The organism is Roseateles sp. YR242 (genome assembly GCF_900109745.1).
Taxonomy (GTDB): domain Bacteria; phylum Pseudomonadota; class Gammaproteobacteria; order Burkholderiales; family Burkholderiaceae_C; genus Roseateles.
In genome coordinates, this window is the sequence record NZ_FOAV01000001.1 from 57,379 (window position 1) to 515,859 (window position 458,481).

392 protein-coding genes, 7 tRNA genes and 2 pseudogenes (2 of these 401 cut by a window edge) are annotated in these 458,481 nt (G+C 65.8%); 173 read left to right on the forward strand and 228 right to left on the reverse strand.

Translation table 11 applies throughout. The features are described 5' to 3' along the window. Positions 1-116, reverse strand: partial view of a homoserine dehydrogenase gene (locus BMY53_RS00260; RefSeq protein WP_092942262.1) — the start only. The gene continues 1,201 nt to the left of window position 1, outside the view; 116 of the gene's 1,317 nt are visible here — the first part of the coding sequence; it begins with the start codon at positions 114-116; its stop codon lies off the left edge, out of view. A gap of 30 nt (positions 117-146) precedes the next feature. Continuing rightward, complete coding sequence (locus tag BMY53_RS00265) at positions 147-1,373, reverse strand: pyridoxal phosphate-dependent aminotransferase (protein ID WP_092942265.1); 1,227 nt, start codon at positions 1,371-1,373, stop codon at positions 147-149. 97 nt (positions 1,374-1,470) lie between these two features. On the opposite strand from BMY53_RS00265, the gene BMY53_RS00270 reads away from it, so the two are divergent. The 3 genes from BMY53_RS00270 to BMY53_RS00280 all read left to right on the forward strand — a co-directional run bounded on the left by BMY53_RS00270 (position 1,471) and on the right by BMY53_RS00280 (position 4,752). Then, the gene (locus BMY53_RS00270; RefSeq protein ID WP_092942268.1) at positions 1,471-1,845 is read left to right on the forward strand and encodes an Mth938-like domain-containing protein; all 375 of its coding nucleotides are present in this window, start codon (positions 1,471-1,473) and stop codon (positions 1,843-1,845) included. Between the two features lie 313 nt (positions 1,846-2,158). After that, positions 2,159-2,638: a peroxiredoxin gene (locus tag BMY53_RS00275; protein ID WP_092942270.1), complete on the forward strand. Its 480-nt coding sequence runs from the start codon at positions 2,159-2,161 to the stop codon at positions 2,636-2,638. A gap of 377 nt (positions 2,639-3,015) precedes the next feature. After that, positions 3,016-4,752 (forward strand): PhoH family protein, encoded by a 1,737-nt coding sequence (locus BMY53_RS00280; RefSeq protein ID WP_092942273.1) that lies wholly within the window; start codon positions 3,016-3,018, stop codon positions 4,750-4,752. A 143-nt stretch (positions 4,753-4,895) separates the two neighbouring features. Here the strand turns inward: BMY53_RS00280 and mdtD are convergent, their stop codons facing one another. Beyond that, the gene (gene mdtD, locus BMY53_RS00285) at positions 4,896-6,392 is read right to left on the reverse strand and encodes a multidrug transporter subunit MdtD (RefSeq protein ID WP_092942276.1); all 1,497 of its coding nucleotides are present in this window, start codon (positions 6,390-6,392) and stop codon (positions 4,896-4,898) included. A 75-nt stretch (positions 6,393-6,467) separates the two neighbouring features. On the opposite strand from mdtD, the gene BMY53_RS00290 reads away from it, so the two are divergent. Continuing rightward, complete coding sequence (locus BMY53_RS00290; protein ID WP_092942279.1) at positions 6,468-7,343, forward strand: HAD family hydrolase; 876 nt, start codon at positions 6,468-6,470, stop codon at positions 7,341-7,343. On the opposite strand, the gene BMY53_RS00295 is transcribed toward BMY53_RS00290, so the two are convergent. Further along, on the reverse strand, positions 7,315-9,222 hold the full coding sequence (locus BMY53_RS00295) for a propionate--CoA ligase (protein ID WP_092942282.1): 1,908 nt from the start codon (positions 9,220-9,222) through the stop codon (positions 7,315-7,317). The two genes, BMY53_RS00290 and BMY53_RS00295, sit on opposite strands and share 29 nt — an antisense overlap. A 351-nt stretch (positions 9,223-9,573) precedes the next feature. On the opposite strand from BMY53_RS00295, the gene BMY53_RS26780 reads away from it, so the two are divergent. Then, the gene (locus tag BMY53_RS26780; protein ID WP_404947840.1) at positions 9,574-10,863 is read left to right on the forward strand and encodes a C40 family peptidase; all 1,290 of its coding nucleotides are present in this window, start codon (positions 9,574-9,576) and stop codon (positions 10,861-10,863) included. A 62-nt stretch (positions 10,864-10,925) separates the two neighbouring features. Here BMY53_RS26780 and BMY53_RS00305 read toward each other — a convergent pair whose 3' ends face one another. Further along, complete coding sequence (locus BMY53_RS00305; RefSeq protein WP_092942285.1) at positions 10,926-12,098, reverse strand: hypothetical protein; 1,173 nt, start codon at positions 12,096-12,098, stop codon at positions 10,926-10,928. Positions 12,099-12,184: 86 nt separating this feature from the next. Here BMY53_RS00305 and BMY53_RS25245 point away from each other — a divergent pair, with 86 nt between their 5' ends. Both BMY53_RS25245 and BMY53_RS00315 read left to right on the forward strand, forming a co-directional pair. Further along, on the forward strand, positions 12,185-14,056 hold the full coding sequence (locus tag BMY53_RS25245) for a hypothetical protein (protein WP_177200643.1): 1,872 nt from the start codon (positions 12,185-12,187) through the stop codon (positions 14,054-14,056). 100 nt (positions 14,057-14,156) lie between these two features. After that, a tRNA-Ala gene (locus BMY53_RS00315) sits at positions 14,157-14,232 on the forward strand. Between the two features lie 117 nt (positions 14,233-14,349). Here BMY53_RS00315 and BMY53_RS00320 read toward each other — a convergent pair. Next, positions 14,350-15,903, reverse strand: a complete 1,554-nt coding sequence (locus tag BMY53_RS00320; protein WP_092942288.1) for an IS3 family transposase — start codon at positions 15,901-15,903, stop codon at positions 14,350-14,352. Between the two features lie 98 nt (positions 15,904-16,001). Between BMY53_RS00320 and BMY53_RS00325 the strand changes: the two genes are divergently transcribed. Both BMY53_RS00325 and BMY53_RS00330 read left to right on the forward strand, forming a co-directional pair. After that, a complete protein-coding gene (locus BMY53_RS00325; protein ID WP_092942291.1) occupies positions 16,002-16,379 on the forward strand; it encodes a VOC family protein in 378 nt (125 codons plus the stop codon). A gap of 108 nt (positions 16,380-16,487) precedes the next feature. Next, positions 16,488-16,679 (forward strand): annotated as a pseudogene (locus tag BMY53_RS00330) (transposase); the annotation flags it as partial. A gap of 59 nt (positions 16,680-16,738) precedes the next feature. On the opposite strand, the gene BMY53_RS00335 reads toward BMY53_RS00330, so the two are convergent. Then, on the reverse strand, positions 16,739-17,317 hold the full coding sequence (locus tag BMY53_RS00335) for a plasmid pRiA4b ORF-3 family protein (protein ID WP_092942294.1): 579 nt from the start codon (positions 17,315-17,317) through the stop codon (positions 16,739-16,741). Between the two features lie 377 nt (positions 17,318-17,694). Between BMY53_RS00335 and BMY53_RS00340 the strand changes: the two genes are divergently transcribed. The 18 genes from BMY53_RS00340 (at position 17,695) to BMY53_RS00425 (ending at position 39,556) form a co-directional block, all read left to right on the forward strand. After that, positions 17,695-18,786 (forward strand): type VI secretion system protein TssA, encoded by a 1,092-nt coding sequence (locus tag BMY53_RS00340; protein WP_092942297.1) that lies wholly within the window; start codon positions 17,695-17,697, stop codon positions 18,784-18,786. A 53-nt stretch (positions 18,787-18,839) separates the two neighbouring features. Further along, positions 18,840-19,400 (forward strand): type VI secretion system contractile sheath small subunit, encoded by a 561-nt coding sequence (gene tssB / locus BMY53_RS00345; protein ID WP_092942300.1) that lies wholly within the window; start codon positions 18,840-18,842, stop codon positions 19,398-19,400. 11 nt (positions 19,401-19,411) lie between these two features. Next, positions 19,412-20,929 (forward strand): type VI secretion system contractile sheath large subunit, encoded by a 1,518-nt coding sequence (tssC, locus tag BMY53_RS00350; protein WP_092942303.1) that lies wholly within the window; start codon positions 19,412-19,414, stop codon positions 20,927-20,929. A 2-nt stretch (positions 20,930-20,931) separates the two neighbouring features. After that, positions 20,932-21,468, forward strand: coding sequence for an Hcp family type VI secretion system effector (locus tag BMY53_RS00355; RefSeq protein ID WP_092942306.1), 537 nt, complete (start codon positions 20,932-20,934; stop codon positions 21,466-21,468). 7 nt (positions 21,469-21,475) lie between these two features. Further along, complete coding sequence (locus tag BMY53_RS00360) at positions 21,476-22,006, forward strand: Hcp family type VI secretion system effector (protein ID WP_092942309.1); 531 nt, start codon at positions 21,476-21,478, stop codon at positions 22,004-22,006. 11 nt (positions 22,007-22,017) lie between these two features. After that, positions 22,018-22,548 carry a type VI secretion system tube protein Hcp gene (locus BMY53_RS00365; protein WP_218151150.1) on the forward strand — a complete coding sequence of 177 codons (531 nt, stop codon included), beginning with the start codon at positions 22,018-22,020 and terminating at the stop codon, positions 22,546-22,548. 17 nt (positions 22,549-22,565) lie between these two features. Then, entirely contained in the window at positions 22,566-23,147 is a 582-nt protein-coding gene (locus BMY53_RS00370) for a hypothetical protein (protein WP_143073854.1), read from the forward strand. A 1-nt stretch (position 23,148) separates the two neighbouring features. Beyond that, positions 23,149-23,640: a type VI secretion system baseplate subunit TssE gene (locus BMY53_RS00375; protein WP_092942315.1), complete on the forward strand. Its 492-nt coding sequence runs from the start codon at positions 23,149-23,151 to the stop codon at positions 23,638-23,640. Positions 23,641-23,650: 10 nt separating this feature from the next. Next, positions 23,651-25,591 (forward strand): type VI secretion system baseplate subunit TssF, encoded by a 1,941-nt coding sequence (tssF, locus tag BMY53_RS00380; RefSeq protein ID WP_177200645.1) that lies wholly within the window; start codon positions 23,651-23,653, stop codon positions 25,589-25,591. Further along, positions 25,588-26,529, forward strand: coding sequence for a type VI secretion system baseplate subunit TssG (gene tssG, locus BMY53_RS00385; protein WP_177200646.1), 942 nt, complete (start codon positions 25,588-25,590; stop codon positions 26,527-26,529). Before tssF ends, tssG begins: the two co-directional genes overlap by 4 nt. After that, entirely contained in the window at positions 26,526-28,787 is a 2,262-nt protein-coding gene (locus tag BMY53_RS00390) for a type VI secretion system Vgr family protein (protein ID WP_092942321.1), read from the forward strand. Before tssG ends, BMY53_RS00390 begins: the two co-directional genes overlap by 4 nt. Next, positions 28,784-30,100 carry a hypothetical protein gene (locus BMY53_RS00395; protein WP_092942324.1) on the forward strand — a complete coding sequence of 439 codons (1,317 nt, stop codon included), beginning with the start codon at positions 28,784-28,786 and terminating at the stop codon, positions 30,098-30,100. The genes BMY53_RS00390 and BMY53_RS00395 overlap by 4 nt, the downstream gene beginning before the upstream one ends. Before the next feature lie 293 nt (positions 30,101-30,393). Beyond that, positions 30,394-30,918: a hypothetical protein gene (locus tag BMY53_RS25250; protein WP_143073855.1), complete on the forward strand. Its 525-nt coding sequence runs from the start codon at positions 30,394-30,396 to the stop codon at positions 30,916-30,918. Between the two features lie 3 nt (positions 30,919-30,921). Then, the gene (locus BMY53_RS00405; RefSeq protein WP_092942330.1) at positions 30,922-31,308 is read left to right on the forward strand and encodes a DUF4280 domain-containing protein; all 387 of its coding nucleotides are present in this window, start codon (positions 30,922-30,924) and stop codon (positions 31,306-31,308) included. Between the two features lie 19 nt (positions 31,309-31,327). After that, positions 31,328-32,692 (forward strand): type VI secretion system baseplate subunit TssK, encoded by a 1,365-nt coding sequence (tssK, locus tag BMY53_RS00410; protein WP_092942333.1) that lies wholly within the window; start codon positions 31,328-31,330, stop codon positions 32,690-32,692. Beyond that, a complete protein-coding gene (gene icmH / locus BMY53_RS00415; RefSeq protein ID WP_092942336.1) occupies positions 32,689-34,044 on the forward strand; it encodes a type IVB secretion system protein IcmH/DotU in 1,356 nt (451 codons plus the stop codon). The genes tssK and icmH overlap by 4 nt, the downstream gene beginning before the upstream one ends. Before the next feature lie 107 nt (positions 34,045-34,151). After that, complete coding sequence (gene tssM / locus BMY53_RS00420; RefSeq protein ID WP_177200647.1) at positions 34,152-38,039, forward strand: type VI secretion system membrane subunit TssM; 3,888 nt, start codon at positions 34,152-34,154, stop codon at positions 38,037-38,039. A gap of 125 nt (positions 38,040-38,164) precedes the next feature. Further along, positions 38,165-39,556, forward strand: coding sequence for a type VI secretion system contractile sheath domain-containing protein (locus BMY53_RS00425; protein ID WP_177200648.1), 1,392 nt, complete (start codon positions 38,165-38,167; stop codon positions 39,554-39,556). Positions 39,557-39,699: 143 nt separating this feature from the next. On the opposite strand, the gene BMY53_RS00430 is transcribed toward BMY53_RS00425, so the two are convergent. The 4 genes from BMY53_RS00430 to BMY53_RS00445 all read right to left on the reverse strand — a co-directional run bounded on the left by BMY53_RS00430 (position 39,700) and on the right by BMY53_RS00445 (position 42,499). Then, positions 39,700-40,725: an NAD-dependent epimerase/dehydratase family protein gene (locus BMY53_RS00430; protein WP_092942344.1), complete on the reverse strand. Its 1,026-nt coding sequence runs from the start codon at positions 40,723-40,725 to the stop codon at positions 39,700-39,702. Between the two features lie 56 nt (positions 40,726-40,781). Further along, positions 40,782-41,267, reverse strand: coding sequence for a YgjV family protein (locus tag BMY53_RS00435; RefSeq protein WP_092942347.1), 486 nt, complete (start codon positions 41,265-41,267; stop codon positions 40,782-40,784). A gap of 93 nt (positions 41,268-41,360) precedes the next feature. Next, positions 41,361-42,023, reverse strand: coding sequence for a Crp/Fnr family transcriptional regulator (locus BMY53_RS00440; protein WP_218151151.1), 663 nt, complete (start codon positions 42,021-42,023; stop codon positions 41,361-41,363). Continuing rightward, positions 42,023-42,499 (reverse strand): MarR family winged helix-turn-helix transcriptional regulator, encoded by a 477-nt coding sequence (locus tag BMY53_RS00445; RefSeq protein WP_092942353.1) that lies wholly within the window; start codon positions 42,497-42,499, stop codon positions 42,023-42,025. The genes BMY53_RS00440 and BMY53_RS00445 overlap by 1 nt, the downstream gene beginning before the upstream one ends. 135 nt (positions 42,500-42,634) lie before the next feature. Between BMY53_RS00445 and BMY53_RS00450 the strand changes: the two genes are divergently transcribed. Both BMY53_RS00450 and BMY53_RS00455 read left to right on the forward strand, forming a co-directional pair. Next, positions 42,635-43,096 (forward strand): hypothetical protein, encoded by a 462-nt coding sequence (locus tag BMY53_RS00450; protein ID WP_092942356.1) that lies wholly within the window; start codon positions 42,635-42,637, stop codon positions 43,094-43,096. Positions 43,097-43,391: 295 nt separating this feature from the next. Continuing rightward, positions 43,392-44,105, forward strand: a complete 714-nt coding sequence (locus BMY53_RS00455) for a cistern family PEP-CTERM protein (RefSeq protein WP_092942359.1) — start codon at positions 43,392-43,394, stop codon at positions 44,103-44,105. A gap of 52 nt (positions 44,106-44,157) precedes the next feature. Here the strand turns inward: BMY53_RS00455 and BMY53_RS00460 are convergent, their stop codons facing one another. The 7 genes from BMY53_RS00460 to BMY53_RS00485 all read right to left on the reverse strand — a co-directional run bounded on the left by BMY53_RS00460 (position 44,158) and on the right by BMY53_RS00485 (position 50,193). Then, positions 44,158-46,374: a S8 family serine peptidase gene (locus tag BMY53_RS00460; RefSeq protein ID WP_255369961.1), complete on the reverse strand. Its 2,217-nt coding sequence runs from the start codon at positions 46,372-46,374 to the stop codon at positions 44,158-44,160. 406 nt (positions 46,375-46,780) lie between these two features. Beyond that, on the reverse strand, positions 46,781-46,909 hold the full coding sequence (locus BMY53_RS26235; RefSeq protein ID WP_255369962.1) for a hypothetical protein: 129 nt from the start codon (positions 46,907-46,909) through the stop codon (positions 46,781-46,783). A gap of 91 nt (positions 46,910-47,000) precedes the next feature. Next, complete coding sequence (locus BMY53_RS00465; RefSeq protein ID WP_092942362.1) at positions 47,001-47,936, reverse strand: OmpA family protein; 936 nt, start codon at positions 47,934-47,936, stop codon at positions 47,001-47,003. 111 nt (positions 47,937-48,047) lie between these two features. Continuing rightward, on the reverse strand, positions 48,048-48,482 hold the full coding sequence (locus BMY53_RS00470; RefSeq protein ID WP_092942365.1) for a DUF4398 domain-containing protein: 435 nt from the start codon (positions 48,480-48,482) through the stop codon (positions 48,048-48,050). A gap of 156 nt (positions 48,483-48,638) precedes the next feature. Continuing rightward, on the reverse strand, positions 48,639-49,199 hold the full coding sequence (locus tag BMY53_RS00475) for a hemerythrin domain-containing protein (protein ID WP_092942369.1): 561 nt from the start codon (positions 49,197-49,199) through the stop codon (positions 48,639-48,641). 79 nt (positions 49,200-49,278) lie between these two features. After that, positions 49,279-49,671 carry a hypothetical protein gene (locus tag BMY53_RS00480; protein ID WP_092942372.1) on the reverse strand — a complete coding sequence of 131 codons (393 nt, stop codon included), beginning with the start codon at positions 49,669-49,671 and terminating at the stop codon, positions 49,279-49,281. A 306-nt stretch (positions 49,672-49,977) separates the two neighbouring features. Beyond that, positions 49,978-50,193, reverse strand: coding sequence for a YjfB family protein (locus BMY53_RS00485; protein ID WP_092942375.1), 216 nt, complete (start codon positions 50,191-50,193; stop codon positions 49,978-49,980). Between the two features lie 290 nt (positions 50,194-50,483). On the opposite strand from BMY53_RS00485, the gene BMY53_RS00490 reads away from it, so the two are divergent. Continuing rightward, entirely contained in the window at positions 50,484-50,852 is a 369-nt protein-coding gene (locus tag BMY53_RS00490; protein ID WP_092942378.1) for a DUF1428 domain-containing protein, read from the forward strand. A 62-nt stretch (positions 50,853-50,914) separates the two neighbouring features. On the opposite strand, the gene BMY53_RS00495 is transcribed toward BMY53_RS00490, so the two are convergent. The 4 genes from BMY53_RS00495 to BMY53_RS00510 form a co-directional block, all read right to left on the reverse strand. Beyond that, positions 50,915-51,484, reverse strand: coding sequence for a LemA family protein (locus BMY53_RS00495; protein ID WP_092942381.1), 570 nt, complete (start codon positions 51,482-51,484; stop codon positions 50,915-50,917). A 55-nt stretch (positions 51,485-51,539) separates the two neighbouring features. Beyond that, positions 51,540-54,521, reverse strand: a complete 2,982-nt coding sequence (locus BMY53_RS00500; protein ID WP_092942384.1) for a glycoside hydrolase family 48 protein — start codon at positions 54,519-54,521, stop codon at positions 51,540-51,542. Positions 54,522-54,609: 88 nt separating this feature from the next. Beyond that, positions 54,610-57,549, reverse strand: a complete 2,940-nt coding sequence (locus BMY53_RS00505; protein WP_143073856.1) for a glycoside hydrolase family 9 protein — start codon at positions 57,547-57,549, stop codon at positions 54,610-54,612. 598 nt (positions 57,550-58,147) lie between these two features. Then, on the reverse strand, positions 58,148-61,120 hold the full coding sequence (locus BMY53_RS00510; RefSeq protein WP_092942390.1) for an ATP-binding protein: 2,973 nt from the start codon (positions 61,118-61,120) through the stop codon (positions 58,148-58,150). Positions 61,121-61,660: 540 nt separating this feature from the next. Here BMY53_RS00510 and yqhD point away from each other — a divergent pair. The 3 genes from yqhD to BMY53_RS00525 all read left to right on the forward strand — a co-directional run bounded on the left by yqhD (position 61,661) and on the right by BMY53_RS00525 (position 65,928). Next, positions 61,661-62,824, forward strand: a complete 1,164-nt coding sequence (gene yqhD, locus BMY53_RS00515; RefSeq protein ID WP_092942393.1) for an alcohol dehydrogenase — start codon at positions 61,661-61,663, stop codon at positions 62,822-62,824. A gap of 105 nt (positions 62,825-62,929) precedes the next feature. Continuing rightward, on the forward strand, positions 62,930-63,850 hold the full coding sequence (locus tag BMY53_RS00520; protein ID WP_092942396.1) for an AraC family transcriptional regulator: 921 nt from the start codon (positions 62,930-62,932) through the stop codon (positions 63,848-63,850). A gap of 98 nt (positions 63,851-63,948) precedes the next feature. Next, a complete protein-coding gene (locus tag BMY53_RS00525) occupies positions 63,949-65,928 on the forward strand; it encodes an acyltransferase family protein (protein ID WP_092942399.1) in 1,980 nt (659 codons plus the stop codon). 10 nt (positions 65,929-65,938) lie between these two features. On the opposite strand, the gene BMY53_RS00530 is transcribed toward BMY53_RS00525, so the two are convergent. Both BMY53_RS00530 and BMY53_RS00535 read right to left on the reverse strand, forming a co-directional pair. Further along, positions 65,939-66,346, reverse strand: coding sequence for a VOC family protein (locus BMY53_RS00530; protein ID WP_092942402.1), 408 nt, complete (start codon positions 66,344-66,346; stop codon positions 65,939-65,941). Positions 66,347-66,383: 37 nt separating this feature from the next. Next, on the reverse strand, positions 66,384-67,529 hold the full coding sequence (locus BMY53_RS00535) for a diguanylate cyclase domain-containing protein (protein ID WP_177200649.1): 1,146 nt from the start codon (positions 67,527-67,529) through the stop codon (positions 66,384-66,386). Positions 67,530-67,697: 168 nt separating this feature from the next. On the opposite strand from BMY53_RS00535, the gene lepB reads away from it, so the two are divergent. Then, a complete protein-coding gene (gene lepB, locus BMY53_RS00540; protein ID WP_092942408.1) occupies positions 67,698-68,366 on the forward strand; it encodes a signal peptidase I in 669 nt (222 codons plus the stop codon). A gap of 79 nt (positions 68,367-68,445) precedes the next feature. Next, a complete protein-coding gene (locus BMY53_RS00545) occupies positions 68,446-69,054 on the forward strand; it encodes a pseudouridine synthase (RefSeq protein ID WP_404947841.1) in 609 nt (202 codons plus the stop codon). Between the two features lie 56 nt (positions 69,055-69,110). On the opposite strand, the gene BMY53_RS00550 is transcribed toward BMY53_RS00545, so the two are convergent. Genes BMY53_RS00550 through BMY53_RS00565 form a run of 4 tightly spaced genes read right to left on the reverse strand, consistent with a single transcriptional unit; the run spans position 69,111 to position 71,633 of the window. Next, entirely contained in the window at positions 69,111-69,389 is a 279-nt protein-coding gene (locus BMY53_RS00550; protein WP_092942415.1) for a DUF3325 domain-containing protein, read from the reverse strand. After that, complete coding sequence (locus BMY53_RS00555; protein ID WP_218151152.1) at positions 69,386-71,137, reverse strand: PepSY-associated TM helix domain-containing protein; 1,752 nt, start codon at positions 71,135-71,137, stop codon at positions 69,386-69,388. The genes BMY53_RS00550 and BMY53_RS00555 overlap by 4 nt, the downstream gene beginning before the upstream one ends. Then, complete coding sequence (locus BMY53_RS00560) at positions 71,134-71,424, reverse strand: DUF3649 domain-containing protein (RefSeq protein ID WP_092942421.1); 291 nt, start codon at positions 71,422-71,424, stop codon at positions 71,134-71,136. Before BMY53_RS00560 ends, BMY53_RS00555 begins: the two co-directional genes overlap by 4 nt. After that, positions 71,424-71,633, reverse strand: coding sequence for a hypothetical protein (locus BMY53_RS00565; RefSeq protein ID WP_143073857.1), 210 nt, complete (start codon positions 71,631-71,633; stop codon positions 71,424-71,426). Before BMY53_RS00565 ends, BMY53_RS00560 begins: the two co-directional genes overlap by 1 nt. A 395-nt stretch (positions 71,634-72,028) precedes the next feature. Here BMY53_RS00565 and BMY53_RS00570 point away from each other — a divergent pair, with 395 nt between their 5' ends. From BMY53_RS00570 to BMY53_RS00600, 7 genes are all read left to right on the forward strand, one after another. Then, positions 72,029-72,640 carry a mechanosensitive ion channel family protein gene (locus tag BMY53_RS00570; RefSeq protein WP_177200650.1) on the forward strand — a complete coding sequence of 204 codons (612 nt, stop codon included), beginning with the start codon at positions 72,029-72,031 and terminating at the stop codon, positions 72,638-72,640. Positions 72,641-72,912: 272 nt separating this feature from the next. After that, positions 72,913-73,593 (forward strand): c-type cytochrome, encoded by a 681-nt coding sequence (locus tag BMY53_RS00575; protein WP_404947851.1) that lies wholly within the window; start codon positions 72,913-72,915, stop codon positions 73,591-73,593. A 3-nt stretch (positions 73,594-73,596) separates the two neighbouring features. Continuing rightward, the gene (locus BMY53_RS00580) at positions 73,597-74,898 is read left to right on the forward strand and encodes a c-type cytochrome (protein ID WP_092942430.1); all 1,302 of its coding nucleotides are present in this window, start codon (positions 73,597-73,599) and stop codon (positions 74,896-74,898) included. Between the two features lie 62 nt (positions 74,899-74,960). After that, the gene (locus tag BMY53_RS00585; protein ID WP_143073858.1) at positions 74,961-75,191 is read left to right on the forward strand and encodes a hypothetical protein; all 231 of its coding nucleotides are present in this window, start codon (positions 74,961-74,963) and stop codon (positions 75,189-75,191) included. After that, the gene (locus BMY53_RS00590; RefSeq protein WP_092942433.1) at positions 75,188-75,811 is read left to right on the forward strand and encodes a cupredoxin domain-containing protein; all 624 of its coding nucleotides are present in this window, start codon (positions 75,188-75,190) and stop codon (positions 75,809-75,811) included. The genes BMY53_RS00585 and BMY53_RS00590 overlap by 4 nt, the downstream gene beginning before the upstream one ends. Next, positions 75,798-77,420, forward strand: coding sequence for a cbb3-type cytochrome c oxidase subunit I (locus BMY53_RS00595; RefSeq protein ID WP_092942436.1), 1,623 nt, complete (start codon positions 75,798-75,800; stop codon positions 77,418-77,420). Before BMY53_RS00590 ends, BMY53_RS00595 begins: the two co-directional genes overlap by 14 nt. Next, on the forward strand, positions 77,420-78,232 hold the full coding sequence (locus BMY53_RS00600; protein ID WP_092942439.1) for a c-type cytochrome: 813 nt from the start codon (positions 77,420-77,422) through the stop codon (positions 78,230-78,232). Before BMY53_RS00595 ends, BMY53_RS00600 begins: the two co-directional genes overlap by 1 nt. Positions 78,233-78,256: 24 nt before the next feature. Here the strand turns inward: BMY53_RS00600 and BMY53_RS00605 are convergent, their stop codons facing one another. Beyond that, a complete protein-coding gene (locus BMY53_RS00605; protein ID WP_092942442.1) occupies positions 78,257-81,397 on the reverse strand; it encodes a sensor histidine kinase in 3,141 nt (1,046 codons plus the stop codon). A 450-nt stretch (positions 81,398-81,847) separates the two neighbouring features. Continuing rightward, a complete protein-coding gene (locus tag BMY53_RS00610; RefSeq protein ID WP_092942445.1) occupies positions 81,848-82,150 on the reverse strand; it encodes a hypothetical protein in 303 nt (100 codons plus the stop codon). 500 nt (positions 82,151-82,650) lie between these two features. Here BMY53_RS00610 and BMY53_RS00615 point away from each other — a divergent pair, with 500 nt between their 5' ends. Together BMY53_RS00615 and BMY53_RS00620 are read left to right on the forward strand one after the other, a co-directional pair. After that, on the forward strand, positions 82,651-83,481 hold the full coding sequence (locus BMY53_RS00615) for a transporter (protein ID WP_092942448.1): 831 nt from the start codon (positions 82,651-82,653) through the stop codon (positions 83,479-83,481). A 129-nt stretch (positions 83,482-83,610) separates the two neighbouring features. Beyond that, positions 83,611-83,835, forward strand: a complete 225-nt coding sequence (locus BMY53_RS00620; RefSeq protein ID WP_143073860.1) for a hypothetical protein — start codon at positions 83,611-83,613, stop codon at positions 83,833-83,835. A gap of 100 nt (positions 83,836-83,935) precedes the next feature. On the opposite strand, the gene BMY53_RS00625 is transcribed toward BMY53_RS00620, so the two are convergent. Then, positions 83,936-84,262 carry a protealysin inhibitor emfourin gene (locus tag BMY53_RS00625; protein WP_092942454.1) on the reverse strand — a complete coding sequence of 109 codons (327 nt, stop codon included), beginning with the start codon at positions 84,260-84,262 and terminating at the stop codon, positions 83,936-83,938. Positions 84,263-84,271: 9 nt separating this feature from the next. Next, on the reverse strand, positions 84,272-85,357 hold the full coding sequence (locus tag BMY53_RS00630) for a M4 family metallopeptidase (protein WP_092942457.1): 1,086 nt from the start codon (positions 85,355-85,357) through the stop codon (positions 84,272-84,274). A 466-nt stretch (positions 85,358-85,823) separates the two neighbouring features. Between BMY53_RS00630 and BMY53_RS00635 the strand changes: the two genes are divergently transcribed. Genes BMY53_RS00635 through BMY53_RS00645 form a run of 3 tightly spaced genes read left to right on the forward strand, consistent with a single transcriptional unit; the run spans position 85,824 to position 88,767 of the window. Next, the gene (locus BMY53_RS00635; protein ID WP_092942460.1) at positions 85,824-86,561 is read left to right on the forward strand and encodes an endonuclease/exonuclease/phosphatase family protein; all 738 of its coding nucleotides are present in this window, start codon (positions 85,824-85,826) and stop codon (positions 86,559-86,561) included. After that, positions 86,558-87,850 carry a cardiolipin synthase ClsB gene (gene clsB / locus BMY53_RS00640; protein WP_092942463.1) on the forward strand — a complete coding sequence of 431 codons (1,293 nt, stop codon included), beginning with the start codon at positions 86,558-86,560 and terminating at the stop codon, positions 87,848-87,850. Before BMY53_RS00635 ends, clsB begins: the two co-directional genes overlap by 4 nt. Beyond that, positions 87,847-88,767 (forward strand): lysylphosphatidylglycerol synthase domain-containing protein, encoded by a 921-nt coding sequence (locus tag BMY53_RS00645; RefSeq protein WP_255369965.1) that lies wholly within the window; start codon positions 87,847-87,849, stop codon positions 88,765-88,767. The genes clsB and BMY53_RS00645 overlap by 4 nt, the downstream gene beginning before the upstream one ends. A gap of 245 nt (positions 88,768-89,012) precedes the next feature. Here BMY53_RS00645 and BMY53_RS00650 read toward each other — a convergent pair whose 3' ends face one another. Continuing rightward, entirely contained in the window at positions 89,013-89,537 is a 525-nt protein-coding gene (locus tag BMY53_RS00650) for a response regulator transcription factor (RefSeq protein ID WP_218151153.1), read from the reverse strand. A gap of 331 nt (positions 89,538-89,868) precedes the next feature. Here BMY53_RS00650 and BMY53_RS00655 point away from each other — a divergent pair, with 331 nt between their 5' ends. The 8 genes from BMY53_RS00655 to BMY53_RS00690 all read left to right on the forward strand — a co-directional run bounded on the left by BMY53_RS00655 (position 89,869) and on the right by BMY53_RS00690 (position 100,045). Beyond that, complete coding sequence (locus tag BMY53_RS00655) at positions 89,869-91,149, forward strand: hypothetical protein (protein ID WP_092942472.1); 1,281 nt, start codon at positions 89,869-89,871, stop codon at positions 91,147-91,149. A gap of 57 nt (positions 91,150-91,206) precedes the next feature. After that, positions 91,207-92,346 (forward strand): hypothetical protein, encoded by a 1,140-nt coding sequence (locus tag BMY53_RS00660; RefSeq protein WP_092942475.1) that lies wholly within the window; start codon positions 91,207-91,209, stop codon positions 92,344-92,346. A 72-nt stretch (positions 92,347-92,418) separates the two neighbouring features. Further along, entirely contained in the window at positions 92,419-93,783 is a 1,365-nt protein-coding gene (locus BMY53_RS00665; RefSeq protein WP_255369966.1) for a hypothetical protein, read from the forward strand. Between the two features lie 34 nt (positions 93,784-93,817). Further along, a complete protein-coding gene (locus BMY53_RS00670) occupies positions 93,818-95,758 on the forward strand; it encodes a hypothetical protein (RefSeq protein WP_092942478.1) in 1,941 nt (646 codons plus the stop codon). A 59-nt stretch (positions 95,759-95,817) separates the two neighbouring features. After that, a complete protein-coding gene (locus BMY53_RS00675; protein WP_092942481.1) occupies positions 95,818-96,540 on the forward strand; it encodes a hypothetical protein in 723 nt (240 codons plus the stop codon). A 133-nt stretch (positions 96,541-96,673) separates the two neighbouring features. Further along, the gene (locus BMY53_RS00680) at positions 96,674-97,756 is read left to right on the forward strand and encodes a hypothetical protein (RefSeq protein ID WP_092942484.1); all 1,083 of its coding nucleotides are present in this window, start codon (positions 96,674-96,676) and stop codon (positions 97,754-97,756) included. A gap of 413 nt (positions 97,757-98,169) precedes the next feature. After that, positions 98,170-98,931 (forward strand): hypothetical protein, encoded by a 762-nt coding sequence (locus BMY53_RS00685; protein WP_143073861.1) that lies wholly within the window; start codon positions 98,170-98,172, stop codon positions 98,929-98,931. 34 nt (positions 98,932-98,965) lie between these two features. Continuing rightward, the gene (locus BMY53_RS00690; RefSeq protein WP_092942490.1) at positions 98,966-100,045 is read left to right on the forward strand and encodes a DUF4438 domain-containing protein; all 1,080 of its coding nucleotides are present in this window, start codon (positions 98,966-98,968) and stop codon (positions 100,043-100,045) included. 142 nt (positions 100,046-100,187) lie between these two features. On the opposite strand, the gene BMY53_RS00695 is transcribed toward BMY53_RS00690, so the two are convergent. From BMY53_RS00695 to BMY53_RS00770, 16 genes are all read right to left on the reverse strand, one after another. Continuing rightward, complete coding sequence (locus BMY53_RS00695) at positions 100,188-101,090, reverse strand: ATP-binding cassette domain-containing protein (protein WP_404947842.1); 903 nt, start codon at positions 101,088-101,090, stop codon at positions 100,188-100,190. Beyond that, positions 101,090-101,863, reverse strand: a complete 774-nt coding sequence (gene ssuC / locus BMY53_RS00700) for an aliphatic sulfonate ABC transporter permease SsuC (RefSeq protein ID WP_092942496.1) — start codon at positions 101,861-101,863, stop codon at positions 101,090-101,092. Before ssuC ends, BMY53_RS00695 begins: the two co-directional genes overlap by 1 nt. Before the next feature lie 3 nt (positions 101,864-101,866). Next, entirely contained in the window at positions 101,867-103,048 is a 1,182-nt protein-coding gene (ssuD, locus tag BMY53_RS00705) for an FMNH2-dependent alkanesulfonate monooxygenase (protein WP_092942499.1), read from the reverse strand. A gap of 16 nt (positions 103,049-103,064) precedes the next feature. Further along, positions 103,065-104,054: a sulfonate ABC transporter substrate-binding protein gene (locus BMY53_RS00710; protein WP_092942502.1), complete on the reverse strand. Its 990-nt coding sequence runs from the start codon at positions 104,052-104,054 to the stop codon at positions 103,065-103,067. Between the two features lie 99 nt (positions 104,055-104,153). Then, positions 104,154-104,705, reverse strand: a complete 552-nt coding sequence (gene ssuE, locus BMY53_RS00715; protein WP_092942505.1) for an NADPH-dependent FMN reductase — start codon at positions 104,703-104,705, stop codon at positions 104,154-104,156. A gap of 135 nt (positions 104,706-104,840) precedes the next feature. Beyond that, entirely contained in the window at positions 104,841-105,575 is a 735-nt protein-coding gene (locus BMY53_RS00720; protein ID WP_092942508.1) for an ABC transporter ATP-binding protein, read from the reverse strand. Then, positions 105,572-106,465 (reverse strand): ABC transporter permease, encoded by an 894-nt coding sequence (locus tag BMY53_RS00725; RefSeq protein WP_092942511.1) that lies wholly within the window; start codon positions 106,463-106,465, stop codon positions 105,572-105,574. The genes BMY53_RS00720 and BMY53_RS00725 overlap by 4 nt, the downstream gene beginning before the upstream one ends. A 4-nt stretch (positions 106,466-106,469) precedes the next feature. Next, complete coding sequence (locus BMY53_RS00730; protein WP_092942514.1) at positions 106,470-107,465, reverse strand: aliphatic sulfonate ABC transporter substrate-binding protein; 996 nt, start codon at positions 107,463-107,465, stop codon at positions 106,470-106,472. Beyond that, entirely contained in the window at positions 107,462-109,027 is a 1,566-nt protein-coding gene (locus BMY53_RS00735) for an LLM class flavin-dependent oxidoreductase (RefSeq protein WP_092942517.1), read from the reverse strand. The genes BMY53_RS00730 and BMY53_RS00735 overlap by 4 nt, the downstream gene beginning before the upstream one ends. A 21-nt stretch (positions 109,028-109,048) precedes the next feature. Further along, positions 109,049-109,861 (reverse strand): MetQ/NlpA family ABC transporter substrate-binding protein, encoded by an 813-nt coding sequence (locus tag BMY53_RS00740; RefSeq protein WP_092942520.1) that lies wholly within the window; start codon positions 109,859-109,861, stop codon positions 109,049-109,051. Positions 109,862-109,912: 51 nt separating this feature from the next. Continuing rightward, entirely contained in the window at positions 109,913-110,632 is a 720-nt protein-coding gene (locus tag BMY53_RS00745; RefSeq protein ID WP_404947843.1) for a methionine ABC transporter permease, read from the reverse strand. Beyond that, a complete protein-coding gene (locus BMY53_RS00750; protein ID WP_092942523.1) occupies positions 110,625-111,509 on the reverse strand; it encodes a methionine ABC transporter ATP-binding protein in 885 nt (294 codons plus the stop codon). The genes BMY53_RS00745 and BMY53_RS00750 overlap by 8 nt, the downstream gene beginning before the upstream one ends. A gap of 1 nt (position 111,510) precedes the next feature. After that, complete coding sequence (locus BMY53_RS00755) at positions 111,511-112,740, reverse strand: acyl-CoA dehydrogenase family protein (RefSeq protein WP_092942526.1); 1,230 nt, start codon at positions 112,738-112,740, stop codon at positions 111,511-111,513. A 116-nt stretch (positions 112,741-112,856) separates the two neighbouring features. Then, positions 112,857-118,370: a hypothetical protein gene (locus BMY53_RS00760; protein WP_092942529.1), complete on the reverse strand. Its 5,514-nt coding sequence runs from the start codon at positions 118,368-118,370 to the stop codon at positions 112,857-112,859. A gap of 142 nt (positions 118,371-118,512) precedes the next feature. Beyond that, positions 118,513-119,235 carry a hypothetical protein gene (locus tag BMY53_RS00765; RefSeq protein WP_092942532.1) on the reverse strand — a complete coding sequence of 241 codons (723 nt, stop codon included), beginning with the start codon at positions 119,233-119,235 and terminating at the stop codon, positions 118,513-118,515. A gap of 11 nt (positions 119,236-119,246) precedes the next feature. Further along, positions 119,247-120,827 (reverse strand): helix-turn-helix transcriptional regulator, encoded by a 1,581-nt coding sequence (locus BMY53_RS00770; RefSeq protein ID WP_177200652.1) that lies wholly within the window; start codon positions 120,825-120,827, stop codon positions 119,247-119,249. A gap of 242 nt (positions 120,828-121,069) precedes the next feature. On the opposite strand from BMY53_RS00770, the gene BMY53_RS00775 reads away from it, so the two are divergent. The 9 genes from BMY53_RS00775 to BMY53_RS00815 are packed head-to-tail and all read left to right on the forward strand — an operon-like array spanning position 121,070 to position 129,005. After that, positions 121,070-121,756: a GNAT family N-acetyltransferase gene (locus tag BMY53_RS00775; RefSeq protein ID WP_177200653.1), complete on the forward strand. Its 687-nt coding sequence runs from the start codon at positions 121,070-121,072 to the stop codon at positions 121,754-121,756. 3 nt (positions 121,757-121,759) lie between these two features. Beyond that, complete coding sequence (gene sctU / locus BMY53_RS00780) at positions 121,760-122,842, forward strand: type III secretion system export apparatus subunit SctU (protein WP_092942538.1); 1,083 nt, start codon at positions 121,760-121,762, stop codon at positions 122,840-122,842. Continuing rightward, complete coding sequence (gene sctV / locus BMY53_RS00785; protein WP_092942541.1) at positions 122,839-124,920, forward strand: type III secretion system export apparatus subunit SctV; 2,082 nt, start codon at positions 122,839-122,841, stop codon at positions 124,918-124,920. Before sctU ends, sctV begins: the two co-directional genes overlap by 4 nt. Before the next feature lie 13 nt (positions 124,921-124,933). Next, complete coding sequence (locus tag BMY53_RS00790) at positions 124,934-125,725, forward strand: type III secretion HpaP family protein (RefSeq protein WP_092942544.1); 792 nt, start codon at positions 124,934-124,936, stop codon at positions 125,723-125,725. Continuing rightward, the gene (locus BMY53_RS00795) at positions 125,722-126,762 is read left to right on the forward strand and encodes a FliM/FliN family flagellar motor switch protein (RefSeq protein WP_092942546.1); all 1,041 of its coding nucleotides are present in this window, start codon (positions 125,722-125,724) and stop codon (positions 126,760-126,762) included. The genes BMY53_RS00790 and BMY53_RS00795 overlap by 4 nt, the downstream gene beginning before the upstream one ends. Next, complete coding sequence (gene sctR, locus BMY53_RS00800) at positions 126,740-127,387, forward strand: type III secretion system export apparatus subunit SctR (RefSeq protein WP_092942549.1); 648 nt, start codon at positions 126,740-126,742, stop codon at positions 127,385-127,387. Before BMY53_RS00795 ends, sctR begins: the two co-directional genes overlap by 23 nt. 60 nt (positions 127,388-127,447) lie before the next feature. Continuing rightward, positions 127,448-127,711, forward strand: a complete 264-nt coding sequence (sctS, locus tag BMY53_RS00805) for a type III secretion system export apparatus subunit SctS (RefSeq protein ID WP_092942552.1) — start codon at positions 127,448-127,450, stop codon at positions 127,709-127,711. Beyond that, the gene (locus BMY53_RS00810) at positions 127,708-128,553 is read left to right on the forward strand and encodes a hypothetical protein (RefSeq protein ID WP_092942555.1); all 846 of its coding nucleotides are present in this window, start codon (positions 127,708-127,710) and stop codon (positions 128,551-128,553) included. The genes sctS and BMY53_RS00810 overlap by 4 nt, the downstream gene beginning before the upstream one ends. After that, on the forward strand, positions 128,550-129,005 hold the full coding sequence (locus tag BMY53_RS00815; protein ID WP_092942558.1) for a CesT family type III secretion system chaperone: 456 nt from the start codon (positions 128,550-128,552) through the stop codon (positions 129,003-129,005). Before BMY53_RS00810 ends, BMY53_RS00815 begins: the two co-directional genes overlap by 4 nt. On the opposite strand, the gene sctT is transcribed toward BMY53_RS00815, so the two are convergent. The 16 genes from sctT to BMY53_RS00890 all read right to left on the reverse strand — a co-directional run bounded on the left by sctT (position 128,994) and on the right by BMY53_RS00890 (position 141,121). Next, entirely contained in the window at positions 128,994-129,959 is a 966-nt protein-coding gene (sctT, locus tag BMY53_RS00820; RefSeq protein WP_255369968.1) for a type III secretion system export apparatus subunit SctT, read from the reverse strand. The genes BMY53_RS00815 and sctT overlap by 12 nt on opposite strands. Further along, positions 129,956-130,516, reverse strand: coding sequence for a hypothetical protein (locus tag BMY53_RS00825; protein ID WP_092942561.1), 561 nt, complete (start codon positions 130,514-130,516; stop codon positions 129,956-129,958). Before BMY53_RS00825 ends, sctT begins: the two co-directional genes overlap by 4 nt. A 56-nt stretch (positions 130,517-130,572) precedes the next feature. Continuing rightward, complete coding sequence (sctN, locus tag BMY53_RS00830; RefSeq protein WP_092942564.1) at positions 130,573-131,922, reverse strand: type III secretion system ATPase SctN; 1,350 nt, start codon at positions 131,920-131,922, stop codon at positions 130,573-130,575. A 4-nt stretch (positions 131,923-131,926) separates the two neighbouring features. Beyond that, a complete protein-coding gene (sctL, locus tag BMY53_RS00835; RefSeq protein ID WP_255370013.1) occupies positions 131,927-132,658 on the reverse strand; it encodes a type III secretion system stator protein SctL in 732 nt (243 codons plus the stop codon). Continuing rightward, a complete protein-coding gene (locus BMY53_RS00840) occupies positions 132,652-133,395 on the reverse strand; it encodes a type III secretion protein HrpB4 (RefSeq protein ID WP_092942570.1) in 744 nt (247 codons plus the stop codon). Before BMY53_RS00840 ends, sctL begins: the two co-directional genes overlap by 7 nt. A gap of 2 nt (positions 133,396-133,397) precedes the next feature. After that, entirely contained in the window at positions 133,398-134,261 is an 864-nt protein-coding gene (gene sctJ / locus BMY53_RS00845) for a type III secretion system inner membrane ring lipoprotein SctJ (RefSeq protein WP_255369969.1), read from the reverse strand. A 1-nt stretch (position 134,262) separates the two neighbouring features. Next, positions 134,263-134,655 (reverse strand): hypothetical protein, encoded by a 393-nt coding sequence (locus BMY53_RS00850; protein ID WP_092942573.1) that lies wholly within the window; start codon positions 134,653-134,655, stop codon positions 134,263-134,265. 9 nt (positions 134,656-134,664) lie between these two features. Beyond that, a complete protein-coding gene (locus BMY53_RS00855; RefSeq protein ID WP_092942576.1) occupies positions 134,665-135,135 on the reverse strand; it encodes an HrpB1 family type III secretion system apparatus protein in 471 nt (156 codons plus the stop codon). Between the two features lie 61 nt (positions 135,136-135,196). Then, a complete protein-coding gene (locus BMY53_RS26635) occupies positions 135,197-136,468 on the reverse strand; it encodes a hypothetical protein (RefSeq protein ID WP_143073864.1) in 1,272 nt (423 codons plus the stop codon). A 55-nt stretch (positions 136,469-136,523) separates the two neighbouring features. Then, the gene (locus BMY53_RS00865; protein ID WP_092942582.1) at positions 136,524-136,739 is read right to left on the reverse strand and encodes a hypothetical protein; all 216 of its coding nucleotides are present in this window, start codon (positions 136,737-136,739) and stop codon (positions 136,524-136,526) included. Between the two features lie 77 nt (positions 136,740-136,816). Beyond that, complete coding sequence (locus BMY53_RS25265) at positions 136,817-137,023, reverse strand: hypothetical protein (RefSeq protein WP_143073865.1); 207 nt, start codon at positions 137,021-137,023, stop codon at positions 136,817-136,819. Between the two features lie 106 nt (positions 137,024-137,129). Beyond that, a complete protein-coding gene (locus tag BMY53_RS00870) occupies positions 137,130-137,549 on the reverse strand; it encodes a hypothetical protein (RefSeq protein ID WP_092942585.1) in 420 nt (139 codons plus the stop codon). Between the two features lie 40 nt (positions 137,550-137,589). Beyond that, positions 137,590-137,853 carry a hypothetical protein gene (locus BMY53_RS00875; protein WP_092942588.1) on the reverse strand — a complete coding sequence of 88 codons (264 nt, stop codon included), beginning with the start codon at positions 137,851-137,853 and terminating at the stop codon, positions 137,590-137,592. After that, the gene (locus BMY53_RS00880) at positions 137,853-138,899 is read right to left on the reverse strand and encodes a hypothetical protein (RefSeq protein ID WP_143073866.1); all 1,047 of its coding nucleotides are present in this window, start codon (positions 138,897-138,899) and stop codon (positions 137,853-137,855) included. The genes BMY53_RS00875 and BMY53_RS00880 overlap by 1 nt, the downstream gene beginning before the upstream one ends. A 38-nt stretch (positions 138,900-138,937) precedes the next feature. After that, the gene (gene sctC / locus BMY53_RS00885; RefSeq protein WP_092942594.1) at positions 138,938-140,908 is read right to left on the reverse strand and encodes a type III secretion system outer membrane ring subunit SctC; all 1,971 of its coding nucleotides are present in this window, start codon (positions 140,906-140,908) and stop codon (positions 138,938-138,940) included. A gap of 12 nt (positions 140,909-140,920) precedes the next feature. Next, on the reverse strand, positions 140,921-141,121 hold the full coding sequence (locus BMY53_RS00890) for a hypothetical protein (RefSeq protein ID WP_092942597.1): 201 nt from the start codon (positions 141,119-141,121) through the stop codon (positions 140,921-140,923). A gap of 245 nt (positions 141,122-141,366) precedes the next feature. Here BMY53_RS00890 and BMY53_RS00895 point away from each other — a divergent pair, with 245 nt between their 5' ends. Continuing rightward, entirely contained in the window at positions 141,367-142,254 is an 888-nt protein-coding gene (locus tag BMY53_RS00895) for a lytic transglycosylase domain-containing protein (RefSeq protein WP_255369970.1), read from the forward strand. Positions 142,255-142,347: 93 nt separating this feature from the next. Next, a complete protein-coding gene (locus BMY53_RS00900; RefSeq protein ID WP_177200654.1) occupies positions 142,348-143,046 on the forward strand; it encodes a winged helix-turn-helix transcriptional regulator in 699 nt (232 codons plus the stop codon). 50 nt (positions 143,047-143,096) lie between these two features. Here the strand turns inward: BMY53_RS00900 and BMY53_RS00905 are convergent, their stop codons facing one another. The 3 genes from BMY53_RS00905 to BMY53_RS00920 form a co-directional block, all read right to left on the reverse strand. After that, a complete protein-coding gene (locus BMY53_RS00905; protein WP_143073867.1) occupies positions 143,097-144,743 on the reverse strand; it encodes a hypothetical protein in 1,647 nt (548 codons plus the stop codon). Positions 144,744-144,851: 108 nt separating this feature from the next. Continuing rightward, positions 144,852-147,479, reverse strand: a complete 2,628-nt coding sequence (locus BMY53_RS26640; RefSeq protein ID WP_092942609.1) for an ATP-binding protein — start codon at positions 147,477-147,479, stop codon at positions 144,852-144,854. A 425-nt stretch (positions 147,480-147,904) separates the two neighbouring features. Next, a complete protein-coding gene (locus BMY53_RS00920) occupies positions 147,905-148,117 on the reverse strand; it encodes a hypothetical protein (protein WP_092942612.1) in 213 nt (70 codons plus the stop codon). Positions 148,118-148,426: 309 nt separating this feature from the next. Between BMY53_RS00920 and BMY53_RS00925 the strand changes: the two genes are divergently transcribed. The 8 genes from BMY53_RS00925 to glk all read left to right on the forward strand — a co-directional run bounded on the left by BMY53_RS00925 (position 148,427) and on the right by glk (position 157,690). Continuing rightward, on the forward strand, positions 148,427-149,104 hold the full coding sequence (locus tag BMY53_RS00925) for a response regulator transcription factor (RefSeq protein WP_092943691.1): 678 nt from the start codon (positions 148,427-148,429) through the stop codon (positions 149,102-149,104). A gap of 9 nt (positions 149,105-149,113) precedes the next feature. Continuing rightward, a complete protein-coding gene (locus BMY53_RS00930) occupies positions 149,114-150,580 on the forward strand; it encodes a sensor histidine kinase (RefSeq protein WP_092942616.1) in 1,467 nt (488 codons plus the stop codon). 577 nt (positions 150,581-151,157) lie between these two features. Further along, on the forward strand, positions 151,158-152,342 hold the full coding sequence (locus BMY53_RS00935; protein ID WP_092942619.1) for a maltoporin: 1,185 nt from the start codon (positions 151,158-151,160) through the stop codon (positions 152,340-152,342). Between the two features lie 80 nt (positions 152,343-152,422). Next, a complete protein-coding gene (locus BMY53_RS00940; protein WP_092942622.1) occupies positions 152,423-153,679 on the forward strand; it encodes an ABC transporter substrate-binding protein in 1,257 nt (418 codons plus the stop codon). A 114-nt stretch (positions 153,680-153,793) separates the two neighbouring features. Beyond that, positions 153,794-154,672, forward strand: coding sequence for a carbohydrate ABC transporter permease (locus BMY53_RS00945; RefSeq protein ID WP_092942625.1), 879 nt, complete (start codon positions 153,794-153,796; stop codon positions 154,670-154,672). A gap of 20 nt (positions 154,673-154,692) precedes the next feature. Next, positions 154,693-155,601 carry a carbohydrate ABC transporter permease gene (locus BMY53_RS00950; RefSeq protein ID WP_092943693.1) on the forward strand — a complete coding sequence of 303 codons (909 nt, stop codon included), beginning with the start codon at positions 154,693-154,695 and terminating at the stop codon, positions 155,599-155,601. Between the two features lie 3 nt (positions 155,602-155,604). After that, entirely contained in the window at positions 155,605-156,672 is a 1,068-nt protein-coding gene (locus BMY53_RS00955) for an ABC transporter ATP-binding protein (RefSeq protein WP_092942628.1), read from the forward strand. A gap of 10 nt (positions 156,673-156,682) precedes the next feature. Beyond that, on the forward strand, positions 156,683-157,690 hold the full coding sequence (gene glk, locus BMY53_RS00960; protein WP_255369971.1) for a glucokinase: 1,008 nt from the start codon (positions 156,683-156,685) through the stop codon (positions 157,688-157,690). Positions 157,691-157,697: 7 nt separating this feature from the next. Here the strand turns inward: glk and BMY53_RS00965 are convergent, their stop codons facing one another. Next, on the reverse strand, positions 157,698-158,519 hold the full coding sequence (locus BMY53_RS00965) for a hypothetical protein (RefSeq protein ID WP_092942635.1): 822 nt from the start codon (positions 158,517-158,519) through the stop codon (positions 157,698-157,700). Positions 158,520-158,659: 140 nt separating this feature from the next. On the opposite strand from BMY53_RS00965, the gene BMY53_RS00970 reads away from it, so the two are divergent. After that, positions 158,660-160,783, forward strand: coding sequence for an ATP-dependent helicase (locus BMY53_RS00970; RefSeq protein ID WP_404947844.1), 2,124 nt, complete (start codon positions 158,660-158,662; stop codon positions 160,781-160,783). Positions 160,784-160,834: 51 nt separating this feature from the next. On the opposite strand, the gene BMY53_RS00975 is transcribed toward BMY53_RS00970, so the two are convergent. Next, a complete protein-coding gene (locus tag BMY53_RS00975; RefSeq protein WP_255369972.1) occupies positions 160,835-161,617 on the reverse strand; it encodes a hypothetical protein in 783 nt (260 codons plus the stop codon). A gap of 315 nt (positions 161,618-161,932) precedes the next feature. Further along, positions 161,933-162,559: a response regulator transcription factor gene (locus tag BMY53_RS00980; RefSeq protein WP_092942644.1), complete on the reverse strand. Its 627-nt coding sequence runs from the start codon at positions 162,557-162,559 to the stop codon at positions 161,933-161,935. Between the two features lie 286 nt (positions 162,560-162,845). Here BMY53_RS00980 and BMY53_RS00985 point away from each other — a divergent pair, with 286 nt between their 5' ends. From BMY53_RS00985 to fusA, 6 genes are all read left to right on the forward strand, one after another. Next, the gene (locus tag BMY53_RS00985; protein ID WP_092942647.1) at positions 162,846-163,499 is read left to right on the forward strand and encodes a hydrolase; all 654 of its coding nucleotides are present in this window, start codon (positions 162,846-162,848) and stop codon (positions 163,497-163,499) included. 172 nt (positions 163,500-163,671) lie between these two features. Next, entirely contained in the window at positions 163,672-163,977 is a 306-nt protein-coding gene (locus BMY53_RS00990; RefSeq protein ID WP_092943695.1) for a XapX domain-containing protein, read from the forward strand. Next, complete coding sequence (locus tag BMY53_RS00995; protein WP_177200655.1) at positions 163,970-165,862, forward strand: amidohydrolase; 1,893 nt, start codon at positions 163,970-163,972, stop codon at positions 165,860-165,862. Before BMY53_RS00990 ends, BMY53_RS00995 begins: the two co-directional genes overlap by 8 nt. Then, the gene (locus BMY53_RS01000; RefSeq protein ID WP_092942653.1) at positions 165,859-166,320 is read left to right on the forward strand and encodes a DoxX family protein; all 462 of its coding nucleotides are present in this window, start codon (positions 165,859-165,861) and stop codon (positions 166,318-166,320) included. Before BMY53_RS00995 ends, BMY53_RS01000 begins: the two co-directional genes overlap by 4 nt. 222 nt (positions 166,321-166,542) lie before the next feature. Beyond that, positions 166,543-167,343: a dienelactone hydrolase family protein gene (locus BMY53_RS01005; protein WP_092942656.1), complete on the forward strand. Its 801-nt coding sequence runs from the start codon at positions 166,543-166,545 to the stop codon at positions 167,341-167,343. A 300-nt stretch (positions 167,344-167,643) separates the two neighbouring features. Further along, the gene (fusA, locus tag BMY53_RS01010; protein WP_092942659.1) at positions 167,644-169,746 is read left to right on the forward strand and encodes an elongation factor G; all 2,103 of its coding nucleotides are present in this window, start codon (positions 167,644-167,646) and stop codon (positions 169,744-169,746) included. A gap of 145 nt (positions 169,747-169,891) precedes the next feature. On the opposite strand, the gene BMY53_RS01015 is transcribed toward fusA, so the two are convergent. Further along, entirely contained in the window at positions 169,892-170,629 is a 738-nt protein-coding gene (locus BMY53_RS01015; RefSeq protein WP_092942662.1) for a DNA/RNA non-specific endonuclease, read from the reverse strand. A gap of 493 nt (positions 170,630-171,122) precedes the next feature. On the opposite strand from BMY53_RS01015, the gene BMY53_RS01020 reads away from it, so the two are divergent. Both BMY53_RS01020 and BMY53_RS01025 read left to right on the forward strand, forming a co-directional pair. After that, positions 171,123-172,955 (forward strand): rhamnogalacturonan lyase B N-terminal domain-containing protein, encoded by a 1,833-nt coding sequence (locus BMY53_RS01020; protein ID WP_092942665.1) that lies wholly within the window; start codon positions 171,123-171,125, stop codon positions 172,953-172,955. A gap of 50 nt (positions 172,956-173,005) precedes the next feature. Continuing rightward, entirely contained in the window at positions 173,006-173,890 is an 885-nt protein-coding gene (locus tag BMY53_RS01025; RefSeq protein ID WP_092942668.1) for a rhamnogalacturonan acetylesterase, read from the forward strand. Positions 173,891-173,996: 106 nt separating this feature from the next. Here the strand turns inward: BMY53_RS01025 and BMY53_RS01030 are convergent, their stop codons facing one another. Further along, positions 173,997-176,558: a hypothetical protein gene (locus BMY53_RS01030; RefSeq protein WP_143073868.1), complete on the reverse strand. Its 2,562-nt coding sequence runs from the start codon at positions 176,556-176,558 to the stop codon at positions 173,997-173,999. Between the two features lie 151 nt (positions 176,559-176,709). Between BMY53_RS01030 and BMY53_RS01035 the strand changes: the two genes are divergently transcribed. The 4 genes from BMY53_RS01035 to BMY53_RS01050 all read left to right on the forward strand — a co-directional run bounded on the left by BMY53_RS01035 (position 176,710) and on the right by BMY53_RS01050 (position 181,755). Next, on the forward strand, positions 176,710-177,243 hold the full coding sequence (locus BMY53_RS01035; protein WP_092942674.1) for a hypothetical protein: 534 nt from the start codon (positions 176,710-176,712) through the stop codon (positions 177,241-177,243). Positions 177,244-177,272: 29 nt separating this feature from the next. After that, the gene (locus BMY53_RS01040) at positions 177,273-180,650 is read left to right on the forward strand and encodes an amidohydrolase family protein (RefSeq protein ID WP_092942677.1); all 3,378 of its coding nucleotides are present in this window, start codon (positions 177,273-177,275) and stop codon (positions 180,648-180,650) included. A 320-nt stretch (positions 180,651-180,970) separates the two neighbouring features. Next, on the forward strand, positions 180,971-181,132 hold the full coding sequence (locus BMY53_RS01045; RefSeq protein WP_083525687.1) for a DUF1328 domain-containing protein: 162 nt from the start codon (positions 180,971-180,973) through the stop codon (positions 181,130-181,132). Between the two features lie 74 nt (positions 181,133-181,206). Next, positions 181,207-181,755, forward strand: coding sequence for a hypothetical protein (locus BMY53_RS01050; protein ID WP_092942680.1), 549 nt, complete (start codon positions 181,207-181,209; stop codon positions 181,753-181,755). 572 nt (positions 181,756-182,327) lie between these two features. Here the strand turns inward: BMY53_RS01050 and BMY53_RS01055 are convergent. Beyond that, a complete protein-coding gene (locus BMY53_RS01055) occupies positions 182,328-182,669 on the reverse strand; it encodes a hypothetical protein (protein WP_092942682.1) in 342 nt (113 codons plus the stop codon). On the opposite strand from BMY53_RS01055, the gene BMY53_RS01060 reads away from it, so the two are divergent. After that, positions 182,644-183,606, forward strand: a complete 963-nt coding sequence (locus BMY53_RS01060; RefSeq protein ID WP_218151155.1) for a pectate lyase family protein — start codon at positions 182,644-182,646, stop codon at positions 183,604-183,606. The genes BMY53_RS01055 and BMY53_RS01060 overlap by 26 nt on opposite strands. 60 nt (positions 183,607-183,666) lie before the next feature. Here the strand turns inward: BMY53_RS01060 and BMY53_RS01065 are convergent, their stop codons facing one another. Then, positions 183,667-184,575 (reverse strand): AraC family transcriptional regulator, encoded by a 909-nt coding sequence (locus tag BMY53_RS01065; protein WP_092943697.1) that lies wholly within the window; start codon positions 184,573-184,575, stop codon positions 183,667-183,669. Between the two features lie 135 nt (positions 184,576-184,710). On the opposite strand from BMY53_RS01065, the gene BMY53_RS01070 reads away from it, so the two are divergent. Further along, entirely contained in the window at positions 184,711-185,544 is an 834-nt protein-coding gene (locus BMY53_RS01070; protein ID WP_092942688.1) for an oxidoreductase, read from the forward strand. Between the two features lie 9 nt (positions 185,545-185,553). Here BMY53_RS01070 and BMY53_RS01075 read toward each other — a convergent pair whose 3' ends face one another. The 9 genes from BMY53_RS01075 to mltG all read right to left on the reverse strand — a co-directional run bounded on the left by BMY53_RS01075 (position 185,554) and on the right by mltG (position 192,379). Further along, positions 185,554-186,309, reverse strand: coding sequence for a hypothetical protein (locus BMY53_RS01075; RefSeq protein WP_143073869.1), 756 nt, complete (start codon positions 186,307-186,309; stop codon positions 185,554-185,556). Positions 186,310-186,335: 26 nt separating this feature from the next. Continuing rightward, positions 186,336-186,950 carry an OmpA family protein gene (locus BMY53_RS01080; RefSeq protein WP_092943699.1) on the reverse strand — a complete coding sequence of 205 codons (615 nt, stop codon included), beginning with the start codon at positions 186,948-186,950 and terminating at the stop codon, positions 186,336-186,338. A 140-nt stretch (positions 186,951-187,090) separates the two neighbouring features. After that, positions 187,091-187,357 carry a hypothetical protein gene (locus BMY53_RS01085; protein WP_092942694.1) on the reverse strand — a complete coding sequence of 89 codons (267 nt, stop codon included), beginning with the start codon at positions 187,355-187,357 and terminating at the stop codon, positions 187,091-187,093. A 140-nt stretch (positions 187,358-187,497) separates the two neighbouring features. Further along, a complete protein-coding gene (locus BMY53_RS01090; protein ID WP_177200657.1) occupies positions 187,498-188,214 on the reverse strand; it encodes an ankyrin repeat domain-containing protein in 717 nt (238 codons plus the stop codon). A 70-nt stretch (positions 188,215-188,284) separates the two neighbouring features. Beyond that, positions 188,285-189,070, reverse strand: a complete 786-nt coding sequence (locus BMY53_RS01095) for a TatD family hydrolase (RefSeq protein ID WP_092942700.1) — start codon at positions 189,068-189,070, stop codon at positions 188,285-188,287. A 56-nt stretch (positions 189,071-189,126) separates the two neighbouring features. After that, positions 189,127-189,537, reverse strand: coding sequence for a PilZ domain-containing protein (locus BMY53_RS01100; RefSeq protein WP_092942703.1), 411 nt, complete (start codon positions 189,535-189,537; stop codon positions 189,127-189,129). A gap of 166 nt (positions 189,538-189,703) precedes the next feature. After that, entirely contained in the window at positions 189,704-190,756 is a 1,053-nt protein-coding gene (gene holB, locus BMY53_RS01105) for a DNA polymerase III subunit delta' (protein WP_092943701.1), read from the reverse strand. A gap of 5 nt (positions 190,757-190,761) precedes the next feature. Then, a complete protein-coding gene (tmk, locus tag BMY53_RS01110) occupies positions 190,762-191,373 on the reverse strand; it encodes a dTMP kinase (protein WP_092942706.1) in 612 nt (203 codons plus the stop codon). A gap of 34 nt (positions 191,374-191,407) precedes the next feature. Continuing rightward, a complete protein-coding gene (gene mltG, locus BMY53_RS01115) occupies positions 191,408-192,379 on the reverse strand; it encodes an endolytic transglycosylase MltG (protein WP_255369973.1) in 972 nt (323 codons plus the stop codon). Between the two features lie 139 nt (positions 192,380-192,518). Here mltG and BMY53_RS01120 point away from each other — a divergent pair, with 139 nt between their 5' ends. From BMY53_RS01120 to BMY53_RS01135, 4 genes are all read left to right on the forward strand, one after another. Next, positions 192,519-193,493, forward strand: coding sequence for a CAF17-like 4Fe-4S cluster assembly/insertion protein YgfZ (locus tag BMY53_RS01120; protein ID WP_255369974.1), 975 nt, complete (start codon positions 192,519-192,521; stop codon positions 193,491-193,493). 8 nt (positions 193,494-193,501) lie between these two features. Next, on the forward strand, positions 193,502-193,822 hold the full coding sequence (locus BMY53_RS01125) for a DUF4936 family protein (RefSeq protein WP_177200659.1): 321 nt from the start codon (positions 193,502-193,504) through the stop codon (positions 193,820-193,822). Continuing rightward, complete coding sequence (ybaL, locus tag BMY53_RS01130; RefSeq protein ID WP_092942714.1) at positions 193,822-195,576, forward strand: cation:proton antiporter domain-containing protein; 1,755 nt, start codon at positions 193,822-193,824, stop codon at positions 195,574-195,576. Before BMY53_RS01125 ends, ybaL begins: the two co-directional genes overlap by 1 nt. Positions 195,577-195,881: 305 nt before the next feature. Continuing rightward, positions 195,882-197,060 (forward strand): alpha/beta hydrolase, encoded by a 1,179-nt coding sequence (locus tag BMY53_RS01135; protein ID WP_092942717.1) that lies wholly within the window; start codon positions 195,882-195,884, stop codon positions 197,058-197,060. Between the two features lie 41 nt (positions 197,061-197,101). Here BMY53_RS01135 and BMY53_RS01140 read toward each other — a convergent pair whose 3' ends face one another. Then, positions 197,102-197,989 (reverse strand): YbgC/FadM family acyl-CoA thioesterase, encoded by an 888-nt coding sequence (locus BMY53_RS01140; RefSeq protein WP_092942719.1) that lies wholly within the window; start codon positions 197,987-197,989, stop codon positions 197,102-197,104. Beyond that, positions 197,986-198,933, reverse strand: a complete 948-nt coding sequence (locus tag BMY53_RS01145; RefSeq protein WP_092942722.1) for an alpha/beta hydrolase — start codon at positions 198,931-198,933, stop codon at positions 197,986-197,988. Before BMY53_RS01145 ends, BMY53_RS01140 begins: the two co-directional genes overlap by 4 nt. A gap of 162 nt (positions 198,934-199,095) precedes the next feature. On the opposite strand from BMY53_RS01145, the gene BMY53_RS01150 reads away from it, so the two are divergent. Then, positions 199,096-200,241 carry an iron-containing alcohol dehydrogenase gene (locus BMY53_RS01150; protein ID WP_092942725.1) on the forward strand — a complete coding sequence of 382 codons (1,146 nt, stop codon included), beginning with the start codon at positions 199,096-199,098 and terminating at the stop codon, positions 200,239-200,241. 109 nt (positions 200,242-200,350) lie between these two features. Here BMY53_RS01150 and BMY53_RS01155 read toward each other — a convergent pair whose 3' ends face one another. Beyond that, positions 200,351-200,818, reverse strand: coding sequence for a response regulator (locus BMY53_RS01155; RefSeq protein WP_092942728.1), 468 nt, complete (start codon positions 200,816-200,818; stop codon positions 200,351-200,353). Between the two features lie 245 nt (positions 200,819-201,063). Between BMY53_RS01155 and BMY53_RS01160 the strand changes: the two genes are divergently transcribed. Next, positions 201,064-206,883, forward strand: a complete 5,820-nt coding sequence (locus BMY53_RS01160; protein WP_092942731.1) for a HAMP domain-containing protein — start codon at positions 201,064-201,066, stop codon at positions 206,881-206,883. Next, the gene (locus BMY53_RS01165) at positions 206,868-209,123 is read left to right on the forward strand and encodes a hybrid sensor histidine kinase/response regulator (protein ID WP_255369975.1); all 2,256 of its coding nucleotides are present in this window, start codon (positions 206,868-206,870) and stop codon (positions 209,121-209,123) included. The genes BMY53_RS01160 and BMY53_RS01165 overlap by 16 nt, the downstream gene beginning before the upstream one ends. A 56-nt stretch (positions 209,124-209,179) precedes the next feature. Here BMY53_RS01165 and aceA read toward each other — a convergent pair whose 3' ends face one another. After that, positions 209,180-210,478: an isocitrate lyase gene (aceA, locus tag BMY53_RS01170; protein WP_092942734.1), complete on the reverse strand. Its 1,299-nt coding sequence runs from the start codon at positions 210,476-210,478 to the stop codon at positions 209,180-209,182. 537 nt (positions 210,479-211,015) lie between these two features. On the opposite strand from aceA, the gene BMY53_RS01175 reads away from it, so the two are divergent. Continuing rightward, positions 211,016-211,198 (forward strand): hypothetical protein, encoded by a 183-nt coding sequence (locus tag BMY53_RS01175; RefSeq protein ID WP_092942737.1) that lies wholly within the window; start codon positions 211,016-211,018, stop codon positions 211,196-211,198. A gap of 149 nt (positions 211,199-211,347) precedes the next feature. Here the strand turns inward: BMY53_RS01175 and BMY53_RS01180 are convergent, their stop codons facing one another. Next, positions 211,348-212,325 carry a tripartite tricarboxylate transporter substrate binding protein BugE gene (locus BMY53_RS01180; protein ID WP_092942740.1) on the reverse strand — a complete coding sequence of 326 codons (978 nt, stop codon included), beginning with the start codon at positions 212,323-212,325 and terminating at the stop codon, positions 211,348-211,350. Between the two features lie 72 nt (positions 212,326-212,397). Beyond that, positions 212,398-213,522 carry a tRNA epoxyqueuosine(34) reductase QueG gene (gene queG / locus BMY53_RS01185; RefSeq protein ID WP_092942743.1) on the reverse strand — a complete coding sequence of 375 codons (1,125 nt, stop codon included), beginning with the start codon at positions 213,520-213,522 and terminating at the stop codon, positions 212,398-212,400. Between the two features lie 5 nt (positions 213,523-213,527). On the opposite strand from queG, the gene tsaE reads away from it, so the two are divergent. The 3 genes from tsaE (at position 213,528) to BMY53_RS01200 (ending at position 216,492) form a co-directional block, all read left to right on the forward strand. After that, complete coding sequence (gene tsaE, locus BMY53_RS01190) at positions 213,528-214,028, forward strand: tRNA (adenosine(37)-N6)-threonylcarbamoyltransferase complex ATPase subunit type 1 TsaE (protein ID WP_092942746.1); 501 nt, start codon at positions 213,528-213,530, stop codon at positions 214,026-214,028. Continuing rightward, positions 214,025-215,467 (forward strand): N-acetylmuramoyl-L-alanine amidase, encoded by a 1,443-nt coding sequence (locus tag BMY53_RS01195; protein WP_092942749.1) that lies wholly within the window; start codon positions 214,025-214,027, stop codon positions 215,465-215,467. Before tsaE ends, BMY53_RS01195 begins: the two co-directional genes overlap by 4 nt. Positions 215,468-215,655: 188 nt before the next feature. Next, a complete protein-coding gene (locus BMY53_RS01200) occupies positions 215,656-216,492 on the forward strand; it encodes a BrxR family helix-turn-helix transcriptional regulator (protein ID WP_092942752.1) in 837 nt (278 codons plus the stop codon). A gap of 129 nt (positions 216,493-216,621) precedes the next feature. On the opposite strand, the gene BMY53_RS01205 is transcribed toward BMY53_RS01200, so the two are convergent. Continuing rightward, the gene (locus BMY53_RS01205) at positions 216,622-219,372 is read right to left on the reverse strand and encodes a TonB-dependent receptor plug domain-containing protein (protein WP_092942755.1); all 2,751 of its coding nucleotides are present in this window, start codon (positions 219,370-219,372) and stop codon (positions 216,622-216,624) included. Positions 219,373-219,758: 386 nt separating this feature from the next. On the opposite strand from BMY53_RS01205, the gene BMY53_RS01210 reads away from it, so the two are divergent. Together BMY53_RS01210 and BMY53_RS01215 are read left to right on the forward strand one after the other, a co-directional pair. Then, complete coding sequence (locus tag BMY53_RS01210; protein ID WP_092942758.1) at positions 219,759-221,390, forward strand: ATP-binding protein; 1,632 nt, start codon at positions 219,759-219,761, stop codon at positions 221,388-221,390. 174 nt (positions 221,391-221,564) lie between these two features. Beyond that, positions 221,565-223,829: a S9 family peptidase gene (locus BMY53_RS01215; protein WP_092942762.1), complete on the forward strand. Its 2,265-nt coding sequence runs from the start codon at positions 221,565-221,567 to the stop codon at positions 223,827-223,829. A gap of 113 nt (positions 223,830-223,942) precedes the next feature. Here the strand turns inward: BMY53_RS01215 and BMY53_RS01220 are convergent, their stop codons facing one another. The 3 genes from BMY53_RS01220 to BMY53_RS01230 all read right to left on the reverse strand — a co-directional run bounded on the left by BMY53_RS01220 (position 223,943) and on the right by BMY53_RS01230 (position 229,015). Further along, complete coding sequence (locus BMY53_RS01220; RefSeq protein WP_092942765.1) at positions 223,943-224,506, reverse strand: PEP-CTERM sorting domain-containing protein; 564 nt, start codon at positions 224,504-224,506, stop codon at positions 223,943-223,945. Between the two features lie 257 nt (positions 224,507-224,763). Then, entirely contained in the window at positions 224,764-228,222 is a 3,459-nt protein-coding gene (locus BMY53_RS01225; protein WP_092942768.1) for a S41 family peptidase, read from the reverse strand. A gap of 142 nt (positions 228,223-228,364) precedes the next feature. Continuing rightward, entirely contained in the window at positions 228,365-229,015 is a 651-nt protein-coding gene (locus BMY53_RS01230; RefSeq protein WP_092942771.1) for a DedA family protein, read from the reverse strand. Between the two features lie 208 nt (positions 229,016-229,223). Between BMY53_RS01230 and mutL the strand changes: the two genes are divergently transcribed. From mutL to BMY53_RS01260, 6 genes are read left to right on the forward strand one after another with little or no spacing between them, the layout of a single operon-like run. Next, positions 229,224-231,173: a DNA mismatch repair endonuclease MutL gene (mutL, locus tag BMY53_RS01235; protein WP_092942774.1), complete on the forward strand. Its 1,950-nt coding sequence runs from the start codon at positions 229,224-229,226 to the stop codon at positions 231,171-231,173. Positions 231,174-231,210: 37 nt separating this feature from the next. Continuing rightward, complete coding sequence (locus tag BMY53_RS01240) at positions 231,211-233,172, forward strand: pseudouridine synthase (RefSeq protein WP_092942777.1); 1,962 nt, start codon at positions 231,211-231,213, stop codon at positions 233,170-233,172. Then, positions 233,169-234,221: a tRNA (adenosine(37)-N6)-dimethylallyltransferase MiaA gene (gene miaA, locus BMY53_RS01245; protein WP_092942780.1), complete on the forward strand. Its 1,053-nt coding sequence runs from the start codon at positions 233,169-233,171 to the stop codon at positions 234,219-234,221. Before BMY53_RS01240 ends, miaA begins: the two co-directional genes overlap by 4 nt. 16 nt (positions 234,222-234,237) lie before the next feature. Then, positions 234,238-234,900: an ABC transporter ATP-binding protein gene (locus BMY53_RS01250; protein WP_177200660.1), complete on the forward strand. Its 663-nt coding sequence runs from the start codon at positions 234,238-234,240 to the stop codon at positions 234,898-234,900. Positions 234,901-234,902: 2 nt separating this feature from the next. Continuing rightward, entirely contained in the window at positions 234,903-237,485 is a 2,583-nt protein-coding gene (locus BMY53_RS01255; RefSeq protein WP_092942783.1) for an ABC transporter permease, read from the forward strand. Further along, the gene (locus BMY53_RS01260) at positions 237,485-238,693 is read left to right on the forward strand and encodes a lipocalin-like domain-containing protein (RefSeq protein ID WP_255369976.1); all 1,209 of its coding nucleotides are present in this window, start codon (positions 237,485-237,487) and stop codon (positions 238,691-238,693) included. Before BMY53_RS01255 ends, BMY53_RS01260 begins: the two co-directional genes overlap by 1 nt. On the opposite strand, the gene BMY53_RS01265 is transcribed toward BMY53_RS01260, so the two are convergent. After that, on the reverse strand, positions 238,669-239,298 hold the full coding sequence (locus BMY53_RS01265) for a GGDEF domain-containing protein (RefSeq protein ID WP_177200661.1): 630 nt from the start codon (positions 239,296-239,298) through the stop codon (positions 238,669-238,671). The genes BMY53_RS01260 and BMY53_RS01265 overlap by 25 nt on opposite strands. A gap of 218 nt (positions 239,299-239,516) precedes the next feature. Here BMY53_RS01265 and BMY53_RS01270 point away from each other — a divergent pair, with 218 nt between their 5' ends. After that, entirely contained in the window at positions 239,517-240,125 is a 609-nt protein-coding gene (locus BMY53_RS01270) for a GNAT family N-acetyltransferase (protein ID WP_092942789.1), read from the forward strand. An 88-nt stretch (positions 240,126-240,213) separates the two neighbouring features. Here BMY53_RS01270 and BMY53_RS01275 read toward each other — a convergent pair whose 3' ends face one another. Next, a complete protein-coding gene (locus BMY53_RS01275; protein ID WP_092942792.1) occupies positions 240,214-240,816 on the reverse strand; it encodes a MarC family protein in 603 nt (200 codons plus the stop codon). A 115-nt stretch (positions 240,817-240,931) separates the two neighbouring features. On the opposite strand from BMY53_RS01275, the gene BMY53_RS01280 reads away from it, so the two are divergent. Continuing rightward, a complete protein-coding gene (locus BMY53_RS01280) occupies positions 240,932-241,405 on the forward strand; it encodes an Lrp/AsnC family transcriptional regulator (RefSeq protein ID WP_092942795.1) in 474 nt (157 codons plus the stop codon). A gap of 2 nt (positions 241,406-241,407) precedes the next feature. On the opposite strand, the gene BMY53_RS25270 is transcribed toward BMY53_RS01280, so the two are convergent. Continuing rightward, on the reverse strand, positions 241,408-242,802 hold the full coding sequence (locus BMY53_RS25270; RefSeq protein ID WP_143073870.1) for a hypothetical protein: 1,395 nt from the start codon (positions 242,800-242,802) through the stop codon (positions 241,408-241,410). Between the two features lie 528 nt (positions 242,803-243,330). On the opposite strand from BMY53_RS25270, the gene BMY53_RS25275 reads away from it, so the two are divergent. Further along, a complete protein-coding gene (locus BMY53_RS25275; protein WP_143073871.1) occupies positions 243,331-243,888 on the forward strand; it encodes a hypothetical protein in 558 nt (185 codons plus the stop codon). 369 nt (positions 243,889-244,257) lie between these two features. Here BMY53_RS25275 and xerD read toward each other — a convergent pair whose 3' ends face one another. From xerD to BMY53_RS01305, 4 genes are all read right to left on the reverse strand, one after another. Beyond that, positions 244,258-245,274 (reverse strand): site-specific tyrosine recombinase XerD, encoded by a 1,017-nt coding sequence (gene xerD / locus BMY53_RS01290; RefSeq protein ID WP_092942801.1) that lies wholly within the window; start codon positions 245,272-245,274, stop codon positions 244,258-244,260. A 213-nt stretch (positions 245,275-245,487) separates the two neighbouring features. Continuing rightward, positions 245,488-246,015 (reverse strand): helix-turn-helix transcriptional regulator, encoded by a 528-nt coding sequence (locus BMY53_RS01295; protein ID WP_092942804.1) that lies wholly within the window; start codon positions 246,013-246,015, stop codon positions 245,488-245,490. 261 nt (positions 246,016-246,276) lie between these two features. Further along, positions 246,277-247,488: a DesA family fatty acid desaturase gene (locus BMY53_RS01300; protein WP_404947846.1), complete on the reverse strand. Its 1,212-nt coding sequence runs from the start codon at positions 247,486-247,488 to the stop codon at positions 246,277-246,279. A gap of 188 nt (positions 247,489-247,676) precedes the next feature. Continuing rightward, positions 247,677-248,942 carry an RsmB/NOP family class I SAM-dependent RNA methyltransferase gene (locus BMY53_RS01305; RefSeq protein ID WP_092942810.1) on the reverse strand — a complete coding sequence of 422 codons (1,266 nt, stop codon included), beginning with the start codon at positions 248,940-248,942 and terminating at the stop codon, positions 247,677-247,679. A 127-nt stretch (positions 248,943-249,069) separates the two neighbouring features. Here BMY53_RS01305 and BMY53_RS01310 point away from each other — a divergent pair, with 127 nt between their 5' ends. After that, positions 249,070-249,309, forward strand: a complete 240-nt coding sequence (locus BMY53_RS01310) for a DUF1653 domain-containing protein (RefSeq protein ID WP_092942813.1) — start codon at positions 249,070-249,072, stop codon at positions 249,307-249,309. A 68-nt stretch (positions 249,310-249,377) separates the two neighbouring features. Continuing rightward, positions 249,378-250,034, forward strand: coding sequence for a DUF1345 domain-containing protein (locus tag BMY53_RS01315; protein WP_092942816.1), 657 nt, complete (start codon positions 249,378-249,380; stop codon positions 250,032-250,034). A gap of 41 nt (positions 250,035-250,075) precedes the next feature. Here the strand turns inward: BMY53_RS01315 and purN are convergent, their stop codons facing one another. Continuing rightward, positions 250,076-250,726, reverse strand: coding sequence for a phosphoribosylglycinamide formyltransferase (purN, locus tag BMY53_RS01320; RefSeq protein ID WP_092942819.1), 651 nt, complete (start codon positions 250,724-250,726; stop codon positions 250,076-250,078). Between the two features lie 94 nt (positions 250,727-250,820). Between purN and trpS the strand changes: the two genes are divergently transcribed. The 3 genes from trpS (at position 250,821) to BMY53_RS01335 (ending at position 253,800) form a co-directional block, all read left to right on the forward strand. Continuing rightward, complete coding sequence (gene trpS / locus BMY53_RS01325; RefSeq protein WP_092943711.1) at positions 250,821-251,849, forward strand: tryptophan--tRNA ligase; 1,029 nt, start codon at positions 250,821-250,823, stop codon at positions 251,847-251,849. Between the two features lie 107 nt (positions 251,850-251,956). After that, a complete protein-coding gene (locus BMY53_RS01330) occupies positions 251,957-252,385 on the forward strand; it encodes a DUF3717 domain-containing protein (RefSeq protein WP_092942822.1) in 429 nt (142 codons plus the stop codon). Then, positions 252,382-253,800 (forward strand): MATE family efflux transporter, encoded by a 1,419-nt coding sequence (locus BMY53_RS01335; RefSeq protein WP_092942825.1) that lies wholly within the window; start codon positions 252,382-252,384, stop codon positions 253,798-253,800. Before BMY53_RS01330 ends, BMY53_RS01335 begins: the two co-directional genes overlap by 4 nt. Here the strand turns inward: BMY53_RS01335 and BMY53_RS01340 are convergent. The 7 genes from BMY53_RS01340 to ettA all read right to left on the reverse strand — a co-directional run bounded on the left by BMY53_RS01340 (position 253,772) and on the right by ettA (position 262,018). Further along, positions 253,772-255,367 (reverse strand): sensor histidine kinase, encoded by a 1,596-nt coding sequence (locus tag BMY53_RS01340; protein WP_255369977.1) that lies wholly within the window; start codon positions 255,365-255,367, stop codon positions 253,772-253,774. The genes BMY53_RS01335 and BMY53_RS01340 overlap by 29 nt on opposite strands. Beyond that, a complete protein-coding gene (locus BMY53_RS01345; RefSeq protein WP_092943715.1) occupies positions 255,364-256,077 on the reverse strand; it encodes a response regulator in 714 nt (237 codons plus the stop codon). The genes BMY53_RS01340 and BMY53_RS01345 overlap by 4 nt, the downstream gene beginning before the upstream one ends. Positions 256,078-256,171: 94 nt before the next feature. Then, a complete protein-coding gene (locus tag BMY53_RS01350) occupies positions 256,172-256,828 on the reverse strand; it encodes a Spy/CpxP family protein refolding chaperone (protein ID WP_177200662.1) in 657 nt (218 codons plus the stop codon). 166 nt (positions 256,829-256,994) lie between these two features. Further along, the gene (locus BMY53_RS01355) at positions 256,995-258,800 is read right to left on the reverse strand and encodes a glycosyltransferase family 39 protein (RefSeq protein WP_143073872.1); all 1,806 of its coding nucleotides are present in this window, start codon (positions 258,798-258,800) and stop codon (positions 256,995-256,997) included. After that, positions 258,797-259,804, reverse strand: a complete 1,008-nt coding sequence (locus tag BMY53_RS01360) for a glycosyltransferase family 2 protein (RefSeq protein ID WP_092942834.1) — start codon at positions 259,802-259,804, stop codon at positions 258,797-258,799. Before BMY53_RS01360 ends, BMY53_RS01355 begins: the two co-directional genes overlap by 4 nt. Positions 259,805-259,887: 83 nt before the next feature. Continuing rightward, on the reverse strand, positions 259,888-260,343 hold the full coding sequence (locus BMY53_RS01365) for a GtrA family protein (protein WP_177200663.1): 456 nt from the start codon (positions 260,341-260,343) through the stop codon (positions 259,888-259,890). A 10-nt stretch (positions 260,344-260,353) separates the two neighbouring features. Beyond that, positions 260,354-262,018, reverse strand: coding sequence for an energy-dependent translational throttle protein EttA (gene ettA / locus BMY53_RS01370; protein WP_092942840.1), 1,665 nt, complete (start codon positions 262,016-262,018; stop codon positions 260,354-260,356). A gap of 350 nt (positions 262,019-262,368) precedes the next feature. On the opposite strand from ettA, the gene BMY53_RS01375 reads away from it, so the two are divergent. Further along, positions 262,369-263,961, forward strand: coding sequence for an ABC transporter substrate-binding protein (locus BMY53_RS01375; RefSeq protein WP_092943717.1), 1,593 nt, complete (start codon positions 262,369-262,371; stop codon positions 263,959-263,961). Positions 263,962-263,996: 35 nt separating this feature from the next. Here BMY53_RS01375 and BMY53_RS01380 read toward each other — a convergent pair whose 3' ends face one another. The 14 genes from BMY53_RS01380 to BMY53_RS01440 all read right to left on the reverse strand — a co-directional run bounded on the left by BMY53_RS01380 (position 263,997) and on the right by BMY53_RS01440 (position 276,500). Continuing rightward, a complete protein-coding gene (locus BMY53_RS01380; RefSeq protein ID WP_092942843.1) occupies positions 263,997-265,298 on the reverse strand; it encodes a cyanophycinase in 1,302 nt (433 codons plus the stop codon). 388 nt (positions 265,299-265,686) lie between these two features. Beyond that, the gene (locus BMY53_RS26785; RefSeq protein WP_404947847.1) at positions 265,687-266,133 is read right to left on the reverse strand and encodes an SMI1/KNR4 family protein; all 447 of its coding nucleotides are present in this window, start codon (positions 266,131-266,133) and stop codon (positions 265,687-265,689) included. Positions 266,134-266,316: 183 nt separating this feature from the next. After that, positions 266,317-266,778 carry a hypothetical protein gene (locus tag BMY53_RS01385; protein ID WP_092942846.1) on the reverse strand — a complete coding sequence of 154 codons (462 nt, stop codon included), beginning with the start codon at positions 266,776-266,778 and terminating at the stop codon, positions 266,317-266,319. Next, the gene (locus tag BMY53_RS01390; protein WP_143073873.1) at positions 266,775-267,473 is read right to left on the reverse strand and encodes a hypothetical protein; all 699 of its coding nucleotides are present in this window, start codon (positions 267,471-267,473) and stop codon (positions 266,775-266,777) included. Before BMY53_RS01390 ends, BMY53_RS01385 begins: the two co-directional genes overlap by 4 nt. Positions 267,474-267,687: 214 nt before the next feature. Next, a complete protein-coding gene (locus tag BMY53_RS01395) occupies positions 267,688-268,602 on the reverse strand; it encodes a LysR family transcriptional regulator (protein ID WP_092942852.1) in 915 nt (304 codons plus the stop codon). Positions 268,603-268,802: 200 nt separating this feature from the next. Next, a complete protein-coding gene (locus tag BMY53_RS01400; protein WP_092942855.1) occupies positions 268,803-269,552 on the reverse strand; it encodes an SDR family oxidoreductase in 750 nt (249 codons plus the stop codon). 194 nt (positions 269,553-269,746) lie between these two features. After that, positions 269,747-270,868 carry a GTP pyrophosphokinase gene (locus BMY53_RS01405; RefSeq protein ID WP_092942858.1) on the reverse strand — a complete coding sequence of 374 codons (1,122 nt, stop codon included), beginning with the start codon at positions 270,866-270,868 and terminating at the stop codon, positions 269,747-269,749. Positions 270,869-270,986: 118 nt separating this feature from the next. Further along, entirely contained in the window at positions 270,987-272,393 is a 1,407-nt protein-coding gene (locus tag BMY53_RS01410; protein WP_092942861.1) for a GntP family permease, read from the reverse strand. A 167-nt stretch (positions 272,394-272,560) separates the two neighbouring features. Next, positions 272,561-273,679: a hypothetical protein gene (locus tag BMY53_RS01415; RefSeq protein ID WP_143073874.1), complete on the reverse strand. Its 1,119-nt coding sequence runs from the start codon at positions 273,677-273,679 to the stop codon at positions 272,561-272,563. Between the two features lie 146 nt (positions 273,680-273,825). Further along, entirely contained in the window at positions 273,826-274,062 is a 237-nt protein-coding gene (locus BMY53_RS01420) for a hypothetical protein (RefSeq protein ID WP_218151156.1), read from the reverse strand. Continuing rightward, entirely contained in the window at positions 274,059-274,478 is a 420-nt protein-coding gene (locus BMY53_RS01425; protein ID WP_092942870.1) for an acyl-CoA thioesterase, read from the reverse strand. Before BMY53_RS01425 ends, BMY53_RS01420 begins: the two co-directional genes overlap by 4 nt. After that, positions 274,475-275,131, reverse strand: a complete 657-nt coding sequence (locus BMY53_RS01430; protein WP_092942873.1) for a YceH family protein — start codon at positions 275,129-275,131, stop codon at positions 274,475-274,477. The genes BMY53_RS01425 and BMY53_RS01430 overlap by 4 nt, the downstream gene beginning before the upstream one ends. A 2-nt stretch (positions 275,132-275,133) precedes the next feature. Continuing rightward, positions 275,134-275,916: an SDR family oxidoreductase gene (locus BMY53_RS01435; protein WP_092942876.1), complete on the reverse strand. Its 783-nt coding sequence runs from the start codon at positions 275,914-275,916 to the stop codon at positions 275,134-275,136. Between the two features lie 182 nt (positions 275,917-276,098). Next, positions 276,099-276,500: an OsmC family protein gene (locus BMY53_RS01440; RefSeq protein ID WP_092943719.1), complete on the reverse strand. Its 402-nt coding sequence runs from the start codon at positions 276,498-276,500 to the stop codon at positions 276,099-276,101. Between the two features lie 303 nt (positions 276,501-276,803). Between BMY53_RS01440 and BMY53_RS01445 the strand changes: the two genes are divergently transcribed. After that, positions 276,804-278,489 (forward strand): electron transfer flavoprotein-ubiquinone oxidoreductase, encoded by a 1,686-nt coding sequence (locus tag BMY53_RS01445; RefSeq protein ID WP_092943721.1) that lies wholly within the window; start codon positions 276,804-276,806, stop codon positions 278,487-278,489. Positions 278,490-278,635: 146 nt separating this feature from the next. Here BMY53_RS01445 and BMY53_RS01450 read toward each other — a convergent pair whose 3' ends face one another. The 7 genes from BMY53_RS01450 to cysS form a co-directional block, all read right to left on the reverse strand. Beyond that, positions 278,636-279,268 (reverse strand): FMN-binding negative transcriptional regulator, encoded by a 633-nt coding sequence (locus tag BMY53_RS01450; protein WP_177200664.1) that lies wholly within the window; start codon positions 279,266-279,268, stop codon positions 278,636-278,638. Positions 279,269-279,444: 176 nt separating this feature from the next. Then, positions 279,445-279,537, reverse strand: a tRNA-Ser gene (locus BMY53_RS01455). A gap of 105 nt (positions 279,538-279,642) precedes the next feature. Beyond that, a complete protein-coding gene (locus tag BMY53_RS01460) occupies positions 279,643-280,914 on the reverse strand; it encodes an aspartate kinase (RefSeq protein WP_092942881.1) in 1,272 nt (423 codons plus the stop codon). Positions 280,915-281,019: 105 nt separating this feature from the next. Beyond that, complete coding sequence (tilS, locus tag BMY53_RS01465) at positions 281,020-282,558, reverse strand: tRNA lysidine(34) synthetase TilS (RefSeq protein WP_092942884.1); 1,539 nt, start codon at positions 282,556-282,558, stop codon at positions 281,020-281,022. 38 nt (positions 282,559-282,596) lie between these two features. Next, positions 282,597-283,568 carry an acetyl-CoA carboxylase carboxyltransferase subunit alpha gene (locus tag BMY53_RS01470; protein WP_092942887.1) on the reverse strand — a complete coding sequence of 324 codons (972 nt, stop codon included), beginning with the start codon at positions 283,566-283,568 and terminating at the stop codon, positions 282,597-282,599. Between the two features lies 1 nt (position 283,569). After that, positions 283,570-284,223, reverse strand: a complete 654-nt coding sequence (locus BMY53_RS01475; protein WP_092942890.1) for a DNA-3-methyladenine glycosylase family protein — start codon at positions 284,221-284,223, stop codon at positions 283,570-283,572. Further along, positions 284,223-285,623, reverse strand: coding sequence for a cysteine--tRNA ligase (cysS, locus tag BMY53_RS01480; protein ID WP_092942893.1), 1,401 nt, complete (start codon positions 285,621-285,623; stop codon positions 284,223-284,225). The genes BMY53_RS01475 and cysS overlap by 1 nt, the downstream gene beginning before the upstream one ends. 256 nt (positions 285,624-285,879) lie before the next feature. On the opposite strand from cysS, the gene BMY53_RS01485 reads away from it, so the two are divergent. From BMY53_RS01485 to BMY53_RS01505, 5 genes are all read left to right on the forward strand, one after another. Continuing rightward, entirely contained in the window at positions 285,880-286,410 is a 531-nt protein-coding gene (locus BMY53_RS01485; protein WP_177200665.1) for a tetratricopeptide repeat protein, read from the forward strand. Positions 286,411-286,506: 96 nt separating this feature from the next. Then, a complete protein-coding gene (locus tag BMY53_RS01490) occupies positions 286,507-287,082 on the forward strand; it encodes a peptidylprolyl isomerase (RefSeq protein ID WP_092942900.1) in 576 nt (191 codons plus the stop codon). Continuing rightward, positions 287,079-287,582, forward strand: coding sequence for a peptidylprolyl isomerase (locus BMY53_RS01495; RefSeq protein WP_092942903.1), 504 nt, complete (start codon positions 287,079-287,081; stop codon positions 287,580-287,582). Before BMY53_RS01490 ends, BMY53_RS01495 begins: the two co-directional genes overlap by 4 nt. Then, positions 287,579-288,385 carry a UDP-2,3-diacylglucosamine diphosphatase gene (locus BMY53_RS01500; RefSeq protein WP_255369979.1) on the forward strand — a complete coding sequence of 269 codons (807 nt, stop codon included), beginning with the start codon at positions 287,579-287,581 and terminating at the stop codon, positions 288,383-288,385. Before BMY53_RS01495 ends, BMY53_RS01500 begins: the two co-directional genes overlap by 4 nt. Positions 288,386-288,393: 8 nt before the next feature. Further along, the gene (locus BMY53_RS01505) at positions 288,394-289,215 is read left to right on the forward strand and encodes a M90 family metallopeptidase (protein WP_092942906.1); all 822 of its coding nucleotides are present in this window, start codon (positions 288,394-288,396) and stop codon (positions 289,213-289,215) included. A 156-nt stretch (positions 289,216-289,371) separates the two neighbouring features. Here the strand turns inward: BMY53_RS01505 and clpA are convergent, their stop codons facing one another. Both clpA and clpS read right to left on the reverse strand, forming a co-directional pair. Further along, positions 289,372-291,693 (reverse strand): ATP-dependent Clp protease ATP-binding subunit ClpA, encoded by a 2,322-nt coding sequence (gene clpA / locus BMY53_RS01510; protein WP_092942909.1) that lies wholly within the window; start codon positions 291,691-291,693, stop codon positions 289,372-289,374. Continuing rightward, a complete protein-coding gene (clpS, locus tag BMY53_RS01515; protein ID WP_092942911.1) occupies positions 291,690-292,055 on the reverse strand; it encodes an ATP-dependent Clp protease adapter ClpS in 366 nt (121 codons plus the stop codon). Before clpS ends, clpA begins: the two co-directional genes overlap by 4 nt. Positions 292,056-292,302: 247 nt before the next feature. On the opposite strand from clpS, the gene BMY53_RS01520 reads away from it, so the two are divergent. Further along, on the forward strand, positions 292,303-292,575 hold the full coding sequence (locus BMY53_RS01520) for a cold-shock protein (protein ID WP_092942913.1): 273 nt from the start codon (positions 292,303-292,305) through the stop codon (positions 292,573-292,575). Between the two features lie 190 nt (positions 292,576-292,765). Here the strand turns inward: BMY53_RS01520 and icd are convergent, their stop codons facing one another. From icd to xseA, 13 genes are all read right to left on the reverse strand, one after another. Then, positions 292,766-294,019 (reverse strand): NADP-dependent isocitrate dehydrogenase, encoded by a 1,254-nt coding sequence (icd, locus tag BMY53_RS01525; protein ID WP_092942915.1) that lies wholly within the window; start codon positions 294,017-294,019, stop codon positions 292,766-292,768. 98 nt (positions 294,020-294,117) lie between these two features. Next, the gene (locus tag BMY53_RS01530; RefSeq protein ID WP_310732090.1) at positions 294,118-294,900 is read right to left on the reverse strand and encodes a sulfite exporter TauE/SafE family protein; all 783 of its coding nucleotides are present in this window, start codon (positions 294,898-294,900) and stop codon (positions 294,118-294,120) included. Positions 294,901-294,916: 16 nt separating this feature from the next. Then, positions 294,917-296,467 carry an oxygen-independent coproporphyrinogen III oxidase gene (gene hemN / locus BMY53_RS01535; RefSeq protein WP_092942917.1) on the reverse strand — a complete coding sequence of 517 codons (1,551 nt, stop codon included), beginning with the start codon at positions 296,465-296,467 and terminating at the stop codon, positions 294,917-294,919. 1 nt (position 296,468) lies between these two features. After that, complete coding sequence (locus tag BMY53_RS01540) at positions 296,469-296,777, reverse strand: hypothetical protein (protein ID WP_092942919.1); 309 nt, start codon at positions 296,775-296,777, stop codon at positions 296,469-296,471. A 12-nt stretch (positions 296,778-296,789) separates the two neighbouring features. Then, the gene (ccoG, locus tag BMY53_RS01545; RefSeq protein ID WP_092942921.1) at positions 296,790-298,226 is read right to left on the reverse strand and encodes a cytochrome c oxidase accessory protein CcoG; all 1,437 of its coding nucleotides are present in this window, start codon (positions 298,224-298,226) and stop codon (positions 296,790-296,792) included. 16 nt (positions 298,227-298,242) lie between these two features. Further along, complete coding sequence (gene ccoP, locus BMY53_RS01550; RefSeq protein WP_092942923.1) at positions 298,243-299,166, reverse strand: cytochrome-c oxidase, cbb3-type subunit III; 924 nt, start codon at positions 299,164-299,166, stop codon at positions 298,243-298,245. Next, positions 299,159-299,332, reverse strand: a complete 174-nt coding sequence (locus BMY53_RS01555) for a cbb3-type cytochrome oxidase subunit 3 (protein WP_092942925.1) — start codon at positions 299,330-299,332, stop codon at positions 299,159-299,161. Before BMY53_RS01555 ends, ccoP begins: the two co-directional genes overlap by 8 nt. 10 nt (positions 299,333-299,342) lie before the next feature. Beyond that, a complete protein-coding gene (ccoO, locus tag BMY53_RS01560; RefSeq protein ID WP_092942928.1) occupies positions 299,343-299,969 on the reverse strand; it encodes a cytochrome-c oxidase, cbb3-type subunit II in 627 nt (208 codons plus the stop codon). Between the two features lie 27 nt (positions 299,970-299,996). Further along, entirely contained in the window at positions 299,997-301,457 is a 1,461-nt protein-coding gene (gene ccoN / locus BMY53_RS01565; protein ID WP_092942930.1) for a cytochrome-c oxidase, cbb3-type subunit I, read from the reverse strand. Positions 301,458-301,531: 74 nt separating this feature from the next. Next, complete coding sequence (ccoS, locus tag BMY53_RS01570) at positions 301,532-301,684, reverse strand: cbb3-type cytochrome oxidase assembly protein CcoS (protein WP_092942932.1); 153 nt, start codon at positions 301,682-301,684, stop codon at positions 301,532-301,534. A gap of 5 nt (positions 301,685-301,689) precedes the next feature. Next, positions 301,690-303,930, reverse strand: a complete 2,241-nt coding sequence (locus BMY53_RS01575; RefSeq protein WP_092942934.1) for a heavy metal translocating P-type ATPase — start codon at positions 303,928-303,930, stop codon at positions 301,690-301,692. A 406-nt stretch (positions 303,931-304,336) separates the two neighbouring features. Next, positions 304,337-304,918: a superoxide dismutase gene (locus BMY53_RS01580; RefSeq protein WP_092942935.1), complete on the reverse strand. Its 582-nt coding sequence runs from the start codon at positions 304,916-304,918 to the stop codon at positions 304,337-304,339. A gap of 104 nt (positions 304,919-305,022) precedes the next feature. Beyond that, positions 305,023-306,354 carry an exodeoxyribonuclease VII large subunit gene (gene xseA / locus BMY53_RS01585; RefSeq protein WP_255369980.1) on the reverse strand — a complete coding sequence of 444 codons (1,332 nt, stop codon included), beginning with the start codon at positions 306,352-306,354 and terminating at the stop codon, positions 305,023-305,025. Between the two features lie 377 nt (positions 306,355-306,731). On the opposite strand from xseA, the gene BMY53_RS01590 reads away from it, so the two are divergent. From BMY53_RS01590 to BMY53_RS01630, 9 genes are all read left to right on the forward strand, one after another. After that, positions 306,732-307,421 (forward strand): MotA/TolQ/ExbB proton channel family protein, encoded by a 690-nt coding sequence (locus tag BMY53_RS01590; protein WP_092942938.1) that lies wholly within the window; start codon positions 306,732-306,734, stop codon positions 307,419-307,421. After that, positions 307,418-307,834: an ExbD/TolR family protein gene (locus BMY53_RS01595; RefSeq protein WP_092942940.1), complete on the forward strand. Its 417-nt coding sequence runs from the start codon at positions 307,418-307,420 to the stop codon at positions 307,832-307,834. The genes BMY53_RS01590 and BMY53_RS01595 overlap by 4 nt, the downstream gene beginning before the upstream one ends. Continuing rightward, positions 307,831-308,877, forward strand: coding sequence for a tetraacyldisaccharide 4'-kinase (lpxK, locus tag BMY53_RS01600; RefSeq protein ID WP_092942942.1), 1,047 nt, complete (start codon positions 307,831-307,833; stop codon positions 308,875-308,877). Before BMY53_RS01595 ends, lpxK begins: the two co-directional genes overlap by 4 nt. Further along, on the forward strand, positions 308,867-309,097 hold the full coding sequence (locus tag BMY53_RS01605) for a Trm112 family protein (RefSeq protein ID WP_092942944.1): 231 nt from the start codon (positions 308,867-308,869) through the stop codon (positions 309,095-309,097). The genes lpxK and BMY53_RS01605 overlap by 11 nt, the downstream gene beginning before the upstream one ends. After that, on the forward strand, positions 309,094-309,864 hold the full coding sequence (gene kdsB / locus BMY53_RS01610; RefSeq protein WP_255369981.1) for a 3-deoxy-manno-octulosonate cytidylyltransferase: 771 nt from the start codon (positions 309,094-309,096) through the stop codon (positions 309,862-309,864). Before BMY53_RS01605 ends, kdsB begins: the two co-directional genes overlap by 4 nt. 282 nt (positions 309,865-310,146) lie before the next feature. After that, positions 310,147-310,800, forward strand: coding sequence for an adenylate kinase (gene adk, locus BMY53_RS01615; protein WP_092942948.1), 654 nt, complete (start codon positions 310,147-310,149; stop codon positions 310,798-310,800). Between the two features lie 99 nt (positions 310,801-310,899). Further along, entirely contained in the window at positions 310,900-311,658 is a 759-nt protein-coding gene (locus BMY53_RS01620) for a 3-hydroxyacyl-CoA dehydrogenase (RefSeq protein WP_092942950.1), read from the forward strand. A gap of 363 nt (positions 311,659-312,021) precedes the next feature. Beyond that, positions 312,022-313,452 carry a metallophosphoesterase gene (locus BMY53_RS01625; RefSeq protein WP_092942952.1) on the forward strand — a complete coding sequence of 477 codons (1,431 nt, stop codon included), beginning with the start codon at positions 312,022-312,024 and terminating at the stop codon, positions 313,450-313,452. Further along, entirely contained in the window at positions 313,452-314,807 is a 1,356-nt protein-coding gene (locus tag BMY53_RS01630; RefSeq protein WP_092942954.1) for a S1 family peptidase, read from the forward strand. Before BMY53_RS01625 ends, BMY53_RS01630 begins: the two co-directional genes overlap by 1 nt. Positions 314,808-314,990: 183 nt before the next feature. Here the strand turns inward: BMY53_RS01630 and BMY53_RS01635 are convergent, their stop codons facing one another. From BMY53_RS01635 to tadA, 13 genes are all read right to left on the reverse strand, one after another. Then, positions 314,991-316,241, reverse strand: a complete 1,251-nt coding sequence (locus tag BMY53_RS01635; RefSeq protein ID WP_092942956.1) for a hypothetical protein — start codon at positions 316,239-316,241, stop codon at positions 314,991-314,993. Between the two features lie 78 nt (positions 316,242-316,319). Continuing rightward, positions 316,320-316,751: an ExbD/TolR family protein gene (locus tag BMY53_RS01640; protein WP_177200666.1), complete on the reverse strand. Its 432-nt coding sequence runs from the start codon at positions 316,749-316,751 to the stop codon at positions 316,320-316,322. A gap of 12 nt (positions 316,752-316,763) precedes the next feature. Next, positions 316,764-317,192, reverse strand: a complete 429-nt coding sequence (locus BMY53_RS01645) for an ExbD/TolR family protein (RefSeq protein ID WP_092942960.1) — start codon at positions 317,190-317,192, stop codon at positions 316,764-316,766. A gap of 24 nt (positions 317,193-317,216) precedes the next feature. After that, positions 317,217-318,074: a MotA/TolQ/ExbB proton channel family protein gene (locus BMY53_RS01650; RefSeq protein WP_092942962.1), complete on the reverse strand. Its 858-nt coding sequence runs from the start codon at positions 318,072-318,074 to the stop codon at positions 317,217-317,219. Between the two features lie 102 nt (positions 318,075-318,176). After that, positions 318,177-318,821 carry a hypothetical protein gene (locus BMY53_RS01655; protein ID WP_092942964.1) on the reverse strand — a complete coding sequence of 215 codons (645 nt, stop codon included), beginning with the start codon at positions 318,819-318,821 and terminating at the stop codon, positions 318,177-318,179. A 700-nt stretch (positions 318,822-319,521) separates the two neighbouring features. After that, the gene (locus BMY53_RS01660) at positions 319,522-320,259 is read right to left on the reverse strand and encodes a 2OG-Fe(II) oxygenase (RefSeq protein ID WP_092942966.1); all 738 of its coding nucleotides are present in this window, start codon (positions 320,257-320,259) and stop codon (positions 319,522-319,524) included. Between the two features lie 129 nt (positions 320,260-320,388). Next, positions 320,389-323,118 carry a TonB-dependent receptor gene (locus BMY53_RS01665; RefSeq protein ID WP_092942968.1) on the reverse strand — a complete coding sequence of 910 codons (2,730 nt, stop codon included), beginning with the start codon at positions 323,116-323,118 and terminating at the stop codon, positions 320,389-320,391. A gap of 671 nt (positions 323,119-323,789) precedes the next feature. After that, complete coding sequence (locus BMY53_RS01670; protein WP_092942970.1) at positions 323,790-325,652, reverse strand: ABC transporter ATP-binding protein; 1,863 nt, start codon at positions 325,650-325,652, stop codon at positions 323,790-323,792. Between the two features lie 7 nt (positions 325,653-325,659). Beyond that, on the reverse strand, positions 325,660-327,144 hold the full coding sequence (locus BMY53_RS01675; protein ID WP_092942972.1) for an ABC transporter permease: 1,485 nt from the start codon (positions 327,142-327,144) through the stop codon (positions 325,660-325,662). A gap of 16 nt (positions 327,145-327,160) precedes the next feature. Further along, positions 327,161-328,144 (reverse strand): ABC transporter permease, encoded by a 984-nt coding sequence (locus tag BMY53_RS01680; protein WP_092942974.1) that lies wholly within the window; start codon positions 328,142-328,144, stop codon positions 327,161-327,163. Then, on the reverse strand, positions 328,144-330,420 hold the full coding sequence (locus tag BMY53_RS01685) for an ABC transporter substrate-binding protein (protein WP_255369982.1): 2,277 nt from the start codon (positions 330,418-330,420) through the stop codon (positions 328,144-328,146). The genes BMY53_RS01680 and BMY53_RS01685 overlap by 1 nt, the downstream gene beginning before the upstream one ends. A gap of 255 nt (positions 330,421-330,675) precedes the next feature. Further along, complete coding sequence (locus BMY53_RS01690; RefSeq protein WP_092942976.1) at positions 330,676-331,710, reverse strand: LD-carboxypeptidase; 1,035 nt, start codon at positions 331,708-331,710, stop codon at positions 330,676-330,678. Then, positions 331,707-332,459: a tRNA adenosine(34) deaminase TadA gene (gene tadA / locus BMY53_RS01695; RefSeq protein ID WP_092942978.1), complete on the reverse strand. Its 753-nt coding sequence runs from the start codon at positions 332,457-332,459 to the stop codon at positions 331,707-331,709. Before tadA ends, BMY53_RS01690 begins: the two co-directional genes overlap by 4 nt. 51 nt (positions 332,460-332,510) lie before the next feature. Between tadA and BMY53_RS01700 the strand changes: the two genes are divergently transcribed. The 4 genes from BMY53_RS01700 (at position 332,511) to BMY53_RS01715 (ending at position 339,827) form a co-directional block, all read left to right on the forward strand. Beyond that, positions 332,511-333,824 carry a DUF72 domain-containing protein gene (locus BMY53_RS01700; RefSeq protein ID WP_255369983.1) on the forward strand — a complete coding sequence of 438 codons (1,314 nt, stop codon included), beginning with the start codon at positions 332,511-332,513 and terminating at the stop codon, positions 333,822-333,824. Positions 333,825-334,046: 222 nt separating this feature from the next. Further along, positions 334,047-336,452, forward strand: coding sequence for a rhamnogalacturonan lyase family protein (locus tag BMY53_RS01705; protein WP_143073875.1), 2,406 nt, complete (start codon positions 334,047-334,049; stop codon positions 336,450-336,452). Positions 336,453-336,582: 130 nt separating this feature from the next. Further along, positions 336,583-338,634 carry a rhamnogalacturonan lyase family protein gene (locus BMY53_RS01710; RefSeq protein ID WP_143073876.1) on the forward strand — a complete coding sequence of 684 codons (2,052 nt, stop codon included), beginning with the start codon at positions 336,583-336,585 and terminating at the stop codon, positions 338,632-338,634. Between the two features lie 23 nt (positions 338,635-338,657). Next, positions 338,658-339,827 carry a HupE/UreJ family protein gene (locus BMY53_RS01715; protein WP_092942984.1) on the forward strand — a complete coding sequence of 390 codons (1,170 nt, stop codon included), beginning with the start codon at positions 338,658-338,660 and terminating at the stop codon, positions 339,825-339,827. A 108-nt stretch (positions 339,828-339,935) separates the two neighbouring features. Here the strand turns inward: BMY53_RS01715 and BMY53_RS01720 are convergent, their stop codons facing one another. From BMY53_RS01720 to guaB, 8 genes are all read right to left on the reverse strand, one after another. Beyond that, entirely contained in the window at positions 339,936-340,298 is a 363-nt protein-coding gene (locus tag BMY53_RS01720) for a hypothetical protein (protein WP_143073877.1), read from the reverse strand. Between the two features lie 379 nt (positions 340,299-340,677). Next, positions 340,678-341,103: a hypothetical protein gene (locus BMY53_RS01725; protein ID WP_092942988.1), complete on the reverse strand. Its 426-nt coding sequence runs from the start codon at positions 341,101-341,103 to the stop codon at positions 340,678-340,680. A gap of 9 nt (positions 341,104-341,112) precedes the next feature. Beyond that, the gene (locus BMY53_RS01730) at positions 341,113-346,233 is read right to left on the reverse strand and encodes a PAAR-like domain-containing protein (RefSeq protein WP_092942990.1); all 5,121 of its coding nucleotides are present in this window, start codon (positions 346,231-346,233) and stop codon (positions 341,113-341,115) included. Positions 346,234-346,352: 119 nt separating this feature from the next. Next, positions 346,353-347,756 carry a DUF2169 family type VI secretion system accessory protein gene (locus BMY53_RS01735; RefSeq protein WP_092942992.1) on the reverse strand — a complete coding sequence of 468 codons (1,404 nt, stop codon included), beginning with the start codon at positions 347,754-347,756 and terminating at the stop codon, positions 346,353-346,355. Next, positions 347,728-349,800 (reverse strand): type VI secretion system Vgr family protein, encoded by a 2,073-nt coding sequence (locus BMY53_RS01740; protein WP_092943731.1) that lies wholly within the window; start codon positions 349,798-349,800, stop codon positions 347,728-347,730. The genes BMY53_RS01735 and BMY53_RS01740 overlap by 29 nt, the downstream gene beginning before the upstream one ends. Before the next feature lie 257 nt (positions 349,801-350,057). After that, on the reverse strand, positions 350,058-351,662 hold the full coding sequence (gene guaA, locus BMY53_RS01745) for a glutamine-hydrolyzing GMP synthase (protein WP_092942994.1): 1,605 nt from the start codon (positions 351,660-351,662) through the stop codon (positions 350,058-350,060). Positions 351,663-351,722: 60 nt separating this feature from the next. Beyond that, a complete protein-coding gene (locus BMY53_RS01750) occupies positions 351,723-352,982 on the reverse strand; it encodes an MFS transporter (RefSeq protein WP_255369984.1) in 1,260 nt (419 codons plus the stop codon). A gap of 3 nt (positions 352,983-352,985) precedes the next feature. Further along, positions 352,986-354,458 carry an IMP dehydrogenase gene (guaB, locus tag BMY53_RS01755; RefSeq protein WP_092942996.1) on the reverse strand — a complete coding sequence of 491 codons (1,473 nt, stop codon included), beginning with the start codon at positions 354,456-354,458 and terminating at the stop codon, positions 352,986-352,988. 91 nt (positions 354,459-354,549) lie between these two features. Here guaB and BMY53_RS01760 point away from each other — a divergent pair, with 91 nt between their 5' ends. Further along, complete coding sequence (locus BMY53_RS01760; protein WP_092942998.1) at positions 354,550-355,041, forward strand: DUF4124 domain-containing protein; 492 nt, start codon at positions 354,550-354,552, stop codon at positions 355,039-355,041. A gap of 98 nt (positions 355,042-355,139) precedes the next feature. Here the strand turns inward: BMY53_RS01760 and BMY53_RS01765 are convergent, their stop codons facing one another. Beyond that, a complete protein-coding gene (locus BMY53_RS01765; RefSeq protein ID WP_092943000.1) occupies positions 355,140-355,517 on the reverse strand; it encodes an RnfH family protein in 378 nt (125 codons plus the stop codon). Next, positions 355,504-355,983: a type II toxin-antitoxin system RatA family toxin gene (locus tag BMY53_RS01770; RefSeq protein ID WP_092943002.1), complete on the reverse strand. Its 480-nt coding sequence runs from the start codon at positions 355,981-355,983 to the stop codon at positions 355,504-355,506. Before BMY53_RS01770 ends, BMY53_RS01765 begins: the two co-directional genes overlap by 14 nt. Positions 355,984-356,155: 172 nt before the next feature. On the opposite strand from BMY53_RS01770, the gene smpB reads away from it, so the two are divergent. Next, positions 356,156-356,620, forward strand: coding sequence for an SsrA-binding protein SmpB (gene smpB / locus BMY53_RS01775; RefSeq protein WP_092943004.1), 465 nt, complete (start codon positions 356,156-356,158; stop codon positions 356,618-356,620). A gap of 24 nt (positions 356,621-356,644) precedes the next feature. Here smpB and BMY53_RS01780 read toward each other — a convergent pair whose 3' ends face one another. Continuing rightward, complete coding sequence (locus BMY53_RS01780; RefSeq protein ID WP_092943006.1) at positions 356,645-357,847, reverse strand: PLP-dependent transferase; 1,203 nt, start codon at positions 357,845-357,847, stop codon at positions 356,645-356,647. Positions 357,848-358,027: 180 nt separating this feature from the next. On the opposite strand from BMY53_RS01780, the gene BMY53_RS01785 reads away from it, so the two are divergent. After that, positions 358,028-359,092: an OTU domain-containing protein gene (locus BMY53_RS01785; protein ID WP_143073878.1), complete on the forward strand. Its 1,065-nt coding sequence runs from the start codon at positions 358,028-358,030 to the stop codon at positions 359,090-359,092. A gap of 2 nt (positions 359,093-359,094) precedes the next feature. Here the strand turns inward: BMY53_RS01785 and rimO are convergent, their stop codons facing one another. Both rimO and BMY53_RS26645 read right to left on the reverse strand, forming a co-directional pair. Further along, complete coding sequence (gene rimO, locus BMY53_RS01790; RefSeq protein ID WP_092943010.1) at positions 359,095-360,501, reverse strand: 30S ribosomal protein S12 methylthiotransferase RimO; 1,407 nt, start codon at positions 360,499-360,501, stop codon at positions 359,095-359,097. Positions 360,502-360,957: 456 nt separating this feature from the next. Then, positions 360,958-361,551: a cyclic-phosphate processing receiver domain-containing protein gene (locus tag BMY53_RS26645; RefSeq protein WP_310732091.1), complete on the reverse strand. Its 594-nt coding sequence runs from the start codon at positions 361,549-361,551 to the stop codon at positions 360,958-360,960. 87 nt (positions 361,552-361,638) lie between these two features. Between BMY53_RS26645 and BMY53_RS01800 the strand changes: the two genes are divergently transcribed. Continuing rightward, positions 361,639-362,187 carry a Csu type fimbrial protein gene (locus tag BMY53_RS01800; protein ID WP_092943012.1) on the forward strand — a complete coding sequence of 183 codons (549 nt, stop codon included), beginning with the start codon at positions 361,639-361,641 and terminating at the stop codon, positions 362,185-362,187. A 45-nt stretch (positions 362,188-362,232) separates the two neighbouring features. Here BMY53_RS01800 and BMY53_RS01805 read toward each other — a convergent pair whose 3' ends face one another. After that, entirely contained in the window at positions 362,233-362,589 is a 357-nt protein-coding gene (locus BMY53_RS01805) for a DUF2845 domain-containing protein (protein WP_177200670.1), read from the reverse strand. Between the two features lie 195 nt (positions 362,590-362,784). Here BMY53_RS01805 and BMY53_RS01810 point away from each other — a divergent pair, with 195 nt between their 5' ends. Further along, on the forward strand, positions 362,785-363,576 hold the full coding sequence (locus tag BMY53_RS01810; protein ID WP_218151157.1) for an NPP1 family protein: 792 nt from the start codon (positions 362,785-362,787) through the stop codon (positions 363,574-363,576). A gap of 142 nt (positions 363,577-363,718) precedes the next feature. Further along, a complete protein-coding gene (locus BMY53_RS01815) occupies positions 363,719-364,186 on the forward strand; it encodes a GFA family protein (protein WP_092943016.1) in 468 nt (155 codons plus the stop codon). A 70-nt stretch (positions 364,187-364,256) separates the two neighbouring features. On the opposite strand, the gene phaR is transcribed toward BMY53_RS01815, so the two are convergent. From phaR to BMY53_RS01830, 3 genes are all read right to left on the reverse strand, one after another. Then, positions 364,257-364,838, reverse strand: coding sequence for a polyhydroxyalkanoate synthesis repressor PhaR (gene phaR, locus BMY53_RS01820; protein ID WP_092943018.1), 582 nt, complete (start codon positions 364,836-364,838; stop codon positions 364,257-364,259). A 121-nt stretch (positions 364,839-364,959) separates the two neighbouring features. Continuing rightward, entirely contained in the window at positions 364,960-366,000 is a 1,041-nt protein-coding gene (locus BMY53_RS01825) for a LacI family DNA-binding transcriptional regulator (RefSeq protein ID WP_092943020.1), read from the reverse strand. A 151-nt stretch (positions 366,001-366,151) separates the two neighbouring features. Next, complete coding sequence (locus BMY53_RS01830) at positions 366,152-367,072, reverse strand: beta-1,6-N-acetylglucosaminyltransferase (RefSeq protein ID WP_092943022.1); 921 nt, start codon at positions 367,070-367,072, stop codon at positions 366,152-366,154. A gap of 589 nt (positions 367,073-367,661) precedes the next feature. Between BMY53_RS01830 and cynS the strand changes: the two genes are divergently transcribed. Both cynS and BMY53_RS01845 read left to right on the forward strand, forming a co-directional pair. Then, positions 367,662-368,105, forward strand: coding sequence for a cyanase (gene cynS, locus BMY53_RS01840; RefSeq protein WP_092943026.1), 444 nt, complete (start codon positions 367,662-367,664; stop codon positions 368,103-368,105). Positions 368,106-368,127: 22 nt separating this feature from the next. After that, complete coding sequence (locus BMY53_RS01845; RefSeq protein ID WP_092943028.1) at positions 368,128-368,727, forward strand: flavin reductase family protein; 600 nt, start codon at positions 368,128-368,130, stop codon at positions 368,725-368,727. 72 nt (positions 368,728-368,799) lie between these two features. On the opposite strand, the gene BMY53_RS01850 is transcribed toward BMY53_RS01845, so the two are convergent. Beyond that, positions 368,800-370,017, reverse strand: a complete 1,218-nt coding sequence (locus BMY53_RS01850) for an MFS transporter (protein WP_092943030.1) — start codon at positions 370,015-370,017, stop codon at positions 368,800-368,802. A 76-nt stretch (positions 370,018-370,093) separates the two neighbouring features. Between BMY53_RS01850 and BMY53_RS01855 the strand changes: the two genes are divergently transcribed. Then, positions 370,094-371,173 (forward strand): AraC family transcriptional regulator, encoded by a 1,080-nt coding sequence (locus BMY53_RS01855; RefSeq protein WP_092943032.1) that lies wholly within the window; start codon positions 370,094-370,096, stop codon positions 371,171-371,173. Here the strand turns inward: BMY53_RS01855 and BMY53_RS01860 are convergent. Both BMY53_RS01860 and BMY53_RS01865 read right to left on the reverse strand, forming a co-directional pair. Further along, complete coding sequence (locus tag BMY53_RS01860; RefSeq protein WP_092943034.1) at positions 371,170-373,644, reverse strand: membrane-bound PQQ-dependent dehydrogenase, glucose/quinate/shikimate family; 2,475 nt, start codon at positions 373,642-373,644, stop codon at positions 371,170-371,172. The two genes, BMY53_RS01855 and BMY53_RS01860, sit on opposite strands and share 4 nt — an antisense overlap. A gap of 189 nt (positions 373,645-373,833) precedes the next feature. Next, positions 373,834-374,442, reverse strand: coding sequence for a CHAP domain-containing protein (locus BMY53_RS01865; RefSeq protein WP_092943036.1), 609 nt, complete (start codon positions 374,440-374,442; stop codon positions 373,834-373,836). Positions 374,443-374,549: 107 nt separating this feature from the next. On the opposite strand from BMY53_RS01865, the gene BMY53_RS01870 reads away from it, so the two are divergent. From BMY53_RS01870 to BMY53_RS25810, 7 genes and pseudogenes are all read left to right on the forward strand, one after another. Beyond that, positions 374,550-375,326 carry a response regulator gene (locus tag BMY53_RS01870; protein ID WP_092943038.1) on the forward strand — a complete coding sequence of 259 codons (777 nt, stop codon included), beginning with the start codon at positions 374,550-374,552 and terminating at the stop codon, positions 375,324-375,326. Position 375,327: 1 nt separating this feature from the next. Beyond that, a complete protein-coding gene (locus tag BMY53_RS01875) occupies positions 375,328-377,220 on the forward strand; it encodes a sensor histidine kinase (RefSeq protein WP_092943040.1) in 1,893 nt (630 codons plus the stop codon). Between the two features lie 106 nt (positions 377,221-377,326). Next, positions 377,327-379,981 carry a hypothetical protein gene (locus BMY53_RS01880; RefSeq protein ID WP_092943042.1) on the forward strand — a complete coding sequence of 885 codons (2,655 nt, stop codon included), beginning with the start codon at positions 377,327-377,329 and terminating at the stop codon, positions 379,979-379,981. 267 nt (positions 379,982-380,248) lie between these two features. Then, positions 380,249-380,401: pseudogene (locus BMY53_RS25280) on the forward strand (IS5/IS1182 family transposase); the annotation flags it as partial. Between the two features lie 243 nt (positions 380,402-380,644). After that, a complete protein-coding gene (locus BMY53_RS25285; protein WP_143073879.1) occupies positions 380,645-381,382 on the forward strand; it encodes a DNA/RNA non-specific endonuclease in 738 nt (245 codons plus the stop codon). 517 nt (positions 381,383-381,899) lie between these two features. Continuing rightward, positions 381,900-382,322 carry a hypothetical protein gene (locus BMY53_RS01895; RefSeq protein WP_092943048.1) on the forward strand — a complete coding sequence of 141 codons (423 nt, stop codon included), beginning with the start codon at positions 381,900-381,902 and terminating at the stop codon, positions 382,320-382,322. 490 nt (positions 382,323-382,812) lie between these two features. Further along, a complete protein-coding gene (locus BMY53_RS25810) occupies positions 382,813-383,022 on the forward strand; it encodes a site-specific integrase (RefSeq protein ID WP_092943050.1) in 210 nt (69 codons plus the stop codon). Between the two features lie 60 nt (positions 383,023-383,082). Here BMY53_RS25810 and BMY53_RS01905 read toward each other — a convergent pair. The 3 genes from BMY53_RS01905 to BMY53_RS01915 form a co-directional block, all read right to left on the reverse strand. Further along, a tRNA-Val gene (locus tag BMY53_RS01905) sits at positions 383,083-383,159 on the reverse strand. Between the two features lie 155 nt (positions 383,160-383,314). Beyond that, the gene (locus tag BMY53_RS01910) at positions 383,315-385,591 is read right to left on the reverse strand and encodes a RelA/SpoT family protein (RefSeq protein ID WP_092943052.1); all 2,277 of its coding nucleotides are present in this window, start codon (positions 385,589-385,591) and stop codon (positions 383,315-383,317) included. A gap of 61 nt (positions 385,592-385,652) precedes the next feature. After that, the gene (locus BMY53_RS01915) at positions 385,653-386,525 is read right to left on the reverse strand and encodes an alpha/beta fold hydrolase (protein WP_092943054.1); all 873 of its coding nucleotides are present in this window, start codon (positions 386,523-386,525) and stop codon (positions 385,653-385,655) included. Between the two features lie 48 nt (positions 386,526-386,573). Between BMY53_RS01915 and BMY53_RS01920 the strand changes: the two genes are divergently transcribed. Continuing rightward, positions 386,574-387,356, forward strand: coding sequence for a 3-hydroxybutyrate dehydrogenase (locus tag BMY53_RS01920; protein ID WP_092943056.1), 783 nt, complete (start codon positions 386,574-386,576; stop codon positions 387,354-387,356). A 77-nt stretch (positions 387,357-387,433) separates the two neighbouring features. On the opposite strand, the gene BMY53_RS01925 is transcribed toward BMY53_RS01920, so the two are convergent. Next, positions 387,434-388,189, reverse strand: coding sequence for an SIMPL domain-containing protein (locus BMY53_RS01925; RefSeq protein WP_255369987.1), 756 nt, complete (start codon positions 388,187-388,189; stop codon positions 387,434-387,436). A gap of 172 nt (positions 388,190-388,361) precedes the next feature. Here BMY53_RS01925 and ompR point away from each other — a divergent pair, with 172 nt between their 5' ends. Next, positions 388,362-389,090, forward strand: a complete 729-nt coding sequence (gene ompR / locus BMY53_RS01930) for an osmolarity response regulator transcription factor OmpR (RefSeq protein WP_092943060.1) — start codon at positions 388,362-388,364, stop codon at positions 389,088-389,090. Positions 389,091-389,136: 46 nt separating this feature from the next. Then, positions 389,137-390,462: an ATP-binding protein gene (locus tag BMY53_RS01935; RefSeq protein WP_092943062.1), complete on the forward strand. Its 1,326-nt coding sequence runs from the start codon at positions 389,137-389,139 to the stop codon at positions 390,460-390,462. A gap of 5 nt (positions 390,463-390,467) precedes the next feature. Here BMY53_RS01935 and ispF read toward each other — a convergent pair whose 3' ends face one another. Both ispF and ispD read right to left on the reverse strand, forming a co-directional pair. After that, a complete protein-coding gene (gene ispF / locus BMY53_RS01940) occupies positions 390,468-390,959 on the reverse strand; it encodes a 2-C-methyl-D-erythritol 2,4-cyclodiphosphate synthase (protein WP_092943064.1) in 492 nt (163 codons plus the stop codon). Between the two features lie 52 nt (positions 390,960-391,011). Continuing rightward, positions 391,012-391,752, reverse strand: a complete 741-nt coding sequence (ispD, locus tag BMY53_RS01945) for a 2-C-methyl-D-erythritol 4-phosphate cytidylyltransferase (RefSeq protein ID WP_255369988.1) — start codon at positions 391,750-391,752, stop codon at positions 391,012-391,014. A gap of 300 nt (positions 391,753-392,052) precedes the next feature. Here ispD and BMY53_RS01950 point away from each other — a divergent pair, with 300 nt between their 5' ends. Then, the gene (locus BMY53_RS01950; protein WP_092943068.1) at positions 392,053-393,093 is read left to right on the forward strand and encodes an RNA methyltransferase; all 1,041 of its coding nucleotides are present in this window, start codon (positions 392,053-392,055) and stop codon (positions 393,091-393,093) included. 52 nt (positions 393,094-393,145) lie between these two features. Here BMY53_RS01950 and BMY53_RS01955 read toward each other — a convergent pair whose 3' ends face one another. Beyond that, positions 393,146-397,525 carry a YDG domain-containing protein gene (locus BMY53_RS01955; protein ID WP_177200671.1) on the reverse strand — a complete coding sequence of 1,460 codons (4,380 nt, stop codon included), beginning with the start codon at positions 397,523-397,525 and terminating at the stop codon, positions 393,146-393,148. A 155-nt stretch (positions 397,526-397,680) separates the two neighbouring features. Then, a complete protein-coding gene (locus BMY53_RS01960) occupies positions 397,681-399,309 on the reverse strand; it encodes a ShlB/FhaC/HecB family hemolysin secretion/activation protein (RefSeq protein ID WP_092943072.1) in 1,629 nt (542 codons plus the stop codon). A 343-nt stretch (positions 399,310-399,652) separates the two neighbouring features. On the opposite strand from BMY53_RS01960, the gene mfd reads away from it, so the two are divergent. Continuing rightward, positions 399,653-403,159 carry a transcription-repair coupling factor gene (gene mfd, locus BMY53_RS01965; RefSeq protein ID WP_092943074.1) on the forward strand — a complete coding sequence of 1,169 codons (3,507 nt, stop codon included), beginning with the start codon at positions 399,653-399,655 and terminating at the stop codon, positions 403,157-403,159. 60 nt (positions 403,160-403,219) lie between these two features. Continuing rightward, positions 403,220-403,924 carry a phosphoserine phosphatase SerB gene (serB, locus tag BMY53_RS01970; protein WP_092943076.1) on the forward strand — a complete coding sequence of 235 codons (705 nt, stop codon included), beginning with the start codon at positions 403,220-403,222 and terminating at the stop codon, positions 403,922-403,924. 4 nt (positions 403,925-403,928) lie between these two features. On the opposite strand, the gene rraA is transcribed toward serB, so the two are convergent. From rraA to BMY53_RS25815, 5 genes are all read right to left on the reverse strand, one after another. Beyond that, positions 403,929-404,453, reverse strand: a complete 525-nt coding sequence (gene rraA, locus BMY53_RS01975; protein WP_092943078.1) for a ribonuclease E activity regulator RraA — start codon at positions 404,451-404,453, stop codon at positions 403,929-403,931. Positions 404,454-404,556: 103 nt separating this feature from the next. Further along, complete coding sequence (locus tag BMY53_RS01980) at positions 404,557-404,790, reverse strand: RNA-binding S4 domain-containing protein (protein ID WP_092943080.1); 234 nt, start codon at positions 404,788-404,790, stop codon at positions 404,557-404,559. Positions 404,791-404,857: 67 nt separating this feature from the next. Further along, complete coding sequence (locus tag BMY53_RS01985) at positions 404,858-406,594, reverse strand: thiamine pyrophosphate-binding protein (RefSeq protein ID WP_092943082.1); 1,737 nt, start codon at positions 406,592-406,594, stop codon at positions 404,858-404,860. Positions 406,595-406,747: 153 nt separating this feature from the next. Continuing rightward, a complete protein-coding gene (locus BMY53_RS01990; RefSeq protein ID WP_092943084.1) occupies positions 406,748-407,056 on the reverse strand; it encodes a DUF705 domain-containing protein in 309 nt (102 codons plus the stop codon). 419 nt (positions 407,057-407,475) lie between these two features. Beyond that, positions 407,476-407,625 (reverse strand): hypothetical protein, encoded by a 150-nt coding sequence (locus BMY53_RS25815; RefSeq protein ID WP_177200672.1) that lies wholly within the window; start codon positions 407,623-407,625, stop codon positions 407,476-407,478. A 415-nt stretch (positions 407,626-408,040) separates the two neighbouring features. On the opposite strand from BMY53_RS25815, the gene BMY53_RS25820 reads away from it, so the two are divergent. The 5 genes from BMY53_RS25820 to BMY53_RS02010 all read left to right on the forward strand — a co-directional run bounded on the left by BMY53_RS25820 (position 408,041) and on the right by BMY53_RS02010 (position 415,459). Next, entirely contained in the window at positions 408,041-408,214 is a 174-nt protein-coding gene (locus BMY53_RS25820; protein ID WP_177200673.1) for a hypothetical protein, read from the forward strand. Positions 408,215-408,248: 34 nt separating this feature from the next. Continuing rightward, positions 408,249-409,292 (forward strand): rhomboid family intramembrane serine protease, encoded by a 1,044-nt coding sequence (locus BMY53_RS01995; protein WP_092943086.1) that lies wholly within the window; start codon positions 408,249-408,251, stop codon positions 409,290-409,292. 170 nt (positions 409,293-409,462) lie between these two features. Beyond that, positions 409,463-410,710 carry an HlyD family secretion protein gene (locus BMY53_RS02000; protein ID WP_092943088.1) on the forward strand — a complete coding sequence of 416 codons (1,248 nt, stop codon included), beginning with the start codon at positions 409,463-409,465 and terminating at the stop codon, positions 410,708-410,710. Between the two features lie 7 nt (positions 410,711-410,717). Then, entirely contained in the window at positions 410,718-412,877 is a 2,160-nt protein-coding gene (locus tag BMY53_RS02005; RefSeq protein WP_092943090.1) for a peptidase domain-containing ABC transporter, read from the forward strand. Positions 412,878-413,200: 323 nt separating this feature from the next. Continuing rightward, a complete protein-coding gene (locus BMY53_RS02010) occupies positions 413,201-415,459 on the forward strand; it encodes a LamG-like jellyroll fold domain-containing protein (protein ID WP_255369989.1) in 2,259 nt (752 codons plus the stop codon). A 91-nt stretch (positions 415,460-415,550) separates the two neighbouring features. On the opposite strand, the gene BMY53_RS02015 is transcribed toward BMY53_RS02010, so the two are convergent. Both BMY53_RS02015 and BMY53_RS02020 read right to left on the reverse strand, forming a co-directional pair. Continuing rightward, positions 415,551-416,036: a hypothetical protein gene (locus tag BMY53_RS02015; protein WP_092943094.1), complete on the reverse strand. Its 486-nt coding sequence runs from the start codon at positions 416,034-416,036 to the stop codon at positions 415,551-415,553. 63 nt (positions 416,037-416,099) lie between these two features. Continuing rightward, positions 416,100-416,396, reverse strand: a complete 297-nt coding sequence (locus tag BMY53_RS02020; protein WP_092943096.1) for a DUF7660 family protein — start codon at positions 416,394-416,396, stop codon at positions 416,100-416,102. Between the two features lie 212 nt (positions 416,397-416,608). On the opposite strand from BMY53_RS02020, the gene BMY53_RS02025 reads away from it, so the two are divergent. After that, entirely contained in the window at positions 416,609-417,169 is a 561-nt protein-coding gene (locus tag BMY53_RS02025; protein WP_310732092.1) for a DUF3224 domain-containing protein, read from the forward strand. Between the two features lie 124 nt (positions 417,170-417,293). Here BMY53_RS02025 and BMY53_RS02030 read toward each other — a convergent pair whose 3' ends face one another. From BMY53_RS02030 to BMY53_RS02045, 4 genes are all read right to left on the reverse strand, one after another. Continuing rightward, on the reverse strand, positions 417,294-417,743 hold the full coding sequence (locus BMY53_RS02030; RefSeq protein ID WP_092943098.1) for a HipA N-terminal domain-containing protein: 450 nt from the start codon (positions 417,741-417,743) through the stop codon (positions 417,294-417,296). Then, entirely contained in the window at positions 417,736-418,002 is a 267-nt protein-coding gene (locus BMY53_RS02035) for a helix-turn-helix domain-containing protein (RefSeq protein ID WP_092943100.1), read from the reverse strand. The genes BMY53_RS02030 and BMY53_RS02035 overlap by 8 nt, the downstream gene beginning before the upstream one ends. A gap of 244 nt (positions 418,003-418,246) precedes the next feature. Further along, positions 418,247-418,504 (reverse strand): hypothetical protein, encoded by a 258-nt coding sequence (locus BMY53_RS02040; protein WP_092943102.1) that lies wholly within the window; start codon positions 418,502-418,504, stop codon positions 418,247-418,249. A 99-nt stretch (positions 418,505-418,603) separates the two neighbouring features. After that, on the reverse strand, positions 418,604-419,839 hold the full coding sequence (locus tag BMY53_RS02045) for an MFS transporter (protein ID WP_177200675.1): 1,236 nt from the start codon (positions 419,837-419,839) through the stop codon (positions 418,604-418,606). 69 nt (positions 419,840-419,908) lie between these two features. Here BMY53_RS02045 and BMY53_RS02050 point away from each other — a divergent pair, with 69 nt between their 5' ends. The 3 genes from BMY53_RS02050 (at position 419,909) to BMY53_RS02060 (ending at position 422,552) form a co-directional block, all read left to right on the forward strand. Further along, positions 419,909-420,865 carry an AraC family transcriptional regulator gene (locus tag BMY53_RS02050; RefSeq protein ID WP_092943104.1) on the forward strand — a complete coding sequence of 319 codons (957 nt, stop codon included), beginning with the start codon at positions 419,909-419,911 and terminating at the stop codon, positions 420,863-420,865. Positions 420,866-421,017: 152 nt separating this feature from the next. Then, a complete protein-coding gene (gene nadA / locus BMY53_RS02055; protein ID WP_092943106.1) occupies positions 421,018-422,124 on the forward strand; it encodes a quinolinate synthase NadA in 1,107 nt (368 codons plus the stop codon). A 140-nt stretch (positions 422,125-422,264) separates the two neighbouring features. Continuing rightward, on the forward strand, positions 422,265-422,552 hold the full coding sequence (locus BMY53_RS02060; RefSeq protein ID WP_092943108.1) for a late competence development ComFB family protein: 288 nt from the start codon (positions 422,265-422,267) through the stop codon (positions 422,550-422,552). 37 nt (positions 422,553-422,589) lie between these two features. Here BMY53_RS02060 and nadB read toward each other — a convergent pair whose 3' ends face one another. The 13 genes from nadB to BMY53_RS02125 form a co-directional block, all read right to left on the reverse strand. Continuing rightward, on the reverse strand, positions 422,590-424,212 hold the full coding sequence (gene nadB, locus BMY53_RS02065) for an L-aspartate oxidase (protein ID WP_404947848.1): 1,623 nt from the start codon (positions 424,210-424,212) through the stop codon (positions 422,590-422,592). A gap of 52 nt (positions 424,213-424,264) precedes the next feature. Next, positions 424,265-426,319 carry a phenylacetic acid degradation bifunctional protein PaaZ gene (paaZ, locus tag BMY53_RS02070; RefSeq protein ID WP_092943110.1) on the reverse strand — a complete coding sequence of 685 codons (2,055 nt, stop codon included), beginning with the start codon at positions 426,317-426,319 and terminating at the stop codon, positions 424,265-424,267. A gap of 368 nt (positions 426,320-426,687) precedes the next feature. Beyond that, positions 426,688-427,845, reverse strand: a complete 1,158-nt coding sequence (locus BMY53_RS02075; protein ID WP_092943112.1) for an ABC transporter substrate-binding protein — start codon at positions 427,843-427,845, stop codon at positions 426,688-426,690. Between the two features lie 67 nt (positions 427,846-427,912). Then, complete coding sequence (locus BMY53_RS02080) at positions 427,913-428,587, reverse strand: TetR/AcrR family transcriptional regulator (protein WP_092943114.1); 675 nt, start codon at positions 428,585-428,587, stop codon at positions 427,913-427,915. Between the two features lie 65 nt (positions 428,588-428,652). Further along, a complete protein-coding gene (gene paaE / locus BMY53_RS02085) occupies positions 428,653-429,732 on the reverse strand; it encodes a 1,2-phenylacetyl-CoA epoxidase subunit PaaE (RefSeq protein ID WP_092943116.1) in 1,080 nt (359 codons plus the stop codon). A 13-nt stretch (positions 429,733-429,745) separates the two neighbouring features. Further along, entirely contained in the window at positions 429,746-430,312 is a 567-nt protein-coding gene (paaD, locus tag BMY53_RS02090; RefSeq protein ID WP_092943743.1) for a 1,2-phenylacetyl-CoA epoxidase subunit PaaD, read from the reverse strand. A 5-nt stretch (positions 430,313-430,317) separates the two neighbouring features. Further along, on the reverse strand, positions 430,318-431,103 hold the full coding sequence (gene paaC / locus BMY53_RS02095; protein ID WP_092943118.1) for a 1,2-phenylacetyl-CoA epoxidase subunit PaaC: 786 nt from the start codon (positions 431,101-431,103) through the stop codon (positions 430,318-430,320). Positions 431,104-431,113: 10 nt separating this feature from the next. Further along, positions 431,114-431,419, reverse strand: a complete 306-nt coding sequence (gene paaB / locus BMY53_RS02100) for a 1,2-phenylacetyl-CoA epoxidase subunit PaaB (RefSeq protein WP_092943120.1) — start codon at positions 431,417-431,419, stop codon at positions 431,114-431,116. Between the two features lie 65 nt (positions 431,420-431,484). Further along, the gene (gene paaA, locus BMY53_RS02105; RefSeq protein WP_092943122.1) at positions 431,485-432,486 is read right to left on the reverse strand and encodes a 1,2-phenylacetyl-CoA epoxidase subunit PaaA; all 1,002 of its coding nucleotides are present in this window, start codon (positions 432,484-432,486) and stop codon (positions 431,485-431,487) included. A 14-nt stretch (positions 432,487-432,500) separates the two neighbouring features. Continuing rightward, on the reverse strand, positions 432,501-433,811 hold the full coding sequence (paaK, locus tag BMY53_RS02110; protein WP_092943124.1) for a phenylacetate--CoA ligase PaaK: 1,311 nt from the start codon (positions 433,809-433,811) through the stop codon (positions 432,501-432,503). Further along, a complete protein-coding gene (gene paaI, locus BMY53_RS02115; RefSeq protein WP_092943126.1) occupies positions 433,802-434,302 on the reverse strand; it encodes a hydroxyphenylacetyl-CoA thioesterase PaaI in 501 nt (166 codons plus the stop codon). Before paaI ends, paaK begins: the two co-directional genes overlap by 10 nt. After that, a complete protein-coding gene (locus tag BMY53_RS02120) occupies positions 434,302-435,216 on the reverse strand; it encodes an enoyl-CoA hydratase-related protein (RefSeq protein ID WP_092943128.1) in 915 nt (304 codons plus the stop codon). The genes paaI and BMY53_RS02120 overlap by 1 nt, the downstream gene beginning before the upstream one ends. A gap of 288 nt (positions 435,217-435,504) precedes the next feature. After that, complete coding sequence (locus BMY53_RS02125) at positions 435,505-436,467, reverse strand: carbohydrate kinase family protein (protein WP_092943130.1); 963 nt, start codon at positions 436,465-436,467, stop codon at positions 435,505-435,507. Between the two features lie 231 nt (positions 436,468-436,698). On the opposite strand from BMY53_RS02125, the gene moaA reads away from it, so the two are divergent. From moaA to BMY53_RS02140, 3 genes are read left to right on the forward strand one after another with little or no spacing between them, the layout of a single operon-like run. Beyond that, complete coding sequence (moaA, locus tag BMY53_RS02130) at positions 436,699-437,838, forward strand: GTP 3',8-cyclase MoaA (RefSeq protein ID WP_092943132.1); 1,140 nt, start codon at positions 436,699-436,701, stop codon at positions 437,836-437,838. Further along, positions 437,838-438,500: a molybdenum cofactor guanylyltransferase MobA gene (mobA, locus tag BMY53_RS02135; protein WP_092943134.1), complete on the forward strand. Its 663-nt coding sequence runs from the start codon at positions 437,838-437,840 to the stop codon at positions 438,498-438,500. The genes moaA and mobA overlap by 1 nt, the downstream gene beginning before the upstream one ends. Positions 438,501-438,516: 16 nt before the next feature. Continuing rightward, positions 438,517-439,035, forward strand: coding sequence for a GNAT family N-acetyltransferase (locus tag BMY53_RS02140; RefSeq protein WP_092943136.1), 519 nt, complete (start codon positions 438,517-438,519; stop codon positions 439,033-439,035). A 16-nt stretch (positions 439,036-439,051) separates the two neighbouring features. Here BMY53_RS02140 and BMY53_RS02145 read toward each other — a convergent pair whose 3' ends face one another. Beyond that, the gene (locus BMY53_RS02145; protein WP_092943138.1) at positions 439,052-439,711 is read right to left on the reverse strand and encodes a YceI family protein; all 660 of its coding nucleotides are present in this window, start codon (positions 439,709-439,711) and stop codon (positions 439,052-439,054) included. 328 nt (positions 439,712-440,039) lie between these two features. Here BMY53_RS02145 and BMY53_RS02150 point away from each other — a divergent pair, with 328 nt between their 5' ends. After that, positions 440,040-440,570, forward strand: a complete 531-nt coding sequence (locus tag BMY53_RS02150; protein WP_092943140.1) for an Mpo1 family 2-hydroxy fatty acid dioxygenase — start codon at positions 440,040-440,042, stop codon at positions 440,568-440,570. Positions 440,571-440,750: 180 nt separating this feature from the next. Then, a complete protein-coding gene (locus BMY53_RS02155) occupies positions 440,751-441,179 on the forward strand; it encodes a CBS domain-containing protein (RefSeq protein WP_092943142.1) in 429 nt (142 codons plus the stop codon). A 5-nt stretch (positions 441,180-441,184) separates the two neighbouring features. On the opposite strand, the gene BMY53_RS02160 is transcribed toward BMY53_RS02155, so the two are convergent. The 17 genes from BMY53_RS02160 to BMY53_RS02240 form a co-directional block, all read right to left on the reverse strand. Then, complete coding sequence (locus BMY53_RS02160; protein ID WP_092943144.1) at positions 441,185-442,306, reverse strand: ABC transporter substrate-binding protein; 1,122 nt, start codon at positions 442,304-442,306, stop codon at positions 441,185-441,187. Between the two features lie 333 nt (positions 442,307-442,639). Continuing rightward, on the reverse strand, positions 442,640-443,218 hold the full coding sequence (locus tag BMY53_RS02165; RefSeq protein WP_255369990.1) for a nitroreductase family protein: 579 nt from the start codon (positions 443,216-443,218) through the stop codon (positions 442,640-442,642). Positions 443,219-443,260: 42 nt separating this feature from the next. Continuing rightward, positions 443,261-444,895 carry a phosphonate ABC transporter, permease protein PhnE gene (gene phnE / locus BMY53_RS02170; RefSeq protein WP_092943146.1) on the reverse strand — a complete coding sequence of 545 codons (1,635 nt, stop codon included), beginning with the start codon at positions 444,893-444,895 and terminating at the stop codon, positions 443,261-443,263. Further along, positions 444,895-445,713: an ATP-binding cassette domain-containing protein gene (locus BMY53_RS02175; protein ID WP_092943148.1), complete on the reverse strand. Its 819-nt coding sequence runs from the start codon at positions 445,711-445,713 to the stop codon at positions 444,895-444,897. Before BMY53_RS02175 ends, phnE begins: the two co-directional genes overlap by 1 nt. Before the next feature lie 8 nt (positions 445,714-445,721). Continuing rightward, positions 445,722-446,597: a putative selenate ABC transporter substrate-binding protein gene (locus tag BMY53_RS02180; protein WP_092943150.1), complete on the reverse strand. Its 876-nt coding sequence runs from the start codon at positions 446,595-446,597 to the stop codon at positions 445,722-445,724. 25 nt (positions 446,598-446,622) lie between these two features. Beyond that, positions 446,623-446,716 (reverse strand) — tRNA-Sec (locus BMY53_RS25825). A 36-nt stretch (positions 446,717-446,752) separates the two neighbouring features. Then, a complete protein-coding gene (gene selB, locus BMY53_RS02185) occupies positions 446,753-448,762 on the reverse strand; it encodes a selenocysteine-specific translation elongation factor (RefSeq protein ID WP_092943152.1) in 2,010 nt (669 codons plus the stop codon). A gap of 16 nt (positions 448,763-448,778) precedes the next feature. Continuing rightward, positions 448,779-450,257 carry an L-seryl-tRNA(Sec) selenium transferase gene (gene selA, locus BMY53_RS02190; RefSeq protein ID WP_255369991.1) on the reverse strand — a complete coding sequence of 493 codons (1,479 nt, stop codon included), beginning with the start codon at positions 450,255-450,257 and terminating at the stop codon, positions 448,779-448,781. A gap of 20 nt (positions 450,258-450,277) precedes the next feature. After that, on the reverse strand, positions 450,278-451,324 hold the full coding sequence (gene fdhE / locus BMY53_RS02195) for a formate dehydrogenase accessory protein FdhE (protein WP_092943156.1): 1,047 nt from the start codon (positions 451,322-451,324) through the stop codon (positions 450,278-450,280). After that, positions 451,321-451,935 (reverse strand): formate dehydrogenase subunit gamma, encoded by a 615-nt coding sequence (locus BMY53_RS02200; protein ID WP_092943158.1) that lies wholly within the window; start codon positions 451,933-451,935, stop codon positions 451,321-451,323. Before BMY53_RS02200 ends, fdhE begins: the two co-directional genes overlap by 4 nt. A gap of 15 nt (positions 451,936-451,950) precedes the next feature. After that, positions 451,951-452,910 carry a formate dehydrogenase subunit beta gene (gene fdxH, locus BMY53_RS02205; RefSeq protein WP_092943160.1) on the reverse strand — a complete coding sequence of 320 codons (960 nt, stop codon included), beginning with the start codon at positions 452,908-452,910 and terminating at the stop codon, positions 451,951-451,953. Positions 452,911-453,098: 188 nt separating this feature from the next. Beyond that, on the reverse strand, positions 453,099-456,170 hold the full coding sequence (gene fdnG, locus BMY53_RS02210; RefSeq protein WP_143073880.1) for a formate dehydrogenase-N subunit alpha: 3,072 nt from the start codon (positions 456,168-456,170) through the stop codon (positions 453,099-453,101). Between the two features lie 226 nt (positions 456,171-456,396). Then, on the reverse strand, positions 456,397-457,491 hold the full coding sequence (gene apbC / locus BMY53_RS02220; RefSeq protein WP_092943166.1) for an iron-sulfur cluster carrier protein ApbC: 1,095 nt from the start codon (positions 457,489-457,491) through the stop codon (positions 456,397-456,399). 274 nt (positions 457,492-457,765) lie between these two features. Then, a tRNA-Lys gene (locus BMY53_RS02225) sits at positions 457,766-457,841 on the reverse strand. Positions 457,842-457,934: 93 nt separating this feature from the next. Next, positions 457,935-458,010, reverse strand: a tRNA-Lys gene (locus BMY53_RS02230). A 98-nt stretch (positions 458,011-458,108) separates the two neighbouring features. Beyond that, positions 458,109-458,184: transfer RNA gene (locus tag BMY53_RS02235), tRNA-Lys, on the reverse strand. Positions 458,185-458,344: 160 nt separating this feature from the next. Beyond that, positions 458,345-458,481 carry the final stretch of a tRNA threonylcarbamoyladenosine dehydratase gene (locus BMY53_RS02240; protein WP_092943747.1) on the reverse strand. Its footprint extends 676 nt past the window's final position, so 137 of the gene's 813 nt are visible here — the last part of the coding sequence; the start codon falls outside the window, past its right edge; it ends in the stop codon at positions 458,345-458,347.

Consider the following 458,481-nt stretch of genomic DNA (forward strand, 5'->3'; position numbering starts at 1 on the left):
ATCTCGATGCCGCGGCCAGCACGTCCCCGGATGTCTTCCTGGTTGCGGCGCAGCACCTGGAAGGTGCCGCCCCCGACGGTGCCAATGCCCAGCAGGCCCACTTTGATCGGATTCATGGTCAAGGTTCTTTCAAGAGGTCACATGAGTCAGCGGCTGTGGCGTTTTCGGTATTGCGCCAGGAACCGCTCGATGCGGCCGACTGCCTCACGGAGGTCATCCGTGTTGGGCAGGAAGACCAGTCGGAAGTGATCGGGGGACTTCCAGTTGAAGCCTGTCCCTTGAACGATCAGCACCTTTTCCTCGGCCAGCAGTTCGTAGGCGAACTGCTGGTCGTCCTCGATCGGGTAGATCTTGGGGTCCAGGCGGGGGAACATGTACAGCGCGGCCTTGGGCTTGACGACGCTCACCCCGGGAATCTGCGAAAGCAGTTCGTAGGCAAGGTCGCGCTGGCGCGCCAGACGGCCGCCCGGGGCCACCAGGTCCTTGATGGACTGGTAGCCGCCCAGGGCGGTCTGGATGGCGAGTTGGCCGGGCGTATTGGCACACAGGCGCATGGACGCCAGCATGTTCAGCCCGGTGATGTAGTCAGTGGCGTGGCGCTTGTCGCCGGAGACCACCATCCAGCCGGCCCGGTAACCGCAGGAGCGGTAGTTCTTGGACAGGCCATTGAAGGTCAGGGTCAGCACGTCATCGGACAACGAAGCGATGCTGGTGTGAACCTCGCCGTCATACAAGGTCTTGTCGTAGATCTCGTCGGCGAGGACGATCAGCTGATGCTGACGGGCAATCTCCACCAGGCCCTGCAGCAGGTCCTTGGGATAGAGCGCGCCGGTCGGGTTGTTGGGATTGATGACCACAATCGCCTTGGTGCGCGGCGTGATCTTGGCGCGGATGTCGTCCAGATCCGGATACCAGCCGTTCGACTCGTCGCAGATGTAGTGCACCGGCTGCCCACCGGACAGCGCCACGGCGGCGGTGTAGAGGGGGTAGTCCGGGGCGGGCAGAAGGACTTCGTCGCCGTTGTCCAGCAGCGCATTGAGCGCCATCACAATCAGCTCGGAGGCACCGTTGCCCAGGTAGACGTCATCCACCGAAACACCGGAGATGCCCTTTTCCTGGCAGTAGTGCACCACCGCCTTGCGCGGTGCGAACAGGCCCTTGGAGTCGGTATAACCGGCGGCGTCGGGCAGGTTGCGAATCATGTCCTGGACGATCTCGTCCGGGGGTTGCAGGCCGAACGCGGCGATATTGCCAATATTCAGCTTGATGATTTTCTGGCCCTCTTCCTCCATCTGGCGCGCCTTGTCCAGCACGGGTCCCCGGATGTCGTAACAGACATTGGCCAACTTGCTGGACTTGGTGACGGTCTTCAAGATTTCTCCAGGGGAAAATACGCTATCCCACGATTTGAACACAGGGTATCGAGCCCACACCGGCGGGCGGCCTGCGTCGCTGCCAAAATGAGCCTCAATGAAATTTCAACTCGACCAGCCGCAAGGCGGCAACAACATCTCCCGGCATGACGGCCAGAGCGTCTGGGTCAACGGCGTGGAACACCGGCGCAGCCTGCTGGTTCCATGGCAAGGCACGGTCGTGGAATGGACGCTGACGCGGTTTGAAGACCTGACCGCGGAACACTTCGAACGCATCCGGGCCCTGAAACCCGAGCTGGTCATCTTTGGCAGCGGCAGCCGGATCCGTTTTGCCCGCCCTCAGCTGTACCGTGCGCTGATTGATGCCCGCATCGGCATGGAAACCATGGACATCGGTGCCGCGTGCCGCACCTACAACGTGCTGGCCAGTGAAGGCCGGTCGGTCCTGGCGGCGCTGCTGATCGAAGCTTGACCCATTCGACGGGAATTCCAGGGGTGGCGGGATCCGGCGGCGTCTGTTGCCGCCCGCCTGTGCCGGATGCTGGCCGCCCGTGCCGCTTCTGCCCCTCCTGTGCCCATTGCTCCCCATCGCTGCCGCTTGCATTGGGCCGGCATGGAACTTGAATGCCGATCAAATGGGCTTGAAGGGTTGCCCCGGCGCGGCCTGAACGGGCTTCGCCCACGTCCGGTTGACCGCACATGCCCAGCATGGGCGATGGGCAACCCATTCAACGTATAATCATTGGCTATGCCCGCCCGGGCACCTTTCTCTCTGAATACGCCACATGACGCCAGCGCTCAACAAACCTCTTCCGGATATTGAAGCTCTTGCCACCGGAGGCGTGAAGTTCACCCCATCCGCATTCCATGGCCGCGCCGTGGTGCTGTACTTCTACCCGAAGGACAACACGCCCGGCTGCACCACGGAAGCCATGCAGTTCCGCGATCATCACAAGGAATTTGTGAAGGCCGGCGCCGTGGTGCTGGGTGTCTCGCGCGACAACATGGTTTCGCATGAGAAATTCAAGGAAAACCTTGAACTTCCGTTCGAGCTCATCGCCGACACGGAAGAAAAGCTGTGCCACATGTTTGGCGTGGTGAAGAACAAGATCATGTACGGCAAGAAGGTCAAGGGCATCGAACGCTCGACTTTCCTGATCGACGCCCAGGGCATTCTTCGCGAAGAATGGCGAGGCATCAAGGTGGCCGGCCATGTGGACGAAGTCCTCGCCGCCGTCAAGGCTCTCCAGAAGGAAGCAGCCTGATCTGACGCCGGGCAGCGTTTCCAGCCCCCTCGAAGATGGCTGGAACCAGTGTTCGAGTATCAGCGCCAGCCGGCCCCGGTATTGTCCGAGGCCGGCTTTCTTTTGGGCCACTGTTGTTTGCCGACCTCGTCACCGGGGACCGGGCACGACTTGTGCATAATCAACCGCATGCCCCTGTGCCTGACTGCAGAATTCCCAAGGACGAGCCGCCCCGCCCCAGGTGCGGCTTTTTGTCTTCTGGGCAGCAGTCTCGCGCCTGACCTTGGTCCGAATGAAGCCGCCGATACCTCCGGCCTCTTGCGCACCAACGGCCGCTGGGGCATGACTCCTGGTCCGCTCGGACCCAGGCTCTCCACGCTTGCCCCGCTCACTCGCACATGCCACTGCCCAAGCCACCGACCAAGCGCGCCAGCCGCCTAGATTCCGACGCTTTCGCCAACAATCTCCAGCCCAGCAAACGCCCCGCCGGTGCAGCAGCCTCGTCTGCCGCGCTGCCCCATGGGGCGTCCTCGGCCTTGCTTGCCCCACCCACCCCGGTCTCCCAGGCCGTGGCCGCTTCGCACGCCCCCGTGACGCAGCCGTCCCGTGCCAAGGCCGACAACACCGAGGCTCGCGGCGGCGGCAGCACGCCGTCGCTGGCACTGGTGCCGGCGGCGGACAAGACGCCCGCCCGCAAACCGGCGTCCAACCGGGCCCGTGCGCGCAAACCGGTGGGGGACCCCAAGCTGTTCGTGCTGGACACCAACGTGCTGATGCACGACCCGATGTCCTTGTTCCGCTTCGAGGAACACGACATCTACCTCCCCATGATCACCCTGGAGGAGCTGGACGGCCATAAGAAGGGCATGACGGAAGTCGCGCGCAATGTGCGCCAGGTCAGCCGTGAGCTGGACGCCTTGGCGGCCGCGCTCCAGTCCAGTTCCGTCGAGGAAATGTCCAAGGGGTTGGCGCTGAGCGAAACCGGCCACCGCGATGCGGGCGGCAAACTCTTCTTCCAGACCAGCCTGATTGACACTCCGCTGCCGCAAGGTTTGCCGCAAGGCAAGGCGGACAACCAGATTCTGGGCGTGGTCCAGGCCCTGAAGCAGCAGCAACCGGGCCGGGAAGTCGTGCTGGTGTCCAAGGACATCAACATGCGCATCAAGGCGCGTGCGCTGGGTCTCGCAGCGGAGGATTACCGCAACGACAAGACGCTGGAAGATTCCGACCTGCTCTACACCGGCGTGCAGCAACTGCCTGCCGACTTCTGGGAGCGACATGGCAAGACCATGGAGAGCTGGAACCAGGGTGGCACCACCTACTACCGCATCAGCGGTCCGCTGGTGCCCACGCTGCTGATCAACCAGTTGATCTACCTGGAGGCACCGGGCGCCGCGCCGCTGTATGCCAAGGTGCAGGAGATCACCGGCAAGACGGCGGTGCTGCGCACGCTGAAGGACTATGGCCACCAGAAGCAATCGGTCTGGGGTGTCACGGCCCGCAACCGGGAGCAGAACTTCGCCTTGAACCTGCTGATGGACCCGGACTGCGACTTCGTCACCCTCACCGGCTCTGCCGGCACCGGCAAGACACTGATGACCTTGGCGGCGGGCCTCTCCCAGGTGCTGGACGAGCGCCGCTACAGCGAAATCATCGTCACGCGGGTGACGGTGCCGGTGGGCGAGGACATTGGTTTCCTGCCCGGCACGGAAGAAGAAAAGATGGGCCCGTGGATGGGCGCTCTGGACGACAACCTGGAAGTGCTGGCGCGCGGCGACAGCACGGCCGGCGAGTGGGGGCGCGCGGCCACGAATGACCTGGTCCGCAGCAAGATCAAGATCAAGAGCCTGAACTTCATGCGCGGCCGCACCTTCCTGAACAAGTACGTGATCATTGACGAGGCCCAGAATCTGACACCCAAACAGATGAAGACCTTGATCACCCGCGCGGGCCCGGGCACCAAGATCGTCTGCCTGGGCAACCTGGCCCAGATTGACACCCCGTACCTGACCGAAGGCAGCTCCGGCCTCACCTACGCGGTGGACAAGTTCAAGGGCTGGGCCCACAGCGGGCATGTGACGCTGGCGCGTGGCGAGCGTTCGCGACTGGCGGACTTTGCTTCAGAAGTGCTGTAACGCGCAGCCCCACGTATCGACGCACCACCAACACCGCCTACGGGCGGTGTTTTTCGTCGACCATCGCTCGCGGCGAGGCGCTCCATGTCCAGCTCGGCGGCTGCCTGGCTGCCTGCCTGGCTGGCTGGCTGGCTCGTGAAGCCCTACTCGCTCAACTTCGACTCCGCGCTCTCCTGCGCCGTGCCCTCATCCAGGCGCAGCTGATTGAAAATGAATGCGGCCACGGCCGCCATCGCCCCCAGCGCCAGGAAGGTCGCGTGGAACGCTGGCACCATCGCCGGCCCGTCCGTGCGCGCCACCCCTTGCGAGAACAGCAGCAGGAAGGCGCTCGACGTGGCCACGCCCAGGCTCATCGACAGCTGCATCACCACCGCCAGCAGGCTGTTGCCGCTGCTGGCGGTCCGTTCATCCAGGTCGCCCAGGGTCAGCGTATTCATGGCCGTGAACTGCATGCTGTTCACCATCCCGAAGATCCCCAGATGGATCGCCAGCCACACATGGCCGACCCCACGCGGGATCAGCGCAAAGCTCGCGATCAGCGCGCCAAGCAGCAGCGTATTGACGATCAGCACCCGCCGATAGCCGCCCCAGCGGATCAGCCGGATGGCCAGTGTCTTGGTGAACATCGCGCCCAGCACCGACGGGATCATCGACAGCCCCGCCTCGCTCGGCGAAAACCCCAGCCCCAGTTGCAGGAACAACGGCGTCAGGAATGGGGTCGCGCCACTGCCCAGCCGCGCGAAGATATTCCCCAGCAGGCCGATCCGGAACGTCGGCACCGCAAACAGCGCTGGCGTGAAGAGCGGCGCCTCCGTGCGGCTGGCCTGCAGCCAGTAGGTCATCATGCAGGCCACCCCGGCCACCAGCATCACCAGGCAGATGGCCACGCTCACCACGTGTTCCCCAAACCCCTGCAGCGCCAGCGACATCAGCATCAACCCGAAGCTGAACAACGCATACCCGCTCCAGTCGAAACGCTGCCGCCCCGCGCCCTTGAGCTGCGGCATATAGCGCCTGCACGCCATCGCGCCCACCAGCCCCACGGGGAGGTTGATCAGGAAGATCCAGTGCCAGCTGGCGTACTGCGTGAGCACCCCGCCCAGCGTCGGCCCCATCAACGGCCCGACCAGGCCCGGCAGACTGATGAAGGTCATCACCCGCAGGAACTCCGCCTTCGGGAAGGCCTTTAATGCCACCAGCCGCCCGACCGGCACCAGCAAGGCCCCACCCAGCCCCTGCACCACCCGGGCCAACACCAGCACCTGGAGGCTGGGCGCCAACGCGCACAACAGCGAGCCGCCAGTGAACAGCCCGATGGCCCACAGGAAGACGCTGCGGGTGCCGAAGCGGTCCGCCAGCCAGCCGGAGGCCGGGATCAGCAGCGCCACCGTCAGCAAGTAGGCCACCACCGCGGACTGCATGCGCAACGGGTTTTCGCCCAGGTCCCGCGCCATGCCCGGCAAGGCGGTGTTCAGGATGGTCGTGTCCAGCGTCTGCATGAAGAACGCCAGCGCCACCACCCAGGGCAGGTAGCGGTGCGTGGCGGCGTCCAGCACCGGGCGGCCGGTCAAGGGGTGCAGCGGCGTGGTGTCGCTGGAAGAGGACGCGGATGCGGGGGAGGAAGATGGCACTTCTGGCATGGAGCAAGTATCCGATGCCCGAACGTCGGCGTAGGATGCAGAGCGCGCGGCTGTTCGCTGAACCTACCGGAATCTATGCGCTTCTACGTCTCTGACCTGGACGGCACCCTGCTCGACCCCCAGGCCCGCCTTTCCTCCGCCACCCGCGACGGCCTGGTCGAATTGCTCCACGAGGGCCTGGCCTTCACCGTGGCCAGCGCCCGGCACGTGATGTCCATCGCCCGCATCCTGCAGGGTTTGCCCATCAGCCTGCCGGTGGTGTCATCCAACGGCGCCTACATCAGCGACCTGCGCACCGGCCAGCACGAACTGGTCAACGCGATGGACCCGGCCACCGGCCAGGCGATCTTTGCCTTGACGCGGCGGCTCGGGCTCATGCCCTTCATTGCCACCCATGGCCCCAAGGGCGACCAGTTGTTCTGGCAGGAGGTGCACAACGAAGGGCAACAGCGCTTCGTGACCGAACGCCAGCTCAACGCGGACCCGCGCCTGCGCCAGGTGGACCGCCTGCAGGACCAGTTGCACGACCCGCTGGTCACCCTGCTGGTCGTGGACCGTGCCGAGCCGCTGGCCGCCTTGCAGGCCGAGATCCACGCCCTGTGCGGTGACCGGGTCACCACCCACCTGGCCGAGGACATCTACCTGCGCGGCTGGCCCTGGCTCAATGTGCATGACCGCAGCGCCAGCAAGGACCAGGCCATCGCCACCCTCGCCCAGCGCTATCAGCTGCATGACCGTGAACTGGTGGTCTTCGGCGATCAGGTCAACGACCTCACCATGCTGCGGGCCGCCCACCATGCGGTGGCCGTCTCCAATGCCAGCGACGACGTCAAGCAGGCGGCGCACCGCATCATTGGCGCCCATCACGAAGATGCCGTGCTGCACTTCATCCGCGAGGACTGGCGCGGCCTGCGCCCGGTGATCAGCGGTCTGCCAACAGCAGCGCCCTGACCTGCTCCAGCGACGTCGGGTCTTCGATGGTGCTGAGATCGCCGGTCTCGCGGCCTTCCGCCACCGCCTGCAGCGCGCGGCGCAGCAGCTTGCCGGAGCGTGTCTTGGGCAAGGCCGTCACCAGCCGCACCCGGGCCGGGCGAGCCACGGCCCCCAGTTCGCCATCGACCTTCTTCATGATCTCACCCTCCAGCGCGAGCGCCAGTGACGGCGTGGCCGCACGCGCCGGATCCCGCAGCACCACAAAGGCCAGGGCCACCTGGCCCTTCAACGCGTCGGCCACCCCCACCACCGCCACTTCGGCCACGGCGGCATGGCCGGCAATGCACTCCTCGATCTCGCGCGTGCCCAGGCGGTGGCCGGCCACATTGATCACGTCGTCGCTGCGGCCGAGGATGAAGTAATAGCCCTGCTCATCCCGCATGGCCCAATCAAAGGTGGAATAGACCTGGCGGCCGGGCACACTGGACCAATAGGTACGCACAAAACGCTCATCATCGCGCCACACGGTCTGCATGCAGCCGGGCGGCAACGGCCCCTCGATGACCAGCAGGCCCTTGCGGTGGGCCCCCTCCAGCACGTCCCCGGTCTGCTCATCCACCAGCTGGACGCGATAGCCGTACATGGGCACGCCGGGCGACCCCCACCGGGGTTCGATGGGCGCCACGCCCCGCGCCAGCGTCAGGATGGGCCAGCCGGTCTCCGTCTGCCAGTAGTTGTCGATGATGGGTTTGCCCAGCCCCTCGGCGATCCAGCGCGCCGTGGGTTCGTCCAGCGGCTCGCCCGCCAGGAACAGTGCGCGCAGGCTGCTGAGGTTGTGGCGGGTGAGGAAGGCTGGATCCTGCTTTTTGAGCACGCGCACAGCCGTTGGTGCGCTGAACATCAGCGTCACCTGATGGCGTTGGACCAGGCGCCACCACACACCGGCATCCGGGCGCGTGGGCAGCCCCTCATACATCAGCGTCGCCATGCCGGCGATCAAGGGGCCATAGACGATGTAGCTGTGGCCCACCACCCAGCCAATATCGCTGGTGGAAAAGAAGGTCTCCCCTGGCCGGCCGTCAAAGATATGCCGCATGCTGGCGGCCAGCGCCACGGCGTAACCGCCAATGTCCCGCTGCACGCCCTTGGGCCGACCGGTGGTGCCGCTGGTGTAGAGCGTGTAGCTGGGGGCGTCCGCGGGCATCCAGACACACGGCACCTCCTCGTGCAGGTGGGCCTGGCGCAGGGGTTCGTAGTCAAGGTCCCGACCGGGCTCGCGATGAAAGTCGCTCAGGCCCCGGTCCACCATCAGCACACAGCGGGGTGGAGATTTGGCGAGCCGCAGGGCCTCATCCAGCAGCGGCTTGTAGGGCACCACCTTGCCTCCCCGGCTGCCCGCATCAGCGCTCACGATCACCATCGGTTGAGCGTCGTCGATGCGATTGGCCAGCGCATGGCTCGCAAACCCGCCGAACACCACCGAATGGATCGCGCCCAACCGTGCGCAGGCCAGCATCGCGAAGGCGGCCTGCGGAATCATCGGCATGTAGAGCAGCACCCGGTCGCCAGGGCCCACGCCTTGCGCGCGCAGCACGGCGGCCATGGCCTGCACCTCGCGCCGGAGATCGGCAAAGGTGTAGATCTCCTCGCGGTCCACCTCGCTGGAGGACCAGATGAGGGCGGTGGCGTCCGGGCGCATCGCCGCATGCCGGTCTACCGCGTTGTGGCAGAGGTTGGTGGTACCGCCGACGAACCACCGCACAAAGGGCGGGTGGCTGGCGTCGCAGACCTGCTGGAAGGGTTGGCCCCAATCGATCAGCTCGGCTTGCTCAGACCAAAAGCCTTCAGGGTCGCTGAGCGAACGGTCGTAGAACGCCTGATAGCGGGTCGCTGTCATTGGGGGTCTCCATGGGGGCACTCTGCGCGGCGCCGTGGGCTGATTTCACGCACAGCGTCTGACGGGACACTGACCCGACCACCGAACTACCGGCCCGCACAGGCCACATACCCCGTAACGCAGGTCTTGACGTGCTGTTCACGCCCGCGAAAAACGCACGCGAACTCACCAACGGAAACTTCTGCAAACAGCTTTTGTCATGACCTGTATGGTTCAATCCGGGTTTTCCGGGGAGAGGTGTGGCCGCAAGGGCCAGGGCTTTCCCCAAGCCAGGCTCGGACCCCGGGCAATCCCCAAGGTCCAACGCTTGACCGGCGTGGAACTGCTTCCTAAGCTCCGCGCCCAATACCGATGAGAACTGTCCGCCCCACCTCTTCTGCTCCTCACCGCAAAAAAGTCCAGCGCGCCACGGCCGCATTGGGGCTGCTTTGCGCCTTGACGGCCGGTAGCTGCTGGGCTCAGCAGTCCGCGCAGGCAAGCCCGGCAGCGCAGGCGTCCAAGCCCGCTGCGGCGGCCCAGAGCAAGTCCTCTGGCAAGCAGGCGGCCAAAGAGACAGCCAAGGCCCCCGCCAAGGTGGCGAAGAGCGCACAAGCCAAACGCGACGCATCGGTCAAGAACAAGTCCACCAGCAAGGCCAAGGGCGACAAGGCTGACAAGGCCGAATCCGCTGCCGCGCACGAGGACAAAACGGACGCCAAGCTGGCGGACGTGAAGAGCCAGGACAAGACGGCCGACAAGGCCAGTGACAAGGCGGAGGTCAGGACCGTTGAAGCCAGGCGCGCGGACAACCGTGCACCGGTGGCCAAGGTCGCTGACACCGCCCCGCCCGCCGGCATCATGATGGGCGCCTATGGCCAGAGCCTGATGCGCACGGCGAGTGTGAACAGCGCAGCCGGCAACAGCGGCACCCCCAGCACGATGCCCCCCTCCACGGGCACAGCCCTGACGGCCCAGGCGGGCAACCTCGCCGCAGCCGCCGCGCCAGTGGTGGCCTCTGTGGCCCAGAACAATTCGGCAGGGGCGCCCAGCATCACGGCTGCCAACACCGTCGCGGCGCCTGTAGTGCCCGCCCTCCCCGCCACCGCCACCGCCATGATGGGCGCGGCCGGTCCCGTGGGTGGCAGTGATTCAGTTTCCCGCTTCCTGCAGCAGCGTGGCATCGTGGCCCAAGCTCAGGCGCAAACCCAGGCTGAGAACGCCGCGATCGCCGGCAATCCCAGTCTGCTGAACGAAGTGCGGGACCGGGCATCGAACCTGGTTCTCTCGGCCATGAACTTCCTGGGCGTGCCTTATCGCCGGGGTGGTAACTCGGTCAGCAACGGCTTTGACTGCAGCGGCTTCACTCGCCACATCTTCGAGATGAGCGTGGGCCTGGTGCTGCCGCGCCGTGCGGATGAGCAAGCCAAGATGTCCGCACTGGTCTCGATCAAGAAGGAAGACCTCAAGCCGGGCGACCTGGTCTTCTTCAACACCATGCGGGCCACGTTCTCGCACGTGGGCATCTACGTGGGTGAAGGCAAGTTCATCCACTCCCCACGCGCTGGCGGTGCCGTGCGCGTGGAGGACATGCGCGAGGCCTATTGGGCCAAGCGCTTCACCGGCGCCCGCCGTGCCGACCTGACCCAGGCCCCCAACACCTGACGCGTCAGCGCTGCCTGCCCCGCGTTGGCTGCAGGCCCTCCCGAGGAGATGCTTCAGGTGCTTCAGGCGATTTGCTGGGCGTTGGACACGATGTCCTGAATGGGCCCGGCCACCTTCTCCAGCAGGCCAGAGGCGCTCTTGACCTTGGTCAAGGCCTGCACCAGCCGGGGCATGGTCTTGATGACGGCTGCCGGATCGGAGGCCTGAGCTGCGGTCTTGGCTTCCTTGGCACTCGCACGCACCTCGTCAATGTCCTTCATGGCCTTGAGCACCCCGTCGAGTGACTTCTGCGTGGCCAGTATCCGGGCCTCCAGCTTGTCGGCTTCCGGGGTGCCCGCCTTGGCCTTGGCCAGGGTGTCCGCCATGTCCTGCAGGGACTTGATCTGCTTGAGCGTTGTGTCGCGCGTGACCGCCACGAACTTGTCCAACTGGCCGACATGCTTGTCCAGTGAATTGAGGTCGGTCGACATATAGGCCGCAAAGGCTTTGACCCGGTCGAATTTGTCAGCCGTTTTTTGCTGCGCCGCCGAGATGGCCGCATTGGCCTTGATGATGGCCTTGATGTCCTCCTCGGCCGCGGCGATGGTATTGGCCAGCACGTTGCAGTTGCTCCGGATCTCGGTGACAGAGCTGTGCAGGGCCTTGCCCGCCGCGACGATGGCACCGATGACTGCCGGCGCGAGCGCGCCCATGCTCAGGACACTGGCGGCGATTCCCAGCGCCGTGGCGGTCAGGGTGAACAGCACCGCGATACCGATCTTCACACCGATCTTGGCCTTGGCCTTGGTGATCTTGAGGTCCATGGCCTTGATCGAGTCGGCGTAGGCCTCGTCATAAGCTTTCTGGGCCAGTTTGCTGGCCATGTCGACCCAGGTCTTGCACTTGCTGGTCAGCAGCGCATTGGCCTTGTCCACGATGTCCTCCATCAGCTTTTTCGGATCTCCCTTGAGGTCCTTTTGCTCGCCTACCAGCAGCAGCGCGTCCTCAGTGGTGTCCATCGTCTTTTGCATGTCACCGAACCAGCCGTTGCTCATCTTGTTGAACTCGGGCGTGAAGCGCTTCTCGAAGGCCTGCTCGAAGGCCTTGAACTGCTTGTCCGGCATCTCCTTGACATCGGACGTGTCGAAGCCGATGTTGACGGTGATCTCCGGTTGCTTGAGCAGCTTCTTCCTCGCGACAACGGGCACCTTCCATGCGGGCTCGTTAATCACAACACCATCTTTGAGGCCAGCCATATCGGATCTCCAATCATTGTGTGCAAGGACCGATTGGTGCTGATCCAGATCAAATGGTTCGCCGAACCGCATCACGTGCAGGCGAGGTGACGTTCCCGGCTATGCTGCGCCTGGAGCGACTCCTGACCGCCTCAGCCACCTTGTCTGCCGTCTTCGCCTCGCCCGTTCATCCGCCGCGCACCCCCAACCATCTGGGCCCTGCCCTGTTGCTGGCGGCGCTGCTGCATGTGCTGGTGGTGCTGATGGTCGGCAATTCGCCCGGGGGCTCTGCGCGGCCTGGCGAGGGGGTGTGGGGGGCGATCAGTGTCAGGCTGCAGGGAGACCGCTTCGAGCAGGGGTCTGGGGAGCCCGCAGTGATCCTGCCGGAGCGTGGCCCGATTGGCACAGCGCGGGAGCAGCGCTATGGCGGCGCCGTGCGGCCGGACCCGGCCCAACAGGAGCGCGGGCCTGGCGCGGCCCGCCAGGGCCAATGGCGGCAGACACCTGGCGAGAAGCTGTCGGGTGACGAAGAGCCGCCGACACGGCCTGCGCCCAGCACGGCAGCACCAGCACCAGCACCAGCACCAGCACCAGCACCAGCACCAGCACCAGCACCAGCACCAGCACCAGCACCAGCAACAGCAACAGCGACGCGCGAACAGCCCGCGCAAGCGCCTGCCGCACCGTCGCCACCGCCACCACCAGTGACGGTGGCGCCCCCGCCCTTGCCCGCGCCTCCTGCGCCGCCGACGCCCGCCCCAGCGCCCCGGGTGCAGGGGCCGGCCAATGAAGCCACGCCTTCCGCCGCCCAGTCGCCCTCACCGGAACCAGCGGCGCCGCGCGCCACCTTGTCGCTCCCTGCGGACAGCTTGGCGCCAGTGGGCCAGATCACCCCTTCACGGGAAGCGGCGCAGCGGCTTCCCACGCCACGGCCCGATGCACCTTTGCAGGCGCCACCAGCCTTGCGTCTGCCCGAGCCTGCCCGACCGACGTTGAGCGAGAGCGCCAGTTCGCTGCGCCGCATCGAGCGGCCGCCACCGGCAGGCACAGCCGCCGACCGGCGACTGCCGGCAGAGCCAGAGGGACCGATGCAGGCGCCCCCCGCGCTGCAATTGCCGGAGCCCGAGCGGCCGACCTTGAGTGAATCACCGAGCGCGCCCACGGTGCGACGCATTGAGCGGCAACCGCTTCCGGCCGCTCGACGCCCGCCGGTGGCGGCTGAGGTGCCGTTGCAAACGCCGTCAGCGCTTCAATTGCCGGAGCCCGCGCACCCCACACTGACTGAGAGCCCGGCGACCGTGAGGCGGCTGGAGCGCACCCCTTCGGAACGGGCCAACGTCACACCGCCACCTGTGCCGGCGGCTTTGACGACGCCGCCTCAGTTGCCTCCGCTGGCGCCGGCCCTGCCGCAGTCGCCGACCGTGGCGCCGACGCAGCCCTCTGTGCCTGCACCGACGCCGGTGCCGGCTCAGGCACCTGTGCCTGCAACAACGCCAGCACCAACGTCCACGACGACGTCCACCGCTGCACCGCCCTCTACCACCACCACGCCGCCAACCCCATCGGCGGCTCGGACCGCGCCAGCACTCGCGCCTACGCAAACGTCACCTACCCCTTCAAACCGCATCTCGCTGGACGGGTCTAGCGTGCCGAGCACCACACAGCCCAGCGTCGGCGCTCCGGATGCGGGCTCGCGTACCGGGCAGGACGTCGCCACACCGGCCTCGACGCCCCCCAACGCGCCCAATCGCCTCGATCTGACGCCCCGTCCTCAGCGTGGTCCCGCCCTACCCCGTGGCAACGCCTACGGTGTCATTCAAGCGGTCCCGACGCCTCCGGAACCGCAGGACAAGAAGCTTGCTGAGCAGCTCAAACGGGCCGGTCAGCAAGACTGCCGCAAGGCGTATGCCGACCAAGGACTGGTGGCGGTGGTCCCATTGATTCGGGATGCTGCGCGGGACAAAGGGTGCCGCTGGTAAAAGACGAAAACGCGCTGCGCGCATCTCGCCGCAACAGGCCCCTGACCAGAGGTTTCGTCAAGGCGGAAGCGAAATCTACTCTGCTATAGTGAATTTCGTTGGGGGGGTAGCTCAGCTGGGAGAGCGTCGCGTTCGCAATGCGAAGGTCGGGAGTTCGATCCTCCTCCTCTCCACCAACCGAATTTCAGTCCGTCTCCTCTTGGAGCATCGGTAGCCTGGGACTGACACAGACGGCCTGTGTACTTGGACTGTGTCACACGACATGTTCCACAGTCATAGGCCGTTGTGCTTTCCTAACCCATCGCCCAATGGGCGGTCATTGATGCGGCGATGCCCAAGCGCCGACGATGCTGGGCAGGACTGAGAAAGCCCAGTGAGCTCTTGATCCGAGCCTCGTTGTACCAGCGGATGTAGGCGTCCACCGCCACCACGAACTCATCGATGTTCGTCGATAGCCAGTCGCGGGCGAAGAACATCTCGGTCTTCAGACGACCAAAGAATCCCTCGCATGCTGCGTTGTCCGGCGAGCATCCTTTGCGTGACATCGAGCGGACCAGCTTGGCGTCGGCGATTCGAGCCAGCCAGCCCGGCCACCGATAGTGACCGCCACGATCGGAATGCACCAAGGGCCGTTCGCCGCTGGTTGCGACCTTGTCGATGGCAGCGTCCAGCATCGTGTTTACCAACTCGGCGTTAGGCCGGGTGCCGATCGACCAGCTCACCACCATCCCGTCGAAGCAATCGATCATGGGCGACAGGTACACCTTGCCAGCCGGGATCTGGAACTCCGTTATGTCGGTGGGCCACTTCTCGTTCGGCGCACCGGCGCTGAAATCTCGGTTCAGCACGTTGTCGGGCGCTGGACTGATCTCGCCCATATAGGAGCCGTACCGGCGGCGTTTGCTCGTCGCAGCGATCAGGCATTCCTGTTTCATGAGGCGGCGCACGACCTTCTCCGAGACCTTCACGCACTGGTCGCTCAGCGACGCGTGGAGTCGCCGGTAGCCGTAGCAGCGGTAGTTGCGCTCGAAGATGTTGGCCATGGCCTGACGCACGTCGGCGTACTTGTCGGCCACCTCGAGCCGGGCCCGATGGTAGAAGTAGGAACTGCGCGGCAGGTTCAATTCGTACAGCAGTTCCGTCACCGTGTAGGTCGACTTCAGGGCATCAACCATCAGCGTCTTCTCCCGGTTCGTCAGGGGCTGCTGATCGATGCCCAGCTCTTTTTTTAAGAGTTCATTCGCCTTCTTCAGCAGGTCCTTCTCAAGCTGCAGTCGCCTGATGTCCTGGCGCAGCGTCTCGACTTGCTGTACCAGGTCCGCTCGGTCAGAACTTGCAGGGGCGTCTTGCTTGCGCTTCATGGATGCGGGTGCGTCGTCGCCGAGCAATTGATTCTTCCCCTTGTACAGCGAGCCCCGCGACACGCCAACCTCGTCTGCTACCGCCTGCGCGCTGGCTGGGCGCGTGCAGAGGGCAATCACAGCAGACTGCTTGGCCTCGGGCGCCAGCTCCTGCGTTCGACCGACGACGCGCGTGGTCCGCGGTTGCAACTCTTGAAGCCAGGCCAACAGCAATGACCTGCAGGGATAGCCCAGTGACTTGATCGTCGCAGCGATGCACTTGCCGTGCTCGAGGTAGTGCTCGACAGCCCGTTCCTTCTGGGCCTGGGAAAACTTCGCCGGCCGCGTGTAGCCAGAGCGCAGCTCGTGACGCTGCTCAAACTCGTGGTACCAAGTCTTGAGCGCGTTCTTCGTCGGATATCCAAGCTGCCGGATGGTCAAGCCGATGCGCTTGCCCAGCTTGATGTACAGCTGCACGGCTCGAAGCCGGTCCTCGTATGAGTACATGAACTACCTCCAGGTAGTCCAAGAAATCGTCCGCACCCCCCTGTCAAAGTTCGCAGTCAGACTTGCACCAAGTCGGTCATGGCATAACAATCTCGACCATGCTTCATTCACATGGAATCGCCCACGTCGGGCTTCGCGTTGCCGACCTGACCCTCGTCTCCAACTTTTATGAGCTACAGGTCGGCCTCGAAGCACTCGAGAAGCACGACGGGTGTCACATCTTCAGCATTGGCGGCGGAGCGCTCCTCGAAATCTGGTCCGGCGGCATTGCCTCCTCCACAAAGAAGACGCCGGCGCAGCAATCCAGCCGTTTTTCATTCGCCGTGGGCCGACTTGAGCCCGCCATGGCGTGGCTCCTTCAGCAGGGCGTTCGGCCCAGCAGTGAGATTGGTGACTACTTGGGAACCCGCTGGGTCCATTACCAGGACCCTGAAGGGAACACCTTTGGTGTTGTCGACAAGAACGGCACCAAATAGCGGCAAAAGGGGGCCATCGGCGTGGAACGACCGACGCTCATACTGACCTGCCCGGTTTCTCCGAGACATTGATTTCCAGAGAAGATGGCTCCATCCCAAGAGGAGCCCATGAGAAAGAGTCGATTCACGGAAGAGCAGATGGTGGCGATCCTGCGCGAGGCAGACCGCACCACGGTGGCCGAGGCGGCCAAGAAGCACAAGGTCAGCGAGCCCACGATCTACGCTTGGCGTAAGCACTTCGGCCAGTTGGAAGTCTCTGACGTCAAACGCCTGAAGGCCCTGAATCAACCCGGGTTTCGCGGAGGCTCAACACTCTGCCTCTGGGGCCTTTGTCTTTCAAGGGCGTATTCCGACCGGTCTCAGCGCAACTTACGGATCGCCATGTTGGCGGCGTTCACGCTGAAACCCGTCGGATCGAAGGGTCCGCCCCACCAGCGCCAATAGTTGAGGTGTTGCTCATGCACCGGGTTGCGCATGGCCTCCAGGAAGTCCATGTAGCCCGGTGGCCCGCCCACGTCTTCCGGTGGGCAGGCGTTCTCGCCCGCCAAACACATGGCCCAGTTGTTGCGGCCTTCTTTCACAGGCAGGCGCTCCTCGACTGCAATGTGATGCTCCCAGCCGTCCCCGAAGTCGTAGCTGTAGGTGAAGCTCTGCACTTGCTCGCCCAGTACCGCGCCAACGGTGAACTTGCGGTCTTCAAGCACATCGCTGTTGCCCCAATCGTCATTCTGCACGCCATATCGCCGCTGCTCGATCAGCCACTCGTGCAGATGGCTGTTGGTCCAGCCCATGGCCGCCTGTACCAGGCGGTCCAGCTTGGCGAGCTTGATGGTGTCCGGCACAAGGATGCGCCGCCAGATCAACGGCTTGATGTGCTGCAGTTCGATACGCAGCTGATAGACGAACTGGGGGCTGGTGCGCTTGATCCTGGTGCTCATTCGCCAAGTGTCGCAGCACAACTGAGCGGGCGCTCGTCTGCGGCCCGGGGATCTCCGACACTGACGCGCCAGCGCATCAGAACCGGCTTCCTGCAGGGCACCACAACTCGAAGCATTGAGAAATCACAACCTCAATGGACAACCCACCGACGGCGCACCCATACACATTGAGCAACTTGTTTAAGGCCTCCACTCTCCGATTAATGGCAGAAGCCTACTGACATGCATTGCGGCGGTGGCGCCGCGTCTCGATCGACCGGCCCGCAAGTCAATTTCTGAAGCGTCAATTCCAAGAATTAGGTAGCAGACGCGGGTCAGGCCAACTTCCAAAGCCGTCGATAAATTGAAGCCAATGTTCCCCTTGCGCTTCAATTCCGATGGACGCCCTCGATGTCACCGCCTGGCTCGCCCCGCTGGACGATTCGTCTCCTTGCGGCCCCGACCTCTCCTTTACGCCGGGCTTCCTGGCCTTGCAACGCAGTCTCGCCGGCCGGCCGGAATCCCAGTTTGCTGCCGGGGAACCGCCGTCCTGGCCGGAGGTCCTGCAGCAATCGGCGGCGCTCATGGCGCAGTCAAGAGACCTCCGCGTGGCGCTGGCTTGGTCGCGCGCCAGCATCCGTCTGCAAGGACTCAGCGCTCTGCCGGTCGCTCTGGAGTTGATCAGTGAATGGCTGCACCGCTTCTGGGACGAGCTCCATCCCCGCCCCGAGGTCGACCCGGATGCCCCGGACGCAACGCCGGACCCCTATGCGCGCCTCGGGCTGTTGTCCACCATGGACCAGCCGGCCGGCCTGCTCGGCGACCTCCGCGACGCCTCATTGTGGCGTGACCGCCCCCTCGCCGCGCTGCGCATCGGCGACATCGAAAAGGCCCTGAACGAGACGCCCCTGCCAGCGGACGACTCCGCGCCCGCGCCATCCATTTCCCTCATTCAAGGCCTATGGAATGAGTGCTCGCCAGAGCGGCAAGACGATGTCAGGGCCGCCGTGCTGCGCGCCCTCACCGCCATCGGTCGCATTCATGCGGCGCTCTCCCTGCACGTCGAGTCGGTCGCCTTGCGTCAGACCGATGCACTGGAGGGTGCGTTCGAAACACCACGGCTGATGCGCCTGCTGACGCAGCTGCAATCTGCTCTGGCGGACCCACTGCGCGAAGGTACCGAGGTCTCCGCAGCAGCCATGCCGCCCGCGCAAGGCCCGGCAGCGCAGACAACCCTGGCGGCCCCTGCCGCCTTCCACATAGCGGCCCTCAACAGCCGGGCCGATGTGATCCGGGCCTTGCAGGCGGTGCGCCGCTACCTGGAACAGACCGAGCCCTCTCATCCCGCCCAGTGGCTGCTCCTGCGTGCCGAACGGCTGATGGACAAAACATTCCTTGAATTAATTCGCGAGTTGGCGCCGGAAGCCGCCGAATCAGTCGCACGCACCCTTGGCCTGAGCACGGACGGCGTGCTCCCAGAACCGGCCTGATCCCCATCCGCACACAGCCGCGCCCCATCAACCTTCCGCAAAGCCCTCCACCCATGGCCAACAGTCAGAAGTTCATCGCCCGCAACCGAGCCCCCCGCGTCCAGATCGAATACGACGTCGAGCTCTATGGTGCCGAACGCAAGGTCCAGCTGCCCTTCATCATGGGGGTGATGGCCGACCTGCTCGGCAAGCCCGCCACGCCGCCCCCGCCCCTGCAGGACCGTCAGTTCCTGGAGATCGACGTAGACAACTTCGACGCCCGCATGCGGGCGCTGCAGCCTCGCACCGCCCTGCTGGTGCCCAACTCGCTCACTGGCGAGGGGCAACTGCCTGTGGAACTTGTCTTCGAATCCATGGACGACTTTTCGCCTGCGGCCGTCGCCAGGCAGGTGCCGGCACTGCGTCAGCTGTTGGAGGCCCGCCAGCAATTGTCGGATCTGCTGACCTACATGGACGGCAAGGGCGAGGCCGGTGCCCTGATACAGCGCCTGCTCGGAAACACCCCGCTGCTGCAGCAACTGGCTTCAACGGGCGGCACATCGGAAGTTCCCGACGCGCCGCAATCTCCGGCCTCTCCGGCCTCTCCGGACGTTCCCGCCACACCTGCAGCCTGACCCCCCCGCATATGAACGATCAATCGAACGATCCATCCGTCCTCCGGTCGCCTGCGCCGGGGCCCGCCCTCCAAGGTCTTCAGATCGATGACGAGCAGTTGGACACCGCCCTGTCCAAGGCCTTCAAGCCCACATCGGCGCAGGCCCTGCTGCGCGTCGAGCAGGCCGTTCAGACTCTGGCCCAGGAAGCCCTGAAGCGCAGCCCGCCGACCGCTTCGGAAGCCGTGGCGCTGATCGAGATGCTCATCGTCCGCATCGACGAGGAGCTCAGCGCCCAGATCAACCTCATCCTGCATGCCCCCGAGTTCCAGCGCCTGGAGGCGTCCTGGCGGGGCCTTGAACATCTGGTGCGTCATACAGAGACCGACGAGCAGTTGAAGATCCGCGTCATGCCGGTAGGCAAACAGGAGCTGTCGCGCAGCCTGCGCCGCTTCCAAGGCACGGCCTGGGATCAATCTCCGCTGTTCAAGAAGGTCTATGAGGAAGAGTACGGCCAGTTCGGCGGCGAACCCTACGGCGCCCTGGTGGCCGACTATTCCTTCGACCACTCCCCGCCCGATGTGGAGCTGCTGACCCAACTCAGCCAGGTGGCCGCGGCAGCGCATGCGCCGCTGATCACCAACGCCGCGCCGGCCCTGATGCAAATGCAGTCCTGGGCCGAATTGGCCAACCCACGCGACCTGAGCAAGATCTTCACCACCCCCGAGTACGCGGGCTGGCGCGCGCTGCGTGAAAGCGAAGACGCCCGCTATGTGGCCCTGTGCATGCCGCGCTTCCTGGGCCGGCTCCCCTACGGCGCCGCCACCAGCCCGGTGGAAGAGTTCGCCTTCGAGGAAGACGTCGGCAGCCATGGGGAGCAGGGCTACGTGTGGTGCCACTCGGCCTATGCCATGGGCACCAACATCACCCGCGCGTTCAAGCTCTACGGCTGGTGCTCGCGCATCCGGGGCGTGGAGTCCGGTGGCGCGGTGGAGCATCTTCCCACCCATGTCTTCCCCACGGACGACGGCGGGATGGACACCACCTGCCCCACAGAAATCGCCATCTCTGACCGGCGTGAAGCGGAGTTGGCCCGCAACGGCCTGCTGGCCCTGGTGCACCGCAAGAACACCGACGTCGCCGCCTTCATCGGTGGCCAGTCGCTGCACAAGCCGGCTGAATACGACGATCCGGACGCCACGGCCAATGCAGCCCTGGCCGCACGGCTACCCTACCTCTTTGCCTGCTGTCGGTTTGCCCATTACCTGAAGTGCCTGGTGCGCGACAAGATCGGTTCGTTCCGTTCCAGGGACGACATGCAGCGCTGGCTGAATGACTGGGTACTGACCTATGTCGACGGCGACCCGGCCAACAGCTCGGAACAGACCAAGGCAGAGCGTCCGCTGGCGGCGGCCGAAGTCGTCGTGGAAGACGTGGAAGGTGCACCCGGCTATTACCAGGCCAAGTTCTTCCTCAAACCTCATTACCAGCTGGAAGGCCTCACCGTCTCCCTGCGCCTCGTGTCCCGCCTGCCTTCGGAGAAAACCTGACCATGCCCGGCAACGCATTCATCCGCTTCGAGAAGAACGACGGGGGCCTTGCCCCGGGGGAATCCCAGCAGGCTGGTCATCCGGGGTCTGGTGGCTGGATCGACCTTGGCGACTGGAGCTGGTCCGCCGAGGCCGAGGCCAGCCATTTGAAAGGCACCGGAGCGGCCATCGGCAAGCCAAGCGCTGGCGCTCTGAGCATCTCGCATTTCTACGACAAGTCTTCACCGGTGCTGTTGCAGTTCATCGTCCGGGGCGTCCACTTCAAGACGGTCACGATCGACATGCTCAAGCAATCCGGCAAGGACCAACCGGAGCTGTTCTTCCAGCTCATCTGCAAGGACGCCTTCATCACCAAGGTGAGCAGCAGCGCTGGCGAAGACGGCACTGTCAACCAGGAAGTCGAGTTTGTCTTCAAGCAGATTGCGCTGGGCTACAAGCGCCAGAACAGTGATGGGTCGCTGGCAGCCGCACAGTTCTTCCGCTGGAACGTTGCCGAGATGACGCAGGCGACCCCGGATATCCGCATGACCATCCAGTGAGGCCCTAATGCCCGGCAATACCTTCATCAATTTCGGCAAGAACGATGTCCCGATCGGGGAGTCCGTCCAGAAGGGCCACCACGGCACGGATGGCTGGATCGACATCAGCGACTGGAGCTTCGACATCGAGGCCGACAGCAGCTCGGACCGGGGTGGCGGCGCGGCAGTGGGCAAGGCGCTGCCCGGCTCGTTGTCCATCTCCCACTGCTTCGACAGTTCCTCCACCGCCATCCTTTCCAAGATGGTGGCCGGGCGCCACTTCCCCATCATCACCATCGAGATGCTCAAGGCCACAGGCGAATCCGACGGCCCCCAGACCTTCTTCCAGATCAAGGCGAGCGAAGCCTTCGTGACCAAGGTTTCCATCAAAGGCGGGGAAGACGGAGCGATGAGCCAGGAGATCGAATTCGTCTTCAAGGAGATCTTTGTCGGCTACAAGCCGCAGACCAACAAGGGCAACCTCGAAACGACGATCGGCTTCGAATGGAGCGTCAAGGAGAACCGCCTCGGCTCCGCCATTCCGGACAAGCTGAAGTGATGCCCAACCCGATGGACACCCGCTTGGCGTCCTCGCTGCACCTCGCGCTGACGATCGACGGCCGGTTGCTGGCTGGCGACAGCACCGTGCGAGGCCGTGAGGGGCTCATTGAATTGAGGCGCTGCCGATGGTCGGCAGCGGCTGGCCGCTCCACGGCCGCTCTCACCACCGCGGCCGGCATGGAAGTTCCTTTGGCGGCGCTTCGCCTCGGGTACCTCCACCTGGACAAGGCATGGGACCGGTCCAGCGCCGCCCTGCTCCAGGCGCTCTCGCGCGGGGAACGGGCCGAATCGGCCGTGCTCACCCTGTCCGGCCCGCCGCCGGCCGACACCGATGCCGCCGCACCCACCCTGCTGAGTATCGAACTGACCGACGTCGCCTTGCTGGATGTGTGTGTCTGCACAGATGCCGACGCGGCCGAGCATCAACTCCGGGAACACCTGGTCCTGGGCGGCGCCCGCTCCGCCCGCTTGCGGCATTTCCCGGGTGGCCAGTCCGGGCAGGCGTCCACCACGCTTTGCAATGGGCAGGGGGCCGCCTGATGGAGTACCCGGCCGTGATGTGGATCAACGAAGAGCGGGGGGGCGGCGGCGCGCCTGCATCAGCCTCCCTGATCGAAGGCGATGTCGAACTCGCCGATGCCCGTGGTGCGATCGCGCTCCTGGGCTGCCGTTGGTCCATGTGTCGGCCGGCGGCCGCTTCAAGGCTGGCCGCGGGCGCCGTGCAGGGCCCGCCGCTGGCGATCGCCAAGCGGCTGGACGCCGCCAGCATCGCCATGGTGGGCCTGTTGTGGTCGCCGCGCCCCCTGACTGTGCGGCTGCGCTTTGGTAGTCAGGTGCAATGGCAACTCAGTCAAGCCCACTTGCTGGACTATGCCGTCGATGTCGATGGCAATGATCGCCACGACCAACCGCTTGAACATTGGCATATCGGTTTTCGTCAACTGCGCATTGACCATCGGCTGGCGGACGGACGGACGCTGAGCACCGACATCAGCCCGCCCCTTATCGGTGCCGCATCGGCGACTTCGGCGGCGCCCGACGCCTCTTGCCAGCAGTCCCTCGGGTTCCCGCGGTCTTTCCACACCCCCTCGCCCTGTGACCCTGACTCTGGGTGGCACGGCCCTGCCTCCAGCCACTGACATGACCCAGCCCGCCCTGCTCGACCGCTTCGCCGCCACGCCGGTGAGCGCCCCTCAGAGTAGCGAAGCACTGCTGCGTGCCGATGTGCTTCGCAATCTGGATGCGCTGTTCAATGCCGTTGCCCTGGAGCCTGGGCAAGAGGCATGGCCATCAGCTGCGAATGGGTCAGCGCTCGACCATGTTTGGCGTTCCTGCCTGAACTTCGGTCTGCCGGCCTGGGCCGGGCTTGCTTTATCCCCATCCCGTCTGCGTTGGCTGGAGGATGCGCTCACCCAGGCAATACGTCGCTTCGAACCCCGGCTGCTGCCGAGCCCTTTGACCGTCAGTCTTCGGCGGGTGGCTGCGGGCGGCGAAGGCTGGTCAGCGGGAGCCCGTCTCCAGGTGGTGATCCTGGCCCGGATGTGGCTGTCCGGCGCTCCAGTGCCGGTGTCCATCGTCGCGGATCTCGATGCGGACACTCGTCGGGCCCAGTTGCGCCTGCAAAGCCGTTGAGGCTGCTGCCATGGATGCACGCCTGCTTCAACACTTCAACGAGGAACTGGCCTATCTCCGCGAGATGGGCCAGGAGTTCTCCGATGAATTCCCTCAGGTGGCGGGCCGGTTGGGGCTGGGCGCCGGTGCGGATACCGACCCCCATGTCGAGCGGCTGCTAGAGGGCTGCGCCTTTCTTTCAGCGCGAATCCGGCTGATGCTGGACGCGCAGACCTCCGCCTTTGCCCACCGGTTGGTGGACCTGCTGCAGCCCTCGCTGCTAGCGCCAACGCCCTCGATGCTGATCGCGCAGTTGTTGCCGCCCCCCACCCTGGCCCATGAACAACCGCTGCCGCGCGGCACCGGCCTCAGCGCCCCCGCAGTGGGCGCCTCGTCCACCCGTTGCCACTTCGTCACCAGCCAGGAGACGTGGCTCACCCCCGCCCGTGTGGAGACGGCCACGCTGAGCCAACGTTTGTCCCAGTTGCCCCGTCCCGTCACCGGGTCCCGGCCGGCGCGCAGCGCCCTGACACTTCAGTTGCGACTGCCCGGGGACCGCTCCTTCGATGAGTTGGCGGCCGATCGGTTCAGGTTGTTCCTCAACGGCCCTGCCGCCACCGCCACCCAGTTGCTGGCGCTGATGCGAGCACACGTCGTGGCGGTGCATGGCGGCGCCCCCGGCGAGGGTGCCTGGTGGCCTCAGGTGACGGTCGAGCCCGCCGGCCTGAGCCCTGAAGAAGCCCTCCTTCCCTGCAGCAGTACCTGCTGGTCGGGGCTGCGCCTGCTGCAGGAACACCTGGCCTTCCCGGAGCGAAGCCAATTCATTGATCTGCGGCATGTGGCGCCGACCCTGGCCGCCACCCGCGGGCCCGTGCTGGAGCTTGTCTGCTACTTCGACATCACGGCCGAGGCGCTTGAGGGAGACATACAGGCGCAGCACTTCCTGCTCAACTGCGTGCCCGCCATCAATCTCTTTGCACTGCGGGGAGATCCGCTGCCGGTGCACGCGCAACAGCGAGAGGTGCATCTGGTCCCCCGGCGGATGGCACCGATGGACCATGAAGTCATCGCGGTAACGGCGCTGACGGGTGTGGATGAGTCGGGCGTCGAACATCCCATTCAGGGCTGGGACACGCCAGTCGGCCCGGACGCCTTTCCCCTCGGCCGCCCGCTGGCGCCGGGTCCGGGTGACGAGGACGATCCGCCTCCCGCCTATCGCTTCGGTCTACGCAGAGAACCTCGTCATGCCTCGGACCGAATCCGGCGCCGCGGTCCGCGCAGCGCTTATGCCGGCAGTGAGGTGTTTGTCAACTTGTCCGCCACGGGTGCAACGTCGGAGCCGCTCCACCTCGTGTCGCCACGCCTGCTGTGCAGCAACCGGGATCTGCCTCTGAGCCTGGCCCCAACGCGGCCCGACGCGCTTGCCTCGACACCAACATCGCCTTCCGTCCTGATGTCATCCCCTGACGCGAGTTCGGCGACGCCCGCTGCAAACACTCGCTGGTCGGCCAGCGGCAAACAGCCGCTGGACGCGATCCACATCGTCGCAGGGCCCAGCCGACCGATCGAAGCGGCCCAGGACAGCGATGCCATCACGCTGATCGGTTTGTTGGCCCTGCACCACCGACCGCTGAGCATCCCTGACGGTGAAGTTGCCGCACGTGCGCTACGCGACTGGCTGCTCCGGCTTCCCCAGGCCGCCGCGCCCGAGGCCCAGCGAAGCCTCCACGCGATCCTCCAGCTGGAGGCACACCCCGCTGTGCGGCGCCACCCCTCGCCCGGCCCCATCGCCTTTTCTCGCGGCATCGAGATCCGGCTGACCGTGAACGAGGATGCCCTCGCAGGCGCGAGCGCTTATCCCCTGGGAGCGGCGCTCCATGGCTATCTGTCCGGCCAGGCGGCCATCAACCAATGGGTCGCGTTGATCCTGCTCTCCACCAGTGGCGAAGAGATCGGCCGGTGGCAATCATGAACCGCGATCTGTTCCACCTTCTTCGTCAGCTGGAGACACTGCGCGCCGACCGGCCACCGCTGGGGCATGCCAGACGCCCATCGTTGGAGCCGGTGCGCCTGCATCAGCCCGCGAGCTTGGAGATGACATCTCCAGGCGTGAGCGATGTCGGTCCGGGCCAGGGGCGTGACAGCCCCCCCCCGGTGCACGTCCATCAACACGGTTTCGGGCTGCTCGGGCCGCATGGGCCCTTACCGCTTTGGTTGACCGAATGGGTCGCGGGCCTTGCACGTCATGACGGACAACCGGCGGCTGGCCGGTTCCTTGATCTGTTGTCCCACCGGTTCGGCATGCTGCTTTATCGGGCCTGGGCCCAGGCCCAGGTGACGGTGGATGCCCAGTCGCAGGCGGGCACCTGGCTGAACGCCCTGACCGGCCGGCATGGGGCTGACGCATCAGACGTCACACCAGCGCCTGGCCGACTGGCCTTCGCAGCGCCCTTGTGGTCCACCTCGCGCTCCCCGGCGTTGCTGGCGCAATGGTGTGCCTTCGGCCTGAACGTTCCCGCGCGTGTCTGCTGCTGGCAAGGGGCCTGGCTGCCAGTGCCTTCGGCCTGGCGCTGCGGGCTGGGCCAGGGCAGTCAGCGCCTGGGCCAGGACGTCTTGCTCGGTGGGCACGTGTGGGAGGTCGACCACCGCATCCGATTGGTACTGGGCCCGCTGTCACTGGCCGAGTTCCGTCAGCTCCAACCCGGTGGGCCTCAGCTCGTGCGGCTGCGCACGCTCATGGCTGAATGGCTGGGGCTGGGCTGGCAATGGGATGTGCAACTGGTGCTGAGGCCGGACCAATGCCCCAGCGTGCGGCTCGACCACGGCACCCGGCTGGGACATGACAGCTGGCTGGCCAGGCGCCCGGGCGCAGGCCCTGCCGACGATCGGACGATCGGAGGCCAGCGATGACCTCGCAATCCTGGCCCGCAGAGGCGACATTCCATCCCCCGCCCACGGCGGATGGCCCCTGGCGGCTGCGGCACCTGGACGCCCAGGAAGTCGTGAACGGCGTGCCCCGATACGAATTGATCCTGGACGGTCCCGCTGACGATGGCGTGGCAAACCGCCTGCTGGGCCGCCCCGCCAGCGTCCGCCTGCCCTTGGCGTCCGGTGAGATGCGACATCTGCATGGGTGGGTAGCCGAGGTCGAGACGGCCGACCGGTCGCCCACCGAGGGAGACGACCAACGTCCCCCGAACTCCCTCGCCGCGGCGGTGTTGGGCTGGCGGATCGTGCTGCGCCCCTGGTTGAACCTGCTCGGCCTGAACAGCCCCTTGCGGGCCTTCCGTCACAAGACCACTGGAGAAATCCTGCAGGCTGTGCTGGACGCCTATTCACCGCATGCCCAGGTAGAACATCGCCACCGCTTGCGTTTTCATCCACGGCCCTGGGCCATCCAGTACCGGGAGAGCGACCTGGACTTCATCCGCCGACTGTTGGCCGATGAGGGACTGATCTTCTGGCTTGAACACGATACCCAGGGTGCGAATCTGATCCTGGCCGATGCGAGCGCCCGCAACAGCAGTGGCACCGGCCCGACGCTCTCCTGGCAACCACCCCACCCGTCATCCGGTCAGCCGGCGCAACCGTCGCAGGCAGGTCAGCGCCCTGGCCACATCCTCTGGAACTGGTCGCGTCGGCGGCAACTCCAGGCTGTGCAGGTCAGCCTGCATGATTTTTCGGCGGAGGTTCCCGACCAGACGCTGCAGGCACAGAGCCGCCGGCCGCTGGCCCACGCCGCTGCCGGCCCCTTGCGGTATGCCGTGCATCCTGGCTTTCCGGCGGACGAGGGGCCGGAAGCCGACATCGCCGCCCACGAGCAGGCCGGCCAACGCCGCGCGGAGTCCTGGGCCCATGCCTTCGCCAACCAGGCCGATCTCTCGGGCGCACAGACAAGTAGCCGGGAGGTGCTCTGCGGCCACGACTTCGAACTGGTGGACCATCCCGTGGATGCCGGTCGTTATCGGGTGCTCGCCATTCGGTTCGAACTCAGGCAAGCCGGCCACGGCGCGCTGCGAGCCCCGACCGACGACTTTGACGATTCCCCGGCGGGACCGCTCTGGCGGGCAGGACCCAGGCATCACCTCCGGCCGATTTCCCACTTCGTGGCCGCCGTGCAGGCGGTTCCCGCCGATCAACCCCTGGCGCCCGCTGTCACACCGCCTGGCTGCATGCCGGGGCCGCAGTCCGCCACGGTCATTGGCCCCCCTGGGGAATCCGTTCATGCCGACAGGGACGGACGGGTGCGCATCCGCTTTCATTGGGAAATCGCTTCCGACGCAAAGACGTCATCCGGGCCGGACGGCAGCGACGAGAACGCAGGAGGCTGGGTGCGCGTCTGCCAATCCTGGAGCGGCAGTGGCTTCGGCGTTATGGCTCATCCGCGTATCGGCGACGAAGTCCTGGTCGGCTTTCTGGATGGTCACCCGGACCGCCCGATCGTCATCGGCCGTCTGCACAACCGCAAGCGTCCACCGCCTTATCTGCTGCCGCAGCATGCCAGCATCAGCGGATGGCGCTCCCAGGTGATCGAGGGCAGTGCCGGCCAAGCGCACGAAATCCGTTTTGAAGATCGGCAGCAGGCCGCCTATGTCTGGATGCAATCGCAGGCGGACTGGCATCTGCGCATCGGCCGTGATCAGCAGGAAAGCATCCAGGGCCACTCGTGGTCCTGGGTGGGTGGGGACCGTCGACAGGAAATCAACGGCCAGTGGACACTCGCCATCAAGAATGACAGTCGGCTGGACCTGGCGGCGAATACTGATTTGCAGCTCGGCGGCGATCTGCGGGCTGCGCTGGCTGGCAATGGCCGATGGCGGGTGGACGGCGACCTGGCCTTGCGCTGCGGCAAGACGCTCGCCCTGCATAGCGATGCGGAAGTGGCCATCAGTGCCAGCCAGCCGTTGCGGCTCTCCAGCAATATCAAGGCGGAAGTTCAGGCGCCGCTGGCGGTGGTGTTGCAATCGGACACCCGCATCAGCCTCAGCGCCGGCGGGTCATTCCTGACCCTCGGCCCGGAAGGCGTGTCAATCTCGGGGCCGCTGGTGTTGATCAATTCCGGAGGCTCGGCGCTGAGTGCTGGTCGTGTCGAGCCGCCCACGCCGTCATCACCCCAACGCCCGGACGCCTTACCGGAACATCAGGATCCACTGGAGGGCACGTCATGACGAACGACGCTGCTTCGGTGCTACTGGAATTTCCCGCCGCCACGGGCCGGTATGTGCCAGCGGACGCAGGCCTCGCCTGGCAGCCCGTCCACCCGGCTCCGGCGCAGATCACCCTTGCGTTGCAGCCGTCGCACGCGGCCATCGCAAACTTGCATCGGGTAGCCCCGGAACCGGGTCCCTCGGTGAGCGGGTTGACGATCCTGGCGTTTCAGCCGTGCTCAGGCCGCGTGCTGCAGCAAACCCGCTTGCCTGCCACTGCGCCCGCCCGATGGCGGTTGGACCGGCATACCGGCAGCACGGTGGTGGCGCTTGTCGACAGCCCCCTACCCACGGACTGCCGTCCGGCCTCGCGCCAGATGGCCACCCCAGCCGCCCCGATGGAGCAATTGCTCACGCCGCTGTCCTCGCTGGCCGACCCGCCCGACGTGCCGCGCCTGCGAATCTCTGCCTGGCCGGCGCTACAGCAGGCGCTGCACTGGCGCCGGGACCCGCCTCAGCGGTCAGTGCCAGCCGGCGCCGCCTTGCCCTGCGCTGCCTCTCAGGCCCATCGCGAACGTGATGGTCATGCCGACGATCATCCCGCCGGGCTCTCGCTCTCCGGCCGCTTTGCGGACCTTGATCAACAACTGCAGCGCGGCTGGGTGCGGCTGGGTGAGGTCTGGCGGCAGCATGGTCTGCAGGACATCGACATCCAGTCCTGCCCCCGGGTATTGACTGGGGCAGGCAGCTTGATCTGGGGGTATGCGTTCGCGCCGCTGGAAGCCGCGGCCGAGGCGCACGCCCGGCGCGTGGCGGACCAACCGCCAGCGATGCGGTGGTGGGCGCGGTGGTCGCTGCTCCCCTGGCAGCCCGACATGCATGCGAGAGCCCGCCTGACGATCGGCGACGCCCAGGTCTGGCTGACCTGGAGCCCCAGGCCGTGGTCCTCTTCCTCTTCCGACGGCGACGGCGACGACGGCATGGCGCAAGGCCGTGTGCCTTGGACACTGGACCAGGGCGGCTGTGTGCCGGTGGCCCCTGGCCACACACTTTCAGCCATCTCGGTACAGACCTTCTCGGACCTGCAGTGGACGCCAGTCGCCGCCGGCTCAGGGGCGGTACTGACCATTGCTCAGGCGCCCCAAGCGCCGGCCCTCCCGCTCAAGGCACGCTTCGGTTTGCGCCAGGAGGGCGCGGGGCTGGCCTTGTTTGCTCAGGCCTCCTGCGGCCCGCTGACCCTGTGCCTGCGCGTCCGCCACCCTTGGCAGGGCGAACAGTGGCGCCAGTTGCACCTGCCGGAGGTGCAACTGCTGGACTGGAGCCTCGACGGATGACAGCTGCGTTGCTCTCACTGGTGTTGCGGGTCCGTGGCCCCGGCCGCGTGCTTGCCCGCTTCAATGATGTGCCGCTGGTCTGGGCCGATGCCCATTGGCCTCAGGCCGGTTCAACCCTGCATGAATATATGGTGGCCGGCCCCAACCAACTGACGCTGGAGTGGACAGCCAGCCCGCTTCGCCCGGACAGTCGTTCAGGCAGCCACACAGACAATGGCCCCCACCGTCGCCAAGACGCTCCTGATGTTCCGTTGGCCAGCGCGCGCGTGTTGTGGGCACATCCTGGTGCTGCCATGACACCGGGAACCTCCCGGACGCTGATGGGCTGTGAGTTGCAGGCCCCGACGACCACAGAACGGCCGTGGCCGTGGCTGGCCCGCTCCACACCACAGCCCGCAGCCACTGTCCTGTGCGACCTGCCCGCCGCCTTTCCACGCTGGCGGTGGCAGGACGCGCCGCGCCTGCGTCCACGGGCCCACCACATCGCGCAGGCCCATGCTGCTTTACGAGCACTGGCCACAGCGCTGCAGCACGGCAATGCCGCCGTCCTGGCCGACCTTCTGGCCCTCCGCCATCGGGAACTGGCCATGGCCTACCCCGGCCACCCACCGCTGCTGCCACCCATTGATGGGCTGAAATGGCAGTGGCCTGGTCTTGACGACTTCCGCCTGCTGCCTCAGGCCGGCGGCCGCCTGCACGAGGCCGTGGACCGTCAAGGCCGACCCGCCCTGGCCGCCTTTGACCGCCAAGGGCAGCGACAACGGGATTGGCCCCTGCGGCTGGCCTACCTGGATCGACGGTGGACCGTCGTGAGATGACCCATGCCTCTTCACGTCTGCACTGGCGCCACCCTGGCCTGCACCTTTGGCGCAGCGCCTTCGGTATTCAACGCCACCCCACGCCCGGTGCTGGTCCAACAACGCCCATTGGGGGTGGTGATGGACCATGTCCCCTTGCTGAATATCCTGCCTTTCGGGGTGTGCACGGCCCCGGCCAATCCGATGGTCATCGCGGCCACCGCCGCCGCCCTGGGTGCGCCGACCCCCGCGCCGTGTCTGCCGGCCACGCCCGCGCCATGGCTGCCGGGTGTCCCCTCGGTGCTGGTGGGCCAGTTGCCCGCCCTGGACGAACTCTGCTCGCTGACCTGCCAGTGGGGAGGCGTCATCCGGGTCGTGTTCGCCGGACAGGTCATTCAGCAAATTCCTTGAACTTATTGCGACAGTGCCCATGAATCATCATCTCCCCGTCCTGTGGACTGAAGGGCTGTTCCTGCGGCCTCAGCATTTCCAGCAACAGGACCGCCATCAAGCCTGGCAACTCCGTCAATGCCTGCGCGCACTCGCACCGTGGCACTGGGGATGGCAGCGGCTGAGCCTGGATGCTTCGGCGTTGCAGATCGGGCGCATCGCCCTGGCTCAGGCCCAGGGCGTCATGCCCGACGGCGTCGCCTTCGACCTGGGCGCCGGCGACCATGCGCCCGCCGCGCTGACACTGCCCGAGGACCTCCGTGACGAACGCATCGTCCTGGCCTGGCCGCTGTCGAGGCGAGGCACGCCGGACAGCGATGCCGAAAGCCTCGCTCTGCCGCACCCCGCGTCGCCCCCTGCGGGCCTGCTCCACACCCGTTGGCGCACCCAAGAGCTGGAGCTGGCCGACGGCCATGCCTCAACCCTTCGGACAGCCACCATCCAGTTGGGCCGCCCCGACCTCCGGTTGATGCGCGCCCGCGACTGTGACGAAGGCATGGTGGCGCTGGAGGTCTGCCACGTCATGGAACGTCGGCTGGACCAGCAGGTGCTGCTGGACCCCTCCTACCTGCCGCCCCTGCTGGATATCCAGGCCCATCCATCGCTCAGCCGGCAGTTGATCGAACTCCATGGCCTGGTGCAACAGCGTGCCCATGTCCTCGCGGAGCGGCTCAGCGGCCGCAGCGGTCTGCAAACAGCGGAAGTGACCGATTTGCTGTTGCTGTCCACTCTCAACCGTGCCCTGCCGCTCTTGGAGCAATGGTGCGCCAACACCCCCCTGCATCCGCAGCCGCTCTACCAGGCGTTGTCGGTCCTTCTGGGTGAAATGTCCACCCATGGCGACGCCCGCACGCCAGCGCCACGTGCCCCTTATGACCACCACCGGCTGGCTGAATGCTTCATGCCGCTGATGGCCGATCTGCGGCAATCGCTGTCCCAGGTTCTGGAACGCCGTGCGGTGGCCATCCCGCTGATCGCGGGCCCGCAGGAGGTGCTGGTGGCCACGCTCGGCGAAACCTCCCTGCTCCAGACGGCCGGATTCGTGCTGACCGTCGAGGCACAGGTCAGCCCTGAGACCTTGCGCGCCCGATTCCCCGCTCTGCTCAGGATCGCCAGCGCCGACCGCATCCTGGACCTGCTGCAGTTCCAGTTGCCTGGCGTTCCTGTTCAGCCGCTGCCAGCCGCGCCGCATCAGTTGCCCTTCCAGGCCGACAAGCTCTACTTCAGCGTCGAAGGCCGTGGGCATCCTCTGTGGGAGGAACTGGCCCAGGCCGGTACCTTGGCCCTGCACGTCGCGGGCGACCTGCCCGGCCTCGCCCTGCAACTGTGGGCACTGCGACCATGAGCCTCCCCCCCCCTACCGCGCCTGCGGCACTGGCCGACCTATGGAATGACCCCACGCTCGACCCGCTGGCCAGGCTGATCGCGCCGGGCAAGACGGCGCAAGGCCCGATGTTCGACACGCTGGCAGACGGGCGACGGGCCGACGGGCCGGCGAACAGCGACCCATTGACCCACGATCCTGACAATCCGCTGCTGGGGGCCGCCCAGCCGCTGTTGCTGGCGCTGGCGCAACTCAGGGCCGGGCTGATGCCTGCCGACGCACAGCTGCTGCGAGATCAGCTCATCGCAGAAGTGCGGCGCTTCCAGCAGGTGGCTGCCCACCGAGGGGTCGCTGAAGACCTCATCTCGGACGCCAGCCAGCTGCTGTGCACGGCCCTGGACGAAGCGGTCGCTTCCACCCCGTGGGCGCGGGCTGCGGCCTGGGCGTCCCACAGCCTGCTGGTGACGCTGCACGGCTTCACCGATGGGGGCGACCGTGTCTTCCTGACGCTGGAGCAAACAGCCCGGGACGCGGACCCTGGACACGCGCTGCTGCCGCTGTACCGCTGCGTCCTGGCCCTGGGACTGAAGGGTCGTTTCCGCGTGGCACCGCATGGCGAGGAACGCCTGTGCCAACTGAGGCGACGGCTGCGACAACTGGTCGATCCGGCTCCCGCGGCCGCCGCTGGCCTGTCCCCTACGGGGTTGGGCCTGCGCGCGCCGGAGCGACATTGGCGCCATCAGGTGCCCATCTGGGTGATGGCAGTGGCGCTGGCGCTGCTGTGGTGCGTCTGCTTCGCGGTTCAGCGCGCACGCCTGGCGCAGCACGCCGGCCCAGGCTTCAGAAGCCTCACCGAATTGCAACTGCCGCCATCGCCACCGTCCAGTTCCCAACCCGACGACATCAGCTCGCCGGTGGTGGATCCCTCACGCGAACAGTTGCAGCACGCACTGGCCGATGATGTAGCCCAAGGCCGCCTTGAGCTGGTGTCATCGATAAACCAACTGATCATCCGCCTGCCGGGTGACACCTTCTTTGCTTCAGGCAGCCCCTCCATCCGACCAGGCCAGGAGGCCTTGCTGAGCCGCGTCGCGGCCGCGCTGGGCCAGGTCCAAGGCACCATCCTGATCAGTGGTCATACCGATGCCCGGCCCATCAGCAACAGCCAGTTCAGCTCCAACTGGGACCTGTCGCGGGCACGGGCCGAGAACGTACGGAACCTGTTGCTGGACCTGATCCCTTCCAGCCGCCTCAAGATCCGTGGTCTGGGTGGCATGGATCCGATCGCCGACAACGGCACGGTCGAGGGCCGAGCCAGGAATCGGCGCGTGGATATCACCTTGCTGTCTCCCATGGACGAGGATCAGCCATGAGACAGCGGTCAATGGCATTGCCTTCCAGGGCCTCCTGGTTCTGGTCACTGGCCGGGTTGCTCGTCGCAGCGGCAATCACCTGGTGGGCCGGTCCCCTGGTGGTTGTCATGGACCACAGGCCGCTGGACAGCGTGGCCGAACGGTTGACCTTGCTGATGGGGCTGCCTTTGGCAGTCCTGCTCGCCTATGGATGGGAGCGCTGGCGCGCCACACGCGCACGAGTGCAGTTGATGCGTGACGCCGGCACCACCGGCGACGTCTCCGCTCGAGAACTGTCTCACCGGTTTCGATTGGCCCTCAAGCAGATCGGAACCCGTGCGGCCGGACAACGCCGCGACGGCATTCCGCACGTGCCCCTGCACGAGCGTCCCTGGTACTTGATCCTCGGCCCTTCGGGCAGCGGTAAAAGCGCGCTGTTGAAGACCTCCGGGCTGACCGCCGCCACCAGCAGCCCCACTCAGCCGAGCGCCCCTACCCCGGTGGCCGGTAGCGGCAGCAGCCGCGCCATGGACTGGTGGTTCACCGACGAGGCGGTGCTGTTTGAAACCACCCGTCACCTCACAGCGCTTTCTCAAACTCCCCCACGGGCTGCGGCGCCCACAGAGGACGACTCGGCAGATACCGCGTCCATGGCCGCGGTAGACGATGCAGCCCTCCAGGGCGGGACCTGGACCCACTTCCTGAAGCTGCTGCGACGAGCCAGGCCGCGCCGGCCCCTGAACGGCATCATCCTGACGCTGGACATCCAACACCTGCTGCGAGCGGCGCCGCAGGAGCAGCAAGCCACTGCCCGGCGCATGGCCGGTTGGTTGCATGACATTGAACAGCGCCTGGCCATGGAACTTCCGGTCTGGCTGGTTCTCACCCACCTCGATCGGCTGGAAGGATTCAACGAAACATTTGCCGCAATGACACCGGCGGAGCGAGGCCAGTGCCTGGGCGTGACGTTGCCCCTGCCGGACCGCCTCCACCTTCGCAACGCTCGCAAGGCAGGCAGGTGGTGGCGCACCCGCAGCGCTGGCAGCGCGCCTCCGGCAGGATCCCCACCGGAGGGCTCGATGGCCTCCACAACGGCAGCTGCTGCGGAGGAGGCCGAAGCCGGTCACTACCGCGATACAGCATCGCCGGTACGCCAGGGGTTGTTGGGACTGGTGCAACGCCTGCAGGCCCACCGGATGCGTCTCCTGGATGGAGAGGATACAGCGGCGGCGGACCCGGTCGCGGCGAGCCAGGTAGCTGCGGCCCGACTGGCCTTCCCGATGACGGTGCTGGCGATGGCGGAGCCGCTGGCCCGCTTCGTGGACGTACTGACGGCCCCGATGGAGGACGGCCATTGCGCCCTGCTGCGCGGTCTGTACCTGACCTGCGCCGTCCAGCCTGGCACCAGGGTACCGACCCTGGATCCGATCAGCCAGGCGCTGCGACAACGGCTGCCTCTCCATCCGAGCACGGCATCATTGGCTCAGTCGTCCATCCCGTCGTGGGAGGCAGCAGCACAGGGGCCGGGATCCGCATCGAAAGTGACCCCGGAAGCAGCGTCAGCAGCGTTCCCGTCAACGTCAGCGGTGACACCGACATCAAAGGTCTATTTCACCCATCAGCTCTGGCGGGATGTCGTCCTGGCCGAGTCATGGCTGGTCACGCAGACGCCCGAGGCTGCTGCCCGGCGGCGCAGGCGACGCGCCATCCATTGGGCAGGCCTGCTGACCCTGTTTGGCCTGGCGCTGGGCTACAGCACGGTCAGCTACCTCCATGCCGAGGAACGCATCCGAATCACCTCCAGCCGTTTACCCACCTTGAAGGCCGCCGTGGCCGCACTGGGCGCTGATGGCCAGCCGGGGACAGCCGGCAGTGCAGACGACGGGTCGGTGCCGGCACTGCTTCCCCTGCTGGACGCGCTGAGCGCCATTGCCCATCCGCCGGACGGCGGATGGTCGCAACGTCTCAACCTGTTCGACGAATCTCAGCTGGCCGATGGCGGCGAGACGGCGTATGAGCGCCTGTTGGCGGAGGCCCTGCTGCCCCGCATACAACGGCGGCTTGCCCAGCGCCTGGCCGACAGTGTGGCGGCCGCAGAACTGGAACGACGCGGCACGCCGCCAGCCCGGCGACGCGAGTCTGTCCATGTGGCCTTGCGTGGCTACCTCATGGGCTATCAACATGCACGCTTCAAGCCCATGGAGTGGCGCCGCTGGGTCTTGGCGGACCCGGCACCGGGTGTCTCCCCGGAACTGCTGACCCAGCACCTCGATCCGCTGGTGGCGCTTTCCCCGCTGCCGTCACGCCTGCCACTGGACACATCGCTGGTCCGGCGGGCCCGCGCCCTGCTCACGGCCCGCACGCTGGAAGAACGGGCGCTGTCGCAGCTGGGAGCGGCAGCGACGGCCAGCGGTGCCCGCGGCCAGTCAGTGATCTCCCTGGCAGGAGATCAGGCGGCTGACGTGTTCGTCCGTGCGAGCGGGCGGCCGCTGACCGCAGAAATCCCGGCGCTCTTCACCCGGGACGGCTTCCAACGCGCCGTGATGCCCCAATTGCAGGCCATTGCCAGCAAGCTCGTGGATGAAGAGGCTTGGCTCACCCACGACAGTGCGCCGCCGGGAACGCCCAGTGCAGCCTCGCTATTGCGCTCCGTGGCCGAGCGCTATGCCCAGGCCTATGCGGATGCCTGGGAGGAAGACATCAGCGACCTTCGTCTGCAACCCGCCATGCCGCTCAAGCGGGCCGCCGCCATCTCCCGGCGCCTGGCCGCTCCGGACTCACCGCTGGCGGCCTACCTGCATGCGGTCGCCCGACAGGGCCGGCTCGAACGCGGCGCTCGAGCCACCGCCCCAGGTATCTCCGGGGCCATTGCTTCCGGAGCCTCGGCGTTGACGGCACAGGCAATGGCCGCCATTGCCTCGGGCGCCGTCGCCGAGGCCACACCGGCTTCCGGCCCGTTGGCAGGTACGCAGCTGGCGCAGGGCGCCACCGCCAATGCCCGCATCGTGCTCGAGGTTCAGCGCCGTCTCGCGCCCTGGACCTCCCTGGAGCAAGGTCGGCCCAGCGGCGTTGAACAGGCCATGCAACTCTTCACGGCGGTGTCGCTGCACTTCAATGCGGTGGAGACGGCGCTCGCAGAGCAGTCGGTGCCTCCAGCGCCAGAGGCGCTGGAAGGGGTGCGGCAGGCGGCCCTTCGGCAGCCGGAACCCGTCCGGTCGATGCTCACGACCCTGGTGCAGGCGGCGAGGGCCGACCATCAGCGCCTGACGCAGCAGCAATTGCGAACTGCACTGCAACCATTGGCCCAACGCTGTTCCCGCATGATCGGTGGCCGCTTCCCGATGGGCCCACTGTCCGCGCCGGACGTTCTGCCCCGGGATTTTTCCCAATGGCTGGGCCCCGGCGGCGAGCTGGACACTTTCTTCCAGCAACACCTGGCACCGATGGTGGACACCACCCGAAAACCTTGGCGCTTCAAGGATGCTGCTCAGGAGTCTGGCCAAGCTGCTGCGGGCCGCTCCGGCCGCGCCGCACGGCCCAGCGACCGCCCAAGCGCCGCGGCGACCCATGCGCTGGCGCAGTTCGAGCGGGCTGCGCTCATCCGTGACACTTTCTTTAGCGGCCCGGGTGCGCCACCCGGGCTCAAGGGCTCGCTGTTCGTCACCGATTTCACTGGAGGCCTCTCAGAGATGACGATGGACCTGGACACCCAACGCCTTCATTGGACCAAGGATGCCGCCACCGCCCTGCCGATCTCGGCGCCAGCCGCAGCCAATGCACCGCCGCTACGCCTGACGACGCCCGGCATCGCGCCGCGAACCCTTGCAGGCCCTTGGGCCCTCTTGCGCCTGCTCCGCCAGCAGGGCGCCGCGCCAGGCCAGCGGCCGGAGGAACTGCGCTTCTCCATGGAATTGGCTGACGGCAAGCGGGCTGCCTTCCTGCTCACGGCCGACAGCACCCAGAACGGCTGGAAGCTGCCGGCACTGGAGCAGTTCAAATGCCCGGCCTCCTGGTGACAGCCCCATCCCGGTTGAACACATCCATTCGCGCATCCATTCGCGCATCCATTCGCCCATTCATCACGCATTCATGCCCCTATGCATCACTGCCACGGCCACTGCCACTGCCAGTTCTGACGAACATGACCACCTCCCCATCCCTCGCCCAGCATTCCCGTGTGGCCATCCTTGGCCACTTCTCCAGCAGGCCGACCGAATGCGAAGCAAGGCCGCAGGACCGCCCGTACGCCCCGGCGGGCCGACCTGTCCGACCAGACACCCTGGATGATGTTCTGGCCGACATCGCGCCCCATCTGCCCGGCACCTCCGCCGTGGCTCGCAGCATGGAGAGCTTCCACCCCGACGCGTTGATGCCCCATCTGATGCCACCGCTTCCGATGGATGGCGACACGGATGCGGCCTCTGCCTCCCTGCGCCGCCAGTTGCAGGACGCCGGCTTCCAGCGCCTGGAGTGCCACTGGCGCGGCATCGAGTGGTTGCTGCACCGCCTGGATCCCCCCCGTGCCCCGGCAGTGGTCCTCTTCGACATCAGTGACGCCGCGCTTCGGGAGTCCCTGGATGCGGCGGACGCGACCCGGAGCCAGCTGCACCGCTGGCTTGTTGAAGAGCCGCAGCAAGAAACTGACGGCAGCTTCAGCTTCATCGTCGCCCTCAGCTGCTTTGAAGCCACGCCAGAGGACATCGCAAGGCTGGGTCGAGCGGCTTCCCTGGCCACGCAGGCAGGGGCCATCTGGCTGACGGCCATCGACAGCCGCCCGCTTGAGCCGATTCATGCCCAGGCCGCCCCACCCGCAAGTGCCCTGCAAGCCCTTGAAGGCCTGCGGCAGCACCCCGACGCGGCAGCCCTGGCCCTGTTTGCGCCTCCGTTCCTGCTTCGCCAGCCTTATGGGGCGTGGAGCAACCCGATCGACGCGTTTCCCTTCGAGGAGTGGCATTCAGGCGAGCCAGATCAGGGATTGTTGTGGGGCCACCCCGCCCTGCTGGCCCTGTGCGCGCTGGGCCAGCATCCATGGAGGGGTAGCTCGGCGGTGGACCGGTTGCCGGTGGTGACCTATGCAGGCCGCTCTGGTGATCGCCTGGCGTTGCCTTGTACGCAACGACTGATTGACCTTGACACCGCTGGCCGGCTGCAGCGCCTGGGCATTGCTGCGTTGACAGCGCGACGTGGCGAAGGCGTCGTCAACATTCCCTGGCTGCGGACCATCAACGGCGCCGACCTCGCCGGCGCAGGTACGGCGCGTCAGCAGCCAGCATCGGAGGCGTCATCGGCAACCGCCACGAGTGATCAACTGAGCGGACATTCGCCCGCGACCACGGACGGGCCCAGTGCTGCGGGGCCCGTAGGCACAGTGGACACATCGGGCGCATCAGTGACATCAGGCGACTCAAGCATCCCGGCCACAGCAGGCCTCTCAAGCACTTCCGGCACGCCAGTCACGCCCGACACATCGAGCGGCGCCCTCCCTGCCGACATGGACCCCGAGCTGGCCGCCTTGCTGAAATCGCTCGGGTGAAAGCGGGCTGGCATTTCATCGGCGCCTGTTGAAGACGGGCGACCCCGCGCTCTCACCACCGCCAGTTCTGACGGCCTCCCCAACATCCTGGTCAACGGAACCCGTAGTCCGAAGCACTTCTACAGCAGGCCAATAGCGCCAATTCACCTGTTCTCGCAGTTCACAAGCTCTGCAAGTCCCTGAGCCCGGCTCAAGGGCGGCTTGTAGCCAAGTTCGCGACGGGCCTTGTCGATGTTGAGGGTCACTTCCACAGCCGATGGCGCCAGCGATTGCCGGGTCACAGGCGGTTGCCAACGCCCTCGGCTCAGCCCGGCCAGGCCCTCGCCTACACGCGCGACAGTCTGCACCACCCATCGAGGCACCGTCTTGTCCGGCACCGGGCGACCTTGAGTCTGCAGCAGCGCGCTGATAAAGCCGCGGAACTCCACCGTCTCGGCGTCCGCGATGAAATAGCATGCCCCTGCCTGCCCCTTCAACAGGGCACGCTCGATGCCGTGAGCAAGGTTGGCAATGTGAGTCGTCGACGTTTGATAGTGCCCACCATCGATCCAGGCGAACTGCCCGGCGTCAACCGCCTTGAGTAGTTGGGGCAATGCCGTGGTGTCGTCCCTTCCCCAAATGAATCGAGGCCGCACGATGGTGACGTCTACCCCCCAGGCAAGCGCGCCCAGGGCGACCTGCTCAGCCTCCGCCTTGGTGGCGGAGTAGCCCCCCACTGGGCGGGTCGGATAAGGACGGCGCTCATCCGCATTGACCAAAGGGCGCCCATCCAGCAACACGGACTCCGTGCTGAGATGCACCGCTCGTCGTATGCCCGCTTGAGCGGCAGCGGTGAATACTGCGCGAGTGCCTTCCACGTTCGTGCGACGCTGGTCAGCGTTGGCCGGCCCGTGGCCGGTGTCCGCCGCTGCATGGATGAATGCCTGGCACCCCTGCATGCCGGCCGCCAGATGCGGCGAAAACAAGTCCCCTTCGAATGGAATCGCTCCGAGAGCCTGCACGACACGGCGCGCCTCGGCGCTTCGTGCAAGCGCGACCACCTCGACCTTCTGGCCGACGAAGTGCCGGATCAGGTTTCGGCCGACATAGCCACTACCGCCCGTCAGGAACAGGCGGGTGGGCCAGGGGATGGATGTGATCTCGGGAAGTTCAGTGACAACTGCGTTCATGGTTGGTCGTGTTGAGCTGCGGGCGTCGGTGCTCCGGTGGGCAGAGCAGCCCGCCGTCAGGGGATGGGCCGCACCTTGCGAAGCCCGGGCAAGATGTGAAAGCGCAAGAGCCCGACGCCATTGCTGAGCAGAAATGCGGACTCGGCCAGGACGCTCACCCACGCATTCAGGAGCAGGTTGTGAGCAATCCAGAGCAATGTGCCGACCATCAACTGCACGCGCATCCGCCTGTCATCCTGAAGGAAGGCCGCATGGGTCTGCGCGCAGTTCCCCAGCCAGGCCAGCACACCGGCCATGGAGAACGGGAGGATCAGGAAAATGACGGTTGCCAGGCTCAGGAACACGGCCTCCCAGTGCGGGCTGCTGCCGCGACGGCTGACCAGGAAGCGGGCGCTGGCGAGCAACATCAAAGCGGCCGACGTCCAGGCGTCAAGCAATCCGAATTGCACCGCAAGCAGCCCGGTGGAGAGGCTCAGAAGGACGAGCACACGTTCACGACCGCGGACCTGGAAAGAGACCAGGTCAACCAGCAGCGAGCCCATGGCCAAAGCATGCGGCAGGAGAGACGTTGGAGGCACGGCACCGATCGGCAGCAGGAGAATCAGCCATGGTGCGACGCGAATCTCTGTTTGGCATTAACCTTTGTTAAAAGGAACCTCTGCATAACTCCCGCGAGGCGAGGTGGCCCGGGGCAGAGATCCCTTCAGCCTGCCGCGAATTCTCGAGAGCGAGACTTCGGTGATGCCGATATAGGCAGCCAATTGCCGCTGGCTGAGCCGAGCCGTCCATGTGGGGAAATGGAGCTGCACGTAGAGGTAGCGTTGCTCGGGGGAATGCAGCAGCAGCATCTCCTCTTTGCGTTCCTTGAACGTCAATTGCTCTCGCAGCAAACGGCCTCTCAGTTCGGCAAGCTCAGGGGCGTCCCAGCGGTCGATGGGGATCGAAGTAACCGTAGCGTCCTCGACGACCTCGACCTGGTAGCGGCTGGCCTGGCCCGTCAGCCACGCCAGATACATCACGCAGAACTCACCGGGGAAGTAAAACTCCTTGATGCGCTCTCGCCCAGAGTCGGCGTAGTTCGAGGCTTTCAGAGCGCCACGGTGAAGGAACCAGACGTGCGTGGGGACCGCCCCCTGCTGCAGCAGGACCGTTCCGCCGCACATCGCTTGCGGTAGGGCCAGGAGATCAACAGGCGCGTGGACCCAGTCGTCGACGGACCCCCTCGGTGTTAGCGCAGCTGCAGCGCGGTCGTCCTCAGCGGGGCGTTGGCCGCTACGCCATGTGCTGGGGTTGGGCATCAGACCCTCGCCGCCAACAGGGACATCACATCTCGCCAGGCCTGTTGTTCCGAAGAAGACATGCCGCCCAACGCGCTTTCCATTGCCGCGCGTTCATGGTCGGAGGCCGTGCGCTCGGTCTTGATTCCCTTGGCGGTAAGGCGCAGCAGCTTGAATCTGCGCGCGTGCTCATCGCGCTCTGCCATCACATAGCCGTGGTCCTGAAGGTGCTTCATTGGGCGATGAAGTGCCTGTTTGGTAATGCCCAACACCTCCAACAACCCTCCGATGGAGATGCCGTCGGTTCGCGCGATCACGTAGAGGATCCGGTGGTGCACGCGCGACAGCCCGTGTTTCGCCAGGTACTGATCCGCCTGAACCACGAGGCCTCGAAATGCAAAGTGCATCAGCAGCAGCGCGCCATCCAGCGGATGGAGTGCGCGGATGCCGGCTTTTTCCACCACCGGAAGGTCTAGGGCTGCTCTATCTTGGGTCATCGATGAATGGCATGTCAGAAAGTTGGGGAGGATAGTTGTGCGCTACCATTCAGGTCAATAACATTGACCTATTCTTGCCACAGGAATGATCAAGGGCGCCCAGTGGAAGGATCTGGAAAGCCCCAAGAAATCGAGATGACTCTTTATCAACCGCCTCTCTTCGTCCTGATGGTCCTGAACCTGTTGTGGTTTGGCGCCGGTGCCATCTATTTCGGGATCCGCGCGAGCTCAGCGGCAAAACTCCTGGTCGCGAGAAGCGATAGAAGCCACCCCCTGTTCAACATCCTCGCTGCATCGATCCGTTTTCTTGGTGGCCTCAACTTTGCATTTGCCGTGCTGGCGGGCGTCATCCTGCTTGTGCCTGCGCTCTTCCCGGAAGCACGCCAGATGGCCGTCCTGGCAGCGATTCTCTCCTTGGCGCATGGCACGCAGTTCGCCGGCAATTTGCCGGTGCTGCTCATGGAGAAGCGCAGCGGCTTCGCCCTCTGGCCGGTGCTTCGCGGACGGATGTTCTTCATCTTCTGTGTCGACATAGCGCTGATGCTTGCCAATGCCGGCGTCGCCGTCCTCCTAATGGCCTCGAGCATCTCTGCCTAAGTCCCACGAGCCAAGGTGGCTCTGATTCTGGATGGGGCGCATGGCGCAAACCACAGCCACCGCGGACGCCAAGCCGGGATTTGCAACGCCACGAGCCGCCCGAACCAGGGCCACTTCGACTGTGGGGCTCCCATATTTGGGGGTGTCGCCAGCCTTTACAGCAATGGCCCCGCAGGCGCGCTACGGCGTTGATATCTCAGTCAAATCAACCACTTGCCGAGGTGGCCCGTTGATTGCTTTACAGCGTACGAGGGGAGACATAAGCCAAGTGCGCTAGCCCTGAAAGGGGCCCATCATGACGTTCCGTATTCGTTGGGTAGCGGTCGCTGCCGCGTTGGCAGCCTGCACGCAAGCCAATGCCGCCGCAGTGATGTTCACCGGGATCAACAGCTCGGCCACACTGGTCTTCAGCACCACCCAGGACGGGGCCACGCTGCTGGCGACCGTGAAGTTCACCTTGCAGTCCTGGTCAGCCAACCAGGCGGTCTTCAATACGCTGGTGACCAACAGCTCGTCCGGCCCGGGTTCGAACAGCCTGATGTCGTTCGGCATTGACGTCGTGTCGCCGGCGCTGAGCGGCGCCACCACCAATTCCAGTATGTGGGACGCCAGCATCATGGACACCTTGCCGAGCTTCCAGAAGGTGGACTTGTGCGTCTGGGCAGGTAATGGCTGCAGCGGCGGCAGTGTCAATGACGGCCTGGGCGAAGGTGGCAGCGCCAGCTTCCTGCTGACACTGACAACCGCCGGCAACTTCACACAAGGCATCACCTTCACCAGCCCCTACGGCATCAAGTTCCAGGATGTGGGCCTGGGCGGCCAGTCATATGAATTCGCCGGGTGCATCCAGGGGACGGCGGGCTGCGGTGGTGATGGTGGTGGGGGGGGTGGTGGCTCAGGCGGCCAAGTGCCGGAACCGGATGTTCTGGCCCTGCTGGGTATCGCCACGCTGGCCTACGGGCTGAGCCGCCGGATCGGCGTGCGGCCTCTGCTGCGCGTGGCGCGCTGAGGCGAGAGGGGGCGCGGGCCATCCGCGCCCTTGGCAGGTCTACATCAGCGCCCTACTTCGTGATCTTCGAGGTCGCGACGCTCACATTGCCTGCCGCGTCCTGTGCAACCACCTGCAGCACGTGGCTGCCACTGCCGGCCTTCTTCACGTTCCAGCTGTAGCTGAGCGTCGCCCCCGCAACCGTCGCCACCAACTGGCCATCGATGTAGAGCTGCTGACGGATGCCTGAAGCACCGGCATTGTCGCTGGCACTGGTGGTCACGTTGATCACATTGGCGGAGACCTTGCTGCCGGTGACCGGGCTGGTGATGCTCAGTTGCGGTGCCTGGGAATCCACAGCCACCGCATTGACCACCGAGACCTGCACGCTGGTGGAGGCTGCCGCATTGCCCGCCGCATCCACCGCAGTGACCGACAGCTGCGCCACGCCGTTGCCCTGCGAGGTTGAATCCCAGCTGAAGCCATACGGGCTGCTGGTGTCGCTGGCGACCAGGGTGCCATTGACCTTCAGATCCACTCGCACCACCCCGATGTTGTCCGAGGCATTCACATCCACGGCCACCAGGCCGTTGACCGTGGCCCCCGGCAAAGGCGCGGTGATGGCCGCCACGGGCGCCTGGCTATCCGGCGCGGGCGCCGCAACGACCGCACGCACGGCTGCGGCGACATCGAGCCGGCCCCACCCGTACGTGGCATCGCGCCCGGCGCTGCCCAGATCGACGGCAGAGGCATACAGCAGCGATTCCACCTGCGAATTGCTCATCGATGGCCGCGCGGACATCATCAACGCCACCGCGCCAGCCACCACGGGGCTGGCCAGGGAGGTTCCCCACCAGGCGCCGTAGCCGCCACCCCGCGTGGTGGTCCAGATGTTCTGCCCTGGCGCGGCCAGCGCCACGAAAGCTCCGTAGCTGGACCAGCTGGTCTTGTTGTCGCTCTCGTCCGTGGCCGAGACGGGAATCATGCTGGGGCTGGGCAGGATGCCCTCGTCGATGCCGTTGTTGCCCGCAGCCACCACCACCAGGCCGCCCTTGCTGCGCAGATAGTCGGCCGCGCTTTGTACCGAGCTGCTGGCCGCCACGCCGTTGTAGCTGATGTTGGCCACCCGGGCGCCCTGGTCGGCGGCCCAGATCAGGCCCTGCGCCGTGGTACTCCAGTAGGCGTAGGCGTTGGGGTCGGCTATGCGCACCGGCATCAGCCCTGCCTGGCCGGCCACGGCGGCGACCCCGACGCCATTGTTCATCGTGGCTGCCGCCGCCCCCGCCACCGCAGTGCCATGGCCGTTGACATCGCTGGTGTCGCTGTTGCCGTCGTAGAAATTCCAGCCGGGCACCATGCGTGCGGCCAGATCAGGATGGGTGGCGTCGATGCCGGTGTCCAGGATGGCAATGCGGATGCTGGCGCCCTGCGCCGTGTCCCAGGCCGTGGGTGCCTGGATGCGGCTGAGGTGCCATTCGCTTCCCAGATAGGGATCGTTGGGGACGGCGGCCGGGCTGATGCGCATGTCCAGCTCTGCCGACTTGAGTTGCGGGTGGCGTGCCAGCAGTTGGGCCACCGCAGTCTCCGAGGCGTTGTCCGGCAAGGACACGACGTGCAGCGGCGTGAGGCCCAGCCGACGGGCCCTGCCACCATGCGCGGCCAGGATTTTTTCCAGTTGCCGATCCGAGAGGCCGGGCCTCGCCAGGACCAGCACACGGCCCCTGGCCCAGACCGCAGCTGTGCCCGCGGCCGGCGGCGGCAGTGTCAGCTCTTCCTGCGGCCCGCCTTGGCGGCCCTGCAGCGCCTGGGCCAGGGCATCGATGGCATCGGGCTTGCGGCGCTTGATGCGTGCCACCATGCGCCCCTCGGTGGTTACCGCCAGGCAGACATCGCCGCTGCAGTAGACGCGCGCGGTCACCTGCTGCGTGGCAGCCCAGGCGGAGAGGTCCAACCGGTCGCACAGCTGGTAGCGGCCCAGCAGCGCGTGGCGGATGTCGTCCTCGTAGCGGTAGCGCCCCTTCAGGCCGTCCCGGCCCATCGTGATGGTGTCATCGGCCTGCTCGCGGGCCACTTTGAGGGCGAGTTCGTCACGCACGGCGGGCGACAGGTCGGTATAGCGCTTCAGCCCCACCTCGGTCCGCCCGAGATAACGCAACTGCCGGGGCTGGGCAGGCGCGCAGCTGGGCATGCCGGCGGAAAGCGCACCGGGCGTGGGTACCAAGGTGGTCGGCGCCAAAGTCGAGGCCAGAAGAAGTGGCGCGAGGTGGGCGAGGGGTACAAGCGCGAACATGACGATCTCCCCGTACCGGGGTCTGCGCGCGGCCGTGCCGGCGTGACGCTCCGGGGCTCAACGGCTCCCTGGTCCGAGGCCGCCCTCTACGTGGCGGACCGTCTGGGAAGCAGCAAGGGCCGGGCCATCGCGCGCAAGTGCTGGCCGGCATTGAGCTTTCTGGCAGCAAGGGTGGCGCCGTTGCCGCGCACTGTCAATTTCGTCGACACCGAGACACTGCTCGTCGTTGCCCTTCCCAGGTCCGACAAACAGCTCCGCCCAAAACGTGGATGCCCTGATCGTTCAGGGGGGCAAAGGGCCACCCAGGCTCAGCTCGCCCATGGTGTGCCCACGTTCCTGGATTAATCCCCTACCGTCAGCCACGGCCGAGGTGACGCCGACTCGGCGCGGGGTGTGCCGGTGAGGACTATCGACGGCCAACGCGGGAAGATGTGACCGGGGGCGTTGCAGGCCCCGGCATCGCCGGGGTGGGTTCGGGAGGCTTGGCCTGCTTGGGCTTCTTCGCTTCCTTGTTGCCGTGTTGACGTTTGGACATGATGTGCTCCTGGGGGAATTGAGGGAACTGAAGGGATGAGGCAGGACTGAATCAGGGCCACCTCGGCTCGCGGGAGTGATTCAGAGGTTCCCTAGCGCGCCATCCCGGCCTGATCGGGTCGGGCGGGCTGCTCAGAGGATTCGAAAGTCACCTCCACCCGCCGATTCATTTGGCGACCGGCTGCCGTGGCATTGCTTGCCGTCGGGCGTGTCGAGCCGTACCCATGGGCACTGAGCCTGTCACGGGAAATTCCCTGGGCGACCAGCACCGCAACCACCGCATTCGCGCGTTCTTGCGAGAGGCGCTGATTGGCAGAAGGGTCGCCGACATCATCCGTATGCCCCTCCACCACCGCCTGGCTGGAGAGGTTGCGCTTCAGCAGCGCGGCAAGCTTGTCGATCTGCTGCGTACCGCCGTCGCCCAGCCTCGCCTTCCCGGTGGCAAACAGCGTGTCACCCAGGGTGACCACCGTGGGCTTGACGGGGGGAGCTGCAGCGAGGGTCGCCTTCTCGTTCTCCAGCGCACGCACACGGGCGTCACGGGCTTGCAAGGCGGCGCTGTCGCGGGCGGACTGCGCGTCCGCTGCCGCCAGCGCCGTACCTTGCCGTTCATTGGCTTGGCGGGCCATGTCGAGCTTGCGTTGGGCCTCGTCGGCTTCCGAGGTGCGCATCGCCAGGCGCGTCTGGTCACGCTGGGCGGCTGCGGCGCTCACGCGTGCATCTGCAGCGCGACCCGATGCTGCGTCCACAGCCAGCGTGGTGCGTTGCGTTGCGAGGTAAGCCAGGTGATTGATCTCCGCTTCACCGCGGCGGTCCTGTGCGGCCTGGTCCGCTCGCGCGATTGCGGCCTGGGCTGCGTTCAGTTCATTCCCCGCCAGCGAGCTCACTTGGGGATCCGCCCGGGCCGCGTCATAACGCGAGTGGGCTTGCACCAGCCAAGTGTTGCGCTCCGGGAGGGCCCCGCAGGCGGTCAGCATGGCCGTGGTGGTGGCCAGTATCAAGAATTTGGTGTGATGGAGGTAGGGCATGGTGCGATCTCTTTGTTGTAGGTGACAGCAGCGCGGCCCGGCCAGCTCGGATCCAACCGATTGCGCTGAGACCAGGCCGACGCGGCAGTGGAAGGGGTTGACAGGTCATGGTCATCGCTTCTGCCGGGCCAGTTCCTCGGCCAGCGCACGAGACGCGGCCTGGGCTTCTTCAGCGCTTTGGCGAGACTTGGCTGCAGCCGCCGCTGTGGTCGCCGTCTGGGCATCCAGTTGCGCCTCATCCGCCAGGCGAGTGGCGGCGGCATAGTCCTTCGCCGTCCGGGCTGTACGCGCAGCCTCCAGCTTGCCAATGGCCATCTGCAGTTGCCGGCCGGCATATTGCTGGGTCTCCGGGGTGTCAGCAGCCTTGACGGCCGCCTCGGCCACCGCGATGGGTGTGTCCGGACGCGGCGGGCTGGCGCACGCCGTCATCAAGACCATGCAGAGCAAAGCGAAGCCAAGCGGCGCCCACGCGGCCCGGCCACCGGACCAAAGTGCCGGGTAATGGCGGGGACGTTTCACGAGCGGCGCAAAAAACATGAGGTTCATGACGACCTCCAAAGGTTGAATATCAAGCGGCAGGGAGCCCGCTGCCGATCGGTTTGACCAACAGCGGACGGATGTCTCTGGCTCGGGCAGCTGCCGAGGCAGACGGGACTTCAGGCCTTTAAGAGATCGACCTTCGCCTCGAAGGCCCGCTGACTCTCAAGATGTCTCAGCCTCTTCCAGTTCAAGCATCAGCTCGGACTTGCGAGCGCTCAATTCCTCACCAAGGGCATCAAGATCCAACGCTGACTTCTTGACCTTGGGGAACAGCTCTTTTTCTTCTTCCTTGACGTGATGCGCGATGTATTCACCCAGCACCTTGACCTTCGCGTCGTAGAGTTCATCGGAGGCCGAGCCTTCGGAGATCTGCGCGATCAGGTCCTTGGCGCTGGCATGTTCGACTTCGGCTTCATCAAGCAGGTCGTCACCATCTTCATCGCCCAGGGACTCACGGGCAGCCGGGTAGAAAAGTTCTTCTTCGATGGTGGCGTGGACCGTCAGCTTGCTGCAGATTTCCTGGGCCAGCTGCTCGCGGAGGTCCTCTTCGCCGTCATCATCAACCAGCTTTTGATAGGCCTTGAAGAGCGTTTGCACTTCCTGATGATCCCCCGTCAGCAGCGCGATCGCATCCAGCGGTTCGCTGCCTTTGGCCTCGCGCTTGGCTGGGGCCTTGGTGGTGGTATTGGGCTTGGCTTTGGTCTTGGTTTGGGTCGCGGACATGGTGTTTCCTGTGGCTGGGTGGCCCATTGGGCTTACCTGGCTGTGATGCGGGCAGAAGGCTGCGGGGACGCGCGCAGGCTTAGCCGCGCGCCGTTTTGGGTAGGTTGTTTGCCGGGCCAGGCGCGTTGGCCTTGGGCGTTGTCGGCGTCGCGTTTCCGGGTTGGGGATCGTTGCCAGCTTCATCGCTGGCGACAGGCACATCGCTGCCCTCCGGGGCTTCTGGCTCTTCGCCATCGATGTCGATCTGGGGTGGAACTTCGGCGTCGCCCTTGGTCACTGCTGGTGGCGTCGAAGGGTCACCGTCATTGCCTGTACGTACGGCCCCAGAGTTGGACGGTGGGTTGTTGCCGGGCTCGTCCATGCTGTCGTCGCCCGAAACCGGGGTGTTGTCGCCAACCGGGTCGTCGTCTTCGTTCTCCGGGCGGGATGAAGATGCGACAGGCGAGGTGCCGCTCGGGGTACTGCTGGTCATGGGGAGCCTTGGTGACGACGGAACATCCGACGGTCTGATACACGCAAGATCAGGGCCGTGGCGCCCGAATGGCTCGTGTAAAGACGCCATTCGCTTGGCGTCATGCAGATTCAAGGTCTTTGGGGCCCGGGCAGACAGGCGTGACGTTGATCGATTCCCTCGGTAATCGCCACCGATATCAAGGAACCGCAGAGAGAACTTCCCGACAGCGCGACGGTCTGGTCGCCGGGAACAGCTCGGGCGCAGATGCTCGGGCGCAGATGCTCGAGCGTAGATGCTCAGGCGTAGCGGCTACGGCGTAGCGGCTCAGGCGTAGGTGTTGAGGTTTCGCCCGAGCGTGCCCTCGGTCGCCAGCGCGGGCGCCTGCGGCAAGGCATCGAGCAGCGCAACGGCGCCAGACTCCTGGACATCCAGGGCCTTGCGCAGCATCAGCAAGCTGGCTGCATTGCTGACCGTGCCAGGCATGCTGTTGGATGCACCGCTGACCGCTGCGCTGACGCTGGGGGAGTTGGTGATGCTCATATCAGCACTATCGGCGATGCCCACGCGAACTTGAGCACAAAATGCGGCGAAACCACGGTGCCAAGGTGGTCGCTGCCCCCTCCCCCGCGATGCCCTCGTTTCCTGGCGCCTTCCCGCCGCATGCCCCGCCCAGCAGGGGCGGCCTTGATGAAAGGCCCGGTAATCAAATCACCCCGCGTGACCTGCGGGGCCAAGGCGGCTACGCTGATGGCGCTGCGCCGGTGCGCACACAGGTCCCATGGCCTCCCGAGGCAAGCGCGCCGACCGGTCAACTCAGCAGGAGTAGCGACATGTCATACATCGACGGTTTCGTGATCGCGGTTCCCACCGCCAACAAGCAGAAGTTCATCGAGCACGCGCGCCACCTCGACCCGATCTTCATCGAGCTGGGCGCCATCCGTGTGATCGAAAGTTGGGGCCAGGACGTCCCCGACGGCAAAGTCACCGATTTCCGCCGCGCCGTCCAGGCCACGGCCGAGGAGACGGTAGCGTTTTCCTGGGTCGAATGGCCGGACAAGGCCACGCGCGACGCCGGCATGAAGAAAATGATGGAAGACCCGCGCATGGATCCATCCAAACCGGGCAACCCGCCCATGCCGTTCGATGGCAAACGCATGATCTTCGGCGGCTTTGAAGCGGTGGTTGAAGTGAAGGCCTGACGTGGAGGGCTGACGTCGAAAAATGCGCAGCGGGGGCACAGCCGCCCCCCCGCGCAGAGGGATTACAAGGCCGCGTCGGCGTAACGGACAAAGTCTGGCCGCTCCCGATAGCCCAGCACCGCTGCGGCAAGTCGGTGAGGCATCTGGTGCACCCGCTGGTTGTAGACCACCAGCGCCTGCCGGTAACGCGCTCGTGCCACATCCACCGTGGCCTGGCCGTGCGTCAGCGACAGGCCCAATGCCTGGACATGTCCGTCCGAGCTCAACTGCGCGTCGCCCCGCAGCGCGGCCAGCAGCCTGAACAGCGTGCCGGTGCATTCAGCCCGAACCTGCTTGTAGCGGTCGAAACCTTGTGCATCGTCAATGAGTGCCTCGGCGCCTTCGAATTGCGCCAGCGGGCTGCAGCGCGAATGGGCACCCGCCCGCAGGTTGGCGTCCAGGGCCGGTTCGCGGTCGGCCAGTGCGAGCACCGCCGGCACCTCCGCAAACTGCGTCTGCTCGGCGGCATGCAACTCGGCCCAACCGGCGAGCACCGCCTGGTCCTGCTGTCGCAGGTCCGCCGCCGCCCAGCTGCCCCAGCCAGCCACGCCCACCGAGAACACCAGCGCCAGGATGATGAGAGTCTTGGTCATGGAATGCGCCTCGAAAGAGAAACTGGGCGACGCCACTGCGCCGCCCAGGACCTGCTTACTTCACCGTGATGTCGCAGCTCTGGCCGGCCCAGGTCAGGCCCGTCGGCACCGGCTTGACACCCGAGTAGCTCAGCTGCATCCCCAGCTCCACCGAGCTATTGGGGGCGATCGTGCCGTTCCACGCCACCGGCGTGATGGTGATCGTGCGGCCGTTGACCGAGAAGGTGCCGCTCCAGGCGTTGGTCAGCGTGAAGGCATTGCTCTCCGTGAAGCTGAGGCTCCAGTTGGACAAAGGCGTCGTCCCCAGGTTGCTCAGCTTGATGCTGGGTACCTGGCCACTGCCCCAGTCGTTGGTGGTGTCAAACACCACGGCGCAGTTCTTCACGTCATTGTCGATCTCGGTGGCCGTTACGGTCCGCGTGCCCGCATTGGCTGCGCTGATGCTGATGGTCGCCGCGCCATTGATGGCATCCGCGTCCTTGGCGGCCGCGAGGGTTACCGTCTGTGGCGTGTTCCAGGTGGCCGTGGTGAACAACAGGCTGGCGCCTGCGGACACCGAAATGTCGGTGTCACCGCCGGTGCGCGCCACCGTCACGGCCACATTGCCCGTAGGGGCCGCCGCCAGCTTCACGGTAAAGCTCTGCGTGCCCGTCTCCGGCACCGACACGGCCGATGAAGAAACGACCAGCTCCACCGGCACGATGATGTCGGCATCTTGCTCGGTCGCCAGCACGCTGGCGCCGTTCAGCCCGGTGGCGCTGAGGGTGAAGGTGGCGCTGCCGTTGATGGCGTCGGCATCCCGTGCCGCCGTAACGGCCACGACTTGCGGCGTGGCGTAGTTCTCCGGCGTGAACACCAGCGTGGGGGTGGCGGTGGTCAGATCCGGATCACCACCAGACGCCTTCCCCACGGCCACCGTCACGCTGCTGGTCGGCTTCTCCGAGAGCGAGACATTGAAGCTCGCACTGCTCCCCTCCGGCACGGTCAGCACACTGGTGGACACGACAATCGCCGGCCCGGTGGCCGGGAAGAGCCGGCCATAGTCCGCCTGGGCCAGGGCAATATCCGCCTGCGCCCAGAAGCGGTGATAGACCCAGGTTGGTTCCGCCCCGCCCGCGAGGTAGGCACTGAGCTTGGCGAAATCCGGATCCTGCTGATATTTGGGCCGGATGCTCAGGAAGGTCGCGTTGGAATCGATCACGGCACCCTGCGCATTGGTGCCGGTCCAGCCGGCCGGAACGTAGACACCGTCGCCTGTGCTGGCGTTGTAGGGGTCATCAAAGCGCAGATAGTCCTTGCGCTTTTCACCCACGGCCACGCCCTTGGTGTCCTGATACTTGGCCCACATCCGATCCAGCAGCTCGCGGGCTGTGGTCCTGGCCGCCACATTGCCGGACTTCGCGGCGTAGTAACTCAGCGTGCGGGCATAAGCCGCAGCCGTGCCCACGTCGTTGGTGAATTCGGTCACCGTCACGCGCAGGTTGGCATTGGCGCCAGGGCTGGCGGGGTTCCAGGTGTCAGGCTTGCCCGACCATTGCAGCGAGGAAGGGATTTCGTAAGTGCCGTCGGCCAGAAGCCGGGTGTTGGCAATGGCCCAGGCGGCCCATTTGTCCAGCACGGCCTTGGCCTGCGCATCGTTGCTCAGGTAGTAAAGCTCGGCCACGCGCTGCATCGACCACACCTGGAAGCCGAACCAGGTGTTGGAGGCCGGGTCGTGATAGACGGGGGCCTCGTCATAGAACATGCCGTAGAAAGTGGGCGTCCCGGCCGGGGGTTGCTCATGGTTGCCGTTCCAGCTGTTGGTGGCGCCACCGGCAATGGCACCGTCGGCCGATTGCAGCCAACGGTAGAACTCCATCTGCCGGTTGAAGCTCTTCCCCCAATCGCCTGCGGCCGAAGGTGACAACGGCTTGAACGCGGGCTGCGTGGACAGTGTCCAGGCCACCATCGGGTTTTGGTACCCGAAGTGGTTGTGCGAGGAGCTGATGCGCCAGGCCCAGCCGGCCGACGCGTCCGTGGCGCCGCCCCAGGCGTAATACCAGGACATCAGGTAGTGCTGGTTGTCGCGCAGGCCATTGCTGTCGGCCGCGCCGCTGCCCCCCGGGCAGGTCGTCGGCCCCACGCAATTGCCGATGCGCTTGAAGTACTTGTCGAACATCGCGTAGCGCAGGAAGTCCCCCATCTTGGCGGCCTTCTTCACCAGATCGGCCACCGCCGCGCCCTTGCCCTGCTCCGTCGCCCAGACGTTGGCCCAATAGATGGCCTGGATGGCGCGGCCGTCAGCATCCGGCGCATTGGTATAGCGCCATTGCTTGGCGTAGCTGGAGTCGCCGGTGAAGAGACTCAGGAAACCCTGGGTGCCGCCGGTACGCCCCCACTTGAAGGTTTCGCACGAGGGGTGCGGCACCGTTTCCCACACCGATTCCTGGGCGCCGCGCTGGAAGGTGTTGATGTAGGACGGCTTGGTGGTGCCGTCTCCGCAGAAGCCATAGCCATACCAGTTGTCCACGTCTATCAACCAGTGCATGCCGTAGATGTCGCGGTTGCCGTAGGTCGAGGCCAGCTCATTGCCGATGGGGTCCTGGCCCACCGGCGTGTTGAATTCCAGCGGTGAGGGGTAGTTCTTTGGAAGCGGATATTCGCCGGCATAAGAGGCCGGCTTGCTGGCGTTGTAGAAGCTGTTGGTGGGCTGGTCGCGGGTGCCGGGGATGATGTACTTCTCCATGTTGGCCCACGCGGCATTCAGCGGCCCCCAGTCACCAGTGACGCGGCCGTACTGCGCCTCCATCCAGATCCAGAAGCTGTAGGCCTCGGAGGTGGTCTCGTGGCCATGGTCCGGCGCCTCCACGATCAGTGTCTCCACGGAGTGGTAAGGCACCCCCTCCGGGCTGAAGTAGCCATTGGCCGGATTCTTGATCTTGTTGTATTGGGTCAGGAAGCGTTGGTTGTAGTCGGTCTGAGCCTGTGCACTGAAGGCACCGGCCAGGGCAGCGACAAGGATGGTGGCCTTGGCGGCCTTGCGAGGAAAACGGAACATGCTCTTCTCCTGTTGCCCCGAAAATTCGGGCGTGAGTTCCCCCCGGCCCGCACCAGCGGCGGGCTTCAAGGGGGTGAAACAAAACGGATTAGTTGATGACGACCTTGCAACTCGCGCCCGTCATCACGACGGCGCCAGGCGTTGGTTTGGTCCCGCTGTAGCTCAGCTGCATGCCGGCATCCGCACTGCCCCCGGCGGGCACGGTGAGGCTCCAGCTCGGTGGCGTGAAACTCACCTGGTTGCCAGTCACGAGGAAGGTGCCGCTCCAGCTGTTGCTCACCGTGAAGCTGTTGCTCTCGGTGAAGGCCACGCCCCAATTGGCGATGGGCGTGGTGCCCGGATTGCTGAGCATCAGGCGCAAGACCTGGCCACTGCCCCAGTCGTTGGTGGTGTCCAGCGTCAGCGTGCAGTTGCTGCTGCCACCACCGCCCCCGGGCGTGGCCGAGACCGGGTCGGACAGCGTCACCCCCGCGGTATTGCGGGCACCCACCTTGTAGAAGTAGGTGGTGCCATTGGTGAGGCCGCTGTCGGTCAGGGTCAAGGCCGTGAGGCCGCTGGCCAGTGCCGCATAGCTGCCCGTCGCACTGGTGGCACGCGTGACTTCATAGCTCGCCGCACCAGTGACGGCCGGCCAGTTGAGCGTCACCTTTCCATCGCCGGCAGTCGCGGTGGGGGCTGGCGCGGCTGGAGGCCCCGCCGGAGTGCTGGTCCAGACCGGATCGCTGGCAGCGCTCTCGCCGGAATCATTGCGCGCACTGACGGTGTAGTAGTAACGCGTGCTGCCGGCCAGACCACTGTCCACATAGCTGGTGCCGGTGGGAGACGCCAGCAGCGCAAAGCTGCCGGCCGTGCCCGTGGTGGAACGCTTGAGCGTGTAGCCGGTGGCGTTGGTGGACGCCGACCAGCTCAGGCTGATGCTGCCCACCCCTGCCGTGGCGGTGAGCCCTGCCGGTGTGGCCGGCAAAGGCACCACGACGCCGCCGCAGGCGGCAGGTTCATTGCCCCAGATTTTGCGGGTCTCGTCGTAGAGCGTGATGCCGGTCACCTTGACCGGCGTGGTGCCGGAGGCTCCCAGGCCCGCGTAGGAAGGATCATTCGCCGGGTTCCAGAAGCTGGTGCTGTCCGGTGCGGCCACGCGAATCTGGATCTCCTTCTTGTAGGCCGACTGGCCGCCGGGATAGACCTTGGTGCCACTGAAATCGCCCGCGGCGTAGTAGAGGTTGCTCGCACCACAACGCACCAGGCCTCTGGCCACGCCACCCTCGCTGTAGTTGGAGCTGACCTTGATGTCCGCCGCGCTGCGACCAGCAGCAATCACCTCGCTCAGGTCGACGTAATAGCGCAGGCTGAGCTTGTCGGTCACACGGGCCGGCCAGCCACTGCGGTTGTTCACCAGCGCCTTCACCTCGGTGTAGGTCGTGCCCGCGCTGTTAATGGCGGCCTCGACGAAGTATTCGTCTTCGGTCGCCACCTCTGGCTGCGGGAAGTTGGCCAGCGGCACGCTGCCCGGGAACAGCTGCTGGGCAGCGGCCAGTACGCCGACGATGGAAGCGTTGTAGTCGATGGCGACCTCGTTGGAGACGTAGTCCGCAATCGAGTCCGTGTAGCCATCGTTGGCACCGGGCCCGCCCACCAGGGCGCCATACAGCACATGGCGATGGTTGGTCGGCACGGTCTGGCTGTCCGCCCAGGAACCATGCGCCGTGCGGTGGTGCGGATGCTGCGGCGGATTGACGCCGAAACCGATCAAGTAGCTGCTGTTGCGCGGGTTGCTGCCCAGGGCATAGTTGAGCTGCTGCATCCCAAAGTCGCGATAGCGCTGCTGCTTGGTGGCGTCAGCCACATCCTTGGCGTATACCAATGCAATGAACGACTCATTGAGCGCATACCGCAGTGAACCCCATTGCGACAGCCAGGCCAGCCCACCCGGTGTGTAGGTCACCCGCTCGCCCTCAGGCGTGCCGGTGGTCCAGTAGGCCAGGTTGCGCTCGATCGCATCCTTGTACTTCTGCTTGCCGGTCAGGCGCGCAAGCAGCAGGTAGCTCCCGTAATGCTTGCTGTCCCAGTCCTGCGTCCATTTGTAGGGCAGAAAGCCCGTCTGGCCTTCGGAACCGAAGCCGCCCGAGGCGGTCGTGACGAAGCTCTCGGCCTTGTCCAGATAGGCCGTCTCGCCAGTGGCGCGATAGAGCCAGACGGCGCCCCACGCCAGCTCATCCACATAGCCGGACCACGAGTTGTAGTAGCCCTGGGCATCGGTGATGCACTCGACATACTTCTGGCGCTTGGTGTCGGCCAGCGTGAAGAGCTGCCGGGCATGGGTCAGCAGCGTCGCTGCGTAGCTGGGGTCGCTGGTCTTGAACACCATCGACGCGGCCGCCATGGCGGCTGCCGTCTCACCGGCCAGATCGGAGCCGCCGCAGGTGGCATCGATCTTGTAGGCCGGGGCCTCCTTGGGGTAGACCTCCACCGGGCCCCACCAACTGTGGTCCACGCTCCCATTGCCCACCTGGCCATACAGCACGTTGGCACTGGGGTGGGCCTTGATGAAGTAGTCGTTGATCCAGCGTAGATTGCGCAGCAACGCGTCGTACTGCCCGGCATCCTTGTGGCCGGCCTCGAATTCGAGCGCGCCCCAGGCCAGTTGAGTGGCCGTCCAGGCCGCCGGGAAACCGAACTTGACGTGGTCCCCCGCGTCGTACCAGCCACCGGTGAGGTCCAGGCCCACATCGCTGCCGTCGCTCAGCCGCGAGTCGCCGCGCCAGCTGACGCGGTTCCACTCCGGCTTCTTGCCGGACTGCTGGGCTTCATAGAACAGGATGGATTTCTGCAGGGCCTCGGCATAGTTGTAGGCCGGAGCGGCGGTGGCCGCTGCCACGGCCAGCGTCTTGGCCGTGGCGCCGCCGTCGGCACTCATCGGAGAAGCTGTCTGGCGAGCGGAGTCCCCGCCGCCGCATGCGGCCAGGCTGAACGCCAGCAGTGGCGCCGCCAGGCGCATTTGAAGTCGACGCCTATCAATCAACGTGCTCATACCGTTTGTCTCCGGGTTTGAGTTATGGAATCCCACAGCTGCAACACATCCATGCAGCTGCGCGCCTGGGCCCTTTTGCAGGTGCTCCTGGCCTTACTGATACCCCGATGGAAACCGCTTGGCAGCTCGTTGTAGACAACGTTGTCAGATTGATGTCTAAAAAAGGCCAATTGCCTTGGCCTCACATCAACCGCACGTTGCTCTTGGGTCTGCTGACACTTGCGTGGAGAACGCAGCCATCAGCACGTCAGGATCCGCTTGCGGGCAATGGCCCGGGCAAGTTCCTGAGGGATTCAATTCCGTCAGTGAATTGAATCAATGGACGCGATGCTCTTCCGATTTCCAGAGCGCGTCAACCACTCTTGCGAAAACATACGGTTGTAAGCGAGATCGCTCCCGCCCCAGAAAAATGGGGCTTCGTCGGTCAGCGTCAAGCTCTATGGCGGGGCCGAACAACGCTGGTGTCGTGCGGCGCGTCCACTGGTTCATTCCAACAAGACCACGGGAACCTCTGCGTCACTCCCGCGAGCCGAGGTGCCCCTGATTCGGGATGGGGCGCAAGGCGCAAACCGCAGCCATCGCGGGCGCTAAGGCAAACTCAAAGTCGGGTGCCACCCGCAAGCAGACGCCTGGCCCGGAGAAGATCCGGCTGCGCAGACCCGTCGTCGATGGCGCCGACCAGCGCCAGCAGTTGGCATTGCGCCCAGCTGTGCATGGCGCTGCCTGCCGACGCCACCTCGCACATGCTGATGGCAATGCGCAACGACCAGAAGCGAGCGCCCTGCTCCACGCTGAGGTCGAACGCGCGGCGCAGCTCGGCCATGCAGCTGTCGCGGGTGTTGTCGCTGACGACTTGCGAATGGAGCACCGACAACGCGGCCCGCCGCAGCACCTCCGGCGCGCACCAGCCGACCTCGCCGTCCCGCACCCGGGCCACCGTCGTGAGGTTGGGCGCCTCCAGCTGCAACGTGGCCTGGATATCCATGAGCGGCATGCTCTTGTGCAGCAGCTCGGCTTCGGGGCTGCCGGGCGGCACCGGGCGCCCTTCGATGACACACGCGTAGACCTTGGCGAACGCTTGCCAATACAGCATGCCAGCCTGTGTGGAATGCGCCAGCAACTCCTGCGTCCAACGCTCGGCCGTGGGCAGATCGCCCTGCCAGATCGCCATGGGGATGGCCGCCATGCCCAAGGGCTGGCACCTGGCGTAAAGGTGCGCCGATGGGTCGGTCGCGATGGCAGCGTGGACGGTCTCCCAGGCCTGCCGGAAATCTCCGCGCAACCAGTGGATCCGGGCGAGCTGAATGCGCATGGCCACGGCGGCTGGCACCGCGCTCTGCAGGCCCCAGGGCTGGGTGCTGGTGTCCACATGCATGACCCGGCGGGCCAGCCGTTCGGCCGCGTCATGCTGGCCCAATGCGTGCAGGTTCAACGCCGCGAGCCGGTCGCCGACCGTGATGGACAACGGGGCATGCTCCCCTTGGGCCAGTTCCCGGATCTCGTCGCAGACGGCAAGGGCCTGGAGATAGCGGCCTTCGCCGTAGGCGCTGCCGCAAACGCTGTAGAGCGCCTCGATGCGTTCCAGCGGTGAGCAGAACTGCGCGGCCAGCTCGCGCACCCGGGCGGCCACGCGGGCCTTGGTTTCGCTGTGCACCAGGGCCTGGCCATGGATCTTGTGCAGACGCTCCTGCAGCAGGTATTCGAGCCGGGTACCGACCGCGCCGGCCTTCGCGAGCCGGTCGATGGCAGCCATCAGGAAGCGCGAGCACTCGTCAACGAAACCGGTGGTGATGTACAACGCCACCGATTCGGCCACGATCTCCATGCCCAGCACCAGATCGTTCTCTTCCAGCAGCGCCCAGTGGATGGCGCTCCTGAGCTCGGCGATGACGGTGGACCTGGCCAGGCTGTCGCGGTAGTGGCGCAGCGCCGTGGGCTGGCGGTTGGCCTCCACCATGCGGCCATGCAGGTAGAGGGCATGCCGGCGGCGCGCCGCCCAGGCATCCGGCGTGCTGGCGAGCGCGCGGTTGGCAAAGAGACGGGTGATGTGCAGCAGCCGATGCGCCACCCGACCATCGCCGGCCGGCACCGTCGTCACCAGCGACTTCGCGCACAGGCTCAGCACGCCTTCGGTCACACCGTCGGCGGGCAGATCCGGGCTGGTGGCCACGGCCACGGCGCCTTCCAGGTCAAACATGCCACTGAACACGGCCAGTCGCTGCAGCACCTGCCGTTCCGAGTCGGTGAGCAACTCGTAGCTCCAGTTCAACACCGCATGCAGCGTCTGGTGCCGGCTCATGGCGACACGTCGGCCGCGGGTGAGCAGCTCGAACGCGCTCTCCAGGCGCAGCAGCAGCCCTTGCGCGCCCAGGCTGTTCACACGCGCCGCCGCAAGCTCGAGCACCAGCGGCATGCCATCCAGGAACTCGCAGAGTTGCCGCACGGCAGAGACATTGGCCTCGGTCAACTGGAAGGTGTCGCAGGCCGCCCGGGCGCGCTCGACGAAGAGCTGGATGGCGGGATAGGCCAGCACGGCGTCCAGACCAAGGGCATCCTCTGGCCCGGGCACCGCCAGCGGCGGCAGCTTGAACACCCATTCCGCGTCGATCTCCAGCGCTTCACGGCTGGTGGCCAGGATGCGCAGCCTGGGGCAGGCCCGCAGCAGCCGGGCCGCCATGGCCGCGGCCGCATCGATCACGTGTTCGCAATTGTCCAGCACGATGAGGGCCTGCTGCCCGCACAGCCCCGCCTCCAGAATGGCCCAAGGCTCACCGCGCGCCACATCCAGACCACAGGATTGGCCGACGGCGGCCACCACCTGCGCCGCATCGGAGAGTGCGGAGAGATCCACGAAAAAGGCGCCGTGCTCGTGCAGGCCCGCTTGCTGCTCCGCCACGGCCAGCGCCACCGTGGTCTTGCCGATGCCGCCTGCGCCCACGAGGGACACCAATCGCTGTTGCGACAACAGTTCACCGAGGCGAGCCACGTCCGGGTCGCGCCCGATGGGGCGCGTCAGCCGGGCCGGTAGACGACGCTGCGCCCGCACCCCCGCAGGTGCAGGCAACGCAGGCGAAGCTGACACCTGCTCCCGAGCTTCGACGGGGGCGTGCGGCTGATGCGGAAGAGAGCGCGATGTCAGAGGCGCGGACGGGAGCGCGGACGAAGACGAAGACGAAGACGAAGACGAAGACGAAGACGAGGACGGGGACGGGGACGGAGGCGGAACCTGCACCTCGCCCACAAACGCATAGCCGCGGCCCGGCACATTCGTGATGTAGCGGGCCCCATTCTGTCCATCTCCCAGCAAGCGCCGGAGCGCGGACATGTGTACCCGCAGGCTGGTTTCCTCCACGACGGCGCGCATCCACACCCGCGATACGAGCTCTTCGCGGCTGTAGAGGCGGCCGGGGCTTTCCAGCAGTACCTCCAGCAACTGCAGCGCACGGCTACCGATGCGCACGCTGCCATGGGCGTCGAAGAGCTCGCGACGCACGGCGTCGTACCGGAAGGGCCCGAAGCCGAACACGGTCGCCTTGTGCTGTAGGAGGTTCGCTGCCGCGGTGGGGGTCATGAGTCTGCCGAGATGCCGGAGTTGCGGGGCGGCAAAGGCGCCATGCCCACGACGTGCAGGCGCCCACTTGCCACTAGCGGGCGCTCAGCGCCCATCATCGCCGTGGGCCAGGCCTTTCGGGGTGTGAATCTTCGTGAAATTCACCGACGAGCCACCGCATCGACCATCGTCATCCCACGGCTCTGTTCAGCGCTGCTTCCTGGACGATCCGCAATCGACCCAAGATGTCAGCCAAGGGTTCGGGAGAAGTTCCGTAGGTATGTTCCGTTTCTTCGTCAAATTCAAATATTTGACGAAGAAACGGAACACATGGAAGCGTCAACCATGCAGCTGTCGCCCCACGAGCGCCTTGCCTGTTCGTCTCCCGTTCAGCACAAATAGGCAAAACACCGGCAGCTTCGTGTATTGCCCGGTCGGGCTCGAAAGAGAAGAATTCCACCCATCAGATTGACCTTGGAACTCTCCCAGGCAATGGTCCCCACCAGCCAGAGCCCCGCCGCTCCAGCTGCACGGCCACATCAACCCGGATGGATGGATTCAATGAACAACTTCACCCTCAACACCCCCACCAAGATCCTGTTCGGCAACGGTCAGATCGCGAATCTGGCGCGTGAAATTCCTGCCAACGCCAGGATTCTCATCACCTACGGCGGTGGCAGCATCAAGAAAAACGGCGTGCTCGACCAGGTGCTGAAGGCGCTGGAGGGCCGGCCCGTTTTCCAGTTCGCCGGCATCGAGCCCAACCCCACCTACGAAACACTCATGAAGGCGGTGGAAGTGGTCAAAGCGGAGAAGATCGATTTCCTGCTGGCCGTGGGCGGCGGCTCGGTGGCTGACGGCACGAAGTTCATTGCAGCCGCAGCCCGCTACACCGCCGCTGCGGACCCGTGGGACATCCTGCTCACCACCGGCGCCAAGGTCAGCAGCGCGGTCCCCATGGGATGCGTCCTGACGCTGCCCGCCACCGGCTCGGAGTCCAACAATGGGGCCGTCATCAGCCGCGCCTCGTCGGGCGACAAGCTGCCGTTCTTCAGCCCCTGGACCTACCCCGTCTTCGCGGTGCTCGACCCGGTCACCACCTACAGCCTGCCGCCGCGCCAGATCGCCAACGGCATCGTGGACGCCTTTGTCCACACCGTCGAGCAATATCTCACCTACCCGGCGGAAGGCAAGGTGCAGGACCGCTTCTCGGAAGGCCTGCTGCTGACGCTGATCGAGGAAGGTCCGCGTGCACTGGCCGAGCCGGAGAACTATGCGGTGCGCGCCAATGTCATGTGGAGCGCCACCCAAGCGCTCAATGGCCTGATCGGCGCCGGTGTTCCGCAGGATTGGACCACCCACATGCTGGGCCATGAGCTCACTGCCATGCATGGCCTGGATCACGCCCAGACACTGGCCGTCGTGTTGCCGTCTGTCCTGCAGTACAAGAAGGAACAAAAGCGGGCCAAGCTGCTGCAGTATGCCGAGCGCGTCTGGAACCTGCGCGAAGGCACCGAGGACCAGCGCATCGACCAGGCCATCCAGGCCACCCGCGCCTTCTTCGAGCAACTGGGTGTGCGCACCCGCATGGCCGACTATGGCCTGGACGGCAGTAGCATCCCTGCCATGATCGCCAAGCTGAAGGAGCATGGCTCCACCGCGCTGGGCGAGCATCGGGACATCACGCTGGAAGACAGCCAGCGCATTCTGGAAGCAGCGCGCTGATGCCCGTTCCGCGCTGACAGCCCTGCGCTGATGGCCCGCGCTGATGGCCACAGGCCTTCTCCGGTGGCATCAGCGCCCCCTCCTGCCGCGTGATACAAGTTCCCCATGACCACAGTGCTGAACGATCGCGTGCGCAAGCGGATCATTGAACAGGCGATTGGATTCTCGACAGGCTCCTTCGCCAGCGCATCGCCGGTGGCGGGCGTGAAGATTCTCCACACGGAGAAAGGCCACGCCCGCACGCCAGTGCTTTATGAGCCGATGATCGTCATCGTGTTTCAGGGCGCCAAGGTGGGGTTTCTCGGTGACCGGACCTTCCGCTACGACCCCGAGCGCTATCTGCTGCTGACCGTCCCGCTGCCGTTTGAATGCGAGACCATCGCAAGCCCGAAGCGACCCTTTGTCGGCATCTCCATTGGCGTGGACGCCACCCTGCTTCAATCGGTGCTGACCGACATGGGGCATGAGCATATCGACGCGCTCGCCGCCGAGGCGTCTTCAGGCGTCAATGGCGCGAGATTCACGGACGAACTGCTCTGCGCCATCGAGCGCCTGTTCGACGCCATGAAAAATCCCCGGGATGCCAGGTTCCTGGGCAAGCTCATCGTCAAGGAAATCCTCTATCACGTGCTGTGCGGCGACAGTGGTGCGGCGCTTCATGCCCTGGTCAACCGCCAGACCCATTTCGGCCTGATCTCCAAGGTCATCCAGCACATCGAAACCAACTATTCGGAGACCTTCAGCGTTGAGCAGTTGGCCAGGATGGTGAACATGAGCGTGTCGGCCTTCCATCACAACTTCAAGGCCGTCACCAACACCTCGCCGCTGCAATACGTGAAGAGCTTCAAGCTGCACCGGGCGCGATTGATCATGCTGAATGAAGGCGCCAAGGCAGGGGTGGCGGCCACCCGGGTGGGCTACGAAAGCGCTTCGCAGTTCAGTCGCGAGTTCAAGCGCTACTTCGGCGCCACGCCGGTCGATGAGGTGGCGCGCCTGCAGCCCGCTGCCGTGACAGCAGACCACTGAACGATCTCCGCAAGTTTGTGGATGAGTTCCTGGCGCCCGTTCGCTAACGTGCGGGGCCCCTCAACCCACGGCGCCCGCGCCCCTTGGAGGCTGCGCGCATGCGCCAGGACAGCTCTGCCTATCGACGCGACATTGACGGCCTGCGTTGCATTGCCGTGCTCAGCGTGGTGGCCTATCACTTCGGGCTTTCCTGCCCCGGTGGCTTCACGGGCGTGGACATCTTCTTTGTGATCTCCGGCTACCTCATCGGCAGCCAGATCTACAGCGAGGCCAGCCAGGGGCGTTTCAGCTACGCGGCGTTTTATTACCGACGCGCCCGACGGATCGTGCCGGCATTGATGGCGGTGCTGATCGCCACCGGGGCGGCCATGCTCGCGCTGGCCTCGCCGCTTGAATTGCGGGACTTTGGCCGAGATGCGGCAGGCGCCGTGTTCTCCGTGTCCAACATCACGCTGTACCGCGCCATCGACTACTTCCGGCCGGCGGCGGAGAGCAACCCGCTACTCATGACCTGGTCCCTGGGCGTGGAGGAGCAGTTCTACATCATTGCGCCGGTATTGCTGGGCCTGATCGTGCGCCTGCGGCCCCACAAGCACTTCGCCGCCGTGGCGATGCTCGCTGCGATGTCGCTGAGCCTGGCCGTATGGCAGGTCCGCCACGCGCCGCAAGCTGCGTTCTATCTGTTGCCGCCGCGTGCCTGGGAACTGGCCGTAGGCGTCCTGCTGGCCATCTGGCGCGTCCATCATGCGGCGCCCCTGGCGCAGCGTCGGCAATGGCAGGTGGAAGTGATGGCCGTCATCGGGCTGGTGCTGTTGATCGTGCCGATCGCCACCTACAGCGCCACCACCCGCTTCCCAGGCCTGGCCGCGCTCCCATCTGTGGTGGGTGCGGCCCTGCTGCTGCATGCCGATGGGTCGTACATCAACACCCGCCTGCTCAGCCATCGCTTTGCCACCTTCTTCGGCCTGGTGTCCTATTCCTTGTACCTGTGGCATTGGCCACTGATCAGCATCGCCCGAATGACGCTGGAGGACGAGCCATCCCTGGGCTTGCGGCTGGGCTTGATGGCCTGCTCCCTCGCATTGGCCTATGGCTCCTACCGCTGGATAGAGACACCCTTTCGCCGCGCCGCCACACCCCAGCGGCAGGCTTTGCATCGCTATGCAGCCGTGCTGGCCGTTGCCGGCCTGGTTGCAGGATCGGGCTATCTCCTCGGCGGCATTCCTCAGCGTTGGGCACCCGACTTTGCCGCCATGGAGGCCAACGCCCAGCCGCCGCAGAACCGATGCCTGGTGGGATACGGGGGAACCACCCTTCCTCCCGCCGAGCTGTGCGCGGGGGCATCGGAGCATCAGGACGGATGGGCGCTGGTGGGTGACAGCCACGCCAGCGCCATGGCCCCTGCCCTGCAGGCACTGAGCCAATCCTCGGGATGGCGCCTCGTCGAGTTCACCAAATCATCCTGCCCATTCCTGGTAGGGGTCACGCGGCCCATGGCCCGCTACCCGCAGCATGGCCAGGAGTGCGTGCAGTTCAATGAGCAGGTGATGGACAGGCTGGTCTCGTCGCCGGCCATCAAGGTGGTGGTGATCGGGGGCTTCTGGGGCATCGGCATGGCGGCCGATGGGCCCTACACCGCCGTGGCCGGCGCGCAAACACCGCCCGAGGCGGCACTGCGCGGGGGATTGATGCAGACCGTGCAGGCATTAAAAGCGGCCGGCAAACAGGTGGTGGTGCTGGGGGACGTGCCGTTCTTCAATTTCGCACCCATCAAGCGGGTGGCCGCGTGCAGCAACCGCTTGCGCGCGCAGTTGAACGACATCGAGCCACAAAGCCGGGATTGCGAGTTCGGCACCTGGGCACAAATTGCGGACGATGCCCGGGCCCATGCGGTGGTCCGGGACGTGGTTCAACACGCTGGCGCCACCTACATCGACCCTCGGGCCAGCCTGTGTGATGGATCCGGCTGCCGATTTGCCGACAGCGGCCGCATGCTGTACCTGGACCGGCAGCATCTCTCGACACCCGGCGCTCACCTTGCCGCTCAGCCGCTCAAGTCGCGGCTGGGATTCCATTGAGCGGCGCCTGTCAGGACGAGGCGTCCGCCACCCGCTCCGAAATCTCGATGAGATTCAGATCCGGGTCCCGCACATACACGGAGCGGATCTTCCCGGTGGCTCCGGTGCGCAGGACCGGCCCCTCGATGATCGCCACACCTGCCGCATCCAGGCGTGCCTGCACCTGCAACAGCGGCACGCTGGCGATGAAGCACAGATCCAGCGCGCCCGGTACCGGCGTGTGCGCCTTGGGCTCGAACTCACGCCCCTTCACATGCAGATTGATCTTCTGCTGGCCGAACTTGAAAGCGCGCCGTTTCACCGGTGGTGTGCCGCCCACAAAGGATTCCAGCTGCATGCCCAACACCTCGGTATAGAAGCGAATGCAGTCGGCCTCGTGGTCGGTGGTGAGGACAAGGTGGTCGAGGTGATCGATCATGGATACTTCCTGAATGCCGGCATGTCCGAAGTCTGCCTCACCCGGGCCTGGCCTGCTTGCGGCGCTTCTTTTCGGCGTAGGACATATCGTCCGCCACTTCGGCCAGATCCCGGAACGTCCGCCCCGGCGCGCCCACGGCGTAACCGATGGAAGCGCCGATGGTGACCACCGCCCCAGGGACCGCGATCGGCTGTTGCAGCGCCTGATCGATGCGGGCGGCAATCACGGCCACACGCTCCGGATTGGCCAGCTTCGGCAGCAACACCACGAATTCGTCCCCACCCACACGGGCGACCAGGTCATCGCCCCGGCATTGCTGCAGCAGCCGCTCCGCCACGGTCTTGAGCACCTGGTCCCCGGCGCTGTGCCCATGGTGGTCGTTCACCGGCTTGAAGTCGTCCAGGTCAAACACCAGCACGCTGTACAGGCTACCCTCCACCTCGGCCACACGCCGCTCCAGCCCCCGGCGGTTCGCCAAGCCGGTGAGCAGATCACGGTCGGCCTCCGCCTGCAGCCGCTCCAGCCCGGTACGGCTGATGCCCACCAGCTTGGCTGAATAGGCCAGGGTCCAGATGATGAAGGCCACGTAGGCACTGAGCGCAGCCGCCGCCCACCACTGCAGGGCATGCAAGGTCGCATCCCGGTCCGCGCGGCGGGCTGCGAGCAGGCGCTGCTCCTCGTGCTCCAGGGCGCCCAGCAACTCGCGAAGGCGCTTGCTGGCGTCGATGTTGACCCGCTCATGCAGCGAGCGCTGCAACGCCTCCACGCCGTCTCGCCTGGCAATGACGTTCGAGCTTCGATACCACCCGAGAATTTCAAGCGTCTCCGAGGCCGCTTCCTGGGCACGCAGGGTCTGGGTCGGATTGTCGTTGACCACTTTTTCCAGGCGACCGGCGGCTTCGGCGGATTCCGTGGTGGCCTCCTGCAGGCGATCAAGGAACTCCGGCCGTGGGGCGATCGCGTAATTGCGCAGGGACAGCCCCCCGCGCAGCACGGACGCCCGGAGCGTGTTGATGTGCTCGATGACGTCGTAGGTATGGTCGACCCATCGGTCCGCCTCCCGGAACTTGACCACCCCGCCGGCCAGCACGGCAGCCCCAAGGACCACCATCAACAGGGCGGCCGTCTGTGTGGCCTGAACGACCCGCGCAATGCGTCCAAGCGTGTTCTTCTGAGATTGCATAGTGGGTTGTCGGATCCCGCCACAGGGCAACGATGCCACGATTCTGCTACGCATTTCATGTTGCCCAGCCCGCCACTGGCCCGCCTCAGCCACCATTCGCCGCACCAACCGCCCACCCGGCCGGTGGCCCGCCAGACTGCCACCGTCCCCACTTTTTCCGAGACAACGATGAAAGCCTGGCTTCGTTCCAACCGCGGGTTCCTGGTATTCCTGGCGGGTTTCCTCTTCTTCCGGACGGCCGTCGCCGACTGGAACCCGGTGCCCAGCGGCTCCATGCGGCCCACCATCCTGGAGGGCGACGTGGTGTTTGTGGAACGCATCGCCTACGACTGGAAGCTACCGCTGACCGACGTGTCGCTGTTTCGAGTGGCCAACCCGCAGCGGGGCGACGTGGTGGTGTTCAGCTCGCCGCGTGATGGCACACGGCTGATCAAGCGCATCGTGGCCGTGCCGGGTGATGAGGTCGAGGTGCGCAACGACGTGCTGGTCATCAATGGCCAGCCTGCCACCTACAGCGCCCCCCAGTGGCTGGAGGAGACGGTCGCGCCCGGCGTTCACCTGCCCGCCGTGCGGGAGGTGGAAGAGTTGCTGGGGCAGCGCCGGCTGGTGCAGCAGTTGCCCGGCGTAGCCAGCCGGCGCAACTTCGGCCCCTTGAAGCTGGCCACGGACGAATTCTTCATGATGGGGGACAACCGCAACAACAGCGAGGATTCCCGCGCCATCGGCCCCGTGCCCCGGCGGCTGATCACCGGGCAGGCGCGGCGGTTGCTGGTCTCGGCGGACATCACCGCACATTGGGCGCCGCGTTGGGAACGCTTTGGTGCGGCGCTGCGCTGACGCCTGAAGCCCGGTCTGGTTTGGTCGGGGCCAGACGTTCAACCGCGTCCACCGTCAGCGCCCGGGTCTGCGCCCTGCGTTGGGGCCGGCGCCGTGCAAGTTATGCTGGCGCGTCCTGCATCCGAGAGCCTGCGTTTTGTCCCGCCTGATCTGTTTCAACAAGCCCTATGGCGTCCTCAGCCAGTTCACCGCCGAAGGTCGCTGGAAGGGGCTGAAGGAATTCATCGACCTGCCCGGCGTGTACCCGGCCGGCCGGCTGGACGCGGATAGCGAAGGTCTGCTGCTGCTGACCGATGACGGCCAACTGCAGCAGCGCATCTCGGCCCCGCGTTTCAAGATGGACAAGACCTATTGGGTGCAGGTGGAGGGCTCGCCGGAGGAACCGGCATTGGACAGCCTGCGACGCGGCGTGGTGCTCAATGATGGCCCCACCCTGCCGGCCCAAGTCCGGCTGCTGAGCCCGGCGCCGGAACTCTGGCAACGTGACCCGCCCGTGCGTGCGCGCAAGACCATCCCCACGGCCTGGATCGAGGTGGTGATCCACGAAGGGCGGAACCGCCAGGTGCGGCGCATGACGGCCGCTGTCGGCCTGCCCACCCTGCGCCTGGTGCGGGTGGCGATCGGGCCCTATCGGCTCGATGACCTGCAACCCGGTACGTGGCGCGAAGCCGCCGTTCCCGGCCGCTGAAACCACCGAGACAGGGCCGACCCGTGTCAGGCGGCACGTTTCGGGCCGGGCGGTGTCTAATTCTTGCGCCGCTGCTGGACGATCAGCGCCAGAAACACCACCGCCGCAGCCAGGCTGGTGTAGCCGCTGTAGTTCACCAGCCCCAGTGACCAGCCCCACGCGCCCACCACCACCGCCAGGCATCCCAGCAACAGCAGCCCGCCCACGGTTCGCAGCAGTCGGGAGGTGGTCGTCGGCAGCTCCTTGCCGAACACATCCGACTGCGCCCGGTCCGTCGCCAACGCCAGCGCGGCGAAGGCCACGATGCAAATCAGCAGACAAGCCAGGTGAGTCATCGCCCGCCCTCCCCGCCGGGCTGAAGCGCCAGTCCTGCATGAGCGGCGGCATCGGTAGCGCGTACAGGTGAGAGCCCGGCCGGGAATTCGGCCGCCACCGTCGGTTTGGCTGCAGGTTCAACCGCATGCGCAGGTGCTGCGACGCGGCGTGCCTTTGGCACCGGTTGGTGTCTGGGCACATGCCGCGCCGTGCGGATGGCCAGCCAGGCCAGCAATGCAGCGAGCACCCAGAACATCAGCTCCACGCCGACAAAGACCCAGTCCCCCCGCGCCGCACTGCGCCACATCGGCCGGTCAGTGGTCAACGCATTGACCACCGGCAGCAGCGCCAATGCGGCCGCACCGGCCCAGAACAATTCGATCCAGGCCCGCTTGGCCGGCCGCAGCACCGCATGCGCCAGCGACAGCGCCCAGACGATGAAGACCACATGCACCTCCCACTCACTCCGCTGCGCCATCTCCAGCGGCAGCAGCCGGTTGGCCCACAGCATCGCAGTCATGGCCAGGGGCAGGCCCGCGATGGTGGCAATGTTCAATCGCTCGACCAGACGGAAGCCGACATATGGCTTGTGCGGGTCGGGCAACTGTTGTCGGCGCTTGACCGTCCACATCACCAGCCCGCTGCCGACCATCGCCGTGCCCGCCAGGCTGACGATGAAATACAGCCACCGGGTGGCATCGTCACCAAATCGGCCCAGGTGCAGGCCATACATCACACCGCGGGTCTCGGCAGCGGCGCCGACGGCGTTCTTGTCCTCCACCAATTGGCCGGACACACCGTCAAACAGCAGGTATTGCGGACTCATGGAAACACGGCCGTTCTCGCCGCGGGTCACAGCCACGCGCGCGGACGCATCACCCGGGTTGGTGGCGGTCACACGGGCCACGCTGTTCGGCCCCCAGTGGCGCTCGGCCTCGCGCACCATCGCTTCGACCGAGGCCAGCGGCGCAGCCTGGCCGGACGGTGGCCCCGGCTGGATGAAGGCATTCAGCTCCGCCGTCAGTTGCTTCTTGAGTGCCGGCGAATCGATGCCGGCCTGCTCGCCCCAGGGCATGTACATCGCCATCAGGGTCACCAGCCCCGTATAGGTGATCATCAGGTGGAAGGGCAGCCCGAACACGGACAGCGCGTTGTGCGCGTCCAGCCAGGAGCGCTGGCCCTTGCCCCACCGGAAGGTGAAGAAGTCCGTGAAGATCTTCTTGTGGGTGATGACGCCGCTGACGATCGCCACCAACATGAACATGGCAGCCAGCCCCGCCAGCCACCGGCCCCACAGCACCGGCATGTAGTGGAACTGGAAGTGGAAGCGGTAGAAGAACTCGCCCCCCAGCGTCTCGCGCGAGGTCACCTTCTGGCCGGTCTGGGGGTCGAAGTTGGCCTCCTTGAACGCGCGGCGGGCGCCGTCCTTGGGCGGCACGCGCCAGAAGGCGTTGGCGACGTTGTGGCGGTCATCCGTCAGGCGCATGCTCCATTGCGTCGTACCCGGCGCCAGCGTCTGGAGCTCCTTCGCAATGCGGCCGGCCACCACGGCCGGCGCGGGCGCCTCGGCCTGGTGGGCAATTTCCGGGCGCATCCATTGCGACAGCTCTTCCTTGAAGTAGCTGACGGTGCCGGTCAGGAACATCGCAAACAGCACCCAGCCCAGCAGCAGGCCGGTCCAGATGTGCAGGTCCGACATGGTCTGGCGGATGCCACGCGCTTGAGGCGCGGGTTGGGAAGCCGCAACGGCGGGGCGATCAACACTCATGATGCAGAAACAGGCGCGGCGTTATGCCAAACGGACCAGGCAAAAGGCAGCAGCACCATGGCCGCGATGAACAACCCCACCCAGGCACGGGTGGCACTGCGCACGGCAAACACCCAGACCACGGCGCCGGCATACAGGGCAAAGCTGCCCAGCATGCCGCCGATGACGGCCTGCGGCCGGCTCACCGGCAACGCCAGGACGGCCACGCTGAGCAGCGCGGCCAGCACATAGCCGCCGCCCATCGCGGCCACGATGCGCGAGATCAGCGGCAGCACGCGCAGCACCATCAGAAGTCGAACGACGCCGACACCACCAGCGTGCGGCCGGTGGCGACGGTGGCGTAGGTGCCGCTCAGCAGCCAGTAGTGGCGGTCGAACACGTTGTCGATGTTGGCGCGCAGCACGGTCGGCACGCCGGCAATGCTGGTCTTGTGACGAGTGCCGATGTCAGCGCGGGTCCTCGCGTGGGCCACACTCGCGCCCAGAAGCGAATTCATGGCCAGCGCCATCGGCTGACGGGCAGCTTTGAACTGAGGATGTTCGGGACGAAGAATTCGTGAGGTCATGGTCAGTCAAGCGGCAACTCATCAACAATCGCGATGAATTCGCATATGCGAATATTTCTCATCTTAGAGCTTGAACGATGAACATCGGTAAACCGCTGTGCGAATGGAGGACGGTTTGCCCCAAGCGTCGTCAAGGCGGGAACGCCTCTGCGAACGCGATGTGACCGGCCCGAGACAGATCGCGGCGGGACACCACCGGTAACAGGTGACTTTCGGACAGCGCGGTTTGCCACCTGGATGCCGTTCGAGTCACGCAGAGGCCTTGATGCGCCTGTAAGCTGATGGCGTTGCCCGACCCACGGTTCAACATCGTTCCCCATGTTTTCATGAGCAAGTTGATTCAATCCCTGCACGACTTCCTGCCCGTCTGGGCTTCCGACTGGCTGGACATCCTGGTGCCCCTGATCGAGGTCGCATTGATTGGCCTGGCAGCCTGGCTGGTCATGCGGGTGGCCCGCCAGGTCACGCGTCGGTTGACCAGCGCCTACGCGCTACCGCTGAAGCTGGCCGCGCTGTTCCTGCGGTCCGTGGGGGTGGTGGTGTACGGCTGCGCACTGTTGTGGGCGCTGGCACGGCTGGGCGTCTCCGGCGCCGTGCTGTGGACGGCCTTTACCGGATTTGCCACGGTGGGTGCGGTCGCTTTCTTTGCGGCATGGAGTGTGCTCTCCAACCTGTTCTGCGCGCTGCTGATCTACATCACCCGCGCCTTTCGGGTGGGCGATGTGGTGGAGCTGCTGGAATCCGGCGACAAGGCAGGGGTGAAGGGCCGGGTGCTGGAAATCAACCTGGTCTACACCACGCTGCTGGAAAGCGGGGATTCGTACAGCGGCACCAGCCTGCAGCTGCCCAACGCCCTGTTCTTCCAACGCGCATTGCGGCGCTGGCACGGTGCCGCAGCCGATGAGGGCGCCCCACCGGAGCCGCCGATCCGGATTTGACAGCTCGGGGCGCACGCGCAGCCCGGCCCACGTCTGAAGACCCCCGCTTCTATCCGCCTTTTTGTAGAGGACGGAATGACGGACACCGCCTATCGTCCCCTGGCTTGGGGGCAGGCGGGGATGTGCAGAGTCCCTTGACCTGATCAATGGCAGGGTTTTCACCGACCCACGGTGGCAACTTCATTTGCTGAACTCAGCGGTAAGAAAGCTTTGCATAGCTCGACAAAGGCAACGCAATGGCGGGTCGCTCCACGATGGCGGTTTTCCTGTTGATGGTCGCGCATGCCGCCTGGGCCGGCCCCGGCGATGCGGATGCCGTCCCCGCCTTCCAGCGCATGGATTCGATGGAGGCGCGTGTGCAGGGCTGCGTCACCTGCCACGGCCAGAGCGGCCAGGGCACCAACAATGGCTACTACCCGCGCATTGCCGGGAAGCCGGCCGGTTATCTCTACAACCAGTTGGTGGCCTTTCGGGACGGCACTCGCCATTACGCCCCGATGAATTACCTGGTCGCGTACCTGCCGGACGCGTATCTCAAGGAGATGGCGGACTACTTCTCCCGCCAACGCCCCCCATTCTCGCCATCCACCGCGCCACCGGCCGCGCCCGAGATCTTGAGCCGGGGCGGCACGCTGGTGTCTGCCGGGGATGCCAAGCTGGGTGTACCCGCCTGCATCGCCTGTCATGGCAAAGGTCTGACCGGCATGGCACCGGGCATTCCAGGCCTGGTGGGGCTGCGGCAACCCTACATTGCCGCGCAGCTGGTGCGCTGGAAAGTCGGTGACCGCCATGCAGCAGCACCAGACTGCATGGCCCGCATTGCCAACAAGCTGACCGATGCCGACATCACGGCGGTGTCCTCCTGGCTGGCCACCGTCCCTGCGCCGGAAGACCCCTCACCGGAGTCGCCGAACCTGGTCCGTATGCCCTTGGCCTGCGGCAGCCAGAGGTAAGCCATGAAAAGCAAGTTCGCCATTGCATTGGGCTTCCTGGTGGTGCTCATGGCCGCCGCCATCGGTTTCTACATCCATGCGGTCTACCGGCCCTTGCCATCCACGGGCAAAGGCCCACGCGGCGCCGAGACACCGGACGCGACCACTTCGCTCATTGCCAAGGGCGAATACCTGGCCCGCATCGGCGATTGCGTGGCCTGCCACACCGACCCTGGCGGGAAGGTGTTCGCCGGCGGCCGTGCCATGGCGACGCCGTTCGGCCCGCTCTACACCCCCAACATCACACCGGACGATGAGACCGGCATTGGCGCGTGGTCGGCCGATGACTTCTACCGGATGATGCACACCGGCATTTCGCGGGACGGCACCCTGCTCTACCCGGCCATGCCCTTTGCCAGCTACACCAAGGTGACGCGGGATGACTCGGATGCGATGTACGCCTATCTGATGTCCGTCAATCCGGTGAAACAGAAGAATCGGCCCCATGAATTGCGCTTCCCCTACAACCAGCGGGAATTGCTGGTGGGCTGGCGCACGCTTTATTTCTCCGAAGGAGAGTTCAAGAGCGATCCCGCCAAGGACGCGACCTGGAATCGCGGCGCCTACCTGGTCCAGGGCCTCGGTCATTGCGCCATGTGCCATACCGCCGTCAATCGGCTGGGCGGCTCCAGCGAATCTCAGGCCTTCGAGGGCGGCATGATCCCCAACCAGAACTGGTATGCGCCCTCGCTCACCTCCAACCGTGAGGCGGGCCTGGGCAACTGGTCCATCAAGGAGATCAAGGACCTGCTGCAGGCCGGCGCTTCTGACCGTGGCACCGTCTACGGCCCCATGGCGGAAGTCGTTTATCACAGCCTGCAGTACATGACGGATGCCGACGCCGAGGCCATGGCCGTCTACCTGAAGGACCTGCCCAAGCGGGACGCGGAGCCGCCGCCCACCAGCCAGGCCCGCCTGGTGCAGCCCGCCGTGATGGAGCTGGGCCGCAAGACCTACGACAAGCAATGCGCCATGTGCCATGGCGCCGAGGGCAAAGGCTCGCCCCCCGGCTTCCCGCCGCTGGCAGGCAATCAATCCATCACCATGCCTTCGCCGGTGAATTCCATTCGCATGGTGCTCAATGGGGGCTACCCGCCGGGCACCTACCGCAACCCACGCCCACACGGCATGCCGCCGTTCAATCACATCCTCAATGACGAGGAAGCGGCGGCGGTGGTGACCTACATCCGGGTGGCCTGGAACAACGCCGGTACGCCCGTCTCGCCGACGCAGGTGAATGAACTCCGCAAGCTTCTGCCGGAATAACGGACGGCATCACGGGCGGACCAACGAACCCAATAGCGGCTGGAATAACGCAAGGAACCCGTATGGAGCGAGAACGCGCAAGGTCATCCGCATCGGGAACCACCCGGACGCCGGCACAGCCACTGCCACAGACCCCGGCACAGAAGGCGGACGAAGACCGCAAGGTCGATGAGATCGTCCGTGCCGGCCCGTCCGGTGCCTTTGCGGTGGCGGGCCTGGCCACCGCCATTGTCGTGGCCCTGTACCTGGGGTTCTATCTGTTGGTCTACCTGCCTCGCGGAGCCATGCAATGACGGGTACACAGTCCGCCCGCCCGGGCGGCGGGCGCCGCCCTGGGCCGGGCCACCAGCCCGGCCATCCAGCAGGCCATGAAGCTGAGCATGTGGCGGAGACCGCGGAAAGACGCTGGAGTTTCATCGTCGGCGCCATCATCGTGGTCATCATCGCCAGCATGGTGTATGCCGGCCTGCATTGGGCCGCCATGCCGCCCTCGCGCGTGGAGACGGTGGACGTCAATACGCTGCACCTCCAGGGCGAATTCGTCGAGGGCAATCTCGGCACCCAGCTCAACCCCGATGGTTCGGTGACGGTGCGCCTCATTGCCCAGCAATATTCATTCGTGCCGCAATGCCTGGTGGTGCCCGCTGAAATGCCGGTGACCTTTCGGGGCACCGCCACGGACGCCATCCACGGCTTCGTGGTGGGCAGGACCAACACCAACACCATGCTGGTCCCTGGCTTTGTGGCCACCTTCACCACCAGCTTCAAGCAGACCGGTGAACACCTCATGCCTTGCCATGAATATTGCGGCACCGGCCACGAAGCCATGTGGGCCCGTGTGCAGGTGATTCCAGCGGCCGAATTCCTGGCCAAGGCGCGTACGGGAGAAAGGCTCAGCTGTGTTGCAGGCTAAACGACTGGTACTGGCGCATTTCTGGGTGGCATTCATCGCTTTTGCCGCAGCCATCCTGCTGGGTGAATGGCAGATGTTTGTGCGCAGCCCCTTGTCGCAATGGATCAACAATCCGGAGCACTACTACCGCTCGGTCACCGCGCACGGAACCGTGATGGCCTATGTGTTGCCCACGCTGGTGGCCATGGGCTTTGGTTATGCGGTGTGCGAGCTGGCCCTGAAGCGGCCGCTCCTGGGTGTGAAGTGGGCCTGGGCGGGCTTCTGGCTGGTGATCGCCGGCACGGTGATCGCGGCCATCACCATGGCCTCGGGTGCGGCCTCGGTGCTCTACACCTTCTACCCGCCCATGCTGGCCAGCAGCTGGTACTACATCGGCGTGGTGCTGGTGGTGGTGGGCTCGTGGATCTGGGTGGCGTTGATGGCCATCAACCTGCGTGCCTGGCGCAAGGCCAACCCGGGGGCCACGGTGCCACTGGCGATGTTCGGCAATGTGGCGGGCGCCTACCTGTGGGCGTGGACCTCGCTGGGTGCAGCCATCGAGGTGCTGGTGCTCATCCTGCCGGCGTCCCTGGGCCTCACCGACACGATCAATGCCGGGCTGGCGCGGGTGTTCTTCTCCTGGACCCTGCATGCCATCGTGTATTTCTGGCTGATGCCGGCCTACATCGCCTTCTACACCATCGTGCCGCGCGCCATCGGCGGGCGGCTCTACAGCGACGCCATGGGGCGGGTGGCCTTTGTGCTGTTCCTGGTGTTCTCCATGCCCATCGGCATTCACCACCTGTTTGCCGACCCGCAGGTGGGCGCGGGCTTCAAGTTCATGCATGCCGCCATGACCGCCATGGTGTCGGTGCCCACGCTGCTGACGGTGTTCACCATCGTCGCCTCGGTGGAGATCGCGGCGCGGCTGCGCGGTGGACGCGGCGCCTTCGGCTGGGTCAAGGCCCTGCCCTGGCACAACCCGATGATGCTGGCGGTGACCTTCTCCTTCGTCATGCTGGGCTTTGGCGGCGCTGGCGGCATCATCAACATGAGCTATCAGCTCAACGAGACCATCCACAACACGCAGTGGGTCACCGGTCACTTCCACCTGATCTTCGGCGGGGCCATCGTCATCATGTACTTCATGTTGGCGTATGAACTCTGGCCCCAGCTGACGGATACGCAGCCCTTGCCACCGGCACTGATCCGCCTGCAGTTGTGGTTATGGTTCATCGGCATGCTGGTGCTGACCATGCCGTGGCATCTGGTGGGCCTGCTGGGGGCGCCTCGGCGCATGGCCTATTACGACTACACCCATCCCGCGCTGGCGCCGCAGGCGTGGACAGTGGTGGCGTCCACGTTTGGTGGGCTGCTCCTGGTCGTCTCGGCGGGCTTGCTCGTCTACATCCTGGCCAGCGCCCATCGGCGTGAAAAAACCGGGGCTGCGCCGTTCACCTTCAGCATCACGGCCCATCCGGTTGCGCGCACCCCGGTGGCCCTCAATACCTTCGGGCTGTGGGTGGCCATGATGATCGGGCTGACGCTGGTCAACTACGGCTTCCCCATCGTCCAGCTGGCGCGGCTGGAGCACGCGTATGTGCCGGTTATTCCTATCGGGAGCCGCTGATGGACGCACGCTTGTTCTCGTGGTCCAACCGCTGGTTCCGGCGCAGCGTAGGCGGGCTGGTGGCCTTCACCGTGGCGGCAGCGCTGATCGGTTTCATCGCCCTGCCATCGGTTCAGGCGGACTATTCGGTGGGCGGGCTTTGGCAAGCGATCTGCCGGGCGGCGGGGGTGCCGAACTCGTGGGCCACGCCTGGCGGCGGCGACGTGCCACCCCGCCCCCTGGCGACCAAAGTGGTGCTGGACCGGGGCATGACCCGGGTGGAGCAGGCCGCGTCGGTGGGCCGAGGGGCCACGCTGGCGCTGAACTGCACCATGTGCCATGGCGCGCAAGGGGCGAGTGTGTCCAATTCGCCCAACCTCGCGGGCCAATATCCCGAAGTCGTGATCAAGCAGCTGCATGACTACCGGGAGGGCGGGCGCATCAATGCCGTGATGCAATCGCTGGCGCGCGGCCTGTCTGACCAGGACATCCGTGACCTGGCGGCCTACTACGCCTCACTGCCCAAGGCGCGCACGTCCCCGACCACCTATGACGAAACCCTGCCGGCGCTGGTGCGTGTGGGGGATCCGATCCGCAACATCGCGCCCTGCATCTCCTGCCACGGCGGCGTGGACCAGAAGCTTGGAACCCCCTGGATCGAAGGCATGCCCAAGGCTTATCTGGTGTTGCAGCTGGATTTGTTCCGCAGCGGCCAACGGGCCAATGACGCCCACGGCCAGATGCGAAACATGGCGCGGGCCATGACGGCCGCCGAGGTACAGGAAGTGGCCGAGTTCTATGCCCGCAAGGTCTCCGCCGAGGGTGGGCACTGAGTCAGGGATGCGTGCAATGTCGGGTCAAGACGGATAGGCCAGCGACGCCTTCAGAAATACCGCCACTTCCGTGCCGGAATCTCCGCGCCGCCAGTCGATGTCCGCCCCCAACAGGGCGGCGGATTCGCGCAATCGACTGATGCCCGACGCATCGGCTGCGACCTCGCCGAAATCCCGAACCCGCACCCACAGCCCGGCCTTGTCATACGAGATGAACAGCTTCACCCGCAGTGGGCCTGGCCGTTGCGGTGCCAGTTGCAGGACCTGACGCAGCGCCTCCACGGCGATGTTGCGCATCTCCGCCGCCACACCGGGCCGCAGTTCCCGAGCCGGGGCACTCTCGTCCACGTCCACAAGGCCGGCATCCACATCACCGCGCGCCTCCAGCGCCTGCAGGATGGCGGCTCCCAACAGCAGCCCGCCATCCAGCCCACGCAACGCGTTCAGGTGGTCGCGCGTGTCCTGCACGATACGTTCCACATCCAGCAGCGCCTGCTCCAGGCGCGTTCGCACCGGGTCCCCCAGCGGCAGCCGCCGAATGCCGGCGCTGACCTTGAGCCCCACCCCCAGCGTGCCCTGCAACAGGTTGTCGTGCAGGACCTTGGCCATGCGCTCCCGCTCGCCCAGCTGGATGTTCAACCGCGCGCTCAGCCGGCGCTGGGCCCGGCCCACTTCCAGCCGCAGGCGGTGGCGATAGAGCAGCGCCAGCAGCACGCCGGCGAGCAGCCCCACCAGCACCCGGAACCACCAGGTCTGGTACCAGCGCCGTGGCACCTCGATGACGACCAGCGTCTGGGTCTTCACCTCATCCCAGCCCTGGCGCAGGCCGGCCGCCTGCAGCAGCAGTTCATAACGGCCGGGCTGCAGGCCGCTGTAGGCCACCTGGCGGGAATTGCCGATATCGCGCCAGGTGGCATCACGCCCGGTCAGCAAGGCCCGAAAGCGCAGTGAATCCGCACGGGCCAGCTCCGGGGCGGAAAACTCCACCTTCACCAGGGCGCCGGACGTCACCAGCGCACGGCCGTCGCGTTGATGGCGCGGGCCAGTCTCGTCCATCAGCTCCACCACGCTGGGCAGCATGGCGGGCCTCATACGCGCCAGCTCGGCGGGATCCACCCAGAAGAGGTTGTAGCCCCGGCTGATCCAGAGGTGGCCCTGCCCGTCCATGGCCAGCGACGGAAACTGGCGGAAGGGGTTGAGCGTGCCGCTGATGCCATCAAAGCTGCCAAAGCGCAGCGGATGGAGCGGACTGTCCGGGGCTTGCCGCAGGCGTTCGATCTCCGCATGCGGCACCAGCACCAGGCCCTTCACCTCGTTGAGCCACAAGTCGCCGTTGGGGGCCTCCGCCACACCGGTCACCATGCCCAGCTGAAAGTCACCCGTGGTGCGTAGCCGGTGCATGGCGCCTTCGCGCCACAAGGACACCCCGCCATCGCCGGCGATCCAGAGATGTGGGCCGCGCTCATGGATCGCCAAGATGCGTCCGCGCGGCAGGTCGGCCGGGGGCAACACCCGGACGCCCTCGCTGGTGATCACGGCCACACCCTGCTCGGCGAAACCCACGGCAATACCGGTCCTGGTGGGGGTCATGACCAGGGCATTGCCTTGCAGCCCCGGGTCGGTGGAACGCGTCCAGCCATTCGGACCTTGCCGCCACACGCCCTGGCCGCCGATCGACATCCACATCGATCCATCCGGCAGGTCCGCCAGCGCCTGCACGTGGCGGCGCTGCGCCTCGGGCGGCAGGCTGACGGCGCGCAAGGCTGAGCCGGGTGAGTGCGAGCTGCCTGGTGTCAACGCGGCCTGGTGCCACGCAGCACCAAATCCGCCTAGCCACAGTTCACCTTGCCGATCCACCAGCAAGCTCGCGCCCAGGTTGGCCATGTCTGCGGCCGACAGCGGCATGGCGGCCGTGCCACCGTCGGTGGTCCAGCGCGTCACCGGTGCGCCGGTGCGCGTGGCCCAAACGCCGCCGGCCGCAGCGGGCACCAGCGCGCCGCCGCCGCCGACACCGTAGGGTGCGGCCCGGTGTGCCGTCGGCAGGGCAAATCGGATCAGCCCGCTGGTACTCCCCACCCAGATCTGGCCCAGCCGGTCTTCCAGCACCGAGAACGGCACCGCGTCGCCCAGGGCGCGGCCGATGGGAAAGTCCTCCATCGATAGTCGCTGGCCTGAGGCCGCGGACCCCAGTGCAGGAACGTGGAAGACCGTGCCATTCAGGCTCAGACCCCAGAGGCCGCCACGGCGGTCGACAAGGGTGTCGCCATTGATGGGGCTGTCCAGCCGCCACTGGGCACGGGTACCGTCGGGCCGGCGCAGCGCCAGCCGCTGGGCATCCTGCAGCAACCACCAGGCGCCGGACGCATCCTGCGCCAGCGTCTCCCCAGCACCGATACCGGGAATGGCCTCGGCTCGGCCGTCTGGCTGGCGCAAGCGCCACCACTGCCGGTCGCGACGGCCCTGCACCAGCAAGGCGCCATGGCGGTCCAGTTCCAGCCGGGCCACGGAGGCGGGCAGGCCCTGCGCGTGCGCGACGAGATGCCATCGGGTCTGATCCACTTGCGGGTCGAAACGGTAGAGCCCCTGCATGGAGGCGGCCCAGATCGATCCGGCGAAAAAGCGCAGCTTCACCACCCGAATGTCCGGCAACCCTGCCGTGCCACCGAAATGGGTGACGGACCGGGCGCCAGGCCGGTAAAGCGCCACGCCACCCCCCCGGAAGGCCACCCACACATCCATGTCGGGCGTGACCAGAACACTGGAGAGGTTCTGGGGCGCGGTGTCGCCGTCGGGGTAGAGGTTGATGCGCTCGAAGCGATTGCCGTCAAAGCGGATCAAGCCGTCCGCCGAGGCCATCCACAGCGCACCGCCCGGCCCCTGGACCATGTCGACGATCTCGGCCGGCGCGCCCGCCTTGGTGCTCCAGAACGTCTGGACAAAATCCTGGCGGCGCTCCTCGCCCGCATGGGCACCCGCCGTGGCCGTGGCCGTGGCCGTGGCCGAGGCCGAGGCCGTGGCCGACGCTGGGGTCGAGGCCGACGCCGTCACCAGGGCCATGATGGCCAGGCCACTCAGGAGGCTTTGATGCCAGGCAACCCGTGAGCTGCTGCAGTGCATCACCCAGCGGGCCAAGCCGTCCATGAGCCAGTACAGGATGGCTTGCATGGCATGGTCATCGGAAAAAGATCGGGCGGTAAGTCCGGCAGGAGCCATCGTGGAGGTGTCGTTGTCGGCCGCCCCGTCAAGGGGGTTGTTCTGGTGGTCGCTGAGGACCTCTGCGTCACTGCCGCGAGCCGAGCTGCCCTTGATTCGGGATGGGGCGAAGGCACAAACCGCAGCCAAAGCGGGCGCTATGGCGAGGATTTGCAACGCCGCGGACCGCCCGAAGCGGGGTCACCTCGGGCGCGAGGAGTGATGCAGAGGTTTCTCAAGGACGCTTGTCAGGCCTTTGTAGCAGCCCGTCCGACGCGGCGAATCCTCCATCTGGGGAAGGCTCCAGCTTGGCCAGACCCGCGCCCAAAAAGAAAAACGCCCGAACCGTGAGGTCGGGCGTTGGTGGATAGGCGGATAAAACGGTTCTTGGCGGTCCCAGCCCCGCCGTGGGCCTGCGCCGGCTCACAGGGCGGCCACCTGGATGTTTTCGGCAATGGTGGTGGTGCGGTGGCCGGTGATCACCACGGTGGGCAGGGTCTGCACTTCTTGCTGGGTGGCTTGCTGGGCCACTTGTTGATCCACTTCCTGCGGTGCGCGCTTGCCGGTGATGTAGACCGTGTCCAGCGTGATGACGGACGCGGCGCGTTCACGCTTGACTTCGGCGTGGACGACACCGGCGGCGAGGGCGACCGTGGCGATGAAACCGAAAGCGAAGGCCTTGAAGCTGGTGCTGTTGGAGATGGAGGCGATGGTGGTGGTGTTCATGGTGATTTCTCCTGAAGGGCTGTTGAAGCGTTGATCGGTGTGTCGATGGAATGCAGTGTCTGCATCCGCGCCGCGCGCCGCCACGGCCTCGCGACCAAAGCGCGCCGGAACGGCGCCAGCTGCATCCCAGGACGACAAGCGGTAGAGCGCAGTGGCGGTGGGGCAGCGCAACTGGTTGGAGGATCGGCGTGACGGGCAGGGTCAGGCGCGGATGGGTGGCGGATGGGGGGCGGATAGATGGCGGATGGTGGCGAACAGGCGGGGGTAGCGGATCGGGGCCAGGGGCAGGAGCGGAGGCCGAGCGGGAATCCGGGGCGGCAGTTTGTCGGCCTGGGCGCAACAGGTGACTGGCGAGGCCAGTGATGCCCCACTACAGTGCCTGACATCCGCAGCGCCTCGCCAGCGCTGCGCCTGCATGGCGCTCGCAAGACGCCGCCATAACCCGCGCCAACCGCGCCAACCCGCGCCAATCCGCCCCAATCCGCAAGAGGGAGCACTCCATGCCCGCAACTTCCCCCCTCCCCGCCCGCTGGGCGGCCTGCCGCGTTCCCCTGTGCGCCGTGACACTGCTGACAGCCGGGCTGCTCCCCGTTGCCGCGCGGGCAGACGATGGCATTGCCACCGACCGGCCGGATTTCGTGGAATCCAGCGACACGGTGGGCAAGGGGCGTTTCCAGATCGAGACCAGCGTCGCCTTTGACAAGGACAAGACGGCCGGCGTCCGCAACCGTACATGGTCCACCCCGACGCTGCTGCGCTGGGGCGCCTGGGACGATGTGGAACTGAGGCTGGAAACGGATGGCGCCGTGCGCAGCCGGGTCACCGCCGGTGGGGAGACGGCGCGGGCCAGCGGCTTCGCCGACAGTTCGCTGGGCATCAAATGGCATGTGGCCGACGGTGCTGAAGACGGCAGCCGGCCCGGCATGGCCTGGCTCTTCCATGTGGACGCTCCATCGGGATCGTCCGAGTTCAAGGGAGAAGGCTGGCGCCCCTCGGCCCGGCTCACGGCCGAGTGGGATCTGCCGCACGACTTCTCGGCCGGCGTGATGACGGGGCTCTATCAGGACCGAAACAGCGACAACCGCCGTTATTTAGGCGGCATCCTGGCAGCGACCTTGGGCATCCCCCTGCGGGAAGGCTGGCGCGGATTTGTCGAGGTCGCCGGCCAGTCCCTGGCCTCCAACCGCAATGGCGGCAAGGTGGTCACCTTCGACGCTGGCACCAGTTGGCAGTTGAGCCCGGATCTCCAACTCGATGCTGCCGTCTTCCGCGGCATCAGCAAGGCTGCGCCCGATTGGTCCTGGACGGTGGGGGTATCGGTGCGGTTCTGAACCATCGATTGCCGGTTGGGCGGTTGGCAGGGACAAGACGGTTCATTGACCAGGGTCAATTCACAAGGGGTTGAACTTGCTGCGTCGCAGCATAAAGTGGGGTTGTGTCATCCTAAAAACGAGGTCCACATGAGTTCCATCGCCATGTCCGTCTTTCTCGATTCGGAGCCCGGGGAACTGGTTGAGCTCCCTCACGCGGGCACCGGTCTGGAACATCCGCTGGTGTTTGACAGCGCCGCCAGGGAAATCCAGCATCTGGCCGCCGAAGGCCGCGCAGAAGTGGTGCAGCAGACCGTCCGGCAGATGGGCGAGGACACGCTGATCGAAGAGATCACCTTCAAGCGCATCGTCTGAACGTTGCTGCGGCGGCAGCGCTCGGACGGAGCTGCGACGGCAGCGCTCTGCCGCCGCGCTCCTGCGATTGCCCAGCATTCAGCCTCCAGGCCTGAGCAGTTCAGCCACCGCGCTTGCGGATCACGGCAGCCGCCGCGCGCACCACCTGCAGCAGCGCCACCAGCGCTTCGTCCTGCGGCGTGCCCACGATGCGGACCTGATGCGCAACACCGGACATTTCGATGGTGAGGGTCTCGGTGGTATGGTCGGCCGCGCCCTTGGCCACGGCCCCCACCTGCGCGGGCTGCTCAAAGAAGCAGGACTGCGTCACCAGTCGCGAGAGCTCTTCACGCCGCGGGTCATCGAGCGCTTGCGCATCGAATTCCAGCGGGCGCTGCAAGCCCGGCAGATAAGCCAAACCGCCGTCGCGTTGGTAACGGATCTTCATGGCGACATGTTAGAGCGCGATCCCCACCGCTGCCCAGCCGTCCTTCACCGCCTGACGCTGCGTGCTGGTCACACCGTACAGCGTGCCCGCCACCTCCAGCGTCACCCTGGCAAAGGCCAGGAAATTGGCGTTGGGCTTCACCCGCGCATCACGCAAGGCGTCATACCAGATCCGCCCCGCCTGCTCCCAGGCAAAGCCGCCAATGCGGGTGGCCACCTGGTAGAACGCGTGATTGGGAATACCGGAGTTGATGTGCACGCCGCCGTTGTCATCGAAGGTGTCCACCAGCTGGTCCATGTGTTTGGGCTGCGGGTCCTTGCCCAGCACCGGGTCGTCATAGGCGGAGCCGGGGTCTTTCATCGACCGAAGCGCCACGCCCTTCACCCGCGCGGTGAACAGGCCCGCACCAATCAGCCAGTCCGCCTGGTCCGCCGTCTGCTGAAGGTGATATTGCTTGATGAGCGAGCCGAACACATCCGACATCGACTCGTTGAGCGCGCCTGACTGATTGAAGTATTGCAGTTGCGCCTCGTCTTCGGTGACGCCGTGGGACAGCTCATGCCCGATCACGTCCAGCGCAATCGTGAACCGGTTGAACAGCTCGCCGTCGCCGTCGCCGAACACCATCTGCACGGAATTCCAGAACGCGTTGTTGTAGTCCTGCCCGAAGTGCACCGTGGCTTCCAGTGGCATGCCGCCATCGTCAATGGAGTTGCGCTGGTAGACCTCGGCAAAGAAGTCGAAGGTGGCGCCCAGGCCGTCATAGGCTTCATCTACGGTGACATCCCCGGAGGCTGGTTGCCCTTCCCCGCGCACCAGCGTGCCAGGCAGCGTCTCGGTGTGGTTGGCATTGAAGATCGTCCGTCGCTTGACGGGCACGGCCGGCGAGGCCACCGCCGCGGCGGATGGGGTCATGCGCCGGGCCGCCTTCGCGCCCAGGCCCGACAGCCGCAAGGAGCGAAAGGTGTGGTCCACCGACTTGGTCCTGACCGCAGCGTCTCGCTGTTGCTGCGTGCCATGCCGCAGGATGGCGTCCAGCAGATAAGGGGGCAACACGCAAAAAATGGAATGACGGTGTCCGTGTGTGCAAGGCATGCAGCAGTTCCTCGATGGTCTGTGGTGTCAGGTCTTGAGGGAGGGTGAAAGTGCATCTTCTCCACAACCGTCTGCGCTGGCTAGCTCCCGTCTGTAAAGAAGCGCCACACGCGTCGCGCCATGCGAAATATCAATGCAGCAGTACCACTGCCGTACAACGTCGATAAATGCACCGGTTCGGTGCTCCAACACGTCATGTTTTCCGACTTTTTTTCGGGACACGGAATCCCCCAATCGCGCGGTGGGACAAAGGCAGGGGGCGATTGATGGGAACAGCCCCGCAGGACTAGTATTGATTGCCCATCCCGAAAGTCAGGAGGACCTCATGCTTGAAGTGATTGGTGCGATTCTCGTGGGGGTGTTCGCCCTCACGTTCGGGGTCATGTGCGTCGGCCCCATGATGCTGAAGCCTGAAGACAGGTAGGGAGTCGATCGTCGGGCACAAGGCTTGCCGCTACGGCAGGCCATGAAATTCACCGTCCTGACCGTCAATCTTCACAAGGGCTTCGGCTTCTTCAATCGGCGCTTCATCCTGCACGAGTTGCGGGAGGCGGTGCGGGCGGTGTCGGCCGACGTGGTGTTCCTGCAGGAAGTACTCGGTGAACACGAGTTGCATGCCGCGCGGGTTCCCACCTGGCCCCAGACCCCCCACTACGAATTCCTGGCGGACAGTCTCTGGAGTGACTTCGCCTACGGCCGCAATGCGGTCTATCCGCAGGGCCACCATGGCAACGCCCTGCTCTCCAAGTTCGCCATCGCTCACCACATCAACCACGACATCTCGGTGGCCGGCCCCGAGCGACGGGGCCTGCTGCACAGCGTGCTGAAGCTGCAGGACGGCCGCCAGCTGCATGCCATCTGTGTCCACCTGGGACTGCGTGAGGCTCACCGCCAACGGCAGGTGGAGCGGCTGTGCCAGCTCATCAACAGCCTCCCGCTGGACGAACCGGTGATCGTCGCCGGGGACTTCAACGACTGGCGCCAGCGTGCCCACAAAAGCTTGAGCCGCTGCGCCGGGCTGGGTGAGGTGTTTGTGAAGGCCTATGGCGCGGCGGCACGCACCTTTCCCTCGCGGTGGCCGTTGTTGCCGCTGGATCGCATCTATGTGCGCGGCGCCGCCGTGCAGCATCCCATCGTGCTGCCACGCAAGCCTTGGTCGCACTTGTCGGACCATGCCCCCCTGGCTGCGGAGATCAGCTTATGAGATTCAGACGGCCCGAGTGGACCCAGGGCAACCGCCTCGATCTGCTGGAAAACGGTGAGCAGTACTTCCCCGCCGTGTTCTCCGCCATCGAGGGCGCCCAACGCGAGATCCTCATCGAGACCTTCATCCTTTTTGAGGACAAGGTGGGGCTGGCCTTGCGCGACGTGCTGGCCGCCGCCGCCCGACGAGGGGTGGAGGTGCACATGACGGTGGATGGCTTCGGCTCGCCCACCCTGTCGGAAGCCTACGTGCACAGCCTCACCGACGCGGGTGTACATCTGCATGTCTTCGATCCGCCGCCCAAGCTGTCCCGCCGTCTCAAGCCCTTCCGCCGCCTGCATCGCAAGATCGTCGTGATCGACGGCGAGGTGGGGTTCATCGGAGGCATCAACTTCTCTGCCGACCACCTGCTCGACTTTGGCCCCGAGGCCAAGCAGGACTACGCCGTGCGCATCCACGGGCCAATCGTGGCTCAGTTGCGCCGGACCTCACGCAAGATCATTGCGCCCGCGCTGCAGAAGCGCCGCTGGTGGCCCCTCCGCGACCACGCGGATGCCGGCTTTGCGGTGCCCAACGAGGCGGGCACGGCCCGGACCATGGTGGTCACAAGAGACAACCACCGACATCGCGATGACATCGAACGCATGTACCGGCTGGCGCTGCACGCGGCGCAGCACGAAGTGATCATTGCCAATGCCTATTTCTTTCCGGGCTACCGGTTGCTCAAGAGCATGCAGCGTGCGGCGCAGCGCGGCGTGTCGGTCCACCTGATCCTGCAAGGGCAGCCTGACATCCCCTGGGCCCGCTGGGCCGCCCATATGGTCTACGACCTGCTGATGAGGTCGGGCGTTCACATCCATGAATATTGCGAACGCCCGATGCACGGCAAGGTGGCGCTGGTGGACGATGTCTGGGCCACAGTGGGCAGCAGCAACCTGGATCCGCTGAGCCTCTCCCTCAACCTGGAGGCCAACCTCATCATCCAGGACCGCGCCTTCAACGAAGCCTTGCGCGCCAAGCTCACCCCGCTGATGCAGGACTGCTGCGTCAAGTTGGAACTCTCACAGACGGCTGCCAACCGCTGGTGGTGGCGCCTGGGCGTGGGCGCGCTGGTGTTCCATGTGATGCGCCACTTTCCGCGCTGGCTGGCTCGCCTGCCGGTGCGGCAGCAACCGATCCTGCCAGCGGCGGACACGCCGGTGGTGGTCAGCGCCGCCAAGCCTGTGGCGGCCGAGGCCTGGCAATGGCAAACAGCTCTTCAACGCCTGCGCCAGGAACCGGTGGATTGACGGCACAGCGCCGGCACCCCTGGGGCCGTTGGCTGAGCCTGGCCTTTGGTCTGGCGGTCCTGGCGCTGCTCACCTGGGCCGCCGGCAAGGTGGACTGGCAGGCGGTACTGCATTCGCTGCGCCAGGTACCGCTGGCCACACTGCTCCTGGCAGCGCTGCTGTGTGTGGCCAGCCACCTGATCTACAGCTGCTACGACCTGCTGGGAAAACGCTGGACCGGCCACGCCGTGCCTACGCGGCGCGTGATGCTGATCACCTTCATCAGCTATGCGTTTAATCTCAACCTGGGCTCTCTGGTGGGCGCCTTTGCCATACGTCTTCGCCTGTATGCCCACGAAGGGCTGCGGCAGCCGGTCCCGGCGCAGGTGCTGGCGCTCAGCCTGGGGACCAACTGGCTGGGCTACGGCCTGCTGGCCGGTGGCGTGTTCCTCATGGGCTGGTTGGCCCCGCCGCCGCAATGGCCGCTGGGCGCTGCCGCGCTGAAGGGGCTTGGCGGTCTGATGTGGGGCTTGGTGGCCGGGTATCTCGCCTTGTGTTCCTTCGCCCGGCGCCGTACCTACACGCTGCGAGGCCACCTCTTCGTGCTGCCCACCATTCGCATTGCCGGGCTTCAGCTGCTGGTCTCCTCGGCCAACTGGCTCACCATCGGCCTTATCGTGCATGTGTTGCTGCAGCAGGCGGTGCCTTTCGGCACCACGCTCGCCGTGCTGCTGGTGGCCGCGGTGGCCGGCGTGGTGGCTCATGTCCCTGCGGGCCTGGGCGTGCTGGAGGGCGTGTTTGTGGCGCTGCTGGGTAGCACGCTGGGTGACGCCACCGTGCTGGCCGCGCTGATCGCTTATCGCGCCCTGTATTACCTGGCGCCCCTGCTCATGGCGGCCACGGCGTACTTCGTGCTGGAAGCCCGTAGCCGGCGCTGACATGGCTCACCGATCACCGATCACTGATCACTGATCACTGATCACTGACCTCGGCTCGCGGCTCGCGGCACACGGCATATGGCACACCGCACACCGCACACGGCATATGGCACACGGCATATGGCACACGGCTCATGGCTCATGGCTCATGGCTCATGGCTCATGGCGCCATGGCTCACGCTTACGGCTTACGGCTTACGGCTTACGGCTTACGGCTTACGGAACATTGCATGTTGCATGTCCGCTCACTGCTCCTCCACCAGCCCGGCGGGCGGCGCCACCCCAAACGCACTGGCATATGCAAACACCATGGCGCCGCGTGAGCGCACCCCCAGTTTGCAGTAGATGGTCTTGAGGTAGGAGCGCACCGTGAATTCGCTCAGATGCAGGCGGCCTGCCACCTGTTTGGTGAGTAGACCCAGGCAGATGAGCTGAACGATCTGCAGCTCTCGCTGGGTCAGCAGCCTGCGGAGTTCACCGGTGCCCTCCCCGGCCGTCGCCACCGACCGAGACGCCGCGGCCGGCGCGGCCGATGCCCCTGGTTCGCCCAGCGCAGCGTCCTCTGGAACCAGGACATACCGATGCTCACCCAGCTGGAAGTGCACCAGCTCCGCGCCGTGATACATGTGGCGCTGACGGGCCAGGCCCGGGCGGCTTTGCTGACGGGGCGTGAGGCCATCCACGCAGAGCACGGCGTAGCGCCGCCCGTGCAGTTCCAGGGTGCTGCAGCGGTCGCCGTTGGCCGCTGGCGGGAAGTCGATATCAATCATGGGCGAACGCTCCATGCCTGGTGGATCAGGGGCGCCGATTGTTGTCCCGCGGGTCGTTACCGTACAGCTTCAGATTGGGGGGACGATTTCTGGGAGCCCCCCGCGAACGAGTACCCGCATCGGCGGCCCCCCCGACGGAGGCGCGCCTTGCAGCACCTGCGCCTGGCTGACCGCTGACGCCCCCACCTGCAAGCGCCAGCGCGGCCGCCTCGCCGCGTGCGCGCGCCCCTGCTCAAGCCCCCGCCAAGTCGCGGATTGAGGGCTCGGCATCTGCTGCCTAGAGTGCCTTCCATGCGGTACCCGCCGCGACGTGATGCGCAGGAGGCTCAAGATGCTCAATCCCTTCGACAGTGCCGAGGACCTGGCGCTCGATGGCGACCTGGCCACCGACAGTGGTGATGCCATGTCGCACGGCGACGGTTTCGACAGCGAGAGCGGCGATGGATTCGAGGCCTCCGACGGTTTCGAGGACGACGACATGGATGCCATGGGTGGCTCCCCGCAGAGTGGCGTCAATGCCTTCACCGATGGCGAGGGTTACGACGGTTATGAGGCGGACGCCTTCGCCGATGGTGATGCAGCCGACGACGGCGGCAGCTACGGTGACGGGGACGGAGGCGACATGGACCTCTGGAATGCCTTCGAGGAAGAAGTCGCCGACGGCCTGGACGCCGCCGATGAGGACGAGTTCCTCGGCCGCCTCATCGGCGGCCTGGGCCGCGCGGGCGGCATGCTGCTGCGGCGCGCCGGGGGGGTGCAGGGCATTGCCCGCAGCGCCGGCAACGTGGCGCGCGGCGCCCGTCGCGTCGGGCAGATCGCGGGCCAGGCCGGCCGTCTGGCCGGGCGCATCTCGCCGGCCGCCGGTGCGGCGGCACGCCTGGCCCGCATGCTTGGTGCACCGGGCCTGGCCTCCGGGCTGGACACTGTCAGCCGTGGTGCCCGTACGGCTGCGCAGATGGGGCGCCGTGCCAGTGGCATGGCCCAGGGCGTGGGCCGCGCTGCGGGTGGTTTCGGCCAGACCGTTCAAGGCCTGGGCCAGGCGGCGCAAGGCGGGCAGGCACTGCTGGCGCAACTCAGCCAGCTCATCGGCGGTGGCGGTGACGAGTTCGACGACTTCGACGCCATGGCGGACCTCTACGAAGACGGGGTCGACGAAGCCCTGCCTGGCATGGTCGCCATGGCGGCGCGGGCGGCTGCACGTGGCCTGGGTTTTCGCAACCTCTCCCACCTGGGCCAGGCCGGCCGGCAGGCGTTGGTACGCGGCGTTGGGGCCGCGGCCCGCGAGCTGATGAGAAGCCGCGATCCGCAGGCCATCCGCCAGTTGCCACGCCTGACCCATGCGGCAGGCCGGACAGCGGCGCGCACCTCCCCCACACCGCAGCAGGCGACCCAGCGCGTGCGCCGTGCACTTCCGCGCACCGCGCGGCGGGTGGCGGCACAGCCCCGTTCCCTGCCGCGGACCCAGCGCAGCCGCCCGGCCAGTGTGCCGCCCCCATCACCACCGACGGCCCGGCCCCGCAACCTGGGGCGCGGCCGCCGCAGCCAGGCCCTGCTGGGCCGGCGCAGTTTCAACATCGATGGACCGGTCACCGTGACCATTTCGCCCCGGTGAGGCGCCGCGCCATACGCCCGCCCTACCTCTGTTTCCACCTCTTTCTGGAGCCTCACCATGGACCGCTTTGAGACCGACCTGATGGAAGACCTGATGGCAGATGCCGCCGAGGGCCCCGCACGCAGCGGCACGAATGCCTATGACGACTACGACGGTTATGACGACGACGGCTTCGATGCCGACGGAGGCGACGAAGGCGATGACGAGTTCATCGGTCGCCTGTTGGGTGGCATCGGCGGCATCGCTGGCCGGCTGCTCGGCGGTGGTGGGGGCGGCGGCGAGGGCTTCGATGAATTCGACGAAGACGATGGCTTCGAAGCCGCCGACGAGTTCGATGAAGAGGACGGCTACGACGACTTCGAGGGCGACGCCTACGACAGCCCCGCCGCGTCCTTTGACGAGGGTGACGCCATGGAGGAAGCCGTGGCTGATGCGCTCGACGCCGATGACGGCGACGAGTTCTTCCGGCGCCTGGGTGGCCTCGCCCGGGGGGCGATGAATGTAGCCCGGCGCGTGGGTCGTGGCGTGGGCCAGGCGGCACGTGTCGTGGGGCCGATCGCCAGCATGATTCCGATTCCGCAAGCCCAGGCCATCGGCCGCATTGCCAACATCGCCGGGCGCCTGCTGGCGGACGGGGCGGATGAATTCGAAGCCTTTGACGAACTGGTGGATGGCCTGGACGAAGACGGCATCGACGCCGCTGCGCCGGTACTCGCCGGCATGGTCATCCGCCGTGCCCTGCCCGGCGTGGCGCGGGCCGCCCGGCCGGTGCGGCGTGCAGCGGTGCGTGCTGTGAGCAATGCCGTGCGAACGGCGGTTCGCCGCCAGGGTCCGCCCGCCGCACGCGCCGTGGCCCGCACGGTACGCGCCACCCGCCGCGTGGTGCAGCGCCGCAACCTGCCGGCCCGCCAGGCGGTTCGGGTGGTGCGACGCGCCACCCAGGCGGTGGCCCGTCGGCCGCAGGCGGTACGCCGCCTGGCCCGGCCGTTGGTGCCGGCTGCGCGCCGTGCCACGCCACGGGGCCAGGCGGCCCGTGTGGTGGCGCGCACGGTGACACCGGTGGCCCGACGTGCGGCTGCGTCGGTGGCCACCGGGACGCTGGCACGGCCGGGCGGCGCACGCCATGTCTGCGCCGCTTGCCGGGGCCGTCGCATCCGCGTGCTGCGCGGGCCGGTGACCATTTCCATCGGCAACTGACGCGGCACCGGCCGGTTCATCCACGCCATCGCCGCCATTGCCGTTCCCTACCCCTCGCGCCCTGGACCCACCATGGACACCCGCCGCTTCCTGCAGACCAAGATCGCCGGCATGGCTGCCCGGATGAGCCGGCTGGCGCGGATCGACAATGCCTTTGTCGGCCTGCGTCCGCAGGACCAGCCCTACGCACCATCGCCCGAGCACTTCCGCGTGGCCAACCAGCGGCTCTCCCGGGTGGAGCAACGCATTCGCGGGCGTTTCTCGCAGCTGCGCCAGAACTGGCGCGAGCAGCCGGCGCAGCGCACGCTGGTGGACATGGCGCTGGTGGAGCGGGAGCTGGACCGTGCACGGCGGCTGTTCGGCATGTTCTACGAAGTCTTCGCCCAACGCGGCACCAGCTTCGGCCCTTCGCTCAGCGCGCACGACACCATTGCGCAGGACTGTTATGTCGCGGTTCGCGAGGCTGCACCGCGCATCTTCGACGGCCCCTTGCTCAAGCCGGTCTGCTACATGGAGCACGGCTATTCACCGGCCACCATGCGTCGCGGTGTGGCGCTTTCCCGGCTGCTGGGCGAGGCCAACCCCTTTCCGCTGATCCGCATCCCCTGGGACCGGGACCAGCCCTGGCAGAGCGTCTTCCTGCACGAGGTGGCGCACAACCTGCAGGCCGATCTGGGCATCTGGCAGGAGAACCGGCAGGCGGTGGTGCGGCGCATCATGGGCCAGTTGCGCGACCCCTTCCTGGCCTCCGTCTACGGGCGTTGGCACAAGGAGATCTTCGCGGACCTGGCCGCCATCTTGCTGGGGGGCCCGGCTGCAGCCTGGGGCATGGCGGACTTCCTGGCGCATCCGGCGCCGCGCACCATGACCTACCGCCCGGGTGGCGCCCATCCCACGGCATACCTGCGGGTCTACCTGCTGGCGGAAATGATGCGCCGCCTGGGCTTCACCCGCGACGCCACCCGGCTGCTGCGGGTGTGGCAGGCCCTGTACCGCCGTGATGGACCCAACCGCATTCCCCCCGCGCTGATGCGCAGCGTGCCGCGCCTGGTGCCGGAGGTGGTGGACGAGATTGCCTTCCAGACCCGTCGCAATCTGGCGCAGCGTGCCCTGGTGGACGTGATTCCATTCCGGCGCGAAGACGAAGACGCCATCCTTGCAGGCGCGGCGGCGCTGCGCGAGGGACGAACTCCGGCGCTGCCGCCCCGCCACCTGGTCAGCGCAGCCCATTACGCCCTGGATGGCGGGCGGGTGATCCCCACTGAGCTCGCGCAGCGCGTGACCCGCCAGCTCATCGCCATCGGGCGGGACAGCCAGGCGGCTGCCATGGCGGCTGGCGGCGCAGCCCGTGCCGGCCGGCTACCGATGCCCTCGACCGCTGCTGCGCCCGTCTTGCGACGCGGTGGCGCCACCCCTTCACAAGCCCTTGCTGCCTGATGGCCGCCAACGATCCACCCCACCGAGGTGAACCATGCCCACACCCTTGATTTCCTCCTCTGATCCGAAGGCCCACAGCAACGCCATCGACAATCTGCTGCGCCGGGAGTTGAAGGTCGGCGACCCCAGCGACCCGACGCAGATTGCCCGCGCGCTGGCGGACCGCTATCAGGCCAGCCCGCGCGCCCAGGCCATCGACGGTGAATCCCGGGGGCTGCCTTTCCTGCAGACGCCCATTGTTCGGCCCACCGGCGTGCAGACGCAGACTGCGAGCGACATTGACCTGGAGCAGGCCCGCAGCGATGTGGAGGCCGACATGACCGAGCTGCTGCGTTCCACCTACAGCAAGGACATCCGTCCGGAGCTGGAGGGTTGGCAGAACATCATCCAGCGCTCCATCGATGAAGGCGTGGCCTGTTCCCGCATGGGGCTGGACCCGCAGCGGCGCGACACCGCCTTTGCCATGCGCCGCCAGTTGGGCGAATACGCCCGTCTCTCCCGCCTCATTGGTGCGTTGGAGCCGGAGCTCAACCGCAACTTCCGCGCACTGGCGCTCAGCCTGGACGAGGTCAGCGCGGTGTTGCTGGTGCTGATGGGCGAATCCATGGCCAACATCGGTTTCTCGGGCGGCCGCTTCCTTCTGCAGGTCTCCTATGCCGAGCTGCAGGCCCGGCGTGATGCCGTGCTCAATGCCTTGCGCCTGGTGGACGGTTCTGGCGGCATGTCGGCCCAGCCGGGCACCTGGCCACGGGGGCTGCGGGCCTACCGCACGCTGAGCCAGCAGTTCGAGGCCAATGGCCAGGGGGATCTGCGCTCGCTGATGAGCGAATCCGAGATGAGCCGGACGCTGGACCAGCTGGTGCAGCTGGCCAGCGGTGGCACGCCGTACGGCCTTCGTTCCATCGGGGCATCTGCGTGGGCGCCCATCAACCGGCTCTACCGTTTTGTGCAGATCACGCTGCAGCCCGTGGCGCGCAGTTCACCGGAGCTGGCGGCGCTGCATGAAGCCATGATGCTGTTCCTGGGGGGCTTTGCGCAGGCGGGTGGCTTCCGGCTGCTGCGCGTGGCGCGGCCGACGGTGCTGAACTACGGCCTCTACGGCTCCTCCACCATCAGCCGGGCGGAGTTGCGGTTGATGGAACTGGTGAACCTGCGCGGTTCCCTGGCGCGGGTGCTGGACAACCTGACGCAATGTGCCTGCGACGAAAACCGTGTCCTCACGCAGTCGGTGCTGGACAGCATTCTCTTCTCGCTGGACCGAGCCATCGACTACTACTGCGTGGGCAACGACACGGAGGACTTTGGTGTGCCGGAGGCGCGTGCGGCGGCCTACAGCCTGCTGCTGGACACCCTGCTGCCGAATTCGGCCGCCTACCCGCTGCCGGGTCTGGGGTCGGCGGCACTGGGTGCGACGCAGAACTGGCCATGGCAGCCCACGCCGACTTCCCCGGCGATTCCACGCCCGGCGTATCTGGGGGACTATGTCCCGCCGAACACTGGCAAACCTCAGCCCATCACCGATTTGCTGGACAACCTGCGAGGGCTGTTGCGGCCGCGGCCCACCGGCATGTACCTGCAGGCAGCCTGGTGGGAAAGCGGGAACACGCAGACGCGCTTCAACCGCTGGGTGCATGGGGACGAGGACTGGACGGCGGGGGGTGGCTCGGGCTACAGCTTTGGCCGGATCATGAAAGAGGAGCTGGCCCTGATCAAGCAGACCGACCAGGAATGGCGGTCGGTGGTCAGCCAGATGACGACTGGCTACATCAGCATGGACCGGGTGTTCCACAACCCGGGCACGCCCAGCGAGGACAGTGGGTGCCTGAGCCTGATGGTGGACCGTGCGATCGGTTTCCTGTCTGCGGCGACGGCTGGCATTCCAAACGCCGAGATTCCTTTCGACAGCTCGCCCACGCCATTGCGCATTCCGCCGCATTACGAGGAATCGCTGGAAGTCATTGCGCTCAAGCCCTGACCCTGCGGCTCTGCTGTTCCCAGCGACTTCATTGATTGACACCTACCAGGAGCACCGCCATGCCCAGCATCCGGTTGACCCCCTTGCAGCCCACCTCCTTCGACCTCTGGCGAGAGCGCGTGCTGACGGTACCGCGAAGGACCCTGCTCCAGGAGGTCACGCTTGAGCGTGATGCCGCGAGCGGCACGTTCCGCACCTTGGCCGATCGGCTGGTGGGGGATGACGACACCCGGACGCTGGTGGGCGAGCTGGGCAAGCTGTCGGTGGTGCTGAACACCTTGCTGGCTGATCAGCGCAGCGGGTTCAGCGTTGGCATCGGCCAGAGCTCGGCGGACATCCGTGCGGCCTTGTCCGAGGACGGGGCGATGGCCAGGGCGATCAATGACTGTGCCACGGCCATTGCCCAGCTGGACGTGGAGGAACCGGCGGAGCCGACGGATCCGGACGTGCCGAGCGAGGCGGGCATTCCGAATGCGGACGGGATGATTGTCTTGCGGGGGCTGGATCTGGTGCGAGAGCCGTTGCTGGCCACCGGGGTGAGTGCCACCAAGGTCAATCGGCAGTTGGCCGACTGGTTGAAGTCGGCGCAGAGTCTGGCGGCGCTGGAGGTTCTGGTGCTGCGGGGTGACCCATGGGCCCACCGCTACAGCGCCATTGGGGATGCATTCACCCGGACCACGAACGGGGTTGACGAGGACGAGCGTCGCGAGCGCCTGGGGCAACTTGTGGCGTTGGAGTTCGACGTGACTCACGCGTTGTTGGTGGGTGGTGGCGTGGGGTGATGCCGCTGCGTCAAAGTTTCAAGACATTGCGAGCGGTCATCAACAGCGACGGACGGCCAAGGACAGCGTCGCCAAGCGCCCGGCAGTGTGTTTTATTGCCAACCCTCTGTACCGGCCACATCAGGAGTGCAAGATGAGCTTCCAGACTACCGAAACCATTCAGCGCCTGTGGGAGACCTTCCTGCAGGAGCAGGTGGCCGGCCTGCCGCCTGAAGAGCGCGGCGCGCTTTCCACGCAGTTCGAGCAACGCTTCGGCGAGTTGCTGGGCAAGTCGGCGGGGGACAGCGACACCGGCTTTTTTGACTTGTTGGGCATGGGGCCGCAGGGCAATGTGGGCTTCGACAAGATCGCGTATCCGTACGTGACGCCGGACTTTGATGATGCGGTGGTGCCGAGCCAGCTGCATGCGGCGGCGGAGCTGTACTTCATCTATCAGCACGAGCGGATGAAGATCTTTGAGGTGGTGGAGACGCTGTTGCGGTTGTTCCGGCTGGGCAAGATGCGCATTCAGCGCGGGCCGGGCGCACGGGGGCTGTATTTGCTGGAGAAGTGGAAGCCGCTGCGTTATACGCGCAATGACCGGATGATTGCTTACCGGCGGGCGTTCAATTACGGGACGGCGCAGCCGCCGGCGGGGGCGGTGGTGAACCGCAACTTCCATCGGCAGGTGGTGGGGTTCATGGTGGCGGTGGGGCAATACTTCCGGGACTTGCTGATTGGCGAGGTGATCCGGGGTGGGCAGTTGATTGATCAGCGGCCATTCGGGAGTGTGGGGACGATCCAGCGGATCGGGCTGGATCTGCGGTATGCATTGGATCGGTCGACGTACGGCAACATCTTTGCGTTGGCGATGGAGACGGGGCACTACTTGATCCAGGTGTTGAAGCTGCTGGATGCACCGGACATCAAGAAGGCGTTTGATGCCAACACCAAATGGGATGTGGTGGAGATTGTTTCCAACCGCTATCTCGGGGGTGTGGCTGAGCCTTCGCAGCGGGCCAAGATGGCGGAAAGTGGGCGTCGGGTTTTGCAGTTTGTGGCGGACAACGACTTCAAGACAGCGGTGGATCCGATCCTGTTCCAGAACGTGGTTCGTCCTATGGGGGCGCATGCTGAAGCCTGGATCGCGGCTTATCGAATGACGCCAGAAGGACGTGGGTTCCCGGGGGTGACGCCTGCTCTGCAAAGCGTGCTCGGTGTTCCGCAGGCGGCTTGAATTCCGGGCCTGGGCTCCTTTTGTGTTCCGGTGTGCTGACTGGGTCTTTTTTAGTGCCCTTCGCTGGAAGTGGGGGACTGGGGGGGGCATTTGCTCCATGCCAGGGCCAGAGGCCCTGGCATGAAGGAAAAGGGTGCCGAAGCGGCGCTTTCCACCGCAGGACAAGGACTGGAGACCGCCGCAGTAAACGGCGCTTTCCAACGCAGGAAACAAGAACAGAGACCCAGGCAGCACTCATTCGCGAAGGCAGAACCACCATGCGGCGCTCAGATGTTTCGGTGCATGTAGACCAGCGGCGACTACCGTGTGTCCTGGAGCCAGCGCTGCTGCTCACAAACGCGCAGGGCCCGGTGTTGGCGATGCGGCTTGTCGCGGTTTTCGAGCCATGGCTGACGCGTTCCTTCTGGCAGGCCTTGGACAACAGCGAGCTTCTCACCGGACGCAGCTCGCTCGCCATGGCGCCCACCACCCTCACGCTCTCGCCAACCGCAAAGGCAACCACCACCGCGATCAGCCCCTCCGCCCTCACCCGCTGGATCAGTCTGCGCGAGCGGACCGACGAAAGTGCGTGGGTGCTGCGCTGGGTGGGAGACCGGATCGCGGAATCGCAGCTCCGCGACATTGAAGACCTCAGCCTCTTTGATCAGTTTGAAAGCGTGCAGGCAGAACTCGAACGCCGCGCCGAACAACATGGCCTGACCATGGGCGCTCCTTGGCGCGGCTTCGATCTCCACCGGGCGGCGCTCGACGCCCTCAGCCTCTCCGCCGTCCTCGACGGTGCGCTGGTCCTGTGCTCCACCAGCGACGGCCACGAGCCCGCTCCCGTCCTCCTCGCCCGTCAATTGCAATTGACCGTCACCGACGTCGACAGCCCTGAGGCCGGCACCTCCCTCTTCCCGACCGAACGCCAATTCTTGCGCGAAGCCCTTGCACGCGCCGGCCTGGCCACCCTCACACAGACCCTCCCACCCCTGGCCGCCCTCCATGTCTGCCTGGAGACCGAACGCCCCACCCCACCCCCCAACGACATCCGTATCGATGCAGAGGCCCACACCCCAGCCATCCCCAACACCCCCATGGACACGGACCTCGACACCCACCTCTTCGCCGTCACGCCAGACTTCGATCCACCCGACCCGTGGCAGCACGCCAGGATCTGGTGGTACCGGCTCTGAGCGCACCACCCCACCCCGGCCACGGAGAAACACCATGTGGAGCGACAGCGAACCCACCCCCACCCCGCAACGCCCCGATACACCCGCCAGCGGGCCACGCATCAACACCAGCGAACTGGTGATCGTGTCCGTACAAGGCCAGATCGCCCATCCCGTCGCAGGTGCCACCCCCTACCGAATCGGCCATGACGGCGTCCCGCGCGTCCTGCCCGGCACCGGTGGCATCGTGCTCAACCAGCGAATCGGCGACCTCTGCGTCGGCCTGGCCGGTGACCACATCGAGCCGGGGGTCTCCCTGCACAACAACAACCGTGAAGTCATCGGCCCGCGTGACGGCCCCAACAACGCGCTGATCACCTACGCCTGCGTCGGCAACGTCGCCGAGGTATTGAATGGCCGCTGCATCGGCCGCCGTGGCCTCGTCACCGGCAAGCACGGCGGCGTCAACCACGTGATGGTCGACTTCCCCACCCCCATCCTCGCGCGCCTGTCCATCGGCGACCGCATCAGCATCCGCTCCCACGGCCTGGGACTTCGGTTCCTGCAATACCCACAGATCGAGGTGATGAACTGCGACCCGGCCTTGATCGGCCGCTGGGGCCTGATCGAACGCGATGGCCGCCTCCACGTGCCCGTCACCCACCTGGTGCCCGCCCGCTTGATGGGCTCCGGCCTCGGCAAGAACACCGCCTGGCGCGGTGACTACGACATCCAGCTGTCCGACCGCCCCAGCCGCGAACGCTGGAAGCTCACCAGCCTGCGCTTCGGCGACCTGGTCGCCATCGTCGGCGCCGACGTACGCCGCGGGCCCATCTATCGCGAGAGCCGCGTCACCATCGGTGTGATCGTGCACGGGGATTCCACCGTGTCCGGCCACGGCCCCGGCGTCACGCCACTGCTGACCGGTCCCGCCGCCTGCCTGCGCCCGCTGCTGCGGCCCAGCGCCAACCTGGCCGAAGTCTTTCAGGTGCGCCGCGCCCAGCCTCCCCGGCCCCAGCGCCTGCTGGTGGAGCGCGACCCGCGCAGACGGTCATGCCCGCCCGCGAGCGCCCCCGGCCCCCGGCTGGCCTTCGAGACCGAAGCGGCAGATGCCGCCCACGACGATGGCCCTTGAACACGCGCCAGCAGGCAGGCACGCACCGCACAAACGAGCGGTCCCACCGATCAATCACTCCAGGAGCTTTCCATGCGCCCTGCGTCCTTCCACCGCCACCTGTCCGGCCCGCACCCGGCCGCATTCTTCCGGGTGCGTTCGTTCAGATCGCCCAGCGGAACTGCGGTGCCGGGATCGGCGCGGGTTCCCGCGTCGGTTCCGCATCCGTGGTGTCCGGTGCCTGCAGCACTCGATCCAGCAGCCGTTGCTCCAACGCCGCAAAAGCGGCGTCCCGCACACGCGGACGAGGCAGATCGATGCGCAGGTCCAGCGCGAGCTGCCCTTCCTCGATCAGCAGCACCCGATCTGCCAAGGCGACGGCCTCGGCCACGTCGTGCGTGACCAGCACCGCCGTGAACCCCTGCCGCAGCCACAGCCGTTCGATCAACCGCTGCATCTCGATGCGGGTCAGCGCATCCAGCGCGCCCAGCGGTTCGTCCAGCAACAACAAGCGCGGCGTATGCACCAGCGCCCGCGCCAACGCCACACGCTGACGCTGGCCACCAGACAGCCGAGCCGGCCATTCCTTGCCCCGGTCGGCCAGCCCCACCTGCGCCAACGCGGCCGCCGCACGGTCCCTGGCTTCCCGGCCCTCCAGGCCGAGCGCCACGTTGTCCTGCACACGGGCCCACGGCAGCAGGCGCGCGTCCTGGAACATGAACCGCAGGTCCTTCACCGCCCCCGCATCCAGTTCCCCCGTGCTGGGCTTCTCCAGCCCGGCCAGCAGCCGCAGCAAGGTGCTCTTGCCACAGCCGCTGCGGCCAATCACCGCCACAAACTCCCCGGCACGGATGTCCAGGTCCAACCCGGCCAGCACCTCGCGCTCACCAAAGGACTTGCCCAGCCCCCGCAATCGGATCGGCTCCCCGCCGGCCGGGCCAGCCCGCTCCAGCACCGGCGCCTGCGCCGGCGCGGGGGTGGAGGCCGGTGCCGCCTGGCGGCGAATACGCGGCGCATGCGCCCCGCCATGCACTTCCACAAGAACGTCGATGTCGGTCATGGTCATCATCGCTGGTACCCCGGGTGCCACCGCAGCCAGGCCCGTTCCAGGCCCTGGGCCAGCAGGTCGGCCAGCTTGCCCAACAGGGCGTAGATCAGGATGCCCACCAGCACCACATCGGTCTGGAGGAACTCGCGGGCATTCATCGTCATGTAGCCGATGCCCGACTGCGCCGAGATGGTCTCGGCCACGATCAGCATCACCCACATCAGCCCCAGCGAAAACCGCAGGCCCACCAGGATGGAAGCCGTCGCCCCCGGCAGGATCACTCGCCGGTACAAGGCCCAGCCGGTGAGACCATAGGAACGCGCCATCTCGATCAGGTCCCGGTCCACATGCCGGATGCCGTGGAAGGTGTTGAGATAGACCGGGAAGAACACCCCCAGCGCCACCAAAAACAGCTTGGCACTTTCGTCAATGCCAAACCACAGGATCACCAGCGGGATGAGCGCCAGCGCCGGCACGTTGCGCAGCATCTGCAGCGTCGTGTCCAACGCGGTCTCGGCCCAGCGCCAGGAACCGGTCAGCAACCCCAGCAGCAGGCCCAGGCCCCCACCGATCGCAAAGCCCAGCAGCGCCCGGCTGGTGCTCACACCCAGGTGGCGCCACAGCTCACCCGAGGCCGAAAGCTCCCATGCGGCCCGCGCCACGGCCGACGGTGCCGGCAGCACCCGCGTGGAGAGCCAGCCCCACTGCGCACTGAGCTGCCACACCACCAGGATGGCCAGCGGCAGCAGCCACGGCAGGACCGCATTGAAGGTCAGTCGCCAGCGTGCCATGGCTCAGCTCGCCGCCGCCAGGCGCGGCGCCCCCGGCACAAAGTTGTTGGCCACGATTTCGCCGAATGGGCCGGTGAGCTGGGGCGAGGCGATCTTCTCCTGCACCGCCAGCGGCAGCAGCGGGAACACCAGCTCGGCAAAACGGTAAGCCTCTTCCAGGTGCGGATACCCGCTGAGCACGAAGTACGTCAGACCGAGCTCGGCATATTCCTTGATCCGGTCGGCCACCTGCTGGGGGCTGCCCACCAGCGCCGTGCCCGCACCACCCCGCACCAGGCCCACGCCTGCCCACAGGTTGGGCGCGATCTCCAGCCCTTCACGCACATTGCCCTTGTTGAAGCGGCCCTTGTTCAGCTCCGCCATGCGCCGCTGGCCCACAGAATCCATGCTGGCGAACTTGGCCTGCGCTGCAGCCACCACGTCCTCGTCCAGATGCTGGACCAACGCCTCGGCAGCCCGCCAGGCCTCTTCCTCGGTCTCCCGCACAATCACGTGCAGCCGGATGCCGTATTCCAACGTGCGCCCCTTCTGCGCCGCGCGGGCTCGCACGTCGGCCAGCTTCTCCGCCACAGCGGCGGGCGGCTCGCCCCAGGTGAGGTAGGTGTCCACCTGCGCGGCCGCCAGATCATGGGCCGGGCCCGACGAGCCACCGAAGAACACCGGCGGGTACGGCCGGCTGATCGGCGGGTACAGCAGCTTGCCGCCCTTCACCTGCAGATGCTGGCCGTCGTAATCGATGGCCTCACCCTCATGGCTGGCCTGCAGCACCTCGCGCCAGATGGTGAGGAATTCTTCCGACAGTTCATAACGCTCGGCGTGCGGCAGGAACAGCCCGTCGCCGGCCAGTTCATCCGGGTCGCCGCCCGTCACCAGGTTGACCAGCAGACGCCCGCCCGAGAGACGGTCCAGCGTGGCGGCCATGCGGGCCGATTGCACCGGCTGCACCAGGCCCGGCCGCAGCGCCACCAGGAATTTCAGGCGCCGGGTGGCCTCGATCAGGCTGGCCGCCACGATCCAGCTGTCCTCGCAGCTTCGGCCGGTGGGCAGCAGCACCCCCTCGTAGCCCAGGCTGTCGGCAGCAATGGCGATCTGGCGGTAGTAGTTGAAGTCGGCCACGCGGGCGCCCTTGGAGGTGCCGAGATAACGCGAGTCGCCGTGGGTGGGGATGAACCAGAGGATCTTCATGGGGGGACCTTGGAGGTTAGTTCGCGGCCGTCTTCAGAGGGCGGGGCAAGGCCTCGCTGATGCGGATGGGCTTGGGAATGAGCTTGAGCTCATGGAAGGTGTCGGCAATCTTCTGCTGCTGCGCCGCGATGGCTGGTGTGATGGGCTGGATGCCGTAGGCAAAGCGCCCGGCGGCGAGTTCGGTCGTGCCCGCATCCAGGCCGATCTGCGGCGCCAGCACGGACACCACCGCCGCCAGATTGCCCTCGGACCAGCGGTCCAGGCGGGCCAGCTCATCCACGATGGCGGCCACCACCTGCGGGTTCTTGTCGGCATAAGGGCGCGAGGCCAGGTAGAACTGGATGTTGCTCACCACGCCGGTGCCATCGGCCACCACACGCGCCCCCAACTGGCGCTCCGCCGAAGCCAGGAACGGATCCCAGATCACCCAGGCATCCACCGCACCACTCTCGAAGGCCGCACGGGCATCGGCCGGAGGCAGGTAGACCACCTGGATGTCGCTGTACTTGAGCCCCTGTTTCTCCAGCAACTTGACCAGCAGGTAATGCACGTTGGAGCCCTTGTTGAGGGCCACCTTCTTGCCCTTCAGATCAGCCAGCGTGCGGATGGACGAGGTCTTGGGCACGATCAGCGCCTCGGCCTTGGGCGCCGGCGGCTGGTTGGCGACATAGACCAGGTCGGCACCCGCAGCCTGCGCAAAGATGGGCGGTGCTTCTCCCACCGTCCCGAAGTCGATCGAGCCGACATTCAGGCCTTCCAGCAGCTGCGGGCCGGCAGGGAATTCGGTCCATTTGACGGTGATGCCCAGCGGCGCGAGCCGCTTTTCAAGATCACCCTTGGCCTTGAGCACCGTCAACGTGCCGTATTTCTGAAACCCGATGCGGATCTCGGACCTGGCAGCGGGCGCCGCAGTGCCCTGGGCCAGGCTCCAGCCACTGGCAAGGGCCAGTCCGGCACCAAGGCCGAGGACTGCGAGGCGACGGGCGAGCGAAAGAGTGGAGCGCATGGTGTTGTTCTCAGCGGAGGGCAGCGGGGGGCACCCGCCAGGCGGGTGCCGGGGATCCGGCGAGGCGACCGGCGTGGGCACGCCAGCCACGTGGCCAGCTCAGGCCTGGACCGTGTCCAGCGCCGGTTTGGGAATGCGGTCGAAGACCTGCGACGCGCTCACCGCGAGGCGGCGTTCGATGTCTTCATTGATCTGGTAGTTGCCTTCCGCGTCCTTGGCGATCTGCGAATCGCAGGCATAGACGCCATCCACGTGGGAGCGGGTGCCCAGCGCGGAGAGCACGGGCAGCAGGCCGTAGTCCAGCGCCAGCAGGTGCGCCAGGCTTCCGCCGGTGGCCAGGGTCCAGACCGTCTTGCCCTTGAGCCCATCCTGCGGCAGCACGTCCAGAAAGATCTTGAGCAGGCCGCTGTAGGCCGCCTTGTAGATGGGCGTGGCCAGCACCACCACCTGGGCTCGTGCCACGGCATCGATGGCCAGGCGCAGTTGCGGGTCACTCAGGTCGGCATGCAGCAGCGCCTCGGCAGGCAGGTCACGCAGGCGCAGCGTGGACGGCGCCAGGCCAAGATGCTGGAGGCGTTCGGACGCGCCGGCCAGCAGCGCACCGGAACGGGATTTCTGGCTGGGACTGGCCGCGATCAGGAGCAAGGACATGGCGGGGAGGCCACTGGGGGCACTGGGAGCGTGGGAAACCCCACTCTACGAACCGCGCCTCCATCGCCAAACGAAGAATCACAAGCTTGCTTAGGCGGAATGTGAATGAGTGTGCCCCCCCGGCGTCCGGCTCTCTCAAACCACGGCAGATTCCAGCGTACGCAGCAGGTCGGCACGCAGGTCCGCCACCGCAGCGCTGCCGCGCTGGCGCGGGTGGCGCAGGGGTACCGTCAGCTCGCGCAGGACACGGCCCGGCGCAGCGCCCAGCACGAACACCCGGTCAGACAGCAGGACCGCCTCTTCCACATCATGCGTCACGAGCAGCAGGCCGGCCTGATGGGCCTGGGCCAGGGACAGCACCAGGTCCTGCAGCTTCATGCGGGTAAAGGCATCCAGCGCCGAGAACGGCTCGTCCAGCAGCAGCAGCCGGGGCCGCGTATAAAGCGCCCGGGCAATGGCCACCCGCTGCGCCTGCCCCCCGGAGAGCTGCTTGGGCAAGGCGTTCTCCAACCCCTTCAGCCCCACCTCGGCCAACAGGGTGTTGGCCCAGGCCTCGTCCCTGCCCTGCCCCAGGTCAAAGGCCACGTTCTCCGCCACCGTCAGCCAGGGAAAAAGCCGAGGTTCCTGGAACACCACACCGATATCCCGGCTGGGCCCGCGCTGCCTGCGGCCATTCAGCAGCACCTGGCCGTCGTAGTCCGGGTCCAGGCCGGCCACGATGCGCAGCAGCGTGCTCTTGCCGCAACCACTGGCCCCCACCAGGCCAACCAGTTCACCCGCCGCCAGCTGGAAGGCGATATCGGCAAGCACCGGCTCGCGGGACCGCGCCACAAAATGCTTGCGGCGCACCTGCACGTCGATCAGGGTCATGACGCATCTCCAAAGGTGTCGCGCCAGTGCAGCGCACGTCGCTCCAGTGCCGCCATCAGGCTGTCGCTGATCTTGCCCAGCAATGCCAGCAGCGCGATGGCGGCCAGCACCAGATCGGCCCGGCTGGTCTCCCGGCCATCGGTGAGCAGGTAACCCAGGCCTCGGCTGGCGGCGATCAACTCGGCCGCCACCATGAACATCCAGGCCAGACTCAGGCCATTGCGCAGGCCGGTCATCAAGGCCGGCATGGCCGCCGGCAGCAGCACACGCCGCGCCAGCGTGGCACCGGACAGGCCACGCAGCCGGGCCACCTCCACCAGCTTGCGATCCACATGGGCAATGCCCGAAGCCACCCCCATGTAGACCGGGAAGAAGGCACCAATGGCGATCAGCACGATCTTGGACGCCTCGTCGATGCCCAGCCACAGCAGCAGCAAGGGCACCCAGGCCAGGGAGGGAATCGCCCGCAAGGCCTGGAAGCTGGGCGTGAGCAGCCAGTCCGCCCAGCGCGACAACCCGGTCAGCCCGCCCACCAGCACAGCCAGCGCGGCACCGAGCCCGAATCCGGCCAGCACCCGGCCCGTGCTGGCCAGGATGTGGCCAGTGAGAACGCCCTGCCGGGCCAGATCGAGCAAGGTCGCGCCCACCTCACTGGGGGCGGGCAGCAGATGGGGCGCGATCCAGCCGGCCCGGGAACCGATTTCAGCCAGCAGCAGCAAGGCCGCCGGCAACAGCAGGCCCAACACCCATACCGGCGCCCGAGGCGCCACCGAACCCGCCGCTATCGCAGGGACGACACGGCGCTCTTCACCCACGCGCTCCGGCAGCGCGCCTGCCGGGAGCACGTTTGCCGGAATCGCCCGCACGAACAGCTCGTTCTCGGCCGCCATCGTGTCAGGCCTTGATCAGCGACGCCGCAAAGCGCGTGTCCACCAGGTCCGCCACCACCTTGCTCAGGTCGGTACCGGGTTTCACCAGCTGTTCATCGGTGAGGACGGGTGCAGCAGCACGCAGTGCCCGCACGTGCTCCTCGGACGGCAGCGGGTGCGAGAAGTCGGTGCGCAGCTTCACCTGAAGCAGGGCCACTGGCAAGGTCACCTTGGCTTCCTCCGACAGGATCTTCGCCGCCTCGCTGGGGTTGGCGATGGTCCATTGGCGCGCACGCTCATAAGCGAGGATCACCCGCTGAACCTCGCGCGGATACTGCTTCAGGAAGTCCTCACGCACGTTCAGGAAACCGTAGGTGTTGAAGTCCACATTGCGATAGAGCAGCCGGGTGCCGGCCCCCAGTTCGCTGGCGGCCATGTGCGGGTCCAGGCCGGCCCAGGCATCCACACGGCCCTGCTCCAGCGCGGCACGGCCGTCGGCGTGCTGCAGGCTCACATGCTCGATGTCGCTGCGCTTCAGGCCCACCGTGTGCAAGGCCCGAAGCAGGAACAGATAAGGGTCGGTGCCCTTGGTGGCCGCCACCTTCTTGCCCTTGAGATCGGACAGGGAGCGGATGTTGGAATCGCCGCGCACGACCAGTGCTGTCCACTCGGGCCGCGAGTAGATGTAGGGCGAGCGGATCGGTGCGCCGTTGGCCTTGGCCAGCAAGGCCGCCAGGCCGGCAGTGGAGCCGAAGTCGATGCTGTCGGCATTGAGGTATTCCAACGCGCGGTTGCTGCCGGCGCTCAACACCCATTTGACGGCGATACCGTCCTTCTTGAAGTCCTCCTCCAGCCAGCCGAAGCGGCGGAGCACCAGGCTGGTCGGGGAGTAATACGCGTAGTCGAGCCGGACTTCCTTGGGAGCGTCGGCGGCATGGGCGCGGTCGGACAGGCCCAGGGCCAGCCCTCCCAGACCCAACCCGAGGGCCAGCGTGTCGCGACGATTGATCTTGTTGTTCATGCCGTGGATTCCGATTGAGAAACAGCGTTCGTGGAGAGAGACTCAGGGAGCGATGTAGGTGCAGGTGCAGGTGCAGGTGCAGGTGCAGGTGCAGCGGCTGGGCCTGGGCTTGGGGCCACGACCGGGGCAGGCACCTCGATACGGGTCAACCGACCGGGATGGTTCTCACGCAGCCGGTCTCCAGCCCCAAAGAGCCGCTGGCGCAGGGTCACAGGCGCGGTGTCGTGGCTGCTGCGATACCGCCCTCGCCGCTGCAGTTCCGGCACCACCAGGTCCACCACATCCCGGAAGGTCTCCGGCGCAACGGCATAGGTCAGGTTGAAGCCGTCCTGGCCGGTGGCGTCCTGCCAGGCGATCAACTGATCGGCCACCTGCCCGGGGTCGCCCACCAGCACCGGCCCGCGTCCGCCCAGGCCGATGAACATGGCGGCCTCGCCGACGGTCCAGCGGCGGTTCGGGTCGGCGCTGCTGAACGAGGCCAGCGCGCTGCGGCCGGCCTGGGTATCGAGATAGTCGATGGTGGCATCCAGCGGGTAACGGCTGAAGTCCACGCCAGTCCAGCCCGACAACAGGGCCAGCGCCGCCTCGGTGTCGATGTGCTGCGAATACTCGGCCAGCTTGTCCCGGGCCTGCGCCTCGGTGGGCGCGGTGATGACCAGGGCCTGTCCGTAGATGATCAGGTCCTCGCCGGCACGGCCGGCTGCGCGGGCTGCGGCCCGCAGCCCATTCACCGCGTCGCGCACCACGTTGACGCTGGGGCCGCTCACGAACACGCATTCCGCATGCCGCCCCGCAAACGCCCTGCCCCGTGACGACGCGCCGGCCTGGAACAGCACCGGCGTGCGCTGCGGCGAGGGTTCGCACAGGTGGATGCCGGGCACCTGGTAATGCGGCCCCGCATGACGAATGGGATGAACCTTGCCTGGGTCGGTGAAGATACGGCCCGTCTTGTCCCGCCGAACGGCATCGTCCTCCCAGCTGTGTTCCCACAGCTTGTAGACCACTTCCAGATAATCGTCGGCGAGGTCATAACGCTCGTCATGCGCCTTCTGCGCCGGCTGGCCCAGATTGCGGGCCGCGCTGTCCAGGTAGCCCGTCACGATGTTCCAGCCTACGCGGCCGCGGGTGAGATGGTCCAGGGTGGAGAGGCGCCTCGCAAAGCTGTAGGGAGGCTCATAGGTGAGCGCGCAGGTGACGCCGAAGCCCAGATGTCGTGTCACCGAGGCCATCAGCGGCACCAGGGCCAACGGGTCGTTGAGCGGCACCTGCACCGCATGGCGCAGCGCAGCATCGTGGGACGCGCCGAACACGTCATACACGCCCAGCACATCGGCCAGGAAGACACTGTCGAACAAGCCCCGCTCCAGCAAGCGGGCCAGGTCTTGCCAGTAGTCGGGGTCGCCATAGCGATGAGACTCGTCACGCGGATGCGTCCACAGCCCCGGGGACTGGTGCCCCACCGTGTTCATCGTGAACGCGTTGAAGCGTACTGGCTTGCTGGTGGGCGTGCTTGAGGGCTTGCTGGCGGGCGTGCCGGTAGCGGTGCTGTTGGCGGTGCTCATGGCAGAAGGCTCAACCGCGACTCACTGCAGGAAGGTCGGCCGCGAGTAGCCGGGGAAGTGCTGATCCAGCACGGTCTTGAACGCGGCCTCGTGGAAGGCCTCGGCCACGTCACGCGTCCAGGCCGCCTCGCGGTCCTTGCCCTTCACGGCCACCACCAGCAGGTAGTGCTCAGGCGTCTTCTCCAGCACCAGCGCCTCGGTCAGCTTCAGGCCGCTGGAAATGGCGAAGTTGCCATTCACGATGGCGTATTCAACGTCGTCCAGCGTGCGGGGGATCTGCGCCGCCTCGATGGGCTGCAGCTTCAACTGGTAGGGGTTGCTGGCAATGTCCTTCTCGGTCACGCGGATGGGGTCCGCCCCCGGCTTGAGCGTGAGCAACTTCTGGTCCGCCAGCAGTGCCAGGCCGTGCGCCAGGTTGGCCGGGTCGTTGGCCAGCGTGATGCGGTCACCGGGTTTGACTTCGGCCAGGCTGCGGCGCTTCTTGGAATAGATGCCAAAGGGCGCCATGGGCCCCTGCACCAGTTCCACGATGTCCAGTTGCCGGTCCTGCCGGAAGCGGTTGAGGTAGATGGTGTGCTGGAAGAAGTTGGCGTCCAGCGACCCCTGCGCCAGCGCCAGGTTGGGCTGCACATAGTCGTTGAACTCCACCAGCTTGACCTTGTAGCCCTTCTTCTCCAGCAACGGCTTGATGCCCAGCCGCAGCACTTCGATGTTGGAGCCGGCCGTGGCGCCGATCACCAGTTCTTTCTTGTCCTGGGCATGCGCCGGCGCCGCAAGGCCCCAGGTGGTGGAGACAAGCGCAAGGCTCAGCAGCAGGCGGCGGTGCAAGGTCATGGGGCAGTCCCGGGTCGAGTTGTTGTGGGGAGGATCGGAGAAACGGTTTCGTCAGCGCTTGTCCAGCCGCCGCGCCACACTCTGGCCGGTGAACTGGATGATCTGCACCAGGGCGATCAGCACGGCCACGGTGAGCACCATGACGTCGGTCTGGAACCGGTAGTAGCCGTAGCGGATGGCGAGGTCGCCAATGCCACCACCGCCCACCACGCCGGCCACGGCGGAATACGACAGGAAGCTGATGGCCAGCACCGTGAGCGCGCTCACCAGCCCCGCGCGCGCTTCCAGCACCAGCACCCGCCAGACGATCTGCCATTCGGAAGCGCCCATCGCATGGGCCGCCTCGATGACCCCACGCGGCACCTCGCGCAGGCACTGCTCGGTGAGCCGGGCAAAGTACGGGATGGCCGCAAAGGACAGCGGCACCGCCGCCGCCAGGGGCCCGATGGAGGTACCGGCCACCACACGGGTCAACGGCACCAGGGCCACCAGCAAGATGATGAAGGGGAAGCTGCGCACGGTGTTCACCAGCGCATTGAGCAGCCGCCGCGCCACCCGGGCGCCCCAGTGATGCGACAGCGACTGACCCGGGCTGATGAGAAACAGCAGCACCCCCAGCGGCCCGCCCAACAGCACGGCAGCACTCAGGCCGATGCCCAGCATCAGTGCGGTCTGACCAAAGGCCGTCCATAGATCGGGCAGCAGGTTGACGATGGATTCGGGCAGCCACGGCCCCAGCACGGCTTGTACGGCCTGCATGGTTTCAGACATGAGCCGCCTCCTGTTCCAGGGGCGTGGGCGTCGAGGCGGCCTCGGGCACGGAGGGCGGCGAAGGCTGCAAGGGCACCAGGGGCGCCACAGGCGCCAGCGCGGCCAGCTCACGGGCCAGCACCGAGGTACCCTGCCCCGCGTCCGCCTTGTTGAAGGTCTCCACCAGGCGCCCGCCATGCATCACCGCCACGCGGTGGCACAAGGCCTGCACCACGCTGAGTTCGTGCGTCACGATCACGATGGTCACGCCCAGACGGACATTCACATCGGCCAACGTTGCCAGCACCTCGCGGGTGGTCTCCGCGTCCAGCGAGGAGGTCGGTTCGTCACACAGCAGTACAGCCGGATGCGGGGCCAGTGCCCGCGCAATCGCCACGCGCTGCTTCTGGCCGCCACTGAGTTGCGCGGGATAGGCCTTGGCCTTGTCCTGCAGGCCGACCAGGGCCAGGCATTCCTGCACCCGGCGCTCGATGTCCGCGCGGCGGCGCCCCGCATGCAGCTTCAGCGCAAAGGCCACGTTGTCCGCCACAGTGGCGTTCTGCAGCAGGTTGAACTGCTGGAAGATCATGCCGATGCCCTGACGGGCCTGGCGCAGGGCCTGGCTGGACAAGGCCGTCAGGTCCTTGCCTTCGACTCGCACCGTCCCCGCATCCGGACGCTCCAGCAGATTGATCAGGCGCAGCAGCGTGGACTTTCCCGCGCCGCTCTTGCCAATGATGCCCAGCACCTCGCCGGCCTGCACGCTCAGGTCGGCCTGGCTCACGGCAGAGAACGCGCTGCCATCAGGCAGGCGGAAGGTACGGCTGACGCCCGTCAATTGAATGACGGGAATGCCTGAGGCCGTGGGCGCGGGTGTGGGTGTCGTGGAAGCGCTCATGTCAGGAATACGCGGTCGGGTCAGGAATGCGTCCGTCCACGCGATAACGCCCGATGTCACGCACCTTGTAGTCCACCGGGTCGTGCAGTGTGTGAACGCGGGCGTTGCGCCAGAAGCGGTCGAAGCCAAAACGGGCGGAAGTGCTGCGCGCGCCGGTCAGTTCAAACAGTTGGCTGCTGACCTGCAAGGCGGCTCGGTGCGCCAGCACCTTGGCCTCGGCCCCTGCCACGGCCAGTTCCCCACGTTCCTGTGCAGTCAGCGCGTCGCCGCGCAGCAGCGCGTGATGCAGGGCGGACACCGCTTCCCTGGCAATGCCCTGCGCGGCACGCACATGCAGCCACAGGTCGCCGTAACGATGCTGCACCAGCGGATCGTCCACGGCGCGCTCCACACCCGAGGCGAACCAGGCCTTGGTCTGCGTGGCCGTGTAGCGCCGCGCCTGTTCGAAGGCGCCCTCGGCAATGCCCAGGTACAGGTGGGTCATCACCAGTTGGGCGATCTGGCTGCGCAGCGTGGCACGCGGCGTGGGTGCCTGGCCAGGCACTTGCAGCAGTTCCTCGTCCGCGAGGCTCACGTTGTCGAATCTGACGGTGCCGCTGTCCGTCTGGCGCTGCCCGAAGGCGTCCCAGTCCTGCTCCACGGCCACACCCTGCCGGCGCGTGGGCACAACGCCGGTCAGGAAGCCGCCGTCGGGCGTGGTGGCAGAGACCGTCAGGCGGTCAGAACCCAGCGCCCCGGAGCAGAAGCTCTTGGCCCCATCCAGCCGCCAGCCGCCAGGCGCCAGCGTGGCGCGCAGCCGGGTATCGGCGGGATTGAGGGCATTGCCCCAGAACAGGCGTTGCTCAGCGGTCTCCCGCAGGTGGCGGGCGCCGTGCTCCAGTGCCGCCGGGCCGCCATAGAGCGAGACCCCATAGAGCTGCAGGTGATGAAAGCCCAGCACATGGGCCAGCGCGCTGTCCACGCGGGCGACCACGCGCACGGCATGGAAGAGTTCGGTCACGCCGCCCCCCAGGCCGCCCAGGGCTTGCGGCACGGTCAGCGCCAGCAGGCCGCTGGCACGGATCAGCTCGCGCTCGGCCGCCGCATGGCCACCGGCCTGGTCCCGCGCCACGGCGGTTTCGTCCAGCCGCTGCGCGAGTTCGGGCAGGCCCTGGCTCAGCAGCAGGGACAGGCGTTCCGTGGCCGGGGCAGGCGTGGGCGGAGCAGAGAGGTTGAGCAGCGGGCTGGTCATCGGCGCGGCGCTGCGTCGTCGCAGCAAATATGAAACGCGCCGAGTGTTCCCGCCTTGCTTCTGCGCACAAAGCGCCGAAACCGTCTGTCCTTATGCGTTTTTCTTTGCCTGCCGATTCAAGGGCGTACGGGCAACGCGTCCAGGGTGATCAGGTCCCGCCCACCGTGCGCCGTGTTGACCTTCCCACCCAGGGTCACCTTGCCACCGCCCACGAATCGTTCGGCCAAGCCGCTCGGGGCCGCGTGGGGGTCATCCGGTGTCCGGTTGCTCGCGCGGGCGTCACCGCCCAGGCCCGACTCCCGAGACCGTTGCTGCGCCTGGTTCACAAACAGCCGGAACGGCTGCCAGGAGCTTTCCTGGCTCACGTGCGCAGCAATCTGATCCCGCAGCTCGGCGATCTGGTCAGCCGCCGCCGGGCCGGTGGGCGCCCCCGGCCGTTCCAGCGCCTCCAGCCGGTTCGTGCAGGCGGTGAGTGTGTCCGCCGCCTCCTGCGTCAGGCATTTCCGTTCGATGAACAGCCGGCTGTTGCCCGGCGGCAGGTTCACCATCTGCTGCAGGAAACCATTCAGTGCCTCGTGCCCGCCCGTCAGCACACCATCGGCCCGGCGCTCACCCAGGCGGGGCTCCCATTGGTCGCGCTGCGAGTTCACCAGCTTAACGAAGTCGTCCTCCACGGCGAACTCCCGGTGCTTGAAGGAGACGTTGGGCTGCACCTTGCCATCCATGGTGGTGAGCCGCACGGTGCCGTTCTTCGCCTGGATCACCAGTTCGGTCTCCACGCCGACCTTGTGCCGCGAAAGCACCGCCATGGTGGGCTTGCCCTCATTGGAAATGGTCGGGTGCGAATAACCAGCGCTGACCCCTGCCGTCAGCGACGTGCGCGAGCCGCTGGCCGCCTGCGTGGTCTGGGTCGAGCCCTTGGACTCGCTGGCCTTGCTGCGGTTGAACGGGGTATGTTTGATCCCTGCGCTGGCGGCGATGGAGGCGCGCCCTCCCACCCCCTTTGGATCGAGCTTGATGGAGGCGTTGCCCTCCACGCTGAGCGAGAGCGAGACCTGGTGCGCCTCACCGGTGTTCCATCCAAACGAGATGTCGCGGTAGTCGCCGACCTTTTCAACCATCTGCGACCACATCTCGCCACCGTGTTCCGGCCGGACCGGCGGGGCCGCTTGTGCACCGGCGGTGGGCGCAGCCGTCCGGGCGGCCCGGGCGGCCTGGGCAGGCGTCATCTGGTCAGCAATTTCAAACACGGAGTTCACCACCAGCTCGCTCATCCGCTTCCAGTTCTCCGATTCCATGCGACGGGTCTGCTCGGCGTTCAGTTGCTGGTGCTCCGACCCATGCTTGTCGGTGCGGATCATGAGACCCTTGCTATAGAGATGTGAGCCCCCCAGCCGCGCCATGACCTGGGCGGACACATTGGCACCCGGCACCTGCGCGCCGAAGCGCACGCCGCCGCCCAGCATCTCGGTCACCTTGCGCTCATTGCCCAGAAAGATCACCCCCGTGTTGGAAGCGACCCCGGCCTTCAGCACCGCCGTGCGGGTGTGGTCGAGGTTGAATTCCGCCATGGGCGTGACACCGGTGGCTTGCACCCCCACGCCATTCACCTGCGCGGCCATGAAGCCGAACGCGCCACCGATCCCGTTCTTGCGGCCATCGCTGTAGTCGGTCATGTCGCCGCCGGCCACCACGGAGATCATCACCTGGCGAAGAATCTCGCGCCGGCCGGCAACATCCGACTTGTCAAAGTCTGCCTGCAGCTTCTCCAGCTGGCTGTCGACGGCCGCTTTGCCGCGCAGGATGTTGACGTCGGCATTCAGCTTGTCCAGCGCCGGTGTATTTGCCTTGTGGGTCGAATCGGCGAGACGGCCGTCTCCAAACCACTCGTGCAGGGTGCCGGGCAGCAGCGGCCGGCTGACCTGGGATTCAACCTCCGCATTGGCAACGCCCTGATGCAGCGGCGGGGGCTGCGTGTTGTTGTCACCAAAGATCTCCGCGTTGAGTTCATGCGCCCTGGCGCGGATAGCGGCCTCGGTGAGCCGGGTGCCCTGCGTCAGGTCCTGCAGCGGGCCGGGCTTCTCCGGCACCAGGTTGCGCCACACGTCCATCGCAGCCAGGCGCATGAGGCCGCGTGTGCGGTCCTCGTTGCTCATGGTGGTTGCGTGCGCATGGGCTGCGGCATCGCCCGCAGTGGGGCCGCCGGCAGGCGCGGCAGGGTCGGCGGTCGTGGCCGCCGCCGCAGCTGTGGCAGTCGCTGCATTGCCGTTGGCGTTGGCGTTTGCATTGGCGCCTGCAGCGCCAGCACTGTTGCCGCCGACGGCACGCAGTTGATTGCGCAACAAGACGCTGCCGTCCTGCAGCGCACTGCGAAGCCGCTTCGCATGTTCTCCGGGCACGGTGCTCAGGTCCGAGCCCAGCGGGCCGGCCTGAATCAAGGTCTTCAGCGGCGTCTTGTCCTTTCCGATCCCACGCCGGAAGGTCCTGCGCGGATGGACCACCGACGACAGGACGCCGTGCCCCGCCACTTTCGACGCACAGGCCAGGTCGATGTACTTCACGAACTTTCTCAGCCGCTTGGTCATGAGGTTGAACTCACTGCCCTGGCCACTTTCGGTGAAGCCGTTGCGCAAGGCCACGTAGGCCGGCTTGAGTCCGCGGACCTGCTCGGGCGATCCGGGCAGCCGCTGCACATTGTCTGCGGCATAGAGGAATGCCTGCGCCGCCAGGGTGGCCGCATGCTCGCGATCACCGTTGCGGTTGCCCCTGCCCAGGCCGGCGGGGTCGGACAGACGGTCATGGTCCGCGTGATTCTCCAGGGCCGTTCGAATCTCCTGTGTCGACTGGCGAGGGCCCACTGCCGTCGCCAAATCAGGGAGCAGCTTGAACAGCGCGGTTTCCGCCCGCAGGCCCAGCTTGTAGTGCTCCACGGTGTGCTCGGCGTGCCGCCGGTCCGCATGGTCGGCCGCCGGCAGGGACAAGCCCTCGATCTGAAGCAAGGCCGCCATGCCTCCCGACGTGGCGGCCAGCGCGCGCCTTGCAGAATTGGTCAGCGCCGCCAGGGCCACGTCATCCGGCTGCGGGGTGCTGGCCACGCCTGCCAGCGGCGAGGCCTGCGGTGCGCGTTGCGTCACGCCCCCCGGTGTTGCCGCCGGGTTGTTCCACAGGGTGTTGTAGATTTGCGCGGCGGTGGCCGGATCGCTGGTGACGGAACGCAGCACCGTCGCCACCAGCAGCGCCTGCTCGTGGCGCAGGGGGTGACCGTCCGGTCGCCCCGCCGGGTCCGGATTGGGATGGTTCAGCAAGGCGTTGGCCAAGGCCGTCGCCACCGGGTCGGGCGCGGCGGCGCCGGCTGCGGCACCGAACATCCGGCCCACTTCAGCGGAGAAGGCGACGGCGTTGCCAAATGCCTGTGGCGCCTGGGCGGCCTGGCCCGCGTTGACGGCACCGCCCGCCAGCAGCCGCGCCGCCTGGGTGGCCGCGGTATTCACCTTGCCATCCACCGCGCGCAGGCTGCTGGCACTGGTCCCCGTGTGCGGCGTCTTCACCGGCGGCAGGCCACTATGGAAACCCGTCGACGTGTTGTTGCTCCGGGCGCCACTGTACGGGCCTACGGTGATGTCCAGCTTGGCCGGGCCGGTGCGGTTCTGTAAGGCATGCAATGGACGGCGCAGCAGCAGGTCCTTGGCGCGTTGGCCGGTGGTGCGCTCATCCGCTGCGGCGGCACCCGGGCCGCCGGGACCACCGCCGGCCGCAGCACCTGGCGCGGCTGTGTCCGGACGAATGGCCTGGCAAAGGTCTTCGACCGCTTTTTCGATCGCGCTGAGCGCAGTGGCGGCGGCCCCCTGCGCCGAAGTGCGGCCAGGGATGCTGTTGGCGGCGGCCTGGTCCGCATGGTCAGCCGCCTGCGCCAGTTGCAACCGAGCCGCCTCCGCCTGGTTCGCCGCGACGGCAGTGTCGTGGGCCGTGCCTTGCAGCATTTGATGGGCATGCGCCTCCCCCGCTGCGGCGGCGGCCAAGGGGCCCACCCGCCCCTCCTGCGCGCGGATCGCGGCGTTGGCCTGGTCCAGGTCCTGGTTCGCCGCGTGCAGGCGCTGCTGTGCGGGTGTCCGGGTCGCCGGTGTGGTGGCAGCGGCCGATGCTGATGCTGATGCTGATGCCCCTCCCGATGATGCCGATGACGCGGCGGCCGCTGTCTCTGCGTGAACCGCTTGCTCTGCGGCCGCGACCGCCTCCTGGCAGTCGATCCGACGTTGATGCAAGGCGCCACCCGCCTGAAGCGGTGCCTGCGCCGCCTCGTGGGCGCGGACGGCGGCATCCAGCACCGGCACATGCGCCGCCAGGGCCGCACCGGCCGCCTCGGCGGCCCGGGCGGTGTCGGCCACCAACGAAGAACCATCCGCCAGGGCTCGTCGCGCCCGCGTGGCGGCTGCAGCGAGATCCACCGCCGTGCCGGCCGCCGTGTCGTGTGCAGTCACATGCGGTGTCTCGCTGGCAACGACCTGGGTCAACGTCTGCTGCGCGTTTGCCAGCGCGGTCACCGGGATCCGCGCGTCGTCACGGGCCGTCTGCGCGCGGTTCCGGAGGGTCTCGGCCTCCCCCAACCGCCCCTGCGCTGTGTGCAGACGTTCCTGGATGCCGTCCCGTCGATCGGCGCAGTCCGCCAGCGCCACGCGGGCGCGTTCCACACCGTCCGCCAGCGGACGCAGGACGCCCTGACGCCGGGTCAGGTCATCCTTGGCGTGGTCGACCTCCTGTTCGGGGGTCAGGGATGGCGGCGTGGCGGTGGAAGCGCTTGCAGCCGCGCTGCCGGTGCTTGCGGCCGTCCCTGTGGCTGCGCCTGCCGCCGTACCAGCCGCCGAGCCACCCGCAGTGCCGGATGAAGACGCTGCCTGCTGGCGCTGTTGCGCCATCTGCAGGCGCGCCGTGGCCTGTTCAACGCCAGCCGTCGCATCGAGAAAGGCCGGGGCCGTCCTCAAGTCCTCATGCGCCTGATGCAGCACCCCATGCCGAGCCGTCTCGGTCTGCAGGTCTCCCCGATGGGTGTCAACATCCAGCTGGCGGGCAAGCACGGTTGCCTCGGCACTCTGGAACGCCTGCTCGGCGGTGTTCAGGACGGCGTCCCGGCGCTGGGCCTCGGCGGTGGCTTGCGTTTCGGCACGGGTCTGCCGCTGGGTCATGTCCTGGGCAGCCGTCTGCCCCTGGCCCCGCGCAGCACGGGCGGCCGCCTCGCGGTCGACCCATTGCGGCACCGCTGCATGGGCCGCATGCGCCTGCGTCTGCGCCGTGGCGGAGTCCCGCAACAGCGCCGGTGGCGGTGCGACAGGGTCATGCGCCGTCGCCACGCCAGCAGTGAGGGTCGGCGTCGTGGTGGGGGTCAGAGTCGGCGTCAGGGTCGGCGTCGGCACGGCGGCCCGCGCCGGCCCACCAGGTGACCCCGGGCGACGGGGCTGCTGCGCTGCAGCCGCGCCACCGCGCGCGGCCAGGCCACCGCCCAGGGCGGTCGTTGGCAGAGACGTCGATCCCGACGATCCACCGGCCTCGGGGGCCGTCAGGTGGCTGTTCGTGCGCTGCAGCTCGATGGCGCTGCCATCACTGCCCTGCCGTCTTCCGCTGGAATACACCGTCATCAACCGGCTCCTGAGGCTCCGCTGGGACCAGCCGACTCTGGGACAGGCGTAGCGCTACCGGATCAGGCGGGCCGAAGCATCTGCCGGCGGTGCGAAGCCGATGGGGCACTGTCATCATCCTGAGCGATAGCGGTCATGAAACTCAGCCGCCCCCGTCGGCCGAACCATCCGATCCTGGACGGCCGTTCGTCCCGGCCTCCGGCCCTGACGTCGACGACGAGGCCGGCGCCTCGAATCCACCGATCAGCACCAGCACCACCAGGGCCGCGACCGCCGCCAGCAATGCGCCCCAACTCGCCATGCGCAGCCCGGACGACCGCCCCACTCGCTCTGGCGCCGCCGTGCGCGGTGTTTCGGCGCTCGCCACATGGCGGCTGGCCTGGATCCGTGATTCCGGCGCCACCACGGGCAGGTTCGCCCCCGCCGCATCGACTGGTGTGTGCGTGTCCCACACGCTCTCTTCAGCGGTCGCCGGGCGGCGGTTCCCCTGCGGCCCCGCGCGCCGCACGCCGCGCGCTTCGGCCTGCGCACCACCGCGCTTGTGCCGGCCGGGCCCGGCGGGGCCGCGTGCCTCCACCCCATCGCGGTTCTCGCGCCCCACCGCCACGCCCGCCGTCTGCGCTGCAGAACCACCCGAGAGTGGCGCCTCGCCAATAAGCGGGTCCTCGTCCGCATCGTCGAACAGGCGGCGAACCACGGCGCCCATCAGGCGTTGGGCCGAGACGCCGCGACGGCCACCGGCCTCATCGCGACGCCGGGGACCAGCGTCGCCTCCGTTGGCAGCCGCCCGCGCCTCTTCGGGGGCTGCCGCTGGAGCTGCGGCCCCAGGCACGCGGGCCGGCAGGCGTGGGGTGTCCGACCGCATACCGGGAGGCCTCAGGCGCCGTCAGCGGCTATCTCGCGCCGGGCGTGCTCGGCCCCCGCCCCCAGCACGATGGCCAGCGGTGGTTCTGCCGCCCCGGCGGCGGCCCCTGCTGCGGAGGTTGCCAACGCCACGGCCACCGCCACCGAGGCACGGTCCCCGGCCGCCAGTGGAGAGGCGGTGGCGCTGGGCGCCTCGCCGAACTGCTGGCGATAGTTGTGCGCCAGCGTGGACCGGTTGGCCATGCCCCAGCGCGTCGCCACGGCCAGCACGCTGTCGCGGCCGGCCATCTGCTGCAACTCGGTACGGATGCAGGCCATGCGCAGCTTTCTCAACAACTCCGCCGGGGTCAGGCCCAGATGAGACCGGAAGGCCATCTGCAACGCGCGCTCCGTGACGTCGATCTCGGCCGCAATGCGGCGCACGGACAAGGTGCGGTCATGCAGGTGGTCCAGGATGAATTGATAGGCACGGCGGTAACGCGGGGGCAGCCGCAATTGGTCGGCATCCGCCTGGTCGGCCCGTTCCTGCTGCTCCAGAAAGCGCGAGTACGGCACCCGTGTCAGCTCGAAGCGCAGGCGCGCCAGCGACAGCTGGGCGTGCTGACGGTAGCAGCGCAGCGCATCCGGATGCCGACCATTCATCGCATGCAGCCGCGACGCGCAATACCGCAGCTCGATGGCATGGCGGTGGTGCAGTTGGCGGGCATCGTCCACCGCCAACGGCCCCAGGATCTCGCTGGCGGTGCTGGCCTGGCCGCGATCCAGCAGGGCCAGCGCCGCATCCACCCGGGCCCGCTCTTCCATGGGCGCCATGCGCCGTTCACGGTACCAGCGCACCCCATCAAACAGCGCCTCCACGCCTGCGCTCGCATGCGTGGAGTCGGAGGACGCCATCAGCGCAGCCAGGAAGTCCAGGCGCGCCACAACGGCCGGGACATCACGCAGGGCCTGCTCGCACGAACGCAGGGATTCGCGCAGGGCCGTCTCGTTGGCCGGCTCAACGCCCGCAATGTCGTCAAAGTGCCGCAGCGCACGGCACACCTGCAGTTCCAGGCCGATGGCCGCCAGCAAGGGCCGGGTGCCCGGCGCCACGTCCGGCGACTCGGCCAACCGGCTGGCAAAGGCCAGTGTGCGGGTCCCACGGCGATGCTCGCCCATGGCCAGCATGGCTTTGGCCAGGCCGGCCAGGGCCTCGATGCGCAGCCGCAGCGGCGCATCCTCCGCATCGGCCACCACATTGAAGCTCTCCGCCGCCCGTCCAGGCTTGTTCATGTGCAGGAACAGATAGCCCCGGTCCATGGACGACCACTGCCGCATCCGGGCGCGTGGCAAGGCTTCGTAATGGCGCAGCTGCCGCTGCATCAATTCCTCGGCCTGTTCCTCGCGGCCGGCGGCCAGCAGCGCCTGGCTCAGCACCTGTCCCAGGGTGGCCTGACGCAGCGGATCCAGGTCCTTCGCGTCACCGCTCCCGGCCCGCTCCAGCCGCCCCAGCCCCAGCCGCAGGGCTTCCTGAACATCACCACGCGCCATCGCGCTGGCCACGTCTGCATCCTTGTCCGCCAGCCCCAGCCGACCCAGTGCCATCAACAGCATATGAACTCCTGCTTCGTGTCTCGGAGCGCCGCCACCAGCGCCCCGGTGCGGCCATGCTAGGCAGAGGCACGCCATGGTGGCTTCATCTCTTCACGATGAAATCCTCATCAATCCTCAACTCGGCACCCGTCACCGCCAGGCCGCCCCAGGCCGCAGGTTCGCCTCCAGGCAAATCGCTTCGCCCCCTGCCGGAGCGGCCCGCTCCCCGGCGGCGACAGTGCGCTCCAACACAAGGAGTCGCTGTGGCTGCTGCCCTGTTTACCGTGGATACCCCGTACCGGCCTCCCCCGCCGCATCTCGTCGCACCGCCTTCGGTCCTGCGGCCCGCCGTCGCGGCCGATGCCACTGCGATCGCTGCGATCTACAACGCCTCCCTGCGCGGGCAGCCCTATCAGCCTGACGGCGTCACACCCGAACAAGGCGCCCGGTGGCTCGCCGATGTTCTGGCCCAGGTGAAGGGTATGGATGCCCCACCAGTGGCCAACTACCTGGGGCCGATGAGCGTGCCCATGGCCACGCGGTTGATTGCCGTTCATGGCGTGTATGGGCGGCCCATGCTGGTGGCCACCATCCAGGGCGAAACGGTGGGCTGGATGGGTTCCATCGGCCTGCATGAGCGCCCCGGCCTCTCGCCTCTGTATGAGTTCTCCTATTACGTGGCGCCGCGCTGGCGCGGCCACGGCATCGGCACACAGTTGGTGCGACACCTCATTGCCCACGCGCCGGGTTGGCGGGTGGACCGCCTGCTGGCCACCGTCTGGAGCGACAACGCGCCCAGCCTGGCCGTACTGAGCCGCCTCGACTTCCAGTACTGGGGGACCCTGCCCGGCGCGATCCTCGCGTTTGGCAAACGACGCGACCTGCTGCTGCTGGGCATGACACTCCCCGACGCCAACACCCCCTCCATGGCCGCAGCGCCCGCAGGCTGAGCGATGGGCGAAAAGACCGAACAACCCAGCCAGAAGAAGCTGGACGACGCGAAGAAGAAGGGCCAGTCGCCAAAGAGCCAGGACATCAATGCGGCAGCCGGTCTTCTGGTCATCACCGTCTGCCTGAGTGCGGCTGGCAGCACGGCCCTGGGCCACCTGGAGCGGCTGTTCGCCTTGGCCAGCGGTGCCGGGATGGCGGTGAAGAACGACATCGACGTGCTGGTCATCGCCTACGACATGGCCATCGAGGGCCTGTGGATCGTCCTGCCCTTCGTGGTGGCGGCGATCTTCGTGGGGGTCATCGCCTCCTTCGCCCAGGTGGGATTCAACATCACCTTCGAGCCGATTTCTCCCAACTTCGACAAGGTCAACCCCGGGTCCGGCCTGAAGAAGCTGATCTCGCTGCGCTCGTTGATTGAATTCGCCAAGACCGTGTTCAAGGCCATTTTGGTGGGCTGCGTCGTGGTGGCCATCACGATCGGCCTGGTGCCGCTGATGGTGGGCGCCGCCACGCAGACCCCCATGGGCGTGGCAGCCATCGCCTGGAGCGCGATGCTCAAGCTCTTTGTGGCGGCCGTCATCGCCCTGATCGTCATCGGCCCGGTGGACTTTGCCCTGCAGCGCTGGCTCTTCATCCGGGACCAGCGCATGGACAAGGACGAGGTCAAGCGCGAATACAAGGAGATGGAAGGCGACCCGATGCTCAAGGGCCAGCGCAAGCGGCTCGCGCATGAGATCGCCAACAGCAACCCGTCGCGCACGGTGCCGCAGGCGTCGGTGGTGGTCACCAACCCGACCCACTATGCGGTGGCGCTGCGGTATCGGCCTGGCGAGACGCCACTGCCCATCATCGTGGCCAAGGGCGCGGACGCCCAGGCCATGGAAATACGCCGGATTGCCGAGGCCTCGGGGGTGCCGATCGTCGGTGATCCGCCATTGGCCCGTGCCCTCTTCAAGGTGCCGGTGGATGACACCGTGCCCGAGGCGCTGTTCGAGGCCGTGGCCACCGTCCTGCGCTGGGTGGCGATGCTGGACGGCGTCGGCCCCGCCAAGGACCGTGGCGCGGCCACTGCCAGGAGTACATGATGAGCAAGGCCCTGACCGACAAGAGCACCTGGGGCAATGACCTGGCGATGAGCTTCCTGGTCGTTGCGATCGTGGGGCTCATGATCCTGCCGCTGCCCACGGTGGCCATCGACACCTTGCTGGCGGTGAACCTGGCGGTGAGTGTGCTGCTGCTGATGACCTCGCTGTTCATCCCCAATGCGGTGGCGCTGTCGTCCTTCCCTTCGCTGCTGCTGTTCACCACGCTGTTCCGGCTGTCGCTGAACATCGCCTCGACAAAGTCCATCCTGCTGCATGCCGATGCCGGCCATCTGATCGAGAGCTTCGGTGAACTGGTGGTGGGCGGCAACCTGGTGGTGGGCATCGTGGTGTTCATCATCATCACGGTGGTTCAGTTCATCGTGATCTCCAAGGGCTCGGAGCGGGTGGCCGAGGTCGGCGCCCGTTTCACGCTCGATGCGATGCCGGGCAAGCAGATGAGCATTGACGCCGACCTGCGTGCCGGGCTGCTCTCCGGCGACGAGGCGCGCCGCAAGCGCGCCCTGCTGGGCATGGAAAGCCAGATGCATGGCGGCATGGACGGCGCCATGAAGTTCGTGAAGGGCGACGCCATCGCCGGCCTGATCATCACGCTGGTGAACATCCTGGCCGGCATCGTGGTGGGCATCATGTACCACGGCATGACCGCCGGTGAAGCCGCAAACCGCTTTGCCGTGCTGTCGATCGGGGATGCGATGGTGTCGCAGATCCCGTCGCTGTTCATTTGCGTGGCGGCCGGCGTGCTCATCACTCGCGTGGCCGACGAGCACCAGAAGAAACCGCGTTCGCTGGGCCAGGAGATCGTGGCCCAGATGACGGCCAACGTGCGGGCCATGTACCTGGCGGCAGGCCTGGTGATCGCCTTTGCTGCCGTGCCGGGTTTTCCGGCGCTGCAATTCCTGGCGCTGGGCATCGGGTTGGCCATGGCCGGCCGCTACCTGGCGCGGCAGCGTCGCTCGGGCGAGGCGCAAAGCCTTTCTGCACCCATTGCGGCCCTGCAGCGCGAAGGCGCCAAGGGCGATGCCCCGTCCATCATGCAGGAGGCCCCGCACTTCGCCCGGCCGCTGGCGGTGCGCATGTCCCCCGCGCTGGCGGCCCTGCTGATGCCCGACCAGCTCAACCAGGCGATGGAGCGTGAGCGGGTGCAGCTGCAGTCGATGCTGGGGGTTCCCTTCCCCGGCGTGTGCATGTGGGTGGACACGGCGCTGGCCGACCTGCGCTTTGACGTCCTGATCAACGACGTGCCGGTGCGCCACGTGGCCTTGCCAGGCAGGCTGCTCCTGCTGCCCACCACCCTGGCTGCCGCCGCGACCGCGCCCGCGTGGGCCGCCGCCGCGCAGCAGCACGGCGCGGTGCTGGAACAACCGGACTCCGCCTGGATGCCCGCGAACGAGGTGCCCGAGGCGGAACGCGCGAAATGCCTGGATGTGGAACAGGTGATGGCGCGCCAGGTGATGTTGCTGCTGCGCCGCAACGCCCATCAGTTCATGGGCGTGCAGGAGATCCAGTGGATCGTGGACAAGGCCACCGCGGACTATCCCGGCCTGGTGGCCGAGGTGCAGAAGATCCTGCCGGTGCAGCGCATCGCGGAGGTGATGCGGCGGCTGCTGGAGGAGCAGGTGCCGATCCGCAATGTGCGCAGCATCTTCGAGAGTCTCATCACCTGGGGACCGAAGGAAAAAGACATGCTGCTCCTGACCGAGTATGTGCGGGGCGACCTGGGTCGCTACCTGGCGTTCGAGGCCAGCGCCGGCAAGCCCTATGTGTCGGCCATCCTGCTGGATCCGGGCGTGGAGCAGGCGATCCGCCAGTGCATCAAGCCGACCCCGACCGGCAACTACCTGGCCATGGCCCCGGAGAGCGCCGCCGCCATCACCGACAAGGTGCTGAGGCTGGCCGGTGAAAGCCCCGAGCCCGGGGTGGCGGTCATCACGTCCATGGACATCCGCCGCTATGTGAAGAAGATCATCGAAACGCGCCTCGAGGGGCTGCGGGTCTACTCCTACCAGGAGCTGGGCCACCAGGTGGAACTGCGGCCGCTGGGCCGTGTGGCGGCCTGATCAGGCGGCGCGGATGACGGACGAAGAGATCCGCCGCATCCGGCGCATCACGGTGGGGGATGCACCCACCGAGTTGCCGCGACCGGTGGACCCGCGCCATGAAGAGCGCTTTCGCCGCGCACTGGGTGGTCCACGCCGGGCGGTGGCGTCGCCCATTGCAGCGATGGAGCCTGCCGCTGCGGCGCCACCTCCGTGGCATCAAGAGCCCACCCACGATGCGATGCCGCAGGAGCGGCCCACCCGGCCGCATCATCCGTCGCCACGGGAGCACTCAACGACGCGCCCATCGGCCTCAACGGCTCGGCCCTCCCCGGCGTCGTCCTCATCCGCCCGCCCCACCGCGACCCAGACCGATACGTTCTCACGGACCATGGCACGGCCCCTCACCGCGCCATCGGCCGCAGGCTCTGCCAGCGCCCGTGCAGCGGAGGAACAGACGGTCGATGGGAGCGATGAAATCGATGATGTCGATGCGGTGGTGGTCCCGCCCCCCATGCCCGTGGCACCCGTCATGGAGACCTTGCCACCCGACGCTTGGGCCGACGGCGTGGCTCACACCGTGGCGGCCCTGTGCCACGGCAGCGAGCCCAGCTTCCACAGCTGGACCATCCAGGTGCCGTTGGACGGCGAAGCCCTGCCCCACACCGAGCTGCGGATGACGTTTTCGCGCCATCACCTGCAGCTTCGCTTCAGCACGGCCTCGACCCGGTCATTCCACCTAATTTCGGCGCATCAGGCGCAATTGCGCGCGCTGCTGGTCCGCGCGCTTCCCGGCGACCGGCACATCGACATCGAGCTCACATGAATTCACTGCCCACCACCGCTGCGACCACCGCCCTGGCGAGCGGCAACGGGCTGGCCGGCCGGTTGCCCTCGATGAGCCCCGCTGACGCGGCGCTGTCTCGCATCACCCAGGACAGCCGCTTCTGCGCATGGCTGCGTGCCACGCTGCAACAGGCCAGCCTGGGTGTCGCCCTGCGGCAACCCGACGCGGCCTGGCGCCTGACGGTCGAGTCGGCCCATGGCCGTTTCCAGCTCGGCCTGGACGCCGCCGACAGTCCGGCCCTGCAACTGGCGCTGTCCCATCAGCCGCACGACACGGCGTGCGCCGTGGTGATGCTGCTGCTGGACGACTGGGCCCAGGCGCTGGCGCCTGCATTGGGCCCCTTGCGGCTGGTCCGCATCGAGCCGCTGCCGCCCGGCCCCCGCGTGCCCTGCATTCTCGGCGGGGCCATGCCCGTGGCCCTGCTGGAGGCGGAGCCTTCACTGCTGGACCACATGGCCGCCACCATGGCCCAGCCAGGCGTGGACCTCACCCCGATGGCGGGCTGCCTGCTACGCCCGGTCATCCGCCTCTTCACACGCGCGCTGTCGCCGCAGGTACTGCGCACGCTGCGCCCCGGTGATGCCGTGCTGGCAAGTGGCCAGTCTGCGTGGCTGCGCTGCGGCGTGGGCCACGTGCTGCAGGCTCGCCTTCATCTCGACCCCCAGGAGTTCACCGTGCACCTTGCCGAATCGCCCATGTCGACCGACGATCCGGCCGACCTTGACCCCAACGAGGGTGCCCACGGCATCGAAGCGCCACCCGCAGCCGGTTCGCTCGAATCGCTGCAGCTGCCGGTGGCCTTCGAGCTGAGCACCGCACGGGTCAGCCTGGCGGAGCTGGCCAGCATGCAGCCCGGTTATGCGGTGGAGCTGGACGTTCCCCTGCAGGAAGCGGAGGTCCGTCTGGTGTGCCATGGCCGCACCTTGGGCCTGGGCCAATTGATCGCCATTGGCGACCAACTGGGCGTTCGCATCACCCGCCTCGAGTTCTCGCATGACGCCGCTGCAGCACGCTGATCCGGTTGCGCTGTTCCTGGTGCTGCTGGCGCTGGCGGCGTTGCCGTTCGCCGCGATGGTGGTCACCTCCTACACCAAGATCTCCATCGTGCTGGGCCTGCTGCGCAACGCCATTGGCGTGCAGCAGGTGCCCCCGAACATGGTGCTCAACGGCGTGGCCATCATCATCTCCTGCTACATCATGGCGCCCGTGTTCATTGATGCGACCAAGGGCATCCAGGGCGGTGGCACCAGCACCCAGACCCTGATGCAGGCGGCCGATTCCGCCCGCGAGCCATTCCGGCGTTTTCTGGACAAACATGCGGAGGAACGCGAGAAGCAATTCTTCCTGCGCTCCGCGGCCATCATCTGGCCGAGCGACCAGGCGGCGGCGCTGAAGAAGGACGACCTCATCGTCCTGGCGCCGGCCTTCCTGCTCAGCGAGCTGACGGCCGCCTTCCGGATCGGCTTCCTGCTGTATCTGGCCTTCATCGTGATCGACATCGTGATTGCCAACGTGCTCCTGGCCATGGGCTTGTCCCAGGTGACGCCCAGCAATGTGGCCATCCCGTTCAAGCTGCTGCTGTTTGTCACGCTGGACGGCTGGTCGCGCCTGGTGCATGGGCTGGTGCTGACCTACCGCTGATGGCGCGAGGCCACCTGCCCAGCCATGAGAACCCTGCGAACCTCGGGACAGGAGATGTGAATGACCTATGACCTGGTGGTGCAGCTCACCTCCGAAGCGCTGATGATGTGTGTGCTGCTGTCCTTGCCTGCCGTGGCGGTGTCGGCCCTGGTCGGCCTGCTGGTCTCGTTCTTCCAGGCCATCACCTCGCTGCAGGATTCCAGCATCTCGCAAGGCATCAAGCTGTTGGCAGTGACTGGTGTGGTGGTGGTGACGGCGCCCTGGGCCGGATCCACGCTGATGAAATTCAGCGAGAACCTCTTCACCGCCGTGTTTCAGCGATGAGACTCGACCGCACCCGGCACAGCGCCGAGGCCCAGCAAACCCAGCAGACGCATGACGCCGGCAGGAACCGCCATGCCGGCCATGGTTATGCAGGCGGCATGCACAAGGGCGTGGCCTACCGGCATGCGCCAAGACCGCAATCACCGGCACGCCGCAATACGGGCCCGGCGGCGAAACCGCGGCCCCGACCGGCGTCTACAGGCGCTGCGGCAGCGCACCAGGAAGAAGAACATCCACTGCCCACGGAAGATGCCTTGAGCCTGGCTGGCGCGGGTACCGGAGGTGGCCGCCAGACGGCGGCTGCGGGCGGCGCCACGGAACGCCAGAGCCGCCCCGGCAGCGACCGGCAGGGCCCCCGGTCGATCGGTTCACCGCCGCAGGCACCGCCTCCACCGCCCAACATGGCGGTGCAGGAAGGGGCCGCGCTGCGGCGCAGCCGCCTGCCCGCAGCGCAGATGCTCAGCGCCCCGCCGACCGCCGTGGGACTGCCGCTGGCGTCGTTGCTGGAGGCACACGCTTCGCTCTATTTCAAAGGTGGCAGCGAGGGGGCCGCCAGTGCGTTGCGCCTGGCCACGCGGGCCGCTGTGGCCCGCCACCTGCCGCCGGACGCCCAGCCGCCAGCCCTGGCAGACATCAAGGCCGCCGCTATCGCCTGGTGCGCGGCCAACGGCCCGCCGGCCGCCGCCACGCAGGCCCAGCGGCATGCGAACCTGCTCTACCCCTTGGACGCCTTGCGCGCGATGTTCCGACCCGCTGCGCCAGTGGCTGAGGGCGCCCAAGCGCGCAGCGCGGTCCTGCAACGGGCGCTGGAGCGCCGGCCCACCCAGGAGCCCACATCATGAACATGCAGCACTATCAGCAACTCATCCGGGACCTCTGCGACGCCGTGGGCCTGCCCGACGCCGATGCGGCCATTGCGCGCAATGCGCTGGAAGTCGAGGGCTTTGAAGTGCTGCTCGGCTATTACGACAACGACCCGGAGGCGCTCTACCTGAACTTCGCCTTCGGCAGCGTCACCTCCGGCCGCAGCCTGCGCGTCTACCGGCTGATGCTGGAGGCCAATCTCAGCCTGTACGCGCAGGATCAGGCCCAGCTCGGGCTGGATGCAGATTCCGGGCTGGTGCTGCTGGTGGTGCGGGTGCCGATGCTCGAAGGCGTGGATGGCCCCTACCTGGCCGACACCATCAACCACTATGTCGAGCACGGCCGCTACTGGCGCGAGAACATCCTGCTGGCGGAAGACGAGATGTTCGAGAGCCTCTCGCAGGGCGATTACACCTGGCTACGGGCCTGAAGCCTGTGTAGCTGGCGCATCAGGCGCTTTGGGTGCACCGAGTGCACCGGGTCCACCGGGTGCATGGGACGCACCAGTCGCTGAGGGTACGGCGGCTGCGGGCGTTGCCGGCAGTGCCGCCGGCGCCCCCACCGCCTGGCTCGCCCTCGCCCACTGCCCCATCTCCGCCGACAGCGCCTGCAGCGACAACGCCGGCCGCACCTGCTCGAAGAACACCGCCACCAGCACCGACAGCATGGCAATGGCCACAGCGCCCTTCACCGGCTGCGCCAGGTTGTTGGGCTCCAGCTTGTCCGCCGTCTTGGACAGGATGCCAAACCCCAGGTCGATCAGCATGAGCACCAGCAGCGCCGGGGCAGCGATCTTGATCATCGTCTCCAGATAGTGGCCGGTCTGGACCTGGACAAAGTCCTCCAGCATGGTCGACCAGGCTGGCGCCAGCCGCCCGATGGGCCACCAGTGGAACGAATCGAACAGCAGGCCCGTCAGGACCATCATGCCGCCCAGCAGGTAGAAGCCACTGATGGCCAGCTGGGACAGCAGGTTGCCGATCGGCGTGCTCTGTTCGCCACTGAGCGGATTGGTCTGCTGGACGTTGTTGTAGCCCGCCTGGTTATCGATGAGCACGCCCACCCCCTCGGCCACCCAGAACACCGTGGAGGCGGCAAACCCCAGCACCAGGCCGATCATGGCCTCCTTGCCCAGCGTGGTGACCAGCCGCACCATGTCCATGTCGTGCACCAGGCTGGCGGGCTGACCCCAGGCGATGAACAGGGCCAGGCAGATGCACAGGCCGTTGCGCACCGGCCCCTGCAGGGCCTGGTCGCTGGTGGCGGGCAGCACCAGGAAGATGGCATACACACGCAGCAGGCACACCGCCAGCAGCATCACCGCCTCCTGCAGCACCGTGCCAGCGCCGATGATGCCGCTGAACCCGTTGAACATCTCGTTCATGCGCCCTGCTCCGCCACTGCCACTGCCGCCTCCCTGTCGTCGTCCAGGGCCGAGGGCCCGGCCGCCGAGCGGGCCTGCGCCAGCCGCCGGGCCACGGCCGCCTCCTCGCTCTCCTCGTCTTGCGTGTCCTCCGCCTCCTGATCCATCTCGACCAGTCGGCGGCGTCGGCGATCCTCCAGCTGTTCGATCTGCTGTTCCGCCCGTTGCAGGGCCAGAACGGCCGCCGTCAGTCCCTCCTGCGCCTGGGCCAACTGGACGGCGGCCGCCTGCACGCCCTCCGCCGCCTTGGCCGCCAACACCTCCAGGCCATCCTTCACATGGCGCATGGTCACCGCGTCCTGCGGCACCAACGAGGGGGAACGGACCATCCGGTCGATACGGTCGGTGCAGGCCGCCACATCCATCAAACAGGCCTCGTGATGCGTCAGGGCGGCCTGATGGGCACCGGCCGCCGCGTCCCGGCGTGCGGTCTCCGATTGCACCTGGGCAGACAGCCCGTCCAGGCGGCGGCGCTTGGCCCACAGCAGGGTCTTGAGGGCACGCAGGTCAGCCGCCATGGCCCGCCGGCACCACGCGCCGTCCCCATGAAGCGAGCATGCCCATGCCGCCGCGCTCAGCCATTCACCAGTGCCGCCAGTTCAGCGATGGTCTGTTCATACGGACGCAGATCGCTGGTGGCCTGGTTGAGGAAGTCGCGGATGGCGGATTGCTTGCGCACGGCCTCGTCCGCAAAGGCGTCGCTGCCGGGCTTGTACTCCCCCATCTGGATGAGCAGCTCCATCTCGTCATATTTGGCCATCAGCTTGCGCAGCGCGCCGTTGGCGGCCTGGTGCTCCTTGGCCACCACCTGGGACATCACCCGGCTGAGGCTGCCCAGCACATCGATCGCCGGATACTGGTTGCGAGCCGCGATCTTGCGCGACAGGATCAGGTGGCCGTCCAGGATGCCGCGCACTTCTTCGGCGATGGGATCACTGCCACTGTCGTCCTCGGCCAGCACGGTGTAGAGCGCCGTGATGGAACCGGTGGCCCCCATGCCGGTGCGCTCCAGCAGGCGCGGGATCTCGGCAAACACCGAGGGTGGATAACCGCGCCGGGCGGGTGACTCGCCCGCCGCCAGGCCGATCTCCCGCTGCGCCCGTGCAAAGCGGGTGAGCGAATCCATCATCAGCAGCACCCGCAGGCCCCGGTCGCGGAAATACTCGGCAATGGCGGTGGCCACATGGGCCGCCTTGGCGCGCTCGATGGAGGAGCGGTCCGACGTGGCACAGACCACCACCGACCGCGCCATGCCGGTCTTGCCCATGATGATCTCAATGAACTCCCGCACTTCGCGGCCCCGCTCGCCGATCAGCGCGATGACGCTGATGTCGCATTGCGTGCCGCGCGCCAGCATGCCCATGAGCGTGCTCTTGCCCACCCCTGCAGGGGCAAAGATGCCCATGCGCTGGCCCTCGCACAGCGTGATCATGCCGTCGATGATCTTGACGCCGGTGGGCAGTGCGTGCTCGATCATCTCCCGCTCCATCGGGCTGGGCGGCATGGCAAACACGGGGCGGTGCTCGTCGCAGACGATGGCCGGGCCGCCGTCGACCGGCTGCCCCAGGCTGTCCACCACACGGCCGAGCAGCGCGTCACCGACGGGCACCCGCTGGATCTCCCCCAGCCCCACCACCTGCGTACGGCCCGGCGCCACACCCAGGATGGAACCGAAGGGAGACAGGATGGTCTGCCCCTGCGAAAAACCGATCACCTCCGCCACCTGCAGCAGCGCACCGTCCGAATCGATCAGGTGGCACATCTCGCCCACCTTGGCGTTCAGGCCGCCAGCCCGCACCAGCGTACCGATGACCTCGGTCACCTTGCCGGTGCGGTTGAGCGTCTGCGCGCCCGCCAGCTCCAGTTCCATCCAGCGGCCGAGGTCGTCCAGGTTCAGCGGGGCAAGACGCTCCGGGGCATTCATGCGATCAACCTTCCGCGATGGCGCGGCGCACCGCACGCGCCATGGCCTGGCGCAAGGCGTTCAGCTGCGTATCCAGGCTCGCATCCACCACCCCGAAGTTGGATTCGAACAGGCAGCTGCCGATGGGCAGCGCCGGGTCCACCACCACCTCCACGTTGAGCCCTGCCCCCTGCAGCTCCGGCACTGCGGCAATACCGTCGCGGGCGGCTTCGAAGTCCTGATGGCTGACCTTCAGGGTCAATGCCGTCGCGGAGCGCGACAGCGTCTGCACGCTGCGCAGGGCCCGCTGATAGAGGGCGGCACGGTCACCGTTCTGGACGATGCGTTCGACCGCGCTGGTGACCACATCGGCCAGCTTCTCATGCAGGCCACGCACCGCTTCGGCCTGGTCCAACAGTTGACCGGCCTGGCGTTCATGCCAGGCCAGGGCCGCCTGGCGTTCCCCGTCGGCCCGGCCGGCCTGGCAGGCCGCGTCGATGTGCGCCTGGGCATCTTGCATCAGGGCCTCGGCCTGGGCCTGGGCATCGGCCAGCAACTGATCGGCCTGGGCCTGCGCCTGCAGGATCAGGAATTCCGCCTGCGCGCTGGCCTCACGCCGGATCTCAGCCACCTCACGCAGGGCTGCGACCTGCTCCGCGCGCAGCACGCCATCGGGCGCCCCAGCCTCGCCAGGGCCATCGGCGCCAGCTCGGCCGGCGCCGCCGTCCGTCGCGTCTGCACGCCACCAGATCAGCATGGCCACGTCACTTCCGCCTGCCCGAGTGCGGCCAGAGCGGCCGCCACCGGGCGCTCCGCCGGCACAGGCGCGGCATCCAGGACCTGGTCCAGCGCCTGGCGCGGCAGAGACCAGCGCACCAAGGTTGTGATCAGCCGGCTATCCCCGGCCAGCGCCGCGGACCAGTCGGCAAAACCGACGCAAGCCCATTGCACCGGGGACCAGGCGGCCTGCGCGGCATCCACCGGCCGCCCCTGCGGGCTGAACGTGGACAACACGCTGAAGGTGTCGCCCAACGCGCGCTGCAAGGGCGCCCGCACGCTGCGGTCGATGCAGCAACGCAGCACGCCAGGGCGCCGGGCCAAGGCCAGGGTGCACAGGCGTTGCAACAGGTCGCCACGGGGCAGCAGGCACAGCCGGGTGAGCGGATCGTCGAAGCGACCGAGCGCGGGCCAGTGACCCTCGTGCGCCAGCCGGTCCCGCCACAGGCGGGGCCACAGCACGGCTGCGCGCTCTGGCGGCATGGCGTCCAGAAAGGACCAGGGCCCCAACAAGGCCTGGCGCCAACTGGTGTCCAGGTCCTCGGCCAGGCCGCAGAGCTTGGCATCGAAGGCGACCGCCCAACCCGCCAGCCGGGCGATGGTGTCGCCGCTGGGCATATCGGTCGCGTGGCTGCCGGGCATATGCGTCGTGTCGCCGCGGGGCGGCAAGGGGCCGGCGGCTTCGGCGGCAGACCGGGAGGCCAGCACTGCGGACATGCTCAGTCCCCTCCCGCCGTCGCGGCCAACGGCGCTGCGCCAGGCACGGGCAGCCGGCGGCTGAGGGCAGGCGGCAACCAGCCCGGTTTCTTCCAGGCGATGAGGCCCAGTGCAGCACCAGCCAGCAGCAGCAGCGTCAGGCCCGCACCGACCACCCAGGGCCAGGCCGCCTCGGCAGCCGGGTGCCGAGGCGACGACGGCAGCATGGCGCCCGGCACAAGCGTGACGGTGACGTTGTCGTAGGTCAGGCCTTCGACACTGCGGGCCACCATGCTCTTGATGGACGGCGCGAGCTGCGGCACATCGATCTCGGGCCGGTATTTGACAAACACCGAAGCGCTGGAGGGCTTCACGGTGGTGGACATTGGATCGTTGTTGGGCAGCACGATATGCACCTTGGCCACGATCACCCCGTCGATCTTCGACAGCGTGCTGGAGAGCTCCTGCGACACACCGTGGATGAAGCGCACCCGCTCCTCGGTCGGTGTGGAGATCAGCCCCTCCTTCTTGAACATGTCGCCCAGCGACACGTATTTGTCGGTCGGAAGGCCGTTGGCGCGCAGGATGTCCAGCGCGTTCACCACGTCCTTCTCCTCCACGGCGACGTTCCAGGTCTTGCCCCCGTCCCCGCTTTTCTTCTCGACGTCCACGCCGCGTTGCAGCAGCGCGGAGACCATCTCATTGGCTTCCGCCTCGGTGCGTTTGGTGTAGAGGTCGGTCTTGCAGGCCGACAGCAAGGCCACCAGCGCCAGCAGGACCAGGGCGCCGGCCATGCGCGAGGCGTGTGGCCACAGGCCGGCAAGCGCGCGATGGCCATGGCGACCAGGGTGACCGCAGGGACCGGAGGCGAGGTCTTGGGCAGTCATGTCACTGGTTCTTCATCAGTGTTTGCAGGCCGTTCTTGCTGCTCTGCGCCACCGAGGTGCAGGCGGTGAACTGCAGGCCCTGGGTGGCGACCTGGAGGTTGAGCTCCATCGACCGCGTGGTCAGGGTCTGCAGGTCCATGGTGGGGGCCTCGGCCACGAAACGCTGCATGTCGGCAGTGACCTGGCGCGACGCATCATCCAGCGTGTGCAGGGTTCTGCCCATGGTCGAATCCACGCCCGCAACGGGCTGGGCCCGGGTGGCCGCCGCGTCCGGCTGCGGTTCACGGGCCATCAACTGCTCGAACCGCTGGGCCTGGGCCTGCAGGTCGGGGGTCGAGGTGGTGGCCTGCTTCATCAGCTCCTGGGCGGAGATGGCCTGGATCGGGTCGGTCATGGCTGCTCCTCAGGCCCGCATGTAGGCCATCTGCGACAGATCCAGCGGCAGCAGGGTGGGCGCAGGAGTGGTGTCGCCAGCGGCCTCGGTGCTGCTTTCCGCGTCTTCGGGATTCAGCAGGGTGCGGGCCATCTCCAGCGCCTCCGGGTTGGTGGAGGTCTGCAGCACGTCTTCGGCAGTGGCGCGCCAGCCGCTGTCGCTGGTGGCGAACTGGCAATAGGCCAGGAAGGCCCGGGCAATCGACCACTCCGGCGCGGTGGCATCCAGGCTGCGCAGCGTGCGCATGGCGTCGATCCAGTGCCCGCGCTTCATCGCGATCCAGGCCTCGAAGAAGTCCAGCTGGGACACCTTGGGGCGCAGCTGGCGCACGGCGCCCAGCAGCGTCTCGGCATCGTCGAGCCGCTCGCGGTCCACCGCCAGGCTCACCAGGCCGACCAGGCCGGAGACGAAATCTTTGCGTTGCAGTTGGGGATCAATCATGTCTGCTCCAGGGCTCGTGGGAAGGCCCCCGGCCGGGCGTCCGCCCGGGGGCCGTGGGGGGTCAGGCGCGCGCCAGCGTCTTGTCCAGATCCTTCAGGCTGAACTTCTGGTCACCCTGCTGGTTGAACTTGCCCTCGGACACTTTCTGGGCGTTGTCCACGGCCAGATTCAGTGCGGTGTCCTTCAGGAACTTCTGGCAGGCCTGGACCAGTTCACCGGACGGCTGGTTGCCGTCAGGCATGGCCTGCCCGTTGGCGACGTTGCGCACGGTGTCCATGTCGAAGGTCTTGCCGTCCTTGGACAGGGCGTTGAAGTTCTCGCGCAGGGTCGAGACCGTGTCGCGCTGGCCGCCGTTGAGGCCGGACTTCTGCAGCGCGGCGGTCACGTCGCCCAGGCCGATGTTGCCGTCCGGGCGGCCCTTGAGGAGGCCCTGGCCGGCATTGTCCGCATCCGCCGTGTCCAGCTTGCGCAGGGTGTCCTTGCCGGCGTCGCTCTTCAGGAACTTGCAGGCGGCCTGGAATTCGGGCGTGAAGTCCTCGGGCTTCATGCCCTTGGGACGGATGCCATTGCTGGCATCGTCCAGGTCCTTGCCGCTGAGCATCTTCATGCCCGAGTCCTGCATGCCCTTGGCCAGCGACTGGATGGCCCGGTCCGGCGTCATCGCGCCCTGGCCGTTGGTGCCCAGGTTGTTGAGCGTGCCGGCCAATGCGCCGGCCGCACCCAGGGCGCCACCCAGGCCTTCGATGGCCTTGCCCAGCGACTCCATCAACTGGCCACTGGCGCCACCCAACGCGGCCTGCCCAAGACCGCCGATGGCCTGGTTCACGCCGTTGAGACCCTGCGCCAGGCCGTTGATGGCACCACCGAGGCCACCACCGAGGCCACCACCCAGACCACCACCGAGCCCCTGGCCCAGCGCCGCCCCCAGTCCGCCGCCCAGGCCACCCAGGCCTTGGGCCAGCGCGCCACCGAGGCCGCCCTGGCCGAACGGGTTCAGGCCCTGCGTCAGGCCCTGCGTGATGCCTTCCAGCGCCTGGCCCAGGCCACCGAGGCCCTGGCCGATGCCGCCCAGCGCCTGGCCCAGGCCGGCGAGGCCACCCAAGGGCGAGGCGGCGCCGCCGCCCAGGCCACCCAGGGCCTGCGCCACGCCCTGGCCGGCACCGCTGAGGGCGCTGGCCAACGGATTCTTGAGGAGGCCTTCCAGCGGCTGCAGCAGCTGCTGCAGGCCCTGGAGACCTTGTTGAAGTCCCTGAAGCGCCTGCTGAATGCCGGCCAGAGGGCTTTGGATGCCCTGCAAGGCCAGGTTCAATGGCGATTGAATCGTCATGCTCATGTTGTTCGCTCCGACAGAGATTGGATGCGGTGACGCGCCGTGCGCGCAGCGCGGTTCACACCAGTCCCTTGACGCTGTCGCCAGCGGCCTTGAACTTCTTGCCCAGGGCTTCAGACATCGACGCTTCCTGGCTCATGCGCCCCATCGCCAGGTTGTTCGCGAGGGTCTGCTTGCTCTGGGCCGCGATCTGGTCCATCAGCGACTGCGCCGTGGCAGACGCGCCGGCTGACGAAGCGCCGCCAAGGGCGGCTCCCGCATTCACGCTGGACATGGGGTTCTCCTTGCGATGCACGGAAGGGGCACATCGGCCCGTGCAGGGCCGACGTGCCTATCGCGCCGTCTGCGTCGTCAGACCAGGCCCTTGACGCTGTCGCCCGCGGCCTTGAACTTCTTGCCCAGGGCTTCAGACATCGAAGCTTCCTGGCTCATGCGGCCCATTTGCAGGTTGTTCTTCATCTGCTGGACGTTCTGGGCTTCCATCTGGTTCATCATCTGATCCATGGTTGCCGATGCGCCTGCGGACGCGCTGCCGCCGATAGATGCTCCACTAGACATGACTCTCTCCTTGGATACGGAAGCGGACTTCCGGGGGGTTGTGGCGCCGGGTGGCGCCGAATAAGACAGGACGAAACATTCGCCCCGCCGGTACTTCCCGTGCGTGTCAGTTCGGCTGGGCCGACTGACGCGCCGCGGCATGGGCCAGCACGCCATTGGCGGCCTGGCGAACGTTCTGGTCGGTGCTGGTGGCCAGCACCTCGTCGAGGATGGCCTTCCAGCGCTCGTCGCGCGCCAGCAAGAAGGCTGTGGCGAGCGCCACCTTCGCACCCTCGTCCTCCGGATGCGCATCGACATGCTCACCCAGCGTCGCGGCGGCGTACTCCGCGTCGCCGCCGATGCCCTGGGCAATGGCGCGGCAGACCCGGAACGGCGTCGGGTCGTCGAGCGTGAGTTCCACGGCCGCGCTGACGGTGGCGGCATCCTCACGGGCCCGATAGACCGCGCCCAGCAGGCCGACCGCCATGAGGTTGCGGTAGACCAGCGGATAGCCCGGGGTCGGGCCCTGAGTGGCGTCGATGCTCATCTCGGCGTCTCCTTCTTGCGACGTTCGACCCTGCGGCCGCTCAGGCGGGCAGCGAGGCGGTGTGGATGGTTTCCCAGACATGCCGCACGATGCGCTGCGAGGCGCGGAAGCCCTCGATCAGCTGCGAGGTGAGCTGGCGCTCGGCATCCGGCAGCGCTGTCTGCAGGTGCGCCTCGGTGCTGTGCGCCACCTGGTCGAAGTAGCTGAGCATGGCGCGCGTGCGCTCGCCGCTGAGATCGTCGGTCAAGGTCTTCTCGATGTGCGCGAGGTCCGCGAACACGGTCTGCTCCAGGGCTTGGTCCATCACGGTTCTCCGATGGGGGATGAGGAAGATGGATCCCCGGGGACGGCGGTGCCGTCATCCCCAGGGGTCCGCAGCGAAAGGTGCTTGGTGCCGTCGGCCGTCTGCACGTATTGCAGACCGTCGCCGCCGAGCATGGCGCCCATGCGTACACGCGCCGAAGGTAAGGTCTGCTCCACGGCCACGTCGATGCGCGTGACCAGCGGGCCGATGTCGGCAGCCACCCGGCGCACGTCGTCGCGCAGCTCGGCCGGGTCGGCCGCCACCTGGCCTTCGACGGCGAAAACGCCCTGACCCCGGTAGACCACTCGCAGCCCGGGCCGGTTCAGTGCATCGCCGATCTGGCGGACGATGTCGGCCGCGGAGGCATAACGGTGCAGCAACTGCTGCTCACCGAAGGGCTGCAGCGCCGCGCGGGTGCGCGCCATCTCGGCCCCTCCCGGCAGCAGCCCTTCCACCACCAGGCGGTGGTCCACACGGCGCACTGTGAGACCTTCGACCCCGGCCTGGCGCAAGGCGGTGGCGACCTGTTCCATGGGGCTGGGCGCCGGCGCGGTGGAGGCTGCGGTCTGGGTGCTGAGCACCGAGCCCAACGCCGCCAGCAGTGCGGCTGCAGCCACCAGCGCACTCAGTACAAGCCGGGACGCGGGTTGGCGTGGCGCGGCCCGCTGAGCGGTCGTCTGGGCCGTCCGGGCCGGCATGGGCGGGACGGGCCGCATCAAGGCGTCCATCAGCGCCATGTCGCTCGGCCAGGCCGCCTGGCCCTGGGCCAGCGCGGGGCCGGCGCACAACACGATGTCACCGAAGCGCCGCGGCAGGAAATCCTCCAGCCGGCCCAGCAGCGCTGCGGGCTGTCCGTCGTCGGCGATGAGGTGGAGCGCGGGAGACACGTCGGATCCTTCTTCCTCGAACGTCAGGAGCAGCGGGGGCTGCGTCCAGTCACTGATCTGGAGGTCGGCGTCCTCATCGCTGGCGATGCGGTACTGCCGACGAGTCAACAGTAGCTGCACCCCGGCATGCTGGCCTGTGAGGATGCGAAGCTGCTTCATGGTTTGCGAATCCGGACGGTCGGCCATGACGGGGCGGCTCAGCCGCCACTCCCCTGCAGGAAGGAATCGGGGGTGCCCCCGGCGGGCACCGGGGCGGCGTATGGCGACTGCTGCGGCAATGCGTGCGAGGGGGGCAACGCGGGCGATGGGGTCAGCGACGATCGGGACATCCCATCCGGTTGCGCCGCCGCCACCGTCGGCTCACGGATGATGCGGGGCGAGATGAGGAACAGCCGCTCGGTCTGCCCCACCTGGTCATTGCTGTGACGGAACAGCCCGCCCAGCACCGGCACTCGTCCGAGCACCGGCACTTCGTCCCGCTGCGTGGACTGGCTGGTGGTGGTGATGCCGCCGATCAGCAGGCTTTCGCCTTCGCCGACATGGGCCTCGGTCATGATCTCGGTCCGCTTGACGATGGGGACGTTGTCCACACGGTCCGCCTCGAAGCTGCCATCCTCGATGTAGAGCGACAGCTTGATGCGCCGCGACACACCGCCGTTGTCAGGCACCGAGGTGATCTGCGGCGTGACCTGCAGCAGCGTGCCGGCCTCCACCTGGAACAGGTTGGCTTCCAGGTTGCCCGCCACCTTGACGGTCACCACGCGCTTCTCGCGCATCACCGCAGGCCGGTTGGCCACGCCGAGCACCTTGGGCTTGGCAATGACCCGCGCCTTGCCGCGGGCGCTGAGCGCATCGATGCGGGCCATCAATTCGCGCCCGGCGTTGGACCACAGGGTGCTCAGCGTGAAGGTGCCGCTGCTGGCACCCTCCGGCTGGGTCACGCCGAAGCTGCCCTTGCTGCCCTTCACGCTCCAGTCGATGCCCAGCGAGTCGATGCTGTCGCTGCTCACATCGATGATGGTGGCCTCCAGCTCGACCAGCACCGGCTGCACATCGAGCCGGCGGATCAGCTCCACGTATTCGTCCATGCGCTGCGGGCGGCCATGGATGATCACGGCGTTGGTGCCCTCATCGGCCTGGAAGACCGGCGGGGTGTCGTCGTCCACCGGACTCTCCAGACCCCGCGCACTGCCGGGCCTGCCCGCGCCCGCCCCGGGCGCTGACGATTGGCCGGCCGTCACCTGCGCAGGCTTGCGCGCCATCACGTCGCCCAGCCGGGTGTCGCGCCCCATCACCCCCTGCAGGGCGCGCAGCTTCTCGGGCTGCGCCTCGACCAGCGAGGGGCCTTCGGCATCCGGTGCCGGACCGGCGTTGCTGCCGGCGCCATACAGCGAGCTCAGCACCGATGCGACACCCCGGATGCGCGTCTGCCCGAACACCCGGTCGCCCGCCGAGGCAAAGCGCAGGGGCACCACACGCACGGCCCTGCGGTTGCGCTCCATGGCGCCGACATCCAGCGACTCGATGGCCGCCGCAATCAACTCCACATGGCGTGGTGGGCCGTAGACCAGCAGCGTGCTCTCGGCCGCGTTGAATCGCAGGGGGAAGCGGGCGTCACCCAGCTGAAGCGAATCCAGCAGGTCGGTGACCTGCTCCCGTCGGAAGCCCTTGAGCCGGAACAGGCGGCTCTGCACTGCACTGGCGGGATAGAAGTACAGGGCGGTGCCGTCGTGATACCAGATCACGCCGTAGGCGCGGTTCATCGACTCCAGGAACTTCTCCGGCGAGGTGTCGAAGCTGGCTTGCACCGTGCCGTCGATCCCCTCCGCCACCACGGCCGGCAGGCCCTGGCTGGCCGCGAAGTCCAGCAGCACTTCGTTCACCCGCTTGCCTTCGGCCTTGTACACAAAGCGGGGGCTGCGCCACTGGCGGGACGCCGCCCGCGGGGTCTTGACGACGGGGCGCACGGCCTTGGTCCCGGAGGACGGGGCAGCGGCCGGCCCTGCGGAGGCGGCGGATGAAGGCGCCGGTGCGGCAGCCGGGTCCACAGGCGCGGCCGTGGCGACCGCGGCGGCCGTAGCCACCCAGCCCAAGGGCGCCGCCGCGCACAAAAAGGCGGCCAGGGACGGAAGCAGGCGAGCAGGACAACGGGAGAGGATGGCCATCATGCGTTCCGGCGCTTATTCCTCGTCCTGCATGGACGCCTTGATCTGCTCCGTCATCTTGGACATGGACTTGCTCATGGCCTGCTGGCCCTGCTGCATATGCATCAGCATTCGCTGGGCCAGCATGCCCTCGAACTTCTCCATGGCGGCGGCGTCGGTGCCCGTGGTGGCAGCGGCCGGCGAGGTGGTGGAGGCAGCAGCAATCGTGTTGGACATGGCGGTCTTTCTTGGATGCGTCGGAGCGGACCATAGGGACTGCGCGCACCCGGGCCCACGAGCCAGGCGAAGCGGCTGCGCGGGATGCGAAGCGCCGACTGCATGCATCCGCGCAGCCGTTCCGGGCAGCACCGACATTCGTTCACGCGGCACGCGCTTCGCATCGGGCGATGCAGCGTGCGTGCGTGCCGCCTAGGGTGGCGTCTCCTTCCCTTTGCCCTGCGCCGTCCGCGCTGGGAGCCACCATGAACGAACGTTCGTTCGCTACCCTCCAACGCGCGCCCAGGTCCGCAGCAATGGCGACCGCCGCAGTGGCCACCGCCTGCATGCTGGTCGCCGCGTCGCCGTGCATCGCCGGCACCCATGCCGCCATGACGACGGCCGCCAACGCGGCCAACGCCTCCAACGCCATCGTCGTCACGTCCGCCAACGCATCGGCGACGACCGCAGCGGCTGCCACGGCTGATACGCAATTGCGCGACACGCCAGCGGCCGATACTGTCTTGCGCTATCGCTGCCTGTTGATCGACGGAACCACCCATTTGTTGATCGACGATCCGCGCGAACGCCATCCGGAACTCGCGCAGGACTGCACGCTGGTGCGGGTGGCGCTTGCGCCGGTGATCGCCACCCCTGAGCAGGACCGTCCGCCCTGGGTCGGCTTTGCCGCACAGGTCATCCAGGGGCCTGGTGGCGCAGCGGGCGCCACCCTCAGCGCGATGCCGGCGGCCGTCGCCACGCTGGTGCAGGACGCCAGCACACGCCATCGGCTCGACCCGGCGCTGGTGTCGGCACTGATCTATGTGGAGTCCCGCTACCGGACGGATGCTCGGTCCCCTAAAGGCGCACTGGGCCTGATGCAGCTGATGCCCGCCACGGCCGCACGTTACGGCGTACGCACGCCTTCGGACCTGCTGGACCCGCGCGTGAATGTGGATGTCGGCGTGCGCCACCTGCGTGCGTTGCATGACCGTTATGACGGGCGCGTGGACCTGATCCTGGCCGCCTACAACGCCGGTGAGGGCGCGGTGCAACGCTACGGCCAGCGGGTGCCGCCCTATGCGGAAACGGAGGACTATGTACGCCGCATCACCGCGTTGGTTGGCGTGCCTGAAAACGCCAGCACCCCCTGACCCAGGGGACATAAATGAAAGTTAATGTTGCATTAAGGACATGAAATACGCGGCTTGGACACAGTGGCGAGGTCATCGGTTTTCAAGGCCCCCGTGAAAGTCGCCACCCTCTGCCCCTCTCGATCGTTTGAACATTTCTCGGCCACAGCCTTGCGCGGTGCCGGCTATGAGCCGCTGCCCCATGTGCACCTGAGCCCGTTGATTGCGGCCCTGCGGGAGCCCGGCGCTGACGCCGTGCTGCTGGAGGACCACGACACGCAGGTCGAAGGCTGGCTGTCCGCCCTGCGCCTGCACGCCGGACGCGCACTGCCCATCGTGGTGCTCGGCCTGGGTGATTCCGTGGGCATCTCACGCGCGCTGCAACGCGGCGCGGACGACTATGCGGTGCTCGCGGACGGCGCCAGCCCGCTGATCCACCGGCTGCGCGCCCGCATCCAGTCGCGCGCCGACGGCGTGCGGGCCACCTCGCTGCGGGCGGGCCCCTATTCACTGCATGCGTCCACCCAGAGCCTGTCCACCGGTGCCCGCGAGGTCAGCCTGACCGCGCGCGAATTCGCGCTGGCGTGGACGCTGTTCGAGAACCTGGGCCGGGTGGTCAGCACCCACACCCTCTCCACCGAGATCTGGGGCCGCACCGGCGATGTCGGCAAGCGCACGCTGGAGCAGCATGTCTACAAGCTGCGGCTCAAGCTGGACCCGGATGGCCGACGTGCACGCGGCCTGCAGCACGAGACGATGCCGGCGCCGCGCATCCAGACCGTCTACGGCGTGGGTTATCGGCTGGAGCTTTAAGGAACTCCGCATAACTCCCCCGAGGCGGGGTGCAGAGGTTCCTTGAGGCCTCAGGGCACTTGAGTGGGCGCGCGCCGCTTCGCGTTGTGGCTGCGCACCGTGTCATTGAGCTGATAGGACGCCACGGTCAACGCCAGCAAGGCGCCGCCCACCAGACCCGCCACAGCTGCATGCACACCGGCCTCGGTGGCCTGGCGGCTGGCATCGTTCATGCCGGACTTCGCCAGCGCAGGCCGCATGGCCTCGATCAGGCCGATCGCGATCAGGCCCGGCACCACCGTGTTGAAGATGCGGGTGTCCGCTCGCTCCGCCTGACGGCCGAGTTCACCCCGCGTGAACGGATTGCGCAGGTCGCCATGAAGGTGGCGCACGTGGGACGGATCACTGGCCTGCATGCGCCGGGCCGACGCGCTGTCCACCAGATGGTCCTCCACGGAAGACGTCAGCATGTTGCCCGCGCCCGCAATCGCGCCAGCCCGTACCGCGAGGCCGCGCGAGACCTCCCAGGCAGCCTTGCCGCCCAGCGTGTGCTTCATCAGCAATTGGGCGCCCATGTCGATGCCGGCAGCGGCCAGGCCAAAGGTGGTGCGCATGGACACGGGCATGTCCCCGGGCCGCAGGTTGCGCCCATCGGCGGGCTGCGGGATGTGGGGGTTGCCGACATGCACCGTGTTGATGGCCGGCCGCAGGGCCTCGCGGAACTGCGCCTGCAGATGGGCCACCACCTGCAAGGCCGCTGCGGCCTGCGCCACACTGGCGAGCGCCGGCTGCTGGCGGGCTGCGATGGTGAGGCCCATGGCGGCAAAGTCCCCGCCCAGGATCCCGACCGACTGCACCCCCTGCCAGACGCGCCGCGGCAGGCTGCGCGTGGCCGCAGCCTCCTCGCCACCAAACGCGCGGTTGGCCACCGACGCGCTGGCCTCGCTGTGGATCTGCGAGACGATGCGCCGGCCGACCGACCAGGCGGTCAGAGCGGTCTGCGCCGCCAGCGCTGCGTCCGGATGCGAGGCCACGGCACGTGCCAACTCCGGGGCGATGACGCCCTGCACCACCGTCCGGACCGCCGCCACCGGCACGGCGTGGCGAAGATTCTGCGCAGCGAAGAAGGCCATGGCACCCGCTTCGCGAGGGCCTTGTGCGGCAGGGCCCCCACCGGTGCCATGCGCGCCGTGGTGGCCGTGATCACCGGCGGGGGCGGGGTCACCCGGTGAGTCCTGGCGCGCCAGCGGCGAGGTGAGCGCCTCGAAATGGTGGCCGGCCTCCAGATCGACATCGTGGTCGGCCGCATGGAGTAGCCCGGGCAATGCAGGCGACGCAGGCAACGCGGGTAGCGCCGCTCGCGTGGGCGTCAGCGGTGGCGTCGCGGCAGGCGTTGTTGAAGACGTGGGTGACGCGATGGCGCCGCTGCCGGGTCTGATCAGCTGCAGTGACTGGCGCGGCGGCAGGGAAGCCGTTGAGCTGCGGGTGGCGCCTGCCTCGGACGAGCGCCGCGCGCTGAGGCCCAGGTCGGACGACAGTCGGCGCGGTGAACCGCTGCCATCGTTCGGCGAGGTGGGCGATGACGGCGTCCGCGACGTGCCGGGCAGCGACGGCGAGCGCAGCGGCACCATTTCCACGCTGCTCGGGTCTGACGGCGCCATGGGGGGCGTCATGGGGTTGGACGAGGGCAAGGAAGGCGGCGGGGTGGTGATCGTCATGGAGAGGTCCTGCAATGAATGCCGTCCCACTCTCTGCGGTGTCCATGACCGGTCCGTGACGCAACGTGCACAGTGGCGCACGCGGCGGCGCGCCCTTCGCAAAAGCGCTCAGGCCTTCGCCCCGGCGAGCCGGGGCTCCACCTGATCAACCTCGTCCACCTGGTCCACGTTTTCCGCCTGCTCCACGGCCACCGCCAGCGCCGCCTTCAGCGCCTCGCCTTCGTCCCACTGCTGCCCTTCCTCCCGGAGGTTGGCAATGTGAAAGTCATCCAGCCTTGTACGCAGGCGCTGCAGCAGCGCCTCCCAGGGCGGGGCCAGTTCCTCCCGCGGCGTGCCCGGCCCGGCCGGCGCGGCGTAACCGGCCAACCGTGCCGCGTCCGCATCACGGCCCTCGCTGGACGCCAGCCATGCCAGCACCGGCAGCAGGCGCGGGAACGCCTCCTGGCCGCCAGGGCGCAAGGCCTCCGGCGCCACCAGCGTCTCCAGCACGGTGCGGGCCTCGCGCGTGCGGCCCTCTGCCAGCAGCACGGCGGCGCGGCAGCCGCGCAGCCGTTGTCGCAAGGCGCCATCCACACCAACGGCCTCCCATTCGCGCACCAGCACGGCGGCGCAGGGCAAGGGGCGCCCATGGGCGACCAGCAACAGCGTCAGGCGCTGCAAATCATCAAACAGCCAGCGGGTGGCCCCGATTTCCCGCGCCAGCCGGAGTGCCGCGCAAATGGCCTTCTCGGCCTCGCCGGCCTGGCCCTCCACGCGCCACACATGCGCGCGCGCCGCCAGGCCCCAGAGCTTGAGGCGTGCCGTATGCGCGCCCTCGCAGCGGCCGGCCAGCGCCGTCACCTCGCCCATCGCATGGCGCATCGCTGCACGGCTGACCTCGCGGTCCCCGACCACCTGGCGGCACAGGGCCAGGTAGCGGACCGCCGGGTCATCGGCCGTGCGCGACGCCCGCACACCGCGCCGGAACCACACCCCCGCCCCGGCGGGATCGTGGGGCGCCATCAGGCCGGCGTGGTCGATGCAAAAGCGGGCGAGCACCTCGGGGGCCAGGTCATGCGGGACGTCGTTTTCGTAGGCGGCATGCCGCCAGCCGGCTTCGTCCACCAGCGAGAGCAGCTCGAACAAGGCACCGGCATTGGCCAGCAGCCCCAGGCCCATCACCGGTGCATGTTCCACACACCAGTCCAGTGCTGCCCGCACGTTGCCCAGCTCCGGCGCGAACTCCGCCACCCAACGCTCGTCGGGCATCATCTGGAAGGCGCGCCCGGCACGTTCAAACAGCTGGCTCAGCGTATAGGCATGCATGTGCCGCGCCAGGTGCACTTCGCCACACTCCTCCAGCCGCAACAGGCCGTAGGCCCGCACGCTTTCCAGAAGCTCATAACGGGGCCGGTCGTCCCCGTCCACCTGCACCAGTGAATGGTCCACCAGGCCTTCCAACGCCTCGGCCACGGTCCAGGTGTCCAGCTGGCGGTCGGAGAGGGCCGCTGCCGCCATCTCCAGCGTGAAGCCGCCCTCGAAAGGTTCCAGGCGCCGCAGCACCAATTGCTCCACCTCGCTGAGCAGGACATAGCTGTCGTCCATGCAGGCCCGTAGCGACTGGTGGCGGCGCGGCCCGGCCTGCGTGCCGCGCGTGAGCAGGCGGTAGCGGTCATTGAGCCGCTCACACAGCGCGTCCAGGCCAAAGGTGGCCAGGCGCCCGGCCGCCAGCTGCAAGGCCAGCGGATGGCCGTCCAGGCGGCGGCACAGGGTGACGACCTGGTCGATGTTGTGCAGCCCCAGCGCGAAAGGCGTTCCCTGCGCGCGGACCTGGTCCACAAACAAGGCCACCGCACCATGGGACAGGGCCTCGTCGACGCCACGCCCGAGTCCCGCCGTACGGGCTGAGGTGGAGGCCGGCAGCAGTGCGGGCGTGGAAAGGGGCGGCGTGCGCAACACGCGTTCTCCGGGCACCCGCAGCACCTTGCGGCTGGTCACCATCAGTGTCACATCTTCCGTGCCCTCGATCACCGCATGGCAAAAGGCCGCAGCGCTGGCCGCGCAGGTCTCGGCGTTGTCCAGCACCATCAGCAGGGACATCGGCCGCAGCACGGCCAGCAGCGTGGGCAGATCGGTGCCGGCGTCCAGGCCCAGTGCCATGGCAACGGCGGCCTGCGGCTCCCATTGCTGGCCGCCCTGCTGCAGGTCGGCCCACACCACGCCGTCCTGCGCGGCATGCCGCCGGGCGTGCGCGCAGGCCAGGGCCAGTGTGGATTTGCCGATGCCGGGGGCACCCACCACCGTCACCAGACGATGGCGCACCAGGCGGCTGAGCAGCGTCTGGAGATCGTGGTCCCGGCCATGCACGGTGATCGACAGCGACGGCAGTGCGCGCGGACGTGCCGGCGGCAAGGCGCGCTCGTTGATGCCCGCGGCCGCATCGGCCGGCAACTTGTCGTCCTCGCTCAGGGCGAGTGCAAAACGGTAGCCCTGCCCCGTCACGGTGGCGATGGCCTCCCGGCCCAGCACACGCCGCAGCGCCGAGACATGGACGGCCGCGTTGTTCTCTTCCACCGCCTGGTCCGGCCAGATGCGGTTCAGCAATTCGCTCTTGGAGACCACCGCGCCGCGCTGCGACACCAGCGCCCCCAGCAGGTCGATCTGCCTGCCACTGAGCTGCACGGGCACACCCTCGGCGAGCAGGACCCGCGAGGCCATGTCAAGCACAAACCCATCGAAGCGATAACGACTCGTCACCTCTACTCGCCCTTCAAGGAGGCACCGCCATTGGGCTCCCACCACAGGGCCCTGCACGATGCGCGCCACTGGCCCCTCGCTCCGGGTGGGCGTCACGAAAGTGGGCGCGAGTTTAAGGGTGCGTTATGACAAGGTAAAGCGGACCTGGGACGTACCCGGGGGCAGGGGTGGGAGGGCACTGCGCCAATTGACCATCAACAATGGCGCTTGACGACCTCAGCGCCCTGACCCCGCGCGCGCCCCCTGCACTGCGGCCGCCTGGGGCGCACCATGCCACCGGGGCCGATGCGCCAGGCTGGGGCAGCCGGCACCGGAAAAGGTCGGTGCACCCAGCAGGTCAGGTAGACAGGCCGAGCGGGTCATGTCGGCAGACCTATCGGGTCATGTCGGTAGACCCATCGGGTCAGGTCGGGGGTCCCAACGGGTCAGGTCAGCGGGCCGCCGCTCCAGGAACTGGCGTTCTTTTGCGCCTGCTGGTTGCTCTGGATGCCGACGTTCAGGTGGCGCGCACGCAGCACCTCCGCACACCGCTCGATGTGCGATTTGTCGGGATGCCACGGGCCGGCACAAAAGCCGCCGCTGCTGAGGTTGGCGTTCTTGGTGTAGACCACACGCCAGAGCAGTTGTTTGAAGTCCACTTGAGATGTCCAGAGAGGTCCGGAACCGGCCGACCGGGTCGGCGATGGTCCCTCAGGGGCCCTGAAGCAGGCTTGTGGCGAACATACGGCGCACGCCAACGGGCTGAACGCAGTATCTCCAGGCGGCCCACCTGCCTGGAGCCGCCGATCACTGATCATGCTGTCAGTCGTTCACCTACAGGGGGTATTCCCGGAGAGCTGACGTGATGGATTGCCGAAGCCGCCGAGCAATGCGGCCCCGGCGCCTGAGGCCGGCATCCGCGCTAACATTCCGCCGCCCCACGACGGGGCGCCGCGTGAAGAATGACCATGAACCTGCTGCTGGCCGAAGACGACCCCATCCTGGCCGACGCCCTGTGTGAACAGATGCGTGGCAGCGGCTTCCATGTCGAGCATGCGCCCAACGGGGCAGTGGCCCAATACCTGCTGGCCAAGCAGGCCTTCGACGTGGTGGTGCTGGATCTGGGCCTGCCCATGGTGGACGGGCTGGAGGTGCTGCGCCAGCTGCGCCAGCACGACGCCTCGCTGCCTGTGCTGATCCTCACCGCGCTGGACAGCCTGGAAGACCGCGTGGCGGGCCTGAACGCCGGCGCGGACGACTACCTCACCAAGCCCTTCGACTTTCCCGAACTGGAAGCCCGGCTGCGTGCCCTGATGCGGCGCAGCCGGGCCATCAAGGCCAGCCATGAACTGGGCCAGTTGAGCCTGCAGCGCGAAACCCGCTCCGCCCAGGTGCGCGGCGACATGCTGGAACTCAGCCCCCGCGAGTTCGATCTGCTGGACCTGTTGCTCACCCACCAGGGCCGGGTGATCACCAAGGAGCAGATCAACCAGGTCTGGTCCGGCGAACGCGGCGTGGACACGCTGGCCGCCAACAATGCCGTGGAGGTCTATATCCACCGGCTGCGCCGCAAGCTGGAAGGCGCCCAGGTGGCTATCCGCACCGTGCGTGGCCTGGGCTACCTCCTGGAACTCGAGCGGTCCTGAGCCTGCGGCATGACGGCAGCAGCTTCCGGCCCCCGCCCCGACCCCGCCATGTACTCCCTCAAGCGCCAGCTCCTGCTGTGGCTGCTGTTGCCGCAGGTGGTGCTGTGGCTGGCCGGCGCGCTCTTCAGCTACCGGCTGGCCGGCCGTTATGCCAACGAGGCGGTGGATGCGACGCTGGCCCAGGCCGTGCGCTCGCTCTCCCGGCAGGTCAAGCCCATGGGCAACGGGCTGTTGATCGACTTCCCGCGGGCCGCGCAGGACGTGCTGGAAGCCGACCCCAGCGACAAGCTGCTCTACACCGTCAGCTCACCGCCGGGCAAGTTCATCCTGGGCAACCGCAATCTGCCCAGCCCGCCCGCCATGCCGGCCAGCCCGCCGCTGGGGGACGCGCAGTTCTATGACGGCGAGCTGGAAGACCCGGATGGCGGCACCCTGAACGCCCCGGTGCGCGTGGCCGCGCTGTATCTGCAGTTCGGTGATGACCCCAAGGCCCAGCAGATGATGCTGGTGCAGGTGGCCCGCTCCAGCGCCAACCGGGAGCTGCTGTTCCGCCGGCTGCTGATCGACACCATGCTGCCGCTGTCGATGCTGATCGTGCTGATGAGCATGATCGTCTGGGCCGGCGTGGGTGCGGGCCTGGCGCCCATCGGACGGCTGCGCCGGCTGGTGGAGGGCCGCAAGCCCAACGACCTGCGGCCCATCGAGCTGGATGCCGCCCCCCAGGAATTGCGCTCGCTGGCGCAAGCCATCAACGACCTGCTGGAATCCGTGCGCCACAACGTGACGGGCCAGCGCCGCTTCATCAGCGACGCGGCTCACCAGTTGCGCACGCCCCTCGCCGGCCTGAAGAGCCAGAGCGAGCTGGCCTTGGCGGAAGCCCCACCTGGGCCATTGACCACGCGCCTGGCGCGTGTGCATGAAAGTGCCACGCGCAGCGCCCACCTGGTCAATCAGCTCCTGGCGCTGGCCCGGACCGAGCCGGAGTCGGTCACCCGCCAGCCCTTGACCCGGCTGGATCTGGTGCGCCTGGCCCGTGAGGCCACGGCCGAGATGGTCCCGCGTGCGCTGCAGCACCAGGTGGACATGGGGTTCGACGAGGAGGAGGAACCCTCCCCCGCCATCGAGGTGATGGGCATCCATCTGCTGCTGCGGGAAGCCTTGGTGAACGTGCTGGACAACGCGCTGCGCTACGCCGGACGTGGCGCCAGCGTCACAGTACGTGTATGCCGGCCGCCACAAACACCGGGGGTGGTGGAGCTGACGGTCTCCGACAACGGCCCCGGGCTGGCCCCTGATATCGAGGACAAGGTCTTCGAACGCTTCTTCCGCGGCACCCAGGAAGGCAACGGCTGTGGCCTGGGTCTGTCCATCGTCAAAGAGATCGTGGAGCGGCACGCGGGAAGCGTGGCCGCCCGAAATCTGGCTCCGCATGGGCTTCAAGTGGTGGTGAAACTGCCCGCCGCGATGGCAGTCTGAGATTCACAAGCCGTTTCATTCTGAGCCATGTCGGTGCATGGCGACCCTTAGCGGACGCTGCTGGGGTGCACCCCCAACGCGCCGGCAGGCCTTAGATACCAACCATCACCGCGAGAACAGGCCGGATCGTCACGTGATTTAACGCACTGACAGCCCCTATCTTGCGACAACGGCCCGAACGGCGGGGCAACTGGTCACCTCTGTCATGCGTGCGCCAAACGCACCGGATCACCTGGCGTTTCTTTCTTTCCAATTTTCCAGAACGACCGGGCACGCCGCCTGCCATCCCCTTGCCGCCAGTCATTTCTGAACAGAAGCTGAACAACAACTGAACGTCGGAAAACGGATGGGCTGGGTGGATGGAAGGCGCCTGCCAGACAGGCGCCCTGCATTGGCGCGCGGACCGCCCCAGGAGGGGGAAATCGACGCGCCAACCGCCCAAAAACCATAGTGGTAAGCACCAATATAGTTTCATTAAAGGAAAATTAAAGTGCGCCCCGCATGCAAGAAAGATAAACGCCTGCTTAACGACGCGCACCCGGGCCGTCGTTACGCAGCACCACACGGAGACTCAACCATGATTCGCATTGCTCACGCGCACAAGCGCATTCCCCTGGCCATCGGTCTGCTCATGGCCGCTGGCGCTTCCCAGGCCCTCGACTGGACCGGCTACTTCCGCGCCGGCCCCGGCGGGACCTCCAACGGAACCTCGCGTGCTTGCTACGCGCTCAATGGTGGAACCCAGGGCATGAAGTACCGCCTGGGCAACGAGTGCGATTTCTACGGTGAATTCCAGCTCAGCCAGGGCTACAAGAAGGACGGCGTTGAGTACAAGGTCACCCTGATGACCGACTACTACGACGGCTCCACCGACCAGACCAAGGGTGATTGGGACGTGGCGCAGATGTACGCCGAAGCCAAGGGCTTCGACATCGCCCCCGAAGCCACCTTCTGGATCGGCAAGGAACGCGGCCGTCGTGGTGACGTCCACATCGTTGACACCTACTTCACCGAAATGGTGGGCGTGGGCGCCGGCGCCAAGGGCTTCACCGGCTTCGGCCCGGGCCTGCTGGGCGTGGCCTACTACAAGACCGACAAGGACTCCAACGAACGTCCCGGCCACCGCGGCAACGTGGAATACGTGGATGCCGCCGTCAATGAAGGCGGCAAGCTGAGCGTCTTCGGCACGGTCACCAAGGGCCAATTCGCCGGCGGGACCAACGGTTGGGGCCTGACCTTCAAGCATGAGCAGGAACGCCTGTTCGGCACCTCGCTGAACAACGTGATCTGGCTGCAGTACGCCCAGGGTTCCACCGGCCTGAACTCCAACTTCGGCAATCTGACCGACACCTCCGCCGCCAAGAAGTACCGCGTCGTGGAATCGGTGAATTGGCAGACCGGCGCCTGGGGCGGCATGGCCATGGCCCTGTACGCGCAGGAAAAGGACAACCAGGGCGTTTCGACGAAGTCGGGCTCGCTGGGCGGCCGCGTCTCCTACGCCGTGACCCGCAACTTCAAGCTGCTGACCGAAGCCGGCGTGTCGCAATACAAGCCTGACGGTGGCGAAACCGCTCGCCTGACCAAGGTGACCTTCGCCCCGACGCTGTCGGTCGGCCCCGCGCTGATGGACCGTCCCGAGTTCCGCCTGTACGTGACGCACGCCAAGTGGAACCGCGCCGCCGGCAACGTGACCAACAACCTGAACTGGGACGAAAAGACCTCCGGCACCAGCTTCGGTGCACAGGTCGAAATGTGGTTCTGACCGACCGCGCCCGACTGGATTCCCATCGCTGTCATCCCGGGCTGTAGTCCCAACCTCCCCCTCATAAGGAGACAAAGCAAATGATCAAGCTCACGCAACTCGCGAAGGCCGCCACCCTGGTGGCCGTGCTCGCGGGAGCCGGTGCGGCCCACGCCGGTGAAGTCGAAGTGCTGCACTGGTGGACCAGTGGCGGCGAGGCCAAGGCCGCGACCGCCCTGAAGGCCCAACTGCAGAAGGAAGGCCATACCTGGAAGGACTTCGCCGTGGCCGGCGGCGGTGGTGATTCCGCCATGACCGTGCTGAAGTCGCGTGTGGTGTCGGGCAACGCCCCGGCCGCCGCCCAGATCAAGGGCCCGTCCCTGCAGGAATGGGCCGCTGAAGGCGTGCTCACCAACATCGATGGCGTGGCAGCGGCCGGCAAGTGGGATGAAGTAATCCCGCCGGTGGTGGCCAACATCATGAAGTACAAGGGCCACTACATCGCAGCGCCGGTCAACGTGCACCGCGTGAACTGGATCTGGATCAACCCCGAGGCGCTGAAGAAGGCCAATGCCAAGGTGCCCACCACCTGGGACGAGTTCTTCACCACCGCCGAGGCGCTGAAGAAGGCCGGCATCATCCCCGTGGCGCACGGTGGCCAGAACTGGCAGGACTTCACCACGTTCGAATCCGTCGCCCTGGGCGTCGGTGGCGTGGACTTCTACAAGAAGGCCCTGGTCCAGCTGGACCCTGCCACCCTGCAGGGTGCGCAGATGGAAAAGGTGCTGACCACCTTCAAGCGCATCAAGGACTACACCGACAAGAACGCCCCCGGGCGTGACTGGAACCTGGCCACCGCCATGGTGATCAAGGGTGAAGCCGGCATGCAGCTGATGGGTGACTGGGCCAAGGGCGAGTTCGTGGCTGCGGGCAAGGCTCCCGGCAAGGACTTCATCTGCGCCGCGGCTCCCGGCACGGCCAAGGCCTTCACCTTCAACATCGACTCGTTTGCGATGTTCAAGCTGAAGAACGCGGCCAACGAGAAGGCCCAGCAAGACCTGGCCACGGCCATCATGTCCCCCGAGTTCCAGGAACTGTTCAACCTGAACAAGGGCTCCATTCCGGTTCGTACCGGCATGAAGATGGACAAGTTCGATGACTGCGCCAAGCAGTCGTCGGCCGACTTCGCCGCTGATGCCAAGTCCGGCACGCTGGTGCCCTCCATTGCCCATGGCATGGCCGTTCCGGCCGCTGCCGAAGGCGCGATGAAGGACGTCGTGAGCCAGTTCTGGAACAGCGACAAGATGACCGCCAAGGAAGCGCAGACCCGTCTGGTCTCCGCCGCCAAGACGAAGTAAGTCCCACAGGGCGGCGCCTTCACCGGCGCTGCCCTGTTCTCCTTGCGGGGCCAGGCGGCCCCACCCGGACGCCCGGCCCCGCTCCCCGATCCTCTTGCAGTACCGCCGCCCAGCATGTCCGCCTCAAGAGCCCCGCGCAGTCCCTGGCTTCCCAAGCTGGTGGTGGCGCCCACGTTCCTCCTCTCCTTCCTCTTCATCTATGGGCTGATGGCCTGGAATGGCTATCTCTCGCTGTCCGCCTCGCGGCTGCTGCCCAACTACGAATTCGTCGGCCTGGACCAATACCGCACGCTGTTCGACAACGAACGCTGGTGGGTGGCCCTGACCAACCTCGGCATCTTCGGCGGCCTGTTCATCGCCGGCACCACCGCGCTGGGCCTGCTGCTGGCCATCCTGCTGGATCAGAAGATCCGCACCGAAGGCGTGCTGCGCACCATCTATCTGTACCCGATGGCGCTGTCCTTCATCGTCACCGGCACGGCCTGGAAGTGGATCCTCAACCCCGGCCTGGGTGTCGAGCACCTGGTGCAGTCGTGGGGTTTCGAGAACTTCCGCTTCGACTGGCTGGTGGACCCTGACCACGCCATCTACTGCGTCGTGATTGCGGGCATCTGGCAGTCCTCCGGCTTCGTGATGGCGCTGTTCCTGGCCGGCCTGCGCGGCATCGACGACTCCATCATCAAGGCCGCCCAGGTGGATGGCGCCTCGCTGTTCCGCATCTACTGGCGCATCATCATCCCGACCCTGCGTCCGGTGTTCTTCTCCACCGTCATGGTGGTGGCGCACATCGCGATCAAGAGCTTCGACCTGGTGATCGCGCTGACGGCCGGCGGCCCGGGTTATGCCACCGACCTGCCAGCGACCTTCATGTACACCATGGCGTTCTCGCGCGGCCAGATCGGCCTGGGTGCTGCCAGCGCCACCATGATGCTGGCCACTATCGCGGCCATCGTGGTCCCCTATCTCTATTCCGAGCTGCGTTCGAAGTCATGAGCGTTGTGATGAGCCCCGAGATGACCCCTTCCTCCTCCCCCACCGCGGCCCGCCCGCTCGCCACCGTCCGCAAGCCGGGCGGCCTGAGCTGGCAGCGCATCCTGCTGCTGCTGGTGCTGCTGGGCTTTGCCGGCTTCTTCCTGGCGCCGCTGTACGTGATGGTCAGCACCTCGTTCAAGACCATGGACGAAGTGCGCAACGGCACGCTGCTGTCCATCCCGATGAGCCCGAGCTTCGAAGCCTGGTCCAAGGCCTGGAGCAGCGCCTGCACCGGCACCGATTGCGGCGGCCTGAAGCCCTTCTTCATGAACTCGGTGTTCATGGTGGTGCCGGCCGTGCTGATCTCCACCGCACTGGGCGCCCTGAACGGCTACGTGCTGACCAAATGGCGCTTCCGTGGCAGCGAGCTGCTGTTCGCGATGCTGCTGTTCGGCGTGTTCATGCCCATGCAGGTGGTGCTGCTGCCGATGAGCCAGGTGCTGGGCACGCTGGGTCTGGCGAGTTCGGTGTGGGGCCTGATCCTGGTGCACGTGCTGGCCGGCATGCCGTCCACCACGCTGTTCTTCCGCAACTACTACGCCGGCCTGCCGGACGAGCTGATCAAGGCCGCCACGCTCGATGGCGCCTCGTTCTGGCAGATCTTCTGGCGCATCGTGGTGCCGCTGTCCACGCCCATCCTGGTCGTGACCCTGATCTGGCAATTCACCTCGATCTGGAATGACTTCCTCTACGGCGTCGTCTTCTCCGGCGCCGACAGCAAGCCGATCACCGTCGGCTTGAACAATCTCGCCAACACCTCCAGCACGGTCAAGGAATACAACGTGGACATGGCCGCAGCCCTGATCGCTGCGTTGCCCACGCTCGTGGTCTACGTCGTCGCTGGCAAGTATTTCGTGCGCGGCCTCACCGCCGGCGCCGTGAAAGGATAAGCAATGGGTGCGCTCACCATTTCCCAGGTCCGCAAGAGCTACGGCGCGGCCGACATTCTCAAGGGCATCGACCTCTCCATCGAGGCGGGTGAATTCCTGATCCTCGTGGGCCCGTCGGGCTGCGGCAAGTCCACCCTGCTGACGATGATCGCCGGCCTGGAGCACCCGACCTCCGGCAGCATCCACATCGCCGATCGCGACATCACCTACCTGCCCAGCAAGGAACGTGACATCGCCATGGTGTTCCAGAGCTATGCGCTCTACCCCAACATGAATGTGGGCCAGAACATCGCCTTCGGCCTGGAGATGCGCAAGGTGCCCAAGGCCCAGCGCGAAGAGACCGTGAAGCGTGTCTCCAAGATGCTGCAGATTGACCACCTGCTGGACCGCAAGCCCGGCCAGCTCTCCGGCGGCCAGCGCCAGCGCGTGGCCATGGGCCGCGCCCTGGCCCGGGACCCGAAGCTGTTCCTGTTCGACGAACCGCTGTCCAACCTGGACGCCAAGCTGCGCATCGAGATGCGCGCGGAAATCAAGCTGCTGCACCAGCGCACCAAGACCACCACCGTCTACGTGACCCACGACCAGGTGGAAGCCATGACGCTGGGCGACCGCATCGCGGTGATGCGTGAAGGCATGGTGCAGCAGTTCGGCACGCCGGAAGAGATCTACACCCGCCCGGCCAACCGCTTCGTGGCCGAGTTCATCGGCTCGCCGACGATGAACTTCGTCACCGCCGAGCGCCAGGAACAAGGGCTGCGCGCCCAGGGCCTGGCCCTGCCTGTCAATGCGCAGCAGCAGGCCTCGATTGCCGCCATCGCCGGCAATGGGGGTTGCCTGTATGGCCTGCGGCCCGAGCACATCCGCCTGGCGGATGACGGTGTGCCTGGCCAGCTGGTGATGATCGAGCCAACCGGCCCCGAAACCTACCTGCTGGTGGACACCCCGCTGGGCCAGATCACCTCGCGGGTGGCGGGCAACCCCCACCTGCATGTGGGCGACACCGTGCGCCTGCAATGGGCGGCAGAATCGGCCCACCTGTTCGACGCCGCCAACGAAAGGCGTCTGGCCTGAGACTGATACGATGAGTGCGATGCTTTCTCCCACGCTCCATGAGGCTTCGGCCCAAGGCCGCCTGCTGGCCGATGTCGGCGGTACCAACGCGCGCTTTGCCTGGCAGGCCGGCGCGCAGGCGCCGCTGACCGATGCCCGCACCTACGCAGCGGCGGACTATCCCAGCCTGCAGGCCGCCATCGAGACCTACCTGGCCGACACCGGACGCGCAGCGCCCGGCCTGGGCCCGGTGCAGGGAGCCATCGGCATCGCCAATCCCATCGTTGGTGACCAGGTCCACATGACCAACCACCACTGGTCGTTCTCCATCGAGGGCCTGCGCCGCTCGATCGGCATGCAACGGCTGGTGGTGATCAACGACTTCACCGCCCTGGCGCTGGCCCTGCCGACGCTGGCCCCGGAAGAAAAGCGCCAGATCCACGCCGGCCAGCCCGAAGTGGGCGGCGCCATGGCGCTGATCGGTCCCGGCACGGGCCTGGGCGTTTCTGGCCTGGTGGCGGCGGGAGATGGCAGCTATCGCCCCTTGCAGGGCGAAGGCGGCCATGTGACGCTCTCCGCCGTGACGCCCCGTGAGCAGGCCGTCGTGGCGGCGCTGCAAAAGCGGTTCGGCCATGCATCGGCCGAGCGTGCCGTCTCCGGCCAGGGGCTGGTGTGGATGTATGAAGCGCTCTGCGAGCTGGACGGTGTGCCCGTGCCGGCGGGCCTGGACGCGCCGAGCATCAGCGCCAACGCCCTCGCCCGCAGCGATGCGCGTGCGGACGAGACGCTGGAGCTGCTCTTTGCCTTCCTCGGTTCTGTCGCCGGCAACCTGGCGCTGACGCTGGGCGCCCGGGGCGGCGTGTACCTGGGTGGCGGTGTGCTGCCCCGGGTCATCGACCGCCTGGCCGGCTCCGCCTTCCATGAGCGCTTTGTCACCAAGGGCCGCTTCCGCGCCTACATGGAGACGGTGCCGGTCTATCTGATCGAAGCCAAGGAATCGCCCGCCTTGCGCGGTGTCGCGCAAGCCTTGCGGGACTGAACCCGGTTCAGTGCGGGCGGTAGGACATCAGTCCTTCGTCCTTCTCCGTGGGCGGCCGTCCGCCCCGCAGCCGAAGCCACAAGGTCTGGGCCACCACCACGCCTGCCAGGGCGAGTGCGATCCAGGCCGAGGTCTGTGCCCCGGCCAGGTCGTTGCGAGTCTGCTTCACATACACACCCACCAGCCCCCAGACCACTGCCACCACATAGGCCAGCGCCGGCCAGGCGCTCATGGGCTGATGCAGCCGGGCGATGGCCACCAGCAGCAGCAAGGCCGCCAGCGCCCAGAGCACCAGCGTCCAGGGCAACTGATCCGCAGTGGGAAGCAGCTGCTGGGCCACGATCACCTGTGCCGTGTTCAGGAAGGCGGCCAGGGACAACCAGCCGGCGTGCAGCCCCAGGGGCAGCAAGGTCATCCAGGCAGAGGCGCCAGCGGGCCGGGCATGTGCCACCAGCATCAGCGCCCATAGCAGGCAGATCAGCGCGCCCCAGATGATGGCCAGCGCCAGCCAGAACCAGCGCTGCGAAAACACCACCATCCAGCTGGCAGTCAGGGCGAAGCCCGCCGTCATCAGCACCAGGCAGCGATGCCGCACAGCCGCCAGGCCCGGCGCCGACACCGGGCGCTGGCCCCGCAGCGTCCACAAAGCCAGCAACAGGTCCAGCAGGAAGATCACGCCCCAGATGGAGAAGGCATAACCATCGGCCACCAGGAGTGTGGGGAATTGATCGGACAGCGTCTTGTTGTCAGGGCCGAAGCGCCCTTCCTGGGACAACCAGGCGATCACCGGCATGGCCAGGGCGGCCAGGGTCAGCAAGATCGGAAGCATGGGGAACCTCCACGGTGGATGGGTGCCTACGGAAACCGTCAGCGTACGCCAGACGAAAGGCAATCGCCGTTCCAAGGGGGCGAATCGGCGGCAGGCTTCACGAGACACTGGTCATCCATACAGCCTATGATGGCGTCCTCATGATGTCCCCCTCCTCCACGGTTCCCACGGTTCCCACGGTTCCCACGGCTCCCATGGCTTCCACGGCCTCCTCGGCGTTCCATGACGTCTTTGCCGAACTCAATGCGGATCAGCGAGCGGCGGTGGAGCACGGGTTGGATGACTCGAGTGCGGATGGTGCCTTGCTGGTCATCGCAGGCGCCGGTTCCGGCAAGACCAAGACCCTGGCGACGCGTGTCGCACGACTGGTGATGGCGGGCGCCGACCCGCAGCGCTTGCTGCTGCTGACCTTCTCCCGCCGCGCGGCGGGAGAAATGGAGCGGCGGGCGGGCCAGGTGCTGCATCGCGCGCTGGGCTTGCGGGCCACGCAGATGCCGCCGCGGTTCCCCTGGGCAGGCACCTTCCACAGCGTGGGTGCGCGGCTGCTGCGCGAATATGCCCAGCGCATTGGCCTGGACCCTCAATTCACCATCCTGGACCGAGCGGATGCCGAGGACCTGATGGGCATGCAGCGCCAGGCGCTGGGCCTGGCGGAAACCGCCGACCGGTTTCCCTTGAAGGCCACCTGCCTCAACATCTACTCGCGGGCCGTCAACAGCGAGGCGCGGCTGGACCAGGTGCTGCAGGAGCACTTCCCCTGGTGCTTCAGCGCGCACGACGCACTGCGCAAGCTCTTTGCCACCTATGTCGAGGAAAAGCAGCGCCAGCGCCTGCTGGACTATGACGACCTGCTGCTCTACTGGGCCGAGGTGATGGCGGAGCCGAGCCTGGCGCGGGAGATCGGCCAGCGTTTTGATCATGTGCTGGTGGATGAATATCAGGACACCAACCGGCTGCAGGCCACCATCCTCCACCGCCTCAAACCCGACGGCCGGCGGCTGACCGTGGTGGGGGACGACGCGCAGGCCATCTATTCCTTCCGCGCAGCCGAGGTCCGCAACATCCTCGAGTTCCCGTCGCGCTTTGAGCCTCCGGCACGGGTGATCACGCTGGAGCGCAATTACCGCTCCACCCAGGCCATCCTGGAGGCGTCCAACGCCGTCATTGCCCAGGCCAAGGAGCGCTACGCGAAGCAACTGTGGTCCGACAAGACCTCCGAGGAGCGGCCGCAGCTGGTCACCGTGGATGACGAGGCGCGCCAGGCCACCTGGGTGGCGGACCGTGTGCTGGAGCGCCGGGAGCAAGGCCTGCGGCTCAAGCGCCAGGCGGTGCTGTTCCGTACCGCCACGCACAGTGCGCCGTTGGAGCTGGAGCTCATCCGGCGCAACATCCCCTTCGTGAAATTCGGCGGCTTGAAGTTCCTGGAGAGCACCCATGTGAAGGACGCGCTGAGCGTGCTGCGCTGGGCGCAGAACCCCCATCACCGTCTGGCGTGTTTCCGCGTGTCGCAGTTGCTGCCGGGCTTCGGGCCGGCCAGTGCACGGCGGCTGGTGGACGCGGTGGATGGCGCGGCCGATATGTCCGCGGCCTTGCGTGCGTTTGACCCCCCGCGCGGCGCGGCGGCGGACTGGGCCGCGCTGAGCGAACTGATGCAGACCCTGCGGGACCAGCCGGAATGGCCGCTGGATCTTGAACGCAGCATCGACTGGCTGACGCCGCATCTGCACCGCCTGCATGAGGACGCCGCGATCCGCCTGGCGGACCTGGAACAGCTGGCGCGTATCGCCCAGGGTTACAGCAGCCGGGAACACTTCCTCACCGAATTGACCCTGGACCCGCCCGAAGCCAGCAGTGATGAATCGGGCGTGCCGCTCAAGGACGAGGACTACCTCATCCTCTCCACCATCCACTCCGCCAAGGGGCAGGAGTGGAATGCGGTCTACCTGCTGAACTGCGTGGATGGCTGCATGCCCTCCGACCTCAGTACCGGCGCACAGGCGCAGATCGAGGAGGAGCGACGGCTGTTGTATGTGGCGATGACGCGTGCCAAGGACCACCTGTCAGTGATGGTGCCTCAGCGCTTCTATGTCACGCAGCAGGCTCGGCACGGCGACCGTCACCTCTATGCCAGCGTGTCCCGCTTTCTGCCGGGCAAGGTCTCTCGCCATTTCGACAAGATGGGGCCGGCCAATGAACGGCAGGCGCCGCTGCCGGAGCTGCTCAAACCGGCGATGGATGTGGCAGCGCGATTGAAGAAGTGGTGAACACGCGCTGCTGGGGCTGACACTGTCGGTCCGCAGCGTGGGGCCTGATCCTCAGAATCGCCTGCCCGCGCCCCAGTCACCAATGTCGCACCGGCCTGAAAAGCCCGGTGTGCCCTTGATCTCGATCAGCCCGCTGTGGCGGTCGATGTCGATGGAAGGACGGCTCAGAAGATTGAGCCGGTAGCGGGCGGTAATGTGCGAGCGCGTGACCCGCAATTCGCTGAGGTTCCACCAGCCATGGTCCCCTTCCGCGTGCAGGGGCGGAATGAGCTTGCCGGTCAGGTGAATGCGGCCCATGCCTTCGCGAATTTCCACCTGCACGGCGGAGTTGAACTGCTCGTTGCCGGATTCGAAGCCGGTGGTGGGCTCATAACGGTGACTGCGGTGGTTCCACTCATAACCCGCGTGCGGCGTGTAGGTGAGACGGCTTCCTTCGCCGTAACAGACCAGGGTGAGCCTCTCGGGGTGGCTTTCAGGGGAGTACGGCTGGCGCCGTTGCGGCGGCGCGTCGGCGGGTGGTGCATCGTTCGAGGCGCCGCCGCCCTGGCAGGTTCGCTCCGGCACCCGCTGGATGCTGGCATAACGGCCGTCCATGGTAGACACGGACACGCATTGCCGCTGCCCATCACTCCACCAGAACGACCACGACTGGTCTCGGACCAGCGCCGAACGCACAAAGCGGTAGCCACGGGCCTGCATCTGGGTTTCTCCAGAGCTGCCACGCACGCCCACCAGATCGCTGAGTTCTTGCGGTACCTGGGCACGGGACGGTGAAGGCCAGGTGAGCGCGCACAGCGCAAGACCCAGGGCGGCGAGAGGGACGGCGACTTTCATGGCTGGGAGACTTTCTGAGGCAGGAGGACAGAATCGCCGCCAGCATGCCCTTGCCGCCTGGGGCCGTCGATGCCCCACACCGCTCGGCCCCACCCAAATAGGCCAGCGCGCCAACCGGCCGGCAACCGGCCGCCAACGTGCGTCAAGGGGCCGGCAAGGGGCCGGTGATGTCTTCGGAACCGTGCCAGCTGCCGCCCGCTCAATGCCGAGGCTCGATCCATCACCACCGCTGGCGTGGATTCCCGATGGCCACCCGGCGCGGGGCATTGATCAAATCTACCCGGATGTGCCAGTCGAAAAACGGGCGTGGCCCGCTCAGGACACCAGCATGCCCTGCGCGATCAGGCCGCGCTCCATCGCAATGCTGGCCGCTTCGGTGCGGGTTTCGGCATCCAGCTTGCTGAGAATGGCCTTCATGTGGGCCTTGACCGTGCCGGCCGAAATGTCCAAAGCCAACGCCACGCCTTTGTTGCTCTTGCCGCGTGACACCAGGCCGAGCACCTGCTGCTCACGGTCGGTCAGCGTGGAGCGCGCCATGCTGGCGGCGATGCGCTGGGCGGCCATGGCGCTGAGGTAGCGAGAGCCCCGCGCCAGCTGGCGGACGCCGGACACCAGGTCCTGGACGTTGCAGCCGAGCTCCAGGTAGCCCTCCACGCCCGCCTCCAGTGCCGAGCGGACTTCATGCTCGCGGTCATTGGCGGTGATCACCAGCACCTTGGGCGCCGGCGCATGACGCTCACGCGGCGAAGTGCGGCTAGCGACCAGATTCAGGCCCCGCTCATAGTCGGCCACCACGATGTGCGGGCCTTGCGCCGGCCGCCCGTCGGTCTCGACGACGTCAATGTCCACCTGCTGCGACAACACCGTGCTCAAGCCAATGGCCACCAGCGGGTCGGTGTAGGCGACGCTCACCTGGATACGTTGCGTGGGCCAATTCAACATGGTGACAACTCCTTCGGAAAACTCATGACCGCCATGTTCGCGGCATCCCCTCGCGGCGGCGAGTGATGACTTGTGAAGCCTTGTTTACCCCTGCAGTAGTCGCCACCTCCCCATATGGGGAGGTGGGCGCCCGCCTTCCCGGCTACTCGATCTCAGGAAAGCCGTGGAGGCACCTGGGCCCCTCCCATTTTGGAGATCACGTCCGGGTGAGAGAGACGCAGACTTCGGGCCGAGGTCGGGTGCACAACCCGATTCGTTGATCACCGTTTCACCACAAGGACACCCCATGGCCATCACCGCTACCCCGACCCCCGGCGCCGGACTCGTCTCGCCCAAGGACCACACGCTGATCCTGATCGACTTCCAGTCGCAAATGTCGTTCGCCACGAAGTCGATCGATGCGGTCGAGCTGCGCAACAACGCCGCCCTGATCTCCAACGCGGCGGCGGGCTTCAAGGTGCCGACCATCCTGACCACCGTCGCCGAAAAGAGCTTCTCCGGCCCAATGTACGAGGAGATCACCTCCGCCTTCCCCGGCCAGGAACTGATCGACCGCACCTCCATGAACACCTGGGAAGACGCCAACGTCATCAAGGTGGTGAACGCCATCGGCAAGCAACGCATCGTGCTGGCGGGCCTGTGGACCTCCGTGTGCATCGTCGGCCCGGCCCTGTCGGCCATCGAGCAGGGTTTCGAGGTCTACGTGATCACCGACGCCTGCGGCGACGTTTCCACCGAAGCCCATGAGCGTGCCGTGCAGCGCATGGTGCAGGCGGGTGCCCGCCCGATGACCTCCCTGCAGTACCTGCTGGAGCTGCAACGTGACTGGGCCCGCACCGAGAGCTACGACATGACGACCGGCATTGCCAAGAAGTTCGGCGGCGCCTATGGCCTGGGCATCACCTACGCCAAGACCATGTTCAACGCCCACGAGGGCTGAACGCTCCCCTGCCGGCTGACGCCGGCCTCCTCAGGGAGCGAATCCGGTGGACCTGGCAGCGCCGGTTCCACGGGTTGCTTGAGGAAGCCCCGGAGGCGCTGGGCGCCACGGGGCGCTTGCGATGCGGTGCTGTGATGCAGCGCAAGACTTTTTTCTGGTCGAGGTGTGTTTGATGAAACCTTATCTGGTGTCGCTGGCCGTCGGCCTGCTGGTGGGCGTGATCTACGCCTTGTTCAACGTGCGCTCGCCCGCGCCGCCGGTGATTGCGCTGGTGGGCCTGCTGGGCATCCTGGTGGGTGAGCAGTTGCCCCCGCTGGTGAAGAAGATGGTCCAGCGCGACCCGTCCACCCAGGTATCCTGGCTGCAGCACCAGGTGAAGCCGCACATGTTCGGCCAACTGCCCAAGTGCGCGGATGTCCCCCCCACACCCACGGTCGCTTCGGCGGCCGCTTCCACTGCGGAGATCCGTCATGGCTGAAGCCTCCACCGTCCACGCCGATCTGATCCTGCACCGCGGCCTGTTCACCACGCTCAATCGCGCGCAACCCACGGCCCAGGCCGTGGCCATCAAGGACGGCCGCTTCCTCAAGGTGGGCCATGACCAGGAGGTGATGGCCCATGCCGGCCCCCGCACCAAGGTCATCGACCTGCGCGGCAAGCGCGCCCTGCCCGGCCTGATCGACAACCACCTGCACATCATCCGCGGTGGCCTCAACTTCAACATGGAGCTGCGCTGGGACGGCGTGCGCTCGCTGGCCGATGCCATGGGCATGCTCAAGCGCCAGGTGGACATCACGCCCGCGCCGCAATGGGTGCGTGTGGTGGGTGGCTTCACCGAGCACCAGTTTGCCGAGAAGCGTCTGCCGACGCTGGAAGAACTCAACGCCGTGGCGCCCGATACGCCGGTGTTCATCCTCCATCTGTACGACCGGGCGCTGCTCAACGCCGCCGCGCTGCGCGCCGTCGGCTACACCAAGGACACGCCCGAGCCGCCGGGCGGCCAGATCACCCGTGACAGTCAGGGCAACCCCACCGGCCTGCTGCTGGCCAAGCCCAACGCCGCCATCCTGTACGCCACGCTGGCCAAGGGCCCCAAGCTGCCCCTGGAATACCAGGTCAACAGCACCCGCCTGTTCATGCGCGAGCTCAACCGCCTGGGCATCACTGGCGCCATCGACGCGGGCGGCGGTTTCCAGAACTATCCGGACGACTACGAAGTCATCGAGCAACTGGCCAAGGATCAGTTGCTGACCATCCGCCTGGCCTACAACCTGTTCACGCAAAAGCCCAAGCAGGAGAAGGATGACTTCCTGCGCTGGACGCAGGAGTCCAAGTACAAGCAGGGCGACGACTACTTCCGCCACAACGGTGCCGGCGAGATGCTGGTGTTCTCCGCCGCCGACTTCGAGGACTTCCGTGTCGAGCGCCCGGACATGCCACCCGAAATGGAAGGCGACCTGGAAGGCGTGGTGCGCATCCTGGCGGAGAACCGCTGGCCGTGGCGCATGCACGCCACCTATGACGAAACCATCAGCCGCGCGCTGGATGTGTTCGAAAAGGTCAACCAGGACATCCCTCTGGAAGGCCTGAACTGGTTCTTCGACCACGCCGAAACCATCTCCGAAGCCTCGATGGACCGCATTGCGGCACTGGGCGGCGGCGTGGCCGTGCAGCACCGCATGGCCTACCAGGGCGAGTACTTCGTCGAACGCTACGGCGCGGGCGCGGCGGAAGCCACCCCGCCGGTGCGCAAGATGCTGGACAAGGGCCTGAAGGTCTCGGCCGGCACCGATGCCACGCGGGTGGCCTCCTACAACCCCTGGGTGTCGCTCGCCTGGCTGATCACCGGCAAGACGGTGGGTGGGCTGCAGCTCACGCCGCAACGCAACTGCCTGGATCGTGAGCAGGCGCTGCGCATGTGGACCGAGAACGTCACCTGGTTCAGCAACGAGGAAGGCAAGAAGGGTCGCATCCAGGAAGGCATGCTGGCCGACGTGGTGGTGCCGGACCGCGATTTCTTCGCCTGCGCGGAGAGCGATATTGCCGGCACCTCGGCCTTGCTGACCGTGGTGGGCGGCAAGGTGGTTTGGGGTGCCGGTGAATTCACCTCCCATGACGAAACCGCACCGCCGCTGCCGTTGCCCGACTGGTCACCCGTGGGCCGATTCGGTGGTTACGCCGCCTGGGGCGACAAGGAAGGCCGCCCGCTGCAGGCGGCGATGAAGCGCAACCTGAGCTGTGACTGCGCCACCAGCTGTGGCGTGCACCAGCACAACCATGCCAAGTCCTGGGCCAGCAACGCGCCGGTGTCCGATCTGAAGAGCTTCTGGGGCGCGCTGGGCTGCGCGTGCTGGGCCGTATGAGCGCCGCGCTGTCAGACGTCACGGGCGCCACCGGACGGGGTACGCCCCGTGCCGGTGGCGTGAGTGGCGTGGTGCGCTGGATCGCCCTGCTGCTGCTGTGCGCCGCCTACCTGCAGGGCGGGCTGGTGAAGTTGTTCGACTTCCAGGGCGCCATCGGAGAGATGAACCACTTTGGCCTGGCTCCCGCGCCCTTGTTCGCCGGTCTGGTGATCGTGCTGGAGCTGGGCGCCTCGGCGCTCATCCTCAGCGGCCGTTGGCGCTGGCTCGGGGCCCTGGCCCTCGCGGCCTTCACGGCGGCGGCCACCTTCATGGCCAACCGCTACTGGGACGCCAGCGGGCAGGAGCGCTTCATGCTGATGAACAGCTTCTTCGAGCATTGGGGCCTGGTGGGGGGCTTCCTCTATGTGGCCTGGGCCGATTGGCAGGAGCGGCGCGCCGCCGCCCATGTCCCCCACTAGCCTCTCTAGCGAACCTCTGCATCACGCCTCGCGACCGAGGTTCCCTAGCCCTGAATCACCACCCGCCTGTTGAGTTTTATCAACTTGCCGGCCGGTTTCCCCACCAGAGGGAGACCGGCCCTGCCAGTCCGGTCGGCGCTGTCGCCCTCCTCAGGGAGATGAGCCGCGCACCGTTCCTGGGCAGGATGACGGTTCGATGACCGCCAGCGGCGCAAGGACTTCATGAGCAGCACCCCTCCTCCCCCCCCTGATCCAACTCGCCCCGATGAATCAGGACACCTGAGCGACGCCGTTGGCGCGACGAAACCGCCCGTCACCGCCCTTTTCAACCACCTGCTGCCCTTGCCTGACGGCCGCCCCGGCACGCTGAATGGGTATCTGGCACGCGCCAAGGATCCGGCGGCGCCGGGGGTCGTGGTCATCCAGGAGATGCTGGGCGTCAACGCCGACATGCGCCAGGTCTGCGACCATCTGGCCGAACAGGGCTTTCATGCCCTGTGCCCCGACCTCTACTGGCGCCTGCGGCCCGGCGTGGTGTTTTCGGAGCACGACGCCAGCGAACGTCAGGACGCCCTGGCGCTGTCCCGCGCCTTTGATGTGGACCAGGGGGTCAATGACCTGCAGCACGTCATGGATTGGCTGCGCCAGATGGATGGCCAGCCGCGCAAGGTGGGCTGCATCGGCTATTGCCTGGGTGGCCTGCTGAGCTACCGGGTGGCGGCCTGTTGCCGCTCGGATGCGGCCGTCGTGTACTACGGGGCCGGTATCGAGCGTTATCTGGACGAAGCGGGTACCGTGGCCTGCCCCTTGATGATCCATCTGGCGGCGCATGACGAGTTCATCCCGCCATCGACCCAGGCCATCCTGACCCGGTCGCTGGCGCCGCTGCCCACCGTGGCGCTGCACCTCTACCGCGAAGCGCGCCACGGTTTTGCGCGCCGCGGGGGCCGCCATTTCGACCCGGTCGCGGCCGAACTGGCTGACGCCCGAAGCCTCCAGTTCCTGCGCAAGTATCTGCACTAAGGCAGGCTCTGCATCACTCCCGCGGCCGAGGTGGCCTTGATTCGGGATGGGGGCGCAAGGCGCAAACCACTTCGACCCATTGATTCACCGCCGTCCCCCCTTTTTTGTTGAGCCGGGAGCCCCATCTCCTGGGAGCGCCGCCCGCCATCTCCCTTTCGAGGCACCCCCAGCGCCCCCGGGTGATTCACCACGCCGGTGGCAGACCCCGGGGCTTCTGGGTACATTCGTCAGGTTTCGGATGGCGGGCGGCTTGCCTATGGGGGCGAGGCCTGCCCCCTTCTTTTATCCCTGGAGTCCGCCATGTCTCGCAAGACCCCTATCGAGCGCTATCGCAACATTGGTATTTCGGCTCACATCGACGCCGGCAAGACCACCACCACCGAGCGCATCCTGTTCTACACCGGGGTCAATCACAAGATCGGCGAGGTGCATGACGGCGCCGCCACCATGGACTGGATGGAGCAGGAACAGGAACGCGGCATCACCATCACGTCGGCCGCCACCACCTGCTTCTGGAAGGGCATGGACCTGTCCCTGCCCGAACACCGCATCAACATCATCGACACCCCGGGGCACGTGGACTTCACCATCGAGGTGGAACGTTCCATGCGGGTGCTGGACGGCGCGGTGATGGTGTATGACTCGGTCGGTGGCGTGCAGCCGCAATCCGAGACCGTCTGGCGCCAGGCCAACAAGTACAAGGTGCCTCGCCTGGCGTTTGTGAACAAGATGGACCGCGTGGGCGCGGACTTCTTCCGCGTGCGCCAGATGATGGTGGACCGCCTGCGCGCCAACCCGGTGCCTATCGTGCTGCCTATCGGTGCCGAAGACCAGTTCAAGGGCGTGATCGACCTGCTGAAGATGAAGGCCATCATCTGGGACGAAGCCTCCCAGGGCATGAAGTTCAGCTACGAGGAGATTCCCGCCGAGCTTCGCACCCAGGCGCAAGAGTGGCGCGAGAAGATGGTCGAGGCTGCCGCGGAGGCGGACGAGAGCATCATGAACAAGTATCTCGAGTCCGGTGAACTGACCGAAGAAGAGATCAAGAAGGCCATCCGCCAGCGCACCATCGCTGGCGAGATCCAGCCCATGCTGTGCGGCACCGCCTTCAAGAACAAGGGCGTGCAGCGCATGCTGGATGCGGTCATCGACTTCATGCCGTCGCCGCTGGACATTGCACCGGTGTCGGGCACGGACGATGACGATCAGCCGGTCATTCGCCACCGCACGGATGAGGAGAAGTTCTCGGCGTTGGCCTTCAAGCTGATGACCGACCCCTATGTGGGCCAGCTCACTTTCGTGCGGGTGTATTCGGGCATCCTGAAGTCGGGGGACTCGGTCTACAACCCCACCCGTGGCAAGAAGGAGCGTATTGGCCGGATCCTGCAGATGCACGCCAACCAGCGTGAGGAAATCAAGGAAATTCTGGCGGGTGACATTGCCGCCTGCGTGGGCCTGAAGGACGTCACCACGGGCGAAACCCTGTGCGACCCCGAAGCCATCATCACGCTGGAGAAGATGGTGTTCCCGGAGCCGGTGATCTCGCAGGCGGTCGAGCCCAAGACCAAGGCCGACCAGGAAAAGATGGGCCTGGCGCTGGGCCGCCTCGCGGCGGAAGACCCGTCGTTCCGTGTGCGCACGGACGAGGAATCGGGCCAGACCATCATTTCCGGCATGGGCGAACTTCACCTGGAAATCATCGTGGACCGCATGAAGCGCGAGTTCAGCGTGGAAGCCAATGTGGGCAAGCCGCAGGTGGCCTACCGCGAGACGGTGCGCAAATCGGTCACCGATGTGGAAGGCAAGTTCGTGCGCCAGTCCGGCGGCAAGGGCCAGTACGGTCACGTCGTGTTCTCGCTGGACCCGCAGGAGGCTGGCAAGGGCTTCGAGTTCGTGGACGCCACCAAGGGCGGCGTCGTGCCGCGCGAGTACATCCCCGCAGTGGAAAAGGGCGTCATCGACACCCTGCCGAACGGCGTGCTGGCCGGCTACCCGGTCGTGGACGTGAAGGTCACGCTGACCTTCGGTTCCTACCACGATGTGGACTCGAACGAAAACGCCTTCAAGATGGCCGCATCGATGGGCTTCAAGGAAGCCTGCCGCCGTGCCAACCCGGTCATCCTGGAGCCGATGATGGCGGTGGAGGTCGAGACGCCTGAGGACTATGCCGGCACGGTGATGGGCGATCTGTCCTCACGCCGCGGCATGGTGCAGGGCATGGACGACATGATCGGTGGTGGCAAGATCATCAAGGCGGAGGTGCCGCTGTCCGAGATGTTCGGTTATTCCACGTCGCTGCGTTCCGCGACGCAGGGGCGTGCCACGTACACGATGGAGTTCAAGCATTATTCGGAAGCGCCGAAGAATGTGGCGGATGCGATTGTGACGTCGCGGGCGAAGTAAACCGACGCAGACCGGCAAGCTCCGCAGACCGGCAAGCTCCGCAGAAGGGAGCGCCTCCACAGGCGCTCCCTTTTTTATTTTCCGGCGCAAGACCCGGCACCGCATCACCTGCGTGCCGGGCCCTGGCCAGCCAGGTTGGCAGCGATCAGCTCAGGTCGCAGCCGCTGGGGGTGGCCCAGGTGGTGCTGGGCTTCATGGCCTTGACGGTGGAGGTGGCCGTGATGCCGACATTGCTGGCACCGACCAGCGATTCCAGCTGGCTGATGCTGACGATGTAGCTGTCCAGCGTGCCCAGATTGGCACTGTTCGGGATGTACCAGCTGATGGCCTTGGTGGCGCCGGTGGTGGTGTCCGTCGTGATGATGGTCTTCCAGAAATAGTCAGGCGTGCGGATGCCGTGGGACGACAGGAAGAAGTCATTGCTGGCATCGTTGTAGACCAGGCCGCCATACACGTACACCGTGGCCAGATCCCGATAACACTCGGCCACGTTCTCGGCCTGCACCCAGATGCCCTGATTGAAACTGGAGACCTGCGGCACGATGTTGGTCATGTAGTTGGCCCGCTTGATGTAAGTGGTGCTGTAGTCCATGTGGTTGCTGGTGACCAGATGGCCACGGTCCCACCCTGTGGCCACGCTGGCATAGGAGGCCGTGGAAAGCTGGCCGTTGCAGCCGCTGGGCAGGTCGGGGTCCAGATAGAAGGTGGAAGGCCGGGCCGCACTGCCGGTGTCAGCGGTCAGCACATACTCGTAGCGAGTGGCCGCACGGTTGTCGCAATCGTAGGTGAGTGTGAATCCGCCTTTGGCCAATGTGACCGTGGTGGCGTTTGCGCAAATTGAAATAAATGAAAAAACGACCAGAAAGAAAAACTTGCGAGTCATGTCGATGCCTTGAAGAGTAGGTTTCTGAGAGACCTTCTTCGGTTGGCAAAGCCAGACGCGTGACGTCGCAATGTCGCGATCGATGATGGGGTATCGACTGCATTCCCTCGCCCGAACGCCGCAAAGACACGAACACGTGTCGGCTTGACCACGGGCCGCCAATGACGACGTATGGCGTCATTGACGTGAGGGACTGCCCCGGTTACCGGTCAGGTCGATGAGGCCAATCGTTTGCGAATGGCCGCAATTAAACATGCATGAGCCGTGCCAGTCGGGATAAACGTGTAGGTACGGTCCCGAGTCGCGAGATATATCTATTCATTCAATTCCCATTGCATTCCATGCAATGGCTTTCGGCAGTTGGGAAGGAATGACGCGGGCAATAACGAAATTCGCATGAGCCCGGCGTGATTTCTTATTTGCCAGGGCGGGCCTTGCAACGCGACCATCCGCAGCCCTGACCCGATGGTCACCACCTGCAAGGATCCCGCCCATGTTGAGTCTCCGCTTGAGCACCCGCGCCTGGCATGCCTGGATGGCACGCGCCACGGTGGTTGTCGCTGCCCTGACGGCAGCGCCTGCCGCCATGGCGGCCTTCAGCCTCACCACGCGCTGGGACAGCAATGACGCCACCAAGGTGCAGTACGAGGTCGACACCAATGCCGGCCTGGTGGTGAAGTTCCGGGCCTACGACAATGGCGTGAGCACCCAATCAGCGGGTGACATCTCCAGCCTGGTCTACAACGGGGTCCAGTACCAGAACCAGACCAAGGGGTCGCAGCTCAACTCCGGTGCCGACGGCCTGTTCAGCAACGTCTCCGCCGTCAGCGTATCGGCGGAAGTCATTTCCAGCACCGGCGCCGCAACACCGGCATCCACGGCGCAGAACGGCGTGCTCACCGGCGGCGCCTTCATCAAGATCACGGTCACCAGCAACAGCGCCAATGGGGGCGTGCTGAAGCACTACTACCTCCTGAAATCGGGCGAGTCGCGGGTCTACCTGGCCACCTGGTTCAGCGAGGAGCCCGATGTGCTGGGCCTGGTGCGTTACATCGTGCGGGTGCCGATTACGGCCCTGCCCAATGGCCCGGACGCCGGTGTTCCCGGTGGCCGTGCCAGCAATGGCACCTGGCCCCAGGACCTGCGGGGCACAGACACCACGGTCGAATCCAGCGACGTGTTCGGTTTCTCCAGCAGCAGCACCTATGCGGGGCAAACGCGCTCCAAGCACTACGCCAACCAGCGGCTCAAGGATTGGACCTACTTCGGCGGGCGCAATAGCGCGGGCACCGTGGGCCTGTGGTTCTACCGGGACAGCCATGAAGGCGGCTCCGGTGGCCCGTTCTATCGCAGCCTGCTCAACCAGATCACCAGCACCGACAACGAGCTGACCTACATCGTCAACTACGGGGAAGCGCAGACAGAGTCCTTCCGCCTCGGTGTGCTCAACAGCTACACATTGATCTTCAACGACGGCACCGCACCCACGGCACCGGACACCAGCTGGTTCTCCCTGGTGGGGTTGCAAGGCTATGTGGCAGCTTCCGGGCGGGGCGGCGTGGCCGGTGTGGGCTTGTCCGGCACCGATTCACAGTTTGTCTACACGGTGGGGCTGGCCAATGCGCAGGCGCAATACTGGGCCACCGCCAATCTCGCCAACAACGGCTTCTTCAAGGCCAGCGGCGTGCTTCCGGGCACATACACGTTGACGGTCTACAAGAACGAGCTGGCGGTCTACACGGGCACAGCCACCGTCACGGCGGGCAGCACCACCTCGCTCAACACGATTGCCATCAGCGGTGATCCGGAAGCGGCCAGCGCGGTCTGGCGCATCGGCCAATGGGATGGCACGCCCACCGACCTTCGCAACGGGGACAAGCTGACCACCACCCATCCTTCGGATGTCCGGTTGTCGAGCTGGGCTCCCGGCACGTTCACGGTAGGCAACTCGGCGAACACCGACTTCCCGGCCTACTTCTGGCGCGACATCAACAGTGGCCAGGTGGTGCAGTTCACACTGACCAGTGCGCAGATCAAGGACACCACGGTGCGCATCGGCATCACGACAGCCCGCGCCAACGGCCGCCCGGCCATCAGCGTCAACAGCTGGACATCGGCCAACCCGGCCGCTTCCACGCAGCCTTCGACCCGCACGCTCACGGTGGGCACCTATCGAGGCAACAACACCACCTACAGCTTTGCAGTGCCGGCCAGTGCCCTGGTGGTGGGGACCAACACGCTGACCATCAACGCCATCGGCGGCGGATCGGCCACCGGTTACCTGTCGCCATCGTTCTCGGTGGATGCGGTGGATTTCCTCCAGTGAGTGGCGCGCTGATTGGTCTTGCGTGGACCCGGTCTTGCGGGGGCTCGGGCATGAGTGCCCCGTTCCCGACCCGGGTGTCCCGCCGCCATGCATGCCTGTCGCTGGCGGCAGGCCTGTTCGCACTGCCGTGTCGCACCGAGGCGGCGAGCATTGACAAGCCGCCCGCGCCGAGCACGCGCCGTGCCACCTTGTTCATCGTCGGTGACTCCACGGTGCGCAGTGCCGGCCGTAACAGCCAGTGGGGCTGGGGCGAGCGGCTGGCGCCCTGGTTTGACCCGGACCATGTGCAACTGGCCAATCACGCGATGGCCGGGCGCAGTGCCAGGACCTTCCTGCGTGAGGGCCGCTGGGCCACGGTGAAAGCCCAGTTGCAGCCCGGGGACCTGGTGCTGATCCAGTTTGGCCACAACGATGGTGGCCCTGTGGGCGACCCGGCGGCCAAGCAGCGTGGCGCGCTACCGGGGACCGGCGACGAGACTCAGGCAGAAGACCTGCCGGATGGCACGGTGGAGACGGTGCGGACTTTTGGCGCGTATCTCTCGCAATATCTGCGCGAAACGTTGCAGGCGGGCGCCCTCCCCGTCGTCCTGTCGCCCATCCCGCACAAGGATCACTGGCAAAACGGCCGGGACTTTGCAGACATCGCCGCGTGGGGCCAGGCGGTGGCTCAACGGGAAGGTGGCCTGTTCCTGGACCTCACCCTCGCCATCACCGAGGCCTACCAGGCCTTGGGGCCAGCCCAGGTCGAGCCACTCTTCGCCGATGCCAACACCCACACCAATGACGCAGGCGCCAAGCTCAATGCGGCGTGCCTCGCTGGCCTGCTCCGGGGCCTGCCCGATGCCGTGGTGTTCCCAAGACCCCGGTCCAGGCCGGTCAGCGATTCCCAAGGAAGCGCTGCATCAAGCTCCATGGCCGACACGGCACCGCTTTGAGACCCACCGCCAGACACGAACCGCCGTCAGCGCCGGTGACATGGTGAGGGTTGGAACGTCAATGGAGGCTGGATGCGAGGCTGTGCGCTTGGTGGGAAGAGCATGCTTAGCCCTGTTTCGTCAGCGCTTCCAGCCGCTCCAGGATGGCTATCCATCTTTCTCGGAACTCGCGGCCGAACGATGCCGGAACGCCTTCTTCGGGCCGCAGTCCTGTCGAGTCGCCCAGGGTCGCCTTGGGCGCCGTGCCCACACGATCCTGAATGATGCGGCGCGTCACATAGTCGGCAAGTAGCGGCGGAAGATCGAACGCCATGGCGACAAAGGCGGCAATGGCCACCTGATCATCGGTCGCCAGATCAACACCACCAGTCGCCTTGCCCAGGTAGGCCGGCAGCACCCCTGCGGAAGCTTCGGCACGGCTGCGGCTCGGCGTCAATTGATCGTTGCCCACGACGGTGGGGCCCAGTGACGATATGACAGGCTCCATCGCCTTATCCTTGCCGGCCACACGGGCGGCCTGAGCGCCAATCACTTCCAGGCTGGTACCGTCGTCGCCCCCTCCCAGTCTCAGATTCAGGGTGGCGGACGTCTTCAGCTCCGCCAAAGGCGCCAGCCCGCCAAGCGCCGACTCAATGGCCGCAATTGTCTTGGCGACCGCCTCCGGCTCGCGTTCGACCCTTTCCCTGCCATACCAGCGCGCCAATGCTGCTTCAAGTTTTTCCTTCACGGGCCCCGCAGCGAGTTGCACCTCTTCCCGCGTTCTCTGCTGCTCCACAGTGCCCCCAATGGACGCTGGCTGCGTAAATCGATAGTCCGCATCCGGAATGTCGGCAGCCTTGTTTTCCAGCGCCGCCTTCAGCCCGGCATCCAGCGCCCCCGAGGCCGATTCATCGGGGCCGACGGCGTACACGAGGTAGTCAAACGCTGTCTTGGGTGCCTCGGAAGCCTTGAGCACACTCGGCACGCCGTTTCGCGTCAGGATATCGGCCACCCCCGCAGAGTGCCGGTCTTGCCCTGCGGTCACCGTCACCCCCTCATTCACCCCCACGCCCGTCACACGTTGGTAATTACCAAAGTAGGCCAGCACCACAGTCAGGTTACTGGTCTTGATCTTGTAGTTCGCGAAGCCCTTGACCCAGGCAGGTTTGCTTGCCGCGAACCAAGTCACCTTGATGTCTGCGTTCGTGGCGCTGTAGGCCACATCCACCCCGGCGTTGGGCCCTGCCAGAACGATGCTGAAATCGGCCCCTCGATGGGCCCTGACCCTGTTCAATTCGGAGTCCGGCTTGCCGAGTTGGCGGTGGAACTCGTCCATGTCCAGCACACGGACGTTGTCTCCGCTGGCCTGCCGCCGCTCGAAGTCCTCCACGTCGATCGGCGGCTTGTGCTTGCCAATCCCCAAGGCAGAGACCAGATGCCGCGCCCGGAAAGTCCCCCGGCCGGTCTCGACCTCGTAATAAGCCGGGTCCGCTTCGGCCTTGCGGACGCCGCCACTGCGGACGTCCGTATCGATCTGCAGCACGCTATGGGCCTTCAACACCTCGGCCACCTCTACAGAAAACTCTCCGGTGTCGGCGAAGCTTTCCGGATCGTCCGCCCGGCCCCGCTGGGGGCTGATCCAACCCAATGGGTGGTTCACCGACTTGAAGGCGCGATCATTTCTGGAGCCCGGTTCCCAGGGCTGAACACGCCCGATCACCAGGGTCTGCAGCGGGTCGCTTCCCAGGCGGTTTGCCACCATGTGGTAGGCCACTGCGGGCCCCGTACCTAGGTAGACCGTGTCCCAGACGCGCTCGCTCCAGATGGCTGAGGCGCCGGGCCCGTCCTTGGTTGACGATTCCCGCTGCTTTCTCACCAGCGCCGTGTAGACCTTCGTCAGGTGTTCCCGATTGTCCAGCGCGACCGGTGTATCCCCATCCCGCACCTTCTCGCTCTTGCCTTGGGGTCGCAAACGCACGGACCGCACGGCGTCGCGCACCCACATCTCGTTGAAGGCGTCACCCACCGCCTTGACCAACCGAACGTGTTCGTCACCGGTCACCGGGGGGCTCAAATCCGGCGCCGACAAGGCACCACTGCCATGGAGGCCGAATACCTTGGCCAGTTCAGTACTGAAGTCGTACGCATCCAGGCTGTGCCGCTCCAGCGCCATCACTTCATGGAACAAGGCCATCACGTGCTGGTCATTGTCCAGATCCACCTCGCCATGCTCTGTGGCGTCGTGCGCCAATTCAATCAGCCGGTGCCCCAGCGACAGGTTGTCGGGGTCCTCCCCAAACGCAGACTCAAACGCCTGCTGATCCTCCTTGGTAAGACTGGTCTTGATACGCTGAAATGCCACTCTCACCCTTGGCTTCACATCCGCGTGGAGAGGCCGGCGCTCCAGACCTTCGCCCACATAGTCGATGCGACGCTGGTGGACACCCTGAACCACCCGCCGCTGCGCGAGCATGCGCGGAGACCGGTCCACCAAGTCTTGCAACGCCCCATGGCGGAACACCCCGTGCGACGCGGTTTCGAGTGGTGGCGCTGACTCATGCTTGTGAGGCAGGCTCGAAGGCTCATGCTGCTTCGGGGCTGGCGCTTGAATTCTCATGTCTGTCCTCAGGGAAGCTGCTTTCCGATGAGCTAATTTCCGCTCCTGACCCCACCGACCCATCGCCTGCAAGCCGTTGACCGATCCGCAGGCGCATGGACGCCCGATAGGAGGAGCTGATGTCCATCAGCGTAGGAACGTTGTTGCCCCTGCGCCATCAGCAAGCATCGGAGATGAGGCGGACTAATCTCCCAGGAAACCTCTGCAAAACCCCGAGTCTTTCATGACCTGGACACCGGCCCAGATCCCAGAGCGCCTGCATGCCTTCCGCGACAGCGACAGCGGCCAGCAGCAATGGGAGACCGACTACAGCCGCCTGCTCAACTTCGTCTGCGCCAACCTGGATGAGGCCTATGAAGATCTGGCCACCAGCGTGGAGGACTGCGACAGCGAGGCGGACACCTTCCACTCGCTGACCGGAAACTGGAGCGTGATCGACGTTAAACAGGCGCTCAACAAGCGCTTCAAGCCCGAACACGTGGCGCGGCTCGGCAACGAGCATGTGATTTATCCATCACTGTCTCGCCGCGCGTACGAGCAGTTGATTGAGCAAGGCTGTGCCCGCTACGCCAAGGAGGCCGAGGGCCGTTGCGGCTTGCGATTTGAACTGCCGGAGGATGCGCTGGACCTGTATGCGCAGAGCTTGGCTGCGTTTCGGGCAGGGTGTGGGGCGCTATCCAAACAGCCATTCGTCATGGGCGAGGAAACCAGCATGGCGTACTCGGGTGCACTCGGTATCCTGGGCGCGATCTCATAGCTGGAGGCGACCACTCGCCTCGCCTGACCATGTCGCTGAAGAAGCTCTCCCCCCTCTTGCGCCTCACGCCCGCCTCTGCGGGCGTGATCATTTTCTGCGCCACCGCCTTTGTCGCCACGCAGGCTGTCGCGGCCGACGCACCGGCGGTCACCGCAGGCCCTGCCGCTGCGGCTTCCACGCCAGCCGCCGCGGCGAAATGGAATGTCAACGCGCCTCCCGGCGAAAAGCGCACCGCCCAGCTCGATGTCCACACCGGCACCTGGATGTCGGTGGACGTCAGCCCCGATGGCAAGCAGATCGTTTTCGACCTGCTTGGTGACCTCTACCTCATGCCCATCGGCGGCGGTGAAGCCAAGGCGCTGACCCATTCGATGGCCTGGGAGATGCAGCCTCGTTTTTCGCCGGACGGCAAGCAGATCGCCTTCGTGTCGGACGCTGGCGGCGGCGACAACATCTGGGTGATGAACGTGGACGGCAGCCAGGCCCGCGCCATCACCACCGAGGACTTCCGCCTGCTCAACAACCCGGTGTGGCACCCCAGCGGCAAATACCTGCTGGCGCGCAAACACTTCACCGGCACACGTTCGCTGGGCAGCGGCGAAATCTGGATGTATTCGCTGGACGGCGGCAAAGGCCAGCAACTCAACGAAAAGCCGAACTGGCAGAAGGACCTCGGCGAGCCCGCCATCTCCCCGGATGGCAAATACTTCTACTACTCGCAGGACAGCACCCCGGGTCGTTCCTTCGAATACAACAAGGACAGCAACGGCGAGATCTTCCGCATCTACCGCCAGGACCTGCGCGATGGCACCAACGAAGCCTTCGTGACCGGCCCCGGTGGCGCGATCCGCCCGACGCCTTCGCCAGATGGTCGGTACCTGGCCTTCATCCGTCGCCTGCGCAATGACAGCGGCAGCCAGACCACCCTGTTCATCAAGGACCTGAAAACCGGGCGGGAAAGCCCGGCCTGGAATGGCCTGGAACGCGACCTGCAGGAAGCCTGGTCGGTGCATGGCGTGTACCCCGGCATCGCCTGGACGCCCGACAGCAAGCAGATAGTGGCGTGGGCCCAGGGCAAGCTCTGGCGTGTGGATCCCTTCAAGTCGCTCTCCAGCCCCACCGTGACCGAAATCCCCTTCCATGTGAAGGACGAACGCGAGATCCGCCCTGCCCTGCGCTTTGCGCAGGAGGTGTCGCCGGACCGATTCGAATCCCGCATGCTGCGCTGGGTGCGTGTCTCACCGGATGGGAAGCGCGTGGTCTATTCCGCCGCCGGTTATCTCTATCAGAACGAACTGCGCGACGGCCAACCCGTCGGCGAGGCCAAGCGCCTGACGGCACAGACCGAACGCTTCGAATACTTCCCCAGCTTCTCCCGTGATGGCCGTGAACTGGTCTTCGTGAGCTGGAACGATGCCGAGCAGGCCCGCGTACGCAAGCTGGACCTGGCCTCCGGCCGCGAAATCCTCATCACGCCCGAACAAGGCAAATACCTCTACCCCGTGTTCTCACCGGATGGCAAGACCATTGCCTATCGCAAGTCCAAGGGCGGCTACCTGACCTCACCGTGGAACGCCCTGGAGCCGGGCATCTACATCGCCAGCGCCGACGGCAAGGGCCAGCCCCGCCGCGTGGCCAAGGAGGGGGAAACACCGCAATTCGGCGCCGACAGCAACACGCTCTACGTGACCCGCACGCAGCAGACCGGCGAAGTGGACTCCCTGCATCAACTCGTGCGCCTGAAGCTGGACGAGCACGAGGAGACCGTGGTGGCCAAGAGCGAATTCGCTACCGCCTTTACGGTGTCGCCGGACGGCCTGTACCTGGGCTTCAACGAACGCTTTCACACCTACGTCACGCCGCTGGCGCCCAGCGGCAAGCCGCTCACGGTGGGCCCCAAGGCGGACGCCATGCCGGTCACCCGGCTGGACGTGAATGCGGCCGACGACCTGCAATGGTCGGCAGACAGCCGCTCGCTGCATTACGCGCTGGGCAATGAGCTGTTCAACGTCTCGCTGGCGGAAGCCGCCAAGCCCGGCTTCAAGGCCGCCGAGCATGGCGTGAAGATCGGCCCCACGCTGGTGGCCGACAAGCCGCAGGGCCGTTTTGCCATCGTGGGTGCACGCATCGTGACGATGAAGGCCAGCCAGCCGGACCAGGTGATCGAAGACGGTGTGCTGCTCATCGAAAACGATCGCATCAAGGCCATCGGCAGCCGCGCCGAGGTGAGCATCCCTGCGGGGACGCAGACCCTGCAGGCGGCGGGCAAGACCATCATCCCTGGACTGATCGACGCGCACTGGCATGGCACGATGGCAGAAACGGAGATCATCCCGCAGCAGAGTTGGGTGAACTATGCCTCCCTGGCCTTTGGCCTGACCACGCTGCATGACCCGTCCAACCGCACCAGCGACATCTTCACGCAAGCCGAGATGCAGCGCACCGGCCGTGTGGTGGGCCCGCGCATCTTCTCCACCGGCACGGTGCTGTACGGTGCCAAGGCGGACTTCTCCGCCGTCATCAACAGCCTGGACGACGCCACCACCCACCTGAAACGGCTGCAGGCCGCTGGCGCGTTCAGCGTCAAGAGCTACAACCAACCGCGGCGCGATCAGCGCCAGCAGGTGCTGGAAGCGGCCCGCGAGACCCACATGATGGTCGTGCCCGAGGGCGGCAGCCTCTACCAGATGAACATGAGCATGGTGGTGGACGGCCATACCGGCATCGAACACGCCCTGCCCGTGCCCAAGGTCTATGAGGACGTGAAGCAGCTGTGGCCGCAGACGCAAGTGGGCTACACGCCCACGCTGAATGTGGCCTACGGTGGCCTGGACGGCGAGCATTACTGGTACGCCCGCACGGATGTGTGGCGCCATCCCATCCTGAGCAAGTTTGTGCCCAAGACCGTGCTGGAGCCGCGCAGCGTGCGGCGCGAGACGGCGCCGGAGGAAGACTTCAACGTCATCCAGGTGGCCAAGACCGCCACCGAACTGCAGCGTGCGGGCGTGCCGGTCAACATTGGCGCGCACGGTCAGCGTGAAGGCCTGGGCGCCCACTGGGAGCTGTGGATGCTGGGTCTGGGCGGCATGACCCCGCTGGAGGCCCTGCGCAGTGCCACGCTGAATCCGGCCCGTTACCTCGGCCTGGACAAGGACATTGGCTCACTGGAAGCGGGCAAGCTGGCCGATCTGGTGGTCCTGGACGGGGACGTGCTCAAGGACATCCGCCAAAGCGACAAGATCAGCAAGGTGATGCTGGGCGGCCGGCTGTACGACATTCCCGCGATGAACGAGGTCTGGCCCCGCCAGAAGCCGCGCCAGGCGTTCTTCTTTGACGGGAAGGATGCAGCGGCGCCGGTGGATGCCGAGGCTGCCGGCGTGGAGCACGGCCACGGGCACGGCGACTGAGCCCCCCAGCCGGAGGCTTCAAGGGCCCCTTGCTGGGCCCTCTTCTCGAAAAGCGCCGTGAGGCGCTTTTTTTGGTTTGGGCCGCGCTTCACCCATCCTCGGCTCAGGCCGTGGCGAGCAGGCTGCGGGCATGGGCGACCAGACCGTCCAGCCAGTCCTGATGCCCGTTGATCATGGGGTGCCCCCTACTCGGTAGGCCTCCTCCTACACCGACCCGCCGCCCAGACCGACGTGATCTTGCGGCCGGGGACTGCCCACACCGACCCGGCAAATCCCTACATTGGACTCATCGCGGCACGGAGCCGCACCAGGAGATCCAGATGCTGCACTACGCCGTCGTCTTTTTCGTCATCGCCCTGATCGCTGCGCTCTTCGGCTTCGGCGGCATTGCCGCCGGTGCCGCGAGCATCGCGAAGATTCTCTTCTTCGTCTTTGTGATCATGGCCGTTGCGACCTTCGTGATGAGCCTGCTGCGTAAATGACGCAGCAAGCGACGTGGACGCACACCACGTTGTCTGGCAATTCCGCTTCCCACAACAACAGAGTTAGGACAACCATGAACAAGCCCACCCTCACCACCCTGTTCGCTGCAGCCATCGCTCTGAGCTGCGGCATGGCCCAGGCCGCCAATTTCTCCAAGTCGGTCTACGATGGCGCCAAGGACGACATCAAGAAAACCTACAAGGTCGACAAGGACGCCTGCGACAAACTGTCCGGCAATGCCAAGGACATCTGCGTCGAAGAAGCCAAGGGTCGCGAGAAGGTTGCCCTCGCCCAGCTGGAATACAACTACTCCGGTAGCAGCAAGGACGAAACCAAGGTGGTCGAGGCGCGTTATGAAGCCCGCTACGACATCGCCAAGGAACGCTGCGATGACCGCTCGGGTGATGCCAAGGACGTCTGCACCCGCGAGGCCAAGACCGCCTATGAAAAGGCCAAGGCCGACACCAAGATGAACAAGAAGGTCGCCGAGGCCGTGGACGACGCCGAAGAGGCTCGCGTCAAGGCTGACTACAAGCTGGCCTCCGAGAAGTGCAGCACGCTGGCTGGCGACGCCAAGGACGTGTGCGTCAACTCCGCCAAGGCTCGCTACAACCAACGCTGAATCCAGCACCCGTTGTAATCACCCCAGTGGGGGGCAGCGGCTGATTCCATCAGCTGCCGCCTAAAGGCAAAACCGGCGGGCCGGGCAAGAATACGAACAACAGCCCCGGCTCCCCGGAACGGCCATCTGCATCAAGGCACTCATCGGAGTGCCTTTTTGCTTTTTGCGAGAGCGAGGGAATCGCTGCATCACTCTCGCGAGCCGAGGGCGCCGTGGTTTTCCTTAGATAGATACCCCTTTCTAAATCCGGCCCGATCCTCACGGGTCAACCACACTCTTTACCGCCAGTTACAGGGTCGTGCTGTGTACGGCCGATAGCATCCCGCCGCCGGTGTACGAACACGGGCGAAAACAGAGAGCGGTGGCCCGCATATCCATATCTATAGGGCCAACCGCCAACGAGACGAGGGCGCCTTGGTATTGCGACGCACGCGGGGGTGATGTCGCAGCGAAGGCACAACTGCAGTGGCACGCTGAATCCCTATCGGACAGCGGGCTTGGCTGCGCATATCTGCAAGCACGATACCAATGAAACGCACAGAACTCGGCCCGGTGGAACTGGCTCAACTCCGCTACTTCGCGGCCGCCCTGGCGGCCTCCATGCTGACCATGGGCTGCGGCGGCGGAAGCGCCAACAGCACCGACACCACCAGCACGTCGACGACCACCCCCGCCACGTCGCCCGCGGCCTCGCCGACACCAGCGGCATCGCCCACGCCGGCCGCATCTCCAACGCCAGCGGCGTCCCCCACGCCCGCGGCATCGCCCACCCCTTCCCCGTCGCCAGCCCCGGCGCCAGCGACATCCACGACCACCACGCCCACCACCACCGACACCACCAGCGGCGGGTTTGCCGGCACGGTGACCGGCGGCGGCACCACCACGGCCGTGACCGTCACCACCGCTGCGGCCATGCAAGCCGCCATTGATGCCTACAGCGGCAGCGGCGGCCTGGTCATCACCTATGCCGGCACCTTTGACTTCTCAACCATTCCGGACCCCTGCACACAGTGGCAGAAGGCGGCTGGCGACATCGTCGAGGTCAAGAACAAGAGCGATGTCACGATCCAGGGCGCCAATGGCTCCGCAGCCAACTTTGGCCTGGCCATCAAGGGCGGCGCCACCAACGTCATCATCCGCAACATGACCATCGGTCTGCTGCCCGGTTCCATCGATGCCATCGGCATCGAAGGCCAGAGCAGCAAGTACCCGGGCTATATCTGGATCGACCACAACACGCTGTTCAGCTCGCTCGCGGAATGCACGGGTGCCGGGGACCTGGAGTTCGATGGCCTGGTGGACAACAAGGCAGGTGCGCATCACATCACCTACAGCTACAACTACATGCACGATCACCACAAGGTGGGCTTGATCGGCAGCAGTGACAGCGACTCGAGTGATCGCTACATCACCTATCATCACAACTACTACTACAACGTCGGCTCTCGCCTGCCGCTGCAGCGGGGCGGCTACACCCACATCTACAACAACCTCTACAGCGGTGTGACGGCCTCGGGCATCAACGTCCGCATGGGTGGGTACTCGCTGATCGAGTCCAACTACTTCGAGAACGCGAAGAACCCGGTGACCTCGCGCGACAGTTCCGCCATTGGCTACTGGGAGCTGCGCAACAACAACATCACCAAGCCGGCGGACTTCACGACCTACGGGATCACCTGGACTGATGCGGATTCGTCGCCGTCGCGCAATGCCTCGGACTGGACCTCCACAGCCACCTTCCCGGTAGCGCTGACCTACAGCTACACGCCCGATGCGCCGAGCTGTGTGAAGGCCAACCTGCCGAAGGTGGCAGGCGCCGGCACCAGCCTCGCCAAGTTGAGCTGCAGCTGAGTTTGACTTAAGGAACCTCTCGCGGGCGCGATGCAGAGGTCCCTTCAGCGTGTCGCCAAGTCAATGCGACGACACGAAGCTCGACCCTGGCGGCGCCGGCGGCACCTCGAAGCTCGCCTTCATGCGCCGCACCTCCGCCGCCGGGGTCAGCCCGAACAAACGCTTGAATTCGCGGTTGAACTGCGAGGTGCTCTCGTAGCCGACGGCGTGGCCGGCGGCGGCAGCCGTCATGCCCTCGCGCACCATCAGCAACCGCGCCTGATGGAGACGGGTGGACTTCAGGTACTGCATCGGCGAGCTCTGCGTGACAGCCTTGAAATGCACGTGGAACGACGGCACGCTCATGCCCGCTTCACGCGCCAGCAGCCCCAGATCGAGCCGGCTGGCGTGATCACGGTGAATACGCCGCAGCGCCTTGCCCACCTTGCCAAACTGGCCTTGCTGGGTCAGCGCTGCCCGCAGTGACTGGCCTTGCGGTCCCGTCAGCACCCGGAAATACAACTCCCGCACGGCAGCACGCCCCAGGACAGCAGCTTCCAGCGGACGGCTGAGCACTTGCAGCAGGCGCAGCACCGATTGCCGCATATCAACATCCATGGGGCTGGCCACCAGGCTTCTGGCCGAGTGGGGCGGCGCCTCGCCGCCTTCGCGATCCAGTTCCACCAGGAGCTCGGCGGCCAGCTGGAAGTCGAGGTGCAGGTACAGCGCCAACAAGGGGCGTTGCGGATCCCCCTCCGACTGCATCGTGAAAGGCACCGGCACGGCGACCGCCAGGTAATGCGCCTGGTCATAAACGATCACCTCCTCTCCGAAAAAGCCTCTTTTGGCCCCCTGGAGCACGACAACGATGCCAGGGTCATACAGCACCGGGGTGTCGGCCAGGGGCCGATCCGAGCGAAGCACCCGGACGCCCGGTAACGCGGTGAGGTTGTATCCCTCGCGCGGCGCCAGCGCACGTGCCAGGGTCATCGCGCTGTCTGCAGGTTCAGCCTGGCGCGTGGAGGACCGCTTCATAAGAATAGGCAAGAAATGGAGAACTTCTGAGCTCGAAATGGCCCAGCGCGAAGAATATTCTGCCCTCTTTCAAATTTTGAAAGAACCTGCATGTCAACGCAGAAGACCTTGTTCATCACCGGCGTCAGCAGCGGCTTTGGCCGCGCGCTGGCACAGAAGGCTTTGGCGGCGGGGCATCGCGTCGTCGGGACGGTGCGAAGCGTCCATGCGCAACAGGCCTTTGAACAGCTGCATGCCCGGCATGCCGTCGGACGCATCCTGGACGTGACCGACTTCGACGCCATTCCTGCCGCCACCGCCGAGATCGAGGCCACGGTCGGCCCTATCGACGTGCTGGTGAACAACGCCGGCTACGGCCATGAGGGTGTGATGGAGGAATCGTCGCTGAACGAGATGCGCCGGCAGTTCGATGTCAACGTCTTTGGGGCGGTGGCCATGATGAAGGCCGTACTGCCCTTCATGCGTCAACGCCGACGGGGGCACATCATCAACATCACCTCGATGGGTGGGTTGATCACGATGCCAGGAATCACTTACTACTGCGGCAGCAAGTTCGCGTTAGAAGGCATCTCCGAAGCGCTGGGCAAGGAAGTCAAGGCGCTGGGTATCGCCGTCACCGCTGTGGCGCCAGGCTCCTTCCGGACCGACTGGGCAGGGCGTTCCATGGCGCGCTCGCCACGAAGCATCGCCGACTACGACGCGATATTCGATCCGATCCGTGCAGCGCGCGAGGCCAAGAGTGGCACGCAGTTGGGCAACCCGGACAAAGCGGCGGATGCCATGTTGCGGCTGATCGAGAGTGATGCGCCGCCAGCGCATCTGCTGCTGGGCAGTGACGCCGTGGCCATGGTGCGAGACAAGCTCAGCGCTTTGAGCGCCGATATTTCCGAATGGGAAGCCGTCAGCAGATCGACGGATGGCTGACCTTTTCCGTTAGAAGAGCTTCTGGAACGTTACGGCCACCTTGCCGCCACCCCGAGGGCGTACGGACAGGGACGACTGGCCGCTCAGCTCCATGCGCAAGCCCTTGCGCAAATCGGCATAGGGCTTGCGGGTGTTGAAGACCATCCCGACGCGAACTTGTCGGCCCTGCGGCTCCAGGCCGTTCAGGTTCAGATCCTGGTAAGCCGACCGCTCACCCTCAACCAGCGGCGTCTCCAGGAAGACGTGGGACCGCGCCGTCATCGGCATGGCCACACCCAGCAACACGCCGGAATCGCCGGCGGCACCAGCGCGCCAGCCGCGATAAGGATTTTGGTAAAGGCCGCCCCCAATGGCCGGACCGCGTTGCTCCACACCCAACCCGACGCGAAGGCCTGTAGAAGCAAAGGGCTGCCCCCACACCATCGTCTGCCGAGCCGTGGCCGAGCGGCCATACCAATTGGCTGCCGAACCGGACAAACCCGCCGTCGCAAGGGGTTCCCCACTGCTCTGCGTGACGCTCACGCGTCGGGCCGGCTTGGCACTGACGCGATCCGCGAGGCTGTTGCCGGTCAACTCCACACGGTCGTCCAGCGAGGAGGAGGACCAGTCCTTGTTGGCTGCCGGCTCGGCCAAAGCCATCCCGGCGGGCAACAGCAGCGCCATGAACACCGCCGGAACGGTGGCCTTCGGGGCCGTACGGTCATCACCAGCGTAAGCACCTGCCTGGGCGGGTTGACGACGAAGGGTTCGGAACAAAGCAGTCATGACATGCTCCCAACTCAGTATGGATCTTAGGACGCGGGTTGCGACAAGAAAATTTCCACGCGACGATTGGTCGCCCTGCCAGCTTCAGTGGCATTGCTAGCCAGGGGTTCGCGCGCGCCCCTACCCTCAACGAGTAGTCGGCCTCTCTGTACCCCATGGTTCACTAAATATTCCCGGACGGCTTCCGCACGATCCAGAGACAGGGGATCGTTGATCGCAGCCGGGCCGATGCCATCGGTGTGACCGACGATCGTCAGGCGTACATTGGCGTCCAGATGCCGGCTGACTTCGTCCAGCACGGGGCGCATGGTCGGCTTGACGTCGGCTCGCCCGGCGTCAAAGGACACATCAGCCGGGACGTTCAGGCGCAGCTGGTTGTCATCCGTTCGCACCACTTCGATGCCGGTACCGGCGGTGGCGCGTTCCAGCGCGGCGCGCTTTTCATCCATCTGGCGCGACCACAGATTGCCGGCCGTCGAACTCACCGAAGCCCCCTGGGCGGGGCCGTGGTGACGCTCGTTCATGGAGGCGCAACCGGTGGTGAGAAGGGTGAGCGCCACCAAGGGCGCCAGTGAGAGGCTCAGGCCGTCAATCGGATGCTGGCGGGCTGCGGAAACTGGAACTGAAGAGGTCGTCTGCATGGACATCTCCCGGGGCGTTGCATGCGGTTGGCATGAAGGGGATCGTTAATTCCATGCTAGAGAACGCGGGGGCCGGGAGGTGTAGTCGGCTGTCGGAAGCGAAAGTCAGACAGCGCCGACAAGCTCTGCCGGTGGGCGCCTCAGACCGCAGCAGCCTGGTCGGCATCGTTGCCGTCCAGGGGCAGCAGGTCGGCTTCGCTCAATTCGGTGCCGTCGATTTCCTCGTCGAAGCTGGCCAGGTCTGCGGCGTCACGGTGAGCGATCAGCGGCTTGTCCAGCGGGCGGTACACCCGGCTGCGCAGGCGTTGCAGACGTTCCGAACGGGCCACCTCCTGCATGACACGCGCCGGGTCCAGCAGCATCGCGAAAGGGTTGGCAGCGGCGAAGTCTTGGGTGGTCGTGTGCATTTGGGGGCTCCGTTGAAGCAGTTCAGCGTGGGATGAACTGTAGAAGCCGCCCTCTTTTCTCGACAGTCGGCCCAGCGCCAAACGCCGTGTCAGACGAATTCCTAGGCCACTGACAGGAGATGCCCCATGCAACGGTTCTGTTACTTCGACGGCTCGACGGGATGGCCCTTGGCCCGCACACCGTGGGCCGCCAATTGGGTCAGCCGCTGCGCCAGTTCGTCCTGACCTGCGCGCTTGGCAAAGTCCGCCGCGCTGTAGCCCACATCGTTCTTTAGACGCACGTCCGCATTGGCGGCCAGCAGGACATCCACGCTGCTGAGCCCGCCGTACCCCGCCGCCATCATGAGGGGGGTGGTGCCATTGGGTGAGCGGCTATTGAGGTCCGCGCCCTTTTCCACCAGCCAGCGGACCACGGCCTCGTTGGGGCCGGACGCGGCGTAGTGCAAGGGCCCCCAGCCGGCCTCGTTGACATGGGCGCCGCGCGCCACCAGTGTCTGCACCCATTCCAGCCGGCCCTTGATGGCGGCGAGCATCAGGGGGGTTTCCCCCGCCTGGTTGATGGCATTGACATCGAGGGCCGGGCTCTTGAGCAGCGCATTGAAGGCGTTTTCGGACTCTTCCCGGAGCGCCACATGCAGGGCTGTATTGCGCTGGGCGTCCCGCGCGTTGGGATCGGCACCCGCCAGCAGCAGCTTCGTCACTTCGCCAGCATGGTCAAAGCGGGCGGCCACCTGCAAGGGGGGCGGTGCGGGCCGCTCGGCCCCCGAGGCCGCTGCCGAAGGGGCGGAAGCCCCGCGCGCCGCCGGCTGCGCCACTGCCGCGCCGCCCGACAAGACGGCCGCGGCGACCGTACCCACCAGATTCAGCCAAACCCTTTGCGACCACACCGTCAAAGCCATCTCTGCCCTTTCAGTTTCTGAGGCCCGCTCAGGCCGCTGCTGGCAGCCGGAACAGCCGCCGTGTATTGGCCGTGCAATGTTCTGCAAAAGCCTCCACCGGCATGCCACGCAGCTCGGCGATCAAGGCCGCGACATAGGGCACGTAGGCGGGCTGGTTGGTCTTGCCCCGGTAAGGCACCGGCGCCAGATACGGGCTGTCCGTCTCGATCAGGATGCGGTCCAGCGGCACCACCTTTGCCACCTCACGCAGATCCGCTGCGTTCTTGAAGGTGACGATGCCGGAGAAGGAAATGTGGAAATCCAGGTCCAGCGCGGCCTTGGCCACGTCCATGGTCTCGGTGAAGCAGTGCAGAACACCGCCGGGCTCGCTGGCACCCTCCTCCCGCATCAGGCGCAGGGTGTCCTCGGCGCTGGAACGGGTGTGGATGACCAGCGGCTTGCCAGTCTGGCGGGCGGCCCGGATGTGGATGCGGAACCGCTCCCGCTGCCATTCCATGTCCGCGATGCTCCGGCCGTTCAGGCGGTAATAGTCCAGCCCGGTCTCGCCGATGGCCACCACCTTGGGGTGGTGGGCCTCGGCCACCAAGCCTTCCAGCGTCGGCTCCTGCATCTCTTCCGTGTCCGGATGCACGCCGACAGTGGCAAACAGCTGCGGATGCGCGTCCGCCAGGGCCTTGACCTGCGGAAACTCCTCCACCATGGTGCTGATGCACACCGCCTGCGACACACGCGCCTGCGCCATGGCGTCCAGCAGTTGCGGCAACTGGGCCTTGAGTTCGGGGAAGTTGAGGTGGCAGTGGGAGTCGATGAACATCGGAATGCAAGGCGCGCGGACGGGCCGCGCGCATCAGTGAGAACCCACGAGGTGGATCAGATGGTCTGGGTGGGCTTGGTCGAGGAAATGGCCGTACCCAGCACTTCTTCAATCTTGAGCTTGATCACCCGGGTTTTTTCGTCCGCCGGGAAGCGCACACCCACCCCCTGGGTTCGGCCACCCGGTGCATTGGCCGGCGTGATCCAGGCCACCTTGCCCGCCACCGGGTACCGCTGCGGGTCTTCCGGCATGCTCATCAGCAGATAGATGTCTTCACCCAGCTTGTAGTCCCGGGTGGTGGGCACAAACACGCCACCTTCCGAGAAGATGGGGATGTAGGCCGCATACAACGCGCCCTTCTCCTTGAACACGAGCTGGATCACGCTCGGCCGAGGGGCGCCAGCCGCGGGGGTACCGGAAGCACCGGAAGCACCGGCGGCCGCATGGGGAGGCGGGGCAGAGCTCATGGGCTTGAGAGTGAGTTCGCTCATGGTGTGAGTCTAGCGGTCTCGGATCGGTTCGGGGGCGGGTGCCGACCTCCGTCAGCCAGCCCGCGTCAAGCAATTGGCATCAAAGCGCATCAAATGGCAGCAAAGGTGTACGCCCGGGGCGCCGGCAGGCTGGGCGAGCCCCTCAGCGCGCTGGGCGCATGGCCTGCTGCCCCTGGGCCACCAGGGATTCCATCAACAAACCGGCGTTCAGCGGATGCTCGGCGTGCCGCGCCGCTTGCTGAAGGGTACGCGCCCATTGGTCCAACGCGGTTCGCACAGCGGGCAGTTTCGGCAATGCGTCACGCGGGAAGAAGCCGGGCGAGGCCCCATGGGCGATCCGCATCAGGTCGTGCACCAGGCGTTGCATGGCGGCGATGGCGCGCGGAACCGGCCAATCGGTCAGGGCCTGGGCTTCGCCCCGGGCGATCCGGCGGGGCAGTTCCAGCCAGGTCTTGGCGGCAATGCCCTCTTCGCTCCAGAGCAGCGCTTCCTGCGGGCGGCCGCCGGTGGCGGCGAGCAGCACGTCCGGGGTCTCCACCCCCTGGCTGGTCAGCCAGGCGAGGGCCGCGTCACGGGCCGGCAAGGCCATCTGCAAGGGCTGGCAGCGGCTGCGGATGGTGGGCAGCAGTTGCTGCGGCGCTGCACTGGCCAGCACAAATCGCAGCAAACCCGCCGGCTCTTCCAGCGTCTTGAGCAGCGCATTGGCCGCCACGGTATTCAACGCTTCGGCGGGGTACACCACCACCACCTTGGCCTTGCCACGCGCCGCGCTGACCTGGGCAAAGGACAGCACCTGGCGCACCGCCTCGATCTTGATCTCCCGGCTGGGCTTGGCCTTGCTGGCCTTGGGTTCCGCCCCTTCGGCGTCCATGGCGCCAAATCCCAGGGGTTCACGCAGGGCTTCGGGCAGCAGCACCTGAAAGTCCGGGTGGGAGCGCGAATGCAGCAGGCGGCAACTGGCGCACTGGCCGCAGCCGGGCTGGTCCGGCGCGGCACGGCCTTCACACAGCCAGGCCTGGGCCAGCAGCAGGGCCAGGTCGAACTGGCCGACACCGGCGGGGCCCTGTAACAGCATCGCATGGCTGCGACCCTGGGTGAGCGCCTGCTGCAATGGCGCCGCCAGCCAGGGCAGCGGCAGTTGGCCGTTGGCGGCCAGGCCGGTGATGTCGGTATCGGAATCTGAAGCGGACGCCATGGTGCTCACCATCCCCGCGCTTGCAGCGCCCGGATCACCTGCTCACCGACCCCGTCAATGGACTGGCTGGCATCGATCCGCACAAATCGGTGCGGCGCCTCCTTGGCACGGCGCGCGTAAGCGGCGCGCACGCGGGTGAAGAAATCCAGGTCCAGTTGTTCCAGACGGTCCGCTTCGCGAGCCTGGGCACGGCGGGCTGCGGCCACCGCCGGATCCACGTCGAACCAGAAGGTCAGGTCGGGTTCGCGGCCCTGCTGGACCCAGCCGGCCAGCGTGTTGAGCACCTGCCAGTCCATGCCGCGGCCGCCGCCCTGGTAGGCGAAGCTGGCATCGGTGAAACGGTCACACAGCACGGTCTGGCCCAACGCCAGCCCCGGCGCGATGACGCGCTGGAGATGGTCCCGGCGGGCGGCGAACACCAGCAGCGCTTCGGTCAGACCATCCATGTCCTGGTGCAGGAACAGCGCGCGCAGGGATTCCGCCAGCGCGGTGCCACCGGGCTCACGCGTCTGGACCAGGCTGGCGCCTCGCTGGCGCAGATGTTGCGCTACCCGTTCGACATGGGTGGACTTGCCGGCCCCGTCGATGCCTTCAAAGGTGATGAATCTGCCGGTCACGGCTGTTTTTTCCGCTCTTGTCCGTCCGCGCGGCTCAGTGGCCACGCTGGTATTTGTTGACCGCGCGATTATGCGCGGCGAGGTCGTCGCTGAACTGGCTGGTCCCGTCCCCACGGGCCACGAAGTACAGCGCCTTGGAGGGCGTCGGGTGCAGGGCCGCCTGCAGCGAGGCGAGGCCCGGCATGGAGATCGGTGTGGGCGGCAGGCCGCCGCGCAGGTAGGTGTTGTAGGGTGAGTCGGTCTGCAGGTGGATCTTGCGCAGGTTGCCGTCAAAGCTGTCGCCCAGGCCGTAGATGACGGTGGGGTCGGTCTGCAGCGGCATGCCCACCTTGAGCCGGTTGACGAACACCGCCGCCACCAGGCCCCGGTCCGCCGCCGCGCCGGTTTCCTTTTCCACGATGGAGGCCAGCGCCAGCGCCTCTTCCGGGCTGCGCAGGGGCAGGCCGTCGCTGCGGCCGGCCCAGGCGCTCTCCAGCCGCTTGCTCATGAGCGCATAGGCGCGTTTGAGCACCGTGATGTCGCTCACCCCGCGGCTGTAGGCGTAGGTGTCGGGGAAGAAGCGCCCCTCGGCTGGCAGGCCGGGCGCGCCGATGGCGGCCATGAGCTCGGCGTCGCTCAAACCCGCGGTGGTCTGTTTCAGCGCGGGAGCGGCGGCCAGGGCGGCACGCAGCTGGCGGATGTTCCAGCCCTCGATGATGCGCAATTGCTCCAGGGTCTGGTCACCCTTGACCATCTTGTCCAGCAGTTCGCGGGGGGTGATGCCGCCATGCACCTCGTAGCTGCCGGCACGGATCTTCCGGGCCTGGCCGGACCAGCGGAACCACTCATACAGCAGCCGGGCATCGCTCTGCACACCCGCGCCCACCCAGGCCTGGGCCACCTGCAGCGGCGGCGTGCCGGGCTCGATGGAGAGCTCCACGCTGGGCCGCGCCAGGGCCAGCGGCTGCTGCAACCACCAGAACCCCAGGGCCGCCGCCCCGCCGGCCAGCAGCACACACGCGAGCACCAGCCTGGCCAGCCAGCGCCCAACGCCCGCGCTCCCAGAGCCTGTGTGGGCCCGGGATCCCCGTTTTTTTGACTTGTTTCCTGCTCGTGCCAAGACCGGACACCCTCTATGAAATGCGGGGCTGATGATAATCGGGCCCATGACCGAGATTTCCCGCCCAACCTCGCCAGCGTCGCCCGCCTCCCTGGCCGGCGCTGTCCGCCTGACCGACTGGGGCGTCATGCGCGCCCAAGGGGAAGAATCCGCCAAGTTCCTGCACACCCAGCTGACGCAGGACCTGGCCCTGCAAACGCCAGAGCAGGCCCGCCTGGCGGGCTACTGTTCGCCCAAGGGCCGCCTGCTGGCCACCATGGTGGCGCTGAAGCCGGACGACCAATCCGTGCTGCTGGCCTTGCCGGCCGATGTGTTGCCCGCCACGCTGAAACGGCTGTCGATGTTTGTGATGCGTGCGAAATGCAAACTGACCGATGCGAGCGCCGAGTGGGCCGCGTGGGGTCTGGCCGGTGAACCCGCCGCCGCCTGGCTGGGTGCTTCGGCGCCGGCACAGGCCTGGCAGGTGGGCCGCTTCACCACGGCCGACGGTCAGGAGGCCCTGGTCACCCGACTGCCGGATGACGGCCGCCTGCCCCGCTTCCTGCTGCTGCAGGCGGCTGCGGCTCCCGCGCCGGCCCTGCCCGCCCTCGATCTGGCCGACTGGCAAGGCCTGGATGTACGCGCCGGGTTGGCCTGGGTACGTGGCGCCACGGTCGAGCAGTTCGTGCCCCAGATGATCAATCTGGAACTGGTGGGGGGCGTGAACTTCCAGAAGGGCTGTTATCCCGGCCAGGAAGTGGTGGCGCGCAGCCAGTACCGCGGCACCATCAAGCGCCGCGCTCAGCCGTTCACCGTGGCCGATGGTGCCCGGCCCCAATTGGCTCAGGAGATCTTCCACAGTGCCGACCCCGGCCAACCCGCCGGCCTGGTGGCCGCCGTGGGCCGCTCCGACGGTCAGGACGTGCTGCTGGCGGAGGTCAAGCTGGCGGCCCTGGAGGGCGGCAGCCTGCACCTGGGCAGCGCCGAAGGTCCGGCGCTGAGCCACCTCCCGCTTCCCTACATCATCGGAGAACCCCAATGAGCGCGGTCATGAAGCCAGGACAAGCCGGGCAACCAGCCACACCGGCTGCCATCGCCCAGGAGCTGTACGTCTATTACCGCGTGCACCTGGACCAGGCCCCCGCCGCATTGGCGGCGTTCGAGACCGCGCGGGACGGCCAGCCGGTACGGCTGCTGCAGCGCCGCGACCATGACCCGGTGTTCCAGACCTGGATGGAAATCTATGCGCCACCGCTGGCTGATGCCGTCGGCACCGAACTGCGCGTGGCCACCGCCATGGGCCCGTTCGCCCAGGGCCCGCGCCATCGCGAAGTCTTCGGGCCCATCGCTGGGTCGGAGGCCGGTGCCTGATGGAACATAACGTCACCCTGATCAGCACCCTCGCCGCCGGCTTCGGCCTGGCCCTCATCTTCGGTTTCATCGCAGAACGGCTCAAGGTTCCCGCCCTGGTGGGTTATCTGCTCGCCGGCATCATGATCGGCCCGGCCACACCGGGCTACGTGGCCGATATCGGCATTGCCTCCCAGTTGTCCGAAATCGGCGTGATGCTGCTGATGTTTGGCGTGGGGCTGCATTTCTCGTTCAAGGATCTGCTGGCCGTTAAACGCATTGCCCTGCCTGGGGCCGTGGTGCAGATGACGGTGGCCACGCTGCTGGGCACGGCCCTGGCGAAGAGCTGGGGCTGGACCACCGGTGGTGCGCTGGTCTTCGGGTTGTCGCTCTCGTGCGCGAGCACGGTGGTGCTGCTGAAGGCGCTGGAAGCCAAGGGCGCCATCGACTCCCTCAACGGCCGGATCGCGATTGGCTGGCTGGTGGTGGAAGACCTGGCCACCGTGCTGATCCTGGTGCTGTTGCCGCCCTTGGCGCCGGTGCTGGGCGGGGCGGTGGCTAGTGTGGCGGGTGCAGCAGGGGCAGGCGATCAGGCGCCGCTGTGGCAGACGATTGCCCAGACGCTGGCGCAGATCGCCGCCTTTGTGGTGCTGATGATGGTGGTTGGCCGCCGGCTGCTGCCCTGGATGCTCTGGCAGGTGGCGCGTACCGGTTCGCGCGAGCTGTTCACGCTCATGGTGATCGCGGTCGCGATCGGCATTGCCTACGGCGCATCGGAGCTGTTCCATGTGTCGTTCGCGCTGGGCGCCTTCTTCGCCGGCATGGTGATGCGCGAGTCGGAGTACAGCCACCGGGCGGCCGAAGAGTCTCTGCCGCTGCGGGACTCGTTCTCGGTGCTGTTCTTCGTGTCGGTGGGCATGCTGGTGGACCCGATGACGCTGGTGGACCAACCGTGGCATCTGCTGGCCACGCTGCTGGTGATCATGGTGGGCAAGGCGGTGGCCGCCGCCGCGCTGGTGCTGGTCTTCCGCTATCCGCTGAACACGGCGATGACGGTGTCAGCCAGCCTGGCGCAGATCGGTGAATTCAGTTTCATCCTGGCAGGGCTGGGGTTGCAACTGGGGCTGCTGCCCAAGGACGGGATGAACCTGGTGCTGGCGGGCGCGTTGTTCTCGATCGCGCTGAATCCGGTGATGTTTGCGATGGTGGGGCCGGTGCAGCGCTGGGTGTTGGCGCGCTCGGCGTTCGCGCGCAAGCTGGAGCAGCGTGACGACCCTTATGCGGAACTGCCCATGTCCACGGAGCGGGAGTTCCTGGAGGGGCAGGTGGTGCTGGTGGGCTACGGCCGCGTGGGGCGCCGGATTGCAAAGGCACTGGCGCAGCAGGACATCCCGGTGGTGGTGGCCGAGCAAAATCGCGAGACGGTGGAAGCCCTGCGCAAGCAAGGCCGGGCTGCCGTGAGCGGGGATGCGAGCGACCCGATGGTGCTGATCCAGGCGCACATCGCGAAAGCCGCCATGCTGGTGGTGGCACTGCCGGATTCGATGAAAGCTCGGCAGATGGCGGAGATTGCGCGTCAGCTGAATCCAGCTATCGAGATCGTGCTGCGGACGCACGGAGAGGACGAGTCCGAACTGCTGCGCAAGGAAAACCTCGGGACGGTGTTTTATGGCGAAGAGGAACTGGCACGCGGGATGAGTCGGCACGTGCTGCAGCGGTTCAATGCGCCAGTGGAGGGCGAGCGGGAACCCGCTGCGGCTGTGCCAGGGCACTGACGTTTCTCCTCTTCTCCTCTTCTCTTCTCCTCTTTGCTTCAATGCGAAGAGACTGGGTTTGCGGGGGAGGTTGCTCTTTTTGACTGCGCAGGAAAGGGCCGGCCCTTTCCGAACCGCGCACTGCGTCGAACCAGTGAGGCACATGCGGCAGCAACTCGCCCTTTACAGATACTCGCTAGCGTCTGCCCATGCCATCCATCCCCGCTAAGTCCAGCTCCGCCACCGTTACTTCGGTGACCATGATGACGGGTCCCTGCCGCCCAAGAGCCCAAGCCCGGTGGGCGACGTTAGCGCTCGCGCTGGCCATGGCATCCGGCCTGCTGGTGGCCTGCGGCGGACCACCAAAGGCGCGGTTGGAGGAACAGCGCCAACAGCAGACCTTCGCAGCCCAGGGCTACCCCGCGCAAGCCGAGGCGGTCACCGTGCTCGCCCAACAGTGGCGGCTGAAGAATGACGTGTTCCGGCTCAACCTGACCATTGGCAGCGCTTATGCCAGCGGCCCCGCGCGCCCCGTGGTGGTGTATCTGCCAGGCTTGGGTGAATCCGAGAACGCTGGCCAGAAGTGGCGGCAGGCTTGGGCCGCCGCCGGCTACGCCGTACTGTCCGTGCAGCCGTTGGAGGCGGATGCCCAAGCCTGGGCGTCCGACCTGGCACGCGCGGCCGAGTTCAAACGGCTGGGCCAGCAGCATTACGCCGAGGCGATGCTGCGCCAACGTCTGACGACCCTGGATGCCCTGGTGGCCGAGGCACGCCGGCTGGGACAAGCCGGCGAAACACCGTGGCGGGCCTTGGACTGGTCCCGCGCCGCCGTCGCAGGTTATGAGCTCGGCGCACAAGCCGCCATGACCATCGCCGGTGAACCGCTGGCAGACGGCACCACCATGGCACTGCGGAACTTCCAACCCAAGGCCGTGGTGGTCGTCAGCCCTCAGGTCATGGCCAACCCGCCAGCAGAACGCTTCCGTCAACTGCAGTTGCCCGTGCTCGGGCTGACCGGCCCCAACGATGACGACGTGATCGGCCTGGTCCAGCAGACCTCCTGGCGCACCCTGCCCTTCGACGCCATGCCCACCGACAAGGCCTGGTTGTTGTCCCTCGGCGGCATCACGCACTCGGCCCTCGCAGGCAACGAAGCACCCGCCCAAGCCGTGGCACAAGGCCGCAATGGCGAAAGCGCCGATAGCAGCGGCCGTGCAGGGGGCGGTGGTGGCGGTGGAGGCCGCCGTGGGGGTGGTGGTGGCGGTATGGGCGGTGGTCCCGGTGGCGGCATGGGTGCTGGCAACCGCATGCTGCAGCCGGTGCCCAACCAGCCCGACTGGCGCGGCCTGCATGAAGCCCAGTTGGCCTTCATCGCCGCACAACAAACCAGTACCGCCTTCCTGGACTGGCAGCTGAAGCAATCCCCCGCCGCCCGCAACTGGCTCACCGGCCCCGCCCAGGGTTGGTTAGGACACACCGGCCAGTTGACGGCCCCGTTGCGTTAAGGGAACGTCTGCATCACTCCCGCGAGCCGAGGTGGCCAGGCTCACAGCGCCCGAACCATCTCCACGTGCTGGATGCCTGCTTCTTCAAACACCGGCCCACGCCGCTGGAAACCCGCCCGGGTGTAGAAGCCCTCGGCGCTGAGCTGCGCATGCAGCAGCACTTCGCGGTAACCGCGCTCGCGCCCGGCCTGCATGAGGGCATCCAGCACCTGGCGCCCCACCCGGCTGCCCCGCATTGGCGACAGCACCGCCATGCGGCCGATCTTGGCCACGCCCGGCACATGCTCCAGCAGGCGGCCCGTCGCCAGCGGACGGCCCATGCGGTTGTAGGCCACCGCATGAGTGCAACTGTCGTCCGCCGCATCCCATTCCATTTCGGCCGGAATGCGCTGCTCTTCCACAAAGACCGCCTGGCGGATGCGGTGAGCGTCTTCCCCCAGGGTGGCCCAGTTGCCCACCCGGGCCTCGGTCATCAGTTCGTTGCGCTCATAGCTCAGCAGCAGCTCGCGCAGGGCCTGAGGCACCGGCTGCGGCGTCCGGTTCTCCGCCTCTGCAAAGACATAAACCAGCTCGCCATGCACCAGGCACTCATCGCCCCGGAACACGGCACAGGCCACCGTCAGGGACGTGGTCCCCACACGCTCGGTGCGCACGCCAATATCCAGCAATTCGTCGTAGTGCGCCGCCTGCAGGTACTCCACGGAGGACTTGCGCACGAACAGGTCGCCGCCCAGGGCCTGCATGGTCTGCGCGTACGGTAACGCCAGCGCCCGCCAGTAACCACTCACCGCCGTGTCGAAATATGTCAGGTAGTGGCCGTTGAAGACGATTTGCTGGGCATCGATTTCGGCCCAGCGCACCCGTAGCCGCTCCATGAAGCGGAACCGCTTTCGGGTGGGGACAGGCGTGACGGTAGGGGCGTTGCTCATGGTGTGCCGATCTCTTCCAGGTGGAACGCGCGCCGCAGCGCCTGGGCACAGGCATCCAGCGCCAGTTCGGCCTCCGGAATGCTGCGGCCCATCTTGATGAAGTCGTGCGTCACGCCACGATACAGCTCCAGCTGCACCTCGTTGCCGTTGGCGCGCAACAGATCGGCGTACGCCACCCCCTCATCGATCAAGGGGTCCGCTTCGGCCAGGATGAGACAGGCCGGCGCCAGACCCTCATGGTCCTCGGCGTTCAGGGGCGCAAAGCGCCAGTCATCCCGCTGCGCGTCCGCGAGGTACTGGTTGAAGAACCAGGCAATGGTGTCCGCCTCCAGCAGGTGGCCCTGGGCGAACTTGCGGTGGGAATCCGTGTCCGCATGCGCCGTGGCACCCGGGGTGATGAGCAATTGCAAGGCCAGGGACTGGCCCAGCTCGCCCTGGATGTCCCGCGCATGCAGGGCCGTGACCGCCGCCAGCGTGCCGCCGGCACTGTCCCCGCCCACCGCCACGCGGGCAGGGTCCAGACCCAGCGAGGGCGCCGCCTGCATCAGCCAGCGCAAGGCGGCCCAGCAGTCATCCACCGCGGCCGGAAAACGGTTCTCGGGTGCGAGCCGGTAATCCAGGGCCACCACCGCCGCCCCCGAGCGCAGCGCCAGTTGGCGGCACAGGCTGTCGTGGGTTTCCAGGTTGCCGATCACAAAACCGCCGCCATGGAAGTACAACAGTACCGGCAGCGGGCCCGCCGCCTGGTCCTGCGGGGCATACAGGCGGGCCGCCATCTCGCCAGCCGGCCCTGGAATGCGCAGGTTCTCAATGCGGGGCAGCGGCGCACGCGGCAAATCGAGGATCTCGGCGCCCATCAGATAGGCAATACGGGCCTGCTTGGGGGTGAGGCTGTGAAAGGCGGGGCGATTGGCGCGGTGGATACGCTCCAGCACCGCAGCCATGCGCGGTGTCAACAAGGTGCTACTCAACGGGAACTCCAAGGCTTAGGCTGCGGCCTTCATTGCTTGTGACAGGGGCCTGCGTGATGCGCGCATTCTCCCAGACTCATCCCTCGCCACCGACGCACCCTCCGCACAGCCCTTCCACCCGCCAGGAGACAAGACATGGCCCTGATCCAATATCTGACCCACGTCCACATGGAAGCCGGCGCCCGGCGCATGCTGGTGTCGGAATGCGCCCGCGTGGGCATCAAGCGCCCCCTGCTGGTCACAGACGCTGGCGTGAAGGCGGCCGGCGTGCTGGAGCTGGTGCTGGAATCCTGGTCGCTGACACCGCCCCCGGTCTATGACGGCACGCCGCCCAACCCCACCGAAGCCGCCGTCCTGGCCGCCGCCACGCTCTACCGCGAGCACCAGTGCGATGGCCTGATCGCCGTAGGCGGCGGCTCCAGCATCGATCTGGCCAAGGGCGTGGCCATTGCGGCCACCCATGAGGGCCCGCTCACCCGCTACGCCACCATCGAAGGCGGCGCCGGCAACATCACCAGCCGGGCGGCTCCGCTGATCGCCATTCCCACCACGGCAGGCACCGGCTCGGAGGTGGCCCGCGGCGCCATCATCATCGTCAGCGACGGCCGCAAGCTGGGCTTTCACAACTGGGAACTGCTGCCCAAGTCCGCCATCTGCGATCCGGAACTCACACGGCGCCTGCCGCCGCTGCTCACCGCCGCCACCGGCATGGACGCGATTGCGCACTGCATGGAGACCTTCATGTCGTCCGCCTTCAATCCGGCCGCGGACGGCATCGCGCTGGAAGGCCTGCGCCGGGGCTGGCGCCAGGTGGAACGCGCCACCCGGCACGGCGACGATATGGACGCCCGCCTGGACCTCATGGCCGCCAGCACGCTGGGCGCCCTCGCCTTCCAGAAAGGCCTGGGCTGCGTGCATTCGCTCAGCCATGCGCTGGGCGGGCTGATGCCCAAGCTGCATCACGGCACGCTCAATGCCGTGTTCCTGCCCACCGTGATCCGGTTCAATGGCGCGCACGACAGCATGCGCAAGGACGACAAGATCGCCCGCATGGCGCATGCGATGGGCCTGCAGGAAGGCACCCCCACCGATGAACTGGCTGCTGCGGTAAAGGCGCTCACGGCCCGCTTGGGCCTGCCTACCGGGCTGGCGACCATGGGCGTGACGGCGGATCTGTACGACCAGATCATCGCTCGTGCAGAGCGCGACCATTGCCACAAGACCAACCCGCGCGAGGCCAGCCACGCGGACTATCGGCGCATGCTGGAAGAGTCGATGTAGGCCCCCGCCCCTGGAGGCCGTATACGGAGCCCGCATACGGAGCCCGCATACGGAACCTGCCTACGGAGCCTGCTCTCGGCGCCTCCACGCGCCGCCTCAGCCCCACACCTCAATGCCGCGGGGGGCGATCGACCTCGGTGTTGCGGGCCGGCCGGATGGCCGGCACGTCGGTACCGGCGGTGAAATTGCCGGGCCGTGCGGTCAGCAGCACCGCCAGCAGGTCGGTCACCTTCAGGGGTTTGTAGAGCAGACGGCTGAAACCCGCCGCGTCCGCCTTCTCCTGCGTGATCTCCGGGCCGCCCGCGGTCAGGCAGACGTAGGTGGCATGCCGGCCGTCTTCGGCATCGATGACCTTGGCTTCGGCCACCACTTCCAGGCCATTCATGTCGGGCATGTCGAAGTCCACGAACACCAGTTCCGGCCTGAACAGCTTGGACAGGCGCAAACCCACCCGGCCACTGTAGGCCACGGCGGTAGCGCACCCATAGCAGCGAAACAGCTCGCTGAGGGTGCGGGCACCTTCAGGGTCGTCGTCGATGACGAGCACCCGCAAGGCGGTCGGCGGAACATCGGTCATGCGTCAAAACTCCGGGTAAGCGTGGCCACCGGACAACGTTTTGTCCGGTAGCGAACCCACCGGCAAAACACGTGCCTGAGCACCCCCTCCTAAACCCCCCCTGTACCCCCTGTGCGCGGCGATACATTCCCAAAGTTAGGCTGCCCAAGGCCCGCTCAGGTCGCGAACCCGAGGGCGGAGCTGTAACCGTGTGCAGCCGAAAAACGGGTCGAGACCCAGCCAAGAGAGAGCGTCGGGAGAATGTTATGAGCGTACTGGAGGAAAGCGTCGCCGTGGTGCCGGCCGAGCATCTGAATGCGATGCTGATGGCGCTGCACGCGCTGCGACGCGGTGACCCCGACATCCGCCTGCCATTCCATTGGACCGGCGTGGCCGGCAAACTGGCGGACGCCTTCAACGAGGTGGTGGAGCAGAACGCCAGCATGGCCGCGGAACTGGCTCGCCTGCGCCAGGTGGTGGGCAAGGAAGGCCGACTGAAGCAGCGCGCCTCGCTGCCGGAGATGCGCGGCTTCTGGGGCGAATCGATCGAATGCATCAATGCCCTGATTGACGACCTGGTTCACCCCACCAGCGAAGCCGCCCGTGTGATCGGCGCCGTGGCCGAGGGTGACCTGACCAAGAGCATGGCGCTGGAAGTGGACAACCGCCCGCTGCAGGGGGAGTTCCTGCACACCGCCAAGACCATCAACCGGATGGTGGAACAGCTGGGTGACTTCTCCGCGGAAGTGACCCGCGTGGCCCGCGAGGTGGGCACCGAGGGCAAGCTCGGCGGCCAGGCCAAGGTCAAGGGGGTGGCCGGCACGTGGAAGGACCTGACCGACTCGGTCAACTCCATGGCCTCCAACCTGACCAGCCAGGTGCGCAACATCGCCGACGTGACCACCGCCGTGGCGCAGGGCGACCTCTCCAAAAAGATCGAAGTGGACGTGAAGGGCGAGTTCCTCACGCTCAAGAACACCATCAACACCATGGTGGACCAGTTGCGAAGCTTCGCCTCCGAAGTGACGCGGGTGGCGCGGGAGGTGGGCACCGAAGGCATTCTGGGCGGCCAGGCGCGGGTGGAAGGCGCCTCCGGCACGTGGAAGGACCTGACCGACTCGGTCAACTCCATGGCCGGCAACCTGACCAGCCAGGTGCGCAACATTGCGGACGTGACCAAGGCGGTGGCCGCCGGTGACCTTTCCAAGAAGATCACGGTGGACGTGAAGGGTGAAATCCTGGAGCTGAAGAACACCGTGAACACCATGGTGGACCAACTGCGGTCCTTCGCGGCGGAAGTGACCCGCGTGGCCCGCGAAGTGGGCACTGAAGGCAAGCTCGGCGGCCAGGCCGACGTGCAAGGCGTGGCCGGCACCTGGAAGGACCTGACCGACTCGGTCAACCTGATGGCCTCCAACCTGACCAGCCAGGTGCGCAACATCGCGGACGTGACCAAGGCGGTGGCCGCCGGTGACCTCTCCAAGAAGATCACCGTGGACGTGAAGGGCGAAATCCTGGACCTCAAGGCCACCATCAACACGATGGTGGACCAGCTCTCCTCCTTCGCCTCCGAAGTGACCCGCGTGGCTCGCGAAGTGGGCACCGAAGGCAAGCTCGGCGGCCAGGCCGATGTGCAGGGCGTGGCCGGCACGTGGAAGGATCTGACCGACTCGGTCAACTCCATGGCCTCCAACCTGACCAGCCAGGTGCGCAACATCGCGGACGTGACCAAGGCGGTGGCCGCTGGCGACCTCTCCAAGAAGATCACCGTGGACGTGAAGGGCGAGATCCTGGAGCTGAAGGCCACCATCAACACCATGGTGGACCAGCTCTCCTCCTTCGCCGCCGAAGTGACCCGCGTGGCCCGCGAAGTGGGCACCGAGGGCGAACTGGGCGGGCAGGCGGACGTGCAGGGCGTGGCCGGCACGTGGAAGGATCTGACCGAATCCGTGAACTCCATGGCCGGCAACCTGACCAGCCAGGTGCGCAACATCGCGGACGTGACCAAGGCGGTGGCCGCCGGTGACCTTTCCAAGAAGATCACCGTGGACGTGAAGGGCGAGATCCTGGACCTCAAGGCCACCATCAACACCATGGTGGACCAGCTCCGTTCCTTCGCGGCGGAAGTGACCCGCGTAGCCCGCGAGGTGGGCACCGAAGGCAAGCTCGGCGGCCAGGCCGACGTGCAGGGCGTGGCCGGCACCTGGAAGGACCTGACCGAGTCGGTGAACTTCATGGCCGGCAACCTGACCAGCCAGGTGCGCAACATCGCGGAAGTGACCACCGCCGTGGCCGCCGGTGACCTCTCCAAGAAGATCACCGTGGACGTGAAGGGCGAAATCCTGGAGCTGAAGAACACCATCAACACGATGGTGGACCAGCTCCGCTCCTTCGCAGCAGAAGTGACCCGGGTGGCCCGCGAGGTGGGCACCGAAGGCAAGCTCGGTGGCGAAGCCGATGTGCAAGGCGTGGGCGGCACCTGGAAGGACCTGACCGACTCGGTCAACCTGATGGCCTCCAACCTGACCAGCCAGGTGCGCAACATCGCGGACGTGACCAAGGCGGTGGCCGCCGGTGACCTCTCCAAGAAGATCACCGTGGACGTAAAGGGCGAAATCCTGGACCTCAAGGCCACCATCAACACGATGGTGGACCAGCTCTCCTCCTTCGCGTCCGAGGTGACCCGTGTGGCACGGGAAGTGGGCACGGAAGGCCGCCTGGGCGGTCAGGCCACGGTGCGCGGTGTCAGCGGCACCTGGAAGGACCTGACCGACAACGTGAACTTCATGGCCGGCAACCTGACCGGCCAGGTGCGCGGCATCGCCAAGGTGGTGACCGCCGTGGCCAACGGTGACCTGACGCAGAAGCTGACGGTGGAGGCCAAGGGCGAGATCGCTGCGCTGGCCGACACCATCAACAGCATGACGGACACCCTGGCCATCTTTGCCGACCAGGTCACCACCGTGGCCCGCGAAGTGGGCGTTGACGGCAAGCTGGGCGGCCAGGCCAAGGTGCCCGGCGCCTCGGGCACCTGGAAGGGCCTGACAGAAAACGTCAACGAACTGGCGGCCAACCTGACCACGCAGGTGCGCGCCATTGCGGAAGTGGCCACCGCCGTGACGCAGGGTGACCTGACCCGCTCCATCACGGTGGAAACGCAGGGCGAGGTGGCCTCGTTGAAGGACACCATCAACGAGATGATCCGCAACCTGAAGGACACCACGCAGAAGAACACCGAGCAGGATTGGCTCAAGACCAACCTGGCCAAGTTCAGCCGGATGCTGCAGGGCCAGAAGGACCTGGTCACCGTGGGTGAGCTGATCCTGAGCGAGCTGGCCCCGGTGGTGGGTGTGCAGCAGGCCGAGTTCTATGTGCTGCGCATGTCCGGCGAGACACCGCGACTCAAGCTCTTCGCCAGTTACGCCTCCGGTGGCCAGGCCACGCACGGCAAGGAGCTGGACCTGGGCCAGGGCCTGGTCGGCCAGTGCGCGCTGGACCAGGAAAAGATCCTGCTCACCAACGTGCCCGGCACGGCCTTCCGCGTGGCCTCCGGCCTGAGCGAATCCGCCGCGATGGAGGTGCTGGTGCTGCCGGTGGTGTTTGAAGGGCGAGTGCGGGGTGTGCTGGAGCTGGCTTCGCTGGAGCGTTTCAGTTCCACCCACCAGGCCTTCCTGGATCAGTTGACCGAATCCATCGGTATCGTGATCAACACCATCGAGGCCAGCACACGGACGGAAGATCTGTTGCTGCAGTCCCAGTCCCTGGCCGAAGAGTTGCAGCGCCGTCAGCAGGAATTGCAGCAGACCAACCAGGAACTGCAGGACAAGGCCCGCCTGCTGGCCCACCAGAACCAGGAAGTGGAGCGCAAGAACACCGAGGTGGAACAGGCACGCCAGGCGCTGGAAGAAAAGGCGGAACAGCTGGCGCTGACCTCCAAGTACAAGTCGGAATTCCTGGCCAACATGTCGCACGAGCTGCGTACGCCACTGAACTCGCTGCTCATCCTCTCCGACCAGCTTTGCAAGAACAGCGACGGCAACCTGACCCACAAACAGGTGGAGTTCTCCAAGACCATCCACGCGTCCGGCAACGACCTGCTGATGCTGATCAACGACATCCTGGACCTGTCCAAGATCGAATCCGGCACGGTGGCGGTGGACGTCAGCGAGCTGCGGCTGGACGAGCTGCAACGCACGGTGGAGCGCAGCTTCCGCCACTTCGCGGAGTCCAAGCATGTGGGCTTCAGCGTGGAAATCGAGCAACCGCTGCCCAAGTCCCTGGTGACCGACGTGAAGCGGCTGCAGCAGATCATCAAGAACCTGCTGTCCAACGCCTTCAAGTTCACCCATCACGGCCAGGTGAAGTTCACCATCAGTGCAGCCGACAGCGGCTGGTCCCTGGACAACGACACGCTGCAGCATGCCGGCCCGGTGATCGCCTTCTCGGTGGCGGATACCGGCATCGGCATTCCGCCGGACAAGCAGCAGATCATCTTCGAGGCCTTCCAGCAGGCGGACGGTTCGACCTCGCGCAAGTACGGCGGCACCGGTCTGGGCCTGGCCATCAGCCGGGAGCTGGCACGCCTGCTGGGCGGTGAGATCCGGCTGGTGAGCGCACCGGGCAAGGGCTCCACCTTCACCCTCTTCCTGCCGGCCAGCTACAGCCCCGCGCGGGTCTCGCGCCATGCACGGCCCGGCAACCCCCAGCAGTTGCCCGCCGATGTCGCCAGCGCCGCCGAACTGGCCGAGGCCACGGTGCAACGGGCAGCGAGCCGCGCGTTGCGGCGCTCGACGGCCCAGACGGAGCCCGCCAAGGAGGTTTCCGTCGGACGTGAGCTCCGCCGCGAGCATCAGGAGCCGGTGCAGGACAGCGTGGTGTTCGCCAACGTCGCCAAGGACGACCGCGGGGACATCGCGGCTGGCGACCGCGTGCTGCTGATCGTGGAGAACGACATCGCCTTTGCCGAGGTGCTGCTGGAATCCGCCCGCCAGTCCGGCATGAAGGGCCTGGTGGCCACCACCGGTGCCGGTGCCCTCACCATGGCGCAGGAATACCACCCCAGCCTCATCACGCTGGACATCTTCCTGCCCGACATGCAGGGCTGGCGCATCCTGGACCGGCTCAAGTCGGACCCGGCGACACGTCAGATCCCCATCTGCGTGGTGTCGACCGATGAGTCCCGCGACCGTGCCCTGCGCGCGGGCGCGCTGGGTTTCCTGAGCAAGCCCCTGCAGTCCCGCGATGCCGTGGACGCCGCACTGCGCGAACTCTCCCGCTACGTCGACCAGCAGACCCGACGCCTGCTGGTGGCCATGCCCGCCGGGCCGCATCGCGACGAGCTGCTGGCGCAACTGGCCCCGGCGGTCGAAACGATCTTGGTCGACAACCTGGAGCAGGCCCGCGAAGCGATCCAGGTGGCGGACGCGGCCCTGATCGACACGCACTACAGCCCCTTCACGCCCGGCGAGGCGCGCGACGTGCTGGAGCAGCGCAGCCGCACGGTCGCGATGCCAATCGTGGCGCTGAACACGGCGGGCGGGCGCGATCCGGACCACCCATGGGCGCGCGCCCATGCTGGCCTGTCTGTCCATCTGGCCACCGACACCACGCAGGCCCTGGCCCATCTGGGCCTGTTGCTGCACCGCCCCGCTGCGGACCTGAGCGACCAGGAGCGACAGGCTTTGCAGTCGCTGCGCGATGCCAGCGGCTCGCTGAGCGGCAAAAAAGCGTTGATCGTGGATGACGACATGCGCAACATCTTTGCGCTGGCCACCGTGCTGGACAGCCATGGCATGACCATCGTCTCGGCTGACAATGGCCGGGAGGCGATCCGTCTGGTCCAGGAGGACCCGACCATCGACATCGTCCTGATGGACATCATGATGCCGGAGATGGACGGCATGGAGACCATGCAACAGATCCGCAAGCTGCCGCGCGGGCGTGAGCTGCCCATGGTGGCGGTGACCGCCAAGGCCATGAAGGGTGACCGCGAGAAATGCATCGAGGCGGGCGCGTGGGACTACCTCTCCAAGCCGGTAGATCCCAGCCACATGCTGACGGTGCTGCGGGGATGGCTATGCCATTGACCGGCCTGCTGGAAAGCGATGCGAACGCGCCGCAAGAGCGCGCGAACATCCTCATCGTGGATGACTTGCCTGAGAAGCTGCTGGTCTTTGAGACCATCCTCGCGGACCTCGGCCAGAACCTGGTCATCGTGCGCTCGGGCAGCGAGGCGCTGCGCGAGGTGCTGCGGCGGGAGTTTGCCGTCATCCTGATGGATGTGAACATGCCCGGCATCGACGGGCTGGAGACGGCGCGCCTGATCCGGGGCTATCGCCGGTCGGCCCATACGCCCATCATCTTCGTGACGGCGTATGCGGACGAGCTGCAGACCTCGCAGGGGTATTCACTGGGCGCGGTCGATTACATCCTGTCGCCGGTCATCCCCGATGTGTTGCGCAGCAAGGTACGGGTCTTCGTGGACCTGTACAACATGCAGCAGCGCCTGCGCCAGCAGGCCCTGGAGCGCATCGCGATCGCACGGGCCGAGGCGGCGCAGCGGGCTGCGGAGGAAGGCACGCGCCGTTCGATCTTCCTGGCCCAGGCCGGCCGGGAACTGGCGGATTCGCTGGACGCCGATGTCGGCATGCGCCGCCTGCTGGCCTTGCTGGTGCCGCGATTTGCGCCGCGCGCGCTGCTGTGGCTGCGCGACACCGGGCGGGGCCATGAACGCGTGCTGCGCTGCGAGGCCCCCGCCCTGGAGGGCGAGGCGCCGCTGTACTTCGAAGGGCGGGACGATGTGCTCTCCGAAGTGTTGTACGGCAGCACCCGCGACACGCTGGAAGCCTTGACCGGCAGCGGCGCCAGGCCGGACGAGGAATCCCCCTCTCGGCTCACCCTGCCCCGCCGCGATACGGGGCATGGGGTGGTGCTGCCGCTGATCACCGGCGAACGCGTGCTGGGCGGCCTGCTGCTGTGCGACCCGCACCGTCCGCCGGACTGGCCCACGCTGGAAGAACTGGCCAACCGTGCCGCCATTGCCCTGGAGAATGCGCGCCTGTACGGCGCCTTGCAGGCCGAGATTGTTGAACGCCGACAGGCCGAGGCCAACCTGCTGGAAGCCAGCCGCCGCAAGGACGAGTTTCTGGCCATGCTGTCGCACGAGCTGCGCAATCCGCTGGCGCCTATCCGCAATGCGGTGGAGGTGATGCGCCAGGTCGGCGCGGGGGCGGACCCACGCCTGACCCAGGCCGTTTCGGTGACGGACCGGCAGGTCAAGCACCTGACCCGCCTGGTGGACGAGTTGCTGGATGTGGCCCGCATCAGCCAGGGCAAGATCGTGCTGAAGACCGAGACGGTGGACCTGCGGGACCTGGTGACGCAGGGCCTGGAGCCGGTGCAGCCGTTGATGGCGGCGCAGCAGCAAACCTTGATGGTCAAGATGCCAGACGGCCCGGTGTGGATACGCGGCGACGGTGCCCGGCTGATCCAGGTGGTGACCAACCTGCTGCACAACGCCGCGAAGTACACCGGACCGCAGGGCCGCATCGAACTGAGCCTGGAGATCAACGAGCAGGGCATCGATCTGCGGGTGCGCGACAACGGCCGGGGTATTGAGCCCGAGCTGCTGCCGCATGTGTTCGACCTCTTCGAGCAAGGCCCACGAGGGTTGGACCGCAACCAGGGTGGCCTGGGCGTGGGCCTGACACTGGTGCAGCGGCTGGTGCAACTGCACCAGGGCACGGTGGCAGCGCGGAGCGAGGGGCCGGCACAGGGCTCGGAATTCCATGTGCATCTACCGCCGCAACTCGTGGAGGAGGACCACGCAGCCGTGCCCCTGCCAGTGGCGGGTACCACTGCTTCTTCCGGCTGGGCGGAGGGGCACAGCGCACAGCCCGCCCGGGACTGCCGGGTGCTGGTGGTGGACGACAACCGGGATGCCGCCGACTCCATGGCGGTGTTCCTGGAGCTCGCGGGTTTCGAGACCGGTGTGGAACTGGACGGCCCGGACGCCATCCGCCGATGCACGGCGGAGCGTCCCCGTGTGGTGTTGCTGGATATCGGCTTGCCTGGGCTGGACGGCTATGAAGTGGCCCGCCGGATCCGTTCGCTACCGGAAATGAACGATGCACTGCTGATCGCCCTCACCGGCTACGGCCAGTTGGACGATCGGCGCCGTGCCCATGAGGCCGGCTTCGACGTTCACCTGGTCAAGCCGGCGGATCCGGATGCGGTGGTGGAGCTGATCGAGGAATGGCGGCAGCGGGATCAAAGGGATCAACGAGAAGGGCTGCCGGATGGCGGCGTGGCTGCGGTGAGTTCATAGATACGCATTGCCTCCTCAATCGCCCCGGCACCGGAGTGCCAGGGCTTGCGTCGCCATCAGCCGTGTTTGGCTTCGAAGAACTGCTCGTCTTCCGTCGAACCCTTCAGTGCCGCCGTAGAGGCCTGTGCTTCGATGGTGGTGGTGACCGCGTCAAAGTAGCCGGTGCCCACCTCGCGTTGGTGCTTCACGGCAGTGAAGCCCTTCTCGGCAGCCGCGAACTCAGCCTCCTGCAACTCCACAAAAGCGCTCATGTTGTTGCGGGCATAACCATAGGCCAGGTTGAACATCGAATAGTTCAGGCTGTGGAAGCCAGCCAGCGTGATGAACTGGAACTTGTAGCCCATGGCGCCCAGCTCGCGCTGGAACTTGGCAATGGTGGCGTCGTCCAGGTTCTTCTTCCAGTTGAAGCTGGGCGAGCAGTTGTAAGCCAGCAGCTTGCCCGGGAACTTGGCGTGGATGGCCTCGGCAAAGGCCTTGGCAAAGGCCAGGTCCGGCTTGCCGGTTTCACACCAGATCATGTCGGCATACGGGGCATAGGCCAGGCCACGGCTGATGGCCTGCTCCAGACCGTTGCGGGTCCGGAAGAAGCCTTCCACGGTGCGCTCACCGGTGCAGAAGGGCTTGTCGTTGTCGTCCACATCGGTCGTGACCAGGTCACCGGCTTCCGCGTCGGTACGGGCCAGCAGCACGGTGGGCACGCCCATGGTGTCGGCCGCCAGGCGGGCGGCCACCAGCTTGGCCACGGCTTCGCGGGTCGGCACCAGCACCTTGCCGCCCATGTGGCCGCACTTCTTGGCGGCGGCCAGTTGATCTTCAAAGTGCACGCCTGCTGCACCCGCCTCGATCATCGACTTCATCAGCTCGAACGCGTTGAGCACGCCGCCGAAACCGGCTTCAGCATCCGCCACGATGGGTGCAAAAAAATCGATGTCGCTCTTGCCTTCGCTCCACTGGATCTCATCGGCACGCTTGAAGGTGCTGTTGATACGGCGCACCACCTTGGGCACCGAATCCACCGAATACAGGGACTGGTCGGGATACATCTCGCCATTGCTGTTGGCATCCCCCGCCACCTGCCAGCCTGAGAGATAGATAGCCTTCAGGCCGGCCTTGACCTGCTGCATGGCCTGGTTGCCGGTCAGCGCCCCCAAGGAGTTGACGAAAGGCTCCGTGTTCACCAGCCCCCACAGCTTCTCCGCGCCTCGCTTGGCCAGGGTGTGCTCAATGGGCAGCGACCCGCGCAGGCGAACCACGTCGGCTGCGGTGTAACCGCGCTGGATGCCCTTCCACCGGGGGTTTTCGGCCCAGTCCTTTTCGAGGGCGGCGATCTGCTGTTCACGGGTCGGGTTGGTCATGGTGAGCTCCTGTCTTGAGTTGATTGAAGGCAAAAAAGAGGACTTGCTTGGACTCAAGATTAGGCGGCGGCAGCGCGGCCGTGGAGCTCCATGTCTTATATAAGACTCAAAATCTTTTCCTTAAAAATCAACAACTTGAATTCAAGAAACCGTATGGCGAAAGTGACTTCTCCATGATGAGAAATTTTGCGGCGGCGCAGCACGGCCATTTTTTGCATAACGGCTCATCGATTTCATGATCTGAAAAACGTTCAGTTGCCATTCCTATTTCCGCAAATTCCGACGACTCCCATCCGTGCGCATCCCATCAATGCAAGAACTTGTGCAACCCGAAGCGGCCTTCGAGCCACTACGGCGCTGCATGTCGCGGAATTCCGTTGCCGGCATGCTGCAGCCCCGGCCACGTCGGTGCGCTCCCCGCTTGGCGCAGTGTTTCGCGCGCCCTGCGTCGCGGGTGGTGTATCGGCATCTTGGCGACATGCGGACGAGGCTGCGGCAAGCACGCCGGCTTCTCACTCATCTCACAGGAGAATTTTCATGATTCCAGCTCTCATCGGCAGTCTTGCCCAAGGTGCTGTCAGCCAGGTGGCCGGCGGCGCACTGCAACAAGTCCTGGGCGGGGGCCAAGGTGGCGGCCAAGGCGGCGGCGCCATGGGCGGTGGCCTGGCGTCCGGCCTGCTGAACAACGTCATTGGCGGCCTGACGGGTGGCCTGATCTGAGCCTCCCGGCCCAGTTCTCACTCTCGTGATGGCGGCGGCCTCCGCCGCCATCATCCGGGCGCTGCCCCCTCCCGGGGGCAGCGCCCTTTTCTTTATGGAACCCTGCACACTCCTCGCGGGAGTCAGGCAGGGGGGTCACGCTTGTGGCGTCACTCCAGCTTCAGCTTCTGGGTGTCCACCACCTTCTTGTAGACCTCGTATTCCGCTTTGATCTGGGCAGAGAACTGCTCCGGCGTGTTGGCCACGACGATGGAGCCAGTTTCTTCGATGCGCTTCTTCACTTCCGGCATCTCCACCGTTTTGCGCACCGCCTCGTTGATCTTGCTGACCACGTCCTTGGGCAGATTCTTCGGCCCATAGACCCCATAGAAGGCCATGCGGTTCACCGGCTCCAGGCCCACTTCCTTGAACGTGGGCACATTGGGCAGCACAGCCAGGCGCTGGGGCGCCGCCACCGCAATGGCGATCAGCCGGCCGTCCTTGATGAAGGGCAGCGCCGACGGCAGGTTGTCAAAAATCATCGGCACCTGGCCCGCGACCGTGTCATTCAGCGCCGGGCCCGCGCCACGGTACGGAATGTGGGTCACGAACACCCCCGCCAGGCTCTTGTAGAGCTCCATTTGCAGGTGGCCGATGCCGCCCGTGCCGGAGCTTGAGTAGCTGTACTTGCCGGGGTTCTTCTTCAGTTCCGCCACAAAACCCTTGTAGTCCCGCGCCGGGAAGGACGGGTGCACCGCGATTACGTTGGGCGTGGCCGCGATGTTGATGATGGGCGTGAAGTCCGTCAGCGGGTTGTACGGCACCTTGGGGTTGATGGCCGGGTTGGCCGCCGTGGTGGACACGGTGGCCACACCCAGCGAATAACCATCGGCCGCGGACTTGGCCGTCTCATTGGCACCGATGATGCCGCCGCCCCCGGCCTTGTTCTCCACGATCATCGTCTGGCCCAACGGGCCGTTGATGCTTTGGGCGACCGTGCGGGCAATGATGTCGGTGGTACCGCCGGGGGCGAAGGGCACCACCAGCTTGACGGGCTTGGTCGGGAAGCTTTGTGCGAGTGCCAGGGTGCTGCACAGGCTCAGGCTGCCCAGGAGCAGGCCGTGTTGGAACAACTTGCGACGGTTCATGGTCTCCTCGATGGGGAAGGAAGGTAATCCCCCCAGCTTAAGGAGTGAGGCACCCCAGGAGCGCTAGCGGAATTACGTATGGTCGCAACTTTGACGAAGGGCCCACTCGATGTGTTCCGCCAGCAACGGTGAGGCGTCCGGAAGTGCGGTGGTCAGCGCCGCGCGCAGGTCTGCCCGCAGGTCGGCAGGCAGCGTCTGGCGCAGGGCGTTGCCTATGGCCACCGCGATGTTGCGGCGCCACCGGGCGTGGCCAATGCGGCGGATGGCCGAGCCTTCGGTCCGTTTGAGGAAGGCGGCTTCGTCCCAGGCCCACAGATCAAGCAGCGTGGCGTGGCCGAGGGGCTCGCGCCAGTCAAAGTCCGGCAGCGCGTTGCGTTGGGCAAACTTGTTCCACGGGCAGGCGAGCTGGCAGTCGTCGCAGCCGTAGATGCGATTACCCATGGCGGGCCGAAGGGCTTCCGGAATGGGCCCGTCCTGCTCGATGGTCAGGTAGCTGATGCAGCGCCGCGCATCCAGGCGGTAGGGCGCGACGATGGCGCCCGTCGGGCAGGCGTCGAGGCAGGCGCGGCACTGGCCGCAATGGGCCGTGACCGGCTCGCTGGGCGGCAGGGCCAGGTCCAGATAGATCTCGCCCAGGAAGAACATCGAGCCCACCTCCCGATGCAGGGTCAGGGTGTGCTTGCCCCGCCAGCCGATGCCGGAGCGGCTGGCCAGTTCCACCTCCAGCACGGGGGCGGAGTCGGTGAAGACGCGGTGGCCCAGGGGCCCCACGGCGGCCTGGATACGGTCCGCCAGCTGTTGCAGCCGCTGGCGCAGCACCTTGTGATAGTCCCGCCCCCGGGCGTAGAGGGAGACCTGCGCGCGCGCCGGGTCAGCCAGGGCAGCCAACTCCTGCTGCTGCCAGTCCGCCGCCAGCGTGGCGGGCAGGTAATCCATGCGCGCTGTGAGCACACAGATCGTGCCGGGCACCAGCTCGGCGGGCCGGGCGCGTTTCATGCCGTGGGCGGCCATGTAGTGCATCTCGCCATGAAAGCCTGCATCCAGCCACGCCTGAAGTCCGGCTTCGGCATCCGCGAGATCGACGTGAGCCACGCCAATCTGTGAGAATCCGAGCTCAAGCGCCCAGGCGCGGATCTGCCCCGGCAGCGCGTTCAGCGCTTCAGGGGTACGGTCAGGAGCGTTCAGCAAGGATTCCATAGGTTTTGAGCATTTTAGAAACCCGCCAATACCGTTGGCCTGATGAAGCCGCCTGCGAGCATTTTGCGCAGGCGTTGGCCCGGTGTCCGCAAGTGTCGGACCTCAGCATTGAACTCGACGGCGGCCTGGGCGCCGGCAAGACCAGCCTCGTGCGGCATCTGCTGCGGGCGCTGGGTGTGACCGGTCGCATCAAGAGCCCCAGTTACGCGGTCGTCGAAGACTACCAACTGCCCGCGCTGAACGGCCTGCCCGCCCACCATTTCGACTTCTACCGGTTCAACGACCCGCGTGAATGGGAAGACGCGGGCTTTCGTGACCTCTTCGCGGCCCCGGGCCTCAAGCTCAGCGAATGGCCCGCCAAGGCGGCCGGCATGCTGCCGCCGCCTGACCTGCACCTGACCCTGGACGTGGCCGACGACGACAGCCGCGACATTCGCGCCGAGGCGCACACGCCACGTGGCGTGGCCCTGCTGGCAGACCTGACCCGACAACTCGATCAAGCATGACTGGAGATACCCGGCCCTCGGCCCCTCGCCGCCGCGCCCTGCGCCAAATGGGTGCCCTGGCGCTCAGCGTGCCGGTATGGCCGGCCACCCTGCCCTCGGCCCAGGCCGCAGCCACCAGCGCGGCTTCCATCATTGCGGTACGGGTATGGCCCGCGCAAGACTACACCCGGGTCACGCTGGAGTCCGACCGCGCCCTGGCGGCCAAGAGCTTTTTGGCGGCCCACCCTGACCGGCTGGTGATCGACATCGACGGGCTGGAACTCAACCCGGACCTGCGAGAGCTGCTGGGCAAGATCCGGCCGGACGACCCCTTTATTTCTGCCGTGCGGGTGGGCCAGAACCAGCCCCGCGTGGTGCGCATCGTCTTTGACCTGAAGCAGCCCATTGCGCCCCAGGTGTTCACCATCGAGCCGGTGGCGGCCTACAAGAACCGTCTGGTGCTGGACTTGTATCCGGCGCAGGAACGGGATCCGCTGCTGGACCTGGTGCGCGGCAAGGAGGCGGCCGAACAGGCGGCGGCGCAGTCGGTGCAGGACGCCCTGGGCGAGCTGATCGACAAGATCGCCCGGCCGCAGACGGCAGCCTCCGAGGCGGAGCACGCCGTGGCTCCGAAGCCCCCTGCACCGCGCCCGGCGCCCAAGCCACCGGGCATCCAGCCGCCGCCGGCGCAGCCCGCCCCGCCGTTGAAGGAAGTGGCGCCGGAGATGAGCCAGGCCAAGCTGGACCGGCTGATCGTGATTGCGCTGGACCCCGGCCATGGCGGCGAGGATCCTGGCGCCATCGGCCCCAGCGGGCTCAAGGAAAAGGACGTGGTGCTGGCCATTGGCCTGAAGCTGCGTGACCGGCTGAACAGCAATCCGCAGATCCGGGTGATGATGACCCGGGACGCCGATTTCTTCGTGCCTTTGGGGGAGCGGGTGCGCAAGGCGCGCCGGGTGCAGGCCGACCTGTTCGTCTCCATCCATGCCGATGCCTTCATGACGCCCAAGGCGCGGGGCGCTTCGGTGTTTGCGCTCTCAACCGGCGGCGCCAGCTCGACGGCGGCTCGCTGGATGGCGGACAAGGAAAACGCCGCGGACATCGTGGGCGGCGTGAACACCAAGGGTGTGAAAGACGCCGCTGTGCTGCGCGCGATGCTGGACATGAGCACCACCGCGCAGATCAAGGACAGCATGAAGCTGGGCGGCGAGGTGCTGGGCCAGATCGGCAAGGTAGGCAAGCTGCACAAGGGCAGCGTGGAGCAGGCCGGGTTTGCGGTGCTCAAGGCGCCGGACGTGCCCTCCATCCTGGTGGAGACGGCCTTCATCTCCAACCCGGAGGAAGAGTCGCGCCTGAAGGATCCGGACTATCAGGATCAATTGGTCAAGGCGCTGGCGACGGGGATTGCGCGCTACTTTGCGAAGAATCCGCCGTTGGCGGCGAGACATCGGTCGCTTTGAGGCGGTGAACCCCGGTGAAGAGTGGTCAATAAAAGATAGAACACCTCACCAGCCCCTTCCCGGCAGGCGCGGAGCGAAGGAGGATGCGGGCCTCCCGCGTGCGCCCCAGGCGCGCGCCCTCCCCCATCATTTGCCGCGTCGACCTTGTGCTGGAATTTCTCGGGATCACCAAATCACCACGTGAACGATTGGCCTACATTGAATTGCGCGTGCAGTTCATGGGCTCCATCAAACGAAACGACCTGGTCCGGCGCTTCGGCATCAAGCATGCTGCCGCATCGCGCGATCTGTCCCTGTACACAGACATCGCACCGGCCAACCTCTGCTACTGGCCATCCACCAAGAGCTATCACCCCACCAGTGACTTCAGGCCACTGTTCCAGCTTCGCCAGGACCGGGTGATCTCCTGGCTGCTCCATGGTTACGGCGACGGCGTGGACCAGACGCCCGCGCACGAATTCGTGGCGGAAGACCTCTCCCTGCCGCTCCTGTTCGACACCGCCGTCCTGTCCACCATCACCACCGCGCTCCACGCGCGACGAGCCCTGTCGCTGGCCTTGAGCGGCGACCCATCCCCTCAGCGCAGCTTCATCGCCACCCCCACCGCACTTTTCAAGGCAGGCACAGCCCTGTATGTACGTGTCTTTGATGAGGACCGCTACGACCACCTGACCCTGGCACTCCCCGCCATCGCGCAGGCTGCGCCCGCTGGAGGGGTCGCGCCGGTCCGCATCGCCCTGCCGGTGGACCGGCAGTGGCAGGATGAATTGCTGCTGGATCTCCGAGTCCACCCGGCCTCTCTCGAACCCGCTCTCGTGGAGATGAGTCACGGCCTGCTTCATGGCATGCGCCATGTGAAGGCCCGCGCGGCCACGGCGGGCTACCTGCTGCGGGCCCACGCCGTGGATTGCAGTGCCCATCAATCACTGCCGGCAGCCTCACATCCGCTCTACCTGGCCAACCGATGCATTCTTGCCCGGGCTGAAAGCGCGTGTCTGGCGCCTGGGTTCGACGCCCATCCATGAACCCATGACGACAAAGGGAACCTCCACGTCATCCCCGGTGAGCCGAGGTGCAGAGGTTCCCAGGGTGACCGCCGACGTGGTCACTGAAGAACGGCCGGCCACGCCGGGCCGGCCGCGTCACTTCAACAATCAGAAGAACTTGTAGTTCAAACGGCCATACAGCTGGCGGCCGATCGGATTGGTGTAGGTGGGGTCATAACCCACCTGGAAGTTCAGGGAATTTCGCGAAGACGGTGGATCCCGGTCAAACAGGTTCTTCACGCCGAAGCTCACCGTGAACGACTTGGTTGGCGACACCGAGGCCTGGGTATCCCAGGTCGTGTAGCTGGCCACCTTGCGCACCAGTGGGTAGTCGTCGTCGCCAGAGGCAAGAGGGTCGGTGTAGTCGTCGTAACCCGCCGTGAAGTTGTTGGTCAGGGAGAAGTCCCACATCGCCTTGCGCCAATTGAAGGTGAGCTGATGGCGCCAGCGCGGCACGGCGCCAAAGTCCTTGAACTTCCCGAGGTCGGACGTCTTGGAAAGACCCACATACTGATACCCGTGAGTCAGGAACAACGTACCGTCCAACTGCACCCCGAACTGCCCCCACGCCGCCGTCTTGAAGCGCCATTGCGCCCCCAGGTCCAGCCCGGATGCATAGTTCTTCGCGCTGTTCTCCTGCGGCAGGAAGACGTAGGCAATCGGCAAGTCCTTGTTGGTGCTGCCCTTGATGGGGTTGAGCATGTCGGGATCGTTCACCGGGTCGTAGCGGTAGATGTAATCCTTGTAGCGCGTGGGATCACTCAGCACCTGGAGTTCCGACTTCGCCACGATGGGATCGCGAATCTCGACATTCCAGTAGTCCACCGAGGTGGAGAGATCGCGCAGCGGCGAAAACACCAGCCCCAACGAGAACTGCCTGGATTTCTCCGGCTTCAGGTTTCGGTCGCCCGCGGTGGCAGAGTCCAGCTGCACATTGCATTCGTCCTTGAACTCATTGACCGGGTTGATGGTGTCCGTGATGGGCACGCCACCCGGGCAGCGCAGCGGGTCCGACCAGGTGGCCGCCGTGTTGTTGCCCGAGGTGAATGGGCGCAGGTTCTCATACAGGGTCGGCGCGCGGAAACCGCGCGCTGCCGACCCCCGCAACACCAGGTCTCGCATCGGCTGGTAACGCAGGCTCACCTTCGGGCTGAAGTTGCTGAAGCTGGTTCCAAAATCATTCCGGTACTTGTCGTAGCGGCCGGAGAAATTCGCCTCAAGCTGCTGGAAGATCGGCACGTTGATCTCGGTCATGGCGCCGATCACCTTGCGGCCACTGCTCACGCTGGGAATCGGTCCGCTGCCGCCCACCACATCACCTGATTCCAGAACCGGCTCAGACAGCTGGTCCAGTTTTTCTCGGCGCGCGTTGGCGCCAAAGGCCACGCTCAGCGGGCCGGCAGGCAGGTTGTAGACATCTCGAGACACGTGGAAGTCCACTTCGGTAGACGTGGAGGTGGCTGCCTGCTGCCGGCCGGTCAGCTGCGCGCTGTCCAGCTTCGCCTTGCTCTCGGCATCCTGCGGGCCAAAGATGTTGATCTCGCCCGCTGCGAGCAGGGGCGTCAGCTTGGCATAGCTGTATTGCCCGGGGCCGAAGAAGATTTCACCCTCGTTCTTCGAGTACGTGATGGCCGTGTCGTAATCCCAGCCCGCCACCAGCCCCTTGGCACCGAACAGGCCGCGGGTGGTCTTGGTCTCGGTGATGTCGGATCGACCGCCGCCCGCCACCGTCCGCCAGGTGCCGGTGATCGTGCCGGTGGGGGTCACGGTCGTGCCGTCCGGCAGCGTGATGCTCGTCGGGTAGAAGCGGCCCGTGGTGGGATAGACCAGCGACTTGGTGTACGGTGCCGGCGAATAGACCGATTGCACCCGGTCCCGGTTGTACAGAACTTCCGCAATCAGCTGGTTGTCTTCATTGAGCTGCAGGACACCCCGGGTCGTGGCATTGGCACGCCATTGGTCCGGAATGAGGTCGATGAACTTGGCGTAGTCGGTGCCGCATTCCGTCGGGCTCACGATCACCAGCGCCGAGCCAGGATCATTGCACCCACCGTAGCGCAGCGGGTTCACACTGGTGTGTTTGACCCCATTGGTATCCGTGAACGTGATGTTGGAGATGCCATTGCGGGGAGACGCCTTGTTGATGCCGAGATCCGGCCGGACAGCCGTCGCGGCATAGGCACGGTCCGCCGCCTTCAGTGGTGTGATCTCTTCGCGGCTGGCGGAAACCACCACGTTGAAACGGTCACGCGTCAGATCACCGAACCCCGCCACACCGCTGATCAGCTGGGAATTCCCTCCATTGCCGTGGTCGCCCTTGTATTCGGACCAAGCCACCTCGGCACCCTGGAAGTCACGACGGAGAATGAAGTTGATCACGCCGGCAACGGCATCCGCGCCATACAGCGAGGAAGCACCGTCACGCAACACCTCCACCCGCTCGACCGCGGCCAGCGGGATGGCATTCAGGTCGACCGGATTGTTGCCAAACGCGAAATTCGCGACGCGCCGGCCATTGAGAAGCACCAGGGTGTACTTTGGCCCGAGTGCCCGCAGATTGGCCGTGGCCGCGCCGCCCGTGGCGCCGACGTTGTTGGCCACCACGCCGCCACCGAAGCTCGACGGCAGCAAAGCCACCAGGTCCTGCACCGTGGTGGCACCGGAACGCGCGATCTCCTCACGCGTCAGGGTGGTCACCGGCAGCGCCGTTTCCGCAGCCACACGGCGAATCGATGACCCGGTGATTTCAACCTTCTCAAGTTGATGGGAGGGCGGGGCCTCTTGAGCCAGCACCGACAGTGGCAGGCTCATACCGAGGACCGTCAGGGCGGCCAGGTTTACCTGTCTACGCTTGAACATTCATCACTCCTGTTTGAAAGACATTCACACGCAGCTCATGGCCACGCTTCTACCGTGACGGCCCCATTCAGGAACGTGTCAGGCGAGCAACATGATTTCAATTGCCACCATCCACAAATTGGATTCAAGGGAATCCACGGACGCCTCACCCGGGTCTGTCGTCGCGAGCAAACCACATCGAGCGTTGAATCAATTCCAGCTTCCCAAGCGAGATTTCATGGGCCACGATGCCTTTCAACGGTTAGAGTAAGCACAGGTTCTGTTTGCCGGCACGCACTGACTTCCCATCGGGTGCCGCGTCTTGCAACTTCATTCTTCCTTGCCACAAGACGCCTGACGTCAAATGCGGTTAAGGGAAGTTAAAGACCCTAAAGAGGCGCTCCCCAGTGGCCGCAGAACCTACCCCCGCCCCGCTCAGTCGAACCTACGCCTTCGGCCCTTTCAAGCTCATTCCCGCGCAGCATCTGCTGCTGGAGGGAGACACCCCCGTTCGCCTGGGCGCTCGCGCGCTGGCGCTGCTGGTGCTGGTGGTGGAACGGGCAGGAGAACTTGTTTCCAAGCAGGAGATCCTGGAACGCGCCTGGCCCCACACCGTGGTGGTGGAGAGCAACATCAAGGTGGCCGTGGCCACCCTTCGGCGGGCCCTGAAAGACGGCCAGGACGGGCAGCGCTATCTCGTCAATGTGTCGGGTCGCGGCTACCAGTTCGTCGCACCAGTCACCTGCGCCGACAGCGACCCTCCAGTGGCCACAGTGCTTCCAGGACGCGCCCACCACCTTCCCGTTCCTGCCCACAACATTGTGGGCCGGCAACGCTCGATCCAGTCCATCAGCACGCTCTTCGAGACACAGCGGCTGGTCACCATCGTGGGTGAAGGCGGCATGGGCAAGACGACGGTCGCCATCGCCGTGGCGCGGCAGCTCTCGCACGAGACACCCGATGCCGTGCGCTTCGTTGATCTCTCCACACTGGTCGATGCGGGTTCCGTTGCCATGGCGCTGGCCACCGAGTTGGGCCTGCAAAACGATTCAGAAGGCGTGACCGCCACACTCATGAGCGCGCTCACCCATCAGCCCTTGCTCTTGGTGCTGGACAGCTGCGAGCATGTGCTGCAACCCACCGCGGAGCTGGTCAGCCGAATCCTCTGCGAGGCGCCTGGCGTGCGCATCCTGGCCACCTCCAGGGAACCATTGCGAACGCCCGGTGAATCACTTCACCGCCTTCCACCCCTGCGCAGCCCGCCAGCTGGCAGTGATCTCTCCGCAAAAGAGGCGCTTGCCTTCTCGGCGGTGCAGCTCTTTGTGGAACGCGCGGCCGCTTCGAATGAGCATTTCCGCTTCGAGGACAAAGACGCGCCGCTGGTCAGCGCCATCTGCAGAAAGCTCGACGGCGTGGCGCTCGCCATCGAATTGGCGGCGACTCATGCGGACGCCTTCTCATTGCGGGACCTTTCGACACTGCTGGACGACAGCAGGCGCGTGCTGGCGCTGGAGCGCCGCGGTGCATTTCCGCGCCACGCCAGCCTGGCCGCTACGATGGACTGGAGCTATCGATTGCTGCCGGACAACGAGCGCACGCTCCTTCGCCGGCTGTCGGTGTTTGATGGCGTCTTCTCGCTGTCGTCCGCCATGGCCGTGGCGGGGCCCGGCCAGGACACGGTGAAGGCCCTGCATGGTCTTGTCTCAAGATCCATGGTGGCGGTCGAATGGAACGCCCAATCACCTGGTTATCGGCTCCTTGACACCACCCGGGCCTATGCCGCCACCAAGCTGCAGGAGGCCGGGGAGGAAAGAGACCTGCGTCGGCGTCACGCCCTGCATCTGGTGGAGCGAATGACACAGGCCAAGATGGAATCCGTCGGGTCGGCCGATGGCGAATGCATCGACGACCACGACGCCATGATCGATGACGTGCGGGCGGCCTTGGCCTGGGCATTGGAGAGCGGAGACACCGAACTCGCCACGGCGCTGACGGTGGCCGCAACGCCACTGTGCCAACCCAGAATTAACGATGTTTAACCGCACGGCTGGGGGCCACCCGCAGCGGTATGCCTACATTCAATGGCTTGGCAACCTCTGCATAACGCCTCGCAGCCGAGGTGACCCCGCCGCCTCGGTTCGCGGGAGTGATGCAGAGCGTCCCAGGGACGCCTTTCGGGGCGCCTGCGAATCTGTCTGGTATGAGGTCGGTGAATGAAGTTTGAGACTCTGAGCATGTTGTTGGGCATGGGCATCATGCTCACGGCCGGTTCCGATGTGCACGCACAAAGCGAGGTCCTGACACCTCGCGCCCTCGCAGAAATTGAACGGCTGGGTGCACCCGCCCTCTCCCGCGATGGGCAGACGGCGGCCTACACCGTGACGGGCGAGCGATTGGCGTCCAGCGAGACCACGAGCAAGTCCACCAGCGAGCCCAACAACAAGGGCAACGGCAAGACCAGCGCCAAACTCTGGCTGGCGCCCAGCGCCGACCTCCAATCGGCCACTCTGCTCGTCCAGACCGATCAGGCCATCAGCCAGTTGAGCTGGTCCGAAGACGGGAAAAGCGTCTATTACGTGAGTCCCGCATCGGGGCGGGCTCAGCTCTGGAACGTCGGTGTCGACGCGACCGCGCCTCGCCAGGTCACCCACTATCCCCTGGGCGTGCTGGCGTATCGCCTGGTTGACCATGACCGCCTGTTGATCACCGCTCACGACGCGTTTGCGGATTGTGCAGACCTGGCCTGCAACCAGGCTCGCCTCGATCAGGAAGAGGCCCGCAAGCGCGACCGGGCACCCGCAGAAAGCGGTCTGATGTACCGGGACGGAGAAGCCCCCCGCTATCTCGACGGCTATATCGACAACCGGTTCGTGAACCTGTTCCAGGCTCGCCTTTCCGGCAAAGAGGTGCTGGGCAATGCCACGGCCATCGTGCAGGGCTATCGGTACGACATTGCCGAGCGCAACTTCCTGCCGCAGATCGACTTCAGCGTCTCACCGGACGGGCATGCCCTGTATGCAGGCCTGCGGCCGTCCGGATCCAACCAGGGAGACGAGCTGCCGAAGACGATCTATCGGGCGGCGCTGGAAGCTGGGCCGTCGAGCGCTGGCAACCAGTATGGCGCGTGGATCTCCGACCCAGCCCGGTCGGTCTACAGGCCGCGAATCTCCCCGGACGGGCGACGGCTCGCCTACCTGAGAGCAGAAGGGAGTGAGCACACGGCACCACGCATCACGATCTGGGTGCGTGACCTGGCGACCGACCAGGACCGCCAGGTCGCCGCGGGGCTGGATGTCCTCGTGAGTGAACTCGAATGGTCATCAGGTGGCGACAGCCTTTACGCGATGGGACCTGAAGGCACCCACCTCCGCTTGTTCAAGATTCCATTGAATGACGCTGGCAGCAGTGCCGGTGACGGTGCCGGTGCCACCGCCACTGCCGACGCCAATGCCATTGCCGGCGCCAAGGTTCCCGCCGACGCGCGCGCATTTGCAGCAGTCCCCAGCAGTGGATCGGTGCTCCAGTGGAGCAGCCAGGGCGGCAGACTCGCATTGCTGGAGAGTCATCTACAGCAGCCTCCAGAGGTGTCGGTGGTCGAGGAAGGGCCTGCGGGAAGGCGGCTGTCGAGCACCTCATCGGCCACGGCGCAGGTCGCTCCGTATGCGCTCGGAGAGGTCTCCACCTTCCGTTTCAAGGGCTGGAACCGAGACACGGTCGAAGGCATGCTGATGAAGCCGGCGCGTTTCGATCCTGCCCGGCGTTACCCGGTGGTGCTCCTGCTGCACGGCGGCCCGAACGGCCACTTCTCGGATGCCTGGAGCGCCGGCATGCTGGCTCCGCAGCTGTTGGCCGCACGCGGCTATGCGGTGGTCATGATCAATCCGCACGGATCAGCGGGCTACGGCACAGCCTTTGGACGAGCCGTGCTGCGTCATTGGGACGATCGACCGCTGGAGGACTTCAAGGCAGGTTGGGCGCACGCGTTGGCGGCCTTCCCCTTTCTGGACCCGGCGCGTGCCTGCGCGGTGGGCGGCTCGTACGGAGGCTACCTCACCTTGCTGTTTGCGGGCCGATGGAAGGCCCCGTGGAAGTGCTACGTCAATGGGCAAGGGATCTTCGACGTTCGCAGCTTCTTCTACGCGAATGACATCACACGCTACGACCAGTTGTCGTTCGGCCAGGAACCCTGGGCGGCCGCCGATCTGGAGCGGCAGAACCCCGCACGCGACGTTGGCCAATGGACCCAGCCCATCTTCACGATTGCCGGCGGCCGGGACTATCGGGTGCCCATTGAGCAGACCCTCGGGGCCTACAAGGCTTCCGCGCTGAGGAAAGTTCCGTCCCAGTTGCTGCTCTTTCCGGACGAAAGCCACGGTCAATTCAACCTGCCCAATCGGATCCGAACCATGGACGAGGTGTTGAGCTGGCTGGATCGCTGGACGGCGCCGGGCGGCCAGGCGGAGGCTCGCGTTCGGTGAGTGAGCCCCGCAGGGTCTTCACGCCTGCGCAGCACCCACAAAAAAGCCGGGGCGTGCCCCGGCTTTTTGCTTCCCGCCGATCACCGACCGGCAGGCAGATCGATCCAAGCCGATCAGGCTTGCTTGCGACGACGAGCGACGCCAACAGCCACCAGGGCCAGGCCGGCCAGGGCCAGGCTGCCGGGTTCCGGAACCTTGGACGAGAAGGTCAGGTTGTCGATGGCCACGTTGCCGGTTTGGATGATCTCGAAACGGGCGATGTTGGTGGCGGTGCTCACGCTCAGGGTGAACCAGCTGGCGCCAGAGCCATAAACCGAAGCCAGCAGGTTGTTGGCGCTGTCGTAGACATTCAGCACGGCGGTATCCGAGTCGTAACCTTCGTCGCCCACCAGCATCGACAGGGTGTTCACCGCGGTCGTGAAGTAACCGGTGATGTTGCCCCAGGTGGAGGTGCCGAACGAGTAGTGGCCCGAATCCGAGACCGAGGTCGAGTGCGAATAGGTCTGGTAGGTCGTCTTGGTGCTGAACACCAGGCCTTGGCTGGCGTAGCGGTTGTAGGCCGGGGCGTAGGTGCTGGCCAGGTCTTCGAAGGTGATGGTGGCAGCGCCGGCCGGCAGGGCAACGGCAATCAGGCCCGCAGTAGCAAGGGCGAGGCGGGCAATCAGACGAGTCAGCATGTGAAATCTTTTCAGGGAGGTTCTAACACCCTCTTACAAGCGAAATGTGTGCCAGCGCACTAAGTCCTTGATTCGCTTATCCCTAAGACTAGGGAGATGATGTCACTGTAAAAAGCTTCGACAGTCACTTGCGGCGATTCGTGAACTACTCCACGAATGGAAAAACGGTGTGTCGACATTCTTGACATCCGGTCTCCGGGCCCACAAAAACGGGCCCCGAAGGGCCCGCCGTGAACGGTTACGCGCTGCAGGAGCGCTCAGTTACCCAGGCGCGTGGGCATCGGCGGCGGCTCGCTGCGCTGGATCGGCTTCCAGCTCTTCAGGCGCTCCAGCACGTTGGCCACGGCGGCCTCCAGCTGCACATCGCGCCCCTGGTTCACCGCCACCGGGTCCAGATCCACATCGATGTCCGGGGACACGCCTTCGTTCTCGATGCGCCACTCACCTTCCGGCGTGAAGAAGCGGAAGAACGGCACGACCAGCCGGCCGCCATCGATCAGCGGTGGATTGGACGCAATGCCGATCAAGCCACCCCAGGTGCGCTTGCCGATCAACGGACCCAACTGGTTGCGGCGGAACGCGTAGGGCATGAAGTCTCCGCCCGAGCCCGCGTCCTGGTCGATCAGCATGGTCTTGGGGCCGTAGATGGCACCGCCGGGCGTGTCGTAGATCAGCGCGTCGCGGTCCTTCCAGCTGCCCAGGTAGGGGCGGGCCAGCACTTCGGTCACGTAGTTGGCCGCTTGCCCGCCGTCGTTGCGGCGGTCATCCATCACCAGACCCTGCTTGTCCACCTGCGCAAAGAACATGCGGTTGAAGTGCTGGAAGCCCTGCGTGGCCGTATCCGGCATGTACACATAGGCCAGCTTGCCGCCGCTCAGGCGGTCCACCTCCTGCCGGTTGTGCTCCACCCAGTGCCACTGCCGCAGCGCGACCTCGCTGGCGACGGGCTCGACTTGCACCTGGCGCGCGCCTTGCCCCTTGGCATCACTGGCCACGGTCAGTTGCACCGGCTTGCCTACCGTGTTCTCCAGTTGCTGGAACAGGTTGTGGCTGCCGTCCACCGGTTGGCCGTTCACCGCCAGCAGGTAGTCCCCGGCCTTCACGCCCAGGCCAGGCGCTGCCAGGGGCGCCTTCAGGAAGGGGTTCCAGCGGTCGCCCTGGAAGATCCTGCTGATGCGGTAGTGGCCGCCTTCGAAGCTGAAGTCCGCACCCAGCAGGCCAATGGCCACACGAGGCTCGGTCAGCACATCACCACCGCCCACCCGGTTGTGGGCCACCTGCAACTCACCAATCATGTCCACCAGCAGGTCGTTGAGGTCTTCACGACGCTGCACGTGCGCCACCAGCGGCAGATAACGCTGGTACACCGCCGCCCAGTCCAGCCCGTGGAGCTGGGGGTCGTAGAAGAACTCTTTCTCCATCCACCAGGTCTCGTTGAAGATCTGGCGCCATTCCGCGCGGGGGTCGATGCGTACGCGCAGGCCGGAGACGTCCACGGGCTTGGCATCGATCTTCTCGCGTGCATCTGCCACTTCCAGGCGGCCGCCGCCCAGGTCGAAGAGGATCCTCTTGCCGTCGGCGCTCATGGCGTAGTCACGCACGCCGGTCTTCACGAGCTTGGCGGTCTTCTCGTCGAAATCGAAGCGGTAGAGCTCACCCTGGTCGCGGCCTTCGGCCGCGGGCGCCTCGATGCTCACACCGGGCTGGCGCCGCTCGATATAGAACAGGGCACCGTCCGACGCCACGCCCAGGTGGTCGTAACGGGCCAGGGCCACCGGCAGGCCGATGATGCGGTCCTGGATGCCGGCAAAGTCAATGCGCACTGGCTTGGGCTTGCCATCCTTCTTGTCAGCGTCCTTCGGATCCTTGGGGTCGGCCGGCTTGCCCCTGGCGTCGCCCTTGCTGTCGCTGCGCTTATCGTCCTTGCTGTCCTTGTCCTTGCCGTCCTTGCTGTCCTTGGCGTCGCCCTCCTCGGCATCCGCCTTCCTGCCCTTGCCCTCTTCGTCCCCCGCCTTGGGCAGCAATGGCGACTTGCCATCCGCCCGCAGCACGGCGCCAAACAGGCCCAGGCGCAACGAGCGCTCCTGGGTGGACATGTCCAGGCCCACCTGTGTCGGGCCGGAGTTGATGGACGCAGCAAAGTACAGCACGTCACCCTTGCCGGAGAACACCGGCAGTTCCGCATGGCTCAAGCCATCAGTGAGCGTGTGCTGTTGCCCGGTCTGCAGGTCATGGACGCGGATCTGGCTGAAATGATTGCGGCCGGTGACCGTGTAGGCCAGCCAGCGGCTGTCCGGCGAGAAGCTCACATCAAAGCCCTGGCGGCGCAGGCTGTGGTCGATCTTCTGCAACTGGCCGGACTGCGGGCCCGAGAGCGGCAGTTGGAAGAGGTTGAGATGGTTGTCCTGCAGCACCAGGCGGGCGCCGTCGGGCGACCAGTCCAGCAGCTTGTAGTAACCCGTCTCCGGCAGCAGGATCTTGCGCGCGGCCTTGCCTGCGGCCTGCTCGCCCAGTTGGTCACGCAGCACCACCTCGTGGCGCATGCCGGGCGCGTCGGAGATGTAGGCCACCTGCTGGCCGTCCGGGCTCCAGAGCGCGTCCTGCTCCCGCACGCCGGACGTCTGGGTGAGGTTGCGCACCACGCCGTCCTTCACCGGCACCGTGAAGACCTCACCACGCGCGCTCACCAGCACGCGCTTGCCTGTGGCGGAAAGCGCTACGCTGGTGATGGTGCGGGCGGCATCCTTCCACTGCACACGCGCCTGGGCGCTCGGCTCGGAGAGGGGCACGCGCAGGGTCTGGGGCGTGCTGCCGTCCAGGCCGATCTCCTTGATCCGGCCACCCACCTCATAGACGATGCGACCGTCCTTGCCGTCGGCCGTCTTCACGTCCCAGACGGTTTCGCGGGTCAGCTGGCGCAGGGCCTTGGTGCGGGTGTTGTAGGCAAACAGGTTGGCCGCGCCATCATGGCGGTCCGAGATGAAGACCACCTCTTCACCCATCCAGATGGGGTTGCTGTCGGTGGCATTGACGTGGGGGATCTGCTCCCAGGTCTTGCCCTTGGGGTCGATGATCCAGATCGGCGGTGTGGTGCCGCCGCGGCTTTGGCGCCAGCCGGAGGCACCGGCGTTGGCGCGGCGGTACGGGCGGTAGGCCAGCAGGCGGCCGTCGGGCGACCAGCTGCCCTCGTAGGCCACGGCCTTCATCACCTGCTGCTCGAAGCCGCCCTCCAGCGGCACTTCGTAGAGCTGGTTGCTGCGGTTGTTCAGCACCTCGCGGGGCGAGGCAAACAGCACCCGCTTGCCGTCCGGGCTCCAGCCCGTGACCTGGTCGGTGGCGCTGTGCCAGGTCAGGCGGCGCGGTTGGCCACCGCCCGTGGGCACCACGTAGACATCGGTGTTGCCGTCATAGGCTGCGGAATAGGCGATCCACTGGCCATCGGGCGAAAAGTGCGGAGAAAACTCCGACGACACCCGGGCGGCCAGCTGGCGCGGCTGAGTGCCGTCTCGATTGGCCAGCCACAGGGCACCGCCGTACACAAATGCCAGGTGGCGCGTAGAGATGGCGGGCTGGCGGAGCAGCAGGGTGCCGGCATCGGCATTGGCACCGGCGGAAGCCGGCGCCGTGGACTGCGCCAGCGCCGGGGTGGTCGCTGCGATGCCGGCCGACAGGCTCAGCGCCAGGGCTGCAGCCTGGCTCAGGGAACTCAGTTGCATGAGGTGTTTGTGAACGGTTGGAATCAGCGGGGCAGGATAGCGGGCCTGCCCAACGATGCCGAAGCTCACCCCTGCCGATTTGAGGCGCAGGCGCTCAGTGCTTTCCCGGGGGAACGGGGCCGAATGGCGCCCGGTGGTGGCGTCAGGCCTGCGCCGGCTTGCTGCGCGAGGCCTTCCAGCCCCCATAGAGGGCGATCAGGCCAGGCACCAGGATCATGGCCCAGATGATCTTGCTCAGATGGGTCTGCACGAAGGGGATGTTGCCGAAGAGATAGCCGGCCAGCGTCAGGCCCACCACCCACAAGGTGCCGCCGCCGACGTTGTACGCCGTGAAACGGCTGCGGCTCATGGCCGCCACACCGGCCACGAAGGGGGCAAAGGTGCGGATGAACGGCATGAACCGGGCCAGCACGATGGTGATGCCACCGTGCCGCTCGTAGAACTCATGGGCGGCGTTGAAGGCGCGCTTGTTGAAGAAGCGTGACTGCTCCCACTGGAACACCTTGGGGCCGATCCTGCGGCCGATGGTGTAGTTGCACTGGTCGCCCAGAATCGCCGCCACCAGCAGCACGCCCATGGCCAGCGGCAGGTTCATGAGGCCCGCGCCACAGAGCGCGCCCACCACGAACAGCAGCGAATCGCCCGGCAGGAAGGGCATCACCACCAGGCCTGTCTCCACAAAGATGATCAGGAACAGCAGCGCATAGACCCAGGCCCCGTAATGGGCCACAAATTCCGCCAGGTGGGCATCCACGTGGAGGACGAAATCAATCAGGAAATGCAGGACATCCATGGCGGCGCATTATGGCGGCCCGCCGCCGGCCTTCGTCAGCGGAGGCATCAGATAAACCCTGCGCCGGCCCACGGCTGGTACAGACGCGGCTCGGGAGGCAGCGCCAGGCGCTCACCGCCGCCATGGTGGCGCGCAGGCGAGGATTTGCACCGCCGCCAGGTGTCCCTGGCGGGCAGGTATCGGCCGTGAGCCTTCTACAATCCCCCTTATGGATGCTTCTCTCGCCCCTGCGGCGAACGTACTGCCCGGCAGCGACCCCGCCGACGCCTCGCGCCGCTCGATCCGCGAACTCCCGGATGAACTCATCAGCCAGATCGCCGCCGGCGAGGTCGTGGAGCGCCCGGCTTCCGTGGTGCGGGAGCTGGTGGACAACGCCCTGGATGCCGGCGCCGGTCAGATCCAGCTCAAGCTGCTGGCGGGCGGTATCCGCAGCCTGATCGTGGAAGACGACGGCCACGGCATTCCGGATTCGGAACTGCCGCTGGCCATCAAGCGCCATGCCACCAGCAAGATCAGCAACCTGGACGAACTCGAGGCCGTGGCCACGATGGGATTCCGGGGCGAGGCACTGGCGGCCGTGTCGTCAGTGGCAGAACTCTCCCTGGTGTCCCGCTTCGACGGCGCCCCGCATGCCTGGCGCCTGGACGCCCGCAGCGGCGAGCTGAGCCCCGCCGCCCGCGCGCGCGGCACCAGCGTGGAGGTGCGCGAGCTCTTCTTCAACACGCCCGCGCGCCGCAAGTTCCTGAAGACCGAAGGCACCGAACTCGGCCACTGCCTGGAGGCCCTGCGCCGCCACGCACTGGCCCGGCCGGATGTGGGCTTCACCGTCTGGCACGAAGGCAAGCTGGTGGACCAGTGGCGCGCCTCGTCCCTGGCACAACGCATCGCCGAAGTCCTGAACGAGGATTTCGTCAGCCAGAGCCGGGATGTGTTCGCCGAGGTCGGCCCGCTGCGCATCCACGGCCGTGTGGGCCTGCCCGAGGCCGCCCGCAGCCGCGCGGACATGCAATACGTGTATGTGAACGGCCGCTATGTGCGGGACAAGCTGATCGCCCACGCCATTCGGTCCGCCTTTGACGACGTGCTGCATGGCCAACGCCAGCCCAGCTACGTGCTCTTCATCGACATCTCCCCCGAACTGGTGGATGTCAACGTGCACCCGACGAAGATCGAGGTGCGCTTCCGTGACGGCCGCGAAATCCACCAGCAGGTGCGCCGCGCCGTGGTGGCCGCCTTGGCCCTGAGCCGCACCGCAGACGCTGCACCGGAAGACGAAGCCCCCGCCCGCACACCGGCCGTGCCCACCACCTGGACCGGCACCGCCGCCTGGGACCGGCCGATGGCGCAGGAAACGCCCGCCAGCTACGCGGTGAGCGCTGGCTCGGATAGCTGGCGCTCACCCATCCCCACCCGCGCCCAGACCGCCTTGGCCCTGGAACAGGCCGAGGCGCTTTATTCCCCCGGCCCCGCGCCCGGCGCGCTGCCCACGGCGCCCGCCGGCCCGCGCCCCAACCCCACCACCTACGGCGCCGCCGCGTCCGCACCCGCGCCGCTGCCGTCCAGCCAGGCTGGCGAATGGCCACTGGGTCGAGCCATCGCCCAGATCCAGGGCATCTACATCCTGGCGGAAAACGCCCAGGGCCTGGTCATCGTGGACATGCATGCCGCGCATGAGCGCGTGGTCTACGAGCGGCTGAAGACGGCGCTGGGCGAGACCCGCATCGACTCGCAGCCGCTGCTGATCCCGGTGACCTTCTCCGCCACGCCGCAGGAGATCGCCACGGCTGAAGCGCAAGCCGAGACGCTGAACCGTCTGGGCCTGGATATCGCCCCCCTCTCCGCCAAGATGCTCGCCGTGCGTGAACGCCCGGCCCTGCTGGCAGGCGGCGATGTGGTGGAGCTGGCGCGCGGCGTGCTGGCCGAACTGGCCCAGTTCGACGCCAGCCATGCCATTGAGCGTGCCCAGCACGAGATCCTGGCCACCATGGCCTGCCATGGCGCCGTGCGCGCCAACCGGCAGCTCAATCTCGACGAAATGAATGCCCTGCTGCGCGACATGGAGCGCACAGAGCGCGCCGATCAGTGCAACCATGGACGCCCCACCTGGCGCCAGCTCACCGTGCGTGACCTGGACGGCCTTTTCCTGCGTGGCCGCTGAACCGCCACCACTCCCACCCTTCTGACGTAGTACCGACATGGCCACGATCAAACTCAACAAGAACAAACCGGCCAGCGACAAGCCGTCCGGCTCCGGCCCGCGCCGAGCCCCCGTGCGCGGCGGCGGCGGTGTGGGCAAACCACGCCCCACCCTGGCCCAGGCGCAAGCGGACCGCGCCGAGCGCCAGGCAGCCTACGAACAGCGCAGGGCGGACGAGCATCAGGACCAGCGTCGTCCGGGTGGACGCCCCGACCGAGGTTTTGACCAGCGCACCGACAGCCGACCTTACGGCCCGCGCGGCGGTGACCGGGCCGAGCAGGACCGTGGGCCGCGTGGCCCAGGGGGGCACGGTGGCCCCGGTGGCCCGCGTGGCGGATCGCAAGGGCGTGGCCCGGGCTATGGCGGCAACTTTGGCGGCAACCGCGAACCCTGGGGCCAGCGCGATGCAGGCGGCCGCCGTGAAGGCGGTGGCCTGCACAACGACCGTGACGACCACGGCAGCCGCTACACCCAGGAAAGCCGCCCTCACCGCGAGGATCGTTATGGCCGGGAAGATCGCTTCGGTGGCGACAACCGTGGCCCGGCCGCACGCCGCCCCGATGACCGGGGCCCGCGTGGGGACCGTCCCGGCTTTGGTGACAACCGAGGTGGCTTCGGCCACGACCGTGGTGGCTATAGCGACAACCGTGGCGGTGACCGTGGTAGCTACGGCGACCACCGTGGTGGTGACCGTGGTGCGCCGCGCGGCGATGGCCGACAAGATGGCCGGTTCGAGAACCGTGGCGGCCCCGACAACCGCTATGCCCGCGACGATCGGCCCTCGCAACGTGGCCCTGGCGGTGCCGGTGGTGCCGGTGGTGGTGGAGGCCGCTATGGCGAAGGCCCGCGCGACGACCGCCCACGCGGCCCCCGCACGATGTCCGACCGCCCTGCCGGCAACCGGTATGGCCCGGACAACGGTCCCCATCACGGCCCCGCAGGGGCTGATCGGGGGTGGTCGGACCGCCCGCAACAGTCCCGTCCCGGAGATCGGCCCTACGGAGATCGGCCCTACGGAGAGCGTCCTTATGGCGACCGGCCGTACGGAGATCGACCGCAAGGGGACCGGCCGTATGGCGATAGGCCCTATGGCGACCGGCCTCGCTCAGACCGCCCACGCCCGCAACACCAGGCGGACGGCGAGTTTGACACCCCGCGCCCCCGCAATCCGGCCCCGCAGCGCCTGGCCGACCCCGCCGAAGGCGAACGCCTCTCCAAGCGCATGAGCGAACTGGGCCTGGCCTCGCGCCGCGAAGCGGACGAATGGATCGAAGCCGGCTGGGTGACCGTGGACGGCAAGTTGGCCGAACTGGGCCAGCGCGTCGGCCCGGATGTGAAGATCGAGATCGACCCGGCCGCGCGCCAGGAACAGGCGCAACGCGTCACCATCCTGCTGCATAAGCCCATCGGTTATGTCTCCGGCCAGGCCGAAGACGGCTATGAGCCCGCCTCGGTGCTGGTGAAGGCCGACACGCACTGGGCTGAAGATCCCGCCACCGGCATCCACTGGGCGCCCGGCCATGGCCGCAATCTGGCACCCGCCGGCCGCCTGGACATCGACTCCACCGGCCTGCTGGTGCTGACGCAGGACGGCCGCATCGCGCGCCACCTGATCGGCGAAGACTCCAACGTGGAGAAGGAATACCTGGTCCGCGTCACCATGGAACAGGGCAATCCCGAGGTGCCTGCACAGCATCAACTGGACCCGCGCGCCCTCGCCTTGCTGAACCACGGCCTGGAACTGGACGGCGTGGAACTCAAGCCCGCCAAGGTGAGCTGGGCCAATGAAGACCAGCTGCGCTTTGTGCTGCGCGAAGGCCGCAAGCGCCAGATCCGCCGCATGTGCGAGCAGGTGGGCCTGAAGGTGGTGGGGCTCAAGCGCGTGCGCATCGGGCGCATTCCGCTGGGCCAACTGCCCGCTGGCCAGTGGCGCTACCTGGCGCCCTGGGAGCGCTTTTGACGCGTCCGGTGGCGACGCCAGCGGGCCTGTTGCCGCTGTGTCTGGCGGGCCCCACCGGCTGCGGCAAGACCGCAGCGGCGCTGGCCCTGGCCCGGCGCCAGCCCGTGGAGATCATCAGCGTGGATTCGGCCCTGGTCTACCAGGGCATGGACATCGGCACCGCCAAACCCACGCCCGCTGAGCTGGCCGAGGTGCCGCATCACCTGATCAACATCCTGCCGCCGACCGACAGCTACTCCGCCGCGCAGTTTGTCCGTGACGCCACGGCCCTGGTGCCGCAGATCCAGGCCCGAGGGGCCCGCCCGTTGCTGGTGGGCGGCACCATGCTGTATTTCAAGGCGCTGTTTGACGGCCTCTCCGCCCTGCCGCAGGCCGACCCGGCCCTGCGCGCCGAGCTGGACGCCCGCGCCGCCCGCGAGGGCTGGCCCGCCCTGCACGCCTGGCTCGCCACGCTGGACCCCGAGACCGCGGCCCGCCTGGCCCCGCTGGACAGCCAGCGCATCCAGCGCGCGCTGGAGGTCTGCCTGCTGGCGGGTGAGCCGATGTCGGCGCTGTATCAGCGCCAGCGCAGCGAAGGCGTGGACTGGCCCTTGATCTCCCTGGAACCCACCGACACCGCGCGCGCCTGGCTGCATCAGCGTCTGGGCGAGCGTTTTGCGCTGATGCTGCAGGCCGGCTTTGTGGATGAAGTCCGGCAACTGCGGGCACGCGGCGACCTGGACCTGAGCCTGCCCGCCATGCGATGCGTGGGCTACCGGCAGGCGTGGGAATTGCTGGATGAGGCCGAACAGCGCGGCCGCGCCGAACCCGACCTGGCCGCACTGCAGGAGCGCGGCACGGCTGCGACACGGCAGTTGGCCAAGCGCCAGATCACCTGGCTGCGCAGCATGCCGACGCGCCGGGTGGTGGCGGCGGAGCGGCCTGACGCGTTGGCAGAGGTGATGGCGGTGATCGACCGCATCGATGACAGCGCCCGCACGGACCCTGGCAACACCATTGACCCGGGCGACCGGCCCAACCCGAACCCGACGGCCCCATCACCGACCTGAGCAAGGAAGCGTACCGATGCCCCCACCCCCGCTGCTGCAAGCCACCGGACTGACCAAGCGGTTTGGGGGCCAGACACTCTTTGAGGGGTTGGACCTGCGGCTGCAGCCGGGGGAATTGCTGGCCTTGCTGGGTGAATCCGGCAGCGGCAAGTCGACGCTGCTCAATGGCCTGGCGGCCCTGGAGCCTCTGGATGAGGGCCAGGTGTTGCTGGATGGGCAGGACATCCTGCGCCTGGACGAGGCGGGCCAGGCCCTGCTGCGCCGTGAGCGGCTGGGTTTTGTCTTCCAGGCCTTCCACGTCCTGCCGCACCTCACGGTGCGCGACAACATCGGCCTGCCCCTGCTGCTGCAGGGACGGCCGGACACGACCCGCGTGGACCACATGCTCGGCGCCGTGGGCCTGGCTGCCCATGCCAATCATCTGCCACGCCAGCTCTCTGGCGGGCAGTTGCAGCGCGTGGCCATCGCGCGGGCGCTGGTGCATCGGCCGGCGCTGGTGCTGGCGGACGAACCCACTGGCAACCTGGACCCGCGCCATGCCGACCAGATGATGCAGCTGCTGCGCCAGCAGTTGCAGGAGCAAGGCGCGGCCTGCCTGCTGGTGACCCACTCCGCCCACGCCGCGGCCCTGGCGGACCGCCGCCTGCGGCTGGACGGCGGCCAGTTGGTGGACGCCTGAGCATGCGGGCGCTACGCCTGGCCTGGGGCTGGTGGTGGCAATTGTCCTGGCCGGCCTTGCGGCTGCAATGGGGGCGCCAGCTGGCGGCCCTGCTCACCATTGCCCTGGGGCTGGCACTGGCCGGCGCCGTGCATTGGATCAACGGCTCCGCCCTCGCCCAGTTCGAAGCCGCCGCACGGCACAGCAGCGCGCAGGCCGACCTGGAGCTGCACGCGGCCCCGGGGGCGCCGGCATTGGGTGATGCGCTCTATGCCTCGCTCGCAGCGCGTGAGGACATCGTCGCGCTGGCACCCCGCCTGGAAGCCAGTGTGCGCGTGCAGGCGCCGGATGGACGCTGGGTGCGTCTGCGGTTGCTGGGCCTGGACCTGCTGCAGATCGCCAGTTTTCATCCGCAATGGCTGCCTCGCGCTGACGGCGGCCGATGGGCCGAGGCGCTGAACGGGTCCGCCTTGCTGATCAGTGATGCGGCCCTGCGGCAATTGGCCGCTCAGCCCGATGACGGCCAGCCGCACGGGGCCCCGCTGGCGGACGCGCCCCAACAGCTGCGGGTGGACATCCCCGGCGCTGAAGCGCCGCTGTCCGTGGCCGGCACCCTTCCCGACAGCAACCAGGCGGTCCTGGTGATGGACATCGCCTGGGCGCAGGCCATGTTGCAACGCCCGGGCGAGCTGGATGCCATCCTCCTGCGTATGGCGTCGGGCCACGCTGCCCCCTCGACCTGGCCTGCGGGCATTGAAGCCGTGGCGCCGCAAGAGCAGGCCCGTCAACAAGCCGATGATGCGCGCCGCCTGACCCAGGCCTACCGGCTCAACCTGGGCGTGCTGTCCCTGATGGCCTTGTTTGTCGGCGCCTTCATGGTGTTTGCGGTGCACAGCCTGTCGGTGGCCCAGCGCCTGCCGCAACTGGCCTTGCTGGGCGTGCTGGGCATGAGCGGGCGCCAGCGCCTGGCCCTGCTGCTGGCGGAGGCCTTGCTGCTGGGGCTGGCAGGCGCGGTGCTGGGCCTGGTGCTGGCCCTCGGCCTGGCCGAACTGGGCTTGCGCCAACTGGGCGGGGACCTGGGCAGCGGGATGATGGGACTTTCCGGCGCCCGCCCCACGCTGCAGACCTCCGCCGCGTCGATCGTGGGCTTGCTGTTGCTGGGCCCCGTGGTCAGCGTGGGTGCGGCCGCCCTGCCCCTGGCACGCTTGCGGCGCCTGCCCGCCGCGCAGGTGCTCAAGGGCCTGGGCAGCGGCGCGCCGGACCGCCGTTGGTGGCTGGCAGGCCCCGCCCTGTTGCTGCTGGCCCTGCCGTTGGCACTGCTGCCGCCGGTGGCCGGTCTGCCGCTGGGTGCCTACGGCGCCATGGTGGCCCTGCTGCTGGGGGCACTGGGCAGCGTGCCCTGGCTGCTGCGCGGGCTCACCGGGCTGGTCCGGCGCCGGGCCGCACGCCGGGCACTGCCGCTGCTGGCGGTGGAGCGCGCCCGTGACCAGGCCGGGGAAGCTGGCCGGCTGATTGCCGGCGTGCTGGTGGCACTGGCCCTGGCGGTGGCCATGCTGGTGATGATCGCCAGCTTCCGGCTGTCGCTGGACCAATGGCTGACCCAGATGCTCCCGGCCGATCTCTACCTGCGCCAGACGGCGCGGGACAGTACCGAACAAGGCCGCCCGCTGGCCCCCAGCCTGGTCGCAAGGGCTGCGGCACTGCCAGCGGTCGTGCGGGTCGAGGCCCAGCGGACCCGTCAGGTGGGTGTTCACATGGCCGATGGCCGCCAGGAACGAACCGCCCTGCTCGCGCGGCCCTTGGACCACACCCTGCCCCTGCAAGGCGAGACGGCGGCGCCGCAACCCGGCACCCTCGCCGTCTACATCAATGAAGCCATGCGGGACCAGTTGCATCTGGCGCCCGGAGACCGGTTCAGCCTGCTGGTGGACGGCAAGGACGTGAACGCCACGGTGCGCGGCGTCTGGCGAGACTACAGCCGGCAGTCGGGTGCCGTGCTGGTCGAGCGTGCAGACTGGCAACGCGCCACGGGCGACGACACGCTCACCGAGCTGGCGCTGTGGCTGGCGCCGGACACCGACCCGCTGACCGTGCAGGCCGCCGTGCGGCAACTGGCGCCCACGCCGGAGTCGGTGGAGATGGCCTCGGCCGGAGAACTGCGTCGGTTCTCGCTGGCCATGTTCGACCGCAGCTTTGCCATCACCTACTGGCTGCAGGCGGTGGGCCTCGGGCTGGGGCTGTTCGGCGTGGCGGCCAGCCTCTCGGCGCAATTGCTGGCGCGCCGGCGTGAGTTCGGGCTGCTGCTGCACCTGGGCCTGACACGCGCAATGCTGCGCCGGCTGGTGCTGGGCGAGACCCTGATCCAGGGCGTGGCTGGCGCCTTGATGGGCTTGCTGGTGGGGCTGGCGATCAGTGCGGTGCTGGTCTTCAGGCTGAACCCGCAAAGCTTCCACTGGAGCATGGATTGGCTGGTGCCGTGGCCACGGGTGGCGGCGTTGCTGCTGGCCAGCCTGATGGCGACGGGCGTTACCGCCGCGGTGGCCGGCGCCCGGGCGCTGGGGTCGCGCCAGGGCGAGGCCCTGCGTGCCGTGCGGGAGGATTGGTGATGATGAAACGTCGGCCGCTGCTGCTGGGGTTGGGCGCCCGGCTGGTGATGGGCGGTGGCGCAGCCTCGGCGGCGCAGCTGGCGGTGGCGGCAGCCTCTCCCTCAGCGGCTGCGTCGGCCTCGTCAGCGGATCGGCCGGTGGGCGTCAGCCCCGAGCCGGTGCTGTCGGCAGCGCCACTGGTGTTCCCCCGGGATCACGGCGCCCATCCCGAGACCGGTGTGGAGTGGTGGTACGTGACCGGCGTGCTGCGCCCTGAACAGGGCGAGGCCAATGCCCCGCCCGCGTACGGCTTCCAGCTCACCTTCTTCCGAATTCGCCGCACACTGGCTCGCCCGTTGGCGAGTCCGTTTGCCCCCGCGCAGATCATGCTGGGCCACGTGGCCGTCACCGACCTGGCCGGCCAGCGCCTGCACCACGACCAGCGCCTGCTGCGCCAAGGCTTTGCCAACGCCCGCACCGACGAAACCGACACCCGCGTGCGCCTGGGCGATTGGTCGCTGGCGCGCAGCGCGGGCGCCGACGGCCTCAGCCGCTACCAGTTGGCTTTCCGTAGCGAGCACGCCAATGTGGCGCTGTCGCTGTCCCTGGCGGCCGCCTTGCCGCCCTTGCTGCAGGGCCGCGCCGGCTGGTCCCAGAAGGGCCCCCAGGCCCAGCACGCCAGCCGCTATGTCAGCGAACCGCAACTGGCCGGCCGCGGCGCATTGGCGGTGGACGGCAAGCCGGCACAAGCGGTCCAGGCCCGGTGCTGGCTGGACCACGAATGGAGCCATGCTTATCTGGGCCGCGGGCGGGACGACGACACCACCCGCTCGGTCGGTTGGGACTGGCTGGGCCTGAACCTGAACGACGGTTCCGCCCTCATGCTGTTCCAGATGCGTCGCCAGGACGGCAGCACCCTCTGGACCGGCGGCACCTGGCGCGACCCGGCGGGCCGCCAGCAAGACCTGGAGCAGCAAGTGCGCTTCGAGGCGCAGGCCTGGTGGGACAGCCCCGCCAGTCTGGCCCGTTATCCGGTGCGGTGGCGCATCCACACACCACAAGGCATGTGGCGGGTCGAAGCCCTGTTCGATGCACAGGAAGTGGACGCGCGCCGCAGCACCGGCTTCCTTTATTGGGAAGGCGTGGTTCGGCTGCTGGACGAAGCCGGCACGCTCAAGGGCTGGGGCTATCTGGAGATGACGGGTTACGCCGGCCGTGTGCCGCTGTAGCGGCTGCGCCCGGAGGGCGTGACCGCATAAGCGCGCACGCAATTGCATCCGGCCCCACGCGCCATGGCCAGCGCCTGCCGGGCCTGCTGGAGCAACTGGTCGGCCCCCTGCTGCGGTTCGCGTTTCCAGTCCTGCCAATGTGCCAGCCCCAGGCTGGCACTCAGCGGCAGGGGTTGCCCCGCCCACCGGTAGTCCAGCGTGGCCACGCGGTGCCGCAGGCGGTCAGCCGCATCCAGCGCACCGAGCGGGTCGGTACAGGGCAGGTAGACGGCCCAGACGCCGCGAGGCAGCGGCAGCAGCCAGTCGCCGCCCCGCAGTTGCTGCCGGGCCAGTTGGGCCAGGCGCTCGTCCAGCGCCGCCACACACTCGGCGCCGAATTGATGCTGCAGACGCGCCCAGGGGTCCAGTTCCAGCAGCACCAGGGCGCCGTCGTGGCCATGGCGCTGCGCACGTGCAGCCTCGCGCTTGAGCTCCTCGCTCAGTTGGGCCTCATCGGCCTGGGCGTTCCCGTGTGATTCGTGCCGTGCACCCTCACCACGCGCTCGCCAGAAACGACGCAGCCGGTCCCACCAAGCCTTGGGGCTTCTGTCAATCTCTTGAGCCATGCCGCTTGCCCGCCTTGCCGTTTGAGGATTGATTGCAGCACAGGAGCAAGCGTCGCGCCGACCCCTTGTCCGAGGGAGGATAGGCCCGATGTCACAGGCTGGGCAGTGCCGTTGTAACCAGCCTGTATCGGCGCGTGGGCTTCCCGCCACGCCGCGCGCACTGGCACTACAGTGGTGGGCTGACACACCGCCCATGACGCGGTGTAGAGTCCTGGGCCATGACCCAACTGCTCACTCCACGGCTGCGGCTGGTGCCCTTTGAGGACAGCCATCTCGCTGGCCTGAACGCCTTGAACAGCGACGCCGAAGTCATGCGGTATCTACAGGGCCGACCCGAGACGCTGGAAGAAACCCAGGCGGGCATCGACCGGGTGAAGGCCAAGTGGAAGCAATGGGGCTACTCCTGGTGGAGTTTCCTGGAACGCGATTCTGGCGAACTGGTGGGCGCCGGCTGCATCCAGCATCTGAACAAGGACCAGTCCCAGCCCCTGGAGATCGGCTGGCGTCTGCGGCGAGACCGTTGGGGCCAGGGTCTGGCTTCCGAGGCCGCGCGCCGCATGGCACGTTTTGCGTTCGACCATCTCGCCGCACTGGAGCTGACCGCCGTCTGCAATCCAGACAACCAGGACTCCGCCCAGGTCATGCAACGGCTGGGCATGAAGTTCCGCGGGATCGAGCGCTGGTATGACACCGATTCAACGGTGTATGTGATCTCCGCAGCCGAGTGGCAAGCCTCCCCCGCCAGCGCCAAGGCGGCCGCCGAGGCCGTGCCGGAAGAGGCTGAGCTGGCAGCAGCGCCTGAGCAAGGGCGCTCGATCGAGCTGTGAGCCGCCGCGACAATGGGCGCTCAGTGGCGCTCAGTGGCGCTCAATGCCGCTTAAGGCCGCTTAAGGCCGCTTAAGGTCGTTTAAGGCGTTACAGGCCACCCACAAAGTAACGTTTCAGGCCGGCCAGAATCATTTCCACGGCAATGGCGGTCAGCACCAGGCCCATCAATTTCTCGAGGGCGGAGACGACCGAATCCCCCAGCAGCTTGCGGATGCGGTCCGCCAGGATCAGGGCCAGGAAGGAAATCACCATCGCCGTGAAGAGCGCACCCACCCATTCGGCGATGCGGTCCGGCTGGCGTGAGGCCAGCAGCAGCACCGTGGCCATGGCCGAGGGCCCAGCCAGCAGCGGCACGGCCAGCGGGAAGATGAACGGCTCGCGCCCCATTTCCACCCCGTAGGCGCTCTCGCCCGGATGGCTGAAGATCATGCGGATGGCGATGATGATCAGGATCACGCCGCCGGCCACCTCCAGCGAACGCTCAGACAGGTGCATCAGGCGCAGGAAGCTGTCTCCCAGGAACATGAACACCAGCAGCACGGTGAAAGCGATGCCCACCTCGCGCAGCGCCACCTTGATGCGGCGCTCCTTGGGCACGTTGCGCATGATGGGGATGAAGATGGGCAGGCTGCCCAGCGGGTCCAGCACCAGCAGCAAGAGAATGAGGGCGGAGAGAAAACTGTGATCCATGCGCCAGATTGTCCCCGAAGCGGGCCAGGCGCCGTGTCATCCCGCGCCCACGGATGAAACGTTCATGCGTCAGGCTCACTAAAATCGCGTGGAAATGTGAGCCAAACTCCCCCTCATGAACGAGAAAACCAGCCTGGACGCCATCGACCGAAAGATTCTGGACATCCTGCAGCGGGACGGACGGATCTCCAATGTGGACCTCGCCAGCCAGGTCCACCTGTCGGCCCCCCAGTGTTTCCGCCGGGTGCGTGCGCTGGAGGAACGGGGCGTGCTGCGGGGTTACCGCGCGGATGTGGCGCCCCAATTCCTGGGGCTGGACGTGGTGGCCTATGTCAGCCTCAACATCACGGCACAGGCCTTCGCGCGGGTTCGGGAGATTGAATCCCTGATCCGCGACTTCCCCGAGATCCTGGAATGCCACACCGTCTCCGGTGATTGCGACTACCTGCTCAAGGTGGCCGCCAGCAATCTCAAGGGCCTGTCCACCTTTCTCACTGACAAGCTGATGCAACTCGACGGCGTCGCGGATGTCCGCTCCATGATCTGCCTGGAGGAGATCAAGCCACCGGCAGGCTGGCCGGTGCGCTGACCTCAGGTCGCATCAGCTGCTTCCTTGGTGAGGCGCTTGAAGGCGTTGAGCAACCGGCTTTGCGTAAACACCGCCTCTCGCAAGCCAGCCATGTGCATGTTCCTGGCCTTCGGGTTCTGCCGCAGGAACACCAAGTTGAGGTCGCGGCTGCGCCGGATCGCCGTCAAGATCTGGTCATTCTCGTTCCCGAGGCGCTCCAGGACCCGGTCACGTGCGGCGCGAGGGAGGCTGGTCAGGCTGGCCTGAAGCTTCTCCACCAGTTGCGATTCCACAAAGTCCTCCCGCTCTCGGCGGACCTCTGCCTTGGTCAAGCCTGGCGCAGAAGCCTGAAAATCAGAGCGCATTTGGTTCACGCTGCCTGTCAACCGCTCCAGCACCAACTCGTGGAAGGCATCGGTCCGCGCGGATTCAGCAGGCGGCTTGCCAAAGAACCCCAACACCCGCTGACCCACACTGGGCCGCGCCTGGAGCGTCGCCACCATCTCACTCACGACAGCCGCCATCATGGCGTCGCCCGACGGGTTGGCCTTCCAACGTGCGGCAATGTCCCGGGGTACCGACACCTCTTCGTCGACCGCCGACACCAGAGCGGCTGCCTTTTCAGGCTTGCGCCCAGCATCAAGGTTTTGAATCGACGGGGCAGTCTTGACGAGACGAGGCGGCAATGCCGGCGCTGTGTAAGGCGGAGGTTCCGCCAGATACGGCGGGGGCGGTGGCGCCGCCTTGGCAGGAAGAGGACCGATCTCCTCATAGATATCCAGGTCTTCTCCCCCCTGGGCATCAACATGATCGGCCGCTACCTTCACATGCGCCGGCAGGAGGCCGTCAGGAGACTCTACGGTCCCGGTGGCCGGTTGGACACCTGCAGTGACCGGGCGGAGATAGCCATCGGAGAGGTCCCTGTCGTCCACCTTTTCGAAGCCGATGGGCACCTCGCCATTGGATGAGGCCGCCCGCAGGCTCGCCGCTGTGTCATCCACGCCGAGTAGTTCCTCAACCAAATCGTAGTATTGCGCTTCATCGGCCTTGCTGAGGATGGGTACCCGGGATGGGATGGGGACAACCGACTCCGTCTCCAGCGGCCACTGTGCGAGTTGGTCAGCCAGGGCATTGATTTGTGCCTCCTGCGCCTTGCTGACGCTCGGCACCATCGATGGGGCGAAAAGGTCGACCTCCGGGTCCGTCTGCAATTGCTCGGCCAGCTTATCGAAGCCGGCTTCGAATGCCCTCGCCGCGGCGTTGGGCCGAGCAGGGTTGGGCACCTTCAGCTCGTGGCGCGGCGGTTCCGAATGCAGATCCGCCAGTGTGGGCACGCTGGGCACATCAAGCGGGTCAAAACCGACGTCCGCCAGCGCTGCAGGCGGTATGGCCCGCGGGGGCTTCGGTGGCGGCGTCAAGGATACTGTCGGGGGCAATGGTGCCGGCCGCATGGGTGTCCGCTTGGGGGCTGGCGCCGCCGGCCCCTGCATCACGTGTGACGGCTGCGCCTTCCCCGCTGGCGGGGCGTTCTCTTCCGGCCGTGCCGTCTCTGCTGGCCGAGGCTTTTCTGCCGGCAGCGCTTTTTCTGCCGGCCGTGCCTTTTCTGCCGGCGCTGACTTTTCAGTCGAGGGCACGTTGCCTGCCCGCTGCGCCTTCGCAGCCGGGAGCGCGTACTGAACTGGCTCAGCCGTCTCCGCCTTGGAGGCGTTCTCTGCCGGCGGCACCGGTGCCGGCGCCTGCCCTGCTGTTGGCGGCATCGGTTCGCGAACCTGTGGCGCCGCCGGCGCGGGAGGAGGCCCCTGAGGCGCAGCCATTGGGATCGGGGGTTGCGCCACCATCCAGGGCGCGAGCTCCTGCATGGCATGTGCGTACAGCATGTCGAAGCAGGCGGTCACCGCCTCCCGCGCGCCGGTTCCGAATCCGGCACCGCTCCACTCGCGACCCTGATGGCAAAGGGCGTGGAACGCCCGGTCGTAGGTACTGCGGTCCGTCGCCCGGTCGACCAGCTGCTGTGCCACAGCCAGCGAAGCCGGCGACCTGCCGCGGACTACCTCCATGGTGGCGTGGTGACGTTGATAGGCGTTGAAGAGCCCGAGCACCGAGCCAGCATGACGCCCACCGTCCGCGCAGGCCACGGCCACGCCGCCCGGCCTGGGGCCATCTTGCGGGGCAGTCAGGTCCTGCGCCGCCTCCTGCTGGCGTTTGAGCGCGCCACCACGAAGGTCGGCCATGTGGTCCATCAGCTGGGGCGCCGACGCATCCATCGGAATCTGGTGCAAGCGCACCATGTGCGTGGCGGAGAGGCCCTGCGTGCTTTGCAGGTCAAAGCACAGGCAGGGCTGGCCATCGTGGTGCTCCACCCAGGCGGCGCCCTCCGTACCACCGGAGCGGAACCGCTGCGGCTCGCCGCTGGCGATCAATTGGGAGATGGCATCATGCCCAAGCGCGCTGTCCGGCCCCACCAGCGCCAGTTCCGTGCGGCCCTCCTGATGCAGGGCCGATAGGAATCGCAGCATGTCGGTCTGCTCACGGGCCCCTGTCCCTGCCGCGGGCAAAACCATGGCCATGCTGGGCGGCAGTGCATCATCCGCGCCCTTGAAACGGCAGCCGGAGGGCGCAGACGCGCGGCCATCCGGCGGCGGGAGGCCATACCCAGGCTGCACGACGACCTGCGGGCCGCCCTGGTGGAACCGTGCTGCCTCGAATGCCCTGGGGTCCTGACCGCTCAGGAAACCCGGCGACTCGCCGAACGGCGTGCCGGGGAATGCCGATGGCGTTAGGTGGAGGATCATGGCGCGAGTGCGAGTGCGAGTGTTGGACAGCACTTGGTGAGCGCCGCCAACAACAGGGTTCGGCCTCAGGAGGCGCCGGGCCTATCCGCGCGGGTGGTGTGTTGCGTGCAACACCTTGAGCCGCTCCCGCGCTACGTGGGTGTAGATCTGGGTGGTAGACAGGTCGGCATGCCCCAGCAACAGCTGGACCGCCCGCAAATCGGCGCCATGGTTGAGCAAATGCGTGGCAAAGGCATGCCGCAAGGTGTGCGGCGACAAAGGGCTGGTGATGCCGGCCACCGCGGCGTATTTCTTGACCAATCGCCAAAACGTCTCCCGCGCCATGCTGCTGCCGAAGCGGGTGAGAAAGAGTTCGTCCGTGGCCTGGGCCTTCAGCAACTCGGGCCGGGCTTCACGCAGGTAGCGCAACAGCCAGGCATGAGCCTCCTCACCAAACGGGACCATGCGCTCCTTGTCGCCCTTGCCGGTCACCCGCAGCACGGCCTCACGCAGACCAACATGCACGCTCTTGAGCGTGACCAGCTCGGTTACCCGCAGGCCGCTGGCATACATCAGCTCCAACATCGCCCGGTCCCGCAGGCCCTGGGGCGTCTCGACGTTGGGCGCGGCCAGAAGCGCCTCCACCTGGGACTGGGACAAGGTCTTGACCACCCGCAGCGGCGCGCGTGCGGCGGTCAGCTTGAGCGTGGGGTCCGCATGGATCCGCCCTTCGCGCAGTGACCAACGGAAATAGCGCTTGAACACCGACAGGCGGCGATTGGCGGAACTGGTCTTGCTCTGCTCGTGGCGCGAGATGGCGTAGCCCATCAGGTCCTGCTCTTGGGTCTCGTCCAGCGTGCGTCCTTGTGTGGCCAGCCAGTCAGCCAGCAATTGCAAATCACGGCGATAGGCCAGCTGGGAGTTTCTCGACAACCCCTCCTCGATCCAGAGACTCTCAACAAAGGCAGTAATCGCGCGCTGGCTGGCTTCGCGACGCTGACGTTGCGCGGGATCGAGCGGGGCTTCAACCGATGTCGATGTCGAGGATGAAGATGAGGGCGATGCGGCGGGTGTGGATACCGGGGAAGACACAGGGGGGGGAGCCACTGGGGAAGACATTGGGAGAGAAATCGGGGGAGACGCTGGCGCAGAAACCGCAGGAGCAACAGGGCTGGAATCCGTGAAAGAAGCGTTGGAAGAGGCGGGGGTGGACGCATCACGGGAGGCCATGAGGCGCATCATGCCATCCGCCTTAGGTGCGTCTGGGAAGCTCTGCACAACTCCTCGCGGCCGATGTGACCCACTTCGTCTCGCGGGAGTTGCACAGACTCACTAGCCCACCAGCATCTTCAGTGTGGCTTCGCGCTCCCGGTCGAGATGGCGGTTCTCCTTGACGAGATTGACCTGCATGGCTGTTCGGGACATGCCCACCACGGCGGGATCCAATACATAACCGCCGCGCGAACTCAGCCACGCCAGGACATGCGAGAGATGCCAGACTGAGGACGCGTTGCCCTCATGGACCGGCGCCGGAAAGCTGGCCATGTGGGTCAACATCAGCTTGCGCATGTTCTGGCGAGAAACACCGACCAGTTCCGCCACATCGGTGAGCCCCACAAGATCAGGGCCAGCCTCGATCAGCCTTGCGGCCGGCAAGGACTGCTTGATGTCCTTCAAGGCGCCCATCAGCGCCTCATCCGCGCTGAGGGCCGGCCGATTGAAGGCCAGGGATAGGCGGCCCGGGGGGCTGCTTCGAATGAGGGCGTCTCCACAACCTCGGTCCATCAGACGTTCCACCACCTCCCGTTGATGACCGTCCTCCTTCGACAATTGATATTTGAGCGTGAAAGCAAACTCCACATCGGCTCCTAGATTGAGTGGTCCCATCGACCCTTCCGGGCGTTCCGGCTGATCCCGGGGTCGAAGCAATCTATTTTTGGCCGCTCTTCTCAATCGATCCACGGCATGTGCAAGTGAGAGATTTGCATACGATGCCTTGTGCAAGTTATTGGGGCACGGAGTTCCGCAGGTGCACGTGCAGGAAGGTCTTCGCGTGGAACACGGGCAAAGAAAAAGGGCGCCTGAAACAGGCGCCCTTTGGGGCGTGGCGTGTGCGCGGGGTCAGGCGCGGACGGCGCGCAGACTCATGGCAAACGCCTTCAGTTCGGCAATACCGCTTTCCTCGGCCTTGCGGCACCAGGCTTGCAGGTCATGCACAAGCTGCTCGGCAGAGACATTGGTACGTGTCCAGAGTTGACGCAGCTCCTCGCGCATCACCACCAGTTTGTCCAGCACGGGGCTGGCAGCACGGGCACCGTCAATCTGAGCCTGGTAGGCGGTGGGGATCTTTTCCGCATCGCGGTGCAGCCAACGGGTGGCCAGCTTGAACTGGTGAAACTGCACGCTGTGCTGTTCGCCAGCGGCCTTGAGCTTGCGCAGCTCTTCCTTGCAGGCGCCACGCAGTTCACGGGCATAACGCGCCATGACTTCGTAGCGGTTGGCGATGATGGCTTCCAGCGTGTCCTTGTCGGCCACGGCCTTGATGTCACCGGTACGCATCTGCGGGGCGGTCTTGCGGACCTTGGCCCAGCCAATGATTTCCATGGCGCGGATGTAGCCCCAACCGATGTCGAATTCAAACGGCTTGACCGAGAACTTGGCCGAGGTCGGGTAGGTGTGGTGGTTGTTGTGCAGCTCTTCGCCACCGATGATCAGCCCCCAGGGGGAGACATTGGTGGAGGCGTCTTGCGCCTCGAAGTTGCGATAGCCCCAATAGTGGCCCACGCCGTTGATGACACCGGCGGCCCAGAACGGGATCCACGCCATCTGGATGGCCCAGATGGAGATGCCGATGATGCCGAACAGGGACACGTTGAGGATCATCATCGCCGCCACGCCCATCACGGAGTGACGGCTGTAGACGTTGCGTTCCATCCAGTCGTCCGGCACGCCATGGCTGAACTTCTTGATGGTTTCCTCGTTCTTGGCTTCCGTGCGATAGAGCTCGGCGCCACGGGTCATCACGGTCTTGATGCCACGGGTGACGGGGCTGTGCGGGTCTTCCTCGGTCTCGCACTTGGCGTGGTGCTTGCGGTGGATGGCGACCCACTCGCGGGTGACCATGCCGGTGGTCATCCACAGCCAGAAACGGAAGAAGTGCGAAGGGATGGGCCCCAGGTCCAGTGCACGGTGCGCCTGGGCGCGGTGCAGGAAGATGGTGACGGCGGCGATCGTGATGTGCGTCACCACCAACGTGTAAGCCAGGGTCTGCCACCAGCTGGCGTCCAGCAGGCCGTAGGCCAGGAAATTCACGAGGGCGTCGTGCACAGTCATCAATACGTTCATTCGGTCCTAACCCTGCTCATTGAAGAGCCAGTTGTCCAAGGAAGCGCCAATTGTAGGCGAGGCTCCCTAGATTCGGTCTTTGATCAAACCCAAATACCGTGGGTCTTTCTCGCTTCGATAGGCGTACAGCGCCTCACATCGACCCTCGATCTTGACGAATTCGATAAACGAACGCGCTATTTCTTGGTCCAGACTGCCGCAAAGAAGCCATCGCTGTGATGCTTATGGGGCCACAAACGCAGGAAACCGTTCTCACACAGCGAGGCGGCGGTGTCTTCCGGCACCTGAGCGTGGGTGAGGATGTCCTGGGCGGGCAGGAACTCGAACTCAGGGTGGGCTTCGGAAAATGCGCTGGCAACGGCTTCGTTTTCCTCATCCAGCAGGCTGCAGGTGGCGTACACCAGACGGCCGCCCGGTTTGAGCATGCGGGAGGCGCTGTTCAGGATGGCTAACTGCTTGACGTGCAGTTCCTGCAGGCCTTGCGGGGTCTGGCGCCATTTCAGGTCGGGGTTGCGGCGCAGGGTGCCCAGGCCGGAGCATGGCGCGTCCACCAGCACGCGATCGACCTTGCCGGCAAGGCGCTTGACGCGGTCGTCACGCTCGGTGGTGATCTGTACCGGGTAGACGTTGGACAGGCCGCTGCGGGCCAGGCGTGGCTTGAGCTTTTCCAGGCGGTGGCCGGACACGTCGAATGCGTACAGGCGGCCGGTGTTGCGCATGGAGGCGCCCAGGGCCAGGGTCTTGCCGCCGGCGCCAGCGCAGAAATCCACCACCATCTCGCCGCGCTTGGCTTCGGTCAGCAGGGCCAGCAACTGGCTGCCCTCGTCCTGCACTTCCACCTGGCCGCTGGTGAACACCTCCAGCTTCTGAAGGGCCGGCTTGCCTTCCAGCCGCAGGCCCCAGGGGGAATACGGCGTCGGGGTGGACTTGAAACCCTTGGCCTCCAGGGCGGCCTGCACTTCTTCTCGGCGGACCTTCAGCGTGTTCACACGCAGGTCCAGCGGTGCGGATTCGTTGATGGCGCTGGTCAGGGCCCAGAACTCGTCATCACCCAGGCGCTTTTTCAGCGGGTCTGCCAGCCACTCCGGCAGGTTGTGGCGCAGGCGCTCGGGGAGCTGGGTGCGGTCCACCGTCATGACCTGCTTCAGCCATTGCTGCTCCAAGTCGGTCATGGCGCCGCGCAGGAAGGCTTCGTTGCCTTCCCAGCCCAGGATGGCCAGGCGGCGCGCCATCGGCCCGCGGCCGGATTGCGCCAGATGCTGGTACACAAGGCGGTGGCGCAGCACGGCATAGGCGGTTTCCGCCAGGGTATGGCGTTCACGCTGGCCCAGGGCCTTGCGCTGGCGGAAGAAGGCAGAAACCAGGGAGTCCGCCGGGGAGTCGAACAGCAGCAGGCTGTCGACAAGTTCGGCGCAGAGTTCGAGGAGGGCATTAGGATGCATGCCCGAATTATCCCAGTCTCCTGAGCAGCCGGGCGGGCGATCCGCTTGCCCCAGGCGGCAACCCGGCCGGCGGCGGCCCGGCAGCGTGGAAACATCCCGAAATTTCACCCGAGCAAGATTGCCCACGATGAGCGACGAAGACCTCACGCCCCTGCCCGACACCCCTGCTGGCCGTTACCGCCACTACAAGGGTCAGCACTATCAGGTCCACGGCGTGGTGCGCCACAGCGAAACCCTGGAGCCCCTGGTGCTCTACACGCCGCTGTACAACAACACCGGCCTGTGGGTGCGCCCGCATGCCATGTTCTTCGGAACGCTGGAGGTGGACGGCCAGATGGTTCGGCGCTTTGAGCGCGTCGGCGACTGATCCCCGCCCTTCCCGCTAACCGCCTTTTCACGCGTTTCGAGTCATCACCCCACCTTCGCGCCCAATTCATGCCGCTGCTTCATCAGCTCAAGCAACGTCCTCGCCTGCTGATTGGCGCCGTGCTGGGCGCGTTGCTGGCGGCGGCGGTGCCGTGGTCAACGGAAATGGCCCGCTCCACCCAGCTGTTGATCGGCTGGAGTTGTGGTGTATGGGTCTATCTGGTGCTGGTGCTCTGGATGATGCTGCGCACCCCGGCGGAGGCGGTGCAGGCACAGGCCAAGGCCATCTCCGAAGGCATGCCGACGGTATTGGGCCTGGCCATGCTGGGCGCCCTGCTCAGCCTCGCGGCGCTGGCGCTCGAACTTGCGCAGGTGCGTCAGGCGGGTTTGAGCCAGGGCTGGCCGCATCTCATCGTAGCCATTGGCACGGTGACCAGTTCATGGCTTTTGCTGCCGGTGGAATTTGCGCTGGCCTATGCCAGCCTCTTCCACAGCGGCCCCAAGGCGCCGCACGGCCTGGAATTTCCAGGCGATGAAGAGCAGCCGGACTACCTGGACTTTCTCTACTTCTCGGTGACCTTGGCCGCCACGTCACAGACCTCGGACGTGGTGGTGAGCGCACGGCACATCCGACGACTGGTATTGGTCCAGGCGGTGATGTCCTTCGTGTTCAACACGGTGGTGCTGGCCTTGACCATCAACCTGCTGGCGAGCTTGCTCAGTTGAGGAACCTCTGCATGGCTCCTCGCCAGCACGGCTCGCGGGGGTTAGGCAGAGGTTCCCAGGAACAGCTGCGACTGCCCATCCCGATGCCGCACGGCCGCTCCGTGGATCTCCAGCGCCCCCTCGACGAACCACCGCACAGCGCTCGGATACATCCGGTGTTCCTGCTTCAGCACGCGGGAAGACAGCGCCGCCTCATCGTCCCCATCCAGCACCGGCACCACCGCCTGGGCCACGATCGGCCCGTGGTCCAGTTCGGCGGTGACGAAGTGCACCGTCGCCCCCGCCACCCGGCAGCCTGACTCGATCGCACGCTGATGCGTGTGCAGCCCCGTGAACGCGGGCAGCAGCGACGGGTGGACGTTGAGCATGCGCCCCTCGTAGTGCCCCGTGAACGCGGCCGTCAAGATGCGCATGAACCCTGCCAGGACCACCAGATCCGGGGCAAAACCGTCCACCACACGCTGCAGCTCCGCATCAAACGCAGCCCGGGCCTCTTCCCCGCGCCCAAAGGCCTTGTGGTCCACCACGGCGGTGGTGATGCCGTGCGACTGGGCGAAAGCCAGACCACCGGCATCCGGCCGGTTGCTGATCACCGCGGCGATGCGTGCCGGCCATTGTTCGGCAGCGCAGGCCTTCACGATGGCCTCCATGTTGGAGCCACGGCCGGAGATCAGGATCACGATGTTCTTCATGGGGCGGCAGTTTACCGGCGCCCGCGCCCCGACAATGGGGCCCCAGCCAGGTGCCGCCGCCTCCCATCCCTACAATACGGCTCCCCCCGCGATCATGACCTTCCCTCCGCCTACTCAGCCCACCCCCGCGCCTACCGCTGCGGCCCGTCCCCGCGTCCTGTCCGGCATGCGTCCCACCGGTGCCCTGCACCTGGGCCACTACCACGGCGCGCTCAAGAGCTGGGTCCAGTTGCAGTCCACCCACGACTGCTTCTTCTTTGTCGCGGACTGGCATGCCCTCACCACGCACTATCAACACCGCGAAGGTCTTGAGCAGAGCGTCTACGACATGGTGGTGGACTGGCTGGCCGCCGGGGTGGACCCGGAACAGGCCACGCTCTTCATCCAGAGCCGCATGCCCGAGCATGCCGAGCTGTTCACCCTGCTGGCCATGAGCACCCCCTCCAGCTGGCTGGAGCGCATGCCCAGCTACAAGGACACCGTGGCGGAGAACCGCGAGCTGGCCACCTTCGGCTTCCTCGGCTACCCCCTGCTGCAGGCGGCGGACATCCTCATCTACAAGGCCGCCTTCGTTCCCGTGGGCGAGGACCAGTCCGCCCACGTGGAAGTCACCCGCGAGGTGGCCCGCCGTTTCAACCACCTGTACGCCCCTCTGCTGCCCGAGCCGCAGGCGCTGCTGAGCGACACCGCCCGCCTCCCCGGCCTGGACGGCCGAAAGATGAGCAAGACCTACGGCAACGCCATTGCCATGCGGGACACGCCAGAAGTGGTCGAACAGAAGGTCCGCCAGATGCCGACCGACCCGCAGCGGGTCCGCCGCAACGACCCGGGCGAACCCGAGCGCTGCCCTGTCTGGGCCCTGCACCAGGTCTACACCGACGACACCACCCGCCGCTGGGCGGCCGACGGCTGCCGCAGTGCGGGCATCGGCTGCCTGGACTGCAAGCAGCCGCTGATCGACGCCATCCAACGTGAACAAGCGCCGTGGCGCGCGCGGGCTGAAGAGCTGCTGGCCGATCCGAAGAAGGTGCACTGGATCGTCGAGGTCGGCACGGAACGTGCCCGTGCAGTGGCACGCAAGACCCTGCGGGAAGTGCGGGCGGCCATCGGCCTGAACTACTGAGCGACGATCAGCCGGCGCCTTCTTCAGCACTTCCCCAGCACTTCCTCAGTATTTCTCCGGCAACTTCTCCACCCCCCCTTTTCTCTCTCATTCACCGCAGTACCCTCATGGCCGGCCTCCACATCACCGACATCGAATCCGCCATCAACTGGTGGCGTGCGCGCGAACCGGGTGACGGCATCAGCCTGTGTGCCGAGCTGCGAGCCCTGGCCGAGGTCTATGCGCTGATGGTCTACCACCACGAAACCGCCTGCGACGAGGACACCATGCCCCCCGCCGCGCACGGTGCCTGGCTGGCCTGGTATGACACCACGCCGGATGCGCCGTGCATCGCCATCTGCTCCACCAGCCAGGGCGACGAAATGTGCAAGGGTTGCGGCCGCAGCTTCGACGAAGTGCAGAACTGGCCCGTGCTCACCCCCGGTGAAAAACGCGCCACCTGGCGCCGCATCACGCTCGAAGGCACCTCCTGGCGGTTCAACAGATATGCGGAGCGCGCCATCGAAGCGCGGCAACCCTCCCAGGAGCGCTCTTGAACCGTCGCCTCCACAGCCTGCGCCAGATCGTGCCGCTGGCCTGGCCGGTGTTCATCGGCCAGTTGGCCGTGCTGGCCTATTCCACCATCGACACCTTGCTGGTGGCCCGCCACTCTTCCCTGGAGCTGGCCGCGCTGGCGGTGGGCTCGGCGGTCTACACCTCGGTCTTTGTCGGCCTGATGGGTGTGGTGCTGGCGATCTCGCCGGTGGCCGGGCAATTGTTCGGCGCCAGGCGCATGTCCGAAGCCGGAGATAGCCTGCACCAGGCCGCATGGCTGGCGCTGATGCTGGCCGTGATCGGTGAATTGGTGCTGTGGTTTCCGCAGCCCTTCCTGGCCATTTCACACGCCACGCCCGAGGTTGCCGACAAAGTCAGCCAATACCTGCGCACGCTGGGCGTCGCCTTGCCCGCCGCCCTGCTCTTCACGGCCTACCGGGGCTTCAACACCGCCGTGTCCAGGCCCAAGGCCGTCATGGCGTTGCAGATCGGCGGGCTGGCGCTCAAGTTCCCGGCCAGCATGCTGCTGATCGGCGGCTTCAGCCTGGGGCCGCTGACGGTGCCGCCCATGGGCGCCGTGGGTTGTGCCGTTGCTACCGCCATCGTGATGTGGAGCCAGTTGCTGGTGGGCCTGGCGGTGTTGCGGCGGGACACGTTCTACAGCGACTTCGGCTTTTCGCGCGGCGGCCTGCATCGCCCGCGCACGGCCACGTTATGGCGGCTGCTGAAGCTGGGCGTCCCCATGGGCGCGTCCGTGCTCATCGAGGTGACGGGCTTCACCTTCATGGCCATCTTCATTGCGCGGATCGGCAGCACGGCCGTGGCCGGCCATCAACTCGCCGCCAACCTGGTGGCCATGATGTTCATGATGCCGCTGGCACTGGCCAATGCCAGCAGCACGCTGGTGGCACAGGCCCTGGGCGCGCAGGATGTGGGCGCGGCGCGCCGCCTGGGCTGGCATGGGCTGGAGCTGGCCGTGGGCATCGCGTTTGTGATGGGTGCCCTGGTGTTCAACCTGCGCGAGCAGGTGTTGGGCCTGTACACACGGGACGCCACCATCATCGCCGCCGCACTGCCCTTGCTGGGCTGGGTCTGGCTGTTCCACACGGCGGATGCCGGCCAGACGGTGGCGGCCTTTGTGCTGCGTTCGCATCACATTGCCACTGCGCCGATGGTGATCTACGCCTTTGCCATCTGGGGCCTGGGGCTGGGAGGCGGCTACTGGCTGGCCTTTGGCGAGCACGAGATCCCCCTGCCGGAGTCGATGCAGGGTGCGATGGGGTTCTGGAGCGCCGCCTCCGCCGGTCTGGCGGCCGCGGCGCTGGGGTTGTGCGGCCTGCTGGCCTGGGTGCACCGCACCCAGCTCAGGCGCCCGCCGGGTGCCCCGTTCAGGCCGGAAGCGTCAACGGCAGACTGATCACAAAGCAGCTGCCCCCGCCCTCACGGGCCTCGCAGCGCACCGTGCCGCTGTGCGCCACCGCGATCTGCTTGACCAGGTTCAGGCCCAGCCCCACGCCGCCGGAGACCTCGGCGTGGCCGGGCAGGCGGTAGAAGGCCTCGAAGATCCGTTCACGCATGGCCTCGGGCACCCCGGAGCCACGGTCACAGACCTGCACTTCGACCAGGGACTGCCCGGCACGGCGCAGCTTGACCTCCACCTGCGGACCGCCATAACGGCGGGCGTTTTCCAGCAGGTTGCGCAAGGCGCGCCGTAGCAGGCGGTCGTCGCCGCGCAGCTGCAGCTGTTCCAGGCCAGCCTCGGCTTCCACCTCGGCGCCGGTGCGTGCGGATTCTTCGGCCGCAATGGCCAGCAAATCCACCGGCTCCAGCCGCAGGGATTGGGCGCCGCCTTCCAGCCGGCTGGCCAGCAGCACTTCCTCCACCAGGGCATCCAGCTCCGCGATGTTGGTATTGATCTCCTGCTGCAGGCGGAAGCGCTGCGGCGGCGAGGCTTCGTCCAGCATCGCGAAGGCCATCTTCAGGCGCGCCAGTGGGGAACGCAGTTCGTGGCTGGCATTAGCCAGCAGGCTCTTGTGGGAGCGGATCAGCGTTTCGATCTTCTCGGCCGCCCGGTTGAAGCTGCCGGCCACGGCGGCGATCTCGTCCTTGCCGTGATCCTGCACCCGGAAGGCCAGGTCCCCGCCGCCGAACTGCTCCACACCCGACTTGAGCGATTCCAGCCGCCGCGTCAGGCGGCGCACCACCGGGTAGGCCCCGGCGGCCACCGCCAGGAACAGCACAAACAGCAAGGAGGCCAGAGCCTCGCCGCTGGGGCGGGGAATCCAGCCGGGAAACCAGGAACCGGCGTTTTCTTCGCGGCGCTCCTGTTCCAAGCGTTCAATCATGCGCTGGCGGGTGGCCTCCACCTCGGGCATCGGGTCGCGACCGGCACGCGAAGCCGCCTGGCCGGCCACATTGGCGCGATCCGGGCGGGCACCTCGGTCATTGCGGCCCTCACGGTCTTGTCCGAACCCGGGGCCCCAGCCCTGGCCATCGCGGCTGTCACGCCCCTGGCCAGCGCCGTCCTGGCGCTGCGCGCCACTTGCGCGCTCATCCGGCTGGAACGGCCCAGGCCCCGGCAAGGGGCCGGAGGCCCCCGGCGGACGGGCAATTCTCAGGAACAGCAAGTGGCGGCCATCGTCCAGCGGGATACGCTGGATGCGAGAGCCGGGCAGGTCCTCGCGTCGCTCGAACAGCGGCGAGGCGCCCAGGCGTTTGCCCTTGGCATCTTCCAGAGCCAGGGCCATGCGCAGACGCTGGCCCCAGTCCTCGATCCCCTCGGCTTGCTCACGGGCAGGTGCGGACGCCGGCGGCAAGGCGCGCTGCACCAACACCGCCATGGCAACAAGCCGCTCGGAGGCGGCTTGTTCGAATGTTCCGCGTTCCTGCTCGATCCGGCCCTGGAACAACCAGGCCGAACCGAGTGCGAACGCCAGCAACACCACCACGACGGTGATGTAGATGCGCAGGTAAAGCGACTTCACTCCAGGCCTTCGGCGTCCTGCTTGCGTGCGAACACGTAACCCGCACCGCGAACGGTCAATACCCGCCGGGGGTTCTTCGCATCTTCCTCGATCACCGAGCGGATGCGCGAGATGTGAACGTCGATGGAGCGGTCAAACGCCTCCAGCGGATGGCCCTTGAGGGCATCCATGATCTGGTCGCGAGAAAGCACGCGGCCGGGGCTTTGCGCCAGCACCACCAACAGGTCGAACTGATGGCTGGTGAGGTCGCACGCATTGCCGTCCAGGCGGACCTGCCGAGCGGCCAGATCGATCTCCAGGCGGCCGAAGCGCAGAACCTCGTCGCCCAGCGCCTGCGGCTCGGTGCGGCGCAGCAGCGCCTTCACACGGGCTTGCAGCTCGCGGGGTTCGAAGGGCTTGGCCAGGTAGTCGTCCGCGCCCAGCTCCAGGCCCAGGATGCGGTCCATCGGTTCCCCGCGTGCGGAAAGCATCAGCACCGGCAGGCGGCGCCAGCGCTTGTCACCGCGCAGTTGACGGCAGAACTCGAGTCCATCGCCGTCCGGCAGCATCAGGTCCAGCACGAGGAGTTCGTACTGGCCTGCTTCCAGCTCGGCACGGCCCTGGGCCAGAGACCCGGCAAAACTGACGTCGAAGCCGGCACTGCTCAGGTAGTCCCCCAGCATGGCCGTCAAGCGCGCATCGTCGTCGATCAGCAGCAGTCGTGGATTCATGGGGCGTTGCGCCACAGCCGCCTGCCGGGCCTGGTCGGCCTGGTTGCGCACTGCGGAATCATCAAAAGTCTGAAGCATAGCCGGCCTCCGTCAATCATTGGCCCTTGGGCGGGGGAGGAGCGTCCTCATCGTGATCACCGTCATGATCTCCGTGAGGGCCGCCGTCGTGCGGAGCACCGGGGCCACCGGGGCCGCCAGGACCACCACGGCCACCCTTGCCACCGTGTTCCTTCATGTGCTCCAGGCGCTTTTCCATGCGGGCCTTGTGCTTCTTCAGCTCTTCAGCCAGCTTGGCACGCTGTTCAGCGGTCAGCACCTTGGCGGCCTCGACCATCGCCTGGCTGATGCGCTTGGAAGCGGCATCGTGCTGGGCGGCGATCTGCTGGCGCACCTGCTCCACCGCGTTGGCATCGACCGTCGGGGCGGTCAGCAGACCTTCCAGCTGCTCATGCAGCTTGCGGCCATCGTCACGCTGGGCCTTCAGGTCCTTGTGAGCAGCGTCGAAGATCTCGCGGATCTGCTTGCGCTGCGCATCCGAGGCACCCACGTCCTTAAGCAGACGACCACCCAGGAACATCGGTGCCGGGCCAGGGCCACCAGGGCCACCAGGCCCGAAACCAGGGCCAGCGGGGCCGGGGCCACCCGGGCCGGGACCATGCGGTTGGGCTTGCGCTTGAACGCCCAGAGCTGCCACACTCAAAACCGCCGCCACACCCAGCGCCTGGAGGGGACGGGAGAAACGCTTGAACATCTTTGACATCTCCTGTGTTTGGTGACTCCATCCTCGGCGGCGCAGGTAAGTTGGCCATGGGGCCGCCGTAAAGAAAGGTGAAAACACTCAAAGACTCTTGACGACCGCGCGTCAGAGAGGGGTTTGGGGACAAACACCCTCAGGAAGTTGTCAAAGCAGACACACGTCAGCGGCGCAAATACACACGCAGTTCCGTTTCATCCGGCCGGTGACGACCCTCGATCTTCACCGTGGCGCGCAAGTCGAAGCAGCAGCCGGAAGACAGCAGCCGCTCCAGCGCCTGCATGGAGGGCTGGTCTCCCAGGTAGCCGGTCTGCGCCACCACCACCGCCACCCGCTCCCGCGCCAGTAGCGTGCGGATGTCGTCCTCATTGAGGCCCCGGTCCCGGATGCCGAGCTGGCGCATGATGGTCATGTCCACCAGCAGCTTGTCGGCACGGCGCACCGCGAGATCGGGGCGCTGCCCGTCACTGCGTAGCGCAAAGATGAAGTTGCCGTCACGGTGGGCAGAAATCATCACGCGGGACTGCGGCGGGGCCAGCCGGGCCGCCAGCATGGCGGCCTCGTGATGGCCGGTGACACGCGGCACGTCGGACCAGCGCTGGGTCAGCGCGGCCTCGGCCAGCATGGCCATCGCCAGCCATGGCACCACCGCCAATGACCAGCGCGCGGCACGCGGTGCCGTGTGGTGAGCGGCACCGGGGCCCTTGGCATCGCCCACAGCGCCTACAGCGCCTACAGCGCCTACAGCGCCTACAGCGCCTACAGCGCCTACAGCGCCGAAAGCACCATCAGCGCCCTCCCCCTCCATGACAAGAGAGGTGGCCCGCAGCGCGGGGTGGCCCTCCCCACGGAGGTAGCCGCCCCCGGGCCACCGCCCGATGACCAGCACAGCCGCCAGCATCGCAAACGGCAGCACCGGCAGGCTGAAGCGTGGCTCCTTGTTGGAGACAACGCTGAAGAACAGCCAGGCCAGCACGGCCATGGCCAGGGCCAACCCGGCTCGGCCACGAAGCACAGTCCTCAACGCAGCAGGCCGGCCGCTCACCAGCGCTCGCCCCGTCCAGGCCACCCAAGCCAGCAGGCCCAGCAACAGCACCCCCAGCCCCACCCAGCCGAGTTGTTCCGGGAAGCGGGCCGCATACCACCCCCAGTTGGCCCAGGACAGCAGCGGCGGCATGTCCGGCATCTGCCCCGCCAGATGGCCCACCACCGGGGCGAAGTAGAGGGCCGCACCCACCGACGGCAGAGACAGCAGTCCATACAGCCCCGTGCACAGCAGCCGTGCACGCCACGGCTGGGCCCGGCCTACAGGGTGCAGGAACACCAGCGCCAGCCACAACGGCCACGCAAACAAGGTCTGCACCCGCGTCAGCATGGCGCAGCCTAGCAGCACGGCAGCCAGCACCAGCCAGCGCGCCCGCGGCGCCTCCAGCCAGGCCGCCAGCGCCCACGTGCCCCACAGCAGCAAGGCCATGGCCGGGACGTCCAATTGCACCTGCCGGCCCCACAGGGCGACCTCCGGCCCCAGCACAAGCATCAGCCCGGCCGCAAAGCCCCCCAGCCGCCCCAGGGCCGGGCGGGTCCACGCATAACCGGCCATGGCGGTCAGCGCGGCAAAGGCGGCCACCACGCCCTGGCACACCGCATGGCTTACACCGAACACACCGAGCACGGGTGCCGTGACGAGGTAGAGGAACGGGGGGTAGAAACCGATGTTGATGCCGGGGTACTGGTCGTAGTAGGCCTTGGCATAACGAATGGGATCCTTCCACCCGCCCTGCGCGAAGAAGTCATGCACGAACACGCTGTTCATGGCGTGGCGCGACGCATCGAACCACCAGAAATCCCCCGCACGCGGGCTGCTGAGGAAGTAGCCCAGGCCCACCAGCGCCGCCAACAGCCAGGCAGGCCACTGCTGCCACCACCGCAGGCCCGCGGCCGGCATGACCACCGCTGCCACGCTGCTCATGGTGCGCGCCACTGGCCGCAGATGCTTTCCACCTGGTAGCGTGGGCGATGCTTGCCGGATTCAAACACCTTGGCCAGGTATTCGCCGATGACGCCCAGGCCCAGCAACTGGATGCCGCCCAGGAAGTACATCGGAATCACCGTGGACGCCCAACCGGGCAAGGCTTCGTTGGTCAGCAGGCGCAGCGCCAGCGCCCAGGCCGCCATCGCGAGGCTCACGAGTGACACCAACACCCCTGCCCCGGTGATGAGCCGCAGGGGGTAAGGCGTGAAGGAGCTGATGCCCTGCCAGGCCAGCGCCAGCATCTTGCCCAGCGGGTACTTGGACTCCCCGGCAAAGCGTTCCGCCCGGTCGAACGCCACGGTGGTGCTGCGATAACCCAGCAGCGGCACCAGGCCGCGCAGGAACAGGTGGGGTTCACGGTAGCCCCGCAAGGCCTCCAGCGGGCGCCGCCCCAGCAAGCGGTAATCCGCATGGTTGAACACCAGGTTCACCCCCATGGCGGCGAGGATGCGGTAGTAGCCCTCGGCGGTGACACGCTTGAAGAAGCTGTCGGTGTCGCGGCGGCGGCGTACCGCGTAGACCACCTCGTGCCCGCTGCGAAAGGCACGCACCATGTCGGCGATGATGCCGAGGTCGTCCTGCAGGTCAGCGTCCAGGCTGATCAGCGCGTCCCCATGGATGCTCATCAGGCCGCACAGCAGCGCGTTCTGGTGGCCCCGGTTACGGCTGAGCTTAATGCCGCAGAAACGAGAAGCGGTGGTGGCCAGTTCCTCGATCAGTGGCCAGGTACGGTCCCGGCTGCCATCGTCAACAAAGTAGACCGAACTCGCGGGCGAGATCAGCTCCTGCGCCTCCAGGTCTTCCAGCAGGCGGGTCAGCCGGCTGGCCGTTTCCGGCAGGACCTCTTCCTCGTTGTAGCAAGGCAGCACGAAGTTGATGACCGGCGCGCGCTCCCGGAAATCCGGCGCCCCGAGGAAGTGCTGTCGTTCGATGAGTTCCATGGCCCGCCCCCTGACACTGGTCGCCGGCGCACAGGCGCGCAAGCCCCGGGCGCCACTCTAGCGGGCGATCCGCGCGCAGGGGCTCAGCGGGAGCCCTCTGAATTGGGGGGAGGCGATGAATGCGGGCGCATGGCCCAGAGCGCGTTCAGCAGGAAATTGCAGAACAGCACCAGGATGGTGACCACGGGTTGGGCCAGGTAGGGATGCAGGCCCAGGCGAAGCAACCCCCACATGCCGGCCGCATTGAGCAGCCAGCCCAGCCCGGCCACGGCCGCAAAGCGCGGCAGATGCCGGCCATGCCCGCCCTTCAGACCGAAGGTGAAGCGGGCATTGAGCGCGTAGTTGGCCAGCGCGCCGACGATGAAACCGGTGGCGGAAGCACGCACCGGCGGCCACCCCGCCAGCGTCAGCAGCCCGAAGGCGGTGACGTAATGCACCGCCGTGGCCACCCCACCCACTAGCAGGAAGCGCCCAAAGCGGCCCAGCGTGACCGGGCCGGCAGGCCGGCCGGCCGCCGGACCGGAGGGGGGCGCTTCCACGCGCTGCCGATCAGGCGATGGGCTTGAAACGCACGCGCTTGGGGCGCGCACCTTCTTCACCGAGGCGCTTCTTCTTGTCGGCTTCGTACTCGTGGAAGTTGCCGTCGAAGAAGAACCACTGCGAGTCCCCCTCGCAAGCCAGGATGTGGGTGCAGATGCGGTCCAGGAACCAGCGATCGTGGGAGATCACCATGGCCGAGCCGGCGAACTCCAGCAGCGCTTCTTCCAGCGCACGCAGGGTTTCCACGTCCAGGTCGTTGGACGGTTCGTCCAGCATCAGCACGTTGCCGCCCTGGGCCAGGGTCTTGGCCAGGTGCAGGCGGCCGCGCTCACCACCGGAGAGCTGGCCGACCATCTTCTGCTGGTCGTTGCCCTTGAAGTTGAAACGGCCGATATAGGCACGCGACGGCATCACGAACTTGCCGACGATGATGTTGTCCAGACCGCCGGAGACGTCTTCCCACACGGTCTTGCTGGCGTCCAGGCTCTGACGGCTCTGATCGACGAAGGCCAGCTTGGCCGTCTTGCCGATCTTGACCGTGCCGGCATCCGGCTGCTCGACACCCTGGATCATGCGGAACAGCGTGGACTTGCCGGCGCCGTTGGGGCCGATGATGCCGACGATGGCGCCCGGCGGGACCTTGAACGACAGGTTGTCGATCAGGACACGGTCGCCGAAGGACTTGGTCACGCCTTCGAACTCGATCACTTCATTGCCCAGGCGCTCGGCCACGGGGATGAAGATTTCATTGGTTTCGTTGCGCTTCTGGTATTCGACGTCGCTCAGTTCCTCGAAGCGGGCCAGACGCGCCTTGCTCTTGGCCTGACGGCCCTTGGCATTGGAACGCACCCACTTCAGTTCTTCCTTCATCGCCTTGGCGCGAGCGTCTTCGGACTTCTGCTCCTGCGCCAGACGGGCTTCCTTCTGGTCCAGCCAGTCGGAATAGTTGCCCTTCCAGGGGATGCCATGGCCACGGTCCAGTTCCAGGATCCACTCGGCGGCGTTGTCCAGGAAGTAGCGATCGTGGGTGATGGCCACCACGGTGCCGGGGAAACGCTGCAGGAACTGCTCCAGCCATTCGACGGATTCCGCGTCCAAGTGGTTGGTCGGTTCGTCGAGCAGCAGCATGTCCGGCTTGGACAGCAGCAGGCGGCACAGCGCCACGCGGCGCTTTTCACCGCCAGACAGCACGCCGATGTTGGCGTCCCAGGGCGGGAGGTTCAGGGCGTCGGCGGCCAGCTCGAGCTGCAGGTCGGTGTTTTCAGACCCGGCGGCAGCAATGATGGCCTCCAGCTCGCCCTGCTCGGCGGCCAGCGCGTCGAAGTCGGCGTCCGGCTCGGCATAGGCGGCATAGACCTCGTCCAGGCGCTTCTTGGCAGCCAGCACGCCGCCAATGCCCTCTTCCACCGCTTCGCGGACGGTCTGGTCCGGGTTCAGCCTCGGTTCCTGTTCCAGGTAGCCGATCTTGATGCCGGGCATCGGCACGGCTTCGCCTTCGATTTCCTTGTCCACGCCGGCCATGATCTTCAGCAGGGTGGATTTGCCCGAGCCGTTCAGGCCCAGCACGCCGATCTTGGCGCCGGGGAAGAACGACAGGGAGATGTTCTTCAGGATGTGACGTTTGGGAGGAACCGTCTTGTTGACGCGGTTCATCGAAAAGACGTATTGAGCCATGGCGGAGAGGTTCCGGGGTGGTTCTAGAAGAGGGTGGGCGATGTCTTGGTGACAGGCGGCCCGGGGGACGCCTGGACCGCCGGGGCGTTCGCTGTGACGCCCGGCCCGTGATGCGGCATTGTCGCAGCTTCCGCGACTGCCCCTAAACTCGGTCGCCCTATGAGTGGATAAAGGCGGCGGTCGCGCACTGGAATGGGCCTTGCCCTCCCCTTGCCGTCCAGCCTTGTCCAACGATTTTCGGAGAAGCGATGACCCGCCACCTGCCTGCCACCTCGGCGTGCCCACTGACCTCGCGCCGCCTGCCGCGCCCGATGCCCCACCCGCAGCCGGGCTCTGGCCGTCTTGTGCGCATGGCGGCCGCCTTGGGGATTGCCGCCACGCTGGGTCTTGGCCTGAGCCTGGTGCCCGCTGCGGCCGCACAGGCCCAGACCCTGCGCTGGGCCGGGGCGGGCGACATGCAGACCGCCGACCCGCATTCCCAGAACGAGATCGTCACCAACGCCATGAATGGCCAGGTCTACGAGCGGCTGACGGCGCGGGACAAGAGCCTGAACATCGTGCCCAGCCTGGCCACCGAATGGACCCAGGTGAAGCCCACGCTTTGGCGGGTGAAGCTGCGCCAGGGCGTGAAATTCCAGGACGGCACGCCGTTCTCGGCGGACGACGTGGTGTTTTCGGTCAACCGCGCCAAGGACGTCAACTCCAACATTGCAGCGTACGCCCAGGCGGTGGGCACGCCTCGCAAGGTGGATGACTTCACGGTGGAATTCCAGCTCGATCAGGTGAACCCGATCTTCCTGCAGCACCTGGACCTGATCTTCATCATGAGCAAGCGCTGGAGCGAGCAGCACAAGGTCACCAAGCCGCAGAACTACAAGGACAAGGACGAGACCTACGCCGCCACCCACAGCAACGGCACCGGCCCCTTTGAAATGACGGACCGCCAGCCCGGCATCCGCACCACGTTCAAGCGCAACCCGTCCTGGTGGGGCAAGTTCGACGGCAATGTGCAGGAGGCCGTCTTCACCCCCATCGCCAATGATTCGACCCGACTGGCGGCGCTTGTCTCCGGCGAGGTGGATGTGGTGCTGGACCCGGCCCCGCGCGACCTCAACAAGCTCAAGCAGACCAGCGGCGTGAAGGTGCTGGAGGGGCCGGAGAACCGGGTGATCTTCATCGGCATGGACCAGGCGCGGGACAAGCTGCTGTATGGGAAGGTGCCGGGGGACAAGAACCCGTTCAAGGATGCGCGGGTGCGCCAGGCGCTGTACCAGGCGATCGACATCAACGCCATCCGCGTGAAGCTCATGAATGGGCTGAGCATCCCCACCGGGGGCCTGACGCCCTCCCCGCTGGGCGCCTACGGGGATGCCCAGATCGAATCACGCCTGCCCTACGACGTGGCGGCGGCCCGCAAGCTGATGGCGGACGCCGGCTACGGCAACGGCTTCGAAGTGACGCTGGACTGCACCAACAACCGCTACGTCAACGACGAGAAGATCTGCCTGGCGCTGGCCTCGATGTGGGCGCAGTTGAAGGTGAAGGTCAACGTCAATGCGCAGCCGCGCACGCTGATGTTCCCCAAGCTGGAGAAGATGGACACCAGCCTCTACATGTTCGGCTGGGGCGGTGTGATCACCGATGCCGAGGTGGCCCTGACACCGCTGATGCGCAACCGGGGCGACAAGGGCGTGGGTTACTACAACTTCGGCAACTGGAAGGACGACAAGTTCGACGCTTTGGCGGCCAGCTCCAGCACCGAGGCGGATATCAAGAAACGCGAGGACCTGGTGAAGGCTGCGCTGCGCGAGTTCAAGGCGCAGAACCACCTGATCCCGCTGCACCGCCAGATGATCCCCTGGGCGACCCGTCAGAACGTGACGGTGCAGCACCGGGCGGACAACTGGTTTGAGTTGCGCTGGGTGACGGTCGGGGCCAAATAAAGAAGAGACCGGGAGAGGCCGCGCGCTGCCGTGGCCTAACGAGGAATGGGGCCCGCCTCGTTCGCGCCCGGGGGCTCCTGCCCCGCAGGTGTGGTGTTGTTGGCCAGGCGTGGCGGGGCTGCCAGCGGCACCGGCACGGGCCGCACGTCCAGGCGCACATCCAGCAGGGTGACGTCATCAGCGTCCCCCTGGCTGTTGAACCAGCCCTGCGTCCCCGCGCCGCGATAGAGCCGGAAGACAAACGCTGTACGGTCCCGGGCTTCCGTGGCGCCGGGTCGCACGCGCGCCGCCATGGCCCGCACTTCGCCGGTGGGCGCCGTGATCAGTTCAGCCATGGCCTGCACGATACGGTTGTCCCCCAGGATGTCTGTCTGAAAGGTGTTGACCGGACCGGGCATGGCGTGGGTGGCTCGAATGAGCCGGGCCTCCGGGACGGGGGTCTTGCGCTTCTCCGGCGTGGCCTGACCGGTGCGCAGGTCGTAGTGGTCGCCGTTGTCCAGGTAGCTCAGGCGCGCGTCCTGCACATTGAAGGCGCCCAGGGCGGGGTCGGTGCGCGCGGTGCGCAGATCCACCAGCAGCGCACCACGGGCGCCGATGATGTCCACCTGCTGCCCCTGGATCACGGCGGCGCTGTTCTCTTCGATGCCCAGGCCCAGGCGGTAGCCCTGGGCCATCATCAGCGGCAGCATGCGGCCGATGCGGCCGCGCTTCAGGAAGTGTTGGTCAACGAACAGACGATCGCTGACGAAGCCCAGGCCACGGTCGATTTCATGGCCCTCTCGCATCTGGCCGCGCATCACCCCCATCACGTCCAGTGCGTCGCGGAACATCGTACGGCTCATGATGGCGGCACCCGCGCTGGTACCTGCCACGACGCCGCCACGGCGGTAGACATCCCAAATGGCGTCCAGCATGGGCGTGTTCTTGCCGTCGGGCTGGAAGGTGTCCACGATCAGCCCCTGCGCGCCCCCTGAGAAGAACACCGCGTTGGACGCCCGCACCTTCGCGATCAGCGCCGGATCGTTGAGATTTTTCTGCAGGTCCGCGCCTTCCAGGCGGGGCGCGACGGGAATATGTTCCGCCTGCGCACCGTGGCGCTGCAGCACCTGCACGATGGCGTTGGCGGATTGTTCCGGTACGGCGGAAGCGGTGGCGAGCACCGCAAAACGGGCCTTGCCCGGCCCACCGGCCTCTTGCACGATGCGTTGCCACACCGCGTCGTTGTCGTAGCGGAGATTGCCGCCAATGACGATGGCGGTCTGCGCATGGGCGACGTGCCAGCCACAGGCCACCAGCAGCAGGACAGGCGCACGGAGAAGACGGCTCAGCGTATGCATGACCCCAATAGTGCCGCGCTGGACAGCGGAGATCCAGCAGCACCACCGGAATCAGGGATTCGTGAGTGGCGAAATGCCGGAAAGCTGCGGTTCGTTTAGGGACGCCCTGCATAACTCCCGCGAGCCGATTTAGCCCTGACTCCGCGGCCTTGGGGCGCCCCATGGCGCGAGCCGCAGCGTTGTCGCGGTCGGAGTCGCCCTGACGCAGGCGCCGCAGGCGCTTGTCGATAGGGTACATCCGGTACTACAACCACTACCGAATACGGTGGCGGCCTTCGCGGAATGAGCACCGTCGAGTACCGAGAGCTTGCTGCCAGCGCGTAGATCAGCGCCATCGTCCTGCGGCGAACGGCGGCTTCAGGCTGAAAGCGGACGTCCGAGCAAGATGTCAGGCATGCGGCGCTCTGCCTCGACTTACCTGGTCGTACCACTCCTTGGTCTTCGCCCAAAGTTCGCGAATTGTTGAATTCACCGGAGTAACTTCCTCTCCGTCCTCTGGCGTCCATTCAAAGACCGAGCCAGTCTCGACGTCAATTCCCCAGGTAGCGCCGACCCCGTTGTCTCCAAACGCAACAGCTCCTCGCCAGAACTTCGGCTGCCATGTTTCCGCGCGTAGGGACAGCGTGAGACTGACTGCCGACGCGGTCTCTCCGTCTTGCGTTTCAATCAAGGGGTAGAGGAATCCTGCGTTTGTTGGACCGCGCAGTCCGTTTGCAAGTCGGTAGAGCTCTGCAAGTGCGGCAGGGATAGCGTGTCCCAAAGCCAATTCTGCGGCGCCGAAGTCTCCCAGCGCACATGGCGGGCGGGTTTCGTAACAAGCTAGGTCTTGAGCCATCGTCTGATGAAGGAGTGCGGCCCAAGCAGGATAGCGCCGTTAGCCAATGCCTGCCAAAGGCGGACGACCGCTTTCGCTGCAAAGGCATCCCCCCAACTTTTGGGCTCAACCTTGATGCGGATCATCGCCCAGGCACAGAGACTGGCTGTCCAACTTCTGGGGGCCCGGGCATGACACGGTGCTTCACCCGCCACCTCCCCGCCTGCGCAACTCCGCGTCGGTGACGTGGCCCCAGGCTATGGCTTTGTCCAGATAGTTGGCCGGGCTGGGGTCCTCCCCAGGGGGGAACTGCCTGTGCTCATTGATCACGAATCCATCCGGCAGCGTGGCGGGCAGTTGGCCGAGACCAAAGTCTTCAGCAGGCTGGTTGCCGGACGAAAACGCGTGCGCTGCCCATACGGTGATCATGTCGTCGCCATCGAGCAATTTCCTCAGGTACTGCTGCCACGTGAAATTGGTGTGTATCAACATGAATCCCGGCCTCCGGCGGTTGGCCTGCGTGAAGTTGACCAGTCCTTCCGCCACCTGGATATCGAGGTTGAAGAGTTGGCAGTACTTGGCCACACCTTCAATCCACCGTGTAGCCTGCGCCTCTGTTGCCGGAGGATCCGCTCGACCCAAGATTTCCTGCAGAGATGTCTTCATGATGGTCTTGCCGAACTCGCTCTTGGGATTTCCTTCGCTCCACCTGGGGGACCGAACAAGCTTGTCCGCTTGTCGTAGTGAGGCCGCAGAGATTTCGGAAAAACTCCCTTTGCCAGACTGCGACGCTGCGCCTGCGAGCACTCGGACAGGTTGATGACATAGACCTTGTTGCTCTCGATCTCGAACCCGGCTCTGGGCCCGACAATCGACTGCGTCATCTTGGCATTCGCTGGCTTGGACAAGTCGGTCACGCGCTTCTGAAGCCAGGTCCGCTTGGCAGTCAATTCGAGGCGAAGTTGCGCCAAGGCGGCGTTTCGGGCTTCCTGCTTGGTACGGTCTCGCGACCTCGCAGCCCCCAATCGACCTTCAATGCCTTCGATCCTGGGAATGAGAGCGGCATGGTGGTCAGCGGTGATGGCAAGTGCCTCCTCGTCGTCGGCGGCACGCAGGTCTCTCAAGATGGCCACGTAGGCTTCATTGCTACGCCGGTCCCGGCTGCTGGCCTCCAATGAAGTTCGCATTTCGCCGAAGGATTGAAGCCGCTGGACGACCGAGCCCGGGACAAGCGCCCTCAGTTGGGCAGCCTGGCGCTGCATCAGCGGGCTCTCATGGAGGCATTGAATGAAATGTGCCTGCGCCTCCAGTCTGCCACCGCCTCCCAGCGCCGCCGAATGATCCGTGACGGGACTGGTCACACGTTTCTCAGGCTCTGCAGCGGACGAGCGATGGTCACTGCCTTAAATTTTCGATTGGTCGGACACCGGTCTTCTCTTCCCCTCCCCAGCCGACGAGGCCCGAGGACGACGCTATCCGACCGGGTGTCAACACGGCATCGGGCGCCAGCCGATATTGACCCTCACAAAACCCGAGGTTCGCCTTGGAGGCGGGAATGACCACAGCCCGATGGGACTATTTGACCTGCAGCCCATCGACCAGCCGTTTCATCAGCCGCGGCTCGCGCAATCGTTCCACCCACCAGTCCAGCGCGTTCCCTGCATGCTCCCCGCGCCAGGCGACGTAGAGTGTGTTGGGTTCCCGTGGGTCGGCCGTCTTCTTCTCGACAAGCTCCCCGCTCGCGATGAGCGCGGAGACACGGTGCCGAGGCAACCACCCCACGGCCAAGCCGGCTCGCTGCGCCTCGATCTTGGCCGCCATGCTGGGCACCGCCAGTTGCTCCTGGCCGCCATGCACGCCATAGGTCCGCGCGCTGATGCCTCGGGAGGTGTCGGCGACCACGGCCGCGCGGTATGGCTGAATGTGCTCGCGCTTCAAGGGCCCTGCTGCGGATGCTAAGGGGTGCCTGGCCCCCACCGCAAAAACCCAGTCCATGACGCCCAGTTCAAACCAGCGCAGACCGGGAATGGCCGGAGGCTCATTGGTGGCGCCGATGACCAGATCCGCCCTGCCCTCGCGCAGCGCACTCCAGGTGCCACCGAGCACCTCATGGGTAATGCGCAGCCCCACGCCTGACTTCAGCTTGTCGAAGTCGGCGATGACGGGGAGCAATGTCTGGAACTCCAGCAGTTCATCGGTCACGATGGCCAGCCGGTCCTCCCACCCGCTGGCAATCTGACGCACGCGGGTGTTCAGGCGGCTCATGTCCGTCAGCAAACGCTCGGCCTCTTCCGCCAGCAGTTTCCCCGCCGGGGTCAGTTCAAGCCGATACCGCCGCCGGTCAAACAGCAGCGCGTCATAACGGGCTTCCAGTTGCCGGGCCGCATGCGAGATGGTGGACGGTGCCTTGCCCAACTGTGCGGCGGCCTTGGAGAGGCTGCCCGTGCCACGAATGGCTTGCAGCATGGCGAGTTCGTCTTGGGTAAGCATCGATGGGCATGGACGGGGAAGGCCGTCATTCTGTGCGAGTGTTGCGGGGGAGGCCAGCGGGCCGAACCCCAGGTGGGAGGCACATCGCCAGGCGCCGCAAAGAACAACGCGCCGAAGCCCTGCGAAACACCGGACTTCAGCGCGTGATGGGCCCGGCATCGCCCACCGCAGCGGTGCGACAGCCGGTTAGCCCAGGCAGATCACAGGTTGCTCATGCCACCGTCCACGATGATTTCGGAGCCCACGATGAAGGCCGACTCCTTGGCGGACAGGTGCAGCACGGTGGATGCCAGCTCCTCAGGGGTGCCGAAGCGGCCCACCGGGATCTGGCCCTGGATGGCGGCGGCGGTAGCCTCCAGCGTGGCCGAATCCAGGCCGAGCTTGCCGTACAGCGGCGTGGTGATCGGGCCGGGGCTGACCACGTTCACTCGGGCACCGCGCGGCAGCAGTTCAGCCGACAGGGTCTTGGCCAGGGAAATCAGCGCGGCCTTGCTGGCGGCATAGACCGACGAGTTGGGCATACCGGTGTGCGCGTTGATGGAACCGTTGATGACGATCGCGGCACCAGCGCGCAGCAGCGGCGTCAGCGCCTGGATCTGGAAGTACGGGCCCTTGACGTTCGCATTGAAGGTGTCGTCCCACAGCGACTCGGGCACGTCGGCAAACGGTGCGAACTTGGCGACGCCGGCGTTGATGAAGATGGCATCCAGCTGGATGTCCCGATCTTGCAGGGCGGTGGCGAGACGTTGGGCCTCTTCCACGCTGCCAGCGTCATTGCGCAGGGCGATGGCGCCGTGGCCGATGTCGGCTTGTGCACGGGCCAGCGCCTGCTCGTCACGGCCAGTGATGACAACACGGGCGCCTTCGTTGGCATAGGCCTTGGCTGCTGCCAGGCCGATGCCGCTGCTGCCGCCAGTGACGAGAACGGTTTGGTTTGCGAAGCGGGTCATGATGTTTCCTTGGGTTGGTTGCGTAGGAGGCGGCGGGAACTGTTTGGTTTGTTGCCGTCGCCGTGCCTGAATATTCGCCCACCTACCCTGGGAAGCCATGCCATGTATTCGATGCAGACGTTCGAAGCCATCGAACGTGTTTTGGCAGGCGTGTCGCGCGTAGATGTCGCGCGTGCGCACCGCCATCGTTCGCATCAAACGTCGTCGCCCGCCTGGGCGGAAAGCCACGCCTCGAAGTTCTTCTTGGCCAGGCTGGTCAAGATGCCCTGGAACAGCAGCTTGTCGCCTAAATAGAGGCTGTGACGGATGACGGTGTAGGGATTCATCCGGTGCTCGGAAATGCCTTCGAAATGGACCTGGTAACGCTTGACGATGCCGATCGTCCCTCGGAGGTACTGGTTGAACTCCGCCCGTGAGATGGAGGGCTGCGCCGTCACGATCTCCTGCACGAAGCCATCCACCTTCTGCGGCTCAAAGTCGAAGGCGGGGAAGAAATGGCTCGCAATCTTCAGGAAGTTGAACGCATTGAGCTGCGCGCTGCGGCGCTCACCGGCCTGCGTTGCAGAGGCCCCGGCTGGCGGCGCTTCACCCGGCGCCTGGCCGTTGGCTTCTGGCGGCACGACCGTATCAGCCGTCTCAGCGGGCTCGTCCTCTTCCTTCTGAATCTCTTCTTCGGTGGAGTCACGGATTTGCCGGAACTCCCGGTCAGCCAGCTCGAAGAGGGCGGCCAGCGTGTTGATCCGGCGCTTCAGGTGATTGGGAATGGACTTCTTGTACTTGATCTTGTGATCCAGCACGCTCCAGGAGTCCTGGACGATCGTTCGCACCTGCACTTCGAATTGAAGGTCCGCGTAGGCGCGGTACTCGGGCAACTCCAGCCGCGGATTCTTGAGCTTGAGATCGACATGCAGGCCCTTGTAGCCGAAGGAGGCTTCCGTGTTCTCGATCGTCGAAATCTTGTCCGTGACTTCGACGACCTCAAACTCGCTCTTCAGGATCTCACCGATCTTCTCGATGTCATCTTCGTAGAGACAGACGATACGGAGGCCCACCAGGTCGCTGATGTGGTCCCGGATTTCGTATTCCTTTGAGTTCTCCTCCAGCACCGGGCGGTACTTGAGGTTGAACTTCTTGATGCATTCCTCGCGGTCCTTGAGTCGCGACTCAATCTTGGAGACCGGCACGGCACCGAGTTGAGGCAGGAGATCGGTCAGGAGGCTCGCCAGCGATCGACTGGCGTTTTGCAGCATCACCGCGTTTGCATCGTAGTAAACGCGGAACTCTGCTTTTTCGCCCTCGAAATCCCGACTCGCCATGCGCTGCCTCCTTGTTGCTATGGCGCGGGTTCTCCCCGCGGCCGTCTCCCATCATCGCACTGGTCGCGACAGTCGAACGTCAGCGGACCGTCGTGCGGCTCAGCCAATTGGCGGTCTATCAACCCAGCGCAGGCAGCAAGTTCAGCAAGAACACCATCAGGAGCCCGACCACGGCCACGATGGACTGCACCACGGAGATGGTGCGGGTGGCTTCTCCCATCGACATGCCGAACGATTCCTTCACCAGCCAGAAGCCGGCGTGGTTGGCATAGTTGAAGAACAGCGAACCACAGCCGATGGCCAGCGCCAGCAGCGGCTGGTTGACCGGCACGCCGGAGCTGCCCAGCGGCGCCAGGAGGCCCGCCGCGCCCACGATACCCACGGTGGCGGAGCCGGTGGAGACTGACAGCAGCATCGAGATCAGCCAGCCGAGCAGCAAGGGCGACACCGACAGTTGATGGCTCAGGTGCACGATCGCATCGCCCACATGCGCATCGGTCAGCACCTGCTGGAATGCGCCGCCCCCGGCAATGATGAGCAGCACATTGGAGATGGGCTTGACGCTCTGGCTGAGGGATTTGCGCACAGCCTCCGGTTCACCGGGATGGAGCACGACCATCGCAAAGATCAGCCCCACCAACATGGCCACGATCGGGTTGCCCACAAAGGCTGCGACATGCAGCACGGCGGAAGTCTTGTCGAGCAGGATCTCCGCCACGGCATGGGCCAGCATCAGCAGTGCCGGAAGCAGCGCACACAGCACGCCGATGGCAACGCTGGGCGCGGCCGCCGTCGCGGAGCCTGGGGCAGCAGCAGCGGCGGAGGCCTCATCGGACTCCGGCACGTACTGGTGAATCATGGCCTCATCGGGCCTGGCCTTCATTCGGGGCGCGATGAAGGTTCCATAGATCGGCCCTGCCAGGATGATCGCCGGAATGGCTGCGATAAAACCGTAGATCATCGTGGCGCCCACACTGGTTTTCAGCGTGGCGATGGCGGTCAGCGGCCCGGGATGGGGCGGCACCATGCCGTGCATGGCCGCCAATGCGGCAATCACGGGGACCGACACATACACATAGGCGGAACCGCTGCCCAGCTTGCCGGTCTCGAGCTTGCGGGCGACACCGAAGATCAATGGCAGCAGAACCACCAGGCCCACTTCAAAAAACATCGGGATGCCGATGATGAAGGCCACGCCTGCCATGGTCCAGGGCAGGACCCTGTAGGAGGACCGGCTGACGATGGCATTGGCCACGCTGGTGGTGACTCCGGAATCGGCCAGCAGCTTGCCCAGCATGGCGCCCAGCGCCACCACCAGCCCCACGACGCCAAGCGTCTTGCCTGCGCCTGAAGAGATGGCGGAGGCCAGCTTGTTCAAGGGCATGCTGGTGGCCAGCCCCACGGCCATCGACACCAGCAGCAGGGCCACCAGCGGATGAAGCCTGGGTTTGGCCACGATCAGGGCCACAAGCCCCAGGACGCTGACCAATGCGATGGCCAGCAGTTGGATGTCCACAAGGCTCATATCGCCCGTCTCCGTTCTTGTTCAATCTGCAACCTGCGTCGGCAGCCCACGGCTGCAATTGCGAGGTGGCGACTGACCTTAGCAGTGCCTGGCGGGCAGAAGGGCGAAGGGAGAGCGGATGGGTGGGATCGGTGCGGTGTTCGTAGCGGTGGTGGGGGGAGACGGTCTCAATATTGCAGCAGCTTCGCCATCGACTCATCCCAGGTCAGCGGCCACCCCTCACGCTCGGCCTTTTCAAACAGCGCCTGATGCTTCTTTTCTTCGGGCGCAGACCTCACGCTGTTGTCGAGTTTTTTCTGCCGATCACGCCATGTCTTGGGCGCCAGAACCGCTATCCACGATAGATACTCCTCCCGCTCCTTGGCGCCGTGCTCCATCAGTTTTTGATGGGTGGCCGCCTTCTTTTCTTCCCGCATGACACTGGTCGCCTGCTTTTTCTCCTCCTGTTTGATGAAGTCCTGAGGCGACATGTGTGCGCCGGTCTTCTCGAAGATGCGGCGCTCGATCATGTCCGTCACTCTCGAAGATGCGTTGCCATCCGCCGCTTGGTGATCGGTGCCTGAAGATCCGGTGGTCGTCTTCGTGTGCGGCTTGCGGGACTCCAAATCCTTCGCCGTCAAACCAAGCATCGGCGCTGCGTTCAGCGCTGCCTTCGAATAGTTGATCGAACTCTCTGTCATCTTCAATGGCGCGAGAGACTTGGGTTCGCCACTCTTGCCGCCGCTGGAGGAAGCCAGGTAGACCGGCTTCTCCGCGTCCAGGTCAAGCTCAGGCGAAGCCGTCGAACTCGGGACCGACTCAGAGGGCATCGCCTGCTCGTCCAACCAGGAGAGAATGGCCACGGCCGCGCTATTGGGCTGCCCCATCGGAATGCTGAACGCCTTGCCCCTGGACACTTGTGCACGCAGCAGCTGAATCTTGATGTTGTCCGCCGAGCCCCATTTCTCGATCACTTCGGCCAGCCACCGTTGCTGCCCCTCGGTCAGGTTTCCGCCTTGGGGCGTGAGATAGCCCATCAATTCATCCACATCGGCCCGCCGCACAGACTTCCAGGTCGCAGGATCTTCCACATCGACAAAGCGCTGCGCAGGCGGCATGGGCGCCAGGCAGCCCATGGCTTGCATGACCTGTTGCTGCCCCTGCATACGGGCGGATTTGTCGATGCCGGTCTGCAGTTGCTCATGCGTTTCAACAGTCCTGCCCACGGTCTTCGGACGTTCATCTTCGTTGGACGCGACCGCCCGGTCTCGCCGCGCTTGAAGAGGACCGGATGTGGAGGTTTTCATGGGTCGCCTCGCAGTCTGCGGTTGGAAGAGGAAGCGTTTGACCCATGCTAAAGGTGAGCCCTTGCAACGACACTCGGCAAAATGACCATATCGTGGCGCGGTAATCCTGAGGAACGGCTGCAAAACCGCGCGTCACCCCGAACGCCCTATTTCTTGCGCTGGCCCCTCGCCCGCCGCAAGCGATACGCCACCAGCGGCAACACCAACGCCAGCAGCACTCCGACCCCTATGCGCACCTCGACCTGGCTCTTGTTGGGCAACCCCACTAACCAATCCAGCGCCTGCCGCGCCCCACTGCTGATCAACCAGATCAACAACACCGCCATCACGGCGGCCACCAGCAAGCCAATGGCCCGCTGCTTCCTGTCAGGTCTCATGTTCATACCAATTGGGCCCTCACCCATTCCGGCAGAGGCATCGACTTCTGCACGGCTGCATCCTGCCACACCGTCGTGGCCCCGCCTGCTGCGCAGATCACCCCCGGCTCGTCCGCTCGTTCCAGCGTGATCCACGTATCAAAACTTGATCGCCCCGGCGACGACACGTAGTGCCGCGCAATCAACTCCCCGGGGTAGGTCACCGCCCGATAGAAGTTGCAGAAGGCATTCACGATGACCGGCCCCTGCCCTGCCGGGTTGGGCGCACCGCCCAGACGCTCCAGCCATTCCACGCGTGCCATTTCCAGATAGCGGAAATACACGGTGTTGTTGACATGGCCCATCGCGTCCATGTCCCCCCATCGGATCTGAATGCGGGTCTCATGGACCAGCTTCTTCTCCTCTGGAATTTCGAACCTCATGGCGCCAAGCCCAGTTCGGACTGCAGCCGTGCCACCGCCGCCTTCAGCTGTTCCACATCGGCGCGCAGCGCAGCGATCTCCTCATCACGAGGGTCCGGGCCTGAAGCGGCCGCCCCACGCCCGGATGCAGACTCCACCACGCCCCCCACCGGCAACTCAGGCTCACCACTCAACAGATGCGCCCAGCGTTGCTCACGCGCACCCGGTGCCCGCGGCAGCTTGCGCGCCAGCGGCGGCTCACGCTCGGCCAGTTCTTCCAAAAAGCCTTCGACCGATGAGACATCTGCAAAGCGGTGAATCCGCTCCGCATTGAGCCGCAGCTCTGCCGCCGTCTGCGGGCCCCGCAGCATCAGCACGGTCAACAAGGCCTCCGCCTGCCCCGGCACGCCCAGCACCCGCTTCATGTTGTGCTCAAAACGCAGCACCCGACTGCCGCTCACGGTGTTCACCAGGCTCATTGCCTTGAGCTCATCCAGCGTTGAAGCCACGTCGGCCTCGGAGGCATTCATCACCGGGTCTCGTGCCGTCTTCTGGTTCACGCCCAGTGTCAGGCTGTTCAAGGACATCGGATAACTGTCAGGCACGGTAAAGGCCTTCTCCACCAGCACCGCCAGCACACGCGCTTCCAGCGCACTCAATTCACGAACCGCCATGCTCAGACACCAAATCCATCATCTGCTTGAATCACTGCGCCGTTGATGAAACGGCTCTCCTTGGCACACAACATCAGCAAGGTGGTGTCCAGGTCTTGCGGCTGGCCCACCCGCTTACGCGGCAACAGGTCCACCAGCTTGCGGCCCTGCTCGGTCTGCCAGTGGTGGTGGTTGATTTCTGTGTCGATATAGCCGGGGCAGATGGCATTGACATTGATGTCGTACTTGCCCCACTCCAGCGCCATGGCACGGGTCATGTGGATGACCGCCGCCTTGCTCATGGCATACACACCAATCTGCGAGAGCACCCGCAAACCCGCCATGGAGGCAACGTTGACGATGCGCCCGCCGGTATACGTGCCGGGCGCCGCCCCGCGCGCGCGGGCCAGCATGCGCTTGCCCACCTCCTGCGCCACGAAGAAGGATCCGCGCACATTGGTGTCCATCACGAAGTCGAAATCATCCGGCGTGACATCCACCAGGCGCTGCGTGGTGCTGACGCCGGAGTTGTTGATCAGGATGTCCAGCGTGCCGACTTCGGTCTCGGCCCGGGCCACGGCGGCCGCAATGCTGTCGATGTCCGTGACATCCATGCTGACCACATGCGCATCGCCACCACCGGCTTCGATTTCCGCACGCAATGCCTTCAGTCGCTCCACCCGCCGCGCTGCCAACACCACACAGGCGCCGGCCTTGGACAAGGTTTTTGCAAACTGCTCGCCCAGACCACTGGACGCCCCGGTGACAAGGGCCACACGGCCCTCCAGATCGATGCTGTAGCTCATGACAAGGTCTCTCGTTGATGACGGCTCGGTGACCCAAGAATCGCTGCCGATGACGATATCACGCAGCCGAGTCACCTCGCGTCACCCGCGTGCCCAACCTTGTCCTGGCACCCGATCGACGTTAATCCAGCCGTCCATCCGGCCGCCCACACACCGGACGTGCCGCCAGGGCTGCCAGCGGATCAATCCGCCAGCACGGTCTCGATTTCCGTCTTGACCTGCGTCATGAGCTTGTGCACCGGGCACTTGGCCGCCACCTGAAGCAGGCGCTCACGGTCTTCCGCCGTGAGATTGCCCACCAGCGTCAGCGTGGCCTTGAGCTTGTAGAGCCCTTGCTGCTCATGGGAGCCGTCACGGTCCACCTGCACCAGCACATCCTCCACCGGCAGGCCCTTGCGGTTGGCATACCAGAGCACCGTCAGTGCCTTGCAGGCGCCCAGCGCGGCGTCGTAGAGCTCATGCGCGTCCGGGCCCGCATCCTCACCACCGCCCGCCACGGACTGGTCCGCCGTCAACTGGTGTTGGCGGATGCTGACGGTCTGGCGCATCGGGCCGGTCTTGTCTCGCTGAACATGAATACTCATCAAGGTCTCCTGAAATCGGTCTGAGAAGCCCATCCTAAGGCGGGGGCCAGGGCCCGGCATCCATCTCCCGGGATAGTCACCCGGGCAGGACCCACACCAACCCACACCACAAACCGGGCCAAGCGCACCAGACCAGCCCCCAGCGCCACACACCACTGGCGCGCGTCCGTCAGTCACATTCGGCTCAGCTCTCTATTTCCCGGAAAAGCACGACCGTTCTATTTTCGATTCGGCCGGCTAGAATGCGCCGCAAACCGCCGGAGCAGCCGCCCGGCTCCCAAACGAGAACGACCAAGGATGACCATGACCTCCGAAGAACTTGTTGCCCAGTACGGTCCGCGCGACAGCATGGAATACGACGTGGTCGTCGTGGGCGGTGGCCCGGCCGGTCTGGCAACGGCGATCCGCCTGAAACAGCTGGCCGCTGAGAAGAGCCAGGAGATTTCGGTGGTGGTGCTGGAGAAGGGCTCGGAGCCTGGCGCGCACATCCTCTCCGGTGCGGTGATGGACCCGCGCGCACTGACGGAGCTGTTCCCCAACTGGAAGGAACTGGACGCACCGCTGGGCCAACCAGTGACCGAAGACCAGGTGCTGTTCCTGAGCGAGACCGGCGCCAGGGACACGCCGCAGTGGCTGATCCCGGCCTGCTTCCACAACCACGGCAACTACGTGATCTCGCTGGGCAATGTCACCAAGTGGCTGGGCCAGCAGGCCGAGGCGCTGGGCGTGGAGATCTTCCCCGGCTTTGCCGCCGCCGAGGTGCTCTATGACGAGCAGGGCCGCGTCAAGGGCGTGGCCACCGGCAACGTGGGCGTGGGCAAGGACGGCGAGCCGCATGAGGGCTTCCAGCTGGGCATGGAACTGCACGGCAAGTACACGATCTTCGCAGAAGGCGCGCGTGGCCATCTGGGCAAGCAGCTGATTGCCAAATACCAACTGGACGCCGGCAAGGACCCGCAGACCTACGGCATCGGCATCAAGGAACTGTGGGAAGTGCCGGCCGACAAGGCCAAGCCCGGCCTGGTGGTGCACACCGCCGGTTGGCCCATGGACAGCGAGACCTACGGCGGCGGCTTCCTCTACCACCTGGAAGGCAACAAGGTGACGCTGGGCTTCGTGGTCGGCCTGGACTACAAGAACCCGTGGCTCTCCCCCTTCGAGGAAATGCAGCGCTGGAAGACCCACCCGTCCATCCGCCAGCACATCGAAGGCGGCAAGCGCCTGGGCTATGGCGCACGGGCCATCACCGCCGGCGGCCTGTTGAGCCTCCCCAAGCAGGTGTTCCCGGGCGGCGCACTGGTGGGTGATGACGCGGGTTATCTCAACGCCGCACGCATCAAGGGCAGCCATGCCGCCATCAAGAGCGGCATGCTGTGCGCCGAAGCCATCGCCGAAGCGCTGGCTGCCGGCCGTGCACAGGACGAGCTCAACGCCTACCCCGCCGCTTTTGAGCAGAGCTGGCTGCGCGAGGAACTGGACCAGTCCCGCAATTTCAAGACCTGGTTCAAGAAGGGCAACACCATCGGCACGCTGATGACCGGCATCGAGCAGTGGCTGCTGCCCAAGCTGGGCATCAAGAGCCCGCCCTGGACGCTGCATCGCGACAAGCCGGACCATGTCTACCTGCGCCCCGCCGCCGAGATGCCCAAGATCAGCTACCCGAAGCCGGATGGCAAGCTGACCTTCGACCGGCTTTCGTCGGTGTTTGTGTCCAACACCAACCACGAAGAAAACCAGCCCGCCCACCTCACGCTGAAGGACAACGCAGTGCCGGTGCAGGTCAACCTGACCCAGTACGCGGGCCCGGAAAGCCGCTATTGCCCGGCCGGCGTGTACGAGTTTGTGAAGAACGCCGACAACAGCGAACGCCTGCAGATCAACGCGCAGAACTGCGTGCACTGCAAGACCTGCGACATCAAGGACCCGACACAGAACATCGTGTGGGTAACACCTGAAGGCGGCGGCGGGCCGAACTACGCGGGGATGTGAACCGACGCCCCCTGGAAACAACGAAGCCCGCATCTGCGGGCTTTTTTGTAGGTGCTTGGGGCCGGGGTGGCCAGGAGGCGCTGGAATCGCTTGGAGCGCTTTGGAAGGCACGAGGGCTTCTGACGCCTTGGCGCCCGCACTGAAGCTCAGCGCTGCGCCAGCAAGGTCATCCAGCGCGCCAGCACCTGCTCTTCATACGAGCCCTTGCGTTGATGCGCCAGGATGCGGCTGCGCTCGCCCTCACTTCGGTTCTGGCTCAGCTTGACCTTGAGCACACACCGCTCCACCGGAATGCGAAACCCGATGATGCTGCCCAGCAGCTTGCCGTCGCGGTCGGCCGGCAGGCCGCTCCAGTCCCTGGCGTAGGCGGGCTCCTGCGTGGCGATGAGACGCTTGAGCAGGCTGTCCTTCTCCATCGGGTGATCAATGATCTGTGCACGCCCATGGATCTGCACGGTGACGTAGTTCCAGGTGGGCACCGACTTGGACACGTCGTAATGCCGCGGCGACACATAAGCCCCAGGGCCACTGAACTGCACCAGCACCGGGCCGGCCTTGCCGCTCACCAACGCTTCGGTGCTCTGGTTCGAGCGGGCCATGTGCCCTTCCACCCACCAGTTGTCCGGCTTGTTCTTGTCCGCGCCCCAGACCATGGGCACCGGCACCGCGCAGAGCCCATGCGTGGGATCCTGCAGCATCATGGTCGCCAGCGGGTGCTGCTGAATCAGCAACCGGGCCATGGACAGATCGGGCAGTTCGGACGAATTCGGCGTGTGCATGCGCTGTGAATGTAGAGCAACTTCGCCCATGAACAGGGCGTTTGCGGCGAGTGGACGGTATCCAGGGGCAACAACCAACACGGCCCCTACACGCATCTCATTCGGGTGTGAAAAATCCCACACATCAGATGTGAGAAAGCCCCCGCAACTTGCGCTGCGGGGGCCTCACATTCAGCTGGCGGAGACGGAGGGATTCGAACCCTCGATGCAGGTTTTGCCCACATACTCCCTTAGCAGGGGAGCACCTTCGGCCACTCGGTCACGTCTCCATCCGAAGAAGCTGAAACTATAGCACGGGTTTTTTGGCTCTCAGAGAAGATTCCCGAAGAATCTCTCTCTGACAGCGCCCCCGGGCGCAGTCAGCACACGGCCTGTCACACCGGCAGCGGCTGGTCCAGTTCAAACGCGCGATGCAGCGCACGCACCGCCAGCTCCATGTACTTCTCGTCGATGACGACGGAGGTCTTGATTTCGCTGGTGGTGATCATCTGGATGTTGATGCCCTCTTCCGACAGCGAGCGGAACATCTTGGAGGCAATGCCGGCATGCGAGCGCATGCCGATGCCCACGATGGACACCTTGCAGATGCGGGTGTCGCCGATCACCTTGGCCGCCTGGACGGCCGGGCCCACGGTCTTTTCCAGCAGCTCGATGGCGCGCTGGTAATCGTTGCGGTGCACGGTGAAGGAGAAGTCGGTCTTGCCGTCCTGGGAGACGTTCTGGATGATCACATCGACATCGATGTTGGCATCCGCCACAGGGCCCAGGATCTGGAACGCGATACCCGGCTTGTCGGGCACGCCCAGCAGGGTGACCTTGGCTTCGTCGCGGTTGAAGGCAATGCCCGAGACGACAGCTTGTTCCATTTTTTCGTCCTCTTCAAAGGTGATCAAGGTGCCGGACTTGGCTTCCTCGTTGATGTCGATGTCCCACGGCGTGAAGCTGGACAGCACACGCAGCGGCACCTTGTACTTGCCCGCGAATTCCACCGAGCGGATCTGCAGCACCTTGGAGCCCAGCGAGGCCATTTCCAGCATCTCTTCGAAGCTGATGGTGTGCAGGCGGCGTGCGTCGGGGACGATGCGCGGATCGGTGGTGTAGACGCCGTCCACGTCCGTGTAGATGAGGCACTCGTTGGCCTTCATGGCGGCGGCAATGGCCACGGCCGAGGTGTCCGAACCACCACGGCCCAGCGTGGTGATGTTGTTGTCCTCGTCCACCCCCTGGAAGCCGGTGATGACCACCACCTTGCCGGCGGCCAGATCGGCGCGGACCTTGGCGTCATCGATGCTTTCGATGCGGGCCTTGGTGTAGGAGTTGTCCGTGGCCACAGGCACTTGCCAGCCGGTGTAGCTGACCGCGTCCATGCCTTCGGCCTGCAGCGCAATGGCCAGCAGACCCACGGAGACCTGCTCGCCGGTGGCGGCGATCATGTCCAGTTCGCGCATCAGCGCGGCCGTGCTGCTGGTGGGCGAGAGTTCTTTGGCCAGGCCCAGCAGCCGGTTGGTCTCGCCGCTCATGGCCGAGGGCACCACCACCATCTGGTGGCCGGCGCGTGCCCACTTGGCCACGCGCTTGGCCACATTGCGGATACGGTCGGGGGTCCCCATCGAGGTGCCGCCGTACTTGTGAACGATCAATGCCATGGGAGTGTCTTCAAGACGCAGAGGGGATGCCGCAGATCAGCCGAAACAGGCAGCGCGGCCGGAGCTTTCGATTCTATAGGCGCGAGCTACGCAGCCCATGCGCGATCAGCATGCATCGGGCTGCCAACGCAGGGACAACAGCCCCTTCCTGATCGGTTCGGACTGGCGCGCATCCAGGCCCAGCCCCGGCACATACAGCAGCGCATCCGCGAGGTAGACCAGGGGCCCTTCCCTCTGTGGCGCGGGGATTCCGGCGGTTTGCCAGCATTTCTTGAGGCTTCGCGGAATGCCCAGGGCATGGGCCTGAAATTGCACCCCGCCTTCGCGCGGACGCAACTCGACCTTGTTGAGGCGGGAAGCCGATATGCCACGGGCAGCGCCACCAACGGCGCTCGGGGCGTCGGGCGTGGGGGACACACCGGACCCATCAGATGTGCCGGACGCTTCTAACGCCTGGCAGACCTCGAAGACCTCAAAGGCGCCCCGCCATTGCGGAACGGGATGACGTCCGGGCGCGGAGAGGTCGAGGAACAGCGCTGCCGGCGCCGCCCCCTGCATCGTCGTGGCATGAGGGACCGCCGGCGACGTGGGCCGGCGCCTCGCCAGCAAAAGTCGCCCCCTGTAGAGCCGCACCTCATCCTGGCCCAGGGGCCACTGCCCCACGGAGGCGCCAGGTACTTCCCGCAACAGCCGCTGGATCAAGCTTGCTGGCGCTGCACGCGCGGCCTCCTGCCTCAGCCACATTCGCAGCAGATTGGACAGACGTGCAGGGCTCAAGACGCCCCATGCCGTCACGTCCAGCGTGGTTTGGACGGCGCCAACGCCTGCAGCAGTCCCTGCCCCTGTCCCTGTCCCCGCACCTGCACCCACTTCAGCGTGGGGGTAGGCGTTATCGGACGCATCAACGCCCCTCACCCATTGATGGATATCCAGCACACCGATCTCCTGCTGCAGAGCCAAGGCCTCCTGCGCCCATGCGGCGGATTGCGCCAGCGCCAGTTCGGCTGAAGGGGCCGCCTCCATCATCACGGGCCACAGGACATGGCGCAGCCGATTGCGGGCAAAACGCGGGTTGCTGTTGCTGTCGTCTTCGATGTGGGCCAGGCCATGCTGCTGCACGTAGGCCTCCACCGCCCCACGAGGATGGTCCAGCCACGGTCGTGACCAGCACACGCCGTCGCGCCACTGCTGCCCCGGCATCGCCGCCAGGCCAGCCACCCCCGCGCCGCGCAGGGCCTGCAACAGAAAGGTTTCGGCTTGATCCCGCCGGTGATGGGCCAGCAGCAGCAGATCCGCACCCGCGAGCAACGCCATGCGCTGCAGGGCCTCATGCCGCCCGGTGCGGGCCCAGGCTTCAATGCTGTCGCCCGGGGCTGGCGAGCCCGACAGGCGCTCCCAGGCCAGGCGGACAGGAAGACCCTCATCGGCCCACTGCCCCACCTGCGCCTGCAAGTGGGTCAACCATCCATCGGCCAGCGGATTCAGCCCATGATGAACATGCAAGGCCACGACCTGAAGCCCGAGCGTGCGGGCGGCCGTGGCGGTGGCATGAAGCAATGCGGTGGAATCACGCCCCCCGCTGCACGCCACCGCCACCACGCGCGGCGTCGGGGCCGGCGTGTCTGGCGGTGTGTGGGGAGGCATGGCGGGGCTGGCGCGAATGGCCAGCCTCGGGTTCAGCTTCAGTGACTCTTGGTGTCGCTGAAGCGACCGTAGGCCTGCAGGCGCTCGTAGCGGCGCTCCAGCAGGTCCTTGGTCTTGAGGTCGGAGACCTGGCGCAGAGCGTCGCCCAGGGCGCGCTTCAGGCTGGAGGCCATCTGCTTGCCATCGCGATGCGCACCACCCACCGGTTCACTGACGATCTTGTCGACCAGGCCCATCGCCTTCAGGCGGTGGGCGGTAATGCCCAGGGCCTCGGCGGCCTCGGGGGCTCGAGCGGCGGTCTTCCAGAGGATGGACGCGCAGCCTTCCGGCGAGATCACGGAATAGGCCGAGAACTGCAGCATCAGCACCTGGTCCGCCACGCCAATGGCCAGCGCACCGCCCGAACCACCTTCACCGATGACGGTGGCGATGATGGGCACCTCCAGCTGCGCCATCTCGAAGATGTTGCGGCCAATGGCTTCCGACTGGCCACGTTCCTCGGCCCCGATGCCGGGGTAGGCACCCATGGTGTCGATGAACGTGAAGACCGGCATGCCGAACTTCTCGGCCAGCTTCAGCAGCCGAAGCGCCTTGCGGTAACCCTCGGGGCGGGGCATGCCGAAGTTGCGCAGGGTGCGCTCCTTGGCGTCCGCGCCGCGCTGATGGCCGATGATCATGCAGGCTTGGCCGTTGAAGCGCGCAATACCACCAACGATGGCGGCATCATCTGCGTAATGACGGTCACCATGGAGTTCCTGGAACTCGGTGAAGACATCGCGGCAGTAGTCCAGCGTCTGGGGGCGTTGCGGATGCCGCGCCACCTGGTACACCTGCCACGGCAATACGTTGGCGTAGATGTCCTTGGTGAGCTGCTGGCTCTTCTTGCTCAGGCGGTCGATCTCTTCGGAGATGTCCACCGCCGACTCACTCTGCACGTAGCGGAGTTCGTCAATCTTGGATTCAAGCTCGGCAATGGGTTGCTCGAACTCGAGAAAGTGTCGTTTGCTCATATCAGTAATCCACCGGAAGCGGATCCAGGCTACGCCAAATGTACCATGTGGCCACTGACCGATAGGGAGCCCAGCCTTCGCCCAGCTCCCGTGCTTCGGCCCGGGACACGGGCTCATCGCTGAAGTAATTCTGGCTGATGCCCTTGAGCAGGCCAAGGTCATCCAGCGGCAGCACGTTGGGCCGCATCAGGTGGAAGATGAGGAACATCTCCGCCGTCCAGCGTGCAATGCCCCGGATGGCCACCAGCTCTTCAATGATGGCTTCGTCGTCCATCTGCGCCCATTGGCGCACATGAACCTGGCCAGACTCGAAGTGCTGGGCCAGGTCGCTGAGGTATTCCACCTTGCGCACCGACAAGCCCACCGCCTTGAGCTGGTCCTTGTCCAGCGCCAGCACCTCCACAGGCTTGATGCGGTTGGAGACGCCAGAGGTCAGCTCGGCGAACTTGTCCCAGACCGACTGGGCCGCCTTCACCGAGATCTGCTGCCCCACGATGGAACGGGCCAGCGTGGTGAAGGCATCACCCCGGCTTTGCAGCCGGGCTTCGCCGAATTGGGGGATGAGCTTCTTCATCACCCGGTCGCGTTTGACCAGATGACGGCAAGCCTCGTCCCAGTAGTCCGGGGTCACCCCGGCGGTCGCCACACGCCCCATCAGGCCTTCACCCCAGCCTTTGTGCCAGTGCGGACCCAGGTGGTGCCGGTAGCGGAATCTTTCAATTCGATGCCTTGTTCGGTCAGCGACACGCGGATGCGGTCGGCCTCCGCGAAGTTGCGGGCCGCCTTGGCGGCAGCGCGGGCGGCAATTTGCGACTCGATGAACGCTTCATCCACACCCTCCCCGGACTGCAGATAGGCCTTGGGCGCTTGCTGGAGCACGCCCAGCACGCCACCCAGGGCCTTCAGCAGGCCAGCATCCGCCCCGGAACGGCTGCGGTTCACCTGATTCGCCAGGTCAAACAGCACCGCCAGCGCGCCCGGGGTGTTGAAGTCATCGTCCATCGCCGCCTTGAATTCGGCGGCGTGGCCCGTGGCCCAGTCGATCGCCACGTCCTCGGCCGGTACCGCTTCCAGTGCGGTGTACAGGCGGCGCACCGCCGTGCGGGCGTCATCCAGGCTGGCGTCGCTGAAATTAAAGGGGCTGCGGTAGTGCGTACGCAGCATGAAGAAGCGGATGGCCTCGCCATCGAACTTCTTCAGGACGTCGGCGATGGTGAAGAAGTTGCCCAGGCTCTTGGACATCTTCTCGTTGTCGACGTTCAGGAAGCCGTTGTGCATCCACACATTCACGAACGGATGGCCAAAAGCGCCTTCGCTCTGGGCAATTTCGTTCTCATGGTGGGGGAACTGCAGGTCCATGCCGCCGCCGTGGATGTCAAAGCGCTCACCGAGCAAGGCGCAGCTCATGGCCGAGCACTCGATGTGCCAGCCCGGGCGGCCTTCGCCCCAGGGGCTGGCCCACTTGGCCTCGCCCGGTTCTTCGGGCTTGGCGGATTTCCACAGCACAAAGTCCAGCGGGTCCTGCTTGCCACCGTCCACCGCCACGCGCTCGCCGGCGCGCAACTGGTCCAGGGACTTGCCACTGAGCTTGCCGTAGCCGTCGAACTTGCGCACGGCGTAATTCACGTCACCGCCGTCGGCCTGATAAGCCAGGCCCTTGCCCTCCAGCCGGCCGATGATGTCCAGCATCTGCGGGACATAGTCGGTGGCGCGGGGCTCGTGGGTGGGTTTGGCGATGCCGATGGCGTCGAAGTCCCGGTGCATGGCCGAAATCATCTCGTCCGTCAGCTGGCGGATGGTGAGGCCCCGCTCCAGCGCACGGCGGATGATCTTGTCATCGATATCCGTGATGTTGCGAACGTAGGTCGGGTTGTAGCCGCTCGCCTTGAGCCACCGGTAGACCACGTCGAACGCGATGTTCATGCGGGCGTGACCCATATGGCACAGGTCGTAGACGGTGATCCCGCACACATACATGCGGACGTGGCCCGGGTCGATCGGTTGAAACGGTTCTGGCTGACGAGTCAGCGTATTGAAGATGCGCAAGGAGGACATGGATGGGCCACTGGAGCGGCCGGCTCAGGGCCGGACCGGGACGTGGGCGTGCCCGGGTGCCGCAGGTCCCGTCAAGCAAGACGGTCAAGTGCGGCGGTAGGGCACGTCAGGGGCATTGGTCAGGCGAGAGACGACAGCTCGCTCTAGAATGACCGGCAGTATAGCGGCCCGCTCGTTCGGGAGCGCCGGGGGGACCCTTGACGGTCCACGCTGGCGCCCCCTTGCCAGGGCCTTGAACCTCTCCATCCGTTCCCCAATGCCCAAGTTCCACTCCCTGCTTCACAGTTGCTGCATCGTCCTGGCCGCGCTCACCTCGACCGCCCTGCACGCCGCCGCCCTGGAGGACGCCCAGGCGCTCTGGGCCTCCGGCAAGCGGGACCAGGCCATCCAGGCGGCCGAGAACGCCCTCAAGACCACACCGGACGACCCGCGCCTGCGCTTCACCCTCGGCACCATGCTGATGGAACAGCGCCAGCTCGAACGTGCACGCGTGATCTTCACCAGCCTGATCGAGGACTACCCCGACCTGGCCGACCCGTACAACAACCTGGCCGTGATCCATGCGGCGCGTGGTGAATATGAAGCGGCTCGCCAGTCGCTGACCCGCGCGCTGGAACTGCAGCCCGACCATGCCCAGGCGCAGGAGAATCTGGGTGATGTCCTGATGCGCCTGGCGCAGCAGGCCTACGAGCGTGCGCTCAAGCAGCCGTTGGGGGACGACTCGGCGCTGCGGCTCAAGCTGCAGCGGGTGTCTGACCTGAACAACGGCAAGCGTCCCGCATCCTGAGACGCCCGCCCCCCTTCACGGACAGTTCCTCCGCCGCAGCGCCCTTACCGGGTCGCTGCGGCAATCTCTCAACCACTTCCTGCACCCACACACCCCATGAGGACGACCAAACTGCTGATGGCGCTGGGCGCCGCCGCGCTGAGTCTTGCCGCGTCGCTGGCCCAGGCGCAAGTGGTGAAGCTCAGCACCACGCTGGGCGACATCCGGATCCAGCTCGAGCCTGAAAAGGCTCCGAAGACGGTAGCCAATTTCATCGGTTATGTGAAGGCAGGCCATTACAACGGCGTGATCTTCCACCGCGTGATCGACGGCTTCATGGTGCAAACCGGCGGCTACACGGCCAAGCTGGAGCAGCGCCCCACCAAGCCGCCGATTCCGCTGGAGGCCGGCAATGGCCTCTTGAACAATCGAGGCACGGTGGCCATGGCACGCATGAACGAGCCGAACACGGCCACCTCGCAATTTTTCATCAACGTGGTGGACAACCCGGGCCTGGATCCTGGTTTCTCACCGGACGGCCGCGGCTACGCGGTCTTCGGGCATGTGATCGAGGGCATGGAGGTGGTGGACAAGATCCGCGCCACGCCCACGACGGCGCGCAACGCCATATTCCAGAACCTGCCCACCACTCCCATCTTCATCAACAAAGCCACCGTGGAGAACAAGCCATGAGCAAGAAAGTCGAACTGCAAACCAACCACGGCGTGATTACCGTGGAACTGGATGACGTCAAGGCCCCGGCCACCGTCGCCAACTTCATCGCCTATGTGAACAAGGGTCACTACGACGGCACCATCTTCCACCGCGTCATCAAGGGCTTCATGGCCCAGGGCGGCGGTTTCGAAGCCGGCATGAAGCAAAAGCCCACGGACGCGCCGATCCAGAACGAAGCCAACAACGGCCTGAAGAACGACAAGTACACCCTGGCCATGGCGCGCACCAATGCGCCGCACTCCGCCAGCGCGCAGTTCTTCATCAACACCGTCGACAACGAGTTCCTGAACTTCAAGAGCGAAAGCCCGTCGGGCTGGGGCTACGCGGTGTTCGGCAAGGTCGTGGGCGGTACGGACGTGGTGGACAAGATCGAGAAGGTCAAGACCAGCCGCTCCGGCTTCCATGATGACGTGCCGGTGGATGCGGTCGTCATCGAGAAGGCTGTCGTTCTCGAGTGAACCCGGCGTCCTTCCCGCTGCCCGGTCCGTTGGCGACCTTGCGCGCCGAGCCGGGCTGGCGGCGGGTGGACGTCCTGTCTGACCTGCACCTGTCCCCGGCGCTGCCGCGCACCCTGGAGCGCCTGCGCGAGCATCTCGCGGCCACCCCGGCGGACGCGGTGTTTCTTCTGGGCGACATCTTCGAAGCCTGGATTGGTGACGACGTGCGCTGGGTGCCGGACAGCTTTGAACAGCAGTGCATGGCGATGCTGCGGGATGCAGCACGCCGCACGACGCTCTTCTTCATGCATGGCAACCGGGATTTCATGTTGGGGCCGGCCATGGCGCAGGACGCCGGCATGCGCCTGGTGGACGACCCGCTTCGGCTGGACGCCTTTGGCCGCAGCTGGCTGCTGAGCCATGGGGACCTGCTCTGTCTGGGGGACGTCGGTTACCAGCGTGTGCGCGCCGTGGTGCGCCGGCCCACGGTCAAGGCCGTGCTGCTGGCGCTGCCGCTGTCTGCCCGTCGTGCCTTGGCGCGCCATCTGCGCGGCCGCAGCATGGCGCACCAGCAAGACCCGGCCCTGTGGGCGGACGTCGACGACCAAGCGAGCCGGGACTGGCTGCGCGCGGCAGGTTGCGACACCTTGATCCACGGCCACACCCATCGCCCGGCCGAACATGCGCTGGGCACGGGAATGCGTCGTGTGGTGCTCTCCGACTGGGACTTCGACCGTGCGCAGCGCGGTGATGTGCTTGTGCTGGACGCCACGGGCATCCGCCGCGATGCGCCGATGCGGACCGAAGGCATGTTCAGCCGCTAGGGCTGCGGATGATCCGCCACCTGATCCAACGTTGGCGCCAGCACCGTGAGCAGCGGCTGCTGTCGCAATTTGCCATTCCTGATGTGCTGTGGGCGCTGACGCTGGCGCGTTATCCCTTTTTGGCGCGGCGCCATGCGGCGGACCTGGCGGAACTGCGGCGGCTGTGCTCCTTCTTCCTGGCCACCAAGGAGTTTCATGGCGTCAACGGTTTCGAGGTCACGGACGAAGTGGCGGTCGCTGTTGCCGCGCAGGCGTGCCTGCCCATTCTGAAAATCGGGCTTGACTGGTATGACGGCTTCGTGGGCATCGTCATGCATGAGGGTGAAGTCATTGCCCCGCGAGAAACCATGGATGACGACGGCGTGGTTCATGCCTATGACGAAACGCTGGCGGGCGAGGCCATGGAAGGCGGGCCCTTGATGCTGGCCTGGAGCGAAGTCGCACCTGAAGCGCTTGACCGTGTGGAGGGTTTTGATTCCGTCTACAACGTCGTCATCCATGAATTTGCGCATGTCATCGATATGCGCGATGGACTTGCCAACGGCACCCCTACGCTTGACACAGCCCAAGCCAGAGACCAATGGGCGGCCACGATGGAATCCGAGTGGCAGTGGTTTTGCGCGCAAGTGGATGCCGGAGCCAACACCGTCATCGACCCTTATGGTGCTGAAGCGCCGGAAGAGTTTTTTGCCGTCGCCGTGGAAGCCTTTTTTGTGGCCCCGAACGAACTGCGACACGAACAGCCACGGCTATATCGCCTGCTTGCTGAATTCTTCAGGCAAGACCCGGCCCTTGATGCGTGCGGTGAACTGCGGCCACAAAATCACTGAGGCCGAAGGACTGCAAGGCTCACAAAATAGCAGCTGCATAGGCACGGATGTGGCCTGTCGGATTGGAGGGGCGGCCCCCTCCTTGCCCAAAAGCCGGAAAAAACAAAGGCCCGCCGAAGCGAGCCTTTGCGTTCAACAAAACCCAGACAGGCCAGATCAGTCGGCCGTCGCCGGCTCCGCCTTCGGCTTGTTGTTGTCCTTCTTGGTCGGCGTGATGTCCAACTGAACCTCGCCCTTGTCGTCCACATCCACGCTCAGACGACCGCCATCGACCAGCTTGCCGAACAACAGCTCGTCCGCCAGCGCACGACGGATCGTGTCCTGGATCAGGCGTTGCATCGGCCGTGCACCCATCTGCGGGTCGAAACCCTTGGCGGCGAGATGCTTGCGCAGCGCATCGCTGAAGGTGACTTCCACCTTCTTCTCCTGCAACTGGCTTTCCAGCTGCAGCAGGAACTTGTCCACCACCCGCAGGATGATGTCTTCGTCCAGCGCGCGGAAGTGCACGATGGCATCCAGGCGGTTGCGGAACTCAGGGGTGAACAGGCGCTTGATGTCGCCCATCTCGTCGCCCTGCTCCCGCTTCGTCGTGAAGCCGATGGTGGCTTTCTGCATGGCTTCGGCGCCCGCATTCGTGGTCATGATGATGATCACGTTGCGGAAGTCGGCCTTGCGTCCGTTGTTGTCGGTCAGGGTGCCGTGGTCCATCACCTGCAGCAGCACATTGAAGACATCCGGATGTGCCTTCTCGATTTCATCGAGCAGCAGCACCGAATGCGGCTTCTTCGTCACGGCCTCGGTCAGCAGACCACCCTGATCAAAGCCCACGTACCCCGGTGGCGCGCCAATCAGCCGGCTCACGGCATGGCGTTCCATGTACTCGGACATGTCAAAGCGGATCAGCTCGATGCCCAGGATGTAGGCCAGTTGCTTGGCCACTTCGGTCTTGCCCACACCGGTAGGCCCGGTGAACAGGAAGGAGCCGATGGGCTTGTCCGGCTTGCCCAAGCCCGAGCGTGCCATCTTGATCGCGGCGGCCAGCGCATCAATCGCCGGCTCCTGACCAAACACCACGCTCTTCAGATCCCGGTCCAGACTCTTGAGCTTGCCACGGTCATCGGACGAGACCGAGGCCGGCGGAATCCTGGCGATCTTGGCCACGATGTCCTCCACCTCAGCCCGGGTGATCGTCTTCTTCTGACGGCTCTTGGGCAAGACCCGCTGAGCCGCGCCAGCTTCGTCGATCACATCGATCGCCTTGTCCGGCAGATGACGGTCATTGATGTACTTGGCCGAGAGTTCCGCCGCCGCCTGCAGTGCACCCAGCGCGTACTTCACGCTGTGGTGTTCCTCGAAGCGCGACTTCAGACCCTTCAGGATCTCCACCGTCTGCTCCACCGACGGCTCCACCACGTCGATCTTCTGGAAGCGACGCGACAGCGCCGCGTCCTTCTCGAAGATGCCGCGATATTCGCTGAAGGTGGTGGCACCGATGCACTTCAATTGTCCGGACGACAGCGCTGGCTTGAGCAGGTTGCTGGCGTCCAGCGTGCCGCCCGAGGCCGCACCGGCACCGATCAGCGTGTGGATCTCGTCGATGAACAGCACCGCACCGGGCTGGTCCTTCAGCTGCTTGATCACCGCCTTCAGGCGTTGCTCGAAGTCGCCGCGGTACTTGGTACCGGCCAGCAGCGCGCCCATGTCCAGCGAGTAAACCACCGCCTCGGCCAGCACGTCCGGCACCTGGCCCTCAGTGATGCGCCAGGCCAGGCCTTCCGCGATGGCGGTCTTGCCGACACCCGCCTCACCCACCAACAGCGGGTTGTTCTTGCGGCGGCGGCACAGCACCTGCACCACCCGCTCGACTTCCGGCTCGCGGCCGATCAACGGGTCGATCTTGCCGTCCCGCGCCAGCTGGTTCAGGTTCTGGGTGAACTGCTCCAGCGGCGAGCCCTTGCTGCCGCCAGCCTGGGCGTCGCCCTCTTCACGCTCGGATTCGGCACCGGTGCCTTCCGGGCCCTTGGGGGGCTCCGGCGGCTCGCTCTTCTTGATGCCGTGGGCGATGTAGTTGACGACGTCCAGCCGGGTCACGCCCTGCTGGTGCAGGTAGTAGACCGCGTGGGAGTCTTTCTCGCCGAAGATGGCCACCAGCACATTGGCGCCAGTGACTTCCTTCTTGCCGTTGCCCGTGGACTGCACATGCATGATGGCGCGCTGGATCACGCGTTGGAAACCCAGCGTGGGCTGAGTGTCCACCTCATCGGTGCCGCCCACGGTGGGCGTGTTTTCCTTGATGAACTGGGCCAGCGACTTGCGCAGGTCCTCGATGTTGGCTGCGCAGGCGCGCAACACTTCAGCTGCAGACGGGTTGTCCAGCAGCGCCATCAGCAGGTGCTCCACGGTAATGAACTCGTGGCGCTGCTGGCGTGCTTCAACAAACGCCATGTGCAGGCTGACTTCAAGCTCTTGCGCAATCATGCGGCCTCCATAGTGCACTGCAGGGGATGGCCGGCTCGCCGGGCGGCGGCCAGTACCATTTCGACCTTGGTGGCCGCGACATCCTTGGTGAAAACACCGCAGACACCACGGCCTTCGTGATGGATCTTCAACATGATCTGGGTGGCCGTATCCAGATCGTGGCGGAAGTATTCCTGCAAGACCATCACAACGAACTCCATCGGCGTGAAGTCATCATTGAGCAGCAACACCTGAAACAGGCGCGGCGGCTCCGTCTTTTGGGCAACACGCTCCAGCGTCGTAGACGCGCCGCCGTCATCGCCCTGACCGGGCGGTGTACCCGGCGGACCCGCTGGCGTGGAGTTGTGGGAAAACAATGGCATGAGCCGATTCTATAAACAGCGGGACTTCCCTACATGCGGACGGGTTCCCCGGTTTCAAGCAATCGAGAAATTGATCAGCGTCGGGTCCGGTTTCAGAGGAGCCGCAGGATGATCAAGACCTCCGGAATAGCCCTAGTTTGGCATCTTCGGCGGCTGTGACCCCGGGGAGTTCCTGAATTGACACTGACTTGACGCGGATTTGAGAATGCGCTTGGGTGCGAAAAGACACCGGGACGGAGAGAAAAACATGGCTACAGGCACGGTAAAGTGGTTCAACGATGCCAAAGGGTTTGGCTTTATTGAGCCGGAACAAGGCGGGGGCGACGTTTTCGCGCACTTCTCGGCCATTCAGATGGAAGGGTTCCGAACGCTCAAGCAGGGCGGGAAGGTGACCTACGAGCTGGTGAACGGCCCCAAGGGCGAGATGGCCCAGAACATCCGCCCGCTGGAAAGCGACGAGGTGGATGTGGGTCTGCTGGCAGAAGCCGCCCTGGCGAGCCAGCCGGCTGCAACGGCCTGACGCTGGTCGAGCCCCCTGGACGCGGCGCTGTAGGGTCTACAGCGCGGCTCGGCGGGCCCCTCACCTGCCCTCCCTGACGGGCTGGTGCAGCTGAACAACAAAAAACCCCGGCTGCGTCGCAGACCGGGGTTTTGTCGCTTTTTTGGGCGCCTCGCCGGCAGCCCGGCGCGGACGCCGGGCGCAGCGCAATTTACATGTTCTCGATCATCACTTGCCCGAAACCGGAGCACGACACTTGCGTGGCGCCGTCCAGCAGGCGGGCGAAGTCATAGGTGACCTTCTTCGACAGGATGGACTTCTCGATGGACGAGATGATCAGGTCCGCCGCTTCGGTCCAGCCCATGTGACGCAGCATCATTTCGGCCGACAGGATTTCGGAACCGGGGTTCACGTAGTCCTTGCCAGCGTACTTCGGTGCCGTGCCGTGAGTGGCTTCGAACATGGCGACGGAGTCGCTCAGGTTGGCGCCCGGGGCGATGCCGATGCCGCCGACTTGTGCAGCCAGCGCGTCGGAGATGTAGTCACCATTCAGGTTCAGCGTGGCCACCACCGAGTACTCGGCCGGGCGCAGCAGGATCTGCTGCAGGAACGCATCAGCGATGCTGTCCTTCACCACGATGTCCTTGCCGGTCTTCGGGTTCTTGAACTTGCACCACGGGCCGCCGTCGATCAGCTCAGCACCGAATTCCTTCTGGGCCAGGGCGTAAGCCCAGTCACGGAAGCCACCTTCGGTGTACTTCATGATGTTGCCCTTGTGCACGATGGTCACGCTGGGCTTGTCGTTGTCGATGGCGTACTGGATGGCCTTGCGCACCAGACGCTCGGTACCTTCACGCGAGACCGGCTTCACGCCGATACCCGACGTTTCCGGGAAACGGATCTTCTTGACGCCGAACTCTTCCTGCAGGAACTTGATCAGCTTCTTGGCCTTGTCGGATTCGGCTTCGAATTCGATACCGGCGTAGATGTCTTCCGAGTTCTCACGGAAGATGACCATGTCGGTCTTGTGCGGTTCCTTGACCGGGGAAGGCACGCCATTGAACCAGCGCACGGGGCGCAGGCAGACGTACAGGTCCAGTTCTTGGCGCAGGGCCACGTTCAGCGAGCGGATGCCACCACCGACGGGGGTGGTCAGCGGGCCCTTGATGGACACCACGTACTCCTTGAGCACGCCCAGGGTCTCTTCAGGCAGCCACACGTCCGGGCCGTACACCTTGGTGGACTTCTCACCGGCGTAGATTTCCATCCAGTGGATCTTCTTGGCGCCGCCGTAGGCCTTGGCCACGGCTGCGTCCACCACCTTGATCATCACGGGGGTGATGTCCAAACCGGTGCCGTCACCCTCGATGAACGGGATGATGGGGTTGTTGGGAACGTTGAGCGAGAAGTCGGCATTGACCGTAATCTTCTGCCCGCCCTCGGGCACCGTGATGTGCTGGTACATGGAGTCGTCTCCGCGAATCGCGTGGTGGTGGGTGATTAAACCGGAAGCGCCGATTCTATGACAGTGAGCGTCAGTGCGGCCCAATGTCACGGATGGCCCTAGCCGCAGTACGCGCGAATCTGAAGCCACAGCCCGTGGCCAAGCGCCCACAGCGCCGCCGCACTCAGTAACAACCCGGACAGCCGGGTGGCCCAGCGCAGGCCGGAGGCGCCCGTGACAAGACCCGCGCCAGGGCCCTCAACCCTTTCAGCGCTGTTCCTGGCCGCCAGCCGCCTCAGCAGCCAGGGCCCGGCCACCAGCCCCGGCGAGGACGCCAGCGCAAATGCCGCCATGACCAGGGCCCCCTGCCCCGGCCCGGTGGCCAGGGCCGCCACCAGAAGCGCCGATTGCAACAATCCGCAAGGCCACGCCACCCAGGCCAGGCCCGCAGCCGCCGCGCGCACGGGACGGCCCAGCGCTTGGCGGTGGCGCTGGAGCGTTGCGAGGGGAGTCGTCTGAGCCCCCCCGCCTGTCACTGCTGCCGTGCCCGGCGTGGCCATGGCGCCCGGGGCGCCGGGCCCCCATCGCCGCTGCATCCATGCCGGCTGTTCACCGCGCCACAGCAACCAGAGCCCCAGCGCCAACACCGCCAGATGCAGGGCCAGCCACACCGGCCGCAACCACGCCGCCGCCTGTTCCCACTGCCACAGCAGGCCGACACTGGAGGCCGCCACGGCGCCCGCCGCGGCATAACTCATCACGCGCCCCCCCTGGAAGGCCAGCGCGCGGGGCCGATGCCCGCCCGTGACCGCTGCACACGGCGCGGCACACATGGCCACGCAATGCGCGCTGCCGGCAGCCCCCATCAGGAGGGCGGAGCCGATCAGCGCAAGGTCCAGCATGGCGTCCTGCTCCGGATCAAAGAATGCGCGAGAAGCGCACAGGCGTTTCGGTGGCCTGGGCCGCACGGGGGCGACGGAAGTATTGGTCGAAGACCATGGCCACGGCGCGGACGAAGAACCAACCCAATGAGGTGAGCTCGATCGCGGTGTCGGTGAGCTGGACCAGCCCGTCCCGTTGCAGTTGGGCCAGGCGCTCCAGCTCGTCCGCATAGGCCGCGGCGAAGTTCAGGCCATGCCGCTGGCCAAAGGCCGCCATGTCCAGCCGGCCCTGGCACATCAGGGTCATGATGATGTCGCGGCGGCGCAGATCGTTGGCGTCCAGCGTCAGGCCACGCTCCACCGGCAGCGCCCCCGCTGCCAGCGCTTCTTCATATAGGGTCAGGTCCTTCGCGTTCTGCGAATAGTGGGCGCCAATGCGGGAGATGGCCGACACGCCCAGGGCGATCAGGTCCCGGTCCGGCTGGGTGCTGTAGCCCTGGAAGTTGCGCTGCAGGCGCCCTTCCCGCTTGGCGATGGCCAGCGAATCGTCCGGCAGGGCGAAGTGGTCCATGCCGATGTAGGTGTAGCCCTCGCGCAGCAAGCCGTTGAGTGCGTGGGACAACATCTGCAGCTTGTCGCCGGCCGCTGGCAGCGTGGCGCCATCGATACGGCGCTGTGGCTTGAAACGCTCCGGCAGGTGGGCGTAACCGTAGAGCGCAATGCGGTCCGGGCGCAGCGCGTTCACCTGCTGAATGGTGCGGGCAAACGAGGCCGCCGTCTGCTGGGGCAAGCCGTAGATGAGGTCCGCGTTGATGGACTGATAACCCAGTGCACGTGCCGAGGCCATCAGGGCCGCCACGCTCTCGTAGGACTGCTCTCGGTGCACCGCGCGCTGGACGTCCGGGTCGAAGTCCTGGATGCCGAGGCTCAGACGGTTGAAACCGAGTTGGCGCAGCGCCGCCAGGCGCGTGGCGTCCACCGTACGCGGATCCACCTCGATCGAGATTTCTGCATCGGCGGTGAGGTGGAACTGCGCACGCAGCATCGTCATCAACTGCCCGATTTCCTCATCGGAGAGAAAGGTGGGGGATCCCCCGCCCAGGTGCAATTGACTCGCCGGGGTGCCCTGCGGCACATGCGCCGCCAACAGACGGAGTTCGGCAGCCACCTTGTCGAGATACGGTGCACCCCGCTCATGGTGCTTGGTGATGACCTTGTTGCAGGCGCAGTAGTAGCAGACGGACTCGCAGAACGGGATGTGCACATACAGCGACACCGGTTCATCCCTGCGGTCCGACGTGAGACGTTCCTTCAGCGCCTGCACGAGCCCGTCCGCGTTGAACTGGTCCGAGAACCGGTCCGCCGTCGGGTAGGAGGTGTACCGCGGGCCCGCGACGTCAAAACGGCGCAGCAGGTCTTCGTCCACCAGGCTGTGGGTGCCGCGTGCGGTGTCCGTGCTGCAGCCACAAGCGTTGGAACAGGGTTGGGTGCAGCGGTGCGAACGGGCGCCAACGGGCTGGCCCGACAGACGCTGCCCGTCTTGGGCGCGTGCGCCCCCACTGACTGGCGTGGCGAGGGTGTCTGTCATGTCAATTCTCCTGCCCACCCGTGGCCGCATGGTTGCGGGCCTTCATGGCAGGTTGCAGTTGGGAGGGCGCTTGCGCCTGTGCCTGACCGTGAGGGGCAGGGTCTTCGGCGGAGGCCTGGGTCGCGTTTGTCTGCACGCCATGGCGCACCACCGGGTCGGCATGGTGCATGGCCAGCACCAGTGTCACGACACTGGCCACCACCACCACCGACGGGCCGCCCACCACCAGCCACATCATCGGATGTCGCCACCACGGGCCGGTGGGTGCCTGCATGCTGGCGTCGGCGAAGGAAGTTGCAGTGTTGGACATGGGAGGACTCCTTCAACGGGGAATGACAAAGGTCGATTTCTCGACCAGCACCGGGCCGGGCTGCCCATCGAGGGCCACCTGGCTGATGCGGAATTGCATGGGGTGGGCACCCGGACTGAGCTGCGCAGCCATTTCAGGGGGCACACGCAGCGCCACGGTCACCCAGCGGGCTTCTGCAGGCGCCAGCACATGCAGCGCGGGCGGGCTGCTGAAGGCCAGGGTGTCGATGCCGGAGACCGCCAGCTGCAGCCGCAGCGCGTTGCCGCTGGCGTTCATGAGCTGCAGCCGGTAGACGTTTTCGATGTAGCCGTCGTCGACCTGGCGGGCCAGTGCGGCGCGGTCGCGAACGATGTCGGCGCGGAACGGCAGGCGGGTGGCCAGGCTCCAGACCATGGCGGCGGACACCACCAGGAGGATGGCGGTGTAGACCAGCACCCGGGGCCGCAGCACACGCCGCCACTGCTGCGCAGCCGACCAGCCCTTGTCGATGCCGTTCTGCGTGGCGTAGCGGATGAGGCCGCGCTCGTAATGGAAGCTGTCCATCACGCCATTACAGGCGTCGATGCAGGCGGCACAGCCAATGCATTCGTATTGCAGGCCCTCACGGATGTCGATGCCGGTGGGGCAGACCTGCACACACTGCTTGCAGTCCACGCAACTGCCCAGCCCGGCCGACTGCAGCGCCGCAGGGCCCTGCTTCTTGGAGCGGGGGCCGCGCGGGTCACCCCGCGCGGTGTCATAGCTGATGACCAGCGTGTCCTTGTCGAACATCGCGCTCTGGAAGCGCGCATACGGACACATGTATTTGCAGACCTGCTCGCGCAGGAAGCCCGCATTGCCGTAGGTGGCCAGGGCATAGAAGAGGATCCAGAAGCTCTCCCAGGCTCCCAGCAGCCCGCCCACCGTGGCGCCGCCCAACTCGCGGATGGGCGTGAAGAACCCGACGAAGGTGAAGCCGGTCCAGAGTGACACCGCCAGCCACGCGGCGTGCTTGGCGGACTTGCGCAGCAGCTTTTCCGGGCCCCAGCGCGCGCGGTCCAGCTGGATGCGGGCGCCACGGTCGCCTTCGGTATGGCGCTCGATCCAGAGGAAGATTTCGGTGTAGACCGTCTGCGGGCAGGCAAAGCCGCACCACAGCCGCCCCGCCACCGCCGTAAACAGGAAAAGCGCATACGCTGAAATCAGCAGCAGCGCGGTGAGGTAGACCAGGTCCTGCGGATACAGGACCAGATCGAAGATGAAGAAACGGCGGGCCTCCAGATCGAAGAGGACCGCCTGGCGGCCGTTCCAGTTCCACCACGGCAGGCCGTAAAACAACGCCTGCGTGGCGAACACCAGCACCCAGCGCCACACGGCAAACCAGCCATGCACGGCGCGCGGATAGATCTTGGGCTGTGCCACATACAGTGACACCGTCTGGAGTGCTGGCTCCTGGAGCGGCTTGTCCATGATGGGCCGGTCCTGATTACGGCGAGGCCGTGGAGACCACCGCACCGGTGTGCGACTTGCCCCAGACGTAGGCGGCCAGCACGCGGATCTGCTCGGTGCTCAGGCGCGAGGCATGCTCGGGCATCACGTTGTGCTTGCCGTTGTTGATCATCGCGACGATGGCGGGCTCACCCCAGCCGTGCAGCCAGATCTTGTCGGTCAGGTTGGGGGCGCCCAGCGCCTGGGTGCCCTTGCCGTCCATGCCGTGGCAGGCCGCGCAGGCCACGAACTTGGGCTTGCCCAGCGCCGCAGCCACCGAGTTGTGCGGGCTTGCGGACAGGCTCAGCACATAGTGGGCCAGGTTGTGCACGTCCTCCCCGGTGCCCACCGCCGCCGCCATCGGCGGCATGGTGCCCTGACGGCCCTGCGTGATGGTCTGGATGATGGTGTCCGGGTCTCCGCCGTACAGCCAGTCGGTGTCCGTCAGGTTGGGAAAGCCCTTGGAACCCTTGGCATCCGCACCGTGGCAGCCGGCACAGTTATTGGCAAACAGGCGCTCGCCAATGCCCTGGGCCTGCGGGTCACGGGCCAGGGTCTCCACCGGCATGGTGTCGAAACGGGCATAGACCTGGTGCATGGCGGCCTGGGCCTTGGCCTGCTCGTCCTGGTACTGCCGCTCGCTGGTCCATCCCAGCGTGCCGCCAAAACTGCCCAGGCCGGGATACAGCGCCAGGTAGATGCCACCCACGATGATGGTCAGTACGAACAGGCCCATCCACCAGCGCGGCAACGGGTTGTTCATTTCACGGATGTCTTCGTCCCACACGTGGCCGGTGGTGTCATCGGTGGACATCACGCGGCGGCGGCTGGCGATGATCAGCAGGGCCATGCAGAAGATCAGCCCGCCGACAGTACCGGCGATAACGAACAGCGACCAGCCGTTCGAGATGAAATCACTCATGACGGACTCCTTCGGGCGCCTGCTCGTCGCCCAGGAAGGGCAACTGGGCCAGGGCCTGCAGTTCTTGTTTGTTGCGCTTGGCGTAGGCCCAGCAGACGATGCCCAGGAACATCACAAAGGACAGCAGCGTCACACCGGCACGCAGGTCATTGAGATCGAGGTTCATCACATCCTCCTCAGCGCTTCATGGCGGTGCCCAGCACCTGCAGGTAAGCGATCACGGCTTCCATTTCGGTCTTGCCCTTGACCTCTTCGGCCGCGGCGGCGATTTGCTCATCGGTGTAGGGAACCCCCACCGTGCGCAACGCCCGCATGCGCGGCGCCATGTCCGCCGGGTCCACCTGGCCGGTGGCCAGCCAGGGGTAGGCCGGCATGTTGGATTCCGGCACGAGGTCGCGCGGGTTGGTCAGGTGCAGGCGATGCCATTCATCGCTGTACTTGCCGCCGACGCGGGCCAGGTCCGGCCCGGTGCGCTTGCTGCCCCATTGGAAGGGGTGGTCGTAGACCGATTCGCCGGCCACCGAATAGTGGCCGTAACGCAGCGTCTCGGCCCGCAAGGGGCGGATCATCTGCGAGTGGCAGTTGTAGCAGCCCTCGCGGATGTAGACGTCCCGCCCAGCCAGCTGCAGCGCGGTGTAGGGCTTGAGGTTCTCCACCGGCTCGGTGGTGGAACGCTGGAAGAACAGCGGCACGATCTCGATCAGGCCGCCCACCACCACGGTGAGCAGCACCAGCACGATCATCAGGAAGTTGCTGGTCTCGATGCGCTCGTGACCAACCGGTTTTGCATGGGCTTCAGCCATGGCTTTCTCCTTGTTCTGGTGGTCGGGTCAGGCGGCGGCCAACGCGGCGCCCCCCACGGTCGGGATGGGCTGCGGGCGCACCGTGCCGACACGCACCGTCATCACCACGTTCCAGGCCATCAGGCACATGCCGCTGAGGTACAGCAGGCCGCCCAGCAGGCGCACCACATAGAACGGATAGGTGGCCTTGACGCTTTCCACGAAGGTGTAGACCAGCGTGCCGTCCGGGTTCACCGCGCGCCACATCAGGCCTTGCATCACACCGGCGATCCACATCGCGGCGATGTAGAGCACGATGCCCAGGGTGGCGATCCAGAAGTGCAGCTCGATGGCGCGGGTCGAATACATCGACGTGCGACCGTACATGCGGGGGATCAGGTGGTAGAGCGATCCCATGGAGATCAGGCCCACCCAGCCCAGCGCGCCGCTGTGCACGTGGCCGATGGTCCAGTCGGTGTAGTGCGAGAGCGCATTCACCGTCTTGATGGACATCATCGGGCCCTCGAAGGTGGCCATGCCGTAGAAGGACAGCGCCACGATGAGGAACTTCAGGATGGGGTCGTCACGCAGCTTGTGCCAGGCGCCGCTGAGTGTCATGACGCCGTTGATCATGCCGCCCCAGCTTGGCGCCAGCAGCACCAGCGAGAACATCATGCCCACGCTCTGGGCCCAGTCGGGCAGCGCGGTGTAGTGCAGATGGTGGGGGCCCGCCCACATGTAGGTGAAGATCAGCGCCCAGAAGTGGACGATGGACAGGCGGTAGCTGTAGACCGGGCGGTTGGCCTGCTTGGGGATGTAGTAGTACATCATCCCGAGGAACCCGGCGGTCAGGAAGAAGCCCACCGCGTTATGGCCGTACCACCACTGCACCATGGCGTCCTGCACGCCAGCGTAGGCGGAGTAGCTCTTGGTCCAGCTCACCGGAATCTCGGCACTGTTGACGATATGCAGCAGCGCGACCGCCAGGATGAAGGCGCCGAAGAACCAGTTGGCCACATAGATGTGGCGCACCTTGCGGATGCCGATGCTGCCGAAGAACACCACGGCGTAGCTGACCCAGACCAGGGCGATCAGGATGTCGATCGGCCATTCCAGTTCGGCGTATTCCTTGCCACTGGTCAGGCCCATGGGCAGCGTGATGGCGGCCAGCACGATGACCAGTTGCCAACCCCAGAACGTGAACCAGGCCAGTTGAGGCGCAAACAGCCGTGTGTGGCAGGTGCGTTGCACCACGTGAAAAGCAGTGGCCATCAGCGCGCAGCCGCCGAAGGCAAAGATCACCGCGTTGGTATGCAGCGGACGCAGGCGCCCGTAGCTCAACCAGGAGATGCCGAAATTCAGCTCCGGCCAGGTGAGCTGCGCGGCAATGATGACGCCGACCAACATCCCGACCACACCCCACAGCACCGCAGCGAGGGCGAAGGCGCGAACCACGCCGTCGTCGTAGCTGGGAAGTGCTGTCCCTTCCTTGCGTAGAACCCCACTCATTGACGCTCCTTAACTAACCTATTTGGTATTAGGGTCATTTTTTGGCAGCGCGTCACGGAGCGTCTTGATGGGAATCAACCTTCAGGCTCGTCCTCGAGGATTCGTTGTCCTTCACGGTCCAAATCCTCGGATTCCCATTGGCCGTTGTATAAAGCCCACCCGAAAACGCCCAGGATGAGCAGCACCAACACCACCGACAGCGGGACAAGAAGAAAAAGAATGTCCATGGTGTTCAGCGTTTTCCGAGCCGGGCGGCATTGGCGATGACGGCGGCCGAACTGAGCGCCATTCCCAGCCCCGCCGCCCAGGGCGGCAGCCAGCCCGCCAGCGCCATCGGCACACAGGCCGCGTTGTAGAAGAGCGCCCAGCCGAGGTTCTGCCGCACCACGGCCACGGTGCGGCGAGACAGCGCCACGGCCTGCGGCAACGCAGCCAGACGCGGCTGGACCAGCAGGGCGTCCGCGCTGGCCTCGGCAAGGTCGGCCCCCTGCCCCATGGCCATCGAAGCGTGGGCGCGTGCCAGCACCGGGGCATCGTTGATGCCGTCGCCCAGCATCAGGACATTCGCCCCTTGCGCCTGCAACTCGGTGACACGCGCCAGCTTGTGTTCCGGCGTGGCCTCCCCCTGCCAGTGCGGGATGCCGGCACGCCCCGCAGCCAGCGCTACGCGCGCCATGCGGTCGCCGGACAGCAGCTCGACCTGCAGGCCCAGCGCCAGGCAGGCAGCCACGGACGCCGCCGCGTCCTCGCGGAGCTGTTCGTCGAATCGCCACGCGGCCAGGGCGACGCCGTCGCGCGCCAGCACCAGTTGTGAATCAGCCATTGGCACCGGCGCGGCGCTGGCCCAGGCGGGGGAGCCCAGGCGCCAGATGCGGCCCTCAGCGTCCGTGGCCTCCAGGCCGCGCCCGGCGTGTTCATGGGGCTGGGTGGATGTTGTGCCCACGGTCATCCATCGAGGCCCGACCGCCTGGGTGGCCGCTGGTGTCATGCGCCCGGACTGCAGCGCCAGCAACAACGCTCGCGACAACGGATGGTGAGACGCAGCAGCCAGCGAGAACGCCGCAGCGGCGTCCTCCGCGGGCAGCGTCGTCGGCCATTGTTCGGCCAGGACCAGGCGGGTGTCTGTCAGTGTGCCGGTCTTGTCCAGCACCACATGGGTGGTCCGCGCCAGCGATTCGATGGCCTCCAGCCGGGACAGCAGCAGCCCGTCGCGGGCCATGCGCCCGGCGGCAGCGACCCACGCAGCGGGCGCCGCCAGGGACAGTGCACACGGGCAGGTGACGATCAGGACCGACACCGCCACCGCCACCGCGCGAGACGGGTCGATGAACTGCCAGGCGATGGCCGCGCCCAACGCCAGTACCAGCACACCCACCAGGAACACGCCGGCCATGCGGTCGGACGCCTTGAGCAGGGCCGGCCGTTCCTGGAAGGCCTGCTCCATCAGGCGCTGCAGGCCGGACAGCCGAGTCTCGCCGCCCACTTGCCGCACCCGCAACAGCAGCACACCATGCAGATTGACGCTGCCCGCCAGCATTTCGTCGCCCGGCGCCTTGGGCACGGGGCGTGATTCGCCGCTGAGCAGGGATTCGTCGGCGGCGCCGCTGCCCAGCACCACCACCGCATCTGCCGGGAGGCGCTGCCCGGCGAGGACACGGATGGTGTCGCCGCGCGCCAGCGCCTCGGGAACCACCCATTCGCTGGCGCCGTCGTCCCGCAGCCGTTCGACCTGGTCAGGCATGGCAGTCGCGACCTGCTCCAGGGCTTCTGCCCCACGGTGCCGGGCCCGCAATTCCAGGTAGCGCGCCCCCAGCAGGAAGGCGACGAACATGGTGATGGAGTCGAAATACACTTCGTGGCCGAATGGGCCGCCCGGGGCCAGCGTGGCCCCGGTGCCGGCCACAAAGGCCACCGTCAGCCCCAGCACCACCGGCACATCCATGCCCAGGCGGCCGCCTCGCCATTGCATCCAGGCGGACTGGAAGAACGGCCCGGCGGCCATCAGCATCACCGGCAAGGTCAGCACCCACTGGCCCCAGCGCAGCAACGCCTCCAGATCGGGCGTCATCTCGCCGGGGGCCGCCACGTAGGCCGGCCAGGCCAGCATCATGACCTGCATCATCAGGAACCCGGCCACGAACAGCCGCCACACGGCCTGGCGATGCTCGCGGCGTCGCAACTCGCGAGTGGGAGCGGCCAGATCTGGGGCGCAGTCGTAGCCGGCACGTCGCAGCTCGCGGCGCAATTGCGGCAGGGACACGTCCGCCGGGGCCCAATCCAGCGTCAGGCGTTGGGTGGAAGGGCTGACCCGGGCGGCCGACACGCCCGGCTGGCGAAGCAGCAGGGCCTCAATGAGGCCGGCGCAAGCCGCGCAATGCATGCCGGACAGCCGCAACCGCGAGCGGGCGACCGTGGCGGTGGTCCATTGGCTGAAGGCGAGGAAATCCGGGGCGGCGGCTTCGGCGGGCGGCATGCCGGCGATGATGTTCGAAACCCCGAAGAGGTCATATGGCCAATATCAAGATTTCGATCGGAACCCCGCGCGCCACCGTGGGAAATCGGGCGTATTGCCACAGCGGCAAACCCTGTCGGCGGCTTTCAACAAACACTTGATCTGGGTCAAGCGATAAAACCCCCAATAGCAGCGCACCGGCCAGCGAGGCGCCAAATGGAGGACGCCCCAGCAGGCGTGGCGTCAATAAAAACGCCCCAGCACGCGGGGCATCAATGAAAACGCCCCGGCCAGCGGGGCGTCAATGAGAACGCCCCGGCCAGCGGGGCGCCAATGAGAACGCCCCGACCAGCGGGGCGTCAATGAGAACGCCCCGACCAGCGGGGCGTGGAGGGCTGGCCCTGCGACCAGGTCACAGCCTCAATGCTCAGGCGAAGTTGGCCTGAGCAAATTCCCAGTTGACCAGACTCTTCAGGAAGGTCTCGACAAACTTGGGGCGGGCGTTGCGGTAATCGATGTAGTAGGCGTGTTCCCACACGTCGATGGTCAGCAGCGGCTTGTCGGCGGTGGTCAGCGGGGTGCCGGCGGCGCCCATGTTGACGATGTCGACCGAGCCATCGGCCTTCTTCACCAGCCAGGTCCAGCCGGAACCGAAGTTGCCCACGGCGCTCTTTTGGAAGGCTTCCTTGAAGGCGTCGTAGCTGCCCCACTTGGCGTTGATGGCGTCAGCCAGCGCGCCGGTCGGCGGCGTGCCGCCATTGGGCTTCAGGCAGCTCCAGAAGAACGTGTGGTTCCAGATCTGGGCGGCGTTGTTGTAGATGCCACCGGAGGAGGTCTTGACGATCTCTTCCAGCGTCTTGTTCTCGAACTCCGTGCCCTTTTGCAGGTTGTTCAGGTTGTCCACGTAAGCCTTGTGGTGCTTGCCGTGGTGGTACTCCAGCGTTTCAGCGCTGATGTGCGGGGCCAGGGCAGTCTTGTCGTAGGGCAGATCGGGAAGAACGTGTTCCATGAGGCACTCCTCTTGTTGAGTTGGGACAAAGATCGCGGCGATTGTAGGCAGCTAAATGGGGATGTCCTTCAGAGGGGATTAGGCATTCGCCCCCCCTCACCGGTTCAGTCCCCGGTACCCGGCTCCTGCTGGCGGAGACGGTCCACCGTCAGGTCCGCGGCACCATCGGCCAGTACCGCTCGCAAGGACTGACCCTCGCGAAGCTGGCTGACCGAGGTCAGCGCCCCGCCCTGCCCATCGTCCAGCCAGGCAAAACCACGCTGCAGCACCTGCCGGGGGTCCAGCGCCTGCAATCGGGCGGCCAGGGCCTCCAGGCGGCGGTTGTCCCGCTGAGCCTGCTGCGGCAAGGCGCGGGTGAGGCGGTCTTCCAGGTGGTCCAGGCGCTGCTGGCGATGGACGGTGGCGCGGGGCAGCAGTTGCCCCAGGCGTTGGGCGTACAGATCCAGCCGCTGCTGCCGCTGGCTCGTGGCGCGGGGCAGCAACTGCCCCAGGCGTTGCCCGAACAGGTCCAGCCGGCGGCGTTGCCGGTTCAGCGCATCGCCAGGACGAGCCAGGCGCAGGGCCAGGCGGTCCAGGCGCTGGGATGCGCCATCCAGCCGCTGCTCCAACCGGCGCTGCAATTGGCGTTCGATGTCCGCCAGCACCTCCAGGCACTGCTGGCGCGAGATGGTGGCCAGCTCGGCCGCCGCCGTAGGGGTGGGCGCGCGCACGTCCGCCGCCAGGTCGGCCAGGGTGATGTCGGTCTCATGGCCGACGCCACAGATGATGGGGAGTTCGGAGCTGGCAATCGCCTGCACCACCCGCTCATCGTTGAAAGCCCAGAGGTCCTCCAGCGAACCACCGCCACGCACCAGCAGCAGCACCTCGGCATCGGCCCGTTCGTTGGCAGCCTCGATGGCGCGTACCAGCGCTGGCGGCGCCTCCGCCCCCTGCACCGGGCTGGGGTAGACGAAGACCTGCGCATGCGGCGCACGCCGCGCCAGGGCGGTCAGCACATCGTGCAGCGCCGCGCCGGCCGTGGACGTGACCACGCCAATGCGCCGGGCATAGGGTGGCGGCACCCGCTTGCGGTCGGCGTCGAACAGGCCCATAGCCTCCAGACGGGCCTTCAGCCGCAGGAACTGCTCATAGAGAGCGCCCTCGCCGGCCCGGCGCATGGATTCCACGATGAACTGCAGTTCGCCGCGCGGCTCATACAGCGCCAGGCGGCCCCGCACCTCCACGGCATGACCATCCCGCGGGGAGAAGTCCATCAGGCTGGCTGCCCGCCGGAACATCGCGCAGCGCATCATCGCGGCCTGCCCGTCGCCATCCTTCAGGCTGAAATAACAGTGGCCGCTGGCCGCCCGGGTAAACCCGGAGAGCTCGCCTTGCACCGTCAATACGGGGAAGCGCGCCTGCAATGCGTCGGAAACGGCCGTCAACAGGGCCGCCACGCCCCACACCATTCGTGGCGATGCGGCTTGCGGGGCGTCAATCACCTGCAAACCCAAGCGTGGTGCGGGTCCGGAACTCCACAGCCGCGTCAATGCTGGTCCTGCGGGCCATCTTGCCCGTCATGCGGCCGTCACATATCGATAAGCGGTTGTTTTTCAAAAGCTTTTTCCTGCTGAAATTTTGAGCACGGCAATCTTTGTCCCTTGGAGACGGGCCATGTGGCGTTTGCTCACGCGGTTTCCCACAAAGTTATCCACAGGAATGGTGGATGTTTGTAAGGTCTTGTGTGGGAGACCGGGGGGATGCTCGGCGGGACCCCGGCATGGCGCCATAATGCGCCCGCCGGGCAGAGAGTTGCCCGAACGGAGGGATAGCCTTGTTTTCGATCATACAAGCCGCTGGATGGCCCATCTGGCCCTTGCTGCTGTGTTCCGTGGTGGCCTTGGCCCTGATCATCGAACGCCTTGTCAGCCTGCGCACCAGCCGAGTGGCGCCAGAAAGCCTGATCGAGGAGGTTCTGGGCGTGACGCAGCTCCAGATCCCCAGTGGGGATGTGGTCAACAAGCTGGCGGAGAACTCGCTGCTGGGCCAGGTGCTCGCCTCGGGCCTGCGTGCCGCGCAGACCGATGCACGCCTGTCAGAGCCGCGCATGCGCCAGGTCTTTGAGCTGGCGGGCCGCCATGCCATCCATCAGATGGAGCGCTACCTGAACACCCTGGGCACCATCTCGGCCGCCGCGCCGCTGCTGGGCCTGCTCGGTACGGTGGTGGGCATGATCGAGATCTTCGGCAGCCAGGGGCCGACGGGTAACAACCCGACGATGCTGGCGCACGGCATCTCCATTGCGCTCTACAACACGGCCTTCGGCCTGATCATCGCCATCCCGTCGCTGATGTTCTACCGCTACTTCCGTGGCCGGGTGGAAGCGTATGTGGTGGACATGGAGCAGGCCAGCGAACGTCTGCTGAACCACCTGACCAGCCGTGGCTCGTCGTCGTCCTCGACGTCGTCAGCCTCGTCCGCTGCGCCGGCCGCCAGGTCTTCGTCCAAGGCAGCCGCCAAATGAAGTTCCGCCGTCGCCAGAGCGAGGAGCCGGAGATCAACCTGATCCCGTTCATCGACGTGCTGCTGGTCGTGCTCATCTTCCTGATGCTCTCGACCACCTACTCGAAGTTCACGGAACTCCAGGTGACGTTGCCCACGGCGGATGCGCAGACGATGAAGGACCGCCCGGCGGAAATCATCGTTGCCATCTCGGCGGACGGTCGTTACGCGATCGACAGCCAGTCGGTGGAAGGCCGCAGCGTGGACCTGCTGACCGCGGCTCTGCAAGCCGCAACGCAAGGCAAGCAGGACCCGATACTGATCATCTCCGCCGATGCCGCCACCCCGCACCAGGCGGTGATCAACGTCATGGACGCGGCCCGTCGCGCCAACCTGCCGCGGCTCACCTTCGCCGCCAACAAGCCCCGGGAATGAGCCGGGGCTCGCTGGAGGAACGGCTGCAACGGGCCTGGCGCGACAACGACCGCCTCGCCCATCTGCTGCGCCCGCTCGGTGCGCTGCATGCCGCCATCCTCAAGTTTCGTGTCGGGCTTTACCGCCTGGGGCTGAAACGCGCCGCCAAGCTGCCGGTGCCCGTCATCGTGGTGGGCAATTGGGTGGTCGGCGGCGCGGGCAAGACACCCACCACCCTCGCCATTCTCGACATCCTGGCCCGCGCCGGTGTTCGGGCGGGGGTCATTTCGCGCGGCTATGGCCGCGCCAACGAAGAATCGATCCGCGTCATCCAGGAGGGCGACCGGGCCGCCGAGGTCGGCGACGAGCCGCTGATGATCGCGCTGCGTGGCCGGGTGCCGGTGGCCGTGGGCCGCGACCGCGTGGCCACGGCCAAGGCGCTGCTGGCGGCCCACCCCGACCTTCAGCTGCTGGTCTCCGACGATGGCCTCCAGCACTGGCGCCTGCCGCGCCAGCTGAGCGTGCTCGTTTTTGATGAACGCGGCCTGTCCAACGGTCGGCTGCTGCCCGCCGGCCCGCTGCGCCAATCCCGCCAGTTGCCACCGCCCCCTGGCAGCAGTGCGCGCCAGCTGGTGCTGTATTCCACCGGCCTGCGCAGCACCGGCCTGGCCGGTTATGTGGGCGTGCGGCAGTTGGCCGGCGCCACTGCCCTGGCAGACTGGTGGCGAGGCGAAGCGCCCCGCCTGGAACGCCTGCATGCGTTGCGCAACAAATCCCTGATCGCTGCGGCCGGCCTGGCCCGACCACAGCGCTTCTTCGACATGCTGGGTGACCAGGGCCTGAGCTTCCGCGCCCTGCCCCTGCCTGACCACGCCACGCTGGACCCCCTGCCCTGGGCACGTACCGATGAGGTGTTGATCACCGAAAAGGACGCCGTCAAATTGCGCCCCGAAGCGCTGCAGGGCTGCCGGATCTGGGTGGTGGCGCTAGACTTCCAACCCGAACCCGCATTTGAGGAGGCGCTGCTCCTGGAGCTCAAGCGCCTGCTGCCCGATGGACCATAGACTTCTTGACATGCTGGTGTGCCCCGTCTGCAAGGGCCCGCTGGAAGACCGCCGCAACACCGCCCCCGGCGCCACGCTCGCCAGCGCCGCTGTGAAGGCGCTGCCGCCGCGCGAACTGGTGTGCCCGGCCGACCGCCTGGCCTTCCCCGTGCGGGACGGCATCCCCGTCATGCTGGCCAATGAGGCCCGCACACTGGACGCCGAGGGCGAACAGGCATGAGCGCAGCGTCGAGCGCTTTGCCGTTCCACATCGTCATTCCCGCCCGGCTGGCCTCCACGCGCCTGCCCAACAAGCCGCTGGCGGACATCGCTGGGGCGCCCATGATCGTGCAGGTGGCCCGGCGAGCCGCGCTGGCCGGTGCCGCCCAGGTGGTGGTGGCCACGGATGCCGAAGCAGTGCGAGCAGCCTGTGAGGCGCACGGCGTGCGCGCCCTGATGACCCGCGCGGACCATGCCAGCGGCAGCGACCGTCTGGCCGAGGCCAGCGAGCAGCTGGGCCTGCCCGACGACGCGCTGGTGGTGAATGTGCAGGGGGATGAGCCCCTGATCGCCCCCGGGATGATCCGCGCCTGCGCGGAACTGCTGGCCCAGCGCCCGCAATGCCAGATGGCCACGGTGGCACACGCCATCGACGATGACGCCGAGTTCACCAACCCCAACGTGGTGAAGCTGGTGACCGACGCCCAGGGGCTGGCGCTGTATTTCTCGCGCGCGCCCATTCCCTGGTGGCGGGATGCGCCCGGCGCCGGTGCCCGTATCCGCCCTGGTGCGGTCCTGCGGCATGTGGGCCTGTACGCCTACCGTGCGGGTTTCCTGCGGCGCTTCCCGACGCTGCCGGTCAGCCCGCTGGAACAAATCGAGGCCCTGGAGCAGTTGCGCGTGCTCTGGCATGGTGAACGCATCGCCGTGCATGTGAGCGACGAACGCCCGGGACCGGGCGTGGACACGCCGGAAGACCTCGAGCGCGTGCGTGCATTGATGGCCTGAAGCGACGGCCCGGTCCCTTCTCACAGGCCGCCGCAACGGCGGACCGTCTTGCCAAGGGCTGCCGCAACGGCGGACCGTCTTGCCAAGGGCCGCCGCAACGGCCCTTCGAACCCCGTGAATCGAGCCTTCTCCGTCGCCCGCCCGGGTTACAGGAGTTGTTCATGACGGCGGAACGTCAGCGGGGCGAAGGCCAGCACATGCTATCCTCGCCCGCAGTTTTCGAGGGCGCGTCACGTCTTTTACCGGCCGTGACGCGCTTTCTTCCCTGTATCGAGGAGACCCATGCGACTGATTCTTCTGGGCGCCCCTGGCGCCGGCAAAGGCACCCAGGCGGCCTTTATCTGCCAAAAGTTCGGCATCCCGCAAATCTCCACCGGCGACATGTTGCGTGCCGCGGTGAAGGCTGGCACTGAAATGGGCGTCGCGGCCAAGAAGGTGATGGACGCTGGCGGCCTCGTCAGCGACGACATCATCATCGGTTTGGTCAAGGAACGCATCACGCAGCCGGACTGCGCCAAGGGCTTCCTGTTCGACGGCTTCCCCCGCACCATCCCCCAGGCCGACGCGATGAAGAATGCAGGCGTGAAGCTGGACTTCGTGCTGGAAATCGCCGTCCCTGACGAAGCCATCATCGAGCGCATCAGCGGCCGCCGGGTGCATGCGGCCTCCGGCCGCAGCTACCACCTGAAGTTCAACGCCCCCAAGGTGGCCGGCAAGGACGACGTCACTGGCGAGGACCTGATCCAGCGCGACGACGACAAGGAAGAGACCGTCAAGAAGCGCCTGGAGGTCTACCAGTCGCAGACCCGTCCGCTGGTGGACTACTACGCCACCTGGGCGTCCAGCGGCGACGCACAGGCCCCGCAATACCGCCGCATCGAAGGCATCGGTTCGGTGGACGAGATCACCAGCCGCGCGCTGGCAGCGCTGGCCTGAGGCCGGCGCCGCGCCCTCGCGCCCCACAAAGGCGGCCCTCACCCGGCCGCCTTTTTTGCACACAACAATTGACGTTAACGTCAACGGAAGGAGACAAGCATGGACATCGCCAACAAGGTATTCATTGTCACAGGCGGCGCTTCGGGCCTTGGTGAAGGCACCGCCCGCATGCTGGCGCGCGAAGGCGGCCAGGTGGTGATTGCGGACCTGCAGGTGGAACGTGGCGAGGCGCTGGCCCGGGAACTGGGCGGCCGATTCGTGAAATGCGATGTGAGCCAGGAGGCGGATGCGCAGGCCGTCGTGGACGCGGCGGTGGCGCATGGCAAGCTCATGGGCCTGGTGAACTGCGCCGGCATCGCCCCCGCCGCCAAGACCGTGGGCAAGGACGGGGCACATCCGCTGGCCACCTTCTCCAAGGTCATTCAGGTCAACCTGATCGGCAGCTTCAACATGATCCGGTTGGCGGCGCAGGCCATGGCGGCGAATGAGCCCGAAGCCACCGGTGAACGCGGGGTGCTGATCTCCACCGCCTCGGTGGCCGCCTACGACGGCCAGATCGGCCAGGCGGCCTATGCGGCCTCCAAGGGCGGGGTCGTGGGCATGACGCTGCCGATCGCGCGGGACCTGGCCCGCAATGGCATCCGCAACATGACCATCGCGCCCGGCATCTTTGGCACGCCCATGCTGTTCGGCATGCCCCAGGAGGTGCAGGACGCGCTGGCGGCCAGCGTACCCTTCCCGTCCCGCCTGGGCCGTCCGGAGGACTATGCCAAGCTGGTGCAGCAGATCATCACCAACGACATGCTCAACGGCGAGGTGATCCGCCTGGACGGTGCGATCCGGCTGGCGCCGCGCTGAACTGCTGAGCGAACGCGCAAGAGTTGATCTCCTGCGCCTGCCCGGCACACTGCAGGCGACCTCATCGCCTGCCACTGCGGGCCGACCGAGAAGCGGGCCACAGACCCGCTCGGCTTTCCTGATGCCACCGTCGTCAGCACGGCCTTCGGCATCTATCTGGTGGACCCCGCGCAGCGCATCCAGCTGGCGCTGCTGGCGAACTGCCACGATAGCGCGACGACATAGCTATGTTGTTCAGCGCCTTTTCGACTGGATCGAGCGCTCGGGCCACGATGGGGCCCAGGCAAAGCATGCGCGGGCACGCGCCAGCATCGCGGCTGCCATCCAGAAGGAGAAGGCGCGCGGCTGAGTCGGTCCACTGGGATGGCCGGTACGCTGACGATCCAGGGGGGCAATATCACCATGCGTAAATCACTGTTTGTCATCTCGGACTTGCACCTGGGCGGCGGCGCCGGCTTCCAGATGTGTTCGCCAGCGGGTCTCGACCGGCTGGCCCAATTCATTCGCTATGTGGGCACGCAGCGCGAAGCCGCCCAGGAGACGCGCCTGGTCATTGCCGGCGACATCGTCGACTTCCTGGCCGAAGAGGAGTTCACCTCTTTCACGAACGACGATGACAAGGCGGTGCGCAAGCTCCAAGCCATCATTGATTCGACCCGACCGATCTGGACGGCCTTGCACGACCTTGTCGCCACTGGCGGTCGGCTGACGCTGATGCTGGGGAACCATGACATCGAGCTGTCACTGCCCGGACCGCGCCGGCTGTTGATGCAGACCCTGGGCGAGAACGTAGAGTTCCTCTACGACAACCAGGCCTTCGTGGAGGGCTCAGTGCTGATCGAGCACGGGAACTGCTACGACAAGTGGAATGTGGTGTCGCACGACGCGCTGCGCGAGATCCGCTCGGCCCTGTCCCGGCGCGAAGTGCCCATCGACTACCAAGGCCCGCCCGGGAGCCAGATGGTCCAGCAGGTACTGAATCCCTTGAAAGCCAAGTACCCCTGGGTCGATCTGCTGAAGCCAGAGACCTCGGGCATGGTGCCGATCTTGGCCGTGCTGGACCCGGCAGCGATGAAGCATGTGGCGAAGATTGCCAAGCTGGCCGCGAAGAGCATGCGCTCGCGCTTCGACGAGAACGGCATCCCCACCGATCCGGGCAACATCCGCGCCGAGTTCGCCCAAGCGCAGGCACTGCAGGACCCGATGATCCAGCTGGCCATGCATCTGGCCGATATGGACGATCTCCAGAACATCTCTTTTCTCGACGGCGCGAGCGATCTGCTGACGCGGCTGAAGGAAGCGACTTACGACGCGGTCACCAGGGAGATCTACGCCCGCCTGCTGCAGGCACTTCGCAGTTACGCGAATGACCACCGTCAGGCCTTCGATTCGCGCACCGAGATCGACGAATACCTGAAGCCGGCACAGGCAGCGGCGCGCAGGGGCTTCGAGGTCGTCGTGTATGGCCATACGCACCTGGCCAAGCGCGTGGCTCTCGACGTTGAGGGCGCGGTCTACCTGAACACCGGGACCTGGGCTGATCTGCTTCGCGTGCCGGAGACCGTGCTGGCCGACGACGACACCGCGGCGCTGGCGCAGCTGCGCGGGTTTGTGGCTGATCTCGCCACCAACAAGTTGGAGAGCTGGCGTTGCCAGTTGCCCACCTTTGCACGCATTGACCTCGACGGCGCGAAGGTCACCGGCAAGGACGTGTTCGTGTTCGAGCCCGACGGTGCGGTGAGCCGCCTGCCACAGGGGCCGCTCACGCTGCTGACCTATTCGCGGGGCGAGTGATGCTGGACATCGAGCAGATCAGCCAGGCCTGCGGGTGCATCACGTCCATTAGCCTGAACGGCGTCAAGTCGGTCGGCACCGGCTACCTGATCGGACCGCAACGCATCGCGACCTGTGCCCACGTCATCGAGCGGGCGGTGCCCGAAACGATCAGCGTGGTCTTCGGCGATGAGATGCTCTCGGCCACGATTCTGTGCGTGGACCGCGACAACGACTGCGCGGTGCTGGAGCTCGAGCGTGCCCCCGGCGCGGCGCCGCTGACGCTGGGCGGCGGTTGCAGCTGGAAGGCCGCCTGGGATGGCTTCGGCTTTCCAGGGGTTGGCAAAGGCACCGGCGTCACTTGCTCGGGCATCGTCAGCCACCCCAAGGCGCGGGATGACCTGGGGCGCGACGTGCTGGAGCTGACCTCGCCCGAAGCGGCAACAGGCATGGCGACGCCACTGCATGGGTTTTCGGGCAGCCCCGTGCTGGTCAACGGTGTCGTCGTCGGCCACGTGAAGCGCTTTCTTTCCGACCCTGACAACCCGCTTCGGCCTGCCTTCGGCAAGGTCTATGCCGTGCATGCCCGCAGCGTGCTCGATCTGCTGGCAGCGCAGGCGCCGGCGCATGCCGATATGGCGGAGCCCCCCACCACAGGGTCACCGGACAACAACGAGCAGGTGTCCAAGGTGCTGGACCTGCTCAAGCGTTGGGCCGGCAAGGACATGCCGTTTGAGCAGGCTCGGCTGAGCGCTGCCGAAGCACTGATCCAGCTGAGTGCGCCCGAACGCGCGCTGGAGGTACTGAATGCCTGCGGCCTGAGCTTGCGCGATGAACAGTTGCGGGCCCTGGCTATGGCCAAGACCGGTGACCCGGCGCAACTCGAAGCGGCGACCAGCCGCCTGGAGAGTTTGTGGGCAAGCCACACGGATGGCGAGACCGGTGGCTTACTGGGCGGGCGCTACAAGCAGCAGTGGCGGGCCTCAGCCAACATCGCCAAGCTGGAGCAGGCCCACGAGACCTACCTGGCCGCATTCCAGGCCAGCGGCAAGTTCTATCCCGGCATCAACGCCGCCTCCACCGCACTTTGGTTGAACAAGACCGAGGCATGCCGTGAGATTGCCAGGCAGGTCCTGCAATCGCTGAATGCCGTGCCCTTGCAGGCTCGCGACGTGTGGTTCCATGCAACGGAGGCCGAGGCCCAGCTGCTGCTTGGCGATCTGGCCTTGGCCAAGACCTGCTATCAACGGGCTGTCGGCTTGTGCAAGTACGCGGCAGAAACCATCGCAACGATGCGCTCGCAGGCTGAGACCAACCTGCAGAAGCTGGGCCACGACCCTCAAGTGTTCAATCTGCTGTTTACACCGCCGCCTTGATGCATTCCAGCTCGGCCAGGCGGCGGCCGGCCGCGCATTGCTTGCCCATCCTGTGCACCGCCTCCCGTGGTTTGGCCGCCAGCTCGGCGACGGGCGCGTTGCCCGGGGTCCTACCAGGCCCTCCGATTTGCATTCGAGTGCAACCCTGCGGCATCAGGCAATGCCCGATGCCGCATCGTCACATCACTTCTTGCCCGAGCGGGACACCACGAGCCACAGGCCCGCCAGATCGGCCGAACCGTCCGTGCCCTTCACGTTGCGCCAGGTGGCTTGAGCCTTGCTGGTTTCGCCAGCCAGGTACTGCGCCAGACCCTGGTAGAGCTTGGCATCGTCCGGGCGCTTGAAATTGCCCTTGGCGATGCCGTCGTCGATCAGCTTCAGCCCGGCAGGCTTCTGGCCACGTTGCACCAGCGCCAGGCCCAGCTTGACCAGATCGTCGCCTTCGCGCGCGCTGCGGGCAGCCTGCTCGTTGGCGGCCTGGGCAGCCACAGCCTCTTGAATGCGCTTGTCCAGCAGGTCAGCCAGGCGCTTCGGACGGCCATTGTCGTCCTGGGGCTTGAGCACACCAGCGGCGAAGCCCTTCTCCACGACCTTCTTGCCCTCTTCCGGGAAGCCGGCGGCACCGGCCAGCTGGGCCAGTTCCATGTAGTCGTTGGCACCGGTCATGTTGTCCGTGACCAGGCGCAGACGCAGCACGTCCAGCTGATAGCGCGAAGCGCTGAAGCCCTTCTTGCTTTGCAGCCCGCTCAGCGCCACGCTCCACAGCCTGGGCGTGGGGTAGTAGTTCAGCAGCTTCTGGGTGAGCTGGGACGCCAGGGCGCCATCACCCTTCTTGTCCGCGGCCCACAGAGCCGTGTTCAGGGTTTGCTGGGCGGGTGTGCGGCCGGCCTTTTCGTCCGCCTGGATCTCGGCCAGTGCATCCTTCAGCATCGGGCCGACGTCGCCAGACTTCATCTGGGCCTGGGTCTGCACCTGCTTCATCGTGGGGCTGTTGCCACCAGCGGCGAAGTACTTGTTCGACCAGTCCAGCGCCTTGGCGGTGTTGCCAATCCGCAGATAAGTGCCGGCGATGGCTTCCATCATGGGCAGCTTCTGGGCAGCAGGCAGGCGGCCGGCGGCGTTCAGGGCATCAAAACCCTTCACCATGGCATCGGCATCACCGGTGCGCGAGGCCGCAGAGATGCGCAGACCTTCCAGCGCGGCGTTCTCGTCCGCATTGCGGCCGGGCACGGCTTCGGCTTCACGAAGTTTGGCCAGGGCCTCAGGGGCCTTGCCGGCCTTCAGCAGATCGGACGCGGCCTTCAGATGCTTGCCCACATCGGGACGCACCTGGGCGGCCGCCTGGGACATCACACTCAGCGTGCCCTCGGGCGTTTGACCCAGCACCAGGGCCGCGGCACCAACAGCGGCAGTGGCCAACAGTTTCAGTTTCATTCGCTTGCTCTCCTACGAAGAAAAACGCGCCGCCCTTACGGGCAGCGCGTTCTGTTCTATCACCAAATCAGGCAGCCATCAGTTGATGAACTGTTCGTTCCCGACCATGGCCATCTTCTTGACGCCCAGCCGCTGCGCGGAAGCCATCACTGCCGCCACATAGCCATATTCGGCCAGCTTGTTCGGCTTGATGTGCACTTCCGGCTGGTCCGGGATCGCAGTGACCTCGGACAGCTTGGATTCAAGTGCGGCATGGCTGGCCAGGGCCTGGCCGTCCCAGAACACCGTACCGTCGAAGTCGATCGCCACTTCGTGGACGATCGGTTCGACCGGGTGTTCGTTGGGCCGCGGCGGCGGCATGTCCAGGTTGACCGAGTGCAGCTGGATCGGGATGGTGATGATCAACATCACCAGCAGCACCAGCATCACGTCGATCAGCGGCGTCGTGTTGACGTCCAGCATGGTTTCTGGCTCGTCACTGCCGCTGGAGCTTCCAACATTCATACCCATTGTTCAGCTCCTTCAACCGCCCCGAGCGGGCGGCTCGGTGACGAACTTGATGGACATGATGCCGGCGCGCTGGCACGCAAACATCACCTTGCCCACATTCTCGTAGCGCGATTTCTCGTCGCCACGGATGTGGACTTCCGGTTGAGGATTCAGAACCGCCACCTTCTTCAGACGTGCCACCAGTGTTTCCGTGTCCGGAACCAGTTGCACGCCCCAGTAGATGTCGCCTTCCTTGGTCACCGCAATTTCGATGTTCTCCGGCTTGGTGACGCGGACGGCATTCGTCTCTTTCGGCAGGGTCACCCCCACCGATTGCGTCACCACGGGAACGGTGATCAGGAAGATGATCAGCAACACCAGCATCACGTCCACGAGGGGCGTGGTGTTGATGGTGGAGACCACCTCGTCGTCGCCACCGGACGAACCTACGTTCATCCCCATATTGAGTCTCCGGGACTTCGAGTATTAACGGCCGGCGACCTTGCGGCTGCCCATCAGGACGCCGTGCAGGTCAGCAGCGAAGGCACGAACCTGGCCCATCACCGACTTGTTGCGGTTGACCAGCCAGTTGTAGCCCAGCACGGCCGGAACAGCCACGCCCAGACCGATGGCGGTCATGATCAGGGCGGCGCCCACGGGGCCGGCCACCTTGTCGATCGAAGCCTGGCCAGCCACACCGATCTGGGTCAGCGCTTGCAGGATGCCCCACACCGTGCCGAACAGGCCGATGAAAGGAGAGGTCGAGCCGACGGTCGCCAGGAAGCCCAGGCCGCCTTGCAGACGCGAGTTCACTTCGCCCACAGCGCGGTCGATGTTCATCGTCACCCAGGTGTTGTGATCGATGTTCTCGGTCAGGGCACCTTCGTGATGATCGGAAGCTTCCACGCCGGTTTGGGCGATGTAGCGGAAGGCGCCGGTTTCGCTCAGGCCCTTGATGCCTTCAGCCAGCGAGGCCTTCTTGAAGAAGGTGCTGCGGACTTCCTTGGCTTCACGAGCGATCTTGGAGGTGTCCCAGAGCTTCGTGAACAGGATGTACCAGGAACCCAGCGACATCACGAACAGGATCGCCAGAACGATCTGGTCCACGATGTTGCCGTGAGCAACGATGTTGCCCAGGCTGTAGGGGTTATCAACCTTGGCGGGAGCAGCCGGAGCAGCTTCAGGAGCAGCAGCGGGGGCAGTGTCAACAGCCGGAGCAGCCGTCGTCTCGACGCCAGAAGCGGCAGCGGACGCTGCGTCCTGCGCATGAGCGACCAGGGGGGACACGGCCAGGGTCGCGGCGCACGCAACGGCCGCAAACAAGGCAGACAGACGAGAGATCATGGAGGTGGCTCCTACGCAAAAAGTCTTGAACTCAGGTTGAGAGAGGCGGGGCGCGTCAGGCGCCCCGTTTTGTTCGATCAGATCGGCCGGGAACCCGGCACATCAATCCATGCTGAAGACGAACTCCTGCTCAAGGAGAAGGTCTCCCGGGCATTCGTAGCTTTCCGTCAGCGCGGCCTGGATCGCGTTCTTCATGGCACGTTCCGCCTTGCGGTCGTTCGCGCCACGGATAGTGGTGAACTGGACTTCCGTCACGCGGCCGGCCTTCACCGTGAAGGTGGCCTTGTAGGAAGCCTGGCCCGACCAGTTCAGGGCTGGCATCTCAGGCTTGCCCATCTTGGTGCAGTTGCCGATGGCCTTCATCGGGCCGGCCCGCGGCGGTGCCGGGGGCGCAGGCGGCGTCGTCGGCAGCACCGGCTTGAAGTCGGTGACCGGCGGCGGCGTGGTCGACACCTGCGGCGCGGGCGTGTTCACCGGCGGAGGCGCGGTGACGATCACTTCCGGCGGCGGCACGAACGGTGGCGGCGGGGCCTTGATGTCCGGGGGCGGCGGCACCACCTTCTCCGGAGGGGGAGGAGGTTTGACCTTTTCCTCGACGACCTTCACATCGATGGGGCCCTTGATGGCTTCCTTCACCTTGGTCGCAAGACCGCTGGCCAGGGCGCCGATGATCAGGACGTGCACCAGTACGACGAGGCCAAAGCCCGTCAGGCGCGACGAACCGCCTTTATCCTGCGCAAAGTTCATGCGCGCTCCTTCATCAAACTGCGAATAACTTTCATCGAGACTAAAGGGGAGTTCGACTCAACACAGCACCAGGCTGATCAGGCGTTCGCGCTGCAACCCATCGAGTTAGCAGCGCCTGTCTTGCCGGCTGTGCGGACAGCAGGGAACGGTGGTGCAACGGCTATCAGTGCCGAAGATCGCCGACCCGCCGAATGCAGGATGGACATCACACGAAGAACCGAAACCCTGGGCACGATACGAACCCGACTCAACAAAAATGCCCGTCGGCTTGTGGCCACGGGCGTCTCAAGGACCGATCCAGTTCCGCAGCCAAACCGCAGACCTGATCACCTTGCGCGACGCTGATCATAAACGACATGGACTTGCGCCCTTCCCTGGGGTTTGCCCCAGGAATTTCACGCTTCGCCCATGCCCCTTCAGAGCGGATTGGATAGATCTCAACGATCCATGCCGCTCCGTTTCCGACTCACCTGGTATCTTACTGGTATGGTGGCCGCCAAGCGACGGCACCAGATCAGTGCTTTCCCGGTGAACCGGCTGCCCATCCAGGCAGTACCGAACGTTGGAGCAATTTTCGCACCTAGAAAACGGTTGCGCGGGTTAACCGTGCGCCTGCCGCTCATCTCAGTGAAAAAGCGAATTTAGCGACAAATCGCGGGCGCATCCACTAGCGTCAACCCTGCGAGGGCTGGCGCACATCTCACGCTGGAGCGCCCTGCCCCGCCTCGCCCTTCCGCTGCGCCGCAATCAGCCACCCTGTGATGGCCTGACGCTCGCCCATGGCAAACGGCGGGACATAGGACACGAAGTGCGGCTGCGGCACGGTAAACAAGGAGAGGGAGTTGAAGTGGGGATAGAAGGTCTCCAGCACGGAACCATCTTCCCCGGTGAAATGCAGCAGGCCACCCCAGTCGGGGCTCCAGCGGCGGGTGAGATTGATGACGTAGGCAATGCGGCGGTCCTCCCGCTCCACGTGGTCGTCGTGGCTGGTGAGGAAATTCCCGCGTGAATACAGGGTGGCCTGGGCATAGACCCCATTGATGGCCTCGTCACCGCTGAGCTGCCGCATGCGGGACAGGAATTCCTCGTCCGCCATCCAGCGCATGAAGCGCGCCAGCAGGTCGTTGCGCCCCTGCTGCAGGGCTTCCACCAGCGAGTCTGAAAAGAACGAGAACTGGAAGCCCTCCCGCGCTACGGAATGGATGCCTTCGGTTAATTGCCAACGCTGTTCGGGCGTGAGGCTGCGCAACTGCTCACCGGTCAGGCGGCGGTCGCCGTTGGCATCCCGGTAGGCCAGTTGCCAATCAATCTTCTGCAGGGAACGGTCCAGCGCATCCGCCACCTCGGTGGCAAAGAAATCGCGGATCAACACCCGTCCGGTGGTGCGCAGCGTGTGCCCCAGCGCGGCGAAGTCCAGAGTGGGATTCAGATAGTTCATGAGACTTGGACACCCCTGCCCGCGATGGGTCGGGCATGACGTCGAGCATACGCATAAAACAAGGGCAGGCCCCGGAGGGCCTGCCCTGACTTCAGACCGGACTGATCCGATGGATCGGATCAGTCAGGATCAGAAGGCGTACTTGCCACGCACGTAGAAGGTACGGCCCTTCACATCGGCGTAGGTCGGGTCGAAACCGACCTGGAAGTAGTCTTCCTGAACGGTGACCGGCGGCTTCTTGTCCAGCAGGTTGCGGAAGCCCGCGGTGAAGGTCATGTTCTTGATGCCCTTGAACTGACCTTGCAGGTCCAGCAGACCATACGACTTGACCTTGCGCTCTTCGCCGTAGTCCGTGTAGCTGTCTTGCAGGTAGTAGCGGGCGCCGATGCCCCAGTTGCCACGATCCCAGTCCAGCGTGAAGGTCTGCTTGAACTTGATCACCGGGCCGCCAACGTCGTACTTGCCAAGCTTGTCCACCTTGTCGCCAGTGACGACGTTGGTTTCGGTGCTCTTGGTCAGGATCGTGCCCTCCCAACCCGGGGTGAACACACCGAAATCGGTGCGCACACGGGTGCGAGCGCTCAGGTCGAAGCCGGAGACACGGGCCTGGCCCACGTTCTCTTGCGAGGCATTGACGTAGTTCAGGTAGCCGGTGACCGGATCCACCACCAGGCGGTCGGAGTAGGCCGAGCTGCTGGTCGTCGGGCCGGTCTGGTTCTTGTACCAGTCCTTCAGGATGTCGTCACCCGACAGCGAGCGGATGCCGTTGGTGATCTTGATGTCGAAGTAGTCCACGCCAATGGTGGTGTCCTTGATCATCTCGAACACCAGACCCAGGGTGAAGGTCTTGGACTTTTCCGGCTTCAGGTCCGGATTGCTGTTGTTCACTGCCGTCAGCTGCACATTGCAGTGGTCGGCATTGAAGCGGTCAGACCGCTCGCAACCAGGCTTGGAGACGCCATCCTTGGGGTCAACCCCGGTGTTGATGGAGTTGTAGTACGGATCGTCCCAGTTGCCACCGGTGTTCGTGCCTGCAGCAGGCGCGTACATGTTGTCCAGCGCCGGGGCACGGAAGCCCTTGCCGGCGGACGCGCGGAACAGCAGACCCGGCATGGGCGTGAAGCGCAGCGAGAGCTTGGGGCTGGTGGAGGACAGGTTCGGCGAGCTGAAGACGCCGTCACGCGACTCACCCTTGGTGCCGCTGTAGCGGTCATAACGCACCGCAGCGTTGATTTCCAGCGACTTGAGAACGGGGAAGTTCATTTCAGCGAACACACCGCTCACGTCACGCTGGCCAGTCACCATGCCGGCGTTGCCGGAGCCACCCACGATGTCGCCGGAACCGGCGATGTCGGAATAGCCGTCGGTGTACTTTTCCTTGCGGAATTCACCACCGAACGCCAGGCCGGCATTGCCGTAGCCGACATTGAACAGCTCACGCGACAGCGTGATGTCCACGCCGGTATTGCTGGTCTTGGAAGCGCGGTTGTTGCCGGACAGCTCAGCCGCCTTCAGGGCCGCCAGGCCCGCGGCATCGTTCGGGCCGAACGGGTTGACCAGGCCGGTGGCCAGGGCTTCGCGCAGGCGGACGTCGGAATAGATGCCGCTGACGAAGTCGTCGCGCGCCTTGCCTTCGGCATAGGTGAACGCCGTCTTGTAGTCGAAGCCGGCCAGCGTGCCTTCGGCGCCGACGACCGTGCGCAGCACTTCGTTGGTGACCTTGTCACGGCGTTGGCCGCCGTCCACGATACGCCAATTGATCAGCAGGTCGCCGCGATAGCCGGGCTGCACCGCATCCACGGCGGCAGTGGGGTACCACTTGCCACCGCCGGGGTAGTAGTAGGCGTCCTTGCCGGTGGTGGTCGAAGGCGTCTGCGACGAACCGAGGATGATCTCGTTGCGGCTGTAGGCCACTTCGGCAAACAGCGTGTTGTTGTCGTCAGCTGCCAGCGTGCCCTTCACCAACGCGCCGTAACGCTCCTGTTGCGGGATCAGGTCAATGTAGTGCGTGTAGTCATAACGGCAGACCGGGCTGTTCTCCTTGGAGAAGCTGTCCGGACTCGCGCAGACCGGGTAGTTCGAGGCGCCCGGCACATAGGTGTTGCTGGTGGTGCCCGGAATGAAGGCGTTGGCCGGGAAGGTGTTGGCCGAATCCTTGATGATGCCCAGGTCCGGCCGATTGCCCGTCGATGCAAAACCGCGGTCCGCAGCGCGGATCGGGTCGTACTTCTGGTAGTTGAACGTGCCCAGGACATTGAACTTCTGCTTGGACAGGTCGCCAAAGCCGAAGCCGCCCGCCAGGGAGGCCACATCACCCACCTTGTGCGGCACTTCCAGGCCGGCGCTGATTTCGCCGCCCTGCCAGTCCTTGCGCGTGATGAAGTTGATCACGCCGCCGATGGCGTCCGAACCATAGGTGGCCGAGGCGCCGTCGCGCAGCACTTCGATACGCTCGATGGCCGACAGGGGCACCGAGTTCAAGTCCACGCCCTGGCCGCTGAACGGGTAGATCGGCAGGCGACGACCATTCAGCAGCACCAGGGTGCGGGCGCGACCCAGGCCGCGCAGCGAAGCACCGGTCTGGCCGGTGGCCGACGAGTCACCGATGGACTGGCCCAGCGAGATGCCACCACCGTTGTTGTAGCTCAGCCGATCGACCAGCTCCTGCACGTTGGAGACGCCGCTCTTGTCGATCGTGTCGCGATTGATGACGCTCACCGGCAGGGCGGTCTCGGCATCAATACGCTTGATCGACGAGCCCGTGATCTCAACCTTATCCAGCTGTTGCTGTGCGAAGGCGGGCAAAGCCACGCCAAGTGCCAGCAGCGCGGCGACGTTGACGCTCTTGCGTTTGAACATTGGGAAACTCCTTTTCCAGAAACACTTGTGACGTGTTGTGAACACGCGGCAGACCTCGATAAAGGTCAGACCTGTGCCTGAGCATCCGTCTCAGATTTAGGTCGTTGCAGTGTCATTTCTGGTTGGTGAAGCCTTCTCAGGTGAACCCCTAAACAGAGCGCGGAAGTGGCCCAAGTCATGGTTTTTCGCGGGTAAGTACGGAGTGTGCGAACTATGGTTTCTGTTGCGTTCACGCGACGACGCATTCCGCACGAACGGGCGATTGGGAAATCCGAACTGTGCGGTTTCTTTCGATTCACGCGTTTTCCGAATAATCACGAGCGAATATCGCCCGACCATTCACCAAACTGATGCATAAACGCGCCCCGCAATTGGGCGAATTGCACAACCGTCGTGCAGGAAGGCCGCCACCCCGGGCCCCTGCGGCCGCTCTTGAGGTCGATCTGGCTGACATATTTCGGCCAGAAAAGTCATCCAAACCGAGGGTCAGCCGGGCAGCAAAGTGTGGGGTGTGCGCCGATTCGAATATGTCGTTCTGATTACCTGCAGACATATTGCCCAGCCTCCTTCTCAACCCGAGAAGGGAATCAAGACGCAGGAATGCCGACCCGTGTGGCGCGATGCCACGAGGCAACCAACACCGCCCTCCCGGGCGGCGTTGGAATGTGGAATCAGGCCGCCGTGACCCGGCGCTCTACGCGGGGGACGGCGGCGAGCAAGGTGCGGGTATAGGCCTGCTGTGGCTGGCCCAACACCTCGTTACAGCGGCCGGCCTCCACGATGCGGCCCGCCTGCATCACCGCCACGTGGTCGGCGATGTACTCCACCACGCCGATGTTGTGGGTGATGAAGAGGTAGGACAGGCCTCGCTCACGCTGCAGCTCACGCAGCAGGTTGAGGATCTGCGCCTGCACCGACACGTCCAGCGCGGAGGTCGGTTCATCACACACGATCAGACGCGGCTCCACCGCCAGAGCGCGTGCGATGGCAATGCGCTGGCGCTGCCCGCCCGAGAACTCATGCGGGAAGCGGTTCAGCGCATCCCGGCGCAGACCCACCTGGTCCACCAGGTCATGAAGCAAGGCCAGACGCGCGCCGGCATCCAGTTCCGGACGCAGCGCCTGCAGGCCTTCTTCGAGCAGCTCCTGCACACGCAGCCGTGGGTTCAGGGACGCAAAGGGGTCCTGGAAGATGATCTGCACCTGCCGGCGCGCATCCCGAAGGGCCGGACCATCGAGCTGGAACAGGTCGTTCACCTGGCCGTCGATGCCATGGAGCAGGGCCTTCCCCTCAATCAGGGCCTGCCGCCGCAGCAACTGGACGATGGCCTTGCCGGAGGTCGTCTTGCCACAGCCGGACTCACCCACCAGTGCAAGTGTGCGCCCTGCTTCGATGGAATAAGACACACCGTCCACCGCGTTGAAATAGCGCTGGGCCCCACCCAGAAAGCCGCGGGACAAGGCATATCGCACCCGCAGGTCCTTGACCTCCAGCAGCAACTGCCCTGCCCGCTGCTCACGGCCAGAGGCGGGTGCCGGTACGGCCGACGGCCGGCCCAGCGACTCACGCACATCGGTATAGAGCAGGCATCGGACCTCGTGACCCGCAGGCCGGTCCGGCGCTGCAGCCAATGCGGGCGGCGTGGCGCCGCAATGGACCATGGCGCGATCGCACCGGGGGGCGAAGCGGCAGCCTTCGAAGTCCTGCCACAGCGGCGGCACCGTGCCCGGGATGGCTGCCAGCGGTTCACCCCGGCGTCCGGCATCCGGCAGCGCCTTGAGCAGCAGCCGTGCATACGGATGCTTGGGGGCGGCAAAGAAATCCGCCGCCGGCGCCACTTCCACGATCTGGCCCGCATACATCAGCGCCACCTGGTGCGCCATGCCGGATACCACGCCCAGGTCGTGCGTGATGAGCAGCAGGCCCAGGCCGCGCTCGCGCTGCAGGTCCTTCAGCAGCTCCAGGATCTGCGCCTGGATGGTGACATCCAGCGCCGTGGTGGGTTCGTCGGCGATCAGGTAGTCCGGCTCGGCGGCCAGCGTCATGGCGATCATGACGCGTTGCTTTTGCCCGCCCGACATGCGGAACGGGTAGTCGTCGATGCGGCGTTCGGGCTCCGGGATGCCGACGCGGCGCAGCCAGTCCACCGCCTTCTCGCGAGCGGCGGCGCCGCGCAGCGCGGTGTGGGCCTCGATCGCCTCGACGATCTGGTCCCCCACCTTCATGACCGGATTCAGGCTGGTGCCCGGCTCCTGGAAGATCATGCCGATGCGCCCGCCCCGCACGTCGCGCATGCGCGCTTCGCTGAGGTCGAACAGATCCTGGCCGTCCAGGTCCAGGCGGCCACCGGCAATGCGGCCGTTCTCCGGCAGCAGGCGCATCAGCGCCAGCGCCGTCATGCTTTTGCCGCAGCCGGATTCGCCCACCAGCGCAAAGGTCTGGCCGCGGGTCAGGGTCAGGCGCATGCCATCAATGGCGCGGACCAGCCCCGCCTCGGCATCCAGATGCACCTTGATGTCTTCAATCTTCAGCATGGTGGCCTCAGGCTTCCTGCTTATGCTGGGCCGCTTGTGCAGCGGCGCGTTGCGCGTCCTTGCGGGCCTTCAAGGCCATGACCTGCGGCCGCAGCTTGCGCGAGCGCGGATCAAAGGCGTCCCGCACGCCGTCGGCAAACAGATTGGCGGCCAGCACCAGGCTCACCATGAAGCCGAAGGCGGCCATGAAGCTCCACCACACCACCGGGTCACGGCTCATCTCGGAGCGTGCCAGGTTGATCATGCCGCCGAAGCTGTTCATGGTCGGGTCCACCCCCACGCCCACGTAAGTCAGCACAGCCTCATAAAGGATGAGGTCGGAGAAATTCAGCACCAGGCTGATCAGCACCAGGTGCATCACGTTGGGCACGATGTGCCGGACCATGATCTTCGTGTCCGAGACCCCAAAGGCGGTGGCAGCCTGCACGAAGTCGGATTCCCGCAGCTTCAGCGTCTCCCCCCGCACCAGCCGGCACAGCGTGGCCCAGCCGGTCACGCCCAGGATCACGCACAGCAGGAAGATCTTCAGGTCGGCCCGCTCGGCCCCGGTCTCGAAGACCTCCGGATGCTTGTCCAGGAACACCTGCACCATCAGCACGCAGGCGGCAATCAGCAGCACGTTGGGCACCGAGGTGAGCACGGTGTAGAAGTACTGGATGACCTCGTCCACCCAACCCTTGAAGTAGCCCGCCAGGATGCCCAGCACCAGCGCAAACGGCAGCGTGGCCAGCGTAGACAGCGCCCCGATCACAAAGGCGGTGCGCACGCTCTTGAGGGACTGGTAGAGCACGTCGTTGCCCGTCTGGTCGGTGCCGAACACGTGGTAATGCCCCATCAGCGCCACCACGGGCCCGCCCAGCAGCACCACCACGCCCAGGGTGCAGAGCGCAGCCCGCCACGGGTAGTGGGTGCGGTCGGCCAGCAGGTCGAGAAGGCCCTGGCGCCAGCCTCCATGGGTGCGCGCCAGGATGGCGGCCATGCCGGCGGCCAGCAGCACACAAACCAGCAGCCCCGCCACCAGGCCCATCAGCGCGCGGTGGGTCACATCGCCCGCCCATTCCTGGGCCGGGTCCTTGAGGTGGGCTCCGCCAAAGGCCAGGCGCGGGAACTCCCGCACGACCTGCCCGTCATGGACGACGCTGTCCATGTTGAAGCCCGCATAAGCCAGCGGCGCGGAGTAGCTGGTCTCCCGCATCTCCAGCTGGCGCGCCAGCATCAGATCCAACACCGAGTTGGTGCGGGTTTCGTAGAACTGCTCGCCGGACGGGCTGTCCGACAGCGCGAACCGGAAGTGCAGGCTGTCCAGCGCGGTCACGCCGATGAACAGTAGCAGCACCACGCCAGCGCTCAGCGCCGCCGGATCGCGCAGCACCCGCTGCCAGTTGGCGCGCAGATGCGGCCGTCGCACCAGGCGCATGACATAGGCCAACAGCACCGCCATCAGCGCCCAGAGGGCGACATCGGTCCACAGGACGACGACCTTGAATCCCATAACGTCCTCCGGACCTTCAGCTCAGCCGCACACGCGGATCGACCCACGTGTAGACCACGTCGATCAGCGCGTTGCTGGCGATATAAAGAAGCGCGCCCAGGAACACCATGGTGCGCACGATGGCGAAGTCCTGGCCGGTGATCGCATCGATCACGAAGGCGCCCAGGCCGGGGATGCCGAAGAAACTCTCGAACACCAGGCTGCCCAGGAACACATACGGCAGGTAGGCGCCGGCACTGGTGATGATGGGGATCAGCGCATTGCGCAGCACATGGCGGCGCAGCACCACCGGCTCGGACAGGCCCTTGGCACGCGCCGTGCGCACATAGTCCTTGCCCACCTCTTCAAGCAGCATGGCGCGATACAGGCGCGCCTCCCCGCCCAGGCGGGACAGCAGCGACAGCGCGATCGGCAGCGCCAGGAAGCGGATCGCATCCAGGCCCGGTGCATAGCCGTTGATCGGCACCAGCCGCAGGATGCGCGAGAAGAAGAACTGGCCGACGATGATGTAGAACAGGCTGGAGATCGACAGCATCAGCACACACAGCACCACGCCCCAGAAGTCGATGCGCGAGTTGCGGAAGAAGGTCAGCAGCAGCGCAAAGGCCACGCTCACCACCAGCTGCAGCGCAAACAGCGGTACGGCCAGCTGCAGGCTCACGCCCATGCGGGTCTTGACCTCATGGCCGATATCCACCGCCTGACGGGCATCGGAGCGACCGAAGTCCATCAGCATCAGGGAGACGGAGCGTTCCCAGAACACGGTATGGGTGACACGCTCGCTGCCCGCCTTGCTGGCATCCCAGTACAGGGGTTTGTCGTAGCCACGCTCGGCCTTCCACTTGTCGATCTGCTCCTGGGTGACCCGCTTGCCACCGATGTTCAGACGGGCCATGTCGTCCGGCGTGTTCACGGTGAAGAACAACATGAAGGTCAGCAGGTTGACCCCGATGAGGATGGCCAGGCCGTAGCCCAGCCGCCTGGCAATGATCTTGAACATCAGTCGGCCCCTCCGGGGGCGGCCGTCGTGCCGCGCGCAGTGGCGGTTTCACGGGCCATGAAGCTGCGTCGGGTGGCCCAGATGATGGCCAGTGCGCCCAGCACCAGCACCAGCAGCGGCCACCACACGGGGTTGTTCCAGCGGGCTTGCTGGCGGGCGCGTTCGGCGGCGTCCAGGCGGTAGTAGCGCACCGGATCACGAATCACGATGCTGGGCTTGCCGTTGTAGATCCAATGCTGGAAGGCCTGGCCGGTATAGGGCCAATAGCCCCAGGCCCAGGGTGAATCCTGCTGGAGGATATGGAGCATGCGGTCGATCACCTCACGCTTTTCCGGACCATCCTCCAGCGTCTGCATTTTCGTGAACAGCCGGTCGTATTCGTCGTTCTGGTAGTTGGCCGAGTTCTCACCGTCGTGCAGCGACTTGCTGTTGGGCCCGTAGAGCAGGAAGAGGAAGTTCTCCGCGTCCGGATAGTCGGCAAACCAGCCCCACCAGAAGATCTGGTGCTTGCCCTGGTGGACCTTCTCCTGGAACTGGTTGTAATCCGTGGCGCGCACGTCCAGTTGGATGCCCAGCTTGGCGAACTGCTTGACCATCCAGTCGTTCTCCGCCTTCACCTCCGGGGTGACGGTGCGCATGAAGTCGTAGTTCAGCACCAGTGGCTTGCCGGTGGCGGCTTCACGCCCTTCCGGATAACCCGCCTCGGCCAGCAGTTGGCGGGCCTCGTCCAGCGAGCGGCGGACCACCTTGCCGTCCACCAGCTTGTGGGTCACCGGGTTGAAATAGCCCGCCTCGGCCTCGCGTGAGCCGAACACGCCGGGCGGCACCGGCCCGAAACCGGCCACACCCCCACGGTTCTTGAAGATCTGGCCGTAACCCTCTTCCCAGTCGATGGCAATGGACAGCGCCTGACGCAGCTTGCGGTTGCGCTGCTGCTGCTCGGGCGTGCTGCCCTTGCCCACCACCGGGTCCAGCCAGTTGAAGCCGAGGTACCAGCTGTTGGGGTCGGTATCGCGCGGGAACTTGAAGCCACGCGCCTTGAAGAAGGCCGCCACTTCGTCCGAGTCGCTCTGGTCGGCCAGGAATTCCACGCCCCAGTCACCACGTTCCAGATCAGGAACGTCCAGATAGCCCTGCTTGAACAGTTCCTTGCGGGGCACACGCTCCTTGATCAGGGTGGCGACCACCTTGTCGATGAAGGGCACCCGCTTGCCGCAGTCCGCCAGCAGGCCGGCCTCGCGGTCATGGTCGTTGCCGTCGCAGGGGTAGGTGTCCGGGCGGTAGTTGGGGTTGCGGGACATGACATGGCGGCGGTCCTGCTCGTACTCCGTCATCATGTACGGGCCCGTGCCCACCGGCCACTGGTTCCAGGAAATGCCGTGTTCGGTCATGCCCGGCTGCGCATAGAAGGCGTCCACTTCCCAGGGGATGGGGGAGAGGAAGGTGGTCGCCATCCAGTAGGACCACTGCGGATACTTGCCCTTGATGCGCACACGCAGCAGGTGCTTGTTGACGGCTTGCGCGCCTTCCAGCGGCCACTTGCGGAAATCGAGGAAGGGCTTGTCCTTGGTGCTTTCCGGCAGGCCTTGCAGCAGCTTGGCGTTTTCCTGGCGGATCAGCTCGCCGTAGGCCTTCAGCCCGAGCACGCGCTCGGAGAACAGGCCGAAGATGGGCGCCTCGATGCGGGGGGTGGCATGGCGCTTGAGCGCGTAGACGAAATCGTCCGCCACCAGCTCGCGGGTGCCTTGGTGCTCGAACTCCCAGGGGGAGCGCTTGCTGCCCAGTTGCGCGGCGGTGAGGTGGTGATAGAGGTAGTTGCCTTGCGCGTCCTTCGCAAAGGCCGGGCTGGGCGCATACATCACGCCTTCGCGGATGGGCACCTCGTAGACGCTTTCGGCGATCTTGTCGGCAGGGGCGTCGTCCGGCAGGCGCTGGCCCTTGTCGTCCAGGTAATAAGGCTTCACCACCTCGGCGGCCGCGCGCGGAATCAGCTGATACGGCCGCTTCAGGTAGTGGTAGCCGTACAGCGGCTCGGTGATCTGGTAAACGTAGACGCTCTCGGGCGAGGTGTACGACGCTGTGGGGTCCAGGTAGCGCGGAGAACGCTCATCGAAAGAGATGAACAGCGTGTTTTCCTTGCCGGCACCGGCCCAATAGGGGCTGTTGTTGCAGGCAGCCAGCAGGCCCAGCAACAGCGCTGCCGCACACAGGGCACCCATCCGCCTGGCCAGGCCTTTCAGCCAGCCGCCCTCCTCCATCCACTGCCCCGACGACATTCGTCACCCCTCCAAAACAAATGCCGCATCCTCTAGATGCGGCATTGCCAGATTGTTGCTTCACGAATCATACGTGAGGGCTTCACCGCCCGAGGGCCGGGAAACCTCGCCCGTCAGCTTCCCGACGGCTTTGTCGCCAATCGCACGTCGTGACGCACGCTATGACGCATGGCCTGCGACACCACCTGCCGCACACCGGCAGCCCCCCTGCCCCAAGAGGCGCCATCCCTCAGCGCACAAGCCTCTGTCGCGCCATCAATGATGGTGACCGTGATGGTCGTGGTCATGATCGTCATGGCCGCTCCCGTGGTCATCGTTGTGGTCATCGCTGTGGTCATCGCTGTGGTCATGCCCGTGGTGGTGGTGGTGATCGTGCCCGTGGCCAACATGGCCCCAGGCCACGAAGACATCACGGCCTTCAACCAGCAATTCGGTCTTGGCGCCGACCGGCAGGCAGACCTTGGTGGGCACGTGGCCGAACGGCAGGCCGGTGAGCACCGGCACCTTGCAGCGTGCGCGCAGCGCTTGCACACAGCTCTTGAAGTTGTAGCCACGGTCCAGCGGAGACTTCTTCCAGCCGCTGAAGCTGCCCAGGATCACGGCCTTTTGTGCATCGAGCACGCCCGCCTGCTGCAACTGCAGCAGCATGCGCTCGATGCGGTAGGGATGCTCGTTCACATCCTCCAGGAACAGGATGCCGCCCTTGATGCGCGGGAAGTGTGGCGTGCCCAGCAGAGAGCACAGCACCGCCAGGTTGCCGCCCCACAAGGTGCCACGGGCCTCCAGGCCGTCAAAGCCCAGCTCGGTGCGAAAACCCACGGCCTCCAGTGAACCGTCCATCGCTTCGAGGAAGCAGTCGCGGGTGATCTCGTCCACGCCGCCCTCCTCTTCCGTGCGGCCGAAGTCGTCACAGGCCAGGGGGCCCGCCCAGCTGATCTGCTTGGTGTGCGCCAGCAGGCCCAGCTGCAAGGCGGTGATGTCGCTCAGGCCGACCCACCGGGTGCCCTTTTCCACGCTGCGCCCCAGCAGTTTCCAGTCCAACTGGTCCAGCAGGCGCGTAAGGCCGTAGCCGCCGCGCGTGGCCAAAGCCACGGATGGTGCGGCCTTCGCCACGCGATGCAGGGCGGCCAGGCGTGTCTCGTCCTCACCGGCAAAGCGCTGATGCTTGGCGGTGGCGGCTTCATCGATACTGACCTCGAAGCCCAGCGCGCCCAGCCGCTTGGCGGCGCGGCGCAGGGGTTGGGCCGTGGCCAGAACGCCGGACGGGGTGTAGAGGATCAGGTCGTTCATGGCTTGGGATCTTTTGAAGACAAATCGGGGTCCAGGGGCAGGTACTCGGCCTCGCCCACGGGGATGTCCGAACCGGGCACGAGGTCGGCCAGGGGCGTGGGATCCGCCGGGGGGCGGAACATCACCAGGGGATCGGGACGCTCGCTGGCGCGCTGCGCCTCGCGGCGCTGGCGCGCGGCCTCGCGACGCTCGGCAAAGAACTGGCGCAGCAACTGCGCCGAGGGCTCGGCCAGCACACCGCCATGCAAGGCGGTGTGGTGATTGAGCTGCTTCTGGGCAAACAGGTCCAGCACGGAGCCGGCCACCCCGGTCTTGGGGTCGTGCGCCGCAAAGACCACACGCTTGATGCGCGCGTGCATCATGGCCATGGCACACATGGCGCAGGGCTCCAGCGTCACGAAGAGCTCACACTCCGGCAGGCGGTAGTTGCCCAGCAACTGGGCGGCGTGGCGCAAGGCCACGATCTCCGCGTGGGCGGTCGGGTCGTGGGTCGTGATCGGACGGTTGTAGCCGGTCGCGATGACCTGGCCGGCGCGCATGATGACCGCGCCCACCGGCACCTCGCCCACGAGCCAGGCGTTCTGCGCCTGGTCCAGGGCCAGCCGCATCGCGTATTCGTCGGCGGGGTCGGCGGGGGCGACAGGGTTGGCCGCTGTACCGGTGGGTATAGCGGTGGGCGTACTGGCGGGCGTACTGGCGGGCGTACTGGCGGGCGTACCCAGCGGGGGAATCGAAAGAAAGTCCGTCATAGTGTGCTGTTCGCGCGGCAGTGTAGCCCGCGGCGGCTATGCTGCCGGCCCATGTCCTCGGATCCGACGCTGCCAATGGGGCAGGTTGACCTGTTCGGCCAGCCGATGGCCACGCCCGCATCGCCCGCGCGCGCTTCGGGCGCCCCCCGCGCCGCCACTGCGCCGATGGCCGGCGGCACCGCGCCGCGCCCACAGCGGCCGAAGGCGACACGGCCAGACGCCAGCGGACAGGGCTCGCTGATCACGCAGGACGATGGGCTGGCGGGCATGGTGTCGATTGCTGATGCTCATGCTGATGCTGACGCCACTGCCGACGCCCGTTCTGATCGGGATGCTGGCGACGTCACTGGCAAGCGCACCGACCCGCAGTCCCCCCAACGCAGGCGCCGCGGCGGCGTGCAGGCCGCACCGGCCTTGGACACAGATGTGGCCCTGGCATCGGCCCTCTCCCCCCGGATCCGCATCGGCACCTCGTCCTGGAGCTATCCAGGCTGGCAGGGGCAAGTCTGGGCGGGTGAGCATAGTGAATCCACCTTGTCCCGCCAGGGGCTGGCCGCATATGCGCAGCATCCATTGCTGCGCGCAGTGGGCATCGACCGGGGCTTTTATCAATCGCTCACAGCCAGCCAGTTTGAGCGATATGCCAACCTGGTGCCGGACGATTTCCGTTTCACGGTAAAGGCGCCGAGTGCCGTGACCGATGCACTGGTGCGAGCGGAAGATGGCCGTGGCCGGGAGGGCAACGTCGCGTTTCTTGATCCGGCGCTGGCGTTGGGCAGCTTCGTGGAACCGGCATTCGAGGGCCTGGGCGGCAAGATCGGCGCGTTGGTGTTCCAGATCAGCCCGCTGCCACTGGACATGCTGGCCCGCATGCCGGAGCAACTGGACCGGTTGTGGGCCATGCTCAAGGCCCTGCCCGCCCCGGCTGGCCGCCCCACCGGCGCGCTGATGGCCGTGGAAGTGCGAGATGCCGAATGGCTCACGCCCGATTTTGTGGCGCTGTTGCGTGACACCGGCACGTGCTACTGCCTGGGGCTGCATCCCAAGCTGCCCCCCATCCAGGCGCAACTGCCGCTGTTGCGAGCGCTCTGGCCTGGGCCGCTGGTGGCGCGATGGAACATGCATCGGCAGCATGGCCCCTATGGCTATGAAGATGCGGAGAAGCGTTATGGCCGTTACGACCAGATGCTGGACCCGGACCCGGAGACTCGCGCCACCCTGGCCAAGGTCATGCACGCAACCGCCGAAGCGGGGCATGAGGTGCTGGTGACCATCTCCAATCACGCGGAAGGTTCAGCACCATACAGTGCACGGGCGCTGGCGCAGGCGGTCATTGAACGCGGCCTGCCGCGAGCGGAACCCTGACCCTCACCCCAGACCTTGCGAGCACCGCAGGGCGGCACGGCCTGTCCCTTGCGCGCGCGACCGGGCTCCCTTGCCAAGGTCACATTGATATACGAATGTCTTGACGTCGTGATCGACGTCAAGACCCGCCACCTATCGATGGCTGAAGGAACCGCCGCCTAACTCCCGCGAGCCGAGGTGGCCCTGATTCGGGATGTGGCGCAAGGTGCAAAGGAGTTCAACATGCACGTCAGGATTGCCAGGCAGCTCGCTTCGATTCTTTCCATCTCACAGGCTGTCGCACTGTCATTGCTGCTCATGGCCTGTGGCGGTGGAAAGCCATCAGACAGCACGGTCACCGCAACGACGTCCTCCACCGCTGTGGACGCCGGCACCGCCGGCACCGCCGCCACCACGCCCAGCGCAGGAGTGGCCACCACGCTGTACGGCACAACGCCACAGGCCACCAACGCGTCCATCGCAGCGGCGGCCGAATCCATCGGACGTCCGCCGCGCGTCATTGAGAGACTGGGGCGCGGCGTGGTCGCGGTCAGAAGCAATACCAAAAATGCCAGCATCTCCTGGCGCCTGCTCGCCCTGGACCCCACAGACGTCGCATTCAACGTCTACCGCTCGGCCAACGGCGCAACGCCGGTGAAGCTCAACAGCGCGCCCCTGACCACCGCCACGTTCTATTCGGACGCGCCCGACTTCACCGTCGACAACGCCTATAGCGTCCGTGCCGTCATCAATGGAACGGAAGTGGAAACCAGTTCCTCATTCACGCTTACCGCCAATCATGCGGCCGAGCCGGTCGTCAGGATTCCGCTCAGCCCGGTGCCTGGGACAGGCTATTACACGAAGTACGTCTGGGTGGGGGATCTGGATGGTGATGGTGAATACGACTTCGTGATTGATCGCATCGCCCCCTATGCGGAAGACGAATATGCCACCGGACTGGGAAACCAGTATCTCGAGGCCTACAAGCGGGACGGAACACCCCTGTGGCGCATCGACATGGGGCACCTCAGCACCTATCTCTACAACATCCACCCCAGCGCGGCAACGCTGAGCATGGGCATGTACGACGGCGTTACCGTCTATGACCTGAATGGCGACGGCAAGGCGGAAGTGATTCTGAAGATCGCCGATGGCGTCACCTTCCCGAACGGGGACGTCTTCACGGAAGCCAATCCGGAGATGCAATACATCGCCGTCATTGACGGCCTCTCTGGCAATCTGCTGGCCAAAGCCCCCTTCCCGACCCAGTACCTGGCCGCTGGCGGGTCGCTCGGCACCCAGCTGGGCATCGGTTATGCGAATGGCCTGACGCCCAGCATCTATTTCTGGGGAAGGAACCGCAATGCCGACAAATCGTTCAATGACGTTCTCGCGGCATGGTCCTGGTCGGGCGGGTCAACGCTGACCGTTGACTGGGTTCGCCCGATGACGGTGAGCCATGTCGCCTCGCATCAGATGCGAATCATCGACGTCGATGGGGATGGCCGCGACGAAGTGGCGACCGGCAACTTCATGCTCAACAGCGATGGCTCCGTCCGCTACACCATGCCCACTGTCGGCCACGGTGACCGCTTCTATATCGGAAAGTTCTCCGCCACCAGCACCGGCATGGACGGCTACGGCATCCAGCAAGACAACCCCAGCGGCCTTCTGGAATACGCCTATGATGCGACCACGGGCTCGATCCTGTGGTCACACAGCACCACCCCGGGCACCCTGGTCGATGTGGGACGCGGTTTGGTGGGCGACATCGACGCGCGGTTCCCCGGCTACGAGGCCTGGTCATTTTCAGGGATCTACAACGCGCCCACCGGCGCGCGCACGGAACCGTCCGATCTCGCACTGTGGCCCGCACAGATCCTCTGGTGGGACGGCGATGTCATGAACGAAGGCTTGAACGAAACCAAGATCGAGAAATGGAATCCGCTCTCGCCCACGGCGACCGGTTCGGCGCCCAGAGTGACCACCCTCAGCAAATGGGGCGCGACACTCAATGGCACCAACCCCATGTTCATGGGCGACATCCTCGGCGACTGGCGCACCGAGGTGGTCACCTTCAACAGCAGCTTCACCGAGCTGCAGATCTACACCACCAACATTTCGACCGACAAGCGCTTCTACGCCATGGCGCAGAACCCCGCGTATCGCAATCACATGACGATCAAGGGTTACCTGCAGTCCCCATTGCCGGACTATTACTTTGGCGACGGCATGGGCGCTGTGTCCGCCCCCAATGTCCGCTACCCCGGCAGTGGCCGCATGGCGGCAGAAACTGCCGTGCTGGCCGGCGGTGCGGCGGTGGCCCATGACAGGAGCGGCTACACGGGCACCGGCTTCGTGACCTTCCCGGTCACAGGCGGCAGCGCGACGTTTCAATACCTCGACGGAGGCGCCGGAGGAACCAGGACGATCGCCATTCGCTATGCCAACGGGGCGGCGGGGGCCCGCGCCGGACTGCTCAAGGTCAATGGCGTGGACCAGGCCATCAGCTTCCCGAGTACCGGCGGATGGACCCATTGGCAGACCCTTTCCGTCGCAGTGCCTCTCAACGCGGGGCTGACCAACACGCTGGCCATCGCTTCCAACGGCCAGGATCTGGCCAATATCGACGAAATTACCGTGCCATGAAGCAGAGGTTCCCTAGCCTTCAGAGCTGACGTGTGAAACGGTGAGGAAACGCCTCTGAACGACAGTCGCGTCCATCGCAGGGCCATACCGGCGTCTGGCGATGGCACGCGCTTTCGGACACAGGCCTTCCATGACAGAAAAATCACGCAGCTCCGCGCCGAGCACTTCCATTCCCGCAGCCGGATATCGCCGAACCACGTTCGTGATGGCCGCCTCGGCCTTGCTCTCGCTGGCACTACTCGGCTGTCACGGAGACAAGGACGGGGAAACGTCCACGGACTCCGGCACCACTGCACCGTCCACGCCGGCCTCCGACGCATCGTCCACCACGCCCACTACCCCCACCACGCCGACGGACCCGACCACCACGCCAGTCACCACGCCGGTGGCCAGCACCGGCCGGCAGATGGAAAAGCTCGGCCGGGGTGTGGTGGCGGTCCGCACGGGCACCAAGACCGCACTGGTGACCTGGCGGCTGCTGGGCCTGGACCCGAGCGGCATCGCGTTCAATGTCTACCGATCCGCCGCAGGCGCGGCGGCGGTGAAGTTGAACGATGCGCCGATCACGAGCAGCACAAATTTCCAGGACACCACCCTTGATGGCACGGTGGCCAATGCCTACAGCGTTCGCCCGGTGATCGACGGGGTGGAGCAGACCGCGAGCGCGGCCTTCACCATGGCAGCCGGCACCGAGACCGGGCCGGTCATCCGTATTCCGATCAGCGACCCCTTGGCCGGCTACACCACCAAATATCTCTGGGTGGGAGATCTGGACGGCGACGGGGAATACGATTTCGTGATCGATCGCCACTCGCCTTACTCGACCACCGAATATGCGACCGGCACCGGCCACCAGTTCCTGGAGGCCTACAAGCGCGACGGCACCCGCCTGTGGCAGATCGACATGGGGCCGCTCAGTACCTACCTCTACAACATCCATCCGAGTGCGGCGACGCTCGGCGTCGGCATGTATGACGGCGTGACCGTTTATGACCTGGACGGCGATGGCAAGGCGGAAGTGATTCTGAAGATCGCCGACGGCGTGAAATTCCCCGACGGCACGACCTTCACCGAATCCAATTCCCACCTGCAATACCTCGCCGTGCTGGACGGGATGACCGGCAACATCCGGGCCAAATCGCCAGTGCCGACGGACTTCCTGGAAGCCGGTGGTGAACTCGGCACTCAACTGGGCATCGGCTATGCCAATGGCAAGACGCCGAGCATCTACTTCTGGGGCCGCAATCGGAACTCGGATTACTACAAGACCTTCAATGACGTCTTTGCCTCCTTTGCCTGGGACGGCGTCAGCACCACGCTGACCACCAATTGGACGCGGACCTTCCCCGGCGCCAAGAAGGAAGGCATGGAGGCCTCGCACCAGATGCGCATCATTGACGTGGACGGCGACGGCAAGGACGAAATCGCCACCGGCAACATGATGCTCAACAGCGACGGGACCCTGCGCTACATCCTGGCCGGCGTGGGCCATGGCGACCGCTTCTACATCGGCAAGTTCGAGAAGGACACGGATGGCATGCAGGGCTACGGCATTCAGCAGGACAACCCAAGCGGCTTGCTGGAGTACTACTACAACGCCAGCACCGGCGAGATCAAGTGGACGCACAGCGTCACCGATGGCAGCCTGGTGGACGTGGGACGAGGACTGGTTGGTGACATTGACCCCAACTACCCCGGCTATGAAGTCTGGTCGTTCTCAGGGCTCTATAACGGCGCAACGAACACGCTCACCACATCGGCAGGCGCCTTCTATCCGGCCCAGATCATCTGGTGGGACGCGGACGTGCTGAGCGAGGGGCTCAACGAATGGAAGATCGAAAAGTGGAATCCCGCTTCACCGACCGCCACCAATGCTGCGCCGCGTCTGGCCACACTCTCCAAGTACGACGCCTACTTTGACGGCACCAACCCGGCCTTCATCGGAGACATCCTTGGTGACTGGCGCACCGAGGTGGTGACGATGAACACCGCGCAAAACCAGATCCTGATCTTCACGACGAATGTGCTCACCGATCAGCGCTTCTACACCATGGCGCATAACCCGGCCTATCGGGCACACATGACGATCAAGGGCTACATGCAGTCGCCCACGCTGGACTATTACTTCGGCAATGGCATGGCCGCCCCGGCTGCGCCTTCGATTCACTACGCCGGCGACTGATCCGTCCAGAGGGGACGCTGCACATGGCCCTTCCCATTGCCCAGCTTCTGGCCTGGCTGCTGTCCGCCTCCGGAATTGCGCCGGTACGCACAAGCGCCAGCCGGCTGCTACGGAGTCTGGTTGCGACTGTCACGCTGATAGCGGCCGGCCACGCCGCCGCACACGATCCGTTTGACGGCGGCACGCAGGTCATGCTGTTTGAGGACCGCATCGAATCCACCGTCACGCTCGGCACCGATGCGGCGCGCGCGGTTCTGGAGGCGCTGCCACTGAGCACTGGCGAAGTGGTCGCCCTGACGCGCCCGCCCCGCGAGCGCGTGTTCCATGAACTGCCCGTGGCATTGGCCGACAAATTGATCCAGCTGCGCATTGGCGGAGATCCTTTGAAGGTCAGCCGCTTCGCTGTACTGGGTGGCGATGAGGAGATCGTGTTCCTGGTCGTCAACACGCGCCCCGGAACATCGGCCACCAGGCTGACGGTGCAGGCCGCCTACTTTGCGATCGTGGGCCCTATGCGTCCCGGACCGGTGCTAGTGGCCGATGGCACGACGCGCAGGGCCATATCCACGGCCCTGGTGTCTACCGAGCGGCCGGCGGCTGAGGTACCCACAGTGCCGGGGGCCAAGGAGACCGCGTCCCACAGCCAGTCATTCGTGGACTTCCTGCAGCTCGGCCTGGAGCACGTCTTGTCGGGCACAGACCACTTGCTGTTCCTTGGCGCGCTTCTGTTGGGGACTCGACGCTTGAAGTCGATGCTGGTGGTGATCAGCGCCTTCACCCTGGCCCATTCCATCACGCTGGCGATGGCCGCCCTGGGGCTGGTGAACCTGCCGGCACGGATCGTGGAGCCGCTGATTGCGGCATCGATCGTCATCGTGTGCCTGGAAAACATGTTCTTCCGCGGCAGGACAAACCTCAGGTACGCACTGACATTCACCTTGGGGCTGATTCACGGCCTGGGTTTTGCGGACGCCTTGAAAGAAGCGGTGGCCGGTGCTTCAGGAGCGGCATTGGGTGTGCCGATCCTGGCATTCAACCTGGGCATCGAAGGTGGGCAACTGATGGTGGCAGCTGTCGCCGTCCCTTTGCTGCTGCTGTCAAGACGCCACCCCGTCTGGGATCGACGGCTGACCCTGCTGCTCTCAGGCGTCATCACCTTGATCGCGCTGGTCTGGGTCTGGCAGCGGCTTTGAGAAATTCACGCCTCCTTGAACGCGGCCTGCCGCAAGCGGGACAGTGAATGCCGGCTCAACCGTTGCAAGCATCAGGCGCTTGGCCGCGAGGGGCTGTGCAGAGCATCCCTAGCCCTGAACCGTCATGGTCAAGTCTCCTTGCTTAGGATCGACGGCGAACTCCATCAAGCCCCAGGGAAACCGTGCCACTGCCACAGGTCTGTTCTGCATCTCCGGCAGAACCCCCGTCCTCTTCGCAAAGCGCTTCACCATTCGACTGGTCAAGATGGAGTCGGGAAACTCCTCCTCATCGAAGAGCACAGCAGCCACAACTCCTTTTCCCTCCGCTTCCCCGATCACCAAGCGGCCAGTCAGGTCCAGGTAGCGCACCGGTTGACCCGACTGCAGCACAGGTGCTGGTTCGCCCGCCGTCCAGACGACCTTCCCATCCACCAACACGCGGCCGGTCAACACATCAATTTCAAGGTTCACTGTTTCGCCTCTGACACCTGCCGAACTTGATGTGATTCTTGCCCCGGCGCGTCCGGACGCGGGTTCATACGGGTTGGCGGGATTGTTCTGGTACGACTAATCAGGAATTCCGATATTCAGAAGTCCCAGGATCAAGCGCAAGTGATATCAGTTTCTGGAAGTTTTGACGCGGTGGTTGCGTCCAATTTCCTGTGTGTGCAACTTGCAGTGCATCGTTGTAGTCACGGGCTGATTTTGCGCGGAGCACCTCTACACCTTTCACGAAATAGTTCCCGGTCGCCGGGCCGTGCGGATACAGCGTGTACAACACCGTGCCCTTCTTCACGACCACGTTGGTATAGCTGTCCTTGCCGAAATACGGATCGCTACCTTGCCAAACTTATGCCATCAGCATATGTTCCTGCCCATCCACGATCTGACTGATATTCTCCCGCCATTGATGCGGATCATTAACTACCTGCAGGGCGACCTCCGGAGGCAGCTTTTGTCCCTCCACACCGAAGCGATCTCGAAAGTTAGCCACGATCGAGTTTGGAGCCGGCCACCCTGATTGGCCAATTCCTGTCAGCAGGTTGCCTTGATCCAACTGATCCAACAGGACATGTCTTAACGCATCAGGTAAGCGCAGCACCATCGCAACCCAGTCGTCAGCGGAACCGAGCTGTGACGTCCGGCCTCGAATCTGTTGCGCCATGTCCGCAGCGGCGGCAGCAGCATCGCCGGCGGACAAGGCCAGCGCGCCGGAGTAGTCATACTGTATGCCACCAGTCCCCTTGGTACGTTTCCATGAATTTTTTCCGCTCATTTGTTTCCTCTAGATGGATCTGATTTTTCCAGGAGAGAGCCGACCAATATCGGTTGGAGAGACGTAATACTGGGCACCCCCGCCAGGGCCAAACTGTGGGTTGGCCAATGCCTTGCCGCGCGCAACGCAAATATCTTCGTTCACCCTGTAGGCGCGAACGCCCTGGCGCAGGGTGCGTGGATTGCCCGAAGAATCTTTACCAGGATCTTGGCTCACCTGCACCAGATCGTAATAGTCCGACACATTGCCTTTTGCCTTCAACAGAGTGTGGTTCTGCACGGCAAATCCAGGCGCGCCACCCGGGTACAGCGAATAAAGAATCGTGCCCTTCTTGAGCACGACATTCTCGTAGGCATCAACGCCGGTGTAGACATTGTTCGGATTCTTCGGACTCACCCCCTGCCAAGCGCGCGCCTCCGCAGACGGGTCCTTTCCACAGCACGGATCACACCCGCCCTTGCCCTTCGTTAACCCGAGCGGATCCACCCAGCTGGTGGGATCTGGCGCGTACTGATAGGAAGTGAATCCCCCGAGCAACCCGATCGGGTCCAGGGTCAGATACCGACCGGCGTCAGGATCGTAATAGCGATGCCGGTTGTAATAGAGCCCGGTTTCTTCATCTTCATATTGCCCCTGAAAGCGCCATGGTTGGGCGACTTCATCCACCTCCACCCGCGCCAGACGTCCCCACGCCCTGTAGCGCGGACGCCAGTGCACCCGGCCGACCGCATCCACCAGCGCCAGCGGCGTGCCGAGGTGGTCGCACTCGTAGTACAGCACCTCATCGTTCGCGCTACTGATGCCCTCCCATCGAGCCTGCGCCGCACGCTCATCCAGACAATCCTGACGCCATCGTGCAAGCCGCCGATAAAGGCGCACGTGCGCGTCGGGCTGCGCATCGGGCGCATCCGGGCGGTCCCAGGCAAGCACAGGCGCAAAGGCGACCGAGGTGGTTGCAAATGAGCTGATCGATTCTTGACTGTGCACGCGGGCCAGCGGCGTGAAGCTATCGGGCTCGTGCACATAGCTAACGGTGCCCCGTGCATCGACCTCCTGCACCATCAAGTCACCATTCCATACAAAGGCCGTGACTTGTTCTGTGCCCGCGCTCTCCACTCGCTTCAGCACACGCCGCCCGATCGGGTCGTACGCATAGCGGCTGGTGACCACACCGTGTGGCGACATCCTTTCCACCTGGATGAGCCGCTGATGCGCGTCGTAGTGCAACCGAAGTTCGTCGCCCTGACCGCTGACCGCTGGTTCGTTCGCAGCACTATCCTGAACCCAACGTTTTCGGACTGCATTGCCGTCCACGTCGTGTTCGTAGTGCCATCCCAATGCCTGCATGATTCCAGGCAACGGTGTCAGACTGCCAGCCGCATCAAAGGCGAATGTCTCCACCAAACCCGGTTGGCTTGCGGAGAGCAACTGTCCAATGTCGTCCCGCGTGAAGTGAAGCTCGCCCAGCACCGAGTCCGAGATGCGCTCGACCTCCCCGGCCCTGGCATAAGCATAATCGCGTCGGCGAAGCGCGCCCGGCGCCGTCTCGTCGAATCCAAACGCACTGCGCAACCAGCGGGAAGCGCCGTCATAACGAACGTCACGCCGCAGACCTCCACGACGAAGTCCGCCGAGGCTTCGGCGCGTCTCCCGGTGAAGCACGTCTCTCTCTACATCAGCCAGCGATTGGCCCTGCCACACAATGCCGTGCCAGTGGCCCGCACCGTAGCGCTGCGTCTGGACCAAACGTCCATTCGGCAGCCGTGTGGCGATGCGCTGCCCCACTGCGTCGTAGTCATGCCGCAAAAGGAATGACACGGCGGTGAAGCCTCGCTCGGCAGTATCCGGCCATTGACCCTCAGCACCCGGCTGCGCACGCTCCGGTGCCAACTCAATCCGCTGGCGCTCCTCGACCAGTTGCCCCGCCGCATCCCATCCCAGCCGGGACTGCGCCGCCGCATTCTCCACCGCGATGATGCGACTCAGCGGATCCCAGGCGAATCGTTCCTGACCATCCGGTGTCACACGCGCCACCAGCCGGCCCAAGGCATCGCGAACGTAGTCAGTGCGGATGGCGCCACGATGGCTGGCGATCAACTCGCCTGCCGCGTCGTAGTCGTAGCGACTGACCAGTCCATCAAAGCCGATCTCCTGGACCAGTCGCCCCTGCGCGTCATAAGCCAGTTGGAATGATTCACCCTTGCCGTTGATCAGGGCCACCAGCCGCAGCGCCCGGTCATAGCGATACTGCAAGCGCCGGCCTGCTGCGTCGACACGTTCGACCGGGAGCCCCTGCATCTGATACGCGTAACGTGTCTGGCGCCCCGCCCCATCCGTTTGAATCAATAGTCGCCCCAGGGCGTCGTAGACAAATCGCTCCTCTCCTGCTCCCGGGCGGCGGATGAAGACCAGTCGGTCCAATTCGTCCCAGCCGTAATGGACGGAATGTCCCATTGCATCGGCCTGCGAAATCAACCGTCCCCGGAGATCCCAGGCGAAACGCGTTTCGTAGCCCGAGCAGTCGATGTGCGCCACCAGCCGGCTTTGGCCGTCGTACTCATAACGCTTGACGCGCCCTGCAGCATCCACACGCTGCACCAACTGCCCCACCGCGTTGTAGACCATGCGGCTAACTCGCCCCAGTGCATCGGTCTGGGACACCAAACGACCGTGCTCATCGAACTCACGCTCCTGCACATACCCCATCGCGTCGATGGTCCGCACTGGCAGGTTCTGCTCGTTGTATTGAACAACCGTACGCCCACCCAACGCATCGGTCGTGCTGATCAGGCTGCCTTGCGCGTCGTAGGTGAACCGGGTGGTGTGGCCGTTGGCGTCTGTCTCTTCCAACAGGTCGCCAGCGGTGCTCCAGCGGCGTGTACCGAGGCGGCGCGCAGGCGCTTCGGACGCGTCCTGCACGCGCACGTCCACACAGAGGTTGTTGGCATTGAATCGATAGGTCCAGATGCTGTTGTCGGCCTGGCGCACCTGCGTCGTATCGGCATCCACGTAGTCGACATGCACAGGTTCCGTACCGTCTTCTGCCACCGAATAAATGGCTCTCGCCCAATGGCTGGTCAGCGCAGTCCAACTGCCTCGGTGCTGGGGCACCGCATCAAGCGACGGATCAGAAACCTCGGCGTCGGCTTTGATTGGAGCCTGAAACAGCACATCCGCGCCCAGCCAGCGCACGACCCATGCGCCGCCGGTGGGGTCTACATACCGGGTCAACAGGTGGGTGTCGTAGTGGTAGCGCCAGAGGTGGCCCATGGCGTCCTTGCGCCCGAGCAAATCCGGCGCGGACGAGAGAGCGCTGTCGCGCGGGTTCTCTCCGTGATGTTCAAGACCGTAGGCATAACGACTCAGCACCTGCCACGCCCAGCGGGGATTCGTCGCATCGTTCGCCTTCGCCGCCAAGCCGGCCATCGCCGCATCGGTCGCCGCCACCTCGTTGGCGGCCTCGTCGGCCATCGGGAGCCGCCGCACAAGTCGGCCGATCTTCAACGCGCCGTGGCACGCGCGCTGAGCATCCGTCAGCGGCCCGGTCGGTGCGGCATGCGCTTCCAGTACGACATCACCAGGAGCGGTGATGCGGAGCACAGGAAAATCTTCATCCAGCCGTTCCGGCAGCATCCGGGCCTCCCAGCCGGGTAGCCACTCAAGCTGGACCGACAAGCCATCCGGTCGCCTTTGCTCCACGAGGTAGCAGCACTGCACCCACTCCATGCGTGGCGCGGGCTCGTCCAGCAACCGTCGCTGTCGCAGCCTCAATCCATCCAGCCCCAGGGGCAGCACATCCAGCGCCAGGGCATCGCAACGCGGACGTTCGAACACATCCACACTGCCGTCACGCCAGCGCAGTTCAAAACGCAACGGCCCCACACGCGTGAGAGCGAACGCTTCGAACGCATCATCCATCGTGCCGCCCGCCGCAAGCAGCGGCAAGTGCACTGTCCGGCCCGTCGCGTCGTGATAGGCCATGCCCCGCTCACCCACGCTGAGCCGCACCAGATACTGCGAAGTCCAACGTGCGCCCAACAACCCTCTGTCATAGGCCGCATGGCTAGACCGATACGTCCGCAGCCATGTCAGCGGTATCAATCCATCCACGTCAGCGTCCAACTCCGACAACAGTTCGTCGCCGGTACCGAAATGAATGGGGCGCCGGCTTCGAGTCGCCGCCTTGCCGGGGCCTTGACTTTGCGGACAGCATTCCTTGGGCTGGCGCTTGTCTTGCGCAGGCCTCTGAGTTTTGCCACCATCGCCTTTGTCTTCTTCGTGCTTGCCGCCGTGCGGCTTCGGATCTGGCCGCTTGGCCGGCGGATGTTTCTTCGGGAACAGTCGCGCCAGCAGCCGTCCACCGCCCGGCAGGCGTGTCAGCGCCCAGTTGGCTCCGCGCTCCGTCGCCTGCTCTGCAAGCGCTCCCAGGCTGGGTGCCTTGTCGTCCAGCACCCAGTCCGCAGTGGCGTCCAGCACATCGGTGGCCGTCCCGGTTGCCGCGCCCACTGCCGTCACACCGCCCCCCACCGCGGTCACAGCGCCACCCGCCGTGGCAATGGCTCCCCCAACGGGCGCGCCCACACCCGTCAGCGCAACGCCCCCGCCCACCATCGCTGTCGCCGTGCCGGCTGTGGCGACTTTGCCGCCGGTCTCCATGGCGTCGTCGCTGAACTCGTGCAGCGCTTCGGAAGCGCCGCTTTCGCGATAGGCCTGTGCGGCGCCCTTGAGCCGCCCCTTGGCCGCAGCCGTGCCTCGCTCGTAGATGCGCCCCACCGTGTTGCGGGCATTCATCCAGATGAGGTCGGCCTCGCGTACCCAGGCCTTGGCATTGCTGGTGGAAGTGCTGCTCTTGTCCTTCGGCTCCGCCTTGTCCTCATACGTTCCGCTTTTGACACCTCCCTTCACCCCGCGGGCATCGCCGGTCACCTTCGGGATGAAGGTCTGTCCATGCAGGACCGCCGGGTCCCCTTGGTGTTTAACGTTGGGAGAAGCCGCCGATGCTTCCTTGAATTCACCCTTGATCGGATAGGGGATGGGCACCACGCTGCTACCCACGGGGGTGAGGCAGACATCAGGCTGGAGGCTGACGCAGAAGAAGCGTTTGGATCGGGTGACGGTTTCGCGTGCCATGAGAACGATCAGGGGCGATCAGAGGCGATCAAGGAAGGATCGGAAACCAACGGCGGGCCGCTGTCGGTCGTCGATGAGAGGGGATGCAGGTCGAGAACAAGGTCGTGATTGACGCCGACCTACTCCAAGGGTTGGGCCATAACGGTCCGCAACTCCGCCAGCCTGGCGCGCTGTCCGGGAGTCTTTGCCTCCATCAGCCGAGCTTCTTCCAAGCCATAGCGGGCGCTGATGCTCCACCGCCAGCACAGATCGACGTGACCGTTGTCGGTATCGATCAACACCGTGTCGATGACAGGATCGAAGCAAAGCACCTCGCCATCGCCGTCGATGCCCATCAGCAGCAGCCCGCGTTCCGGAAGATCGAACATGGCCATGCGATGCCCGCCTGACACCTGCCGTGCCGCTGGGTGATGGCGTGGCCAGAGGTTGTCCAGCACCAGGCGCTCTCCGCCGCGAAGGTGGTGACACTGCTGGTCCGTTGGCGCGCAGTTCCAGTAGCGGAAATCAAAATCCGGATTAAGTGCCAGTCCCGCTGCCACATGGGCAGGGTCCGGCTTTTCGCGCCCGATCCACTCCACCCGTGGAGCCCATCCGCGCTCCAACGGGCCGAAGCCCGCAGTCTCCAACGCGTCTCGTCCTGCCGCCACGTGCCAGAAGTCGCCCACGGTGATGGGTTGCAGCGCGGACTCGATCTGATGCGCCTGCAGCCGGTCGGCCTTGCTGGCCTGCAGAAACCATTCACGCGTGAAGCCCTGCCCGGCCGGATTGAAACGACTCGCCTCATGCGCGAGCGGGCGGTCTGGGGGCAGCGCGGCACCATCCGGGTGTTGCGCCAATTGATCCGGACGCAGATGCCAGCGTGCCGGCACTTCGGCCGCCATTGCATTGCCGACGTCGATTCTGCATTGCCCGCCGAAACCATATTCATACCGCAGTGCGCAGCGATCGATCGGTTCTGACGGGCTGAGCGTCCAATCTTCCGGCCTCGCAGGTCCACCTGCTCGCGTCTGCCCCTCGGCAGGGCGGCGCACCCACCAGCGAGGACCATGGATGCGCAGATGCGTGTCGATCAGCGGGCTCCATGCATCCCGCACAGAAGCCGGTTCGCCCTGTGTGTCCTCACGCGTCTGCTTCGGCTCAAACACCCGCAGGCGCGCCACAAACGACGGCACCGGCGTGTCCTCCGGTGCAAACGCAGACCCCACCACCAAGACATCGCACAGCGGTTTGAAAGGCGCGAGATCACTCTCCTCCCGGATGGTGAACGCAGGGTTGCCGTCATGCGGCAAGTCTTCATCATTCAGTGGTGCGGGCGTCTCATCCAGAAGCAGCGGCGACACCCCCGATTCATCCGGCTCGCCGAGCCGATACCGGTCCTTCAGCACCACGGTGTGGATCAAGCGTAGCTTCGGGTCCATGGCGTCGAAGTGCAGATGCGTCCGCCCTGTCATGTCCCGCAAAATCAGTCGCGGCAGGTCGGCGCCGCGCAGGTCTTCAACCGACCGGGTTGGTGTCGACATCATCGCCGTGCACTTCCACTTTCTTGTCGCCGCGGATGATCACTTCCTTGCCGCTGATCTCGATCCGTCCATCCTTGGTCATGAGCAGGCTGCTGGCGCCCACCGTGATGCTCAGGCGGTCGCCTGCCGTGATGCTGATGGCGTTGCCAACAGTTGTGATTTGGTTGAGGCCGACCACCGTCGCCATGAGACCACCGACGTTGAGGTTGTAGCCCAGGCCGACGTTGTCCATCCTGCCCAGACCGACGTTCTGCATCGACGCCATCGTGATCGTCTCGGTCTTCATGCCACCGATGTCGATCTTCTGATTGGCGCCGATGGACACGGTCTCATTGACGCCCACATCCTCGGTCCGGTTCATGCCGATGGAAATCTTCTCGTCCAAGTCCACCCGCTCGGTACGGTTCTGATGGACGGTGATCGTTTCATCCAGGTTGACCGTCTCGGTGCGGTTGCCCTTCACGAGCGTCGTTTCGTGCCGGTCAATCGTCTTGGTCCGGTCGCGTCCGATCCAATGCGTCTCGTCGTTCTCGACCTCGATGTCCTGATTTTTCTCAGCGTGGATCCAGACCTGCTCCTCGCCCTTCATGTCCTCGAACCGGATGGCGTTGGCATTGCCGTAACTGCCGCCTTTGGTCGAGCGAGTCAGGAAGCCGCTCTGGGTGGCATTGGCGGGCAGATCCCACGGGGGCAGGTTCTCGCCGTTGTAGGTTCTCCCAATGATGATGGGCGCGTCTGGGTCGCCTTCCAGGAACCCGACGATCACCTCCTGCCCGATGCGCGGGATATGCACGCCCCCAAAGTTTGCACCGGCCCACGGATGCGCCACACTGACCCAGCAGGAGCTTTGCTCATCACGCTGGCCGTGTCGGTCCCAGTGGAACTGAACCTTCACCCGGCCAAATCGGTCGGTGTGGATTTCTTCCCCGGCCGGACCGGTGACGATGGCCGTCTGAGGCCCGGGCACCATCGGCTTGGGCGTGCGACGCTGGGGGCGGAACTGCTGTGCAGCAGGAATGCAGTGGAAGTTGCAGCTGAGTTCAGTCGAGCCGGATCCGGCTTCGCTGACGGCCTGGCGCAGATGCAGCGTAGTGCCGGTCACGAGATACTGCGCATTCTGGTCGTCACTCGGGTGGCGGCTCAGCGTCAGCAGGTGGCCGGCGTGCACGCCCTGCGCATTGGCCATGCCTTCATAAACGTCGTAGGCGCTTTGCAGCTCGTCGAGACGGTCCTCCGCATACTGCGCGCCATCGCCGTTCTGGATGTAGCCGCCCGGGTAGTCGAAGATTTCCCCGTCCGACAAGTCGTAGTCCCGTTTACGGCTCTGGCTGGTCTGCAAGGACGCGGAGGGTCGCTGGAAGTCGTAATCGGTGATCACCACCTTCCCGGGTTGCACGCACTGCAGGTTCGACCAGTTCGACACATGGGCCAGTTGCGGCGGAACCTGTCCTCCACTGCCGTAAAACGGAAGGTCGGCGCAGCCGGGCGCCGCATCGTGCGTACTCGCGGAATCGCACAGCACCAGCTTGTGCCCGGTTTCATCGTGCTGGACGTACCAGTAGATGCCCTCGTGCTCCAACAGACGTGCGACGAAGTTGAAGTCCGTCTCGCGATACTGAACGCAGTAATTCCACGTTCTGTAAGGCCGCATCAGCTTCAGCTCAAAGCGCGCCATCGGGTGGTCGTCAAAGACCATCTTGACGATGTCCGGCACCGTCATTTCCTGGAAGATGCGGCAGTCTGAGGTGCGCGTCATCAGCCAGGGCCAGGGCTTGAGCGTCATTTGATAGACGCAGTGCTTGCCCTCAAAGCCGCTTCGGACGAAGCGGGTGACGTACCCGCTCACATGGCGCGGATCGGTGTCATTCAGAGCAACTGTCAGGGTGGCCAACTGCCCCAACAGCTCGGTCCCCTGAATATCCTTGCGTTCGCTCAGGACGGTCAGGTTGGTGTCGCCCAGATCACTCAGGGATTCCCGCGAGACGCAGGAGTGGACATGCAATATGTCGTCGGGAAGGGACGTTTTCAGGCGGAAGGGGGAAGCCATGGCACCGGGGTTCAGGTCGACACCCGGCAGGCTACGGATCACCCCCCGCAACAACAACGGTCGAAGGTCACTCTGCGCAGGCCTTACCTATGGAAACAGGCCTGTGGTTCCCCAATGCAAGCGGCGACAGCAGCAAGTCGCGCGATATTCGCACCAATCGGCGCCCGCGTTCATAGGGAGAGCCTTCATGGGCGTCGGATCGAGTCCGACGGTCTTGACTCAACACGGTCCCGCCGCGTTTGGTGAGGGGAGTGACTTCATTCCCACTCGATCGTCGCCGGCGGCTTGCTCGACACGTCGTAGGTCACCCGGTTGATGCCTCGCACCTCGTTGATGATGCGGCCTGAGCAGCGCTTGAGCAGGCTGTAGGGCAACTCAGCCCAATCGGCCGTCATGAAGTCGCTGGTCTGGACCGCGCGCAACGCCACGACATAGTCGTAGGTGCGGCCGTCCCCCATCACGCCCACGCTCTTGACCGGCAGGAAGACCGTGAAGGCCTGGCTGGTCAGCTCGTACCAGGTCTTGCCGGTGGCTTCGTCGCGGGTGTTGCGCAGCTCTTCGATGAAGATGGCGTCCGCACGGCGCAGCAGGTCCGCGAATTCCTTCTTCACCTCGCCCAGGATGCGCACGCCCAGGCCCGGGCCCGGGAACGGGTGGCGGTAGACCATCTCGGGCGGCAGGCCCAAGGCCACGCCCAAGGCGCGCACCTCGTCCTTGAACAGCTCGCGCAGCGGCTCCAGCAGCTTCAGGCCCAGTTGCTCCGGCAAGCCGCCCACGTTGTGGTGGCTCTTGATGGTGGTGGCCTTCTTGGTCTTGGTGCCGCCGCTCTCCACCACGTCCGGGTAGATGGTGCCCTGCGCCAGGAAGGTGGCGCCCTTGTGGCCGCCGCCACTGGCCTTGAGCTTTTCTGCTTCGGCCTTGAAGACGTCCACGAACAGGCCGCCAATGATCTTGCGCTTGCGCTCCGGATCGGTCACGCCAGCCAGTTGACCCAGGAACAGCTCGCTGGCGTCCACGCGGATGACCTTGGCGTGCAGCTTGCCGGCGAACATGTCCATGACCATGTCGCCTTCGTTCAGGCGCAGCAGGCCGTGGTCCACAAACACACAGGTCAGCTGGTCGCCGATGGCGCGGTGGATCAGCGCCGCCGCCACGGAAGAATCCACACCACCGGACAGGCCGAGGATCACTTCCTCGTCACCCACCTGCTCGCGGATCCGGGCCACCGCTTCCGCGATGTAGTCGCCCATGATCCAGTCGCCCTTGCAACCGGCGATGTCCCGCACAAAACGGGTCAGCAAGGCCGTGCCTTGCAGCGTGTGCGTCACCTCGGGGTGGAACTGCACCGCGTAGTAGCCCTTGTCCTCGTTGGCCATGCCCGCAATGGGGCAGCTGGGGGTGGAGGCCAGCAGCTTGAAACCCTCCGGCAGCACGGTGACCTTGTCGCCATGGCTCATCCACACCTTGAGCATGCCGTGGCCCTCAGGGGTGGAGAAGTCCTGAATGCCGTCCAGCAGCCGGGTATGGCCGTGGGCACGCACCTCGGCATAACCGAATTCGCGGTGGTCACTCCATTCGACCTTGCCGCCCAGTTGCACCGCCATCGTCTGCATGCCGTAGCAGATGCCCAGCACCGGCACCCCCAGGTCCCACACTGCCTGCGGCGCGCGCAGTTCATGATCCTCATAGGTCGAGGCGTGGCTGCCGGAAAGAATGATCGCCTTCGGCCCGAAACTGCGGATGAAGTCGTCGCTGACGTCGTTGGGATGAATCTCGCAGTAGACCTGAGCGTCGCGCACACGGCGTGCGATCAGCTGGGTCACCTGGGAGCCGAAGTCGAGGATGAGGACTTTGTCGTGCATGGTCAGCGATGAAAAGCGAAGAATCGATAAAGAGCAGTGGCCGCCGGATCAAGACCTGGGTCAGGCCTTGGCCGGCGCAGCCGCCTGGGCGGGCACGTCATGGAAGTGGCGCCACGAGAAATACAGCGAGACCGCCTGCAGCCCGGCGCAGAGATAAAACGGGGCCCCCAGGCGCCAGTCGGCCCGCGGCAGCTCGGCCACCACGGCCATGAGGCCAAGGCCGAAGATGGGCGCCAGCACCGCCATCAGGCTGTTGATGGCCGACACGGCGCCCATGGTCTCACCCTGGTTGCGCGCATCGGCGGCGTTGGAGACGAGGCTTTGCAAGGCCGTGGGCGCCGCAAAGCCAACAATGTTGAAGAAGATGATGCCCACCATCATCCAGCCCTCTTCGGCCATGCCCCACACGAGGTTGGTGACGATGGAGGACACCAGGCCGATCAACACCAGCTTGCGCGGCCCCAGCCAGCGCATCAGCGGTTGCAGCAGGCCGCCCTGGACAATCACGGCCATCAGGCCCACAGCAAACAGCGACAAACCGTTTTCCCGCGGGCCCCAGCCAAACTTGTGCTGGTTGTAGATCACCCAGCAGGTCTGGATGATGAGCTGAGCCAGGCCCGAGCAGGCGATCACGTAGACCAGCGGGCCCACGCCACGCAGACCTCGCACCCGCGCCAGCGAGGCAAACGGATTGGCCTTGCGCCAGTTGAAGGGCCGGCGATGTTCCGGTGCCAGCGATTCGGGCAACACGAAATAGCCGTAACACCAGTTCAGCAGCGCCAGGCTGCCGGCCACGAAAAAGGGAAGGTGCAGGTCGATACTGCCGAGCAAACCGCCCAGCACCGGCCCCAGGATGAAACCCATGCCAAATGCCGCGCCGAGCATGCCAAACCGCTTGGCGCGGTCGGCCGGGGGGGTGATGTCCGCCACATAGGCATTGGCGACGGCCGCATTGGCCTGCATGGCGCCAGAGAACAGCCGAACCACCACCAGCATCCACAGCGCGCTGGCCATGGCGGTCACGAAGAAGCTGAGCGCCAGGCCGCTGAAACCGATCAGCATGACCTTGCGGCGCCCGAAGCGGTCCGACAGGCCGCCCAGGAACGGAGCACCGAAGAAATTGGCCAGGCCGAAGGCAAACGCCACGGCCAGTTGCGCCAGGGTGTGCCGGGTTTCCGACTCGGTAAAGGTGCCGACCAGAACGGGCAGCACCGGAATGATCAGGCCGATCGACACCATGTCGATCAGCACAGCGATCAGGATGAACGACATGGCGGCCTTGCGGCCGCCATGGGTTTCATTGGAAACCGAGTCGGACAAGACTCACTCCAGGCGGTAGTTGGGCGCTTCCTTGGTGATCTGCACGTCATGGACGTGGCTCTCACGGATACCGGCTGAAGTGATCTCCACGAATTCCGCCTGGTCATGCATCTCAGCGATGCTGCCGCAGCCGCAATAACCCATGGAAGCCCGCAGTCCGCCGGCCATTTGGTAGACGATGGCGATCATCGACCCCTTGTACGGAACCCGGCCTTCAATGCCTTCCGGCACCAGCTTGTCCGCATTGGGGTTGGTGGTCTCGTCGTTTTCCTGGAAGTAGCGGTCGGCCGAACCGGCCTTCATCGCACCGATGGAGCCCATGCCGCGGTAGCTCTTGTAGCTGCGGCCCTGATAGAGGATGACCTCGCCAGGGGCTTCTTCGGTCCCGGCAAACATGCCGCCCATCATGACGGTGCTGGCGCCCGCCGCGACCGCCTTGGCGATGTCGCCGGAATAGCGGATGCCGCCGTCCGCGATCAGTGGCACGCCGGTGCCCTTGAGGGCGGTGGCCACATAGTCGATGGCGGTGATCTGGGGCACACCGACACCAGCCACGATACGGGTGGTGCAGATGGAGCCAGGGCCGATGCCGACCTTGACCGCATCTGCGCCGGCCTCGACCAGGGCCAGTGCCGCAGCGCCGGTGGCGATGTTGCCGCCGACGACCTGCACGTTGGGGTAGTTCTTCTTGACCCAGCGCACCCGCTCGATCACGCCGGAGCTGTGGCCGTGGGCGGTGTCCACCACGATGGCGTCCACGCCGGCACGCACCAGCAGTTCCACACGCTCTTCCGTGCCCTCGCCCACGCCGACGGCAGCGCCGACGCGGAGCTTCCCGTGGGCGTCACGGGCGGCATTGGGGAAATTCGTCTGTTTCGTGATGTCCTTCACGGTCATCAGGCCACGCAGCTCGAAGCCGTCGTTGATGACCAGCACGCGCTCGAGCTTGTGCTTGTGCATCAGCGCCTTGGCTTCCGGCAGCGAAGCGCCTTCCTTGACGGTGATCAGGCGCTCGGCCGGCGTCATGATCTCGCTGACGGGGGCGTCCATGCGAGTCTCGAAACGCAGGTCGCGCCCGGTGACGATGCCCACCACCTTCTGGCCCACCAGCACCGGGAATCCGGAGATGCCGTGATGCTCGCTCAAGGCCTTGACCTGGCGGACGGTGGTGTCGGGGGTGATGGTGATGGGGTCACGCAGCACGCCGGATTCGTATCGTTTGACCCGTGCCACCTCTGACGCCTGCTGTTGCGGGGTCAGATTCTTGTGGACGATACCAATACCGCCTTCCTGGGCGATGGCAATAGCCAGGCGCGCTTCGGTGACGGTGTCCATGGCGGCGGACACGAGGGGAAGGTTCAGGCGAATGCCACGCGTGAATTGGGTGGCAAGGCTGGTGTCGCGCGGCAACACCTGGGAGAACGCCGGCACCAGCAACACATCGTCGAAGGTGAGCGCTTTTCCGAGTAGGCGCATGTGGGAAGCTCCAGACGCAAAGGCGCATTATAGAGAGGTGCGGCGTACACTCGCGCCAGCCCCTTAAATTCCAGGTCCATTTCAAGTGCCTATGATCTCCAAGAGCCTCCCCTTGAGCCTGTTGTGCGGCCTCGTGCTGCTGTCGCTGGCGCCCGTTGCCCAGGCCCAGTGGAAATGGCGAGATGCCGATGGCCGCGTGCAATACAGCGACCGCCCGCCTCCCGGCAACGTGGCGGAGAAGGACATCCTCGGACGCCCGTCGGCATCGGCCCTGCGCGCCATGAACGCCCCCGCGAAACCGGCCTCCGCACCCGCCTCGGCAGCTGCGCCAGTGGCCCAGTCCGCCAGCGATGCAGCAGCCCGCCAGAAGGCTGAAAAGGAACGTAAGGCTGCCGATGACAAGGCCCGCGCCGAGATGGATGCGGAAAACTGCAAGCAGGCTCAAAACCAGATGCGACTGCTGGAATCCGGCGTCCGCATCGCCGTGAAAAACGACAAGGGCGAGCGCGAGATGGTCGACGATTCGGCACGTCAGACCCAGATGAAGCAGGCCCAGACCGTGATTTCTGTGTCGTGCAAGTAAGAAGTGTGAGGGGCGGATAACGCCGTCACATCTTCTTCAGATCCGCGCGCGGTGGATGGCCTTTCCACCGTGCCCTGCGCCGGAAAGGGCCGGCCCGATCAGGCTTTGCGGCCCAGCGGCCGATGCCGCGTGACGATTCGCTGACCCGTCGCCTTGTAGCGTTGACGCCGCGCCTCCTTGGGATCGACCGTCAAGGGGCGATAGACCTCCACACGGTCCCCGTCTCGCAACGGGGTATCCAGCGGGCGCAACTTGCCCCAGATGCCGGTCTTCAAGGCAGGCAGTTGCGGCTCCTCGAACCAGTGGCTGGCCCGGAGTGCTTCCACCACCGTACTGCCCTGCGGCAGTTCCACCTTCAACTGGCGCCACTCGCCCGGCATCGGGCTCCACAGCAGCTCTACAGTGAGCGAGCTTTCGACGGGAGCCTGGCCCGGCGACTGCGCCTGGGCCCGGCCCTGGGCCTCAGCGGGGGCCATAGACCTGCTCCGCCCGTTTGACGAAGCTGTCCACAAAGGTGTTGGCAATGCGGTCAAAGACCGGGCTCACCACCGCTTCAAGGGCAAAGCTCGAAAAGGCATAGCGCAGCTCGAATTCAATCTTGCAAGCCTTCGGTTCGCCCCCATCTGCCACGGTTCCCGGCTTGTTTAGCGGCAGGAAACGCCAGTCACCATCCAGCAGCGAAAAAGGCCCATCCACCAGCTGCATGCGCACGCGGCTGTTCAGCTCGTGCGTGTTGCGGGTGGTGAAGGCGTGGCGCAGGCCCGCGTACGAGAGCGACAGGCGCGCGGTCATGCCGCCGCCCGTGCTCTCATCGTGACGCTCCAGGACGTCGGCAGCGGCGCACCAGGGCAGGAATTCAGGGTAGCGTTCAACCGCAGTGACGAGGTCGTAGATCTCTCGCGGTGAATACCAAAGAAGGACGGTCTTCCTAACTTGCTTCATGGCACTTCTTAGAATGGCGGGATTGTAGGCGGGCTGGCGCCCAGCACGGCCCAAGCGTCTTGTACGATCCCCGAGTCACCGGCGCCCCTGCCAACTACACGCCCGGCCCTGTACTACCCGTGCCCTACCCCTGCCCTACCCCGGCCCCTCTGTCCTCATCTTTCGCCATCGCATGTCCATCGCAGAAAATCGCCGCGCCAGATTCGAATACCACATCGAGGAGCAGTACGAGGCTGGCATCGTGCTGGAAGGCTGGGAAGTCAAGGCCATACGCGCCGGGCAGGTCCAGTTGCCGGATGGCTATGTCGTGATCCGGGACGGGGAACTGTTCCTGATCGGCTGCCGCATCAACCCGCTGCGCACCGCCTCCACCCACGTGCATCCCCAAGCGGATCGCACCAAGAAGCTGCTGATGAGCGGCGCCGAAATCCGCCGGCTGATCGGCAAGGTGGAACAACGCGGCTTCACCCTGATCCCGCTGGACCTGCACTACAAGGGTGGTCGTGTCAAAGCACAGATCGCTCTGGCCAAGGGCAAGGCGCAGCACGACAAGCGCGAGACGGAAAAGAAGCGCGACTGGGAGCGCGAAAAGGGCCGACTGATGCGCCACAAGGTGTCAGGCCCGTCCAAGGACTGAGCTTCCGCCTCCGTCCGTGCGCCATCAGTCCAGCAGCGCCAGCGCCTGAGACAGATCGGCGCGCAGGTCTTCCACGTCCTCCAGACCGATCGCAAAACGCACCAGGGTGCCGCCAGCTTCTGGTGGCCACGGCAACGGCAAGGAACGGCTGTGGCTGAGGTCATAAGGCACGGCCAGGCTCATCGGCCCAGCCCATGAATAGCCGATACCGAAGCAGTGCAGTGCGTCCACGAAAGCATCCACCTGCGCTGGCGCGTAGGCCGGCTTGAAGACGGCTGAGAACAGACACCCGCTCCCACCACCGCTGACCTCTCGCCAGTGCGCGTGCCCGGGCGAGCCCGGCACGGCCGGGTGCAGCACCCGCGCCACCGCCGGCTGCTGCTGCATCCAGAGGGCCAGTTCGCGCGCCGCCGCCTCCTGGGCGCGATACCGCAGGGGCAGGCTGGGCAGGCCGCGCAGCACCAGCTCCACATCGTTCTGGCCCACCCCGTAGCCCAGGAACTCATACATCTCGTCCATGCGCCGGTGCATCGCTGCATCGCGGGTGCAGACCGCCCCCATCAACACGTCCGCCCCGCCAGAGGCGAACTTGGTCAGCGCCTGCATGGAAATGTCCACACCCAGGCCGGGCGCCAGCTCAAAGGCGTTGAAGGCCATGCCCGCGCCCCAGGTGTTGTCCATGGCCGTGGCAACGCCCCGCGCCTTGCAGGCGCTCAAGAGTCCGATCAGGTCCGGGAACTCCATCGTGATCGAACCCGCCGCCTCCAGCCAGACCAGCCGGGTGCGGTCGCTCAACAGCGCGGCAAAACCAGCCGCATCCAGCGGGTCGTAGAAGCGATGGCTGATCCCCAGCCGGCTCAGCAAGCCCCGCGCGAGATGGCGGCTCTGGCCGTAGACATTGTCTGGCAGCAACACCTCGTCACCCGGCTTCAGCAAGGCCATGCCGGGCAAGGTGATGGCCGCCTGGCCGCTGGGCACCAGGACGCAATGGGTGGCCTGCTCCAGCGTGGCAATGCGGGCGGCCAGCGTGAAACTGCTGGGCGTCCCCTGAAGGCCGTAGCGGTAGGTCACCCCCTCCCGGGAACGCGGGCGATGAAGCGCTGCCGTGTCGCGGAACAGGACGGTGGAAGCCTTGTGGACAGGCACCGGCACGGCGTCCCACCCCTCCGGCGGACGATAGGGGTGATGGATCTGTTCCGTCGACTTTCCGCGCTTGCTCAAGGGCATTCCTTCTGGTGAATGTGCAAAGCCTTGACCATTCTCGGGCAAACCCTCGCCTCTGCACACGCGGCCATGGGGCCAGGCCCAATTCGTCAAGATCGGCGTCGGCAAGAGTAGTCAATCGAAACTCATGTCCCATGACAACCACTGAGTGAAGCCACAGCATCTTGCGGAGCTCACGTTGCCATGAAATACCAGCCCATCACACCGAATGCGGGGCCATCCCTCTACAGCCATGGCGCCGCCAAGCGGGCCGCGCGCCCCCTGCCGGACGAAATGCTCCCTAAGGCCGCAGCCTACGCAGCCAGAGCATGGACACTGACCGCTGCTACCAAGGAACCTCGCCTGAGCGCACATGCACGGCCAGCCGAGCGGATGCTGGAGTGTGCCTTGCTGGACCTGCTGATGTGGATGCACAACGTGGATACGGACGAGATCCGCAGGGACTCCAGCCTGCAGCAGATGCCCCGCATGAATGTTTCGCTACTGGGGACGATCCGGCGCGCGTGCCCGTCAGAGGCGGAGCTGTTGATCAAAAGCCTCGGCGATTGGGACGCATTGTGGGATTTTTTGAAGGCTCTCGCACCACCCACGCTGGCAGCCCACATGAACGAAAAAAGGGCCGAGCTCAACCGGGATATCCGGACGCGCGTCATGCACTGGCTCAATGACTTACGGCGCGATGTGGGCAGCGCCGGGCCCAGATTCGATCCTGGCTGTGAGCCGCAACCGACCAAGCCGGCGCCTGCGAAGAAAATCAATATGCCGCTGCTGCAGGAGGCCGCCAAGTCCATTCGCCAAAACGGCGAATGGAACTCGCTCGGTGGCGACATTGCCCCCTTCGCAATGCCGCACGTGCCTGGTTGGCCTGCCCACCGAGCGCTGGAGATCCGGGATCTGAAAGGCACGCTACTGGAGCGCATGACACCGTCACGATTAGCCACGGATAAGCCGGTGATCCTCATTCTGGATACCGACCGGCGACACTATTCAGCACAGCTCGATGGGAAAACAGTGGCCGTTCCGGATGATGGCAACTGCTTCTATCACGCGGTGCTCAGGGCCCTCGGCCCGCATGATCGCGCGCGGTTGGTGACCACGATCGGCAACGAGCATTCCTACCAGTTCAGCAAGGCCACGCTGATGGCGCTGCGCAATGCCACCGCCGATGAACTGATCCAGCATCCCTGGCGCTACCAATCCGCGCTCGAGCTGCTGGAGCTGGTAAACCCGTCGGGGGGGCGACGCTGAACTCAGATGGGCAAGGCGATCAGGTCGTGGCCTTCCACCGCCACGATGCGGGCACGTGTGAATTCGCCGACCCGCAGTTGCTTGCTCGCCTTTTCCGGCGGCAGCAGACGCACGGTGCCGTCGATTTCTGGCGCATCGGCATATGAACGGCCCACGCCACCCTTGCGGCCGAGGCCCGGTGCGCTGTCCACGATCACCTGCATGGTGGCGCCGACCCGGCGCTGCAGCTTGGCGATGGACACCTCTTCAGCCACGGCCATGAAGCGTGCGCGGCGTGCTTCACGCACCTCGTCGGGCAAGGCACCCGCCAGTTCGTTGGCCGGTGCGCCATCGATCGGCGAATAGGCAAAACAACCGGCGCGGTCGATCTGGGCTTCACGCATGAAGTCCAGCAGGTACTGGAACTCTTCTTCGGTCTCGCCCGGGAAACCGGCGATGAAGGTGGAGCGGATGACCAGTTCCGGGCAGATCTCGCGCCAGCGCTGGATACGCTCCAGGTTCTTCTCGCCGTTGGCCGGGCGCTTCATGCGCTTGAGCACGTCGGGGTGGGCGTGCTGGAAAGGAACGTCCAGGTAGGGAAGGATCAGGCCCTGCGCCATCATGGGCAGGACTTCGTCCACATGCGGATAGGGGTAGACGTAGTGCAGCCGGACCCAGGCACCGTAGGGCTTGGCGATCTCGCCGAGTTGCGCCACCAGGTCGAACATGCGGGTCTTGACCGGCTTGCCGTCCCAGAAGCCGGTGCGGTATTTCACATCGACGCCATAGGCGCTGGTGTCCTGGCTGATGACCAGCAGTTCCTTGACGCCGGATTCGAACAGCGCCTTGGCCTCGGAGAGCACATCGCCGATGGCGCGGGAGACCAGATCCCCACGCATGCTGGGGATGATGCAGAAGCTGCAGCGGTGGTTGCAGCCTTCGCTGATCTTCAGATAGGCGTAGTGCTTGGGCGTGAGCTTGATGCCGGCGATGCCCCGGGCCTCGGGCACCAGGTCAATGAAGGGATCGTGGGGCTTGGGCACATGGGTGTGCACCGCGTCCATCACTTCCTGGGTGGCATGGGGGCCGGTGACGGCCAGCACGCTGGGGTGGATTTCCCGCACCAGGTTGTTGGTGTTGGCCCCTGACTTCGCGCCCAGGCAACCCGTGACGATGACCTTGCCGTTTTCGGCCAGCGCTTCGCCGATGGTGTCCAGGCTTTCCTTGACGGCGTCATCGATGAAGCCACAGGTGTTCACGATTACCAGATCAGCGCCGGCGAAGGTCTTCGAGGTCTCGTAGCCTTCGGCGCGGAGTTGGGTGAGGATCAGTTCGCTGTCGGTCAGGGCCTTCGGGCAGCCGAGCGATACGAAGCCGATCTTCGGTGCGGCCTTGGCGGCTTCGGCGGGGGTGTAAGTTGTTGATTCCATTTGACTTCCGCCGGGCGACCTGGCTGATGAGCTGGGCCGGTATTGTAGTCGAGCAGGCTGGGAGGTGCCGCGCGAGGGCTACTGGAGAGCGACGGAGTTAACGAGATGCTGCAGCAGGCTCCATGGCGCGAGGCGCGTCGCCTGCAGCCACGCGATGCCTCGCACAAGCCGCCCGCTGTGGTTGTGGTGTGCGCCAGTCCCACCCGAGTCAAGAGCCACCTCAGTTTGCGGGAGCGATATAACGGGGCCTTTCGGCAGGCATACACGATCGCCAGCAACACCACTTAGTCATCCACAAGATGCCAATAGATCGCTCGCACGCCGCCCCGTTTTGAACCTGCCAGCCAATGCGCTTGTCTATATAGATTCGGATGGACGACGCGCACCACGACTCGGGACGCTCCCAAGGCTCCCTACCAGGGTTGAGGCGCACAATAGGCTGGCGAACTACGATGCTCAATTCGAGAAGGAATTCTCTGAAGCGGCCTTTGGAGATCCTTTCGCTCCAATCCCTGAAGTCGCCAAGGAAAAAGGCGCTCTTTGGGCCAATCGCTCGATCGAGCGTATGCCGGCCTCCATCTTCGCCCGAGCGGACGAATTGGCGGAATGCACCTTGATGCGCGGAGGTTCAAAGGCATTCAGAGCCACCGCCTCTTCAATCCACAGTACGACGTCATAGCCGGTCCCGCGCGCGTCATCGCCGAGATCATGATCAAGGCTGAGATCGGACACCCGCCCCGTCTTTAGAAGAGCAATCACCTCGTCAGGCCAGTAGGCCCGAAGCCACCCCTGCGGGGTCGATCTCTCGTCGTCCAAGAAGACTTTCATGACGCAGACTAATGCACGCTTTGATACAGGGGAAAAATTGTAGGCGAGCAGGACGGGAGGTGCTGCGCGAGGGCGGCGGCTGAGACACAGAGCCCCCCGGCTGACCAGGTCGGCCTCATTCACCCGCACGTTGATCAGGCGATGACAACCGGGAGGAGGAGTACGCCAGTCATCGGCGAGCAATCCCGGGGACTTGTGAAACGCCCCACCAAGGGGCAGCATTGAAGCTCTTCTGAACGGCGGCTACTTCGTGCCCGGCCTCCGCGAGCGAAAGCTCATCAGCCTGCAGACGCACCGGGAGGTGTCGCCATGCCGGCAACCAATCTTTTCCAATCAACGCGCCCCCGCGCCCCCCGCCCGCAGGCGTGGAGCACGACCGCCTTGCAATGTGGCGCGGCCATCTGCCTGGCCGCCTGCTCGCCGTCCGCTCAGGCTCTATGCACCTTGGTGTGCATCTGCACCATGACCACGACGAACGCCCAGTTCGCCACCTACAACCCGTTGGGCTACAGCAGCGTGGATTCAACGGCGACGGTGACCGTCTCCTGCGGCGGGGTCCTGGGATTGCTCATCCCCTATGAAGTGCGCGTGAGTACGGGCTCAGGCACCTTCGCCCAACGGACCATGACGACGGGCACGAATCAGATCGGCTACAACTTCTATGCGGACCCGAACTACACAGCGGTCTGGGGCGATGGGACGGGTGGCACCACCTATTTTTCGGGGTCGTTCCCGTTGGCTCTGCTGGGCGCCGGCTCCGTCGTGCATACGATTTATGGCCGCATCCCAGCCCGCCAGCTCACCGTTCCGCCAGGCACCTATTCCGATACGCTCAATGTGACGTTCGTGTACTTCTGAAGCGCCGAAGGGAGCCTAGTGAACCTCTGCACGACTCCCGCGAGCCTAGCGGCCCTGCTCGCCGTACCGGATCGAGATGATCCTGCCGTTCTGCATCTTCACCACGGCCGGGAGGTTGCCGGGACCTCGCTCATACAGCCATTCATCGGTCATCAGACAGCCAGCAGGAATGGGCTGAGACACGCCATGGCGGTTGGGTGGGCCGGGGTAGAAGATCGGCACGCAGTAGGTGTCCGACAACGACGGCTGGCCGCAGGTCTTCAGAAGCCAGAGACGCGAGTCCCCTTCCCGCACGCCGGCATCGTTGCAGCGCAGGGACTGCGCCTGCGCGGCGCCGGTCGCCAGGAGCAGACCGCCCATGATCACCGCCCAGGCGCGGGCATGTCCAAATGCTCTCTTCACGGTTCCCCCTCCATTGCCGCCGAAGGCCCACTGCCCGGCCTTGGCACAACGCCGACCGACCGTCATGGGTTGACAGCCCAACCGGCCCCACGGGTTGTGGTTAACGGCACAGGCGCGAAGGATCATGGTCGTCGTCACATCTCGGTCGCCAGTGACCCGCACAGTCGCCCTCTTCCACAATTCAAGGAGGCTCTCTTGCAACGCTCGATCCTGTCCCTGCTGGCCCTGGCCAGCGCGTGCCTGACCACCGCTGCCCGCGCCGATGACTTTCCGCGCCTGGAGGCCGCCTGGCCCACCAACGTGAACATCGCCGCCAACTACCCCGTGTTCGACTTCGACACCGATGGCTGCCTGCCCAGCGCCGGCATCAGCGGCAGTGGGGCGCAGAACGGCGGCCTGGCGGCCTCCGGCAGCATCACCGGTGGCTGCCGCAAGAACAACTTCATGGACTACGCCAATACGCTGCATCGCCATGCCTGCATCAGCAGCGGCAGCGATGTCTATTGCGGCCACTTCTATGCGCTGTACTTCCTGAAGGACCAGGCCACCGTGCTCGGCGGCGGCCACCGCCACGATTGGGAACATGCTGCCGTGTGGACCAAAAATGGCACGGTCACCCACGCCGGCTACAGTGCACACGGCGATCTCTACAACGTCGCCGCCGCCAGCCTGCCGCTGGAGAGCGGCCACGTGAAGATCGTCTATCACAAGGACGGCGTCACCACGCACGCCATGCGCATGGCCACCGCCGGCGAAGTGGCAGAGAACGGCTACGGCCAGTTCGTCACCCCCACCATCGTCAGCTGGTACGCAGTCACCGGGGACGGTCTGACCAATGAGCAGATGCGCAGCCGTCTTAACAGCTACGACTACGGTTCTGCCACCATTCCCCTGCGGGACAACAACTTCCTGAGCAACCTCAACACCTACCGCCCGTCGGGCTACCCAGCCTTCACGCAGGCCAGCATCGAGGCGTCCAAGCCTTGAAGTGGCGGTGGGCCAGCGATGGCCCGCCATGCGTTCCCAAGGTGACCGGTGGGCCGACCCGGACGGCGATAAGCGCGGCAGGACGGCGCAAGGCACAGCCCTTGCCGCTCCATACACCCCCCCACGCAACGGAGACCCCACCATGCACCTCGACGGATCCTGCCACTGCGGCCGCGTGAGGTTCTCGGTTCAGTCCCACGAACCCGCACCCTTCATGCGCTGCTATTGCTCCATCTGCCGCAAGACCGCTGGCACCGGCGGTTTTGCCATCAACCTGGGTGCGGATTACCGCACCTTCAAGCTGCATAAGGGCCGGGATGATCTGCGCGTCTACCGGGCCCACCTGGATGGCAAGGAAAGCACCGGCCAACGGCATTTCTGCGGCCATTGCGGTACCGCCTTGTGGCTGTATGACGAGAGCTGGCCCGACCTGGTGCATCCGCACGCGGGCGCCATCGACACGCCATTGCCAGTGCCGCCCGCACACGTCCACATGATGCTGGGCTCCAAACCGGAATGGGTGGAAGTCGCCGCCACCAAGGGCGACGAGCGCTTCGACGAGTACCCGAAGGAATCACTCGCCGACTGGCATCGGCGGCACGGCCTGTAGCCGCGGCCGCCAACGGGAAACGTCAAAGGCCACGGACCCACCACCGGTCGGTCCGTGTCTACAGGGTGGCCTACTTCTTCGGCGGGAAACCGGGTACGCCGGGGATCCCGGGGAACAGGTTCCCGGCTTTCTCGAACTGCTCCTGCATCTGCAGGAACAGGTTCTTGGACTGCTCCAGATAGTTGCCCATCAGGCCCTGCATCACCGGCGCCTGCCCGCTCATGAACTGCGTCCACAGTTCCGGATTGAAGGCGGCGCCCTGGCTCTGCTCGGTAAATCGAGCCTGCATGTCGGTGAAGGTCTGCAGGTTCTTCTCCAGGTAGGCGCCCATCATTCCCTGCATGGCATGGCCGTAGAACCGGATGATCTGCGCCAGCAGCGGCGTGGAGAACATGGGCATGCCGCCCATCTCCTCCTCCAGGATGATCTGCAGCAGGATGGATCGGGTCAGCTCTTCGCCGGTCTTGGCATCGCGAACTTCAAAGTGCACCCCCTCCAGCACCATCTTCTTGACGTCCGCCAAGGTGATGTAGCTGCTGGTGTGGGTGTCGTAAAGCCGACGGTTGGGGTATTTCTTCAGCACCCGCAGGCCCTTGGGCTGCGTGCTGTCTTCGGTGCCAGGGGCGGTCTTTCCGCGTCGGGCCGTCACCATGTGGTTGTCTCCTCTTGGGGTTTGAAGCCATTCTAGGAGGCCGTCTGCCGGCACCCTGACACGTGTTTTCCCCTGATGTGCGCGTGGCGGCACCGGTCTGGGGCGCCCGCGAGGACCGCCTTCAGGTGCTGTCCCGCGCAATGATCTCGAACCCGACATCGATGTGCCGGGCCTTGGTGGGGTCCGGCTTGCGCTCCGCTCGTTCGATGATGAAGCGCGCGGCCTGCCGGCCGATGGCCGTGCCGTCGATGCGCACCGTGGTGAGCGAAGGCGACATGTCCACCGCCATCGCCAGGTCACCAAAACCGATCACCGCCAGATCCTGCGGAATCCGCAGGCCGCGCGACTGGGCCTCCAGCATCACCCCCACGGCCAGCGAATCCGAACTGCAGAACACCGCGTCCACATCGGGGTACTGCGCCAGCAGTTCGGTCAGGCCGCGCCGGCCGCTGCCCAGCGTGGTCGGCGTGGCCATCTTGGCAATCGGCACCTCGGGCAGGCCAAGTTCCTGGGCCTTCTCCTGAAAGGCCAGGAAGCGCCGCTGGGCCCGCTCGTCACTGCCCGCCACACCGGCCAGGCGGCGATAACCCCGCTTCACCAGGAAGTCCGCGACGCTGCGGCCCACCTCCACATGGGAGAAGCCCACCAGCATGTCGATCGGATCGTCGCTCTGGTCCCAGGTCTCCACCACCGGCACGCCGGCCGACCGCAACCGCAACCGCGCCTGCTGCGAGTGGCTGGTGCCGGTCAGCACCAGGCCGTCGGGGCGGCGGCCGATCATGGCGTTCAGCCAGTCGTCTTCACGGGCGTTGTCATAGCCAGTCTGGCCCAGCAAGACCTGGTAGCCGGCCTGGAACAGGGACTCGGTGAGGCTCTGTACGGTCTCCAGGAACACCAGGCCCGCAATCGTGGGCACGGCCACCCCCACCATGCGGCTGCGCATGGAGGACAAGGCACCAGCCAGCAGGTTGGGCACATAACCCGTGCTGCGCACGGCCGCCGTCACGCGTTCGCGAACTTCCGCCGACACCTGGTTCGGCGAGTTCAGCGCGCGCGAGGCGGTGATCGGCGCCACGCCCGCCAGTTTGGCCACGTCGCGCAGGGTGACCGCACCACTGCCTTTTCGGCGGCGGGGTCGGGAGAGGCTTTCAGCATCGGACATTGGCGCCGATCATAGAGGGCGCCAGCCCCCCATCCCGGGCTGCACGGCTGGGGAGACGACTCTTGCATGGCAGGCGCACCACAGCACCCAGGCGACAGACAGCCGCGTCAGCGTGTGGCAAGCAAGCAGCGGCGCCGGGGCCGCCAAAACATCAGGCCGCCTTCGCCTCGTCCAGCGCCAACACCCCGGTGCGGTCACGGCAGGCATCGATGTAATCCACCAGCGCCGTAGAGTCATTTGGAAACTTGCGGGCGAACAGGATCTCGCCGGGTCCGTTGTAGTTTTCCGGTGGGAACTGGCGGTTGTGCATCACTTCCTTCACCAACTCCATTCGGAAGGTTTCCGGGCTGGCCTTGCCCGGCAGCCAGTAGTTGCGGGTGACGTTGCGGGCCACCTGGGGCAGGAAGGGGGAGTTGCCCACGATGGTGTGGATGAAGGTCTCATCCGCGCACACCGTGGTGGAGAAATAGTGGCTCAGCTCTTGATGCGTATCCACGAAGTTCAGCACGTGCTCGACACACGGGCGGGTCAGCGCCCACCAGGTGGCACCGCCATAGGGCTGCAGGCCTTCCAGGTGTTGGTGGTAATCCCGCCATTCCTTCACCAGTCCGGCCTTGAGGAGCGCTCGCTCCAGATAACGGAAGGGGCCAGGCCGGGCCACGCGTTGGGCGATGCGCGATTCCGGCTTGCCCTGCTTGGCATTGGGCATCTCGACCAGATTGAGGAACTCCGCGCGCGGCCGGCGCTCGAAGAAGTCGTGCACATACGCCATGCTGTGGACCGGATAGTCCACGCCGCTGAGCAGCACAAAGCGTTCGATGGGTTCGGGCGCCGCAGCGGCCGTTCGCATCAACTCGAGAATGGCCTCCACTTGCGAATAGTCGCCCCAATGCACGGCAATGCGATTTGGCGTGAATCGCACGCCTTCCGCGGCCAACGACTCAAAGTCCGACATCCTGGACTTTTTGTCGATGTGCATGAACAGCAATGCATCGGGATGGCGCAGGCCATTGACCAGACGGCGCAGGTGATCAGGCGCGTTGTGGACCAGGAGCAGGTAAGCGATTTTCATGGGCGGACTCTTCCCAGCGGTTGAAGCACTGCGAGGCGCTAGCCCCGTGCATCAGCCCTCCCATGACGATGGGAGAGGGAAAAGCCCGAGGAAGCGGAGAAGCGGCCGTGACATGGACGGCCCGACATTTTTTTGACTACCAGCACAGGGGAGGCGGCGCGGGCAGTCGGTTGGGATGGCAATCGATGTGCCGCCCGTTTCTGCCCGTCGGAAGTCCCGCCGCCAGTCTGTGGCACAGGCCTTGCACGATTCATGACATGTCGGGCCTGATTCGCGGGTGCGCTGTCACTCTTTCTTGCGACTTTCCTCCTGCCGATGCGGCAAGAGGGGGTGGCCTGTCGCCTGCAGTGTTTGGCGGCGACAGTCCCTCCTTCATCGGCCCCTGCGGCAGCCACTCCCGTGTGAGCCAGACGGGTGACCAAGAACTGCATGACGCGGGTCGGGCGCCGCATGACCCTCAACGCAAAGGCCATCAAGTGCAGGCCGATGCACACAAACGGCCTTGCACGCATGCAATCGCGCACAAGTCGCACCGGCAAGGTGCCGGGCCCCGCACCATCTTCCCCATGACCCATTCCAGGAGCATTGAATGACTCGTCTTGCCGTCACCGAAAAGATCATCGCCACCAAGGTGGCCAAGGGCCTCAAGTGGTCGGACATTGCACGTGAGGTCGGCCTGAGCAAGGAGTGGGTCACCGCCGGCTGCCTGGGCCAGATGACCTTTGATGATGCGCAGGCCGCCACACTGGCCACCCTCTTCGACCTCACCGAAGCAGAGACGCAGTGGTTGAAGGTCGTGCCCTACAAGGGCAGCCTGCCCGGCGCCGTGCCTACCGATCCGCTGGTCTACCGCTTCTATGAGCTGGTCAGCGTCTACGGCACGACGTTCAAGGAGCTCATCCATGAGGAGTTCGGCGACGGCATCATGAGTGCCATCGACTTCCGCATGGACCTGCAGCGCGAGCCCGACCCCAAGGGGGACCGCGTCAGCATCGTGATGAGCGGAAAGTTCCTGCCCTACAAGACCTATTGACGGGCTGCGCTAGCATCGCCCGATGCATTTCTACGAACCTCGTCAAGGTCATGGGCTGCCCCATGACCCCTTCAACGCCATCGTCGGGCCGCGCCCTATCGGCTGGATCGCCAGCCATGACGCGGCAGGCGTTCTCAACCTGGCGCCGTACAGTTTCTTCAACGGGTTCAACTACACCCCGCCCATCGTGGGTTTTGCCAGCCTGGGCCGCAAGGACACGGTCCGCAACATCGAGGCGACCGGTGAATTTGTGTGGAACCTGGTGACGCGAGACCTGGCCGAAGCGATGAACGCCAGTTGTGCGGCGGTGCCGCCGGAGGTCAATGAGTTCGAGCTGGCGGGCCTGGAGACCGCGCCCTCACGCCTCGTGGGGGTGCCCCGCGTGGCGGCCAGCCCGGTCGCCTTCGAATGCCGGCTGACCCAGATCATCCAGTTGCAGGACGCGAACGGTCAGGGCTTGAGCACCTGGCTCACCCTTGGCGAGGTGGTGGGGGTGCACATCAGCGAGCATTTGCTGGTCGATGGTGTCTACGACACGGCAGCAGCCCACCCGGTGCTGCGCGGCGGCGGGCCGTCGGACTACTTCGAGCTGGGGCCACGGTTCAGGATGAAGCGCCCCTGAGCGCAGCTTCCCACCGGCAAAAGGTAGTTGCGGCCGTCCCCCTGGCATCGACCACCTGGGAACCCTTCATCATCAGGCGGCCCGAGCGCCATGCCGCAAGGTCAGCAGGGTGCCCAGGGTGATGGCGGTGGCTGCAAACGCCGGGCCGCCCAAGGCTCCCATGTGATCCACCAGCACGCCGCCACCAATGGCGCCGCTGGCAATGGCCACCTGGAAGGCCGCCACCAGCAGGCCGCCCGCGCCTTCCGCCTGGTCCGGCGCCACTCGCACGATCCAGGTCTGGAACCCGACCGGGAAGGCACCGAAGGCGAAGCCCCACAGCACCACCGCCACCGCCGTGACCCAGGCCGACGAGCCCGCCATCAGCAGCGAGACAGCCAGCAGCACGATCAGCGCGCCGCCACCCACGATGGCATGGCGCTCACTGCGCTCCGCCACGAAGCCGCCCGCCAGGTTGCCAAAGAAGCCGCCCACGCCATAACCCAGCAGCACTGCCGAGATGGCAGAGACCGAAAGATGGGTGACGTTCTCCATCAGCGGGCGGATGTAGGTGAACCCGGCGAAATGCCCCGAGATGACCAGCAGCACCGCCAGCAAGGCCACCCGCACACCCGGTCGGCCCAGCAGTTCGCCCAACACCTTCAGGCTGGGGTTGTCCCGCGGCGGCAGCGACGGCAGGGTCAGGACCTGCGAGGCCAAGGTCAGCACGCTGAGCACGCCGGCCGCGATAAAGGGGCTGCGCCATCCCCAGTGGTCTCCCATCCAGGCCCCGATGGGCGCGGCACAGACAGTGGCCACGGACACGCCGCTCAAGATCAGTGACATGGCACGCGCAAACAGCCGGTCCGGCACCAGCCGCATGGCCAGCGCTGCGGCCATGGACCAGAAACCACCCAGCGCCACGCCCAGGATCACGCGCGCCGTCAGCAGGGTCGGCAGGCTGGAGGCGGTCGCGGCCAGGGCGTTGGAGACCAGCAACAGCAAGGTCAGCACGATCATGACCAGCCGGCGGTCGAAACGGCGCGTCAGCAGAGGAATGGAGGGCGCGGCCACCGCACCCACAAGCGCCGTGGCGGTCACCGTCTGGCCCGCAGCGCCCGCACTCACGCCCAGATCAGTGGCGATGGCCGTCAGCAGGCTGGCAGGAAGAAATTCGGCGGTGACCAGTCCAAAAACCCCCAGCGTGAGGGAGCCAATGGCCACCCAGTGGGCATGCTCCGGCGCACCTGATGGGGGTGCCGGGGACTGGGCTTGATCGGCGTCAAGGCAGTTACTGCAGGAAGTAGTCACAGCGTGGGTAAGGTGAAATGCAATGGCTCCCAGCTTAGGGATAGTATTCAGGCGTTTCCATGTCGGAAGAGCCGAAATGCTTGACCATTCCTCCAGAAAGCCACCCTTCCCCATCGGACCGGACCGCTCAGCTCACACCACGGCACCCGCGCCAGCCACCCCGTTGAAGCCGGCCGACCTGCTGACCCAGATCCTGCTGAGCCTGCGCCTGGAGGGCGTTGAATACGGCCGCTGCCTTCTGCGGGCACCGTGGGCAGTGGCTTATCCCGCCAGCCAGGAGGCGCATTTCCACTTCGTGGCCCATGGCAGTTGCTGGCTGCGCACGCCGGGCAGCGAATGGCAGCAACTCAAGACCGGCGATGCGGTGTTGTTGCCCCGCGGCAGCCTGCACATTCTGGCCAGTTCCCCGGAGGTGCCCATCGTGGACATCCACACACTGCCGCGCCGGCCGGTGGCGGACAAGCTGTTTGTGTTGACGGGTGAACCTGCCCACCTCAGCCCCGCTGGGATGGCTGCCCCTCAAGCGTCGGAGACCGCCGTGGACACCGACGTGCTGTTCTGCGGTGCCATGCGTTTCAATATGGACCCGCTTCATCCCCTGATGGCGATGATGCCGGACGTGATGCAGGCCAACGACCTGGCCCAGCGCGATCCGACCGTGCCCATGCTGCTGGAGGCCATGGAACGCGAGGTGTCGCTGGATCGTGTGGGGGCCTGCGGCATCCTGGCCCGGATGGCGGATGTCCTGGCGGCAAGCATCATCCGCGCCTGGGTGGAGTGCGCCTGCAACAGCGCCAGCGGCTGGATTGCCGCCGTGCAATGCCCGAACATCGGCAAGGTAATGGCCGCCATCCATGCCCAGCCCGAGCGCCCCTGGAGCGTGCCGGAACTGGCGGAGCTGATGGGGGCCTCCCGCTCACGATTTGCAGAGGCCTTTACCCGCACGGTGGGCGAAAGCCCCGCCAAATACGTCGCCAAGATCAAGATGTTCCAGGCGCGCCACTGGATCTCGCAAGAGGGCATGCGCGTGGCCGTGGCGGCAGACCGGCTGGGTTATGACTCGGAGGCGTCCTTCAGCCGGGCCTTCAAGCGCATCGTGGGGCAGGCCCCGGGCAGCTTGAGGCGCTCCACGTCAGGCCGGGCCTTGCATCTCTAATCGTCCTTCAGGGTGTAAGCCACCACGTAGTCACCACGATCCAGAGATTGCCTGCCGCCGCCAGCCGTCACCAGCACGTATTGCTTGCCGGTCTTGGCGGACTGGTAGCTGATCGGCCCGCCCTGGCTGCCCACGGGCAAGCGGCTCTTCCACAACTCCTTGCCGGTGGCGCTGTCAAAGGCACGCAGGTAGTAATCCTGCACACCAGCGATGAACACCAGGCCGCCCTGGGTGGACAAGGTCCCCCCCAGCGTCGGCATGCCGACCGGCATGGGGAGATGCATCTTGATGCCCAGCGGCCCGGTGTCCTGCACGGTGCCCACCGGCACCTGCCAGACGATCTGCCGGGTCTTCAGGTTGATGGCGGACAAGGTACCAAACGGGGGCGCCTGGCACGGGATGCCCGCCGGCGACAGGAAACGGTTCTTGTTGACCGCATAGGGCGTGCCCTTGAGCGGCACCGCCCCCATGCCGGTGTTGACCGACTCCCCGCCGCTGGAGGCCGGCCCGCCAGTGGTGCGCTGCGGAATCATCTGGACCCACAAGCCCAGCCGCATGTCATTGACGAAAATGAAGTCGTGCACCGGGTCGGTGGAGATGCCGCCCCAGTTCATGCCCCCCAACGAACCGGGGAAGCTCAGCGACACATCAGTGCCCGGCGCGGTGTAGAGCCCCTGGTAGCGCATCTTCTTGAAGGCAATGCGGCACACCAGTTGATCCAGCGGGGTGGCGCCCCACATGTCCGACTCCGTCAACAGCGGCACGCCGATCTGCGGCATGCCCACCGATCGGGGCTGCGTCTTCGGATAGGGTTCATTGGGAATGTCCGCCGGCTGCACCGGTGTTTCCTCCACCGCCGTCAGCGGCCGCCCGGTCTTGCGGTCCAGCACCCAGATCTGGCCCGCCTTGGTGCCGATCACCACCGCCGGTACCCGCGAGCCCTCCGCCGTGGGGAAGTCGATCAGGCTGGGCTGCATCGGCATGTCGAAGTCCCAGAGGTCGTTGCGCACCGCCTGGAAGACCCACCGTTCCTCGCCGGTGGTGGCATCCACGGCCAGCACGGAGGCGCCGTACTTGTGGTCCTGCGGCGTCCGCTCCACACCGTAGAGGTCGGTGGAGGCACTGCCCATGGGCAGGAACACCATGTTCAAGGCGGGGTCGTAGGACATCGGCGCCCAGGAATTGGGGGTGCTGCGCACATAACTCCGCCCCTGGGCGGGTGCCTTCTTGTCGTCGGGGTTGCCGGGGTCGAAGGCCCACCGCATGGCGCCGGTGATGACATCAAAACCCCGGATGACGCCGCCCGGCATGTCCGCCTGCACGTTGTCCGCCACCCGGCCACCCACCACCACGGTGGTGCCGGCCATCAGCGGCGGAGAGGTCAGTTGGTAGAACGGGTCCGGCGCGTCACCCAGGCCGGCCTTGAGATCGACCTGGCCGTTGTTGCCAAAGCCCTGGCAGCGCTGGCCGGTGTCCGCATCCACGGCGATCAGTCGCGCATCGATGGTGTTGGTCAGCAGGCGGCGCTGGCAGTTGACGCCCGTGGGCAGCGAGACCGCCTGCGCGGCGGGAGCCCCGGCCTGAGCCGGCTGCTGCAGCGGCGCATTCACATCGAAGTAGGCCAGGCCACGGCAGCGCTGCCAGACCTTGGACTGGGCGTTCACTTCATGGCGCCACAGTTCCTGGCCAGTGTCCATGTCCACCGCGATGAGGTTGTTATGCGGCGTGCACAGGTAGATGCGCCCACCGATCTGCAGCGGTGTGAGCTGGTCTTCCGCGCCGTTGCCATCACTCTGGGCGATATCGCCGGTACGGTAGGTCCAGGCCACCTTCAGTTGGCTGACGTTGGAGCGATTGACCTGATCCAGCGCGACGAAGCGGCTGCCGCCCACGGTGTTGCCGTAGTGGGCCCAGTCCTTCTGCGCAGCGCCTGCCGGCACGGGGGTCAGGCCTGGCCCGTCGCCGGTGGCCGGTATCGGCGGGTGGGGCACAAAAGCGGAAGCGAAGGCCAGTGCCAACCCGACGGCGATGACGATGGCCAGCACATGGGTGCCCCGGCGCGAGCCCGGCGGGGGGATGGATGCCGAGGGGGCAGCGGGAGCAGCCGAAGCGACGCGCTCGCCGGAGCGCAGCAACCATGGGTAGATGATGGCCACCAGAAGCGCCATCGCGCCGAAGGCGAACAGCCGCGAGAACAGCGGCCAGAACACCAGCCCCACATCCAGGACCGCCCAGACCACGGTGGCCGCCGCCGTCACGGCGAAGACCCAGGCACCGGTGGCACGGCTGCGGAAGATCAGCACCGCGGCGACCAGCAGCCCCAACCCGGCCAGCACGAAGTACAGGCTGCCCTTGAGGGTGACGAGGTAGGCGCCACCGATCAGCATGGGCGCCCCGAACGCCAGGAGCACCAGGCCCACCAGCCAGATCAACCAACGACGGATGCCCGCAGGCCCACGTGAACCGATCATCGCGCTCTCCAGGACCGGCCTACCGATCCAGTGATTCGATCGATTCTAGGGGGCACCCCGTGCACAAAGGAACCTCGGCTGAACTCCCCCGTTGCTGACGCGGTCCCATCGGACCGCAGGCACGGACACCGAGAGCGAAGCTCTGCATAATGCCCCGCGCGCTGCGGGGGTCAGGTCAGGCCCCTTCGGTCAGGACACCTCGCGGCACCAGGCATAGACGCTGCGCGGCTGCGCTTCAAACGCCTCGGGCGTGGTGAGCTTGATGGCATCGTGGGGTGCCTGCCGCACGTTGTCAGCGGCGCAGTGCGCAATGAGCGTGGCGCGGCCTGACGCATCGGCCTCCACGACGATGGCCACATGGCCGTGTCGCTCGCCGCTGTCCTTGGCGGGGTAGACCACCAGGGCGCCCGGCACCGCACGGTCCAGACCCCGGAAGCGCTCGCCGGGCCCGGTGGCGTCCGCCCAGATGCTGTCGGTGAAGATCCATCCCGCTGCGTCGGTGTAGGGTGCGGGCGAGGCGGCCAGGCGAGAAAAGCCCAGCGCCCAACAGACAAAACCCGAGCAGTCGCAGGCATCCATCACCAGACTGCTGTCCTTCACATCAATCCCCATTTCTGCCGCCAGCGGCGCCAGTTCCTCGCGCTGCTCGCGCGGCAGCGTGGGCCAGAGGCGGCCCACTGCGAGACGGGTGGACGGAAGGCGAGCGCGAGGATCCCGGCCGCCTTCAGAGAGCCAATAGAGCGTGCCGTGCCCAGTCGCGGCGCGGGCGCGAGTGAGGAGCTGGTCAACCGAGATCATGGAAGGCCTCCAGGTGAACTGAGGCTCGAATGTCGCCGCGCCTGGGCGTGGGGGCAATAGCGCAAAGGCGTGATGCCCCCCGGGTCGATTTCGACCAGAATCAGTCCATGAACCCCTCGTCGCCGCACTCTCCGCTCACTCGCGTGCTGATCGTGGAAGACGAGCCGGAGTTCCTGCGCCGGTTTTCCGAAGCCGTGCTCGCAGACGAGGCGCTGAGCCTGATGGCGGCCGTCTCCAGCGCCGCCGCCGCGCTGGCCGTCATCGCCGCGACACCGCCCGATGTGGTGCTGCTCGACCTGGGCCTGCCGGACCGCAACGGCATCGACGTCATCCGCGAGGTGGCCAGCCGCTGGCCTGAATGCGAAGTCTTGGTTGTCACCATGTTCGGTGACGACGACCACGTTTTCGAGGCTCTGGCCGCCGGAGCCAGCGGCTATCTGCTCAAGGATTTCCGCGTGGAACGCATCGCCGCCAGCATCCACGACCTGCGGGCTGGGGGTGCCCCCATCACGCCCAGCATCGCGCGCCGGGTACTGGCTCGCATGCGGGCGCCGCCGGCCGCTTCGCCCTCGGGCTCGCCCATCGGGGCGTCCACCGGGTCTGCGGTGGCGCCGGGATCCACCGCTGAAGACGCGCTGATCGCCTCCACGCGGGCCGCAAGCAACACGGGCGTCGAGGCCCTCGGCACGGATTCGCTGCTGACCCCGCGCGAGATCGAGCTGCTCAAGCTGACCGCCAAGGGCCTGAGCTTCGACACCGTGGCGGAACTGCTGGGCATCTCGCCCCACACCGTGGTGGCCCATGTGAAGAAGATCTACCGCAAGCTGGCCGTTCACTCGCGCAGCGAGGCGGTGTACGAGGCCACGCAGATGGGGCTGCTGTGACATGCGGCGCCTGCTGATCGGCGCCATCGCGCTGGGGGCGGCGGTGCTGCTGATCGCATGGCAGGCCGCCCCGTCACCGCCGCAAGAAGCCACTGTGCTGACGTTCGCGCAGGCGCACACGCAGGACAGTGCCTCCCCAGACCCCTCGGCGCTTGGCAGCGTCTGGCAGCCCATTCGCCTGCCCGTCAGCCAACCCGCCGCAGCGGGCAGCCCGCCCAGCGCCGCGTGGTTCCGCATGGAATTCGAAGCCGCCGCCACGCCACAGGGCTTCTGGGCGGTGCTGCTGCCCTACCTGTACGGTGGCGGCGAGGTGTGGCTGAACGGGCGCTTGATCGGGGACATTCCGGTCTCCACCGATGCCGTCCACGTCCGCTGGGAGCGGCCACACCTCGTCTCGATTCCGGCAGGGGTGCTGCAGCCCGGCACCAACTCGCTGTGGGTCCATGCCGTGCCCGTGGAAGGTGAGACGGTGCTGAACGTGCCGCGCTTTCGCATCGGTCCCCTGGATGATCTGCGCCCGCTGTATGACCGGCGCTTTTTCTGGGTGCACACGCTGCCGGAGCTCACCATTGGCGGCTGCCTGGTGGTGTCGGTGCTGGTGTTGCTCATCTGGTGGCGCCTGCCGGAAGAGGTCCTGTACGGCTGGTTCGGCGTGGCCACGCTGCTCTGGGGCATCCGGACCCTCACCTTCGTGATGGAGGTCATGCCGCCGGATCGATGGCCGTGGTGGCGGCTGCTGTATGTCACCAGCACCGGCGGCTTCATTGTGGTGATGGCCTTGTTTGCCGCGCGGCTGGCCGGGCTGCGACAGCCCTGGCTGGAGCGAGGGCTGTTGCTCTACTGGCTGGCGGGGCCGCTGTGGTTCGTGATGGCCGGGCTGGGCAACGATGCGCAGGTCAACCGCATCTGGGTGGCGGGCCTGATCCCTGTGGGCATCGCCGCCGTCGTGGTGGCGTTCGTCTCCACATGGCGGCAGCGCACCTGGTCGTCCGCCTGGTTGCCGCTGGCCTTGCTGGTGGCCACCGTGTCCGGGGTCCATGACTATCTGGTGGTGTGGCACCCCCAGCTCTTTGCGGGCCTGGCCCCTGGTTGGGCGGCCGAGCGCTACTTCCTGCTGCACCATGGCGCCAACTTCCTGCTGCTGACGATGGGGGGCGTGCTGTCGGCGCGCTTTGTCAGCAGCGTGCGTGGCTTGCGGGAACTCAATGAGACGCTGGAGTCCCGCGTTGCCGACCGGGAACGGGCACTGGCCGCGAACTACGCCCGCCTGGCCGAACTGGAGCGCGAACATGCGGCCGCGCAGGAGCGGCGGTTGATCATGCGCGAGATCCATGATGGGTTGGGGTCCAAACTCTTCACCACCCTCTCCCGGGTGGAGCGCGGCGTCATGGCCGCACCGGACATGGCGGCCTCGCTGCGGGCCTGCATCTCCGACATGCGCCTCGCCCTGGATGCCCTGGCACCGGACGATCAGGACCTGCTCACCGCCCTTGGCGACTTCATGTTCCGATGGCAGGCGGAGCTGCAAGCCGCCGGCCTGCGCTGTGAATGGGCCATGGATGTGCCCGACGAAGGGTTGCCGCTGGCGCCGCACACAACGCTGCAGATCTTGCGGATCGCTCAGGAAGCCCTCACCAACGTGGTCAAGCATGCGCAGGCGACGCGGGTGGACCTGCTGCTGCAGCAGACCGGCACGGTGGTCACCCTCTCCATTGGCGACGACGGTGTCGGGCTGCCCTCGCCGGCTCGTGCGGGTGGCCGGGGGCTGGACAACATGCGGGCAAGGGCCGAACAACTGGGCGGATCGCTCCACATCAGCCCGCGGCAGGACGGCGGGACATGCGTGGTGTTGACGGTGCCGCAGGCGATGGCTGCGGCTTCTGCTGCCCATTGAGGCCATCCCGCAAAGACGGGATGCCGTTACGCCAAGGCGGTATGGCGCAGTAGCCGCCCGTTTTCTAGATTGGGGCACTCACCCAGATAAACGCGGGAGCATCTTCATGGCCAACTTTCCCATCATCCGTGACGAGCTGGTCGTCAATCAGGCCGTGCAGGACTTCTACAACAGCTTTGACGGCGACGGGGCCGTCTTCCTGCTGGCAAGGGTGGTCAGGTTCGCCAACGATTTTCCGGTGCTCGAAATCCAGCATCGGCCGCTGGTCATCATTGCGGATCAGTACATCGGCACAGGTGGCCGCATCAATGCCAGCGGCTCGCTCAAGCCGCAGGCGTTGGAGGACCCGGCGCTGGATGGCGCGAACGGGGCGGATGCCCGATTCCGGACTGCCGGGGGACAGACCATCCCCGTATCCGCAGGCAAGGATGGCAGGAATGGCCATGCGGGACGAGACGGTCAGCCGGGTTGCAACGTGACACTGATGTGCCGCAGCGGCATCGACGTCCGGATCGACGCCTCCGGAACGTCCGGCACGCGGGGCGGCAACGCCGGGCGCGGTGGCAACGGGGGCGACGGGTGGTATGGGCGCCAGGATGATAACGGGGCGGTGGTCGGCGCCTATGACGGAACGCACGGCGGCCGTGGCGGCAGCGGTGGCGCCGGAGGGAACGGCGGCTCAGGTGGCGTGCTGACCTTGATCTCCGCGTCGCCCATCCATCAACCGACCTTGATCAACGACAACGGTGCAGGCGGCGAAGGTGGCAAGGGGGCGGTCTTCGGACAGGACGGCCGCTTGTGTCCCGACCCCATCCGTACGGAGGAGAATGCACCCTGGCGCGGAACTGACGGCGCCCATGGCGTGAGTGGCAACGCCCCGCCGCCCGCGATCACGGTGTTGCCCGAGGCGGCGTATGGGCCGCAGATGCTGGCCTTGCTGGATTCGGACCCCGTGTTCAACTTCGCCAACTTCTGGGCCCCTTTCCGGATCGCGATGGGGGAGTACCACTTCCGCCAATTCAAGCCCGAAGCCCAGCCGGACGACGGCAAGGGCCGGCTGGCCGCCGCCGAATTCAAGGCCGCGCTCCTGCTGCAAAACGACAACCCGGACGCACGTCGCCTGCTCGACATGCTGGAGGCCGGGCTGACACCCGTGGGCCAGCCCCGCGACGTGGATGTGGTGCCCGAGTTCGAACGCTATCTCTCGGCCTTCACTGACTTCGCCCCGCTGATCAGCGGCTTTTTCAACCAGGGCCTGACCGAGATGCTGGTATCCACCCAGCTGAACGCCATCCGGAATCTGGCGGTGAGCCAGAAGATGATCGTGCAGGACGCCTTGGCCAGCGTGCAGGACGACCTCGGCATTCTCAAGCGTGAGCAGAAGGATGCCATCAGCGAGACCGAATGGCTGCAACAACAGCTTGACCAGGTGGCCGCCGAGATACGGGCCGCCATGGCAACCATGCGGGAGGAGCCGTTCAGCGTCGGGGACGTCCTGGGGGTCGTGGCCGGTATTGCCGAGGCGGTGGTGGCCGTCATCGGCGCGATTCCCTCAGCCGGTGCCAGCCTCGTCGCGCTGGTGCCGGCAGTCATCTCCCTGACCTCTGCCGTCATGGACACCAGCGATCCAGTCGGCAAGGCACTGTTCAAGAGCGATGACAAGGATGTGGCCAAGATCAAGACTGCCTATGAGAAGGTGGACAAGGACGTGAAGGCGGTGGTGGCGGCGGGCAAGGCCATCGTCAACTTCGTGACGGTCATCCAGAAGCTCGACGAAGGCAAGACCGAGCAGAACGCACCGTCCGTCGAGCTGGTGAAACGTGGCGTGGAGCTCGCGCATCAGTTGCTGCTGGCCAAGAACCAGGTCGCCATCGGCGAGCAAAAGCGCAAGGCGCATGAAGGCCGCGTGGGCCGACTACAGCAGACCCTCGCCTTCATCGCCAGTGCAGAAGAAGGCATCGAAGACGATGCCCTGATCATCCGGTCGACCGGCCTGGGGGCCATTGAGGCCGCCCTTGCGCAGGTCGATACGCTGTTGAGCTTTGCCTTCTTCGCTGCTCGATCGCTGAAGATCTATACCTTGGCGGAGCCACCCCCGGTCGCCATGGACGCGGGACGCATCCATCCGGACCTGACCCGCGCGTATTCGGACGGCATGCCGGATGCGGCTCGGGCGTTGGTGCCGGCCTACCAGGCCTCATGGAACCAGTTGCTCCAGGTGAGCTCGCTGCAAGCGGCCTATCTGAATTACCTGCGGCGGCCGGCGCATGCCGACACGGTGCGGCTGTCCTTTACCGAGGCCGGCACACCAGGTCCGTTTGCGACGTTCAAGCGCACCGGCACCCTGCCCTTCACGATGTCGCTGGACGCCCTGGCAGCGAACGGTCGGGAGACCAAGGTGCGAGGCGTGGCTGTGGCGCTTGTCGGCGCCAGGACGGCCAGCGGGGTGGTGTCCTGCCAGATCCATCACGGCAGCCAGTACCTGCAGTTCGACGCGGATGGACGACTGGATACGCAACTGCTGGAAGCGAAATACGAAGTGCTGGTGGTGCCCGTCACGCCCTTGATGCTGGACGGCGTGGACTTCGGCGAAAACACGCCGCTCTCGGCGCCGTTGGCGCTGTCGTTTTGGGGCCGGGGCGTTGGCGGCCAATGGAGCCTGCGATTGCCGGCGGCACAGCCGCATGGAGAAGCGCTGGATCTGACCGAGCTAAGGCAAGTACAGGTGTGGATCGGCTATCAGTTCGCCGAGGGCCATTGAGCCCCGGCGGCGGCATGCGTTCATCGAAAAAAAAGCCCCGGCCAGAGCCGAGGCACCAACAGCGCGTCACAAAGTGATGTGCCGCACGCCCAGGGAGGCCGAGCGTGGAGCCGTGAGGCTCGGCGCGGATCTTAACCAGGCCTCCGCGCCATGGGCCGGATCATGAAGGTCCGGGTTGTAAAACTCTGCAGCTCGGGCGATGCGGTGCGGTGCGGTGCGGAAAAGCGAAAACCCAGCGACACCCAACAACGCCCGCCAACTTCACAGCACGACACGGTGGCGGCCTTCTTCAACGAGGTGCTGGCGCAGGCCGAGCAGAAGAACTGGCTATCCAACGAGCACTTCAGCGTCGATGGGACGTTGATCCAGGCGTGGGCCAGCCACAAGAGCTTTGTTCGCAAGGATAAGCAGGGCAAGGACCGCGCAAACGCATCGAGCAAGGCTTCGGGTGGGCGAAATCCGGTGCAGGGCGTGAGTCGCGGCAGTATTTCAGCAGCCTGTTAGGCGGGCCCGGTCTATATCCCTGATAGCGAGCCCAACCCGGCTGACTGCGAGCAGAGCGCATTTCAGACATTGAGAGCGACAAAATGAGAGGCGAGCTGATTGTGAGCTTCAAGGCATCGGGCACCATGCCAGTTTAATCATTCCTCTATTGGGTGCCAAATGAAAGAGTTCCATCGCTCGCAACCCGAGGCCACCGCTTCTGCCGCTGAAAATTCAGGCGCAACAAATGATTTAGTAGATTCGAGCCCGCGTATGCTTGCGCAGCGCCGGCTGCTTCAGTCGATGGGGGCGGCACTACCGGTTCAACGGCAAATTGATGTGAGGATCACCGCCAAAAGTGATGACCGGGTAGATCTGATGGCCCAAGGCAAGAAATCCAAGTTCAAAGGAAATAGCGGTGTCGTAAACACTGGCTGGCTCAATGTTGACAAATATCGAGCTTACTGCAAGATAAACGACGAAAGAGTAGCTGAAGTTGGTCCACTTGGGAACGACTTCGAAGTACCCAATCGTGGTCATATCCTCGCCTCCCAAAATGGAGGAAGATCTGATCCGAAAAACATGTTCGCCCAGGATGGCGGCACTAACAATAGCCACTACAAGCCATTTGAGGAGGAGATGAAGCGAGAGATCGACGACGCAAATTCGCAGGATGAAATTACCTTTGTTGCCTATTTAGTAGGCGATGGGATAACACCCATCATACAGGGCGACATTATGTCGTCTGCAAAACCAACTCGCAGTCCAATCTCATCGCCAGCTAGAGCCAATAACAATGATGACAATAGCGCTGACGAAGATGACCTTTATGACTCTTCGGAGGAAAAGGAGGATTACGACGACGAGGACTTTCTGGAGAAGGAAACTTCAAGAAAGAGAAAAAGCCGGAAAATTTGAAATAACCTGAAGTCCTTCGGTGGCGCCAGGTCCTGGGAAAAGGACAAGCCCAAGTACCCGATCCGGGCCGAGGAGCTGGCCAACTGGCCGGCACCGCCCATGGCTTGGGCTGAGCCGATTTTCCCCGCAGGTGTGGAAAGGCATATCGGGCAGAGAGCCCGTTATTCTTCGCCCTCTCGGTCGCCCTGCATGGCCGGGGTCAATCCGATGTAAGTAGCACTTCCCACGAGAGGAAGTGCCAGAAAGCGAAAACCCCGATAATCCGTTGAAAAACAACGACTTACCGCGGTTGTATATTTGGTAGGCGCAATTGGATTCGAACCAATTCGTAGCCTCCGACTCACGTAGACATGGGCCCCCAGCCCGCTAGAAGGTGTCCATAGACACCCATTGTCACCCGCCAACTTCCCACCGAACTTCCCACGGCCGTCGGGCGGCGAGCCCAATGTCTTTGGTCATACAAGCCTCTGCGTCCCTCCCGATAGGCTCCTGAGCCTTAGACAGAAAAGGACAGGAAATGGCCTACGATGGTGAGGAGCTGAACGTCTGCATGGCCAAGGCGTTTGAGTTTGACAAGACCACTGCGGTGACCGTGAGCGGGGACACCTGGAATCCATGCGGGCACATGATCCTACAGGTCGGAGCTGCGGCCCCGTACTATTTCCACGTTGCCGGCATCCGGAGTCGCCCAAAATACATGCGTGAAGACGGCTTCAAACGCTACCTGAAGGAGCACAAGAAGCGTGTGCTCTCCAGGGTTGCTGTGCCGATCAAGTACCCCGAAAAGGCTCAGGCCAAGGTTGACGAACTCATGTCCAAGCCCTGGACCTGGATGGTGCTACCCAACAACTGCGCGGGCTTTCTTGAATCAATCGTCCAGGCTGGAGGCAGCTCCGCCGGGCTCTACCTGAACTGCCCCACATTGGAAAAATTCCGATGAAACGGCTGCTGATCTTCATCGGTCTATCCGTTGTCTGCGGGCCTCTTGGCGTGGTTATCTCCCTCTACACAGCACCGCCGGACACCAGTATTGATGATGGCTGGCGCCTCGCTTGGATCGGACTCGGTGCAGGCGTTGCCGTAGCGGCCCTCGGGTTTTATGCCGTAAGGCGCAAATTTGACTCATCCCGGCGATGAGCGCCCTGCTCGGTCTTTTCTCCCATCGACACGTCGCAACCGGTGGCTAGACTCGCGCCCCATCAGGGGATGGATGATGGAAAAACCGAAGCGCGAGATTGAGGTCACCATTGGCGGCGCCGTAGTGCTGCTGCTGATCGGCGCATCCGTGGGCCTGTGGGGCGGCCAGAACTTGAAGCGTGAGAAGCCACACCGGCCAGCCCCGGCTCCGACGCAGCCCAAGGTCACGGAGCACACCCTGGGCCAGGGGCAGTTGCTGGTGATCGACGTCGCCGCGCCGCTGTGGGATCCGCGTGCGCCGGGCCTATGCCACGCGCCACACCTACTGCACCGCGCTCTGCATGGCCGGCGTCAATCCGATGTACGTCGCAACTCAGGCCGGGCACAGCATCCAGGTGCTGTTCGACAGCTACGCTCGCTGGCTGGCCCGCAACGACACGGGCACCGAACGACTGCGGGCGGCGCTGGCACTTCTTCCCACCAACTTCCCACCGAGAGGGTGAGCCAGAAAGCGAAAACCCCGGAAAGCCGTTTGAAATCAACGACTTACCGGGGTCTGAATTTGGTAGGCGCAATTGGATTCGAACCAACGACCCCCACCATGTCAAGGTGGTGCTCTAACCAACTGAGCTATGCGCCTGAAGAGCTTCGCAGTATAGCCCGGAAAAATGCGCTTTCAGGTCAAAACCAAAGAAATGCGCGATTAGCGTACGCGCAATGCGTCACGCAGACGCATTTGACCTATCCATCGGCCAGAGCAGCTCCCACCAAACGCCTTGTGCTGGCTCGCCCGCCTCAACGCCGCCGCGCACTCCGAATCCCGGGCAACTGCACCAGCGTACTCAGCGTCTGGTTCAGCCGCTGTGCATCACTCACCTCCACGGTGAAATTCATGCGGGACAGATCGGAACGTGTCGGCTTGCCCTTGCCGCTTTGCTGGTTCACCGCAATGACGGCGAGCTTGTCCTTGGCAAAGAGCTCCAGCACATCGCGCAGCAGGCCTGGCCGGTCCACCGCTTCCACCACCAGGTCCACCGGATATTGCGGGGCCTTGCCCGTCTTGTCCGATGCGGGCTCGCCCCAGGCCACCGCAATGACACGCTCCGGCGCGCTACGCGCCATCTCGCGCAGGTTGGCGCAATCGCAGCGGTGGATGGCCACGCCCTTGCCGCGTGTCACGTAGCCGGTGATGACATCCGGTGGCGCCGGGCGGCAGCAACGCGCCAGCGTGGTGAGCAGCGAGTCCACCCCCACCACCAGCACGCCCCCTTTGGGCGCCCGCCCCTCTGCGGCCGGCCCGCGAATGTGCTTCTGGGCCAGCAGCGCGTCCTCGTCCGTCTCCGGCACGGGGGGGCGCAGCAGTGTCTCGATGTTGCGAAGCGAGTATTCGTCCTTGCCCACCACCTCGAACAAGGCGTCCGCGTTGCGGAAGCCCAGGCGCCCGGCCAGGTCTTCGAGCTTGATGGCCGTCTTGCCTTCGCGCTGCAGCGCCTTTTCCACCAGCTCCCGCCCCTTGGCAATGGTCTGGGCCTGGGCTTGCGCGTTGAACCAGGCTCGCACCTTGGCCTTGCTGCGCTGGCTCTGCAGATAACCCAGTTCGGGATTCAGCCAGTCGAGGGATGGCCCGCCGCCTTCGCGCAGCGCCACGATCTCCACCGTCTGTCCACTCTTGAGGGGGGTGTTGAGCGGCACCATCTGCCCGTCCACCTTGGCACCGCGGCAGCGATGGCCGAGGTCGGTGTGCAGCGCATAGGCAAAGTCCACGGCGGTGGCGTCCGCACACAACTCCACCACATTGGCCTGCGGGGTGAAGACATAGATGCGGTCATCGAAGGTAGGGCCGCTCTCGGCGACAAAGTCCCGCTCCCAGGCCAGCAGTTGCCGCAGCACTGCCTTGCGGGCCTGGGCCACCTGCTCTTCGAATTCGCCCGCCGCCGTCACGCCGGCATAGCCCTTGGTGCCGGCCTCCTTGTAGGCCCAATGCGCCGCCACACCGTGTTCAGCGTGTTCATGCATGGCGCGCGTGCGGATCTGCACCTCCATCGGCCGGCCGTCGTCAGCCAGCACCACCGTGTGCAACGACTGGTAGCCGTTGGGCTTGGGTCGGGCGATGTAGTCATCGAACTCGCCGTCCACCGGCTTGTACAGCTCGTGCAGGCGGGCCAGCACGGCATAGCAGTCCGCCACGTCCGGCACGATGACTCGCAGCGCACGCAGATCGAAGACCCGCTCCAGCGTGAGGCCCTTGCCCCGCATCTTCTTCCAGATGCTGTAGAGATGCTTCGGGCGGCCTTGCACCTGGGCCTGTAGCCCTTGCGACTGGAGCGCCTGCTCCAGCGTGGACCGCACCGATTCCACCGACTGCTCGCGCTCGACCCGCTTCTCATGCAGCGCCTTGGCAAGCTCATGGTATTGCTCGGGCTCCATGAAGCGGAAGGACAGGTCCTCCAGCTCCCACTTGATCTGCCAGATGCCCAGCCGGTTGGCCAGCGGCGCAAAGACCTGCAGCGATTCGGCCGCCAGCGCGCGTGGGCAGGCGGTCTTGCTGGCAGCGAACCAACGCAGCGTTTGCAGGCGGGACGCCAGGCGCAGCAGCACCACGCGCAGGTCACGCGAAAACGCCAGCAGCATCTTGCGAACCAGCTCGGTCTGCTCCTGGCGGCGCTGGTCTTCCACCTTGGCCTCACGGGCCGCACGCTGGATCTGCACCAGACGGCGGGTGTGGCTGACCAGGCTGGCATCACTCTCGCCAAAGGCCTTGGCGACGATCTCTTCCGGCTTGTTGAGATAGTCCCCCGCATACACCAGGTAGGAGGCCGCCCGCATCGAGGGCGCCGCGCCCACCCCGGCAAGGATGGCGGCCACACCGTCCGCGTGGTCCAGCGCCAGCTCGCCGGTATCCAGCACATGGCCTGCCAGCAGGGGCTCGGCAAAAGCACGGGCCCGCTCGATCGGGTCGATGGCCTCGGCGCGGGTTGGCTGAGCCGCCGGCAGGCGGCTGGGGAGGTCGCCCTCGAGCAATGCCACGATGGGCGAGGCCTGCTCGGGACGCAAGCCCAACTCTGTCTTCATAACGCGAACTTCTTACTGCTAAGTCCGATCGCCGCCTGCTTCACAGGGGGCCTGGATCGAATCAAGGGGTGCTCCCCTCCAGGAAGCCTTCCACCACGGCGATCTGATCGTCGGTGACCAAGGTCGGCGCATGGCCGACACCCGGGAATTCAACCACACGTGCACGGGGGCCGCGCTGCGTCATGGATTGGGCGGTGGCGGCGCTGAGCAGGTCCGAGACGCCGCCGCGCATCAGCAGGGTCGGGCAGCGGACGGCGTCATAGGCGGCCCACAACTGGGCCTCGCCGGCCTTGGCCAGTTCGGGCGTCAGCCCGGCCAGGCCCTGGCCGATGCGGGGGTCGTAATGCAGGCGGCAACGGTCGCCATCCGCCTTGAACATGTGCAGCGACAGCGCAAGCCATTGTTCGTCCGTGTGCGGACCGAAGCCTTCGGAAATGCTGCGCAGGTAGTCGGCTCCCTGCTGGCAGGTCTCGAACTGCGGCGCCCGGCCCAGATAACCGGCAATGCGCAGCAGCGCTTCATATTCGATGGTCGGCCCCACATCGTTGAGGATGAGCCGGCGGATCGGGCTTGACGGCATGGCCGCCAGGGCCAGGCCGATCAAGCCTCCCATGGAGGTTCCCAACCAGTCCACCTGGGAGACCCCCAGCCGGGCCAGCAGTGCCACCATGTCCGACACGTACTGGGGCAACTGATAGTTGCGGGGATCGCCGAGCCAGTCGGATTCCCCACGGCCCACCACATCCGGGCAGATGACACGGTAGCGGTCGCTGAGGCGGCTCGCCAGCGCGTCGAAATCCCGCCCCTGGCGGGACAGGCCATGCACACAGACCAGTACCCGGGGGTTGTCGGCCTGCCCCCACTCCCAATAGGCCATCCGGTGGAGACCGCACGGGCTCAGCGCCTGGACATTTTTCAACAAGGGTTCAGACATCGCTCGTATCCTTTGCATCCATCCTAACAACCCTGAAGAGGACCTGGCATGTTGAAAGGCAAGACGGCACTGGTCACTGGTTCGACCAGCGGCATCGGCTTGGGGATTGCCCTGACGCTGGCGCGTCAAGGCACCAATGTTGTGCTCAATGGCTTCGGTGACACGGAAGGTCCCCGCCAGGAGGTGGAAGCCGCAGGCCAGGCGCACGGCATCAAGGTGGGTTATCACGGGGCCGACATGAGCAAGCCAGCCGAGATCGAAGCGATGATGGCCTACATCGACAAGGACTTCGGGGGCTGCGACATCCTGGTCAACAACGCCGGCATTCAGTTCGTCGCCAACGTGGATGAGTTCCCGGTGGACCGCTGGGACGCGATCATTGCCATCAACCTGACCAGTGCCTTCCACACCATGCGTCTGGCGCTGCCGGGAATGAAACAACGCCACTGGGGCCGCATCGTCAATATCGCGTCCACCCATGGCCTGGTGGCTTCGGCCGGCAAGTCGGCCTATGTGGCGGCAAAACATGGCCTGATCGGGCTGACGAAGTCCGCAGCCCTGGAAACCGCCACGCTGCCAGTGACGGTTAACGCCATCTGCCCTGGATGGGTGCTGACACCGCTGGTGCAAAAGCAGATCGACACACGGGCCACCAAGGAAGGCATCGAGGTGGCCGAGGCCAAGCGCCAGTTGCTGGCCGAGAAACAGCCCTCGCTGCAGTTCACGACGCCGGAGGAGCTGGGCGCCCTCACCGTCTTCCTGTGCTCAGACGAAGCCGTCAACGTGCGGGGCCAGGCCTGGGCCATGGATGGTGGCTGGACGGCGCAATAAACAGAGCGCCACCTCAGCAGAACGCCACGGCGGCCGCCACCGCATTCTGGCAGCGGCGGCCTTCGCGCTGACCGAACTCAGCGCGTCATCACGACGTTGCCATTCACGCTCACCGTGACCGTGGCCTTGCCGGATTCCACCGGCAGCGCCATGTCAGCAGCAGCCGTGGCCATCGGCTTGTACATGCGCTCGGCCATCATCGGCGCGCCGCCGTCCGTGTTCACGCTGACCTCGCCGATCTGGAAGCCGCGATAACCAAACTGCTTGGCGTACAGACCGGCCTTGGTCTTGTAGTTTGCGATGGCATCCGCCACCACGCTCTCTTCGGCCTTCTCACGAGCCTCCCGGGAGAGACCGTAGTTCACCCCGGCGATGTTCAGCGTCCGGATACGGCTGGTCAGCTGCGAGATCGCATCCATGTCCCGCCCCCTCACCACCAGCTCCACACTGCCGATCCAGCCGGTGATCTGCGTGGCGTTGCTCCTGTTGTTCACGCGGGCTTCGCCATAACGCGGGTAGACCGAGAACGCACCGGCCTGCACATCGACCTGACCAGGCTTGGCCACCTTGCGCGCTTCTGCCAAGGCCGCATCCAGCGCCTGCTTGAGCTCACCCTGGACGGCGGAGGGCTCCTTGCCTTCCCGGGTGGTGGAGAACGTCAGCGTCAGCAGATCACGCGCCACTTCGGTGCTGGCGGAGGCCTGGAGGTTGAGCACATCGGTCCGCGGCCCCACGGTTTGAGCCTGTACAAGGGTGGTGGCAGAGACGGCAAGCAGCGTGCCCATCGAGCCCGCCACCATCCAGTGGTTCAACCAGTGTTGCTTTCGTGTCATTCGGGTTCCTACCAAAGTCGGGGGTAACCAGCATAACAACGGGGGAGACTGCCAAGGATCACCGGGAGCCGTTACATAAGTTGTAACTAACCCGTAAGGGCTGCTGCATACCGCAAACAAGGCCAAAAAACGCCCTTACAGTGCCGCTGTTACAAATTCAGGAGTGGCCGCCATGCAAAGCAACACCCGCCCCAACCGCGTCTTGGTCGTGGACGACGATGCACGCATTCGCGACCTGCTGCGCCGTTATCTGGCGCAAGAGGGATTCGAAGTCTTGCTGGCCGAGGACAGCAAGGCACTGAACAAGCAGCTGACACGCGAGACGGTCGATCTGATCGTGCTCGACCTCATGCTGCCTGGCGAAGATGGTTTGTCCATCTGCCGCCGCCTGCGCGCTGCAGGCGACAGCACGCCCATCATCATGCTGACCGCCAAGGTCGAAGAGGTGGACCGGATCGTGGGCCTGGAAGTGGGCGCCGACGACTACCTGGCCAAGCCTTTCAACCCGCGCGAGCTGCTGGCCCGTATCAACGCGGTGCTGCGCCGCCGCCCGCCGCCGGAAGCACCGGGGGCGCCGTCCAAGGAGCCGATGACGGTGAACTTCGGCCCGTTCGAATTCGACCTGGCGCTGCGTCGCCTCTCGAAGAACGGCGAGCCGGTGCCGCTCACCACAGGCGAGTTCTCCATGCTCAAGGCCCTGGTGCGCCACCCGCGCCAACCGCTGTCGCGCGACAAGCTGGCCATGCTGGCCCGCGGCCGCGAGTTCGAACCTTTCGACCGCAGCCTGGACGTGCAGGTGTCCCGCCTGCGCAAGCTGCTGGAAGAAGACCCGGCACAGCCTCGCTTCATCCAGACGGTGTGGGGCGTGGGCTACGTGTTCGTGCCCGACGAAGCCGCCTGACCTTGGCTGGCAGACTGACCCGGCAGAACTCGGACATTCACCCGCTGTGACCCCACCCCGCTTAGCGCTCAACCTCTTCTGGCGAACCTTCGCGCTGCTGGCCTTGCTGCTGGCGGCGGGGGTGCTGGCGTGGCAGCAGACGTTCAAGGCGCTGGAGGCTGAGCCCAAGGCGCTCGAAGCTGCCCAGCAGTTGGGCGGACTGGTGAACCTGTCACGTGTGGCGCTCTCCAGTACCGACTCGATCAACCGCGTCGCTGTCGTCAAGTCCCTGGCCCGCAGTGAGGCCGTCCAGGTGGAGGTGGCCGAAGCCACCGACCGATGGATGCCCTACGAGAACTCCCCCTTTGCGCAGCGTCTGCGCAAGGAACTGGTCTCTCGCCTGGGCCCGCAGACGGTGCTGGCCAGCGGCCTGAATGGTGTGCCCGGCCTGTGGGTGCGGTTCGATGTCGGCCCGGACCAGTTCTGGCTGCAGACCAACCCCGCCCCGCTGCAGGCCAACATGTCCAGCAACTGGTGGTGGATCGTCATCGCACTGGGCGCCTCTCTGCTGGGGGCGGCGGCCATCGCGCGGCTGATCAACCAGCCGCTGCGTGAACTCTCCATTGCCGCCAGCCGCATCCGCGAAGGTGAATACGACTCCCGCCTGGACGAAAGCACCCTCACCAGCGAGATCCGCGAGGTGAACATGGGCTTCAACCGCATGGCGCGCGAGCTGGCCAAGATGGAAGAAGACCGCAGTGTGATGCTGGCCGGCATCTCGCATGACCTGCGCACGCCGCTGGCCCGCCTGCGGCTGGAAGCGGAGATGAGCGTCACCGACGAACAGGCCCGCCAGTTCATCGCGCAGGACATCGACCAGCTCGACGCCATCATCAACAAGTTCATGGACTACGCCCGCCCCAGCGAGCTGCAACTCACCGCCATGAACCTGCGTGAACTGGTCGAGCGCGAGGCCCAGGGCTTCCGGGACCCGGCGCAGATCCAGATCAGCGTGCGCCTCTCGGCAGCGCTGCGGATCTGGACGGACGGCACCGAGTTCGGCCGCATCATGCTGAACCTGTTCGAGAACGCCCGCCGCTACGGCCGCCATGGCGACGAGCCCGCGCGTGTGGAGGTCACCGCCGAGGCCGACAGCGCCTGGGTGTTGCTGACCGTGCGCGACCACGGCCCCGGCGTGCCACCGGACAAGCTGGCCAAGCTGACCACGCCCTTCTACCGGGGTGATAGTGCCCGCACGGCAGCGACGGGCGCCGGCCTGGGCCTGGCCATCGTCGAAAAATCGATGCAGCGCCTGGGCGCGCAGTTGCGCCTGGCCAATGCCGAGGACAGCGGCTTTGTGGCGCAGTTGCGGCTGAAGCGCGCGAACGTCTGACGGGCTCAGCCCCCTGCCCGCAGCAACAGGCAGACGGCCCGCGCCTCGATCGCCCGCAGCTCTCCGACGGGCCCCATCTTCTCGGCCGTCTTCGCCTTGACGTTGATCTGCTGCAAGTCGATGCCCAGCACCTCCGCCAGCCGTTGCCGCATGGCCGGGATGTGGGGCGCCATCTTCGGCGCCTGCGCAATGATGGTGCTGTCGAGGTTGCCGATGACCCAGCCCGCCCCCTTCACGCGCCGATAGGCCTCGGCCAGCAGCACCATGGAGTCCGCCCCCTTGAACTCGGCGGCGGTGTCCGGGAACAGCTTGCCGATGTCGCCAAGCGCCGCGGCGCCCAGCAGCGCATCCGTGATGGCGTGCGCCAGCGCGTCCGCATCGGAGTGCCCCAACAGGCCATGGGTATGAGGGACGGTCACGCCGCCCAGGATCAACGGTCGGCCGGTCACCAGGGCATGGGTGTCCCAGCCTTCACCGATACGGAATGGAGTCTGCATGTGAATCGCTTGTGGTCTTGAGGATGGGGAGGTGCCGGTTCAGATGCGCGGTTCAGCGGCTGCGAAGCAGACGCTCCGCCAGCGCGAAGTCTGCCGGCCAGGTGACCTTGAAATTCTCCATGGACGCTTCCACCAGCCGCGGCTGGTGGCCCAGGGCCTCCACCGCGCTGGCCTCGTCCGTCACGGCGGCCAGGTCGCCGGCCAGCGCTGGCGCGAGCAGACCCCAACGGAACATCTGGGGCGTCTGCGCTGCCCACTTGCCGCGCCGGTCCACGGTCGCCGCCACCCGAGGCTCGCCTGAGGGCGCCGTACCGCCGGTAGGGCCCTCCACGGATTTCAGCGTGTCCGCCACCGGCACGGCCAGCAGCCCGCCCACTTCGTCGTCATCGCAGGCGTCGATGAGCTGGTCCACCCATTCCGGGCGCAGCAGGCAACGCGCGGCGTCATGCACCAGGACCCAGTCATGGGCCAGCACCCCCTGCTCACGCAGCACCTGCAGGCCATTGGCCACAGTGTCTGCACGGGTGGTGCCGCCACAGCGCGCCACCCAGGCTCGCGGGCCGGTGAAACCAGGCACTTCCTGCTCGAACTGGTCGTCCTCTGCCGACAGCACCACCAAGGTGGCTTCGATGCGGGGCACGGCGGCCAGCGCGGCCAGCGTGTGGCCGATCATGGCCTGGCCGGCCAGGGGCACATATTGCTTGGGGCGATCGGCACCGGACCGGGTGCCGACGCCTGCGGCGGGCACCAGCGCAAAACAACGAGGCACCACGCCCATCGGAAAATCGCTCATGAGGCCATTGTAGAGAGCGCCTGGAGAGCGCCTCTCACCCTGCCAGCGCGACCGGCGCCTTCCCGCGAGTTTCAGCGAGAATTCGGTAGACGTCCATGAAGGCTGTCAGCTCAGCGCGGCCGGCATCGGGTGTGCGGCAGACGTCGTCCCGGGTTGGATTGCTCGGCTGCATGTCGCCCGGTGGCGGGTCCTCGGCCCGTCCTTTGTGGTGTCTAGCCGACTGATATCGGCCTACCCCGTCTCCGCCCAACCGCTCCACTCGGCTCAACAGCCGCTTTGCTCTCCGCCAGGTTTCCCACTGTGTTCTCCATCCCAGACATTGAGCAACGCCTGAGCGCCCTGGGCGCCAACACCGCCCACCGCGAGCGGGTGCTGCGCCATTGGGTGCAGGCGCTGCCGCTTACCCAGGGCCGCCGAAAGCTGGACCATTTCCTGCCGCAGGCCGTGCGAGACGCCCTGCCCGAGCTCATGGCCGACCTGGATGGACTGACCCGTCTCGTGGAAGAACACCCAGGTGCCGACGGCTCGGCCCGGCTGCTGGTGGCATTGCGGGATGGCCAGACGGTAGAGAGCGTGTTGCTGCCCCGTGACGGCCTGTGTGTATCCAGCCAGGTGGGTTGTGCGGTGGGCTGCCAGTTCTGCATGACCGGCCGGGATGGCCTGATCCGCCAGGTCAGCAGTGCCGAGATCGTGGCGCAGGTCGCGCTCGCGCGTCAGCGTCGCGCGGTGAAGAAGGTGGTTTTCATGGGCATGGGCGAGCCTTCGCACAACCTGGAAGCGGTGATGGAGGCGATTCAGCTGCTGGGCACGGTGGGCAACATCGGCCACAAGAACTTGGTGTTCTCCACGGTGGGTGACCCGCGCGTGTTCGAACGGCTGGCCAGCGGGCCAGTCAAGCCGGCCCTGGCCTTGTCGCTGCACACCACCAAACCCGGGCTGCGTCGCGAGTTGCTGCCGCGCGCGTCCAGGTTGACGCCGCAGGAGATCGTGGAAGCGGGAGAACGTTATGCCCGTGAAACGGGCTACCCGATCCAGTACCAGTGGACCTTGCTGGACGGTGTGAACGACGGCGACGATGAACTCGACGCCATCGTGGCTCTGCTCAAAGGCAAGTACGGTGTGCTCAACATGATTCCTTACAACAGCGTGCCCGAACTTCCCTTCCAACGGCCGGAATGGGAGAAGGCACGCGACCTTGCTCGCCGTCTTCATCAACGAGGCGTCCTGACCAAGCTGAGAGATTCAGCCGGCCAGGACGTGGACGGCGGGTGTGGTCAGTTGAGGGCGCGAGCGGCGCCGCCGCAACGCGGCCGTACCATCCCGATCCAGTCAGCGGATTGATCAGCCGACTGATCAGCCGACCGACCCGCCAACACCCGCTGCGCGGCGATTTTCAGTTGCCGACCATTTCAAGGCGCGCCGCCGGCACATGGATACCAGCCCCCTGCACCACCAGACCGTCCGCCCTGGCGGTCCGGACCAGTTGCAAGTTGCCCAACCAACCGAACGGATGGGAAATGGCCGTGCCACCGACGCCGCCGCAAACGTCGGCATCGCCAGTGCAGAGCGTCCAGACATTGCCGCCTGGCAGCGGTGTGGGCAACGAGAGGGTGGTTGGCGCGGTCACAGACGCAACGCCGAGCACATAGTTGCCCGCATCCGCACCCTCAATCCCCAGATCAGACAGAGTCACCGCCTGGCGCAGATTGGCCACCGGCCCCCACGTCAACTGGCCCGCCTTCACCTTGACTTGGTCACCGGCCAGCGCATCCGTGTCGAGTGCAATGGAACCGGGGCGAAGATGCTTGTCGAAAGCAATTGACGCGGGTGCCGTGGCGATGAGTTGGCGCGGCGTGATCGACGCCTGCGTCTGCCACGAGGGTGCGTCCAGCACGTAGTTGCCGGCATCCTCGCCGGCCAACGCCCAGCCGCTGGCCGTCACGGTCTTGCCTTTGCCCGCGTTCTTGTCAGAGAAGTGACTGCTGCCGCCGGTCAACTGAATGCTGTCATCACCCAGCCGGTTGTCTTCGAATGTGATGGTGGCGTTGGTCCGGGCATCGTAGACCTTGTCCTGGGCCTTGATACTGACCTGGAGGGTCTTCGGTGTGATGGCGGCCCGCGTGGTCAACGGCGCATCCGAGACCACATAGTTACCAGCGTCCGCGCCTTTCACGGTGACCCCGGTGGCCGTCACGAGCTTGTCGCGCCCGGCGTTGCGGTCATCGAATTCGGCGGCGAGTGAGATGTTGAGCTGATCACCCGCCACGCGATCGTCACCGCCAGCCGTCATGGACGCCAGCGTGGTCCGGTCATAGACCTTGTCGAGCGCCTTCAGGTCGTTCAAGGAGAGTACCCGCCGGTCAATGTTGGCCGTCGTGGTCATCCCGCCAGCATCGACCAGATAGTTGCCGGCGTCGCTACCGGTCAGCGATACGCCGGTAATGCCGACCACCTTGCCGGCACCCGCATTCTTGTTATCGAAACTCCCGGTGGCGGCCACCCGCAGGTCGTCGCCATGGACCCGGTCATCTCCGCCGAAGGACACCTGGGCGTCACGGTTTCCGTCGTAAATCTTGTTGAGAGCCTTCAAGTCGCTCAAGGTCAGCCGACGCTGAGAAATGCTGGCGTCCGTGACGAGGCCAATGTGGCTCGTCACGTAGTTGTCGGCGTCGGCCCCGGAGAGCGAAACGCCGGTGATGCTGACGACTTTTCCGTTCCCGACGTTTTTCGTGTCGAAGCTGCCAGTGGCGGACACGCGCACGTCGTCGCCAACGAGTTGGTCGTTGCGACCGACGCTCACCAGGGCATCACGATTGCCATCGTAGACCTTGTCGAACGCCTTCAACTCACCCAGCGTCAGCTGACGTTTGGCGATGTCGGCCGTGGTCGTCAGGTTGCTTCTATCCACCACATAGTTGCCAGCATCGCTGCCCTCAACGACCAGTTGATCCACGCTGACTCGCTTGTTGATACCTGCGTTCTTCGTGTCGAAACTGGCCGTTGTAACGAAGCGCAAATCATCTCCATAAACTCGGTCGTCTGCGCCGACGGTCACCTTGGCATCCCGGGTGGCGTCATAGATCTTGTTCATCGCCGACAGCTCGCTCAGCGTCAACAGACGTTTTTCGATATTGGCCGTCGTCGTCAGGTTGCTTCTATCCACCACATAGTTGCCACTGTCGCCACCCTCGACGACGAGGTGATCCACGCTGACCCGCTTGTTGATGCCCGCGTTCTTCGTGTCGAAACTGCCCGTTGTAACGAAGCTCAAATCGTCCCCGGAAACCCGGTCGTCTGCGCCGATGGTCACCTTGGCATCACGGGTGGCGTCATAGATCTTGTTCATCGCCGTCAGCTCGCTCAGCGTCAACAGCCGCTTTGAGATCGTCGCCGATGTGGTGAGGCCGGCATAGTCCAGCTCATAGTTGTTGGCGTCATCTCCGCCCAAGGTCACGTGGCCAATGCTGACTGTCTTGTTGGCGCCCGCGTTCTTCGTGTCGAAACTGCCGGTCGCGTCAAAACGCAGGTCGTCGCCGTTGACCCGGTCGTCCCTGCCGATGGAGACCGCCGCGTCGCGGTTCCCGTCATAGACCTTGTCGAGCGCGGTCAGCTCGCCCAGGGTCAGGAGACGTTTGGTGATGCTGGCGCTGGTCGTCACGCCAGAGACATCCAGCTCATAGTTGCCCGCATCAGCACCCGACAGCGCACCATTCACCGTCACCGTCTTGTTGTTGGCGACATTCTTGTCGTTGAACGACGCATTGATCTGAACGCCCAGATCGTCGCCAGAAATGCGGTTGCCCAAACCTGCCGACGCGCTCGCAGTGGTGGTGCCGTCGTAGACCTTGTCAAGCGCGCTCACCTGGGTCAGGGTCAACTTCCTGCGGCTGATGTCGGCCACGCCTGTCACATCCAGCGCCTTATCGGCCTTCATCAGCGCGGAGGTACGGGAAGGCGTCGTTTCATCAAATCCGCTTAACAGCATCTGGCCTGCCACCGCCTTGCCATTGCCTGCATTCTTGTCAGCAAATGCCGCATCGGATGTCAGGACCAGATTGCTGAGACTGAGGTCCAGTGCATCCACAGAAAGGTTGCTCGCTGTCGCTGCGGTGGTTCCATCGTAGACCTTGCCGTCGATGGTTGCCGAGGCAACGAAGCGGCCCGACGCCACACTCAGATCGGAAGCCTTTACGTTCGCCAGCTTGATGGTGCCAGCACCGGACGCTGTTGTCGCGCCGCCCGCCATGGTGAACGTGGCGAGGCCATTCGTCGACAGCGCGGTACCTGCTCGCATGGCCAAGTTTCCTACACCTGCTTCACGCAGTGTGAGAAGGTCCTGGTCCTGCGCGTTGGCCGTCAGGTGCACCGACGCGTCCGCGCTGGCGATCGATGCGTCCACCAGCAATGAGCGTCCAGCCGTCAGCGCGAGGCTACCTTTGCCGCCAGTGGGCTGGGCCTGGGCCTGGGCCTGGGCCTGGATCGCCGAGCTGACAGTGAGGTCGTTGCCGGCGCGCAACTGCAGATCATGTCCTTCATGCAGCCAACCGGCGACCTGCGAACCCTTGAGCGAACTGGCGTTGTCAGCGCCCACCGTCAAATTCTTGGCGGTCAGCGTCAATGCGCCGCCGGCGCTCGGCGCATGGGATGCCTTCAGTATGCCGTCAGCCAGGTTCAACGCACCGCCCGAGCGGATATTCACCTTGCCGCCCAGGCCCTGATCCCGCCCAACAGCCATTACCGAGCCGTCCACGCTCACCGTGCTACCCGCGTTGAGACTCACCGTTCCGCCGTCTTGGCCCGACGCGGAGACCGCGCCCGACGACGCCAGATAGATGCCTTCTTCGGCATTCGCCTTGATGGTTCCTCCGCGGTTGCTATCGCCATTCGCCAACCATTCGCCGCCGATGTTGATGGTCTTTCCTTGAACCTCGACCGTGCCCCCGGAACTCCCACTGGAGGCATCCAGGGTGCCTCCAGCGCTGACGGTGCCGCCCGGGGCCGTCAGCATGACTTGCCCGCCAGGTCCATATCCCACGTTTTCCGCGCTCAGAATGCCGGATTGATTGATGACGGCGGCATTGAGCTGACTCAACCCCCGCGCCGAAAGGATCACCACGCCCCCACTGGCATAGGCACTGCCGCTATTGGTGATCGCAGCGTCCGCCGCGCCGCCGTTGATCTGCAACTTGACCGGACCGCCAAGCGCCAGCGTGACATCGCTGCCGGCCCCCATGGCCACCACACCGCCCTGCCCCGCGTGCACTGAGCCACTGTTGGTGACACTCTTTCCGATCAGTGCGACGTAGGCCGCTTCTCCAGTCGCGGAGGCGGAGATTGCGCCAGCATTTTCGACCGTCGCGGTCGAGCTGCCAGAAAAACGGAATTTGCCGCGCTGGAAATCATCATCCTTGATATCCAGGGTGGAGGCCACCAGACCGCCCACGTTCACACTGGCGCCGTTGCCAAACAGAACACCGTTCGGGTTGATCAGGAAGATTTGGCCGTTGCTGATCAGACTGCCCGCAATCGAGCTGCCTTCGGTCCCGGTGACCCTGTTCAAGGCCACGGACTTCGTGGTGGGCTGCTGGAAGGAGACCGAACTTGTTTTGTCAATGTTGAAGCTCGCCCAGTTGATGACGAGCTTGTCGACGTTCTGTTTGATCACCATCGAGTTCGCGGCCGTGTCGATGGTGGCATGGCTCGCCGTGAAGCTGGGATTGGTAGGCAGGGCAACCTGCGCCACCGCCTGACTCATCAGAGAGAGCGCAAACATCCCGCCGGCGCACGAGCTGGCGCTCAGGACGCTTCGCCGGGCCGCTACCCTGGGAGAAGGCAGCGGATAAGAAACGCGAGCATCGCTGATTCGATGGGGGGTAAGACGATTCATCGTATGGCCTTTCATGAAGAGAAATGAGAAAAGCGTTGGTGTCAGAGTCGATAGCCAAGGCTGACCCAGAACTGGATCGGGTTGCGGGAGGAGTCGGCGTCCGCGACCTGACTGTCCTTGCCGATGCGCCAGCCCGCCGTACCTTCCAGCTGCCAGGGGCCTTTCGACATGCGCAGGCCGATGCCCGCACCTGCCAAGGTGCGCTCATTGAAGCCCGGCGCCCACGGCTTGTGATTGAACTGGACATGTCCCGCATCGGCGAATACGAAGGGCTGGAAATCCCCCATGCGTCGGCGCAGTTCCACTTGCGCCAGGACACCGTCGTCGCCAGCGCCCTCAGACGCTGGCCAGGCGCGCACGCCCGAAGCACCACCCAGAACAAACTTCTTGGATGGGTCCAGATTTCGATCCGCCAGTTGCCCGGAGACATGGCCGTAGAGCGCCCACTCGCCCATGGGCCGAGAGGCCGAGGCATCAAAGCTGGTCAGCAGGTAAGTGCCGGCCGTGCGCGCGCTGTAGGCGTCAATCAGTTGTGAAGACTCGTCCCCCAATCGGGTCCGGCCCACTTCCGCCGAGAGACGTCCCCATAGGCTGCCGCCGCCAGCAAACCAGTGCGACATCTGAAGCGAATTGGTCCAGGCCACATTGCTGCGCCGGTCCTCCGTCTCGAACAGCCCTTGCCGGTTGGTGATGCGCTGCCCCTGGATGCCCGACTGCCACTCCGAGCGGTCACGCGTGGAGACCTGCAAGGGGATCGAGAATGTGGCGCCCAGGCTGGTGACCTTGCCACTGGCCTCGAGAATGTCGAATTCCTTGCCCAGTTGATATTCGCTGGTGCCGACCGACAGGTTGAGCCGCACGCCGCGCGCGCCCAGCGGTACACCATAGGACAGGCTGCCTTGCCCGCCGCCCTCATTGCTGGTGCCCGCAGCGAGACTCAGCCGATCCCCCAGCATCAGCAAGCGGTCCATGTACACGGTGCCCACCACCCGGGTTCGGCCCGCATAACGATTGCCGTAGTTATCGACACGCATCTCCCCGCCCCACCCGCGGGTGGGTGTCACCTCCACCGTCACGTCGGCGTCTCCGGGATTGGCACCTGGCGAAACGGTGGCTGCGGAGGCAACGCCGGGTTGCTCGGAGAGCAGCAGCATCTGTCTTTCCAGCTCGGGGCCGATGGGGCTTCCGGGCCGCAGCGGAGCCATCCACTTCGCGGCATCCGCAGCCAGGGCCCCCTGTGCCTGCACGCTGCCGTAGCGCCCTTCGACGACACGCACGTGCAACTCTCCGGTGCTGAGATCCTGCGGCGGCAGATACGCCACGGCGAACGGGCGCCCGGCCTTCTGCACGGCCGCCTGAACCACGGCGGCCACTTCCTTCATCTGTTTCAAGGTCAGGGGCTCATCCCCGACCAACGAGAAGTTTTCGTCCCATGCCTCCTGCGAGATCAAAGTACTGCCCTCCACCACCACACGGCTGATGGGAATGGCGCGCTCACGGCCGGTCGGGCCGTCCTTGGGCTGCATGCGGCCATCGGCAGGTCTCAGGATTTCGGCGGGGCGACGGGGTTCGGACGCGGGCGTCCGGTCCTGCTGCAACAGGCCTGCGTCAGGTGGCCGGACCTGAGCGTGCCCCAACCCTGCGGACCCGACCAGCACCAGCGCGGCCATGGCCGTCAGCCGGGGCTGGCGGCGAGATGGGAGGCGCCGCGTCGCTGCGGCAAGGGGCGCGACATGACCTGGCCGGCGTGTAGGGATAGTGAATTTCACGATAGTGACGCGCTGAGTTGTTGGAGTGCGCCATTCTTGAAACTCCCCCCCGGTTTGCCCAATCGCCTCCTTCAGCGAGAAGCCAAAGTCGCCCACCCCGTTTGAGTGAACGTCCCCCCAAGGCACAGCAGGAACTCCATCCAAAGTACGACGACGCAGTTCTCGCCCTCCCCCGCACGCCGGTTGCCCACACTCCCTACAATCCCACCAAGCCCCCTTCCGGGGCTGTCTTCATTTGTGCGCCATGCAGCTCTCCCCCATCGCCCCCGGCAAACGCTTTACTCAGCCCCGCCCGATCGGCTCCGCCGACGCCCTGCTGCTGGCCGCCTTTGTGCAGCAGCAACTGGCTGCGGGCCGGCTGACGGTGGTGGTCACCGCCGAGCCCGGCGACACACAGCGTCTTGAAGACGAGCTGAAGTTCTTCGCGCCCGGCCTGCGCGTGGCGGTGTTCCCGGACTGGGAGACACTGCCCTACGACAATTTCAGCCCTCACCAGGACCTGATCTCCGAACGGCTGGCCACGCTGTGGCGCCTGCTGCAGGCCAACGACAAGGCCGTGGCGGACCGCGACCTGGACGTCGTGGTGCTGCCGGCCACCACCGCCCTCACCCGGCTGGCACCGCCCTCCTTCCTGGCGGCCACCACCTTCAACTTCCGGCAGAAGCAGCGCCTGGACGAATCCGCGCTCAAGCAACAGTTGACCCTGGGTGGCTACCAGCACGTCAGCCAGGTGGTGTCGCCCGGTGAATACGCCGTGCGCGGCGGCCTGATTGACCTGTTCCCCATGGGTTCGACCGTCCCCTACCGTGTGGATCTGTTCGGTGACGAGGTGGACTCCATCCGTGTCTTCGACCCGGACAGCCAGCGCAGCCTCTACCCCGTGCCCGACGTGCGCCTGCTGCCGGGCCGCGAGTTCCCGATGGACGAGGCCTCACGCAAGGCCTTCCGGGCCCGCTGGCGCGAGAAGATGGACGGCGACCCCACCCGTTCGCGCATCTACAAGGACATCGACACCGGCCTGGCCACAGCCGGCATCGAGTACTACCTGCCGCTTTTCTTCGACCAGGTGGCCAGCCTGTTCGACTACCTGCCCGCCGAGGCCGGCGTGGTGCTGCATGGCGAGGTGGACGAAGCGCTGCAGCGTTTCTGGACGGACACACGCGAGCGCCATCGCTTCCTGCAGCACGATCCGGAACGCCCCATCCTGCCGCCCGAGGAAATCTTCCTCCGGCCCGAAGACTTCTTTGGTGCCACGCACCGCCACGCGGTGCTGTCGGTGCGCGGCCGCGAGGCGGTCGATTACGCCCGGCCGCTGCCGGATGTCAGCGTGGAGCGTGGCGCCCAGGAGCCATTGGCGCGCCTGTCCAGCCACCTGACGAGCACCTCGCACCGTGTGCTGCTGCTGGCCGAGAGCGAAGGCCGCCGCGAAAGCCTGCTGGAGTTGCTGCGCGACAACAAGATCGACCCACCGTCTGTCAAGGATCTGGCCGAGTTCCTGGCAGGCGATGAGCGCTTTGCCATCACGGCCGCGCCGCTGGCCGCCGGCTTCAGCTGGGTGAACCCAGCCATCCCCGGCCAGCCGATGGCCGCTGCCGGAACGGATGCCGAGCCGCGCATCCTCCAGCTCTTCACCGAAACCGAACTCTTTGCCACCACCCCGACCACGCGGCGCCGCCGCAAGCAGGAGCAAGTCAGTGACGTCAATGCACTGATCAAGGACCTCTCAGAACTCAAGGTCGGGGATCCGGTGGTGCACACCAGCCACGGCATTGGCCGCTACCTGGGGCTGATCAACATTGATCTGGGTGAGGGCCCCAGCGAATTCCTGCATCTGGAATACGCGGACAAGGCCACGCTGTACGTCCCCGTGGCCCAGCTCCACCTCATCAGCCGCTACACCGGCGTGAGCCCGGAGGAGGCCCCGCTGCACCGGCTGGGCTCCGGCCAGTGGGACAAGGCCCGGCGCAAGGCGGCCGAGCAGGTGCGGGACACAGCGGCGGAACTCCTCAACATCTATGCGCGCCGCGCTGCACGCGAGGGCCACGCCTTCCGTTATTCACCGCACGACTACGAGGCCTTTGCCGCGAGTTTCGGCTTCGAGGAAACGCCGGACCAGCGGGCCGCCATCCATGCCGTGATCCAGGACATGATCAGCCCCCGCCCCATGGACCGGCTGGTCTGCGGCGATGTGGGCTTTGGCAAGACCGAGGTGGCCCTGCGCGCCGCGTTCGTGGCGGTGATGGGCGGCAAGCAGGTCGCCGTGCTGGCGCCCACCACGTTGCTGGCCGAACAGCACTTCCAGAACATTGCGGACCGCTTCGGCCGATGGCCGGTGAAGGTGGCCGAGATGAGCCGCTTCCGCTCCGCCAAGGAGATCAAGGCGGCCATGGAGGGGCTGGCCGACGGCTCCATCGACATCGTCATCGGCACCCACAAGCTGCTTTCGGCCGACGTGAAATTCAAGCGCCTGGGCCTGCTCGTCATCGATGAGGAGCACCGCTTTGGTGTCCGCCACAAGGAGGCGATGAAGGCCATGCGCGCCGAGGTGGATGTGCTCACCCTCACCGCCACGCCCATCCCGCGTACGCTGGGCATGGCGCTGGAGGGTTTGCGCGACCTCAGCGTCATCGCCACCGCGCCGCAGCGGCGCCTGGCCATCAAAACCTTTGTACGCAGCGAACACAGCGGCACCATTCGCGAGGCCGTGCTGCGAGAACTCAAGCGTGGCGGCCAGGTCTACTTCCTGCATAACGAGGTGGAGACCATCGAGAACCGCCGCATGAAGCTGGCGGAACTGCTGCCGGAGGCCCGCATCGTTGTGGCCCACGGCCAGATGCCGGAGCGCGAGCTGGAACGTGTGATGCGTGAGTTCGTGGGGGGCAAGCACAACCTGCTGCTGTGCTCCACCATCATCGAAACCGGCATTGACGTGCCCAGCGCCAACACCATCGTGATCAGCCGTGCCGACAAGTTCGGCCTCGCGCAGCTGCATCAGCTGCGCGGCCGGGTCGGACGCTCGCACCACCAGGCCTATGCCTATCTGATGGTGCCGGACATCGAAGGCCTGACCAAGCAGGCCGCCCAGCGCCTGGAAGCCATCCAGAACATGGAAGAGCTGGGCTCGGGCTTCTACCTCGCCATGCACGACCTGGAGATTCGGGGTGCCGGTGAAGTGCTGGGAGAGAACCAGAGCGGCAACATGATGGAGGTGGGCTTCCAGCTCTACAACGACATGCTGTCCGAAGCGGTGCGCTCACTGAAGGCGGGCCGCGAGCCTGATCTTCTCAGCCCCCTCTCCGCCACCACCGAGATCAACCTCCATGCGCCCGCGCTGCTGCCCGATGCGTATTGCGGCGATGTGCATCAGCGCCTGTCGCTCTACAAGCGCCTGGCCACCGCCGACAAGGCCGACCAGATCGACGCCATGCTGGAGGAGATCACCGACCGCTTCGGCAAGCTGCCACCGCAGGGACAGACGCTGTTCGACACCCACCGCCTGCGTGTGCTGGCCAAGCCTTATGGCGTGCAAAAGATTGATGCGGCGCCCACCGTCATCAACATCAACTTCCGGCCCAACCCGCCCATCGACCCCATGCGGGTCATTGAGCTGGTGCAGAAGAACCGCAACATCAAGCTGGTGGGCAACGAAAAGCTGCGCATCGACAAGGCCCTGACCGACCCGAAGGACCGTGCCCATGCCGTGCGGGAGGTGCTCCGCCTGTTGGGGGCGCCGACCACCACGTCGGCCTGACCATCGCCGCCAGCAGCCCCCCTGCCCCTCATCCTCCTCTTCTCAATCCTGAGCCAATCCATGTCCGCCGAGCTGTCCCCCCTGGTCCTGCAGAACGTATCCACGCCGCTGCGCCTGAGCGATTTCCGCCTGGCCGCGTTCGACATGGACTCCACGCTGATCTCCATCGAGTGCATCGATGAAATCGCCGATGTGGCGGGCAAGAAGGCCGAGGTGGCCGCCATCACCGAGGCGGCCATGCGGGGCGAGATCACCGACTTCAAGGAAAGCCTGCGCCGCCGGCTGGCCTTGCTCAAGGGTGTGCCCGCCACGGCGCTGGACGAGGTACTGAGCCAGCGCCTGCGCTTCAACCCCGGCGCGCGTGAGCTCTGCGCGGCGCTGAAGGCGGCGGGTATCCAGCTGGTGCTGGTCTCGGGCGGCTTCACCTTCTTCGCCCGCCATGTGGCGGAACAGCTGGGCATGGACTTCATGCGCAGCAATGAACTCGAGATCGTGGACGGCCGGCTCACCGGTGGCCTGCGGATGCAGGACTGGGGCGACATCTGCGACGGTGAAGAGAAGCGCCGCATGATGCTGGCTTGTGCCCAGCAGATCGGTGCCACGGCGCAGCAATGCATCGCCGTGGGCGATGGCGCCAACGACCTGATCATGATGGGCGCGTCCGGCCTCTCCGTGGCTTATCACGCCAAGCCCAAGGTGCGGGCCCAGGCGATGGTGGCCATCCAGGACGGTGGCCTGGACCGCCTGCTCACCCTCTTCCAGTAAGGATTCAGCCGGCCGGGTGCACCGGGCCGGTGGCGACCACCACACCGTCCTCGTCCGCGTAGATCCATTCGCCGGGGCGCAGCCAATGGCCGTCGATCTGCACCGGCACGTCCTCGACGCCCTGCCCGCGGCGTTCTGTCGGCATCGGCACATGGCCCAGGGCGAAGATGCCCACGGCCGCGGCCTGGAGTTCCTGAAGGTCTCGCACGGCGCCATGAATCAGCAGGCCCGCCCAGCCATTCTTGGCAGCGCTGGCGGCCAGGTTGCCGCCCAGCAGCGCGCGGCGCAGGGAGCCACCGCCGTCCACCACCAGCACACGGCCGCCACCAAAGCTCTCCACCGCTGCCTTCACCAGCGAGTTGTCTTCCAGGCAGCGCACGGTGGCGATGGGGCCGGCAAAACGGACGCGGCCGCCGTAGCTGCGATAGCGGCTGCCGGGCAGCCAGCGGATGGCGCCACTGGTGTCCGCCTTGAGCGAATCGCAGAGATCACAGGTTGAGAAACCGATGCTGGACGAAGGGGTGGTCATCGAGAACTCCAAAGACTGGGACGAAGGCGCATTGAGCGCTTGGGCGAGGTGACCCGTGCGGGCGCAGCGAAGCACCGGCGCGGCGGGCCGGCTCGCAGAACCATCAGGACGCCGACACCTCGATGCGTTGATCGGCGAATTCCACCACCTGCCCGGCGCGGATCTTGGCGGTCTTGCGCAGCTCGGTAGCACCGTCCACGCGGACCTGGCCATCGCTGATGAGATGGCGCGCCGCGCCCCCGCTGTGGGCCAGGCCACAGGCCTTGAGCAGCTTGTCCAGCTCGATGAACTCGCCGCGCAGAGCGAAGGGGATGGCGGGGGCAGCAGATGTAGACATGCGCGTATTGTCCCCGAGCGCAGGGGATCTGTGCGTGGCGAATCGGTGCCGCATCAGCGGCGGTGCGTCATGCAGACGTTCCCTTGCGCTTCAGGGCAGCCTCCCGGATGTTGCTGAGCGTCGTCCGGCTGGTGGAGACCTCCACGGGCAGCTTGAGGTGGATCAGCGTGGGTTGCTGACTGCGCAGCGCCTCCCTCAAGGCCGGCTCCACCGCCTCGGTCTGCTCGGCGGTGTGGGCCGCCCATCCGTACGCCCGGGCCAGCGCCGCGAAGTCCGGGTTGTGCAGGTCGCTGCCGCTGGTGCGCCCGGGGTATTCGCGTTCCTGGTGCATGCGGATGGTGCCGTAGCTGCCGTTGTCCACCACGATGCTGATCAGCCGACGGGCCCCATGGGCCATGGCAGTGGCCATTTCCTGGCCGGTCATGAGGAAGTCGCCGTCACCCGCCAGATTCACCACCCAGCGCTCCTTCTGCAGGAGGCTTGCGGCCACGGCAGCGGGGAAGCCATACCCCATGGCGCCACTGGTGGGTGCCAGCTGGGTACGGCCGCCTTGATGAAGGGCACTGTAGCGATGGAAGCGGTGCAGCCAGCCGCTGTAGTTGCCAGCGCCGTTGGTGTAGATGGTGTCCGGCGGCAGCAGGCGGTTGAGCAGCTGGATGACGGTGGTCATGTCCATGGGCTGGACGGCGGTGCCCTGCTGATTGCGCTGGTAATCGGCATGCGCGGCGGAGGTCCATTCGGTCCAGGGGAAGGCGAAATGGTCCTCGGGGCGCAGCGTTTGCAGCGCCAGGGCGGCCACGCTCATGCTGGCCTGGATGACCTGATCGGCCGCGTAGACACGGCCCAGCTCTTCCGCGCCAGCGTGGATGTGCACCAGTTGTTGATGGGGGCGTGGCGGCTGCAGCAGTTCGTAGCCACCGGTGGTCATTTCTCCCAGGCGGGGGCCGAGGGCAATGATGAGGTCGGCATTGCGGACGCGATCCGCGAGTGCGGGGCTGATGCCGATGCCGACATCACCGGCATACAGGGCATCGCGATTGTCAAAAAGATCCTGCCGGCGAAACACACAGGCCACTGGCAGGTGCCAGGTGCGCGCGAAATGCTCGAGTGCGGCGCAGGCCTCCACCGTCCAGCCGCCGCCGCCCACCAGCACCAGCGGACGGTCCGCGCCTTCCAGGCGGGCCTGCAATGCCAGCAGGTCGGCGGGGGAAGGCCATGCCACAGCGGGGCTCACACGCGGCAGCACGGGGGCAGCGGTGAGCGTGGTGAGCATGTCTTCAGGCAGGGCCAGCACCACGGGACCGGGGCGGCCTTGCTGAGCGGTGTGAAAGGCACGGGCGAGGTACTCGGGCAGGCGGTCGGCATCCTGCACCTCGGCCACCCATTTGGCCATGCCGAGGGTGCCGGGGCCCAGCATCTGTCGGTAGTCAACTTCCTGGAAGGCTTCGCGGTCTCGCTGGTCGGAGGCGACCTGGCCGATCAACAGCACCAGCGGGGTCGAGTCCTGGAAGGCCGTATGCAGGCCAATGCTGGCATTGGTGGCGCCGGGTGCGCGGGTGACCAGGCAGACGCCGGGGCGGCCCGTGAGCTTGCCGGCGGCTTCGGCCATGAAGGCCGCACCACCCTCATGCCGGCACGCAATGAAGCGTATGCGGCCCTTGTGTTCATGGACGCCGTCCAATACCGCGAGAAAGCTTTCGCCGGGGACGCCGAAGATGGTGTCCACACCCTGCGCAATGAGGGCCTCAACGAGGGCGTGGCCGGCGAGACGCTCGCCAGGGATGCTGCTGGGGCGGAGGGGCATGCGACCCGACTTTAGCGAGTCGAGCAGGGAGTGCAAGACTTGGGTAGGTGACGCGGGGGCGGGGCATAGACTCGCCGACGCTGCGCTGATTCAGCAGGCTGTCTTCCCTCTCGACCAGGAACGTCGCCTCCAGAGGGTCCTCACCGACCGGGCTTACAAGCGCGGATCGGGAACCGAATTACCTGGCAGTACATGTCTACAAAAGCGCCAATCGCTGACGGCCTGATCGTCCAGGTAGACATCCGGCTTCGGAAGGAATGCGACGAAGCATCCCTCGACGCCGAGCTCCACTGCGGAGGCCTTCGCGTAATCCGCGCCGCCGGAGCTCCACAGGTAGAGCTGATCACCAGCCTCATGCATGGCCCGCACCTGCGCAACAACGGCGGGCATGGGAATTCGCTTCATGCCGACCGAGCGGATCAGTGTGTCATCAACATCAACAAAAACAATGCGTGGTCTCATGGAGCTGCCTGATGGATGGGCGGGGTCAAATCTGAAGTGCAACACCTGGGGAACCTCTGCATAACGCCTCGCGGCAGACGTAACGCCGCTTCGGGCGATTCGCAGCGTTGCAAATCCTCGCCATAGCGCCCGCTATGGCGAGGATTTGCGCCTTGCGCCCCATCCCCAATCAGGACCACCTCGGCTCGCGGGAGTTATGCAGAGGTTCCCGGGGAGTTGTTGCTTTGATCAGGGACTGTAGCTTGATGGGGATCGGCGGAACCCTTCATGAGTTGGGCGAGCAACCCGATCAGACACCCCTGACTCTCTGCGCCACCACTGCCCACAGCGGCCCGTCAGAATCCAACCGCGCAGCACGCCGAGCTGCAATGCAACGCTACATGCTCAAACGCTGCGCGGCGCTCGACGAGTCGCCCACTTCATGGGAATTGCGCCTGAGCTTTCTGCTCATGGTCGCCGGGCTGCGCCTCCAGCAATGCAGGAATCCGCCGCTGGTTACTCCCCTGCTGGCGCAGCGCTGCCAACGCCAATCGGTGCTCGGCCTGCAGTTGCTTGTGTCTCGTCGTCATCTTCACACCTCACCGGTTGGCAGGTGTTGCACTCCAGAGTTGAGACCGCCCCATCTGACGAACGCTCTAGATTATTTCGACGCAGAAATACTTCTTATCAAACGCGCAAGAAAGACAATGCGTTTTTTGCCATTAGTCGGGGCACATGAATCCACACAGGCTTCGTTATGGTGCACGGGGTGAGCACCCCAGAAGATAGTTAATGCCTGCGCCAATAGCCACGCTCTTCCGACCTTTTATCTCGGCCGCCCCTTGTCAATTGCGGGTTGCCGCAAAACGCTCATCTTTAGCACCACCCTTCGGAGGGGCTTACAACAAAGGATCGTGCAGTCCTAAATTCCGTTCGTCGCGTCGATTCGAGGCGTGATGCGAGTGATCCCCGTCGCACACCAGGGGTCAAAGAAGGAGTTTCTAAATGCAAGAAATGACCATGCAAGAAGTCGAAGCTGTTGCAGGCGGTCTGGACGCCTATACTGGCGCAGGCCTGATCCTGGGCCTGGCAGCGCTGCCTGCCGCCGGCACGATCGGTTTGGCAGTCGGCCTCGGCGCCGCGGCCGGTTTGGTTATCGCCAAGGTGATGTCCGAATAATCAAGAAGGGTGGGTCGCTCCCACCCGTTTTAAGATGAACTCGACGAGTTACTGGCGTAGCTTAGCTGCCAAGAGAATTTCGCCCGCTGCTCATCCTCGCGTCCTCAAAGGCGGAGAATTCGTTGCGCTGGATTCGGGCAGCTTGGAATCTCGATACGCAAACTGGAATCCGCTTGTTTCGGATCTGGTGGCAATGCCCGCCAGTTGCCGCGCACTGCCGCCACTGCGCGATCGTAAGGTGCGAGATCTCATTCGGAGAAAGACGTCCCGGAGTTATGCGATCCTGGGTATAGGATGGCTGGCTCTTGCGGCCTTCGCGCTGCTAGTCCCCGTATGGAAACATAAGGCACCCGGCCTACTCCCCCTTGCGCTGCTCGCACTAGGTTCATTTTTGCTATCCGAAGCCACGTTGATTCGAAAAGGGCGGCCACTGCTCTTTGAAAGAGGCCTGTTCTTCCAAAGCCTTCGGAGTAACGCCAAGGTTCGTGCGGTAGTTTGGGCTTCGACCCTGGTATTAGGCATTATTTTCGCGACGCAGCAGTGGCTCGAAGCAGAATTAGGCAGTGAAGCCGTTCTTGTTAATTTTGCGATGGTGCGTGGGAAACTCATGGAGCACCCATTAACATGGCTGAGCGGCCCCCTCATGCATGGCAGCGTCACGCACTTTTCAAGTAACCTGCTGCTTCTTTCAATAGTACTCGCCATTGCAGTCACCGTCGTCAGGTTTAGGGCGCTTGTAGCCTTATTCGCGGTCGCAAATGCCGCTGGCGGCGCGATTCAGCTGCAATACGGGGGGGCCGGGTATCAAGCCTATATAGGAATATCCGCCGGAGTTTTTTCGCTCTACTTCCTCGTTATTTTTTTAGCGAGCTTGAGGCCGCGTGCGTTCCCCCTTGGACTCCAAAAGGCTCTACTCAGTACGGCGGTCGCCTCAATCTGTCTTTCGGAGGTTTTTTCTCCTTCGGCTGCAACGCTGGCGCACATGGCCGGTGCCATCATTGGCCTTATATCAGGCGCGGTGCTGTTCCAGGTCAGCAAACCCTCGTCCGCCTGGCGAGGGGAGACGCTGCTGGGCTGAAAAAGGTCCGCACAGAGCCGCCGAATACGGCGGTCAGACTGTGAAAGGCCGCTACTCGTAGCCGCGTGACAAGCGACAGCTGTTGCACGGGTCTTCGTGGGGCAACTCGAATCAAGATGCCCGCGAATGCGCGGGGATGCAGACGGTCCTTAAGAGCTTAAGAGGCACTCATGTTTAGACGAGAGGCTCTCGAGGGAGCGGCAACCCGGCTCCATGGCCGGATCATTCTGCCGGCCCACCTTGGGCATCATCTATTAACTGCCCTGTATGGGTCAGTGGCTGTGGCCATTGTGCTGATCCTTGCATTCGGCTCGGTCACCAAGAAGGCGGTGCTGCAAGGCGCTGTCATGCCCGCGGGCGGCGTGGTGCGCATTGTGGCACCCGCCACCGGCATCATCGTCAGCGACGGCATTGCTCAAGGTGAGCGGGTACGACGCGGTGCGGCGCTTTTCCACATCCTGTCCGCGCAGCGGGACATGGACGAGCAGAATCCCAATGCCAATGTCGGTCGGCTCTTGATTGATCGCAGGGCAAGTCTGCAGCAGGATCGTGAACGGCTGCTTCGCCTCACCACCGAGAAAGACGCGGCGCTCGGCCGGCGCGTCACGGAGTTCAAGGCCGAGGAGCTTCAAATCGAGGACCAGATCGCTCTCCAGAGATCCAGAGTGAGGCTCCTAGAAGATTCCTTGAAGCGCACCCAAAATCTGGTGGCAGCAAACTTCCTCTCTCCGGCTCAGGCAGACACACAGCTTGCGCAACTCATCGAACAAAAGCAGCGTCTGACGGAGCTTCTACGGGCCAGGTCTCAGACACAACGCGAGCAAGCTGAGGGCTTGGCCGAAAGGACTCAACTGCAAATTCAGGCGCAGCGCGACGAGGCGTCGATCAGTCGAAGCATTTCGTCCTTGGAGCAGGAGACGGAAGAGAACCGTAGCCGCAAAGGTGCCTCAGTGGTGTCGCCGCTAGATGGAGTGCTAGCCACCCTGATGGTCAGCCCCGGCCAGCATGTCACTGCTGGGACGGTAGTGGCAGCAATGGTTGGAACAGATATCACCTTCGAGGCCGAGCTTTATGCGCCATCACGGTCGGTCGGATTTTTGCAGCCTGGTTTACCGGTCCTGTTGCGATATCAGTCGTTCCCCCATCAGAAGTTCGGGCAGTACAGGGGAAAGATTCTGGACGTAGCGACCACCGCATTGCGCCCAGAGGATTACCAAGCCAACGGGCTCCCTGCACCCGCCTCGGCGGACATGCTCTACAGGGTGCGCGTGACGCTCGAGAGCCAGGCAGTTCAAGCCTACGGGAAATCGGCGCCTTTGCAGGCAGGCATGGCATTGGAAGCCACCGTCGTTCTGGAAGACCGGAAGATCTACGAATGGATTCTCGATCCGATATTTTCAATGACAGGACGATTGTGAGCGAAGCATGATGGCCCTGTTGAATCTGAATTTCTGGCAGCGCCAATCTCTGCCAATCATTCTTCAAACCGAATCGGCCGAGTGCGGGTTGGCATGCCTCTGCATGATTGCCTCGTTCTGGGGACGGCGAATGGACCTACGCACGCTACGGTCCCGCTACCCGGTGTCGCTCAAGGGCGCCACTTTGAAGCAGCTGATGAGTACCGCAAGCGAAATCCAGTTGGTTTCAAGGCCCCTGAAGCTGGACATGAGCTATCTACCTTCATTAAAGACTCCATGCATCCTCTTCTGGGACTTGAACCATTTTGTGGTGCTCAAGGAGGTCCGTCGCCAAGCAGCCGTTATTCACGATCCCCGCATCGGAAGCCGAACGCTTACGCTTGACGAGGTGTCGTCGCACTTCACTGGAGTGGCCCTCGAGCTTAGTCCGACGTCGGATTTTCATTCAAAGGACGAGCGTCAGTCCGTCACCCTCAGATCGCTGATTGGAAATGTCACGGGCCTGAAGCGAGGGCTTGCGCAGACCCTCGTTCTGGGGGTGTCATTGCAGGTCTGTGCCCTGGTTTCGCCGTTCTACATGCAATGGATGGTGGACGAGGCCCTTGTCGCCCAGGACCGTGATCTCGCCGCGGTGCTTGCGCTCGGATTCCTGGCCCTGCTAGCTACTCAGTCACTCATGACGGCGTTTCGAAGCTGGCTCATTTCGCTGCTGGCGGCGAACTTCAATTTCCAGTGGCTCGGCAACGCGTTTTCACACCTGATGCTTCTGCCGCTATCGTATTTCGAAAAGCGGCACCTCGGCGACATTGTTTCCAGGTTCGGTTCAATCCAGACAATTCAAAAGTCCATCACCACACAAGCGATAGAGGCCGTTGTGGACGGGATATTGGTGACTTGCGTTGCCACCCTGATGCTGCTGTACAGTCCCGCGCTGACGGTGGTTTCCTGCCTCACCGTCGCCGTATACGCCACAATACGTTCGCTGTTGTTCCGCTCCATGCGCGCGGCGACAGCCGAGCAAATTCTGCACGCTGCCAAGCAGCAGACCCAGTTACTGGAGTCCGCTAGAGGGGTTCAGGCCATACGCCTGTTTGATAAGGTCGAGGAGCGGCGCGCGAGTTGGCTCAGCGCACTTGCTGATCAAACCAACGCTGAACTGCGAATCTCTCGACTGACGGTGTCTTACCAAGCTGGTAACAACATACTGTTTGGCGCTGAGCGCATCGGCATCATCTGGTATGCAGCCGTTCTGGTGATGCAGGGACAGCTGTCCGTTGGCATGATGCTTGCGTTCTTGAGCTACAAGGACCAATTCAGTCAACGTATCGCGTCCCTGGTCGATAAAGCCTTCGACTTCCGCATGATGCGTCTGCATGCCGAGCGCGTGGCCGATATCGTGCATACGGCACCGGAACGGATGCTAGCCGTCACTCAGGTCGCGAGCATTGATTACGCCAGCGCCGACGTGGAGTTCCGAAACGTGAGCTTTAGATACGGGGTTGGAGAGGCGCCGGTGCTTGACGGCATCAGTTTGACGATCAAGGCAGGCCAAAGCGTGGTGTTCACCGGGCCATCCGGGTGCGGGAAAACGACCTTGGTGAAACTGCTTCTAGGTCTGCTGGAGCCCTCCGAGGGAGAGATTTTGGTGGGCGGGGTACCTCTGAATCGCGCTGGTTTGCAACGCTGGCGCGCCGCCGTCGGCGCCGTGATGCAAGAGGACGGATTGTTTGCCGGGTCTATCGCGGACAACATCTCGTTCTTCGATGCCGAGTCTTCAGCGGAGCGAGTCGCGGCAGCGGCCAAAAGAGCATCGCTTCATGCTGAGATCGCCTCCATGCCCATGGCATACAACACGTTGATTGGAGATCTTGGATCCGGTCTCTCCGGCGGGCAGCGGCAGCGTCTATTGCTGGCAAGGGCTTTTTACAAGGATCCCAGAATTTTGGTACTCGATGAGGCCACCAGCCATTTGGATATTTGGAATGAGCAGGCTGTCAACCAGTCGATTCAGCAGGCGAGGTTGACACGCATCATGGTGGCGCACCGCCCAGAGACCATTACGATGGCTGAGCGAGTCGTCGTGCTTCATGCTGGGAAGGTGCTAGAGGACGTTATTCGAGACCAACAGCCGGCCGTCATGGAGCCAGGGTTGCATGTGGCAAGCTGAGAAGCGCCTGCGGGCCCTTCCTTCAACGTCCACATTGGCGACATCGCAAGCCGCAGCTATATGCGTTGATCACCGGTTTCGGCTTTCATGAGCGCGTATCGCTGCGGGTGCCACTCGCCGGAGGGGTACTGCCCCCCAACTTTGGCCCTCGGGCGGGTTTGAACACGCACCAGCGTTTGCACCCGTCGTGGCGAGAGGTTCCAACGCCGCAGGCTGCTGAAACGCACATGAAACGCCCAGATTTGACAATGGGTCCAACGGACCCCAACCCGCTCACGCGTTGGACATTTGGGGGGCATTGCCTGCCACGCCTGGAGCCCAGTTTGAACTTCTCGTCGTCTGAAAGTCTCTTCGAGGCACTGTCCAAATCACTCGACCATCCCTCGGACCTCCCGGCTGCGCTGAGCCGTCGCCGCCTGGTACAGGGCCTGGTGGCGGCCCCGTTCATCTCTGGCCTTTCCGGGCTTTCAGCCTGCGGCGGCAAGGCACATGAGAAGGATGCGGACGCGAGCGATCCCAACACCGGCGGCTCCGACACCACACCACCCGTGAGCGTGAGCCTGGACAACCAGGTGGAAGACACCACATTGCCCACCGTCTCCACGCTGGTTCACCCAGGCCTGCTTCACACCCAGGCTGACTTTGTGCGCATGCGGGAAAAGGTGGCCGCTGGCGCCAGCCCCTGGATCGAAGGCTGGAATGCCCTGCTGGCCAGTGGCTATGCGTCGGCCACGGCCACACCGCGCCCCTTGGCCACGGTGATTCGCGGTGGCGACGGCAGCAACTTCGCGCAGATGTACATCGACATCGCGCGCACCTATCAGCTTGCGCTGCGCTGGCAGGTCACGGGCGACACGCTTTACGCTGACAAGGCGGTCGAGTTCCTGAATGCCTGGTCGTCCACGATGACCGCACTCACCGGCAATGCGGACCGCTTCCTCGCTGCAGGCATCTACGGCTATGAATGGGCCAATGCCGCAGAACTCATGCGCAGCTATCCGGGATGGGCGGCAGCGGACATCCAGTCCTTCCAGAACCTCTTGTCCGGCATCTTCTATCCCCTCTCCCACGATTTCCTGATCAACCACAACGGGTCGGAGATCACCAACTACTGGGCCAATTGGGACCTCTGCGCCATCTCGGCCATCTTCGCGATTGGCGTCTTCTGCGACAAACCCGACTACTGCAACGAGGCGCTTGCCTACTACACCGGTGGCAGAGGCAACGGCAGCGCTGCACACAACGTGTATGTGCTCCATCCCGGGCATCTGGGCCAATGGCAGGAAAGTGGCCGCGACCAGGGCCATTCCACGCTGGGCATTGCATTGGTGGGCGCGCTCGCTGAAATGGCCTGGAACCAAGGCATCGACCTGTATGGCTTCCGGAACAACCGCCTGCTGGCGGGCGCCGAATACGTGGCCAAAACCAACTTGGCGGACGCCGCCGGCAACACCTATGTGGTGCCCTACGCCCCCTACGCCAACCGGCAAGGTCAGACCACGGACATCTCCAGCAGCGGACGCCCTTTCTACCGGCCGTGCTGGGAGTCCGTCTACAACCACTACACCAAGCGCAAGGGCCTTGCGGCCCCCTGGGTGACGGCGATGACGCTGGGGCATCAACCAGAAGGAAACACGGCCGGCGACCAACTCGGTTTTGGCACGCTCTCGTTTTCTCGTGATGCGTATGCCGAGGCCCTGGCGCCCAGCGGGTTGCGGGGATGCCTGCGTGAAGGGCAGGTGCTGCTGTCCTGGTGGGGGTGCACCACGGCCACCAGCTACAAGGTCAAGCGTGCTGCGTCCGCATCGGGGCCGTTCACCACCATTGGCAGCGTGACGGAGTTGCTCACCTATCCCGATGCCGTGGCCAACGGCACCTGGTATTACGCGGTCAGCGCCGTCACGCCGTCCGGAGAGACGGCAGATTCGAAGGCGATCCGGATCGTCACTCCGGTCGAAGCGCGTGTGGTGCTGCCGCTGACAGGGAACGCGAATGACACCAGCGGGGCGGGCAGCCATGGCACGCTCAATGGTGGCACCGCATGGGGTGCCGGCCGGGGTAGCGCCCAAGCATTGCAACTGGACGGTACCAACGGCTACCTCTCTCTGCCCAACGGCATCATGGCCGCGCTTGGGGACTTTTCCATTTCGACCTGGGTCTACTGGAACAGTGCCGTCCCATTCACACGCGTGTTTGACTTCGGAAGCAGTGACATCGCGTATCTGGCGCTGATACCGAAAGACGGCGCAGGTGTCATGCGATGCACATTGACGGGCACCACCGGCTGGGGTGAGCAGAGCATCGTGGCCTCCTCCGCACTACCCACGGGCCGTTGGGTTCACGTTGCCGTGACCTTGTCAGGCACGGTAGGCAAGCTGTACCTGGACGGGGCTGAAGTGGGTAGCGGAAGCGGCATCACGTTCGCGCCATTCCAGATGGGAACCACCGTTCAGAACTGGATCGGCCGTTCGCAATATGCGGCGGACCCCTTCTTCAACGGCAGACTGCAGGACTTCCGGATCCACGCGGGGGCGTTGACGGCGGCCGATGTCGCGGCGATGGCGGCCGTGGCAGCAGGCTGAACGCGAAAGGCCTGCGCAGCGGCTCTGGTCCGGGCTTAGACCCAAGCTTGAACTCCAGGGCACCGGCCACGCGCACTGCCGCAACAAGCCTCTACGGCTTCAGGAACTCGTTCTCCACCCACGCGGAGGCACTCGCCTCGCTCAGCCGGAAACTGGCCGGCACGCGGACCTGGGCGATCTGTTCGCCCTCGTCGTTAACGGCGCTCAGCAGCGCGTAGGGGTTGTCCTCATCGGGCACGATGTCCAGCAGGACCTGGATACGACCCGAGGCGGTATCCAGCTTGAGGCTCTTGTGCAGCTTGGCATGCAGTTGCTGCTCATGGCGACGCAAGACCTCGGAGGCCGTCTTCACCAGCGTGTGGAAGGCGGCAGCATCCAGCGGCTTGGGGTTCTTCTTGTCCCGGCCCATGGTCCAGGGGCCGACCAGTGCGGGTTCGGCCTGCCCTGCCAGCGTCATGGCCACAGCCCAGCCATCGTCGTCTTCATTCTTGATCACCTGTGCGGTCCAGCGCTCATCTCGCCACAGCCGTGGCTCCTGGATGGTGGTGACTTCGTCGTCGGAAAGATTCGTACTCATGCTGGGGAAGGTAACACGTCCGGTTGTGGCCCACCGTGCGGCTCGAGTGAGCCCCACGGTGCGCTATTCGTAGTACTTGCCCGCCAACAGCACATCCGCCATGCGCCGCCACGGGTTGGCAGGCTTCTCGTAGCGAGGCAGCCCATGGGTGGATGCTTGACCCCAGGTGGCCGCTGCATCAAGAAACGCACCCAAGGTGCCGTTCTCCCAGCCCAATCCCTCGGACCCATACGGATTGGAGGGCTGCCCGGTCTCGGCGTCGTGGTCCGCCCCCCAGTCAGTCGCCAGTGCGGCCAGGAAGCGCAGAAATCCCGCTTCGTCCTCGACCTTCTCGGCCAGTGCATGCAAGTCCATGGTCATCGGTGTTCGTCCTTTCGCGCAGCATCATCGCGCGGGGCCGCGCCGGGGTGGATCACCCGGGAGAGCCTTGTTGTGGTCCATACACACCCGCATGGGAGAGTGGCGAGCCGGCGGCGCCCCACGTAAACGTGACTCGCAACGGCACGGATGCTACTGTATAAACAGACAGCAAATGAGGCCCTACCCTTCATTGCCAGCCACGCATCGGCCTGATGGGCGCCGAAACCCTGTCCCCCTCCAGAGAACTGCCCGCCATGACGCATCACCGCCCCCGTCGAGCACTGTGTTCCTTCGCCTTGGTGGTGGCTGGCCTGCTCGCTCAGGCTGCCATCGCCGCCGAAGCGCCCCCCACCCTTTCACCCGCCGCCACCATGACTCAGACCGCCAAAGGCACCTTCGAAGTCCAACTCAACAATGCGCCCGCAGCTGAAGGCACGGAGGCCGCCAAGATCGGCCGCATGTCAATACGCAAGCAATTGCACGGGGACCTGGAAGGCACCAGCCTCGGTGAGATGCTGGCCGTTCGGTCATCCGTTGCAGGGTCAGCTGGTTATGTCGCGATGGAACGCGTCGAAGCCACACTGGCCGGGCGCACCGGCAGCTTCGTGCTGATGCATCTCGGTGAAATGAACCGCGGCCAGCAGCGCTTGACGGTGCAGGTGATCCCCGACTCCGCCACCGGAGAACTGGTCGGCCTGAGCGGCACCTTCAGCATCGACATCAAGGACGGCAAGCACTTCTACGAGTTCCGCTATCAATTGCCGACGCACTGAGTCCTGAGTTGCAGCTCCTATCGGTCAAACGTGGACAGGAAAAGCTTGGCTTCTTTCTCGATGATCTCGTGAAGGCCCGGCACCTTACTTGTCATATGCGCAAGGTCCTTCAGTGTTTCCAGGACTATGAAGGCCAATTGAACAACTCTTGCCTTGAGCTGAGTTCTCGGGAACCGCGCGCCGCAAGCAGATCTGCCAAGCGCTCGCCCTGCCTGGCGTTGGTTTGGGGCCGTACGCCCTGCCCATCAACGGCAAACCGCAGGCGACCGATAGGGGCCTGGGATCCGAGGACACTCAGCAGCAAGAGCGGGTCCATCCCGCTGGACTTGGCAAGACGATTTCGCAACTGCTCAAGCACAAACCCTTCCGGAAGGTTCATGTGAAAAATCGGATGCAGTTGCGCACTCTCGTACGGTCGGGCCCGCAGAGGCATGGTCAGTGACGGCGCGACCGACGGTATGGCTTGCGGCGAAAACGTGAAGAGGTAGTTCCCGTCACGTCGAAGGAAGCCAGATTCGCCTTCCGGTGCCGTCACCCTCAGTTGCGCTCCGCTGGACGAGAGCTGCTCAGCCATACTGATCTCCAAGCAGTTCTCTGATTTCGTCCAGTGTCGGCCGCTGCTGAGGAACTACGCGCATCTCGCCACCCATGGCGGCTGCCGCGCGAGCATATGCCGCAACGGAAACGCCGGGCTTTCCCGCCTCGATCTGCACGATCTTCAGTCGGGGAAGGTTGGCCATTTTTGCCAGTTCCACTTGTGTATAGCCCCGCTCAAGTCGCATCGACTTGAGCGAGGCAGCGAGATGAAGAAGTCCGGTTTCGTAGTCTGCCATATGTATCGTAAAAGATACTTTCCAGGCAAGAAGTATGGATTTCAATACTTTATACGTCAAGCGAGCAGCCGCATCCCGCGGCAGACGACGGTGCTCAGAAACAAGTGGTGGGTGGCGCGCACAACCTGCTGAGGGCGCCAGTAGTTCGGGATCTCGGAAGCACGCTTGCGTGCACTGGTGCTGTCACTGCTCCGCAAGCGTCAGGCAAGGGGTTGAGCTTGACCCCCGGCGACACATCGCCCGCTCAGGCTGACGTCCCCTTATCGCCCCAGCGCCAGCGCGGTGGCTCGCCCTTGAGATAACAGATGCCCAGAAGGATGGCGGTCACCAGACCCACATAGGCCAGGAAGCCCCAGTGCGAGTCGCTGGGCGGGAAAACAAACACCCCCGCCACCAGCAGCACCACGAAGCCCAGCAGCGTGACCTGGCCTTGCCAGATGGTCGGAAATCCCCATCCCCAGCCGTAACGCTTCGCCGGGAACCAATAGCGATTGCCTGCCATGAGCCTCTCCTTTCGCGGCCGAGTCTACGCGCATTGGCATCAAGACGGCATCAAAGGGGATCCCGGCGTTTGGCCATCGCCTTCACCGCAAAAGCCCCCTCAGCCCTTGGGCACCTTCCGCACCAAACTGGCCGCTCCAATGCCCATCAGCAACGCCAGGGACGCGCCGATGAACACGGCGTTGTTCCACTGGCGATCCATGAGTGCACCGAAGATGGGCGCCGCCACGGCGAAACCGGTGTCCAAGCCGGAATAGACCGTGCCGTAAACCCGTCCAGTGGCGCCGGGAGGTGCGGCTTTCTTGATCAACATGTCTCGCGACGGACCCGCCAGACCGGTACCAAACCCCGCCAACGCAGCAGCAACCAGCGCCATGCCCGCCGGCAGCCAGCCCGTGCCGGTCAGCGCCAGCAACACCGCAGCGCCTGTCATGGCCCAAGCGATGTTGCGCTCCAGATTCTGGGAACGCGCCACCAGGAAGCCCCCCAGCACCATGCCGATGGCCCCACACACCATGTAGCCGGTCACCACCCACTTGGTCACCGTCAGGTCCAGCCCATACATCGCATTCAGCGCCGGTGACGCAAAGCTCTGGATGGAACTCAGCGCGGACGTGGTGAAGAAGAAAAACGAGAAGCACAGCCACACCGAGGGCAGCTTCAGGAAGGCCATCGGATGCTCATGGACTGGCGCGGCGGCACCGGCCTTCTCATGCCCCCAGGCCCCCTGGCTGTCATCGATGGCATCGCGCTGCAACGCCAGCAGCGCGATCACGAACAGCGCCCACGCCGCAGTGGCGGCATAGCCCAACCGCCAGTTCCCGCCGGTGCCCTCATAGATCCAGAGCAGCAGCACCGGCGCAAAGGCCCAGCCAATATTGCCGGTGATGCCGTGGACCGAAAAGGCGTGGCCCAGACGGGCCTGGGACACCCGCTTGTTGAGGATGGTGAAGTCCACCGGATGGAACGGTGAATTGCCCAGCCCCGCCAGGGCCGCCGCCAGCGCCAGCCCGGAGAAGCCATGTGCCGTGCCCGCCGCCACCGACGCCAGCACAAAACAGCCCAGCGCCAGGAACAGGATGGGCCGCGCCCCAGTGCGGTCCACCAGAAAGCCGGACAAGGCCTGCCCCACCCCGCTGATGACAAAGAAAATGCTGACCAGCAGCCCCAGCTCCGAATAGCTCAGCCCGAACTCCCGCATGAACACGGGGAACAGCGGCGGCAGCAGCATGTGGAAGAAATGCGAGGTGCCGTGGGCCAGGCCGATCAGGCTGATCGTCTGGATGTCTCGTTTGGCGCTCTGTGCGGCGCTCAGCGGCAAGGTGGCTGTATTCATGGTGCGGATGTTGTCAGGCTGGCGGCGTCGCAATTACGATAGCCGGACAAGTTCTGTCGAGATTCCGTCATGGCCAAAAAACCTGTCCGCAGCCCAGAACCTACCGGACCCGCCGGCCTCACGGCAAGTACGGCCCGGCCTGTGGCCACGCCTGGGCATCGCGCTCGCCCCCTGGCCGGGTCCGGGTCTGCATCTGCCCGCGCATCTGCATTCGCGCCCGCTGCCGCGCCCGGCCGCACCAGCCTGCCGCCGCTGGATCCGCGCCGCTACGCCCCCAGCGACGAGCGCCCCGTCCGCGCCAAGTCCCGCAGCATGGACAGCCATGTGGACATCCAGGCGCATCGCCACGACTGGGGCCAGTTCGTCTTCTCCGTCAGCGGCGTGGTGCGGGTCAACACGGAACGCGCCGCCTTTCTGCTGCCGCCGTCCCGCGCCGTCTGGATCCCGGCCGGTGTGGAGCATGCGGTGACGGCGGTGGAACGCTGCGAACTGCGCACCCTCTACCTGCACCGCCCGCCCTGCGGCCATGAAGTCTGGCTGGGCAACCGCGTTCTGGAGGTCTCGCCCCTGCTGCGGGAACTGGTGGTGCAGATGGCCCTGGACGAAGTGCAGCAGCAACACGCGGTGGCCGACCGCGAACGCTGGCTGGCGCACCTGATCCTGGACGAGATCCGCCGCGCCCGCAGCCTGCGCCTGGGCGTGGACTTGCCGACGGACAAGCGCCTGCGCCGCCTTTGCGAGGCCGTGCTGGCCGACCCGCAGCGCTTTGCCAACCTTGAGGATTGGGCGGGCCTGGTAGGCGCCAGCGCCCGAACCGTCTCCCGCCTGTTCCGCCAGGAACTGGGGAGCAGCTATGCGCAATGGCGCCAGCAGGCCCTGCTGGCCGAAGCCCTGCGCCTGGCGGCCCACCGCAAGCCCATGGGCGTCATCGCCAGCGAACTGGGTTATGCCAGCGCCAGTGCGTTTTCCGCGATGGTCACCCGCACCGTGGGCATGCCACCGAGCCGCTTTTTCGAACAGGTCTGAACCGCCCCCCTACGACCGCCGCCTATTTCCCATCGAGCCGCCAGCGAGCCCCAAGCGTTGATGCACATCGCTGCCGTGCCCAGTGTGGCGTCCGCGCGAACGGAAGCCCTGCTGGACTCGATGGCATCCGTCCCCCACCTAGAATCCGACGCATGGACCAGGTTTTGCTCGATTTCGACCGCCAGGACGCTCAAGGCGCCACCTGCACCGCCCACGCGTGGGCCAAGGTGCCCGCGCCTCTGACACCCAGCCAGCGACAGTCCCTCAAGCAGCGCGCCAAGGAACTGCTGGCCGCCAAGGGCGCCGTACTGGTGGCGCACTACTACGTGGACGGTGATCTGCAGGACCTCGCGCAGGAAACCGGCGGCATCGTCTCCGACTCGCTGGAGATGGCCCGCTTTGGCCGCGACCACGCCGCCAGCACGCTGGTGGTGGCGGGCGTGCGTTTCATGGGTGAGACCGCCAAGATCCTGAGCCCCGAAAAACGCGTGCTCATGCCCGACCTGGAAGCCACCTGCTCCCTGGACCTGGGCTGCCCCGCCGACGAATTCGCTGCCTTCTGCGACGCCCACCCGGACCGCACCGTGGTGGTGTATGCCAACACCAGCGCCGCCGTGAAGGCGCGCGCGGACTGGATGGTGACCAGTTCCTGCGCACTGGAGATCGTCTCGGAACTCAAGGCCCGGGGCGAGAAGATCCTCTGGGCTCCGGACCGCCACCTCGGCCGCTACATCCAGGACCAGACCGGTGCGGACATGCTGATGTGGAACGGCGCCTGCATCGTGCACGATGAATTCAAGGGCCTGGAGCTGGAGCTGCTGCGTGAACAGCATCCCGGCGCCATGATCCTTGTCCACCCGGAGTCTCCCGCCTCCGTGGTCGCCCAGGCAGACGTGGTGGGTTCCACCTCCGCGCTGATCAAGGCGGTGGTGGAAGGCCAGGCCCGCGAATACGTGGTGGCCACCGACAACGGCATCCTGCACCGCATGCGCCAGCTGGCGCCGGACAAGGTGCTCATCGAAGCCCCCACCGCCGGCAACAGCGCCACCTGCAAGAGCTGCGCCCATTGCCCCTGGATGGCCATGAACGGCTTGCAGGGCGTGGTGGACTGCCTGGAGCGTGGCCTGGGCGAGATCCATGTCGAGCAGCCCGTGCGTGTACAGGCGCTGTCCTGCATCACCCGCATGCTGGACTTCACCGCCGCGCTGAAAGCGCGCACGGCCGCCGGCAGCATGACGCCGGGCATGGGCGCGGCCTGAGCCACGACGGCCCGGTCCCGGCGTACGCCCCACCTCGTACCCGCGCAAACGAGCGGCCGCCGGGGCTTTCCATGAGGGGCTTGCCGCCCCTATGCTGTGGTTACCGCTGCATTCAAGCGCACAGCCAGCTGGACCAAGCCATGGACTTCACCTCGCTCTACAACCACCATGAACGGGAAGTGTTCGCTGCGGTCATGGAGACCGCGCCGTCCTACCCCGACATCATCGCCAACAACGAACTGCTGGTGGACGTGGCCTGCGTGGCGCTGAACCGCCTGCCTCCGCGCTACATCCGGCATGAGGTGGACTACTCCTTCTACCTGACCGAACAGGAGCGGCTGGACGTGGACGCCGCCATCAAGGAGGCCGTCAACTACGCCTTCAATTTCGTGCAGGCCCGCAGTGTGCTGCGCTCCAAGCGCCAGTGAGCTGCTATGAGCTGCTATGAGCTGCACATTAGGCTGATCACCGGCGCGCGGCCGAGTTGACCAGCACGGTCGGCAGGCTCGCCGGCAAGGTGCGTGGATAGTCGCGGCTGAAATGCAACCCGCGGCTCTCATGCCGCAGCAGGGCGGAACGCACGATCAGCTCGGCGCAATCCACCAGGTTGCGCAACTCCAGCAGGTCGCGGCTGACGCGGAAGTTGGCGTAGTAATCCTCGATCTCGCCACGCAGCAGGTCGATGCGGTGCAACGCCCGCTCCAGCCGCTTGGTGGTGCGCACGATGCCCACGTAGTTCCACATCAGCAGGCGCAGCTCATCCCAGTTGTGGGCAATGACCACCTGCTCGTCGGCATCTTCCACCTGGCTTTCGTCCCAGGCTGGCAGCGGCGCGGGTTCGGGCTCCGCGTGGCTGGTGATGTCCTGCGCGCAGGTCTGGCCCAGCACCACACATTCCAGCAACGAGTTGCTGGCCAGGCGGTTGGCGCCGTGCAGGCCGCTGTAGGCCGTCTCGCCCACGGCGTAGAGGCCGGGCAGGTCCGCCCTGCCGCTGAGATCGGCCACCACACCGCCGCAGGTGAAGTGCACCGCCGGCACCACCGGGATGGGCTGGCGGGCGATGTCGATGCCCAGAGCCAGGCAGCGCGCATGCACCGTGGGGAAGTGCTCCTTCAGGAAGGCTTCGCCCAGGTGGGTCGCATCCAGCCAGACATGGTCCAGGCCGTGCTTCTTCATTTCGAAGTCGATCGCCCGGGCCACCACGTCGCGCGGTGCCAGCTCCATGCGGGCATCGTGCGCCGCCATGAAGCGAGTGCCGTCCGGCAGCTTCAGGTGGCCACCCTCGCCGCGCAGCGCCTCGGTGATGAGGAAGCTGCGCTCCTGCGGGTGGTACAGGCAGGTGGGATGGAACTGGATGAATTCCATGTTGGCGATACGACAGCCCGCGCGCCAGGCCATGGCAATGCCGTCTCCGGTGGAGGTGTCCGGATTGGTCGTGTAGCGGTAGACCTTGCCGGCGCCGCCGGTGGCCATCACCACGGCACGGGCGGCAATGGCGTCCACCCGCTGGGCATCCATGTCCAGCGCATAGATGCCGTAGCACCGGGAGGGTTCGTCGCGCTGCACGTGGCGCGAGGTGATCAGATCCAGCGCCATCCAGCGCTGGCGCAGCTCGATGTTGGGGTGATTGCGGGCTTTCTCCAGCAGGGCATCGTGGATGGCCTTGCCGGTGGCATCCGCCGCATGGGCAATGCGGCGGACCGCATGGCCGCCTTCACGGGTGAGGTGCAGGCCCAGCGGGCCCTGCTCGTCCGCCGTGAAGGGCACGCCCTGCGCCACCAGCCAGCCGACAGCGTCGGCACTGCGCTCGGCAATGAAACGGGCGGTGGCTTCGTCCACCAGGCCGGCGCCGGCTTCCTGGGTGTCCTTGACGTGGCTCTCGATGCTGTCGTCCCGGCCCAGCACGCCGACGATGCCGCCCTGCGCCCAGGCGGTGGCCGCCTCGTTGAGCTCACGCTTGGCCAGCACGATCACTGGCACCTGGTCCGCGAGGTGCAACGCCACGGTCAGGCCGGCCAGGCCAGCCCCCACGATCACCACCGGCGCCTGGGTGGCGGCGGTCCGAACTGCAGCAGCACTCATCGTCATCGCCCATTCATCAGGGCGTCATCGCTTGGGAGCTGGCGATTCTAAGGGGCGCTTACTGTGGCCGCTTGGCCACCAGGGTCAGGATGTCGTAGCTGGCCACCAGTTCCCCATGCTGGTTGGTCACCTGCACGTCCCAGGCCACCACGCCCTGGGGCGGCTGGTCGGGGCGGTTGCCGCGGTCGATGCGTCGCTTGCAGGTCAGCCGTGCCTGGATGGTGTCGCCGATGGCTACCGGGTTGATGAAGCGCAGCGTGTCCAGCCCGTAGTTGGCCAGCACCGGGCCCGGCGCGGGCGACACAAACAGCCCGGCGGCGGCCGACAGCACGAAATAGCCATGGGCAATGCGCTTGCCGAATTGCGTGTCCTTGGCGGCCACCTCGTCGAAGTGCATGTAGAAATAGTCGCCCGAGATGCCCCCGAAGTTGACGATGTCAGCCTCGGACACCGTGCGGCGATGCGTGAGCAGCGAATCGCCCACCTCGATCTCCTCGAAATGCTTGCGGAAGGGATGCACCACATCCTCCCGCACCGCCCCACCGCGCACATATTCCCCGGTGATGGCCGTCAGCATGGTGGGCGAGCTTTGCACGGCGCAGCGCTGCAGGTAGTGCTTCACCGCCCGAATGCCGCCGAGCTCTTCACCGCCACCCGCGCGCCCCGGGCCGCCATGCTTGAGCATGGGCAACGGGGAGCCGTGGCCGGTGGATTCTCCGGCGGCTTCGCGGTCCAGCACCAGCAACCGGCCGTGGAAGGCGCCCGCATGCAGCACGGCCTGCGCCGCCAGCGCGGGGGTCCGGGTCACGACCGATCCCACCAGCGAGCCACGGCCCTTGGCGGCCAGCGCCAGCGCCTCGTCGAAATCGGCATAGGTCATCAGCGTGGAGACAGGGCCGAAGGCTTCGATGCTGTGGACAGCCTCGTTGCGCATCGCGTCACGGCACAGCAGCAGCGTCGGCGCGAAGAACGCGCCGTCCCCGACACCCTCCCCCAGAGGCGCGAATCCATCGCGCTCGCCAAACACGACTTCGTTGCCCTGCGCCAGTTGGGTGAGCCGCTCTGCCACGTCGGCCTGCTGCGCCTTGGACGCGAGCGCGCCCATGCGCACGCCCTCGATGGCCGGGTCGCCGACCTTGATCTTTGCCAGCCGTTCACGCAGCGCAGCGGCCACGGCGTCCACCTGTGCGGCTGGCACGATGGCGCGGCGGATGGCGGTGCACTTCTGGCCGGCCTTGGCGCTCATCTCTCGCAGGACCTCCTTCACAAAGAGGTCGAACTCCGGATCGCTCGGCTGCACGTCGGGTGCGAGGATGGCGCAGTTGAGGCTGTCTGCCTCGGCGTTGAAGGGCACCGAGCGGCGCACCAGGTTCGGGTTCACGCGCAGTTGGGCGGCGGTGTCCGCCGAGCCGGTGAAGGTCACCACATCGGTCTCCAGCAGCCGGTCCAGCAGGTCGCCAGCGCCGCCGATCACCAGTTGCAGCGCACCGGCCGGCAGCAGGCCGGACGCCTCGATCATGCGCACGCAGGCTTCGGCCACATAGCTGGTGGCGGTGGCCGGCTTGATGATGCAGGGCATGCCTGCCACGAAGCTCGGCGCGAACTTCTCCAGCATGCCCCACATCGGGAAGTTGAACGCGTTGATGTGCACGGCCACGCCGCGCCGGGGCACCAGCACATGGGTGCCCACGAACTGGCCCAGCTTGCCCAGCGGTGTGGCGGGGCCTTCGTGCACCACGTTGCTGGAGGGCAGCTCCCGGCGCGCCATTGACGCGTAAGCGAACAGGGTGCCGATACCGCCTTCGATGTCGATCCACGAGTCTGGCCGTGTCGCTCCGGTGTGGGCGGAGATTGCATAGAGCGCCTCCTTGCGCTCCATCAGGTAGGTGGCCAGTGCCTTGAGGATGGCGGCGCGGCGTTGGTAGTCCAGCGCCAGCAGGGCGGGCAAGGTCTGGCGGCGGGCGAAGTCCAGGCTTTCACCGAAGTCGATGGCTTCGGCGTGGGTCTGCGCCACCAGCTGCCCGTTGACGGCGCTGTGCAGCCCCCCGGCGGCGGCGGTGCCCACCCAACGCCCGCCGATGAGACTTTGAAGAACAGGAGCAGCAACTGTCATTTCAATCCTTGAAAAAAGAGGCGCCAGATTTCGCGGGTGAGCGGCCTAGCGAGCGCGCCGAGGTCGGCGTGAGGAGCGCAGCCGTACCCAGATGCGGCAGATTTCGGGGGTGAGCGGCGTAGCGAGCGCGTCGAGGTCGGCGCGAGAAGCGGAGCGGTATCCAGATGCGCCAGATTTCGCGAGTGAGCGGCGCAGCGAGCGCGTCGAGGCCGGCGCGAGGAGCGCAGCCGTACCCAGATGCGCCAGATTTCGCGGGTGAGCGGCGTAGCGAGCGCGTCGAGGTCGGCGTGAGGAGCGCAGCCGTACTAGCGTACGGCGAGCACCGCAGCGCCGAGATCGGCGCGCGCAGTAGCCGAGCACCCGCGAAATCAGGGTTGGAGCTTCCAGGTGGCGTTCTCAATTTTGACCATCACCCTTGCCCGCTGATCCAGCCCCAGGTGATCGTTCGGCGACATGGTGAACACCCCATGCGCGCCCGGCAGTTCCTTCACGGCTTCCAGCGCATCGCGCAATGCCGCCCGGAACTGCGGTGTACCCGGCTGCGCCTTCTTGATGGCCACGGGGATCGCCGACTGCAGCAGCAGGCCCGCATCCCAGGCATGACCGCCAAAGGTGGACACACTGCCCTTGCCAAACGCGTCCTCGTACTTCGTCACGTACGCCTTGGCGCTTTTCTTCGCCGGATGGTCCGCCGGCAGTTGGTCCACCACCAGCACAGGCCCGGACGGCAGGAAGGTGCCTTCCACGTCCTTGCCGCCCACCCGCAGGAAGTCGTTATTGGCCACGCCGTGGGTCTGGTAGTACTTGCCAGCGTAGCCACGCTCCTTGAGCGTCTTCTGCGGCAGCGCGGCCGGCGTGCCGCTGCCGCCCACCAGCACCGCGTCCGGGCGGGAGGCCATGATCTTGAGCACCTGCCCGGTCACCGACGTGTCGGTACGGTTGTAGCGCTCATTGGCAACGATGCTCAGCCCCTTGCTGGCCGCCACCTTGTTGAATTCGCCATACCAGCCCTCGCCGTAGGCGTCTGCAAAGCCGATGTAGGCCACCGTCTTCACCCCCTGCGCCTGCATGTGGCTGGCAATGGCCAGGGCCATCATGATGTCGTTCTGCGGGGTCTTGAACACCCACTTCTTCTTGGCGTCCATCGGCTCGACGATGCGCGCCGAGGCCGCCATGGAGATCATCGGCACCTGGGCTTCAGACACCGCGTCGATCATCGCCAGCGAGTTGGGCGTGACGGTGGAGCCCACCACCACATCCACCTTGTGCTCGGTGATGAGCTTGCGGGTGTTGGCCACCGCCGTGGTGGTGTCCGACGCGTCGTCCAGAATGATGTAGTTGACCTTCTGCCCCGCGATGGTGGTGGGCATCAGGCTGAAGGTGTTCTTCTCCGGAATGCCCAGCGAGGCGGCCGGCCCGGTGGCCGAGACGCTCACCCCAACGTTGATGTCGGCCCGTGCCGCGCCGCCCAGGCCCAACAACGCGGCGCCGGCCACGGCCAGCAGGGTCTTCTCGATGCGTTTCATGGAGTCTCCTTGAAATATGTAGGTCAGGAACGCAGAGGGGAATGTGGGGTGGTCGGCGAGACGTCCCTCATGCCATCCGGGGGGTATCCGGCATCGGATTTGGCACAGGATCTGACGGGGTGGTCAGCGAGGTGCCCGGCGGCAGTTCGGCCTTCACCGCCCCCAGCCCACCGAAGAACAGATCCGCCACCATGGGCGCCATGGCCTCGTAAGTCAGGGCGCCGTCCGGCCGCAGCCAGGTGAAGGTCCAGTTGATCATGCCAAACAGCAGCATGGTCAAGGGTTTGTGCAGATGGACGCCACGCAACTCCGGCCGCAAGGCCGCCACCGCATCGGCAAAACGCGCAAGCACGCGCCGCTCCACCTCGATCAGGGGGCCGCGGTGAGCCTCATCCAGGAACTTCATGTCCTCTGTCAGCACGCGGTGCTCGTGCTGCGATTCGCCGTAGGCCAGCACAAAGCTGCGGATCAGCGCCCGCAGGTGCTCCGGCGGCGGCAGTTGGCGCGCGGTGACCTCATCCACCAGGTCGGCCAGTTGCTGCAGATGGGTCTGGCAGATCAGCGCCAGCAGTTCGTGCTTGTCGCGGACGTAGTGGTAGAGCGTGGGCTTGGAGACTGCGCAGGCCTCGGCCACCTGGTTCATGGACGTGGCGGCGAAGCCATGGTTGGCAAACAGGCGAGCCGCATGGGCGAGGATCTCCTCGCGCGTGGCATCAAATCCGGGGGCGCGTCCGCGTGCCATCAAGTGCTTTCTCGGAAAAAAGGCGCAGAGCCTACCAGTGCTGGTGCGGTGCCGGCGGGCACTGCTCAGCGCTCGTCAAACGAAATCACCACGCGCGGCGTGAGTGCATGCGCCTGGCAGCTGAGGATGAACCCGGCCGCCACCTCATGCTTCTCCAGCGCGAAGTTCTTGTCCATGCGCACCTCCCCTTCCAGCAGCTTGCAGCGGCAGGTGGAGCACACACCGGATTTGCAGGAGTAAGGCACATCCATGCCGGCACGGGCCGCGGCGTCCAGCAGGCTGGGGTCGCTGCGGCGGAAATCGATCTCGCGGGACACGCCATCGCGGATCACCACCACCCGGGCGGCCTCGGCATCCTCCTCATGCACCTCATGCGGCGCCGCACGGCCCTGCTGCATCTCCGGCGTGCCGAAGCGTTCAATGTGAATGCGCTCCGGCGGCACGCCGGCCTCATGCAGGGCGGCCTCGGCCTGCTCGTTCATCTCGAAGGGGCCGCAGACAAACACCTGGTCGACGCTGGCGGCGGGCACCGGGCCGCGCAGGAAGGCGGCCAGCTTGTCCTTGTCCAGCCGCCCCTGCATGAGCGGGGCATCCACATGCTCGCGGGAGAACACGTGATGCAGGGACAGCCGCGTGAGGTAGCGGTTCTTCAGGTCCTCCAGCTCCTCCTTGAACATGGTGCTGGCGGGCCGGCGATTGCCGTAGATGAGGGTGAAGCGGCTGTGCGGCTCGCGGGCCAGCACCGTCTTCATGATGGAGAGGATGGGCGTGATGCCCGAGCCGGCGGCAATACCCACATGGTGGCGGCCCAGCGCAGGGTCCAGCGGCACATGAAAACGCCCCTGCGGCGGGAAGACCTGCACCGTGTCGCCGGGCTGCAGGGCGTCGTGCACCCAGCAGGAGAAGGCCCCGCCCGGCACCTGGCGCACACCCACGCGCAACTCGCCGTCGTCCACCCCAGCACAGATGGAGTAGGAGCGTCGCAGGTCGTTCCCGTTCACGTCGCCGCGCAGGGTGAGGTATTGGCCCTGGGTGAATCGGAAGGTCTCTCGCAGCGCCTCGGGCACCTCGAAGGACAACACCACCGCGTCGTCGGTGTCCTGATGCTTGGCGCGCAGGCGCAGGGGGTGGAAATGCAGGCTCATGGCGGTACGGGCTCTACAAGGGCTTGAAGAATTCAAAGGGTTCGCGGCAGGTCAGGCAGCGATAGAGCGACTTGCAGGCGGTACTGCCGAAGGGCGAGAGTTGCTCCGTCTGCCTGCTGCCGCAGCGTGGGCAGGCCACGGTGGGGGCGCGCCAGGCGGAGCGCACCAGCCGGATGGGCCGCACCTGCGGATCCGTGCCCCCCTGCCCTTGCACCACCGCCCCCGGCGGCGCGATGCCGTAGGCAAGCAATTTCTCGCGCCCCTCAGGCGTGATCCAGTCGGTGGTCCAGGCCGGCGCGCGGCGCATCGTCACCGTGACGCTGCCAAAGCGCGACAGCGCTTCGCGCACCTGCTGCTCGATGGCCTCGGTGGCCGGGCAGCCCGAATAGGTCGGCGTGAGCACCACCTCCACGCCATCGGCGGTTTCCAGCAGGTCGCGCACGATGCCCAGCTCCACCAGGGAGATGGCGGGCACCTCCGGGTCCGGCAACTGCCCCAGCACTTCCCAGGCGGCCGCCAGCCGGCCGCAGCCATGATCAGGCGGCGAGGCGTCGGTGGCCGAAGCGATGTGCGGTGCCATCACGCTCACCAGGCCCCGCCGGGATACGTGCGTTGGAGGTACTGCATGGTGCTCAGCATGTGGCCCATGTGCTCGCTGTGCACTCCACGGCGGCCCGCGTAGACATGGGGCGTGTCCTTGGGCCGGGGCAACCCGGCCTCCGCCAGCACCGCAGCCATGGCGGCGTCCCAGTCGTCCCGCAGGTCGGCCCAGGCCGGCCCCAGGCCGGATTCGACCGCCGCCGCATCGATCTCGTCGGCGGCGAAGAGCTCACCCACGTAAGGCCACAGTTGCGCCAGGGCCGCCTGCATGCGCCGGGTCGATTCCTCGGTGCCGTCGCCCAGCCGCACCACCCAGTCCGCCGCATGCTGATGGTGGTACTGCACTTCCTTCACCGCCTTGCCGGCGATGGCTGCCACCTCCGCATCGCTGGAGTCGCGCAGGCGGTCCCACAGCGGCAGCAGCCAGCTCGCGACCATCAGGTTGCGGGCCTGGGTGAAGGCGAAGTCACCGCGCGGCAGCTCCATCAGCACCGGGTTGTAGAAATGCCGCTCTTCACGCAGGTAGGCAAGCTGGTCTTCATCCAGGACTTCGCCGCTGCCCGATGCTTGAAGCTCACCCGCTCGCGTGAGCAGCGCCCGGGCCTGGCCCAGCAGGTCCAGCGCGATGTTGCCCAGCGCCAGGTCTTCTTCCAGCATGGGGGCGTGGCCACACCACTCGGACAGGCGGTGCGACAGCACCAGGCAGGCGTCGCCAATGCGCAGCAGGTACTGCGCACCGGCATGGTCGATGGGATGTACGGAATGCGTCATGCCCGCGCCCTTACATGTGGTCCAGCGCTTCGGGGAGTTCGTAGAAGGTCGGGTGGCGGTAGACCTTGTCCTCCATCGGGTCGAAGTACATCGACTTCTCACCAGGATCCGACGCCACGATGGCCGAGGACGGCACCACCCAGATGCTCACGCCCTCCTGGCGGCGGGTGTAGACATCGCGGGCCATCTGCAGCGCCATCGGCGCGTCTGGCGCGTGCAGGCTGCCGCAATGCTTGTGGTCCAGGCCCGCCTTGCTGCGGACAAAGACTTCCCACAGGGGCCACTCCTGGGCGCCGGTCTGTTGATTGAGGCTCATGATGGCGCTCCAGAAACGATGAGAGGTGAATGGGCTGCGGGTGGCTGAAGACCAGGGGCAGGAACTCAGGCCGCCTGGGCGCGCGTGGCGCGCTTGCGGGCATGGGCCAGCGCCGCATCACGTACCCAGGCGCCGTCGTCCCAAGCCTTGACCCGCGCATTGAGGCGTTCGCGATTGCAGGGGCCGTCGCCGCCCACCACGCGCCAGAACTCGCTCCAGTCGATGGGGCCGAAATCGTGATGCTCGCGTTCGGCGTTCCAGGCCAGCAGCGGGTCCGGCAGCGTCACACCCAGGATGCCGGCTTGCGGCACGGTCGCGTCCACGAACTTCTGGCGCAGCTCGTCGTTGGTGAGGCGCTTGATGCCCCAGCGCATGGACTGCTCGGAGTTGGGGGAATCCTTGTCCGCCGGGCCGAACATCATCAGCGCGGGCCACCACCAGCGGTTCACCGCGTCCTGCACCATCGCCTTCTGGGCGGCCGTGCCGTCACGCATCATGACCAGCAGCCCTTCGTAACCCTGGCGCTGGTGGAAGCTTTCCTCGCGGCAGATGCGGATCATGGCGCGTGCATAGGGGCCATAGGAGCACCGGCACAGTGGTACCTGGTTCATGATGGCCGCGCCATCCACCAGCCAGCCGACCACGCCGATATCGGCCCAGGTCAGCGTGGGGTAGTTGAAGATGGAGCTGTACTTGGCCTTGCCGGTGTGCAGCGCGTCCAGCATCTGGTCACGGCTGGTGCCCAGCGTCTCGGCGGCGGAGTACAGATAGAGCCCGTGGCCGCCTTCGTCCTGCACCTTGGCCAGCAGGATGGCCTTGCGCTTGAGGGTGGGCGCGCGGGTGATCCAGTTGCCCTCGGGCAGCATGCCGACGATCTCCGAATGCGCGTGCTGGCTGATCTGGCGCACCAGCGTCTTGCGGTAGTGCTCGGGCATCCAGTCCTTGGCTTCGATGAAGTCGCCTTGATCGATGCGGTGTTCGAAGGCGTCGTTGCGCGCCTGCTCCTGCGCCGACAGCAGCCGGCGGGCTTCGTCCTGGGGACCAACGCTCATGGCCTGGGTGTACATCGCTTCTCCCGTGTTCAGGTGCGTGGCCGTTTGTCGACCACCCGGCGGGCCTTGCCCACCAGGGTGCGTTCGATGGAATCAGGCGCGCCCACGGTCACGCGGGTGGACACGCCAATCAGGGTCTTGATGCGGTGCTGCAGCGCCTGTGACACCGCTTGCGCATCCACGCCCGTCGAGGTGGTGGAAAGCTCACAGCGCACCTCCACCTCGTCCAGCGCCCCCTCGCGGGACACCACGAGCTGGTATTGGCCGGACAAGCCCTGCTCCGCCAGCACCAGTTCCTCGATCTGCGTCGGGAAGAGATTGACGCCACGGATGATCAGCATGTCGTCGCTGCGGCCGACGATCTTGCCCATGCGGCGCATGCTGCGCGCCGTCGGCGGCAACAGCCGGGTGAGATCCCGCGTGCGGTAGCGGACCACCGGCAGTGCTTCCTTGGTCAGGGAGGTGAACACCAGTTCCCCTTGCGCCCCTTCGGGCAGCACCTCACCGGTGTCCGGGTCGATGATCTCGGGATAGAAATGGTCTTCCCAGATCACCGGGCCATCCTTGCTCTCGATGCATTCGCTGGCCACGCCCGGCCCCATCACCTCGGACAGGCCGTAGATGTCCACCGCATCGATGCCGGCTCGGGCCTCGATGTCGCGGCGCATGGCCTCGGTCCAGGGCTCGGCGCCGAACACACCGACCTTGAGCGAGCTGTCCCGCGCGTCCAGGCCCTGGCGGGCGAACTCCTCGACGATCACCTGCATGTAGCTGGGCGTGACCATGATCACGTCCGGCTGGAAGTCCCGGATCAGCTGGACCTGCTTCTCGGTCTGGCCGCCCGACATCGGGATGACGGTACAGCCCAGCCGCTCGGCGCCATAGTGCGCCCCCAGCCCACCGGTGAAGAGGCCGTAGCCATAGGCCACGTGCACGATGTCCCCGGCACGGGTGCCGGCGGCACGCAGCGAGCGGGCCACCAGGTCCGCCCAGGTGTCGATGTCCCGCTTCGTGTAGCCCACCACCGTGGGCTTGCCGGTGGTTCCGGACGAGGCATGCACGCGCACCACGTCCTGGCGTGGCACCGCGAAGAGGCCGAACGGATAGTGGTCCCGCAGATCCTTCTTCGTGGTGAAGGGGAAGTGCCGCAGGTCGGAGAGGTTCTTGAGATCGGCGGGATGCACACCCTTGGCATCGAAGGCCGCCTTGTAATGCGGCACCTGCTCATAGGCCTGGGTCAGCGTCCAGCGCAGGCGCATCAGTTGCAGGGCGCGAAGCTCGTCCTGGCTGGCGCGTTCGATGGGTTCCAGGTCCCCGGCGCGGGGCAGCTTCACCGGCATGATGGATCGTCTCCTGTGCCCGTCGCGGTCAGCCCCGGCACCACGGGCTGGCCCTTGATGCGATAGGAGCGTCCACGAAAGACGGCGACCAGTTCGTCGCGCTGGTTGGTGATGGTGATGTCGTAGACCCCCGTGCGGCCGGCCAGCGAGGTCTCGGCAGCCACGGCGGTCAATACATCGCCCAACCGGGAAGGCGCGACGATGTCGATCGCGAAACCCGAGGCCACCGTCATCTCGTTGTGCGAGTTGCAGGCGAAGGCGAAGGTGGAATCCGCCAGGGTGGTGACCACACCCCCGTGGCAGATGTCAAAACCATTGAGCATGTCGTCACGCACCGCCATGCGCAGCGTGGCGGTGCCCGGGCCGATCGCGCTGATCGTGATGCCCAGCCCCCGGGAGGCCCTGTCGCTGGCCCACATGCGGTCACGCACCGCTTCGGCCAGCGCCTGGCGGGACACGCTGCGTGTCCCTTCGTCGGACAAACCAGCCATCAGCGGTCCTTGAAGTTCGGCTTGCGCTTGTCCAGGAAGGCAGCCGTGCCCTCCAGATAGTCGTGCGCAAAGCCCATCTGGCTCTGCAACCGGGCCTCCAGGCGCAGCGCGTCTTCCAGTTCGAGATCCATGGCTTCGTCCAGCGCGGCGCGGGTCTGCACCAACGCCCGGGTGGGCATGCCGGCCAGTTGCTGGGCGAGTGCCATGGCGGCAGCGGGCAGTTCCTCATCCGCCACGCAGCGAGCGATCAGGCCCCACTGCTGAGCCTGTTCCGCGGGCAGCTTGTCGCCCAGCAGCGTGAGTTGAAGGGCGCGGGCGCGGCCGACCAGTCGTGTCAGGAGCCAGGTGCCCCCGCAGTCCGGCACCAGGCCGATCCGCGAAAACGCCTGGATGAACGAGGCCGACCGGCCCGCAATGACGATGTCGCATCCCAGCGCGATATTGGCGCCCGCACCAGCGGCCACTCCATTGACCGCGCAGACCGTGGGCACCGGCATGCTGCGCAGGCGCAGCGCCAGGGGGATGTAGTAGTGATCCAGCAGGTGGCCGATGTCCTTGGGCTTGGCACGGCGGTGGGTCTCAGGCTGGCCCGCCAGCGTGCCAGTCGAGGAACTGCCGGGCGGCAGTTCCTCGAACTCAGGCTTGATGTAGGGGTCGTTCAGGTCCTGACCTGCGCAGAATGCGCGGCCAGCGCCGGTCACGAGCACCGCCCTCACCGTGGTGTCCGCCGCCGCGTCGTCCAGCGCATGACGCAACTGGCCGAGCATCGGCGTGGTGAAGGCGTTGAGCGCTTGCGGACGGTTGAGTGTCAGCACGCGCACCGCGCCTTCCTGGGACACCAGCAGCACCGGATCAGCCCCCGAAGGGGCGTCTCCAGCGCCTGGGCTTGAACCTGGATCTGCACCGGGGTGCATGCCTGGGTTCGCGCTTCGGTTCGCCTCTGGATCGTGGGCGGTACTCATGTCGGGTTGTCTCCTCAGCTGCCTCGTGATGAATCCAGCCTGGGGCTTGATTCACCGGGTTCAGTTTTCATTTACCGACCGGTCGGTAGATAGTAAGAGGCAAATTCGCCGCAAGCAACCCCAGAAACTCAGGGTAACTACTGATAGGGGTCGTTTATTTGGGCGCCGATCCGCCTGCCCGGCCACCGCAAGCCCGGCCCTGATCGATTCCCCATGACGATGCGGTCTATTTCCGCCGTCTCAGGCGAGTTCCGCCCGCGCCACCTGCACCCGGTCCATCAGCGAGGTCACCCGCCGCGTATCGAGCCCGTGTACGCCCTGCCCGTCACACGCGGCAGCCCCCGCTGCCATGGCCCAGCGCAAGTGCTCCTCCGGATCGGCGTCCGGGGCCTGCATGAGGCTGTAGAGCAGGCCGGCCGTGGCGGCATCGCCCACCCCGATGGCATCCACCAAGGTGTCGGTGGCGGGCGGCGCCGCGCTGAGGTCGGCCTTGGGATGGAACAGCTTGGCACCGCGGGCGCCGAGCGTCAGCATCACCACCGCCTTGGGGTTCCAGGCGGCCAGTTGGCCCAGGCCCAGATGGTGGTCGCGGCTGCGGAACAGGCCCCGCAAGTCTTCGTCGGACACCTTGATCACGTCCGCAATGCGGCACATGCGTTCCAGGGTGCGGTCGTAGCGCGAATCCATGCTGAGGCGGTAGTTGGGGTCGTAGCTGATGCGCACGCCCTCGTCCTTGAGTGATTCCGCCAACGCCACCAGGCGCGCCGCCAGCGGTTCGCGGGTCAGGCTGATGGAGCCGAAGTGCGCCCAGCGCAAGGCGTGGCGCCAGCCGGCGGGCAGCGCATGGGGGCGGAAGTGCAGGTCGGCACTGTCGTCCCCCACATAAACGTAGCTCGGTGGCTCCTGCTCGTGCATGAAGGACAGCAGCGGCGAGCGTGCGAACTGCTGGATGAAGCGCAGGTCCAGCGAGGCATCCACGCTGGCCTGCCAGATCTCCTGTCCAAACGCGTCCTTGCTGATGCCGCCGGCAAACGCACTCAGTTGCCCCAGCCGGGACATCGCGATCGCGACATTCCACGGCGAGCCACCACTGCGGCTGCGCCACTGGCCGGGACCGACGCACAGCATGTCTGTCAGGGCCTCGCCAAAGGACACAAAACTGGCGAGATCTGCATGCAGCACGGAAGAGGAAGCGAACGTCATGGCGCGATTCAATCGACTCTGACGCCGTCGCGCAAGTGACAAGTCCTACAGGGTGACGAAGGGCATGGCTAGATCGACAGGATGCAGCCGCATCTGCTGCGCCGCAGCACGGCGCGCACGCAGTGCCAGGGCATGCGCCTACCGGTGGTTTGATGACATCCATCAGCCGTTGATCACGCTCCTGACAACCTTGATCGGACGAGGTTGCTCCAGGAGCGGCACAATTCCGCCATGACCGATGCTGTCATTCCCCTTCTGGACTTGAGGAAGGTGGGCCGAGTTCCTGCCGTGCCCGCTGCACTCCCGTCCTCTGTCACGCCGGCCGGCCCTCGGCTGGACGCGCGCGGCCGGCCGCTGCGCGACCTGCGCATCTCCGTCACCGACCGCTGCAACTTCCGCTGCAACTACTGCATGCCCAAGGAAGTGTTCGACAAGCACTACCAGTTCCTGCCGCACCGGGACCTGTTGAGCTTCGAGGAAATCACCCGCCTGGCCGCCATCTTTGCAGGCCTGGGCGTGCAGAAATTACGCCTCACCGGCGGGGAGCCGCTGCTGCGGCGCAACATCGAATCCCTGATCGCCCAACTGGCCGTTCTTCGCACACCCGAAGGCGACCCGCTGGACCTGACGCTGACCACCAACGGCTCCTTGCTGGCCCGCAAGGCGCAGGCCCTCAAGGACGCTGGCCTGCAGCGCATCACCGTCAGCCTGGACGCGATGGACGATGCCATCTTCCGCCGCATGAACGATGTGGACTTCCCGGTGGCCGATGTGCTGCACGGGATCGAGACCGCCCTGGCCGTGGGCCTGGCCCCGGTGAAGGTCAACATGGTGGTCAAGCGCGGCACGAATGACGACCAGATCCTGCCGATGGCACGCCACTTCCGGGGCACCGGCGTGACGCTGCGGTTCATTGAATACATGGACGTCGGTACCAGCAACGGCTGGCGCATGGATGAAGTGTTGCCCTCCTCGGACGTGTTGGCCCGCCTGCGCGATGCGATGGACCTGGTGCCGCTGGCGCCGAGCGCCCAGGGCGAAACCGCCACCCGCTGGGGTTATGCAGACGGCAGCGGCGAGATCGGCCTGATCTCCAGTGTCACGCAGGCCTTCTGCGGCGACTGCAACCGCGCCCGCCTCTCCACCGAAGGCCAGCTCTACACCTGCCTCTTCGCGTCCGAAGGCCACGACCTGCGCGGGTTGCTGCGCGGCCAGGGCGAGTGGCCGGCCCGCAGCGACGAAGAGATCAGCGCCGCGCTGGGTGCCCTGTGGGGCCGCCGGGCGGACCGCTACTCCGAGCTGCGCGCCTCGCTTCCTGCCAGCGAGGCCGGGGGCGCCCGGCGCGTGGAAATGCACTACATCGGCGGCTGATGGGCGAACCCCAGACCTCGGCGCGCCCCATCACCGCCTTGATCCTCTGCGGCGGCCGCGGCAGCCGCATGGGCGGCGTGGACAAACCCTTGCAGTCCTTCCATGGCCGGCCGCTGGTGGGGCATGTGCTGGACCGTATCCGTCCTCAGGTGCAAGGGCGTGTGCTGATCAGCGCCAATCGCCACCTGCCGGCCTACCGTGAGTTCGGCCACCCGGTGCTGGCGGATAGCCTGTCGGACTTCCAGGGCCCGCTGGCCGGGCTTCTGGCCGGCCTGGCCCATGTCAACGGCCCGGCCATGACCGCGACGCCGGGCGATGCCTGGCTGCTGTGCGTCAGCGGCGACAGCCCCTGGCTCCCGGTGGATCTGGTGGACCGGCTCTGGCAGGGAGTGGGCGGCGTGAGTGGCCGCAACGACTGCGCCATGGCGCTGGGCCGGGAAGCGCCGGGGGAACCCCTGCGCAGCCAGCCGCTGGCCAGTCTGGTTCATACTCGTCACCACCGCGCCCTGGCGCAGGCGTTGGCGAGCGGTGAGCGCCGGGTGGAAGCCTGGTTGCGCTCACTACCGCTGGCGGAGGTCCCTTTCGACCAGCCGCAGGACGCGTTTGCCTTCGCCAACATCAACGACCGGAGCCAGCTTGAGCGACCCGAGCCCGCCCCTTGAGACACCGCGCACCAGCATGAGCCTGCGGCTCCTTGTCGAGCAGGACCTGCCCGACTACAAGCGCCTGCGCGACGCCATGCTGGCACGCCACGAGTCCGCCTTCACCTCCGACGCGCCCACCGAGATACAGCGTGATGCCGCCAGCTACCGCAGCCGGCTGCATCCACAGGCCGGCGGACGCGCGCTGTTCACGCTGGGGGCGTGGATCGAGGGCGAACTGGTGGGCGCGCTCACCTGTGAGCACGAGGCACGGCAGAAGGTCCGGCATGTGACCCACCTGGTGGGCATGATGGTGGCCGACGCCCATCAAGGCCGTGGCGTCGGCCGCGAGCTGCTGGGCCTGGCGCTGACCATGCTGCGCCGCGAACCGGTGCTGGAAACGGTGACGCTCAGCGTGAGTGCCGGCAACGATGCCGCCATGGCCCTGTACCGACGCTTCGGCTTCAGCCGCTACGGGCATCTCGCCCGCGCCATCCGGCTGAGTGATGGCCGTTATGTCGCCAAGGACCTGATGAGTCTGGATCTCCGGTCCTGAGCCCGCGCCGGTCTGCTCACGTCGGCAAGGCCTGACAGGCCAGCGCGGGCCGGGCGACCAGATCCAGCTCCACCACCAGGGCGTCCTGAATGGCCAGCAGGCCACCCAGCACGCTAAACGGCTGGATGCCGAAGTCGCTCTGCCGCAGCACCAGGCGCCCGCGCGCCTGCAAGGGCCCGTCCCCCTCGGGTGCAAGCGCCTCCACCGGCAGGTCCAGCAGGCGCTCCTGCCCATGCAGGACCACCTTCAGCCGCAGCACCGGCCGTGGCCATGCGGCCTCGACGGCCACGGTCGAGGCCTGCACCACCGGGAAGCGGTCCGCCTCCAGCGCCTTGAGCATGTTGGCCCGGGTGCCGGCAATGTCCGCCTCCGACAGCACCTTTGCGAACTCGCCGCCCATGGCCGTGCGCCACGCTGGCGTGTCCAGCACCAACTGGTCGAGGCGAAAGCCCAGCTCTGCACCAGCCCCCGCCCACCCGTCCTTGGGCAGGTAGACCTGGCCGGCGAGAGGCTGCTCGGCACCGATCACATGGTGATGGCCCAACCCGGCGAGCCGGCCACCGCGAAACACCAGGATGCGCAGCTTGGACTGCGCCGCGTCGATCCCGTAGAGCCGGCCCTCTCCGCTGTGCTGCTGAGCCAGCCAGGCCGGACAGCGCGAGGCCAGCCCTGGCACCCGGCTTGTGTTGGTACTCGTGCTTGGGCCTGGGCTTGCGCCCGGACCAGGAACCGAACCCGAGGCCGAGGCGTAGGCCGAGTCCGACCCCACGCGCGAGGCCGGCGCCGAACTCAGACTACAGCCGGCCACACCGCCCAGCACCCCCACCGAAACGGCACAGACCCAGGCGCGCCAGGCCCCCCTCCAAGGAGGGGGGATGAATCGTTCAACGTCGGACATCCGCCACGGCATAGGGAAAATAGAGAATCCGAAAGTCCGCATTTTGATCGCCATTGCGGAGGGATCGCACTAGCATTGCGGCATCAGGATCCCCCGGAGACCCGCCATGGCACGTGAAGCCACTGACCTGATGGCCCAATACGCGGCCTATCACCGCGACCGCCGCAACATCGCCACGCACTTCGTCGGCATTCCGTTGATCGTGTTTGCGATCGGCGTGCTGCTGGCGCGGGGCCAGATCCACATCGGGGACTGGACCGTGACGCTGGCCTGGGTGGCCTGGGCCGCCGCTGCCGCCTGGTACCTGACCCGGGGCAACCTGGTGCTGGGGCTGGCGACCGCCGTAGTCAATGCCATCCTCATGGCGCTGGCCCATCCATTGGCGGCGGGCACCACGGCCAGTTGGCTTGGCTGGGGCCTGGGCAGCTTCATCCTGGGCTGGGTGATCCAGTTCGTCGGACACTATTACGAGGGACGCAAACCCGCCTTTGTGGACGACATCATCGGCCTGCTGGTGGGGCCGATGTTCGTCGTGGGCGAGGCCCTCTTCGCCTTGGGCTGGGGCCGCGAGCTGCTGGCCGAGATCGAGCGCCGCGCCGGCCCGACGCACCTGCGGGACCTCACGCACCCCGCCTGACCCCGTAGTCAGAAGCTCCGCCTGAGGGTCAGGGCCGGGTCTTGCACAGCAGATTTGTGCAGTGCAGTAAGGCAGATGAGTGCTTGCACAGGGCCTTGCGCCCGGGCGGCGGTGCGCTTATCTTGGCTGCCAGCGCCTTGTGCGCCGTCACCATGCTTCGAAGACACGCCAGGAGGATTCATGAAACCGGTGTCCGAACTGCTGAAGAACCGCGGCCCGAGCGTCTGGCGCATTGCGCCGGAAGCCACCGTGTTCGACGCATTGCATTTGCTGGCCCAGCATGATGTGGGGGCCTTGCTGGTCATGCAGGAAGACCGGCTGCTGGGGATCTTCTCCGAGCGGGACTACACCCGCAAGATCGCCCTTCAGGGCCGCGACTCGCGGCACACGGTGGTGAGTGAGGTGATGACGCCCAGTGTGCTGGTGGTCAAACCCACCACCGAGATGCGGGACTGCATGAGCCTGATGAGCCAGCGCAAGATCCGCCACCTCCCGGTGGTGGATGGCGAGAAGGTCATCGGCATGCTCTCGATACGCGACCTCATGGACGACATCATCGCGGATGACGAACTGACGATCGCGCAGCTGCAGAGCTACATCTACGGCTGATCCGGTCAGCGCACCAGGCGGCCGCCCGAACCCAGGATGGCGAAGTCCACGTAACGGGACGGCGTCGCGTTCTTGCCGAAGGTCAGGCGATGGCCGCCCACGTCGGTCTCGAAGCCACGTTCCAGCACGTCGGTCAGGTTCTGCGGCCCGGGAGTCGTGGTGCGCTCCAGCGCCTTCACCAGCGCCTTGGCGGCAATGAAGCCTTCAATCGAACGCGAGGACAGGTCCGGATCATTGGCGTTCTGGCGCAGGCGTTGGTAGTCACGCACGACTTCGCGGTCCTGGCGGTCGTCGGTGGGCAGCACCAGCGAGAACGCAAAACCACGGGCACGTTCGGCACCCAGCTTGGCCAGCAGGGCCTGCACGTCGATGATGGACATGCCGTACAGACCGGCGTGGCCGCCGGCTGTCTGATAGCGGTTGGTGAATTCGATGGCGGCGGCCGTGGTGGCGGCCAGGAAGATCACGTCAGGCGCCTGCTTGACCATCTCGTCCACCGCCTTGCCCACCTCGACGGTGTTGCGCGCGTAGCCGGTCTGGGCCACCAGCGTCAGGCCGTGGGCCTTCGCCGAGGCCTGAGCACCCGCCAAGGCATCGCGGCCCAGGCCGTCGTCCTGGTAGACCACGCCGATGCGGGTGCGGCCCATCTCGGCCAGTTGCTTGAACAGGCGTTCCACTTCCTCGCGGTAGCTGGCCTTGACCGGGTACATGCCGCGCGCGGTGAGGACGCTGTTGGCGCCGGAGACGGCACCCACCATGGACACGTGGGTCTTTTCCAGCACGCCGTCCTGCTTGAGGGCCTCGAGGTTGGTGGTGCCGACCGTGCCGATCAGGGCCGTCGGATTGTCCTGTTCAATGAGTTCCTTGACCAGGCGCACGGTTTCTTCGGGCTTTTGCGCGTCGTCACGGGTGACGAGCTTGATGCGCTGGCCACGGACGCCACCGCGTGCGTTGACCTCATCGATCCACAGCTTGGCGCCAGCGCGGATCGCCTTGCCGGTCACGGCCTGCGGGCCGGTGAACGGCGCGACCTGCCCAACAACGATATCGGCATAGGCGGCCGGTGCTGCCACCAGGCAAAGAGCGGCGAGCAGACGGCGGGCGCTGCGAGTAAATGCGAGGGTCATGGTCGGTGCGTAATACTTTGCGTCCAGGACCTTTCATTGTCATCAATACGGGGGAGGCCGCTGTGGTGCATGGACGACTCGAAGAGGCTGGTCCCGTGCACGAGTACGCTAAAACGGGCTTGTTGATGCGCGCTTGACGGAGCGTTTGCAGATGAACACCCCACCCCTGCGGGCCCCGACGGCGCCTAGGTTGGTTTCGGTACCACCGCGGCAGTCAGGCGGACTGCGTACGCCCGCATACAAATGGCGGGGACAGGTTGCTCACTGTTACCCCTCCCCTTCCCGTTCAGCGCTCCCTGCAGCCCTTCCTCCTGCCCTTCCTCCAACGTCCCCTCAACGCTGGGCCGCCACCCAATGCGTCAGGGCTGCTTCGCCCCCGGCCTTGGGCGCGCGGGGTTTGGGCGCCTTCAACGGGGTGCCGAGGGCGATCCAACCCACCAGGGTTTCGCCCGGCTCGCAGAAAGCGGCGACCAGGCCGGGATCACGGACCTTGGCACCGGAGAGCATCTTCCCGCCGAAGCCCAGCGCATGTGCGGCATTGAGGAAGTTGGCCAGCGCCCCGCCCAGGGCGACCCACTGCTCGTGGGCGGGCACCTGCGGATGGCCCATGTCCACACGGGCCACCACCGCTACCGTCACCGGGGGGCGCAGGGCCCGCTCCTCGTCCAGGGCCACGCCCGCGTCGTCCTTGCCTGCGCGGCGGGCGGCCTCGCCAAACAGCCGGGACATGTCCTGGCGTGCGTCGCCACTCACCACCTTGAAACGATAGGGCACCAGCTCACCGTGGTCGGGCGCGTGCAGGGCGGCCTCCAGCATCAGCCGAAGTTGCGCCTCGTCCGGCCCGGGTTCGGCGAGGTGTTTGGGGCCGATGGACGCGCGGGTCCGCAGCAGGGTGAGTCCATCCATCGTCATGCCCAACTCCTTCATGTCTTCAACACTCGCTGCACCCGCTGGTCAACGATTCAACTGCCGCCGCGCCGCATATGAACCGGCATCCACCACCATCACCAGCGCCAGCATGGCCAGCACCACCGTGCCAGTCTCGCGCATCTGGAACAGACCCAGGTGGACGGTGAGCATTTGTCCCAGGCCGCCCGCCCCCACCACCCCCAGCACGGTGGCCGCGCGGATGTTGTTCTCCCAGCAGTACAGGGTGTAGCTCAGCAACTGGGGCGCGGCCTGTGGCAGCGTGGCAAACAGAAACACCTGCCAGCGTGCGGCGCCGGCCCAACGCAGGGCCAGGGCATTCTGGGGCGGCGCATTCTCCAGCGCCTCGGCCATCAGGCGGCCCAGTACGCCCGTGGTATGCAGGGCCAGGGCCAGCGTGCCGGGCATCGGGCCCAGGCCGGCCGCGATCAGCAGCATCGAGGCCCACACCAGCTCCGGCACGCTGCGCAGGGCATTCAACAGCAGCCGGGTGAGCAGACGCAGCGCGCCCCTCGGGCGGCTCGCCAGCAAGGCCAGCCCCAGCCCGGCCACCGCAGCCAGGGCGCTGCCCAGGGCGGACATCGCCAGCGTCTCCAGGGCGCCCTGCCCCACCCGGCGCAGGAACGCCGGGGCCAGTTGTGGAGGAAAGAACTCGGCCAGGAACTGGCCCATCTGCGCCAGGGCGGAGAAGCTCAGCCACTGCGCCCCATGCATCGGCAGCGTGGCGAAGCTGGCCACGAACATCACACACAGCGCCGCCAGCAGCACCCACAGCCCCAGGCGCGGCGACGGGCGGCGATGGCCGCCTTCCTCCTGAGCCCCCCGGCTGGGCCGCAGCCAGGCGCTGACCCGGTCCGCCGCCGCCACCAGGGCCATGAACACCAGCAGCAGGGTGATGACCTCGTGGCCGGCCAGCATCTTGTTGGCATTGTCCAGTTGCTGGCCGAGGCCTCCGGCGCCCACAAAACCCAGCACCACCGAGGTCCGGATGGCGCATTCCCAGCGGTAGACGGTGTAGCTCACCAGTTCATCGGCGCAGCCCGGCAAGGTGCCGAAGAAAAACGCCTGAAGACGGCCGGCGCCATTGCGCAGCAGCGCCTGGGTGGGTGCGCCGTCTGCGCTTTCCAGAATCTCCGCATAGACCTTCCCCAGCATGCCGCCGTAGGTCAGCGCAATGGCCAGCACACCCGCACCCGGCCCGAGGCCGATCACCCGCACCAGCATCAGCGCCCACACCATCTCCGGCACCGAACGCAGCACAACCAGCACGGTGCGGATGATGAATCGCAAGCCGGCCGGCAGCGGCCCCATGCGGCCGGTCAGGGCGGAGACGGACAGGCGGGCGGTGCCCAGCAGGGCCAGGGGGATGGCGATCACCCAGGCCAGTGCCAGGCCGGCGGAGGCCATGGCCACCGTGCGCCAGGTGTCGCTGGCCACCAGGGTGAGGAACTCGAGATCCAGACGCGGCGTGAGGAACTGCGACAGGAAGCGGCCGGTGGCCCGCAGGCTGCGGGGCTCCAGCAGTTCCCACAGCCGAAACTCGCACAGCGCCAGCAAGGGCCACAGCACCACGAGCAGGCCGACCACCAGCGTCACGCGGCGCAGCGCCAGCGGGTCGCGTTGCCAGGGGGGTGGCAAGGCCACGGCGGCCGATGGGTTCATCAGCACTGGGTTCCGGGGACAGAATGGGCGGGCAGTGAATGGGCGGAGACCAGGGGCCGTGCGGCATGGGCCTCATCACCCGCATAAAGTGCGGCAATGGCTTCTTCGTCCAGGCCCTGCGGCGGGCCGTCGTAGAACAGCCGGCCGTCGCGCAGGGCAATCACGCGTGGGAACAGATGCCTCGCCAATTCCACCTGATGGAGGCTGCACACGAGCGTGTGGCCCCGGCTGCGGGCCGCCTGTTGCAACACGGACAGGCTGCGCTGCGCGCGTTGCGGGTCCAGCGCCGAGAGCGGTTCGTCCACCAGCCAGAGCGGCGCTTGCGACACCAGGAGCCGGGCCAGTGCCACACGTTGGCGTTCGCCACCGGAGAGTTGATCCACGCGGGACCAGAGGCGGTCGCCCAACTCCAGCGCGGCCAGGGCCTCATGGGCAAGGTGGGCCTGCGCGGCGGACGGGCTGAAAAGCATGCGCAGGCTGCCGCCCAGGCCTGCACCCGGCAACAGGCCGGCCAGCACGGTGGTGGCCACGCGTTGGCGCGGGGGGAACGGTGGGTGTTGCGGCGCCAGCATCAGCTGCCGGCGCAGGCGATGGCGCTGGCGGTGCGGCAGCGCCCAGGCGTCCTGGCCGTCCAGGGTCAATTGGCCGGCGCTGGGGGCCATGGCCAGGGCCAGGGCATGCAGCAAGGAGGTCTTGCCGGCCCCGGAGGGCCCGATCAGGGCGATCTGCTCACCAGCGTGGATGTTCAGGGACAACGGCTGGATCAGGCATTTGCTGCCGGCATCCAGCCGCAGGCTTTCCAGGGCCAGGCGTGGCATGGAGGGTATTACTTCAGCAGTCCGGCGTTCTCGGCGGCCGCCTTGATGCCGATGTAGTTCTCCGGCTTGGTCGGGACGAAGCGGGTGGCACGCTGCAGGGCGAGGATTTCCTTGCCCTCGGGGGTGCTGTCGTTCAGCTTCAGGAACGCCTGCTTGAGCTTCTCCTGGGTGGCGGCCGGCATGTCGGCATGCACGCTCCAGTTGTAGTCGTAGTAGGGGGGCGTGGTGTAGAAGACGCGGACCTCTTTCGGGTCCACCTTCTTTTCACTCACCAGCTTCTCCCACACGGAGATGTTGAGGGCGCCGGCGTCCACCTTGCCACCGGCCACGGCGGCGACCGTGGCGTCATGGGCTCCGGAGAAGCTGATGCGCTTCAGGTCAGATTCCGGATTGATTCTGGCGGCGAGCAGAAAGCTGCGGGGCATCAGGTGGCCGGAGGTGCTGGAGGCGGAGCCGAAGGACAGCGTGTGGCCTTTGAGGTCTTCCAGCTTGTTGATCTTGCTGCCCGCTTCCGTGATGAACACCGAGCGGAACTTTTCATCTTCCTCGCGCTGCACCAGCGGCACGATTTTTCCGCCTGAGCGCACATTGGCCTGGACAAAGGTGAAGCCACCGAACCAGGCCAGGTCGACCTTCTTGCTGGCAACAGCTTCCACGGCGGCGGCATAGTCCGTCACGGGTGTCCATTCCACCTTCACGCCGAGTTCCTTTTCCAGGTACTTGCCCAGCGGAGCGAACTTGCGAGACAGCTCGGTGGGCGACTCATCCGGAATGGCCGTCACCCGCAAGACCGTCTGTGCCTGCACGCCGGCCAGAGAAACCGCTGCGAACCCCGCCACCGCACAGGCGCGCAGTACCCGCCCCGTGGATTGAATGACCGTCATATCGCCTCCTCAACGAAAAATTCGGCGGAGGGGCATAGGAGTCGAACCTATCGGGCAACGCATGGCGCCACCACACCAGGTTTGAAGCCTGGCCGATCCACCGGGATCGTTCCCCCTCCGTTGCGTGCAGCTTCCTCAGGAAAGCTCCGCAGAACTCATGCCGTACTCGCCAGCCCGACCGGTTGCTGGCCTGGCGCCTCATCTTCGTCCAGGAACAGCCGACAGTCGGCCCGTAATTTATGGGCATCGCCCACACGGCGCAGCAGACCGACGCGATCGAAGAACTCCAGCACCTGGATCGCCCGTTTGCGCCCCAGCCCGGTCCTGTCGCGAAACACGGCTGCTGTCACTTCTCCATCATCCAGTGCCGACCCTCGTGCCAGCCGGGCCAGCGATTCGATGTGGGCCGGGGCATAGTACAAGTCCTTCACCACCTGGAACAGCTCACCGCGTTGCGCCAGCCGTGACAGTGTCGTGCGGACGAGGGCCTCCGGTTCCCCGGCATTCTTGGCCAGGTCCCGAGCCCAGGCCCCTTCAAAACCGGCGTCCAGCAACATCGGCATCACCCGCTGCGCCAGGCGTTCATCCAGCGCCGACAACTGCACCCCATGCGCGGGCAGATGGGCCGCCGCACCCGTGATGCCGACCTCCCCCCGCGCCACCAGCTGGTGCACCAGCGCCCGCCACAATGGCTCCGCCAGCCGGGGCAGGCTCAGCCGCCGCCAGCGGGCCAGGTCAGGCCCCAGTTCATCCGGTTGCTGCTGGTGATACAGCGTCAGGCGTTCCAGTGCCAGCTGACGCGCCTGTGCCGTCTGCGCGGCACCGAGCGCCCACAAGGGCCCCTCCAGCCCCGGCACCACACAGACCGAATCGTCTTCCGGTAAGGCCGCACCCAACCAGGTGGCGCGCGCACTGCGCGCCACGCCCTGCGCGGCCGCAAAACGCTGCACATCCACCCCCAGCGGCGCCTGGTCAAGCATGCCCCGCAACCGCTCCGACGGCGTGGCCGACTGCAGCGCCTTCAGTTCCGACAGGCGCTGCGCCGTCCGCCGGTAACGCGCCGGCGCCAGCGGATCCAGCACCGTACCCCCCGCCAACGCGCGCGTGGCGGAGGCATCCCGCAGCACCACGCGGTCTCCGGCCCAGCCACACAGGGGGTGATGCAGCACCAGTTGCACCAAGGCCTCGTTGCCCGGCTGGATGGCGTCCAGCGGCTCGCCGTCCGCGGTGCCCAGCACGGCAATCGAGGCAGTGCTCTGCGAGGCACCCAGGTGCACATGCACCTGTGCCCCGCTGCGCAGCGGCTTCTGCTCATCAAACCAGACCCGCAGGCGCACGTCCATGCGGTCGGACCACAGCGCCACTTCCGGCGCGGCCCACCACTGGCCCCTGGCCACCTGGTCCTTGTCCACGCCCGCCAGCCCCAGGGCCACCCGCTGCCCGGCATGAGCCTGCGTGGCTGCCGCGTTCTGCGCATGCAGGCTGCGTACACGTGCTGGACGCGGGTCCTGGCCAACAGCAGGCGGGATCAACTGCAGCTCTTCACCGATTGACACCTCTCCCGCAAAGGCCGTGCCCGTGCAGACGGTACCGACCCCGGAGAGGCTGAAGACGCGGTCTACAGCGAGCCGGAACCCCTGGCCCGACACCTCCCGGCGGCCGCGTGCACGGGCCTGCGCCAGCAGATGGTCCCGCAGAATGTCCACCCCCTGCCCGGTGGTCGCCGCCACTTCGAACACGGGCGATGCTCGCAAGGCGGTGTGGGCCAGCAGCTCGGCCACCTCGGCGCGGCGTTGCGCGCGCTGGGCCTCGTCCACCCGGTCGCATTTGGTCAGCACCACCGTGCCATGGTCGATGCCCAGCAGGGAGAGCAGCGCCAGATGCTCACGCGTCTGCGGCATGACGCCATCGTCCGCGGCCACCAGCAAGAGCGCATGGTCGATGCCGGTGGCGCCGGACAGCATGGTGTGCACCAGCCGCTCATGGCCAGGCACGTCCACAAAACCCAGGCGCTGGCCCTCGGGGCCTTCCAGGTAGGCATAACCCAGCGCAATGCTGATGCCGCGCTGCTTTTCCTCCGGCAGGCGATCGGTGTCCACGCCGGTGAGCGCCTTCACCAGGGTGGTCTTGCCGTGGTCGATGTGACCCGCGGTGCCGATGATCATGGGCCGGACCTCCGCATCACCGCAAGGCCTCCGCCAACGCCGGCAGTTGCGCCAGGAACTCGGCCTCTCGCTCACCCTCGTCCAGGCAGCGCAGGTCCATCCAGAGTTCGTCCGCCTGCACGCGTGCCACCACCGGCAGCGGCAGCGCACGCAACGCCGTCTGCAGTTCGTCGAGTGCCCGACCGGTGCCTCGTTTGCCGTCCAGCACCGGCGCCACCGCCAGGCCGGCGGATGGCAACGTCTCGACCGGCAGTGAACCGGAGCCGATCTGGCCCCGCATGGCCGCCACCCGCACCTCGAAGCGCGGCGCCAGCGCCCGTTGCAGCGAAGCAAGCACCCGGGCCGCCTGGGCCTCGATCTGCGCCACCGGCCGCGTCAGATGGCGCAGCGTCGGCAAGTCCCGGGTCAGGCGGTCCGGCTTGAGATAAAGCCGCAGCGTGGCCTCCAGCGCCGCCAGCGGCAGCTTGGACAGGCGCAGCGCCCGCTTCATCGGGAACTTGCGGATGCGCTCGATATGCTGACGGGCGCCCACGATCAGCCCGGCTTGCGGGCCACCCAGCAGCTTGTCGCCGCTGAAGGTCACGACATCGCACCCGTCCTTGAGCATCTGCTGCGGCAGCGGTTCGGCCGGCAGGCCCCACTGGGCCAGGTCCACCAGGGAGCCACTGCCCAGGTCCGTCATCAGGGGCACCCCATGCGCCTGGGCGATGGGCGCCAGCGTGGCCTCATCCACTGCGGCGGTGAAGCCCTGGATGGCGTAGTTGCTGGTGTGCACCTTCATCAGCAAGCCGGTGGCAGGGCCGATGGCAGTTTCATAGTCGCGCGCATGGGTGCGGTTGGTGGTGCCCACCTCCACCAGCCTTGCTCCCGCTGCGGCCATCACGTCCGGCATGCGGAAGGCGCCGCCGATCTCCACCAGTTCACCGCGCGAGACGATCACCTCGCGGCCGCCCGCCAGCGCGGCAATGCCCAGCAGCACGGCGGCGGCGTTGTTGTTCACCACCGTCGCGGCCTGTGCGCCAGTGATCTCGCACAGCAGCGATTCGACCAGGCTGTCGCGATCGCCCCGGGCGCCGCGCGCCAGGTCGAACTCCAGGTTGTTGGGCGAGCCCATGCAGGCCAAGATCTGCTGCAGCGCGTCATCCGCCAGCAAGGCGCGGCCCAGATTGGTGTGCAGCACCGTGCCCGTGAGGTTGAGCACTCGGCGCATGTTCGGCGCCAGGCGGGCCTCGCAACGCTGGCGCAGCGCCGCAGGCAACTCCTGCAGACGCGCCAGCGGCAAGCGGCCTTGCAGCGCTTCGGCGCGCCACGCCTCCAGTAGCTCGCGCGCCTGGGCAGCCACCAGCGCATGGCCATGCGCGGCAATCAGCGGCGCGACGGCGGCGTCGCGCAGCAGCCGGTCTACGGCGGGAAGGTCTTTGGGGGCTGCCGGCGCGGGTAGAGGCCGCTCTGTCGAGGGACTCGCCGGGAGACTCGCCGTTGGACCATGGACCATGGATGCCTCGGGCTTCATGCTCAGTGCCCCCCGGGATCGGGTGGCGCCGCACCGGGCGGCCGGTCATCACCGGCCTCCGGCTCACCGAGGACCAGCAAGGGGTTGAAGCCCTGGCGCACCAAGCCCAGTTCCCCCACCAGCAGGTCCAGGGTGAGCGAGGCCAGGTCATCGGCCAGTGGCTCCACCTGCAGGTCTTTTTCCATATAGACCTGTTTGAGGTAGTGGCCGCAACTCTCGCAGCACTCGGCCTGCACGGCTTCATTGGGCAGCTCGCCCTCGTCGTCCACGAGTTGGCGGAAGCTGATGCCCTTGGTGCTTTGACAGTGCGTGCACTTGATGCGCACGTAGTGCCATTGCGTGGCGCACAGGGAGCAGGCCAGGAAACGCTGGCCGGACATCTCCGCGGCCACACGGGTGATGGCGGCGACCGGACGGGAGCCGCAGCACGGGCAGACGGTCGGGTCGTCAATCATCCCGAACGGGGCCAGGTGCTCGCTGTGTTCACTGCGCTGGTAGCGCGCCTGCAGTTGCTGGACCACCCGCACCCAGTGCAGTTGCAGGGCTGCCGCCAGCAGCGGCGCCGCAGCCGGGTCCAGGCCGGGGCCGCCACCGGCCAGCAGGGCCTGGGCCTGGCGCTCCAGCGCCCCGTCATCCAGCGTCAGCAGCTCGGCGGCGAGCGCCTGCACCGGCGGCGGCACCGCCGCCGTGGTCAGGTGCTGCAGAAGTTCACGACACTCGGTTCGCCAGGGGTCTCGCCAGGCGCCCTGGCGGGCGGGGGCCAGGATGTCCAGCGGAGGGACGCCGGCCACCATGGCCTCGGCCAGGTCGCTTTCATTGGGCAGGGCCAGGGGGCGGGCCTGCTTGAGCTGGTCGTGCTGGCGCTGGGCCAGTTCGGCGGCAAACAGCAGGTAGTCCCGCAGGGGATGGTCCTGCGCCAGCTGGCGCAGGCGCAAGGCGCGATCGGCAAACAGACCGGGCTCCGGCAGCCGCAATGGCGCGGCACGCGGGCCCGCGTTCACCGCGATCTCCTCCGGTGTCATTAGACGGATATGAGTGCTGGCCGTCATGCGCGCGGACGCTCCTTCATCTCCTTGTACCACAGCGGATGGTTGTGCTGGGCCCAGCGCTCGGTCACCGTGCCACGGGTCATGGCGCGCAGGGTGCCCTTCACCCAGATGGCGGCATAGATGTGCACGATGACCCCCAGGATCAGCCCGGTGGCGGCCATCGCGTGCAGCAGCACGGCGATGCGCCGCATCAGGATGTTGCCTTCAGGGAACCAGGCATGCCAGAACATGAAACCGGTGACGAGCAACACCAACAGGCACACCACCATCAGCCAGAAGATGCCCTTTTGCCCGGCGTTGTATTTGCCTGCCGGTGGCAGGTGGGACTTGTCCCCGGCCAGCATTTCGCCGCTCTGGCGCACCCATTGGGTGTCGGTAGCGGTCCAGCGGTTGGCCCGCCAGAGCTGCGCTGCCAGCACGGCAAAGGCCAGCACCATCAACAGCCCCATGTAGGGATGCAGGATGCGGGCCCAGGGGCCGCCGCCAAACAGGTTGCTCAGGAAAAACAGGCTGGGGTGGAAGAAGGCCAGGCCCGAGAGCCCGGCACCGAAGAACAGCAGCGCGATGATCCAGTGGTTGATCCGCTGTCCATCTCGATAGCGTTGCAGCATGGTGTGTCTCCTTGCTCAGCCGCGAGGGGCCAGCGGGTCGGTGGGGGCGGTGGGGTCGCTCCGGCCGGCGCTGCGGGCTCGTTCGTCGGCCAGTTCCTCGTCTTCATCGGGGTTGTCATGTCCCGACTCGATCGGGCCCACCTTGATGTAGTGGAAGAACCCCGTCACGGCGGCGCCGATCATGGCCGCCACTGCCAGCGGCTTGGCCGCGCCCTTCCACAAGGCGACCAGCGGGCTGATCTTGGGGTCCTTGGGCAGGCCGTGATAAAGCTCCGGCTGGTCGGCGTGCTGCAGCACATACATGACGTGGGTGCCGCCCACGCCTTGCGGGTCGTAGACACCCGCGTTGTTGTAGCCGCGTTCCTTGAGATCCACGATGCGTTCGGCGGCGAACTCGTGCATGTCTTCCTTGGAGCCGAAGCGGATGGCACCGGTCGGGCAGGCCTTCACGCAGGCCGGCTCCAGGCCGACACCCACGCGGTCGGAACAGAGGCTGCACTTGTAGGCCTTGTTGTCGGCCTTGGAGATGCGCGGCACATCGAACGGGCAGCCCGTCACGCAGTTGCCGCAGCCCACGCAGTGCTCCGAGATGAAATCAACAATACCGTTTTGGTACTTGATGATGGCCCCCGGCGACGGGCAGCTTTTGAGGCAGCCCGGATCCTCGCAGTGCATGCAGCCGTCCTTGCGGATGAGCCATTCCAGGCGGTCCTGCTGGACCTCCACTTCGGAGTAGCGCATGACCGTCCAGGACTGCGGCGACAGGTCGGCGGGGTTGTCGTACACACCGACGTTGTGGCCGACCTCGTCGCGCAGGTCGTTCCACTGCATGCACGCCACCTGGCAGGCCTTGCAGCCGATGCAGGAGGTCACGTCGATGAGCTTGGCCACCTCGATGACATGGGTGCGGGCGTCAGGGCTCGGCAGCGTCGTCGCACTGCGCTTCGCAATATCCAGCGATTGGAGAGATGACATGGTGAACGCTCCTCAGGCCAGGCGGGCGAGCGCCCCCTCGGGGGGCAGTGAACGAACGTGAACGTGGGGGCTCGTCGCCCGTCGCCGGGCCGCCCCAAGGCGGGCGAGCGCCCCCTCGGGGGGCAGTGAACGAACGTGAACGTGGGGGCTCGTCATGATGGGCATGGGCTTGGGCTTGCGCATGGTCTTCATGCCTTTTCGATGTTGACAGTGAAGCTTTTGACCTCCGGCGTCTGCGAATTCGCATCACCCACGAAGGGGGTCAGCGTATTCACCAGATAACCGGGCCTGGCCAGACCCACAAAACCCCAGTGATTCGGCAGGCCCACGGTATGCACCCGCTTGCCGCCCACATCCAGCGACGCCACCCGCTTGGTCACCAGCGCCACGGCCTTGATGGCGCCGCGGTTGGAGCTGACCTTCACGGTATCGCCATTGGCAATGCCCTTCTCCTTGGCGAGTTCCTCACCGATCTCCACGAACTGCTGCGGCTGGATGACCGCGTTCGACCGTGCGTGTTTGGTCCAGTAGTGGAAGTGCTCCGTCAGACGGTAGCTCGTGGCCACATACGGGAACTTGTCCGGCTTTCCGAACTGCTCGAAGTCCGCCTTGAACACCCGCGCGGCCGGATTGCTCTTGGCCTTCGGATTGTTCGGATGCAAGGGGTTGACCTCCAGCGGCGTCTCGAACGGCTCGTAGTGCTCCGGCAGCGGGCCATCCACCATGCCGCTGGGCGCGAACAGGCGCGCCACGCCCTCGGCGGTCATGATGAAGGGGCGCACCGCGTCGGCGTCGTTCGGATTGGCATCCGGACGGATGTCGGGCACGTCGGAGCCGGTCCACTTGTCCCCGGACCAACTGATCAGGCGCCGCTTGGCATTCCAGGGCTTGCCGCTCGGGTCACAGGACGCCGCGTTGTAGAGCACCCGGCGATTGGCCGGCCAGGCCCAGGCCCAACCCAGCGTCTGCCCGATGCCCCATGGATCGGCATTGTCCCGGCGGGCCATCTGGTTGCCCGCCTGCGTCCAGGCCCCCGCGTAGATCCAGCATCCACTGGAGGTGGAGCCGTCGTCCCGCAGCAGCCCAAAGCCGGACAGCTGCTCGCCTGCCTTGGCCAGGACCTTGGTGGCGTCCTTGGGGTCCGTCACGTCCGCCAGCGCCTTGCCGTTGTATTCCATCGCCAGCTCCTCGGCTGAGGGGCTGTTGGGAATCTTGTAGGGCCAGCTCAGGTTGACGATCGGATCCGGATAGGCGCCGCCGTCCTTCTGGTAGAGCGCCCGCATGCGCAGGAACAGCTCGGCGATGATCTCGCCGTCCTGCTTGGCCTCGCCCGGCGGCTCGGCGCCACGCCAGTGCCATTGCAGCCAGCGGCCGGAGTTGGTCAGCGAGCCGTCCTCCTCCGCGAAGCAGGTGCTCGGGAAGCGGAACACCACCGTCTGGATCTCTTCAGTCTTGACGTCGTGGAACTCGCCGTAGTTCTTCCAGAAGTTCGCCGTCTCGGTTTCGAGCGGATCGATGATGACCAGGAACTTCAGCTTCGACAGGCTCTCGACCACCTTGGTCTTGTTGGCCAGAGACCCCACCGGATTGAAACCCTGGCAGATGTAGCCGTTGACCTTGCCCTGATGCATCAGGTCGAAGGTCTGCAGCATGTCGTAGCCCTTGTCCCACTTCGGCAGGTAGTGGAAGGCCCAGTCGTTGTCCTTGGTTGCGGCCTTGCCCCACCATGCCTTTTGCTGGCTGACGAAGAACTTGGGGTAGTTCTGCCAGAAGCTCATCTGGTTGGGGCGCAGGGGCTTGAGCGCGCGGGTCTTGTAGTACGTGTCCAGGTCCTGCTCGCTGTCCTTGGCCAGGCTCATGTAGCCGGTCAGGGAGGTGGAGAGCAGGCCCAGGTCGGTCAGGCCCTGGATGTTGCTGTGGCCGCGCAGCGCATTCATGCCGCCCCCCGGCAGGCCGATGTTGCCCAGCAGCAATTGCACCAGCGCACCGGTGCGAATCATCTGCGAGCCCTGGCTGTGCTGCGTCCAGCCGAGCGCGTACAGGATGGTCATCACCTTGCCTGGCGCAGCGGTCTCCGCGATGGAGGCGCACACCTGCAGGAACTTGTCCTTGGGGGTGCCGGAGATCTGGCTGACCATCTCCGGCGTGTAGCGCGAGAAGTGATGCTTCATCAGCTGCAGCACACAGCGCGGATGCTGCATCGTCGGGTCGACCTTGGCATGGCCGTGCTCATCCACCTCATACGCCCACGAGGCGTTGTTGTAGCTGCGCTTGGCCGCGTCGTAGCCCGAGAACAAGCCGTCCTCGAACTTGTAGGCTTCCCCCACGATGAAGGTGGCGTTGGTGTAGTGCCTGACGTACTCGTGCTGGATCTTGTCGTTGGACAAGAGGTAGTTGATCACCCCACCCAGGAAGGCGATGTCCGACCCCGCACGGATGGGCGCGTAGTAGTCGCTCATGGCCGCCGAGCGCGTGAAGCGCGGGTCCACGACGATGAGCTTCGCCTTGTTGTTGTGCTTGGCCTCGATCACCCACTTGAAACCGCAGGGATGCGCCTCGGCGGCATTGCCGCCCATGATCAGGATCAGGTCCGCATTCTTGATGTCCACCCAATGGTTGGTCATCGCGCCGCGTCCGAACGTCGGGGCCAGACTGGCCACCGTCGGTCCGTGTCAAACGCGCGCTTGATTGTCGAACGCAAGCATCCCCATCGAGCGCATCGCCTTGTGGGTGATGTAGCCCGATTCGTTCGAGGATGCCGATGCACAGAGCATGCCCGTGCTCAACCAGCGGTTGACCGTCTGGCCCTGGGCGTTGGTGGCGATGAAGTTGGCGTCACGATCGGCCTTCATGAGCTTGACGACGCGATCCAGCGCCTCGTCCCAGCTCACGCGCTTCCATTCCTTGGCGCCGGCTTCGCGGATCTCCGGATATTTCAGGCGGTTGGGGCTGTGGACGAAGTCCAGCAGGCCGGCGCCCTTCGGGCACAAGGTGCCTCGGTTGACCGGATGGTCCGGGTCGCCCTCGATGTGGACGATCTCGCTCTTGACGTTCTTGGCCTTGTCGCCAAGCGAATACATGATGAGCCCGCAACCCACCGAGCAATAGGGGCAGGTGTTGCGGGTTTCTGTCGCCCGGGAGAGCTTGAACTGGCGTGTTTCAGCCAATGCGGCGGTGGGTGAAAAACCCAGCGCCACGAGGCTGGAGCCCATGACGGCCGCCCCGCTCACCCGGAAGAAGTGCCTCCGGTTCATGTCCATTTTGAGGATGCCTCCTGAAGTGGCCTTGTCTCATGACCACCCCGGAAAAAATCGCGGCCGGCACGCGGCCCGCAGACAATATTTCCACACAAAGTGGAGGCTTTGTCCAATGGCAATGCCCCTCAGGTGGGGAGTGGCAAACGCCACCCGCACAGGCGTAGACAAATGCGCCGGTTCAGGCGCTCGGTGAGGTGCTCGTTCAGGCGGTGGCGATCAGGTGCTGGCGTCAGGTCGTCTTGGAGATCGTGATGGTCGGGAACTTGGACGAGTAGTCCTTGGCCTGCCCCGCCAGCTTCACCGCCACCTTGCGTGCGATGGCCTTGTAGGCGGCCGCCAGCGCGCTGTCAGGCTCGGCCACCACGGTGGGCTTGCCGCTGTCGGCCTGCTCGCGGATGGACAGCGCCAGGGGCAATGAACCCAGCAGCTCCATGCCGTATTGCTGCGCCATGCGCTCACCGCCCCCGCTGCCGAAAATGTGCTCGGCATGGCCGCAGTTGCTGCAGATGTGCACGGCCATGTTTTCGACGATGCCCAGGATGGGCACGCCCACCTTCTCGAACATCTTTAGGCCCTTCTTCGCATCGATCAGGGCAATGTCCTGCGGCGTCGTCACGATCACCGACCCACTCACAGGCACCCGCTGGGACAGCGTCAGCTGGATGTCGCCGGTACCCGGCGGCATGTCGATGACGAGGTAGTCCAGGTCGCGCCAGCGCGTCTGGCGCAGCAGTTGCTCCAGCGCCTGCGTGGCCATCGGCCCACGCCACACCATGGCCTGGTCTTCCTCCACCAGGAAGCCGATGGACATGAGCTGCAGACCATGGGAGACCAGCGGCTCCATGGTCTGGCCATCCGTACTCTCCGGCCGGCCCTGGATACCCAGCATCAGCGGCAGGCTGGGGCCGTAGATGTCAGCATCCAGCAGGCCGACCGTGGCGCCTTCGGCCGCCAGCGCCAGCGCCAGGTTGGCGGCCGTGGTGCTCTTTCCCACGCCGCCCTTGCCCGAGGCCACCGCCACGATGTTCTTCACACCCGGCAGCAGCTGAACGCCACGCTGCACCGCGTGCGCGATGATCTTGCTGCTCAGGCTCACGCTGACGTTACCCACGCCCGCCACCGTGCGCGCGGCCGCCACAAGGGCGGTACGCAGACCATCGATCTGGCTGGCGGCTGGATAACCGAGCTCGACCTCGAAGCTGACAGCATCGCCCAGCACCCGCAGGTTCTTGAGCTGACGTGTCGTGACGAAATCTCGGCCGGTGTTGGGGTCGACAACCTGTTGAAGCGCTGCCAGCAGGGTGGCTTCTTGAATCTGGGACATGCGTAGCCTTGGGAATTTGCCCGGCAGTCTAGCCCAGGTCAGGAATCTGGCCGGTTGGCGCTGCGGTACCCCTGCTCGGCGTCAGCTTTCGCAGCGGCAAGGGATACCCCTCCAAATCTGCCGCCAGCGCTACATTCCGGGAACGTTGCCTTGATGAAATACGAGGCTGAAATGTGAGATTGAAATGCAAAAAGGGACACAGCAAGCTGTGTCCCTTCAGGGAATCGACGACTGTGCGATGAATGGTATTCAACCATCACAGCCTCGATATCGGTGGTGGGCCCTGAGTGACTCGAACACTCGACCTACGGATTAAGAGTCCGCTGCTCTACCAACTGAGCTAAGAGCCCGATATCTTTCCGAGAATCTCGGTTTGACTATTCATCTGACGAGGGCGCCAGACGATGTCAACAATTTCAAACAACCGTCGTGCATGGTATCAGTGGTGGGCCCTGAGTGACTCGAACACTCGACCTACGGATTAAGAGTCCGCTGCTCTACCAACTGAGCTAAGAGCCCCTGATTCCACTACGGGCCATATTATGAATCATATTATGGTCCGCCAACGTCATCTTCACTAAATAATTCGATGAATTAATCACTGAAGACTGCAAACATGGTGGGTCGTGCAGGATTCGAACCTGCGACCAACGGATTAAAAGTCCGCTGCTCTACCGACTGAGCTAACGACCCGGAAAGTGACCCCGGGAAATGACCCGGAAAGTCTTAGAGCCCACTACCGGCTTATTCTGCTTCGCATCGTTGCTTGGCATCATGCTTCGCACCAAAATGCGCTGCGGCCGGTAGTTTGCCCTGCCTCTTCGAGGTGTTTGCCCCTCAGCAGAGCCGCAGATTATAGAGCGCTTTTTTCGCGCCGCGCAAGTGCCTTCAAATATTGCGTCACAAGCTCCGCAGCCGCCACCATTCCGAAGCCGGCAGTGACCGCCACACTGGAGCCATAGCCATGGCAGTTGAGGCTGCCATCCATGT

Excerpts from the sequence above, each read along its gene's own strand:
- BMY53_RS00270 (WP_092942268.1), top strand. The coding sequence starts at position 1,471 with ATGAAATTTCAACTCGACCAGCCGCAAGGCGGCAACAACATCTCCCGG.
- BMY53_RS00275 (WP_092942270.1), top strand. The coding sequence starts at position 2,159 with ATGACGCCAGCGCTCAACAAACCTCTTCCGGATATTGAAGCTCTTGCC.
- BMY53_RS00280 (WP_092942273.1), top strand. The coding sequence starts at position 3,016 with ATGCCACTGCCCAAGCCACCGACCAAGCGCGCCAGCCGCCTAGATTCC.
- mdtD (WP_092942276.1), bottom strand. The coding sequence starts at position 6,392 with ATGCCAGAAGTGCCATCTTCCTCCCCCGCATCCGCGTCCTCTTCCAGC.
- BMY53_RS00290 (WP_092942279.1), top strand. The coding sequence starts at position 6,468 with ATGCGCTTCTACGTCTCTGACCTGGACGGCACCCTGCTCGACCCCCAG.
- BMY53_RS00295 (WP_092942282.1), bottom strand. The coding sequence starts at position 9,222 with ATGACAGCGACCCGCTATCAGGCGTTCTACGACCGTTCGCTCAGCGAC.
- BMY53_RS26780 (WP_404947840.1), top strand. The coding sequence starts at position 9,574 with ATGAGAACTGTCCGCCCCACCTCTTCTGCTCCTCACCGCAAAAAAGTC.
- BMY53_RS00305 (WP_092942285.1), bottom strand. The coding sequence starts at position 12,098 with ATGGCTGGCCTCAAAGATGGTGTTGTGATTAACGAGCCCGCATGGAAG.
- BMY53_RS00320 (WP_092942288.1), bottom strand. The coding sequence starts at position 15,903 with ATGTACTCATACGAGGACCGGCTTCGAGCCGTGCAGCTGTACATCAAG.
- BMY53_RS00325 (WP_092942291.1), top strand. The coding sequence starts at position 16,002 with ATGCTTCATTCACATGGAATCGCCCACGTCGGGCTTCGCGTTGCCGAC.
- BMY53_RS00335 (WP_092942294.1), bottom strand. The coding sequence starts at position 17,317 with ATGAGCACCAGGATCAAGCGCACCAGCCCCCAGTTCGTCTATCAGCTG.
- BMY53_RS00340 (WP_092942297.1), top strand. The coding sequence starts at position 17,695 with ATGGACGCCCTCGATGTCACCGCCTGGCTCGCCCCGCTGGACGATTCG.
- tssB (WP_092942300.1), top strand. The coding sequence starts at position 18,840 with ATGGCCAACAGTCAGAAGTTCATCGCCCGCAACCGAGCCCCCCGCGTC.
- tssC (WP_092942303.1), top strand. The coding sequence starts at position 19,412 with ATGAACGATCAATCGAACGATCCATCCGTCCTCCGGTCGCCTGCGCCG.
- BMY53_RS00355 (WP_092942306.1), top strand. The coding sequence starts at position 20,932 with ATGCCCGGCAACGCATTCATCCGCTTCGAGAAGAACGACGGGGGCCTT.
- BMY53_RS00360 (WP_092942309.1), top strand. The coding sequence starts at position 21,476 with ATGCCCGGCAATACCTTCATCAATTTCGGCAAGAACGATGTCCCGATC.
- BMY53_RS00365 (WP_218151150.1), top strand. The coding sequence starts at position 22,018 with ATGGACACCCGCTTGGCGTCCTCGCTGCACCTCGCGCTGACGATCGAC.
- BMY53_RS00370 (WP_143073854.1), top strand. The coding sequence starts at position 22,566 with ATGTGGATCAACGAAGAGCGGGGGGGCGGCGGCGCGCCTGCATCAGCC.
- BMY53_RS00375 (WP_092942315.1), top strand. The coding sequence starts at position 23,149 with ATGACCCAGCCCGCCCTGCTCGACCGCTTCGCCGCCACGCCGGTGAGC.
- tssF (WP_177200645.1), top strand. The coding sequence starts at position 23,651 with ATGGATGCACGCCTGCTTCAACACTTCAACGAGGAACTGGCCTATCTC.
- tssG (WP_177200646.1), top strand. The coding sequence starts at position 25,588 with ATGAACCGCGATCTGTTCCACCTTCTTCGTCAGCTGGAGACACTGCGC.
- BMY53_RS00390 (WP_092942321.1), top strand. The coding sequence starts at position 26,526 with ATGACCTCGCAATCCTGGCCCGCAGAGGCGACATTCCATCCCCCGCCC.
- BMY53_RS00395 (WP_092942324.1), top strand. The coding sequence starts at position 28,784 with ATGACGAACGACGCTGCTTCGGTGCTACTGGAATTTCCCGCCGCCACG.
- BMY53_RS25250 (WP_143073855.1), top strand. The coding sequence starts at position 30,394 with ATGACACCGGGAACCTCCCGGACGCTGATGGGCTGTGAGTTGCAGGCC.
- BMY53_RS00405 (WP_092942330.1), top strand. The coding sequence starts at position 30,922 with ATGCCTCTTCACGTCTGCACTGGCGCCACCCTGGCCTGCACCTTTGGC.
- tssK (WP_092942333.1), top strand. The coding sequence starts at position 31,328 with ATGAATCATCATCTCCCCGTCCTGTGGACTGAAGGGCTGTTCCTGCGG.
- icmH (WP_092942336.1), top strand. The coding sequence starts at position 32,689 with ATGAGCCTCCCCCCCCCTACCGCGCCTGCGGCACTGGCCGACCTATGG.
- tssM (WP_177200647.1), top strand. The coding sequence starts at position 34,152 with ATGGACCACAGGCCGCTGGACAGCGTGGCCGAACGGTTGACCTTGCTG.
- BMY53_RS00425 (WP_177200648.1), top strand. The coding sequence starts at position 38,165 with ATGACCACCTCCCCATCCCTCGCCCAGCATTCCCGTGTGGCCATCCTT.
- BMY53_RS00430 (WP_092942344.1), bottom strand. The coding sequence starts at position 40,725 with ATGAACGCAGTTGTCACTGAACTTCCCGAGATCACATCCATCCCCTGG.
- BMY53_RS00435 (WP_092942347.1), bottom strand. The coding sequence starts at position 41,267 with ATGGGCTCGCTGCTGGTTGACCTGGTCTCTTTCCAGGTCCGCGGTCGT.
- BMY53_RS00440 (WP_218151151.1), bottom strand. The coding sequence starts at position 42,023 with ATGCCCAACCCCAGCACATGGCGTAGCGGCCAACGCCCCGCTGAGGAC.
- BMY53_RS00445 (WP_092942353.1), bottom strand. The coding sequence starts at position 42,499 with ATGACCCAAGATAGAGCAGCCCTAGACCTTCCGGTGGTGGAAAAAGCC.
- BMY53_RS00450 (WP_092942356.1), top strand. The coding sequence starts at position 42,635 with ATGACTCTTTATCAACCGCCTCTCTTCGTCCTGATGGTCCTGAACCTG.
- BMY53_RS00455 (WP_092942359.1), top strand. The coding sequence starts at position 43,392 with ATGACGTTCCGTATTCGTTGGGTAGCGGTCGCTGCCGCGTTGGCAGCC.
- BMY53_RS00460 (WP_255369961.1), bottom strand. The coding sequence starts at position 46,374 with ATGTTCGCGCTTGTACCCCTCGCCCACCTCGCGCCACTTCTTCTGGCC.
- BMY53_RS26235 (WP_255369962.1), bottom strand. The coding sequence starts at position 46,909 with ATGTCCAAACGTCAACACGGCAACAAGGAAGCGAAGAAGCCCAAGCAG.
- BMY53_RS00465 (WP_092942362.1), bottom strand. The coding sequence starts at position 47,936 with ATGCCCTACCTCCATCACACCAAATTCTTGATACTGGCCACCACCACG.
- BMY53_RS00470 (WP_092942365.1), bottom strand. The coding sequence starts at position 48,482 with ATGAACCTCATGTTTTTTGCGCCGCTCGTGAAACGTCCCCGCCATTAC.
- BMY53_RS00475 (WP_092942369.1), bottom strand. The coding sequence starts at position 49,199 with ATGTCCGCGACCCAAACCAAGACCAAAGCCAAGCCCAATACCACCACC.
- BMY53_RS00480 (WP_092942372.1), bottom strand. The coding sequence starts at position 49,671 with ATGACCAGCAGTACCCCGAGCGGCACCTCGCCTGTCGCATCTTCATCC.
- BMY53_RS00485 (WP_092942375.1), bottom strand. The coding sequence starts at position 50,193 with ATGAGCATCACCAACTCCCCCAGCGTCAGCGCAGCGGTCAGCGGTGCA.
- BMY53_RS00490 (WP_092942378.1), top strand. The coding sequence starts at position 50,484 with ATGTCATACATCGACGGTTTCGTGATCGCGGTTCCCACCGCCAACAAG.
- BMY53_RS00495 (WP_092942381.1), bottom strand. The coding sequence starts at position 51,484 with ATGACCAAGACTCTCATCATCCTGGCGCTGGTGTTCTCGGTGGGCGTG.
- BMY53_RS00500 (WP_092942384.1), bottom strand. The coding sequence starts at position 54,521 with ATGTTCCGTTTTCCTCGCAAGGCCGCCAAGGCCACCATCCTTGTCGCT.
- BMY53_RS00505 (WP_143073856.1), bottom strand. The coding sequence starts at position 57,549 with ATGAGCACGTTGATTGATAGGCGTCGACTTCAAATGCGCCTGGCGGCG.
- BMY53_RS00510 (WP_092942390.1), bottom strand. The coding sequence starts at position 61,120 with ATGACCCCCACCGCGGCAGCGAACCTCCTACAGCACAAGGCGACCGTG.
- yqhD (WP_092942393.1), top strand. The coding sequence starts at position 61,661 with ATGAACAACTTCACCCTCAACACCCCCACCAAGATCCTGTTCGGCAAC.
- BMY53_RS00520 (WP_092942396.1), top strand. The coding sequence starts at position 62,930 with ATGACCACAGTGCTGAACGATCGCGTGCGCAAGCGGATCATTGAACAG.
- BMY53_RS00525 (WP_092942399.1), top strand. The coding sequence starts at position 63,949 with ATGCGCCAGGACAGCTCTGCCTATCGACGCGACATTGACGGCCTGCGT.
- BMY53_RS00530 (WP_092942402.1), bottom strand. The coding sequence starts at position 66,346 with ATGATCGATCACCTCGACCACCTTGTCCTCACCACCGACCACGAGGCC.
- BMY53_RS00535 (WP_177200649.1), bottom strand. The coding sequence starts at position 67,529 with ATGCAATCTCAGAAGAACACGCTTGGACGCATTGCGCGGGTCGTTCAG.
- lepB (WP_092942408.1), top strand. The coding sequence starts at position 67,698 with ATGAAAGCCTGGCTTCGTTCCAACCGCGGGTTCCTGGTATTCCTGGCG.
- BMY53_RS00550 (WP_092942415.1), bottom strand. The coding sequence starts at position 69,389 with ATGACTCACCTGGCTTGTCTGCTGATTTGCATCGTGGCCTTCGCCGCG.
- BMY53_RS00555 (WP_218151152.1), bottom strand. The coding sequence starts at position 71,137 with ATGAGTGTTGATCGCCCCGCCGTTGCGGCTTCCCAACCCGCGCCTCAA.
- BMY53_RS00560 (WP_092942421.1), bottom strand. The coding sequence starts at position 71,424 with ATGGTGCTGCGCGTGCTGCCGCTGATCTCGCGCATCGTGGCCGCGATG.
- BMY53_RS00565 (WP_143073857.1), bottom strand. The coding sequence starts at position 71,633 with ATGAATTCGCTTCTGGGCGCGAGTGTGGCCCACGCGAGGACCCGCGCT.
- BMY53_RS00570 (WP_177200650.1), top strand. The coding sequence starts at position 72,029 with ATGAGCAAGTTGATTCAATCCCTGCACGACTTCCTGCCCGTCTGGGCT.
- BMY53_RS00575 (WP_404947851.1), top strand. The coding sequence starts at position 72,913 with ATGGTCGCGCATGCCGCCTGGGCCGGCCCCGGCGATGCGGATGCCGTC.
- BMY53_RS00580 (WP_092942430.1), top strand. The coding sequence starts at position 73,597 with ATGAAAAGCAAGTTCGCCATTGCATTGGGCTTCCTGGTGGTGCTCATG.
- BMY53_RS00585 (WP_143073858.1), top strand. The coding sequence starts at position 74,961 with ATGGAGCGAGAACGCGCAAGGTCATCCGCATCGGGAACCACCCGGACG.
- BMY53_RS00590 (WP_092942433.1), top strand. The coding sequence starts at position 75,188 with ATGACGGGTACACAGTCCGCCCGCCCGGGCGGCGGGCGCCGCCCTGGG.
- BMY53_RS00600 (WP_092942439.1), top strand. The coding sequence starts at position 77,420 with ATGGACGCACGCTTGTTCTCGTGGTCCAACCGCTGGTTCCGGCGCAGC.
- BMY53_RS00605 (WP_092942442.1), bottom strand. The coding sequence starts at position 81,397 with ATGCAAGCCATCCTGTACTGGCTCATGGACGGCTTGGCCCGCTGGGTG.
- BMY53_RS00610 (WP_092942445.1), bottom strand. The coding sequence starts at position 82,150 with ATGAACACCACCACCATCGCCTCCATCTCCAACAGCACCAGCTTCAAG.
- BMY53_RS00615 (WP_092942448.1), top strand. The coding sequence starts at position 82,651 with ATGCCCGCAACTTCCCCCCTCCCCGCCCGCTGGGCGGCCTGCCGCGTT.
- BMY53_RS00620 (WP_143073860.1), top strand. The coding sequence starts at position 83,611 with ATGAGTTCCATCGCCATGTCCGTCTTTCTCGATTCGGAGCCCGGGGAA.
- BMY53_RS00625 (WP_092942454.1), bottom strand. The coding sequence starts at position 84,262 with ATGAAGATCCGTTACCAACGCGACGGCGGTTTGGCTTATCTGCCGGGC.
- BMY53_RS00630 (WP_092942457.1), bottom strand. The coding sequence starts at position 85,357 with ATGCCTTGCACACACGGACACCGTCATTCCATTTTTTGCGTGTTGCCC.
- BMY53_RS00635 (WP_092942460.1), top strand. The coding sequence starts at position 85,824 with ATGAAATTCACCGTCCTGACCGTCAATCTTCACAAGGGCTTCGGCTTC.
- clsB (WP_092942463.1), top strand. The coding sequence starts at position 86,558 with ATGAGATTCAGACGGCCCGAGTGGACCCAGGGCAACCGCCTCGATCTG.
- BMY53_RS00650 (WP_218151153.1), bottom strand. The coding sequence starts at position 89,537 with ATGATTGATATCGACTTCCCGCCAGCGGCCAACGGCGACCGCTGCAGC.
- BMY53_RS00655 (WP_092942472.1), top strand. The coding sequence starts at position 89,869 with ATGCTCAATCCCTTCGACAGTGCCGAGGACCTGGCGCTCGATGGCGAC.
- BMY53_RS00660 (WP_092942475.1), top strand. The coding sequence starts at position 91,207 with ATGGACCGCTTTGAGACCGACCTGATGGAAGACCTGATGGCAGATGCC.
- BMY53_RS00665 (WP_255369966.1), top strand. The coding sequence starts at position 92,419 with ATGGACACCCGCCGCTTCCTGCAGACCAAGATCGCCGGCATGGCTGCC.
- BMY53_RS00670 (WP_092942478.1), top strand. The coding sequence starts at position 93,818 with ATGCCCACACCCTTGATTTCCTCCTCTGATCCGAAGGCCCACAGCAAC.
- BMY53_RS00675 (WP_092942481.1), top strand. The coding sequence starts at position 95,818 with ATGCCCAGCATCCGGTTGACCCCCTTGCAGCCCACCTCCTTCGACCTC.
- BMY53_RS00680 (WP_092942484.1), top strand. The coding sequence starts at position 96,674 with ATGAGCTTCCAGACTACCGAAACCATTCAGCGCCTGTGGGAGACCTTC.
- BMY53_RS00690 (WP_092942490.1), top strand. The coding sequence starts at position 98,966 with ATGTGGAGCGACAGCGAACCCACCCCCACCCCGCAACGCCCCGATACA.
- BMY53_RS00695 (WP_404947842.1), bottom strand. The coding sequence starts at position 101,090 with ATGACCATGACCGACATCGACGTTCTTGTGGAAGTGCATGGCGGGGCG.
- ssuC (WP_092942496.1), bottom strand. The coding sequence starts at position 101,863 with ATGGCACGCTGGCGACTGACCTTCAATGCGGTCCTGCCGTGGCTGCTG.
- ssuD (WP_092942499.1), bottom strand. The coding sequence starts at position 103,048 with ATGAAGATCCTCTGGTTCATCCCCACCCACGGCGACTCGCGTTATCTC.
- BMY53_RS00710 (WP_092942502.1), bottom strand. The coding sequence starts at position 104,054 with ATGCGCTCCACTCTTTCGCTCGCCCGTCGCCTCGCAGTCCTCGGCCTT.
- ssuE (WP_092942505.1), bottom strand. The coding sequence starts at position 104,705 with ATGTCCTTGCTCCTGATCGCGGCCAGTCCCAGCCAGAAATCCCGTTCC.
- BMY53_RS00720 (WP_092942508.1), bottom strand. The coding sequence starts at position 105,575 with ATGACCCTGATCGACGTGCAGGTGCGCCGCAAGCATTTTGTGGCGCGG.
- BMY53_RS00725 (WP_092942511.1), bottom strand. The coding sequence starts at position 106,465 with ATGGCGGCCGAGAACGAGCTGTTCGTGCGGGCGATTCCGGCAAACGTG.
- BMY53_RS00730 (WP_092942514.1), bottom strand. The coding sequence starts at position 107,465 with ATGAACAACAAGATCAATCGTCGCGACACGCTGGCCCTCGGGTTGGGT.
- BMY53_RS00735 (WP_092942517.1), bottom strand. The coding sequence starts at position 109,027 with ATGAGCACCGCCAACAGCACCGCTACCGGCACGCCCGCCAGCAAGCCC.
- BMY53_RS00740 (WP_092942520.1), bottom strand. The coding sequence starts at position 109,861 with ATGACCTTGCACCGCCGCCTGCTGCTGAGCCTTGCGCTTGTCTCCACC.
- BMY53_RS00745 (WP_404947843.1), bottom strand. The coding sequence starts at position 110,632 with ATGTCTGAAACCATGCAGGCCGTACAAGCCGTGCTGGGGCCGTGGCTG.
- BMY53_RS00750 (WP_092942523.1), bottom strand. The coding sequence starts at position 111,509 with ATGAGCGCTTCCACGACACCCACACCCGCGCCCACGGCCTCAGGCATT.
- BMY53_RS00755 (WP_092942526.1), bottom strand. The coding sequence starts at position 112,740 with ATGACCAGCCCGCTGCTCAACCTCTCTGCTCCGCCCACGCCTGCCCCG.
- BMY53_RS00760 (WP_092942529.1), bottom strand. The coding sequence starts at position 118,370 with ATGACGGTGTATTCCAGCGGAAGACGGCAGGGCAGTGATGGCAGCGCC.
- BMY53_RS00765 (WP_092942532.1), bottom strand. The coding sequence starts at position 119,235 with ATGCGGTCGGACACCCCACGCCTGCCGGCCCGCGTGCCTGGGGCCGCA.
- BMY53_RS00770 (WP_177200652.1), bottom strand. The coding sequence starts at position 120,827 with ATGCTGTTGATGGCACTGGGTCGGCTGGGGCTGGCGGACAAGGATGCA.
- sctU (WP_092942538.1), top strand. The coding sequence starts at position 121,760 with ATGGGCGAAAAGACCGAACAACCCAGCCAGAAGAAGCTGGACGACGCG.
- sctV (WP_092942541.1), top strand. The coding sequence starts at position 122,839 with ATGATGAGCAAGGCCCTGACCGACAAGAGCACCTGGGGCAATGACCTG.
- BMY53_RS00790 (WP_092942544.1), top strand. The coding sequence starts at position 124,934 with ATGACGGACGAAGAGATCCGCCGCATCCGGCGCATCACGGTGGGGGAT.
- BMY53_RS00795 (WP_092942546.1), top strand. The coding sequence starts at position 125,722 with ATGAATTCACTGCCCACCACCGCTGCGACCACCGCCCTGGCGAGCGGC.
- sctR (WP_092942549.1), top strand. The coding sequence starts at position 126,740 with ATGACGCCGCTGCAGCACGCTGATCCGGTTGCGCTGTTCCTGGTGCTG.
- sctS (WP_092942552.1), top strand. The coding sequence starts at position 127,448 with ATGACCTATGACCTGGTGGTGCAGCTCACCTCCGAAGCGCTGATGATG.
- BMY53_RS00810 (WP_092942555.1), top strand. The coding sequence starts at position 127,708 with ATGAGACTCGACCGCACCCGGCACAGCGCCGAGGCCCAGCAAACCCAG.
- BMY53_RS00815 (WP_092942558.1), top strand. The coding sequence starts at position 128,550 with ATGAACATGCAGCACTATCAGCAACTCATCCGGGACCTCTGCGACGCC.
- sctT (WP_255369968.1), bottom strand. The coding sequence starts at position 129,959 with ATGAACGAGATGTTCAACGGGTTCAGCGGCATCATCGGCGCTGGCACG.
- BMY53_RS00825 (WP_092942561.1), bottom strand. The coding sequence starts at position 130,516 with ATGGCGGCTGACCTGCGTGCCCTCAAGACCCTGCTGTGGGCCAAGCGC.
- sctN (WP_092942564.1), bottom strand. The coding sequence starts at position 131,922 with ATGAATGCCCCGGAGCGTCTTGCCCCGCTGAACCTGGACGACCTCGGC.
- sctL (WP_255370013.1), bottom strand. The coding sequence starts at position 132,658 with ATGCTGATCTGGTGGCGTGCAGACGCGACGGACGGCGGCGCCGGCCGA.
- BMY53_RS00840 (WP_092942570.1), bottom strand. The coding sequence starts at position 133,395 with ATGTCCGCAGTGCTGGCCTCCCGGTCTGCCGCCGAAGCCGCCGGCCCC.
- sctJ (WP_255369969.1), bottom strand. The coding sequence starts at position 134,261 with ATGACTGCCCAAGACCTCGCCTCCGGTCCCTGCGGTCACCCTGGTCGC.
- BMY53_RS00850 (WP_092942573.1), bottom strand. The coding sequence starts at position 134,655 with ATGACCGACCCGATCCAGGCCATCTCCGCCCAGGAGCTGATGAAGCAG.
- BMY53_RS00855 (WP_092942576.1), bottom strand. The coding sequence starts at position 135,135 with ATGATTGATCCCCAACTGCAACGCAAAGATTTCGTCTCCGGCCTGGTC.
- BMY53_RS26635 (WP_143073864.1), bottom strand. The coding sequence starts at position 136,468 with ATGAGCATGACGATTCAATCGCCATTGAACCTGGCCTTGCAGGGCATC.
- BMY53_RS00865 (WP_092942582.1), bottom strand. The coding sequence starts at position 136,739 with ATGTCCAGCGTGAATGCGGGAGCCGCCCTTGGCGGCGCTTCGTCAGCC.
- BMY53_RS25265 (WP_143073865.1), bottom strand. The coding sequence starts at position 137,023 with ATGTCTAGTGGAGCATCTATCGGCGGCAGCGCGTCCGCAGGCGCATCG.
- BMY53_RS00870 (WP_092942585.1), bottom strand. The coding sequence starts at position 137,549 with ATGAGCATCGACGCCACTCAGGGCCCGACCCCGGGCTATCCGCTGGTC.
- BMY53_RS00875 (WP_092942588.1), bottom strand. The coding sequence starts at position 137,853 with ATGGACCAAGCCCTGGAGCAGACCGTGTTCGCGGACCTCGCGCACATC.
- BMY53_RS00880 (WP_143073866.1), bottom strand. The coding sequence starts at position 138,899 with ATGAAGCAGCTTCGCATCCTCACAGGCCAGCATGCCGGGGTGCAGCTA.
- sctC (WP_092942594.1), bottom strand. The coding sequence starts at position 140,908 with ATGATGGCCATCCTCTCCCGTTGTCCTGCTCGCCTGCTTCCGTCCCTG.
- BMY53_RS00890 (WP_092942597.1), bottom strand. The coding sequence starts at position 141,121 with ATGTCCAACACGATTGCTGCTGCCTCCACCACCTCGCCGGCCGCTGCC.
- BMY53_RS00895 (WP_255369970.1), top strand. The coding sequence starts at position 141,367 with ATGAACGAACGTTCGTTCGCTACCCTCCAACGCGCGCCCAGGTCCGCA.
- BMY53_RS00905 (WP_143073867.1), bottom strand. The coding sequence starts at position 144,743 with ATGACGATCACCACCCCGCCGCCTTCCTTGCCCTCGTCCAACCCCATG.
- BMY53_RS00925 (WP_092943691.1), top strand. The coding sequence starts at position 148,427 with ATGAACCTGCTGCTGGCCGAAGACGACCCCATCCTGGCCGACGCCCTG.
- BMY53_RS00930 (WP_092942616.1), top strand. The coding sequence starts at position 149,114 with ATGACGGCAGCAGCTTCCGGCCCCCGCCCCGACCCCGCCATGTACTCC.
- BMY53_RS00935 (WP_092942619.1), top strand. The coding sequence starts at position 151,158 with ATGATTCGCATTGCTCACGCGCACAAGCGCATTCCCCTGGCCATCGGT.
- BMY53_RS00940 (WP_092942622.1), top strand. The coding sequence starts at position 152,423 with ATGATCAAGCTCACGCAACTCGCGAAGGCCGCCACCCTGGTGGCCGTG.
- BMY53_RS00945 (WP_092942625.1), top strand. The coding sequence starts at position 153,794 with ATGTCCGCCTCAAGAGCCCCGCGCAGTCCCTGGCTTCCCAAGCTGGTG.
- BMY53_RS00950 (WP_092943693.1), top strand. The coding sequence starts at position 154,693 with ATGACCCCTTCCTCCTCCCCCACCGCGGCCCGCCCGCTCGCCACCGTC.
- BMY53_RS00955 (WP_092942628.1), top strand. The coding sequence starts at position 155,605 with ATGGGTGCGCTCACCATTTCCCAGGTCCGCAAGAGCTACGGCGCGGCC.
- glk (WP_255369971.1), top strand. The coding sequence starts at position 156,683 with ATGAGTGCGATGCTTTCTCCCACGCTCCATGAGGCTTCGGCCCAAGGC.
- BMY53_RS00965 (WP_092942635.1), bottom strand. The coding sequence starts at position 158,519 with ATGCTTCCGATCTTGCTGACCCTGGCCGCCCTGGCCATGCCGGTGATC.
- BMY53_RS00970 (WP_404947844.1), top strand. The coding sequence starts at position 158,660 with ATGATGTCCCCCTCCTCCACGGTTCCCACGGTTCCCACGGTTCCCACG.
- BMY53_RS00975 (WP_255369972.1), bottom strand. The coding sequence starts at position 161,617 with ATGAAAGTCGCCGTCCCTCTCGCCGCCCTGGGTCTTGCGCTGTGCGCG.
- BMY53_RS00980 (WP_092942644.1), bottom strand. The coding sequence starts at position 162,559 with ATGTTGAATTGGCCCACGCAACGTATCCAGGTGAGCGTCGCCTACACC.
- BMY53_RS00985 (WP_092942647.1), top strand. The coding sequence starts at position 162,846 with ATGGCCATCACCGCTACCCCGACCCCCGGCGCCGGACTCGTCTCGCCC.
- BMY53_RS00990 (WP_092943695.1), top strand. The coding sequence starts at position 163,672 with ATGAAACCTTATCTGGTGTCGCTGGCCGTCGGCCTGCTGGTGGGCGTG.
- BMY53_RS00995 (WP_177200655.1), top strand. The coding sequence starts at position 163,970 with ATGGCTGAAGCCTCCACCGTCCACGCCGATCTGATCCTGCACCGCGGC.
- BMY53_RS01000 (WP_092942653.1), top strand. The coding sequence starts at position 165,859 with ATGAGCGCCGCGCTGTCAGACGTCACGGGCGCCACCGGACGGGGTACG.
- BMY53_RS01005 (WP_092942656.1), top strand. The coding sequence starts at position 166,543 with ATGAGCAGCACCCCTCCTCCCCCCCCTGATCCAACTCGCCCCGATGAA.
- fusA (WP_092942659.1), top strand. The coding sequence starts at position 167,644 with ATGTCTCGCAAGACCCCTATCGAGCGCTATCGCAACATTGGTATTTCG.
- BMY53_RS01015 (WP_092942662.1), bottom strand. The coding sequence starts at position 170,629 with ATGACTCGCAAGTTTTTCTTTCTGGTCGTTTTTTCATTTATTTCAATT.
- BMY53_RS01020 (WP_092942665.1), top strand. The coding sequence starts at position 171,123 with ATGTTGAGTCTCCGCTTGAGCACCCGCGCCTGGCATGCCTGGATGGCA.
- BMY53_RS01025 (WP_092942668.1), top strand. The coding sequence starts at position 173,006 with ATGAGTGCCCCGTTCCCGACCCGGGTGTCCCGCCGCCATGCATGCCTG.
- BMY53_RS01035 (WP_092942674.1), top strand. The coding sequence starts at position 176,710 with ATGACCTGGACACCGGCCCAGATCCCAGAGCGCCTGCATGCCTTCCGC.
- BMY53_RS01040 (WP_092942677.1), top strand. The coding sequence starts at position 177,273 with ATGTCGCTGAAGAAGCTCTCCCCCCTCTTGCGCCTCACGCCCGCCTCT.
- BMY53_RS01045 (WP_083525687.1), top strand. The coding sequence starts at position 180,971 with ATGCTGCACTACGCCGTCGTCTTTTTCGTCATCGCCCTGATCGCTGCG.
- BMY53_RS01050 (WP_092942680.1), top strand. The coding sequence starts at position 181,207 with ATGAACAAGCCCACCCTCACCACCCTGTTCGCTGCAGCCATCGCTCTG.
- BMY53_RS01055 (WP_092942682.1), bottom strand. The coding sequence starts at position 182,669 with ATGGCCGCAGCGGTGGTGACGGTCACGGCCGTGGTGGTGCCGCCGCCG.
- BMY53_RS01065 (WP_092943697.1), bottom strand. The coding sequence starts at position 184,575 with ATGACCCTGGCACGTGCGCTGGCGCCGCGCGAGGGATACAACCTCACC.
- BMY53_RS01070 (WP_092942688.1), top strand. The coding sequence starts at position 184,711 with ATGTCAACGCAGAAGACCTTGTTCATCACCGGCGTCAGCAGCGGCTTT.
- BMY53_RS01075 (WP_143073869.1), bottom strand. The coding sequence starts at position 186,309 with ATGACTGCTTTGTTCCGAACCCTTCGTCGTCAACCCGCCCAGGCAGGT.
- BMY53_RS01080 (WP_092943699.1), bottom strand. The coding sequence starts at position 186,950 with ATGCAGACGACCTCTTCAGTTCCAGTTTCCGCAGCCCGCCAGCATCCG.
- BMY53_RS01085 (WP_092942694.1), bottom strand. The coding sequence starts at position 187,357 with ATGCACACGACCACCCAAGACTTCGCCGCTGCCAACCCTTTCGCGATG.
- BMY53_RS01095 (WP_092942700.1), bottom strand. The coding sequence starts at position 189,070 with ATGTTCATCGACTCCCACTGCCACCTCAACTTCCCCGAACTCAAGGCC.
- BMY53_RS01100 (WP_092942703.1), bottom strand. The coding sequence starts at position 189,537 with ATGAGCTCTGCCCCGCCTCCCCATGCGGCCGCCGGTGCTTCCGGTGCT.
- holB (WP_092943701.1), bottom strand. The coding sequence starts at position 190,756 with ATGGCGTCCGCTTCAGATTCCGATACCGACATCACCGGCCTGGCCGCC.
- BMY53_RS01120 (WP_255369974.1), top strand. The coding sequence starts at position 192,519 with ATGACCGAGATTTCCCGCCCAACCTCGCCAGCGTCGCCCGCCTCCCTG.
- BMY53_RS01125 (WP_177200659.1), top strand. The coding sequence starts at position 193,502 with ATGAAGCCAGGACAAGCCGGGCAACCAGCCACACCGGCTGCCATCGCC.
- ybaL (WP_092942714.1), top strand. The coding sequence starts at position 193,822 with ATGGAACATAACGTCACCCTGATCAGCACCCTCGCCGCCGGCTTCGGC.
- BMY53_RS01135 (WP_092942717.1), top strand. The coding sequence starts at position 195,882 with ATGGCATCCGGCCTGCTGGTGGCCTGCGGCGGACCACCAAAGGCGCGG.
- BMY53_RS01140 (WP_092942719.1), bottom strand. The coding sequence starts at position 197,989 with ATGAGCAACGCCCCTACCGTCACGCCTGTCCCCACCCGAAAGCGGTTC.
- BMY53_RS01145 (WP_092942722.1), bottom strand. The coding sequence starts at position 198,933 with ATGGCTGCGGTGCTGGAGCGTATCCACCGCGCCAATCGCCCCGCCTTT.
- BMY53_RS01150 (WP_092942725.1), top strand. The coding sequence starts at position 199,096 with ATGGCCCTGATCCAATATCTGACCCACGTCCACATGGAAGCCGGCGCC.
- BMY53_RS01155 (WP_092942728.1), bottom strand. The coding sequence starts at position 200,818 with ATGACCGATGTTCCGCCGACCGCCTTGCGGGTGCTCGTCATCGACGAC.
- BMY53_RS01160 (WP_092942731.1), top strand. The coding sequence starts at position 201,064 with ATGAGCGTACTGGAGGAAAGCGTCGCCGTGGTGCCGGCCGAGCATCTG.
- BMY53_RS01165 (WP_255369975.1), top strand. The coding sequence starts at position 206,868 with ATGGCTATGCCATTGACCGGCCTGCTGGAAAGCGATGCGAACGCGCCG.
- aceA (WP_092942734.1), bottom strand. The coding sequence starts at position 210,478 with ATGACCAACCCGACCCGTGAACAGCAGATCGCCGCCCTCGAAAAGGAC.
- BMY53_RS01175 (WP_092942737.1), top strand. The coding sequence starts at position 211,016 with ATGATTCCAGCTCTCATCGGCAGTCTTGCCCAAGGTGCTGTCAGCCAG.
- BMY53_RS01180 (WP_092942740.1), bottom strand. The coding sequence starts at position 212,325 with ATGAACCGTCGCAAGTTGTTCCAACACGGCCTGCTCCTGGGCAGCCTG.
- queG (WP_092942743.1), bottom strand. The coding sequence starts at position 213,522 with ATGGAATCCTTGCTGAACGCTCCTGACCGTACCCCTGAAGCGCTGAAC.
- BMY53_RS01195 (WP_092942749.1), top strand. The coding sequence starts at position 214,025 with ATGACTGGAGATACCCGGCCCTCGGCCCCTCGCCGCCGCGCCCTGCGC.
- BMY53_RS01205 (WP_092942755.1), bottom strand. The coding sequence starts at position 219,372 with ATGTTCAAGCGTAGACAGGTAAACCTGGCCGCCCTGACGGTCCTCGGT.
- BMY53_RS01215 (WP_092942762.1), top strand. The coding sequence starts at position 221,565 with ATGAAGTTTGAGACTCTGAGCATGTTGTTGGGCATGGGCATCATGCTC.
- BMY53_RS01220 (WP_092942765.1), bottom strand. The coding sequence starts at position 224,506 with ATGCTGACTCGTCTGATTGCCCGCCTCGCCCTTGCTACTGCGGGCCTG.
- BMY53_RS01225 (WP_092942768.1), bottom strand. The coding sequence starts at position 228,222 with ATGCAACTGAGTTCCCTGAGCCAGGCTGCAGCCCTGGCGCTGAGCCTG.
- BMY53_RS01230 (WP_092942771.1), bottom strand. The coding sequence starts at position 229,015 with ATGGATGTCCTGCATTTCCTGATTGATTTCGTCCTCCACGTGGATGCC.
- mutL (WP_092942774.1), top strand. The coding sequence starts at position 229,224 with ATGGATGCTTCTCTCGCCCCTGCGGCGAACGTACTGCCCGGCAGCGAC.
- BMY53_RS01240 (WP_092942777.1), top strand. The coding sequence starts at position 231,211 with ATGGCCACGATCAAACTCAACAAGAACAAACCGGCCAGCGACAAGCCG.
- BMY53_RS01250 (WP_177200660.1), top strand. The coding sequence starts at position 234,238 with ATGCCCCCACCCCCGCTGCTGCAAGCCACCGGACTGACCAAGCGGTTT.
- BMY53_RS01255 (WP_092942783.1), top strand. The coding sequence starts at position 234,903 with ATGCGGGCGCTACGCCTGGCCTGGGGCTGGTGGTGGCAATTGTCCTGG.
- BMY53_RS01260 (WP_255369976.1), top strand. The coding sequence starts at position 237,485 with ATGATGAAACGTCGGCCGCTGCTGCTGGGGTTGGGCGCCCGGCTGGTG.
- BMY53_RS01265 (WP_177200661.1), bottom strand. The coding sequence starts at position 239,298 with ATGGCTCAAGAGATTGACAGAAGCCCCAAGGCTTGGTGGGACCGGCTG.
- BMY53_RS01270 (WP_092942789.1), top strand. The coding sequence starts at position 239,517 with ATGACCCAACTGCTCACTCCACGGCTGCGGCTGGTGCCCTTTGAGGAC.
- BMY53_RS01275 (WP_092942792.1), bottom strand. The coding sequence starts at position 240,816 with ATGGATCACAGTTTTCTCTCCGCCCTCATTCTCTTGCTGCTGGTGCTG.
- BMY53_RS01280 (WP_092942795.1), top strand. The coding sequence starts at position 240,932 with ATGAACGAGAAAACCAGCCTGGACGCCATCGACCGAAAGATTCTGGAC.
- BMY53_RS25275 (WP_143073871.1), top strand. The coding sequence starts at position 243,331 with ATGGCAAAGGGCGTGGAACGCCCGGTCGTAGGTACTGCGGTCCGTCGC.
- xerD (WP_092942801.1), bottom strand. The coding sequence starts at position 245,274 with ATGTCTTCCCCAGTGGCTCCCCCCCCTGTGTCTTCCCCGGTATCCACA.
- BMY53_RS01300 (WP_404947846.1), bottom strand. The coding sequence starts at position 247,488 with ATGACTGTGCACGACGCCCTCGTGAATTTCCTGGCCTACGGCCTGCTG.
- BMY53_RS01305 (WP_092942810.1), bottom strand. The coding sequence starts at position 248,942 with ATGCATCCTAATGCCCTCCTCGAACTCTGCGCCGAACTTGTCGACAGC.
- BMY53_RS01310 (WP_092942813.1), top strand. The coding sequence starts at position 249,070 with ATGAGCGACGAAGACCTCACGCCCCTGCCCGACACCCCTGCTGGCCGT.
- BMY53_RS01315 (WP_092942816.1), top strand. The coding sequence starts at position 249,378 with ATGCCGCTGCTTCATCAGCTCAAGCAACGTCCTCGCCTGCTGATTGGC.
- purN (WP_092942819.1), bottom strand. The coding sequence starts at position 250,726 with ATGAAGAACATCGTGATCCTGATCTCCGGCCGTGGCTCCAACATGGAG.
- trpS (WP_092943711.1), top strand. The coding sequence starts at position 250,821 with ATGACCTTCCCTCCGCCTACTCAGCCCACCCCCGCGCCTACCGCTGCG.
- BMY53_RS01330 (WP_092942822.1), top strand. The coding sequence starts at position 251,957 with ATGGCCGGCCTCCACATCACCGACATCGAATCCGCCATCAACTGGTGG.
- BMY53_RS01345 (WP_092943715.1), bottom strand. The coding sequence starts at position 256,077 with ATGAATCCACGACTGCTGCTGATCGACGACGATGCGCGCTTGACGGCC.
- BMY53_RS01350 (WP_177200662.1), bottom strand. The coding sequence starts at position 256,828 with ATGTTCAAGCGTTTCTCCCGTCCCCTCCAGGCGCTGGGTGTGGCGGCG.
- BMY53_RS01355 (WP_143073872.1), bottom strand. The coding sequence starts at position 258,800 with ATGAGCAGCGTGGCAGCGGTGGTCATGCCGGCCGCGGGCCTGCGGTGG.
- BMY53_RS01360 (WP_092942834.1), bottom strand. The coding sequence starts at position 259,804 with ATGGAACTCATCGAACGACAGCACTTCCTCGGGGCGCCGGATTTCCGG.
- ettA (WP_092942840.1), bottom strand. The coding sequence starts at position 262,018 with ATGGCTCAATACGTCTTTTCGATGAACCGCGTCAACAAGACGGTTCCT.
- BMY53_RS01375 (WP_092943717.1), top strand. The coding sequence starts at position 262,369 with ATGGCGGCCGCCTTGGGGATTGCCGCCACGCTGGGTCTTGGCCTGAGC.
- BMY53_RS01380 (WP_092942843.1), bottom strand. The coding sequence starts at position 265,298 with ATGCATACGCTGAGCCGTCTTCTCCGTGCGCCTGTCCTGCTGCTGGTG.
- BMY53_RS26785 (WP_404947847.1), bottom strand. The coding sequence starts at position 266,133 with ATGGCTCAAGACCTAGCTTGTTACGAAACCCGCCCGCCATGTGCGCTG.
- BMY53_RS01385 (WP_092942846.1), bottom strand. The coding sequence starts at position 266,778 with ATGAAGACATCTCTGCAGGAAATCTTGGGTCGAGCGGATCCTCCGGCA.
- BMY53_RS01395 (WP_092942852.1), bottom strand. The coding sequence starts at position 268,602 with ATGCTTACCCAAGACGAACTCGCCATGCTGCAAGCCATTCGTGGCACG.
- BMY53_RS01400 (WP_092942855.1), bottom strand. The coding sequence starts at position 269,552 with ATGACCCGCTTCGCAAACCAAACCGTTCTCGTCACTGGCGGCAGCAGC.
- BMY53_RS01405 (WP_092942858.1), bottom strand. The coding sequence starts at position 270,868 with ATGGCGAGTCGGGATTTCGAGGGCGAAAAAGCAGAGTTCCGCGTTTAC.
- BMY53_RS01410 (WP_092942861.1), bottom strand. The coding sequence starts at position 272,393 with ATGAGCCTTGTGGACATCCAACTGCTGGCCATCGCATTGGTCAGCGTC.
- BMY53_RS01415 (WP_143073874.1), bottom strand. The coding sequence starts at position 273,679 with ATGAAAACCTCCACATCCGGTCCTCTTCAAGCGCGGCGAGACCGGGCG.
- BMY53_RS01420 (WP_218151156.1), bottom strand. The coding sequence starts at position 274,062 with ATGAACATGAGACCTGACAGGAAGCAGCGGGCCATTGGCTTGCTGGTG.
- BMY53_RS01425 (WP_092942870.1), bottom strand. The coding sequence starts at position 274,478 with ATGAGGTTCGAAATTCCAGAGGAGAAGAAGCTGGTCCATGAGACCCGC.
- BMY53_RS01430 (WP_092942873.1), bottom strand. The coding sequence starts at position 275,131 with ATGGCGGTTCGTGAATTGAGTGCGCTGGAAGCGCGTGTGCTGGCGGTG.
- BMY53_RS01435 (WP_092942876.1), bottom strand. The coding sequence starts at position 275,916 with ATGAGCTACAGCATCGATCTGGAGGGCCGTGTGGCCCTTGTCACCGGG.
- BMY53_RS01440 (WP_092943719.1), bottom strand. The coding sequence starts at position 276,500 with ATGAGTATTCATGTTCAGCGAGACAAGACCGGCCCGATGCGCCAGACC.
- BMY53_RS01445 (WP_092943721.1), top strand. The coding sequence starts at position 276,804 with ATGACCTCCGAAGAACTTGTTGCCCAGTACGGTCCGCGCGACAGCATG.
- BMY53_RS01450 (WP_177200664.1), bottom strand. The coding sequence starts at position 279,268 with ATGCACACGCCGAATTCGTCCGAACTGCCCGATCTGTCCATGGCCCGG.
- BMY53_RS01460 (WP_092942881.1), bottom strand. The coding sequence starts at position 280,914 with ATGGCATTGATCGTTCACAAGTACGGCGGCACCTCGATGGGGACCCCC.
- tilS (WP_092942884.1), bottom strand. The coding sequence starts at position 282,558 with ATGCCTCCCCACACACCGCCAGACACGCCGGCCCCGACGCCGCGCGTG.
- BMY53_RS01470 (WP_092942887.1), bottom strand. The coding sequence starts at position 283,568 with ATGAGCAAACGACACTTTCTCGAGTTCGAGCAACCCATTGCCGAGCTT.
- BMY53_RS01475 (WP_092942890.1), bottom strand. The coding sequence starts at position 284,223 with ATGGGGCGTGTGGCGACCGCCGGGGTGACCCCGGACTACTGGGACGAG.
- cysS (WP_092942893.1), bottom strand. The coding sequence starts at position 285,623 with ATGTCCTCCTTGCGCATCTTCAATACGCTGACTCGTCAGCCAGAACCG.
- BMY53_RS01485 (WP_177200665.1), top strand. The coding sequence starts at position 285,880 with ATGCCCAAGTTCCACTCCCTGCTTCACAGTTGCTGCATCGTCCTGGCC.
- BMY53_RS01490 (WP_092942900.1), top strand. The coding sequence starts at position 286,507 with ATGAGGACGACCAAACTGCTGATGGCGCTGGGCGCCGCCGCGCTGAGT.
- BMY53_RS01495 (WP_092942903.1), top strand. The coding sequence starts at position 287,079 with ATGAGCAAGAAAGTCGAACTGCAAACCAACCACGGCGTGATTACCGTG.
- BMY53_RS01505 (WP_092942906.1), top strand. The coding sequence starts at position 288,394 with ATGATCCGCCACCTGATCCAACGTTGGCGCCAGCACCGTGAGCAGCGG.
- clpA (WP_092942909.1), bottom strand. The coding sequence starts at position 291,693 with ATGATTGCGCAAGAGCTTGAAGTCAGCCTGCACATGGCGTTTGTTGAA.
- clpS (WP_092942911.1), bottom strand. The coding sequence starts at position 292,055 with ATGCCATTGTTTTCCCACAACTCCACGCCAGCGGGTCCGCCGGGTACA.
- BMY53_RS01520 (WP_092942913.1), top strand. The coding sequence starts at position 292,303 with ATGGCTACAGGCACGGTAAAGTGGTTCAACGATGCCAAAGGGTTTGGC.
- icd (WP_092942915.1), bottom strand. The coding sequence starts at position 294,019 with ATGTACCAGCACATCACGGTGCCCGAGGGCGGGCAGAAGATTACGGTC.
- BMY53_RS01530 (WP_310732090.1), bottom strand. The coding sequence starts at position 294,900 with ATGCTGGACCTTGCGCTGATCGGCTCCGCCCTCCTGATGGGGGCTGCC.
- hemN (WP_092942917.1), bottom strand. The coding sequence starts at position 296,467 with ATGACAGACACCCTCGCCACGCCAGTCAGTGGGGGCGCACGCGCCCAA.
- BMY53_RS01540 (WP_092942919.1), bottom strand. The coding sequence starts at position 296,777 with ATGTCCAACACTGCAACTTCCTTCGCCGACGCCAGCATGCAGGCACCC.
- ccoG (WP_092942921.1), bottom strand. The coding sequence starts at position 298,226 with ATGGACAAGCCGCTCCAGGAGCCAGCACTCCAGACGGTGTCACTGTAT.
- ccoP (WP_092942923.1), bottom strand. The coding sequence starts at position 299,166 with ATGAGTGATTTCATCTCGAACGGCTGGTCGCTGTTCGTTATCGCCGGT.
- BMY53_RS01555 (WP_092942925.1), bottom strand. The coding sequence starts at position 299,332 with ATGAACCTCGATCTCAATGACCTGCGTGCCGGTGTGACGCTGCTGTCC.
- ccoO (WP_092942928.1), bottom strand. The coding sequence starts at position 299,969 with ATGGCTGAAGCCCATGCAAAACCGGTTGGTCACGAGCGCATCGAGACC.
- ccoN (WP_092942930.1), bottom strand. The coding sequence starts at position 301,457 with ATGAGTGGGGTTCTACGCAAGGAAGGGACAGCACTTCCCAGCTACGAC.
- ccoS (WP_092942932.1), bottom strand. The coding sequence starts at position 301,684 with ATGGACATTCTTTTTCTTCTTGTCCCGCTGTCGGTGGTGTTGGTGCTG.
- BMY53_RS01575 (WP_092942934.1), bottom strand. The coding sequence starts at position 303,930 with ATGCCGCCCGCCGAAGCCGCCGCCCCGGATTTCCTCGCCTTCAGCCAA.
- BMY53_RS01580 (WP_092942935.1), bottom strand. The coding sequence starts at position 304,918 with ATGGAACACGTTCTTCCCGATCTGCCCTACGACAAGACTGCCCTGGCC.
- BMY53_RS01595 (WP_092942940.1), top strand. The coding sequence starts at position 307,418 with ATGAAGTTCCGCCGTCGCCAGAGCGAGGAGCCGGAGATCAACCTGATC.
- lpxK (WP_092942942.1), top strand. The coding sequence starts at position 307,831 with ATGAGCCGGGGCTCGCTGGAGGAACGGCTGCAACGGGCCTGGCGCGAC.
- BMY53_RS01605 (WP_092942944.1), top strand. The coding sequence starts at position 308,867 with ATGGACCATAGACTTCTTGACATGCTGGTGTGCCCCGTCTGCAAGGGC.
- kdsB (WP_255369981.1), top strand. The coding sequence starts at position 309,094 with ATGAGCGCAGCGTCGAGCGCTTTGCCGTTCCACATCGTCATTCCCGCC.
- adk (WP_092942948.1), top strand. The coding sequence starts at position 310,147 with ATGCGACTGATTCTTCTGGGCGCCCCTGGCGCCGGCAAAGGCACCCAG.
- BMY53_RS01620 (WP_092942950.1), top strand. The coding sequence starts at position 310,900 with ATGGACATCGCCAACAAGGTATTCATTGTCACAGGCGGCGCTTCGGGC.
- BMY53_RS01625 (WP_092942952.1), top strand. The coding sequence starts at position 312,022 with ATGGCCGGTACGCTGACGATCCAGGGGGGCAATATCACCATGCGTAAA.
- BMY53_RS01630 (WP_092942954.1), top strand. The coding sequence starts at position 313,452 with ATGCTGGACATCGAGCAGATCAGCCAGGCCTGCGGGTGCATCACGTCC.
- BMY53_RS01635 (WP_092942956.1), bottom strand. The coding sequence starts at position 316,241 with ATGAAACTGAAACTGTTGGCCACTGCCGCTGTTGGTGCCGCGGCCCTG.
- BMY53_RS01640 (WP_177200666.1), bottom strand. The coding sequence starts at position 316,751 with ATGGGTATGAATGTTGGAAGCTCCAGCGGCAGTGACGAGCCAGAAACC.
- BMY53_RS01645 (WP_092942960.1), bottom strand. The coding sequence starts at position 317,192 with ATGGGGATGAACGTAGGTTCGTCCGGTGGCGACGACGAGGTGGTCTCC.
- BMY53_RS01650 (WP_092942962.1), bottom strand. The coding sequence starts at position 318,074 with ATGATCTCTCGTCTGTCTGCCTTGTTTGCGGCCGTTGCGTGCGCCGCG.
- BMY53_RS01655 (WP_092942964.1), bottom strand. The coding sequence starts at position 318,821 with ATGAACTTTGCGCAGGATAAAGGCGGTTCGTCGCGCCTGACGGGCTTT.
- BMY53_RS01660 (WP_092942966.1), bottom strand. The coding sequence starts at position 320,259 with ATGAACTATCTGAATCCCACTCTGGACTTCGCCGCGCTGGGGCACACG.
- BMY53_RS01665 (WP_092942968.1), bottom strand. The coding sequence starts at position 323,118 with ATGTTCAAACGCAAGAGCGTCAACGTCGCCGCGCTGCTGGCACTTGGC.
- BMY53_RS01670 (WP_092942970.1), bottom strand. The coding sequence starts at position 325,652 with ATGCTGAAGATTGAAGACATCAAGGTGCATCTGGATGCCGAGGCGGGG.
- BMY53_RS01675 (WP_092942972.1), bottom strand. The coding sequence starts at position 327,144 with ATGGGATTCAAGGTCGTCGTCCTGTGGACCGATGTCGCCCTCTGGGCG.
- BMY53_RS01680 (WP_092942974.1), bottom strand. The coding sequence starts at position 328,144 with ATGTTCAAGATCATTGCCAGGCGGCTGGGCTACGGCCTGGCCATCCTC.
- BMY53_RS01685 (WP_255369982.1), bottom strand. The coding sequence starts at position 330,420 with ATGTCGTCGGGGCAGTGGATGGAGGAGGGCGGCTGGCTGAAAGGCCTG.
- BMY53_RS01690 (WP_092942976.1), bottom strand. The coding sequence starts at position 331,710 with ATGAACGACCTGATCCTCTACACCCCGTCCGGCGTTCTGGCCACGGCC.
- tadA (WP_092942978.1), bottom strand. The coding sequence starts at position 332,459 with ATGACGGACTTTCTTTCGATTCCCCCGCTGGGTACGCCCGCCAGTACG.
- BMY53_RS01700 (WP_255369983.1), top strand. The coding sequence starts at position 332,511 with ATGTCCTCGGATCCGACGCTGCCAATGGGGCAGGTTGACCTGTTCGGC.
- BMY53_RS01705 (WP_143073875.1), top strand. The coding sequence starts at position 334,047 with ATGCACGTCAGGATTGCCAGGCAGCTCGCTTCGATTCTTTCCATCTCA.
- BMY53_RS01710 (WP_143073876.1), top strand. The coding sequence starts at position 336,583 with ATGACAGAAAAATCACGCAGCTCCGCGCCGAGCACTTCCATTCCCGCA.
- BMY53_RS01715 (WP_092942984.1), top strand. The coding sequence starts at position 338,658 with ATGGCCCTTCCCATTGCCCAGCTTCTGGCCTGGCTGCTGTCCGCCTCC.
- BMY53_RS01725 (WP_092942988.1), bottom strand. The coding sequence starts at position 341,103 with ATGAGCGGAAAAAATTCATGGAAACGTACCAAGGGGACTGGTGGCATA.
- BMY53_RS01730 (WP_092942990.1), bottom strand. The coding sequence starts at position 346,233 with ATGGCACGCGAAACCGTCACCCGATCCAAACGCTTCTTCTGCGTCAGC.
- BMY53_RS01735 (WP_092942992.1), bottom strand. The coding sequence starts at position 347,756 with ATGATGTCGACACCAACCCGGTCGGTTGAAGACCTGCGCGGCGCCGAC.
- BMY53_RS01740 (WP_092943731.1), bottom strand. The coding sequence starts at position 349,800 with ATGGCTTCCCCCTTCCGCCTGAAAACGTCCCTTCCCGACGACATATTG.
- guaA (WP_092942994.1), bottom strand. The coding sequence starts at position 351,662 with ATGCACGACAAAGTCCTCATCCTCGACTTCGGCTCCCAGGTGACCCAG.
- guaB (WP_092942996.1), bottom strand. The coding sequence starts at position 354,458 with ATGCGCCTACTCGGAAAAGCGCTCACCTTCGACGATGTGTTGCTGGTG.
- BMY53_RS01760 (WP_092942998.1), top strand. The coding sequence starts at position 354,550 with ATGATCTCCAAGAGCCTCCCCTTGAGCCTGTTGTGCGGCCTCGTGCTG.
- BMY53_RS01765 (WP_092943000.1), bottom strand. The coding sequence starts at position 355,517 with ATGGCCCCCGCTGAGGCCCAGGGCCGGGCCCAGGCGCAGTCGCCGGGC.
- BMY53_RS01770 (WP_092943002.1), bottom strand. The coding sequence starts at position 355,983 with ATGAAGCAAGTTAGGAAGACCGTCCTTCTTTGGTATTCACCGCGAGAG.
- smpB (WP_092943004.1), top strand. The coding sequence starts at position 356,156 with ATGTCCATCGCAGAAAATCGCCGCGCCAGATTCGAATACCACATCGAG.
- BMY53_RS01780 (WP_092943006.1), bottom strand. The coding sequence starts at position 357,847 with ATGCCCTTGAGCAAGCGCGGAAAGTCGACGGAACAGATCCATCACCCC.
- BMY53_RS01785 (WP_143073878.1), top strand. The coding sequence starts at position 358,028 with ATGAAATACCAGCCCATCACACCGAATGCGGGGCCATCCCTCTACAGC.
- rimO (WP_092943010.1), bottom strand. The coding sequence starts at position 360,501 with ATGGAATCAACAACTTACACCCCCGCCGAAGCCGCCAAGGCCGCACCG.
- BMY53_RS26645 (WP_310732091.1), bottom strand. The coding sequence starts at position 361,551 with ATGCTGCCCCTTGGTGGGGCGTTTCACAAGTCCCCGGGATTGCTCGCC.
- BMY53_RS01800 (WP_092943012.1), top strand. The coding sequence starts at position 361,639 with ATGCCGGCAACCAATCTTTTCCAATCAACGCGCCCCCGCGCCCCCCGC.
- BMY53_RS01815 (WP_092943016.1), top strand. The coding sequence starts at position 363,719 with ATGCACCTCGACGGATCCTGCCACTGCGGCCGCGTGAGGTTCTCGGTT.
- phaR (WP_092943018.1), bottom strand. The coding sequence starts at position 364,838 with ATGGTGACGGCCCGACGCGGAAAGACCGCCCCTGGCACCGAAGACAGC.
- BMY53_RS01825 (WP_092943020.1), bottom strand. The coding sequence starts at position 366,000 with ATGTCCGATGCTGAAAGCCTCTCCCGACCCCGCCGCCGAAAAGGCAGT.
- BMY53_RS01830 (WP_092943022.1), bottom strand. The coding sequence starts at position 367,072 with ATGAAAATCGCTTACCTGCTCCTGGTCCACAACGCGCCTGATCACCTG.
- cynS (WP_092943026.1), top strand. The coding sequence starts at position 367,662 with ATGACTCGTCTTGCCGTCACCGAAAAGATCATCGCCACCAAGGTGGCC.
- BMY53_RS01845 (WP_092943028.1), top strand. The coding sequence starts at position 368,128 with ATGCATTTCTACGAACCTCGTCAAGGTCATGGGCTGCCCCATGACCCC.
- BMY53_RS01855 (WP_092943032.1), top strand. The coding sequence starts at position 370,094 with ATGCTTGACCATTCCTCCAGAAAGCCACCCTTCCCCATCGGACCGGAC.
- BMY53_RS01860 (WP_092943034.1), bottom strand. The coding sequence starts at position 373,644 with ATGATCGGTTCACGTGGGCCTGCGGGCATCCGTCGTTGGTTGATCTGG.
- BMY53_RS01865 (WP_092943036.1), bottom strand. The coding sequence starts at position 374,442 with ATGATCTCGGTTGACCAGCTCCTCACTCGCGCCCGCGCCGCGACTGGG.
- BMY53_RS01870 (WP_092943038.1), top strand. The coding sequence starts at position 374,550 with ATGAACCCCTCGTCGCCGCACTCTCCGCTCACTCGCGTGCTGATCGTG.
- BMY53_RS01875 (WP_092943040.1), top strand. The coding sequence starts at position 375,328 with ATGCGGCGCCTGCTGATCGGCGCCATCGCGCTGGGGGCGGCGGTGCTG.
- BMY53_RS01880 (WP_092943042.1), top strand. The coding sequence starts at position 377,327 with ATGGCCAACTTTCCCATCATCCGTGACGAGCTGGTCGTCAATCAGGCC.
- BMY53_RS25285 (WP_143073879.1), top strand. The coding sequence starts at position 380,645 with ATGAAAGAGTTCCATCGCTCGCAACCCGAGGCCACCGCTTCTGCCGCT.
- BMY53_RS01895 (WP_092943048.1), top strand. The coding sequence starts at position 381,900 with ATGGCCTACGATGGTGAGGAGCTGAACGTCTGCATGGCCAAGGCGTTT.
- BMY53_RS01910 (WP_092943052.1), bottom strand. The coding sequence starts at position 385,591 with ATGAAGACAGAGTTGGGCTTGCGTCCCGAGCAGGCCTCGCCCATCGTG.
- BMY53_RS01915 (WP_092943054.1), bottom strand. The coding sequence starts at position 386,525 with ATGTCTGAACCCTTGTTGAAAAATGTCCAGGCGCTGAGCCCGTGCGGT.
- BMY53_RS01920 (WP_092943056.1), top strand. The coding sequence starts at position 386,574 with ATGTTGAAAGGCAAGACGGCACTGGTCACTGGTTCGACCAGCGGCATC.
- BMY53_RS01925 (WP_255369987.1), bottom strand. The coding sequence starts at position 388,189 with ATGACACGAAAGCAACACTGGTTGAACCACTGGATGGTGGCGGGCTCG.
- ompR (WP_092943060.1), top strand. The coding sequence starts at position 388,362 with ATGCAAAGCAACACCCGCCCCAACCGCGTCTTGGTCGTGGACGACGAT.
- ispF (WP_092943064.1), bottom strand. The coding sequence starts at position 390,959 with ATGCAGACTCCATTCCGTATCGGTGAAGGCTGGGACACCCATGCCCTG.
- ispD (WP_255369988.1), bottom strand. The coding sequence starts at position 391,752 with ATGAGCGATTTTCCGATGGGCGTGGTGCCTCGTTGTTTTGCGCTGGTG.
- BMY53_RS01955 (WP_177200671.1), bottom strand. The coding sequence starts at position 397,525 with ATGTTTGCGCTCTCTCTGATGAGTCAGGCGGTGGCGCAGGTTGCCCTG.
- BMY53_RS01960 (WP_092943072.1), bottom strand. The coding sequence starts at position 399,309 with ATGGCCGCGCTGGTGCTGGTCGGGTCCGCAGGGTTGGGGCACGCTCAG.
- mfd (WP_092943074.1), top strand. The coding sequence starts at position 399,653 with ATGCAGCTCTCCCCCATCGCCCCCGGCAAACGCTTTACTCAGCCCCGC.
- serB (WP_092943076.1), top strand. The coding sequence starts at position 403,220 with ATGTCCGCCGAGCTGTCCCCCCTGGTCCTGCAGAACGTATCCACGCCG.
- rraA (WP_092943078.1), bottom strand. The coding sequence starts at position 404,453 with ATGACCACCCCTTCGTCCAGCATCGGTTTCTCAACCTGTGATCTCTGC.
- BMY53_RS01980 (WP_092943080.1), bottom strand. The coding sequence starts at position 404,790 with ATGTCTACATCTGCTGCCCCCGCCATCCCCTTCGCTCTGCGCGGCGAG.
- BMY53_RS01985 (WP_092943082.1), bottom strand. The coding sequence starts at position 406,594 with ATGCCCCTCCGCCCCAGCAGCATCCCTGGCGAGCGTCTCGCCGGCCAC.
- BMY53_RS01990 (WP_092943084.1), bottom strand. The coding sequence starts at position 407,056 with ATGAGACCACGCATTGTTTTTGTTGATGTTGATGACACACTGATCCGC.
- BMY53_RS25815 (WP_177200672.1), bottom strand. The coding sequence starts at position 407,625 with ATGACGACGAGACACAAGCAACTGCAGGCCGAGCACCGATTGGCGTTG.
- BMY53_RS25820 (WP_177200673.1), top strand. The coding sequence starts at position 408,041 with ATGCAAGAAATGACCATGCAAGAAGTCGAAGCTGTTGCAGGCGGTCTG.
- BMY53_RS01995 (WP_092943086.1), top strand. The coding sequence starts at position 408,249 with ATGAACTCGACGAGTTACTGGCGTAGCTTAGCTGCCAAGAGAATTTCG.
- BMY53_RS02000 (WP_092943088.1), top strand. The coding sequence starts at position 409,463 with ATGTTTAGACGAGAGGCTCTCGAGGGAGCGGCAACCCGGCTCCATGGC.
- BMY53_RS02005 (WP_092943090.1), top strand. The coding sequence starts at position 410,718 with ATGATGGCCCTGTTGAATCTGAATTTCTGGCAGCGCCAATCTCTGCCA.
- BMY53_RS02015 (WP_092943094.1), bottom strand. The coding sequence starts at position 416,036 with ATGAGTACGAATCTTTCCGACGACGAAGTCACCACCATCCAGGAGCCA.
- BMY53_RS02020 (WP_092943096.1), bottom strand. The coding sequence starts at position 416,396 with ATGACCATGGACTTGCATGCACTGGCCGAGAAGGTCGAGGACGAAGCG.
- BMY53_RS02025 (WP_310732092.1), top strand. The coding sequence starts at position 416,609 with ATGGGCGCCGAAACCCTGTCCCCCTCCAGAGAACTGCCCGCCATGACG.
- BMY53_RS02030 (WP_092943098.1), bottom strand. The coding sequence starts at position 417,743 with ATGGCTGAGCAGCTCTCGTCCAGCGGAGCGCAACTGAGGGTGACGGCA.
- BMY53_RS02035 (WP_092943100.1), bottom strand. The coding sequence starts at position 418,002 with ATGGCAGACTACGAAACCGGACTTCTTCATCTCGCTGCCTCGCTCAAG.
- BMY53_RS02040 (WP_092943102.1), bottom strand. The coding sequence starts at position 418,504 with ATGGCAGGCAATCGCTATTGGTTCCCGGCGAAGCGTTACGGCTGGGGA.
- BMY53_RS02045 (WP_177200675.1), bottom strand. The coding sequence starts at position 419,839 with ATGAATACAGCCACCTTGCCGCTGAGCGCCGCACAGAGCGCCAAACGA.
- BMY53_RS02050 (WP_092943104.1), top strand. The coding sequence starts at position 419,909 with ATGGCCAAAAAACCTGTCCGCAGCCCAGAACCTACCGGACCCGCCGGC.
- nadA (WP_092943106.1), top strand. The coding sequence starts at position 421,018 with ATGGACCAGGTTTTGCTCGATTTCGACCGCCAGGACGCTCAAGGCGCC.
- BMY53_RS02060 (WP_092943108.1), top strand. The coding sequence starts at position 422,265 with ATGGACTTCACCTCGCTCTACAACCACCATGAACGGGAAGTGTTCGCT.
- nadB (WP_404947848.1), bottom strand. The coding sequence starts at position 424,212 with ATGACGATGAGTGCTGCTGCAGTTCGGACCGCCGCCACCCAGGCGCCG.
- paaZ (WP_092943110.1), bottom strand. The coding sequence starts at position 426,319 with ATGACAGTTGCTGCTCCTGTTCTTCAAAGTCTCATCGGCGGGCGTTGG.
- BMY53_RS02075 (WP_092943112.1), bottom strand. The coding sequence starts at position 427,845 with ATGAAACGCATCGAGAAGACCCTGCTGGCCGTGGCCGGCGCCGCGTTG.
- BMY53_RS02080 (WP_092943114.1), bottom strand. The coding sequence starts at position 428,587 with ATGGCACGCGGACGCGCCCCCGGATTTGATGCCACGCGCGAGGAGATC.
- paaE (WP_092943116.1), bottom strand. The coding sequence starts at position 429,732 with ATGAGCCTGCATTTCCACCCCCTGCGCCTGCGCGCCAAGCATCAGGAC.
- paaD (WP_092943743.1), bottom strand. The coding sequence starts at position 430,312 with ATGGCACCGCACATCGCTTCGGCCACCGACGCCTCGCCGCCTGATCAT.
- paaC (WP_092943118.1), bottom strand. The coding sequence starts at position 431,103 with ATGACGCATTCCGTACATCCCATCGACCATGCCGGTGCGCAGTACCTG.
- paaB (WP_092943120.1), bottom strand. The coding sequence starts at position 431,419 with ATGAGCCTCAATCAACAGACCGGCGCCCAGGAGTGGCCCCTGTGGGAA.
- paaA (WP_092943122.1), bottom strand. The coding sequence starts at position 432,486 with ATGTACACCCAGGCCATGAGCGTTGGTCCCCAGGACGAAGCCCGCCGG.
- paaK (WP_092943124.1), bottom strand. The coding sequence starts at position 433,811 with ATGCCGGTGAAGCTGCCCCGCGCCGGGGACCTGGAACCCATCGAACGC.
- paaI (WP_092943126.1), bottom strand. The coding sequence starts at position 434,302 with ATGGCTGGTTTGTCCGACGAAGGGACACGCAGCGTGTCCCGCCAGGCG.
- BMY53_RS02120 (WP_092943128.1), bottom strand. The coding sequence starts at position 435,216 with ATGCACCCCGGTGCAGATCCAGGTTCAAGCCCAGGCGCTGGAGACGCC.
- BMY53_RS02125 (WP_092943130.1), bottom strand. The coding sequence starts at position 436,467 with ATGACGTTCGCTTCCTCTTCCGTGCTGCATGCAGATCTCGCCAGTTTT.
- moaA (WP_092943132.1), top strand. The coding sequence starts at position 436,699 with ATGACCGATGCTGTCATTCCCCTTCTGGACTTGAGGAAGGTGGGCCGA.
- mobA (WP_092943134.1), top strand. The coding sequence starts at position 437,838 with ATGGGCGAACCCCAGACCTCGGCGCGCCCCATCACCGCCTTGATCCTC.
- BMY53_RS02140 (WP_092943136.1), top strand. The coding sequence starts at position 438,517 with ATGAGCCTGCGGCTCCTTGTCGAGCAGGACCTGCCCGACTACAAGCGC.
- BMY53_RS02150 (WP_092943140.1), top strand. The coding sequence starts at position 440,040 with ATGGCACGTGAAGCCACTGACCTGATGGCCCAATACGCGGCCTATCAC.
- BMY53_RS02155 (WP_092943142.1), top strand. The coding sequence starts at position 440,751 with ATGAAACCGGTGTCCGAACTGCTGAAGAACCGCGGCCCGAGCGTCTGG.
- BMY53_RS02160 (WP_092943144.1), bottom strand. The coding sequence starts at position 442,306 with ATGACCCTCGCATTTACTCGCAGCGCCCGCCGTCTGCTCGCCGCTCTT.
- BMY53_RS02165 (WP_255369990.1), bottom strand. The coding sequence starts at position 443,218 with ATGACGATGGATGGACTCACCCTGCTGCGGACCCGCGCGTCCATCGGC.
- phnE (WP_092943146.1), bottom strand. The coding sequence starts at position 444,895 with ATGAACCCATCGGCCGCCGTGGCCTTGCCACCCCCCTGGCAACGCGAC.
- BMY53_RS02175 (WP_092943148.1), bottom strand. The coding sequence starts at position 445,713 with ATGCCACGCCTGGCCCTGGAAAGCCTGCGGCTGGATGCCGGCAGCAAA.
- BMY53_RS02180 (WP_092943150.1), bottom strand. The coding sequence starts at position 446,597 with ATGACGGTCATTCAATCCACGGGGCGGGTACTGCGCGCCTGTGCGGTG.
- selB (WP_092943152.1), bottom strand. The coding sequence starts at position 448,762 with ATGATCATCGGCACCGCGGGTCACATCGACCACGGCAAGACCACCCTG.
- selA (WP_255369991.1), bottom strand. The coding sequence starts at position 450,257 with ATGGTCCATGGTCCAACGGCGAGTCTCCCGGCGAGTCCCTCGACAGAG.
- fdhE (WP_092943156.1), bottom strand. The coding sequence starts at position 451,324 with ATGACGGCCAGCACTCATATCCGTCTAATGACACCGGAGGAGATCGCG.
- BMY53_RS02200 (WP_092943158.1), bottom strand. The coding sequence starts at position 451,935 with ATGCTGCAACGCTATCGAGATGGACAGCGGATCAACCACTGGATCATC.
- fdxH (WP_092943160.1), bottom strand. The coding sequence starts at position 452,910 with ATGTCATCTCTCCAATCGCTGGATATTGCGAAGCGCAGTGCGACGACG.
- apbC (WP_092943166.1), bottom strand. The coding sequence starts at position 457,491 with ATGTCCCAGATTCAAGAAGCCACCCTGCTGGCAGCGCTTCAACAGGTT.